Source organism: Nguyenibacter vanlangensis (assembly GCF_038719015.1).
GTDB lineage: Bacteria > Pseudomonadota > Alphaproteobacteria > Acetobacterales > Acetobacteraceae > Gluconacetobacter > Gluconacetobacter vanlangensis.
In genome coordinates, this window is the sequence record NZ_CP152276.1 from 2,967,039 (window position 1) to 3,419,529 (window position 452,491).

The following is a 452,491-nucleotide window of genomic DNA, read 5'->3' on the forward strand; positions in this document are numbered from 1 at the left end:
CCTGGTGGGAAAGGACGATGTCGAGGCGCAGATCCATCAGGTCTATCAAAACCTGATCGCCTGTTTGCGGGCGATCAATGCCGGGTTCGAGCATGTCGTCAAGCTGACCTATTACGCCACCGACATCAAGACCGCGCTGCCGCTGATGCGCCGGATCCGGCCGACCTATATCGGGATGGACAAGCCGCCGGCCAATACGTTCGTCGAGGTGACTGCCTTGGCAAGGCCCGACTTTCTCTTCGAGGCAGAGGCATTCGCAATACTGTAATTCATCCGAGGAAGCGACATGCCGCGTATCGGGAAAGAGACCGCTATCGTCAGCCTGCTGTTCGTCCTGTATACAGTCAACGGGGTCGACCGGGTCTGTCTGTCGGTCGCCATGCCGCTTCTTGCCGGCCATTATCATTTTTCGCCGATGCAGGAAGGCATCCTGTTCAGCAGTTTCTTCTGGACCTATTGCCTGTTCCAGTTACCCTGCGGCCTGTTGCTGGACATGATGTTGCCGTCGGTGGTGATCGTGGCGGCCATGGCGTGCTGGGGCGTTGCCGCCGCACTTTCCGGTGCGGCGGCAGGGTTCGGAACCCTGCTGGCCACGCGCCTGATGCTAGGTCTGTTCGAGGCCCCGTTCATGCCCGCGGCCAATATTATCGTCGAACAGACGGTGCGGGGCACCGGCCGGCAGGGGCGGATCACGATCATCGACAGTGGGGCTGCATTCGGCGCTGCATTCGGTTCGTATGCGACGTCGGCGATCATCGCCGCCACCGGGTCGTGGCGACTCGCTTTCCTCATCACCGGTGGCGCGGCGGTCTGTCTAGCGCCGCTGGCATGGCGGCGACTGGTCGCCCGCCGGCCGGCCGGCCGCGCGGGCGCCGTCTCGCCCGACCGGCGGAAGACCCCCGGGGGATTTCGCGGCGTACTGACGCGGGACGTTCTGTATATGTGTATGGGCCGGGTCGCTTTTGCCAATGTGTTCTTCGGCTTCGCCTCCTGGGCGCCGTCGCTGCTGATCGCGCGTCGCCATGTCAGTCTGGAGGTCGCCGGGATCATCACGGCCCTGATGTTCGTTGCCGCCGGCGCGGGTGAGATCGTCGGCGGCGTCGTCTTCGGTCGCCTGCGCCGCCATCTGGCGTTCGATTCCGCGCTGCGAATGACGATCGGCCTGTCGGGTCCGGTCGGGCTGGCGGCGCTGGTGGCCGCGAACGGCCTCGGCAACCTTGTAGCCTGCGTGGCGACGCTGGTGGTGGGCTTGTTCTTCTATATGTTCGGGGGGATCTACTGGGTCATTCCGGCCGCGATCGCGCGGGAAGGGCACTTGGGGCTGGTCGGGGGGATCCTAAACTTCTCGGGAACGTTCGGCGGAATCGCAGTCGGTATCATATCCGGCTGGATTGTGAAAAACTGGGGCTATAGCGCGTTGTATGGGTATTTTCTGGCCTGCATGGCGCTGTATATCCTGTTTTCGATGTGCCTGCGCCCGGAGGGGCGCGCGAGTAGCGCGCCGGCGCGCGACGGCGGTCCGGCGCTGGCGGTCGCGTCGGACGTGCCCGACTGACGGGGTCGGTTTCCTCGTCGCTGGAACTCCGCTATCCTGACCGGCATGGTTGTCTATATTCTGTACGATATAGATGCAACCGACCGGCAATACGGAGCGACAGGACCGTCATGGCGCCACCAGGGCAGAAATCGACCAGATTTTCCGCGGAAAGGCCATCTGCGGAGCCGCTTCCCCGTCGGACGGACGAAACGGCCGCGGGCTCGAAATCAAAGTCGCCCGCCATCAACCGCTCCTACGACATTCTTGACCTGCTGGCCAACGCGCGCGCACCGGTATTGTCGCGGGCGGACATCACGCAGCAGATGGGCCTGCCGCGTTCCTCGACCGCGAACCTGCTGAGCGCGCTGGAGGAATGCGGCCTGGTCGAGCGAACGGGAAACGACTATTCGCTGGGTCGCAAGATCGTTACGCTGGCCAGCGCTTATCTGCGGAAATTTGATCCCGTCCAGGAATTCTACCGGTTCTGTTCTAATTCGGACGTCCTGAAAGACGAAACCGTCCGGATTGCCATCCTCGATCGCAATGAAATCATCTATATCGCCCGGTACGAAGGGCATCCCGCCATTCATCTGACGTCGAATATCGGGGACCACATGCCGGTGTCGCTATGCGCGGTCGGCAAGGCTATCGTCTCGCGCCTCGACGACGAGGATGTGCAGAAGATGTTTGCCGGAATCAAGATTCTTCCGGTCATGACGGAACATTCTATCCGGACCGTCACCCAACTCCGCAAGGATTTGAAGGAAACGCGCCTGCGCGGCTACGCGATCGAAGATGAGGAAGCCACGCCCGGCGTCGTATGCCTGGGGATCGCGGTGCCCACCCGTGGCGTGAATGGTCCCAAGATGGGCGTGTCCGTCAGTTCGGTGAAGGTCACGTTCGACCAGCAGCGCCATGCGCGATTGCTGGAAGGCTTGCAAAGCCTGGTGCGAGCGATTGGCAGTCCCTTGGACGGGCTAGGTTAGGATCATCCATGACGGTTGTTAAGATCTGACCACCTTCGTTTTGAAGGAATCAGACGGCTCATTACCCATCAGTTTTTAGGGAGAGCGATACCGCACGGCGCGGCGCGCTGCATCTCTCGATGCGCGTGTCCGCAACCGGGCGCGCGCGCAGCCTTCAGGCCTGGCGGTTTTCGAGGAGGCTGCGGCGGATGCGGCGGCCGCGTTCGATGCGGTCGACGATGAAGGCTTCGTCGCCCCAGCGGATCGCCCTGGCCATGGCCTGTGCGTCCTCCGTGAAGCGGGCGAGCATTTCCAGCAGGGCGTCGCGGTTGTTGAGGAAGATGTCGCGCCACATGACCGGGTCGGAGGCGGCGATGCGCGTGAAGTCGCGGAAGCCCGAAGCGGCAAAATCCAGCACTTCGGAGCGGGTTTCGTCGGCCAAATCGTCGGCGGTGCCGCAGATGGTGAAGGCCAGCAGGTGCGGCAGGTGGCTGACGATGGCGCAGACCCGGTCGTGGTGCGCCGCGTCCATGATGCGGGTGCGCGCGCCCATGCGGTGCCACAGCGTTTCGATGACCGAGACGGCCGCCGGGTCGGTGTCGGGCAGCGGGGTCAGCAGGCACCAGCGGTCGTCGAACAGGGTGGCGAAGCCGGCGTCGGGGCCGGAATATTCGGTGCCGGCCATCGGGTGGGTCGGCACGAAGGGGACGTCCGGCCGCAGGAACGGCGTGATGGCGCCGATGATCGACTGCTTGGTCGATCCGACCTCGGTCAGGATCGCGCCGGGCTTCATGGCCGGGAGGATCGCCGCACCCACTTCGGCCACCGCGCCGACCGGCACGCAGAGGATGACGCAGTCGGCATCGGCCACCGCGCGCAGGGGATCGGCCTCGACCCTGTCGGCCAGGCCGAGTTCGGCCACGCGGGCGCGGACGGCGGGGCTGGCGTCACAGGCGACGAGGCGGGCGGCGATGGTGCCGTCCTGCCGGGCGCGGCGCAGGATGGACGAGCCGATCAGCCCCGGGCCGATGACGGCGAGCGTGCCGAACAGGGGGCTGTTGCCGGTGGTGTCGTGATGGCCGGTCATGGCCGTACCCCCTTCTGGGCGCCGGCGTCGCGGGCGGGTGCCGCGTCGCGGCGGCGCAGGCGGCGCATTTCGGCGCCCTGCCACAGCAGCAGCACCGGAATGCCGATCGCAAGGTCGCGGCCGCGGCGCAGCAGCGACAGGCCCAGCGCGACCGACGGGTCGATGCCGAAGGCCGAGCCCAGCGCGATATAGGCGGCTTCCTGCACGCCGAGGCCGGCGGGCACCAGGAACGAGACCGACATGATGCCGCAGGCCACGCCTTCGATCGCGATCACGCCGGGCAGGCCGAGATGCGCGCCCAGGAAATGGAAGGCCACCCACACCGCGCCCGCGCTGCCGATCCAGGCCACCAGGTGCATCAGCGCCGCCCCGGCGATGCGGCCGGGCCGCGACCACACCGCGTCCAGCCGCTGCTGCAGCGTGTCGGCGCCGGCGAGCATGGCGCTGCGCCATTGCGCGGTGATGTTGCGGCTGAGCCCGCGCGCCAGGCGCTTGAGGAGCGTGCCGCCCTGCCGCTGGGTCCAGATGAAGCCGCCGATGCCCGCCCCCAGCAGCAGCGTGCCGATCAGGACCGGCCGGGCGAACGGGCTGTGCTGCTGGTGCATGACCAGGCAGGCCAACGCCAGCAGGACGAACACGATCTGGCCGAGGACCTCGGTCGTCAGGTCCACGATGTTGGCGCTGGCGGCCTCGGGCCATTCAATGGCGTGGCGGCGGGGGGACGCGTCGGCCCCGGTGGCACGGATGCCGATCAGGATGCCGCCGAGCTGCGAGAAGGGCAGGCAGGTCGCCGCCGCGTCGCGCACCATGCGCGCCACGATGAGATGCGGCAGGGCGATCCGGGGGCATGCCACGTGCCAGGCGACGCCCAGGGTTGCGTCGACCGCAAGCTGTGCCGCCACGATGGCGACGAAGCCGACCGCGCCGATCGACAGGACGGCCTTGAGCACCGAGCCGACGCCGAGCCATGCCATGCAGAAGGTGATCAGGGCCAGCCCCAGGACGGCCAGGAGGATTGTAAGACTTTTCAAGGACGGACCGTATCTTGTCTGCCGCGCCGCGGCCCGTCCCCCTGGTACGTCCTGGCGGGCGGTCCGGCGCGTAATCGGGCCTGACTTACACCACGGCAGGGTCTGGCGCCACCATGAGCTGTCGGGATAAATGGGTCGCGCCTATCCTGGTTGCCTATCCTGGGTTGCCAACGACCCTGTCAGACGAATTTCGGAGCACCCGACCGGATCATGCCTGCCCCCACGCTTGTCACCGGCGCGACCGGTTTTGTCGGATCGGCCGTCGCCCGCGCCCTGCTGCGGCGGGGGCACGCGCTGCGCCTGATGGCGCGGCGGGGCGCGGATTTAAGCAATATCGACGACCTGCCGGCCGAGCGGGTGGAAGGCGACCTGTCCCAGCCCGCGACCTTTGCCGAGGCCGTGCGGGGCTGCCGCTACGTGTTCCACGTGGCGGCCGATTACCGGCTGTGGGTGCCGGACCCGGCGCCGATGATGACCGCGAATGTCGAGGGCACGCGCCGGCTGATGATGGCGGCCCAGGAGGCCGGGGTGGAGCGGATCGTCTATTGTTCGTCGGTGGCGGCGCTGGGGCTGATCGGCGACGGCAGCGTGGCGGACGAGGAGACGCCGGTCCACGAGCATGGGGTGATCGGGATTTATAAACGGTCGAAATACCGCGCCGAGCAGGAGGTGCTGGCGCTGGTGCGCGAGCGCGGCCTGCCGGCGGTGATCGTCAACCCGTCGACGCCGGTCGGGCCGCGCGACATCAAGCCCACCCCCACCGGGCAGATGATCCTGGATTGCGCGGCGGGGCGCATGCCGGCCTATGTCGATACCGGGGTGAATATCGTCCATGTCGACGACGTGGCCGAGGGCCACGTGCTGGCGCTGGAGCGCGGGCGGACCGGCGAGAAATACATCCTGGGCGGGCAGGATTACCTGCTGCGCGACCTGTTTGCCATGACGGCGGAGATCGCCGGGGTGCGGCCGCCGCGCGTCAGCCTGCCGCAGGGGGTGATCTGGCCGGTGGCGGTGGTGTCGGAATGGCTGTCGCGCGGGTTCGGCATCGCGCCGCGGGTGACGCGGGAGATGCTGGCGATGTCGAAGAAGAAGATGTTCTTCTCCTCGGCCAAGGCGGAGCGGGAGCTGGGCTATGCCCCGCGCCCGGCGCGGGACGCGGTGGCCGATGCCGTCGGCTGGTTCCGCCAGGCGGGGATGCTGGACGGGGCGCGGGGGCGGTGACGATGGTCTGGCTGGTCATGGCGGTGCTGTGCGCCGCGATCTGGGTCGGGCTGATCGGTTTTCACGGCCGGTTCTGGCAGGCGGGGCCGATTTTGCAGCCGGTGCGCCTGCCGCCGGACGGGTCGTATCCGCCGGTCTGCGTGGTGGTGCCGGCGCGCGACGAGGCGGAATCGGTGCAAGACTGCCTGTCGTCGCTGCTGGGGCAGGATTATCCCGGGACGCTGCATGTGGTGCTGGTGGACGACAACAGCACCGACGGGACCGGCGCGCTGGCGCGCGCGGTGCCCGATCCGCTGGGCCGGCTGACGATCGTGACCGGGCAGGAGCGGCCGGCGGGGTGGAGCGGCAAGCTGTGGGCGGTGGCGCAGGGCGTGGCGGAAACACGGCGGCTGATCCCGGCCGAGCAGGGTTACGTGTTTCTGACCGATGCCGACATCACCCATGATCCGGCCCATGTCGCCACCCTGGTGGCCAAGGCGGAAGGCGACGGGCTGGACATGGCGTCGGAGATGGTGGCGCTGAATTGCGAGAGCGCGGCGGAGCGGGCGCTGGTGCCGGCCTTCGTCTTCTTCTTCGCGCTGCTGTACCCGTTCGCGCTGGTGAATGATCCGCGCAGCCGGGTGGCCGGGGCGGCCGGGGGATCGATCCTGATCCGGCGCGCGGCGCTGAGCCGGATCGGGGGGATCGAATCGCTGCGCGGGGCGCTGATCGACGATTGCACGCTGGCGCTGCGCGTCAAGCGCAGCGGCGGGGGGCTGTATCTGGGCCATAGCCGGCTGGCGCGGTCGATCCGGCCCTATCCGCATCCGCGCGACGTGTGGCGCATGGTGGCGCGCACCGCCTATGTGCAACTGCGCTATTCGCCGCTGATCCTGCTGGGCACGGTCGTCGGCATGGTGCTGGTGTGGATCGCGCCGATGCTGCTGGCACTGTTCGGGCACGGGCCGGCGCGCCTGCTGGGGGCGGCGGCCTGGGTGGCGTCGATGGCGTCGTTCGTGCCGACGCTGCGCCGGTTCGGCCTGCCGGTCGCCTGGGCGCTGCTGCTGCCGGCGATCGCGAGCTTCTATAGCGCGGCGACGATCGGCTCGGCCATCGATCATCATCGGGGCCGGGGCGTGGTGTGGAAAAGCCGTGCCTATACCGAGGCGACCGGCGCCGGTGATGCGCCCGCGCCATGACATTCACGCCATGACATTTCAGCCCCATACGCCGCCCCAAACACTACTGACACCGCTCCAGGCCCGCCGCAAATGACCGGACGTTCCATGACCAGACGCGCCACGAAAACCCAGAAACGGAAGAAACGGGACGTGGACGCTCCGCGACCGGAGGGTGGGCCCAAGGACGGCCCCCGGCATGGTGAGGCGGCGCGCGAGGACGCGTCCGTCTGGGGGACCGAGGACGTGTCGTCGGGCAAAGGGGCGGGGGATGAGAATTTTCCCGTCGGTTCGCTGCTGATCAGCCGGCGGCTGCGCCCGCATGTGCATGCCTATTACGATTTCGCCCGGGTGATCGACGACATCGTCGATACCGACCGGCTGTCGGCCGAAGCCAAGATCGCGCGGCTGGACGCCATGGAGGACGTGGTGCTGGGCCGCCGCCAGGCGCCGTTGCGGCGCGACGCCCAGACCGCCGTGCGCGTCGGCCGCACACTGGCGGCGACCGGGGTGCCGGTGACGACCGCCACGGACCTGATCGTCGCCTTTCGCCGCGACGCGGTGAAGAGCCGCTACGAATCCTGGGAGGAGCTGGTCGCGTATTGCCGCTATTCGGCCAATCCGGTCGGGCGGTTCCTGCTGCTGCTGCATGGCGAGGATGCGGCGAGCCTGCCCCTGTCGGACGCGCTGTGCACGTCGCTGCAGGTGCTGAACCATCTGCAGGATTGCGCGTCAGACCTGCGGGTGCTGGATCGTTGCTACCTGCCGTTGCCGTGGCTGGCGCGCGAGGGGGCGGTGCTGGAGGATCTGGGGGCGTGTCGCGCATCGCCGGGGTTGCGCCGGGTGTTCGATGCGCTGCTGGACCGGGTGGACGAGCTGAATGCCGAGGCGGCGCGGTTGCCTTCGCTGGTGCGCGACCGGCGGATGCGGCTGGAGAGCGCGGTGATCGTCGGGCTGGCCCGCCGCCTGGCGGCGCGGCTGCGGCGCGAGGACCCGCTGGCCGGGCGCGTCAAGCTGACGCGGGGCGACGTGGCGGGCGCGGTGCTGGGCGCGCTGCGGGTGCTGCCGTGAGGGCGGGGCGTTTTTGTCATCGGCGCGGATTGGCCCTAGTGTCCTGATTCCGAAATTCGCAAGCGAATTTTGGAATCGAAAGGACACTAGAATCAATATTTTAGTGGCCTGCTGGTCCGAGAAATTCTCATAAGAATTTCTCGGGCAGGACACTAGAGAACCGTTGGATGGGATCGATGACGGAAACGGGAAGGCGGGCATGGCATTGACGCGGGGACGCACCACGGACGCACCGCCGCTGGGCTGCGATGCGGCCGACCTGGCGGCGGTCGAGGCCGTCGTGGCCGCGTCGGGGACGTCGTTCGGCAAGGGGATGCGCATCCTGCCGCCGGACCGGCGCTATGGGATGTATGCGGTCTATGCCTTCTGCCGGGTGGTCGACGACATTGCCGACGAGATGGGCGAGCTGGACGGCAAGGCCGCGCGGCTGGCGGAATGGCGGGCGCGGGTGGCCGGGCTGTACGCCGGGCGGACGGCGGATGCGCTGGACCGGGTGCTGGCGGTGGTGATCGCGCGGTTCGGCCTGCGCCAGGCGGATTTCGAGGCGGTGATCGACGGCATGCTGATGGATGCGGCGGGGCCGGTGGTGGCGCCGGACGAAGCGACCTTCGACCTGTATTGCGACCGGGTGGCGTCGGCGGTCGGGCGGCTGTCGGTGCGGGTGTTCGGCGATTCGTCCGAGGCGGCCGACCGCGTGGCCTTTCACCTGGGCCGGGCGTTGCAGATCACCAATATTTTGCGCGACGTGGCCGAGGATGCGGCGCTGGGCCGGCTGTACCTGCCGCGCGAATTGCTGGAGCGGTTCGACGTGCCGGCCAACCCGGCCCGCGTGCTGCGCGCCCGGGGGCTGGAGGGGGTGGGCCGCGTGCTGGCCGGACGGGCGCGCGACCATTTCCGCGCCGCCTATCGCGCGATGGCGCGCTGCGACCGCGTGGCGATGCGCCCGGCCCGCCTGATGGGCGCGACCTATGCCGCGCTGCTGACGGCGCAGGAAAAGCAGGGCTGGCGCACGCCGGAGCGGCGGGTGTCGCTGTCGCGGCCGCGCAAATTGCTGATCGCCGCGCGCGCCCTGGTCGGCTAGGCGCATGGCGGGGCATGTCCATATCGTCGGCGGCGGGCTGGCGGGCCTGTCGGCCGCGGTGGAGCTGGCCGGCAGCGGCGTGCGGGTGACGCTCTACGAGGCCGGGCCGGCCTGCGGCGGGCGGGCGCGGTCCTATTACGACCGGCACCTGGATTGCCGGATCGACAATGGCAACCATCTGCTGCTGTCGGCCAATGACGCGGTCTTCCGCTATCTGGGGTTGATCGGCGCGGAGCGCAGCCTGGTGGGGCCGGCGCGGCCGATATTCCCTTTCGTCGACCTGCGGGACGGCACGCGCTGGACGCTGGACCTGTCGCGCGGGCGGGTGCCGTTCTGGCTGCTGTCGCGCCGGCGCCGGGTGCCGGGGATGCGGCTGGGCGAGATCCGGTCGCTGGGCCGGCTGACCGAAGCGGCGAAGGCGGCGGGAGAGAAGACCGTGGCGGACTGCCTGCTGCCGGGCATGCTGTCGGCGCGGCTGCTGGAACCGTTCGCGGTGTCGGCGCTGAACACGCCGTGCGCGACCGGCAGCGCCGCCCTGCTGGGCGCGGTGATCCGCGAGAGCCTGGCCAAAGGCGGGGCGGCCTGCCTGCCGCGTTTTCCGGCCGAGGGGCTGTCGGAGAGTTTCGTCGATCCGGCGATCGACCACCTGGCCCTGCTGAAGGCGGACATCCGCACCGGGTGCCGGGTGTCCGCCGTGCGGGCGGAAGGCGGGCGCGTGGTCGCGCTGCGCCTGCCCGAGGGCGACGTGGCGCTGGGCCCGGACGACGCGGCGATCCTGGCCGTGCCGCCGCCGGTGGCCGCCGGCCTGCTGTCCGGCATCCTGCCGGGACTGACGGTGCCGGACGCGTTCGAGAGCATCCTGAACGTGCATTTCCGCCTGCCGACGGCGCCGGCGGCGCTGGGCACGCTGGGGCGGGCGCGGTTCATCGGCGTGGTGGGCGGCGTGGCCGAATGGGTGTTCGTGAAGGGCGACGTGCTGTCGGTCACGGTCAGCGCAGCCAACCGGTATGCCGACGCCGAGCCGGACGCGCTGGCGGCACGGATCTGGCACGAGGTGCGCGCCGCGCTGGACCCCGCCCTGGCCGCCCCGCTGCCGGCCGCCATGCCGCGCATGCGCGTGGTGCGCGAGCGGCGCGCGACCTTTGCCGCCACGCCGGCGCAGGAGCGGCTGCGTCCTGGCGCGCGGACGGCGCTGGACAACCTGTTCCTGGCCGGGGACTGGACGGCGACGGGATTGCCCGCGACGATCGAAGGTGCCATGAGGTCGGGGGCCACGGCCGCGCAGGCGTTGCGCGCGCGCAGGTAATTGGCCCAATATCCAGGATCTTAGCTCGGAACAGGTCCCGCATGGCGGCGGGGAACAGGGAATGATGGCGAACGCGACCGAGATGCTCGACACCTTACTCGATGCCGATGCCCGTGCCGATGCCAGTGCCGGTGCCAGTGCCGATGCCGGTACGGCCGTGCCGATGGACGCGCCGATGGCGGCGATCGATCGGGCGGTCGAGGCGGCGCATGGCGCGCTGGGCCGCCGCCAGAACGCGGACGGGCACTGGGTGTTCGAGCTGGAGGCCGACGCGACCATCCCGGCGGAATATGTGCTGCTGGAACATTACCTGGACCGGATCGACCCGGCGCTGCAGGCGCGGATCGGCGTCTATCTGCGCCGCATCCAGGGCGCGCATGGCGGCTGGCCGCTCTATCACGGCGGCAGGTTCGACATTTCGGCGTCGGTGAAGGCGTATTTCGCGCTGAAGGCGATCGGCGACGATATCGACGCGCCACACATGGCCCGCGCCCGCGCCGCCATCCTGGACCATGGCGGGGCCGAGCGCAGCAACGTCTTTACCCGCTTCCAACTGGCGCTGTTCGGCGAGGTGCCGTGGCATGCCACCCCGGCGATGCCGGTCGAGCTGATGCTGCTGCCGCGCAAGGCGCTGTTTTCGGTCTGGAACATGTCGTACTGGTCGCGCACCGTGGTCGCGCCGCTGCTGGTGCTGGCGGCGCTGCGGCCGCGGGCGGTCAATCCGCGCGGCGTGCATGTGCCCGAATTGTTCGTCACCCCGCCGGAGCGCATCCGCGACTGGATCCGCGGGCCGTACCGCTCGCCGCTGGGGCGGGTGTTCAAATATGTGGACAAGGTGCTGCGTCCGGCCGAGCGGATGATCCCGGAGAAGACCCGGCGCCGCGCGATCGCGGCGGCGGTGGATTTCATCGAGCCGCGCCTGAACGGCGTGGACGGGCTGGGGGCGATCTATCCCGCCATGGCCAATACGGTGATGATGTACCGCGCGCTGGGCGTGCCCGACAGCGACCCGCGCGCGGCCACCGCGTGGGAGTCGGTACGCGGGCTGCTGGTGGAGCATGGGGACGAGGCCTATTGCCAGCCCTGCGTTTCGCCGATCTGGGATACCGGGCTGGCCGGCCATGCGATGATCGAGGCCGCGTCGGGCCCCCAGGGCGTCCGCCCCGCCGAGACGAAGCGGACGCTGGCCGCCGCCGCCGCCTGGCTGCGCGACCGGCAGATCCTGGACGTGAAGGGCGACTGGGCGATCAACTGCCCGGACGTGCCGCCGGGGGGCTGGGCCTTCCAGTACCGCAACGACCACTACCCCGACGTCGACGACACGGCGGTGGTCGGCATGCTGCTGCATCGCGAGGGCGACCCGGCCAGCGAAGAGGCGATCGCGCGCGCGCGGCTGTGGATCATCGGCATGCAGAGCAGCAATGGCGGCTGGGGCGCGTTCGATATCGACAACAACATGGATTTCCTGAACCACATTCCCTTCGCCGACCATGGGGCGCTGCTGGACCCGCCGACCGCCGACGTGACCGCGCGGTGCATTTCGTTCCTGGCGCAGCTTGGTCACGCCGAGGACCGGCCGGTGATCGAGCGCGGCCTTGCCTTCCTGCGGTCGGACCAGGAGCCGGAAGGCTGCTGGTTCGGCCGGTGGGGCACCAACTACATCTATGGTACCTGGTCGGTGCTGTGCGCCTATAACGCCGCCGGCGTGTCGCGGGACGATCCGTCGGTGCGGCGCGCGGTCGACTGGCTGCGCGCCGTGCAGCGCGAGGATGGCGGCTGGGGCGAGGATTGCGCGTCGTACGAAGGTGCTGCGCCCGGCCGCTATACCGAGAGCCTGCCGTCGCAGACCGCCTGGGCGGTGCTGGGGTTGATGGCGGCCGGCCTGCGCGACGATCCGGCGGTGGCGCGGGGCATGGCCTATCTGACCCGGACGCAGAAGCCGGACGGAGAATGGGACGAGGACCCGTACAACGCGGTCGGTTTTCCCAAGGTATTCTATCTGCGCTACCACGGCTATCGCCAGTTCTTCCCGCTGCTGGCGCTGGCGCGCTATCGCAACCTGGCGTCGAGCAACACGCGCCAGGTGGCGTACGGGTTCTGACCGTTGGCCTGTCCCGGCCGGCTGGGCGTCGTGGTGGGGATGGAGGCCGAGGCGGTGCTGATCCGCGCCGTGGCCCCCGAAGCTGCGGTCGGCATCAGCGGCGCGACGGCGGACGGCGCGCGCGCGGCGGTGGATGCGCTGCTGCGCGGGGGGGCGGAGGCGCTGCTGTCCTTCGGGCTGGCGGCGGGGCTGGACCCGGTGCTGCGGCCCGGGGCGGTGCTGGTGCCGGCGCATGTGCGCCTGCCCGACGGGCGGAGGCTGGCCGCCGATCCGGGCCTGGTCGCCTGGCTGGGCGGCGGGCGGCCGGACATCGTGACGGACGATCTGCTGCATAGCGACGCGGTCATCGTCACCGCCGGGCGCAAGGGAGCATGTTTCCGCCGTACAGGCTGTGCCGGGCTGGACATGGAAAGCGGCTTCGTCGCCGCGGGGGCGGTGGCGGCCGGCGTGCCCTTCGCCGTGCTGCGCGTCGTCTGCGATCCGGCCGGGCGCACCCTGCCGCCGGCGGCGGTACTGGCGCTGCGGCCCGATGGCGGGATCGGGCTGGGGGGAATCCTGGTCAGCGTGCTGCGCCGGCCGACGCAGATTCCCGCGCTGATCGCGTTGGGCCGCGACGCCGCGCGGGCCCGGGCGGCGGCGCGCCGGGTGCTGGGCACGCTTTTCGCGCCCGCCGGGTAGGCTGAGAGGCTTTATCACGCGCCCTGGGACGAGGGCGCTGCCCTCGACCCGCAAGGGGGCGCGGACCCCTTGACCCCAATTCGTTGATAAATAAGGCCCTCTGCCTTTGGTCTGGTTGGGGGCGGTGTCGTGGGATATGCCCGCCCCGTCGGCGGAAATGTCGCGCAGCTTTGATGCGCGTCAATGCCTGTCCTTGTGCCGGAGCACTACGTTGTCGTGGTTATCGCGGACAGCGGAGGGCGGTCTTTCATGGCGACGGCGATCCTTGCGCTCAATGCCGGTTCGTCCAGCGTCAAGTTCGCGCTGTTCCGGCAGGAGAGCGCGTCGGCGGCGGACCGTGTCGCGCATGGCGCGGTGGAGGGACTGGGCGGTGCCCATCCGCAGTTCCGGGCCGTGGGCGCCGATGGGCGCGTGCTGGCCGAGCGGCGCTGGGACGCGGCCGGCGCGGGGGACGACCCGCATCACGGGCCGGTATCCACCCTGATCGACTGGGTGGGGGGACATCTGGGGGATGTCCCGCTGCTGGGGATAGGGCACCGGGTGGTGCATGGCGGCGCGGATTTCATCGCGCCGGTGCGCGTGACGCCGGAGGTCATGGCGCGGCTGGAGGCGCTGACCCCGTTCGATCCGCTGCATCAGCCCGCCAGCCTGGGGCCGATCCGCGCGCTGGGCGCGTTGCGGCCGGACCTGCCGCAGGTGGCCTGTTTCGATACCGCGTTCCACCACACCATGCCCGAGACGGCGCGGCTGCTGGCGCTGCCGCGCCGCTATGAGGAAGGCGGGGTGCGGCGCTATGGGTTTCATGGCCTGTCCTATGACTATATCGCCGGCCGTCTGCCGGACCTGTCGCCCCGGCTGGCGGCGGGGCGGACGGTGGTCGCGCATCTGGGCAACGGAGCCAGCCTGTGCGCGCTGGCGGCGGGACGCAGCATCGAGACCACGATGGGGTTTTCGGTGCTGGACGGGCTGGTGATGGGCACGCGCTGCGGCCAGATCGACCCCGGCGTATTGCTGTACATGATGCGCGCCGAGGGGCTGGACGCCGCCGGGATCGAGGATGTGCTGTACCGGCGGGCCGGGCTGCTGGGCGTATCCGACCTGTCCGCCGACATGCGCGACCTGCATGCGCGGGCCGGATCCGACGGGCGGGCGGCGCAGGCGCTGGCGCTGTTCGTCTACCGGCTGACGCAGCAGGTCGGCGCCATGGCGGCATCGCTGGGCGGGGTGGACGGGTTGGTCTTCACCGCCGGGATCGGCGAGCACGACGCCGCGATCCGGGCCGCCGCCTGCGCGCGCCTGGGCTGGCTGGGGCTGCGGCTGGACGGCGCGGCCAACGCGGCGCACGCCCCGCTGATCAGCAGCCCGGACAGCGCGGTCGAGGTGCGCGTCATCCCCACCGACGAGGAAAGCGTGATCCGTCGCGATGTCGCGGATTGCCTGGGCGGGGTGTCCGGCCACGTCGCGGACGAGGTCCCTGCCCCCGGTTTCCAAAGGCCCGGTTTCGAAGGGCCCGATGCCGAAAGGCCCATTGCCGAAAGGCCTAGTTTCGAAAGGAACGATGATGAGTGAGACAACGATGCGTGACGCGAAGGCGAGCGAGACGGGGACGGGCGGTCCCCTGTCGGCGGCGGAGATCGCGCTGTTCGACCGCTGGTGGCGGGCGGCGAACTACCTGTCGGTCGGGCAGATCTATCTGCTGGCCAATCCGCTGCTGCGCGAGCCGCTGACGCTGGACCATACCAAGCCGCGCCTGCTGGGCCATTGGGGCACCACGCCGGGACTGAATTTCCTGTATCTGCACCTGAACCGGATCATCCGCCAGCGCGACAGCAGCGTGCTGTTCATCGCCGGGCCCGGCCATGGTGCGCCCGGCGTGGTGGCCAGCACCTATCTGGAAGGTACGTACAGCGAATATTTCCCCGAAGTGTCGCAGGACCTGGCCGGGCTGGGGCGGCTGCTGAAGCAGTTTTCCTTCCCCGGGGGGATTCCCAGCCATGCGGCGGCGACCACGCCCGGCTCGATCCATGAAGGGGGGGAGCTGGGCTATTCCCTGTCGCATGCCTATGGCGCGGCGTTCGACAATCCGGACCTGGTCGTCGCCTGCGTGATCGGCGACGGCGAGGCCGAGACGGGGCCGCTGGCGACGTCGTGGCACGGCAACAAGTTCCTGGACCCGCGGACCGACGGCGCGGTGCTGCCGATCCTGCACCTGAACGGCTACAAGATCGCCAACCCGACCGTGCTGGCGCGCATTCCGCACGAGGAGCTGGATGCGCTGCTGCGCGGCTATGGCTATGCGCCGATCTTCGTCGAGGGGCACGAGCCCGCGCCGATGCACCAGAAGATGGCGGCGGCGATGGACCTGGCGTTCGACCGGATCGCCGCCATCCAGAAGGCGGCGCGCCAGCAGGGCCGGACCGAGCGCCCGGCCTGGCCGATGATCGTGCTGCGCAGCCCCAAGGGCTGGACCGGGCCCAAGGAAATCGACGGGCTGCGCACCGAGGGGTATTGGCGGTCGCACCAGGTGCCGTTTTCGGACCTGACCAAGCCCGGGCACCTGGAGGCGCTGGAGCGCTGGCTGCGCGGTTACCGGCCCGAGGAGCTGTTCGACGAGAACGGCCGGCTGTTCGCCGACATCGCGGCGCTGGCACCCGTCGGCGAGCGGCGGATGAGCGCCAACCCGCACGCCAATGGCGGGCAGTTGAAGCGCCCGCTGAAACTGCCGGACATCACCCGCTATGCCGTGCCGGTGACGGTGCCGGGCGGGGATGTCGGCGAGGCCACGCGCGTACTGGGCGACTGGTTGCGCGACGTGATGCGCGAGAACCTGCCGGCACGGAATTTCCGCGTGCTGTCGCCGGACGAGAACAATTCCAACCGGCTGAACGCGGTGCTGGACGCGACCGGCCGCGCCTGGAACGCCGAGCGGTACGACTACGACGACCATCTGGCCCCGGACGGGCATGTGATGGAAATCCTGAGCGAGCATACCTGCCAGGGCTGGCTGGAAGGCTATCTGCTGACCGGGCGCCATGGGTTCATGTCGTGCTACGAGGCGTTCATCCACATCGTCGATTCGATGGTGAACCAGCATGCGAAATGGCTGAAATCGGCCAAGGAGGTGCCGTGGCGCCGCGCGATCGCGTCGCTGAACTATCTGCTGACGTCGCATGTCTGGCGGCAGGACCATAACGGGTTCAGCCACCAGGACCCTGGCTTCATCGACCATGTCATCAACAAGAAGGCGGACATCGTGCGGGTCTATCTGCCGCCCGATGCCAATACGCTGCTGTGCACCGCGGCGCATTGCCTGCAGAGCTGGGACCGCATCAACGTCATCGTGGCCGGCAAGCAGCCCGAGCCGCAATGGCTGAGCATGGAGGAGGCGATCCGCCATTGCAGCGCGGGGATCGGCATCTGGGAATGGGCCAGCAACGACAAGGGCAGCGTGCCCGACGTGGTGATGGCCTGTGCCGGGGACGTGCCGACCCTGGAGACGCTGGCCGCCGTCAAGCTGCTGCGGGAGCACGCGCCGGACCTGAAGGTGCGGGTGGTCAATGTCGTGGACCTGATGACCCTGGAATCGGACGGCCAGCACCCGCATGGGCTGTCGGATTCCGCCTTCGACGCGCTGTTCACGCCGGACAGGCCGGTGGTCTTCGCCTTCCATGGTTATCCGCAACTGATTCACAAGCTGATCTACCGGCGCGCGAATGCCCGCAATTTCCATGTCCACGGCTTTCGCGAGGAAGGATCGACGACCACGCCGTTCGACATGGTGGTGCGCAACCGGCTGGACCGGTTCCACCTGGTGTCCAACGTCATCGACCGCGTGCCGGGCTTGGCAACCAGGGCGGCCTATGCCAAGCAGGCGATCCGCGACAAGCTGGTCGATCATGAGCGCTATATCGCCGAATATGGCCGCGACATGCCCGAGATCGAGGGCTGGCGCTGGGCATAGCAGGCCCTGACCAGCCCGCGCGGCGCCGCCGTTAACCGCAGGACGGCGGCATGCGGTGCGAGGGTGGAAAAGGCCGTGATGTTCTTCGTTCTGAAGGCGGTGATGTCCGGGATTCTGATCGCGGCGGTCTCGACGATCGCGCGGCGTTATCCTGGGCTGGGGGCGCTGGTGGCGTCCCTGCCGCTGATTTCCGTGTTCGGCATGATCTGGCTGTGGCTGGAGACGCATGACCCGGCGCGGATGGAGGCGCATGTCGGCGCGACCTTCTGGTATGTCATTCCGTCCCTGCCGATGTTCCTGCTGATTCCGTGGATGATGCGCCACGGCGTGTCCTTCGCCCTGTCGCTGGGCGCCGGCTGCGGCCTGACGGTCGGGCTGTATCTGGTGATGGTGTGGTTCAGCCAGCGGATGGGCGTGAGCCTGTAGAGTGGAGCATCTTCACACGATCGGGTGACCGATCGTCCCGTCATTTCCTGTTCGGAACTTTGCCTCCAAGCCATATCCGTTCACACTGGTTCACGGATATGGCTCTAGCTCGTTGTTTTAGCGAGCATCTTTATCCGACCGGATGCGCCCGTCCGGTCGGATGATGCTCTATGCGTCAAGATAGGGATTGTTTTGGGTAAGGGGCGGCATGAGGCCGGCCGAACGATCGAGCTTGAAGACGAGCCAGGCCATACCAGGAATCCACCGAAAAACCGGCAGCCAAAATGGACCAGTTTTACAGAGGCAAATCATATGTACAATTGTCCGAGGCGAGATACTGAGGACTGTAACATGGGTGTTAGACGGCAACCTGAATTCAGTCGAAGATACTCGTCAAACTCTCCTGTGACCCCAAACAGATGTCCTGGCGCGAACCCGATCCCTTCCTCTCTTGCGGGTGCAAAGAGCGCTCTCGAAGTCACTTTCATCCCATCGCGTTGTGGGAGGCGAACCCAGAGTACGAAACCGCCAGCTGGCTCGGAGATTTCAGTACCTTTTGGAAAACTCTCTAATACCCACTCCCTCAGCATCTTCTGGTGCCCCAATAGATCTCTTCTAAGCACTCTCAGGTGCTTTGTGTAACTTCCACTGGAAAGCATTTCTTTAACTACTGCTTGCTGCAATTCCGCCGTCGCCATGCTGGTAGTGTATTTAAGAAGCTTAATGCGTTCCGCATATTTTCCCCCGGCAACCCAACCGACACGCAGTCCGGGACATAGACTCTTCGAGTAGCCACTGCATAAAATAACGCCACCGGTTCTATCAAACGACTTAACAGGTCGGGGTCGGCCCTCCTGAAAGCAAACGTCTCCAAATATATCATCTTCTATAAGCGGAATATTAAGGTCAGAAAGTAGCCGCACGAGACCGCGTTTATTTTCATCCGAAGCAACAGTTCCGACAGGATTATTACCATTTGCGATGGTAACGACGGCCTTGATTGGAACGAACTTAATCTTTTTTCGGAGAATTTCGATATCCATGCCATTTGGAGCGGCACACGGTATCGGAAGCGGAATAAGTTCGAGCGCCCTCAGCATCTGCAGAAGAGCAAAGTATGTCGGAGTCTCTACCGCTATGATATCCCCCGGTTTCGTTACTGCGCGTAAGGCCAGATTAAGTGCCTCAACGCAGCCGTTCGTAACCACGAGTTCATCCGGATCGAGTTCGCAAGCATATTGTAACGCCTGCTGGGCCACTGTCAGACGCAGCCCCAGATTCCCCATTCCCCGGGTATGCTCACTCACTAAAGATGGTTGTTGATAAGCCAGCCGCCGCAGAATAACATTGAAGCGCTTCACTGGATACAGTTCCGGCTCCCCAACAGCGAGATCCAGCCGGGCCGCACATGGCGCACCGACCATTGCCAAGTGGTCTCTGGCCTGCGGGTCGAGCTCAGGTAGCGGATTTGGCCAAATAACTTTAACGCGTCTTTTTGGCCCCTGCAACTCCGGAGTCGCAACATAGTAACCCGAGCGAGGGCGAGCAAAAATCAAGCCCTCACTCTCGAGTGACTGAAGCGCCTGCACCGCAGTCAAATGACTCACGTTGTACTGCTTAGCCAAAGTCCGGACGGACGGGAGGCGAGCGCCCGGATTTAAGCCGGCTTGCTTGATCCCCTCTGACAAACGCCTAGCCACACTCCGATAAAGCGGCAGATCCATCTCTCCACCTCTCCACGACAGTTCCGATCTGTTATGCAACATATGGGCTGCAACTGTATATAGCCGACCGGTACGTATCCTGTCAGCGTTTGCTAGACGAAGATAGAGATTCACGAAGCCTAAGTTCGTTTCTCTTCAGGCAACATTGCGAAAAAAGAGCGAAAAGTTCCTTTTCAGGCAACATGGCGGCATTATGAATAGAGACATTTCGGCAACCGACCTCGAACGAGGGTTCACCTCCATCCATGCGGGCTATATAAGCAAAATATCTTCCTATCTGACAGATACGCAGTTAGCCGGAGCCAAGAGCGCGGCCATAAAGATGCGCACATCGTTAGATGGCAATGATAGACCATTAAAACTACTTGTCGCTTATGGGGGAGGAAAAGACAGCTCCTACACTGTGGCGTTCATCCGGCTTGTTCAGCTATTGATATTGAGAGACACGGGACGAACATTTTTCCTCCGCGTCGCGACGAACAGACATGCCGGGATGCCGCCCGCCGTAATGCAAAATATCGACCGGTGCTACCAGGCGCTCGGAATCGACCATGACAGCCTGTGCGAAGCATTCCTCATCGACGGGTCGGTTATCAGGCCCTTCAGCGTTGCCCTCGCTCTTCCTGGCGAACTGGCGGCGAGAAACCGCCAGGACATTCTGATGACGGCTCACCGAACACGAGCTGATGCCCGCCCAACATTTTGTAACGCCTGCAATCTCAGCATGGTAAGCTCATTTGGTCTTGCCGCAGCGCATGAAGGTGGCGTCGATATCATCGTTACGGGCGACTCGCGGTACGAGCAGAGGTCGTATCTCCTCTGGGTGAACCGACTATCAAAAGAGCTCGGGCTTCCAGTTGCCAGAGACAGCGGGTTTCGAGGCATTCTCAAGACAATTGACCAGATATCGAGCCGATATTTTGCATCCATACATGACAATCAGAAGGACTTGGAGGAGCGCGTCGTATACACCGCGGTCTCATCCAAACTGAAATTTTTTTCGATTTACGAAGACACCTCATATGATGCCGGGAGTCACTGGGCTCTTCTTACAGATTGCCTAAAATTCGAGTTCGACGAATTGGCTTTTAGTTTTACCGAATCGGATTGTGCCAATCCCCTTCTTATGGCTCACCTTCGTGGCCTGAAGTGTGAACATGTTTACGCACGCTCATATGACGAGGGAATTGTTGAATATGTGAACTTCGCTATAAATCTTATGCATGAGAAGAAGTTCCCGGATTCCCTAATTTGTCTAGTTCGCGACCGCTACGCGACCCGCGTCGGGCGCGAGTATATGAGAAAGCTGGCAACTGCTTACGCATGGTCCGCATATGGATTGAGCGAAACGCATCTTATCTGCATGACCTATTCCCCGTTCGTGAAACAGGGCGAAAATCTGAGGCTATTTCTTGAGCGGGAATATCCTGATTATCTTCGATTTGAATCCGACCTGCGCCGCCTGCTATCCGGTAGACGGTCACAAGCCGGCAACTTGACTGACCCAAACCTAATCGACACCTTAGAACGGATGAGCGGACTGAAGCTCGACCAAATGCAGCATCTTTATGCCGACACGGCGGCCAAGGAATGTCTATCACAAGGGAAAATAGACATCATCCAGCATGTTCTGGAACGAGATCCTCATAAATCCCTGATCGAGACCCGTCATCATCCAGATGGGCCGGTCGTCGTCGAAATGATTTCAGGACGTTGAAAGCGCCATGTGTTCTAGCGAAATATTGCCTGATTTCATTCAAATCGAGGCAACTAGAGACGGGCTGGACCCTTATCGGGACGTTGCCACAAGCGTTGTACAGGAAATTACCCGCGCCTTTAGCTACACACATGGCCCCTTCCTTCTCGATCTCATAAAAAACGCGGAACGTTGGTACTTCGCGGAGGCGGATTCAGGTTGTCTGGCGCAAGCCTTGAGACTGCGGTGACGTCGGTATCCGGTACCTCGTGGAGCGAGGCGGTCTTTAAGCTCTTTCTTGGCCGGAGGTCGCTCGGTCCCTTCGTCATGTCAAAACTACCGAGACGACCTATTGTCCAGGTGCTCACCACCCATCAGTTTTTATGGAGTCTGGATTGACGTGCTGAATCTGGCTGTGATTCAAGGATTCTGCCCTTGTGAGGAGCGGATTTGGCATGACCCCGGCTATTGTGGAAATGGCGGCTGGCATTGCGGCGGATTTGCAGCGTCGGTTGCCTGGACAGCGCAAGACCCAGCGTGACAAACTCGCGCTGCTTGTCGCCACCATGCTGGACGTTCGCAGCGCCAATCTGATGGTGTTGGCGGCTTCGTTGCCGCGCGCGGCAGAACGAGCGGACATGCGTTACCAGTGGATCGCTCGGTTCATCGACAACCCCCTCGTGGTCTGTGATGAAGTCATGGAACCGTTTGCGCGCGAGGTGCTCACCAAGGCCGCCGAAGACGGGCGTGTGGTGCTGATCATGGACCAGACCAAGGCCAATGACCGCCATCAGATCCTGATGCTCTCGCTGCGTTTTGGCGAGCGCGCGTTGCCGCTGGCCTGGCGGGTCGAGGCGACGGAAGGGGCGATCGGGTTCGCTGTTCAGAAGGACCTGCTCCAAGCGGTTGCCGGCTGGCTGCCTTCCCAGGCCGAGATTTGCCTGATGGCGGATCGGTTCTACGGCACGCCGGATCTGATCGCGTTCGCCATCGCCCGAGGCTGGGGTTATCGGCTGCGCGTGAGGTCCAATCTGCGGGTCGCCGCGGGCGGCCACAAAACCTCCCTGGCCGAACATGTCACTGACAAGCGTCCCTATCTGACCGACGTCGCGCTCACCCATCGGCGTATTGTCACCAATATCGGCATCATCAACGCGCCCGGCCATGCCGAGCCGTGGATCATTGCGATGTCCGACACCCCCAGCTACCTGACAACACTGGATTACAGCGCACGATGGGGCATCGAGCCCATGTTCTCCGACTTCAAATCGCGCGGCTTCGGTCTCGAACACAGTCAGTTGCGTTCCCCCGAACGTCTCGGCCGGTTGGTGCTGGTGATGAGTATCGCTTTGTATTTCGCCGTCTCCACCGGCCTGTGCGACGCACAAACCAATCCATCAGCGGACGAAAAAAAAGCCCCAGACGTCAACCCGCGAACATGAGCCGCAGCAGGCTCTCCTGGTTCACGCGCGGCGTCCGGCGCATTGTCAGGCTCCTCCAGTTCCGCAAACCAATGCCGCCATTATGGGCATCCGGATGAAACTGATGGGTGGTGAGGTCCAGGTGTCCTGTATGTCTGCCGAAGAACTCGAACGTGGTGACACGCTCGGTAAACGCGGCCATAACGTCGTCGCTTCGAGTTCAGCATTACCCGCTGTCATTTCGAATCTCGCCCTCGCAAAGCCATATCCGACTTTAGGAGCCGATCTCACGCGCCACGGCTCTGCAGTTGGTCGCATCACTTTGACGCATGACAACCCAGCCGAAATTCGAAACCTTCTTCTTTCGTGCATTCGACCCCGCGTGGAGAATTCTTTATGTGCCGGATGATACTCGCCGTCGGGAACATCACAGTCCGCGACATTTTCGACGCAGCTGTTGCGATGAGTAGCGGCCTCACAGCTGATCACGATGGACCGATCACCTGTCATCCGAATGGTTGGGGGGCAGTGTGGGTAAACAAAGAAGATTCGAATACGTTCCATTATTTCAGGTCAACATTCCCACTTTTCAAGGCAGATTTCGAGACTACGCCCCTGGCAGGGAGCGCCCCACACATGATTGCAATACATGCGCGTCACGCAACCGTTCCGACCAAGATTGGATTGAGGTTCGCCCATCCACTGGTTCGAACTTCCGGTGCTCCATCGAAAGAATGGCATTTTATGCATAACGGGTTCACCCCAACGGTCCACAAATTGATTGGACTTGAGGACTCCTCATTCGACAGCGACGAATATTTTAGTTACCTCCTTGGATCTGATGACGGGAACCTATCCATAAATACACTCATGACAAAACTTGATTTAATACCAGATGGAAATTCGTCTGGAAATGCGTTTCTGCTAACGCAGGACCGTGCCTTTATCATTCATTACGTGTTCCCCGGCTGCAGGTATGAATCCTATTTCCAAATGCATCAATTGGTCGGTGCAGGATTCAAGATCTTCTCATCTGAACCCATTCCAAGTCTTGCAGCAATGAGCGCTTGGAAAGCGTTGAAGAAAAATTCAGTTATTGAACTATCTTTGGAGATCCGACATGATTACCGCTAGTACTCCGCCATGGGAAATGAAAGTTCACGATCTGCAGTGCCAGTCAAAGATCGAATACGATGCGCTTAAGGCCCTGGCGCAAGGAACGGTCGGCCTCGTCGTCCTGAGAGGTTTAATCGACCAACGGGAGCTTGAAAGTCAATTGTCTAGTCTTAAGTGTGCCCTCAAGTATAGACGAACGACGCATTACGTAAATGGGACACTAACAACCCTAGGACCTTACCTGGCGAAGCACATTGAAAATCCCGATATTTACTTCGACGACGCTAAGAAAACGAAGAAGATACTTTCCGAGGCTGGCTTTTCACTCGACATTATCGTCAAGAGGAAGTTGGAAGAAGTATTTGGCCCGAAGTCAATTTTTCTTGCAGCGGAACGTCCAGAGTTACAGTACGCGTCATGCGTTATTAGGATCCACGGAGATGGTGTTGCGAATCCCCTGCACAACGATAATATCATGCGTGACGCAGTTATGACGCCGCTTTTGGTGAAGAACTTCAGCCATCAATTGAGCTGTGTCGTATGCTTGCAGGAATGTGATCATGGCGGAGAGCTGCTTCATTATCAAAGGCAATGGTGTCCAGCTGACGAGAAATATAAAATTCGCAATGGACTTGGCTATGACGCGGCAGTCGTAACCACATTTCCCCCTATTAGATACAAGCCAAAAGTCGGTGACGTATATCTACTCAACCCGGCGTATTATCACGAGATTTCACCTGTTTCTGGCAACGACCGAATAACATTAGGATTTTTCCTGGGCATCTCGGAAAACAATTTTTCGAAGGTAGCAACCTGGAGCTGAGCCGCAATTCTGCCGGTTGAGGCCGGCAGAATCTGCATTAAGGCCGACATTGTACGGGGGCAGAGATGGATCAGCATATCGACGATATTTTTCACCGGTTACTACTACTATTCGAAGAAAAGCAGGTACGTTTCAATCTGATGCGCCATGCGCCCGAAGGGCGCACTGATCTTGCAAGCGAAATCCGCGGACATAGGCTCGAGTGTGCAACAAAGGCGATGGTTGTAGCCGTACATCGGCCAAAGGCTGCTATTGCGTATTTCCTGGCTGTGGTCCCTGGCAACCGGCTGATTGATTTTAAGGCATTAAAACGGATTTACAATGGTGATGCTAAACTGGCGTCACCCGAGGCGGCTGGAGAATTGACCAGATGCGTGATGGGGGCCGTGCCTCCGCTGTCGTTCGATGCCCGGTTGAATGTCGTGTTCGACGAGCACTTGCTACATGAACCTGAATTCGTCTTTAATGCTGGCCGTCTCGACGCATCGATTTTTATCAATAGCGCCGATTTCCTGAAGATTACCCGCCCGGACACAGGCTCGATATCGAAGCCAATGCGGTAGGATCCATATCTATCTAATATAGGTCACGACGAAGGGCCGACGGTCTGCGTCGCACGTTTTGCAGTTTCGTCGTGATTGTGCATGCTCGTTGTAATTGACTGACGTGCTTGTTTTTTTGGATGGGGAGGAATATAAAATGAATAATATGAAATTCAGGCATATATTAGAAATTATACTTGTAGTTCTTATATGGGGATTTAACTTCGTCATAATCAAAATCGGCCTGAGCGGCTTCTCACCGTTGCTTTTGTGTTTCGCGAGATTCTTCTTAGCCGGCTTCCCAGCCGTTTTTTTTGTAAAGCGCCCCTCCGTTCCATTCGTAGGAATGGTCGCATACGGGCTGTTCAATTTTGTGGGACAGTTCGTGTTTCTATTTACAGGAATGTTTCTCGGAGTTTCTGCTGGACTGGCATCGATTATTTTGCAGATTCAAGTATTTATTACTCTGGCTTTAGCGGCTGTTTTTTTGCGGGAACAGCCCAATATGTTTCAGGTTGCAGGAGCCATTGTTTCTTCGGTCGGCATCGGGCTACTCGCTTTCCATGCAGGCGGCGATGTAACCCTTTCGGGCCTCTGCTTTGTCTTGATGGCGGCATTATCTTGGGCGTGTGGAAACATTGTCGCTAAAAGTTTTCGAGGTGTCGACGTGTTTGGACTCGTCGTATGGGGAAGTGCGCTCGCATCGGCTCCGCTTTTTGTTTTATGTGTGTATGTCGACGGTTGGACTAGCATCACCAATAGCGTAGAGAAGCTCGGGATTCATTCGATCCTAGCGCTGGCGTATCTCGTATATCCGACGACGCTCCTCGGCTATGCATTCTGGAATAAGCTACTAGGTCATTATCGGGCCGCACAGATTGTGCCTTTTACGCTGCTCGTGCCCGTTGTTGGGCTGGCTTCGTCGGTCTTGGTTTTGAGCGAGCCGCTTGAGGAGTGGAAGATCGCGTCATCGGTTCTTGTATTCTCTGGGCTATGCATCAACGTGCTTGCTCCGCGCCTGATGCAATTTTATCGCGTAAGCCGGCGAATCTCCATTCGATAGGAACGCGACGGTTTGTCAAGCGGATTGAACAAATAGAAGCCTTGCTATCGGTCATTTTGTTTCTAGACGTCGATACACCGGAGCGAACAATCCACTCGGACTGTGAGACCTTCCCAGCAATTGACGGGTCACGGCTTGCAGAAAAGGACTAGCAGCCGGTCGGCGCGGGCGAAGGTGACCAGGTTGCCCAGCAGGATCAGGGCGATGCCCAGGGTCATGTTGGCGGTCCAGCGCGTGCCCTCGCACACGACCGAGATGATGAGGGCGACGGCGGGAGAGAGGATCGTCGTATAGGCCGCGCGGTCGGCGCCGATGCGGTGCACCAGGTGCAGATAGGCCAGGAACGCGACCACCGACCCCGGCAAGGCGAGATAGAGCAGGGCCGCGATCCAGGCCGCATCGGCCGGGGCCGCGAAGCCGTGCCCCGTGGCCAGCAGGCGGACCGCCAGGAACAGGCAACCCCAGAGCATGCCGCGAAACACCGCGTTGGGCAGGTCGGTCCCCGCCGCCGCCGCGCGGCGCGACAGCATGTTGCCGCAGGAGAACAGGAAGGTGCCGAACAGCGCGAGCCCAGCCCCGCGCGCATCGATGCCCCCGTGGCCCGCGCCCCCGTGGCCCATGCCCCCTTGGCCCACGCCGGTCATGACGGCGACGCCCAGGATGGCGACGCAGCCGCCCGCCATGCCGCGGCCGTCGGGACGCCGGCGGAAGAACAGCCACTGGTTGAGCGTGTTGAACAGGGTGGCCATGCTGAAGATGACCGAGACCATGCCGCTGGACAGCAGGGTTTCGGCATCGTAGATCGCCAGGAAATTGCCCGAGAACATGCACGCCCCCATCGGGGCCAGCCAGCCATGCAGCCGCGCCGGCACCCGCCGCAGCCGCCCCGACAGCGCCAGCCAGGCCCCCATCGTCAGCGCGGCGATCAGGAAGCGCCAGAAGATCGCCACGTCCGGCCGGGTCGCGCCGACCTGGACATGGATGGCGAACCATGTCGTGCCCCAGATCAGCACCACCGCCAGGAATAATGCGGCCAGCATGTGGGTTTTCTCCTTGTCCGGATGGGGGGTCCGTTCTTTTTTGAAAAAAAGAACCAAAAAACTTTTGGACGTTTTCGGGGATTTTTGCAGAGTGAGAAAAAAATCTCATAAAGAATCAGGGTTTTTTCTTTCCTTTCGGAAGATGGAAGATAAAGGAAGAGGTCAATCCGTCTGGTCCAGAAGGGGCTGGATGTCGGCGGCCGGGCATGGGCGGCTGATGAAATAGCCCTGGATTTCCGGGCAATTCACCCGCCTGAGGTAATCGAACTGTTCGCGCGTTTCCACGCCTTCGGCGGTGGCGATCACGTTCAGGCTGCTGCACAGGCCGGTGATCGCCCGCACGATCGCCGCCCCGTCGCCGCTGCCGTCGCCCAGGTTGCGCACGAAGCTGCGGTCGATCTTGATGCGGGTGAAGGGCAGGCTGTTGAGGAAGCTGAGCGAGGAATAGCCGGTGCCGAAATCGTCGAGCGCGATCTGGACCCCCATGTCGCGCAGGCGGCGCAGGATGCGGGCCGCGCGGGGTACGTCGTCGATCATCGCGGTTTCGGTAACTTCCAGTTCCAGCCTGCAGGCATCGAGCCCCGAACGGCGCAGCGCGCCGGCCACGCTTTCGATCAGCCCGTCATGGCGGAACTGGGCGGCCGAGACATTCACCGACACGACGATATGCCGGGGCCAGGCGGTCGCCTGGCGGCAGGCGGCATCGAGCGTCCAGATGCCGATATCGTAGATCAGGCCCATGCTTTCGGCCGCCGGGATGAAAGCGCCGGGCGCCAGCAGGCCGCGGGTCGGATGCTGCCAGCGGATCAGGGCCTCGACCCCCACGATGCGGTTGCTGTCGACATTGAGAACCGGCTGGTAGAACAGCACGAATTCATGATGCGCCAGCGCGCGTTGCAGGTCGCGTTCGAGATCCATGCGCTGCTGGCGCAGGCGGTCCATGGCGGGTTCGTAGAAGCGGATGCCGTCGCCCGAACGATCCTTGGCGTGCTGCAGGGCGATGTCGGCGTTCCACATCAGCGTACCGCAATCGGTGCCGTCGCCGGGGAAGCGGACGATGCCGATGCCCACGCCGACCGTGACCTCGTGCCCCAGGACCGACATCGGGCGCGACAGCACCAGGCGCAGGTGCCGGGCCTGGTCCAGGAGGGCGGATTCGGACAGGTTCGCGATGAGCACGAGCGCGAACTTGTTGCCGCGGATATGGGCCGCGATGTCGGACGGGTTCATCACCCGGCGGACGCGGTCGGCGACGACGCGCAGCAGGTCGTCGCCGGCGGCGTGGCCCATCGTGTTGTTGATGCGCTTGAAGCCGAACAGGTCGAAATAGAAGATGGCGAAACCGTCGGGTTCGGTGTGGCACAATGTCCGCAGATGCGTCTGCAGACCCTGGAGATTGGCCAGGCCGGTGACGTCGTCATGATGTTCGAGAAAGCGGGCGCGGCTTTCGGCCCGGCGCAGGTCGGTCACGTCGTGGCAGTGCAGCATCACGCGCCCGTCGGAAAGCCCGGTCCAGGACAGGCGTACCGCCCGGCCGAGGCGCTGGATTTCGGCACCGCCCCGAAGCACTCCCCCCGGCGGGGCGTCATGCGGGAACGTGTCGTTTGCGGTCGCCTCGTCCAAAGGCGCCTTGTCCGGAATCGCCTGGCCCAGAGTCGCCTGCCCCGGGGACGCGCCGCCATGCAGCGTGCCGCCGCCGAGGCTGGAGAGCGAGGCCAGGATGGCATCGAGCGGCGTCCCGGGCCGAAGCACCATGTCCGTCAGGCCGAGGATCTCGGCGAAGCGCGGATTGCAATAATGCAGGCCGCGATCCGCCCCGAACAGGGCGACACCTTCGGAGACATGCGGCAGGATCGATTGTGCCGCCCCATCGGACAGGCCGTCGGATGCCGCGGACATGTCGAAGACCAGCGCGCAGGAGAACGGCGCGTCCGCCGTGCCGGGGACCATGCCGGAAAGGGGCCGGATTTCCACTCGGGCAGGAAAGCGCGCGCCGGTCTTGCGCGCCAGCAGGGTGGTCCGGATGTCGGCCGGCGACGGCGCGCCGTCCGACGAGAGGGGAAACAGCGCGGCGAACGGGCGACCGAGCATGTCGGACGCGCTGTAGCCCATCAGCCGTTCGGCGTCGGGGCCCCAACCGGCGACCTGGCCGGACGCATCAAGAACGCAGACGAAATGATCGAGCGACGGCGCGGCGTCCGGCCTGGAGCGGGACGCGCGCGGCGTGTCGGTCAGCGCCGCCATAAGCGGCCATCTGTCAGGACCCAGCCGGCCAGTGAAGACAATATTCCTGCTCCGCGATCCGCCGGCGCTGGACCGTCATGGTCCGGAACGATCCCTCCGCGGGACCGGACCGCCGCCGGTAAAGACCGAGCGCGAGTCTAGTGTCCTGATTCCGAAATTCGCAAGCGAATTTTGGAATCGAAAGGACACTAGAATCAATATTTTAGTGGCCTGCTGATCCGAGAAATTCTCATAAGAATTTCTCGGGCAGGACACTAGGGTCTGTGGGGATTTAGCGTGAGTTGATGACACCTGCGGCGAGATATATCATCGCCTCGAAGCTCCGGTCGGTTTTGCAGGCTCGCATGGCGATGCGCTTGAACTCCTTGAGTTTGCAGAAGAAGTTCTCGATCAGGTGACGCCATTTGTATATCTCTTCGTCAATGGCGCGCGGGTTCTTGCGCTGTGACCGTTGTGAGATGACGACTTTCGCGCCTCGCTGGTCGAGTTCTTCGATGATCCAGTTGGCATCAAAGGCCTTGTCGCCCAGCAGGGCTTCGAAGTTGATGCCATCGATCAAAGGGGCGACGCCGATCGTGTCGTAGCGGTTCCCCGGTAGCAGTTTGAAGCGAACAAGGTTGCCCAAGGCATCGGTCAGGGCCAGGATCTTGGTCGTTATCCCGCCTTTGGAACGACCAATGGCCTGGCTCTGAGTCCCCTTTTGCGCCTTGGCCGTGCCGGTGGACCTTGACGATAGTGGCATCAACCATGGCGTATTCCATGTCGGGGTCTCCCGACAAGGCATCAAAAATCCGCTTGAAAACATCGGCTTCGCGCCAATCACGAAACCGGCGGAATGCCGTATTCCAGTTGCCGAATGTGGCAGGAAGGTCCCGCCATGGGCTGCCTGTTCGGACAATCCAAAGAACCGCCTCAATGAATAGCCGGTTGTCGCGGCCACTGCGTCCGGGATCAGACAGCTTACCCAGGCAATGCGGTTCTATCTTCGCCCATTGGGCATCGGTCAGTACTAAGCGATCCATCCAGAGGGTGAATCACATCTCCGCTAAAATAGGAATCCCAAATCCCCACAGACCCTAGGAAGTCCATGCGCCAAGTCAATATGGCTTCATCCGGCACGGCGCAGGTCGGTGCGATAAAGAAACGTTGCCGGCGAGGGGTCAGTCGCCGAAGACCACGGTCTTGTGGCCGTTGAGGATCACCCGGTCATCGAGATGGTAGCGCACGGCGCGGGCCAGCACGCGGCGTTCGATGTCGCGGCCCTTGCGCACCAGGTCGTCGGGCGTGTCGAAATGGCTGACCCGTTCGACGTCCTGTTCGATGATCGGGCCTTCGTCCAGGTCGGCGGTGACGTAATGGGCGGTGGCGCCGATCAGCTTGACGCCCCTGGCATGGGCCTGGTGATAGGGGCGCGCGCCCTTGAAGCCCGGCAGGAAGGAATGGTGGATGTTGATGCACTGTCCCGACAGGCGCGCCGACAGCGAATCGGACAGGACCTGCATGTAGCGGGCCAGCACCACCAGTTCGGAATTGGTCTGCTGGACCAGGGACCACAGGCGTTCTTCCTGCGCGGCCTTGGTGTCCTGGGCGACGGGCAGGTAATGGAAGGGGATGTCGCCCATGTCGATATGGGCATAGGTGTCGCGCGGGTGGTTCGCGACGATGGCGGTGGGGGTCATCGGCAGTTCGCCGATGCGCCAGCGATAGAGCAGGTCGACCAGGCAATGGTCGAATTTCGACACCATCAGCAGGACCCGGCGGCGCTGGGCGCGGTCATGCAATGTCCAACTGATGCGGAAGCGCGCGGCCACCGCGTCCAGCCGGGCGCGCAGCCATTCGGTGCGTTCGGCGTCGGCGCGGCAGGAGAAGACGACGCGCATGAAGAACAGGCCGGTTTCGACGTCGTCGAACTGCTGGGCCTCGGTGATGTTGCCGTCGGCCTCGAAGAGCGTGGTGGCGATGGCCGCCACGATGCCCGGCCGATTGGGGCAGGACAGCGTCAGGGTATAGGTCGCCAGCATGCTGGCCGGGTCTTGGGTCATGTCGGGCAATCGTTTGAGCGAGTGAGGATACTCGATAAAATAATAACATAAAGCGTTTTCGCCGAACACCGGTTCGGCGAAAACGCCCTGTGTGGCGGACCGGGAACTCGACCCTGCCGGCAGCGCATTGACGGGTGGGGCCAGGATTGCATCATGCGGCTTTACCCGCCACGGAAAGACCCTGCCTTGTCCCCTTTTCCCGGATTGCTGCCCGATGAGCCGGTCGACAGCGTCGCGCACCTGATCCAGACCGCCCTGACCCCGATCTTCATGCTGTCGGGGATCGGGACGCTGTTGAATCTGTTCAACACGCGGCTGGCCCGCGTGTCGGACCATATCGAAAAGGCCACCGACGCCCTGAAGGCGGCCGCGAACCGGGCCGAGCGGCTGCATCTGCACCGGCACCTGACGCATCTGCACCGCCGGACGCTGCTGCTGGATGCGTCGATCCTGCTGGGGGCGGTCGGCGGCGCATCGACCTGTGGCGCGGCCTTCGTGCTGTTTCTGGGCAGTCTGCGCGATTCCGCGGTGGCGTCGTGGCTGGTGATGATGTTCGCGCTGGCGCTGGCCTGCACCGTGGGCGCGCTGGCGACCTTCCTGTGCGACAGCCTGGTGGCCTGGCACGGGCTGCGCGTCAGCACGTCGTGGGCACGCAAGGCACGATTTTCGGTTAAAACACCGAAAGGTCAATAAATGTGCAGATTGCATATTTATTGACCATCTTTATCCGATGATCGCCATGTCGGGGGAGCCGGCGCCCAAACGGTCATCAGCGGGACGTGCCGGGCCGCTTGTTCAGCAGGGAAAATAAAGTTGGTCCTGTTCAAAGAGTAATCAGACTATTCGTTTAGAGATTACTATGCGTTTTCCTGTTATCAGACCCCAAGTTCTTTTGTGTTGCGTGTAGACGGGATTCCGTGTTGGTTCCGCCCGCAATCAAATCCAAGGGAATTCGGATAATGTTTATTCAGGAAATCGGTAACCTGGTCGCCAGCTCGATGCATTTTGCGTCGTTCGTGCAACTGGTCGCCTTTCTGCCCGCCGTCGCCGCGCTGATGCTGGCCACCGCGATGTCGGACCGCGTGGCCTGAGGCGACGCGCCCCGAAGGGCGGCCGCCGGTGATTCAGGGGGTCGCCGGCCCGAACAGCCCGATATCGAGATGTTTGCCGGTCGAGTAGTTGAGACCGGCGACGCGGCCGAATTCGGTCACGTCCAGCCCGTCCTGGCGCAGCCGGGCGCGGAAGGCGGGTTCGTCCCGGCGATCGACCAGGGCGAGGCCGCAGGCGCGGTTGTCGCGCAGCAGGTCGGCCGCGCCGGCGGGGCCGACCAGGGCGGTATTCTGCCCGACCAGGAAGACCAGGCTGGGTTCGGAAAACGAGGCGGACGCCACGATCGTATCCGGGCATGGCCGGTAGTCGTCGACCAGGGCGGCGAGGCGGGGGCTGAGCCAGATCGCCTGCAGGTTGGGGATGACGGTCAGGAACAGGCCGACATGGATGATCGCCGCCGCCGCGATGGATGTCATGGCGGCGCGCAGCACGTGGCCGCCGATCACGAACCAGGCGGCGGCCACCACCAGCGGCAGCGCCCCCACCGGCACGATCAGCGCCGCCGGCACCACCTGGTGCTGCAGGCGCCACAGCAGGACGGGACCGGCCAGCGACAGGGCCACCCCGATGGCGAACCACAGCCCGCCATAGACCGCCAGCACGATTTTGCCCCAGCGCGCCGCCGGCCATGACCAGCGATGCGGCATGGCCATGATCGCGGCCGCCGTCAGCAGGGCGATGGCCGGATAGGTCGGCAGCACGTAATGCGGCAGCTTGGTCGCGATGGCTTCGAACACCAGCCAGTGCGGCACGATCCAGCAGAGCAGGAACCGCACGGAAGGCGTGCGCCGCCGCGCCCAGACATAAGGCAGCGCCATGGCCGCGAAGAGCGAACCTGGCCAGAAGGCGATGGCGAAGACGGCCAGATGATAGCCGGGCGGCAGGCCGTGCGCCTGCTGGCCCGAGGCGACCTTGCCCAGGAAATTGTTGCCCACCGCACGGGCGAAGAAATCGCCGTGGCTGACGACGCCGATGGCGATGCACCACGGCAGCACGATCGCCAGCATCAGCGCCCAGCCCCAGGCGGGGCGCAGGCGGCGCCACCAGTCGGTCCGCCGCTCGACCAGCGCCAGGGCCAGCGGCGTGCCGAAGCCGGGGATCAGCACCACCGGGCCCTTGAGCATGAGCCCCGCGCCCAGCGCGCCCCAATAGAGCAGCGCCGTGGCGAGCGGGGTCAGCCGGTCGCGGTCGCGATCCAGCCAGGCGCGCAGCAGCGCGGTTTCGGCCAGCAGCACCGCCAGCAGGAGCGTGGTGTCGATGGTCGCCATGCGGCCCTCGGCCGTCACCAGCACCGCGACGGCGAGCAGGCCCGCCGCCAGCAGGCCGCTGGCCGGGCCGAACAGCGTGGCGCCGATCCAGGCGGTGAGCGTGACGGCGGCGGTCACCGCGATCAGGGAGGGAATGCGATAGGCCCAGACGGCGTGCCGGCGCAGCGTGCCGGTGGCGGCGACCGAGGCGGCTTCGAGCCAGTAGATTCCGGCCGGCTGCAAATAGCGCGGACGGTCCTGGAAGCGGACATCGATGAAATCGCCGCTGCGCAGCATCTGGGCGCTGGCTTCCATGTAGCGGGGTTCGTCACGGTCCAGCGGCGGCAGGCTGGCGCGACCCGGCAGGAAGATCAGGAAGGTGCACAGCGCGAGCAGAACATAATGGCGCATGGTCAGCCGCGTCATCCGGCACGTGTCCTTAGGGCATCATCCGGCCGGATGGACTCCGACCGGATAAAGATGATCGCCAAAACAGTGAACTAGCGTTCGGTGACGCGACGTGGGAGCCTTGTGCGGTTGTTCAGCCACATCACGCCCATCAGGTCCCGGATGCCGACCAGCGCCCGGTTGAGGTTCGTGTATTTGGAATGCCCGTGCAGGCGGCTGCGGTGCCGCACCGGCAGGCAGACCAGCGGCACGCCGTAATGGCCCATCAGTGCCGGCAGGAAGCGGTGCAGCCCTTCGAATTGCGGCAGGCGCAGGAAATCGGCGCGCTGGAACAATTTCATCGGCGCGCCGGTATCGGGGCAGCCGTCGCGCAGCAGCCGGCGGCGCAGCCCGTTGGCCAGGCGCGTGGCGACGACGCGCGACAGCCGGTCCTGCCGGCGGAGGCGGACGCCGACCACCAGCGGGGGCCGGCCCGGAGCCTGCTGCGCCGCGTCGAGCATGGCGGCGATTTCCATGGGGTCGTCCTGCCCGTCACCGTCGATGGTGGCGATCCAGCGGCCGCGCGCGGCCTCGATGCCCGTGCGCAGCGCCGCGGACTTGCCCAGCCGCCGGTCGTGGCTGAGCACCCGCAGATTGGGCAGCACGCCGGCCTGCCGCGCCGCCAGCAGGGCGTCGACCGTGCCGTCGGTGCTGCCGTCATCGACGAAGATGAATTCGCAGGCCGGCAGGCGGGCGGCGGCTTGGGCCATTTCGGCGCAGACCGGACCGATATTCTCGGCCTCGTTCAGGACCGCCGCGACGATGCTGAGCACGATATCGTGCGCGGCGTCCGGGCGATCGGAAGGCGGGGGGGCGGTCAGAAACGCGGCCCCGGTCAGGCGGCGTGCCGGGCCAGGGCCGACGGCAGGTCGGCGATGGCCCGGTCGATGATCGCGGCGCCGGCCTCGACCGGCAGGGCGGCGGCCAGAACGTCGCGCGTGGCGGCGACGGCGACGTCGATCGCCGCCTGCCGGACCTCGCGCACCGCGCTGCGTTCGGTGGCCGCGATGCGGTCGCGGGCCATCTGTTCGCGTCGCAGGGCGACGGCCTCGGCCTCGCGCTTCGCGGCCTCGGCGATGCGGGCGGCCTCGGCGAGGGAATGTTCGACCAGGGCGCGGGCCTCGGCCAGCGCGGTCTCACGCTCGCGGGTCGCATCCTCGAGCATCTGCTCGGCCTCGCGCCGCAGGCGGGCGGCCTCATCAAGGTCGGCGCGGATGCGCGCGGCGCGGCCGTCCAGCGCGGCGGCCAGCGGGGCCCACAGCTTCCTGCCGAACAGGACGAAGAAGAGGACGAACGCGACAGCCGACCAGAAACGGGGTTCGTGCAGCATGAGGATGGACCTGTTCCTTTGCGTCCGCGGTCAGAAGCCGCGCGCGGCGGCGGCGTGATCCACCTGCCGGGCCAGCAGGTCGGCCGGCGCGGACGTGCCGGTCACCTGGTGGACCAGGGTCTGCGCCGTGTCGCCGGCGATCTGGCGCAGCGACCCGAGCGCTTCGGCGCGGGCGTGGGCCACGCGGGCCTCGGCGTCGCGGATTTCCTGCGCGAGGCGGGCATTCATGTCCTGCGTCTGGCGAAGGGCGGCGAGGCGCGCGTCCTCGATCACCTTTTCGACGTTCGCCTGCGCCTCGGCCATCGCGGAGCGGCGGGCCTGGTGCAGTTCGTCCACCGCGGCGTCGGCATCCTGCTTGGCGCGGCGGGCGATGTCCAGATCGTTGTCGATCGTCTGGCGCCGGCCGGCCAGCACCTTCTCGACCCTGGGCAGGGCCGAGCGGCTGAGCAGCAGGTAGAGCACCAGGAAGATCGCGCCGCCCCAGATCACCTGGCCGATGACCAGCGGGTTGGCGAAATCGAGCTGCGGCATGCCCACGGCGCGCGCGCCCGGCGCGGCCATGACCAGCAGCGGCAGGGCCAGCGCGCACGTCGCGAGAGACGACGCCGCCTTGCGGGTGATCGACACCGCGGAACGTGCCACGTCGGCCTCCGGACTTAGACGAACAGGATCAGGAAGGCGATCAGCAGGGCGTAGAGGGCCACGGCTTCGGTCAGGGCGAAGCCCAGCATGCCCAGGCCGAACACGTGCGGACGCGCGGCGGGGTTGCGGGCGATGCTGCTGACCAGCGTGGAGAAGATGTTACCCAGGCCGATGCCGACGCCGGCGAGGGCGATAACGGCGATACCGGCACCAATTTCCCGGGCTGCAGCGATGTCCATAGCGAGGCTTTCCTTGGTTGTTCAGGCGTTCAGGAGAGGCTGGGGATAGGCCGCGATCAGTGTGCGACCGCCTCCCGCAGGTAGATGCAGGTGAGGATCGCGAACACGTAGGCCTGGAGCGCGCCCACCAGCAGTTCGAGCGCCATCAGCGCGACATTGATGACCACCGGCCCGACGGCGAGGACATCGCCGAACAGGCCGAGCCCGGCCAGCATGATCGTGAAGGCGGCGAACATTTCGAACATCACGTGGCCCGCCACCATGTTGGCGAAAAGACGGATCGACAGGCTCACGGGACGGGAAAGGAAGGAGAGGATTTCGATCGGCACCAGCAGCGGGGCCAGGGCCAGCGGCGCGCCGGCCGGCATGAAATGCGCGAAGAATTTCGCGCCCTGGACCCTGAGCGACACGATGACCGACAGCACGAACACCAGCAGCGCCAGCGCGAGCGTGACCGCGATATGGCTGGTGAAGGCGAAGGAAAAGGGCAGCAGGCCGAGATAATTGCCGGCCAGGATGAAGAAGAACAGCGTGAAGACGAACGGGAAGAAGGCGCGGCCCTCGGCCCCGATCGTATCGACCGCCATGTCGTGGATGAAGTCGTAGCAGATTTCCGCCGCGGCCTGCAGGCGGCCCGGCACCACGGCGGCGGGGCGCATGCCCAGATAGAGGAAGCCCAGCACCAGGGCCGACGCCACGATCATCATCGCCGGCGACTGGCTGAAGCGCAGCGATTGACCCAGCCCACCCAGAACCGGATGGAGCGCGAACTGGCCCAGTGCGTCGATGGTGGATCCGGCCGCCAACTTCGTCTTCCCTCTACCGTTCCGGCCCTGCGGTTACAGGCCCGGCTTGTCCCCCGGCGTGTCCAGCGGCCTGACCAGACGCCAGACATTCAGCACGCCCGCAGCGCCGCCCAGGAACGCAAACAGGATCAGGAAGGCCGGGCGCGTGCCGAGCCACCGGTCGAGCCCCCAGCCGATCGCGACACCGACCGCGAGGGCCGATACCATCTCGGTGCCCGCCCTGAGAACCACGCCCAGGGCCGACATGTCGCTGGCGGACAAGCCGCTGCCCTGCGCCGCCGGCGCCGCCCGGTCCGGATTGTTCCGGTCCATGGCCTGCTTCAGGCGGGTATCGAAGGACTGGCGGGAGCTGTCCGTATCCTTACCCAATGTTCACACCTCCAGGCGGGTGCAGGCGCTAGCTAACGACGCGGCATGAGGCTGTCAAGCAACGCGCACCCCCCGATGCGCGGAAAACGGGGATATGCGCGGCCGCCGCGGGCATGACGGTTTCGAGATAGGTCCTAACGCGCGGCGGGCCGCCCGGCTGCGCGGGCGTCGCCGCCGGTCAGTGGCGGAAATGCCGCATGCCGGTGAAGACCATGGCGATGCCCGCGCGGTCGGCGGCGGCGATGACCTCGTCATCGCGGATCGAGCCGCCCGGCTGGATCACCGCGGTGGCGCCGGCGGCGATCGCGGCCTCGAGCCCGTCGGCGAAGGGGAAGAACGCGTCGGAGGCGACCACGCTGCCGGTGGTGAGCGGCTGGTCCAGCCCGGCGGCGCGGGCGGCGTCGGCGCCCTTGAGCGCGGCGATGCGCGCGGAGTCCACGCGGCTCATCTGTCCGGCGCCGATGCCGACCGTGGCCTGGCCGCGCGCATAGACGATGGCGTTGGACTTGACGTGCTTGCCGACGCGGAAGGCGAAGACCAGATCGGCCATCTCGGCCTCGGTCGGGGCGCGGCGCGTCACGACGCGCAGCGCGTCGGGCAGGATGCGGCCGTCGTCGCGCGTCTGGGCCAGGAAGCCGCCGGCCACGGAACGGACCACCACGCCGCCCTGGGCCGGGTCGGGCATGGCGCCGGTCAGCAGCAGGCGCAGGTTCTTCTTCCTGGCCAGGATGGCCTGGGCCTCGTCCGTCGCGTCGGGGGCGACGATGACTTCGGTGAAGATCGTGGCGATGCGCGACGCGGCGTCGGCGTCGAGCGTGCGGTTGAGCGCCACGATGCCGCCGAAGGCCGAGACCGGGTCGCAGCGCAGGGCCAGGTCCCATGCCGCCGACAGGCTGTCGGCGGTGGCGACGCCGCAGGGATTGGCGTGCTTGACGATGACCACGGCGGGGGCATCGAATTCGGCCACGGCCTCGAACGCGGCGTCGGTGTCGTTGAGGTTGTTGTAGGAGAGCGCCTTGCCCTGCACCTGGCGCGCGGTGGCGACGCCCGGGCGGGTGCTGCCGTCGGCGTAGAAGGCGGCCTGCTGGTGCGGGTTTTCGCCGTAGCGCAGGCTTTCGCGGCGGATGCCGGCGATGGTCAGCCGTTCGGGCAGCGCGTCGCCGCGCTGGCCGGCGAACCAGGACGCGATCGCGGAATCATAGGACGCGGTGCGGGCATAGGCCGCGCCGGCCAGGTCGCGCCGGGCGGCCAGGGTGGTGCCGCCGGCGGCCAGGGCGTCGATCACCGCGCCGTACTGGGACGGGTCGGTCAGCACCGCGACATGGCCGTGATTCTTGGCCGCCGCGCGGATCAGCGCCGGGCCGCCGATATCGATGTTCTCGATGCAGTCCTCGGGGCCGGCGCCGGAGGCCACCGTGGCCTCGAACGGATAGAGATTGACCGCCACCAGGTCGATCGGGGCGATGCCGTGTTCGTCCATCTGCGCCAGGTGCGCCGGCAGGTCGCGCCGGCCGAGAATGCCGCCATGGATCTGCGGCACCAGGGTCTTGACCCGTCCGTCCAGGATTTCGGGGAAGCCGGTATGGTCCGAGACCTCGGTCACCGGAAGGCCGGCATCGCGCAGGGCACGGGCCGAGCCGCCGGTCGAGAGGATTTCGGCGCCGTGGGCGAGCAGCGCGCGCGCGAGGTCGAGCAACCCCGTCTTGTCGGAAACGGAAATCAGCGCGCGGCGGACCGGCACTTGCGTCTGGGTCATCGCGGGGGCGACCTTTCACGGATGGAACGGACAGGAAGCCCGCGTCCTTATCCAACCCGGGCCGGTGGAGCAATGATCCTGTGCGCCGGTCAGTCCCGCAGGGCGGCGCGCACCCTGTCCGCCAGCCCGTCCGGGCAGGGCAGCGGGTCGCCGTCCAGGCTGGCGATGGGGCGCACCGACAGGCTGTTGACCAGCAGCGCGCCCCGGGCGGCGCGCACGTCGCCGGGGGTGAGCGGGGCCTCGGCCGCCAGGCCGCGCGCCAGCAGCACGGCGCGGGCGATGCCCGGCAGGGCGCCGTCATCGAGCGGCGGGGTCAGGAGCCCGTCGTCGCAACTGACCAGCAGGGTGCTGATCGTGCTTTCGGCGAGGCGGCCGGCAGCGTTGAGCAGCAGGGCGTCGTCGGCGCCGCGCTGTTCGGCTTCGAGCCGGGCGAGGATATTGGGCAGGTAATTGAGGCTTTTGACCCGCGACAGCGGCGAGGCGGCGTCACGCGTGATGCGGGTGCTGACGACCACGCGCGCCGGGGGCGGGACGGCGGCGCCGGACGCGGCGGCGGAAAAGGGGACGACCAGCAGGGTCGGCGCGGGGCGCGGGGGCGGCAGCAGGCCGCGCGGGCCGGCGCCGCGCGTGAGCGTCAGCCGCAGCGCGCCGTGGGCGACATCGTTGCGACGCAGCACCTGGCACAGCGCGTCCTCGATCCGGTCGAGGTCGGGCGGGGGGAAGCACAGGATGGCGGCCCCCTGGCGCAGCCGGTCGAGATGGCGGGACAGGTGGGCGATCCGGCCATCGGCCACGCGCATCGTCTCGAACAATCCGTCGCCCAGGGTCAGGCCGCGATCGGCGGGGTCGATCCGCGCCTGATCGGCCGGCACCAGCCCGTCATTCAGCCAGAGCCAGGTCATGTCCCGCCCCCTATGGGGCCGGGGGACCGGTCGGCCCCGAACAGGGCCAGCAGCGGTGCGATCTTGAGGCGCATTTCGGCATATTCCCGTTCGGGGTCGGACAGGATGGTGATCCCGCCCCCGGCGGCGGCGGTGATCGTCCGCCGGGTGGTGGCCAGGGCGCGGATGATGACCGAACTGTCCATCGCGCCATCGGTTCCGATGCGGAACACCGCGCCGCAATAGGCGCCGCGCGGCGAGGATTCGAGCCTGTCGATGGTCTGCATGGCGCGGTGTTTCGGCGCGCCGGTGACCGAGCCCGGCGGCAGGGCGGCGCGCAGCAGGTCGAGCGCGTCGTATCCCGGCGCCAGAGTGGCCGCGATTTCGGACACCAGGTGATGGACGTGCGCGAAACGTTCGACCGAAAACAGTTCGGGCACGCGCACGCTGCCCAATTGCGCGACGCGGCCGAGATCGTTGCGCATCAGGTCCACGATCATCAGGTTCTCGGCGCGCTCCTTCTCATCCATCGCCAGGGCGGCGCGCAGGGCGTCGTCCTGTTCGGGGGTGGCGCCGCGCGGGGCCGTGCCCTTGATCGGCCGGCTGCGCGCCACGCGGTCGGGGCCGAGCTGGATGAAGCGTTCGGGCGAGGCGGACAGCAGCCCGAAATCAGCCCCGCACGCCAGCCATGCGCCGAACGGCGCCGGGCTGGCGCGGCGCAGGGCGCGGTAAATGGCGTGATCGGCCAGCCCGCACGGGCGCGCGGCGCGCAGGCGGCCGGTGATGTTGACCTGGAAGATGTCGCCAGCCGCGATCCGGTCCACCGCGCGGGCCACGGCGGCGACATAACCGGCATGCGGCCGGTCCGGCACGAAATCGAGGCGCGGCAGGCCGGCCGGCAGCGGCGCGGGGGACAGCGCCGCCCATTCGGCCCGCATGGCGGCGAACAGGGCGTCGGGCGCGGGGGCGATGCCGGCGAGATGCACCTGGCGGCGCACCCGGTCGAACAGCAGCGCGTGGTCGTAGAGGCCGGCGGCGAAATCCGGCTGGCCGGATTCCGGGTCGGGCGCGTGGCGGGTGGCGAGTCCTTCGAGGGCCTGGCCGAGCGCGTAGCCGGCGAAGCCGATCGCGCCCCCGACGAAGGGCAGCGGATCATCACCCTGCCCCGTTTCGGCACTCGTTTCGGCGCCCGTTTCGGCAAGCGGCGCCGGGGCGGGCAGGAGGCGGCGCAGCACGGCCAGCGGGTCGGCGGCGAGCGGGTGGGTATCGGGCAGCGCCGTGCCGTCCAGCCGACAGGGGGCGCCGCGCCGCCAGTCCAGCGTGTGGCGCGGGCGGCGACACAGGATGGTCCAGCGGGCGCGGATCGCGGGGTCGCCGCCGCTGTCGAGGCAGGCCAGCCATGCCTCGTCCCGCCAGGCCCACAGCACGTCGTCGGGGTCGCGCCAGGGCAGGGTGAGCACACGGACGGGACCGGCCGGCATGGGCGCCGGCAGGGATGCCAGCATTCGGGTCAGGTCCCGGCGGCGAATGCGTCGACCAGGGACGTGACCTCGGCCACGTCGGGGGCTTCCATCACCCGGTGGGCCAGGCGGCGGCAATCCTCGAACGACACGGCACGCACGGCGCGCTTGACCCGAGGCACCGCCGAGGCGGTCATCGAGAAGGAGCGCAGGCCCAGCCCGACCAGCAGCGGCACCGCGCGCGGGTCGCCGGCGATTTCGCCGCAGATCGAGATCGGGCGATATTGGCGCAGCGCGGCCTCGGTCACCGTCTGGATCAGGCGCAGCACCGCCGGGTGCAGCGGGTGGTAGAGGGACGCGACCTCGGCCGAGGCGCGGTCGACGGCGAGGGTGTACATCGTCAGGTCGTTGGTGCCGATGGCCATGAATTCGGCCTCTTGCGCCAGGGCGTCGCCCATCAGGGCGGCGGCGGGGGTTTCGACCATGATGCCCAACGGCGGCAGATTGTCGTCCAGCCGTACGCCCTTGCGGCGCAGGCGGCGGGCAACGCGGTGATAGATGTCCCGGGCCTCGCGCAGTTCGGGGACGGTGGTGACCATCGGCAGCATGACGCGCACCGGCCCCGCCGACGATGCCTTGAGGATCGCCGCGAACTGGCTTTCCAGCACGGCGGGATGGCGCAGCAGCAGGCGCAGGCCGCGCATCCCCAGCGCCGGATTGACGCTTTCGCCCTCGCCGCGCAGCCCGGCGCGGTCCAGGGCCTCGCTGTGCTTTTCGCCGCCCCAGTCGACGACGCGGATGGTGGTGACGTCGCCCGCCATCGCGGTGACGATTTCGGAATAGATCGCCGCCTGCGCGTCCACGTCGGGCATCGCCTGGGCGTTCATGAACAGGAATTCGGTGCGCAGCAGCCCGATGCCCGCGGCGCCGGACTGGGCGATCAGGGGCAGTTCGGCCGGGAGTTCGAGATTGGCCTGGAGCTGGAGCTTCTCGCCGCTGGACAGGCGGGCCGCCAGGCGGCGCAGCCGGCCGAGCGCCTGGCGTTCGCGCGCATGGTCGGCCACCCCGAGCCGGGCGGCCGCCAGCGTGTCGGGCGCGGGATCGACCACCACCGTGCCGGCGGAGCCGTCCACCACCATGGTCGCCCCGTCACGCACCCGGGCCATCAGCCCATGCGCCGCCAGCACGGCGGGAATGCCCAGCGCGCGCAGCATGATGGCGGTATGGTCGGTCGCGCCGCCTTCCTCGGTCGCCACGGCGACGATGCGCGAGGGGTCGATCAGCGCGGCATCGGCCGGGCGAAGCTGTTCGGCGACCAGCACCGCGCCCTCGGGCACGGCGCTGAACGACCGGAAGGGCATGCGCCCCAGGTTGCGCAGCAGGCGGCGGCCGATTTCGCGGAATTCGCCGGCGCGGCGCTGGGCGGCGTCCTCGGCTTCGGACGAGGGCGTCTCGCCGCCGAGGGTGGCGGCGGCGAGCTGTTCGGTTTCCTGGCGGACGGCGGCCTCGGCGGTCAGCCCGTCCTGGGTGATGCGGCGGCGGATGCCGCGCAGCAGGCGCGACGGGCCGAGCATGCGGCGATAGACGTCGAGCAGCGAGCCGATTTCGATCTGGCTGTCCTCGGGCAGCAGGGCCAGCCGGTCGCGCAGCCGTTCGACCTGGCGCAGCGAGCGCGCCAGCGCCTCGGCCAGGCGGGCGAGTTCGGGGGCCGGGTCGTCGGCGCGGGCGGTGGGGTCGACCTGCGGCGCCGGGCTTTCGACCGCGATGGCGGCCGGGCCGATGGCGACGCCGCGCACCGTGGCGTCGCCGGCGAAACGGTGTTCCACGGGGCGATTCCGGGGGGGTTCCGGCGGGCGATTTTGCGCCGGACGGCGGGCCTGGCGTCGCGCGGGGCGCGTGGGGCGAGACGAGCCGTCCGCCCCGTCGATCGTCGTCATGGCTCGGAGCCTGAGCAGCCAAGCGGGCTGACGAACGCACGCGCCGCGCAGCGACACGGAAGGCGTGGGTTTTCGAGCATCGGAGCGGCGCGGCCTTGTTGGCCGGTCGCCGCGAAGCGTAGGAAACGCGCGTCGGATCGCCGCCAAAAGCGCTTTTGGAACCGACTCTTGGAGCCTGGCCGGACATGTGGGCTGGTGAGCGAGAGTGCCGCGCAGCGGCACGGCCGGCGTGGGTTTTCGAGCATCGGAGCGGAGCGGCCTTGTGGGCCGTGAGCACCGAAGCGCAGGAAACGCGCGTCGGATCGCCGCCAGCGCGCATGTCCGGCCAGGCTCTCAGTCATCTTCATGGAAGCCGGCTTCGATCAGGGCGGTCAGCGCCTCGATCGCCGCGTGGGCGTCCCAGCCGGCGGCCATGAGGGTGATGGATTCCCCCCGGCCGGCGCCAAGCATCATCAGCCCCATGATCGAGCGGGCCGAGACCGTCTGGTCGCCGCGCGCGACCTCGACATTCGCGTCGAACTGTTCGGCCACCGTGACCAGACGGGCCGCCGCACGGGCATGCAGGCCACGGCGGTTGACCATGGCAAGGGTGACGGACAGGACGTCCGGGTCCTGGGGATCGCGCCCGTCGGCGGACATGGAGCCTAGCCGGCGGCGACCCGGCGCGGCGCGGCGCGATACGCCGCCGACGGCGGGGCCGGCATGTCGGGGACGCGGTCGCCCAGCAGGCAACTGCGCGCGCCGCCCAGGCATTGCGGCGGCAGGTGCGAGGCGGTGGAGATATATTTGCGGCCCGCGCCCTCGGCCAGTGCTGCGCATTCGGCCAGCGTATGGCCATTGCGGATCTGCGCCAGCTTGACCAGCATGGGCACGTTGACGCCGGCCAGAACCTCGACCCGGTCCGGTTCCATGGTCGAGATGGCGAGATTGGAGGGGGTGCTGCCGAACATGTCGGTCAGCAGCAGCACGCCGTCGCCGGTATCGACACCGGCGATCACCGATTGCAGGTCGGCGCGGCGCAGCACCGGATCGTCCCCCGGTTCGACATTCAGCGCGGCGAGCTGCGCCTGGGGCCCGACCACGTGTTCCATCGCGCGTTTCAAGGTTTCGCCGAGCGCGCCATGGGTGACCAGAACCATACCGATCATGAGGAATACTGCCCTTCCGCGGCGTCCGCCGCGTGCTCTTTCGGCCGGCTGGCCCAGCGCCAGCTGCTGCGGCCCTGCCGGGCCAGTTCGCGGTGCATGACGATGACGGACCAGGCGCCCGTCATGTCCGCTCCGCCCTGCGCCCCGCCATCCGCCCCGCTATCGGCCATGTCGGACTCCACCGTGTCCGATTGCACATCGGACGGAGCGATCGCCTTGTCAATATGCGAGTCGTTGTGGGGGCGGGTCGCGAGGTGCGTGGCCAGGGCCTCGACCAGCGTGACCGAGCGGTGCCGGCCGCCGGAACAGCCGATTGCGATGGTGGCGTATTTCTTGCCCTCGCGCACGAAGCGGGGCAGCACCAGGTCCAGCATCGCGGCGATCTGGTCGAGGAAGCGCCGGTAGTCCGGATCGGCGGCGACATAGGCGGCCACGTCGGCTTCGAGCCCCGTCCGGACGGAGAGGTCGGGATCGTAGTAGGGATTGCGCAGGAAGCGCGCGTCGAACACCATGTCGGCTTCGCGCGGCAGGCCGGCCGGGAAGGCGAAGGACATCAGGGCGACGGTCAGCCCCTCGCCCACATGGCCGCGCCCGGGGCCGAAGCGCATTTCCACGACCTGGCGCAGTTCGGGCGGCGGCAGGTCGGAAGTGTCGATCACCATGTCGGCCGCCGCGCGCAGGCGCGCGGTCAGGTCGATTTCCGCCCGGATCCCTTCGGTGACGGTGCCGCGCATGGCCAACGGGTGGCGGCGGCGGGTGGCGGTGTAGCGGCGCAGCAGCACGCCTTCCTCGGCCGTGGCGTAGATCAGTTCGGCCTGGAGAGCCGGGTCGAGGCGCAGGCGTCCCAGTTCGGTCAGCACGGCGGCGGCGTCGAAGCCGCGGGTGCGGGAATCCACCCCGATGGCGACCGGCCGTTCGGCCCGGGTGACGATTTCGTCGAGCATGCGCAGGGGCGGGTTGTCGATGACCTCGTACCCCAGATCCTCGAGGATGCGGAGGATCGAGGATTTGCCCGCCCCGGACAGACCGGTGACCAGCAGGATCCGACGTGGCGCCGGTACTCCGTCATGTGAAGAATCCGTCACGGGAAATCCTGGCTGGATGACGGGCCGGAGGGTTCCGGACCCGCGAACTTATGCCGCGTCGCAGACGGGGCGCATGTCCGGGGAACAAAGACCACCGGACGGATCTGGCACCGGACGGTTCCCAGTGAAAGACGTGCCCCCGATCACATCTGCTCGGACGTTAAAAGTTTGCAACGTCCGTCCAGCCAGTCAAGGGCCAGATTGACCCGCGCCACCGCCGACGCCAGATCCGTGGTGAGGCGGATTTCGGGCAGGCCCGTCACCGGGTCGGCAAAGGCCGGCGGCAGGCGGGCGGGACCGTCGGCCGGACCGACCAGCCGGACGGCGAGCACCGGGCGGACCCTGGCCAGGTAGGGCAGGCGCGCGATGCCCATGCCGCGGATTTCGAGCAGGCCGGCCAGGGCGGCCGGCGGCGACGCCCAGCCGTCGGACAGCACCACCCGGTCGTCGGCCACCAGGGCATAGCCGGCATCGACCAGGCGCAGCAGCAGGTCGGACTTGCCGGCGCCGGGCGGGCCGAGCAGCAGGACCCCCTGCCCGGCGCGGGCGGCGCAGCCGGCATGGATCTGGCCGGTATAAGAAATGGGAGCCGTCATGCGTGCAGGATGACGCGGGCGGGGGCGGATGTCCCGGATTGAATTTTCCCAAGGCTGGATTTGTTCCGAGGGTTGAATTTATTCGTGAACGGAATATGACGATTCTGTTATTTTGACGTCGAACCGAGGAGCGGCACGCGCGGCATGCACGCAGAGGACATCCATGTGCGGCAGTTGACGGGCATCGACCCCACCGGCGGGCAGGCCGCGCCCAGCCTGGTCGAGCAGTGCCGCGCCGCCCTGGAGCAGGGCGCCCAACGGCTGGAGCAGGCGGGCCATACCATGGAGGATGTGACCCGCGTCGTGTTCCTGATGCGCGATACGGATGGGTTTCCGGCCTGTTTTCCGCTGCTGCGCGAGGCGTTCGGGGCCGGGCGGCCGGCGACGACCCTGCGGCTGGTGCCGGGATTCGCCGATCCGGCGACGCTGATCGAGATCGAACTGATGGTCGGGCCGGCGGAATAAAGCCGATCGCGATCGGGCGTCACCCGGTGCCGGCCCTGCGGTCGAAAGCCTGGCGAGCCTGTTCGACCTGCTCGAGATTCTCGGCGGCCCAGACCCAGACGCCGCAGAAGGCGGAGCCAAGGCTCAAGCCCAACCCGGTGAGCCTGTATTCGACCTTCGGGGGCACGACGGGATGCACCGTCCGGACGACCAACCCGTCACGTTCCATCTGTCGAAGGGTTTGGGTGAGCATCTTCTGACTGATGCCTTCGACCAGTTCGCTGAGACGTGTGAACCGCAACTCCCCGTGGCCGGCGAGGATGTCCAGGATCATCATGGTCCATTTATCGGCGACGCGCCCGATGAGTTCGTTGACCAAGGCGCCGATACGGGGATCGAGGTCGGCGGGAGGGATCGCGGTCGCATAGCGCCGCGCCCGCTCGATTTCCTCTGCCGTGAAGCGAGCCGACACGTCCATCTCATGCTCTCCGCCAGGTAAGTATAGCACTTTCAGGTGTCTTCTTCCGTTTGGAGAGCGTAGGGCACTACATGAGAGCCGCAAAGTCGAATTTCCGACCGAAGGCATGGCCATGCAGCTCAGACGAAGAACTATTCTCATCACCGGCGGCACAAGCGGCATCGGCCGGGAACTCGGACGTCAGCTTCTGGACCTCGGCAATACGGTCATCGTGACCGGCCGCGATCAGGAGCGGTTGGAACAGGCTGCTCGGGATTTGCCTGGGGTTCATACATTGCTGAGCGACGTCAGTGACCCCAGCGCTGTCGCGGCACTTTATGACGAAGTGGTCGAACTTTTCCCGAACCTCGACACGATCATCAACAATGCCGGCATCATGCGCAACTTGAAGCTCGATCAAGAGCGATCTCTCGCTGACGTCACGCGTGAAATAGAGATCGGCCTTAATGGGCCAATCCACATGGTGCAGCAATTTCTTCCGTTTCTGAAAAGGCGGAAACAAAGTCTCATCATCAACGTCTCTTCCGGGCTTGCCTTCGTGCCGTTTCCGGCGGCCCCCGTTTATTCGGCGGCAAAAGCAGGACTTCACGCCTATACGAGATGCCTGCGTGCGCAACTCGAGAGCACCGGAGTAACGGTCGTGGAGCTTGTCCCTCCGGGAACCGAGACCCCGTTGTTTCGTGGCGAATTCGCAAAAGAGATGAAGGGTGAGAAAGGGATGGATCCGAAAGTCCTTGTGCGACGGGCCATCGAGGGTATCGAAGCGGGGAAGACAGAAATTCGACCGGGCCCCAGCAATATCCTGAAGATCGCCAGTCGGCTTGCGCCAAACTTCATGTTCAGACAGATGATCCGGCTGAGCCAGCTTCGACCCGGCGTCGCATAGCTTCCGGGAGCAGCCCGCGGTCTCGGCGCCTGGTAGCCGTTCCAGCACGAGCGAATTGCATCCGGCCCTATCGGCCGGCCGGTCGGGGCGACCGTCCGCTTATCGATTGCGACCGATCGCATGGCGATGCGCGCCCGCCCCTAGTGTCCTGATTCCGAAATTCTCATAAGAATTTCTCGGGCAGGACACTAGGGTCTGTGGGGATTTAGCGTGAGTTGATGACACCTGCGGCGAGATATATCATCGCCTCGAAGCTCCGGTCGGTTTTGCAGGCTCGCATGGCGATGCGCTTGAACTCCTTGAGTTTGCAGAAGAAGTTCTCGATCAGGTGACGCCATTTGTATATCTCTTCGTCAATGGCGCGCGGGTTCTTGCGCTGTGACCGTTGTGAGATGACGACTTTCGCGCCTCGCTGGTCGAGTTCTTCGATGATCCAGTTGGCATCAAAGGCCTTGTCGCCCAGCAGGGCTTCGAAGTTGATGCCATCGATCAAAGGGGCGACGCCGATCGTGTCGTAGCGGTTCCCCGGTAGCAGTTTGAAGCGAACAAGGTTGCCCAAGGCATCGGTCAGGGCCAGGATCTTGGTCGTTATCCCGCCTTTGGAACGACCAATGGCCTGGCTCTGAGTCCCCCTTTTGCGCCTTGGCCGTGCCGGTGGACCTTGACGATAGTGGCATCAACCATGGCGTATTCCATGTCGGGGTCTCCCGACAAGGCATCAAAAATCCGCTTGAAAACATCGGCTTCGCGCCAATCACGAAACCGGCGGAATGCCGTATTCCAGTTGCCGAATGTGGCAGGAAGGTCCCGCCATGGGCTGCCTGTTCGGACAATCCAAAGAACCGCCTCAATGAATAGCCGGTTGTCGCGGCCACTGCGTCCGGGATCAGACAGCTTACCCAGGCAATGCGGTTCTATCTTCGCCCATTGGGCATCGGTCAGTACTAAGCGATCCATCCAGAGGGTGAATCACATCTCCGCTAAAATAGGAATCCCAAATCCCCACAGACCCTAGTGTCCCGATTCAGAAATTCGCAAGCGAATTTCTGAATCGAAAAGACACTAGAATCAATATTTTAGTGGCCTGCTGATCCGAGAAATTCTCATAAGAATTTCTCGGGCAGGACACTAGAGCATCACCCGACCGGATGGGGCGGGCGCGAGCGGTCAGACCACCGGGGTCAGCAGGGATTCCCCGGCGAACCAGGCCGCGAGGTTGCGGACGACCAGGTCGCCCATCGCCAGGCGGGTTTCGACCGTGGCGCTGGCGCGATGGGGCTGGAGGACGACGTTGTCCATGGTTTTCAGCGCGTCGGGGACCGAGGGCTCGTGCTGGAACACGTCCAGCCCCGCCCCGCCCAGCGTGCCGGCCTGCAGGGCGGCGACCAGGGCGTCTTCATCCACCACGCTGCCGCGGGCGACGTTGATCAGGATGCCATCGGGGCCCAGGGCCTGCAGCACCTGGGCGTTGACGATGTTGCGCGATTGCGGGCCGCCCGACGCCGCGACCACCAGCACGTCGTTGTCCCGCGCCAGCTCGGTCAGGTCGGCATAGAAGCGGTAGCCGGTATCGGGGAATTCGCGAATGTCGTGATAGGCGATCGGCATGTCGAAGGCGCGCGCGCGCGCGGCGATGGCGCGGCCGACCTGGCCGAGGCCGAGAATGCCCAGCCGGAGCCCCGTGGCCGTATGGCCCAGCGCGATCGGCGCCTTGCCCCACAGCCCGGCGCGGACGAAGCGGTCGCCCGTGCCCAGGCCCCGGCAGGCCATCAGCAGCAGGCCCAGCGCCATGTCCGCCACATCGGCGGTCAGCACGCCGGGGGTGGTGGTGACGCGGATATTGCGCCGGCGCGCGGCGTCGAGGTCGACCGCGTCGGTGCCGATGCCGTTGATCGCGATGATGCCCAGTTCGGGCAGCGCCGCCATGATGTCGGGCGGCACGCCGGTGCCGCCGCCGGTGGCGATGCCGCGGATCGAGGCGGCCACGGGCAGGAGCGCGGCCATGTCCGTGAAGCGATGCACGGTATAGGCGTTATCGAGGGCCGTCTCGATCTGGGGCATCATCGGTTCGAGCAGGAGGAGGTCGGGTTTCATGCATTGTCTCCGGTTGGGTTCCGGTTGGGGAAATCGGGGATGCGGCGGGTCAGCAGGTCAGCGACAGCGTGCCGAGATGCGCGAAGGTCGCGCTGACGCGGGTGCCGGGGGGGACGAAGAGCGTGCCGGTGGTCGAGCCGGTGGTCACCACCGTGCCGGCGGCCAGCCCGTCCGCATAGCGGGCGGCGTGGGCCGCCAGCCAGACCAGGGTGCGGATCGGGTCGCCGGCCGAGTTGCCGCCGGGATGGTCGGCCACCACCGCGCCGTCGATCGCCAAGGTCACGCGTTCCTGAACCGGGACCAGGCCGCGCCAGTCGGCGATGCCGGGGCCGACGAACAGCGCGCCGTGGCTTTGCTGGTCGGCCAGGTGGTCCAGCGCGGGCTGGCTGCCGGGCTCGACGAAGCGGGTGTCGATGATTTCGATTGCGGTGTGGACCGAGGCGATCGCGTCGCAGACTTCGTCGGTCGTATAGGGGATGGCGCGCGGCGGCAGGGCGCGGCCGAAGCGATAGGCGATTTCGGCCTCGACCCCGATATGGCGGCACAGGCCCTGCGGCAGGGTAGACGACCGGGTCGGGGCGCCGTCGTCGAACAGGGTGGCGTCCAGGATCGGGGCGGCGAAGGGCTCGGAATCCGGGGTGGCGGCCCCGACTTTCCACCCCGCGATGCGGCCGCCCAGCGCGCGGAGCGTGGCGTGCTGGACCTGGTAGGCGGCGTCCGGCGAGGGGACGTCGCACCCGTCGGGAACACGGGGAAGCGCCGGCGCGCCGGCGCGAACGCGAAGGAAGGATTCAGCCAGTCGGTCGACAGAGAACGTCACGAACATACTCCTGCAAGCCTGCCCGGCGGGACGGGACGCGGCGGGCCAGGTTACCGCTCCCGACGGGGAGCGGTCGATCCATGTCAGATATCGATTCAGGTATCGATCATGTCACGCCGATCGAGCAGGTCGCGGTTGCGCGGATCGGGGGTGAAGAAGGTGGCGACGATCGTCATCACGCTCAGCAGCATGACATAGCCGGCGAGCGGCAGCCAGGCCTGCTGCCCGGGGCGGGGGGCGCCGTGATGGGCGGTCGAGATCCAGGCGATCAGCAGCGAGCCGGCCAGCGGCGCCAGGCCGCCGGACAGCACGGCCGAGACCTCGCGCGTCATGGACACGCCCAGATAGCGGTGGCGGGCGCCGAACAATTCGGGCAGCAGCGCGCCCTGGGTGCCGAACATGCCCCAGGTGGCACAGCCCAGCGCGACCGACAGGGCGATGATGGTCAGCGGCAATATGCCCAGGCTGAGCACGTACCAGACCGGAATCGCGGCGACCAGTTGCAGGATGGCGAAGCCGCGATAGACGCGCACCCGGCCGAACCGGTCGCTGAGCAGCCCGGAGAGCGGCACGAAGATGGTGCCGACCAGGGCGGCGCACAGCAGCGACAGCGCGCCGGTGGCGTTGCGCATGCCGACGATGTTGACCGAATAGCTGACGGCCAGGACCTGGTAGATCGACGAACCGCCATTTTCGGCCATGCGCAGGCCCATGCCGAGCAGGATCGTCTTCCACGATTGCCGCACCACGTCGGGGAGCGAGGCGGACCGGGCGCGTTCCTCTTCCTCGATCTCGGCGAAGGCGGGGGATTCCTTGAGCGTGGCGCGCATATAGAGCGCCACGACCAGGATGACCGAGCTGATCAGGAAGGGCAGGCGCCACATCCAGCCCTGCAGCACGTCGGTGACGTGGAACAGGAGGGCGAAGTAGACGACGGCCGCGACCACGGTGCCGATCTGGATCCCGAGGAACGGCAGGGCCGCATAGAAGCCGCGCCGGCCCCGGGGCGCGTATTCGGTCATCAGGACCGCGGCCCCCGCCTGTTCCGCGCCGGCGCCCAGCCCCTGGAGCAGGCGCAGCAGGATCAGGATCGCGGGCGCCCCGATCCCGATGGATTGATAGGTCGGGATCAGGCCGATCGCGGTACTGGCGCCGCCCATCAGGGTGACCGTGATGAGCAGGACGAGCTTCCGCCCGTACCTGTCGCCGAGCATGCCGAACAGGATGCCGCCGACCGGCCGCACGGCGAAGCCGAGGAAATAGGTGCCGAAACTGGCAATCAGCGCCACGGTCGGCGATTGCCCCGGGAAGAAGAGCGGCCCGAAGATCAGCGCCGAGGCCAGGCTGTAGAGCGCGAAATCATAATATTCGAGCGCACTGCCCAGCGAACTGGTCCAGGCGGCGCGGCGCAGGTCGGCGGCGGTGATGACGTGGTGCGGGGCCTCGGCCTGCGATGCGGCGCGGGGCATCGACAGGCCGGCGCCGGCGGCATGGCCCGTGCCGGCGAATACTGGCTGTTTCATGGCAGCTTGATCCCGATTTCGCGCCCTGTACGGGCGGATTCACGCAAAGCCAGGGCGATGGCGAGGGAGGCGACGCCATCTTCGCCGGTGGCGGCGGGACGTCCCCCGCCATGGATCGCCGCGGTGAACAGTTCGAAGGCACGATGGTAAAGATTGTGGTGCTTCAACTGGATTTCGTGTTCGCCGTCCGACGTCCGGACCGCGACCGACCCGATGGGGCGCTGGCTCATGCAGTCGCGGCCGATGATCATGCCGCGTTCGCCCATGATTTCGATCCCGCCCGGGGCGTAGGGCACCGTATAGCCGCCATGGATCTGCACCAGGACGTCGCCGGGAAAGCGCAGCACGGCCATGATGCCGTCCGCGATCCCGTCGCGGGCGAGGCGTCCGCTTTGCGTCATGCAGAAAACGCTGGTGGGATCGGCATCGAACAGAAAACGCAGCGTGTCGATGTCGTGGATGGTGCTGTCGAGGATGACGCCGCCGCCCTGGTCGTTGACCCGCCAGCCCTGCAGCGCGGCGGCCAGGAAATTGGCATGAAAGACGCGGGCCGCGATCAGCCCGCCGATGCGCCCGTCCTCGATCATGCCGTGCATGGCGATATGGGTGGCGGCATTGCGCAAATGATGATTCGTCGCCAGAACGACACGGGCATGGTTGCAGGCTTGCACCATGTCCGTCGCGTCCTCGACGGACAGGGCCAGGGGTTTTTCGCACATCACGTGCTTGCCGGCGCGCGCGGCCGCGATGGTCTGTTCGCGATGCAGACTGTTGTTGGTGCTGATATAGACCGCGTCGATATCGGGCCTGGACAGCAGCGCCTGCAGGGAGGTGGTGTGGCTGGCGATGCCGTGCGCCTGGGCGAAGGCCGCGCCGCGCGCTTCGTCGCTGCTGAGCACGGCGCGGACTTCACCGCCCGGCTGGGCGCGGATCGCGTCGATGATCCATTCCCGCGCGACGTTGCTGGCGCCTATCAGACCCCATCCGGTCGGACGTGTCATTCAATCCCCCCTGGAGGCATCCGCCCCGGTCTTGTCGTTTTTGTGTTCCCGGACATGGTTTTTATTATCGATTATCGTTCGAGAGCAGAATGCGACCGGCAGAATACTGTAAGGCAGGGCAATTTCGGCACGGCCACCGACCGTGCCGCCGGTGTCGTTCCCTTGGGTGTCGTTCGCCCTGTCGGCCAGCAATCCTGACGATTCGACCCGACGGCGCCGTTCATCGGCCCGGCCGGGTATGAAGTCCCACCATAGACAACGGGAGTTCGTCGCGCGGCAAGAGGCCAGCGCCGCGCGACGGTTCACAAATTCGTATTTGTGCGCTGCAAAATTTTCTATCCGGATTTCCGTCTGGCCGGATGGCCATCCGGTTCACACGGGCGGGAGCTGGATCGGGTCCAGCGGGATGTCGGCGAAGCTGGCCAGGGCCTCGACGACCAGGCGGTGATCCTCGCGCTGCGGCAGGCCGGAGACGCAGAGCGTGCCGACGACCCCCACGCCGCGCACGCGCAGGGGAAAGGCCCCGCCGAACGGGGCATAGTCGGATTCGGGCAGGCCGAACCGCTGGGTGATCGTCTTGCCTTCCTGTTGCAGCAGCAGGCCGATCGCGTACGATGCCCGGTGGAAGCGCGCGGCGACCCGGGTCTTGCGGGCGATCCAGCCCACATTGTCCGGGGTCGCGCCGTCGAGGCTGGCGCTGAACAGGATGTGGTCGCCCCGCCTGATGTCGATGGCGATCGGATGGCGGCGGGCATTGGCGGTCTGGCGCAGCCAGCAGCCCAGGATCCAGGCATCTTCCTCGGTCAGGCCGGGCAGGACGAGTTCGCGCTCCTGCCGGGCGATGCGTTCGAGATCGCGCGCCAGCGATGAGGCGTCGGCCCCTGTGTCGCCCGTCCGGGCGTGATCGGTCATGGTGTCGTTCCCTTCGGCATGTGTCGCTCCGGCGACGTCGTCACGTCTGTTCGACGCCTGATGATGTGAACGATCTCGCGGGCAATACCATGTGGAACGACAATTACTTTATCGTGATTTCGATCCGGGGCCGTTTGGAACGATAGTCCGGGCGCCGCCGCCCATCCCGTTCTTCTGTCCGTTTCTTTTTCTGTTCAGGACGACGACATGACGGATATGGATTTTGCCCGGACCGACGCGCTGGTCATCCATGCCAGGGGCGATTTGCGGATGGAGCCGGCGGCGTCCCCGCCGCCCGGGCCGGGCGAGGTGCGGGTGCGGATCGCCTGGGGCGGGATCTGCGGGTCGGACCTGCATTACCTGCAGCATGGCGGGGTGGGCGCGTCGGTGCTGCGCGAGCCGATGATCCTGGGCCACGAGGTGTCGGGCTTCGTCGAAACCTGCGGCGACGGGGTGAAGGGCCTGCCGGCCGGGACGCCGGTGGCCATTCACCCGGCGCGGCCGTGCGGAACCTGCCCGGAATGCCGGCGGGGGCTGCGCAATCTGTGCCGCGACGTGCGCTTCCTTGGCAGCGCGGCCCGTGTGCCGCATACGCAGGGCGGGTTTCGCCGCGTCGTGAATGTGGCGGCGTCGCAACTGCACCGCCTGCCGCCGGGGCTGGATCCGCGCCGCGCCGCACTGGCCGAACCGCTTGCCGTGGCGCTGCATGCGGTGGGCCGCGCCGGACCCTGTGCCGGGCGGACGGTCCTGGTGCAGGGGGCGGGGCCGATCGGCGCGCTGATCGTCGCCGCCCTGGCGGTCCGTGGCGCGGCCCGCATCGTTGCCACCGATTTGCATGATTTTCCGCTGGCGGTCGCGCGCCGGCTGGGAGCGACCGAGACGTGGAATGCGCGCCATGGCGCGCCCGAGGAGGAATTCGACGTCGTGTTCGAGGCCACGGGCGTGGAAGGGGCGCTGCCATCCGCCGTCGCGCGGGCGCGGCGAGGCGGCATCCTGGTGCAGGTGGGGATGTTTCCGCCGGGCATGGTCGCGGTGCCGATGGCGCAGATCATCGCGCGGGAACTGGACCTGCGCGGGTCGTTCCGTTTCGATGGCGAATTCGCCGAGGCGCTGACGATGCTGGCGGCGCATCCGCGGATCGCGGACGGGCTGGTCACCCATGAAGTCGCGTTTGCCGCCTTTGCCGACGCATTCGCGGCCGCGGCGGACCGGCGATCGGCGGCCAAGGTGCTGCTGCGGATCGGCGCGCCGTAGAGCGGATCGCGACGCGGCGGAATCACCGCGTCATGTACCGCGTCATGTCAGGCTTTTCGTGACGGCTCTCCGGTCATGGCGTCATCCGTTCTGATATCATGGGCCGGCAGGCCGTTGAGGCGCGCGATATGGAGGAAGATGCCGCTGTGGTCGAGGCCGCCGTCGCCGGCGGCAACCATGGCGCGAAACAGCTCGGCGACCCGCTCGGTCGCCGGCAGCGTCAGGTGGTGTTCCTCGGCGATCCTAGCCGCCGCATCGAGGTCCTTGACCTGATTGATCGCGTCGCCGCCGGGGGTGAACCGGCGTTCGATCATCCGCAGCCCGTGCTGCTGCAGGATCACGCTGTCGGCGAAGCCGCCCGTCAGGGCCTGCCGCACGCGCGCCGGATCCGCGCCGCCGCGCTCGGCCAGCGTGAAGGCTTCGGCGATCAGGGTGATCGTCCCGGCGACGATGACCTGGTTGGCCAGCTTGGCCAGTTGCCCCGTCCCGACCGGACCGATATACGTCACGCGCCCCAGCACGCGCAGCAGGGGCGAGACCGCCGCAATGTCGTCCGGCGACCCGCCGGCCATGATCGCCAGCGTTTTGTCGATCGCCCCTTTCTCGCCGCCGGAAACGGGCGCGTCAACATAGCCGATCCCCAGCTCACGCAGGCGCGCGGCCTGTGTCCTGGCCACGTCCACGGCAATCGAACTCATCATGACGACGATGGCGCCGGCCTTGATGTGGGCGGCGGCCCGGCCGTCCTCGAACAGGATCTGGTTCGCGGCCTGGCCGGAGGTCACCATGACGATCACGACATCCGCGCCGGATACCGCCTGCACGGCGCTCGGGGCCACCTCGACGCCGAATGCCGCCAGCGGACGGGCCTTGTCGTCCGTGCGGTTCCAGGCCGAAATCCGATATCCCGCCTGGGCGATATGACGGGCCATGGGCGCGCCCATGATCCCGGTCCCGAGGAATGCGACGCGTGGCGCAGCGATTGTGCCGTCGTCGGTCATGTGTTGCTCCTGCTGCGGCCGCGCGGCCGGCGCCGACCGCGTTGCCGGGTGGGCGTCAGAGCATGGAGCGGGCGCGGTTCAGGACCATGGTGCAGATTTTCTGCGTCATCTGCTGCTTGATCCCCTGCCCCGCTCCGGCCAGAGAGAAGGTGTTGCCGCCCCCGGTGTCCAGCAGACCGTTCCGGCCCGCCTGGTATTGGCTGTCGGTCCGGGGGTCGATGCCGGCCTTGTGGCCCAGGGCGCTCATGACCGGAGAGGCGGTGCCGGTGCCGAGATAGTTGTTCTGCACGCAATAGCCCAGCAGGCCGGCGAGGTTGCCGGCGCCGGCCGAGGACAGGGACGGCAGGCCCATGGCGCCACCCATGGCCCCACTGCCCATCGCCCCCATGGCGCCGCCCATCATGCCGCCATTGCCGCCGCCCATGCCGGGCATCGCGGGCATGGCGCTGCCGCCCGACATTCCGGGCATTGCGGGCATCTGGGCGCGGGCGGGCGGCAGGCCGGCCACGGACAGGATGGCGACGACCGGCAGAATGAAGATGTGGCGCGTCATGGACGTGATCCCTTTGCGATGGTCATGCGTGTCCGGTCCGAGGCGCCCGGGATGGGCGCGGCCCGTTCAGAGAGGGTTGCTGAAAGCCAACGTATAATAAAGCTGCCGGATCAGCGGCGTCAGCACGTACTGGATCAGCAGCAGCAGGACCAGCGGGCTGAAATCCATGTTGCCCACCACAGGCAGGATGCGCCGCAACGGCCGCAGCGCCGGTTCCGTCAGGCGGTTGAGGAAATTGCCGATGGCCCAGACCGTGTGGTTGCGGGTGTCCAGCACGCCGAACGCGTAGAGGAAGCTGAATACGCAGGAAATAACGAGCACCCAGGTATAGAGCCGGACGGCTTCGAGCAGCAATGTGAAGACAAGCTGGAGCAACGTGTATGATCTCCAAGAGGCAGGGCGGAAATCCTATCGGAGGCGGGGAAGAGGCACAACACCGCGCCCCGCATAGCGCCGCGCGAGCCGCGGCAGGACCATTCGACAGGGCCTCTCGATGGGCGCTTGACAAACCCGGAACGGCCGGTATTTATGCCAGCCCATCAGGCAGTGGGGCTGTAGCTCAGTTGGGAGAGCGCCTCGTTCGCAATGAGGAGGTCAGGGGTTCGATTCCCCTCAGCTCCACCACTGGTCTGATATTTTCCCGAAAAATCAAATCCTGATGGCGATGTCATCCGTCGCGGCCCGTTGGCGGTCCATCCTGTCGCCGTTGGCATGTCGCCGCTTGTTCCCGCTTGTACGCCGGTGCGATTTGTCGGTATCGCGATCTGTTTTAAACATATGGACGGGATGATCGGCCGGGGGCGCATGGTGGAGCGGGGTGTGGGGTACGGCGCTGGCGTTGCAGGTCGAACCGTTGCGGATCGAGGCGATGCGGGTTGGGCGGCTGCGGGTCGACGCGCACGATGAATGAGCGGATTGCGCGGATTCTGGTGGTCTATAACCCCATGGCGGGGCGGCGGCGCATAACGCGTCTGCGTCGTTTCGTGCAGGGGCTGCGGGCCGGGGGGGCCGAGGTGACGGTGGCGGCCACGGGCCATGCCGGGCACGGGCGCATCCTGTCGCGCGATGCCGGGCCGGACGGGGCGTTCACCCATGTCGTGGCGGCCGGGGGCGACGGCACGATTTCCGAGGTCGCCGACGGGCTGCTGGAGGCCATGCGTCCTTCCTTTCCTCCCGCGTCCCTTTCGATGCCTGGGCCCGTCATGGGCGTGCTGCCGCTGGGCACCGCGAATGTGCTGGCGCACGAGCTGGGCGTGGCCTTCGCCCCCGGCGACAATGCGCGGGCGCTGCTGTCGGGCCGGTGGCGGACGATCTGGCCCGGCCGGATCGAGGCGGGCGGGCAGGCGCGCATTTTCGTGCAGATGGCCAGTGCGGGATTCGACGCGCAGGTCGTGAATCATCTGTCGCTGCGCGCCAAGCGCGTGCTGGGCCGCGGCGCCTATGCCGTGCAGGCGATCCGCGAGGCCGGGCGCTATGATTTTCCGCCGCTGCAGGTCGTGCTGGATGGGCAGGCCCATACGGCCTTCGGCATCGTCTGTTCCAAGGGACGGTTCTATGGCGGGCGCCATGTCCTGGCGCCCGAGGCAACGCCGCTGGCGCGCGGGTTTTCGGTCACGCTGCTGGACGAGCCGGGGGCCGGCCCGATCGCCAGGGTGGCGCTGGGACTGCTGTGCGACCGCCCCGACCGGGTGCGCGGTCTGCGGCGGGTGCGCGCGTCGCATATCGCGCTGACCGCGCCCGACGGGCTGGCGCTGCAGCATGACGGCGACCCATCGGGCGGCAGCGTGCCGTGCATCATCACGGATGCCGCGCACCCGCTGCGGATCGCCGTGTGACCCCGGCCCGGGCGCGCGGCACGATGCGGCGACGGGGCGAGTCGACACGGCGGCGCAATAATCGTATCTGACGGGCGCGCTAGTGTCCTGCCCGAGAAATTCTCATGAGAATTTCTCGGATCGGCAGGCCACTAAAATATTGATTCTCATGTCCGGCGGCGGGATCGTCCGAAAAAGGGGGCCGAACCGGTCCAGACATCCATCATGCCCATCGCATCGCTCTCTCCCGGCCCGTTCATCGCGCTTGTCTGTCTGCTGATCACCGTTCTTTGCCATGCGGCGCGGCAATATCATCCCGAACCCGCCCTGCGGCTGCTGGGGATGGGGACCTTTGCCGGGGCGATCGGCCTGCCGCTGGTGATGATGCGGCCGCCGGTGCCGGAATGGGTCGCCATCCCGATCGGCAACAGTATCGTGCTGCTGGCGCTGGCGCTGTTCTGGCAGGCAACGATGCGGTTGTACGGGCGGCCGCTCTTTCGCTGGGGGCTGGCCGCGCCGGTGCTGCTGTGGCTGGGGCTTTGCGCCTTCGGGTGGTTCCGCCATTCCCTTGCGCTGCGGGTGGAGATCGCGATGGCGATGGTGGCGGGGCTGGTCTTCCTGCCGCTTTGCCGGTTGGCGCGGCCGCCGAGAGAGACCCGGACGCAACTGGCGCTGCTGGTGATCGGCGGCGTTCATGTCGTGTGCAGCGCGGTGCGCGGCCTGTTGACCGCCATGCCGGGGCTGTTTCCCTGGGAAGGGCTGGTGAACGCGGCGATCCCGTTCGAGATGCTGTCCTATGTCGTGCTGTGGCCCGGGCTGATGCTGATCCTGGTCGCGGAGCGGGCGATGCGGCAGACCCGGACGATGGCGTTTCAGGACGACATGACCGGCGTGCTGAACCGACGCGGCTTCTGGCAGGCGGCGGAGGCCCTGCCGCGACGCGGCGTGCTGCTGTTCGACATCGATCATTTCAAGCATATCAACGATACGTTCGGCCATGCGGCGGGGGATCGGGTCATCCGGCATTTCAGCACGGTCGCGACGGACGCCCTGGGTCCGGACGTGCTGTTCGGCCGGATCGGCGGCGAGGAATTCGCCGCGGCGGTCAGCGGATTGTCGCATGAGGCGCTGTACGCCGTGGCCGAGCGGGTGCGTCTGACCTTCGCCGAAACCGTGACCCCGCCGGGCGTCCGGGCGACCGTCAGCATCGGCATCGCCGCGCCGGCCGCGCCCGGCCTGCCGCTGGGCGAGCAGATGGCGCTGGCGGATCGCGCGCTGTACCGTGCCAAGCACCAGGGCCGCAACCGGACCGAGGGCGACGGATCGGACCCCGTGCACTCCCCGGCCTCGACCCCGGTCCCGCCGCGCGAAGGCGTGACCCCGCGGGCGCCGGGATGGTGGCGGCGCCTTTACATCCGAGGCGCCGATCAGGACGCGTCCGGTGATGCCGCATTTTTGGGATGCCGTCGGGATCGTCATCCTGGCGCTGGGATCACGGATCATGCTGCTGATTTCGATCGGGTAGGACGGGCGGGAGGGTGAAGCCGCTTCATCAGATAAAGACACGAGGCGGAGGTGGACTGTTTACCGCGTAGTCGAAACGTTATAGGAAAATGACCCGTAATTTTTCCGCGAATGGAAATATTACGACATATTTGCGCCCCGTTCCATCCCCATCGCCGCCGAGACATCATCATCGATGACCAGATCCCCTGGGACCAGATCCTTTGGCCGACCGCGGCCGTCTGCTCGCCTTGCCTGCCTGTCGGCGATTCTGGGGCTGCTGGCCGGCCATCCGGCCCCGGCGGCGGCCCAGGTGATGGACAACGACATCGGTGCGGCGCCCATGCAGCGTGTCAGCACGCCGGAGCCCGCCCATGTGTCGCTGGCGCCGATCGTGCCGCCTTTTTCCCATCCCGAGGCAATATTTCCCAACCCGTTCGGGCTGACGAAATGGCTGCGGGATCGGGGCGTCAATGTCCTGTTGGACAACACCAACGAGTTCGCGGGCGCGATCACGCCGCCGACGCGCGGGACGACCAAAGGGTTCGTCAATTACCGGCAGGGTGCGAGCAATGCCGGGCAATATGCCGCCGAGCTGGACATCGACTGGAACAGGCTGGCCGGCCTGCGCGGTTTCGCCACCCACATGATCACGGTCGGCCGCTACGGCACCACGGCCAACCGCATGTTCGGCGACTGGCTGAACCACGCGTCCGAGGATTATGGCGGCGGCGGCAACGTGGTCGTCCATCTGGTCTATGCCTATGGCGAGGAGACGCTGTTCGGCGGGCGGCTGGCGATCGCGGCGGGGCGCATGGCGGAAATTTCTGATTTCGCGGCGAGCCCGCTGTTCTGCAATTTCCAGAACGGCAGTTTCTGCGGACGCCCCAAGGGCATTACCGACACGAATTATGCGGCGGGCTATCCGGCGTCGACCTGGGGCTTTCGCGTGCGCGGGCGGCCTACGCACACGATCTATGCGCAGACGGGCGTCTATCCGATCGAGAACGGGATCTATTCGGTGGCGCAGCACCGGACGGGTTTCAAGTTCAACGGCGCGAACATCATCGGCTATACCGCGCCCGTCGAAATGGGGTGGGAGCCGGTCTTCGCCCATGGCACGCTGCCGGGGCATTACAAGCTGGGCGGTTCGCTGTTCAGCACGCCGCAGAACGACAATCTCTTCGACATCGCCGGGCGCCCCTATGCGCTGACGCGTGCCAGGCCGCGCCAGCATGCCGCGTCATGGTCGAGCTGGGCGATGTTCGACCAGCGGCTGGTCCATTATGCCGACCCGGCATCCGGACTGACGGCGCTGTGGGGCGTGGTCTATAACGACCCGCATACGTCGCTGCGCGAATATGTGGCCTATGCCGGGTTGCTGAATCGCGGCTTCATCCAGTCGCGGCCGTTCGACACGCTGGGCGTCGCGCTGACCTATACCAAGATCGCCAACGGCGTGACGATGACCGAGGAAGATCTGTTGCGCCAGGGGGCCGCGCTGCCGAACCATGCGACGGGGGTGCAGCGCCATGCCATGGTGCTGGAGGCGAATTACGCCATCCACGTCATGCGCGGCGTCATCTTCACCCCTTTGTTCGAATATTATTTCCGTCCCAACGCCCAGGGCAATCTGCGCGATGCCGCGCTGCTGGGGTTCAAGAGCCACGTCGAGTTTCTGTAAGGCGCGGCCCAAAAACGGGAGATCGGAGGCCGGCCGGCAGAAGATTTTATATATCTCGGGCCTTTCGCCGGCGTTTCGACTGTAACCGGGAAGATTGCAGAGTGTAACGTGATCGGGATCGGCCATGTTTTGGCCGCTTCTTCTGGTAGGGTCTGGCCGCGCCGATGATGATGACCGGAGAAAGCCCGATGACCCTGCCGCAGAAAAGCGTTCTGGCCGCGCGCGACGCCTATACGCCACGCCGGACGCCGGATGCGGTGCCGCCGAAGACCCTGTTCGAGCGCCTGACGCGGCTGCTGGGGTTTCGCCTGCCGCCCGACCTGCATGAATGGACATCGGAAATCGGCCTGACGCTGCCGCTGGGTACCAAGCGCCATGAGCGGATGGCGCTGATCGCGCAGCGGGGCGTATTGTTTGTCCATGTGCCGAAGAATGCCGGGACGTCGATCGCGACCGCGCTGTACGGCCGCACCCTGTCGCATGAATCCATGCGCTATTACCTGGACGTGGTGCCGCATCTGGCCCACACGCTGCCCAGCGTCGCCATTCTGCGCGATCCGGTGGAGCGGTTCATTTCGGCCTATCGCTATGCGCGGGACGGGGGCAGCCGGCATCGCAGCGTGGTGCCGGCCTTTCGCGACCAGTATATGGCATTCTGTTCGGTCGACGATGCGCTGGACCATATCGAGCAGGCACGGTCGGTCTATCAGATGGATCACATCTTCCGGCCGCAATCCTGGTACGTCACGGACAAATCCGGCCGGCCGGCCGTGCGCTATCTGGTCCATCTGCGCGATATCGGGCGCCTGCCGGACCTGGTGCCGGAACTGAGCACGCTGCGGCTGCCGCACCTGAACGAAAGCCGGTCCTATGCGCTGAACCTGACCGGCCGGCAACTGGCACGGATCGAAGCGTTCTATCATCGGGATTTCGCGCTGTTCGATCATCTGACCATCCGGTGACCGCGACACCGGGCCGCGTCCGGAGCCGCACCATGCCCGCCCCCATTTCACTGACCAGGCGTGAGGCCCGGCGCATCTGGATGCGCGCGCAGGGACTGGATCGGGCGGCGCCGTTCGGCGGCGGGGCGGATGCGACGCGGCGGGCGGTCGAGCATCTGGGCTATGTGCAGATCGACACGATCAACGTGATCGAACGATGTCATCATCACATCCTGTGGTCGCGCATTCCGGAGTACCGGCGGGCGCATCTGCAGCAGGCGCAGAGCACGGACAAGAGCGTCTTCGAATATTGGACGCATGCCCTGGCCTATGTCCCCACGCGGGATCTGCGCTTTTTCATCGACGACATGCGGCGGCGGCGGGCAGCGCCGGGAAGCTGGTTCGACAGCGTGACGCCCGAGGAGGTGCGCAAGCTGCTGGGTCGCATCCGCGTGGAAGGCGCGCTGTCGATCCGCGATATCGAGGACGACGTGCTGGTCGAGAAGGACCACGCCTGGGCAAGCCGCAAGCCGTCGAAGCGGGCGTTGCAACTGGCCTTTCTGAGCGGGCAACTGACGATCAGCGCGCGCGAGGGGATGGTGAAACGTTATGAACTGATCGGGCGGCATTTCGGCTGGGACAGCCCGCCGCGCCCGGTTCCGGCGGCGCGGAAGCTGGATTACCTGCTGGACCGCGCGCTGCGGGCGCAGGGGATCGTCAGCCTGGATTCGGCCTGTCACCTGGACGCGTCGCGCAAGGCCGGTCTGCGCGAGCGGATCGAAGGGCGCGTGGCGCGCGGGCGGCTGGTGCCGGTTTCCGTCGCGGGGGCCGAGCGGGTCGGCCACTGGGCCTGTCCCGCCATGCTGGCGGCGGCCCGGGTCGAGGAATTTGCAGGCGAGGACACGGTTCATATCCTGTCGCCGTTCGACCCGCTGGTGATCCAGCGCAAGCGGCTGGAGCTGATGTTCGGCTATACGCACCGGTTCGAAGCCTATGTACCGAGGACGAAACGGGTATTCGGCTATTTCGCGCTGCCGGTGTTGGTCGGCGACCGGGTGGTGGCAGCGATCGACCTGAAGGCCGACCGGGCACGGAATATGCTTCAGGTGCAGCAATGGAACTGGATCGGACCGCAGCAGGCCACCCATAGCAGGCTGATCGAGGACGCACTGCACCGTTTCGAACAATTCCAGTTTGAAACCTGAAGGATCGAAACGACTCCGAAAAATGATCTGGTGGTCTGTCGGCGGGTGGAAGAGTTGACCGTTTTGCGGTCTCTTTTTCGGGGCTCTGCCCCGCACCCAGCCAGAGAACCATTTATTTATCGATAGATTGCGCCGGGTCGAGCAGGTGCGGTCCGTCGCGCGTTGGATCGTTCACCGCCGGGCCGACGGGGAAGAGGGTGACGTTGTCCGGATCGCATGGCATGAGAAATCTTGTGGCATTGTCAGGTGTTTCGTAGAGCCACTCACGCCGATCATCGGGGGCGATCAGCACCGGCATGCGGTCCTGGACCGGGCGGACCGAATCGCAGGATTCGGTGGTGATGATTGCGAAACTATGCAGGATATCGCCTTGATATTCCCAATTGTCCCAGATCGCGGCCAGGGTCATCGGCTGGCGGTCCGGTGTGGTGAGTGCCCAGGGGCAGCGCGCGAGGCGGCGCGACGTGCGGCCGGTGGGCCAGAGATAGCAGGCCGTGGCGGGCACCAGGCAACGCCGGGCGCGGAACGCGGCGCGAAACATGCCCGATGTGGCAATCGTTTCCGCGCGCGCGTTGATCGCCTGTCGCGTCATGTCGCGTGCCCAATGGGGGACCAGCCCCCACAACATCAGATCAAGCCGCGCGCCGGAACCGGACGGCACGCGGCAGAGCACCGGGGCAGGCTGGCCGGGGGCCACGTTCCACGAGGGCAGCCAGTCCGGCGCGGGGCCGGTGACGCCGAAATGCTGCCGCATGGCCTGGGTGGTCAGCGCGTTGGCGAAGCGGCGGCACATTCTCTAGCGGGGGTTCTCTTCTTTTTCTGAAGAAAAAGAAGAGAAAAGACTTTTATTCGTTAAGGGATTTCCCGTCTGCTCGGCAAAATGCCCAAAACTTCCAAAAGTTTTTTGGTTCTTTTTTTCAAAAAAGAACGAATCCCCCCGCCCACGCATCAAAGCAGCGCCACGGACCAGGACGCCGTCCAGTCCTGGAGCGGCGGAATGTGGAGGATTCCCGGCTTTTCCGAAAATTCGCCCGAGAAATCGACGGGGCTGGGCAGACCGCGCCAGGGTTCGATGCACAGGAACCCTGCGCCGGGCTTCATCCACAGGCCAAGTTCGTGAAATCCCTGCCATGCCATGGTCATTCCCGTGCCGTCGGGGGCACGGAACGCGACGCGGGTGCTGGTGAGCTGGTCGAGGATGACGACGTCGTCGATGAACAGATCGTCGGACAGGGCCAGGGTCCGGCCGGTGATCGGCGTGGGAAAATGCGTGGGCAGCAGCAGGCCATCGGCGATCCGGCGGATCGGGGCGGGTTCGGGATGTTCGAATTCCAACACGTAGTCCTGCCTGGCGGCGCCGGGGCGCTGGGGCCAGGAGAAGGCCGGATGGGCGCCGAGCGCGGCCAGCAGGACATGGTCCGGATCGGGGTTGTGCACCCGGTATCCGACATGCAGCGTCTGGCCGGTGATCTGGTAATCCATCGTCAGGACGAAGCGAAAGGGAAAGATCGCGCGGCTGTCGGCGTCGTCGGAGATCGACAGGGTGCAGCCGTCCGCGCGGCGGTCGACCCAATGGAAGACGCGGTCGCGGGCGAAGCCGTGCCGGGTCAGGCGATAGGGCCGGCCGTCGATCAGGGCGGTGTCGTCCTTCAGGGTGCCGACGATAGGGAAAAGCACCGGCGAGTGACGGGGCCAGGCGGCGCCCGACCAGACCCGGTCGAAGCCCGACGGGTCCTGAAGGGATTGCAGTTCGGCCCCGGCGGCCGCGACGCGGGACTGGAGTCCGTTGGCGCCGAAAACATGGTGGGCGGGAGCGTTGTCGGTCATTGCAGCCTCTCCACTTGCACCCTTTCGACGGGCCCGGCGCCCGGCGATATGAACAGGGTGTTTTTTCAGAACGGACGGACGATCACCATAATGACGACGACCATCATCAGCAGGGTCGGGATTTCGTTCGCCGCGCGGTAGAATCGTTCGGACCGGACATTGCGGTCCTCGGCGAAGGCGCGGCGCCAGGCGGCGCAGGCGCCGTGGAAGCCGGCCAGGCCGAGCACCGCCGCGATCTTGAGGTACCACCAGCCGGCATGCCAGTCGACCGTGCCGGGGGTCAACGCCAGCAGAATGCCGAAGAGGAACGTACAGATCATTGCGGGATTCATGATCTGCCGCAAAAGTTTACGTTCCATTACCTTGAAGCGCTCGCTCTCGCCCGAGCCCGGTGCGGCCTGGCAGTGATAGACGAAGAGGCGCGGCAGGTAGAACAGCCCGGCCATCCAGGCGATCAGGGCCATGACGTGCAGGGCCTTGAGCCAAGCCAGATAGGGCAGCAGGCCGGCGATCATGGCGTATTGCCGCCCTGTTCCGCCAGGATGGCTTCCAGCAGCGGCGCGAATTCCGACAAATGCGCGATGCGATACAGGCCGGGCCATTCGGGCGCCGGCAGGTGGAGCGGGCGCAGCAGCACGCAGGCCATGCCGGCCGCCCGCGCGGCAAGGGCGCCGGTATCGCTGTCCTCGAGCACGAGGCATTCGTCGGGGGCGACGCCCTCGGTTTCGGCGGCGTGCAGATAGACCCCGGGATCGGGCTTGGGGCAGCCCATGTCGCGCGCCGAATGGATGCGGTCGGCGACGAAACGGTCCAGGCCGGTGCGGGCGAATTTCACGTCCATTTCGGCGATCGAGGAATTGGAGCCGACCCGCACCGGAAGATCGAGCCCGACGACGGCGGTCAGCATCCCATGGGCGCCGTCGATCGCGCGGGCTTCGGCGCGCATCAGTTCGACCAGACGGTCCTGCACCATGGCGACCCAGTCGTCGGGCAGCGCACGGCCGGTTTCGGCCTCGGCTTCGGTCTTGATCAGGGTCAGGGCGCGGCCGGCGAAGCGATGCACCGCCGCGTCGTCGTCGTAATGCAGCCCGATCCGGCGCAGTTCCTGGGCGACGACGCGGCAGGACGGGCCTTCGCTGTCGACCAGCACGCCGTCGCAATCGAAGATCACCAGGCGCAGGCGCCCGTCCGGACGGACCGCGCGGGGCAGGGTCGGCGCGGGCGGCATCTATCCGACCTCGCGCACGGCGCGGACCAGGTCGCCGACATGCTCGGGCGGTGTCGCCGGAACGACGCCGTGGCCGAGATTGAAGATATGCGGCCGGCCTTTCATGACGTCGCGGATGGCGCGGGCCTCGGTCGTCATCGCGTCGCCGCCGGCCAGCAGCAGCAGCGGATCGAGATTGCCCTGCAGCGTGACGTCGGGCGGCACCAGTTCGGCCATCGCCGCCATGTCGGCGCCGGTATCGAGCGCCATGACGCGCACCCCGGTTTCGCGCGCATATTCGGCGGCCATCACGCCGGCCAGGCGGGGGAAGCCGATGACCGGCACGCCGGGACGACGGGTGCGGATCTCGTGGACGATCGCGCGGGTCGGCGCGATGACGTGGCGGCGGAACTGGGCGGGCGGCAGCAGGCCGGACCAGCTGTCGAACAGCATCACGGCCTCGGCCCCCGCGTCGATCTGCGCGCAGAGCATGTCGGCGGTCGCCCGGGCCAGCATGTCGATCAGCCGGTCGAACAGAGCGGGTTCGGCATAGGCCAGGCCGCGCGTGGCGTCGAATTCACGCGAGCCGTGGCCTTCGACCATGTAGCAGGCGACCGTGAAGGGGGATCCGGCGAAGCCGAGCAGCGTGACCTGCCCGCCCCGGGCCGCGCCGATCGGATCGGGGCCGTCGAGCGTCGCGCGCAGGCGGCGCAGGGTTTCCATCACCGGGGCGGTGGCGTCGGGCACGCGTTTGGGATCCAGCCGCGCGAGGTCGGATGCCGATCGGATGGCCCCCAGCACGGGGCCGGTGCCCGGGACGAATTCGAGAGACTGTCCCATCGCCCAAGGCAGGATCAGAATGTCCGAGAACAGGATCGCGCCGTCCATGGCGTAGCGGCGGATCGGCTGCAGGGTGATTTCGGTGGCCAGGTCCGGCGTCATGCAGCGGGTGATGAAATCGGCCTGGTCGCGCAGGGCGCGGAATTCCGGCAGGTAGCGGCCGGCCTGACGCATCAGCCAGAGCGGCGGCGGCCACAGGGCCTCGCCCTGGAGGACCCGCAAGAGTGGTTTGGCTGTGTCCGTCATCGCCGTGCCGATCATTCCTGTCCTGACGGGACGAGTATCCCGTACTTTCGCGGGCGACGACAGGACCGAAGGAAAGGTCCGGTACGGCGTCACCGGATTTCGGATCACACCTCTAAACATGAAATAAGAAGAAAGAAATGCTGAAGAGGGTGATAAGGGCTGTGGATGACGGGGTACCCACGTTTCCAAAAACGTACCCCGTCTTTCCCACAGGGTGTACAGATTTTGTCCGGCCGTTTCCCAAGGGGTTATGGGAGTTATCCCGAAAATGCCGACATGGGGCTGTGTACAACCCACCGTGACGGGGCGCGTGGGCGTTGTCCACGGTACTCGGTACGCTCAAGAAGCATACGGAGTACTGTCCCCATGTACCCCAGTACTCGCGCAGGTCGGGCACAGGGTTTGATTTTTCGAGTACGGAGAGGTGAAGCATGAGCGACTCGTCATTAGTACCGGCCGGCGGGTTTCTACAGGCCGAGTCGCCCCGGATAGTACTGGCCAGCCAGTCGGTGACGCGGCGTATGCTGTTGGAACAGGCCGGTTTATCGGTGGAATCGCGTCCGGCGCGGGTGGACGAGCAGAGCATCCGGGAATCGGCGCGGGCCGAGGGGATGGCGGCCGGATCCTGTGCGCTGCTGCTGGCGGAGATGAAGGCGGCACGGGTGCACGCGCCGGGCAGCGTGGTGGTGGGCGGCGACCAGATCCTGGCCTGCGAGGGGGAATGGTTCGAGAAACCGGCCGACCGGCCGGCGGCGCGGGCGCAATTGCTGCGCCTGCGGGGGCGGACGCACGTGCTGCACACCGCGGTCGCGGTGATGCGCGAGGGGCAGATCATATGGCGGCACGTGGCGCGGCCGGAATTGACGATGCGGCCATTTTCCGAGCGTTTTCTGGACGCGTATCTGGCGGCGGAGGGCGATGCGATCCTGTCCTCGGTCGGGGCGTACCGGCTGGAGGGGGCGGGGATCCATCTGTTCGACCGCGTCGTGGGCGAGCACGCGGCGATCCTGGGCCTGCCCCTGCTGCCGTTGCTGGGATTCCTGCGCCAGCATGGTGTGATCCTGTCGTAATTAGGGGCTTGCCAAGGCAGCGGACGACGGTTATACCCCGCCCACTCGCACGGCGTCGGATGGCGCCAGTGCCGGCGGGGCCATAGCTCAGTTGGGAGAGCGCCTGAATGGCATTCAGGAGGTCGTCGGTTCGATTCCGATTGGCTCCACCAGTTTCCCGCCTGCTTCAATAAGTCACGATGGTGCGCGGCGGTCGGGGGATGCCTCGGTCGGCCGCGTTTTGTCGTGTGCCGTTCGGCGTTTTTCCGCTTTATCCTCTTTTTTTCAGGCTCTGCAGCGCGTGGCGCCAGACCAGCATGCCGCACAGCGTGGTGGCGCAGAGCGTGACGGCCAGGGTACCCGCCAGGGCGGGCCAGTCGGCGTGCCAGGGCATGTGCAGGACCGCGCGGGCGATCAGCCAGGCATTGGCCGTGCCGATCGCCGCCGCCATCGCACCGGCAGTCAGTCCCAGTAGGGTGAATTCCAGCAGCCAGATCGCGCGGATCTGTCCCGCGTCGGCGCCGAGCGCGCGCAGGATGGCGGCGGTGGCGACCCGCTGCCGCCAGCCGGCCGAGAGGGTCGCCGCCAGCACCAGCCCGCCCGAGGCCAGCAGCAGGGCCGCCGCCGCGGTCAGCGCGCCGCCCAGGCGGCCGGCCAGGGTGGCCAGTTGGGCCAGCACGTCGGCGATGCGGATGCCGGTGATCCCGGGCAGCGCGTCGGTCAGCGCGGCCAGCACGCCGGCATCGTGATCTGCCCGGCCGTCGGTGGCCAGGGTGGCGATGAAGCTGTGCGGCGCGTGGGACAGCAGGCCCGGCGAGGCGATGAAGGCGAAATTGAGCTGCAGGGAGCGCCAGGCGACGTCGCGCAGGCTGGCGACGCGGAAATCGATCGCGCGGCCCAGCACGTTGAGCCGGATCGTCGTGCCGAGATGCACGCCCCAGCCCCGGGCCAGCCCGGCATCCAGCGACAGCAAAGGCGGCCCGGCATAATCGGCCGGCCACCATTGGCCGGCGGCCAGATGCGTTCCGGCCGGGGGCGTGGCCGACAGGGTCAGGCCGTGATCGCCGCGCAAGGCCCAGCGTGTCTGCGGTGTGGCGGCGACCCGTTCGGCCGGCACGCCGTCGACCGCGACGACGCGGGTGCGCATCGAGGGCAGTTGCGCGATGGAACGCACCGTGGGCTGGGCGCGGGCCAGGGCGTCGAACCGATCGAGATCGGCGGGCTGGATATCGACGAAATAGAAGGACGGCGCGTTGCGCGGCAACTGGTCCTGCAACTGGGCGGCGATCGTGCGTTCGACCAGGATGATGGTGGCCATGGCCGCGAGCCCGGCGCCCAGCGCCACCACCAGCCGGCCCGTCGCGGCGCCCGGGCGGGCGAACAGGACGAGCCCCAGCCGGAGGCGGCCGTGCCGCGTGCCCAGGCGCGGCAGGAGTGCCGCGACGGCCCGGGCCAATGCCGTGCCGGCGGCGGCGAGCAGGGCTGCGGCGAGCGCGACGGCGGCGAGGAAGCCGGCCAGGAACCGCCAGTCCGCCGTCAGGGCCAGCGCCAGCAGGCCCAGCAGCGCGGCGCAGGCCGCCATGGCGGCGAGGCTGCGCCGGCGGCCGGCGGCGCCGAGCGGGCGGCGACGATCCTGGTCGTGGAACAGGGCGGCCGGGGCGATGGCGCTGGCGCGCATCAGCGGCAGCAGCGTGACCAGCAGCGCGACCACCGCCCCGAACAGTCCGGCCAGCAGGGCGGGGCGCAGCGGCGGGACCAGGCCGGCGGCGTCCACCGGCAGCAGCCCGGCCAGGGCATGGACGGCCAGCGGTGGCAGTAGGAGGGCCGCCGCCATGCCGCCGGCGATGCCGATCGCGCACAGCCCCATGATCTGCAGCCCGAAGACCAGCCGGACCAGGCGGCCCGAGGCGCCGAGGCAGCGCAGGATGGCGATGGTGCGGCCGCGCCCGTCGAGCCAGGCGGTGACGCCGGCCGCGACCCCCAGCCCGCCCAGCAGCAGCGCGGCCAGGCCGATCAACTGGATGAACAGGGCGACCTGGTCGATGGTGCGGTCGAGCGCGGGGGCTGCGTCGGCAACGCCGCGCACATGCCAGCCCTGGTCGGGGAAGCGCACGGCGATCGCCCGCGCCAGGGCGGCGGCGCGGGCGGCGCGGCCGGCGGCCGGACCGTCCAGCACGGCGCGCAGCGCGCGGGTGGCCAGGGCGCCGGGCTGCAGCAGGCCCGCCGCGTCCAGCGCCGGGGCGGCGATCAGGATCGTGGGGGCCAGCATGATCGTGCCCGCGCTGTCGGGGCTGTGGGCCAGCGCGCCGGCCAGGCGGAAGCGGGCCGTGCCGATCCGCACGACGTCGCCCTGGCGGAGATGCAGCCGGTCGATCACCAGCGGGTCGGCCAGCAGGGCGGGCGTGCCGTCCGCCGCGGGGCGCAGCGCGCGGGCCAGGTCGGCCGGGGGCGCGATGGTAACGTGATCGACCAGCGGATAGGCGCCGTCGACCGCCTGGAGTTCGACCAGCATCCGGTCGCCCCCCGTTCCGTCGCCGGATTGGCTGGCATAGAGCATGGAGCGCAGGCGCACGACCTGCGAGACGCGGGCGCCGCTTGCCGCGAGAAAGGAGGCCAGGTCGGGGGGGAACGGGTCGCTGGATTCGATGGACAGGTCGCCGCCCAGCAGGCTGCGCTGCTGTTGGGCGATGCCGTCGCGGATCATGACCTGGAGTCCGCCGACCGCGCCGATCGCCGCCACCCCCAGCGCCAGGCAGGCCAGGACGATGCGCATGCCGCCGATCCCGCCGCGCATGTCGCGCCAGGCCAGGCGGATGGCCAGGCGCAGGGTGGCGAGGGGGCTCATGGCGCGGCCTGCCGCGCGGCGCCCCCGTGCAGCGGGCCGGGGAGCGAGCCAGGAAGCGGGCTGGAGACCGGGTGGGGGCCCCCTTCGGCCAGGCGGCCGTCGCGGACCGCGAGGCGGCGGTCGCAGCGCGCGGCCAGGGCCGGGTCGTGGGTGATCAGCAGCATCGTGGTGCCGTGGCGGCGTTGCAGGCCGAAAAGCAGGTCCATGATCGCGCTTCCGGTCTGGCTGTCGAGATTGCCGGTGGGTTCGTCGGCCAGCAGCAGGCGCGGCCGGGTCACGAAGGCGCGGGCCAAAGCCACGCGCTGCTGCTCGCCGCCCGAGAGTTCACCGGGCAGATGGTCCAGCCGGTGGTCGAGCCCGACGGCGGCGAGCGCCGCCCGGGCGTCGCGGGCCCCGTCGCGATGGCCGGCCAGTTCCAGCGGCACCAGCACGTTTTCCAGTGCCGTCATGGTCGGGATAAGCTGGAAGGACTGGAAGACGATGCCGGTGGTGCGGCGGCGGAAGCGGGCCAGCGCGTCCTCGTCGAGGTCGGCAAGGCGGGTGCCGGCGATCGTGACCGTGCCGCTTGTGGGCCGTTCGAGCCCGGCGAGGAGCATCAGCAGCGAGGTCTTGCCCGAGCCGGAGGGGCCGACGATGCCCACGGCCTCGGCTTCGGCCACGCGCAGGCTGATCCCGCGCAGGATGGCCAGGCCCCCAGCCCTTTCCCCGGTGTTCCCGCCAGGGTGTGCGCCAGGATGGGTGTGTGTGCCGTTCCGGGCCGGGTTGACCCTGCCGGAATGGGCCGGCACTGTCAGCCACAGGTCATCCGCCTGCACCAGGGTTGGCCGTCCGTTCAGGAATCCTTCGCTGTCCATGCGCTCTTCTTCCGACACAGGGTGGGTCCGCCGTCTCAACGCTACATGGCGCGGGCGAATCGTCCGAATGGTTTTTGTGCTCGTGCTGGGTATGGGCGGCATGCCGGCGGGCGCGGCCGAACGGCCGGTGCGGATCCTGGCGCTGGGGGATTCGCTGACCGCCGGGTACGGGCTGGCGCATCGCGATGCCTTCGTGCCGCGCCTGCAGGCGGCGCTGGCAGCGCGCGGCGATGCGATCACCATCCTGGACGGCGGCGTGTCGGGCGATACCAGCGCCGACGCGCTGGCGCGGCTGGATTGGGCGCTGGGCGACCAGCCGGACGCCGTGATCGTGGAACTGGGCGGCAATGACGGGCTGCGCGGGCTGGACCCGGCGCGGATGGAGCGGAACCTGACGGCGATCCTGGACCGGCTGGCCCAGGCGCATCTGCCGGTGCTGCTGTCGGGGATGTATGCCCCGCCGAACATGGGCACCGCCTATGCCGGCGCCTTTCGCGCGGTGTTCGACCGGCTGTCGCGCCGGCCGGGCATTCTGTGGGACCCGTTCTTCCTGGACGGGGTGGCCACGCATCCGGACCTGGTGCAGGCCGACCATATCCATCCCGACCCGGCCGGGGTCGCGGTGATCGTGCGGCGGCTGGTGCCGGTGGTGGAGCGGTTAGCGCAGCAGGCACGGGCGGGGCGGGCCCTGTCCGGCGGTCCGGGATAGATCGGTAATTTTTGGAAACTATAGATTTACTTTGTTTCTATTTATCGGTTTCGATGATGCCGATACGGTTTCGAACAGAAGGACGGGGGCGAGAGACCGGCGCGAGGGGCGGCGGGACATGGCCCGGGAAAACTGGAGAGACCTGCGATGTTCACGATCAATGCGACGATGCGCGATGTCGTTCTGCTGCTGGCCCGCCTGCTGCTGGCGGTGCTGTTCCTGGTGATGGGCTGGGGCAAGCTGACCGATTTTTCGGGCGCGGTTGCCTATATGGCACAGACCCATGCCCCGTTCCCGGCGATTTCCGCCGCGGTGGCGACGGTGACCGAACTGGGGGCTGGCCTTGCGCTGCTGGCCGGGGCGCTGACGACGGAAGTGGCGCTGGCGCTGGCGGTCTATACGCTGGTGACCGGGCTGATCGGCCATCCGTTCTGGTCGATGTCGGGCATGATGCGCTATGACAACATGATCCATTTCTACAAGAATATCAGCATCGTCGGCGGCCTGCTGGCGCTGGCGGCGGTGGGGGCGGGCCGGTTCGCCGTCACCCGGCCCCGCGCGGCGGCCTGAAATCCGGACGCCGCCGGACCCGGCAGGGGTCACGGACCCCTGCACCTCATGACAAAAGCCCCCGGCCTTTGGCGAGGTCCAGGGGTGGACCCCCCGGGCGAACCCGGCATCAATCCGCCCGCATGCCGCGCCGCGACGGATAGGCCCGGCTGCCGTAGAGCCCCTGCCAGACCAACTGGTTGAACGCGACGGCGGGGATGCGGTCTTCCTGCGACCAGTCATAGCCTGCGGTGGCAAGGGCCCACCAGGTGGCGTCATGCGTGCTGCGCGGGGTCAGCGCCGCCTGGCGGCGGGGCGGGAGCGGCAGGTGCGTGGCGTAGAGATAGGCGGAGGGAATGGCGGTGAAGCGCCAGTCCTTCTGCCGCAGGTCGAACAGGTCGGTCATCGGGCGCTGATAGGCGTCGTTCACGTTCAGATGGTCGATGCCCAGGATGTCCTCGATCGTGCGCAGCATGTTGACCGTGGTGTAGCGGGTCGAGATGACGGCGTGGTGCCGGACATAGGGACCGACGACATAGGCGGTGGAGCGGTGGCCGTCGACATGGTCCGGACCGTCCTGGGCGTCGTCTTCCAGCACGAAGATCAGGGTCGAGTCCCGGTAGCGGCTGCGCGCCACCGCCTGGACCAGCAATCCGACCGCGTAGTCATTGTCGGCCTGTTGCAGTTCGGGCGTATCGACCCCGTCGATGGCGGTGGCGAAGCTGCCCATATGGTCGTGCATCAGCCGCACCAGGCTGAGGGCCGGCAGGCGGCCGTTTGCGACATAGGCGTCGAATTCGCGCCGCCATTCGCGCACGCGCAGCGTATCGGGAAAGGCGTTGTCGAAGCCGCGGAAATACGGGTCGGTCAGCGGGGCGAGGCGCGGGTTGCTGGGGAAGGCGACCCGCAGATGATGAGCGTGCGGATCGGGGTCCTCGGGGATCGGCGCGGCGTTTCGATCGGCCTGGCCGTAGCGGGACAGGTCGAGATAGAAGCCGTAATTGCGCACGCCGAGCCCCTTGCGTAGCGCGGCGTCCCAAAGATAGCCGTGCTGGATGTCCTCGGGCGTGTCGTCGTCGCCGGGGCCGTCGACCGCGTCTTCGTCATGAGTGCCGGGCAGCAGGTCGGGATCGGCGGGCAGGGCCGGTTCGGCGGCGCGGCGTTCGGCCGGGGCGGCGATGCCGACATCGACGCCGCGATTCTGGCCTTCCGGGTCATAGACCATGTGGGTGGGGCGGCCGGCATAGGCGAGCGGGATCGTCTTCTCGTTGAAATCGCTTTCGCGGGCGGCGGTGCTCCATTGCCAGCCATTGCCGCTGACCTCGCCGGACGTCAAAAAATTGTCCAGCGTGACGAAATTGCCGGCCATGGCATGGAAGTTCGGCGTGATCGGCGCGCCGAATTCGGTGATTGCGGCATCGCCGTTGCCGGGCGACAGGTCGCCCAGGATCTGGTCGTAGGTGCGGTTTTCCTTGACGATATAGATGACGTGGCGGATGCGCGCGCGCAGGGCGGCCATCATCCGCTGGTCGGACTCCGGCGGACGGGCGGTGAAGCCGTCATTGGCGGCGACCTGGCGGGTCAGTTCGTCCTGGTCATGGTCGGAGGGGATGGGTTCGGCCAGCAGGCCGGCGGCTTCGAGCGCTAGCACGCCCTGGTTGCGGCGGCAGGCGGCGAGGAAGGACGGGGCGGGTTGGATGCGCTTTGCGGCGGTGGCGCAATTGCCCGGATTGGGGCCGGGGTCGCTTTTGCCGTTGATCGCGTAGAGCCAGCCATCGGCCAGCGCCACGTCATTGGGGTACCAGCCGGTGGGCAGCAGGGCCAGGGTGCGGCCCCGCCCCGTGCTTCCCTTGTCCGCCAGGGCCACCACGGCGATCGCGTTTTCGCCGCCCAGGCTGACATAGAGCCGGGTTTCGTCATCGGAGAGCGCCAGCGCATTGGGGGCGGCGCCGCGATAGCGTTCGCGCGCCGGCATCAATCCGGGCGGTGCCGCGACCGGGATGCGGCCGATGACGACATTGCGGGCGGTGTCGATGACATGGACGGAATCGTCGTTGTCGGCGGCGACATAGAGCCGGGTGCGCGCGTGGTTCATGACCATGCGGGTCGGATTGCCCATGACCGGAATCCGGGCGGCGACCCGGGCCGTATCCGGAGTGGCGCCGAAGGCGACCAGGTCGATTTCCCGGTCGCGCAGGCTGCCGACATAGGCGCTGGCGGCGTCGCGCGCCACCACCCAGAACGGGGTTTCGCCGCCCGGTACCCCGGTGCGGGCCGGGATTTCGGTGCCGGGGCGCAGGTCGCGCTCGGCGATGACCCGGTGCCGGGCGAGATCGACCAGCGACAGGCTGTCATTGAACAGATTGGCGACGAACAGGCGGGTGCCGTCGGGGCTGACCGCCAGCCCGGCGGTGCTGGGAGATTGTTTCAGGCCATGGGCCTGGACGCCGTGGCCGAGCGCGATCGGCGGGCCGGCAGCGACCCAGCCGCGGGCGGCGCGGGTAAAGGCGAGGACCGAATCCCCGCCGCCGGTGCCGACATAGAGCGATTGCCCGTCGGGCGCGAACGCCATGCCGGCATAGGCGGTGGGCACGCGCAGGACCTGCCGCTGGACGGGGACGTGGGCGGTGATGTCGTAGAGGAAGACATATTCGGACGACAGCGCCGGATCGGGCTTGCCGTCCGTGCCGTAGGTCGTGTTGTAGCCGCTGGTCAGCACCGCCAGCGTGCGGCGGTCGGGGCTGAGGGCGGTGGTGATGGCCTGGCCGGCCAGGATATGCGGGGCATCGGGCCGGTCGGCGGGCCTGCCCGGGTCGAGTGTCCGGAAAATGGCGCCGGTCGCGGCCGCCGGCGTGAGGAACTGGCCGGACGGCAGGCGGGGTGCTTGCGCCGCGTCGTCGTCATCGGCCCGCGCCGAGGCCGGCGGGACGAGCCAGATGGTAACGAGCAGAGCCGTCGTCAGGCGGCGCCATGCGGACATGCCGGTTTCCTTCCCTTTCATGTGGGCCCTTTCATGCGGGCGGGCGCGGCCCCGCCGATGCCCCATGGATAGGGAAGAACAGGGGACGTGTCGCCAGGTCCGGTGGGACCGACATGAATTCTTCATGGAAGGATGGGGCCGGATTGTCCGGAGACTCCATGGTGGGCGCACAAGGACTCGAACCTTGGACCCGCTGATTAAGAGTCAGCTGCTCTACCAACTGAGCTATGCGCCCATGGAGTGGTCCCTTTCGGGTGACGCGCTTCTAACAGCACGTCCCCGGGAGGGCAAGCGGTTTTATCGAAAAAAATGCCTGCCGTATCAGGTGTTCAGCCGGGCGAGGACCGAGTCGAACTGGTCGAGCGAATTATACTGGATGCGGATCGAGCCGCCCTTGCCGTCGAAGGCGATCTGGACCTTGAGCCCCAGGCGGGAGGACAGGTCGCGTTCCAGGACCTGGATTTCCGGATCCTTGCGTTCGGCCGGCTTGGCCGGGACGGCCTGGGCCTGGCGGACGGCTTTCTGGATCAGGGCCTCGGTCTGGCGGACATTCAGGCCCTGTTCCAGCACGATCTTCAGCGCCGCGACCGGGTCGGGATGGGCCAGCAGGGCACGGGCGTGGCCGGCCGTCAGCTTGCCGTCGCGCAGGGCCGCGCGCACCGGGGCAGGCAGGTTGAGCAGGCGGACCATGTTGGCGACGTGCGAGCGCGACTTGCCCAGCGCGCCGGCCAGTTCTTCCTGCGTCAGGCCGTGATCCCGCAGCAGGCGCTGCAGGCCCTCGGCCTCTTCGATCGCATTGAGGTCGGCGCGCTGGAGGTTCTCCACCAGGGCGGCGGCCATGGCGTCGCCGTCATCGAGGATGCGGATATGGACCGGGACCTCGTGCAGCGCGGCCATCTGGGCGGCGCGCCAGCGGCGTTCGCCGGCGATGATCTGGTAGGTGGTGTCGCGTTCGGGGTGCGGACGGACCAGGATCGGCTGGAGGATGCCGCGGGTGCGGATGGAATCGGCCAGTTCGGCCAGGGCCTCGGGCTCCATCGCCTGGCGCGGCTGGAAGGGGCCGGGCTCCAGCAAATCGACGGGCAGGGTGGCCGGGCGGTCGCGTTCGGGCCGGGGGGCGCCAGGGGGGGCGCCAGGGAGAGCACCGGAGGGCGTGCCAGGGAGAGCGCCTGGCGCGATGGCCGGCGGCTGTTCGCCCAGCAGGGCGGCAAGGCCGCGCCCCAGGCGCGGGCGGGCCTGGTCCTTCTTGGTGCTCATGCCCCGATCGCCTTCTTGCTGGTGAGGCCCAGGCGGGTGACCAATTCGTCGGCCATGGCCTGATAGGCCGCGGCGCCGCTGGATTTCGGGTCATAGGCCATGGCCGGGCGGCCGTGGCTCTGGGCCTCGGAGATGCGGATATTGCGCGGGATCAGCGTGTCCATCACCTGCGCGCCGAAGAAGCCGCGCGCGTCCTCGGCCACCAGTTCGGAGAGATTGTTGCGCCGGTCATACATGGTCAGCACGATGCCCGCGACATGCAGCCCGCCATTGAAGGCGCGGCGCACCCGATCGACCGTGCGCACCAATTGGCTGATGCCTTCCAGCGCGAAGAATTCGCATTGCAGAGGGACCACGACCCCGGTGGCGGCGACCAGCGCGTTCAGGGTCAGCAGGCCCAGGCTGGGCGGGCAATCGACCAGGATGACGTCGAAGCCGCCGCTGATGCGGGCGATCGCGTCGCGCAGGCAGAATTCGCGCCGGTCCTGGGCGACCAGTTCGAGTTCGGCGCCCGCCAGTTCGGTATCGGCGGCGATGATCGACAGGCCGGGGATTTCGGTGGCCTGGATCAGCGATGCGGATGCGGTGTCGTCGGTCAGCAGGGCATAGCTGCCGAGGCGGCGGGAATCATAGCCCACGCCGAGGCCCGTCGAGGCATTGCCCTGCGGGTCGAGATCGATCAGCAGGACGGAGAAACCCTGCGCCGCCAGGCCGGCGGCCAGGTTGATGGCTGTCGTCGTCTTGCCGACGCCGCCCTTCTGGTTGGCGAGGGCGAGAATATGAGGAGCGCGCACGCCGTCAGCCCTGTGCGCGTTCTGAGTGTCTGGCACGCCTGATGTTACCCAGTTTGAGAATGGTGCCGTCCGCGTTCGTGCGGCTCGGCAATCGGGATATGGTCATGTGCCAGCCGGCGGCGGCCGCGGTCAACTCATCGGTGACGTTTCTGCCCTTGAGGAACAGACAAAATCCGTCCGGAGCCAGGAAACGGGATGCCCAGTCGAGCAGTTGCGGCAGGGCGGCGAGCGCGCGGGCGGTGACGACCTGCACCTGGGGGATGTCGGCGTCCTCGATCCGGGAGGCCAGCACGGTGACGCTGGTGCCGGTGGCGCGCGCGGCCTCACGCAGGAAGGCGGCCTTGCGCTGGTCGGATTCGATCAGGGTAACGTCGGTCCCGGTCGCGATCGCGATGATAAGGCCCGGGAAGCCGCCGCCGGAGCCCAGGTCGGCCAGGCGCGCGCCGGGCGGGACCAGGTCGGCCAGTTGCAGGCTGTCGGCGATATGGCGGTCCCACAGGTGGGGCAGATCGCGCGGCGAGACGAGATTGATGCGGGCGTTCCAGCGGGTGAGGATGGCGGCGAACGCATCGAGCCGGCGGCGCAGATCGTCGGGCATCGCGTCCTGATGTTTCACGTGAAACGTCATGCCGCCTGCCGCAAATGAGAGAGCAGCGCCATCAGCGCCGAGGGGGTGATGCCGGGAATGCGCTGGGCTGCGCTGAAGCTGGCGGGGCGGGCGGCGGCCAGGCGTTCCTGCATTTCGATGCTGAGGCCGCCGATGCGGCGATAATCGAGATCGGGCGGCAGGGCGATGCGGGTTTCGGCCTCGAGCTGGCGGATTTCGCGCTGCTGGCGGAGCAGGTAGCCGCTATAGCGGGATTCGGTCTCCACATGGCGGCGGACGCGCGAGTCGAGGGCGGCGAACCAGGGCGCGATGCGGTCGATGGCGTCGGGAGTGGCGGTGGTGGCCAGCACGTCGCGCAGGCTGCGCCGCCTGCCGTCGGCCGAGACGGCGATTCCGGCCTGGTGCAGGGCGTCGGGCAGGTAGCTTTCCTGCCCCGCCCTGTCCATGGCCTGGGCGATGGCGGCCGCATCGGAATGGAACAGGGCGGCGCGGGCGGCACCGACACAGCCCCAGCCGATGCCGCGTCCGGTCAGGCGCAGGTCGGCATTGTCGGCGCGCAGGCTGAGCCGGTACTCGGCGCGTGAGGTGAACATGCGATAGGGTTCGGAGACGCCCTGGGTCGTCAGGTCGTCGATCATCACCCCCAGATAGGCGCTGCCGCGATCGATGGTGACGCAGTCGGCGCCACCGGCGCGGCGAGCGGCATTGATGCCGGCCAGCAGGCCCTGGGCGCCGGCTTCCTCATACCCCGTGGTGCCGTTGATCTGGCCGGCCAGGAACAGGCGGGGCAGCGCGAGCAGTTCCAGGGTCGGGGCCAGGGCGCGCGGATCGACATAATCATATTCCACGGCATAGCCCGGGCGGACGATGGTGCAGCGCTCCAGGCCGGGGATCGAATGGATCATCCGTTCCTGGATATCGGCCGGCAGGCTGGTGGAGATGCCGTTGGGATAGACCAGATCGCCGCCCGGATTGCCCGGCAGGGCCTCGGGTTCGAGGAAGATCTGGTGGCTGTCGCGTTCGGCGAAGCGGACCACCTTGTCCTCGATCGACGGGCAGTAGCGCGGGCCGCGTCCGGCGATTGCCCCGCCATAGACGGCCGAGAGATGCAGATGGTCGCGGATCAGTGCATGGGTCCGCGGCGTGGTGGCGGTGATCCGGCAGGCGATCTGCGGGTTGGCGATCCGGCCGGTCAGGCGGCTGAACGGTTCGGGGCATGCGTCGCCCCGATCCTCGGCCAGAGCGTCCCAGTCGATGGTGGCGCGATCCAGCCGGGCCGGCGTGCCGGTCTTGAGCCGGCCCATCGGCAGGCCGAGCGCCTGCAGCCGTTCGCCGAGCGCGTGGGCCGGGGCCTCGCCCACCCGGCCGGCGGGGCGGCTGTCATGGCCGATATGGATGACGCCGCGCAGGAAGGTGCCGGCGGTCAGCACCACCGCGCCGGCGGCGAAGCGGCGTCCGTCCTCGCACACCACGCCGGCGGCGTGTCCGGCCTGGTCCAGGATGAGGTCGCCGGCCGCGCCCTCGACGATGGCGAGACCGGGGGTCTCGGCCAGCAGGTCCTGGATCGCGCGGCGATAGAGCGAACGGTCGGCCTGGGCGCGCGGGCCGTGCACCGCCGGGCCCTTGGAGCGGTTGAGCAGCTTGAAATGGATGCCGGCGCGATCGGCGGCGCGGCCCATCAGCCCGTCCAGCGCATCGATTTCGCGCACCAGATGGCCCTTGCCGATGCCGCCGATGGCCGGGTTGCACGACATGGCGCCGATCGTGTCGCGGCGATGGGTCAGCAGCATCGTGCGCGCGCCGCAGCGCGCGGCGGCAGCGGCGGCCTCGCACCCCGCATGGCCGCCGCCGATCACGATGACGTCATATTCGCCGCTCACCCCTGCCCGCTCCTTCCTATTTGCCGATGCAGAACTGGCCGAACACGGTGTCGAGCAGATCCTCGACATCGACCCGGCCGGTCAGGCGCCCCAGGGCGCGCATCGCCAGGCGCAGTTCCTCGCCCCGCATCTCTGGCCAGTCCATATCGAGTGCATGGGCCAGATGGCCAGCGCTTTCTTCAATCGCGGCACGATGGCGGGCCCGCGTCAGCGGCGGCCCGGCCCGGGATGCGGTCAAGGCGCGGGCACGGTCGGCCAGGGCGGCGCGCAGAGCGTCCATGCCGGTACCCTGGCGGACGCTGACGGCCAGGGCGCCCTCGGGGGATTGGTGCCGGGCGTGTTCGGCGAGGTCGATCTTGTTGCGCACCAGGAGGGCGCCGGGCGGGAGGTCCGACGGAGGCGCCGTGCCGTCGGTCACGGCGATCACGCAATCGGCCTGTTTCACGTGAAACAGGGCGCGGCGGACGCCCTCGGCCTCGATCTCGTCTTCGGTCTCGCGCAGGCCGGCGGTGTCGATCAGGGTGACGGGCACGTCGCCCAGCACCACCCGGATTTCGATCGCATCGCGGGTGGTGCCGGCGATCGAGGAGACGATCGCGGCGTCGCGTTCGGCCAGCGCGTTCAGCAGGCTGGATTTGCCGACATTGGGCGGCCCGACAATGGTGAAGACCAGGCCGCGCCGCAGTTTCTCGCCCCGGCCGGCATCGTCCAGATGGGCCCGCATCGCGTCGCGCAAGGCGGCCAGTTCGGCCAGCAGGGCGGATTCGACTTCGGGCGGCAGGTCTTCGTCGGGGAAGTCGATCAGGGCTTCCTGATGGGCCAGCGCGGTGCGCAGGCGGTCGGCCCAGCCTTCATAGAGACGGCTGAGCGTGCCGTCGGCCTGGCCCAGGGCCTGGCGGCGCTGGGCCTCGGTTTCCGCGTCGATCAGGTCGGCGATGCCTTCGGCCTCGATCAGGTCGAGGCGGCCGTTGGCGAAGGCGCGGCGGGTGAATTCGCCCGGTTCGGCCGGACGGGCGCCCAGCGCCACCAGCGCGTCGGCGACCCCGGCGATGACCGCCGGGCCGGCATGCAGATGGAGTTCGGCGCTGTCCTCGCCGGTATAGGAGCGCGGGGCGGGAAACCACAGGACGAGGGCGCGGTCCAGCAGGACCGGTTCGGCACCTGCCGCACGGCGCCAGAGCCCGCGCAGCGATGCCTGGCGCGGTTCCGGCAGGGTGCCGCACAGGGCGCGCAGGATCGGGCCGGTGCCGGTGCCGCTGAGGCGCAGTACGGCGATGGCCGCGCGCCCTGCCCCGGTCGCCAGCGCGAAGATGGGCGCCTGGCCTGTCTGCGTCATGCTGCCTGGGTCCTTTCTGGTTGCGGCGCTTCGGTTGCGGGTGCTCGCACCCTGTTGCATGTCGCATCCGGCGGCGGAAGAGTACAAAATGCGCAGCCAGAACGATATTGGGACGGGCCGGGCCCGGGATCATACTATGCCGCAACTTTCGATGCATTCGCCGCTGGGCGATCTGACCCTGACCGAGGAAGACGGGGCGATCGTCGCCCTGGATTGGGGCTGGGGGCGCGACCAGGACGAGACGCACCTGCTCCGTGCGGCGTGCGACCGGCTGGATGCGTATTTCGACGGGGCGGCGGATGATTTCTCCGACCTGGTGCTGGCCCCGTACGGCACGCCCTATCGGCGTGCGGTGTGGCAGGCGCTGCGGGCGATCCCGCCGGGACAGACCCGGACCTATCGCGACATCGCGCAGGTGGCCGGCGGGTCGCCGCGTTCGGTCGGGCAGGCCAATGGCGCCAACCCGATTCCGATCCTGATCCCGTGCCATCGGGTGGTCGCCGCCCGGGGGCTGGGCGGCTATTCGGGCGATGGCGGGCTGGCGGACAAATTGTATCTGCTGGAATTGGAGCGGGCGCCGATCCCGGCGCATCCGGCCGATCTGTTTTAAGACAAATCTTTATCCGAACCTGAAATTCAAGGGAGAAATTGCGATGTACAGGGCAGTGCGCATCCATGATTACGGCGGACCCGAGGTCTTGACGCTGGACATGCTGCCCGACCCGGTGCCCGGACGGGGCGAGATCCTGCTGCGGCAGGAGGCGATCGGGGTCAATTTCATCGACATCTATTTTCGCAAGGGGATCTACAAGCTGCCGTCCCTGCCCGCCGTTCCGGGCATGGAGGGCGCGGGCGTGGTGGAGGCGGTGGGCGCGGACGTGACCGGCCTGGCGCCCGGCGATCGCGTGGCCTATCCCAGCGCGCTGGGCAGCTATGCCGAATTGCGCACCATCGCGGCGGACCGGGTGGTGACCCTGCCGCCGGATATCGGCTTCGATACGGCGGCGGCGGCGATGCTGCGTGGGCTGACGGTGCATATGCTGCTGCAAGAGGTGTACCAGGCCAAGGCCGGGGAGACGATCCTGGTGCATGCGGCGGCGGGGGGTGTCGGGCTGCTGATGTGCCAGTGGGCGCGGCATCTGGGGCTGCGGGTGATCGGCGTGGTCTCGTCCGAGGACAAGGGCGAGCTGGCGCGGCAGAACGGCGCCGCCGAGATTCTGGTCGGGCATGACAATCTGGCGGCGCGAGTGCGCAAGCTGACCGACGGCGCGATGGTGCCGGTGGTCTATGACAGCGTGGGCAAGGAGACGTTCGTCGCCAGCCTGGATTGCCTGGCGCCGCGCGGGCTGATGGTCAGTTACGGCAACGCCTCGGGCGAGGTGACGGGGATATCGGCGGGCATGCTGGCCACGCGCGGCAGCCTGTACCTGACCCGGCCGACGCTTGCGACCTATATCGCGCAACGCCCGGCCCTGCTGAAGGGCGCGGCCGCGTTGTTCGACATGATCGGACAGGGGGCGCTGGCGGTGAGGATCGGCCAGCGTTTCGCCCTGGCCGAGGCCGCCGCCGCCCAGCAGGCGCTGGAGGCGCGGGCGACGACGGGCAGCACGATCCTGGTGCCGTAGCCCGGCCGGGCTGCCCTGTCCGGCAGGTCAAGTCGGTCCGGCGTGCAGGCGGGGTGTGCCGAGCTTGAACCAGGCTTGATGGATTTTCGCGTCTTTCACTTGATAGATCGCGATCACGTCGATCTCGCCCGGACCTTCGGGGAAGGTTCGGGAGACGATTTCATGATCGAGGACCATGGCGACGACGCTGCGGTGCAGCAGCCTGCCGCACAGGTTCGGTTCCTGGAAGCGCGCGATGTGGCGGGCCCGGATTTCGGCGGCGCCGTCGGCCAGCAGGCGAGCGGAGAATTCGTAATATTTGCAGTCTGCGGCCCACCATTTCATGAAAGCGTCGATATCGCGGGCGTTATAGGCTTCGAGCTAATTTTTTACGGGAAGCGCGGTGTCGTGTATGTCTTCACTGGTCGTCATTTGCTCGTTTTGATCGCCAATTACGACGCACAGCCATGGTTGTCGCGATCCAAAATGCGCATGCGACGGAGAAGCCTGCAACGGCACCATATTTGTTGGTACACCAAGAAAAAAACTTGCGAGCGCAGCAAAGAACTTTTTATAAAGTAATCGTAATGATACGGTATTTCCATAAATTTTTTATAAAGAGGTAATCATGCGCTACGTTGCTCCCGCTCTCCTTGCAATGCTGCTCGCCACCGCATCGCAGGCCGCGACAAAGGTTAAGCATTTTGCGCCCGAGGGAGTGCCGGCGAGTCTGACCAATGCTCCGCCATTTAGCGGCGCCGTTTTAGCCGGTAATACCCTCTATATCGCCGGTACTACCGACCATGACCCTGCTACAGGTAAACCGGGTGCCGACGCGACAATTGGCGCTAAAATGGTGCTTGATAGCATCAAAAAGACTGTCGAAAATGCCGGCCTCACCATGGACGACCTCGTATGGGTACAGATCTTTGCTTCTGATATTAAAGATTTCGCGGCGTTCAACGCCGTCTATCGGACCTATTTCAAAGGATCAATGCCGGCTCGCGCTTTCATCGGAGCGCGCAGCCTGCTGGGTGGCGCGCATTTTGAGGTGATGGGTATCGCCGTCAAATCGAAGTAATCATCAAGTACTAAGGCCATTTATATAGAGATGGTGGAGCGTTTTATTCCGTCGCTTCGACGCAACTGATGGCCTTGGTCAGCCTCAAGCGTCAGCGCCTTACCAAGAATTTGGAAAGAGCGTAATGCGGCGGCGGAAGTCCGCTTCTGGAGAAAAATTTGAAAAAGCGGGCTTTAAAACTGGCGGGCGAACGACGAGCGAATAAAAAGACTCCCTCGGCGATCGCCCCCCAAGTCAGATAATGCGATAGCCTGTCAGTTGGGCTTGGACATACCGTCATGTGATGGCGCCATCATCATGCCGTCATGGCTCATCGAATCCTTGGACATCGAATTTTTCGCCATGCCGTGATGGGTGATGTCCGCGTGTTTCCCCATGCCGTCTTTCGACATGGTGTTCGACGCCATCCTGTCGTGCGACATGGCATTTCTGGACATGCTGTTATGCATCATCGCGTCATGCGACATGCTATCCTGCGCAACCGCGGCGCCCACGACGGCGATATTGGAACAAAATGCGGCGGCGACCATGAGACGGCGAATGACCATGAAGCTTCTCCTCAATTGAAAAACAGTTCTGCGGGATAGGCCATTCCATCCCACTGTCCTGTTCTTCGCTTGCAGGAGGACGGAGGTTACAGAGGGCGGATTATTTTACGATCCGCAAGCGGCACGCCGGACCAGCAGCCGATCGCGCTCCTGCCCTTCACGCAGATGCCAGGCGATCCCGCGGGCAAGCCGTCCCCCCAAGGTCATCCACAGCGGAAAGGTGAACGGCAGGATGGGCGAGGCATTGTAGATCTGCCACCCGCTACCAATCATGGCGAGCATCGACGGCGCGCCGATCCGGTGGGTGATCCTGATGACAAGCGCGGGCGTGCGGCGCGGTCGGGGCATCTGCGGGGCCTCCTGGGAATGAGGTCGGTCCGTTCGTCCCGTGCCCGCGAATGGTTACAGGCTCATGCGAAAAGATAGTCCGCCGCCGTCCGTAACCGATGGCCCCGGCACGCCGAAGAACCGGGCACCCTGTCACCGTGAAGGAGCGGTTCCATGACCTCCCGCCGCCAGTTCTGCCTTGCCTCGGTCGCGTTCCTGCTGGCCGCGCGCCCCGGCCGCGCCGCGCCGTCCTATGCCGTCTCGCATTCGGACGCGGAATGGCGCCGCCTGCTGACGCCCGCGCAATACGAGGTGCTGCGCGAAGCGGGCACCGAAGCGCCGTGGTCGAGCCCCCTTCTGAACGAACATCGACCTGGCCGCTTCGCCTGCGCCGGCTGCGACACCGCCGCGTTCGACGCCGCCACGAAATTCGAAAGCGGCACCGGCTGGCCGAGTTTCTACCGCGCCCTGCCGCATGCCGTGCAGGAGCGCGCCGACAACACGCTCGGTATGGATCGGACCGAGGTGCTGTGCGCGACCTGCGGCAGCCATCTCGGCCATGTTTTCGACGACGGCCCGCCGCCTACGGGCCTGCGCTACTGCATGAACGGCGTCGCCCTGTCGTTCCACCCGGCCTGAGAGGATCCAATCATGACACGGTCAGGAATACTCTGCATCTCCCTCATTGTCATGGGTGCGCTCGGCATGGCGTGCCAGGCCGCGGAAACGCCGTTCGCAACGCGTCTGCCGCCGCCGGCAGCCGCCCAAGCGCCCGCGACGATCCATCATGCCACCGCCGTCTTCGCCGGAGGATGTTTCTGGGGCGTCCAGAGCGTCTTCCAGCACGTACGCGGCGTCACCGCGACGCGTGCGGGATATGACGGCGGGACGAAGGACACCGCCGAATACGAGACGGTCGAAGGCGGCGATACGGGGCACGCGGAATCGGTTGTGGTCGAGTACGATCCGACGCAGGTCAGCTACGGCACGCTGATGCGTATCTTCTTCTCCGTCGCGCTGGACCCCACACAGGTGAACAGGCAATTTCCGGACGTCGGCAGCCAGTACCGCTCGGTCCTGTTCACGCGCACTCCGGAGCAGGAGACGGAGGCGCGCGCCTATATCCGGCAACTGAACGCCGCGCATGTCTTCGCGCGTCCGATCGCGACGCAGGTCGTCCCGGACCATGGCTTCTATCCGGCCGAGGATTATCACCAGAATTTCGCGGCGCGTTATCCGGAAAATTCCTATATCGCAACGTATGATGCCCCTCGGATCGAGGCGCTGAAGATGGTATACGGCGCGTACTATCGCGATCGCCCGATCCTGACGCTTGCCGCGCCCGGCGGACCGTAAGGGCAGGGGCGGCAGGAACAGGAGCGAGAGTGACGGAAGCCGAATGGAGTCACTGGATGGCGGCAGCCCAGCAGGGCGACGCCAATGCCTATCGGCTTGTGCTCGCCGAGGCCGCTGCGTGGCTGAGGCGTTTCTTCCTCCGGCGGCTGCCGCCCCCCATGGTCGATGACGCCGTGCAGGACACGCTGCTCGCGGTGCATGAAAAACGCCACACGTTCGATCCCTCGCAGGGATTCGGGCCGTGGCTGGCCGCGATCGCGCGCCATAAATGGATCGACCGGCTGCGGGCCGAGAACCGGGCGGACATGGTGCCGATCGAAGACGATCTGGCGATTTCCGATCACGAGGAACGAGTCACCACGACCCATGCGCTGGAACGTCTGCTCGGCATGCTGAAGCCGGCGCAGGCCGAGGTCATCCGGCTGGTGAAGCTGCAGGGATTCAGCATCGAGGAGGCAGCGCGGCGCACCGGACAATCCGCTGCCCTGGTCAAGGTCAATATTCACCGCGGGCTGGGACGGATGAACGACATGGTGATACGAGGTGGTGATGTCGACTGATCCCCTGATCGACCGGCTCGCGACCGATCTGCGTCCGGTCAGGCGGCGGACGCCCTGGCGTGACGCGGCCATACTTCTGGTCCTCGGCATCAGCGAGGTCGCCTGGGTGATAATGACGGGCTTGATGCGCCCGGATATGCCGCATGCGATGCATATGCCCAGCTTCTGGTGGAAAACCGCCGGTCTTGCGGCGCTCGCTTCCATCAGCGGCGTCACCGCGCTGCTCTCGCTCAGCCCGACGCACTCGCCGCGGCGCGGTCTGCGCGTCGTCGGCGGCGTGGCGTTCGTCATGCTGGGTCTGGGGTGGCTGGTCGATGCCCTGCAGGCTGGTCCGGCCGTTCTGTGGCACCGGCTGGACCCGGCGCACGGCCTGGTCTGCGCGCGCAAGATCGTCGAGCTTTCCCTGCCCGTCGCCCTGGCGCTCGGCCTGCTGGCAAGGCGTGGCGCACCGACCGATTCCCGCGGCACGGCATGGGCCGCGGGAATCGCCGCGTCCGCCTTCGGTGCGCTGACCTTCGCATTGGCCTGCCCGTTCGACGATCCGCTCTATCTGGCGGTATGGTACCTGTCGGCCGGCGTCGTCGTCACCCTTGCGACACGTCTTATCCTGCCATTGCTGACGCGGTGGTAGAAGGCAGGCCGTGATGGACGCGCATCAAGGCGCGTCCGTGATCCTATCCTGCGTTTTCGTATCGAAATCGCTGGCGTCGTGCCGCTCATGAAGCTGGTCCGATAACGCCCCGCTGGTACGGTTGACCTTGCGACCGCGCCGGACCGCTGGACGGGCGAAGACCTGATCGGCCCAGCGCAGCACGTCCCTGTAATCCTGTACCGAGAGAAACTCCGCCGCGCCGTACTGCCAGCCCTTCACCAGGCCGCCATACCACGGCCAGATCGCCATATCGGCGATCGTATATTCGGCACCGGCGACGAATTCGTTTTCCGCCAGCCGGCGGTCGAGAACGTCGAGCTGACGTTTGACTTCCATCGCATAGCGATTGATCGGATATTCCAGCTTCGTCGGCGCATAGGCGTAGAAATGGCCGAACCCGCCGCCCAGGAACGGTGCCGACCCCATCTGCCAGAACAGCCAGGACAGCGTCTCGGCACGCGCGGGCTGCTCCTTCGGCAGGAAGGCGTCGAACTTCTCCGCGAGATAGAGCAGGATCGCCCCGGATTCGAAGACGCGAACCGGCGTCGCGCCGCTGCGATCCATCAGTGCCGGAATCTTGGAATTGGGATTGATATCGACGAAACCTGACCCGAACTGATCGCCCTCGCCGATCCGGATCAGCCACGCATCATATTCGGCGCCTGCATGCCCGAGCGCCAGCAACTCCTCGAGCATGATGGTGACTTTCTGTCCGTTCGGCGTGCCGAGCGAATAGAGCTGCAGCGGATGCCGGCCGACGGGAAGCGCCTTCTCATGGGTCGGCCCGGCGATCGGGCGGTTGATGCTGGCGAAGGTACCGCCGCTGGCCTTGTCCCAGGTCCAGACCCTGGGCGGGATGTAATCGGTATCGTCGGTCATCAGATGCTCTCCAGAACGTCGGTTATATGGGCGGCGGATAGTTGGATGGAAACAGCGCGCGCCGGCTTTTTTCGTCATAGCCGCTCTTGAGACTGTACTCCGTACCGATTTGCCGGGCACGGACGGCGGCAGGCCGTGGATCTACAGTCTCGAACAGCCGGAACTGGGTTAATGCCCAGGCCCGCCTGCCTTGTTTTTCGGAAATAGCGATCCGCCTCAGACGGTAACAGTCGAGGCCTTGCGCAAGGCCGGAAGCATGTCTTCAGGCTCCGGACGGCGCGTGTAATCCGGGTTCACCTCGGCATAGAGGATCACGCCGTCCCGGCCGATGACGAAGCGGCCCGGCATCGGCAGCGTCCAGCTATCGTCGCCATTGAAGCCCGGCAGATCGTTCTTCAGGTTCTGGTAGAGTTCGACCAGATAGTCGGGCAGTGCAAAACGCAGGCCGAACTTCGCGGCCACATCGTTGTGCGTGTCCGACAGGATCGGGAAATCCAGTCCGTTCTGGCGCACCGACTTGCGGCTGTTCACCGCAGTCTGCGGCGAAATGGCGATCAGGCTGGCACCGAGTTCGCGGAACGACGGCAGCGCCGCTTCAAGCGCCTGGAGTTCCATGTTGCAATAGGGACACCAGACGCCGCGATAGAAGCTGACGACCAGCGGACCCTTCGCCAGCAGGTCGGCGGACGAGACGGGGGTGCCGTCCGGATCGTTCAGCGTAAAGGAAGGGGCCTTGTCACCCGCCTTGAGCGCCCTTTCGGCGGCGCCGGACGCGATCAGTTCCGCGGTGGCGCGGTGCATCACCTCGATGACCGAGTACGGCACGTTATAGGGCGGCTTGCCGGCCTCGAAATCGGCCTTGAACGCATCGAGCTTCGCTTGCAGAGACATCGTTGTTTCCTTCATTGATGGTCGTGACGGGATGAAAATGGAACGACCCGTTATCCCGGGGACGAAGGCGCGGACGATTATCCGTCATTCCGCGCCGGAATGGGGTCAGGCGACGGTTTCGTATTGCGGATAGTCGACATAGCCATGTGCCCCGCCGCCGTAGAAGGTCGACCGGTCGTAAGGGGTAAGCGGCAGGTCGTGCCGCAGGCGTTCCGGCAGGTCGGGATTGCTGATGAAATGCCGCCCGAATGCGACCGCATCGGCGTCACCCGCCCGAATGATCGCCTCCGCGCCCGCGCCGTCGAAGCCGCCGGCGGCGATGAGCGTGCCGCTGAACACACCGCGCAGAGTCCTGGCCGCGACCGCATCGCCCTCGGCGATCAATTCTGTGCCCCTGATGCGCGGCTCGACGACATGCAGGTAGGCGATGCCCATACCGTTCAGTTTCTCCGCGACATAGCCGAAGGTTTTCTGTGGATTGCTATCGGACATCGCGCCATAGGTGCCGCTTGGGCTCAGCCGTACGCCCACGCGACCGGCCCCCCAGACGTCGATCGCCGCCTGCGTGATTTCGAGCAGGAAGCGCGCGCGATTTTCGATCGGGCCGCCATATTCGTCGGTGCGATGGTTGGTGCCGTCCTGCAGGAACTGGTCCGGCAGGTAGCCATTGGCGCCGTGGATCTCCACGCCGTCGAAACCGGCCGCTTTCGCACGCGCGGCACCCTGGCGGAACTGCTCGATGATTGCCGGAATTTCGTCGCGTTCCAGGGCACGCGGCATGGAAAACGGTACCGGGCCGTTTGCGGTATAGGCGTATCCCTCCGCCTGAATCGCGGACGGGGCGACGGGTGCGGCGCCGTCCGGCTGCAGGTCGTGATGGGACTGACGCCCGACATGCCAGAGCTGCATGACGATCCTGCCGCCGTGGGCATGCACCGCGTCGGTGACCGTGCGCCAGCCCGCGATCTGGGCGTCGTCGTAAATTCCGGGCGCGCCGGCATAGCCGTACCCCTGCCGCGCAACGGGGGTCGCTTCCGAAACGATAAGCCCGCCGCGGGACGCGCGCTGCGTGTAGTATTCCCGCATCAGCGCCCCCGGCATGTCGCCGGGTTCCGAACGCAGGCGGGTCAACGGCGCCATGACGACCCGATGGTCGAGCGACAGCGCGCCCGCCCCGAACGGCGTGAAAAGCATGGACATGAGGGGTTCCTTGTCTGGAAAGGGTGCCAGTCTTAAAGGGTGCCAGTCTTAAAGGGTGTCAATCTTGGGGGACGAGCGCCTCGACGCGGGCAATGCCGCGCTGCACGGCCGGACGCGCTTCGATTGTTCCGTACCAGCGCGCGACGTTGGGCGCGTCCTCGAACGACACCCCCGCGAAAGCGCGTCGCCACAACCAGCCGAAATGGGCGATATCGGCGATGGTGAACACCTCGCCGGCAACGAATGGGCGGTTCGCCAGCACGCCGTCGAGTACGCCCAGGGTGCGTTTCGCTTCGCTGGAGAAGCGCTCTATCGCGATGGGCTGCGGCTCGGCGGCGAAACGCTGGAAGAAGCCGGACTGGCCGAAAGCCGGACTCAGGCCGGAGGCATGAAAGAAGAGCTGCTCGAAGACGCGTGCGCGCGCATCGCCGCCGGCGGGTAGACGCTGACCCGTCTTCTCGGCAAGATAAACGAGGATCGCGGCGGATTCCGTCAGGACGAAGGGGCCGTTCTCCACGGTCCGATCCAGCAGGACCGGCACCTTGCCGTTGGGATTGAGCGCCAGGAATTCCGGCGTCTTTTGCTCGCCCTTGCGGACATTGACGCCATGCAGTGTATAGGAAAGACCAAGCTCCTCGAGCGCGATCGGCACCTTGACGCTGTTCGGCGTCGCGAACGTATAAACATCAAACAGCGGCCGTGCGTCTTCGGCCGCCGCGCGTATGAATGAACCGGGCATCGAGACGCCTTCCTTCTGGCCCGGCCTGCCCGGGCATGTGAAAAACATGTCTCCTTGCCGCTCGACATGGCAGGTATGTCGAGGTGATAAGCACCATTCCCGGGAGGAATGGCATGGATCGATATCAGGCGATGGCGACGTTCGTGCGGGTGGTGGAGAGCGGCTCGTTTTCGGCAGCCGCGCGTCATCTCAATGTCGGGCAGCCGGCCGTCTCCAAGACCATCGCACAGCTCGAATCCCGGCTTCAGGTCAGTCTGCTCATCCGCTCCACACATGGGCTGACGCCGACCGAGGCGGGACAACGCTTCTATGAGCGGGCACGAAACGCCCTCCAGGAAGCGGACGAGGCGGAGCTTGCCGCGAAGGGGGCGGGGACGGGCCTGTCCGGGCGGCTGCGCGTTTCCGCCGCGACGACATTCGCGCGATTGCATGTCATCCCGAGGCTGCCGCAATTCCTGGCGGCTCACCCGCATCTCGACGTCGATATCATTCTCGACGATCGCATGATCGACCTTATGGCCGAGGGCGTGGATATTTCGCTGCGCCTGGGTGCGCTCTCGGATTCCACGGCAGTTGCCCGGAAAATCGCCACCGGCGGCCGATCGGTACTGGCAACGCCGGCTTATCTCGCGCGGGCCGGAATGCCGCAAAGCCCTGCGGATCTCGCAAATCACGAGGCGATCGTCTACAGCCAGTTGCCGAGCGTATGGTCGTTCACGCGCGATGGTGCGGCGGTTTCGGTTTCCGTCACCGGACGTCTGCGCGTCAGCGCCGCTGAAGGACTGCGTGCCGCGATCCTGACCGATATGGGGTTGACGATCGCCTCGGACTGGATGTTTGGCCCGGAACTGGAAAACGGCGCCGTCGTCAGGGTGCTGAAGGCCTGGTCGTTGCCCTCGATCGATCTCTGGGCCGTGTTTCCCGTCGGGCACATGATGACCGCGAAAGCGCGCCAGTTCGCATCGTTCGTCGAAGAGATCATGAGATCGCCCGAGTGAGTCAGCCGCTTCGCTGAAACTGCGACGGCGGCGGAGCCATCATGTTCGGCATGAGCGATGCCGTTCCACATAGGCAAGCGCCATATCGACCGCGCATTCCAGTGACCGGGCGTCGCGAGCCGTCTTTGCCAGAAGTATGCCCCCCTGAACCGCCGCCACCATGGCAATGGCCACCCCGTCGACATCGGCATCGGGGCGGAGTTGGCCATCCTGCAGCATCCGACGCAGACCGTTTGCGATCACCGTGGCCCAGGTCGAAAAACTCTGTTTCAGCAGCAGCCTGGCGTCCTCCGAACGGGTCGATAATTCGTTTGCGAGCGAGCCGACGGGGCATCCGCCCACGCCGCCGCTGGCCCGGTAGGCCGCGACGATCATGTCTCCCCAGGCACGGAGCGCGGCGAAGGAATCGAGCGCGCCGAGATAGGCCGCGTTGGCTTCCACGATGCGGCTGGTCTGCAGGGCGATGACTTCGCGAACCAGGGCCTCCTTGTTGGCGAAGTAATGGTAGAGCTGGGATTTGCTCGTGTTCGTGATGTCCATCACCTCGTCCAGACTCACGTGCTCCGCACCGCGCGCATAGACCAGTTCGGCCGCGGCCGCGACGATGCGCCGCTTCGTCGCGGCTCCGCGCGGGGTCAGAGGACGGTTCATGATCGTGGTTTCGCGGCCCATGGCTTCGTGCTTTCACATAATGGACTGGACAGTCCACTATGGAAATCGCATGCCTGCCCAACATAATCCAGATTGCTGAGGAACAGATGGCCGAGCAACTCAAGAACGGTGACAAATTTCCGGATCTCGCAATCCCGCAAGTCGGCGGCGGAACGCTTCATCCGGCCCGCGATTTCGACGGGGAATACAGGGTCATCCTGATTTACCGCGGCCATTGGTGCCCGTTCTGCAACGAACAGATTGCCGCATTCGCGCACGCCGCCGACGCGCTGTCGGAGGCGGCGATCCGAGTCATGGCATTCTCGGTCGACGACGAGGCCGCGTCCGCCGCATTCGCTGCCAGGCACGGCTGGCCGTTCCCGCTCGGGCATTCGGCTGATGTCGACACGATCGTCGCACGCACCGGCGCATATGACATGCGGCATCCCGGCCGTGGACATTTTCTGGAAACGACCGGCTTTGTCCTCGCGCCGGACGGATCGATCGTGAATGCCGTCTATTCGACCCGAGCCATAGGCCGCCTCGTCCCCGGCGACGTGATCCGACTGGTCGCGTTCATGCGTTCCTTGCCGAGCTAGAGCAGATCGCATTCAAACGGAATCGTTTGAACGGGTGAAGATGCCCGGTTCAGTGGAAGAAAGCCGCCTCTGGCATCGAGCATGATCGGCTAAAACGACGAAGACGTGATCTTCCGTTTACGGCTTCGCGCGCGTCGGCACCGGGACATTGCACAGCGCGACGCCGCGGGCGGGATGGACATAGAACGGATCGGTGCGGTTGGCGCGGGCGTCGAGATAGGCCGCGAAGGCCGGGCTGTCGGTGCGCATCACCTGGAGATGCGGCTGTTGCCCGAGGGGCAGGTCAGTTGCAAGTGTTATGGTGCGGATCGCGACTTTGCGGGCATTATTAGCATAAAATCCCAAAGCGCCCGTCCCGCGCGGCAACGCGCCGAGATGATCCATGCCTGTCAGGACCCGGCCTACGAGCGCGAGATTGCGATCGAGCTGACGCGGTGCTTCGCCGTTGACCGCGTAGAGTTCCTGCCCGTCGCCGGTATCGGGCGGCATGTCGCGCGCGACGCCGATCATGCCGTAGCAATGCGCGAGCCAGACGCGGTCCTGGTCCATCCCCACCGGCCACCCGGCCGCAAAGCCCGCCGCCGGTGCATAGGGATCGGAAAAACCAAGCGGACGAACGGCGATTCCCTGGCGCGGGCGGTCGTATTCGGCCGGGGGATGGGCGATGAAGCCGGTGGGCAGGTTGGCCTTTTCGTCGTGCGGGGCCCATTGCACGACGTAATCGTCCTGCACGCGGATGATCGCCCCGCCGTCCCATCGGTGCGCGCGGGCCAGCCGTATGATATTGCCGGTATGCGCCGGCGCGAATTGCGGCGCGAGTTCGATCGGAATCCGGGTGCCGTCGCCCAGCGTCATGACCAGCAGCCGGTCCGCCGGCACGTCGGCCCAGGCCGCGTCCGGCGCATGCGCCACGATTTCGGACGGGCCGGGCGCCGCGATCGCCATGGTCGGGAGCAGCAAAGCGAAGATCGGCAGGATGCGGCGCATGGCGGCGATCATGCCTGCCGCGACAGGGCAGCGGCAAGACGAAAAACCGCCGATTTTTCCATGTCCGGCCTGCCGTGGCCGGCGGTTATATTCCGCGAACCCCCGGTGCCCCTTGCGCGCCGAAATGCATGCTGCGACCGCAGCCCGAGGACCATGACGCATGCCGACTGACGCTCACGCCAGGGTTATTTACAGCCGGACGCCGGAATCGGCCGCCATGTTGGCACATGTCAGACGCGCCATGGCGATCACCACCAGGCTGAACCGTCTGACGTTCGATGATGCGGACGAGATTCGGGCCGTGTTCAGCGAACTGATCGGTACAAAGGTGGATGAGAGCTTTTTGCTGATCCCGCCATTCTATACCGCCGGCGGAAATGAAATCCGGGTCGGGCGCCGTGTCTTCGTCAATCAGAACTGCACGTTCTATGATCTGGGCGGCCTCGACATCGCGGACGATGTGATGATCGGGCCGAATGTGAGCCTTATCACGACCGGCCACCCGGTCGAGCCTGCGCAGCGACGCACCGCCATAATCGGAAAGCCCATCGTGATTGAGAAAAACGTGTGGATCGCGGCCGGCGCGACCATCATCGGCGGCGTGACGGTGGGCGAGAATTCGGTCGTCGCGGCGGGGGCGGTCGTCACCCGGGACGTTCCCGCGAATACGCTCGTCGGCGGGAATCCGGCGCGGGTCATTCGTTCGATCGGCGACGATTGAGGGACCATCTGCTTGCAGACCAGGGTGCGGGGACCCGAGGCCCCTGCCGGGTCCGGGCAGCGCCCGGATGGTGCTGGCCGGGGAATACTCTCCCAGAAGAGTCGCGACCGATCTCGGGAGAGAATTGAAATATTTGTCATACGCCATGGGGGCGATTGTTCTGGCGGTGCAGGTCCCTACCTAGGCTGCGCGCATGGGTTGCATCCATGAGGGGGTGCCCCCATGGGCTGGAAGAGATTGCCACCATGACATACGCGAGATTTCTTCCGCTGGCTGCGCTGCTGGCGTTTACGGCCTGTGAGGTTCCGAGCCCCGAGCAACGCGCGCTGCTGAATGCGATGCTCGACCGTCCCGCGGTGGACGTGGTGCGCCAGTTCGGCGTGCCGACCCGCGTGTATCAGGCGGATGGGCACACGTTCCTCGCCTATATCAGTTATGACACCAACTACTATTATACCGGCGGCGGCTGGGGCTGGTACGGCCGGTGGGGCGGTCCGGGCTGGGGGCCTGGCTGGGGCTGGGGCGGTCCGTGGTGGGATGGCGCCTATGTAAGCACGTGCCAGACCACCTTCGAACTGTTCAACGACAAGGTGACGGCCTGGACGATGCGTGGCGACGGCTGCTGAAAGCCTGGCCGGAAATGCGCGCTGGCGGCGATCCTGCGCGCGTTTCCGGTGCTTCGGTGCCCATGGCTCACAAGGCGGGCCGGTGGGCGAGGCGGATCAGGTATTCATCGCGTCGAAGAAATCCCGGTTGGTCTTGCTGTATTTCAGCTTGTCCAGCAGGAAGTCCATGGCGTCCATCGTGCCCATCGGGGCCAGGATGCGGCGAAGCACCCACATCTTGGACAGCTCGGAGCGTTCGACCAGCAATTCTTCCTTGCGGGTGCCGCTCTTGGTGATGTCGATGGCCGGGAAGGTGCGCTTGTCGGCGAGCTTGCGGTCGAGGATCAGTTCCGAGTTGCCGGTGCCCTTGAACTCTTCGAAGATCACCTCGTCCATGCGGCTGCCGGTGTCGATCAGCGCCGTGGCGATGATGGTCAGCGAGCCGCCTTCCTCGATATTGCGGGCGGCGCCGAAGAAGCGCTTGGGGCGCTGCAGGGCGTTGGCGTCCACGCCGCCGGTCAGCACCTTGCCCGACGAGGGGACGACGGTGTTGTAGGCGCGGGCCAGGCGGGTGATCGAGTCGAGCAGGATGACGACGTCACGCTTGTGCTCGACCAGGCGCTTGGCCTTTTCCAGCACCATTTCGGTGACCTGGACGTGGCGGGTCGCCGGTTCGTCGAAGGTCGAGGACACGACCTCGCCGCGCACCGAGCGGGCCATGTCGGTGACTTCTTCCGGACGTTCGTCGATCAGCAGGACGATCAGGAAGACTTCGGGATGGTTGGCCGAGATCGACGAGGCGATGCTTTGCAGCATCACGGTCTTGCCGGTGCGGGGCGGGGCGACGATCAGCGCGCGCTGGCCCATGCCGATCGGCGAGACCAGGTCGATCACGCGGGGGGTGAAATCCTTGGGCGTGCCCTTGGACCCCTTGCCACCCTTCTCGATTTTCTCGGGCTCGCCGCCTACGGCGTTGGCTTCGACTTCCATCTTCAGGCGCCGTTCGGGATAGAGCGGCGTCAGATTGTCGAAGTTGATGCGGTGGCGGACCGCCTCGGGCGGTTCGAAATTGATCGTGTTGACCTTGAGCAGCGCGAAATAGCGCTCGCCGTCGCGCGGGGCGCGGATCTGGCCCTCGACCGTGTCGCCGGTGCGCAGGCCGAAGCGGCGGACCTGGCTGGGCGAGATATAGATATCGTCGGGCCCGGGCAGGTAGTTCGCCTCGGGCGAACGCAGGAAGCCGAACCCGTCGGGCAGGATTTCCAGCGTGCCTTCGCCATGGATCGCCTGGTCATTGTCGGCGAGCGTCTTGAGGATGGCGAACATCATGTCCTGCTTGCGCAGGGACGACGCGTTTTCGATCTGCAGGCCTTCGGCGTACGCCAGAAGATCCGCGGGAGTTTTGGCCTTGAGTTCGGCGAGATGCATTCAGGATGCCTTGAATGGGCAGGTCACGTACGGGAGGGAACAGGTTGACCACGGATATGGCGCATGCGCGCCTGCCAGAAGGCCGGGAGTGCCGGCAGACGGTCGACAACGTTCCAGACGGAGGGAGCGCCGGGCGGAAGAATTCCGCCTGCGATGCTCGCCACTTTAGGTAGTCGTGCCCTGAAGGTCAAGCGTGGCGGGGGGCCGGGCCGTGGCCGGGGCATCACACTTACGTTGCAGGTGGGCGTTGCAGGCGGGCGCTGCGGGCGGGCCGCTACATGCCGTCGCCCAGCCAGCCGCGCCGCCAGAACCACAGCAGCGGCAGGACGATCGTGGCCGCGATCAGTCCCAGCGCATAGCCGTAGCCGTAGCGCCAGCCCAGTTCGGGGATATCGTGGAAATTCATGCCGTAGATGCCCGCCACCAGGGTGGGCGCAACGCCGATGAAGCTGACCACGGTCAGGATCTTCATGCCGTTATTCTGTGCGATGCTGATGAAGCCCAGGGTGGCGTCGAGCAGGAACTGCACCTTGTTGGTGGTCTGGGCCACGAAATCGTTCAGCGAGGCGATGTCGCGCACCACGGTCGCCAGCCGGCCGGCAAGCCGGTCCGACACGGTGTGGCGCTTGTTCTCGCTGATGAAGATCGCCACCCGTTCCAGCCCCAGCAGGCTGTCGCGCACCGACGAGGCGAGGTCGCCCGAGCGGCCGACCCGGCGCAGCAGGGCGCGCAGGGTGCGGTCGAGCTGGCCGGCGCCGCGCTGCGGGCCCCCGGCCTGGAAGATGTCGCGCGACAGCACGTCGAGCGCCTGGCCCAGATGCTCGAGGATGTCGGCCAGGCGGTCCACCACCGCTTCCATCAGGCGGATCGCGATCTCGTCGGATGTCGGGGCTTCGTGCCCGTCGGCGCGTTTCTGGTCTTCGATCTGGCGGGCGACGGTCTCGAAGGCCGAGAAGGCGGTGAAGCGGATGGTCAGCAGCCGGTCGCGCATCAGCACGAAGCCGACCGGCGAGACGAAGAAATCGTCGGGCGTGCGGCGTATCAGCGGGGTGGAGAGATAGACCGCGTCATCCTCCATGAACAGGCGCGAGGAACTTTCGATTTCCTCGAGTGCTTCGCGGGTGGGAATGCGCTGGCCGGTCAGGCGGGCGGCCAGGGCCTGCTCCTCGGGCGTCGGGTCGATCAGGTCCAGCCAGGCGGCCCCGGCGAAGTCGGCGGCGTCGGTCACCGTCCGGGCCGGTTCGCCGGGCGGATGGGCGAGAAACATGGCGGCGCGTCATTCCTGCTGTTCCCGATCCGGTATCGGCGGGGGCGGGCGGGCTGTCAAATCGCCAGGAGGCTGGTAATTTTCGGCCATGCGGTCCAGAACACGGGACATCCCGTATCCAAGGCTTGTGGAGAACGACGTGAGCGCAGCAGATCCCAGCGCAACCGAGCGCGGCACGGCCGGCATGCCGGGGGGCGCCAACAGCCTGCGCGGCGGCCCCGACGCGCGCGGCCGGTTCGGCATCTTCGGCGGCCAGTTCGTGGCCGAGACCCTGATGCCGCTGGTGCTGGAGCTGGACGCGGCCTACGAGGCCGCCAAGGCCGACCCGGCCTTTCGCCGCGAGCTGGATTACTATCTGCGGGATTACGTGGGCCGGCCCAGCCCGTTGTGGTTCGCGCGGCGCCTGACCGAGGAACTGGGCGGGGCGCGGATCTACATGAAGCGCGAGGAGCTGAACCATACCGGTTCGCACAAGCTCAACAACGTCATGGGTCAGATCCTGCTGGCACGGCGGATGGGCCGGACGCGCATCGTGGCCGAGACCGGGGCGGGCCAGCATGGGGTGGCGACCGCCACGGTCTGCGCGCTGTTCGGCATGACGTGCGTCATCTACATGGGCGCCACCGACGTCGAGCGGCAGAAGCCCAACGTGTTCCGCATGCGCCTGCTGGGGGCCGAGGTCGTGCCGGTGACCGCCGGCGCCGGCACGCTGAAGGATGCGATGAACGAGGCGATGCGCGATTGGGTGACCAATGTGCGCGACACCTATTTCCTGGTCGGCACGGTGGCGGGGCCGCATCCCTATCCGCAGATGGTCCGCGACTTCCAGTCGGTGATCGGCGAGGAGACGCGCGCGCAGATGCACGAGGCCGAGGGGCGGCTGCCGGACGTGGTGGTCGCCGCGATCGGCGGCGGGTCGAACGCGATGGGGATCTTCCACCCGTTCCTGGACGAGCCGTCGGTGCGGCTGATCGGGGTCGAGGCCGCCGGGCGCGGGCTGGATTCCGGCGAGACCGCGGCGTCGATCCTGCGGGGGCGGCCGGGGGTGCTGCACGGCAACCGGACCTATCTGCTGCAGGATGCGGACGGCCAGATCGACGAGGCGCATTCGATCAGCGCCGGGCTGGATTATCCGGGCATCGGGCCGGAACATGCCTGGCTGCACGATATCGGCCGCGTCGAATATGTGGGTGCGACCGATGACGACGCGCTGGCGGCCTTTCAGCTCTGCACCCGCACCGAGGGGATCATCCCGGCGCTGGAATCGGCGCATGCGGTGGCCCATGCCGCGCGGATCGCGCCCGCGCTGAGCCCCGAGACGCTGCTGGTGGTGAATATCTCCGGCCGGGGGGACAAGGACATCTTTACCGTCGCCGCACATCTTGGAGTGACATTGTGAGCCGTATCGCCCGCCGCTTCGCCGCCCTGAAGGCGCAGGGACGCGGCGCCCTTATCCCCTACCTGCAGGCCTGCGACCCGGATTGCGAGACGTCGCTGGCGCTGTTGCGGGCGATGCCGGGGGCCGGAGCGGACCTGATCGAGATCGGCGTGCCGTTCAGCGACCCCAGCGCCGACGGGCCGATCATCCAGGCCGCCGCACGGCGCGGACTGAAGGCCGGGTCGAGCATGGCGCGCGTGCTGGACATGGTGGCACGCTTCCGTGCGGAGGACGACGAGACGCCCATCGTGCTGATGGGCTATCTGAACCCGATCGAGGCCTATGGCCCGGCGCGGTTCTGCGCCGATGCGGCGCGGGCCGGGGTGGACGGGCTGATCGTCGTCGACCTGCCGCCGGAAGAGGCCGACCTGCTGGAGGGGGCTGCGGCCGCGCACGGGCTGGATATCATCCGGCTGGTGGCGCCGACCACCGTCGGCGACCGGCTGGGGCTGGTGTGCGGCCATGCCTCGGGCTTCATCTATTATGTCAGCATCACCGGGGTGACGGGCACGCGCACCGCCAGCACCGAGGAACTGGCGGCGGCGCTGCCGCTGCTGCGGGCGGCGACCGGCCTGCCGGTGGCGATCGGGTTCGGCATCCGCACGCCCGAGCAGGCGGCGGCGGCGGTGCGGGTGGCCGACGCGGCGGTGGTGGCCTCGGCGCTGATCGCGACCCTGGAGGGCACGCTGGATGCCGAGGGACGCGCGACCGGCGAGACGCTGCCGCGCGTGCTGGCGCAACTGCGTGCCCTGGCCGAGGCGGTGCGCGGCGCGCGCGGCTGACGCCGTGCCGGTCCCGGCCCCCTATCGGAGTGTGCGCCGGGGCGCGCTCTGGCGTTCCCTGCCCCCAGATTGTATGAGGGCAGTTTTCCGGGGCCGGGGGCCCCGCGTCATGGAGAGGTGGCATGAGCTGGCTGACCGAGTATGTCCGCCCCAAGATCCGCGGTCTGCTCAAGCGCGAAGTACCGGACAATCTGTGGACCAACTGCGAATCCTGCGGCCAGATGATCCTGGTCAAGGATCTGCGGAAGGGGCTGAATGTCTGTCCGCATTGCGGCCACCATATGCGGGCCTCGGTGGCCGAGCGGTTCGCCTGGACGTTCGATCAGGGAGAATGCACGCGCATCGAGCTGCCGAAGGCGCCGGTCGATCCACTGACCTTCAGGGACCGCAAGCGCTATACCGAGCGGCTGAAGGACGAGCGCGCCAAGTCGCAGCTCGACGAATCGATGGCGGTGGCGCACGGCCGGATCGGCGGTCATGACGCGGTGGTGGCGGTGATGGCCTTCGAGTTCATCGCCGGTACGATGGGCGCGGCGCTGGGCGAGGCGTTCGTCGCGGCGGCGCGGCTGGCGGTGCTGCAGAAGACGCCGCTGATCGTCTTTACCGCTTCGGGCGGGGCGCGGATGCAGGAAGGGCTGATCAGCCTGATGCAGATGCCGCGCACCACGGTGGCGGTGCAGATGCTGCGCGAGGCCGGCCTGCCCTACATCGTCGTGCTGACCCATCCGACCACCGGCGGGGTGACCGCGTCCTTCGCCATGCTGGGCGACGTGCAGATCAGCGAGCCGAACGCGCTGATCGGCTTCGCCGGGCCGCGGGTGATCGAGGACACGGTGCGCGAGAAGCTGCCCGACGGGTTCCAGCGGGCGGAATATCTGCTGGAGCACGGCATGATCGACATGGTGGTCAAGCGTGCCGACCTGCCGGAGATGCTGGGGCGGCTGATCGGGCTGCTGAACCATCGCCAGGCCGCCGAGCCGGCCCGTCCGGCCGCCTGATCGCGGGATCGCCATGCCCCCTGCCCCCGTTTCGACGTCCGTTTCTTCGACGTCCGTCTCTCCCGTCCTGGGACCGGAATTCGTCGGCCGCGCCGGGGTGGTGCTGGAGCGGCTGAACCGGCTCTATCCGGCGTTGATCGACCTGTCGCTGGGCCGGCTGGAGGCGCTGCTGGCGCGGCTGGGCCACCCCGAGGCGCACATGCCGCCGGTGATCCATGTCGCGGGGACCAACGGCAAGGGCAGCACCTGCGCCTGCCTGCGCGCCATCGGCGAACAGGCGGGCTGGCCGGTGCATGTCATGACCTCGCCGCACCTGGTGGACGTGACCGAACGGTTCCGCGTGGCGGGGCGCATCGTGTCCAGCGACGAACTGGTGGCGGTGCTGGAGGAGGTCGAGCGCGCCAATGACGGCGCGCCGATCACGGTGTTCGAGGTGCTGACGGCGGCGGGGTTCGTGCTGTTCGCGCGGCATCCGGCGCGGCTGGCCGTCATCGAGGTCGGGCTGGGCGGGCGCTTCGACGCCACCAACGTGCTGGCGCGTCCGGCCGCCTGCGCGATCACCGCGATTTCGATGGATCACGAATCGTTCCTGGGCGACAGCGTGGCGGCGATCGCCGGCGAGAAGGCCGGGATCATGAAGCCGGGCGTGCCCGTGGTGACCGGCCGCCAGGCGCCGGAGGCGATGGCGGTGCTGCGCGCCGTGGCGGCCGAGCGCGGCGCCCGCCTGCTGGTGCGCGACGAGGATTGGTCGGTCGCGTCCGTACCGGGCGGATTGCGCTATGCGGACGGCGAAGGCGTGCTGGACCTGCCGCCGCCCGCGCTGTCCGGCGCGCATCAGGTGGACAATGCCGGCCTGGCGGTGGCGGCGCTGCGCGCCAGCGGGCTGGTGGTGCCCGCGGCCGGCTGGGGCGGGATCGCCCGCGCGGAATGGCCGGCGCGGATGCAGCGCCTGCACGGCGCGCTGGCCGGGCTGCTGCCCGCCGGCTGGGAATTGTGGCTGGATGGCGGGCATAATCCCGGGGCCGGCCAGGCGCTGGCGGACGTGCTGTCGCGCTGGTCCGACCGGCCGGTGCATCTGGTGGTCGGCATGAAGCAGACCAAGGATGTAGCGGGCTTCCTGGCGCCGATGCTGCCTCATGCCGCCAGCGTGCAGGCGGTGGCCGAAGAGGACCAGCATCTGGCGCTGCCGATCGAGGCGATCATCGCGGCATCGTCGGGCCGGGCGATACCGGGCCCGACGATCCGCGCGGCGCTGGAGCGTCTGGCGGCGGCGCCGGACGCGCGGCCGGGGCGGGTGGTGATCTGCGGCAGCCTGTATCTGGCCGGCGTGGCGTTGCGCCAGGATGGCTGGACGGCCCGCTGACGGGACTTGCCGAGGAGGGCATGATGCGGCGGCACAAGGTGATTTTCGACACCGATCCCGGTGTGGACGATGCGATGGCGCTGCGCTTCCTGACGCGGCGGCCGGAATTCGACCTGCTGGCGGTGACCACGGTGTTCGGCAACCTGGATATCGGCACCGTCACGCGCAACGCGCTGTGGCTGGCCGACCGGATGGATTTGTCGGTGCCGGTGGCGCGGGGGGCGGCGGCGCCGCTGGCCCGCGCGCGCGGACATGGCGCGCCGCACGTGCATGGCGCGAACGGGCTGGGCGACATTCCGCTGACCGGGCCGCTGACCGGGCTGCTGGCCGATCCGTCGGTCCGGGCGGCCGATCCGCGCCCGGCCTGGCAGGTGATCGTCGAGTTGGTGCGGGCCCATCCGGGCGAGGTGACGCTGATCGCCGTGGGGCCGCTGACCAACCTGGCGCTGGCGCTGGCGCATGATCCCGAGATCGCCGGGCTGGTGGCCGGGGTCAGCCTGATGGGCGGGGCGTTCGGCACGCGCGGCCATCGGGGCAACGTCTCGCCGGTGGCCGAGGCCAACATCCTGTCCGACCCCGAGGCGGCGGACCGGGTGGTGACCGCGCCCTGGCCGGTGACGATGCTGGGGCTGGACGTGACGCAGCATGTGGTGATGGACGCCGCCTATCTGGACCGGCTGGGGGCGGCGGGCGGCGCGGACGGGGTGTTCCTGCGCGCCGTGTCGCGCTTCTACCAGGCATTCCACGAGCGGTCGCGCGGGCTGGCCGGGATCTTCGCCCATGACAGCCTGGCGGTGATCCAGGTGATGGCGCCGCATCTCTTCACCCTGCGGCGGGGGCCGGTCCGCGTGGCGTGCGGCGGGATCGCCGACGGCCAGACGATCCAGAAGCCGGACGGCGTGCCCTGCCCGCCCCTGCCGGCCTGGGACGTCCATCCGGCGCAGGCGGTGGCGGTGGATGTCGACGCGGCCGGGGCGCTGACGCTGTATGCCGAGACGTTCGGCGTCTGACGGGGCCCCCGGCTCGACGGTCCGGCCTCGCATACAGCGACAGGGCAGCCGTTATGCAAGCAGATCCCGTTCAAATGGAATCATTTGAACGGGGGTGAAGATGCCGGAAAAGACCTGGCTCAGAGCGTCACGTTGACGCCGAAGCGGAAGGCGCGGCCCAGCATGCCGGCTCCTGCCCAGGCCGGGTTGTACAGATATCCGCCATAGGTACCCAGATCCAGCGGGGGCCTCCAGTTGGCGACATTGTACATGTTGGCATAGGCCGTGAACCGTTTGTTGAAGCGGTAGGCCAGCGTGAGGTCGATGTCCCAGAAATGGGAAGCATTGCAGCGGATCGGGCTGCCGTCCAACGTCGTTTCGCCCGCGAAGCCGGTGGCGGCCTGCGCGCAGTCGTTGCGCGTGCCCGGACCGGTATAGTCCTCGGCGGTCAGCTTGTAGCCGCTGGTGTAATAGACGGTCGTGGTCAGCGACAGCTTGTCATAAGTGAAGGTGTTGGCCCAGTTGGCGCGCCAGCGGGGGGTTCCCGACGCCGAGGTCGTATTGGCCGGTCCGAGCGTGCCCGCGAAACGTTCGGTGCCGAGACCCGGATAGGTGATGTTGTAGCGGAAGACGTATGTGGCCTCGCCCTTGCTGTACCATTTTATCTTCGACAGCTTGCCCGGCAGCGGGACATTGGCGTCCAGCGCGAGGTCCAGCCCGTCGGTCACCAGGGTGGCGCCGTTGATGTAGCCGAGATTGACGATCCCGGGACGGGCCATCGCGCCGGGATGGTCCGGATCGGCAACGTCCGGTATGACCGAGATGCCCGACGGCATGCCGGCGCCGGCATAATACGCCGCCAGGGCCGTGGATTGGTTTGCGGTCGTGATATAATTGTCTTTCTTGATGTAATAATAATCGACGCTCATGTTGAGCCAGCGTGTCGGCTGAACGACGGCACCGCCGGTGAAGCTGGTCGACAGTTCGGGCTTGACGGCGGGATTGCCGACCGTGTTGAGCGCCAGGCTGTATGACTGCGCATAGGCGTCCGGCCCCGTGCCCGAGGCATTCGGGTGCTGGGCAAGGAATGCCGCTGCGTTCGGATCGCCGGCCGGGTTGTAGGTGATGTATCCGATCGTCTGGCTGTTGGTCTCGGCGAAGCTCGGCACGCGGAAGCCCTTCGAGAAGGTGCCGCGTAGCGTGAATTCCTTGACCGGCTTCACCAGGGCTTCGACCTTGGGCGAGAAATGGTCATACCCGACCGAGTAATTGTCGTAACGGCCGGATACGTCGGCGCTGAAATATTTGACGACCGGGATATTCGTTTCGAAGAAGCCGGATTCGACCCAGCGGCTGCCCTTCGCGTAAAATCCGTTGATGCCCATGTACTGGGCGCTCGGATTGCTCGGGTCGTCGGGGTTGGCGCTGGGGTTGTTCAGAGATTCATACCGAATGTTGCCGCCGATGACCAGGTTGACCATGCCGCCCGGCAGGCGGAACAGGCCCTTCTGCAGGGTCGCCTCGCCCGAATATTCCGAAGAATCCGAATGCTGCACCGATCGCGGCGCGATCCAGTTGCGGATGGCGGCCGAGTTCTGTGACGGGTCGAGGAAATTATAGCTGCCATCGTTGATCGCCTGCCGGACGCGGCTGAAGATCGGATAGCCGTTCCGGTCATATTCCAGGTCATCCGTCATGCCGACGAACGATGCGTTATATTTCCAGTCCGATCCCCAGTTCGAGGGCTCCCACCCCGAAAGGCGGACCGAGCCGCGATAGGCCTGGTTGAACTGGGTGGAACTGGGGTTCAGGTCGCCGAACAGATAGAAGATCTGCGCCGGCTGGCCCTGCGCGGCCCATGGATCGTAAGGATTCGGTTGTCCGTTGGACAGCATCGCCGGAAGCGTGATGTTGGCGAAGTTGATGTCGCCCGAACGGCTTTGCGAGCGGATGCTGACAGGCGCCCCACTGGTGCCCGCGCCCGTATTATAGCTTGTGTTCTGCGCATAGGTGAACATCGCCGTCAGTTCGGCGCGTTCCCACGGACGGGTGGTGAAATGGGCGGTCGTGCTGATGCGGCGATCTTCGGGGTCGATCACCCGGTAGTTGCCCACCAGGTTCTGTTCGCACACGGTGTTTGCGAAATTGCCGGTGCTGCCGGGAAAGGCGCCGGCCGGCACATTGTGGGTGGTCAGGTTTCCGCAACCGCCGCCAAGGGGTTGAAGCCCGCCGAGCGGTGTAAGGGTGCCCCCCGCACCGACCGACACCGGGCGTACGAGCGCCGTGGTGGTCGATCCGATGCCGACGACCGAGCCATCGGCCTGGATCGCGTTGGGATTGGCGTTATAGCCGCCGATGCCGGTCAGATCGCCGGTATCGTAGGGGTAGCCACGCTGCCGGTTGTACAGCATGTCGTCATTCTGGTATTCGGCATTGACGTAGAAATTGTAGTTGTCGCGATCGAGGTCGCCATGCCCATAGGTGGCGTAGAGGCGCTGGTGGCCGGCATCGCCCTGGCCGCTTAAGCCGCCTTCGGCATTGGCTTCGAAACCCTTGATTTCCTTGCGGGTGATGAAGTTGATCACCCCCGCGACGGCATCGGCGCCGTAGGTGGCGGATGCGCTGTCCTTCTGGACGTCGACCGCCTGCATGATCGACATCGGCATCCAGTTGACGTCGACGAAGTTACGTTCGCCATCGTCGGAAAGCGGATAGTAGGCCAGGCGTTGTCCGTCCATGAGCACGAGGGTCGAGTCCGTCGTCAGGCCACGCAGCGACGGTGCCGATGCGCCTGCCGCGAAGGCGCCGTTGGAGGAAAACGAGGCCGGCAGATTGCCCGAGCCGTTGGAAGCCAATTGCTGCAAAGCCTGCGCCGCCGTGGTGATGCCGCGCATTTGCAGGTCGCGGGTGGTCAGGTGCGTCATGGGGGAGGCGCTGCGGAAGTTCGGATCGCGGATCAGAGAGCCGGTCACGACGACATTTTCGGCCTCGGCCGGGACCGTCGGTATGGCCGCCGTCTGCACCATGGCCACCGCATTGGCCGGCCGTGGGGGCGGAACGACGGAAGCAGGTTGCGCAACCGCCGCCGATTTCTGGGCTTTCACGGCCGGCTTGGCATGGTGCGTGCGGGCCGCATGCGCATGCGGCGTCGTCGCCGCGTTCTGGGCGAAGGCGGGAGAGAGCGTCCCGCTCATTGCCGTGAAGGCCAAAAGGAAAATATTCCGACGCCGAACAGATATGAGGGACGTTTGTTCCATTATGTGCGTTTCCTGAAACTTTCGCAACATAATGTAAAATAGAAACAAACAGATATTGTTTCTTATCCGTTACAAAATATGTCGGCAAAATTTTGTCACGAAACCGGAAAGAGTGCTCTTTCCGCATGATACGGTTCTAGTGTCCTGCCCGAGAAATTCTTATGAGAATTTCTCGGACCAGCAGGCCACTAAAATATTGATTGCCGGAGCGTCATCCGATCGGGAACGAACGGGGCGGCGCGGTGCCGGCGCCGCCCCCGTTCGTCACGGCGCGTGATGCCGGGCGCGGCCCAGGTCGCGCAGCGGTACGCCGGCCATCAGGCGCTGTTCGATCGCTTCCAGCGTCATGCCCTTGGTTTCCGGCACGAACAGCCAGGTCAGGACGATGAACAGGGCGTTGAAGGCGGCGAACAGGCCGAAGGTCATGCCCCCGCCCAGCGCGTGCAGCAGCGACAGGAAGGTTGCGCCGACCGCCATGTTGCTGAGCCAGTTGGTCAGCGTCGAGAAGGCGATGCCCAGGTCGCGGCCCTTGAGGGGCTGGACCTCGGAACACAGGACCCAGATCAGCGGGCCGGCCGACATGGCGAAGCCGGTGATGTAGACCAGCAGCATGAAGACGGCGAGGATCTGCGTCGTCTGACTGGCGACGCCGTGGCCGATGACCAGGCCCAGCGTGCCCATGCCCAGGGTCATGACGATGAAGCCGGTATAGAGGATCGGCTTGCGTCCCCAGCGATCGACCAGCCCGACGGCCACGAAGGTCGCCAGCATGTTCACCAACCCGACGATGGCGGTGCACCAGAGCTGCGCGGTGCCGGAGAAGCCGGCCAGCGCGAAGATGCGCGGCGCGTAGTACATGACCACGTTGATGCCGGCCAGTTGCTGCATGATCTGCAGCAGGATGCCCAGCGCCACCGAGCGGCGGAAATTGCGGTTGTGGCGCAGCATCTCGAAGCCGCGCTGCTTCTGCTGAAGCTGCAGGCCGATGTCGCGGACCTCGCGCGAGGCGTCCTGCGGGTTGGACCGCAGGGTGCGCAGGACGTCCAGTGCCTCCTGCCGGCGGCCCTTCATCATCAGCCAGCGCGGGCTGTAGGGCAGGAACAGCACGCCGACCAGGAACAGGGCGGCGGGCACGGCGACGATGCCGAACATCCAGCGCCAGTTTCCGGAATAGCTGAACAGCGTGTCGCTGAGAAAGGCGAGGAAGATGCCCACCGTGATCATGAGCTGGTAGGTCGAGATCATCGCGCCGCGCACCTTCTCGCCCGCGATCTCGGACAGATAGAGCGGCGCGGTGAAGGCGGCGATGCCGATCGCCAGGCCCATGACGGCGCGGCCCGCGATCAGGGTGGCGGTGGACCAGGCCAGCGCGCAGGCCAGCGAGCCGGCCACGAACACGGCGGCGCCGATGACCAGCGAGCGCTTGCGCCCGATATGGTGGGACATCCAGCCGGCCATCAGGGCGCCGACCGCGGCCCCCGCCATCATGGCGCTGACGATCCATTGCTGCGCGATCAGCGAGGCGTGGAATTCGCGGGTGACGAAATCCAGCGCGCCGGAAATGACGCCGATATCCAGGCCGGACATCAGCCCGGCCAGGGCGGCCAGGCAGCCGACGACGATCGAGCGCACATGGACGGACTCGGACGGGGCGTGCCGCGGGGACGGCGCGGAAGCATTCATGCCGGACGGTTCCTTACGTTTATTATTTACTAACGTTTCTTATCTATTATCGTTTAGTTTATTATCGTTGAATTGTTGTTGGTCTTGTTAACGTTTTTGTTTGTCAGTTTCGTACAGGCGTGTGGCCCTGGCGTGTCAATTCGGCGTGATCGGGCGGACACGATCAGGCGAAGGCGGCGCGCACTTCTCCAACGATCATGCCGTTCCAGTTGCGCATGCTGTGCCGTGTCAGGCCGGCCAACACCATATTGTCACGATTTTCGGGCCCAAGGAAGCGGATCAGCAGGGCGGCCATCGCGACCTCGGCCGCGCGGGGGGCGCCGTCATGGCATTTCACCGCGATGCCCAGCCCCTGTTCGGGCAGGGCGGCGGCCATGATGCCCTCGGCCCCCATCTTGCTGAACACGGCGGGGCCCAGGGCCTGCATCAGTACCGTGTCGAAGCGGTTGGTGCCGCCGACCATGAACGGGGCGGCGGCGACCGCCGCGCGCAGCCGCGCCGCCGCGCGCGCGCGTTCGGCGCCGAGGCCCACGCCGCTGCCGAACCGGGCGAAACCGTGGGCCAGCGCGCGCAGCGGGATGGCGTAGGTGGGGATCGAGCAGCCGTCGATGCCGCGATTGTCGGGCCCGTGGGGGGCGCCGGTCACGTCGGCCAGGGCGGCCGTGACCTCACGCATGATCGGGTGTTCGGGGTGGATATAGCCGGTGCTGTCCTGGCCCTGGTCGCACGCCAGGCAGATGAAGCCGGCATGCTTGCCCGAACAATTATTGTGCAGGGCCGACGGGCCCCGCCCCGTCCCGGCCAGGGCGCGGGCGGCGCCGTCGTCCACCGGCCAGTGGACGCCGCATTCCAGGCAGGCCGCGTCGCGCCCGGCGCGGGCCAGCATGCGCGACGCCGCCGCGACATGGGCGGGCTCGCCGGTATGCGACGCGCAGGCCAGGGCCAGTTCCTCGTCCCCCAGCCCGAGCCGGGCGGCGGCGCCGCTTTCGACCAGCGGCAGGGCCAGGAAGGATTTGACCGCCGAGCGCGGATAGGTCGGGCGCTCGGCGTCGCCCAGGGCGAAGACCACCCGGCCCGCCGCGTCCACGACGACGGCGCTGCCGGCATGACGGGATTCCACGCGGTCTCCGCGCGTGGCCTCGGCGATGATCGTGTCCATCCGGAAGATCCTCTGGGGTCGGACGGCGGGGTCAGCCGCCGGTCAGGAAATAGCAGGGCGTGCCGGAGCTGCGGGTCGAGTCCGGGTCGTCCTCGATCAGGTCGTCGACCATGAAGCGCTTCAGCCGCAGCACCACGATGCCGGCAGCCGCGTCGTCCAGCAGGTCGGCATCGTCTGCCAGCAGCGACAGCCAATAGGGCACGCCCCCGCGTTCGGTCAGCAGCAGCGGATCGCGCCGGCTGAGCGTCAGCCCGTCGCGCAGCATCGCGTCGGCCCGCTGCGCGCCGGCGATGTGGTACAGGAAGGAATCCGGCGGGTCGGAGGGCTGCAGGCCGCGATGATGCACGCGGGTCAGTTGGACCGTGTCGGCGTCGAGATGCGTCACCTGCCGCCGGGGGGCGGGCGGCTCGGCCGGGCCGTGGGGGGCGCGATCGGATACGGGCACGGGCACGGACACGGGTAGGGGCGCGGCCGGGCGGGCGAACAGGTCGTCCTGGCCGGGGACGGGGCCGGGGACGGGGGCGACGACGGGGGCGGCGCCGCGCCGCGGCCGGGGGGAACGGGCGGCCTGCTGCTCGGCGATGGCGGGCAGTTTCAACTGGTCGAGGCCTAGGCGGGGGCCCAGGCGGGGGCCCAGGCGGGGGCCAAGCCGGGTACGTGCCATGTCGATGCTTCCTTGCAGCGCGGCCGCATGGGGCGGCGCAGCCGTTGGGGCCGGGGCCGGCAGATAGGCGGCCAGGTCCCGGCAGCCCTGCCGGCGCCAGAACAGGGCCATGGCGCGCGTGGCGTCGGGGGCGGCGATCCGCGCCACGACGCGTCCGTCCGCGTCTTCGATCCGGAACAGCGTGCGGGTCTTGTCGGAAGGTGCAAGGACGCTGGGCCTTGCCTTGAAGCCGTGTCTCACCATGTCGCCGATTGTAGCCGGATATGCCGGGAAGTCACCCGTGGCAGGCGGCGCACAGCCCTTCGGCCTCGACCGTCGAATGGCGGACCGTAAAGCCGATGGCGCGCGTCGCCGCGACCAGGGCGGCGACGATCTGGCGGTCGTCCAGCTCGGTCACCTGGCCGCAGCCGGTGCAGATCAGGAATTGCGCGGCATGCAGGTGGCAGGCGCCGTCGTTGTCGGCGTCGAGCGCATGGGTGCAGCCGACGAAGGCCGACAGGCGTTCGATCTTGTGGATCAGCCCCTGTTCCAGCAGGAAATCCAGAGCGCGATAGACGGTGGGCGGGGCCGCGCCCTTCTTGTCGGTGCGCAGCCCGTCCAGCAATTCATAGGCGCCGACCGGGCGCGCGGCGTCGAGCACCAGCCCCAGCACCTGCCGCCGCAGATCGGTCAGCCGCGAGCCGCGCGCGGCGCAGATATGCGCCGCAACGTCCAGCCATGCCTCGGTTTTTTCAGCGAAGATCCGTTCCGTCATGCCGGTTCGCGCTGTGCCTCCTGTGCCCCCGGTTTCCATACGCCGGAAAGCGCGCTATATGAAGACTGGATATTTGTTACATTATAACATATTCAACCCCCTCACCCGTTCGGTCGCCCGCTGTGCCAGCCTGTCTTGCCCCTTTCCGTCGTGCCGGTTCGTTCTGTGCAATCCTGCTGGCGCTGCTGGCGGGCGGGGCGGCCGCGGCGCGGGCGCAGCCGGTCGCGGTCGTGGCGGCCGAGGCGGTGTGGGGGGACATCGCGCGCCAGGTCGGCGGCCCGGACGTGGCGGTCGGCAGCATCCTGACCAATCCGGCCACCGATCCGCATCTGTTCGAGGCCAGCCCGTCGGACGGGCGACGGGTGGGGGCCGCGCGGATCGTGATCGCCAACGGCGCGGGCTATGACGGCTGGATCGACCGGCTGGCCGCCGGCGACGCCCGCCCCGTGATGCTGAACGTGGCGCGGCTGGCCGGCTGGCGCGACGGCGAGAACGTGCATTTCTGGTATGACCTGGCGGACGTGCGGGCCTTTGCCACCGCCTTCGCCGCCGCCTGCGCGGAGATCGTGCCCGCGCATCGCGCGGCGCTGCAGGCGCGGCTGGCGCTGTTCCTGGGCACGCTTGCGCCGCTGCAGGCGCGGATCGACGCGCTGCGGGCGCGCTATGGCGGCACGCCGGTCGCGGCGTCAGAGCCGATTTTCGGCCTGATGGCCCGGGGGACGGGGCTGGCGATGCGCGACGAGGGGTTCCAGCACGCGGTGATGAACGACACCGATCCCGCACCCTCGGAAGTGGCGGGATTCGAGGAGGACCTGACGCGGCGGCGGGTCAGGGTGCTGATCGTGAACGCGCAGACGGCGGGGCCGGCGACGGACCGGCTGGAGACGCTGGCGGGAGAAGCGGGGATTCCGGTGCTGCAGGTCGCGGAATGCCTGCCGCCGGGCATGCGCTACCAGGACTGGATCGCGGGCACATTGGACCGGCTGGCGCGGGCGCTGGCGGGGAAGGCGGCGTGACGGTGTCCGCCGAGGGGCCCGCCGGGGAGGCGCCGCCGGTCCGCCTGGACCGCGCCACTGTGCGGATCGGGGCGCGGACGATCCTGTCCGAGGCCAGCCTGACCATTCCGGCCGGGGCGTTCGTGGGGGTGCTGGGCCCCAACGGGGCGGGCAAGACCAGCCTGATGCGGGCGATCCTGGGCATCGTGCCAGTGACGGCGGGGCGGATTTCGGTGTTCGGCCGGCCGGCCGGCCGGGGGCGCCACGATATCGGCTACATGCCGCAATTCCACGGCCGGCCGGTGCCGCGCCTGGACGGGCGCAGCTTCATCGCCGCCGCGCTGCATGGCGAGCGCTGGGGCCTGCCGTGCGACTGGCGGCCGGGGCGGCATCGCCGCCATGACGCGGCGGAGATCGACCGGGTGCTGGACCTGGTGGGGGCGGCGCATCTGGCGCGGCGGCCGCTCGACCAATTGTCGGGCGGCGAGCGCCAGCGCCTGCTGCTGGCGCAGGCGCTGCTGGGGCGGCCGCGCCTGCTGCTGCTGGACGAGCCTCTGGCCAGCCTGGACCCGCTGCGCGCGCGTGAGGTCGTGGCGCTGGTGCAGGCGATCCGCAGCCGGCTGGGCATCGCGGTGCTGTTTTCGACCCACGACCTGAATCCGCTGCTGGGGGTGATGGACATGGTGCTGTATGTCGGACGCGGCGCGGCGCGGCTGGGCCCGGTGGACGAGGTGGTGACCGATCCGGTGCTGAGCGCGCTGTACGGCACGCGGGTCGAGGTGATCCGCGGCGGCGGCCGCATCTTCGTCGTCACCGACGGCTGAGCGCCCGGTTTCGCGATGCTGGCCTTCGAATTCATGCGCCATGCCTTTGCCGCGACCGGAATCGTCGCGGTGCTGGCCGGGCTGGTCGGATATTTCATGGTGCTGCGCGGCGAAAGCTTCGCCGGCCATGCGCTGTCGCATGTCGGGTTTGCTGGCGCGACCGGCGCGATCCTGCTGGGGATGCCGCCGCTATGGGGCCTGATGGCGCTGACGGTGGCGGCCGGGCTGGCGATGGGGGCCGGCGGCCGGGGCACCACCCAGGGGCGGGATGTCGCGGTCGGGCTGGTCCTGTCCTGCACGCTGGGGTTCGGGCTGCTGTTCCTGCATTTCCTGACCACGTCCGCCGCCCGGGCGACCGCGCTGCTGTTCGGCAATGTGCTGGGGGTGGACGGGGCGATGCTGGCCTGGCTGGCGCTGCTGGCGGCGGGGTGCGTGCTGGCCATGGCGGTGCTGTCGCGGCCGCTGCTGTTCGCCAGCCTGCAGCCCGAGACGGCCGAGGCCCGGGGCGTGCCGGTGCGGCTGGTCTCCACCCTGTTCCTGGCGATCGTGGCGGTGGCGACGGCGGAATGCGTGCAGATCACCGGGGTGCTGCTGGTCTTCGCCCTGATGGTCGGGCCGGCCGCGACGGCGCAGCGCCTGACGGCGGCGCCCGGGCGGGGGATCGTGCTGTCGGTGCTGCTGGCGGCGGCCGAGGGGTGGGGCGGGCTGGCATTGTCCTGGTGGACGGATTGCCCGGCCTCGTTCTGGATCAGCGCGCTGAGTACGGCGGCCTATGTGGGTACATATCTGGGGAAGCGCGGATAGGGACGCGTCAGAGCTCGTCCTGGCCGTGCGGCAGCGCGTGATAGGCGCGGTTGAAATAGACCAGCCCGCCCTGCCCCGCGCCCATGCGGATGGCCTCGACCACGCCGAACATCACGCTGTGGGTTCCGACCTCGACGATCTGGTCGACATGGCAGTCGAACGAGGCCACCGCTTCCTCGAGCACCGGGGCGCCGGTGTCGAGCGTGGTCCAATGGCCGTAGGTGAAGCGTTCATACATGTCCATCGGCCCGGCGAACGAACCGGAAATGTCGCGCTGGCTGGCCGAGAGGACGTTGATGCACATGGCGCCGCCGGTGCGGAACGCGGCGCGCGCCCGCGCCGCGCGGTTCATGCAGACCAGCAGCGTGGGCGGCGCATCGGTGACCGAGCAGACCGCCGAGGCGGTGAATCCCACCGGGTCGTCCAGGGTGCCGGTGGTCACGACGTTCACCGCCGCGCCCAGCCGCGCCATTGCATCCCGATAGGTCTGGGAATCGACCGTCATTCCTGCGCCCTTCCTGCCGCCCGCCCACCGGGATTGGCGGCGTCAACCCGGGCGGCATCTCATCGTCCTGTTGCTTCTGTCATATTATCGTACAAGGGAAAACAGGGAGAAACCGGGGCGGGGCGGCACGGATGACGGATGGCGGAGCGTTGGAGAGCGGGACGTTGCTGGCGGCGCGGCAGGGGCGGCTGGCCCGTCTGACGCTGAACAGGCCCGGCGTGCTGAACGCGCTGGACCGCCCGACATGCCGCCGGATCGCCGCCTGCCTGGCGGCCTGGCGGGATGACCCGGCGGTGGGCACGGTGCTGATCGACAGCGCCAGCCCCCGGGCGTTCTGCGCCGGGGGCGACCTGCGGGCCATCCGCGCGATCCTGGTCGGGGACGGACCGGACGCGGCGGCCGCCTTCTTTCGCGCATGCTACCGGCTGGTGGCGCTGCTGGCCGCCTATCCCAAGCCCGTGGTGTCGTTCATGGACGGGATCACCATGGGCGGCGGGGTGGGGCTGGGCGGCCATGTCCGCCATCGCGTCGTGACCGAGCGGACGGTGCTGGCCATGCCCGAGACGGCGATCGGCCTGACGCCGGATGCGGGCGGGTCCTATATCCTGTCGCGCGCGCCGGGCCTGTCGGGACTGCGGCTGGCCCTGACCGGCCGCCGGATGGGCGGGGAGGAAGCCGTCGCCATGGGATTTGCCGACCGGGTGCTGCCGGCCGGCTGCCTGCCCGAGCTGGCCCGCGAACTGGCGCGGCGGCCGGCCGGCGAGGGAGTGGCGATGTTTGCCTCTCCTGGATCGTCCGCCGGCCCGGCCGGGGCGGCAGGCGGCGCGGAAGGCGATCCGGCGGCGGTCGACCGGCTGTATGACGCGCCGGACGTCGCGACCATCAGGCGGCGCCTGGCCGGCAGTGCGGCACCCTGGGCGGCGGCGGACCTGGCGGCGCTGGAACGGGCCTCGCCCCTGGCGCTGGAGGTGACGTTCCGGGCCTATTTCGCGGCGCGGCGCCTGCCGGACCTGAACAGCGTGCTGGAACAGGAATATCGCCTGGTGGCCAATCTGGTGCGGCAGCCGGATTTCGCCGAGGGCGTGCGAGCCAGGATACTGGACAAGGACCAGGCGCCGGGCTGGCTGGACCCGGACCGGGTGCCGCGGGCGGCCGCGGCCTGTTTCGCGCCGCGCGCCGAAGGGCTGGACCTGTCGCCGGCGCGCGCCGGCGCGGACTGACCGCGCGGGCGGGGGTGGCGTCGTGCGTGCCGGGCCCTCATCTTGAGAGGGTTCCATGTCCGAGGAAGGTTCGCCGATGCCCGTCTCCGCCGCCTATCGCCCCGCCCGCGACCACCTGACGCTGGGGGCGGCGTTCTATGATCCGGTCGAGGCGGCGCGCTTTCCCGCCCATATCCTGCGCTTCCGCAACCAGGACGCGGCGGCGCGGGTCGGGCTGGACGGTCTGACGGACGACGAATGGACCGCGCATTTCGGCCGCTTCGTCCCGCTGCCGGGCGGGATGGAGGCCCCGCTGGCGCTGCGCTATCACGGGCACCAGTTCCGGGTCTACAACCCCGACCTGGGCGACGGGCGGGGCTTTCTGTTCGCGCAATTGCGCGACGCGCGGGACGGGCGGCTGCTGGATATCGGCACCAAGGGCAGCGGGCGCACCCCGTGGTCGCGCGGCGGCGACGGGCGGCTGACCCTGAAGGGCGGGGTGCGCGAGGTGCTGGCGAGCGAGCTTCTGGACGCGATGGGGGTCGCGACCTCGCGCAGCCTGAGCGTGATCGAGACCGGCGAGAGCCTGCAGCGCGGCGACGAGCCGTCGCCCACCCGGTCGTGTGTACTGGCGCGGCTGAGCCATTCGCATATCCGTATCGGCACCTTCCAGCGCCTGGCGGCGCTGGAGGATACGGCGAACCTGGCCAGGCTGGTCGAATATGTGCTGGCGGCCTATTTCCCCGATCGGCACGGCACACGCGATCCGGCCGCCACGCTGTTCGACATCGTATGCACGCGGGTGGCCAGGCTGGGGGCGCAATGGATGGCGGCGGGCTTCGTGCACGGGGTGCTGAATACCGACAACATCAATATCACCGGCGAGAGTTTCGATTACGGCCCGTGGCGCTTCCTGCCGCGTTACGATCCGTCCTTCGTCGCGGCCTATTTCGACCATTCGGGCCTGTACGCGTTCGGCCGCCAGCCCGAGACGCTGATGTGGAACCTGGCGAGGCTGGCGGAATGCCTGATTCCTCTGGCGAATCTTGATGATCTGCAACGGATTTTCGACGATTTTCCAGATCGTTATGAAAAAGAGATGAATGCGGCGACGATAAAACGCCTGGGCGTGTCGTCGGTTTCCGAAAAAGATGACCGTGCGCTGTCGCAGGAGATTTGGAAATTTCTGGAACGATCGGCCATAGGATTTGAATCTTTGTTCTTCGACTGGTATGGTGGGACACAGAGCAGGCATCGCGCGGCGAAAAGCCCCTGTGCCGGTCTCTATGCGGGTGCGGATTTCGAACCGTTGCGTCAACGGCTCGAGGCGCATGCCCCCCGGCCGGGCCTGGATCTTTCCAGCCCATATCTTTCCCGGGACGTACCCTGCACGATGCTGATCGAGACGGTGGAGCGGATATGGCAGCCCATTGCAGCCCAAGACGACTGGAGCCTGTTTCACGACATGCTGGGCGTCATACGGGACATGAAGGCCGCCCTGTCGCCCGCCTGATCCCGGGAAAGCCTGCCCGGGACCGCCGCCGGCGCGCGGCCCCGGACGGGCCCTGACCGGAGCGGCGTCGCGGGCGGTACGCGTCATCGGGGAAGGAGCCGACCCATTTTCCGAAACCCATTTTCCGGACAAGGAGAACAGGATGCAGAATTTCTCGCCACAGGCGGCAAGCCTCGCCGCGATATCCCGGCATGAGATTTCGGGCAGTGCGCGGCTGACGCTCTGGCTCGCAGCCGCCGTGGCCGCCATCTGCGGCGGCCTCTACGGCTACGACACCGGCATTATTTCGGGTGCCCTGCTGCTGATCACGCAGGATTTCCACCTGGGCAGCACGGCGCAGGAACTGGTGGCCTCGGCCATCCTGGCCGGCGCGGTCATCGGCGCGCTCGGCACCGGATGGCTGTCGGAACGGTTCGGCCGCCGGGCTTCGGTCATGGTCGTGACGGCCCTGTTCGTGACGGGGGCGGCCGCCTGCGCCATGGCCCCCGACGTCTGGACGCTGATCATCGCGCGGGTCTATCTGGGGCTGGGGGTCGGCGGATCCACCCAGGTGGTGCCGATGTATATTTCGGAACTGGCCCCGGCGGCGCGGCGCGGGCGGCTGGTGACCCTGTTCAACGTCGCGATTGGCATCGGCATCTTTACAGCCAACGTCATCGGTTTCGCGGCGCGCGATGCCTGGGGCTGGCGTCCGATGATCGCGATCGCCGCCCTGCCGGCGGCGTGCGTGTTCGTCGCGATGTTCTTCCTGCCCAAGAGCCCGCGCTGGACCGCCGAGAACGAGGGGCTGGACGCCGCGATCGCGCAGTTGACGCGGGTACGGACTTCGCATCGGGAAATCCATCGTGAAATCAATAAGATTCACGAAGCATCCGACGGGGTGGCGGACGCGCATCGCGGCTGGCGCGGGCTGATGCAGCCCTGGGTGCGGCCGGCGCTGGTCGCGGCCCTGGGGGTGGCGTTCTTCACCCAGTGCGGCGGGTTGGAGATGATGATCTATTACGCGCCGACCTTCCTGTCGGATGCGGGGTTCGGCCATGCCTCGGCGCTGCTGGCCAGCCTGGGCGTCTCGATCGTCTATCTGGCGATGACGGTCGGCGGGTCGATGATCGTCGATCATGTCGGGCGGCGGCGGCTGATGCTGATCATGGGTCCGGGCTCGGTCCTCAGCCTGCTGGGGCTGGGGCTGATGTTCGCGATCCATCCCGACAAGGGCAGCGTCGGAAGCTGGATGATCATCGTCTTCCTGCTGCTGTTCATGATGTTCAATTCCGGCGGCATCCAGGTCGTGGGCTGGCTGCTGGGGGCCGAGATGTTCCCGCTGCCGATGCGCGGCACCGCGACCAGCCTGCATGCCGCGACGCTGTGGGGCAGCGACCTGCTGGTGACCAGCACGGCGCTGAGCCTGGTCAAGCTGATCTCGCTGGGCGGGACGATGTGGTTCTATGCCGGGGTCAACCTGGCGTCGGTGCTGTTCGTCTTCTTCCTGGTGCCGGAGACGCGCGGCGCGTCGCTGGAGGATATCGAGGCGGCGCTGCATGCCGGCCGCTTCCGCCCGCGGCGGGGCGATACCGCCATCGTGGCCCGCTGATATCCTGTCTCTATTCCGTCTCCGAAATTCGCTTGCGCATTTCGGAGACAGATCACCAGGTTGACCAATGTGACTACGGCGTTTCGTCGGCCGGGCGCAGAATGACGCGCTCGGCCACGTCCGGCACGGTGAAGCCGAACACCCTGCCGTAGAAATCCAGTTCCAGTTCCAGCGCGCGGCGGATCGTCTCAGCGCGGCGGAAGCCATGGCTCTCGCCCGCGAATTCGTAATGGGCATGGGGGACGGCGTTGGCGGCCAGCGCCGCGACCATGTCGCGGGCCTGGCCGGGCGGGACCACCGCGTCGTCCAGCCCGTGCAGGAACAGCACCGGGGCGCGGATCGCGTCGGCCCGGGCCAGCGGCGAGCGCGCCAGATAGAGGTCTTCGGCCGCGGGATAGGGGCCGACCAGGCGGTCGAGATAGCGGGATTCGAATTTATGCGTCTCCTGCGCCAGGGCGCGCAGGTCGGTCACGCCATACAGGCTGGCGCCGGCGGCGAACAGGTCGGATTGCGCCAGGGCCAGCAGCACGGTCAGGCCGCCGGCGCTGCTGCCGCGCATGGCGATGCGGGCGGGATCGACCCGGCCCGTCGCCACCAGGTGGCGGCAGGCGGCGATGCAGTCCGCCACATCCACCACCCCCCATTGCCCGTCCAGCCTCCGGCGATAGGCGCGGCCGAAGCCGGTCGAGCCGCCGTAATTGACGTCGACCACCGCGAAGCCCCGGCTGGTCCACCATTGGACCTTGTACGAAAAGGCGGTGCCGGCGCGGCCGGTGGGGCCGCCATGGGCCATGACGATCAGCGGTGGCTTCTCGTCCGCCGGACCGCGATAGCTTAGGCTGGCGGGGGGATAGAAGAAGGCGTGGCCGTCCTGCCCCGATCCCGCCGGCAGGGGAAAGCGGATCGTCTCGGCCCGTGCGATGTCGTCCGGCGCCAGGCCGGGGGCGGCGGCGGCGCGCAGGGTGCGCGGCGGCGCGTCGGCGCGGGCATGCAGGATGGCGGGCGGCCCGTCGGGCGGCATGTCGATCCAGGCCAGCGATCCGTCGGCCAGCGGCGACGGGCAGGCGGCGGGATGGCCGAGCGGCACCGGGTGGACCGCGTCTTCGACGATCAGGATCGTCCGGGCGACGCCGTCCTCGATCGCGATGGCCAGGATGGAGCCGCCGGGCAGCGGACGGTAGCTGCGCAGGCCGAACACCCAATGGGGCAGCCCGATTTCGGCGCGCATCGGCGCGACCGGTGTGGCCTGCCCGTCCGGCAGGGCAACGCGCAGCAGGTTCCACCACCCGTCGCGGTCCGAGGCGACCAGAAGCGTCCGCTCGTCGGCCCAGGCGGGTTCGATGACCGAGGACCCGTCATCGAGCAGGGTGCGCGGCTCCGCCAGCGACGGGGCGGCGCCGCCCGCCAGCCGGGCCAGGCGCAGCCGGGTGGCGTCCCACGGCATGGCGGGGTGGTCCCATTCGATCCAGGCCAGATGCGTGCCGTCGGGCGACGGGCGTGGAGAACTGACGAAATCCGCGTCCGCCGCCAGCACCGTGCCGGCCTGCGTCGCGGGATCGCCGCCGTCGGCGCCGTCGGTGCGGAAGGCCACCAGGGTCGAGACCGCTTCGCCCGGCGCGGTATGGTCCTCGCGCACGCAGAACAGGGTGGCGCCATCGGGGGCGAAGGCCAGGTCGGCGAAGCGCAGGCCGGGTGCATGGCTGAGGGCGCGGGGGACGGCGCCCGGCGCGTCGGACATCAGCCAGAGACTGCCGTCCGGCCGGTTGCTGAAGGCGATGCGGCCCCCCGACACGGCATAGGCGCCGCCGCCATATTCATGGACCCGCGTGCCGACATCGAAGGGCGCCTGGGTGACGTCGCGCATGCCGTCTCGTTCGGTCCAGCGGACCAGGACGGTGCGGCCGGCTTCGGCGGGGCGGCTTTCCAGCCAATAGACTGCGTCGCCGTCGGTCTGCAGCTCGGACAGGCCGAGCGTCCGGCCCGCCACCAGGTCCGGCGTGATGCGGGAGGGCCAGGTGCCGTAGGATAAAATCTCGGGGGTGGATCCGGTGCCGGCGTGGGGGGCGGTCATGCGGGGGGTCCTGCTTTGGGGGCGCTGTCCCGTCCTATTGACTTGACACGGCGTTGGCCAGACGGTTCCTCAGCCTCTTCGCGCAACAGGACAGGTCCAATCCGCTGGTTCATCAGTTCGAATCCCTCGTCATGCAATATGGGTACGGCGTCATCGGCGTCGTCGTCATGTTCGAGAGCATGGGCCTGCCGCTGCCGGCCGAAACCCTGATCATCTCCTCGGCGCTCTATTGCGCGGCGACCCATCGGTTGGATATCGGCTGGGTGGCGGTGGCGGCGATCGCCGGCGCCATCATGGGCGACAATTTCGGCTATCTGATCGGGCGGAGCTTCGGCTTCCGCCTGCTGGAGCGGCACGGTGCCAAGGTCTGCCTGACGCCGCGCCGGCTGCTGCTGGGGCGCTATCTGTTCCGCCGCCATGGCGGCAAGGTGGTGTTCTTCGGCCGCTTCATCGCCATCCTGCGCGTCTTCGCGGCCCTGCTGGCGGGGGCGAACCGCATGCCGTGGCATACGTTCCTGTTTTACAATGCCATGGGCGGAATTGGCTGGGCCGGCGGTTATGCGTTCGGTACCTATTATCTGGGCCACCAGGTGTTGAACATCTCGGGCCCGGTCGGGCTGACCCTGGGGGCGATCGCGCTGCTGGTCATCGGAAGCGGCTTCGTCTTCCTGAAACGCAACGAAGTGCGCCTGACCGAGGAAGCCACGAAGGCGGCCGAGCGGGAGCAGCACGGCAGCGCGCACCACAGGGACCGGCAGCATGCGGGTCGGCACCGTGAGGGGGAGCAGGCATGATGGCCGTGCCGGCGAAATGGACGATCGCGCGCGCCCCGGACCTGACCGGGCGGGTCGCCGTGGTGACGGGGGCGAGCGGCGGCCTGGGCTATGAGACCGCGTGCGGCCTGGCGGCGCGCGGGGCCACGACCATCCTGGCGGGGCGCAACGCGGCGCGCGGCCAGGCGGCGCTGGATCGGCTGCGGGCCCGGGTGGCGGAAACCGGCGGGGCGGAGGCCAGGGCGGACTTCATGATGCTGGACCTGGGCAGCCTGCGCTCGGTCGCGGCCTTCGCCCAGGCGCTGGGGGAGCGGACGGACAGGCTGGACATCCTGGTGAACAATGCCGGCCTGATGGGCGCGCCGCGCCGTGCGCAGACCGAGGACGGGTTCGAGCTGCAATTCGGCACCAATTACCTTGGCCATTTCGCCCTGACCGGACGGCTGCGGCCGCTGCTGCTGCGCGCCCCGGACGGCGGGCGGGTGGTCAGCGTCGCCAGCCTGGCGGCGTGGCGCGGCCGGCTGGTATTCGACGATCTGCAGGCGCGGCATCGCTATACGCCGTTCGGCGCCTATCGGCAGAGCAAGCTGGCCAACCTGATCTTCGCGCTGGAACTGGACCGGCTGGCGCAGTCCGGGGGGTGGAACCTGCACTCCCTCGCCGCCCATCCGGGCTGGGCGGTGACCGACATCATGGCCAATCGCGTGCCCGAGGCGCCGAACGCGGCCGAACGGGCGATCCGGGGCATGGTACGGGTGGCCTTCCGGCTGATGGGCCAGTCGGCCGAGGCCGGGGCGCGGCCGATCCTGTTCGCCGCCGCCGGTCGCGAGGCGGCGGATGGCCATTATTACGGCCCGGCCGGGCGCGGCGAGCGGCGCGGCGCGGTAGCCGAGGCGCGGGTACCGCCCCAGGCGCGCAGCCTGCCCGCCGCGCGGCGGCTGTGGGCGGTGTCCGAGCGGCTGACCGGGGTATCGCTGTCCTGACCGGCCGCGCGGTCAGCGCCGGGTGAAGACCCAGTAGAAAGGTTGCCGCCCGGCGCGCAGGGCCTTGGCCTCGTAGCGGGTCGGGGGCCAGCCTTCGGGGCGGATTTTGGCGGGCGGTGCGGTGTCGAACAGGTCCTGGGCGGCCATGACCTCTTCCACCCACGCCTGATAGGTCGGGTCGTCGCTGGCGACGCGCCAGGTGGCGCCCGGCTTGAGCACGCGGGCCACCAGCCTGATCGTCTCGGGATGGACGAAGCGGCGTTTGGCGTGCCGGGCCTTGGGCCACGGGTCGGGAAACATCAGGAACATCCGGTCGAGCGACCGGTCCGGCAGGGCGCGCAGCAGGATGCGCGCGTCCTCGTCCCACAGCCGCAACCGGTCGGGGACGGGGGCCGTGTCCTCCTGCCCGTCGGGCACCAGGCGCGACAGCAGCGAGCACAGGCCGTTTTCGAAGACCTCGCTGGCGATATAGCCGACATCCGGATGGGACGCGTGCTGGGCCAGCGAATGCTCGCCGCCGCCGAAACCGACTTCCAGCCAGATTTCGGACGGCGCACGGCCGAAGCCCCGCGCCGGGTCGGCCAGCGCCGATTCCGCCAGCCGCAGGCGCGGCAGCGTCAGGTCCAGCAGGCGTTGCTGGCGCGGGCGCAGCGGATGGCCGCGCTGGCGGCCATAGAGCCGGTCCGGCGGGGCCTTGACCGCGACCGGCTGCGCCGATTCGCGGGGGGCGGGGACCGCCTGCGATGCCTGCCGGACCGTCATGCGCTCAGCGGTTGAAGGCGCCGCGCAGCGCGTCGACCAGATCGGTCTGTTCCCACGTGAAATTGTCGCGGGCCGGGTCGGGCGTGCGGCCGAAATGGCCATAGGCGGCGGTTTCGGTATAGATCGGGCGGTTCAGGCGCAGATGCCGGCGGATGCCGCGCGGCGAGAGGTTCATGACCTCGCGCAGGACATCGCCCAGCTTCGCCTCGTCCACGTCCTTGCCGGTGCCGTCCAGGTCGACATAGACCGACAGCGGGTGCGACACGCCGATCGCGTACGAGATCTGCAGCGTGCAGCGATCGGCCAGGCCGGCGGCGACCACGTTCTTGGCCAGATAGCGGCAGGCATAGGCCGCCGAACGGTCCACCTTGGTCGGGTCCTTGCCCGAGAAGGCGCCGCCGCCATGCGGGGCCGCGCCGCCATAGGTGTCGACGATGATCTTGCGCCCGGTCAGGCCGCAATCGCCGTCGGGACCGCCGATGACGAACACGCCGGTCGGGTTGACGTAGAATTCGTCGTCCGGGCACATCCAGCCCTCGGGCAGCACCTCGAGCACCACCTCGCGCAGCGCGTTGCGGATCGCGGGCTGGCTGGCGCCTTCGTCGTGCTGGGTGGAGATCACCACCGAGGTCGCGCCGACCGGGCGGCCATCGACATAGCGCAGGGTCACCTGGCTCTTGGCGTCGGGCTGCAGGTTGGCGACGCGCGCGTCGCCGGCCTTCCGCAGGTCGCGGATGCGGTGCAGGATGCCGTGCGCGTAATGGATCGGCGCCGGCATCAGCGTCTCGGTCTCACGCGTCGCGAAGCCGAACATGATGCCCTGGTCGCCGGCGCCCTCGTCCTTGTTGCCGGCGCTGTCCACGCCGACCGCGATGTCGGCGGACTGGGCGTGCAGATAGGATTCGATGGCGGCGTTCTTCCACGAGAAGCCGCTCTGGTCATAGCCGATATCGCGGATGGCGGCGCGCGCGCCCTCGATCAGCGCCTCGGTCGTCACCGAGGACGGGCCGCGCACCTCGCCGGCCAGCACCACGCGGTTGGTCGTCACCAGCGTTTCGCATGCGACGCGCGATTCCCCGTCGGCCGCCAGATAGGCGTCCAGAACGCTGTCGCTGATCCGGTCCGCGACCTTGTCGGGATGGCCTTCGGACACCGATTCCGATGTGAACAGAAAATCGCCTTTGTTGCGCATGATGGTTCTGCTGACCTCGCACGATGAAACGGGGTGCCGCCGCTCATGCGGAGGCAGGGGGGCGGGACGATGTGACGGAATACCCGCACAGCGTCAAGTATTTTCAGGGCATATCACGCTCGCGCCGAGGGAAATCAGGCCCCGAGAATCAAGGGGCGCGCAGGCCCAGCACGTCCTCCATGTCGTAGAGGCCGGGCGTGCGGCCGCGCAGCCACAGCGCCGCGCGCACCGCGCCGGTGGCGTAGATGCGCCGGTCGAAGGAGCGGTGGGCCAGCGTGATCTGTTCGGCGGCCGAGGTGAAGGTCAGGGTATGTTCGCCCACGATCTGGCCGCCGCGCAGCACGGCGAAGCCGATCGCATCGGCCCGGCGGGGGCCGGTATGGCCGGTGCGCGCGTCCTCGACATGGCTTGCGAAATCGATGCCGCGCCCGTCCGCGACCGCCTGGCCGATCGCCAGCGCCGTGCCCGAGGGGGCGTCGACCTTCTGCCGATGGTGCATTTCCAGGATTTCGGCGTCGTAGGCCGCGGACGGCAGGGCAGCGGCCATCTGGCGGGCCAGGCGGGTGACCAGCGTGACGCCGGGCGAATAATTCGCGGCATGCACCACCGGGATGCGCCGCGCGGCGGCCTGGACGGCGTCAAGGTCCTCGTCCGACAGGCCGGTGGTGCCCAGCACCCAGGCGACGCCTGCCTCGGCCAGGATGGCGGCGTGCGCGCGCACCGTGGCGGCATGGGTGAAATCGATCACCACGTCGCAGCGCGGCGCCAGCTCGCCGAGCGTGGCGAACTGGCCGGACGCGGCCCCGGATGCAGCCCCGGATGCAGCCTGGGCGTCGCGCGCCGTGCCGCCGGCCAGGCTGCCGCCGCCGGCCGCCACTTCCTCGCGCAGCAGGCGTCCGACCCGGCCATTGATGCCGGCGATGCCGATGCGGACCGTTTCTGTCGTCATATCCGGGGCCCAAAATACGGATGGCGGCGCGACCGGGGGATCGCGCCGCCTGGATTATCCACGGTGCGAGTTGGGGGGATCACCATGGACCCTCGATTTCTACCCCTAACCGGCACCCCTTTCAACCGCGGCGGCGGACCGACGCGTTCAGAGCTTGCCTTCGAAGAAATCGCGCACCTTGCCGAAGAAGCCGGCGCTTTCGGGGTTGGCGCGCTCGTGGTCGCCGCCGTCGCCTTCGAATTCGTCGAGCAGCTCGCGCTGGCGCTTGGTCAGGTGGCGCGGGGTCTCGACCGAGACCTGGATATACATGTCGCCGCGCGCCGCCGAGCGCAGGACCGAGAAACCCTTGCCGCGCAGGCGGAAATTCTCGCCGGTCTGGGTGCCGGCGGGGACCCTGACCTTGGCGCGCGAGCCGTCGACCACCGGGACTTCGATTTCGGTGCCCAGGGCCGCCTGGGTCATGCGCAGGGGCACGCGGCAATAGATGTTGGCGCCGTCGCGCTGGAAGATCGGGTGGGGCTCGACCGCGACATGGACGTACAGATCGCCCGGAGGCACGCCCTTGCCGCCGGATTCGCCCTCGCCGGACAGCCGGATGCGCGTGCCGTCCTCGACGCCTGCCGGGATCGGGACGTCGAGCGTGCGCTGGCGCTCGACGGTGCCGGTGCCGCGGCAGGCCGGGCAGGGATTGCGCACCACCTTGCCGGCGCCGTGGCAGGTCGGGCAGGCGCGTTCGACCAGGAAGAAGCCCTGCTGGGCGCGGACCTTGCCGGCGCCATGGCAGGTCGGACAGGTCTCGGCCCCCTGGTCGCGGTCGGCCGAGCCCGAGCCGTCGCAGGATTCGCAGATGACCCGGGTGGGCACGGTGACGGGTTTCTTGACGCCCGAGAACGCCTCGGTGAAAGAGATCGAGACCTGGATCTGGATGTCGCTGCCCGAGCGGCGGCCGCCGCGCCGGCCGCCCATCATGTCGCCGAACATCTGCTCGAAGATGTCGCCCAGACCGCCGCCGAAATCGAACCCGCCGGCGCCGGGGCCGCCGCCCTCGAACGCCGCATGGCCGAAGCGGTCATAGGCCGCGCGTTTCTGATCGTCCTTCAGGACGTCGTAGGCTTCGTTGATTTCCTTGAACCGGGATTCGGCCGACGCGTCGCCGGGATTGCGGTCCGGGTGGTACTGCATGGCCAGCCGGCGATACGCCTTTTTCAACTCGTCGCCATTCGCATCGCGGGAGACTTCGAGCACGGCGTAGTAATCGAGCTTGGTGGCCATCACGGTCCTCATTGGGGGCCGCGTTCAGGGCGGTGCCGCGGCCGTCGATCATGAAATGAACAGGGTCGGTCAAGGAAAAGCGCCCGCCTTCGGCAGAAGGGGGCGCCTTCGGCCAAAGGCGGGAACCAGAGGCGGCGGCCAAAGGCGGAGCCCGTGGCGGGCGGCACCGGCCGAAACCGGGCCGCCACGACCGCGCCGCCGGACGATCAGGCCGACTTCTTGTCGTCCACGTCTTCGAAATCGGCGTCGACGACCTTCTCGCCATGCGCCCCCGAGGTCCCCGCCGACGGGCCGGCACCGGGCGCCGCCTCGGCCTGGCCGGCCTTGTAGACGGCCTCGCCGATCTTCATCGCCGCCTGGGACAGCGCATCGGACGCGCTCTTGAGCGCGGCGGCGTCGCTGCCTTCCAGGGCCTTGCGGACATCGGCGATCGCCGCCTCGGCCGCCGCCTTGTCACCGGCCGGGACCTTGTCGCCGGCTTCGGCCAGCGACTTCTCGACCTGATGCGCCAGCCCTTCGGCATGGTTGCGGGCCTCGACCAGATCCTTCTTGGCCTTGTCGGCCGCGGCGTTCGCCTCGGCGTCCTTGACCATCTTCTCGATGTCGGCGTCGGACAGGCCGCCCGATGCCTGGATCTTGATCTGCTGTTCCTTGCCGGTCGCCTTGTCCTTGGCCGAGACCGACACGATGCCGTTGGCGTCGATGTCGAACGTCACCTCGATCTGCGGCATGCCGCGCGGGGCGGGGGCGATGCCGGTCAGGTCGAAATTGCCCAGCAGCTTGTTGTCGGCCGCCATCTCGCGCTCGCCCTGGAACACTTTGATGGTCACCGCGCTCTGGTTGTCCTCGGCGGTCGAGAAGGTCTGGCTCTTCTTGGTCGGGATGGTGGTGTTGCGGTCGATCAGGCGGGTGAACACGCCGCCCAGCGTCTCGATCCCCAGCGAGAGCGGGGTGACGTCGAGCAGCAGCACGTCCTTCACGTCGCCCTTCAGCACCGCGCCCTGCACCGCAGCACCGATCGCCACGACCTCGTCGGGGTTCACGTTGCGGGCCGGCTCCTTGCCGAAGAACTGCTTCACCGCCTCGATGACCTTGGGCATGCGGGTCATGCCGCCGACCAGGATCACCTCGTCGATTTCCGCCGCCGAGACGGACGCGTCCTTGAGCGCGGCGCGGCACGGATCCATCGTGCGCTGGATCAGGTCGTCGACCAGGCTTTCCAGCTTCGCGCGGCTGAGCTTCAGCACCAGGTGCTTCGGCCCCGAGGCGTCGGCGGTGATGAAGGGCAGGTTGATCTCGGTCTCCTTGGAGGAGGACAGCTCGATCTTCGCCTTTTCCGCCGCTTCCTTCAGGCGCTGCAGGGCCAGCTTGTCGGCGCGCAGGTCGATGCCCTGCTCGCGCTTAAACTCGTCGGCCAGATAGGCGATGATGCGCGCGTCGAAATCCTCGCCGCCCAGGAAGGTGTCGCCGTTGGTCGACTTCACCTCGATCACGCCGTCCGAGATTTCAAGGACCGACACGTCGAACGTGCCGCCGCCCAGGTCGTAGACCGCGATCGTGCCGCTGTTCTTCTTCTGCAGCCCATAGGCCAGGGCGGCCGCCGTCGGCTCGTTGATGATGCGCAGCACGTCCAGCCCCGCGATGCGGCCGGCATCCTTGGTCGCCTGGCGCTGCGCGTCGTTGAAGTAGGCCGGCACCGTGATGACCGCCTGGGTCACCTTCTCGCCCAGATAGGACTCGGCCGTTTCCTTCATCTTGCCCAGCACGAAGGCCGCGATCTGCGACGGGGCGTATTTCTTGCCCTGCGCCTCGACCCACGCGTCGCCGTTGTCGCCGGGGACGATCGCATAAGGGACCAGGGCCTTGTCCTTGGTCACGGTCGGGTCGTCATAGCGGCGGCCGATCAGGCGCTTGACCGCATACAGCGTGTTGGCGGGATTGGTGACGGCCTGGCGCTTGGCGGCCTGGCCGACCAGCATTTCGCCGCTATCGGTGAAGGCGACCATCGACGGGGTGGTGCGCGCACCTTCGCTGTTCTCGATGACGCGGGTCTCATCCCCCTCGCGAATGGCGACGCATGAATTGGTCGTGCCGAGGTCGATGCCGATAACCTTGCTCATTCATATTCTCCTTTCAGCGGTCCCGACCGGCCCGAAGCACCGGAAAGGACCCTAGAACCCATTATGGTCCGGCAGGTGGCGCGAATGGTCCGCCGCACCTGATGATCTGCCTTGTCCGCCACACTGCGTGCTGGCGCCCGCACCGCCGGATCTGTCCAGCATGTATTCAGACCGGGTATCCCTTTCAAGGGCAATTCCGGCGCAAATCCGGGGCGATCCCGGATGCCGGTCGGGACGCCGGTCCGGGCGCCGCCGGGAATCAGGCGCCGGTCTTGTCGGATGCGGGCGTGTCGGCGGGCGGCGCGCCCTTGGACACGACGACCATCGCCGGCTTCAGCAGGCGGCCATGCAGCTTCCAGGCCGGGGTCCAGGCCTGGATGACCGTGCCCGGGGGATGCTCCTCGCTGTGCTGCTCGGCCATCGCCTGGTGGTGGTTGGCGTCGAACGGCGCGCCGGCCGGGTCGGTGGCCGAGATGCCGTGCCGTTCCAGGATGCCGATGAAGGACCGTTCGGTGCTCTCGATCCCCTCGCGCATGCGCGCGATCAGCCGGTCCTCACCCTCGGTGGCGTGGGGCAGGCTGGCCAGCGCGCGCTTGAGGTTCTCGGCGGCCTCGACCACGTCGCGGGCGAATTTCTGCGTCGCGTATTGCCGCGCATCGTCCAGCTCGCGTTTGGTGCGGGCGCGCAGGTTCTGCATCTCGGCCTCCGAGCGCATCCAGCGTTCGCGCATGTCCTCCAGCGCGGCTTCCAGCTCCTGGATCCGGGCTTCGGGTCCGGTTTCGGGGGAGGCGTCGGCCGTCGCGGTCTGGGCGGTATCCATCTCTTCACTGTCCATCCGGGCTGTGTCCTGGTCGTTGCCGGTGGCCTGGCCAGGGGTATGGCCAGTGGCTTCGGTCGGGTCGGTATCGTGGCTCATGCGTCTTGAAGTAGGTCACCGCGCGCCGTTGGACAAGGCATTGCGGCATGGCCGACCATGACGTTTCCGCGTCTCTGTCCCCTGCCCGGGACCTCGTGGTCCGTCTCCTGTAGAGGGACATGGACGGATGGTCATCGGCGCCTGCCATGACAGCGCCTTGTTCCTGGCGCTATGATGACGCGGACGATGTGACGAGCAAGGCCGGCGGGGTTGTCGGCAGGGAGCGAGAACGCCGCGATGGAGCCGACGAAACACACGATCGCCCTGGTCGACGACGACCGGAACATCCTGACCTCGGTGCAGATGACGCTGGAGGCCGAGGGCTTCTGCGTCCGCACCTATACGGACGGCGAGAGCGCCCTGCACGGAATCACGACCCGGCCGGTCGACCTGGCGGTGCTGGATATCAAGATGCCCCGCATGGACGGGATGGAACTGCTGCAGCGCCTGCGCAGCCGGTCCCACCTGCCGGTGATCTTCCTGTCGTCGAAGGACGAGGAGGTCGACCAGTTGATGGGGCTGCGCCTGGGGGCGGACGACTACATCACCAAGCCGTTCTCGCAGCGACTGCTGCTGGAGCGCATCCGCGCGCTGCTGCGCCGCAACGACGCCACCCGCAACGAGGCGGGCGGAGCGGGCGGCGGCGGCACGATGGTGCGCGGCGACCTGTCGCTGGACGAGACGCGGCACCAGTGCCTGTGGCGCGGGAAGGACATCCAGTTGACGGTGACCGAGTTCCTGCTGGTCAAGGCGCTGGCGGCGCGGCCCGGGCTGGTCAAGTCGCGCGACCAGTTGATCGACGCCGCCTACGGCGAGAACATCTATGTCGACGACCGCACCATCGACAGCCACATCAAGCGGGTGCGCAAGAAATTCCGCCAGGTGGACGAGGAGTTCAACCAGATCGAGACGCTGTACGGGATCGGCTATCGCTACAAGGAGGAGTGAGTGCGCATCGGCAACCTGGTGACGGCGCTGCCCGATCCGTTCACCTGGCTGCGCCGGGGGGCCGAGACCGGCGGCGAGAACCTGAACCGCGACGCGGCGGCGGCCTATCGGGAATATCGCACGCGCCTGGTCTCGCCGCTGATACGGCGGGTGCTGCTGGTCAACGTGCTGCCGCTGATGGTGCTGGCGGTGACGCTGCTCTATCTGAGCCAGTTCCAGAACAGCCTGCTGGAAGCCGAGGTCATGGCCCTGCGCGAGCAGGCGCGGATCTATGCCGGCGCGCTGGGGCAGAGCGCCGTGGTGTTCGGCCATGGCGGCGCGCCGATCCTGGACGCGCCGCTGGCCCGGCCGCTGCTGCTGCGCCTGACCGAGCCCAGCCCCAGCGCCCATGCGCGGCTGTTCGCCCCCGACGGGCAACTGGTGGCCGACAGCCGGGTCGAGGCCGCGGCGGCGGTGCAGCATCGCGGGGCGCGGGGGCAGATCGCCATGCAGCCCCTGCCCTCGCCCGCCGCCGACGACGGCGATGATCGCGCGCCCCGGGCGTCGGCCGGGGCCAAGCTGGGGCTGGCCGAACGGTTCTATGACCGGCTGCTGTCCCTGCTGCCGATCCTGTCGGGCGGGCGGATCGTGACCCTGGACACGCCGGATACCGACCCCAGCGTGCAGCCGATGACCGGGGCGGACGGCGCCGCGCAGCCGGAAATGCCCCCCTATATCCGCCGGACCGCGCGCCGGCACCTGATCGTCACGGTGGCCGAGCCGGTGATGCATGAGGGCCAGACGATCGGCATCATCCAGTTGACGCGGCAGGCCGGCAACGTGGACCGGTCCCTGTTCGCCGTGCGCTCGTCGATCCTGTCGCTGTTCCTGGTGGCGCTGGCCGTGACGGTGCTGCTGTCGTGGTACCTGTCGCTGACGATCGCGCGTCCGCTGCTGCGGCTGACCGCGTCGGCCCATGTGATGCGCGAGAGCACCGGCCGGTCGGATCCGGTGCCGGTGCGCCTGCTGGCCCGCCGGGACGAGATCGGCGAGGTGGCGCGGGCGCTGCAGGACAGCGCCCGGGCGCTGTGGGCGCGGATGGACGCGATCGAGCGGTTCGCCGCCGATGTCAGCCACGAGATCAAGAACCCGCTCTCGTCGATCCGCTCGGCGATCGAGACGCTGCTGCGGATCGAGGATCTGAACCGCCAGCGGCGGCTGCTGTCGATCATCAACGAGGACGTGCGGCGGCTGGACCGGCTGATCACCGATATTTCCGATGCCAGCCGGGTGGACGCGGAATTGTCGCGCGCGCGCACCGAGCCGGTGGCGGTGGTGCCGATGCTGTCGGTGCTGGCCGAGATCCACCAGGCGACGCGCCAGCCGGGCCAGCCGGTGCTGAGCGTGGCCAGCAGCGGGGATACGGCCGAGCGCCGGCTGGCGGTGATGGCGGTCGAGGACCGGCTGGTGCAGGTGCTGCGCAACCTGATCGGCAATGCGATCTCGTTCTCGCCGCCCGAGGGGCGCATCGTGCTGAGCGCGGTGCCGGCCGCCGGCGGGATGGTCGAGATCGCGGTGACGGACGAAGGGCCTGGCATTCCGCCCGGAAAGCTGAACAGCATCTTCGACCGGTTCTATTCCGAGCGGCCGACCAGCGAGAATTTCGGCCAGCATTCGGGGCTGGGCCTGTCGATCAGCCGGCAGATCGTCGAGACCCTGAAAGGCACGATCCGCGCGGAAAACCGCATCGGCCCCGATGGCCAGGTGACCGGCGCGCGGTTCGTCGTCAGCCTGCCGCGAGTGGCCTGAGGGGTTTCGCGCGCGCCGGCACATAACTCCCGACGTACAAAAGTTTTTCCTGATTACGCACTAATTTCAGCCAATTTGAGCAGGCGATAGGGCATGGGCGGGGTTCTGACGGCGGCGTATCCGAGGCGAGGGATCATGGAGGCGAGGTCGAAGCGGCGATTGAAGCGATAAACGAACTCGGCGAGATAGCGCGGCGCATGCTTGTCACGGATAGCACGGTAAGTACCGGTCATGGCATTCTTGATGTTGGCGAGAGCGGTATTGACCCATTTGAAAGCAGGGTTGCGGCCTGCCTTTGGTCCCGAACCGGTCAGGATGGGATGATGGACGCACCCTGCTTCGGTGACGGCGGCGAAACAGCGTAGACCGTCACTGACCACGCTGCTGGCGGGGTCGAAGCTGTTTTTTGCCATCTTTGCGATCTCGGCCCTACTGAACCCGGCCACCCGGCGGAGTTTCAGGCGGATTGGCTTGCCTTGCGGTGTGGTTTCAACAGCGGCCACGATCGGCGTCTTGCCCGCTGATCCTCGCCCGCGCTTGCCGCCGCCGCGTTCTCCGCCGAGATAGGCGTCGTCCAGTTCGATCCGTCCCTTCAGTCGCTTGCCGGCCTCGCGCTCCATCATTACCTGCGCGAGTTTATGCTTGATCTTCCAGGCCGTGGTCTGCGTCACGCCGAGCCTGCGCCCCAGTTCGATGCTGGAGATGCCGCCTTTGCTCTGGGTCAGATGGTACAGGGCACGAAACCAGGTCCGTAACGGCACCTTGGTTGCCGCGAAGATCGTTCCGGCGATCAGCGACGTCTGCTTCCGACAGGCGCTGCATTGATACTGCCCACGGCTCTGAATGACGCTGTGCTCACGCCCGCCGCAGGCCGGGCATTCAAAACCAGATGGCCAACGCCAGCCAAAGATCACCGCTCGGCACTTCTCTTCGCTTCCGTAAAGTTCGTCAAATTGGGCTTCGCTTAGCCCTTTCTGAAACTGGACCTTGTTGCGAGCCATCGATCAAGCCTCTCGAAAACAACAAATGTTCTCGCTTTGTACCATAAATCCCTGGCTGAAAATAGTGCGTAATCAGGAAGTTTTTTGGTTCTTTTTTTCAAAAAAGAACGCAAAGGCACTCGCTCATTGCGGTGAATTTCCGTACCGGCGATAAATATAGCCGGGCGGATCGTCCGGCAGGCCGTCCAGGATCGCGGCGATGCGGCCATGGTGGGGCGATCGGGTGCAGACCGGGTCGGTGGCGCCGGCATCGCCCAGCAGGGCAAGCGCCTGGCAGCGGCAGCCGCCCCAATCCTGTTCGCGCAGGTCGCAGCCGCGGCAGGGTTCGGGCATCCACTCCGTGCCGCGGAACAGCCGGAAGAGCGGGGCGTTTTCCCAGATCTCGGCCAGGCCGGCGGTACGGATGTCGGGCATGGGCACGCCGGGCACGGTTTCGGCCGCGTGGCAGGGCAAAACATGGCCGGCGGGCGAGATATTCACGAAGCGGCGTCCCCAGCCGCCCATGCAGGGCTTGGGCTGGTCGGCGTAATAATCGGGGGTGACGTAATCGATGGCGAGCGCCGTCCCCAGCCGGGCGCGCGCGTCCGCGACGGCGCGGGTCGCGTCCTCGAGCTGGGCGCGGCTGGGCAGCAGGGCGGCGCGGTTGGCCAGGCCCCAGCCGTAATATTGCGTGTGGGCGATTTCCACCCGCCGCGCGCCCAGTGACAGCGCCAGGTCCAGCATGTGCGGGATGCGCGCGATATTGGCGCGATGGACGACGAAATTCAGCGTCAGCGGCATGCCGTCGGCCACGACGATGCGGGCGGCCGCCAGCTTGCGCTCCTGCGCGCCGGCCATGCCGCCGATCCGTTCGGCGGAGGCGGCATCGACGTCCTGGAAAGAGAGCTGGACATGGTCCAGCCCCGCATCGGCCAGGGCGCGGAAGCTGGTTTCGGTCAGCAGCACGCCCGAGGTGATCAGGTTGGTGTACAGCCCCCGCCCCGCCGCGTGGCGTACCAGATCGGGCAGGTCGGGCCGGGCCATCGGCTCGCCGCCCGAGAAATGCACCTGCAGCACGCCCAGTTCGGCCGCCTGGTCGAGGATGCCGGTCCATTCGGCGGTGGTCAGTTCCCGCTCGCGCCCGTCCAGCGCCAGGGGGTTGGAGCAGTACGGGCATTGCAGCGGACAGCGATGCGTCAGCTCGGCCAGCAGGCTCATCGGCGGCGGGGCGGTCGTCATGCCGTCAGGACCTGGCGGGCCGCGAGGTCGGCGATCATGGCCAGCACGTCCCGGGCAATGACCGGGCGGGGCGCGTCGAAGCGGGCGGCCAGCAGGTCGATGATGGCGCCGACCGGGCGTTGCCCGTCCACCAGGCGCAGGATTTCGGCCGCGACCGGATCGGCGATGAAGGCGCGTTCGGGCGCCTGGATCACCCACTGGTCGCGCACCCGGTCGTGCTGCAGCCGCGTGCCGCGCAGGAAGCGGACGATATCGGCCTCGGACGGCGCGGGACGCGGGTCGCCGGTCATGCGGGGTCGGGACGGAAGGCGCCGGGCGGGATGCGGCCGGGCGCGACATAGGCATAGTCCAGCGCGTCCAGCATCGACCACAGCACGTCGCATTTGAAACGCAGCGCGTCCATCACCGCCTGCTGCTGTTCGGCGGTGCGCGCATGGTCGCGCACATAGGCCAGGGCGAAATCGGAATCGCGCGGGGCCTGGGTCAGGCGCGGCTGGAAATAGGCAAGGGTGTCGGGGGTGACGAAATCGTAATGGCGCAGCATGCCCGAGACGCGTTCGCCGATGATGGTCGGTGAGAAAAGTTCGGTCAGGGACGAGGCGATGGCTTCCAGGATCGAGCGATCGCGCACGAAATGGACATAGGCGTCGACGGCGAAGCGGGTGGCCGGCAGCAAGCCGTGCAGGGATTCGACATAGGCGCGGTCCAGCCCCAGCCCGTCGGTCAGTTTCAGCCAGCGCGCGACCCCGCCCGTATCGGGCGCGTCGCCGTCGTGATCGACCAGGCGGCGGCGCCATTCGCGGCGCAGCTCCGCCGTCGGCAGGCGGGCCAGCAGGGTCGCGTCCTTGGCCGGGATCCGGCACTGGTAGTAATAGCGGTTCAGCGCCCAGGCCTGCACCTGCCCCCGGGTCAGCCGGCCGTCATGCAGCGCGCGATGGAACGGATGCAGGTTGTGATAGCGTTCGGCGCCGATGGCGCGCAGCGCGGCCTCGAGCCCGTCGGGGGAAAGGGGCGGCGTGCTCATGCCTGGATCCTCATGCCGTCGAAGGCGATGTCCCACCCCGCATCGCGGGCGGCCTGGTGCTCGGCGCTGTCGTCGAGCAGGATGGGGTTGGTATTGTTGATGTGAATCAGGATCTTGCGCCGGACGCCCAGCGCGGCGAAGGCGGCGATCGTGCCGTCCGGGCCGCTGACCGACATATGGCCCATGCGCCGCCCGGTCTTCTGGCCCACGCCGGCGCGCAGCATTTCATCGTCGGTCCAGAGCGTGCCGTCGAAGAAGACCAGGTCGGCGCCGCGCAGGCGTGCGCGCAGGCTGTCGGTCATCCGGGCGCAGCCGGGGATGAACAGGGCCTGGCGCGTGCCGTCCGAAATCGCCAGGCCGATCGTCTCGCCGTTCTCGACGATCGCGGCGGGGTCGGGGCCGGATTCGGCATAGAGCGGGACCTTGCCGGGCACGGCGAAGGCCGTGACCGTCAGGCCGGCGGCCGCGCCGTCCGGCAGGGCCAGCGCCGTGGGCGCGTCCAGCGCCAGCGCGCGGCGGGGGATGATGGTCCGGTCCAGGGCCTCGAAGATCGGGTTGGCGTCGAGCAGCGCCAGCACCGGGGCGGTGGCCAGCAGGGTGAAGGGCTGGCGTTCGCGCAGGGTCAGCAGCCCGGTGATCGTGTCGACCTCGCCGCCCGTCAGGACCACCCCGGCGATGGGGGTGGAGCGCAGCCCGTGGTTTGGATGCAGCGCCTCGGTCCGGCCGATCTGCTGGCGCAGGTCGGGCGAGGCGTTGACGATGAACCAGTGCGTGCCGTCGCCGCTGACGGCGATCGAGGCCTGGGTCCGGGGCAGGGCCGCCGGATCGCCGGCGCGGGCCCGTCGGCATGAAGGGGCGTTGGAATTCCATTGCGGAAAGCCGCCGCCCGCCGCCGCGCCGAGAACGATGATGTCGATCATGGCCGGAGGTTTAGGGGAAAAACGCCGCCCGCGCGAGGCGGGCGGCGTCATGCGGCTTATTTCTTCTGGCCGCAGACGTAGCTGTTGATTTCCGCGCCCAGCGGAACTTCGGTGATCTTCGGGGCAGTCCAGGCCATGACGGTCTCCATCGGTTGCGAAAACGGGCGGCCGGCGAAAAACGGGTGCTGCCCGTTCTCCGGCTGGCCGCGCTCGGGCCAATGTGCGACCGCTTGACCTGTCCTTTCAACCCCCGATCGCGGCAAAGGGGCGTGCGAGGGGAGACAGGTGTCTCACGTTTTTGTGATCGCGTTCGTTCGCGCGGGGCATTCGCGGGGCGGCGTGCGCCGTCTTTTGTGCCTTGCGCGCCGGCAAGCGGCGGATTACCCCCGGGTGACGGGCCGGTCCGGTGGCCGCGCTGCCTTGGGCGAGAGTGGGCCATGCCGCCTGTGTCGGAACTGGACGATGTCGAAGCGGCCGCGCGGCGGGAACGGGCGGCCGAGATCATCCGCCGCAGCCGTTTCCAGCCCCAGACCGTCTGCCTGCTGATCCTGGCGGTCCTGGCGGTGTTCTATACGCTGTATTTCGCGGCCGCGATCATCCTGCCGATCGTGCTGGCGCTGGTGGTCAATCTGCTGCTGTCGGCGCCCATGCGCGTGCTGCATATGCGGCTGCGCCTGCCCAAGACGCTGGCGGCGCTGCTGCTGATCCTGTGCCTGTTCGGGGTGGTGGGGGCGATCGGCACGGCGATTTCGGTGCCGGCCGCCGGCTGGATCGCGCGGGCGCCGCAGACCATGACCGCGGTCCAGACGCGGCTGGCGCTGATGCACGGCCCGATCCAGATGATCCAGGCCGCCAACGAACGGATCGAGAATTTCCTGACCGTGGTCAGCGGCGAGCATCGTGCCGCCGGCGCGCCGGTCGTGGTGGTGGCGTCCGCGTCGCCGGGCGGGGGGCTGAGTTCGCTGGGGTCCAGCGTGCTGCTGGGCACGCGGGCCTTCGTCGGGCAGGCCTTCACGATGATGCTGATGCTGTTCTTCCTGCTGGCGCAGGGGGACAGCCTGCTGCGGCGGGTCGTCGAGATCATGCCGACCTTTGCCGACAAGCGCCGCGCGGTGCAGATCGCATCGCAGGTCGAACGCAACATCTCGCTCTATCTGACCACGATCACCGCCATCAACCTGCTGGTCGGGCTGGCGAACATGCTGCAATGCTGGGTGTTCGGCCTGCCCAACCCGCTGCTGTGGGGGGTGGTGGCGTTCCTGCTGAACTATATTCCCATCATCGGACCGCTGACCGGCATCCTGGTCTATTTCGTCGTCAGCGTGATCGTGCTGCCATCCCTGCTGCAGGCGCTGCTGCCGCCGCTGGTCTATCTGGGCATCCACCTGCTGGAGGGCGAGACGATCACGCCGATGGTGCTGGCGCGGCGCTTCACCCTCAATCCGGTGCTGGTCATGGGCTCGCTGATGTTCTGGGACTGGCTGTGGGGCGTTTGGGGGGCGTTCCTGTCGGTGCCGCTGCTGGCGGTGTTCAAGATCATCTGCGACCATGTCGACGTCCTGACGCCCATCGGCCACGTGGTCGGCGGCCCCAACCGGGCGCGCACCGTGCGCTCGGCCATATTGCCCCGGCCCGGGCAACTGGACGAATAGCGGCGGGTCAGGCTTCGCCGCCGGCCAGGATTTCCAGCCGGTCCATCGCGGTGACGCGCACCGCATGGCCCTTGCCGATGGCGATCATCCGTTCGGTGCGCATCCAGCTCAGCGTCCGGCTGACGGTTTCGATCGTCAGGCCCAGATAATCGGCGATATCCGCGCGGGTCATCGGCAGCGGCACGTCCTGACCCTGATTCAGACCCTGGCTCTGGCCCTGACCCTGGCCCCTGCTTCTGTCCTGGCCGGGGCATGGCGCGTCGCCCACGCGGTCCAGCAGAAAGCTGGCCACCCGCTCGCGCGCGGTCTTGCGGCCCAGCAGCAGCATCTGGCTCTGCGCCGCCACCAGTTCGTTCGACGCCTCGGCGAGCAGGCGGCGTTCGAGGCGGGGGAAATCGTCCATCATCTGGCGCATGCGGACGCGCGAGAACCGGCAGAGCCGGACCGTGTCCATCGCCTCGGCCCCGAAGGCATACCGGTCGGAGACCGCCAGCCCCAGGAAATGGCCGGTGCCGGCGAAGCCGGTGATCTGCCGCCGCCCGTCCGGCAGCGCCTTGAACAGTTTGACGTTGCCTGCGGTGACGTTGAAGAAGTCGGTGGCGGGCGCGCCTTCCTCGATGAAGGTGCGCCCGGGCAGCACCGTCGTCTCGACCGCCATTTCCGCCAGGCGGGCGATGTCCTGATCGTCGATGGCGCTGCAGACGCTGTGCGCCCGTACCCCGCAGGTCAGGCAATAGCCCGGCTGGCGGTGCAGGCCGGACAGCACGGCGCGGCGGGGCGGAGCCTCGCGCTGGCAAGGGGTCGGGTCGGGCATGTCGGCCGGGTCCTCCCGGTTTGGGCCCCCGGGCGTGGCGGCCGCTCATGCCGCCGAAGCCCGGCGGCCAGGAAATGAACGCTAGCACAGAATGCGGGCGGAATTGACCTGAATCAATGCCTCTGCGTGCAACGCTCGCGAGCGTTACGTGCGAAAGGCGAAAAAGAAGGACTGTGCCGATATCGTCATGACGACGCATCCCGCCATCGCCGCCGGCCCGCTGCGGCCGGATGACGCGGCCCTGGTCTATCCGCTGGTCCGTATGATCTTTCCGGCGCTGGAGCGGGGTTTGTGGATGCGCGCGGCCCGGCGGGCCCTCCGCGCGGGGCGGTACGGGCGGCAGGGCATGCTGGTGGCGCGGCATGGCGCGGCGGGGCGGCCCTGCGGCGTGATATCCTTTCACTGCGACCCTGATATGCGCCTGGGGCGGGTGCTGACGGCCGAACATTTCGTCGCCCTGACCTTCGGCGACGAAAGCGCGGTGCTGGAGGCCTTCCTGCCGGTGCTGGACGCCGTGGCGCGCCGGGCCGGGTGCGGCGCGGTCAGGGTGCTGCTGCCGCGCCGCGCGGCCCGGCTGCGGGCGGCGCTGGCCGCCCGCGGACATGCGGAGGCGGGCGAGATGCTGAGCTGCGCGCTGGGCGGATGATGGCGGCCCGGGATGTCGCCGTTGCGTTCTTTTTTGAAAAAAAGAACCAAAAAACTTCCGGACGTTCGGGGACGATTTGCCGGCCGTATCCAAAGACCTTTAACGAATAAAAGTCTTTTTGCTTCTTTTTCTCCAGAAAAAGAAGGGAGACTTTCGACTTTTCCTTTCAGAATCTGGTTTTTGAAGACTTGACATATGTCAAGGCGACGGGAACGAACGCGTGATCTTTGCGGCTGAGAACGATGGTGATCGGAAAGGCGCATATGATGAGTTTGGCCCGTACTCTTGGCTTTTCGCTGATGGCCGGTGCTGCCGCGCTGGCGCCGGCCGCCGGGCATGCCCAGGGCGGGGCGACCGCGGCGTCCTCGGCCTATGTCAACGCGCCGGTGGTGGCGCCGGGCCTGACGCCGCCGCCCGCGCATGGGCACTGCGGCGTGTTCGAGACCTGTGCCGACACCAAGATCGGCCTGGGGAAAGGGGATTTCCTGATTCGCCTGTCGGCGATCGGCGTGATGCCCGAGGACCGCGACAGCAAATTATGGATCAACGGCGCGGCGGTGGCCGGGCGGATTTCGACCACGCGCCAGGCGACGCCGGAACTGACGTTCGAATATTTCTTCACCGACAATCTGTCGGTGGACCTGATCGCCGCCAGCAGCCGGCACGAAGTGGCGGCCGACGGCGTGCTGGGGGTGGCGCATGTCGATGTCGGCAGTGCCTGGGTGCTGCCGCCGACCCTGACCCTGGCGTGGCATTTCCGTCCGCACAAGCGGTTCAACCCTTATCTGGGCGTGGGCGGCACGCTGGCCTGGTTCCATAACGTCTCGCCGGCCGGCGGGCTGGTGCAGAAGCTGAACGTCGGGGTGACGGGCGGGCCGTCGATCAATGCCGGTTTCGATTACCAGTTGGTCGGGAACTGGTTTTTCAATTTCGATGTCAAGCAGATCTTCATGAACATGCATGCCTGGGCGAATGATCGCGGCGGGGCGAACGGCCCGTTCATCAAGGCGCATGATTCGCTGGACCCGACGGTGGTCGGCGCGGGCATCGAATATCGGTTCTGACCCGATGGGAACGGCGCTTTCCGCGGACATCCTGCTGCGCTACGGTGGAAGCCTGCCGCGCTATACCAGCTATCCCACCGCGGCGCAGTTCGACGCGTCGGTGGGCGCGGCCCAGGCCGAGGACTGGCTGCGCGCGGTGCCGGCGGGAATGCCGGTTTCGCTGTACCTGCATGTGCCGTTCTGTGATTCGCTGTGCCTGTTCTGCGGCTGCACCACGTCGGTGATGCGCGATGCGGCGGGGCGGGCGGCCTATGCCGCGCTGCTGGCCGACGAGTTGCGCCGGGTCGCGGCCCTGCTGGGGCCGGGCCATCCGGTGCGGCACGTGCAATGGGGCGGCGGCACGCCGAGCGCTCTGCCGGCCGAGTCCATGCGGATGGTGATGGAGACGATCCGCGGCCTGTTCGCCGTGCGGGCGGATTCGGAAATCGCCATCGAACTCGATCCGCGCGCCCTGCCCGACGATTATCCGGACGTGCTGCGCGCGCAGGGGTTCAACCGGGTCAGCCTGGGCGTGCAGGATTTCGATCCCGTGGTGCAGATGGCCTGCGGCCGGATACAGAGCCGCGCGCGCACCGAAGAGTGCGTGGCGCAGATCCGCCGGGCGGGCATCCGCTCGGTCAATATCGACCTGATCTATGGCCTGCCCTACCAGACGGTCGGCAGCGTGGGCGAGACGGCGGCGACCGTGGCCGGTGCGCTGCGGCCCGACCGGCTGGCGGTGTTCGGCTATGCCCACGTGCCATGGAAGCAGAAGCGCCAGGAACTGCTGCCCGAACATGCCTTGCCGGGGCCGGCCGAGCGGCTGGCGCAGCGCGAGCGGATCGACGCGGTGCTGCGCGCGGCGGGCTATCGCGGGGTGGGGCTGGACCATTATGCCCGGCCGGACGACATGCTGGCCCGCGCCGCCGAGGCCGGGACGATGCGCCGGAATTTCCAGGGCTATACCGTCGATCCGGCGCCGGTGCTGGTGGGGGTGGGCGCCTCGGCGATTTCGGCCTTTCCCCAGGGCATGACGCAGAACGACGTCTCGACCGCGTCCTATATCCGGCGGATGGCCGCGCGGCCCGACGGCCTGCCGGTGGCGCGGGGCCTGTGCCGCAGCGCGGAGGACCGGCTGCGCGGCGAGGTGATCGAGCGGCTGATGTGCGACCTGCGCGTCGATCCGCTGGCCCTGGCGGGGCGATCCGGCCAGGCGGCGTCGGTCCAGGCGGCCGGGTGGTTCGCGCAGGCCGGGCCCGCCCTGCGCCAGGCGGCGGCGGACGGGTTCGTGACGCTGGACGGTTCGATGATCCGCGTGACCGAGGCCGGGCGGCCGTTCCTGCGCCATATCGCCGCGTTGTTCGACGCCTATCATCGCCCCGGAACCGGGCGGCATGCCGCGGCGCTGTGATCCATGAGCCGGAATCCGGATGGGCATCGGGGCCAGGGGCATCGGGGCGAGCGGCATCCGGACCAGGGACATCTGGACCGGTCGCTGGCGGCGGCGCGGGCCGGGTCCTGGCCATTCCCCCATTGGATTCTGGACGACACGCTGCCGCCCGAACCCCGTGCCGCCCTGCTGGCATGGGATCCGGGCCCGGCGGCGGCGGGCGGGGAGAATGACGGGCGGCGGGCGGCGCGCAACGGCAGGCGGGTATTCGTGACGCCCGCGCGGCGGCGCCGGGATGCGGGGCTGGCGGCGCTGGCCGCATTGTTCGACGCGCCGCCGACCCGCGCCGCGTTGCAGGCGCTGTGCGGGGCGCGGCTGGCGGGGACGGCGCTGCGGCTGGAACTGTGCCTGGATACGGACGGGTTCTGGCTGGCGCCGCATACCGATATCGGCGCCAAGCGGCTGACCCTGCTGGTGTCGCTGTCGATGGGTCCCGGGGCCGGCGGCTGGGGCACCGACCTGATGACCGCGGATGGCCGGGCGGTGGCCCGGGCGAGCGGGGCGTTCAATTCCGGCCTCCTGTTCGTGCCGGGGCCCCAGACCTGGCACGGCTTCGTCCGCCGGCCGATCCACGGGGTGCGGCGGTCGCTGATCGTGAATTTCGTCGGCGCGGACTGGCGGGCGGTCGAGGAACTGGCCTTCGGCCCTGCCGCCTGACGCCCTGCGTCCAACACGCTGCCCTGGGAAGCCCCCGGCATGGGCGACCCCAAGCTCTTGTTTTGCGTTCCGGCCCCTTTCGGTTCTAGGAAAGCCACCTGGAGTTTTCTTACCGACGCCGGGCGCCCCCTTCGATGACCTCCTGGGGGCGTCCGCCGCGCAGCAGAACGAGACGAGAGAGGCATGACCGAACAGGCGCGCGAGACGATGGAATTCGATGTTGTCGTGGTCGGCGGCGGTCCGTCGGGCCTGGCAGCGGCGATCCGCCTGCGGCAGTTGGTGCCCGAGGCCACGGTCTGCCTGATCGAGAAAGGCAGCGAGATCGGCGCCCATATCCTGTCGGGCGCGGTGATCGAGCCGCGGGCGCTGGACGAATTGCTGCCCGACTGGCGCGAGAAGGGGGCGCCGCTGCACACCGCGGTGTCCGAGGAGAAGATGCTCTTCCTGACCCGGAGCCGGGGCTATGCGGTGCCGAAGCTGGAGCGGGTGATGCCGCACATGCGCAACCACGGCAACTACATCGTCAGCCTGGGCGACGTCTGCCGCTGGCTGGCGGCGCAGGCCGAGGCGCTGGGGGTAGAGATCTATCCGGGCTTCGCCGGGTCGGAGGTGCTGATCGAGGACGGGCGGGTGGTCGGTGTGGCCACCGGCGACATGGGCATCGCCCGCGACGGCACCAGGGGGGCGAATTACGCGCCGGGGATGGAGCTGCGCGCGCGCTACACCCTGTTCGCCGAAGGGTGCCGCGGGTCGCTGACCAAGCAATTGATGGCCAAATACAATCTGCGCAAGGGCGTGGACCCGCAGACCTACGGCCTGGGCATCAAGGAATTGTGGGAGATCCCCAAGGAGCAGCATCGCCCCGGGCTGGTGCTGCACAGTTTCGGCTGGCCGCTGGACGACCGGACCTATGGCGGCGCGTGGATGTATCATTTCGGCGAGAACCTGGTGTCGTACGGGTTCGTGGTCGGGCTGGACTACGCCAATACCTGGCTGTCGCCGTTCGACGAGATGCAGCGGCTGAAGCTGCATCCGTCCTTCCGCCCCTATTTCGAGGGCGGGCGGCGCGTCGCCTACGGCGCGCGCGCGCTGTCGGAAGGCGGCATCCAGTCCATCCCGCGGCTGAGCTTCCCGGGCGGGGCGCTGATCGGCGACACGGCGGGATTCCTGAACGTGCCGAAGATCAAGGGCACCCATACCGCCATGAAGTCCGGCATGCTGGCGGCCGAGGCGGTGGCCGAGGCGATGGCGGGCGGCCGGGCCGAGCCTACGTCCTATACCGCGCGGGTGCGTTCGTCCTGGCTGTGGGAGGAACTGCGCGGGGTGCGCAATATCCGGCCGGCCTTCGCGCGGTTCGGCACGAAGGGGGGGGCGCTGTACGCGGGTATCGACGCGATGCTGCTGCGTGGCCGCGCGCCCTGGACGCTGCATCACCGCCACGGGGACAATGAGGACCTGCTGTCGGCCGGCCAGTCGGCGCCGATCGCCTATCCCAGGCCGGACGGCAGGATCACGTTCGACAGGCTGTCGTCGGTCTTCCTGTCCGCGACCAATCATGAGGAGGACCAGCCGGTCCACCTGAAGCTGCGCAACCAGGCGATCTGGAAGACGGTGAACTGGGACGTGTTCCGCGCGCCCGAAAGCCGCTATTGCCCGGCCGGGGTCTATGAGGTCGTGGACGCCGAGACCGATCCGCGCCTGCAGATCAACGCGCAGAACTGCGTGCACTGCAAGAGCTGCGACATCAAGGACCCGACGCAGAACATCGACTGGGTGGCGCCCGAAGGCAGCGGCGGGCCGAATTACCCGGGCGGGATGTGAATTTCGGACAAAATACGCTATGGGGCGTGCTGAACGGCCGTCCCACGCCGGATTTTGTCGAAAGATAACAGGCGAAGAAATCCATGAAGGTTCTTGTCCCGGTAAAAAGAGTCATCGATTTCAACATCAAGCCGCGGGTAAAGGCGGATGGCAGCGGGGTCGAGACCGCCGGTGTGAAGATGTCGATGAACCCGTTCGACGAGATCGCGGTCGAGGAAGCGGTGCGCCTGAAGGAAAAGGGCGTCGCGACCGAGATCGTGGCGGTGTCGATCGGGGTGCAGCAGGCGCAGGATACGCTGCGCACCGCGCTGGCGATGGGCGCGGACCGCGCCATCCTGGTGCTGACCGACGTCGCGGTGGAGCCGCTGGGTGTCGCCAAGCTGCTGAAGGCGCTGGTGGCGAAGGAGAGCCCGGAGCTGGTGATCCTGGGCAAGCAGGCGATCGACGACGACATGAACGCGACCGGCCAGATGCTGGCCGGATTGCTGGGCTGGCCGCAGGGCACGTTCGCCAGCAGGATCGAGATCGCCGACGGTCGCGCCGCCGTCACCCGCGAGATCGATGGCGGGCTGGAGACGCTGTCGCTGGCGCTGCCGGCGATCGTGACCGCCGACCTGCGGCTGAACGAGCCGCGCTATGCCTCGCTGCCCAACATCATGAAGGCGCGCAAGAAGCCGCTGGAAACCCTGGTGCCGGGCGATCTGGGGGTGGATGTGACGCCGCGCCTGGCCACGCTGTCGGTGGCCGAGCCGCCGCCGCGCAAGGAAGGCATCAAGGTCGCGTCCGCCGCCGAGCTGGTGGCGCGTCTGCGTAACGAAGCGAAGGTGATCTGATCATGGCCGTACTCGTTTTCCTCGATCATGAGTCCGGCGCGATCAGGCAGGCGTCGCGTTCGGCGGTGACCGCCGGGCTGAAGCTGGGCGCCCTGGGTCTGGGTGAGGTGCATGTGCTGGTGGCGGGCGACGCGGCGGTCGCGGCCTCGGCCGCCGCCATCCCGGGGGTGGCCAAGGTGCTGCGGGCCGGGGACGCGGCCTGCGCGCATGAACTGGCCGAGCCGCTGGCGGCGCTGATCGTGCGGCTCGCGGGCGGCTACAGCCACATCGTCGCGGCCGCCGGGGCGTCGGGCAAGAACGTGCTGCCGCGCGCTGCGGCGCTGCTGGACGTGCAGCCGATCCCCGAGGTGGTGTCGATCGTCGATGCCGAGACCTTCGTGCGGCCGATCTATGCCGGCAGCGCGCTGGCGACGGTGCGGTCGTCGGATGCGCAGAAAGTGCTGACGGTGCGCGCCGCGGCCTTCGACCCCGCCCCGGCCGAGGGCGGCAGCGCCCCGGTCGAGGACGTGGCCGCGCCCGAGGAGAAGGCGGTGTCGGAATTCGTGTCGATCGCGCTGTCGAAATCGGAGCGGCCCGAGCTGGATTCGGCGCGGGTGGTGGTGTCCGGCGGACGCGGGCTGCAGAACGAAGAAAATTTCAAGCTTCTGAACCCGCTGGCCGACCGGCTGGGGGCGGCGATCGGCGCGTCGCGCGCGGCGGTGGATGCGGGGTTCGTGCCCAACGACTACCAGGTCGGGCAGACCGGCAAGATCGTGGCGCCGGAGCTGTATGTCGCCGTGGGCATCTCGGGCGCGATCCAGCATCTGGCCGGCATGAAGGACAGCAAGGTGATCGTGGCGATCAACAAGGACCCCGAGGCCCCGATCTTCCAGGTCGCGGATTACGGGCTGGTCGGCGATCTGTTCGAGGTGCTGCCGCAGTTCGAGGCCGAGCTGGATAAGGCAGGCTGAAGCGGGACAGGCTGTGAAAAGAAGGGCCGGCCGGCTGGCCGGCCCTGCAAGGCGTCGTGGCCCCCCGGAAATGCGATTTCAGGCGCGCGCCGGGCGGTCGGCCGAGAGGTCGTCGGCGATCTGCTGTTCCTCGTCCAGTTCGTCCAGTTCGGCCAGAGCGCTCTTGGCGGTGCGGGCGGGCAGTTCGGCCGCCAGGCCGGGGGCGACGGGTCCGGGCTTGAGCCGCCCGATCACCCCGAAGGCGGTCAGCATCGCCCAGCTTCCGACCAGCACGCAGCCCAGCACCTGGCCGACCTGGACCCCGCTGGGGCCGAAGCGCATGCCCACCCAGACGAAGGGCACGGTGCCCAGCGTGGCCCGGCCCCAGTTGAACAGCGTGGAATAGAGCGGAAAGCCCAGGTTGTTGAACGCGGTATTGGCCACGAAGAGCATGCCGATGAACAGGTAGCCGCCGACCGTCCAGGTGCAGAACAGGCGGATCAGCGCCGCCTGGGTGCCGTGGGCCGCGAAGGCCGCGACCACCAGGTTCTGCGCCGGCAGCAGGATCAGCCAGGTGACGGCCACGCAGGCCGCCACCAGTTTCAGCGACGTGACCAGGGTTTCATGCACCCGGGCCAGGTGCCCCGCCCCGAGATTCTGCGACATGATCGGCCCGACCGACCCGGTCAGCGCGAAGACGAAGGCGAAGGTGACGGGGACGATCCGGTCGATCGTCGCCTGGCCCGCTACAGCGGCCAGGCCGAACGTGGCCATGGCATGGGTGACGAACAGCCCGCCGATCGGCGTGGCCAGGTTGGTCAGGATCGCCGGCATGGCCACCCCGCCGACCAGCCGCGCGTCATGCAGGATATAGCGCGCGCATGGCAGTGCCAGCAGGCCGTGGCGCCGGGCCGCCAGGAACCCCAGGCCGGCCACGACGGTACGCGACAGGATGGTGCTGATCGCCGCGCCCTCCAGCCCCAGATGCAGCGCGAAGATCAGCAGCGGGTCCAGCGCGGCCGCGGCGACGGCGCCGATCAGCGTGACGTTCATCGACCGCCTGGCATCGCCCACCGCGCGCAGCAGGCTTGAACAGCCCATGCCGACCGCGATCAGCGACAGGGCCGGCGAGACGATGCGGATATAGTGCTCCGCCTGCTCGGCGGCGCGGCCGGTGGCGCCGAACAGATGCAGGATCGGGGCCGCCCACAGCGCGGTGGCGAGGCCCAGCGCCGCCGTGGCCGCCACCATCACCAACAGGAAGGACGAGGCGATGCGGCGCGCGCGCGCATGGCGGCCGGCGCCGATCTGCCGCGCGGTGACGGCGCCCAGCCCGATCGACATGCCGATCGACACCGCGATCTGCACATAGCCCACCGCGCCGGTGAAGCCGACCGCCGCCGTCAGGGCCGGATCGCGCAGCCGCGAGATGTAGAACAGGTTGAGCAGGTCGACCGCGAAGACCGCCATCAGCCCGATCGCCCCCGTCCCGGCCATGACGACGACGTGGCGCATGATGGAGCCGGTGCAGAAACGGGCGGTCCGGCCGGCGGTCCTGGAGGGAGGTCCTGCGGTCATTGCCGGGATGATAGCCTCTTTCCCGGCGGGCGGAAGCCCGCCCGTGGCGTTCAGGCCGTCAGGCCGCCGGAGAATGGCGGCAGCGAGGCGGCGGGGGCAGGCCGCGCAGGAAGATGCGGACCCAGCGGCGGATATTCGCTTCGAGTTCCAGCCGGGTGAGCGGCTTGTTGCAATAGAACAGTTCGGCCAGGACCATCTTGCCGACGGTCATGTTGAACAGGCCGCGCCCCAGGTCCTCGACGTCGTCGATCGCATAGGTGCCGGCGTCCCGCTGGCGGTGCAGCCAGGCCTCGACCTGGTTGCTGTTTCCGCTGATCTCGATGCCCTCCATGATCTTGCGGATCTCGCCGGCGTCGCGGATCTCGCCGACGATGGCGCGCGTCAGGCTCATCCGGTCGGGCTGCAGGATGCTGCCCGCGATCGACAGCAGGATCTGCACCAGCTCCTCCTCGGGCCCCACGTTGGGGCAGGGGCACCAGGCGCGGTATTTCATGTCGAACAGGCGCTCGCGGATCAGGGTCTGGAACAGGTCCAGCTTGGAGGCGAACATCTGGTAGATCGTCTTCTTGGACATGCCCGACAGATGGGCCAGCTTGTCCATCGAGGCGCCGTGATAGCCGTTGTTGCGCAGCACCTCGCACGCCGCCTGGATGATCAGCTCGCGCCGTTCGCCGCCCTCGAGTACCGGAGGGCGGCCGGGGCATCGCCTTTCGGCGCCGGGCCTTGTTCGCTCCCCGGAGCGGGAAGAGAGCGCAAGGTCCGAAATCGTGGCCCCGGTTGCGGGCATTCGCGGGTCTCCTTCACGGAACGGTGTGGCGGGCTATTGACCCGAATTTAGAAACGAAATAGTTTCCGATCAAGAAAACCTAACAGTTTCCTTATGCCGGTCGTGCATGGGTCGGTTTCGCGATGCATATCGCCATGCGATTCCCTCCTGTCCAGTCCCGGCGATCACGTCCTCCTGGGTTGAAAACACGCAATGACGTCCCCTCGCCCCCACCGCGCCACCCTTCTTGCCGCCTGCGCCGCTCTGGCGCTGGCCGGCTGCGACCGCAAGTCGGCGACCCCGCCTGCGCCGCCGCCGCAGATGGTCACCTTCGTCACCGTGACGTCGCATCCGGCTCCGATTCACACCGAACTGCCCGGCCGCACCGAGGCCTATGAGATCGCTCAGGTGCGTCCGCAGGTCAGCGGCGTACTGCAGAAGCGCCTGTTCACGCAGGGCGCGGACGTGACGGTCGGGCAGCAGCTCTATCAGATCGACCCGGCCATGTACCAGGCGGCCTATGACGCCGACAAGGCCGCCGTGCTGCATGCGCAGGCCGCGCTGCTGACCGCGCAGGCCAAGATGCGGCGCTATGGGCCGCTGGCGGCCGCGCATGCGGTCAGCCAGCAGGATTACGACGATGCCCTGGCCGCGGAGCGCGAGGCCGAGGCCGACGTGGCGCAGGCCAAGGCCAACCTGGAAGGCGCCGCGACCAACCTGTCCTATACGCGTGTCTACGCGCCGATCGCGGGCCGGATCGGCCGGTCGATCAGCACGGTGGGCGCGCTGGTGACGGCCAACCAGACGCAGAACATCGCCACCATCACGCGGCTGGACCCGATCTATGTCGATGTGAACCTGCCTTCGTCGGCGCTGATCCGCCTGCAGCAGGAACTGGCTGCCGGGCAGTTGCAGCGTGCCGACGCCAATGCCGCGACGGTCGGGCTGACGCTGGAGGATGGCAGCCCCTATCCCGTTGCCGGCAAGCTGGAATTCGCCGAGGTCAATGTCGATGAATCGACGGCGACCGTCGTCGTGCGCGCCATTTTCGCCAATCCCGACCATCTGCTGCTGCCGGGCATGTTCGTGCATGCCGAGATCCTGGAAGGGACGGACCCGCACGCCATCCTGGTGCCGCAGCAGGCGCTGGTCCGCGACGTGCACGGCCAGGCCAGCGTCATGCTGGTGGGCGCGGACAACAAGGTGGTGGTCCGGCAGGTCAAAGCCGACCGCGCGGTGGGCAGCAACTGGATCGTCAATCAGGGCCTGAACGACGGCGACCGGGTGATCGTGACCGGGCTGCAGAAAGTGCGCCCCGGCGCCGTGGTGAAGCCGGTCGAGGCCGCCGCGGACCCGGGTCAGGCGGACCAGGGTCGGGCGGGCTGAAGGGCAGGATAGGCGAACATGTCGCGTTTCTTTATTGACCGGCCCGTCTTCGCGTGGGTGATCGGGCTGATCATCATGCTGATCGGCGGTCTGTCGATCCTGAACCTGCCGATCGCGCAGTATCCGAGCATCGCTCCGCCGATGATCGCCGTGACCGTGACCGATCCCGGTGCGTCGGCCGAGACGGTCAACAACACGGTGGTGCATCCGATCCTGCAGCAGATGTACGGGCTGGACCATCTGGAATATATCCAGTCCTCGTCCTATGCGAACGGCCAGATGGAAATCGACCTGACGTTCCAGCAGGGGACCAATCCGGACATCGCGCAGGTGCAGGTGCAGAACAAGCTGCAGCTTGCCCAGCCGCGCCTGCCGACCGAGGTGGTCAGCCAGGGCCTGTCGGTGACCAAGGCCGTGAAGAACTTCATGATGGTGGTCGGCATCGTCTCGACCGACAACAGCATGAGCGGCGCGGACCTGGGCGATTACATGGCGTCGAACATGTCCGACCCGCTGTCGCGTGTGTCGGGCGTGGGCGACCATACGCTGTTCGGGTCGGAATATGCGATGCGCATCTGGCTGGACCCGGCCAAGCTGTATAGCTACAGCCTGACGATCGGCGATGTGCAGGCGGCCCTGCAGGCCCAGAACATCCAGGTGTCGTCCGGCGAGCTGGGCGGCCTGCCGGCGACGAAGGAAGCGCGGCTGGACGCGACGATCCTGGGTCCGGCGCGCCTGACCACGACCGAGGAATTCCGCAACATCCTGCTGAAGGTGCAGCCGGACGGCTCGCAGGTGCGGATCCGCGACGTGGCGCGGGTCGAGCTGAACATGCAGAGCTACAACTTCATCGCGACTTGGAACAACCATCCGGCGGCGGCGATGGCGCTGAAGCTGGCGCCGGGGGCGAACCAGCTCAAGACCGAGGCCGCGGTCAAGGAAGAGCTGGCGCAGTTGGCCAAATTCTTCCCGCACGGGCTGCAGATCGTCTATCCGCTGGATACCGAGCCGTTCATCACGATGTCGATCCACGAAGTGATCGTGACCCTGGGGGCCGCGATCGTGCTGGTGTTCTTCGTGATGCTGGTCTTCCTGCAGAATTTCCGCGCGACCCTGATCCCGACGATCGCGGTGCCGGTGGTGCTGCTGGGGACGTTCGGCCTGCTGGCGGCGCTGGGCTTCGCCATCAATACGCTGACCATGCTGGCTATGGTGCTGGCGGTCGGCCTGCTGGTCGACGACGCGATCGTCGTGGTGGAAAATGTCGAGCGCGTGATGACCGAGCGCAACCTGTCGCCGCGCCAGGCGGCACGGGAATCGATGGACGAGATCTCGGGCGCGCTGATCGGCATCGTGCTGGTGCTGTCGGCGGTGTTCCTGCCGATGGCGGCGTTCGGCGGGTCGACTGGCGTGATCTATCGCCAGTTCTCGATCACCATCGTCTGCGCGATGTGGCTGTCGGTGCTGGTGGCGCTGATCATGACGCCGGCGCTGTGCGCCACCCTGCTGAAGCCTGGCGTCCACATCAAGGACAAGGGCCTGCCCGGCCTGTTCAACCGCAACTTCGCGCGGATGACGACGAAATACCAGGGCGGCGTGCATTGGATGGTCCGGCACATGGTGCCGTCGCTGCTGGCCTTCGTCATCATCACCTCGGGCGTCGCCTATCTGTTCGGCCGGATTCCCACGGGCTTCCTGCCGGACGAGGACCAGGCCCTGATCTTCGGCCAGGTGACCCTGCCGCCGGGCTCGACGCTGGCGCAGACCGAGGCGGTGAACAAGCGGGTGACGGACTATGTCCTGAAGACCGAGGGCAAGAACGTGATCTCGGTCATCGCGCCCGCGGGCTTCAATTTCGCCGGCCAGGGGCAGAATGCCGGTTCGTTCTTCATCCGGCTGAAGGATTGGAGCCAGCGGCCCGATCCGTCGCAATCCTCGGCGGCGATCGCGCAGCGGATCATGATGCATTTCTGGGGCGACCCCGAGGCGCAGATCTTCGCCGTCAATCCGCCGGCGGTGCTGGAACTGGGCAACGCGACCGGCTTCGACCTGGAGCTGGAGGATCGCGGCCATGTCGGCCACCAGGCGCTGCTGGCGGCGCGCAACATGGTGCTGGGCATGGCGGCGCGCGATCCGGTGCTGTTCGCGGTGCGCCCGAACGGCATGGAAGATGCGCCGCAATATCATCTGGACATCGACCGCGAGAAGGCCAACGCGCTGGGGGTCTCGATCGCCGATATCAATACGACGATCCAGGGTGCGTTCGGCTCGATCTACGTGAACCAGTTCCTGCGCAATGATCGCGTCAAGCAGGTCTATATCCAGGGCGAGCCCTCGGGCCGCATGCTGCCGAGCGACCTGGCCAAATGGTATATCCGCAACAGCGCCGGCACGCTGGTGCCCTTCAACGCGATCGCGACGGGCAACTGGACCAACGGCCCGCAGAAGGTCGAGGGCTATAACAGTTATAACGCCTTCGAAATCCTGGGGCAGCCGGCGCCGGGCCACAGTAGCGGCGAGGCCATCGCCGAGATCCAGAAGATCCTGGCCAAGCTGCCCGACGGGATCGGCTTCAACTGGACGGGCCTGTCGTACGAGCAGCAGGCCTCCGGGTCGTCGACCGCGCCGCTCTATGCCCTGGCGGCGGTGGTGATCCTGTTCTGCCTGGCCGCGCTGTATGAAAGCTGGTTCATCCCGCTGGCGGTGCTGCTGGTGCTGCCGCTGGGCGTGCTGGGCGCGATCGTCGCCACCCTGTGGCGGGGCATGGACAACGACGTCTATTTCCAGGTCGGGCTGCTGACGACGGTCGGGCTGGCGGTCAAGAACGCCATTCTGATCGTCGAATTCGCCAAGGCGAAGTTCGAGGACGGCCAGACGCTGGAACATGCGGTGCTGGAAGCGGGGCGCGAGCGTCTGCGGCCGATCCTGATGACGTCGATCGCCTTCATGCTGGGCGTCTTTCCGCTGGCGATTGCTACCGGGGCCGGGTCGGCGGCGCGCAAGGCGATCGGCACGGCGGTGGTGGGCGGCATGTTCTCGGCCACGCTGCTGGCGGTCTATTTCGTGCCGCTGTTCTTCGTCCTGGTGCTGCGGCTGTTCCGCGTGACGCGGATCAAGGACCGCGTCGATCCGTATGAAAATCCGTCCCATGCCGCCGGCGCATCCGGGCAGGAGAGCTGAGTCGATGAAAGCCTATCCTTCTGTGCGTCGGCGCCCGTGGGCGGGGCTGCTGCTGCTGGCGGCCCTGCCGGGATGCACGATGATCCCCAACTATAAGCGGCCATCCCTGCCGGTGGCGCCGGCCTGGCCGACCGGCGCGGCCTATCATGCCAGCGGTGCCGGGCAGATCGGCACCGCGGCATCGGACCTGGGCTGGCGCGATTTCTTCGTCGATCCGCGCCTGCGGGCGCTGATCGCGCTGGCGGTGCGCGAAAACCGCGACCTGCGCTCGGCCGCGCTGTCGGTGATCGAGGCGCAGGGCCAGTACCGGGTGCAGCATGCCGCGCTGTTCCCGCAGATCAACGGGACCGGGCAGTCGATATACACGGCGCCGTCGAACAATGGCGGCTTCGCCTTCGCGCCCGGGCTGGGACGTAACGGGGTCGGCACGTTCCGATTCTATCAGGCCGGGATCGGTTTCTCGTCCTACGAGATCGATCTGTTCGGTCGCATCCGCAGCCTGTCGCGCGAGGCATCCGACCAGATGCTGAGCCAGGTGGCCAACCAGCGCGCCCTGGTGATCAGCGTGATTTCGCAGGTGGCGACGGCCTATGTCGCATGGCTGGCCGATTGCGAGCAGTTGCGGGTGACCGAGCAGACCCTGGCATCGCAGCAGGATACGCTGCGCCTGACCCAGGCCCGGTTCGACCGGGGCGAGGCCGACCAGTTGACGCTGCGCCAGACCGAGACGCAGGTCGAGCAGGCGGCGGCCAACCGGGCGCAATATCAGCGCATGATCGCACAGGACGAGAACCAGATCGTGCTGCTGGTGGGCGCGCCGCTGCCGGCCGACCTGCCGCCGCCCGCGCCGTTCGGGCGGCAGACGATCCTGGCGGATTTGCCGGCGGGCCTGCCGTCCGACCTGCTGGACCGGCGGCCGGATGTGCTGTCGGCCGAATTCGCGCTGAAATCGGCCAATGATGATATCGGGGCGGCCCGCGCCGCGTTTTTCCCGCGCCTGATCCTGACGGCGTCGGACGGCGTGTCCAGCCTGCAGTTCCGCAATCTGTTCACCTCGGGCGCCACGACCTGGTCGATCAATCCGCAATTGCAGGTGCCGCTGCTGACCTGGGGCCAGACCGAGGGGTCGCTGCAGGTGTCGAAGGCGCGGCGTGACGAACGGCTGATGGCTTATGAGAAGGCCATCCAGTCCGCGTTCCAGGACGTGTCGAACGCGCTGGCGGCGCGCGCGACCTACCTGGAGCAGGGGCGGCAGTTGGACGCGCTGGTGAACTCGTCGGCCGATGCGTATCGCCTGGCGCGGATGCGGTTCGATTCCGGGGTGGATTCCTATCTGACCACGCTGGATTCGCAGCGCGCGCTGTATACGGCGCAGCAAAGCCAGATCTCGGTGCAGGAGGCGCGGTACCAGAACCTGATCACCGTCTATCGCGCCCTGGGCGGCGGCTGGAACGAACGGACCGCGCGGGCCGCGAACGGCACGGCGCCGGTGCCGGGGGCCGGCTGATCGCCCGGCCGTTTCCGGCGCGTTTTCTTCTGGCGCGCTTTCCATCGCGATGCTGAAAGGGCGGCTCCTTCGGGGGCCGCTTTTTTTGCCGCCGCGCGTGGCCTCATGGCGCCGGTGCTTCGGTCCATTTGCGGGGTGGCGGCGTATAGCTCGCGAAGCGGCGGATCATCTCGTCCGGGTCCGGAGTGACCACCAGCATCTGCCGGTAGACCGGTTTCATGAAGCCTTCCCGCATGACGGCATCGACCATCGCCATGAGGGGGTCGAAATATCCGTCGATATTGAGGAATCCGCAGGGCTTTTCATGAATGCCGAGCTGCGCCCAGGTCCATTGCTCGAAAATCTCCTCGAACGTTCCGGCCCCTCCCGGCAGGGTGACGAATCCGCCGGCGAGTTCGGCCATGCGCTGCTTGCGGACATGCATGCTGGGGACGACATCAAGCCGGGTCAGGCCCCGATGCGCGATTTCCCGCTCGGCGAGGGCCCGCGGCATAACGCCGATCACCTCGCCCCCGGCTTCCAGCGCGCCGTCGGCCACGGCGCCCATCAGCCCGACATGCCCGCCACCATAGACAAGGCCGATGCCCCGTTCGGCCAGCAGCCGCCCGAAGGCGAACGCCACATCGCGGTAGACCGGCCTGCGTCCGGAAGACGCGCCACAGAAGACAGCGATTCGCATGGAAACCTCCGGAAGAAGCGCAGTATGGATGACGACCGAGAGGGCGGAAGCCGCCGCCTTCGGCAAAGTGACGCGGTCCTACGTACCATCCCCTTCCGCCGACTCAAGCCCCAACAGAACCTGCTGCCCTTCGCGCCGCGTGCGCAGTCGGACGGTCCAGGCCGTAAAGCACATGAAGTCCCGATCGGAATATCCGTCGGGATATCATGGGAGATGTCAAAATCAGCCGGTATCCGGCCGGTGTCGCGGGCGCACACCATGATCGCGTGAAACCCGACCGCCAGAGACCGCATGCCGGGATTCCAAAAGCGCGATTTCGATAGATATACGCATGGATATGTTCCGACCGAACAGATCCCGGCACGAGAACTGACATGGTGCGTAACAAAGAGGATGACGGGTACCGCGCGGATGGCATTTATTGCCGGTGTGGTCAAAGGTTTGTCGGAGCCTTCCGGATTTCGATACGGACCAGGATCGCGGGGTCGATGGCGAGTTCCCGGGCCAGGCGCAGCAATACCAGGAAGGTGGGATTGCGCAGGCCGCGCTCCATGCCGCTGACATAGGTCCGGTCCAGGCCGGCGCGGGCTGCCAGTTCTTCCTGGCTGATCCCCAGGCGCATGCGTTCCGTATAGATGATCTCCCCCAGCGCCGCGCGCGGGTCTCCGCCATCTTGGGTTTCCAGCGGTGGCTGGATCGAGGGGCGCGGCTTGCGGGGTGCTTTTTGCCGGGTTGGCCCGTTTGCACTCTTGCTCATGATTCACCATGAGCAGGCTTGTCGTGTACGGACCACGGACTATAGAGTTGCGGACTATAATCCTCATTTCGGGGCGGGGCATGGCGTCCGACACGTACCACCGGCTTTGTCCATTCCCTGATCCATCCGCTGCCGCGCGCGGCCTTGTCCGTCTGTTCGGGGCGGCCGCCCGGCGGGTCGTCATGCGCCGTATCGGTCAGTGCCTGGAAGAAAACAATATCGACGAAGTCATATTCTGGCTGCGCGTGCGGGATCGTCTCGACGCGGATGCTCGCCGGATGCGGGGCTGCGACACCGCGCGGCTGCTTCGCCTGCAATTGTCCGCGCCCCATTGATCCGGCGCACACCGGGACTTCGGACACACGGATAGACCGCGATGGTTTCGGACAGGGCGACCGACATCCCGAGGCGCGCCCGGCAGGGTTCCGCGAGAGGAAATAAACTTCTGTGTGATCGGATGATTTTATTGTGCGCTCTCAGGTATTGTGCAGTGCAACAAAAGCATCGGCGGAGGTTTATTTGCGAATTTCGATTGACGGGCAGAAAAAAAGGGTCCATGTAGAGGATACCAGAGCGAGAAGACCGGAACGGCCCGCTCCCAAGAACAAGAAACCTGCGGCATGATGATCGCAGGGATGAAGATCCGAAGGGCGAGAATCTTCGGGAACTAAGGTGAAAGGGGGCATCGCATCGCGGTGTCCCCCTTCTTTTGTTGGTGCGTTGCTTATGGATGCTTACGGAATTGTTCGCGCAGCGCGGACATGCATGAGGTCATGAACCAGACACACAAACCGCCCGGCCGTGATCCGGGGCCTCATGATCCGAGACTGGTGATCGCCATCATCATGGTTACGGTGGCGATGGGCGCGCTGGACGCCATTTCGCTGACCCATCTGAACGTCTTTGCCGGCTATATGACCGCGACCGTGATCCTGATCGCGGTGCATCTGGTGTCGGGCCAGTCCATCCTGGGGCCGGGGCTGGTGGCGATCGCCTCTTACCTGATCGGGGCGGCGCTGGGCGGCCGGCTGGTGCGGCGGTCGCATTCGCGGCGACGCACGGTCGCCGACCTGCTGATGGCCGTGGGGGTGCTGGTCGCGGGGGCCGCGCTGATCTGGTGGGTGAATGCGCCGTGGCATTACTATGCCGTGCTGACGATCCTGGCCGTGGCGATGGGATTGCAGACCTCGGCCACCCGCCATGCGCAGGTCACGGACCTGACGCTGCCGGCAGCGACCCTGCTGCTACATGGGCTGGCGCATGACAGCCGGCTGGCGGGCGGCCCGTCGCTGGGGGTCTGGCGGCGCCTGGCGGCGATTCTGGGCCTGTTCGGCGGGGCGGTGCTGGGGGCGGTGGCGTCCAGCGTCTCGGTCTCCGGCGCGATCGTGCTGGTGGGGCTGACGATCGGCTGTGCCGGCTTCCTGCTCTATCTACGCGACCACCCGCTGCTGGAACGGCTGGAGACCGTCAGCCCCTCATAGAAGGCGGGAATAGAAGGGGGGACCGGCCCGGGATGGCGGGCCGGTCCGTGCGCGTCAGTCGACGCGGGCGACGCGCAGCGTGTTGGTGCTGCCCGCCACGCCGAAGGGCAGCCCGGCGGCGATGACGATCGCGTCGCCCGAGCGGGCGAGGCCGCTGGCGACGGCGGCTTCGATGGCCTGGTCGACCACGGTTTCGACCGTGCGGACCGGGGTTTCCTGGCCGACCGACTGGGCGCGCACGCCCCAGGCGACGCAGAGCCGGCGCGCGATCTCGTCGGTTTCGGTCAGGCCGATGATCGGCGCCTCGGGCCGTTCGCGCGAGATGCGCAGCGCGGTCGAGCCGCCCAGCGTGAAGGCGACGATGGCCCGCGCCGCGGCCGTGCCGGCGATCTGCCCGGCGGCGGCGGCGATCGCGTCGGCGACGAACCCTTCGGGCTCGGGGCAACTGGCGCGCATGATCGACTGCCAGATCGGATCCTCTTCGACCCGGCGCACGATGCGGTTCATGATGCCGACCGCTTCCAACGGGTATTGCCCGGCGGCGGTCTCGGCCGACAGCATCACGGCGTCGGCGCCGTCGAACACCGCGGTGGCGACGTCCGACGCCTCGGCGCGGGTCGGGGTCGGGGCGTGGATCATGCTTTCCAGCATCTGGGTGGCGACCACCACCGGCTTGCCCAACTGGCGGGCCAGGCGGACGATGCGCTTCTGCGCCAGGGGCACGGCCTCGGGCGGCAGTTCCACGCCCAGATCGCCGCGCGCGACCATCACCGCATCGGACAGGCGGACGATCTCGTCCAGATTGTCCATCGCCTGCGGCTTTTCCACCTTGGTCATGATCCAGGCGCGGCCGGCGGCAATGTCACGTGCCTCCCGGACGTCCTCGGGGCGCTGGACGAAGGACAGGCCGATATATTCCACGCCCAGTTCCAGCGCGAAATCCAGGTCCTTGCGGTCCTTTTCGGTCAAGGCCGGGATCGGCAGCACGATGTCCGGCACGTTCACGCCCTTGCGCTCGGACAGCACGCCGCCCACGGCCACCACCGTGTCCAGATAGGTCGGCCCGACCTCGCGCACCACCAGCCGCAGCTTGCCGTCATCCAGCAGCAGGTTGCTGCCGACCGTGGCGGCGCTGATGATCTCGGGGTGCGGCAGGCGCACGCGCTCGACGGTGCCGGGGGCATCGTCGAGGTCCAGGCGGAAGGCGGCGCCGCTCTGCAGGGTCACCTTGCCGTTCTCGAACGTGCCGACGCGCAGCTTGGGGCCCTGGACGTCGGCCAGGATGCCGATCGGGCGGCCCAGCTCGGCCTCGACCGAGCGGATGGCCTCATGCCGGGCGGCATGGTCGGCATGGGCGCCATGGGAGAAATTCAGCCGGAACACATCGACCCCAGCCTCGGCCAGGGCACGGATCGTGGCACGATCGGACGAGGCCGGCCCGAGCGTCGAGACGATTTTCGTCCGCCGGGGGCGGGAGGCGGAGGTGATGGTCATTGGGCGCTTTCTCCTTGCAGATTTTTTCCGCGACCGGATCGCTGGTCGCTGTTCCCGGCCCGGGCGCCTGCCCGGGCCGCGCGTCAATCAGGACGGCTGGATCGTCTCCTGCGGCAGAAGACCCCAGACCGCCCTGCGGTCCAGCCAGCCTGAATAATGTTGCACGCTGACCTTGCACCATTCGGTGCCGGTCGCGCAGAGGCGAAACGTGCCGACCGCCCCGGGCCGGAGCACCGCGACGAGGGCGGATGACGCGTCGGGCGACGCGTGGATCGCGATCGCGCCCGGAATCGCCGCCGCCGCCGCGGGATCGGCCAGGCGGGCGACCACCCGCGTGTCGAAATGGCCGCCCGGCGCCGGCTGCGGGGCGGGTTGGGACGTGGATTGCGACGTGGATTGCAGGGCGGATTGCGGGGCGGCGTCGCCGGAAGCGGGATGCGCCGGCCGGGCCTGGGCGGGGTCGATCGGCGGCAGGCCGGGAACCACGAAGGTGCGCGCGCCGACCAGGGTCGCCTGATGGACCCAGCCTTTCTGGCCGTCGGAATCCTCGACCAGGCGCCAGACATCGAATTCGCGCTCGATTTTCACCGGCAGGTCGCGCCGATGATACACCCATTCGATCGGATAACGCTGGCCGGGGCCCGAGCGCATATTGACCTCGTCGGCGCGGAGCGCCGCGAAACGCGGCAGCGGCAGGCCGGTCACGGTGCCCTTGTCGGGCGGGGCCGGAGGCGCGGCCGGAGCGGCAGGCGCCCCAGCCCCGGTCCCCGTTGCCCCAGCCCCCGTCGTCCCGGCGATGGCGCCCGCCGCGGCGCCGGCGGCCAGCGCCGCGTGGCGGGGCGACATCACGTAATGGTGATCCATCGCGTGGCGATGCGGCGCGAGGCCGGCATGGCGGGAATGCGGGACCGGCCGGGCGGCCGGACGAGAATGGTCCGGGTGGGGATGGTCCGGATGGTGATGCGGATGCGCCGGACCGGCATGATGGTGCCGGTGCCGGTGATGCGCGGCCGGCTGGCCGCTCTGAGAGCTGACCTGCGCCGCCGCCGCCGCCGTCCCGTCCAGCGTCGCGGCCAGCATGGTCAAAGCCAGGGCTGGGGCCGGGGCCAGGACAGGCGCCCGGTTGCGGCGACGCGGGTCGCCATGCGGGCCGGGCAGCGAAGGGACGGAAGGGGCGGAACGCGTCATGGCTGCATCCCTGCCAAGGCCAGCGCCGCTCGGCAAGGGGGTATGCGGCAAAGGATCCATGCCTGCCCCCCGAAGCCGATCACAGGGTGATGATCTGCCGCCCGCGGGCGGCGTCCAGAAAGGTTGGAATACCCGCCACCCGCACCGCGGGCAGCAGGGCCCCGGCCGGCAGGCCCGCGACGCGCAGGCCGGATTCACAGGCCATCAGCGCGCCGTCGAGCTGCCGCACGGCCTCGCGCAGCGTCTCGAAGCCGGCGACGCCGCTGGCCTGCACCGCCTGGTCGGCCGCCGCGTCGCGCAGGCCGCGCCAGTCGCGCGCCAGGGCATGCACGCCGTGCCCCGCCGCGAACAGCAGAACCGGCCGGTCGATCGCCAGCGCGCCGGCCGCCAGCATGAAGGCGTAGTGGGCGCGTTCGTACCCGCCATCCAGCAGCAGGATCGCCAGCCCGGCCGCGTCGGGCGCGGCCGGCGGGAAGGGGGACGACGGCAAGAGGGGCGGGGGGTCAGTGGGCATGCGACGCGCACCGGGCCGGACCGGGCCCGGCCCCGGCGGAGACATCGGCCGAAACATCGGCGGGGGCGGATGGCGCGGCATGGGCCGACAGGTCGCGGATCGTCGCGCGCGGACCGCACAGCGCGCAGTCGGGATCGGGCGCCAGGCGGATCGTATGGACGCGCGCGGCCAGGGCGTCCCACACCAGCAGGCGGCCCGCCAGGCTGTCGCCGATCTGCAGCAGTTCCTTCAGCACTTCGGTGGCCTGCAGGGTGCCCATGACGCCGGTCACCGCGCCGAAGACCCCGGCCTCGGCGCAGGAGGGAATGGTGCCGGGTGCTGGGGCCTCGGGATAGAGGCAGCGATAGCATGGGCCGCCGCGATGCGGGCGGAAGGTGGAAAGCTGCCCCTCGAAACGCAGCACGGCGGCCGAGACCAGGGTGCGCCGCTCCAGCGCGCAGGCGTCGGCCAGCAGGTAGCGGGTGCGGAAATTGTCGGTGCCGTCGCAGACCAGGTCATAGGCCGCGACCAGCGCCCGGGCGTTGCCGGCATCCAGCCGGACGGCATGGCGGTCGATCCGGACCAGCGGATTGATGGCCTGCATCGCCTCGGCCGCGGACTCGACCTTGGGCATGCCGATCCGGCCGGTGGTATGGGCGATCTGGCGCTGCAGGTTCGACAGATCGACCAGGTCGTCGTCCACCAAACCGATCCGGCCGACGCCCGCCGCCGCCAGATACAGGCCCAGCGGCGCGCCCAGCCCCCCGGCGCCGACGATCAGCACGCTCGCGGCGCGCAGCACGGCCTGGCCGGTGCCGCCGATCTCGGGCAGCAGGATATGGCGGGCGTAGCGCTGGATCTCGGCTTCGGAAAAATCAGGGATCATGCATCCTTCCCCGTCCCGGCACGTTGCAGGCATGATGACGTCCGGGACAACAATGTCAGGTATGGGCCTGACCGGTGCAGGCGAATATGGCTTCGTGACACTCTTTTTGTAACAATTTGTGTCATTTTGCCATGAAGGTCATGCATGTCCGCCATGCTTATCGTATGCTCGCGCCGTACGACAGGGACGATTTCTCGATGGACCGTTTCATGCGCCTGATGCCAGCCGGCCATATGGTTGCCGTTCGTCGGCAGCAGGCACGGCGTCTCTGCGCGGTGACCCTGGTCATGGCGCTGTCGCTGTTCGTCGCCTCGCCCTTCGTCACGCTGTGGTCGGTCGCGTCGGCCATGCAGGCGCATGACGTGCAGACGTTGGGGACGTACCTCAACTGGCGGTCGGTCCAGACCGGCCTCAAGGCGCAGATCGTCACCGGCCTGGTCGGGGCGCAGCCTGCCGGTGACGACGATCTGCCGGAATTCGGGTCGTCCTTCGCCGCCGCTGCGGTGTCCAACGCCGTGGACACGAACGTGAATGCCGCCAATCTCGGGACGCTGATGGACCAGTTGATGCCGGCGGGCCCCTCGGACGCGGGCAAGCTGGCCGCCGGCCGGCCGGCCCCCGGTCATCCGGCCCCGAATCATTCGGTGACGGGCGCCGCGCGGGTGCGGATCCTGCGCCATGTGCGGGTACGTTTCGTGCGCCTGAACATGTTCGAGGCCAGCCTCGCCCTGCCGGACCAGGCGCCGGGCCATGCGCGCGACAGCAAGCTGCATCTGCAGATGCAGATCCAGGGCTGGCGCTGGAAGATCACCCGCATCGACCTGCCGTCCGGCCAGGACGGCCACCCGATCATCGAAGCGGCCGTTGACCGGCCGGCCGTCGTCCGGACCGCCGTCCTGGCGCGGTAACCGCGCCGCGCCGGGCGCGCGGCCAGGAGCGCGGCAGGGGCAGGATGCGATTCCCCACCCCGGCGACGGTCAGCGCGCGATCGGCGCCGGATTCACCGACGTGGAACTCACCGACGCCGGAATCACGAGAATCAAATCACAAGAATCGTCGGCATCAGCGGCGCGCGCGCGCGGTGGCGGTCTCGGCCGGCAGATCCTCTTCCAGAACCGTGATATGCAGGGCGTAGGACACTTCGCCCTCATCCTCGTCCCGATGGACGGTGCCGATGATTTCGCCCTTCACGGCGACTTCGACCGACAGGCCCGCGCGCGGCGGCGGGTTGACCGTCAGTTCGGGGGAGCCCAGCAGGCGGCGCAGGCACACCTGCAGGCGGGCGATCTCGGAGGTGGACATGGTGCTCATGATACGAAGCTCCCGGTCGGGGTCGGAGGATAAGGCGGCGGCGGGCTGGGCCTGATGCCGCCGAACGACATGCCGCCCGCTATAGGCACTCGGGTCGCCCCCCGCAACCGCCCCTTGGCCGCGGTCGCGGCCGCTGCCCGCCGCGCGTGGATCCCGCCCGTGAAAAATCCCCTTCCTGCCCGGAGCTTGCCATGATTCGTCGTTTTCCTGGATTTTCCTTGATGTCGCACTGTGTGAGGAGAGTCGGCTTGCGGATCTGTTCGACCCTGTTCGCCGGCATGGCGCGTCTGTTGGTGCCGGGGGTGGCGGCGGCGCTGGTCATGGCGCTGGTCACCCATGCCGGCGCGGTGACCGCGCCGTTCGGTCCGGTCGAGGCGGCGCCGACCCTGACGGCGCGGACATTGGCCGACCGGATCCGCCAGGACGGGGCGCAAAAGACGGCCGAGGCCCTGACGCGCGACCACGAATGGCCGCGCGTGCGCCGTGCGGTGGCGGCGGGGTGGCAGAACTGGATCGCCACGATGCCCGACCTGCTGCCCCAGGCCGATCAGCGGACGGCGCAGGGCCTGCAGCGGGCGCTGCGCCAGGCGCTGCCGCACAGTCCCGGGGCGGTCCTGGCGGCGCTGGATCCGAAGAACGGGCCCCTGCTGGGCGGGCAGACGATCTGCCGCCCGGACGGGATGCCGGCGACATGGCGCGCGCGGACGACCCGGGCGGTGCGGGCCGTGCACGACATCCACCTGATCAACCAGGGCGGCGACTGCCTGCGCGCCTTGCACGCCGCGCCGCAGGGCTGACGCGTGCGTGGTGACGCGCGTGGTATTGACGCCCCTCGCCGCGCGCCGCCAGGTGAACGGGCACGGATCGCGGCCTGGAAAGGAGTCGTCTTGTTTCGGAATACGACCTGTCACCCCTTCGTTGCGCTATCGCTGCCCGTCTGCCTGGCCGCCTGCGGCTATGGGGATTCGCGGGCGGCGCATCAGGCGCAGCTCAGCATGATCGGCATGACCGCGAATGATCTGCAGGCCTGTGCCGGGCCGCCCGACGGGCGCGTGGCGCTGAATGCGCATACCAGCCTGTTCCATTACGTCTACAAGCCCGGGGCCAGCGGGTCCTTCTCCATCAGCCCGCTGAACCTGGCCACTCTGAGCTACGGCGGCAGCGGGATCTCGTGCGCGGTGACGATCCGCCTGGTCGATGATCGGGTCACCGAGGTGCATTACGCCGGCGACGACGACAGGATGGTCGGCACCGACGGGGTGTGCGCGGCGGTGGTGCGGGGTTGCATCCGCCAGCCGGAGGCGACCATGCGCCGGGTGGATGGCGGGCTGTTCGGCCCGATCTCGGCCTTCTCGCCACCCCCGGTGCCGCCGCAGCCGGCGGACGCGGTCTATAACCCGCAGCCGCTGGCCACGGCGCCCCGCCAGCCGGCCAAGCCGTGACCGGCCCGTGACTGGCCCCTGACAGGTTTCGCGTCCGGTCAGCCGGACGGTCCGGACGCGTCGGGCGGCAGGGGCCAGCCATGGCGCGCCAGGGTGGCGGCGATATGGGGCGGCGGCGGGGCGGTGGCGGCGACCGGCGGCGTCAGCTTCAGCGCCAGGCGGCGGCTCATCAGATGCAGCACCTGGCCGTCGGCCCGGCCATAGACCGGGTCGCCCAGGATCGGGCAGCCCAGGCTGGCGCAATGCAGCCGCGCCTGGTGGGTGCGGCCGGTCAGCAGCCGCAGCGCCAGCCAGCTCTGCCGCCCGTCCGAGGCCAGGACGCGCCATTCGGTCTCGGATTCCTGGCCCCGAGAAGCCCGGCCCAGGGGGGCCTGTCCGTGCGGGTCTTCGACCATGCGCCAGCCGGCGGGGCTGGTCCGGCGGACCATGCGCAGGCGCACTGTGCCGGATTCGGCGGTGGGGCGGCCGTGCACCACCGCCCAATAGGTCTTCTCGACCGTGCCGGCGGCGAAGGCGGCCTGCGCGGCCAGCAGCGCCTGCTTGCGCAGGGCGATCAGCAGGCAGCCGGACGTGTCGCGGTCCAGCCGGTGGGCCAGCCACGGCCCGTCCGCGCGGCGGGACAGCAGGGGAAAGGCGCTTTCGACCGAGGGGCCGCCGGTGGGGCCGGGATGGACCGGCAGGCCAGCCGGCTTGTCGATGACGAGGAAGCGGCTGTCCTGGAACAGGATCGGAAACGGCGGCGCGGATTTCGGGGTGGCGGCCCCCGGCGCCGGGCGCGGGCGACCCAGGGAGCGTCCCGGGGGGCGGGTCATTCGTCGTCGTCGGTGCGGCGCAGCAGCACCTCGCGCTTGCCGACATGGTTCGCCGGGCTGACGATGCCTTCCTTTTCCATCTGCTCGATGATCTTGGCCGCGCGGTTATAGCCGATCGACAGATGGCGCTGGATGAACGAGGTCGAGGCCTTGCCCTCGCGCGCCACCACGGCCACCGCCTGGTCGAACAGGCTGGTTTCCTCGTCGAAGCCGCCGCCGTTCAGCCCGTTGCCCGAGGATTTGCCGCCGCCGCCGCTGCCGCTCCCGCCATCCTCGTCCTGGGCCGAGATGACGTCGTCGTTATAGATCGGCTCGCCCTGGCTGCGCAGGAAGGCGACCACGTCCTCGACCTCGCTGTCGGCGACGAAGGGGCCATGGACGCGGGTGATGCGGCCGCCGCCCTGCATGTACAGCATGTCGCCCTGCCCCAGCAATTGCTCGGCGCCCTGCTCGCCCAGGATGGTGCGGCTGTCGAACTTGCTGATGACCTGGAACGAGATGCGGGTCGGGAAATTGGCCTTGATGGTGCCGGTGATCACGTCCACCGACGGGCGCTGCGTCGCCATGATGACATGGATGCCCGCGGCGCGGGCCTTCTGCGCCAGGCGCTGGACCGCGGCCTCGATCTCCTTGCCTGCGACCATCATCAGGTCGGCCATTTCGTCGATCACCACCACGATATAGGGCAGCGAGTCGAGCGCCAACTGCTGTTCCTCAAAGGTCGGGCGGCCGGTCTCGGGGTCATAGCCGGTCTGGACGCGGCGGCTGACGACCTCGCCGCGCATCCGGGCCTCGGCCACGCGTTCGTTGTAGCTGCCGATATTGCGGACCTGCAGGTGCGACATGGCGCGGTAGCGGCGGTCCATTTCGCGCACCGTCCATTTCAGCGCGGCCACCGCCTTGGCCGGCTCGGTGACCACCGGCGTCATCAGATGGGGAATGCCCTCGTAGATCGACAGTTCCAGGATTTTGGGGTCGATCAGGATCAGCCGGCATTCGTCGGGCGACAGCCGGTAGAGCAGGGACAGGATCATGGCGTTGACGCCCACCGACTTGCCCGAGCCGGTGGTGCCGGCGATCAGCAGGTGCGGCATGCGCGCCAGGTCGCCATAGACCGGCGCGCCGGAAATATCCTTGCCCAGCGCCAGGCTGAGCCGCGACATGGACTGGGTCCAGGCCGCGTCATGGAACAGCTCGGACAGATACACCGTCTCGCGCCGGGCATTGGGGACCTCGATGCCGATCACGTTGCGGCCCGGCACGGTGGCGATGCGCACGCTGAGCACCGACAGCGAGCGCGCGACGTCGTCGGCCAGGCCGATCACCCGGGCCGAGCGGATGCCCGGCGCGGGTTCGAGTTCGTACAGCGTGACGACCGGCCCGGCATGGATCTCGCCGATCCGCCCCTGCACGCCGTAATCGGACAGCACGGTTTCCAGCAGGCGGGCATTGGCCTGCAGCATGTCCTGCGACGGGCCGGTCTGGCCGTGCGGCGGCGCGGCCTTCAGCAGCCTGACCGACGGCAATTGCCACGGCGCGCCGGCATCGGGCGGCGGGGGGTATCCGCCGTTCCCGCCGGCCGTCCGGCCGGCGGCGCCGCGCAGGTCGGCGGACGGGCGGTCCGCCGCCGCGCGGCTGCCGAACAGCCGGCCCATGAAGCCGGCGCGGGGGGGCTCGGCCGCGGCTTCGCGCGGCGGTTCGGCCGGCGCCGCCTCGGCAGCCGCCTGGGCAAAGGCAGCCTCCTCGGTGCTCCAGGCCGGGCCGTCCGGCTGGCGGGGACCGCCCAGCAGCAGGGGGGGCGGATCGGCCGCCGCGTCATCCTCGACGCCGGGCGGCTGCACCCAGCCGGTGCCCAGGGAGGGACGAGTGGAGGGACGGGTGGATGGGCGGGCCGGTGCCCGCGCCGCGTCGGGCCGCTCGATGCGCAGGCTGCGTATCTGCGGCTCCGGCGCGCGGGGCTGCATGGACAAATCGGGCCGGGGGGGCGGCATGGCCCCCTCCAGCGCCCCGTCCAGAATCCCGTCCGGCGCCCTGCCCAGCCCGCCGGCCCACCGCCCGGCCGGGGCGGCGGGCGGCTGGTCGGGCGGGCTGTGCCGCCCGGGCATGCCGCGCGCCAGGCGCGCGGGCTGCCGGGCCGCGGCGCGCAGGGTGCGGCCGATCGCCGCCCATTCCGCCAGGGACAGGCCCATCGCCAGCGGTACCAGCAGCGCCGTCAGCAGCAGGCCCAGGCACCAGACCGCCAGCCGGCCGGCCGGGCCCAGCACCGACGACCCGGCCTGCAGCGCGGCACGGGCGATCGACAGGCCGAACGCGCCGCCCGGGCCCGATTCGGTGGGCCAGTGCGGCGCCGGCAGCGCCGGGACCAGCAGCGGCACGGCCCCCAGCAGCGCGCCGATCACCGGCATGGCGCACAGCAGCGCGACGACGCGCACCGGCACCGAGCCCAGTCCGGTATGGCGCGCTACCCGCCAGCCCCAGGCCACCAGGGCCAGCACCGGCAGCGCGCAGGTGATGCCGATATTCTGCAGCAGCGCGTCGGCCAGATAGGCCCCCACCACCCCCAGCAGGTTGGTCGGGGCCTGGGTGCTGGCGGTGTTCATCGACGGATCGCGCGGATTATAGCTCCATAAGGAGGCAGCCAGGGCCAGGGCCAGCAGCCACAGCGTCATTCCGCCCAGTTCGGCCAGCCTTTGCCGCGCGGCGGAGCGGATGCGCGGCGAGACCAGGGAAGACGGAATGTAGCGGCCAAGGCTCGGCAAATGTTCGGATCCTGCAAAAAGGGCCTGCCCTTCCCGCGGAAGGGGCGCTTCCGTGGGGCGGACAGGCGCGATGAAGACGCCGGGCCGCTCCGGAACCGGGGCAAGTATAGCCTGCGCGCTGCGAAATACAGAAGGGAGCTTGCGCGCTTATTCGGGCATTCCGGTGGCAGCCCGGCCGGTGGCAGTTTGGCCGGTAGCAGTTTGACCGGGGGCGGCCCGCCAGACCGAGAGCCTGGCCGCGCCATGGCGGCGTTCGGCCAGCGGAGGCGCGGCCCGCAGGAAGCCGGACAGCAGGGAGCCGTCCTCGGGCAGGGCTTCGTCGGCGGCGGTTTCGACCACGACCAGCGCGCCGGGGGCGATCCAGCCCGCGGCCCCCAGCGCCGCCAGGGCGCGCGCCGGCAGGCCCTTGCCATAGGGCGGGTCGAGGAACAGCAGGTCGCAGGCCGGTCCGGGCGGCGGGTGGGTCACGTCGGCGGGGCGGACCAGGGCGGCATCGCCCGCGCCGCAGGCGGCGATATTGGCGCGCAGCGCGGCCAGCGCCGCGCGGTCGGTCTCGAAGAACACGCACCGGGCGGCGCCGCGCGACAGGGCCTCCAGCCCCAGGGCGCCGGTGCCGGCGAACGCGTCCAGCACCCGCGCCCCGGCGATGCGGTCGCGGCCGGCCCAGGGGGCGTGCAGCAGCATGTCGAACAGGGCCTGGCGCACCCGGTCGGCGGTGGGGCGCGTGGTGCGCCCCGGGGGCGCGGTCAGCGCGCGGCCGCGCCAGGTGCCCGCGACGATGCGCATGGCCGGGTCAGGACCGGCGGCCGGGCCGGGGGGCGGGGCCCAGGCCGGGCACCTGTTCGCGCAACACCTTGCCCGGCACTTCCTCGAGTTCCGAACGCTGCAGGGTGCCAAGCTGGAACGGGCCGTACGAGACGCGGATCAGCCGGCTGACATGCAGGTTCAGCCCGCGCATGACCTTGCGGACCTCGCGGTTCTTGCCCTCGCGCAGCGCCACGGTCAGCCAGGCATTGTCGCCCTTGCGGGAATCCAGCCCGGCCTCGATCGGGCCGTAGCGCACGCCCTCGAACACGCTGCCCCCGGCCAGGGCGGACAGCCGGGCCTCGTCCACCACGCCGAAGACCCGCACCCGGTAGCGGCGCAGCCAGCCGTTGGACGGCAGCTCCAGCCGTCGCGCCAGCTCGCCGTCATTGGTCAGCAGCAGCAATCCCTCGCTGTTGAGGTCCAGCCGGCCGACGCTGACGACGCGGGGCATGCCGTCGGGCAGGGACGCGAAGACGGTCGGCCGTCCCTCGGGGTCGCGATGGGTGGTCACCAGCCCGTCGGGCTTGTGATAGCGCCACAGGCGCGTCCGCTCGGGCGATTCCACCACGGCGCCGTCGACCTGCACGATGTCGCCCGCCGCGACGAAGGTCGCGGGATGGCCGACCGGCTCGCCGTTCAGGCGGACGCGCCCGGCGGCGATGATCTGTTCGGCGTCGCGGCGGCTGGCCACGCCCGATCGGGCCAGCCATTTGGCGATCCGCTCGCCGCGGCGCGCGGGATCGGAAAGGGGGGTGTCGTCGTGCTGTGTCATCGCGATCCCGAGGCGTCTATCAGGGCGGAGAAGATGCGTCCATCGCCCATCGATATGGCGAATTCGGGATGCCATTGCACGCCCAGGCAGAAAGGATGGCCGGGATATTCGATCGCCTCGACCACCCCGTCGGGGGCGGTGGCGCAGACGACCGCCCGGCCGGGGGTCCGGACGGCCTGGTGATGCGCGGAATTGACCGCCATCCGCTCGGCGCCGGTCACCCGCGCCAGCAAGGTGCCCGGAACGATCGCGACCTCGTGCCCCGGCTGGTCGCGCGGATTGGGCTGTTCGTGCGCCAGCGCGCCGGGCAGCGCGTCGGGGATATGCTGGATCAGCGTGCCGCCCAGGCAGACCGCCAGCAATTGCTGGCCGCCGCAGATCCCCAGCACCGGCAGGTCCCGGGCGATCGCCAGGCGCAGCAGCGCCAGCTCGGCGCGGGTGCGGCCGGATTTCAGGGTGACGCTGTCATGGCGGGTGGCGGCGCCGTACAGCGCCGGATCGACGTCGAACGCGCCGCCGGTGACGACCAGGCCGTCCAGCCGCTCCAGCGTCTCGGCGGCCAGGTCCTGCCGGTGGGACAGGGCCACGGGAATGCCCCCCGCGTCGGCGATCGCGTCCATATAGTTGCGGCGCAGCGCGTACCACGGAAAGCGCGAATAGGCGCCGCCGTCCGGCGCGCCGGGTTCGCTGTCGAGGGTGACCCCGATCAGGGGGCGGGACATGCTCATCCCGCCTGCCTAAAGCAGAACGCCGGCCGGTCAAAGATCCGAGAGGCTGCATCACAAGCTCTGCGGGCCGCTCTCGCTCGGTCGCAGGGCTTGTGATGCAGCCTCCTGCGCACCGCCGGAATGCGGCGTGAAACGCCGAGCTTGCGGCCCGCCGCCGGAACCGGGATCAGCCGTCGGAAAACGCGGTCTGGATGTTGGCGGTCAGGGTCTGGTGTCCGACCAGCCCCGGCTCGCACGCCGAAAAACCGATGACGATTGCCGCGGCGGCCAGGATCAGCGTAAGCGTGTTCATCGTCTTTCTCCTGCCCATATCGATGTCGAATGTTACAGGGAACGCTGTAGGCTCGAGGGGCACGGTGGCAGCGGGATTCTTGTCTGTCCATTAAATTCGCTGCTTTTTCCGCCGGCCCGTGCCGCCCCATGGCCGGCTGGAAACGTGAGGCGGTGTAACATCCCGTGATCGCATGGCGCGCACGGATGGCGCGGGCCGCCCGTCCCGCGCTATGGCCCGAACGGGGCGGTCCCGGGGGAGTTGCATGGGGCGATTGCAGGGATGCGGGGGATAGGGTCGATGACAAAGGAAGGGAAGGCCGGCGCCGTCGTTCCCGCCATGGGCACCCCGGGGGATCCGATGGGGATCGCGATGGACGAGGCCCGCGCCGCCGCGGCGCGGGGGGAGGTGCCGGTCGGCGCGGTGCTGCTGGGGCCGGACGGGGCGGTGCTGGCGCGCGCGGGCAATGCGGTCGAGGCCGGGCACGATGCGGCGGCCCATGCCGAGATGCTGGTCATGCGCGCGGCGGCGCGGCGCCTGGGCACGCCGCGCCTGGTGGATTGCACGCTGGTGGTGACATTGGAACCCTGCCCGATGTGCGCCGCAGCCGCCGTGCATTTCCGGATCGGGCGCATCGTCTTCGGCGCCTATGACCCCAAGGGCGGCGGGGTGGACCATGGTCCGCGCCTGTTCGACCGGCGCGAATGCCTCCATCGCCCCGAATGGGTGGGTGGCGTGCGCGAGCGCGAGGCATCGGCGCTGCTGCGCGATTTCTTCGCCGCGCGGCGCGGGCCATGATACGCGCGCGGTGATTTGCGCCAGCGGCGCGGCTGGCGCATTCTTCTAACGCATCTTTCATCGGCAGGTATGGGAGAGGTGCGGAATGCCGATGCATTCTGCCAGGGTACGACACAGGACGCGGGCGTCGGCAGCGGCCGGCCGGCCCGTCAACGATCAGGAATGCTATGTCTGACGCGTTTGATCTGATTTCTTCCGTTCCCGCTCGCCGGCCCCGCGCCGGGATGGCAGCCGGGGTGGCGCCCGGGACGGCGCGCGCCAGGGTGCTGGCTGCGAGGGTGCTGCCGGCGAGGGTGCTGGCGGCGCTGGTCGCGGGTACCGTGCTGGGCGGCGCGGCGGCCTGTGGCGGGCTGGCGCCGGCGGCACGGGCCGATGAGAGCGGGGTGATCCGTCCGGACACGCAGCAGGCCCTGCCGAACTTCGTCAGCCTGGTGAAGCAGGTCAAGCCGGCCGTGGTGTCCATCACCGCCAACCTGCGCGCCGACGCCGTCGAGGATGAGGAAGGCGGGGCGCAGGGGCAGCAGCAGATGCCCTTCCCGTTCCCCTTCCCGTTCCAGATGATGCCGCAGCAGCCCCAGCGCCGCACGATCGAGGCGCGGGGATCGGGCTTCATCATTTCCGCGGACGGCTACGTCGTCACCAACAACCACGTGGTCAAGGGCGCGACCAAGGTGACGGTGACGCTGGATGACGGCACCGCCCTGCCGGCCAAGATCGTCGGCCGCGATCCCAAGACCGACCTGGCGCTGCTGAAGGTGACGACGCAGAGCAAGCTGCGCTTCATCGAGCTGGGCGAGTCCGACAAGGTCGAGCCGGGCGAGTGGGTGATCGCCGTCGGCAATCCCTACGGGCTGGGCGGCACGGTGACCGCCGGCATCGTCTCGGCGCGGGGGCGCGATATCGGCGACGGGCCGTACGATTCCTTCATTCAGGTCGACGCGCCGATCAATCGCGGCAATTCGGGCGGTCCGCTGATCACCCAGGACGGCAAGGTCGTGGGGGTGAATACCGCCATCCTGTCGCCCGGCGGCGGCGGATCGATCGGCATCGGCTTCGCCATCCCGTCGGACGTGGTGAAGAATGTCGTCTATCAGCTTGAGAAGACCGGGCATGTCACCCGCGGTTATCTGGGCGTGGTGGCGCAGTTGATCACCCCGGCGATGGCCAAGGCGCTGGGGCTGAAGCCCGCGGCGCCGGGCGTGCCGCCCAGCGGGGCGCTGGTGGCCAGCGTCAGCAACGGCAGTCCGGCGGAAAAGGCCGGGATCAAGGCCGGCGACGTGATCACCACCCTGAACGGCCAGAAGGTGGACAGCCCGCACGACCTGGCGGTCAAGGTCGCCTCGATCACGCCGGGCACCAAGGCGACGCTGGGGTTCCTGCGCAACAATGCCGAGCAGACCGCGACGGTGACCATCGCCAACCTGTCCGGCGCGCAGACGCCCGACGGCGCGATGGGCGAGAAGAACGAGGGCGGCCCGCGCCTGGGCGTGTCGCTGTCGCCACTGACGCCCGACCTGCGCCAGCAGCTCGGCCTGGACGGGTCGGTGCGCGGCGTCGTCGTCAGCGACGTCCAGTCCGGATCGCCCGCCGACCAGGCCGGCATCCGCCCCGGCGACGTGATCCAGGCGGTGGGCAACCGCCCGGTGGAGAATCCGGGCGCCACCGTCACCGCCGTGCGCGCGGCGCTGAAGGCCAACCAGTCCGTGCTGCTGCGCATCCTGCGCAACGGGCAGAACATCTTCGTCGCCGTGACGCCCGGCACGGACAACGACAATGACGGCGGGGCCAGCGGCCCGGGCGACGACAACAACTGACCTGCCGGCTCTGTCCTGTCGCCCCCGCCCGGCAAGGTCAGATCGCGGCCAGGGTGGCCAGCAGCGCGTCCACGTCGGCGATGTGGGTGTCGTAGCTGGTCACCAGCCGGATCACCGTGCCGTTAAGTCCGGCCGGCGTGCGCCATTCGCGAAAGACATAGCCGGCGGCGCGCAGATGCGCGACGGCCGGATCGGGCAGGGCGACGAAGATTTCGTTGGCCTGGGTCTCGTACACCAGCCGGGCGCCGGGGTGGCGGAACAGGCCGCCGGCCAGCCTGTGGGCCATGGCGTTGGCCTGCCGCGCGTTTTGCAGCCACAGATCGTCCTGCAGATAGGCAAGCAACTGCGCGCTTAGGAAACGCTGCTTGGACCAGTCATGGCCGCCGCGCTTGCGGCGGCGGGCGAAGTGTTCGGCCCGCGCGGGGTCGAAGACCAGCACGGCCTCGGCGGTCATCGCCCCGTTCTTGGTCGCGCCCAGCGCCAGGATGTCGATGCCGGCCTTCCAGGTCGCCTCGGCCGGGGTGCAGCCCAGGCTGGCGATGGCGTTGGCCAGCCGGCTGCCGTCCAGATGGACCGCCATGCCGCGCGCCCGGGCCCGGGCCGCCAGTTCGGCGATCTGCGCGGGGTCGTAGACCGTGCCCCATTCCGTGGCCTGGGTCAGGCTGAGCGTCGTGGGCAGGTTGTTCAGCACATTGTGCGCCGGATGGCGGTCGAGCACATAGGACAGCGCGTCGGGCCGCATGCGCCCGTCCTCCGACGGGATGGGCAGCAGCCGCGCGCCGCCGGTATAGAAATCGGGCGCGCCGCATTCGGCCTGCACGATATGGGCACTCTCATCGCACAGGATGGCGCCGAAGGGCGGGGTGGTGGCGGCCAGCGCCAGCGCGTTCGCCGCCGTGCCGGTGGCGACGGGAAAGACCTGGACCGGATGTTCGAAGACGTCGGCCGCGACCTGCTGCAGCCGGGCGGTCCAGGCATCCGCGCCATAGGCGGGCGCCGTGCCCTCGTTGGCCGCCATCAGCGCCGCCATGATGGCGGGACAGGCCGGAACGACATTGTCGCTGCTGAAATTCTTGCGTATCTGCACCTGCACGATATCCCCCATTTTCAGGGCCCATCTTTAAGGGTTGTCCCCTGCCATGTCATCCAATCGCCTTCCGGAGCGCCCATGACCGAGCCAGTGTCCGCCGTACCCGCGCCCGCTCCCAGCATGTCCGCGCGCCTGATCGACGGCAAGGCGTTCGCCGCGGCCATGACGCAGAGGATCGCGGCGGAGGTCCATGCGTTCCATGACCGCTACCGGGTGACGCCGGGCCTGGCGGTGGTGCTGGTGGGCAACGACCCGGCCAGCGAGGTCTATGTCCGCAACAAGGCGTTGCAGACCCATCGGGCCGGCATGCGCTCGTTCATGCACATGCTGCCGGCCACCACGTCGCAGGCCGAATTGCTGGCGCTGGTCCGCCGGCTGAACGACGATCCGGAAATCCACGGCATCCTGGTGCAATTGCCGCTGCCGGCGGGGCTGGACCCCGTGGCGGTGACCAATGCGATCCGGCCCGAGAAGGACGTGGACGGCCTGGGCGAGGTCAATGCCGGGCGCCTGGCGCTGGGCCAGCCCGGGATCGTGCCCTGCACGCCGCTGGGCTGCCTGATGCTGCTGAAATCGGAGCTGGGCGACCTGCGCGGGCTGCATGCCGTGGTCATCGGCGCGTCCAACCTGGTCGGCAAGCCGATGGCGCAGCTTCTGCTGGCCGAGGGCTGCACCGTGTCGGTCGGGCATATCGACACGCGCGACCCCGCGGCCCTAGCGCGCCAGGGCGATATCCTGGTGGTGGCCACCGGCGTCGGCGGCCTGGTGCGCGGCGACTGGATCAAGCCGGGGGCGACGGTGATCGACGTGGGCATCACCCGCGTGACTCTGCCCAGCGGCAAGACGCGCCTGATCGGCGACGTGGCCTTCGACGAGGCCGTCGCGCGGGCCGGGCGCATCACCCCCGTGCCGGGCGGGGTGGGGCCGATGACGATCGCCTGCCTGCTGAACAACACCCTCGCCGCCGCCCGCCAGATCGTCGGCGCGGCGGCGGACCCGGGCGGTACTCCATGACGCGGATTTCCGTCGAGCTGATTCCGCGCGACGCCGAGACCCTGAAGGCGGATTCGGCCGAGGTGCGCGCGGCCTTTCCGATGGCCGACACGCTGAACGTGCCCAGCCTGATGCGCTTTGCGCTGCAGGGCTGGGATGCGGTGCCGCTGCTACGACCGGTGCTGCCGCGTGTCGTGCCGCATATCCGCGCCATCGACGTCGATCCGGACGGGCCGCTGCCCGGCATCGGGGTGCAGGGGCTGGAGGAAGTGCTGGTGGTGCAGGGCGACCCGCCCGCCGATCTCAGCCGCCGGACCTTTCCCAACACGTCGGAGAGCGTGATCCGCCGCTATCGGCGCGAGGCCCCGCATCTGCGCGTCTATGCGGCGTTCGATCCCTATCGCCGCGCCCCCTATCGCGAATTGGAGGCCGTCGCGCGCAAGAAGGACGCCGGGGCCGCCGGGTTCTTCACCCAGCCGGTATTCGATGCGCGCATGCTGGAGATGTGCATGGGCTGGCTGGCCGGCGAGACGGTGTTCTGGGGCCTGTCGCCGGTGATCGGCCCGAAATCGCGGTCCTATTGGGAGACGACGAACCATGTCGTCTTCCCGCATGATTTCGAAGCGACGCTGGAGGCGAATATCGGCTTTGCCTGCCGCGCGATCCGGACCGTCCGCGCGGCCGGCGGGCATGTCTATCTGATGCCGCTGCGCGTGAAGCCGGTGCGCTATCTGGCGCCGATCCAGCAGGCGCTGGAATCACTATCCTCGTGACCTGCCCGGCGGGCGACGATCGCCCGGGGTGGGTTACGTCCGCCGGGCAATTCCGTTAGCCTCGGCCGGTTCGTCGGTTCGTCGGTCACGTTTCCCCGAAAGGTCATGATCTTGCCGCATTCCCGTCCGCGTTCGCGCCCGTCCGCCATCCCGGGAGCCGTCCAGGAGGTCTGCATCGGCGGGCGCCGCATCGGGGCCGGGGGCGCGATGCTGGCCGCTTTCCTGTGCTGCGGCGCCGCGATGCCGGCCGTCGCGGCCGACGACGCCGCGCCGGCGGCGCCCGCGGCGACATCCCCCGCCCCGGTGCTGCCGCCGCCCGACCCGGCGCGGATCTTCGCCCCGCTGGCCTATCCGACCCCGGTCAACGCCTATCGCTCGGGCGGGGGTGCGCCCGGCTGGGCCTATTGGCGGAACGGCGCGGATTACGAGATCAAGGCGGCGATCGACCCGGCCAACCGGCTGCTGTCGGGCAGCGAGGTGATCACCTACACCAACAACAGTCCCGACGCGCTGGACGTGCTGTGGGTGCAGCTCGACCAGAACATCTATCGCGACGGGTCGCGCGGCGGCTTCGCCAATCCGCAGCGCCATGGCGAGCACACGGATGGCGAGGCGATCGAGAGCGTGTCGATCGAGCAGGACGGCAAGAGCATCCCGGTCACGCCGCTGATTTCCGACACGCGGATGCAGGTGCCGCTGCCGGCGCCGCTCGAGGCCAGGGGCGGGCGCATCCGGCTGAAGATCGTCTGGCATTACACGATCCCCGGCGAATGGGGCGGCCGGACCGCCGTGACCCCCACGCGCAACGGCGACATCTATGAAGTGGCGCAATGGTACCCGCGCATGGCCGTCTATGACGATCTCCGCGGCTGGGATACCGCGCCCTATCTGGGCCAGGAATTCTATCTGGAATATGGCGACATCGACTACAGCGTCACCGTGCCGTGGAACTTCACCGTCGTGGGGTCCGGCGCGCTGCTGAATCCCGCCGACGTGCTGACCCAGACCGAGCGCGACCGCCTGGCCCAGGCCGCCCGCAGCGACGAACGGGTGATGATCCGCACCCAGGCCGACGTAAGCGATCCCAAGAGCCACCTGGCGCAGAGCGGGACCAGGACCTGGCATTTCCGCATGAACGGCACCCGCGACGTGGTCTTCGCCGCGTCGCCCGCCTTCCTGTGGGACGCGGCGCGGCTGGACCTGCCGCCGCTGGTGGTCGAATCCGGCCATCCGGCGGTGCCGCGCCTGGCGATGTCGGTCTATCCGGTCGAAGGCATCGGGGCCCATCAATGGGACCGGTCGACCGCCTATGTGAAGCATGCGATCGAATATTTCTCGCGCCAATGGTACCCCTATCCCTGGCCGGACGCGATCAACCTGGGCGGCCATGGCGCGGGCATGGAATATCCGGGCATCGTCTTCGACGGCATGCATGACAAGGACCCGGAACTGTTCTGGATCACCACGCACGAACTGGGCCATGGCTGGTTCCCGATGATCGTGGGGTCGAACGAGCGGCGCCATGCCTTCATGGACGAAGGGTTCAACACCTTCATCGACACCTATGCCTCGGACGATTTCAACAACGGGGAATTCGCGCCGAAGCGCGATGCCGAGTTCGCGCCCGCGACCGGCAGGCCGGCGGACGACATCCTGTCCGTGCTGCGCGACCCGGCGGCCCCCCGGCTGATGACGCCGACCGACCTGGTGCCCGAGCGTTATCGCCACCCGGTGACCTATTTCAAGGCGGCCTACGGGCTGAAGCTGCTGCGCGAGCAGATCCTGGGGCCGGAACGGTTCGACCGCGCCTTCCGGCGCTATATCGCGCTGTGGGCCTATCGCCATCCCACGCCGTCGGATTTCTTCCGCCTGATGGACAGCGAGGGCGGCGAGGACCTGTCCTGGTTCTGGCGCGGCTGGTATTTCAATAATTGGGGCCCCGACTATGCCGTGAAATCCGCCGCCGTGACCGGCGAGGGCCCGGCGCGCGGCGTGCTGGTGACGGTGGACAACAAGGGCTGGCTGCCGCTGCCGGTCACGCTGGTGCTGACCTATACCGACGGCACGACCTCGCGCCTGCGCATCCCGACCGAGGCCTGGCAATTGCGCAACGAGATCGAACTGACGATTCCGACCACGCGCACGCCGCAATCGGTGGCGCTGGACCCCGGGCACGACATTCCCGACCTGAACCGGGCGGACAATGTGCTGACCCTGGCGGTGCCGCCGGCCCAGCCGGCCGCGGCGCCGGCCGCCCCCGCCGCCCCCGTGGCCTCCCCGGCCTCCTCCCCGGCGACTCCGCCGGCGCCGCCGGGACACTGAAACCGGCTGCCGGCGCTATATACCGGCGCTATATCCAGCCGCGCGCGCGGATCAGGGCGATGGCGGCCAGGGTGACCATGCAGGTGATCTCGCCGTCGCGGACCATCCGGTCCATCTCGGCCAGCGGGATCGTGTGGCTGGTCATGTCCCCCTCGGTGGCCTCGCGCCGGGGGGCGCCCGGTGTCAGGTCGGTGGCCAGAAAGACCTGGCCGCGCTGGGTGGAATAGCCCGCGCCCTGATAGAGCGTACCGGCGTGGCGCAGCGTGCCGGCGCGCAGCCCGGTCTCTTCCTCCAGTTCGCCGCGTGCCACCATGTCGGGCGCGGCGTCGGGGCGATCTTCCCACATGCCCATCGGCAGTTCCCACAGCCGGGCGCGCACCGGATAGCGATATTGCCGTACCAGGGTGACGGTCGGGCCGTCCGGCCCCCGGCCCAGCGGCAGGACCACCGCGAATTCGCCGCGTTCGACGATGCCGTACAGCCCCTGGTTGCCGTCGGGGCGGCGGATGATGTCCTCGCGCACGCGGGTCCAGCGATTTTCATAGACGATGCGCGAGGATAGGGTGACGAACCCGCCATCATCGGGCGGAACGGACTCGGTGCTCATGGATCGGCTTCCTCGGCGGGCGGGTCCTGCGCTGCGCGCGACCAGCGGTGACGCGCGTTACATGATCCCCGGCGGAATGGCGGCGTCAATAAGGCGGTCGCAGGGTCGTGACGGCGGGGGGCGTCCTTTTGACCGGTCCTGCCGGGTCCCCGGGTCTTGGACACCCCCGACCCGACCCGTATAAGGGCAGGACAAACCGGAGCCGCCCTGTCGTCATGCCCTCGTCGCAGTCCGTTATGGCCCACCCGACCGTGCGGATTCTGGCGGTCGTGCTGTTCAATCTGATCTGTTACGTGGATATCGGCCTGCCGATGGCCGTCATCCCGGTCTTCGTCCACCAGCATCTGGGCTACAACACCGTGATCGCGGGGCTGGCGGTGTCGCTGCAATATCTGGCGACGTTCGCCACCCGCGCGCAGGCGGGACGGTTCGTCGATGCGAAGGGGGCCAAGCCCGCGGTGCTGATCGGGCTGGCCACCTGTGCCGCGTCGGGCGGCGCGCTGCTGCTGTCGGGTCTGTTCGTCCACCAGGCCACGCCGTCGATCCTGCTGCTGATCGCCAGCCGTATCCTGATGGGCGCCGGCGAAAGCTGGACCGCGACGGGCGCGATCCTGTGGAATATCGGCCGCGTGGGGGCCGAGCGGACGGCGCAGGTGATCTCGTGGAACGGGATCACCTCCTATGGCGGGATCGCGCTGGGCGCGCCGGTGGGCGCGGTGCTGTCGCAGATGGCGCCGCCGCTGGGCGGGCTGGTGGCGGTGGGGCTGCTGTCCGCGCTGCTGCCGCTGCTGGGGCTGGGGCTGGCGGCGCGCTACGCCGCCGTGCCGCCGGTCGTCCGGGGCGAGGCCATGCCCTTCCGCCAGGTCTTCTGGCGGGTGCTGCCCTATGGGATCGTGCTGGCCTGCGGTTCGGTCGGGTTCGGGGCGATCTCGGCCTGCCTGTCGCTGTATTTCGCCGACCGGCACTGGTCCGGCGCGGCGCTGGGGCTGATGATCTTCGGCATCGTCTTCGTGCTGGTGCGGCTGCTGTTCTCGCGCCAGATCGGCCTGCGCGGCGGCGGCGTCGTGGCCGTGGCGTCGCTGGTGGTCGAGGTGGCCGGCCTGCTGATCCTGTGGCGCAGCGGCGGCGTGGCCGCGGCCGATCTGGGGGCCGCGCTGACGGGGGCCGGATTCTCGCTGGTCTTTCCCGCGCTGGGGGTCGAGGCCGTGACCCGGGTGGGGGCGCATAACCGGGGGGCCGCGCTGGGGGCGTTCAGCGTCTTCCTGGATATCGGGATCGGCCTGTCGGGGCCGATGCTGGGGCTGGTGATCCACGGCCTGGGCTATGGCCCGATGTTTCTGGTCGCGGCCTTATTTACCGGGGCGGGGGTCGGTGCCACTCTGCTGCTTCGGGGGCGCGCGCGAACAAGCGTCGCCTGAATCGGGCGGATCGCCGCCGCCCGCATCGTGCCGCCATGTTCAGGAGGATCGCGTCCATGTCCGTTGCTGCCGTTGCCGTGTTCTGCGGGTCGCGTTTCGGCGCCCGCCCCGATTTCGAGGAAGCGGCGCGCGAGATGGGGACCAGCCTGGGGCGTGCCGGGATGCGCCTGGTCTATGGCGGCGGGGATGTGGGGCTGATGGGCGCCGTGGCGGACGCGACCCTGGCGGCGGGCGGCCGGGTGTCTGGCGTGATCCCGACCTTTCTGCGCGCGCGTGAGGTGATGCATGAGGGCGTGACGGACCTGACCGTCACCGATTCGATGCATAGCCGCAAGCAGTTGATGTTCGCCCGGGCCGATGCGTTCGTGGTGCTGCCCGGCGGGCTGGGCACGTTCGACGAGACGATCGAGATCGTGACCTGGCGGCAGCTAAAGCTGCATGACAAGCCGATCTTCGTCGTCAATGTCGCGGGGTGGGCCGACCCGATGGTCGCCATGCTGCGCGCGGCGGTGCGCGAGGGCTTCGCCGATGCATCGGCGCTGGAACTGTTCGAGGTCGTGCCCGACGTCGCCACGACGATGGCGCGGCTGAAGCAGGCCGTACGCGGGCCGGCGACCGAGAATGTCGACCGGCTCTGACGGTCCGATGTGGCGGCCCGATGTGACGGCGGGATGACAAAAATACATCTTCCCGCGCGATAGTGGGCATCGGGACCCTTGCGGAGCGGCAGGAGGGCATGTATAGCCCCCATCAAGTTCGGAGTGTAGCTCAGCCTGGTAGAGCACTGTGTTCGGGACGCAGGGGCCGGAGGTTCGAATCCTCTCACTCCGACCAGCCGCTAAAAGATCTTGTGTTCAAGCCCTGCGTTGCCAGTGGATTGGATTTCCCGGAAAAAGCAAGGACGTAGTGGGCTGGCGCGGTTCAGGCCCCGATTTTGCGTCTATTCGCTCCGCGACGCCTGCCGGAGCGTTCCTGCCTTCATCCTCTCGACCAGTCGCGCTTTGATGACAGCCAGCACAGCCGGCGGAAGCATGCCGTATGCGCCCGTCAGGTCAGGGCCGGGCCATGTGAAGGCATTCCCTTCGGAGACGACAACCCATGAGCGTTGCCCGTCTAGGCCGAGGCGGTCCTTCGTCGCCGGGGGAAGCTCTATCGCGTCGGCAGCGTCAAGGGGCGGGTAATGCGTGATAGGCAAGGCCAGAACGCGGGACGCAACGGCGACGATAACGACGCAGGGCCGATTCTTTCTGCCTTCTTCCTGTCCCTGCTGATGTTCCCTGTTCCAAAGATAGCCATATCGAATGACGAGGCCAGGAATGGGTGTCTTGGGTATCAAGGCGTCCAGTGCTTGGTTTCGTCGTCAAGATGCTCATAGCCAGGCGGCGTCTCCACGTCTTCCAGGGCACGGGCAAGCTGCGGCTCAACCGTGGCAAGGTCCTCGATACGGAATGCGCGATGGTCCAGGTCCTGAAGACGGCGGAACTCGTCAAAGCCAAGGATGACAAGGCGCTTCCTGCCGTTCTTCGTGATGGTAACAGGCTCGTGCATCGCACAGTCAGCAAGTTCGCCGTACCGCTTGATGAAGTCTGCAGACGTGACCTCCATAGCTATGTCCTCTGAAAAAATTCGAAAGTTTCAGATTATACGAATCTTTCGAATCTATGGTCAAGGTGATTTGAAATGATATGGCGGCAGCCAAAAACCAGATTTTGATGTTGCGACGCCAGGCGAGGATGCTGCCATCGACCACAATCCACTGGTAAATAAATGGTTTCCAAAGGCACCGCCTTTGGCGGGGTTCGGGGCGGAGCCCCGAAAGAGAGACCCGGGACGGTCAAGCCGATACCGCATCGCCGGCGCGGGCGCGTCAGCGTGGCGCACCGGCCAGGGATGCGGCGACCCGGCGGTCGGCCTGGGCTTCGACCGCCGCCATGTCCTGATGCAGGACGCGGCCGTGATCGACCATCAGCCGGCCGCCGACATAGACCTGTTCCAGATCCTGCTGCGATGCGGCGAAGACCAGCGTGGCGTAGGGGTCGAAGACATGGGCCAGGTGCGACGGGTCGATCATCAGGAAATCGGCGAATTTCCCGGGCTCCAGGCTTCCCACCCGGTCCGACGCGTTCAGCACGTCGGCGCTGCCCACGGTATGCAGCCGCAGGACGTCGTACGGGCCCATGATCGCGGCGTTCTGATATTTGTCGCGGACGGCGTAAAGGCCGGTGCGCATGTTCTCGAACGGATCGGCGACGTCGGCGCTGGCCTCTCCGTCCACGCCCATGCCGACGCGGATGCCGGCCTTGAGATAGGCGGGGATGTCCGCGACCCCCGAGGCCAGGCGGCCGTTCGACAGCGGATTCCACGACATGGCGGCGCCCGCGCGGGCGGCCTGGGCGACGATGTCGGGCGTGGTATGGATGAAATGGCCGAAGATCAGGGTCCTGCCCATCATGCCGGTCCGCGCGAAATCGGGGAAGACCGCCTGTTCGGACTGGATGCTGTCCGGGGGCTCCAGGTAATGGGTCTGGTTGGCCACGCCGAATTCGTGCATCAGGGTGCCTTCCAGCCGGGCTTCGGCCAGCGCGTCGGCGGGATTGGCCTCGAACGCCACGGTGCCGTTCAGCATGACCGACAGCAGCCGGCCGCCATGCGGCTGCGCCGCGCTCCATGCCAGGAACTGCTTCAGATGGCGGCGCGCGCCGTCCAGCGTGTGGTCCCGGCCGCCGGCAATGGCCTGGACACCGTGCACGAAACGGATGCCCGAGGCCATCTCGGCGCGGAATTCCTGATGATTGACGTTGTCGCGTTCCGGCGGATTGGGCAGCGCGTCCCCGTAATTGAAATTATAGGCCCCGGTAATGCCGTGCCGCAGATGGTCCAGCGCGCCGTCCAGCGTGAACCAGTAGAAATCCTCGGGCGTGGCGTGCGCGGCCTGTTGGGCGTACAGCGCGTCGATCCATCCCGGCAGCGTCTTGTCCTGCGCCAGGCCGCGATAGGCGGCCTGCCAGAGATGGCTGTGCGCGGAGATGAAACCCGGCATGATCCAGTGGCCGTGCGCGTCGATGCTGGTTGCGGCCCGCAGGTCGCGCGGCGGCTCGCCCTGCCCCACCGCGCGGATGCGCCCGTCCGCGCCGACCGTCATATAGCCGATGAACGGCGTCTTCTGGCCGTCCGCCATCGAGAACACATAGGCATTGCGGACCAGCAGCATGGCCTGCGTCTCGGCCGCGCGGGATTGCGCCGGACAGAGCGGCAGCGCGGCCAGAAGCGTCATGCCGAATGCGAGGAGCAGCGATTTACGGAAGCGCGGAATCGTCATGATCGTCCAACAGGCCGTTGAAGGAGGGGCACGATGGTGCGCTCCCTGTCTAACGTTCCTGTTGCGGAATTTCTACGGTCTCGAAATGAAATGCGGGCGGGGGCGGGATTCAGCGGGCGGGTCGGGGCACCGGCTCGGCGCCCAGCGCGTCCAGCCTGCGCTTGATGTCCTGAACGAAGCGCGAATGCTTCACGCCGAACAGGAAGACGCCCAGCAGCAGCCTGGCGACGCCGCGGCAGGGGCGCCGGACCTGAAGCAGCAGGATGTAGCGGTCCTCGTCCGTGTCGTTCCAGACCTGATGGTTGTAGGTATCGTCGAACAGCAGCGAACGGCCGTCCGCCCAGCAGATCGTGTGCAGGGCGTCGGCGCCTTCGATCTGGATCCGGCATTGCGCGCGCTGCCGCGGCACCCGCAGGGCCAGGTGGTAGGTCAGCATGCCCTTGGTCATGCCGTAATGCCGGGGGATGCGCCCGCCCGCCTCCAGCACCGAGAAGACCGCGGTGACCAGCCCCGGAATCCGGGCGATCAGCGCCGCCGTGACCGGCGCCCGGGCGCAGTTTTCGATGCGCCGATAGCCGTATCCGGCGAGGAAGAAGGATTTCCAGCGACGGTCCGCGGCGATACGGCCGTGGTCCGGCGAAAGGTCGCCCAAGGCGGGAATGTCCCGGGTGCGGAGCCGCACGGCTTCGTCACGGATCTGTTCCCAGTTGCGCTCCAGCATCGCGATCCACGGCATCCAGGCCGTGTCCAAAATCGCCCGGTCCGGCAGCAGCGAGCCGCGCATGATCACCCGGTCGATGCGGGGGCGCAGGTCCTTGCCGATTTCGAACAGGGACCGGCCTTTGAACGGCAACCGCCATTTGCCGTGCGCCGCCTTGTCCGCCCGACGCGGGACCGTGTCGTTCATGATGCCTCCCGTCACCGTTCCGGAAGTATAAATTTGCAGCACGATGCCGATCCGGGTGTCAATCGGCGCAGACCGGAGCGCGGAAAACGATGACGTGAGACTGTTCGCGCAGAAATCGGAGTCATGGAGGCACAGAGCACGTGGCGGGACATGACGGTTTATCTGACATGTCCGGATGAAGGGAAGGCGAATAGGAATGGTTACTGTTCGGTTTCCTGACACGAACTTCGCAATTCTGTGATGGCCGACGATATCGGTCGCCGGCCATAAACCCGCGGACCGGTTGAAAGAGCGTCATCCCGCCCGTGCCGCGTGGTTCGGGTCGTTACACATCGATACGCCGGTGGCCTCAAACCTCCTGCGGCGGATGCTTATATTCCGGTGCAGTGGAGGGTTGGGTCATGCGGCGATTTTTGATGGCGGGTATGGCGATGATGCTGGGCGGGTCGATGCTGGGGGGCGTCGCGGCGCCGGGCGCGGCCATGGCGCAGCATGGCGGTTTTCATGGCGGCGGCGGCTTCCATGGCGGCTATCACGGGGGCTGGGGCGGCGGCTGGCACGGCGGTGGCTATGGCTGGCATGGCGGCTATGGCGGTTACGGTTGGCATGGTGGTTACGGCTGGCGGGGCGGCTGGGGCTATCACCCGTACTGGGGCGGCGGGGGGTGGGGATATCCCGGCTGGGGCTGGGGATGGGGTTGGCCGCTGGCGTTCGGCGCCGCTCTGGGCGTCGCCGCCGGTACCGCGGCCTATGGCGGGTATTATGATTATTACGATTATCCGCCGCCAGCCGCCGCCTATGGGCCGCCGGCGGGCTATGCGTATCCGGCGCCGGCCTATCCGAGCCAGTCCTATACGCCGCAATCCTATCCGGCCCAGCCTTACGGTGCCGCGCCGGAAACGGCCCCGCCGATGCAGTCGCCGGTCGTGCAGTGCAGTCACGGGCTGGTGTTCAACCGGCTGACCGAAAGCTGCGACCGGCCATGACGTCATAGCGTTGACATAGTCCGCTGCATGATGGGGTACGGCGGTCGGGGCGGGGCCATCCGCCCCGACCGCCCGTGTTTTTTTGCGAATGGACGAAACATATGCTGACGAACGGAATGCGCGGCCTGCCGCTGCTGGCGGCAGCCGCCCTGATGACGGCGGGCCTGGCGAGCGGGGCGCGGGCGGAGCCCGGCGGTTGCCTGAAATATGGCGCGGCCGGCGCGGTCGGCGGCCACCTGGTCCATCACGGGGTGGTGGGTGCCATGGGCGGATGCGCGGCGGGCATGTATAAACGCCATGAATACCGCAAGACGGTCCGGGAAAAGGCGGCGCTCTACGACAAGGAGCACCCGGTCGATCCGAATCTCAGCGCACTGGAACGCTATCGCGCGCGCAAGACCGACGAGCAGAAGGCGACCCTGTGGGACGCCGAGCATCCGCCGGGACCGCCGGCCGGGCCTTCCGGCCACTGAGCAGGGCCATCGAGGGACGAATGGCGGGGAACGAATGACTGGGAGCAAATGACGGGGCGGCGCGCCGGGCGAAGGTCCGGCGCGCCGTTTTTCGAATCCCAGAAACTTCCTTACGAAAACGGATTATCGGGGAAAATCATCCCAGCCAGCCGGACAGTTCCTGCCTGGCCAGCGTCTCCAGCAGGTCGATCGCCGGATCGGTGGCGTTCAGGCAGGGGATAAGGGCGAAATCCGTCCCGCCGGCGGCGGCGAACGCGTCGCGCAGTTCGTGGCCGATCTCGTCGAGCGTTTCGATGCAATCTGCCAGGAAGCCCGGCATGATGACGGCGACGCGGGTAATGCCCTGCGCCGGCAGGGCGGTGACCAGCGGCGCGGTATAGGGTTCCAGCCAGCGCGCGGGGCCGAAGCGCGACTGATAGGTCAGTGGCATCATCTCCTCGGGCAGGTCCAGCGCGCGGTGCAGCGCGGCGAGGGTGCGCGTGCATTCCTCGGCGTAGGAATCGCCGCGCTGCACGTAATCGCGCGGCAGGCCGTGGAAGGAGGCGACGATCCGCTGCGGCGCGAAGGGCAGCGCCGCCAGCCGGGCGCGCACCGAGCCGGCCAGCGCGTCGATATAGAGCGGATGGTCGGGGAAGGACGGCACTGTGCGGATCGCCGGCTGGTTGCGCAGGCGCATCAGCGCGCGGAACGCCTGGTCGTTGGCGGTCGCGGTCGTCGTGGCGCTGTATTGTGGATAAAGCGGAAAATGCAGGATCCGCGTGCAGCCGCGGCGCAGCAGCGCCGCGATCGCCGTCGCGACCGCGGGCGTGCCGTAGCGCATGCCCCATTCCACCGCGACCCCGTCGGGGGCGAAGCGCGCGGCCAGGGCCCGGGCCTGGGCGCGGGTATGGGTGCGCAACGGGCTTTCGTCGCCGTCCGCATGCCAGATCCGCCGGTAGGCGGCGCCACTCCGCCGGGGACGCAGTGCCAGGACCGGCCCTTGCAGGATCGGCTGCCAAAGCGCGGGACTGGCCTCGATGATCCGGCGGTCGGAGAGGAACTCGGACAGATAGCGCCTGACGGCCCGGTAGCCGGTACCCTCGGGCGTTCCCAGGTTGGTCAGCAGGATGCCGACGCCCGAAGGGGCGGTCGGCTCGGTCGCGCGGACGGTCAGGAATCTCATGATGTGACCGTGCTACAGGATCCGGCGGATCCTGGCAAAGCCCGCGCGCACGGGCGGCGCGTGGCGGGACGGGGCCGGCGGTCGGCCGGTCAGCGGTGGCGGCGCACGCGGCCCCGGGTTGCGCGAATGGGGATCGCGCGCGGTGCGGGGGCGCGGCATGCGTAAAGCGCGGCACAGCCCGCCAGCGCGGTCATGCAGGCCAGCGGCAGGGGCGACGACAGAAAGGCGGCAATCACGGCCATCATGCTCTCCATACCCCGTCGACAAGCCGGGCACGCCATGAAACATGGCGGTGTTCCGGGGCTTGGCCAAGCCTGCGGCGGTGTCAGCGGCGGTTTTATGCACCAAATCGGTCATCCGGCCGCGTCATTCAGTCAACAGCGCCGGTTCGGCGTCCGTCAACGAAAAAATAACCTCCCGACTCGGGTACCAAACTCGGGCACCAAACCCGGGCACCGGTCGCGGGGCCCGGATCGTCAGGGCGCGCCGGTCGGCCGGTCCGGCGGCGTCGCGGCCAGGCATTTGCGCATCAGCGACGGCAGGGCCAGCCCGTCGAGATCCCGGGCGGCGAAGACCAGGCCGCCGGCCTGGGCGGCGCTGTTGGGAAAGCGCCCGATCCGCGCCGAATACACGTCCACATGCAGGGTGAAATGGGTGAAGACGTGCGTGACCCGTCCGGCCTGCCGCCATGGGCCGGGCAGCGGGGCATGGGCCAGTGCCTCGGATTCCGCCCAGGGTTCCGCGCGCCACTCGGTGCCGGGCAGTTCCAGCATGCCGCCCAGCAGCCCCGATGCCGGCCGGCGGCGCAGCAGGATCTGCCCGGCGGCGTCGGTCGCGCGGAAATGCGCGCCATGGCGTACCGGCCGGGCGGCGCGGGGGGCCTTGGCCGGCAGGGCCGCGGCGATGCCCTGGCGCAACCCCGCGCATTCGCCCCGCCAGGGGCACAGGGCGCAGGCGGGATTGCGCGGGGTGCAGATCCCCGCCCCCAGGTCGAACAGCGCCTGCGCGAAATCCGATGGCCGCGCCCGGGCCGGCTGCGAATCGTTCAGGGTCGCGGCGTGGCGGGCCAGGGTGCGGCGCCCGGCGGGCAGCGGGTCGGTCAGCGCGAAGAGGCGGGCGGTGACGCGCTCGACATTGCCGTCGACGGGCACCACCGGCAGGCCGAAGGCGATCGCCCCGATCGCGGCGGCGGTATAGGCGCCGACCCCCGGCAGGGCCAGCAGCCCGTCGAGCGTGGCCGGGAAACCGCCGGCCGCGGCCACGACCCGGGCGCAGGCATGCAGGTTGCGCGCCCGCGCGTAATAGCCCAGCCCCGCCCAGGCCGCCATGACGCGATCGGTCTCGGCGCGGGCCAGGTCGCCGATGGTGGGAAACAGGTCCAGGAAACGGTGGTAATAGGGAATGACCGCGGCGACCGTCGTCTGTTGCAGCATGATTTCGCTGAGCCAGACATGATAAGGATCGGCGGTGCGGCCGGGGGCCGCCCGCCAGGGCAGAATGCGCCGGTGGCGGTCGTACCAGCGCAGCAGGTCGGCAGAGGAAGGAGGCACGGGTCGCTTATGACGAAGGATCGTACCGACGGCAAGCGCACCCGCGCGGCCGCCCCACCTCCCCAGATGTCGCTTGCCCAGCCGCCGCTCGCCCAGGCGCCGCGCGCGCTGGCCATGCGCAGCCTGGGCGCGCTGATGCCCGCCGTCACGCGCCCGGCCTTTCGCCGGCAATCACCGGCTTCGGCGCAGATCATGGCCGACTGGGCGGACATCGTCGGGCCCGACCTGGCGCGGGGCACCGTGCCGCGCCGGCTGTCCGCCGGGGTGCTGACCCTGGGCTGCGCCGGGCCGATCGCGATGGAACTGCAGCACCTGGCGCCGCAATTGATCGCACGGATCAACCGCGCCTGCGGGCGCGAGGCGGTGCGGTCGCTGAAGCTGGTGCAGGATATGGTGGCCCAGGCCGCCCCGCCGCCCCGCCCGACGCGCCGCGCTCCGCCCCCGCCCGTGGCGATTCCCGACATGCCGGACGGCCCGCTGAAGGACGCGTTGGCCGCCCTGGGCGCGCGGGTGCGCGAGCGCCAGGGCGGCGGCCGGTAGGGGGCGGTAGAGAGGCCGATAGAGGGGATCGGGCGGCCGGCCCCGCGTGCCGCGCATGGCGCCGCCATAAAAAGGCCGGGATCGCGGTCTTATATCGTGCCGTATCAAGGTGACCGGATTCTTGCTGAAAGGGGCGCTCCGATGCGCAAGGTGGCTTTTCTGCTGGCGATGTCGCTGGGCGTGGCGGGCATGGCGTCCTCGACCGCGGCCATGGCGTGGGGTGGCCACGGCGGCTGGCACGGCGGCGGCTGGGGCTGGCATGGCGGCGGCTATCGCGGTGGCTGGGGCTATCGCGGCGGCTGGCGCCCCGGTTGGGGCTGGGGCGGCTTCGGGGTCGGCCTGCTGGCCGGCGCGGCGATCGCGGCACCATATTCTTACGGCTATGGCTACCGCTATCCGGCCTATGCCTATCCGGCGTACCGTGCCTACCCGGTTTATCCGGCCTATCCCGCCTATCCGGCCTACGCGTACCCGGCGTATCCCTACGCCTATTATCCGGGCTGGTAAGGGGACGCCGCCGGCGATTGCGCAGCAGTCTGGCGGGCGGTGCGGATAAAGCGCGCGATCAGATCCGGGTCCTTGCGGCCCGGGGCGCTTTCGACGCCGGATGACACGTCGACGGCGGGCGCCGCGCTGCGTGCCACCGCCTCGGCCACGTTGTCGGGCGTCAGCCCGCCGGCCAGGATCCAGGGGGCCGGGGCGCTCCATCCCCGGGTGATCGTCCAGTCGATGGCCCGTCCGTTGCCGCCCGGCCGGTCGGCGCTGGCGGGCGGGCGGGATTCGATGACCAGCCCGTCCATCCGGCTGGCGGCCGGCAGGTCGGCGGCGGCGGCCACGCCGCGCGCCTGCCAGACCGGCAGGCCGAAACGCAGGCGGATCGCCATGGCCCGCTCGTCGCCGGCATAGATCTGCAGCCCGTCCAGCGTGGTCGTGTCCAGCACGGCTTCGATCGCCGCGTCGGTCGGGGTGACGAACAGGCCGATCCGCCGCGGCCCGCCGGTGGGCACGCGGGCGATCAGGCCGGCGGCCTGCGCGGGCGTGACATGGCGCGGCGAGCGGGGAAAGAACACGAACCCGACCCAATCGGCACCATGGGCGATCGCGGCGTCCAGCCCCGCCGGCTCGGTCAGGCCGCAGATCTTGACGCCGATGGTGGGGGACATGGCGCGGTCAGCCCGCCAGTTCCGCCGCCACGGCGGCGGCGGCGGCGCCGGGGTCGGCGGCCTGGGTGATCGGCCGGCCGACGACGATCCAGTCGGCGCCGGCGCGGCTGGCCTCGGCCGGGGTCATGATCCGTTTCTGGTCGCCCGAGGCGGCGCCGGCCGGCCGGATGCCGGGCACCACCAGCACCGGCGCGGCACCCAGCCTGTCGCGGATCGGGGCGATTTCCAGCGGCGAGCACACCAGCCCGTCGGCCCCCGCCGCCATCGCCAGCGCGCCCAGGCGCAGCACTTCGGCGCAGGGATCGTCGGGAATGCCGATGCCGTGCAGCGCATCCTGGTCCATGCTGGTCAGCACCGTCACCGCCAGCAGCAGCGGCCGTGCCCCGGCCGGGAAGGCGCGGTCGATCGCGGCGCGGGCGGCCGCGATCATCGCGCCGCCGCCCAGGGCGTGGATCGTCAGCATGGCCGGGCGCAGCGCCGCCAGGCTGCCGATGGCCGACCCCACCGTGTTGGGAATGTCATGCAGTTTCAGGTCCAGGAACAGCGTGCCGCCATCCGCCACCTGCCGCACGGCATCGAGCCCGCGCGCATAGGTGAATTCCAGCCCCAGCTTGATGGCGTCGGCGCTGAGGGCCGTCTGGTCGCGCCAGCGTATCGCCTGGGCGGTGTCCTTGGTGTCCAGGGCGACGATCAGCCTGGTGCGGCGGGCAGTCATGGCAGCGGTGCCTCGCGATAGGGCGGCAGCGCCGCCCCCTGTGCATGGGCGGGTGCCTGGACGGGTGCCTGAACTGGTGTTTGTGCGGGCGGGTTATAGGTTTCCGCCTGCTGGCGGCGCAGTTCGGCGGCCTGGTCCTCCAGCACACGGACCTGCTGTTCCGCGCGGCGCGCCCGCCCGCGCTGGCGCAGTTCGGCGAACCAGACCGACAGGGCGCCGAGGATGAAGAAGGCGGCGGCCACGATCAATGTCAGCACGCCGACCGACGATTTCCAGCTCCAGTCCAGGAACCAGATCGTGACGGAGTCCTGGTTGCAGGCGCTGAAGATGATCAGCACCAGCAGGAAAGGGACGGTGATGAGAAGACGCAACATGCTCTGCCTCCTACAGTTCGGCGGGGCGGACGGCAAGGCGCGCGGCGCCGCCGCACGGGATCGTGCCGGTGGCCGGCGGGAAGGGCCTTGATTCCGGTCCGGCCGTCGTGATGTCGTCATCGGGTTCGGGCGGAGTCTGCTCTTGAGTGAGATCATCGCGTTTCGTGGCAACGCGCGCAAGGATGACACGTTGTGGGCCGTCATCGCCACGGCCGGGCCGACACGGCGCATTGCCGATATCTATCCGGCCCGGCCCGCCGCCCTGGCCGATTGCGCGTGGCGCGCGCAGCAGGTGCGCGCCTATGCCCACCTGCTGCGCCAGACCCGCCAGCCGGTGCCCAGCTACAGCGTGGCGCCGATCCGCCGGGCCGACCTGCCCCGCGCCTGGCGGCCGCTGCCCGCCCTGGGGTTCCTGCGCGGCCAGTTCATCTGACCGGCGCGGGCGCGGCGCCATGGCAAGACGCCGGGCGTGGATTGCATTTCCGGCGGCGTCTTCGCACATTCCCTGCGATCGACGGACCATGGGTGGATGATGACGATAACGAACGGACGCGACCTGACTCCGGTGCTGGATCGGGTGGACCGCACGCTGGAGGCCAGTCTGGAGCGGCTGTTCGCTTTCCTGCGCATTCCCAGCATCTCGGCCCAGCCCGCCCATGCCGGCGATTGCCGCCGCGCGGCGGAATGGCTGTGCGCCGAACTGGCCGGGATCGGGCTCGACGCCTCGGTGCGGGAAACGCCGGGCCATCCGATGGTGGTGGCGCATGATCGCGGCGCGGCCGAAGGGCCGCATGTGCTGTTCTACGGCCATTACGACGTGCAGCCGGTCGATCCGCTGGATTTGTGGCACTCGGCACCGTTCGAGCCGCAACTGGTGCGCGACGGTGAGGGCGCGCGGATCGTGGCGCGCGGGGCATCGGACGACAAGGGCCAGGTGATGACCTTCGTCGAGGCCCTGCGCGCCCTGCGGGCCGAATGCGGGACCCTGCCGTTGCGCGTCTCGATGGTGATCGAGGGCGAGGAAGAGAGCGGCGGCGCCAATCTGCTGCCCTTCCTGCAGGCCAATCGGGACGAATTGCACGCCGACGTCGCCCTGATCTGCGACACCGGCATGCTGGAAGGCGGCGTGCCGGCGATCACCACCGCCCTGCGCGGCATGGTGGGCGAGGAAGTGGTGATCCGCGGCGCCGACCGCGACCTGCATTCGGGCATTTACGGCAACGCCGCGCGCAACCCGCTGGAGGTGCTGTGCCGCATCCTGGGCGCGGTGCGCGACCCGGCGACCGGGCGGGTGCTGCTGCCGGGCTTCTATGACGGAGTCCAGGACCCGCCGGAGGCCGTGCGGGCGCAGTGGCGCGCCATCGCGCCGTCCGATGCCGGTTTCCTGGGGCCGGTCGGCCTGTCGGTGCCGGCGGGCGAGCAGGGCTATTCGGCGGTCGAGCAGACCTGGTGCCGGCCGACCTTCGAGATCAACGGCATCAGCGGCGGCTATGCGGGGGACGGGTTCAAGACCGTGCTGCCGGCCGAGGCGTCGGCCAAGATCTCGTTCCGCCTGGTCTCGGGCCAGGACCCGGCGCGCATCCGCGACGCGTTCCGCGCCCATGTGCGGGCGATGCTGCCGGCCGATTGCACGGTCCGGTTTACGCCGCATGGCGGGTCGCGCGCCAGCGTCGTGCCCGCGGACGGGCCCGGGCTGCGGGCCGCGCTGGCGGCGCTGGGCGCGGAATGGGGCCGTCCGGCCGTGACCGTCGGCAGCGGCGGGTCGATCCCCGTGGTATCCGAGGTGCGTCAGGCGCTGGACATGGATTCGCTGCTGATCGGCTTCGCCCGCGACGACGACCGCATCCATTCGCCCAACGAGAAATACGACCTGACATCGTTCCATCGCGGTATCCGCTCATGGGTGCGGGTTCTCGACGCGCTGGCCCGCGACGGGGCACGGGCGGGCTGAACATGCCGGTCGGGGAAGCGGGCATGAACGAGGCGGGCGTGAACAAGGCGGGCACGGGCGACGCGGGCGGCGGCCGGACGGTGCTGGCCGTGACGATGGGCGATCCGGCGGGGATCGGCCCCGAAATCACCGCCGGCGCCTGGCGGGCGCTGCGCGCGGGCGGCGGGCCGGCCTTCGTCGTGGCGGGGGACGACGCGCTGCTGGCGGCGCATGCGCCGGTCCGCGTCGTGGCCGATCCGTCCGAGGCGGCGGCGGTCTTCGCCGACGCGCTGCCGGTGCTGCCGGTGCCGCTGGCCGTGCCCGCGCGGCCCGGCGCACCGGACGCGGCCAACGCTCCGGCCGTCATCGCGAGCATCGCGCGGGCGGTGGCGCTGGCGCAGGACGGCAGGGTGGGCGGCGTGGTCACCAACCCGATCAGCAAGCTGGTGCTGACGCAGGCGGGCTTCCGCCATCCGGGCCATACCGAATATCTGGCCGAACTCTGCGGCGTGCCGGGGCAGGCGGTGATGATGCTGGCCTGCCCGGAATTGCGGGTGGTGCCGGTGACGATCCATGTCGCGCTGCGCCACGCGGTGGACGGCCTGACCACGGCGGAGATCGTGCGCTGCGGCCTGACCACCGCCGCCGCGTTGCGGCGCGATTTCGGCATCGCCGCGCCGCGCCTGGCCGTGGCGGGGCTGAACCCGCATGCCGGCGAGGGCGGGGTGATGGGGGACGAGGAAACGACGATCATCGCGCCTGCGATCGCGGCCCTGCGCGCGGCGGGGATCGCGACCAGCGGCCCCTGGGCGCCCGATACGATGTTCATTCCCCCTGCGCGGGCGCGCTATGACGCGGCGCTGTGCATGTATCACGACCAGGCGCTGATCCCGCTGAAGACGATCGACATGGCGGGCGGGGTGAACGTCACCCTGGGCCTGCCGATCGTGCGGACCTCGCCGGACCACGGCACCGCCTTCGACATTGCCGGCCAAGGGGTGGCCGATCCGTCCAGCCTGCTGGCCGCGCTGCGCCTGGCCGGCGAGATGAGCCGCAACCGGAGGTCCGCATGACCGGCGATCCTGCTTCCCCATCCCCTGTTTCCGCACCCCTTTCCGTGCCCTTGTCCGGGGCGCGGAGGCTGCGGCTGGGCGTGAATATCGACCATGTCGCCACCGTGCGGAACGCGCGCGGCGGTACGCATCCCGACCCGGTGGCGGCCGCCCATGCGGCGGTCGCGGCGGGCGCGGACGGCATCACCGCGCATCTGCGCGAGGACCGGCGCCATATCCGCGATGCCGACCTGGCCCGCCTGCGCGCCGAGATCGCGGCGCCGCTGAACATGGAAATGGCCGCGACCGACGAGATGGTGGCGATGGCCCTGTCGCTGCGCCCCCATGCCTGCTGCATCGTGCCCGAACGGCGCGAGGAAGTGACGACCGAGGGCGGGCTGGACGTGGCCGGGCAGGTCGCATGGCTGGGGCCGCGGGTGCGGGCGCTGGGCGAGGCCGGGATTCGCGTCTCGATGTTCATCGATCCCGATCCGGCGCAGATCGCGGCCTCGGCCGCCATCGGCGCGGCGGTGGTGGAACTGCATACCGGCGCCTATGCCGAAGCGCATGCCGGCGAAGGCCGGGCTGCGGAACTGGCGCGCCTGCGCGCGGGCGCGGCGGCGGCCGGGACGGCGGGGCTGGAAGTGCATGCCGGCCACGGCCTGACCTATGACAATGTCGGGCCCATCGCGGCGCTGCCGCAGGTCGTCGAACTGAATATCGGGCATTTCCTGATCGGCCAGGCGATCTTCGACGGGCTGCCGGCCGTGATCGCCGCGATGCGCCGGGCGATGGATCGGGCGTGATCGCGGCCGGCCAAGGGGTCCTACCCCCTGGCCCTCGCCACTCCAGGGCCCACCCGCGGCGAAAAGCCCCGCGCCGATCAGGCGCCGGTGCCGCCCACGGTCAGGCCGGTCATTTTCAGGGTGGGCTGGCCCACGCCGACCGGAACCCCCTGCCCGCTCTTGCCGCAGGTGCCGATGCCGGGGTCCAGCGCCATGTCGCCGCCGATCATCGAGACCTTGGTCATCGCATCGGCGCCGTTGCCGATCAGGGTGGCGCCGCGCACCGGGGCGGTGACGCGGCCGTCCTCGATCAGATAGGCCTCGGACGCCGCGAAGACGAACTTGCCCGAGGTGATGTCCACCTGGCCGCCGCCGAAATTCACCGCATACAGCCCACGCCGGGTCGAGCGGATCATCTCCTCGGTCGTGGCGCCGCCGCCCAGCATGATCGTGTTGGTCATGCGCGGCATCGGCGCATGGGCATAGGATTGGCGCCGCCCGTTGCCGGTGGGGCGCACGCCCATCAGCCGGGCATTCAGCCGGTCCTGGATATAGCCGGTCAGGATTCCGTCCTCGATCATCACCGTGCGGCCCGACGGCGTGCCCTCGTCGTCGACCGTCAGGCTGCCGCGCCGGTCGGGCAGCGTGCCGTCATCCACCACGGTGACGCCGGGGGCGGCGACGCGCCGGCCCATCAGCCCGGCGAAGGCCGAGGTGCCCTTGCGGTTGAAATCCCCCTCCAGCCCGTGGCCCACGGCCTCGTGCAGCAGGATGCCGGGCCAGCCCGATCCCAATACCACCTCCATCTCTCCCGCCGGGGCCGGGACGGCGTCCAGATTGACCAGCGCCATGCGCAGCGCCTCGTCCACCGCGCCCTTCCACACGGCCTCGTCCAGCAGGCGGGTATAGGAATAGCGGCCGCCCATGCCGTGGCCGCCGCTTTCGCGCCGTCCGTCCTTTTCCGCCACCACCGAGACGTTCAGCCGCACCAGCGGGCGCAGATCCGCGACGCGGGCGCCGTCGGCGCGGATGATCTGCACCGCCTGCCATTCGGCGGCCAGCGAGGCCGAGACCTGCACCACCCTGGAGTCGCGCCCGCGCGCATAGGCGTCCAGCGCCGAAAGCAGCGCGGCGCGCGACGCGAAATCGGTCTCGCCCAGCGGATTGACGTCGCCGTACAGGCGCCGGTTGGTGGCCTGCGGGGCGGCCGCCATGCTGCCCGACCGGCCGGCGCGCACCTGGGTGACGGTGTCCGCCGCGCGCTTCAGCGCGGACTCGCTGAGTTCGTCGGCATGGGCGAAGCCGGTTTCCTCGCCCAGGATCGCCCGCAGGCCGAAGCCGGACGAGGTGTCGAAGCTGGCCGAGCGGATGACGCCGTCATCCAGCGAGATCATCTCGCTTTCGCGGTATTCCAGGAACAGCTCGCCGTCATCCATGCCCTCCAGCGTGCGGCGGACCATGGATTCGGCCTCCGCCCGGCCCAGCGTCGCGCCGGCTCGGTCGAAGAACAGCCGGTCGGTCGCGGTCAGCGGGTTCAGGAACGGATCGGTGGGGCGCATGGAAGGACTCCGGTCGTCGCTGGAGGAGGGGGGCTGGATAATGAGGGCCTGACGGATGATTGCATGTCATAGTCCCATCCTATGTGGGGCGAAACGGTGCCGTTGACGAGCCGCGCCGCATGAGGGCCCGGTGAACTTCCGGCAATGCGGTCCGTTTTTCTTTTGCTGACCGTGTCCGACTGGCATTCTACCCGGGCGCGGTCATGCCCCGACCGCCCCGATCGATCAAGGAATGCGCCCCTCGTGACGATGCTTCCGCGACCGCTCCCTCCGCGTGCCGCGCGCGGCCTGGCCGCGCTGCTGGCCGCCTGGCCGCTGCTCGCCTGGCCGCCGGCCCCCGCCATGGCCCAAAGCGCCGCCCAGGGTGCGACCCAGAACGCAACGCCGGACGCAACGCCGGACGCGACCCGGGACGCGGCGCCGGCCAGCCTGTCGCCCGACCTGTCGGGCGGGGCGCTGCTGGGCCCGGCATTGCCGCCGCCGATCGTGCCCGGAATCGCGCCGTCGGTGGGCCTGCCGCCGCCGGCGTTCTTCGTGCCGGTGGCACCCCCCGCGGCGGCCCCGTCGGTCGCGGTGCCGGCGGCGGACCGGCAGGATCTGCGGCCGCCATCGGTCGCGCTGGACGGGCTGTTCGCGGCGATGGGGGCGGCGCATGTCTTCGCCGATGCCAAGACGGTGGCCGACGCCATTCCCGACGAGGCGCCGGATGCGCTGCTGGCGGACTATGCGCGGCAGAAGAGCCGGCCGGATTTCTCGCTGAAGGATTTCGTCGCCCAGCATTTCGCCGTCGCCCCGCGCCGGACCGTGTCCTATCGCCGCCGGCCGGACGAGAGCGTGCGCGACTATATCAGCGGCATGTGGGAGGTGCTGAGCCGGCCGCCGGACACGCTGGTCGCCCATTCCTCGCTGCTGCCGCTGCCCAGGACCTATGTCGTGCCGGGCGGCCGGTTCAGCGAGCTTTATTACTGGGACAGCTATTTCACCATGATCGGCCTGTACGAGGACGGGCGGGTGGACCTGATGCGCGACATGGTGCGCGACATCGCCTCGCTGATCGACCGGTACGGGCACATGCCCAACGGCAACCGCACCTACTATCTCGGCCGTTCGGAACCGCCCTTCTTCGCGCTGATGGTGGACCTGCTGGCGGAGCATGACGGGCAGGCCGCCTATACGCAGTTCCTGCCCGAACTGCAGCGCGAACATGATTACTGGATGGACGGGGCCGACAGCCTGGCGCCGGGCGGGGCCTATCGCCATGTCGTGCGCCTGCCGGACGGCACGCTGATGAACCGCCAGTGGGACGACATGGACACGCCCCGGGACGAGAGCTTCCCCGAGGATATCGCCACCGCCGCGCAGTCCAGGCGTCCGGCGGCGGAAATCTATCGCGACCTGCGGGCCGGGGCGGAGACGGGATGGGATTATTCGTCGCGCTGGCTGGCCGACGGCCATACGCTGGCCAGCATCGATACGACCGACCTGCTGCCGATCGAACTGAACTGCCTGGTCGCGCATCTCGAACGGACCCTGGCCCATGCCTACGACCTGCAGGGCGACCAGGAACGAGCCGCGCAGTATGCCCGGCTGGCCGACGCGCGGGTCGCGGCGATCCGCCGCATCCTGTGGGACCCGGCGCGCGGGGCGTTCTTCGATTATGACTGGAAGACCGGGAAACTGTCGGACGTGCTGTCGTCGGCGACGGTGATGCCGCTGTTCCTGAACATCGCGACCCCGGCGCAGGCGCAGGCGGTGGCCGAAACCCTGCGGACGCATCTGCTGAAGACCGGCGGGCTGGAAGCGACCGACCGGGTCAGCGGCCAGCAATGGGATGCGCCGAACGGCTGGGCGCCCGAGCAATGGATGGCCGTCAAGGGGCTGGACCAGTACGGCCTGAACGACCTGGCGCGGCTGATCGCCACGCGCTGGATGGAGCGCGTGATCGGGACCTACGAGAAATCGGGCGTGCTGCTGGAAAAATACGACGTGGTGAATCCGGCGATCAGCCCCACGGGCGGCCGGGGCGGCGGCGAATACCCGATGCAGGTCGGCTTCGGCTGGACCAACGGCACCCTGCTGGGGCTGATGGACCGCTATCCGCAGGAGACGCGCCTCGTGCTGGACCGCAATCCGCGCGCCGATCTGACGGTGGCGAAGCCGGCCGGCGGCGCGTCAGACTCGCCCGACGCCGCGCATCCGGTGCAGGGCCACGATGGCGACGGTCAGCAGCACGGCGGCCCAGGTCTGGTGCACGGTGCCGGCCCAGGCGGGCACGACCAGCAGCAGGGTGGTGACGCCCAGCGCGTACTGGACCAGCACCGCCCACCCCAATAGCATCAGCGCGTCCTGCGGCCCCTTGCCAAGCTGCGGGGTGCGCAGGCCGCACAGCACGCAGGCGCCGATGACAAGCGCGGTCAGCGTGGCCAGCAGCCGGTGGTCGAACTGGATGGCCGGGACGTTCTCGAACCAGTTCAGCCAGAAGGGCGACAGCCGGGCATAATGCTGCGGCACCAGATGCCCGTCCATCAGCGGAAACGTATTATAGACGAAGCCCGCATGCGTGCCCGCGGTAAAGCCGCCGGCGATGATGGTGACGCAGATCAGCACGACGGCGCACCAGAGCAGCCGCTTGGTCCGCACCACCGGCGCGGTGGCGGGAATGAAGGCGGGCCTCGGGGCGCGGACCGACAGCGCGGTCCACAGGATGGCGATATAGAGCGCGAAGGCGCAGCACAGATGCAGCACCAGCCGCACCGGTTCGACCGCCGTGCTGTCGGCGTCGAAGCCCGATGCGACCATGAACCAGCCCACCGCGCCCTGCAGCGCGCCCAGCACGAAGAACAGCAGCAGGCGCGCGGCCAGCCCCTTCGTCAATGCGCCGGTCACGGCGAACCACACCAGCGGCAGCAGCAGCACCAGCCCGGTCATCCGGCCCCAGAACCGGTGGGTCCATTCCGCCCAGAAGATCTTCTGGAAGCCGGCCAGGCCGAATCCGTCATGCAGGATCTTGTATTGCGGGATGGTCTTGTACAGCGCGAACTGCCGTTCCCATTCCGCGTGGGACAAAGGCGGGACGATGCCGGTGATCGGTTGCCAGTCCATGATCGACAGGCCCGAGCCGGTCAGCCGCGTATAGCCGCCCAGCGCGATCATCCCGATCAGCATGAAGCAGATCACGAACAGCCAGGTGGAGATCCGCCTGCGGTCGCGCAGCGTGGCGGACGAGGCATCGTCGCGGCCGACGGCCGGGCGGAAGGTGATGCGATCGGACATGAAGCGGGTTTAGACCGGCCTTGCGACCGCCCGCAAGCGGGTGGTAGAGCGATACGGTCTCCTATGAATAGTGATGAATACTGGAACGGACGCCGTGCGCTCCTCCCTTTCCCGTCCGCCTCCGAGCCTGCCGTGACGCAAGGCGGGTCGGCCGCCGGCATCGGCGCGCTGGCGCGGCCGGCGCTGATGGTCGCGGCCTTCGGCCTGGCCGGGCTGGTGCTGCGCCTGGCGCCGGGGCTGCACGGGCTGATGTCCGACACGGCGCTGCTGCGCGGCGGGGTGTGGGGGCGCGTGGTGTTCCTGGCCGTGGCGTCGCTGTTCTGCGCCGTCGGGTTGCCGCGGCAGGTCGTATGCTTTGCCGGCGGCGTCGCCTATGGCCCGCTGGCCGGGGCGGTGCTGGCCAGCCTGGCGACGCTGGCCGGCGCCATCGCGGGGTTCGGCTGGGCGCGCGGCGTCGGGCGCGCGGCGGTGCGGCGGCGGCTGACCGGACGGATGGCGCGGCTGGACCGCTTCGTCTCGGCCAACCCGTTCCCCGCGATCCTGACCCTGCGCCTGCTGCCGGTGGGCTCGGCGCTGATGCTGAACCTGCTGGCGGGGATCTCGGGGGCGGGGTGGCGGCCCTTCGTGCTGGCCACGCTGGCGGGCAGCCTGCCGCAGACGATCGTCTTCGTCCTGCTGGGCAGCGGCGCGCGCATCGGCCATGGCTGGCAGGCGGCGCTGGCGGCGGGGCTGTTCGCGGGCTCGGCGCTGCTGGGGTTGTGGCTGATGCGCCGCCTTGCATCGGGCGGCGACGCCCCCGACATGTCGTGAAAGTGCCATCTTGCCGCCCCAACCCGCCGACAGGCTGACCCTGCGGTGTCCCTTGGCGCGACGCCCGGCGGCTAAGCCCTGTTGCGATCATGCACCGCTTAAAACGAAACGCAGTCCTTCGGCAATTAGATGATGAAAAGCGGCGGGCCAGTGGGATAGTAGGGCCCGACGATCTCCAACGGAGTGCCGCCATGGCGTCTTCCGCCTTAGCCACGAGATCCGACGATGCCCCTGTTTCTGCCCCGGTCGCCGGCTTCATGAGCTGGATCGCGATTCTGCTCGGGTTCCTGACCGCTGTCGGGCCGGTGTCAACGGATATCTATCTTCCCGCCTTTCCGGCGCTGGAGGCGTCGCTGCACGCGCCGGCCGGCTCGGCGGAAATGACGCTGGCGGTCTGGTTCGTCGGACTGGCGGTGGGACAGATCACGATGGGGCCGCTGTCCGACCGGTTCGGGCGGCGGATGCCGATGCTGGTCGGCACGCTGGTCTATACGCTGGCCTCGGTCGGCTGCGCGCTGTCGCCGGGAATCGTCAGTTTCTCGACCTTCCGCCTGATCGCGTCGCTGGGGGCGTCGGCCAGCCTGGTGATCCCCAGCGCCTGCGTGCGCGACATGTCCCACGGCAACGAGGCCGCGCGCCTGATGTCGCGGCTGGTGCTGGTGATGGGGGTGGTGCCGATCCTGGCGCCGACCCTGGGCGGCTTCGTGCTGGCCTTCACAAGCTGGCGGTCGATCTTCTGGGCGTCGGCGGCCTATGGGCTCGTCTGCACCTTCCTGGTCGCGCGGGTGCTGCCCGAGACGCTGGACCCCGCCAATCGCAGCGAATTCTCGCCAATGGCGCTGGTCAGCCGCTACGTGCTGCTGGTGCGCGACCGGGGCTTCATCACCAATGCGCTGGTGGCGGGGTTCAGCGCTTTCATGTCCTTCACCTATCTGTCGGCCGCGCCGTCGGTGTTCATCCATCTGTTCGGCTTCTCGCCGGCGCAGTTCGGCATGCTGTTCGGCGTGTTCGCCGTCTGCATGATCGGGGCGTCGCAACTGAACGGGATGCTGGTGGGGCGGATTGACGCCGCGCGCATCCTGGGCCGGTCGGTGGGGCTGGCGGTGCTGGGCACGCTGGCGATGACCGTGGTGTCGATCGTCATGGCCTTCGCCATGAAGGGCGGGGCCATGAAGGCGGGGGCGATGCCGCACGGCCTGGCGCTGGTGCCGCTGGTGCTGGCGATGATGCTGGCGTTGGGCACCACGGGCATCATCGGGCCGAACGCGACGGTGGGGGCGATGGCCGACCATCCGCGCCTGGCGGGCAGCGCCTCGGCCTTCATCGGCACCTTGCAATATGTGCTGGGCGCCGTGGCCGGCGCCATCGTGGGCATGCTGCCCCGCACGACGCCCGTGCCGATGGCGGGCGTGATGCTGATGGGGGCGGTGGTCATGCTGATGATGGTGCTGCTGCGCCCCGCGCGCCGGACGTCGGCCGAGACTCTGTCGCCGGCCGACATGCCCGCGATGCATTGACGGCCCCCGACGCGCCGACCCCGCGATCGGGTGCGGCCCTTGCCGGGCGGGGGGCGGCTTGTTACAGCAACGCGGTTTGGCCCGGCGGGACCGATCCCGCCACTTCTTTGTATGACGCGTATCTTTACGTGATAAGGCCGCGGGCCGCCGCGCGACCGGCCGGCCGCTGGCATGGGATGGATTTGGACAGGGACATGACGACCGCCTCGATGGATTTGAAGCAGCATATTCGCGGCATTCCGGATTTTCCCAAGCCGGGGATCCTGTTTTACGACATCTCCACCCTGATGCGGAACGCGGATGCGTGGCAGGTGGCGATGGGAAGGGTGACGCACGGCGTGGCGCCCTGGGCGCCCGACATGCTGGCGGCTATCGAATCGCGCGGCTTCCTGACCGCGGCGCCGCTGGCCAGCCGCCTGGGCTGCGGCCTGGTCATGCTGCGCAAGCCGGGCAAGCTGCCGGGTGAAGTCGTGTCCCACACCTACGACCTGGAATATGGCAGCGACACGCTGCAGATCCAGACCGACGCCATCGTCCCGGGCCAGCGCGTGGTGGTGATGGACGACCTGCTGGCCACGGGCGGCACCCTGGCGGCCTCGGTCGCCCTGCTGCGCAAGGTCGGGGCGAACGTGGTCGGCGCATCGGTCATGGTGGAACTGCGCGCCCTGGGCGGCCGCGCGCGGCTGGACGTGCCGGTGCAGGCGCTGGTGTCCTACGACGACTGAGGCCAGGCCGGGCGGTTTTTCCAAGCCGCCCGGCCTGTCGGTGCCTTTTCGGCGCCTTCAGCCCTGCGCGGCCACGAACCGTTCCAGCCAGTGGATCGTATACTCGCCCTTCTGGAATTCGGGGTCGTCGAGGATCTTGCGGTGCAGCGGGATCACCGTCTTCACGCCTTCGATCACGAACTCGTCCAGCGCGCGGCGCATCCGCGCGATCGCGTCCGCCCGGGTCGGGGCGTGGACGATCAGCTTGCCGATCATGCTGTCGTAATAAGGCGGCACCCGATAGCCGGCATAGAGCGCGCTGTCGATGCGCACCCCCAGCCCGCCCGGCGGGTGGTACATGGTGACGGTGCCGGGGGTGGGCAGAAAGGTCGCCGGGTCCTCGGCATTGATGCGGCATTCGATCGCATGGCCGCTGAAGCGGATATCCGCCTGGCCATAGCCCAGCGGCTCGCCCGCCGCGATGCGGATCTGCTCGCGCACCAGGTCGACGTCGCAGACCATCTCGGTCACCGGATGTTCCACCTGCAGGCGGGTATTCATCTCGATGAAGCAGAACTGCCCGTCCTGATAGAGGAATTCCAGCGTGCCGGCGTTGCGGTAGCCCAGCCTGGTCAGCGCGGCGGTGGCGGTGGCGCCGATCGCGTCGCGCTCCTCGGCCGTCAGCGCCGGCGAGCCGGCTTCTTCGAGCAGTTTCTGGTGCCGCCGCTGCAGCGAGCAGTCGCGCTCGCCGAAATGCACGACGTTGCCGTGCGTGTCGGCCAGGATCTGCAATTCGATATGCCGCGGCCGGTCCAGGTATTTTTCGAGATAGACCTCGTCATTGCCGAAGGCGGCCTTGGCCTCGGTGCGCGCGAGGCTCCAGGCCTCTTCCAGCTCGTCGGCGCCGCGCGCGACCTTCATGCCGCGGCCGCCGCCGCCCGCCGCCGCCTTGATCAGCACGGGATAGCCGACCTCGTCCGCCACCCGGCGGGCCTCGGCCAGATTGGCCAGCGCACCGTCCGAGCCGGGGACCAGCGGCACGCCCAGCGCCTTCATGGTCGTCTTGGCGGTGATCTTGTCGCCCATCATCCGGATATGGTTCCCGGTCGGGCCGATGAAGGCCAGGCCGTGGGCTTCGACCGTCTCGGCGAAATCGGCGTTTTCCGACAGGAAGCCATAGCCCGGATGGATGGCCTCGGCCCCCGTGATGGTCGCCGCCGACAGGATCGCCGCGACGTTCAGGTACGAATCGCGCGTGGCCGGCGGGCCGATGCACACGGCCTCGTCCGCCAGGCGGACATGCATGGCGTCGGTATCGGCGGTGGAATGGACCGCCACCGTGCGGATCCCCAGCTCGCGGCACGCGCGCAGGACCCGCAGGGCGATTTCGCCACGATTGGCGATGAGGATCTTGGAGAACATTACTCGATGATGGCCAGGGCTTCGCCGAATTCGACCGGATCGCCCGATGCGACCAGCAGCCGGGTCAGCGTGCCGGCACGGGGCGCCCTGATCTGGTTGAAGGTCTTCATCGCCTCGATCAGCATCAGGGTCTGGCCGGCGGCGACGCTCTGCCCCTCGGTCACGAAGGGGGGCGAGCCCGGATCGGGCGTCAGATAGGCCACGCCGACCATCGGGCTGGTCACGGCGCCCGGGTGCTTGGCCGGATCGGCCGGCGCCGCGGCGGTGGCGGCGGCAACGGGGGCCGCGGCGACGGGTGCGGCCGGCACGGCATGGACCTGCGGCGCGGCGGCGCGGGCCACGCGGATCCGGTTGTCTTTCTCCGCGATCTCGATCTCGGTCAGGCCGGTTTCGGTCAGAATGTCAGCCAATGCCCGAATGGCATCCGCGTCCACGAGCAGTCGGCTCATCGATCGTCCTCGTTCAGAATCAAATCCGTCATCGCCTGAAGCGCCAGCGCATAGCCCTGTACTCCCAGGCCGCAGATGACGCCCACGGCGGCGCGGGAGCAATAGGTGTGGTGGCGGAATTCCTCGCGCCGATGAATGTTGGAAATGTGCACCTCGATCACCGGCAGGTCCACAGCCAGCAGCGCGTCGAGCAGCGCGATCGAGCTATGGCCGTAGGCGGCCGGGTTGATCACGATGCCCTGCGCGCGGTTGCGGCATTCCTGCACCCATGACACCAGCTCGCCCTCGCCGTTGGTCTGGCGGAAGTCGATGGCGACATCCAGGCGCTCGGCGGCCTGGATGCAGATCTGCTCCACGTCGTCCAGGGTCGCGCGACCATAGACTTCGGGCTGGCGCAGTCCGAGCATGTTGAGGTTGGGTCCGTTCAGGACCGCGATCAGAGGGCGCACCATGGTGACAGGCGCCGTAGCACGAGTGTCCCATCCTTCCAAGAGAATGATGGCGGCCGCGCCCCCGCCCGCCGCGCGGGACGGCCCGGGCGGCCCCGAACGGCTCCGGAGAGGCGTCGGAGGCACGCCAATAATGACGGCCAAAAATTGCCACATTTGCCCGCATAGCTACTGAATCGACGGCAGGAATGCGGGTCAGGCCGGGGAAGAACTCGGGGCTGATCCGGTCCCTGGGGAACTTTCGGGACGAAAAAGCCTTGAATTATCTGCCGTACGATTATTGTATGGCCAATCGTTACTGGCTGGATGATCGAACAGGATTGGACGCGGTTTGCAACAGGCACGGAAAGAGCGACGGATAGGATCGGGGGGACGGGCGCTGATCGCGCTGGCCTGCCTGTTCGCCTTCGCCTCGGCCGCCTGTGGCCGCGAAGCGACAGCGGGCACGGAAAACGCGGCGCCGAACGCGGCTCCCGTCGTCGATGCCGCGCCGGCCTCGGCGGATGCCCCGGTCTCGAGGGACAGCGGGCATCCGGTGACGGCCTGGGCGGCCTCGGTGCGGGCCGCGCTGGCGCGCCGGTCCCACCGCCTGGCCCTCGCGGGTCAGTCGGCCCTGGCCTGGTCCGAGAAGGGGGTCGCAAGCTGGTACGGCCATCTGCGCCAGCCCCATCGCACCTCGTCGGGCCGCAATTTCGATCCGCGCGCGCTGACGGCGGCCCATCCGACCCTGCCGATGGGCACGCGAATCCTGGTCCGGTCCGAGGATACCGGCCGGTCGGTGGTGGTGACGGTGAATGATCGCGGGCCGTTCGTGGGACGGCGGGTCATCGACCTGTCGCCGGCGGCGGCGGCGCGGATCGGCATGCTGCATGCCGGCACCGCCCATGTGGTGATCGGGCCCGCCCCAGCGGTCGATATGGCACAGGTCGAGGTGGCGCAGGCCGACGCAGCCGATACCAGCGACGACGCCATCGCCGCGGCGGCCCCCGGCACGCCGCGCCGCGCCGGGCATCGCCGCTGACGGCTTTCTCTTCGGCCGTCCCGCCGCGCTTCAGGGCGATGCGGATTGGCGCCGGCCGGTATCGGGGGCGCCGTCATCGGGGCGCAGGCCCATCTCGGCCTCGATGCCCGAATTCAGCTCCGCGCCCAGCAGGATGACGTAGGCCGACACGAAGAACCACATCATCGTCGCCACCACCGCGCCCAGCGGGCCATAGGTGGCGTTGTAGCTGGCGATGGCGCTGACATAGTACGAAAACCCGATCGAGGAAACGATCCACAGCAGCGTCGCGGCGCAGGAGCCGGGCAGGATGCAGACCCAGTGGGCGATCCGGCGGGACGGCCCCAGCCGGTACAGCATGGCGCAGGCCGCGAGCACGAACAGCAGCATCAGCGCCGGCCCCCCGGTTTCGACCGCCAGGCCGACCGACCAGGGGGGCGGGGCGATGCCCAGCAGGTCGGGCAGGAAATCGACCAGCACCGGCAGTGCGACCAGCAGCGCCAGCGCCAGTACGGCGCCCAGGATCGCGAACAGCGTCATGGCCAGCGCCATCAGTTGGAAATGCAGGAAACTGCGCGTCTCACGCGTGTCATAGGCGATATTGACGGCGGTGATGAGCGAACGCGTCGCCGCCGAGGCCGACCACAGGGCCAGCGCGGTGGACAGGATCAGGTTGAGGGTCAGCGCGGAATGGGATTCGGCGACCAGCGTGTGGATCCGTTCGCCGATCAGCGCGAAGGCCGATGGCGGCAGAAGGTTGCGCAGGATGTTGAGCTGCGGCTCGACCGTCTGCGGGTCGAATACCAGCCCATAGATCGAGATCAGCGTGCTGATCGCCGGAAACAGCGACAGGGTGGCGTAGAATGCGCAGCCCGCCGCCGCCAGGCCGATCTTGTCGTCCACCAGGTTGCCCAGCATGCGGCGCAGCACGGGCCGCCAGGTTTGGCGCAGCCGGTGCAGCGACGGGGCGGCTGCGGTGCCGGCCTTCAGCGCGTCTGCGTTCGGGCGGTACGGGTCATCCGGCGGCGAGGGGGTCAAACAGGCTCCATTGGGCAGGCTCCATCGGGCAGGCTCCATCGGGGCGGCGGCCCGGAACAGGCGAGAGGCTGGGGCCATGGGCGGGGACAGGGGCGGCGACGATCAGCCTGGGTCCCACATTACGAAGAAATATGGAAAAGCGACGATTTTTCTGTTGCGTCGCAAACGGATTACCCTCATATGCGCTCCCCACGCAACAACGCACGTGCCACTGGCCCTCTGAGGTTACGCAACGACGTCAAGCGTTCTGGCAATCGGGATCCCCTCGCGGGGCCCAGTCTTGGTCGCTGGTCCGTTAGACCGTTTCGCAACACCTGTCCGGCCAAGTCCCCGGATGGATTTCACAGAAGGGATTTGGGTGCGATGACTCCCAAAATCGCCCGTTTTCTGGCCGAGCAGGCTCCTGCGACGCCATGCCTCGTCGTCGATGTCGATCGCGTCGAGGCCCGTTATCAGTCGCTGCGCACGGCGCTGCCGCTGGCGCGCATCTATTATGCGGTCAAGGCCAACCCGGCGGATGCGATCCTGCGCCGGCTGGTATCGCTGGGCTCGGCCTTCGACGCCGCGTCGTGGGAAGAGATCCGCATGTGCCTGGATGCCGGCGCGGATGCGCGCGACATCTCGTTCGGCAACACGGTCAAGAAAGTGTCGGCCATCGCCGCCGCCTACGCGGCCGGGGTGACGATGTACGCGTTCGACAGCCACGAAGAACTGGAGAAGCTGGCCCGCCACGCTCCGGGATCGCGCGTCTATTGCCGCCTGATCGTCGAGAATGCAGGGGCGGAATGGCCGCTGTCGCGCAAGTTCGGCACCACGGTCGAAAGCGCGCGCGACCTGATGCTGCGCGCCCGCGACCTCGGCCTGGACCCGTACGGCCTGTCGTTCCATGTCGGCAGCCAGCAGACCACCACGGACGCGTACGAAGCGGCGATCGCGCGGGTCGGCATGCTGTTCACCGACCTGGCCGATGCCGGGCTGAACCTGCGCATGGTCAACCTGGGCGGCGGTTTCCCGATCCGCTATCGCGACGACGTGCCCGAGATCGACCAGTTCGCGCTGGCGATCAGCCATGCGATGACCGCGCATTTCGGCAACGACCTGCCGGAAATGATCGTCGAGCCGGGCCGGTTCATCGTCGGCGATGCCGGCGTGGTGTCGGCCGAGGTGGTGCTGGTGACCCGCCGCGGCCTGAAGGACGACATGCGCTGGGTCTATCTGGATATCGGCCGTTTCGGCGGCCTGGCCGAGACCGAGGGCGAGTCGATCCGCTACGGCATCCGCACGCCGCATGACGGCGGACCGACGGGGCGGGTGGCGATCGCCGGCCCGACCTGCGACGGCGCGGACATCCTGTACGAGAAGGCGCCCTACGCCCTGCCGCTGGACCTGGCCTGCGGCGACCGGATCGAGCTGCTGTCCACCGGGGCCTATGTCTCGACCTATTGCTCGACCCGCTTCAACGGCTTCGCGCCGCTGGGCGAACATTACATCTAAGCCCGTCCGGACCCGGACAGGCACCGTATAAAAGGGGTGTCCCGCATTGGGGATGCCCCTTTTGCTTTTTTGGTTGCCCGGGCTCTTTTTCGGGGCTTTGCCCCGAACCCCACCAAAGGCGGTGCCTTTGGAAACCATTTGTTTATCAATGGGTTGTGGTTATTGATAAACAAAGGGGGGCCGCGCCCTCGCCTTTATTCGACGGCGGCGCGCAGGCCGGCGCCGGCGGCCAGCGGGCAGAGCGGCAGCGCGCAGGCCAGGAACGCGCCCAGCAATTCCAGGTCCGGCAGCCAGGACAGGCTGCTCTGCGCGGCATCCAGCGCCGCCGCGCCGAAGATCAGCGCCGGGGTCGCCAGCGGCAGGACCAGCAGCGGCAGCAGCACCCCGCCCCGCCGCGCGCCCAGCACGACCGAGGCCGCCATGCCGCCGATCAGCGACAGCACCAGCGTGCCCAGGCCGAGCCCCACCAGCAGGATCGGCAGGATCGGCGCCGGCAGTCCCAGCATGATGGACAGGGGGGCGGCCGCGACCAGCAGCGGCAGGCCGGTCGTCAGCCAGTGCGCGGCCATCTTCGCCAGGGCCACCAGGGCGGGCGGCAGGCCCGAGAGCATCAGTTGGTCCAGTGATCCGTCTTCCAGCTCGGCGCCGAACAGCCGATCCAGCGGCAGCAGCGCCGCCAGCAGGGCGCAGACCCAGACGATGCCCGGCGCCATGCGGCGCAGCAATTCGGGCGAGGGACCCAGCGCCAGCGGAAACAGCGCGCCGGCCAGGATGAAGAACAGCACCGCGCCCAGCGTGTCGGCGCCATGGCGGGCCGCCAGCCGCAGGTCGCGCCCGATGACCGCCAGGAACAGGCGCGGGGGCGAGGCGCTCATGGCGCGTGCTCCATCCAGCAATCGTCGAACCGGTCCTGTCCGGGCGGCCAGTCGGGATCGGCGCGGTCGGCCGCGGCGGGCAGGTCCAGCCCCAGCGCGTCGGGCAGCGGCAGCGGGACATGGGTGGTGGCGATGATGATCCCGCCCTCCTGCCGGTGCGCGCGGAACAGGCCGTCCAGCAGGCCGATGGCGTTGCGGTCCAGCCCCAGGCTGGGTTCGTCCAGCAGCCAGAGCGGGGCGCGGGCCAGCATGACCCGCGCCAGGGCGGCGCGGCGCTTCTGCCCGGCCGACAGCATGCGGGCCGGCAGGTCGGCCAGGTCCGACAGCGCCAGCGCCGCCATGGCGCGGCCGGGGTCCGTCCCGCCGGCGCGGGCCGCCAGCGCCAGGTTCTCGCGCAGGGTCAGCCCCGGCTTCAGCGCGTCCTGGTGGCCCAGATAGGCGACGCGGGCGGCATGGGCGGTTCGATCGGCCAGCGCATCGATCCCCGCCCACAGGACATGGCCGCCTTCCGGTTTGCGCAGCCCTGCCAGGACGCGCAGCAGGGTCGATTTTCCCGCGCCGTTCGGGCCGGTCAGCAGCAGGGCCTCGCCGGCCCGCAGGCGCAGCCCGACCCCGTCCAGGACCAGCCTCTCCCCGCGGAAGACCGAGATATTTTCGACGTCCAGCAGCGGGCGGGACAGGGCGGCATAGGCAGCGATGACGGGGCTCCTCGCAAGGTGGGGGGCGCGCGCGGACCGGCGATATGGCGGGAAATTTCCCGCGTTCTTGTTACCGGGGCCAGCTTGTGTCACCACCATGTCCGGGTATGTTCTACGACCGTTAAGAGATCAAGCCGGTTGTCCAGAGGGATCACGCCGCCTGCCGGCGGGACTGCGTGCTTCTGTTGGATGATCCGCCGCGGGCGCCTCGGAGGGAAAAGCCAATGAAGTCGGTTGGGCACGATACGCTGAAAACGGCCAGCACGCTGGATGTCGACGGCAGGACTTATCATTATTTCTCGATTCCCGAAGCGGAGAAGACGATCGGCGACGTCGGCCGCCTGCCGGTCAGCCTGAAGGTCCTGCTGGAGAACGTCCTGCGTTTCGAGGACGGACGGTCCTACAGCGTCGACGACGCACGCGCGATCGCGGCCTGGCTGCCCGAGGGCGGCAGCACGCAGGAAGTGCCCTTCAAGCCCGCGCGGATCCTGATGCAGGATTTCACCGGCGTTCCGGCCGTGGTGGACCTGGCCGCGATGCGCGACGGAATCCTGAAGCTGAAGGGCGATCCGCAGAAGGTGAATCCACTGGTGCCGGTCAACCTGGTCATCGACCATTCGGTGATGGTGGACGTGGCCGGCACGCCCGACGCGCTGCAGAAGAACGTGACGATCGAATTCCAGCGCAACGGCGAGCGCTATGCGTTCCTGCGCTGGGGCCAGGAAGCGTTCGAGAATTTCTCGGTCGTGCCGCCGGGCACCGGCATCTGCCACCAGGTGAACCTGGAATATATCGCCCAGGCCGTCTGGACGGCGCAGGTCGACGGCAAGGACTATGCCTATCCCGACACGCTGTACGGCACGGACAGCCATACCACCATGGTCAACGGCATGGGCGTGCTGGGCTGGGGCGTCGGCGGGATCGAGGCCGAGGCGGCGATGCTGGGCCAGCCGATCGCGATGCTGATCCCCGACGTGATCGGCTTCAAGCTGACCGGCCGGCTGCCCGAGGGCGCGACCGCGACCGACCTGGTGCTGACCGTCACCCAGATGCTGCGCAAGAAGGGCGTGGTCGGCAAGTTCGTCGAATTCTTCGGCCCGGCGCTGGACCATCTGCCGGTGGCCGACCGCGCGACGATCGCCAACATGGCCCCGGAATACGGCGCCACCTGCGGCTTCTTCCCGGTCGACGACCTGACGCTGGACTATCTGCGCCAGACCGGCCGTGATGAGCATCGCATCAGGCTGACCGAAGCGTATCTCAAGGCCCAGGGCATGTTCCGCACCGCCCAGTCGCCCGACCCGGTCTTTACCGACACGCTGGAACTGGACCTGGGCGGCGTCGTGCCCTCGCTTGCCGGCCCGAAGCGGCCGCAGGACCGCGTGGCGCTGAACGACGCGACCCGCGCGTTCGAAAGCGAGCTGACCGGATCGCTGGGCGTGCCCGCCGCCGACGCACACAAGAAGGTCGCGGTGGCCGGCACGAATTACGAGATCGGCCATGGCGACGTGGTGATCGCGGCGATCACCTCCTGCACCAACACCTCGAACCCGGCGGTGCTGATCGCGGCGGGCCTGGTGGCCAGGAAGGCGCGGGCGCTGGGGCTGAAGCCCAAGCCCTGGGTGAAGACGTCCCTGGCCCCGGGGTCGCAGGTCGTCACCGACTATCTGGACCGCGCCGGGCTGACGGCCGAGCTGGACGCGATGGGCTTCAACACCGTCGGCTATGGCTGCACGACCTGCATCGGCAATTCCGGCCCGCTGGAAGACAATATCGTCGATGCGATCGAGGGCGACAGGCTGGTGGCGGTGTCGGTCCTGTCGGGCAACCGCAATTTCGAGGGCCGCATCTCGCCCAACGTGCGCGCGAACTATCTGGCCAGCCCGCCGCTGGTGGTGGCCTATGCGCTGCTGGGCACGATGCGCGCGGACATCACCACCGCGCCGCTGGGCACCTCCACGGACGGCAAGCCGGTCTATCTGAAGGATATCTGGCCGACCAACAAGGAAATCGCCGAGCTGATCGGCTCGTCGATCACGCGTGAGGAATTCATCAAGCGCTACAGCGAGATCGCCAAGGGCACCAAGGAATGGCAGGCCCTGAAGGTCGCCACCGGGTCCGAGACCTATAAATGGGATCCGGCCTCGACCTATGTGCAGGATCCGCCCTATTTCCAGGACATCACGCCCGAACCGGTGTCCAAGGGCGACATCGTCGGCGCGCGCATCCTGGCGCTGCTGGGCGACAACATCACCACCGACCATATCTCGCCGGCCGGGGCGATCAAGGAGAGCGCGCCGGCGGGCCTGTATCTGAAGGAACACCAGGTCGCCAAGGCCGATTTCAACTCCTATGGCTCGCGCCGCGGCAATGACCGGGTGATGGTGCGCGGCACCTTCGCCAATATCCGCATCAGGAACGAGATGCTGCCGGGCACCGAAGGCGGCCTGTCCAGGCACTTCCCCGACGGGAAGGACGGCTCGATCTACGATGTCGCGATGCAGTACCGGCACGAGGGCGTGCCCCTGGTCGTCTTCGGCGGCAAGGAATACGGCATGGGCTCGTCGCGCGACTGGGCGGCGAAGGGCACGCTGCTGCTGGGCGTCCGCGCGGTGGTGGCCGAAAGCTTCGAGCGCATCCATCGTTCCAACCTGGTCGGCATGGGCGTGCTGCCGCTGCTGTTCAAGGACGGCATGTCGCGCAAGACGCTGAACCTGAAGGGCGACGAGATCATCGACATCAAGGGGCTGGACGCGATCACCCCGCGCATGACCCTGACGATGACCATCACCCGCGCCGACGGCACGACGCAGGCGGTGCCGCTGCTCTGCCGCGTCGATACGCTGGACGAGGTCGAATATTACCGGCATGGTGGCATCCTGCAGTATGTCTTGCGCGGGATGACCAAAGCTGCCTGAACCGCTTTCTTCTGTTTCCGGACAGAACGGCGCCGGCCCGGAAGACCCCGGGCCGGCGTTTTTTGCCGATATGGTCGTGCAAGCCGACCAGGTCCGGAAGATTTTCGACGGACATCCGATCCTGCGCGGCATTTCGCTGACCGTCGCGCGCGGCGAGCTGGTGTCGATCATCGGGCCGTCCGGGTGCGGCAAATCGACTTTCCTGCGCTGCCTGAATTTCCTCGAAGTGCCCGATTCCGGCACGGTCAGCATGGCCGGCGTGACCATCGCGCGCGCCGGCGGGCGCTGGAGCCGCGCCGACGAGGAATCGGCCCACCGGCTGCGCGCGCATGTCGGCATGGTGTTCCAGTCCTTCAATTTGTTTCCCCATCGCACCGTCCTGGACAATGTCATGATGGCGCCGATCCGGGTAAAGCGCCTCGGCGTGGCCGAGGCGCGGCAGGACGCCCTGGCGCTGCTGGAGAAGGTGGGCCTGTCGGCCATCGCCGCGCGCTATCCCGATACGCTGTCCGGCGGGCAGCAGCAGCGTGCCGCCATCGCCCGCGCGCTGGCGATGCGGCCCGACGTGATGCTGTATGACGAACCGACCTCGGCGCTGGACCCCGAACTGGCCGAGGAAGTGCTGTCGGTCATGCGCACCCTGGATGCGGAAGGCATGACCCAGATCGTGGTGACGCACGACATGCGCTTCGCCCGCGCGGCGTCGGACCGCGTGGTGTTCATGGAAGGCGGCGAGATCGTCGAGATGGACGATCCCGATACGCTCTTCGTCGCGCCGCAGGACATGCGCACGCGCCGCTTCCTGCGGTCCGTGCTGTGAGGCGCCTGTGTGGGACGGCCGGCCCGGCCCGGTTTCCGGGGCTGGCGGTCCTGCTTTCGGTCCTGATTCTGGTCCTGATCCCGGCCGCCATGGCGGGGCGCGCGGGCGCGGCTCCGCTGCGCTGGGCATCGGATGCCGAGGCGAACGTGCCGTTCGTCTTCCACGATCCGGCCGACCAGTCCCGGCTGACCGGGTACGAATACGACATCGCCCAGGCCATCGCCCGCCGGCTGGGGCGGCCGGCGCAATTCGTGCAGAATGACTGGGACGGGCTGATCCCCGGCCTGCAGCGCGGCCTGTACGACATGGTGATCGACGGCATCGAGATCACGCCTGAGCATCGGCAGGGCGTGCTGTTCAGCCGCCCCTATTACATGACGTCGGAACGCATCACGGTGCGGCGCGGCCAGCAGGGGCTGGACACGCTGGCCGCGCTGCACGGCCATGTCGTCGGCACGCTGAAGGACACGTCGGCCGAGCGCATGCTGCAGGCCGACCCGTCGATCCAAATCCGTTCGTACGAGGAAGAGACCAACGCCTATACCGACCTGACGAACGGGCGGCTGGATGCCGTGCTGCTGGACAGCACGATCGCGCTCTATTACGGCGCCCCCAATCCGGCGCTGAAACTGGTGGGCGCGCCGATCGGCCAGGTCGCCTATGGCGTCGCCGTCGCCAAGGATAATGCCGCGCTGCTGGCGCAGGTGAACGCGGCGCTGGACGGCATGATGCGCGACGGCGAACTGCACCATATCCTGGCGCGCTGGAAATTATGGACGCCGGCGATGGCGGCGCTGACCGGCGATCAAGGTACGCCGGACATCGCGCCGGATTCGTGGCGGCATTACATGGCCGCCACCGCGCCCATCCCCGGCTGGCGGGCCCGGCTCGACCGCTATGTCGGCTTCCTGCCGCTGCTGCTGCACGGCGCGGTGCTGACATTGGCGGTCTCGGCCTGCGCGATGGTGGTGGCGGTGGGGCTGGGGCTGGCGCTGGCGCTGCTGCGGCGCTACGGGCCGCGCTGGCTGGGCGGGCTGGCGGTTCTGTATGTCGAAATCGTCCGCGGCACGCCGCTGCTGATCCAGATCCTGTTCATCTTCTACGCCCTGCCGGGGATCGGCTTGCGCCTGTCGCCCTTCGTGGCCGGCGTGGTGGCGCTGGGCCTGAATTACGCGGCGTATGAGGCGGAAAATTACCGCGCCGGCCTGCAATCGGTCGCCCGCGGGCAGATCGAGGCGGCGCTGGCGCTGAACATGACGCATGCCCAGGCGCTGCGCTTCGTGGTGGTGCCGCAGGCGGTCAGGATGGTCATCCCGGTGATGACCAACGATTTCATCTCGCTGCTCAAGGATTCCTCGCTGGTCAGCGTCATCACCCTGACCGAGCTGAGCCAGACCTATGTCCGGCTGTCCTCGACCTATTACGATTATTTCGGCACCGGCCTGCTGATCGGCGTCGCCTATCTGCTGCTGGGCCTGCCCTTCGTGCGGCTGGCCCGGTGGGCCGAGGCGCGGTTCCAGACCGGGCAGCGCGGCCAGGGGCGCCAGGGACATATCTGACGACGGGGGCAGAGCCCCGAAAAAAGGTCCGCGGGACGATCGATTACGTCACGCCATCCGGCATCGCGGCCTGCGGCCTGATGCGTCCGGCACATGCCGGCGCTGCCGGATGCCGCGTTGTGCGTCCGGGGGCGCGGCCATAGAAAGGGCGTGGAACAGTCCGGAATAGTCCAAGCATCGGTGGCCATGGATCTGCTGTCTGCCCTTCACAGTTTCGTCCGCGTCGCGGCGACGGGGTCGTTTTCGGCCGTCTCGCGCGAAACCGGGGCCAGCCAGCCGACCATCTCGCGCCATATCGCGCTGCTCGAGGCGCATTACGGCACGACGCTGTTCGCCCGCACGACCCGCAGCCTGATGATGACCGAGGACGGGCGCAGCCTGCTGCCCCACGCCTATGAGGTGCTGGAGATCCTCGAAACCGCCGAGACCGCGCTGGGCCGCCGCCGGGCGTCGGTCTCGGGCCTGGTGCGGCTGGGGGTGACGACCGCGTTCGGCCTGTACATGACCGGGCGCCTGGGCGAATTGCTGGACCGCCACCCCGACCTGTCGGTGGAACTGATCATGCGCGACGGGTTCGGCGACCTGGTGGAAGAGGGGCTGGACCTGGCCATCCGGGTGGGCGAGATCGCCGAAGGGTCGCTGATCGCCCGACGGCTGGGCACCGTCCGGCGGGTCGCGGTGGCGTCGGGCCGCTATCTGGAACGACGGGGCACGCCGCAGCACCCGCGCGACCTGCTGAACCATCCCTGCGTCGCCTATACCTATGGCGGCACGCGCCATGACTGGCATTTCGTGGGCAATGGCGAGGAAAGCGTGGTCGCCGCCAGCGGCCCCTTCCGCGCCAACAGCAGCGAGGCGGTGCTGAAGGCGACGCTGGCCGGGCTGGGGGTCGGATTGCTGCCGTCCTTTCAGGTGGCCGAGGACGTGGCGGCCGGGCGTCTGGTGCGGCTGTTCCCGGACTGGACGGTGCCGGACCTGCCCATCCACGCGGTCCATACCGGGCCGCGCGCCCTGCCGCTGCGCACCCGCACGGTGCTGGATTTCCTGGTCGCCATCGCCGACATCGTGCGATGAACGGACGCGCCGGCAGGGTCGCGACCCTGCCGGGTTCGGGCGCGGCGGTCAGCCGGGCGGCAGGGCGGCGGCGGGGTCGCGGGCGGCGCGGGCCAGGTCGGGCGCGCCGCTGACCAGGTCGCCATGGAAGCCGCGCCGCAACATGGTGGTCCAGCCATTCATCCAGTCGTCGGCCTCATGCACGAAACGCGCGGCCCCCGGGTTCTGCGGCAGGGATTGCTTCATCCACTGGTCGGGCGGGGCCGGCAGGGTCATGGTGCCCTTGCGGGCGGGGCTCAGCAGGATGGTCACGTTCTCGATGTTCGCGCCATGGTCGGCCGCCAGTTCGGCATAGTTCCAGGTTGCGACCAGCATGACATAGGGGATCGGGAAGCCCAGCACGTGCAGCCGGTTGAACGCGGTCTGGATGTCCACGCTGTCGCTCAGCGGCTGGCCCGCGATCTGGACATGGGCGGTAAACCAGCATTCCATGACCTTGGGATCGGTGGTGACCAGCTTCGACAGATAGTTCCGGTCATCGTGGCAGCCATTGTTCATCGCCTCGACCGTCGATGGCGACAGCGACTGGGTGCTGCCGCGCGCGATCACCACCCCGGTCACGATTCCGCCCTCGGCCCGGACCAGCACATTGCTGATCAGTTCGCCATGCGGGCCGCTCTGCGTCGTCAGCACCGGGTGCCAGGTGCCGGCCGGCAGCGGCAGAAGGCGCCCGGCAAAGGGAATCGCCCCGGACATGTCCGAGGTGATCGGCGGGGCCGCGACCTGCGTCCCGCCCGGCCCCTGGTTCGGACCTCCCTGGTTGGGGCCCCCCTGGCTCGCACCTTGGGGCGGCGCGCCGGCATCGGCCTGCGCGCTGCCGTCGTCATCCGGTGCCGAGGCGGCGCCCTGGGCGGCGCCCACCTGCTCAGCGCCCGGGCCCGGCGGCGGGGTGCGGCCCAGCGTGTGGTTCAGCCGGTCGATGACCGGCCGCAGCGCCGGGATCGCCCGCGTCAGATAGGAAGGCGGATAGAGCAGCGCCAGAAGCGCGAAGATCGGTGCGGCGAACAGCGCGGCGCGCCATAGCGGCGCGCGATGCCAGAGTCGGGAGGCAGCGGACATTCAGGGCAACCGTAACAACCGTAACAGGGGGGCGGCGCGGCGGGGCGGCGCAGGGGTCAGCGCAGCACGCGCGCCCGCTGCGCCTCGCTGTCATTCGCGATCTCGGCGGTCACGCCGTCCGCGCCCTGCACGACGCGCACCAGCTTCGCGCCCTGCTGCCGCGCGGAGATCAGCGAATCGCTGATCATGTCCTCGATCGAACGGACCAGGTCGCGAGCGCTGGCGGCCGCGCCCATCCTGTTCTGCCGGCGCATGACCTCGAACAGCAGGGACGGGTCGATGCCGCCGGTTTCCACCTTCAGACCATAGCTGTCGATCATCGTCTCGATCTCCAGCGCCGCGACGCGCGCGACGTCCAGCCCGGTCAGGGCGCGGAAGACGAAGATCCGGTCCAGGCGGTTCAGCACCTCGGGGGCGAAGCCGGCCTGGCGCAGCGCCTCGACCGACTCGGCGCGCATGCGGTCGGGCTCGTCCGCCAGCCGGTCGGCGATTTCCGACAGGGCGTCGGTGGCGATGTTCGAGGTCAGGACGAAGATCGCCCGCACGGTCGAGACCTGCTGGCCGGTCGAGGCCTCGGTCACGTGCCCGTCGTTCCAGGCGGTCAGGAATTTCTTGAAGACGTCGGGATGCGCCTTCTCGATCTCGTCCAGCAGGACGACGGCATCGGGCTTTTCCTTCAGCCCGCCGGTCAGCTTGCCGAACGTGTCCGAGCCGACATAGCCCTTGGGCGAGCCGAAGAGCTGCGTCGCCGCGTGCGGCGAACTCATCTGCGTCATGTCGAAATGCAGCAGCGGCCGGTCAAGCTGTCGGGCCATCTGCTTGGCCAGGTAGGTCTTGCCGGTGCCGGGCGGCCCGGCCAGCAGAAAGATGCCGACCGGCTTGCCGCGCACCTGCAGCGCCATGCGCCGGCGCAACTGGGCGGCGATGTCCTCGCAGACCTGGTCCTGGCCGATCACGCGGGCGCGCAGACCGGCCGCCAGTTCCTCGGCGTCGATGACCGTTTCCTTCTGCTCGCGCGCCATCATCTCTTCCAGCGCGGTGCGGTTGGTCAGTCTGGCCAATACATCCATCATCCACCCCCGTCGGCGTCGCAGCCCCTTGCGCGCCAGCCGTTCGGCGCGGGTTTCGAACATCAATCCCGCCAGGACCAGCAGGCTGCTCCCGGCCGTCAGCACGGGAAAGGCCGGCGCACACCATTCCATGAAATGCGCGAGGCTGGCGAGCGAAAGATGCAGCGACGCGGCCGCCTGCAGGCTCGCCAGGACCAGGAAGATCACCATCATCACCGGCATCATCCGGTTCAGGGCGGGAAGCAGGGCCTTCATTGGACGATCACATCCAGTACAAGCATTTCGTCGCGATGGATGACGGGCAGCGGGGTCGGGCCCAGCACGGTGATGGCCCCGGGCGCCACCCCGGCCAGTCCCGGATCGGTGACCGGCGCGATATCGACCTGGCCCGAGATCCGGATGGGCAGCAGGACCGTGCGGGGCCGCGGCGTCAGCGGCACGGTCTGGCTGATGCCGCCGGAGGTGACGGTGACGACGCCGCCCTGGCCGCCCTCGTCATACAGCGGCATCTGCACCAGGCGGTATTCGCGCCGCCGGATGCCCGCCAGGATCCGCGCCTGCTGGTCCGGCGTCAGGCCCGATTGCTGCAGCGCGCGCGGCGCGTTGTCGGGCGAGATCATGGCGAATTGCTGGGTGCTGGCCAGCACGTGGGCGCCGCCGAGGCCCGCGCCGCCGACGGTCCGGCCGTCGCTGCTGATGGCGGGGGCCGGGGCGGGGTGCTGCTGCTGGTGCGCCATGCGGGCACTGAACCCGGCCACGACGATCACGCCGGCCGCCAGACCGTACCAGAGCGGCCTGCCCCTGGCAGGACCGGACTCATCCGCCGCGGCGCCGGGTTCGGGTTCGGGCATGTGCCTCATGGCGGCATCATGCGTTTGGCCCGGCGCCGCGTGCAAGTATCGAACGCCCACCTGTTTGTAATGTAATGTACCATGTTTTTGTGATGCGCGGGATGCAAGCCGGCGGCCGGCGGCGACGACGCGGGGACCTTGCGGCGGGGCGCGGAGTGTCCTATATGGAGGCCATTCCTTCATCTCCGTTTTTTTGGGGGGTGGCCCGAGCGGCCGCCTTTTTTGTTTTGGACGAAGATCTGCCCTTTCTGACCGGCCTCGATGCCAAGGTGGCCGCCCTGGTGGCCCCCGTCCTGGCCGACATGGGATTCGAGCTGGTCCGGGTGGCGATCCTGGGCCGCGAGAGCCCGACCGTGCAGATCATGGCCGACCGCGCCGACGGCACGCTGATCGCGATCGAGGATTGCGAGCAGATCAGCCATGCGGTGGGCGCGGTGCTGGACGTCGAGGACCCGCTGCCCGGCGCCTGGACGCTCGAGGTCTCGTCGGCCGGGATCGACCGGCCGCTGACGCGGACGAAGGACTGGAACCGCTTCGCCGGCCACCTGGCGAAGGCCGAGGTGAACCTGCCGATCGACGGCCGCAGGCGCTTTGCCGGCATCGTGCTGGGCGCCGGCGACGGGTTCGGGCGGTTGCGCCTCGATGACGGGGCCGAGGTCGCGCTGCCGCTGGCGGACCTGCGCCGCGCGCGGCTGGTCCTGACCGATGAATTGATCGCCGCCACCGCCCATATGATGGGCGCGCGGGACGGTGCCGGGGACGCGCAAGAGGCCCCGGACCACATGACACACGCCAAGCCCGGCCGGTCGCCGGCGCGCAAGACCCACTGAGACGTCCCTGGAGGCCCTGATGGACACGTCCGTTTCCCGTCCCGAACTGCTGCTGGTGGCCGACGCCGTCGCGCGCGAGAAGTCGATCGACCGGGAAGAGGTTCTGGAAGCGATGGAGCAGGCCATCCAGAAGGCCGGCCGCGCGAAATACGGGCACGAGAAGGACATCCGCGCCACCATCGACCGCAAGAGCGGCGACGTGCGGCTGTCCCGCTGGACCGAGGCGGTCGAGGTGGTGGAGAACGAGGAAACGCAGATCCCGCTCCATATCGCGCGCAAGTTCAAGCCCGAGATCCAGTTGGGCGAGCATCTGATCGACCCGCTGCCGCCGATCGATTTCGGCCGGATCGCCGCCCAGACCGCCAAGCAGGTCATTGTCCAGCGGGTGCGCGAATATGAGCGCAAGCGCCAGTACGACGAGTTCAAGGACCGTGTGGGCGAAATCGTGAACGGCACGGTCAAGCGCACCGAATACGGCAACCTGATGGTCGAGATCGGCAATTCCGAGGCGCTGCTGCGCCGCGACGAGCTGATCCCGCGCGAGAGCTTCCGCAACTCGGACCGCGTGCGCGCCTATATCTACGACGTGCGTGACGAGCCGCGGGGCCCGCAGATCTTCCTGTCGCGCACCCATCCTGCCTTCCTGGCCAAGCTGTTCGCCCAGGAAGTGCCCGAGATCTATGACGGCATCATCGAGATCAAGGCCGTGGCCCGCGATCCCGGTTCGCGCGCCAAGATGGCGGTGATCTCGCGCGACGCGTCGATCGACCCGGTCGGGGCCTGCGTGGGCATGCGCGGCTCGCGCGTGCAGGCGGTGGTGCAGGAACTGCAGGGCGAGAAGATCGACATCATCCCCTGGAGCCCGCAGGCCGCGACCTTCGTGGTCAACGCGCTGGCCCCGGCGGAAGTGACCAAGGTGGTGATGGATGAGGAAGCCGGCCGCGTCGAGGTGGTGGTGCCTGACGAGCAGCTCAGCCTGGCGATCGGCCGCCGCGGGCAGAATGTCCGCCTGGCCAGCCAGCTCACCCGCTGGGACATCGACATCCTGACCGAAGCCGAGGAATCCGAGCGCCGGCAGGAGGAATTCCGCCGCCGCAGCAGCCTGTTCGTCGAGGCGCTGGACGTGGACGACGTCATCGCCGGCCTGCTGGTGACCGAGGGCTTCCACACGATCGAGGAACTGGCCTATGCCGACCCGGACGAGCTGGCCGGGATCGAAGGGTTCGACGAGGACGTGGCCGGCGAGCTGGTCCGCCGCGCCGAGGGCTTCCTGGCCCGCCGCGAGGACGAGCTGGACGAGAAGCGCCGCGGCCTGGGCGTTTCGGACGACATCGCGGTGCTGGGCGTGTTCTCGAACCAGATGCTGGTCACGCTGGGTGAGAAGGGCGTGAAGTCGCTCGACGACCTGGCCGACTTGGCGGGCGACGAACTGGTCGAGATCCTGGGCGGCGACGTGATCGACGAGGAGGCGGCCAACGAGATCATCATGGCGGCGCGTGCCCATTGGTTCGATGGTACCGAGGGCGGTGCCGAAGAAGGCGCCGAGAGCGGAGAGGCGGCGGGCGCCTGAGGCGGCGCCGCGGTCGGAGACGGTGCGGGGAATGGAGACGGAGATCGGCGACCGGGGCGTGGAGGATGGACGGGCGGACGAATGTGCCGACGACGAATGCACGGAAAACGGGCACGCCCCGCTGCGCCGCTGCATCGTCACCCGCGAACGGGCGGCGCCCGAGACCATGCTGCGTTTCGTCGTCTCGCCGGATCGGATTCTGACCCCCGATCTGGCCGCGCGTCTGCCCGGACGGGGAATCTGGTTGAGCGCCCGGCGGGATGTGCTAGAAACGGCCCGGACACGGGGGGCGTTTGCACGCGCCGCACGTGGACAGGTCACAATCCCGCCCGACCTGGACAGGATCCTGGAAGCCGGGCTCGTGCGCCGGATGATGGAGACGGTGGGACTCGCACGGCGGGCCGGTCAGGTGACCTATGGCTTCGCCAAGGTGCGGGAATGGATAGCGGGCGGTCGCGCCGGTCTGATCATTCAGGCCGAGGATGGCAGCCCGGACGAGAGGACGAGGTTGTTGTCCGGCGCACGGGACCTTCCGGTAGCGGTTGTTCCTACGGCGGCGGCGTTGGGGGCGGCATTCGGCCGTGACCATGTCGTGCATGCGGCGATGTCGCATGGCGAGCTGGCACGGCGTTTCCGCGTCGATAATGAACGTTTTGCGGGGCTGTCCGGCAGGACGGTTCCGGGTTTGGCGGACCGATCCGCCGGACTTGGGTGAACAGGCGGGTACATGAGCGAAGGCAACGATCAGGATCAGGGTAAGGGACGCTTGTCCCTGCGGCCGGCGGGCCGGAGGGATGTCGGACGGACGGTTGACGCCGGTTCCGTGCGGCAGAGTTTCAGCCATGGTCGTTCGAAGGTGGTGCAGGTCGAGGTGCGCAAGAAGCGCGGCCCCGGTCCGGCCCCCGCGGGCAGCGGCTCCGGTTCGTCCGGCGGCGGCAGGGCCGGCGGACGGGGCGGCAATGGCGGCCGGGCGCTGACGGCGGCCGAGCTGGCCACCCGCCAGCGCGTCCTTGACGAGCAGCGGCAGGAAGCCGTCCGGCGCGAGCAGGAGCGGCGCGAGCAGGAAAAGATCATGATCCTGTCGGCGGCCGAGGAAGCGCGCCGCCGCGAGGAAGAAGCCCGCCGTGCCGCCGAGGACGCGGCCCGCGAGCAGGAAGAGGCCGACGCCCGTGCGCGGGCCGAGGCCGAGGTGGCGCGCCATGCCCGGCCGCGGCCCGAGCCCGAGGTCGAGCCGCAGGCCGGCAGCGGCCCCGTCGTGTCGGCGGTGCCGATCCCCGGCGAGGTGACGCTGGCGCCGCCGATGGAACGCCTGCGCCCGCTGGCCGAGCGCGCCATCATGCCGGCGCGTCCGGTAACGCCCAGCCGTCCGGCGGCGCCCGCCTCCGCCACGCCGCAGGCGCCCGGCGAGACGCTGCGCCTGCGCACCGGCCGCGCCGCCGAGGGCGACGAGGAACGCCGTCCCGCGCGCCGTCCGGGCGGCGGTGCCGCGCCGTCCCGCAAGCCGTCGGGCGCCACGGCCAAGAAGGGCGGCGACAGCCGCCGGTCGGGCCGTATCGACGTCCAGGCGGCGATCGAGGGGGATGACGACAAGACGCGTTCGCTGGCCTCGGTCCGGCGCCAGCGCGAGCGTGAGCGCCGCCAGGCGGAGCTGGAACGCCTGCGTTCGGACCAGGTGCGTGTGGTGCGCGACGTCGTGCTGCCCGAGACGATCACGGTGCAGGAACTGGCCAACCGCATGGCGGCCCGCCAGGGCGAGGTCATCAAGACCCTGATGAAGATGGGCGTGATGGCCACGGTGACCCAGTCGCTGGACGCCGACACCGCCGAGCTGGTGGTGCAGGAATTCGGCCATCGTGTCCGCCGCGTCGCCGACAGCGACGTCGAGATCGGCATCGAAGGGATCGAGGACCGGCCCGAGGAACTGCAGCCGCGTCCGCCGGTCGTCACGGTCATGGGCCATGTCGACCACGGCAAGACGTCGCTGCTGGACGCGCTGCGCACCACCGACGTGGCGGCGGCCGAGGCCGGCGGCATCACCCAGCATATCGGCGCCTATCAGGTTACGCTGGCCTCCGGGGCCAGGATCACCTTCATCGACACGCCGGGTCACGAGGCGTTTACCGCCATGCGCGCCCGCGGCGCGTCGGTGACCGACGTGGTGGTGCTGGTGGTGGCGGCCGATGACGGGGTGATGCCCCAGACGATCGAGGCCATCAAGCATGCCAAGGCGGCGCACGCGCCGATCGTGGTGGCGATCAACAAGTGCGACAAGCCCGGCGCCAACCCGGACCGGGTGCGGCAGGAACTGCTGTCGCACGAGATCGTGGTCGAAGCGATGGGCGGCGACACCCAGGATGTCGAGGTCTCGGCGCTGAAGCGCACCGGGCTGGACAAGCTGGAGGAAGCCATCCTGCTCCAGGCGGAAATCCTGGACCTGCGCGCCAATCCGCACCGCGTCGCCGAAGGCTCGGTGATCGAAAGCCGGCTGGATCGCGGGCGCGGGCCCGTGGCGACCGTGCTGGTGCAGAAGGGCACGCTGAAGCGCGGCGACATCGTGGTGGCGGGCGCCGAATGGGGCCGCGTGCGCGCGATGCTGGACGACCGCAACCGCCAGGTGCAGGACGCCGGCCCGGCAACCCCGGTCGAGGTGCTGGGCATTGCCGGCGTGCCGGGTGCCGGCGAACCCTTCGTGGTGGTCGAGAACGAGAACCGCGCCCGCGAGATCTCGGAATTCCGCCAGCGGGTGATCAAGGACCGCATGGCGGCCGGGCAGACCGCGGCGCGCGGCACGCTGGACCAGATGCTGGCCCGCATCCAGGCCGGCGCGCAGAAGGAAGTCGCCGTCGTCATCAAGGCCGACGTCCAGGGCTCGGCCGAGGCGCTGCAGGCCACGGTGCTGAAGCTGGAGCACGAGGAGGTCAAGGTCCGCGTGCTGACGGCCGGGGTCGGCCAGATCACCGAAAGCGACGTGCAGTTGGCCAAGGCGTCGGACGCGGTCATCGTCGCGTTCAACGTCCGCGCCACGACGCAGGCCCGCGAACTGGCCCAGCGCGAGGGCGTGGATATCCGCTACTACTCGATCATCTATCAGGTGGCGGACGACGTCGAGCAACTGGTCAAGGGCAAGGTGGCGCCGAAGCACCGCGAGAAGTTCCTGGGCTATGCCGAGATCCGCAAGGTCTTCGACATCACCAAGGTCGGCAAGGTCGCCGGTTGCTACGTCACCGAGGGCGTGGTCAAGCGCGGCTGCGGCGTGCGCCTGCTGCGTGACAACGTCGTCATCCATGAGGGTGAGCTCAGCCAGCTCAAGCGCTTCAAGGACGACGTCAAGGAAGTGGCCCGCGGCTATGAATGCGGCCTGTCCTTCGCCGGGTATAACGACCTGCGCGAGGGCGACATGGTCGAATGCTACGAAATGGAGCTTGTGCCCGCATGAGCCGCCATTCCTCACGCGGGAAGGTGAATGCGGCGGGGCCGGCGGGGAAACTCGCCGGCCAGCCTGCTTCGGGGCCCTCGCAGCGCCAGTTGCGCGTGGCCGAAGAGGTGCGCCGCGTGCTGGCTGACCTGTTCGCGCGGACGGAATTCCGCGATCCCGAACTGGTCGATGTCCGCATCACCGTGACCGAGGTGCGGATTTCACCCGACCTGAAGCACGCCACGGCCTTCGTCGCCCGGCTGGGCCGCAGCGACGTCGAGACCCTGCTGCCGGCGCTGAAGCGCGTGGCGCCGTTCCTGCGCTCGCGCTTGTCCACCGGGCTGCGGCTGCGGGTGGCGCCCGAAATCCATTTCCAGCCCGATACCGCGCTTGATTACGCGATGGAAGTCGATGCGCTGCTGCGCCATCCCGACGTGGCCCGCGACCTGGACTGAAATCCGTCCCGAACGACGGATTGCCGGGCGACCCCGCCCAGGGAATGGCATTCACAGGAATGGCATTCACATGCACGGCGTCCCCACGCACGCCTCCTCAAATTCTGAAAAAGGTTCTGTCTGATGCGACGCAAGCGCGGACGCGCGATCGATGGCTGGCTGGTGATCGACAAACCGTCGGGCATGACCTCGACCGAAATCGTGAACCGGGTGAAGCGCCTGTTCGACGCCCAGAAGGCGGGGCACGGCGGCACGCTGGACCCGCTGGCGACCGGGCTGCTGCCCGTGGCCTTCGGCGCGGCCACCAAGACGGTGCCCTATATCATGGACGGGACCAAGCGCTACCAGTTCACCCTGCGGCTGGGCGAGGCGCGGGATTCCGACGATGCCGACGGCGTGGTGACCGCGACCTCGGACGTGCGCCCCACCGACGCGCAGTTCCGCGACGCCCTGCCGGCCTTTCGCGGCGACATCATGCAGGTGCCGCCGGTCTTCTCGGCCATCAAGGTGGCGGGAGAGCGCGCCTACGACATGGCGCGCGACGGGCGCGCGCCGGATCTGCCGCCCCGGCCGGCCAGGGTCGACCGGTTCGAGCTGGTGGCCCGGCCGGACGCCGACACCGCGATCTTCGAGGTGGAGTCCGGCAAGGGCGTCTATATGCGTTCGCTGGCGCGCGACATCGCCCGGGCCTGCGGCACGGTGGGCCACGTGGCGGCCCTGCGCCGGCTGCGGGTCGGTCCATTTTCCGAGGCGGATGCAATTAAGCTGGACAAAATAGCGACAAGCGACGACAACGCGCCTGCTTCACCGGATCTGCTGCTTCCGGTCGCGACCGCGCTGGCCGACATCCCGGCGCTGGCCCTGACCCACGAAGAAGCGGATGCCCTGTCACACGGGCGGGCGATCAGCCTGCTCGACCTGATGGGGCGGATTCCGGACGCCGTCGATCCCGCGGGCGGGATCGCGCGGGGAATGGACGGGAAGCGGGTGATCGGGCTCTGCCGGCTGGAGGATGGCTGGCTGCGCCCGGACCGTATGCTTTAACCGCATGTGAATGGAGAACACGATGTCGATTACCGCAGAACGCCGCACGACGCTGATCGGCGAATATCAGACCGCCGCCCAGGATACCGGCTCGCCGGAGGTCCAGGTCGCGCTGCTGACCGAACGGATCAACAACCTGACCGAGCACCTGAAGACCCACGCGAAGGATTTCCATTCGCGCCGCGGTCTGCTGATGATGGTCGGCCGCCGTCGCGGCCTGCTGGATTATCTGAAGCGCAAGGACGGGGCGCGGTACCAGGCCCTGATCGGCCGCCTGGGCCTGCGTCGCTGATCTGACGGGCGGCGGGGCGGCGGCCGCGCAGGGCACGGCCGCCGCCCCGCCGCACGGCGCGTTCCGCCGGCGGGGCCGATCCCTTTTGCCCCGCCGGGCCGGAACGGCCATCCCCTGCCCAATCGTGGGCCGGGGCAACATGCTGCCGCCATGTCGGTGGAGACATCCGGACCGGGTCGCAGCGTTTCAGGCCACATGGCGTTCTGGTGGGCGACCATCACACACCATGCCGTCCGAGACGCTGTTTCTTCTCCCTCCGTCCGGGGCCTTCCACCCCATCGGGCCGGCCGCCGGACAGGGAATGTCTGAATGTTCAATTATTATCGCAAGGAAATCGACTGGGGCGGACGTCCGCTGGTGCTGGAGACGGGCAAGATCGCCCGCCAGGCCGACGGCGCCGTCGTCGTGACCTACGGCGACACGGTGGTGCTATGCACCGCCGTCGGCGCCAAGAGCGTCAAGCCGGGGCAGGATTTCTTCCCGCTGACCGTCAATTACCAGGAAAAGGCGTTCGCCGCCGGCAAGATTCCGGGCGGTTTCTTCAAGCGCGAAGGCCGTCCGTCCGAGATCGAGGTGCTGAATTCGCGCTTGATCGACCGTCCGATCCGCCCGCTGTTCCCCGACAATTTCCGCAACGAGGTCCAGGTCGTCGCCACCGTGCTGAGCCACGACCTGGAGAATGACCCGGCCATCGCCGCGCTGGTCGGCTGCTCGGCGGCGCTGACCCTGTCGGGCATTCCGTTCTTCGGCCCCGTCGCGGCCTGCCGCGTCGGCCACCTGAACGGCGAATATGTGCTGAACCCGACCCTGGCCGAAATGAAGGACAGCGCGCTGGACCTGGTGGTCGCCGGGACGTCGGAAGGCGTGCTGATGGTCGAGTCCGAGGCGGGCGAGCTGAGCGAAGAGGTGATGCTGGGCGCCGTGACCTTCGGTCATGCGGCCTTCCAGCCGGTGATCGACGCCATCATCGCGCTGGCCGAGCACGCGGCGAAGGCGCCGTGGGACCTGGCCGAGCCGACGGCCGAGGAAATCGCGCTGCAGCAGCGGGTCGACGCGCTGGGCCGCGCGGCGATCGCCGCCGCCTATCAGGAGCGCGTGAAGCAGGAGCGCTACAAGAAGGTCGGCGCCGCGAAGGAGGCCGTGCTGGCCGGCCTGGCGGCGGAAGGCCTGAACGCCGACGCGGCCAAGCCGATGCTGAAGGAGCTGGAAGCCGACGTGGTGCGCAGCGCCGTGCTGGATACCGGCCTGCGCATCGACGGGCGCGACCTGAAGACGGTCCGCCCGATCGTGTCCGAGGTCGGCATCCTGCCGCGCGCCCATGGCTCGGCCCTGTTCACCCGCGGCGAGACCCAGGCCCTGGTCGTCGCCACGCTGGGCACCGCCCAGGACGAGCAGGTGATCGACGCGCTGGAAGGCGAATACCGCACCAATTTCATGCTGCACTATAATTTCCCGCCTTATTCGGTGGGCGAGTGCGGCCGCATGGGCTCGCCCGGCCGGCGCGAGATCGGGCACGGCAAGCTGGCCTGGCGCGCGGTGCATCCGCTGCTGCCCGGCAAGGACGCCTTCCCCTACACGATGCGCATCGTCTCCGAGATCACCGAGAGCAACGGGTCGTCCTCGATGGCCACGGTGTGCGGCACCTCGCTGGCGCTGATGGATGCCGGCGTGCCGCTGCGCCGCCCGGTGGCCGGCATCGCCATGGGGCTGATCAAGGAAGATCGCGGTTTCGCCGTGCTGTCCGACATCCTGGGGGATGAGGATCACCTGGGCGACATGGACTTCAAGGTCGCGGGCACCGAGCTGGGCGTCACCTCGCTGCAGATGGACATCAAGATCACCTCGATCACGCCCGAGATCATGAAGATCGCGCTGGAACAGGCGCGCGAGGGCCGGCTGCACATCCTGGGCGAGATGGCCAAGGCGCTGACCGAAGGCCGCGCCGACGTCTCGGCCTCGGCGCCGAAGATCACCACGATCTCCGTGCCCAAGGAAAAGATCCGCGACGTGATCGGCCAGGGCGGAAAGGTGATCCGCGAGATCGTTGAATATTCGGGTGCGAAGATCGACATCAACGACGACGGCACGATCATGATCGCCGCCACGTCCGAAGATCAGGCCGCCAAGGCGATCGAGCGGATCCGCGGCATCGTGGCCGAGCCCGAACTGGGGGCGATCTATACCGGCAAGGTGGTCAAGACCGCCGATTTCGGCGCGTTCGTGAACTTCCTGGGCGCGCGCGACGGCCTGGTCCATATTTCGGAACTGTCGCAGGGCCGGGTGGCGAAGACCACCGACGTGGTCAACCAGGGCGACGTGGTGAAGGTGAAGGTCCTGGGCTTCGACGATCGCGGCAAGGTGAAGCTGTCGATGCGGGTGGTCGATCAGGAAACCGGCGCCGACATCACCGAGACCGTGGGCGCCAAGCCGGGCCGTCCGCCGGCACGCTGAGTACGGCGGGCCGGGCGCGGCGGCCGGACGACGGGTCCGCGCCGCCGCCGCGCGGCTGTCCGTTCCGTATGGGGCGCCCCATATCAGCCCCGTAAGGGCCATGGCTACCAGGCGCCGGCCGCTTCCGCCGGCGCGATGACGATAGGGTAATGATGAAGGCGATCAATGCGATCCGGATGGGCGGGGTGGATGTCCTGCCGCTGGTCGAGGGCGGAAAGGGCGTGTCGGTGTCGACCGGCATATCATCCGGGCACTGGGCGGCGGCGGGAGGCGCCGGCACGGTGTCGATCGTCAATGCCGATTCCTACGATGCCGAAGGCCGGCCGGTGCCGCAGGTCTATCATGGCCGCACCCGGCGCGAGCGGCATGAGGAACTGGTGGAATACGCCATTCGCGGCGGCATCGCCCAGGCCCGCATCGCCCACGAGGTGTCCGGCGGGCGCGGGCGCGTCCATGCCAACATCCTGTGGGAAATGGGCGCGGCCGAGCGCGTGATCAGCGGCGTGCTGGAAGGCGCGCCGGGCCTGATCCACGGCCTGACCTGCGGGGCGGGCATGCCCTATCGCCTGTCCGAGATCGCGGCGACGTTCGGCATCCATTACTACCCGATCGTATCCTCGGCGCGGGCCTTCAACGCGCTGTGGAAACGGTCCTTCCACAAGACGTCGGACCTGCTGGGCGGCGTGGTGTACGAAGACCCCTGGCGGGCCGGCGGCCATAACGGCCTGTCGAACACCGAGGATCCGCGCACGCCCGAGGACCCGATGCCGCGCGTGCTGGAACTGCGCAGGCTGATGCGCCAGTTCGGCCTGCACGACACGCCGATCATCATGGCCGGCGGCGTGTGGTGGCTGGAGGAATGGCAGGACTGGATCGACAATCCGGAACTGGGGCCGATCGCCTTCCAGTTCGGCACCAGGCCGCTGCTGACCCGCGAGAGCCCGATCCCCGAGGCGTGGAAGCGCAGGCTGCGCACGCTCAAGAAGGGGGATGTGTTCCTCAACCGCTTCTCGCCCACCGGATTCTATTCCTCGGCGGTGAACAACCCGTTCCTGCGGGAATTGCAGGCGCGCTCCGAACGCCAGGTCGCCTATTCGACCGAACCGGTCGGCGAGCATACCGCGTCCTATGGCGTGGGGGCGCGGGCCCGCCAGGTCTTCATGACCGAGGCCGACCGCGAGCATGTCCGCCTGTGGGAATCCCAGGGCTTCACCGAGGCAATGCGCACGCCGGACTCCACCCTGATCTTCGTGACCCGGGACCAGGCGCGCGAGATCCTGGCCGACCAGGTGGCCTGCATGGGCTGCCTGTCGGAATGCCGCTTCTCGAACTGGAGCCAGCGCGGGCCGGACTTCACCAACGGGCACAAGGCCGATCCGCGCTCGTTCTGCATCCAGAAGACATTGCAGACGATCGCCCACGCCCACGGGGACGACGCCGAGGCGGCGATGGACGACAACCTGATGTTCGGCGGCACCAATGCGTGGCGCTTCGCCACCGACCCGTTCTATGCCGACGGCTTCGTGCCGACGGTCGGCCAGCTCGTCGCGCAGATCCTGACCGGACGCTGATCGCGCGGCGCCCTCGCCTCGCCTCGCCTCGAAGGCTCAGCGCACCGGGGGCGGCGCCAGGAACACAGTCCTGTCCGGGCCGGCGAACAGCGGAACATAGCCCGCCGCGCGAAGCGGCGCGTCCACCGGGTCGCGGCCGCGCTGGGCCAGGGCCTCGCGATGGCGTCCGCCGGCCATATTGAGTTCGACCAGCCCGAAGACATGCCGCCCGGCCATCGCGTCCAGCGGAAAGGTCTGCCGCCCGACCAGCATGGCCTGGGTCAGGTTGAAGAAATCGACCGTCTCGTCCTTGCCGGCCCAATAGCACAGGGCCAGCGTTTCGCAGGCGGCCGGCCCCGGCGCGGCGCGCAGCCGGCCGATCGCCGCCTGCCATTGCCCGGTCTCGGCGGGCCGGGCGCGGACGGCGTCCAGGTCGTGCGCCAGGCGAAACGGCGCGATCGCCAGGGCCGGCATGGCGGCGACCAGCGCCAGCCGCGCCGGGGACAGGCGCCAGCGCCCGAAGCCCAGCCGTCCGAAGCCCAGCCGCCAGAACCGCCCATCCGCCGGGTCGCGCGCCAGGACCAGCCCCGTCGCCAGGCAGGCGGCGATCAGGGTCTCGAACTGCGCGTTGTAATTGACGCCGTCGCCCAGGCGCTGGGCCAGTCCCGTCACCAGCGCCAGGGCCAGGAACAACAGGACCAGCACGCGGCCCCGCCCCGCCGGCGTGCCGCCCCCGCCGGGGGCCGGACGCAGCCAGAGCAGCCCGGCCGCCAGCAGCGGGCCGGCCATGGCCGGCAATTTGGCCACCCCGTCCAGGACCTGGCGCGCCGACAGGACCCGGTCATGATGCAGCAGGTCGGTCAGGAAGGCAGGGCCGTACAGCCAGCGCGCCAGCGCAAAGCCCCCCAGCACCGCGACAAGCCCGGCGCCGCACCACGCCGCCAGGGCCCGCCGGTCATGCCAGGCCAGCCAGGCGGTGGCGGCCAGCGGCAGGGCGATCAGGTTATGTTTCACAAACCCGCCGGCCGCGACCAGCAGCGCCGCCAGGACGGCGCGGCGGACCGACGGCGCGGCCGGACGCGGACCGCCGAGCAGGACGGCAAGCCCCCCCAGCATCAGGGCATGGGCCAGCCATTGCGGGTCGTCGATCCCGACATAGGCGGAAAACCCGGTGCAGACGAAAAGCGGCAGCATCAGTCCGGCCGCCAGGGCCGCGTCCCGCCGGCCGCCCATCCGCCGGACGCAGCACGCGACCAGGGCGCCGCCGGCCAGCAGCGCGGCCAGGGCGACGATCCGGCCGGCCACGATCATGTCGCCGGTCAGCCTGCCCAGCAGGCCCACCAGCGGAAAGGACAGCGGTGGGTAGTTATTGAACACCATGCTGCCCGGCGGCGGATAGAGCGGCCGTGCCGGATCGTGCGCCAGGGCCCGCAGCGCCAGATAGGCGTTCCAGCCCTCGTTATAGTTCGTCGAGACATGGTCGGGCAGCGCCAGCAGCGGCGCCGTCAGCAGCAAAGCCAGCAGCAGGACGCCGGGCGGCAGCAGCCGCGCCAGCCCGGACAGGCCGGCCAGCCGTGCGAGCGGGCCGCCGGCCGCGCGAAGCGCCGCATCACCCGCCGCACGCGGGGCGTCGGCGGGTGCCGTCACGGATGGGCCGGCGGCAGGCAATCGTCACGGAACCGGACGAAGGCCAGGGCGCGGTGGCTGATCGCGTTCTTCTCGGCCTCGGGCATCTCGGCAAAGGTGCGTGCCTCGCCCACGGGCTGAAAGACCGGGTCGTAGCCGTGGCCGTTGCCGCCGCGCGGCGGCCAGGCGATCCGGCCGTCGATCCGGCCCTCGAAGGTACGCAGCGTGCCGTCCGGCCAGGCCAGGCAGAGGACCGAGATGAACCAGGCCGCGCGGTCCGGATTGCCGCCGATGCCGGCATGGATGCGCGCCATGGCGGCGGGGAAATCCTTCGCCGGGCCGGCCCAGCGGGCGGAATAGATGCCGGGCGCGCCGTCCAGGGCCGCGACGCACAGGCCGGAATCGTCGGCCAGGGCCGGCAGGTTGCTGGCCGTGGCGGCGGCCCGCGCCTTCAGCGCCGCATTGCCGGCGAAGCTGTCGGCGGTTTCCTCGGGTTCGGGCAGGCCGAGCTGCCCGGCCGATACCAGGGTGACGCCGTGACCGGCCAGCAGGGCGGAGAATTCGGCCAGCTTGCCGGCATTGTGGCTGGCCAGGACCAGCGTGTCGCCGGCGGCCAGGCGACGCGTGTCGGATATCGTCATCGGGGTGACTCCGTTCGGGCCGCTATTCAGGGGGTTTCCGGCGGCGGGGCCCCCAGGGCAGCATCGACCGCTGCGCGCTGGGCCGCGAACAACGGCACGGTGCCGGCTTGCGCCAGGGCCAGCAGGGCCTCGAACTGCGCCTGCGAGAACGGCGCATGTTCCGCCGTGCCCTGGATTTCGACGATGCCGCCGGTTTCGGTCAGCACGAAATTGGCGTCGGCGGCGGCGGTGCTGTCCTCGTCGTAATCCAGGTCCAGCACCGGGCCGGCTTGCGTCAGCCCGCAGGAGACCGCGGCGACCTGGGCCCGCAGCGGCAACCGGGCCAGCACCCGGTTGCGCACCAGCTTGTCCAGGGCCAGGCGCAACGCGACCCAGCCCCCGGTGATCGCGGCGCAGCGCGTGCCGCCATCGGCGTTCAGCACGTCGCAATCGACGGTGATCGACATCTCGCCCAACGCCGCCAGATCCACCACCGCGCGCAGCGAACGGCCGATCAGGCGCTGGATTTCCTGGGTGCGGCCCGATTGCCTGCCCTTCGCCGCCTCGCGGCCGCCGCGGGTGTGGGTCGCGCGCGGCAGCATGCCGTATTCGGCGGTCACCCAGCCCTTGCCCTGGCCGCGCAGAAAGGGCGGCACCCGCGATTCGACGGTGGCCGCGCACAGGATCTCGGTCCCGCCGACGCGGATCAGGGCCGATCCTTCGGCGTGGCGGGCGAAACCCGTCTCGATGGAAACGGGGCGCATCGCGTCGGGCGCGCGGCCCGAAGGGCGGGGGGTCATGGGATCGGCTCTCCGGATCGGCGGGCTTGTGTCGGTGACCGGGCGGAGATAACCCGAGCCTGGGGGCGATTGCCAGTCCCCGTTACATTCCTTCCCCGTCACATTCCTTTCCCGTCACGTTCCCCCGTCACATTTCCCCTCCGTTCTTGTCACGCGCGCGCCGGCGCGCCAGATTTATGCCGATCGTTCTGTCCGGGCGCCAAGGAGGACAAGGAATATGGATCTGGGTCTGCCGGTCTCGCGCCCCGCCCTGCCGCCGGGACTGGATGCACGCTCGGCGGCGATCCTGCGCGAAATCGTCGAGCAATATGTGGAAACCGGCGAGCCGGTGGGCTCGCGCACCCTGTCGCGGCGGCTGCCGCTGTCGCTGTCGCCGGCGACGATCCGCAACGTCATGGCCGACCTGACCGAGGCCGGGCTGCTGTTCTCGCCCCATGCGTCCGCCGGGCGGCTGCCGACGGAAAAGGGGGTGCGGCTGTTCGTCGACGGATTGCTGCAGTTCGGCAGCCTGGCCGACGACGAGCGCGATGCGATCACCCGCGCGCTCGAGATCAGGGGCCGCTCGCTGCAGGACATGCTGTCCGAGGCGTCGTCGATGTTGTCGGGCCTGTCCTCGGCCGCCGGGCTGGTGCTGGCGCCCAAGAGCGACGGGGCCGTGAAGCATATCGAATTCGTTGCGCTGGGCCCGGGCCGCGCGCTGGTCGTCCTGGTCGGGGCGGACGGACAGGTCGAGAACCGGGTGATCGAGACTCCGCCGGGCCTGCCGCCCTCGGCCTTGGTCGAGGCCGCGAACTATCTGAACGCCCACCTGGCCGGCCGCACGCTGGAGGCACTGCGCGACCATGTGCGCGCCGACATGGCGGCCAATCGCAGCGAACTGCACCACTTGACCGCCGAAGTGGTGGCCAGCGGCCTGGCGACCTGGAGCGAAGCCGATCGCGGCGGCACATTGTTCCTGCGCGGGCAGGCGCGGCTGCTGGCCGACGTGACGGAAATCGAGCGCCTGTCGACCATCCAGATGCTGTTCGACCGGCTGGAAACGCAGGAAACCATGCTGCGCCTGCTGGAACTGGCGCAGGAATCCGAGGGCGTGCGGATCTTCATCGGGGCGGAAAGCGGATTGTTCGGCCTGTCGGGCATGTCGGTGGTGGTGGCGCCGGCACGGACCGACAGCAACCGGATCGTCGGCGCGATCGGGGTGATCGGCCCCACACGCATCAATTACGGGCGCATCATCCCGGTGGTGGATTATACTGCGCGCGTCATCGGCAGGATGCTGGGCTGACGGTCCGGCATCCGGCCGGACCTGCCTTGCTGCTGCCATCTTCTGTTCCTACGGCTGGACGCGGTTCCGGTCATCCCCGAGCGAGGAGGTCGTGCATGTCCCATCCCGACGCCAGGCAGGCGGGCCTGTTCCCGATCGGCGGCGACCTTCCGGTGGCGCGCATGGGCTTCGGCGCCATGCGGATCACCGGCCCCGGCATCTGGGGCGATCCCCCGGACCGCGCGCGGGCGCTGGCCACGCTGCGCCGCGCGGCGGCGTGCGGCGTCACCCTGATCGACACCGCCGACAGCTACGGCCCCTATGTCAGCGAGGACCTGATCCGGGCGGCGCTGTATCCGTATGACGGGCTGGTGATCGCCACCAAGGGCGGCCACACCCGTCACGGGCCCAATGTCTGGCGGCCGGTCGGCAATCCCGACTATCTGCGGCAATGCGTGCTCATGAGCATGCGCCGCCTGGGCGTGGCGCGGATCGATCTGTGGCAGTTGCATCGCGTGGGTCCCGACTGCCCGCCCGAAACGCAGTTCCAGGCGATCGCCGAGATGCGGCAGGAAGGACTGATCCGCCATGTCGGCCTGTCGGAAGTGTCGGTCGAGATGATCGAGCGCGCCCGCCGCTTCTTCCCGGTCGCGACGGTGCAGAACCGCTATAACCTGGTCAACCGGCTGTCCGAGGACGTGCTGGACTATTGCGTCGCGCACGATATCGGCTTCATCCCCTGGGCGCCGCTGGCCGCGGGCGGCCTGGCCCACGCCCATGGCGCGCTGACCCGGGTGGCGCGGGATCTGGGGGCGACCACCGGGCAGGTCGCGCTGGCCTGGCTGCTGCGCCGCGCGCCGGTGATGCTGCCGATCCCCGGCACCGGCAGCCCCGACCATGTCGACGAGAACGTCGCCGCCGCCGGGCTGACGCTGGACGACGCCACCTTCGCCCATCTGGACCAGGAAGGCCGCGCCGAGTGGCGCAGGCTGTCCGGGTCGTGATACCCGCCGGCACGGCAAGGGGCGACGCGGGCGCGGGACGGTGCTAGTGTCCCGCAACCGCAGGGCCCCGGATTGCGGGGCCGAAATGGACACAAGTTAAAACAGGTTAAAACAGTATCCTGGTGGACTGCTTCTCTCTGAAATCCGCATGCGGACCGCGAAGGCAGAACATCGGGACAGCGCCCCGGCCGGTGCCCGCCGGCGGCGCGCCGTGATGGATCAGGCCCTGTTGCACATTGCCCCGTTGGACCTCGGATGAATTTTCCTAATGGATCAGGCCCTCATGGATCAGGCCATGACGGCCGGATGCTCGTGACCTCGCGCGCCGGTGGCGACGCCGCCGGCGGTCCGCCCGGCGCGGCCCCCCGCGCGCGGGGGTTCGGCCTGGGCGGGTCCGGCGGGCCGCGCCGGCCGCGCTATCGCCTGGTACGGCGCCTGCTGGGGGGCGGCCTGGCGCTGCTGCTGCTGGTCGTCGCGGCCGGCAGCCTGGCGGTATGGACGAAATACGAGCAGTTGGTGGCCGACCTGCCGACCGTGGACGGGCTGCGGACCTATCAGCCCCCGGTGATGAGCCGCCTTTATTCCGGCGACGACCGGGTGATGGCGGAACTGGCGGCGGAACGCCGGATCTTCGTGCCCTATGCCGCCATCCCGGACCGGGTGAAGAACGCCTTCATCGCGGTCGAGGACCAGAAATTCTACAGCCATGGCGGCGTCGATCCGTTCGCGATCGCCCGGGCCGCGCTGACCGATCTGACGATGCGCAAGGGGCGGCGTCCGCTCGGCGCCTCGACCATCACGCAGCAGGTGGCGCGCGTCATGCTGCTGGGCTCGAACGCCGTGTCGCTCGCGCGCAAGGCCAAGGAAGCCCTGCTGGCGATCCGCATCGAGCAGACCCTGTCCAAGGACAAGATCCTGGAGATCTATCTGAACGAGATCTATCTGGGGGCCGGGGCCTATGGCGTGGGGGCGGCGGCCCAGACCTATTTCAACAAGCCGCTGGACCAACTGGACATCGCGCAGGCCGCCTTCCTGGGGGGGCTGCCGAAATCGCCGACCAACTATAATCCGTACCGCTATCCCGAGCAGGCCAAGGAACGCCGCGATTTCGTGCTGCAGCGCATGGCCGAGGTCGGGGCGATCACCTGGGACGAGGCCCGCGCCGCGCAGGCCGAGCCGCTGATGCCGCAATCCTTCGTCCGGCCCGGGCCGGTCCCGGGTTCGGAATGGTTCGCCGAAGAGGTGCGCCGCCAGTTGATCGAGCGCTACGGCCAGGACATGACGATGCAGGGCGGGCTGGCGGTGCACACCAGCCTGGATCCGCACCTGCAGCAGATCGCGACCAAGGCGGTGCGCGACGGGCTGATGGCCTATGACCGCGCGCATGGCGGCTGGCGCGGGCCGGTCGGCCATCTGGACGATGTCGCCGTCGCCCGCGCGACGGTGACCGGCGACTGGCAGGGCGCCCTGGTCCACGCCGCCCCGCCCCCGGGCATGCTGAATGCCTGGCGCCTGGCGGTGGTGCTGTCGCCGGCGACGGGCGAGGTCGGCTGGCTGGACGGATTGCCCGCCCAGCCCACGCCGCGCACCGGCCGGCTGCTGGCCCGCGACCTGGCATGGGCCCGGCGTTTCCGCCTGCCGCGCGCGGGCGACCTGGTGCTGATCGAACCCCAGGCCGACGGCGGCGGGGTCGCCCTGCGGCAGATCCCGCATGTCGAGGGCGCGCTGGTGACGATGGACGTGCATAGCGGCCGGGTGCTGGCGATGGTCGGCGGCTGGTCGTTCAACGCGTCGCAGTTCAACCGCGCCACCCAGGCGCTGCGCCAGCCCGGATCGTCCTTCAAGCCGTTCGTCTATCTGACGGCGATGGAGCAGGGGATCTCGCCGTCGCAGAAATTCGACGACTCGCCCGTCTCGTACGGAAGCTGGCACCCGAACAATTACGAGAAGGATTTCTGGGGCCCAACGACGCTGCATGACGCGCTGCGGGAATCGCGCAACCTGGTGACGATCCGCCTGGCGGCGCATATCGGCATGAAGTCGGTGGCCGACATGGCGATCAGGCTGCACCTGGTCGACGCCATGCCGCACGTCCTGCCCGCCGCCCTGGGCGCGGTGGAAACCACCGTCCTGCGTGAGGCCGGGGCCTATGCCGCCATCGCGGCGGGCGGGCGGCTGGTCACGCCCACCCTGATCGACGACGTGCAGGATCGCGACGGCCATGTGCTATGGCGGCCGGCGGGCCTGGGCCTGGCGGCGGCCGCGCCGCAGGCCGCACCGGCCGCGGCGCCCGGAACACCGCCTGGAACGCCGCCTGGCGTCGTGCCGGATGCTCCGGCTCCCGCCCCCGCCACGCCACCGGCGGCCGCCGTGCCCGGCGGGGGCGTGGAGGCGGTTCCGGCGGACGGGCCGCTGCTGGCCGACACGCGACCGCAGATCGCCTCGCCGGAAAGCAGCTTCCAGATCCTGAGCATGATGGAGGACGTGATCCGGCAGGGCACCGGCAAGCCGGCCGGCGATGGGATCGACCGGCCGATCGCGGGCAAGACCGGCACCAGCCAGGATTTCAACGATGCCTGGTTCGCGGGGTTCTCGCCCGACATCGTCACCGTCGTCTGGGTCGGGTTCGACGCGCCGCAAAGCCTGGGCAAGAACGAGACCGGCGGCAACATCGCCGGCCCGATCTGGAACCAGGTGATGAAGGCGGTGCTGGCCGACCGGCCCAGGCTGGATTTCCCGGTGCCCCCGGGGGTGACGCTGGCGCGCTACGACACCGGCCGGGTGATGGCGGTGGACGCGTTCAAGCCCGACCAGATTCCGGGCGTCAGCGCCGATCTGTATGCGAACGTGACCGGCGCGCTGACGGCCGCCGACACGGGGGCCGAGAACATGCCGGATTCCGAAAGCGACATGGCGGCCTCACCCACTGCCGGAGCCCAGGGCACCACGGCGCCGGATACGACGGTACCGGGCACGACGGTGCCGGGTACGGCGGCGACGGCCGGACAGCCCAAGGTCCCGCCGCAACCGGCCGGCGGGGGTGACATCGGCATGGGCGGGCTGTATTGACGCGGCGCATCGCCCATATCCGCCCGGCCCATCCTCCATCCCCGGTGGGCCGCCATTTTTTCTGACGGAGATCCCGTTCCATGTCTGCCGAGAGCGAATCCCTCAACGACCAGATCAAGCAGTCGGTGGCGCTGCTGAGGAGGCATCTTTGACTGGGATGTCGCCCTGGGCCGCCTGGCCGAACTGAACAACCGGGCGGAGGATCCGGATCTGTGGAACGATCCGGACGCCGCCCAGAAGCTGATGCGCGAGCGCACGCTGCTGGCCGGCCAGGTCGAAGGCGTGCAGCGGCTGGAAGCCGACGTCCGCGACGCGCTGGACCTGGTCGAGCTGGCCGAGATGGAAGGCGATGACGGCGTCCTGAAGGACGCGGTGCTGATGCTGCGCGCCCTGGCGGAGGAAGCCAAGCGGCGCGAGACCGAGAGCCTGCTGTCCGGCGAGGCCGACGGCAATGACTGCTATCTGGAAGTCAATGCCGGCGCCGGCGGGACCGAGGCCCAGGACTGGGCCGAGATGCTGCTGCGCATGTATACCCGCTGGGCCGAGCAGCATGGCTACAAGGTCACGCTGATGGAAAGTTCCGAAGGCGAGCAGGCGGGATTGAAATCGGCGACGATCCAGGTCTCGGGGCCCAATGCCTATGGCTGGCTGAAGACCGAGGCCGGGGTGCATCGCCTGGTGCGGATCTCGCCCTTCGACGCGGCGGCGCGGCGTCAGACCTCGTTCGCGTCGGTCTGGGTCTATCCGGTGGTCGATGATTCGATCGAGATCGAGATCAACGAGTCCGACCTGAAGGTCGACACGTTCCGGGCCTCGGGCGCCGGCGGCCAGCACGTCAACAAGACGGAATCGGCCATCCGCATCACCCACGTCCCGACCGGCATCGTCGTCGCCTGCCAGACCGACCGGTCGCAGCACCGCAACCGCGCGACCGCGATGACGATGCTGAAGGCCCGGCTGTACGAACAGGAACTGCAGCGGCGCGAGGCCGCCGCCGCCCAGACCGAGGCCGCGAAGACCGATATCGGCTGGGGCCACCAGATCCGCTCCTACGTCCTGGCGCCGTACCAGTTGGTCAAGGACCTGCGGACCAATGTCGAGCGCGGCAATCCCGATGCCGTGCTCGACGGCGACCTGGACGATTTCATGGCGGCCGCCCTGGCCGCCCGGGTCGGCGCCACGCGCTCCGAGGCCAGCGCGGCCGCCCAGTAGCCGGTTATTGCCTGGCCGGCAGGGTACAGGGCGGGGACGGCCAAGGCCGTCCCCGCCTTTTTTATGCCTTTTTCACGCTTCCGTTTCGGCGCCGGCCATTTTGCATTTATTGCGCGACCGCACCTTGAACGGATCGATATCGATCCGAAACCACCCCTTTCGTTTTTATTTGATCACGGGTGATCGCGGGCGATCGCGGGTTCGTGGCCCGCCGAACGGGCGGCGCAATCCGGCGGACCGTCCGGCGGCCGAAACAAGCGACGGCGCAAAAAATGGCAGATTCTTGGCTGCATTCTCAAAAAACGCGAGTTTTTAGCCGTTTGTGACATGTTGTTAATGTGGGCAATTTTTAGGCCAATGATGACAAATTGCTCGATTCAAATTCGATAAATATCTTGCTTGACATCAGGGGGTGCCAATAGCCCAATTCAAGGGCTTGGAGGCATTTCGGTGCCTCTCCAGCCAGGTCGTAACGCAGGGGACGATGGTCTCCGATGCGGCTTTCGTGTGTCCGAAATGTGTCGGCGGTCCGCGCCGCGGCACATGTTCCGGGTTCGTCCCGGGGCCGGTCCCGGTGCCGTTTCAGTGGTCCTGACTTGTTGTGGTGTCGAGTGCCGAAACCGGCGCGGAGAGTTTTGAGGAGGTTTCGACATGAACTACGCGGAACAACAACGCAGTCCGACGAAACATATCATCGGGATCACTGTCGTTGTTCTCCTGCACGTGGTTCTGATCTGGGCGTTGATGAACGGTCTTGGGCAGAAAATCGTCCAGGAGCTGCGTCCGCCTATCCAGACCAAGATTATCACCGAGCCCAAGCCGCCGCCGCCGCCTCCGCCGCCGCCCCCGCCGCCGGTGATGACGCAGCCGCCGCCGCCGTACATCCCGCCGCCGAAGATCCAGATCCAGCCGCCGCCGCAGCAGGTGATCCGCCAGGTGACGCATACGCCGCCGCCGAAGCCGGTTCCGCCGTCGCCGCCCGTGCCGCCGGCGCCGAGCGCGCCCGTGGGGCCGCCGGTTCCCGATCACCTGGCGGGCGCGCGTCCGGTCAACAACGTCAAGCTCGAATATCCCGAGGACATGCTCGAGGAAAATCGTGAGGGCCGCGTGACCGTGGTGTGCGACGTGGAACCGTCGGGCGAAACCACCAACTGCGCCGTGACCAGCGTGCAGGGTGGCCAGGCCTTCGCCCAGGCGGCGCTCGATTACGTCCGCCGCGCCAGGTATCAGCCCGCGGTGAAGAATGGCGTTCCCATCAAGGAATTCCACCACCCGTACACGATCACCTTCAGGCTCAGCAACGACGACTGAAGTCCACCAAGTTCACCCGAGTTACCGGGGTCCGCCCGACCGATCAGCAGGGCGGCCCCGTGGTTCCGGAAACCGGGCCATCTACCACAGAGGATTTGGAGTACATGACCAGACTGCACCGTGTTCCTGTCGTTGCCGCGTCGGCCCTCGCAGCCGTTCTGAGCGTCTCGTCGCCCGTGATTGCGGTCGCCCAGGATGCACAGTCCGCCGCTCCGGCCGCCGCTCCCGCTCCTGACGCGTCGGCGCCGGCCGCCGCCGCGCCGGCCGCAACCCCGGCCCCGGCCGACGCTTCGGCGCCCGCGCCCGCCGCTCCGGCCACGCCCGACGCCGCCGCCCCGGCTGCCGCCGCTCCGGCCCCCGACGCCTCGGCTCCGGCGCCCGCCGCTCCGGCGACCCCGCCGGTCGAAGCCGCCGCGCCCAAGCCGGCCGGCAACCCCTACGGCCTGGATGCGCTGTGGCGCAACGGCGACATCATCGCGCGCGGCGTCCTGCTGATCATGGTCGGCATGTCGCTGGGCACGTGGTACATCATGGTCACGAAGTTCTTCGAGCAGGCGCGCATGTTCTCGGCCGCCAAGGAAGCGGCGAAGACCTTCTGGACCAAGTCCTCGATCCAGGAAGGCGCCGCGGCGCTGAAGCCCTCCTCGCCGTTCCGCTACATCGCCGACACCGGCATCGTCGCCGCCGAGCACCACGAAGGCACGATGCAGGAATCGATCGACCTGCACAGCTGGACCTCGATGTCGATCCAGCGCGCGGTCGACACCATCCAGACCCGCCTGCAGGGCGGCCTGGCGTTCCTCGGCACCGTCGGCTCGACCTCGCCGTTCGTCGGCCTGTTCGGCACCGTGTGGGGTATCTATCACGCCCTGACCGCCATCGGCATCGCCGGCCAGGCGTCGATCGACAAGGTCGCCGGCCCGGTCGGTGAATCGCTGATCATGACCGCGATCGGTCTGGGCACCGCCGTTCCGGCCGTGCTGGGCTACAACCTGCTGGTCCGCCGCAACAAGGGCGCGATGGACAAGGTCCGCAATTTCGCGGCCGACCTGCAGTCCATCCTGCTCGGCGGCTTCCGCCACGGCGTCTCCCCGGACATCACGGTCCGTCCCGACAGCTCGCCGACCACCACCACCACCTCCAACCGGGTTGCCTGAACATGGCGATGCAAGTCGGAGGCGGCGGCGATGAAGACGAGGTGGTGTCCGCCATCAACACCACTCCGCTTGTCGACGTCATGCTGGTGCTGCTGATCATCTTCCTGATCACCATCCCAGTCGCAACACATACGATCAAGGTCACCCTGCCGCGGGACGCCAACCAGCCCACGCAGACCAAGCCCGGAAACGTGGTGCTGGCCGTGACCGAGAACGGACAGGTCTACTGGAACGAGGTCGCGATCAAAAGTCGCGCCGACCTTCTGGACCGGCTGGAGAAGATTGCGGTGCTGAAGCCGCAGCCTCAGATCCAGATCCGCGGCGATGCCAAGTCCCGGTACGAATCCGTCGGGCGGGTGATCGCGACCTGTCAGGAGGCCGGGATCTATCACGTGGACTTCATTACCGAGCAACCGCACTCGGATTGAGGCAACAGGACACCCGGCGCCGTCCAGGCGGCGCCGGGCCCTCCGGGAGATCCCACATCAGGGCCTCGGTGCCGCCATCCCGCCGCCGATCCGCGATCGGTCCGGACGGCAGGTTCGTTGACCCGCGCTTTTTAGAGAGTACATCGCCATGGCCATGAGTGTCGGCACCGAAGGCACTACCGAAGACGAAGGCATTGTCGATATCAACACGACGCCGCTGATCGACGTCATGTTGGTGCTGCTGATCATGCTGATCATCACCATTCCGCTGCAGACGCATTCGGTCGCGCTGGACCTGCCGCAGGGCAATCCGCCGCCTTCGACCGAAGTGCCGAAGGTCGTGACGCTGGCGATCGATTTCGATAACAGCATCAGCTGGAACGGCGAGCCGATCACGGACGAAGCGTCGCTGCAGGCCCACATCACGTCCGCCGCCGCCATGCCCGACCAGCCCGAGATGCATATCCATCCGAACCGCCTGGCCGACTACAAGACCGTGGCGCACGTCCTTGCGGATTGCCAGAGGCTTGGCATCACCAAGCTGGGTATCGTAGGTCAGGATCAGTTCATGGAAGGACAATGAGCTGATGTCGTCATGTCTGTTCCGCGCCGGCCGTCTCGCCGGCGCGATCGTTGCATTTTCCGCTTCGGCAGCCCTTGTCCAGCCCGCCTCGGCGGCAGATACGCTGAGCATGAAGGTCGGCAAGCCGTTGCAGCAGGCGCAGACCGCGCTGGCCGCGCATAATTATGCCAAGGCCATGAGCGCGGTCGACGCCGCGGCGGCGGTGCCGGGCAAGAGCGAGTACGAAGACTATACCATCACCCAGATGCGTGCCGCCGTCGCGGCGCAGTCGGGCAACGTGGCCGCGGCGACCGCCGCCTATGACAAGCTGATCGCGTCCGGCCGCACGCCCAAGGACGCCAAGCTGCAGATGATGATGGCCGAGGCCACCATGGCCTATACCGCGAAGGACTACCCCCGCGCGGTCGCCAGCATCGAGCGCTACCTGAAGGCGGCCGGCAGCAATCCGGCGATGGAAACGCTGCTGATCCAGTCCTATTACCTGCAGCGCGACTATGCCAACGCGGCGCGCGTGCAGCAGGCGCAGATCGCCGAGGAGATCAAGGCCGGCAAGGCCCCCGCCGAATCCCAGTTGCAGTTGCTGGCCGCATGCCAGACGCAGCAGAAGGACCTGACCGGCCTGAACGACACCTATGTCCAACTGGTGTCCTATTATCCCAAGCCCGAATATTGGGCGCTGATCCTGCATGGCCTGATGGTCGACCCGAAAGTGTCGCCCGCGCTGCAGCTCGATGTCTATCGCATCCGCCAGGCGGCGGGCGTGCTGACGGCCCCGGCCGACTACATGGACATGACCGAATTGGCGATGCAGGCCGGCCTGCCGCAGCTTGCGCTGGACCTGATGAATGCCGGCTATGCCGGCGGCGTGCTGGGCAAGGATGCCGGCGCGGCGCGCGAGGCCAGGCTGAAGGCCATGGTCGTAAAGGCCGTGTCCGACCGCAAGGCGGCGATCGCGGCGGACGAAGCCGCCGCGCAGCAGGCGCCGACCGGCAATTCCCTGCTGACCGTCGGGTATAATTACGTGACGTTCGGCCAGGCCGACAAGGGACTGGCCATCATGCGCCAGGGTCTGGCGAAGGGGCCGCTGGACCCGAACATCGCCAGGCTGCATTACGGCCTGGCCCAGATGGCGGCCGGTCGCAACGCGGACGCCGTCGCCACGCTCAAGACGGTGGGCGGCGACAACGGCGCGCGCGCCATCGCGCAATTGTGGGTCCTGAAACTGTCGGCGCATCACTGACCGCTTTCACGCCGATCCTCATGCATGGATCCGCATGCGCTGATCTGTTGCCGGCACAGCCGGGCGGTGTCCTCCGCCCGGCTTTGTCTTTGGAGGATGGTTTTCGTCGCATCGGCTTGTACGGTATCCTGTAGGCCGCATAATCAAGCGGCCCAGTCCGCGTTCCAAAGGCCCGATCTCTCCCGTGACGATGCCCCAGACCTATTCCGACGCCGATCTGCCCGCCCGTATCCTGGTCGTCGAGGACGATCCAGGCATGCGTACCCTGCTCGTGCGTGTGCTGCAGGGGGACGGCTACCGGGTGCGGGGCGTACAGGACGGGCGCGAGATGTGGGCGGCCCTGGCCGCGTCGCCGGCCGACCTGATCGTGCTGGACGTCATGCTGCCGGGCAGCAACGGGCTCGATTTGTGCCGGTCGCTGCGCAGCGGCGGCATGGGCATGGGCAGCGCGGGCGCCGAAGCGGCCGGACAGGTGGACCGGCAGACGCCCATCATCATGGTCTCGGCGCGGGGTGAGGAACTGGATCGCGTGCTGGGGCTGGAACTCGGGGCCGACGATTATGTGGCCAAGCCCTTCGGCCAGAAGGAATTGCTGGCGCGCGTGCGCGCAGTGCTGCGACGCGGCGTGGCGCCGCCCAGCCCGGGCGGGACGCCTCGGCGCGAGGTCCTGAAATTCGACGGCTGGACGCTGGATCTGCGGCGGCGGGAACTGACCGATCCGTCCGGCGCGGTGGTCGAGATCTCCGGTGCGGAACATGACCTGCTGGTCAGTTTCCTGGACAATCCGCAGCGGGTGATCGGCCGCGACCGGCTGCTGGAACTGTCGCGCACCCGGCTGGGCGACGTCTCGGACCGCAGCGTCGACGTGCTGGTCAGCCGCCTGCGCCGCAAGCTGGGCAGCGAGTCCGAAACCCTGATCCGCACCGTGCGGGGCATGGGCTACATCTTCACCGCGCCGGTGGAACGCCACTGACCGTCATGGCGGCGCCGCAGAACGGGCCGGCATCACCCGGGGCGCGGCGGATCACGCTGTGGCCGCGCGGGCTGGTCGGCCGCGTCACCTTCGTGCTGCTGGCGGCGGTGGCGCTGGTGTTCGTCGGCAGTTCGGTCTTCTACGAGGCGGCCGAGACCTACACGGTCGACGACACGCAGCTCGAACTGATCGGCGAACGCCTGACGATCGACGCCCGCGTCCTGCTGGCCTCGCCGGTCTCGCAGCGTCCCATCCTGGCGGCCATGCTCTCGACCGGGGATCTGACGCTGGACTGGCGGACCCCGGGCACGGACAAGCCGACGCGCGCCGAACCCCAGGTGCTGCGCAGCCTGCATGACCGGCTGGCGGCGCGGCACGAAATCCTGCGCGGCGCGGCGCTGACCCTGTCGCCGACGACGATCGGCAGCGCGGACATCCGCGGGATCCTCCGCCTGCCGGACGGCAGCCGGATCGGCTTCGTGGCGCCCGACATCCTGCAACCCCACCATATGACGCGCGGTCTCGCCTCGGCGGCGATCCTGGCGGGCGCGGTGCTGCTGGCGGCGGCCATGCTGGTCCATACGCTCAGCATGCCGCTGCGCGCGCTGGCCGACGTCGCGGACGGGGTGGGATCGGGCCAATGGATCCCGGTCGAGGAAAAGGGCCCGCGCGAAGTGCGCCACCTGGCCCGGGCGATCAACGCCATGCAGGACCGGATCCGCCGCCTGATCGCCGACCGGACCGAGGCCCTGGCCGCGGTGTCGCACGATCTGCGCACGCCGCTGGCCCGGCTGCGGCTGCGGGCCGGGTTCCTGGACGATCAGGAGGCGCAGCGCGCGATCGAGGGCGACGTGGCCGAGATGGAGGCGATGGTCGGCGGCGTGCTGGCCTACCTGTCCGGCGAAAACGACCCCGAGGCGCCGCGCGTCGTCGACCTGGCGTCGATCCTGGCCACGCTGGCCGACGATGCCGCCGACCAGGGACGTGACGTGACCTATGACGGTCCGGCGCAATGGCAGGCGCGGCTGCGCCCCCTGGCGATGAAGCGGGTGTTCGGCAATCTGATCGACAATGCCGTCAATTATGGCGGCCGGGCGCGGATCGGCCTGTCGGTGCAGCCAGATGGGCTGCGGATCCGCGTCGATGACGACGGGCCCGGCCTGCCCGAGGCCGAACTGACGCGGGTGCTGACCCCGTTCTACCGGGTCGAGGGCTCACGCTCGCGCGCGACGGGCGGGCTGGGGCTCGGACTGGCGATCGTCAGCCGCGAGGTCGCGCGAGAGGGCGGCCGCCTCGTGCTGTCCAACCGGAAGGAAGGCGGGCTGCGGGCGGAAATCCTGCTGCCGCGCGCCGCTCAGGGCGTGGGCAGGACGGGGCGGTCGGCCATCGACAGGTGAAGCGACGGCTGGTTGGTGTTCAGCCAGATCCCGTGCGGCGAGCGGCCGGTGCGGATGGTCTCCGTGATCGTCCCGGCGACCGGGTCGATGATCGCGACATGCTGCCGCCAGCGCAGGGTGGCCCACATCTTGCCGTCCGGTGCGAAGACGATGTCGTCCGGGCCGCCCGGCACGCGATAGGACTGCACGACGTTCAGCGTGTTCCAGTCCAGCCGCTCGATGATTCCCGACACGCGGCAGGTGACGTAGAGCTGCTTGTGGTCGGGCGAGATGAACAGGTTGTGCGGCCCCGGCGCCATCTCGATCTTGCGGTCCAGGTGCCCGGTCGCCGGATCGACGACGGCGACATAGTCGGTGCCCATGACCCCCACCAGGATCTGGTCGTTGTGCCACAGCACGCCGGCGGGGGTGGACCCGACATCGGTGGTCCACAGCACCTTGCCCGTCGCGGTCTCGATGGCCGTCAGCTTGCCGCTGTCCTGCAGGCTGACATAGACGACCGAGGAATCAGGCGCGTAATTCATATGGCTGGGCATGGCATCGACATGGATGCGGTGCAGAAGCTGGAAATCCGACGCGTCGTAGATGTCGACCTGGTTGCGGGCCAGCCCGGCGACGGTGAAGAATTTTCCGTCCGGGCTGAATTGCAGTTGGTACGGGTCGGCGATGGGGATGGATTTCACCCGCGCGCCGGTCTGCGCATCCAGAAAGAACAGCATGTTGCCCGACGTGTCGCCGACCAGCAGATATTTGCCGTCGGGGGTGGGCGCCGTGTGGTGCGGTTCGCGCAGGACGGGAATGCGCCGGATTTCCTGGTGCGTGTCGATGTCGTATTCGCTGACCGACGCATCCGCCGAATTCAGGACGAAGGCCAGGCGCTCGGCGTGTGCGCCGGCGGACAGCAGCGTCATCGACGCGCAGGCCGCCACCAGCCATCCGGCGGCACGGGCGTGGCGGAGCGAACGGCAAAGCGGGGCGAACGTCATCTGGTATCGAAGCCTCGGACTGACTATGCGTAAGGGCGCCCCGGCCGGATGGCGAATCCCCGGGGATCATGGTTCACGGACCGGGCTCCATGCAAGGCCAGAGCCGCACGGTGCCTGTCAATGAATTTTCAGGAAGATTCCGCGTTCCGGCCATGACGTCGCGCAAGCGCGCATTGCCATTTCGTCATCTTCGCGGCGGACAACGGCAGTCAACACGGGGCCGAACCGGCCCGCCATGCGATCGGGGCTTGTTTTGGCGGCCATCTTGGCACATCTGGAAGCGAACAGGATTTGCACAGTCCGTTTTCGCCGGCGGCTTTGTCCGCCGTCTTCCATCCGCCTGCATGGCCCCCTGCCGGACGATCGCCCCCATGTTCATCGAGACCGAAGACACCCCCAATCCCGCGACGCTGAAATTCCTGCCGGGCCGCACCATCGTGCCCGGCCGGGCCACCGCGGAATTCGTCAGTCCGGACGCCGTCGGCGGCCGTTCGAAGCTGGCCGATGCGCTGTTCGGCCAGCCGGGCGTCGCCAGGGTCTTTCTGGGCGGCGATTTCGTGGCGGTGACCAAGGACGACGCGGCCGACTGGTCGGCGCTGAAGCCGCAGATCCTGGCCGTGCTGGTCGATTTCTTCGTGTCCGGCATGACGGCGATCGAGGCCGACGCCGCGGTCGAGGAAGAGCGCATCGCGCCCGAGGACGAAGACATCGTCAAGCAGATCAAGGAACTGCTGGATACGCGGGTGCGGCCCGCAGTGGCCGGCGACGGCGGCGATATCGTGTTCCGCGGCTACCGCGACGGGGTGGTGCGCCTGACGATGCAGGGCGCGTGTTCGGGTTGCCCGTCCTCGCGCGCCACGCTGAAGCACGGGGTCGAGAACATGCTGCGGCATTACGTCCCCGAAGTGATCGCGGTCGAGCAGGTGGACGCCTGAACGGGAGCACCGACGAGATGGTTCTGGACGAGTCCGGACTGGACCTGCTGTTCCGGTCGGCCCGCACGGCCGAGCGCTGGCGCGACGAGCCGGTCTCCGACGAGACGCTGCGCAGCGTGTACGACCTGGTCCGCCTGGGTCCGACCTCGGGTAATTGCTCGCCGGCGCGCTTCGTGTTCCTGCGCACGCCCGACAATCGCGAACGCCTGCGCCCCGCTTTGTCGGCCGGCAATGTGGACAAGGTGCTGTCCGCGCCCGTCACCGTGATCGTGGCGCATGATCCGCTGTTTTTCGACCGGCTGGCCTACCTGAATCCCGAACCGGGCCTGCGCGCCTGGTTCGCCGCCGATGTCGGCCTGGCCGAGGAAACGGCGTTCCGCAACGGCACCCTGCAGGGCGGGTACCTGATCCTGGCCGCGCGCGCGCTGGGGCTGGACGTGCTGCCGATCTCGGGGTTCGACGCCTATGCGATCGAGGACGCGTTCCTGGCCGGACAGGGCTGGCGGGCCAATTTCCTGGTCTGCCTGGGTTATGCGGACGGCGAGCCGGAGCGGCCGCGCGCGCCGCGCCTGGCCTTCGACGACGCCTGCCTGATGCTCTGACCGCCGGACCGGCATGACGATGCGGATCCTTGTGCTGAACGGCGCGCCCGGCGGGCCGGGGGCGGCCGCGCTGCTGGGCTGCGTGACGCGGGACGGCGGCGGCGGCGATGGTGGCGGCCCGCGCGGGGCCGTCACCCGTACGTTGGCCACGCGCGTCCTGCCCGGGCGGGGCGGGGCGGAATCCATGCCCGCCGCCTGTACCGCCCTGCTGGCGGAATGCGGCTGGCGGCCTGGCGATCTGGACCTGATCGCCGCGGTGATCGGCCCGGGCTCGTTCACCGGGCTGCGGGCCGCGCTGGCGCTGGCGCACGGCCTGGCGCTGGGGGCGGGGTGCGACCTGGTGGGGGTGACGTCCGGCGAGGCCATGGCGCCCGACCTGCGGCAGGAGGCCGGGGCGGATCGCGCGGCGCTGTGCCTGTCGGTGGCGCGGCGCGGCCGGATCTTCGTCGAGCAGGACGGCGCGGTCCGGGCTCACGCGGTCGCGGACTACGCCCTGCCGCCGGGCCGGCTGCTGCTGGCGGGCGACGCGGCCGCCGACATCCTGGCCGCGCGGGGGGACGGGCGATCCGACATCGCCCTGTCGCGCCTGACGGTGCCGGACAGCGGGATGATCGCCCGGGCGGCGCTGGCGCGGCGCGAATCCGGCCTGCCGGCACGGGACGTGCTGCCGCTTTACGTCGATCCGCCCGAGGCCAGACTGCCGGCCGCCGGGCTGCGTCCGGCACCGTGCTAGGCAACGGACCGGAATCAGGACCAGGGCCTGGATCGGGGCCAGGGCCGGAGCCGGTCACCATCCGCGCGGCCGGCCCCTTCAGCGGCCCCCTGCTGGCCGGACTGCACGCGGACGCCTTTCCCCCCGCCGAACGCTGGGACGCGCCGGCGATGGAGACGCTGCTGTCCATGCCGGGGGTGGTGGCCGGGCTGGGGTGGCACCGGGCGGCACCCGTGCCGCGCGGCTTCATCATGGGGCGCGTCGTGGCGGACGAGGCCGAGATCCTGACCCTCGCGGTGGCGGGCGACGCCCGGCGGCAGGGGCTGGGGCGCGCCCTGCTGGCCTGGCTGGCGGATCAGGCGGTGCAGCGGGGGGTAGCACGGCTGTTCCTCGAGGTCTCGGCGGCCAATCCGGCGGCGCAGGCGCTGTACCGGGGCGCCGGCTTCGCCGAAATCGGGCGGCGGCGCGCCTATTATCCGGACGGGTCGGACGCCCTGGTCCTGTCGCGCGCGCCCGTGCCGCATCCGGCGTTCAGCCCGCCTTGACGATCAGGATCTCATGGATGCCGGCGTCCGGTCCGTCCTGCCCGGTTCCGGTCTCGCCGGCAACGGCGTGGCCGAGCTGACGCGCGCTCCGCGTCACGTTGTCCAGCGGCACCGCGCCGCGCAGCCGCACCCGCAGCCGCCCGCCCGCCGGCAGCCGGTCCAGTGCCAGGCGGGTCCGGACGAACGTCATCGGACAGGTCTCGCCGGTAATATCGAGGATGGCGGTTTCACTATCGGTCACGGATCACTCCCGGCAGTTCATCTTATTGTTGGGCGTAGTTGCGGCGCGGGCCCGTTCAATTATATAGGGACCCGATTGTTTGACTGACGGGATATGGGTATGGCCCAGGAAATGAACAAAGGCGGCTTGCGGGATCTGACGGCGCAAATCGCGGCGGCCTATGTCTCGGGCAACGGCGTCGAAGCGGCCTCTCTGCCCGATCTGATCCAGAAGATCTATGCCACTCTCGACGGGCTGGGCCGCGCCGTGGCCGAGCCCGAGCGGCCGGTTCCGGCCGTGCCGCCGAAGAAATCCGTCTTCCCCGACTACATTATCTGCCTGGAAGACGGCAAGAAACTGAAAATGTTGAAGCGCCATCTGAAAACCGCCTATAACCTGACCCCGGACGAGTATCGGGAGCGGTGGGGCCTGCCGCACGACTACCCGATGGTGGCGCCGAACTATGCCAGCCATCGTTCGTCCCTTGCGCGGAAAATCGGACTGGGCACCAAGCGCGAGGATTGAGAGGGACGCAAGGTGGCGGCACGGGCCCTATCGAGGGGGAGGCGGTAGCTTCGTTGGACCAGATGTCTGATGTTCGGACAAGGCCGTCGACATGGTAGCGGCCGGCGACGCCATGGAGTCGCGGATCGGGCGGATGTGTGTCGAGCGGGGTCTGAAGATGACCGGACAGCGCCGGGTCATCGCCCGCGTCCTGTCCGAGGCCGAGGACCATCCCGACGTCGAGGAACTCTATCGCCGCGCCGTCGGCCTGGATGCGCGGATTTCGGTCGCCACCGTCTATCGCACCGTCCGCCTGCTGGAAGAGAAGGGCATCCTCGAGCGCCGCGATTTCGGCGGCGGCCGGGCGCGTTACGAAGCCACCGAGGAAGGCGACCATTATCACCTGATCGATGTGGACACCGGCAAGGTCGTCGAGTTCGAGGATACGGAACATGCAGCGCTGATGAAACGTATCGCCGATCGCCTGGGTTTCGACCTGGTCTCCCACCGGCTGGAATTGTTCGCCCGCCGAAAGCCGGCCGCTGCCGCGCTGGACGGGCCGGCCGTGCCGCGCCCCGCCGCGAAGCAGCCCGCAGCGAAGCAGAAGGATGGATCGTCACGGTGAGTATCGAGCAACCCGTCCGGTCCCTGTCGACCCTGGAGCTTGAACGCAACGGGTTCCCCGAATTGCGGGCGGGCAATCTCGGCGTGCGCATCGCCGCCAACGAGGCCGAGCGCGATGCCGCGCAGGCGCTGCGCTACCGCGTGTTCTACGACGAAATGGGCGCGCGCCCCGACGAACGGACCCTGCGCACGCGCCGCGACGTCGATGAATTCGACAATGTCGCGGACCATCTGCTGGTGATCGACCACGCGGTCTCCTCGGGCGCCAAGGGCGTGGTCGGGACCTACCGGCTGATGCAGGGCGAAAACGCGCAGAAAATCGGCCGGTTCTACAGTTCGGGCGAATATGACCTGTCGCCCCTGACCGAATTTCCCGGCCGGCTGCTCGAGGTCGGGCGATCCTGCGTCGATCCGAATTATCGCGGCCGCGCGGCGATGCAGTTGCTGTGGCGGGGCATCGCCTCGTACATCTTCCTGCACCGGATCGATGTCCTGTTCGGCTGCGCCAGCCTGCCGGGCATCGATCCCGGGCCGCTGAGCGACGAACTGACCTATCTGTACCATAACCACCTGGCGCCTCCGGCCCTGCGCCTGCGCGCGCTGCCGCACCGGCGGGTGGAGATGCTGCGCACCGACCCCAATACCCTGGACCACCGGCGCTGCCTGGCGCGGCTGCCGCCGCTGATCAAGGGCTATCTGCGGCTGGGGGGCTATGTCGGCGACGGCGCGGTGGTCGACGACCAGTTCAACACCACCGACGTCGCGGTGATCGTCAAGAGCGAACTGCTGGCGGACAAATATTACCGCCATTACGAACGACGCCTGCGTGACGCTCTCGATTAGGGCGATCGAGGATGCGCCCGCGCGCGCGGCCCGGCCGTGGCGCGCGCTGTCGGCCGGCCTGGACGAAGCGGCCGGCTGGCGGGGCGACCTGCTGATGCTGCTGGCCGGCGCGCTGGGCGCGCTGGCCTTTCCGCCGGTCGATCTGTTCCCGGTGCTGGCGGTCTGTTTCCCCGTCCTGATGCGCGCGATCGACGGCGCGGCCGGCTGGCGCGGCGCCTGCCGGCGCGGCTTCATGTTCGGGCTGGGGCTGCATACGGCGGGTCTGTACTGGCTGGCCGATGCGATCCTGGTGCGGGCCGACACGTTCTGGTGGCTGGTGCCTCTGGCGGCCCCCGGCTGCGCGCTGGTGCTGGCGCCCGCCGCCGCCCTGCCGGCCGGGCTGTGCCGGCTGGCGCCCGCCGGGTGGCGGCGCAACCTGGTCTTTGCCGGGACATGGACCCTGTTCGATATGGGGCGGGTGTTCATCTTCAGCGGTTTCCCGTGGAATCCGCTGGGCAGCACCTGGGAAATGGCCGGGCTGGCCGGCGACGTGATGATCCAGCCGGCCGCCTGGATCGGCGTCGACGGGCTGACCCTGCTGACGGTGCTGCTGGCGCTGCTGCCGCTGGGCGGACGCCGCGCCATGTTGGCGGGACTGGCCGGGCTGGCGGCGTGGGCCGGGCTGGGCGGCGCGCTGCTGGCCCTGCGCCCGATCCCGCCGGGGCATAATCCGGTCGCCGTGCTGGTGCAGGGCAACGTGCCCGAGACGATGAAGATCTCGCGGCAGGACGATATCGCGGTGTTCCGGCGCTATCTGGCGCTGACCCGCGCCGGGGTGGCCCAGGCCCAGGTTCAGGCCCTGGCCGATCCGGCGCGGGGCGGCCGGCCCGTGGTCTATGTCTGGCCCGAAAGCGCCTTTCCCGGCCTGCTGGCGGAAGACGGCCTGGCGCGGCAGATGATCGCCGCGGCCGGCGCCGGCGCGGCGGCGGGCATGATCGGCACGCTGCGCGGCGACAGCGACGGACGGTGGCGCAACAGCGTGCTCGCGCTGGCCGAACCGGACGGGCATGTGGCCGGCTTGTATGACAAGGCCCACCTGGTGCCGTTCGGCGAGTACGATCCCTGGCTGCTGCCGTTCCACGTGGTGCCCGGCGCGGGGATGGTGCCGGGGCCCGGGGCGCGGACCTGGCACCTGCCGGGCGTGTCCCCGGTCGGGCCGCTGATCTGCTACGAGGTCATTTTTTCCGGCCAGGTGGCCGATATCCATGACCGGCCGGACTGGCTGGTGAACGTGACCAACGACGCCTGGTACGGCAACACGGCCGGCCCGCGCCAGCATCTGGCCACGGTGCGCATGCGCGCGGTGGAAGAGGGGCTGCCGATCGCCCGCGCGGCCAATACCGGCATTACGGCCGCGTTCGATGCCCACGGGCACGAACTGGGCCGGCTGGGGTGGAATCGCCAGGGTTTCCTGGTCGTGTCCATCGGCGGCGCGCTGCCGGTGACGCCGTTCGGCCGCTGGGGCCGCTGGATTCCGGTCATCCTGGCGCTGGGCGTCCTGCTGCCGGCCCTGGCATGGCGCGGCAGGGCGCAGAGACGACGTCCCGTTTAGAGCAGGTCGTGATGAGGTAGGATCACCCCCGTCACGTGACGATGCTTCATAAATACATGAATTCGATGAATTTAATGAAATTCATGCACGAATTTTTGAGGCCGGCAGGCGGATCACCGATCCGCGCCGTCGCGCGATCGCCTCGTTCTCGTCATGTTTTCCGCCCAATCTTTTCTATTATAGCCATACCGTTTCCGGTACGTCTCGTGCCGGCACGGGCCGCGGGATTCTGCCGTTCGTTCATAATGTGATCGGGTATGAAAATTGCGGCCGACGGAGCGATCTTATAATAGTTAATCATTCTTTAACGCGGTCGTCGAAAACGCGATCGCATGGGTGGACCACTCTTTTGACCGACAAGCGAGGTTCTGGGCCCAGTCCTGTGGATATCCATGTTGGCAGTCGGATCCGGTTGCGGCGGACCTTGCTGGGCATGTCACAGGAACGTCTGGGCGATGCGCTGGGGCTGACATTTCAGCAGGTGCAGAAATATGAACGAGGCACCAACCGGGTCAGCGCTTCACGCCTATACGAGTTGACGCATGTGCTGGACGTGCCGGTCAGCTTCTTCTTCGATGGGCTGGAGGGCGCGACCGCCCCGCGCGGCCTGGCGGCGGGGGGCAATTTTGCCCAGGCGCAGCAATTGTTCGGCGGCCTGTCCGACGGCATGGGCATGCCCGGCAGCGAACTCACTCTGTTCTCGCGCCGCGAGGCCGTCGAACTGGTGCGCCTCTATTATCAGATCACCGACCCGGCGGTGCGCCGGCGCGTGCTGAACCTGATCCGGACCATGGTCCCCGCGGAATAGCCGAAGACGCTGCCTTCGACCCCAATTTATTGATAAACAAATGGTTTCCAAAGGCACCGCCTTTGGCGGGGTCCGGGGCAGAGCCCCGAAAAACCGCGCCCGCCCGCCCCTATTCGCGGCGCAGCACCCGGTCGGTGATGAACGAGGACAGGCGGCCGGCGACGAAATCCCGGCGCAGCCTGGCCTCGTCATATTCCGTGCCGACCCAGTCCAGGAAGGGCAGCCTGCCCTCGGCTTCCGCCTGATAGCGCAGGAAGAACGCATCCAGGATGCCGGTGCGCGAACGGCTGAAATGACCGAACCGCCAGGAAAGCTGCCGCAGGGCCTGCGCGGCGGTGCCCCCCTCGAACAGGATGACCAGGCCCGACGCCAGCCCCGCCCGGTCGGCGCCGGATTTGCAGTGCATCAGCATCGGAAAGTCCAGCGTGCGGTACAGCGCCGCGAAGCGCAGGATGCGGTCGCGATGCGGGGCGCCGCGGCTTTCGAACGCCATGTCCAGATGGGTCAGCCCGACCCGCGCCGCCGCCGCGCGCGACAGCGCGTCCGACCCGCATTTGCGATGGCCGCGCAGATTGACCAGCGTCCGCAGGCCGTGGCGCCGCGTCAGCGCGGCCAGCCGGCGCGGGGTGGGGTGGTTGCAGCGATAGACCTTGCCCGGGACGACGGCGGCGAAATTGGTCCAGGGCAGGCGGAAGATCGCATGATCGACGAACAGGCTGTCGATCCAGGCCCGTCGCCGTTCGGCCGGCGTGGCTAGGGTTCCGTCGAACAAGGCGGTCGCTTTCCTCGGACAAAAAGGGCGCCGGATGTGTCCCATCCGGCGCCTTGTTCGTCAATCTCCCGCGGCGTTCGCGCCGCGCCCGTCCGGGTCAGATCTTGCGTTCCAGTTGCAGGTCCTTGATCCGGGCGATGGCCTTGGCCGGGTTCAGCCCCTTGGGGCAGGTCTGGGTGCAGTTCATGATCGTCCGGCAGGCATACAGCTTCAGCGGATCCTCCAACGCGTCCAGCCGGTCGCCGGTATGCTCGTCGCGGCTGTCGGCGATCCAGCGATAGGCCGCCAGCAGCGTGGCCGGCCCCAGATACCGGTCGCCGTTCCACCAATAGGACGGGCAGGACGTGGTGCAGCAGAAGCACAGGATGCATTCCCACATCCCGTCCAGCTCGGCGCGTTCCGCGACGCTCTGGCGGCGTTCCGAATCCGGCGGCGGCGCGGTGTCGGATTTCAGCCAGGGCTCGATCGCGCGCAACTGGGCATAGGCGCCGCTCAGGTCGGGGACCAGGTCCTTGACCACGGGCATGTGCGGCAGCGGATAGATCGAGACCGCGTTCTTCACGTCGCGGATCGGCTTCAGGCACGCCAGCGTGTTCTCGCCGTCGATATTCATCGCGCAGGATCCGCAGATCCCCTCGCGGCACGACCGCCGGAAGGTCAGGGTGGGGTCGATGTCGTTCTTGATGTGGATCAGCGCGTCCAGCACCATCGGGCCGATCGCGTCCAGGTCGATCTCGTACGTATCGACCACCGGATTGGCCCCGTCATCGGGGTTCCAGCGATAGACGCGGAAGGGCTTGACGTTCGTGGCGCCCGGGGCCGCCGGAAACAGACGGCCCTTTCCGATCTTGCTGTTCCTGGGCAGGCTGAATTCGACCATCGTCTCGTTCCTTTTTCCGCCACGTCGCGTCGCAGAGACGCGCTTTCTTTGCATTTTATGTCGGTAGACGCGCTTTTTTTGAACTTCGCGTCAGTAGACGCGCTTCTTGGGTGGAAAGACCTGGACCGCGTCGGTCAGCGTCTTCATGTGCACGGGGCGATAGGACAGGTCCACGCCGCCCTGGCCGTCCAGATGGGCGACGGTGTGCTTCATCCAGTTCTCGTCGTCGCGCTCGGGATAGTCGTCATGGGCCTGCGCCCCGCGGCTTTCATGCCGCGCATCGGCGCCGGCCATCGTCACCGTGGCGTTGGCCAGCAGGTTTTCGAATTCCAGCGCCTCCATCAGGTCGCTGTTCCAGATCAGCGAGCGGTCGGCGACCGACAGGTCGGGCAGGCCGGTCCAGATATCGGCGATCTTCCCGACTCCCTCGGCCAGGCTCTTGGTATTGCGAAAGACGGCGGCATGCTTCTGCATCGTGCGCTGCAGCGTGTCGCGCATGGCTGCGACACGCGTGCCGCCCTTGGCGAAGCGCAGCCGGTCCAGCCGGTCCAGCGCCGCCTCGCCCGCCTTGGGCGGCAGCGGCGCGATGCTCTCGGCGGGCCGGATCAGTTCGGCGGCGCGGCGGGCGGCGGCGCGGCCGAACACCACCAGGTCCAGCAGCGAATTGGTGCCCAGCCGGTTGGCGCCGTGCACCGACACGCACGCGGCCTCGCCCACCGCCATCAGGCCCGGAACCACCGCGTCGGGGTCGTTCGCGGTGGGACGGATGACCTCGCCGTGATGATTGGTGGGAATGCCGCCCATGTTGTAATGCACGGTCGGCAGCACGGGCACCGGCTCGCGGGTCACGTCGACCCCGGCGAAGATCCGCGCGGTCTCCGAGATGCCCGGCAGGCGCTCATGCAGCAGGTCGGCGCCCAGATGCTCCAGATGCATCAGGATATGGTCGCCATTGGGGCCGCAGCCGCGCCCCTCGTTGATCTCGATGGTCATCGACCGCGACACCACATCGCGTGAGGCCAGGTCCTTGGCGGTGGGGGCATAGCGTTCCATGAACCGCTCGCCCTCGGAATTGGTCAGGTATCCGCCTTCGCCGCGACAGCCCTCGGTCAGCAGGCAGCCGGCCGGATAGATGCCGGTCGGGTGGAACTGCACGAATTCCATGTCCTGGGTCGGGACGCCGGCCCGCATCGCCATGCCGCCGCCATCGCCCGTGCAGGTATGGGCCGAGGTGCAGGATTGATAGGCGCGGCCATAGCCGCCAGTCGCCAGCACCACCGTCTGGGCGCGGAAACGGTGGATGGTGCCGTCCTCCAGGCACCAGGCCATCACGCCGCGGCAGGCGCCCTGCGCATCCATGATCAGGTCGAGCGCGAAATATTCGACGAAGAATTCGACGTCGTGCTTCAGGCATTGCTGGTACAGCGTATGCAGGATCGCATGGCCGGTGCGGTCGGCGGCCGCACAGGCGCGCGGAACCGGGGCCTCGCCGAAATTGCGCATGTGGCCGCCGAAGGGGCGCTGGTAGATCCTGCCATCCTCGGTGCGCGAGAAGGGCACGCCCAGATGTTCCAGCTCCTGCACGGCGGGCACCGCCTCGCGGCACATATATTCGATGGCGTCCTGGTCGCCCAGCCAGTCCGACCCCTTGACGGTGTCGTACATGTGCCAGCGCCAGTCATCCTCGGCCATGTTGCCCAGCGCCGCGCCGATGCCGCCCTGGGCGGCGACGGTGTGGCTGCGGGTCGGAAAGACCTTGGTGACGCAGGCGGTCTTCAGCCCGGCGGCCCCCATGCCCAGGGTGGCGCGCAGGCCCGAACCGCCGGCGCCGACGACGACCACGTCATAGGCGTGATCGACGATCCGATAGGCCCGCGCTGAAGGAAGAGTGATCGCGTTCATGTCTTGGACGTGTCCCGATGCTGATCCGGCTCCGGGGCGGCCTGTCGGGCCGCCGGACCGGCACTGTCTTGCGTGTCTTCTGTCGCGGCGGAATGCCGCACGGGCCGTCAGGCCCCGTCCGGCCGGGCCAGCGCCAGCTTCAGGACCGCGACCACCGCGAACAGCCCGATCAGCAGGGCCGCGCCCTTCATCAGCAGGCTGGCCGGCAGGTGCGCCTTGCCATGCACGTAGTCGTCGATGACGACCTGCAGGCCCAGTTGCATGTGGTGGAAGGTCAGCACCATCAGGGCCAGCAGCATGGCGGAATTCGCGGGCTTGCCGCCCCAGGCCGCGACCGTGGCATGCTCCGCGCCGGCCAGGCGCACGACCTGCAGCACGAACCAGCCGGACAGCGGTACCAGCGCGATGGCGGACACCCGCTCGGCCCACCAGTGATCGACACCGGTCTTGGCCGAACCCAGCCCCCGCGCGCGGGACAGTTGCGAGCGCATGACATCCATGCGCGGCGTCGGGGACGATGTCATGTCACGAGGCCCTCTTGCTGGAACGGCAGGCCGCCACGCCCAGGATCGTGGCAAGCAGGACCAGGGTCGCGCCCAGGGTGACGCCCACCGCGACGGGCCCGTCGCGGTTGATCTGCTTCTTCTCGAAACGATAGCCGGCATCCCAGGCCAGGTGGCGCAGTCCCGCAACGACATGATAGACCAGCGCCAGCGTCCAGCCCGCCAGGGCCGCCCGGCCCAGCGGATGGCGGGTGACTTTCTGAACTTTCCTGAACGAATCGGGGCCTTTCGCGGCGGCATTCAGCCAGCATACGCCCAGCCCCGCACCCAGCGCCGCCGCGACGCCGGCCGCCCGGTTCGCGATCGAAAGGAACATGGAGAGCCGGAACCGATAGACCTGGAGATGCGGGGACATGGGCCGCCGGGTCAGTGTTCCGTCACTTCGGTGCCCTATATAGAGCGCATCACGGACATCCTGCATGGTCGTCTCGTCGATTTCCCTGATTATGGCTCCGGTTTCCACCGGCGGCCTGTGCCTGTTCGGTCCTACGCCCGGGACGGGGCGCGGTCAACGCAGGGGGGAACACGAGGTCGCGAGACGGCGAACGCCGCATGGGCGGGCGGCAACCGGAACGGTTCCGAACCGTTCCGGCCTGCCCCCCGGCCGTTCAGGCCGCCTTGCGGGGCAGCAGGTCGAGCGCGATCATGGTTTCGGCGATCTGCACGGCATTCAGCGCGGCGCCCTTGCGCAAATTGTCCGCCACGCACCAGAAGCCCAGGCCGTTGGGCACGGTCGGGTCGATCCGCAGGCGCGACACATATGTCGCGTCCTCGCCGACGCATTCGATCGGCGTGACATAGCCGCCATCCTCGCGCTGGTCGTGCAGGATCACGCCCGGCGCCTCGCGCAGCGCCCGGCGCGCGCGCTCCAGGTCGACCGGCTCCTCGAATTCGACGGTGACGGCCTCGGAATGGCCGATAAAGACCGGTACGCGCACGCAGGTCGCGAAAACCGCGATATCAGGGTCGAGAATTTTGCGGGTCTCGACCGTCATCTTCCATTCCTCCTTGGTCGCGCCGTCATCCATGAAGCGGTCGATATGGGGAATGCAGTTGAAGGCGATCTGCTTGGTGAACTGCTCGGCCTTCAGCGGGTCGCCGACGAAGCTGGCGCGCGACTGGGCGAACAGCTCGTCCATGCCCTCCTTGCCCGCGCCGGCCACCGCCTGGTACGTGGCGACCACGACCCGGCGGATGGTGAACAGGTCGTGCAGCGGCTTCAGCGCCACCACCATCTGGATGGTCGAGCAATTGGGATTGGCGATGATCCCGCGCCGCGCCTTCTTCAGCGCGTTCGGATTGACCTCGGGCACCACCAGCGGCACGTCGGGCTCCATGCGGAAATGCGACGTGTTGTCGATGACGATGCAGCCCGCCTTGGCCGCACGCGGCGCATGCACCGCCGAAACCGACGCGCCGGGCGAGAACAGGGCGACGTCCCAGCCGGAAAAATCGAAATGCTCCAGGTTCTGGACCTTCAGCACCTGCCTGTCGCCGAACGAGACCTCCTGCCCCGCCGAACGGGCCGAGGCCAGGGCCGCGATCTCGTCGATCGGAAACGCGCGCTCGGCCAGCGTTTTGAGCATTTCGCGCCCCACTGCTCCGGTGGCGCCTACGACCGCGACGCGGTATCCCATCGATCCTGTTCCCCGATCCGCGCGTCCGGACCGTCCGGACGCGATGTCCCCCCAACCGCGTAGCCCCCGGCCAGGGTGGCACAGACAGGTAGTGCCTGCCCGGACGGGACGCAAGCAAGACCAGCGATCCGGCGCGGTTTTTCGCCTCCCGGCCGGCCCGCCGCCGCTCGTCGCGCCCTTGTGTTCGGCGGCGCGTTGCTCCGCTCCGGCGCGGGGTGTTCACATGGCGGACGGGCGATCGGGCGTCCGGGCGATCGGGCAAACGGCGCGTGATCTGGCGCAAGGACGCCCCGCCCGCGCCCGCCTATGGTCCGGCGACCGGCTGTCCAGGAGTAATGCCGCCATGTCCTTCTTTCGCGACATATCGTCGCCGGCGCGCAGCCGGCATGCCATTCCGCCATCGGGCAGCAGGCCCGCGCCGGCCTGCACGCTGGTGATCTTCGGCGCGCATGGCGACCTGACCAAGCGCCTGCTCATCCCGGCGCTGTACAACCTGGCCGGCAACGGGCTGCTGGATCCGGATTTCCGCATTCTGGGCATCGACCGCGCGGCGGGCGGCGCGGCCGCGTGGCGCGACGGGCTGTCGGCGACGATGCAGGACTTCACCCGCGACCGGAATGCCGAATTCCACGCGCCCAGCATCGACGCCAAGGTCTGGTCTTGGATCGCCGACCGCCTGGATTATCAACAGGCGGATTTCTCGGACCTCGAACAGGTCCGCGCGCTGGCGGCCCACCTGCCGGGCAGCGCCGTGTTCTATCTGGCGGTGCCGTCGCGCTTCTTCGGTCCGCTGGTGGAAACGCTGGGCCGGGCCGGCCTGCTGCGGGAACAGGACGGGCATTTCCGCCGGGTGGTGATCGAAAAGCCCTTCGGTTCCGACCTGGCCACCGCGCAGGCGCTGAACCGGCAGATCCTCTCGGTGCTCGACGAGCGCCAGATCTACCGGATCGACCATTTCCTGGGCAAGGAAACGGTCCAGAACATCCTGGCGATGCGCTTCGGCAACCTGATCTTCGAGCCGCTATGGCAGAACGACCATGTCGACCACGTGCAGATCACGGCGGCCGAGACCATCGGCGTCGAGCAGCGCGGCGCGTTCTACGAACCGACCGGCGCGCTGCGCGACATGGTGCCGAACCATTTGTTCCAATTGTTCGCCATGGTGGCGATGGAACCGCCATCCTCCCTGTCCGCCGAGACGGTGCGCACGGCGAAGGAGCAATTGTTCGAATCCGTCCGCCCCATCGACCCGCAGGACGCGGTGCGCGGCCAGTACCGGGCCGGAACGGTCGACGGCAGGCCGGTCGCCGCCTATCGCGACAGCCCCGGCGTCGCGCCGGACAGCGTGACCGAGACCTACGCCGCGCTGAAACTGTATGTCGACAACTGGCGCTGGTCGGGGGTGCCGTTCTACCTGCGGACCGGCAAGTCGCTGGGCGGCCGCCGCACCGAGATCGTGGTGCAGTTCAAGAAGCCGCCGGTCGCGATCTTCCGCGGGACCGAAACCGCGTCCCTGCCGCCCAACCGCATGATCCTGAACATCCAGCCGGCCCAGGGCCTGACGATCGAAATGGCGGCCAAGCGGCCCGGCCCGGCGATGGACCTGGCCGGCGTGCAGGTCCGTTTCCGGTACGAGGACGCGTTCGACCTGCAGCCCAATGTCGGCTACGAGACGCTGCTCTATGACTGCCTGGCGGGCGACGCGACCCTGTTCCAGCGCGCCGACAATATCGACGCCGCCTGGGCGGCGGTGGACCCGGTGCTGCAGGCGTGGGGCGCGTCGGCGCAGGGCCTGGAATTCTACGACGCGGGCAGCGCCGGCCCGGCCGGGGCCGACGCGCTGCTGGCCCGCGACGGGCGGGCCTGGTACCCACTGGACGGCGCCTGACCTCCGGCCGGTCCCCCGCCGGCGCCGGATATGGCGTCAGCGGGCCTGGTCGTGCCCGTCTGAACGGCGGAACAGCGTGTCGGCCTGCTTCTTCTGCGCGTCGCTGAAACCGTCATAAAGCGTGCGGAACGCCTTGTTCAGGGCCTGCAGGTCCTGCGCGCGCTGGGTCACAAGGTCGGCATAGGACTGCATGTTGTCCGCAGCACTCATGCCGGCCAGCCGGTCGCGGCGCTGCATGATGGCGTCATGAAAGCGCGCGGCATTGTCGCGCATCACCTGGGCGAAACTGTTCCAGGCGCCTTCCTCGGCCGGGGTAATCCCCAGTTGCTGGTGCAGCGTCGCGATATGCGCCGCCACCTGGTCGGGCGTCGGGTCGCGCGGCGTGCGGGCGGGGATCGCGGACTGGGGGGCGGCTGCGGCAGCGGCCGGAGAGGTGGCCGGCGTGCCGGCCGCCGGCTGGGCTGCGGTTTGCGCGCCCGCCACGGCCGGCATGGCCAACAGGGCAAGTGCGAGGATCGGGGACCGGCGAACGATCATGGGCGGATGACTCCCGTAACGCGGGTGGGCGGAAACATGGCGGCTGGGTCGCATCAATAGGGCGGCGGCCCGTACGCGGCCGGCGGGTAATAAGCCGGCGGCGGCGGCGGGGGTTCCGGCTGCGGCGGGTAATAGGCGGCCGGCGGCGGCGCGGCCTGGCTGGCCAGCGCGCCGCCCAGCAGCGCGCCCACCGCCAGCCCCGCGATTCCCGCGCCGATGGCGGCGCCGGCGCCCGGACCGCGATGGCGGTCGTCATGCCAGCCGGGGCCGCCACGGCCATGCCAGCCGCCGCGATCCCGATACGGGTCTCCCCGATGCTGGTCCCAATGCCGGTCCCAATGTTGGGCCATGGCCTGTCCCGGCACCGCGCTGGCCAGCGCACCCGACAGGCAAAGCCCGGCCATGAAGACAGAAAACGAACGAACCCGCATGGCTGGGGCTCCTTTATTTCATCAATATCCTGCGGCCACCGCTATCGGCGCCAATCTTGTCAGAATGGGGGCATGTCGGAATCAGGACGTGTCGAAATCTGGGCACGCCGGAACCAGGGCATGCCGGAATCGCGCCCGGTCAGGCCGCGCGCGACAGCCGCTTGGCCAGGGCCGACAGGCGGTGGCGCCGCATCTCGCTGCGCGCCTTGGCGTCGTTTTCCATGTAGTTCAGTTGGATCGTGTAGCGCCTGCCGACATATTGCCGGTGGCCGTGCCAGGTGGTCGGCCCGTTGGGAAAGACCAGCAGCGTGCCGTCGACCGGCGGGATCTCGGCGGCATAGTCCTCGACATCGTCGGGGCCGCGCAGCAGGCGCAGGCAGCCTTCCCGCCGGGCCCAGGATTCGCTGGCCGGGTTCAGATACAGCAGCACCGTCACCCGCTTGGCCACCGAGTCGCAATGGATGCGGCCGTCCTTCTCGCGGGTGCGGCCGCGCAGGGTCAGCATGGTCGGGGCGTCGTGCAGGTCCAGTCCGAATTTCCGGGCGATCGCCTCGCGCAGCACCGGGCCCTCCAGTTCGGCCACCAGGTTGCGCACCAGCGGCGCCAGGTTCAGGGCCGAGGGCGGGAACGACCCGCCGGAATCGATGTCGGGCATCGAGGCCACCAGCGCCCGCAGATCGTCCGCCCGGATGAAATGCGGCACCACGACATGGGCGAACGGCGCGTCGGAGACCGCGGCGGCCTCCAGCGCGGCATAATCGGGACGGATCGGTGCGGAGACGGTCATGAAACTGCCTGGACTGTGAAAACTGGGCCGTAAGAAACCAAGTGCGCACGCAAAGGGCATGACGAGGACGCACGCGCCGGGCGCCCCGTGGGCAGAGTCTTAGAACCGGCGGCCGGACGAGATCAAGGCACCCCTCCCGATCAAGGCACCCCTGGGGCCCGGTCCATCCTGGCCCATGCGGGCGGCTTTCGGGCGGCGGGACTTCACCAGATGGAGAGCAGGCGCCCTTCCGCCCGATTTGGCGGGCGCGGGCCCTTGCTGGGAATGAGGCCCGGCGCTATCGGCGACTCATGGAAGCCGCGCTGTCGTCCTTCGCTTCGGACCTGCATCTGCCGCCGGGGTCGGGCCCGCTGGCGGCGTACGAGGCACGCCTGGCGGCGGGCCTGCTGGCCCCCGATCCCGAACAGCGCAAGGCCGCCACCCGGCTGGACAGGCTGTGGCGCGAATTGCCGGGCTGCCACCCCGTGGCGCACCGGCCCCGGTCCTGGGGCATGTCTGGGGGTATGTCCAGGGGCATGTCCGGGGGGCTGCTGGGCGCGCTGGCATCGCGCCTGGCCGGCTCTTCCCGTGCCGCGCGGCCGTCGCGGCCGCGCGGCGTCTACATGGTCGGCCAGGTCGGGCGCGGCAAGACCATGCTGATGGACCTATTCTTCGACCTGGCCCCGGTGGCGCACAAGCGCCGGGTGCATTTCCACCGCTTCATGCAGGACGTGCACCAGCGCCTGCACGCGATGAAGCAGGCGGACCCCGGACTGACCGACCCGATCCCGCCCCTGGCCCAGGCCATCGCCGGTCAGGCCTGGCTGCTGTGCTTCGACGAATTCCAGGTCGACGACATCGCCGATGCCATGATCCTGGGCCGGCTTTTCGAATATCTGTTCGCCGCGGGCGTGGTGGTGGTCGCGACCTCGAACACCCGGCCGCAGGATCTGTTCCAGCACCGGCCGGGGGCCGACGCCTTCCGGCCCTTCATCGCCATCATCCAGCGCGAGGTGGACACGCTGGAGCTGGACTCGCCACGCGATTACCGGCGGGGCGGCCTGCGCGGGGTCGCGACCTGGATCGTGCCGCCGGGCGCCGAGGCGACGCAGGAACTGGATTCGCTGTTCATGCGCCTGGCCGGCGGGGCGCCGCTCTGCCCGGTGACGCTGCAGGTCATGGGGCGCTCCGTCGCGGTGCCGGTGGCCGCCGGTCCGGTCGCGCGCTTCACCTTCGCCGATCTGTGCGGCCGGGCGCTGGGGGCGGGCGACTATCTGGCGCTGGCCACCCGCTTCGCCGCCCTGGTGCTCGACGACGTGCCGCGCCTGGGGCCGGATAATTTCGATCTGGCGCGCCGCTTCATCGTGCTGGTCGACACGCTGTACGAGCAGAAGGTCAAGCTGTTCGCCTCGGCCGAGGACCAGCCCGACGCGCTCTACCGCCAAGGCCGGGGCGCCGAGGCTTTCGAGCGTACGGCCTCGCGCCTCGCGGAAATGCAGGGCGCGGCCTATCTGGACCTGCCGCACCTGTCATGAACGGCGCGCTGCTATGGCCCCCGCCCCGCCGCTCCCTTTCGTCACGTCATCGTGATGACCATGGCAGGGCTGTGACCGGCGGGACGGTAGGCAAGCGATGCGCTCTTTGCTTGGGTATCGTCGGTGATTTTCTGCGATTGATTTTCTGCGATCTGGCGCGCCGTGTCCGGAAATCGGCCCGCACGGCGCCGTCCGGCCGCCCGTGCCGGCGCCTCTTGCCCGGCGGGAACGGAAAGGTGAGCATGCGCGCAGAGCAATCCTGCCCGTGACGAATATTGGGCGGCGGGCCGCGAAACGTGACAGTAGGGTTGGGCATCGGTCGGCATCGGGCCGGAATTCCGTCATGATCGGCGGGCACGGTGCACGACCGGACAATGACGCGGCCAGGCGGGCCGCGAGCGAGGAGATGTCGTCAAGATGGCAGGCGTAGATATCCTGTCGACCGCGTTCAGCGGCGCCAACACGGCCTATCTGGCCGAACTCTATGCCCGCTGGGCGGCGGACCCCGGCAGCGTCGATCCATCCTTCGCCACCCTGTTCTCGGTCATGGACGAGGAAAGCGCTGCGATCCTGCAGGATGCCGAAGGGGCCTCGTGGTCGCCGCGCGCCGCGATGATCGCCGAGGCGGCAGTGCCCGCGGCCGCCGCCGCACCGGTTTCGGTCGAAAGCCTGCACGCCGCCGCCGACGACAGCCTGCGCGCCACGCAGTTGATCCGCGCCTATCGGGTGCGCGGGCACCTCGAGGCCCGGCTGGACCCGCTGGGGCTGCAGGTCCCCAAGCCGCATGCCGACCTGGACCCGGCGACCTACGGCTTCGGGCCCCAGGACCTGGACCGCCCGATCTATCTGGGCCAGATCGTGGCCAAGCTGACCGGCACCCAGACCGCGACCATCGCCCAGGTGGTGGACGCGCTGCGCGCCGTCTATTGCGGGCCGATCGGCGCCGAGTTCATGCATGTGCAGGACCCCGCGCAGCGCAACTGGCTCCAGGCGCGGCTGGAAGGCGACGATTGGCGCGTAAGCACCACGGCGGCGCAGAAGAAGATCATTCTGGACCAGCTCACCGAGGCCGAGGGGTTCGAGGCATTCTGCCAGAAGCGCTATGTCGGCACGAAGCGTTTCGGGCTGGAGGGCGAGGACGTCACCATTCCCGCGCTGCATGCGGTGATCGACCAGGTCGCCAAGGACGGCGTGCGCTCGGTGGCCATCGGCATGCCGCATCGCGGGCGGCTGAACACGCTGGTGAACGTGGTGCGCAAGCCCTATACCGCGATCTTCAGCGAATTCGCCGGCGCGTCGTTCAAGCCCGACGACGTGCAGGGTTCGGGCGACGTGAAATATCACCTGGGCACGTCGACGGATGTCGATATCGACGGGCATACGGTGCATATCTCGCTGCAGCCCAATCCCTCGCATCTCGAAGCGGTCGATCCGGTGGTGATCGGCAAGGTGCGCGCGGCGCAGGACGATGACGGCCCGCAGACCCGCAGCCGCCACATGGCGCTGCTGCTGCATGGCGACGCGGCCTTCGCCGGGCAGGGCCTGGTCTACGAGACGATGGCGATGTCGCAGTTGATCGGCTATCGCACCGGCGGCACCATCCATATCGTGGTGAACAACCAGATCGGATTCACCACCGTGTCCGCCCACGCCTATTCCGGCCTGTACTGCACCGACATCGCCAAGGCGGTGCAGGCCCCGATCCTGCACGTCAACGGCGACGAGCCCGAGGCCGTGGTCTATTGCGCCCGGCTGGCCGCCGATTTCCGGCAGGCATTCGCCACCGACATCGTGCTGGACGTCGTCGGCTACCGCCGGCACGGCCATAACGAGTCCGACGAACCCTCCTTCACCCAGCCGACGATGTACAAGGCCATCGCCGCCCGTCCGACGGTGCGCACGCTCTATGCCGACCGGCTGGTGCGCGAGGGCGTGCTGACCGAGGCCGAGGCGGCGGCGAGCTGGGACGCGTTCCAGAACCGGCTTGAGGATTCCTATCAGGCGGCGCAGACCTACAAGCCCAACAAGGCGGACTGGCTGGAGGGATGCTGGTCCGGGCTGAAGCCGCCGCCGGCGGGCAGCGCCGAGTCCGAGCCCGCCACCGGCGTGCCGGTCGAGACCCTGCGCAGGATCGGCGACGCGCTGAGCACGGCGCCGGCCGATTTCAACATCAATTCGAAAATCGCCCGGCAGCTCAAGGCCAAGGCCGACATGTTCCGCACGGGCGAGGGCATCGACTGGGCGACCGGCGAGGCGCTGGGCTTCGGCTCGCTGCTGCTCGAGGGGCACCGCGTGCGGCTGTCGGGCGAGGATTGCCAGCGCGGCACCTTCAGCCAGCGCCATGCGGTGCTGACGGACCAGATCAACCAGAACACCTACGCGCCGCTGAACAATATCGACGCGTCGCAGGGCGTGTTCGAGGTCTATAACTCGCTGCTGTCCGAATTCGGCGTGCTGGGCTTCGAATATGGCTACTCGCTGGCCGATCCGAACGCGCTGGTTCTGTGGGAGGCACAGTTCGGCGATTTCGCCAACGGCGCGCAGGTCATCATCGACCAGTTCATCGCCTCGGGCGAAACCAAGTGGCTGCGCATGTCCGGCCTGGTCCTGCTGCTGCCCCATGGATATGAGGGGCAGGGCCCCGAACATTCCTCGGCCCGGCTGGAACGGTATCTGCAGCTCTGCGCCGAGGACAATATGCGGGTGTGCAACATCACCACGCCCGCCAATTACTTCCATGCGCTGCGGCGCCAGTTGAAGCTGAACTACCGCAAGCCGCTGGTCGTCATGACGCCGAAATCCCTGCTGCGGCACAAGCTGGCGGTGTCCAACCTCGAGGAATTCGCATCCGGCACGTCGTTCCGTCCGGTGATCGGCGAGATCGACCCGATCGCCCATGGCGACGCGGTCGAACGGGTCGTGATCTGTTCGGGCAAGGTCTATTACGACCTCCTGGCCGAGCGGCGCGAGCGCGGACTGGACAAGGTCGCGCTGCTGCGGCTGGAACAATTCTATCCGTTCCCGGACCGGACGCTGGTCGAGCAATTGGCGCTGTATCCCAAGGCGCAGGTCGTCTGGTGCCAGGAAGAGCCGCAGAACATGGGCGGCTGGACCTTCGTCGATCGCCTCATCGAGGACGTGATGGCGAAGGCCGGCCGCCAGGGCGCCCGCCCGATCTATGTCGGACGCGCCGCGGCGGCCAGCCCGGCGACCGGCCTGGCGCGCATCCATGCCCGCCAGCAGGCCGCGCTGGTCGCCCAGGCGCTGACCGGCCAGGCGCCGACCAGCCACGCGCCGGGCATCGGCTGACGAAGGCGGCCGGGGCGGCGCTGTCGCTCCGGCCGCGATCGGGTCATGATGAGACTGCACATGCCGGCACGCGGATTCGTCCGGTAGAGGAATTGGCCGGTAGAGGGATTGGAAAGAGAGCATGTCTGCCGAGATCAGGGTGCCGACGCTGGGCGAGAGCGTCACGACCGCCACCATCGCGAAATGGCTGAAGAAGCCGGGTGAGTCGGTGACGGCCGACGAGCCGGTGGTCGAACTGGAGACCGACAAGGTCAGCGTCGAGATCGCCGCCCCCGAGGCCGGGGTGATGGGGCCGCAACTGGTGGCCGAGGGCGACGAAGTCGAGGTCGGGGCCGTGCTGGCGTCGGTCGAGGCCGGCACCCAGGCGCCCGCGCCCAAGACCCAGGCACCCCCCAAGGCCCCGGCCAAGACTCCGGCACCCAAGACCCTGGCACCCAAGACCCCGGCCCCCAAGGCCCTGGCCGGCGTGCAGGCCCAGCCCCCCGCCAGCGGTCCGGTCGCCCGCCCGGCCACCCCGCCATCGGACGTCGCGGCGCAGGGGGCGGCCCATGCCCCCATGCCCTCGGCACAGAAGATCATCGCCGAAAAGGGCCTTTCGACCGCCGAGATCGGGATCGGCACCGGCAGGGCGGGCCGGATCACCAAGGCCGACGTGCTGGCCTTCCTGGCGCGGCCGACCCCGGCCAAGACAACCCCCGCCCCGGCTTCCGCCGCCCCGCCGCGCACCGACGACCCGCGCGAGCAACGGGTGAAGATGACCCGCCTGCGCCGGACGATCGCACGCCGGCTGAAGGAGGCGCAGGACAGCGCGGCCCTGCTGACCACGTTCAACGAAGTGGACATGACGGCGGCCAAGGCCCTGCGCGCGACGTATCGCGAGGCGTTCGAGAAGAAGCATGGCGGCGTGAAGCTGGGCTTCATGTCCATCTTCGCCAGGGCGACGATCGCGGCGCTGAAGGAATTTCCGGCCATCAACGCGGAAATCGACGGCGACGACATCATTTATCGCGAATTCGTCAATCTGGGGATCGCGGTCGGCGGCCCGAACGGGCTGGTCGTGCCGGTGATCCGCGACGCCGACCGGATGGGCTTCGCGGACATCGAGCGCACCATCGCCGATTTCGGCCGGCGCGCGCGCGACGGCGCGCTGAAGCTCGAGGAACTGTCGGGCGGAACGTTCTCGATCACCAATGGCGGCATCTACGGATCGCTGATGTCGACGCCGATCGTCAACGCGCCGCAATCGGGCATCCTGGGCATGCATGCGATCCAGGACCGGCCGGTGGCCGTGGACGGCCAGGTGGTGATCCGGCCGATGATGTATATCGCCCTGACCTACGACCACCGCATCGTCGACGGCAAGGAAGCCGTCAGCTTCCTGGTGCGCGTCAAGCAGAACGTGGAAGATCCACGCCGTCTGCTGCTCGAAATCTGAGAGCCTGGCCGGACATGCGCGCTGGCGGCGATCCGACGCGTGTTTCCTGCGCGTCGGTGCTCACGGCCCACAAGGCCGCTCCGCTCCGATGCGCGAAAACCCTCGCCTTCCGTGCCGCTGCGCGGCTCTCTTGCTCACCAGCCTGCATGTCCGGCCAGGCTCCGATATGCGGGGCCGGACGTGCAGGCCCGTCCAACGCGGGACAAAATCATGACCATTGAAATCAAGGTGCCGACCCTCGGCGAGAGCGTCGCGACCGCGACGATCGGCAAATGGCTGAAGCAGCCGGGCGATGCGGTGGCCGCCGACGAACCGGTGGCGGAACTGGAAACCGACAAGGTCAGCGTCGAAATCGCGGCGCCCGCCGCTGGCCGCCTGGGCGCGCAGCTTTATGCCGAAGGGGACGAGGTCGAGGTCGGCGCCGTGCTGACCACGGTCGAAGCAGGCGCATCCGGCGCGAAAGAGGCGCCCAAGGCCGCAACCACGCCGCCCGCGCCCGCACCTGCGCCGGCCGCCGCCCCGCCGGCCGAGACGGAGTACGATTACGATGTCCTGGTCATCGGCGCCGGTCCCGGCGGCTATGTCTGCGCCATCCGCGCGGCCCAGTTGGGCTTCAAGGTCGCATGCGTGGAAAAACGGGCGACGCTGGGCGGAACCTGCCTGAACGTGGGCTGCATTCCCTCGAAGGCGCTGCTGCAATCGTCCGAGAATTACCATGCCGCGACGCACGATTATGCCGGGCACGGCATCCTGATCGACGGCGTCAGGCTGGATCTGGCCCGCATGATGGCCCGCAAGGGCGAGGTGGTCGAGGCCAACGTAAAAGGCGTCGAATTCCTCTTCAAGAAAAACAAGGTCACCTGGCTGAAGGGCTTCGCGAAGCTGGAAGGCACCGGCCGCGTCACCGTTGACGGCAAGCCGGTGACGGCGCGGCATATCGTGATCGCCAGCGGCAGCGACAGCGCGGACCTGCCGGGCGTCACGGTGGATGAGAAGACCATCGTCACCTCGACCGGCGCGCTGGAACTGTCCGCGGTGCCGAAACGGCTGGTGGTGATCGGCGGCGGCGTCATCGGCCTGGAACTGGGCAGCGTGTGGAAGCGCCTGGGGGCCGAGGTCACGGTCGTCGAGTTCCTCGACCGCCTGGTGCCGGGCACGGATGGCGAAATCGCCAAGCAGTTCCAGCGGATTCTGGCCCGGCAGGGCCTGGGGATGAAGCTGGGCCACAAGGTGACCAAGGCGGAAAAGACCGCCCAGGGCGTGCTCCTGACGATCGAGCCGACGGCGGGCGGCGAGGCCGAGACGCTGGAATGCGACGTCGTCCTGCTGTCGATCGGGCGGGTCGCGGCCAGCCGCAACATGGGGCTGGAAGAGGCCGGCGTGGCGCTGGACGCGCGCGGGCGCATCGTCACCGACGCGCATTTCGCCACCAGCCTGCCGGGGGTCTATGCGATCGGCGACGTGATCGCCGGCCCGATGCTGGCGCACAAGGCCGAGGACGAAGGCGTGGCCCTGGCGGAAATCCTGGCCGGGCAGAAGGGGCATGTGAACTACGATGCCATTCCCAGCGTGGTCTATACCTGGCCCGAGGTCGCGACGGTCGGCCGGACCGAGGAAAGCCTGAAAGAAGCCGGAATAAACTACAAGGTCGGCAAGTTCCCCTTCATGGCCAATGGCCGCGCGCGCGCCATGGGCATGACCGACGGGTTCGTCAAGATCCTGGCCGACGCGGCGTCGGACCGGGTGCTGGGCGTGCATATCATCGGCCCCGGCGCCGGAGAGATGATCGCCGAGGCGACCCTGGCGATGGAATTCGGCGCGTCGTCCGAAGACGTCGCCCGCACCTGCCACGCCCACCCGACCCTCAGCGAGGCGGTGAAGGAAGCCGCGCTGGATGTGGAAAAGCGCGCGATCCATATCTGACCGGCTTGCGGGCGCGGCCTTCGGGCCCGTCTCCGGGAACGGATGGTTGGACGGCGCGTCATGGCCAGGGGGCGGGCTTCGGTGCGGGGGATGGAAAAGCGGGGGATCGCGATGCGGGCTGTCGGTACGCTGGCGCTTCCCGGGGCCTGGATCGTGGCGGCGGGCGTTCTGGCCGTTTCCGTTTCCGCCCGGGCCGCCGCTCCGCAATCCGCGCCGGTCTCCCCGGCCGCGATCGCGACTCCGGCCGAGGACAACCCACCCGTCGACATCCCTGCCTTGCCGGCCCTGGATGACGACGCGGCGCGGGCCGAGGCGGCGCGGCTGGCCGGGCTGATGCGCCGGCTCGTGCCGCATTTCCAGCCCGTCCCACCGGTCCGCGCCATGGATTGGATCCGCCTGGCGCGCGCCCAGGTCCGCGATGCCCATCTGCCGATCGACCGCGCGCAGTTGCTGATGGTCGTCGATCGCAATCCCCGGGTGCAGCGCGTCTGCTTCATGCTGGCGCTGCCCGATGGCGCGCCGTGGCAGGTGCTCGGGACGGCCCGCGTCTCGACCGGCCAGACGGGCCGCAAATATTATTACATCACCCCGACCGGCGCGTTCATCAACTCGGCCGACCGGCTGGGGTATCGCGCGCAGGGCACCCGGAACGAGCACGGCATTCGCGGCATCGGCGCCAAGGGCATGCGGGTTTGGGACATGGGGTGGCAATGGGCGGAAAAGGGCTGGCTGCCCAGCCGCGAGAAGGGGCAGATCCGGCTGGAGATCCACGCCACCGATCCCGATTTCCTGGAAACGCGGCTGGGCCATCCGGCATCCGAAGGCTGCGTGCGCATTCCGGCGGCGCTGAATGTCTTCATGGACCGGTACGGGCTGATCGACGCGCTGTACGAACAGGCCGCAAGCTATGACGGTCGATTCCGCGCCCTGCTGCCCCATGATCGCACCCCCACGCCGATCGCGGGCGACTGCCTGATCGTGGTGGATTCCGCCGACCCGCCGCCCGCCACCAATTGAAGGGGCCGCGGGGCGGAGCCCCGAAAAAAAGACCGCGGGCCGGCCGGATCTTCCGCTTTCCACGGCCGGACGGTTCGCTCATGATAATGTGATGCGAAAGACCGGATTGCGCCTCGCCCTGATCCTGCCCGCCCTGATGGCGGCATCGCCGGGGCGCGCGGCGCCCCAGCGCGCCCCCGACACCCCCACGCCGGCACGCGTCGCCGCCGCCATCGCCGCCGACGGGCCCCAGCGCGCCCTGGGCCGGCTGGCGGATTCCGACCAGTTCGATACGGTGACGGACGGAATCGCCGCGGCCGATCCGGCCTGGCTGGCCCTGGTACCCGGCATGGCGCCGGGTCTGGATTCCGACAGCGGGCCGGCGGTGGCCGGCGCGCTGGCCCTGGCCCTGCCGCAGAATGCGCGGCTGGTGCTGCAGGTGCTGGATGCGCGCTATGCCGCGCTGGACCCGCGCCATGTCTGCGCCCGCCCCTTCATGCGTGACGCGGTGCCGGACGTCGCGGGCTATGTCCGCCGCACCCGCGCGGCGCTGCGCCGGATGCGGGACCGGTCGCTGCGTGCGGTGCGCGACCAGTGCCTGGCGGCGCTGGGCCCCGCGAAAGGGGCGCCATAGGGCCCGGGGGGCCCGAATTCGCTCTATCTGGCGGCTTTCCAGGCGTGCAGCGCCGCCAGCGTGCCGCTGATATGCCCGGCGGGCGCCATGGCGGTGTAGGCGAACAGGACGTGTCCGTCCGGCGCGATCACGTACGAGGTCCGGCTGGCATAATGGACCAGCGGCATCCTGGAATCATAGGACGTGGCGATCTTGCCGTCCGGATCGGCCGCCACGGGGAAGCGGCTGCGGCACTCGCTGACCGAAAACCGGTCCAGCGTCTCGATCTTGTCCATCGACACACCGATGACCGTGGCGCCCAGCGCCTTGAACTGGTCCATCGCGTCGGCGAAATCATGCGCCTCGATGGTGCAGCCGCGGGTGAAGGCGGCGGGATAGAAATACAGCACCACCGGCCCGCGATGCAGCGCATCGGCCAGGCTGAAGCGGAATTCCTTGCCGCCCAGGCTGGCCGGCGCGTCGAACAGCGGCGCCGCGCTGCCCAGCTTCAGCGCCGCCCGCGCCGGCGAGAGCGAAATGACACCCACGAAGGCCATGGCCAGCGCGCCCGGCAGCGCTACCCCCAGCCGGGCATACCGTGCCGGCGCGCGGCGGGTCTCGTCACGCCACGGGCCCGTCGGCCGTTTTGCGATCCGTTTCAAGAAGGCGGCACGGGGCATGATGGACCCTTCCGGTCACGAGCAGGGCGATCGAAAGCGCGATCAGGACTTCGAATCGGGCGAGATGACAACACAATTATCGGCGCCGGTCGACAGGCGCCGGCAGGCCGCGATCGCCGCGTCATGCGACAGGCCCGTCAGGCGCGCGCGATAGAGCTGCCCATGGGCCACGTGCACGCTGGCGACCTGCGGCCGCGCGCCGCCCAGCACGGAAGCACCCAGCACCGATGCGGCGCGGCTGCGGGCATGCCCCGCGGCCTGCGAGGCCATGGAAGGCGTGCCGAACGCCCCCACCTGGATCGCCCAGTCATGCGCCGCCGGTACCATGCTGCCGCGGCGCAGCAGCGGCGCGGGCTCGGCCATGGCCGGGTTCACCAGGTGAAAGCCCTGCATCGCCGCGGCGGACGGGCGCGGCACCACGGGCGGCGGGGGCGCCGCCGCGGCGATCTGGACCGGGGCAGAGACCGGCGCGGCGGCAGGCGCGTCCTCGCTCCCGTTCCGGACGCGGCCGGCCCAGGCGGCGCGGACCGCGTCGGCCGGCGTGCCGCCGCCGGCGGGGGTCACGCTCTTCCACGCCGTATAGGACGGGGCGGCCATGCGGTCGGGCTCGGCCGGGGCCTCGGCCACCTGCACCGGCTGGCCGTCATTGCCGTCCTCGTGCTCGCGTTCGTTGCGCCGGGCCCAGGCCATGCGCACGGACCGGGTCTGGTCGCTGGTCTGCGCGCTGGCATAGACATGGCCGCGCGCGATATCGTGCGCTTCGACCATCAGGTCGGCCTGCGAGCGGACATTGGGGGTGATGCCGGCGATCTGCGGGCCGATCGCCGCCACATAGTTGCGGGTTTCGCGCGGCAGGCCGCGATTGCGGGTCAGGAAATCGTCCAGCCGTCCCGGCCCGGTATTGTACGCGGCCAGGAAGCCGGGCGAGCCGTAGATGTCGTACATCTGGCGGATATAGGCGGTACCGGCCAGGATATTGTCATGCGGATTGTACGGGTCGTCGCCCAGCCCGTATTCCGCCTTCATCTCGTCATAGGTCGGCGGCATCAACTGCATCAGCCCCATGGCCCCAGGGGCCGAGGTCACGAACTGGCCGTTGCGGAACAATTGCCCGCCGGATTCGCGCTGCATCACCGCGCGGATCCAGGTATCGGGCACGTCGAAGCGCCTGGACGCTTCCGTGATGTACGGGCCCCACGGATCGTCGGCCGGACCCGGCGGCGCGTAATAGGATTTCGCATGGGCGCGGTAATCGGCCGCTTCCTGCGTCACCGGGATCTGCGGCCCCGCGCCGGGGGCAGTGGCGCACGCGGCCAGCAGCCCCATCAGCCCGACCGCCCCCGCCGCGCGCGCGCCGCGCTCGGCCTGCTTGCGCCGGGACGGGTGGGGGGCGGTATGCGGCGATCGGGTCATCAGGGGCTAATCCGGAACAGGCATGGCGGAACGCAGGCAGGGGATCGGCAGGCACCGGCCATGACGGAGGCGAAGGTTCGGAGCGCAGATGTAAGGCAGGGATTTGAGACCAATTTATGGCCGGATCCGGGACGCGGGGCCCAGGAACGACCCGAGACGGCATTCGGCATCGGATTTCTGCCCCGGCATGGCCTGGTCAGGCGCGGAAGTTCAGGCTGATGAAAAAGAACGTCGCCTAAGGCTTTACAGAAATACGATGTTTTGCGCAACAATGTCACGCCTCCGGACAAGGTGTTTTTCGCCGTGCGCCGGGGACGTCCGCATCCCGCGGCGGACCGGCCGCTGTCCGGTTGCGGCGGGCGGGGCAATCGGCTAACGCCACGGCATGAGTGCGATGCCAGATATTCCGGACAGGTCGGAATGCGCGGACCCCGTCCTGGGGCCGCCCAGGCCGGTCAGGCGTCTCGTTTCGGCCCTGCGCGACATCGCCGGCGGACTGGCGATGTGGCGGCTGGCCGTCTCGCTGGGCTGGCTGGACATCAGGCTGCGCTATCGCGGCTCGGCCCTGGGGCCGTTCTGGCTGACCCTGTCCACCGCGATCATGATCGGCGCGATGGGCCTGATCTACGGCCGGCTGTTTCATATGGACCTGGCCCGCTACCTGCCGTACCTGGCCCTGTCGATGACCTTGTGGCAGGTCGGGATCGGCACGATCCTGACCGAGGCCTGCACCTGCTTCATCGATGCCGAGCGGATGATCCGGGCGGTGCGCCTGCCCTATTTCCTGCAGCCGATGCGCGTGATGGTGCGCAACGCGGTGGTGTTCGGCCACAATATCGTGGTGCCGCTGGGGGTGTTCGTGATCTTCGGCGTCTGGCATGGCGCGACCATGCTGCTGGCGCTGCCGGGCATCGCGCTGTGGCTGGTCAACGGGCTGGCGGCGGGGCTGCTGCTGGGCTGTTTCTGCGCGCGCTTCCGCGACGTGCCGCCCATCGTGACCAGCGGGCTGCAACTCGCCTTCTACGTCACGCCGGTCATGTGGTCGGCGTCGCAATTGCGCGGCCATGGCTGGTGGCTGCCGCTGAACCCGTTCTATCCGCTGCTGGAGGTCGTGCGCGGTCCCCTGCTGGGCCAGGTGCCGGCCGCCCCGATCTGGGCCGAGGCCGTGTCCTGCAGCGTGCTGCTGTGGCTGGGCGGGCTGTTCGTGTTCTCGCGCAGCCGCACGCAACTGGCCTTCTGGGTCTAGGGCGATGGCCGGCACGATCGTCCCCGCCATCCGGGCGGAAAACCTGTCTTTGTCCTTTCCGGTCTTCCACGGCGGCGCGCGCTCGCTCAAGAAGACCCTCTTCGCCGGGGCGAAGCGGCCGCTGGCGGCGCTGCGCGGCTCCGGCGTGCCGACCGGCGGGGTGATCGCGGCGGACGGCACGGCGCGGATCATGGTCCATGCGCTGCAGGACGTCAGCTTCTCGGTCCGCGCGGGCGAGCGGCTGGGCCTGATCGGCCATAACGGGGCCGGCAAGTCCACCCTGCTGCGCGCCCTGGCCGGGATCTACGAGCCCGCGGGCGGCTGGGTCGCGGTCAGTGGCTCGGTCAGCGCGCTGCTGGACCCGTCGGCGGGCATGAATCCCGAACTGACGGGGCGCGAGAACATCGCCCTGCGCGGGCGGCAGATGGGCCTGGACGGCGCCGCCCTGCGCCGGCTGGAAGAGGATGTCGAAACCTTCGCCGAGCTGGGCCCCTTCATGGACCTGCCGGTGCGGCTCTGCTCGACGGGCATGGGCGTGCGGCTCAGCTTCGGGCTGGCCACCGCCATCGCGCCGCAGATCCTGCTGATGGACGAATGGTTCCTGGCCGGCGACGCCCTGTTCCGCGAGAAGGCGCGGGCGCGCATGACCGGGGTGATCCAGGGCGCGGACATCCTGGTGGTGACGTCCCACGCCCTGTCGACCATGCGCGAATGGTGCACGCGCGTGCTGTGGATGGAACATGGCCGCGTGCGCATGGACGGCCCGGCCGAACTGGTGCTGGACGCCTACGCGGCCGGGCGCGACTGACGGCCTCATCGGGCGGGCGCCGGCCCGATCCTTGCGGCCGGCCCGGCGCCCGCCCGGTCAGCTTGCGATCTGCACGCGGATCGACTCCGTGCGCTCGACCACGTTGATCGCGACTTCCTCGCCCGCCCGCACCAGGCGGACCGTGACCCGCTCGCCACCGACCTCCAGGTTGTACAGCGTCATTTCCTGCAGGAACTCGGGCAGGCGCGGCCGTTCGAAATGCACCGCCACCGCCGCCGGATCGAACCCGAGCCCCAGCGTGGACTGGATCAGCGCCGGCAGGGTGGCCGCCGCCCAGGCCTGCGGCGAGCACGCGACCGGATAGCGCACGGGCCCTTCGGCCCGGTTGCGGGTAAAGCCGCAGAACAGCTCCGGCAGCCGGCGCAGGTCGGTATAGAACGCGGCGTCGAACATGCCGCGGAACAGGCGCTCGGCCTCGTTGCGATAGCCGTGGCGCGCCAGGCCCAGCCCGATCAGCGCATTGTCGTGCGGCCAGACCGACCCGTTGTGATAGGCCATCGGGTTATAGCGCGCCTCGCCCTCGGGGATGGTGCGGATGCCCCAGCCCGTGAAGGACGACCGGTGCATCAGTCCCTCGACCACGCACGGCACGCGATCCGGCGTCGCGATGTCGGTCAGCAGGATGTGCCCGGCATTGGACGACCGCACGCGGCAGGGCCGCTTCTGCCCGTCCAGCGCCAGCGCATAGGTGCCCAGCTCCTCGATCCAGAACCGGGCGTTGAAGGCCACGCGCAGGGATTCGGCATGCTGGTCCTGCCGGTCGGCATAGGCCGTCTTGCCCAGCCGGCGCCCGATCACGGCGGCGGCCCGCCGCGCGGCATAGACATAGGCCTGGACCTCGCACAGCGCGATCGGGCCCTCGGCCAGCGTCCCGTCCGCGTGGAAGACGCTGTCCCAGCTATCCTTCCAGCCCTGGTTGACCAGCCCTTCCTTGTTACGGCGGCCATATTCCACGAACCCGTCGCCGTCGCGGTCGCCATAGCGGTCGATCCATTCGATGGCGCGCTCGATATTCGGCCAGATGCTGGTCAGCAGCGTGACGTCGCCCGTGCGTTCCAGGTACTGGCCGGCCAGCATGACGAACAGCGGCGTGGAATCGATCGACCCGTAATAATGGCGGAACGGCACCTCGCCCAGCTCGGCCATCTCGCCGTGGCGGACCTCGTGCAGGATCTTGCCCGGCTCGGCGTCGGCCACCGGGTCCTCGATATGGGCCTGGTGGCGGGCCAGGTAATTCAGCACCCCGCGCGCGATCTCGGGGTCCAGCCACAGGGTCAGCATCGCGGTGATCAGCGCGTCGCGGCCGAAGGCGGTGCTGAACCACGGCACCCCGGCATAGGGATACGGGCCCGTCTTCTTGTCGGTCAGCAGCATGTAGATGTCGCAGATGCAGCGACGGATGGCCTCGTTGAAGATCTCGTTCGAGGTGGCGATCGCCGCCGCGCGGGACGAGGACAGGCGCAGCGCGCGCCGCGCCTCGACCGCCCCGGACAGGAAGCGCCGGTTCGGCCGGGCCTCGTGCTGGCCGTCGGGGTCGCATTCGACCTCGTAATGGATCAGTACCCGCTTGCCCGGCGCCAGGTCGAAGCGAAAGGCGGCATGCCGGGCATCCAGCGACGCCGGCGGCGGCCAGAAGCGCAGTTGCGTGGTGCGCCGGCGGCCGTCCAGCCCGTCATAGGCCAGGCTGACCTCGCTCTCGCCGACCTGGGGCGGCAGGCGGGTGCCGCGCCGCGCGCGGGTCGAGCCGCGCGCCTCGAACAGATCGGCGAAATCGGCCGAAAAACGGATATCCAGCAGCGCGGTGCGCGGCACGACGTCGAAATTGCGGATCTCCAGACGTTCGTAGCAGACGCGGTTCCACAGAAAGCGCGACCGCCGCACATGCAGCAGGTCGTGGTTCATCGCCGGGGTATCGGTCCCCTCCGGGCCTTCGATATCGGTATTGGTCAGGTCGACCGACAGCATGACGTTGTTTTCGCGCACCGTCGAGGACAGCAGGATCGGCCGCGTGCCCTGCAGGCTCAGGGACAGCCCGGACAGATAGCGCGTATCGTGGAAATACAGCCCGTCCGCGATCCCGTCGCCGAACAGGATATCGCCCGTCTGGTCGAAGACGCCGAACATGTCTCCCTGCTTGAGCGTATGCAGCCGCCGTTCGGACAGCAGCGACTTCGCCGCGACCGGGAACGCGTCCTGGGTCGCCGGCTCGTGGGGGGACGGGTGGGTGTCGGTCTGAACGTCCATGACGGTGATGATCCCTTCGCGGTTCCCGGCATCGCCGGACGGATCCGAACAGATATTTTCAGAGCAGATTTGGATCAGAGCAGTTTGGCGAATTTGAGAAGCAGCCACGTGATGCCCATGAACAGCGCGCACACGAAGCCGGCCTCGACCGTGCCGAACGCGCCCGAGGCCAGGAACATCCCGCCGGTATTCATGCCGAAGAACCCGGTGACGAACGTCGCCGGCAGCATCAGCGTGGTCACGATCGACACGGTATAGAGGCGCCGGTTGGTCTCCTCGGCCTGGCCCGACGCCAGCTCATCCTGCAGCGCGCGGGCGCGGTCCTGCAGCGCCATCAGGTCGTCCAGCGCCGCATGGATCTGGCGCTGCGAGCGGTCGCGGATATCGTCCTCGGCCCATTCAGGCAACTCCAGGTCCTCGCTGTGGAAGATACGGTCGACCGGCGTCGTGACCCGGCGCAGTTCGGTCGACCGGCGCCGCACCTTGCCGATCAGGCCGCTGATGCGGCCGAAATCGGTATGCTGGTCGAGTGTGAGCAGAAGATCCTCGGCCCGGTCAAGCTGGTCGTCCAGCATGGCCAGCGTGCGCCGCACGCTGTCGGCGAATTCCAGCAGCGTGAAATCGACGACTTCGGCCGGGGTGCGCGGCGTGTCGTCATGCTGCAGCCAGCGATAGGCCGCGCCCAGCGCCGGCACCGGATGGCGCCGCGTCGTGACCAGCAGCCCGGGCAGGGCGGCGAAACGCCAGGCCGAGACGTTGGTGTCGTCGTCGCTCATGCTCTCGTCGAAGCCGGGCAGCGCGCCATAGACCGCGTCGCCGTCGGCTTCCAGCCGCACGCCGCGCTCGGTGCCGGCCAGGGTCGCGCGCGCTTCCTCGGGCAGGCAGGCGATCGCCTCGACCCGGGCCCGGCTGGCGGTGTGCACCACGTCGTAATGCAGCCAGACCCAGCTTCCGTCCCGCTCGGCCTTCCCCCCATCCGTCTCCTTGTCCGCGTCTTTGTCCGCCCCGGCGGGATCGAACGCGGGCAGGGCGCCCAGATACTGTGCCGCCTGGCGCGAGGACAGCGGCACCGGCCGATGCCCGGGCGCGCACGCGACCGCCCAGACCAGGCCGTCGGCGGCATCGGTCAGCGACGGATCTGCAAGCGGGCGTTCGGTCTGGGCAATCATATCGGGCATCGGCACATCCGGGGGGCATCACGGGACCGCGCGGAACGCAACGGCACACTTGGCATGCCAGCCTGCTCGTTGCAATCCCGTGTCGCGGCTCGGCTGCGCCAACCACGTCGCGGCTCGGCTGCGCCAACCACGTCGCGGCTCGGCTGCGCCAACCACGTCGCGGCTCGGCTGCGCCAACCATGTCGCGGACGGCCGCGCCAATCCCATATCGAGGCTCGGCCGCGCCTGCGGCATCGCAACTCAGGCCGCGCCCGCGGCCTCGCACCAGAAGCCCGCATGCGGGCGCGCGGCCTCGTCCTCCAGCATCGGGCCCAGGACGGCAACCGGGTGCTGCCCGCGCGCGAACACCTCGCGGCAGGGCAGCGAGAAGGTCGGATTTTCCGGATGCGCGCCGGTCAGCGCCAGCAGCCCGTGTTCCGACAGCGCGTAGACCACGCGGCGGATATTGCCCCAATAGACGGCGCCCGCGCACATGCAGCACGGCTCGGCGCTGGTATAGAGCGTGCAATCCGCCATCGCCTCGGGCGAAAGGATCCGCGCCGCCTGGGACACGGCGCGCAGTTCGGCATGCTGCGTGGGGTCGCCGTCGGGCGGCAGCGCATTATTGATGGCGATGCTGACGACCCGCCCCTGGCCGTCGGCCACCAGGGCGGCGAACGGGTGCCGTCCCTGCGCCCGCGCATCGGCCGACAGGGCGATCGCCCGGCGCAGCAATGCCAGGTCGTGGGACGTCACCCCGTCGGACATCATCTGGGCGTGCGGGCCGTCATGCATCGTCTGCATCCTGAAACGTCGAAAAAGGGCGGAAACCGGGGGATGCGCGCAGGTCCGTCCGGCCGGGGCGAGGCCCTGGCCGGACGGCGGCCAGCTCAGGTCAGGTCCTGCGGAACCTTGCCGCCATTTTCGGCCAGCTTCTGCATGACCTGCCTGTGCAGCCAGATATTCATCGACGCCGTATCGTCGGTGTCGCCGGCATAATGCAGTTCCCCGGCCAGTTGCTTGCGCGCGGCCAGCGAACTGTCCAGCCCCAGCAGCTTCAGCAGGTCGACGATCGATTGCCGCCAGTTCAGCGGCTGCGGCGCCTTGGCGGCCATCTCGGTCAGGATGGCGGCGACATCAACCGGTTGCGCGGGAGCAGGCTGCGCCGTCGGCGCCGCGGGGGCGGCCTGCGCGGCGGGGGCCGCGGCGTCGGGGGCGGGCGTGGCCGCGGGCGTCGGGGACGCCGCATGGCCGAAGATCGTCGAAAGGATCGAACCCAGGATGCTCATGGTCGGAAAACTCCGTGGGCGGAAGGCGCCCGGCATCCATGCCGGACGCCGGGCCGGGAAGGGGCCAGGAAGAAGTCGGTACCGACTTGAACGTGAAATCAGTACCGATACAGGTCGTTCTTGAACGGCCCGTTGACCGGAACGCCGATATACTCGGCCTGTTTCTCGCTCATCCGGCTCAGCTCGGCGCCGACCTTGGCCAGGTGCAGGGCGGCGACCTTCTCGTCCAGGTGCTTGGGCAGGGTATAGACCTTGCGCTCGTACGTCCCGGCCGGTGCGGTCCACAGCTCGATCTGCGCCAGGGTCTGGTTGGTGAAGGACGCCGACATCACGAAGGACGGATGGCCGGTCGCATTGCCCAGATTCACCAGCCGGCCCTCGGACAGCACGATCAAGCGCTTGCCGTCGGGGAAGACGACCTCGTCGACCTGCGGCTTGATGTTGTCCCACGGGAAGTTGCGCAGCGCGTCGATCTGGATTTCGGAATCGAAATGCCCGATATTGCAGACGATGGCGCGGTGCTTCATCGCGCGCATATGGTCGATGGTGATGATGTCGACATTGCCGGTGCAGGTGACGAAGATGTCGCCGCGCGGGGCGGCGTTTTCCATCGTCACGACCTCATAGCCCTCCATCGCCGCCTGCAGGGCGCAGATCGGATCGACCTCGGTCACCAGCACGCGGCAGCCGGCATTGCGCAGCGACGCGGCCGATCCCTTGCCCACGTCGCCATAGCCGGCGACTACGGCGATCTTGCCGGCCATCATCACGTCGGTGCCGCGGCGGATCGCGTCCACCAGGCTTTCGCGGCAGCCGTACAGATTGTCGAACTTCGACTTGGTGACGCTGTCATTGACGTTGATCGCCGGCACGGCCAGCGTGCCCTTCTTCGCCATCTCCCACAGCCGGTGTACGCCGGTCGTCGTCTCCTCGGACAGGCCGCGCACGTCCTTCAGCATCTCGGGATATTTGTCGTGCATCAGCACGGTCAGGTCGCCGCCGTCATCCAGGATCATGTTCGGCGTCCAGCCGTCCGGCCCCGTGATGGTCTGCTCGATGCACCACCAGAATTCCTCTTCGGACAGGCCCTTCCAGGCAAAGACGGGCACGCCCGTCGCGGCGATCGCGGCGGCGGCATGGTCCTGGGTCGAGAAGATGTTGCACGACGACCAGCGCACGGTGGCGCCCAGCGCGGTCAGCGTCTCGATCAGCACCGCGGTCTGGATCGTCATGTGCAGGCAGCCGGCGATGCGCGCGCCGGCCAGCGGCCTGCTGGCGCCGAATTCCTCGCGCAGCGCCATCAGGCCGGGCATCTCGCCCTCGGCGATCGCGATCTCCTTGCGGCCCCACGCGGCAAGCGCGATGTCCCGTACTTTGTAATCCCTGGCGGTCATGGTCGTCCTGTCTGCAGAAAAGGAAAAAAGGGTCGTCCGGGGGTATAGACGCTCGGGCCCGCCACGACCAGCCGGGGGTCAGGCCCCGGTTCCGGCGACGGTCCCGGGCCCATGTTCGGTGCCGGCCTCATGTCCAGTTCCAGCCCCAGTTCCAATCTGGGCCACCGCCTCGGCCGCGCGCAGCACGCGCAGGAAATTGCCGCCCCAGATCGCGGCGATCTGCGCCGCGTCATAGCCGCGGCGCAGCAGCTCGGCCGTCAGGGCGGGGGACTCCGCGGCGTCGCGCCATCCCGCGATCATGCCGCCGCCGTCGAAATCCGACGATATGCCGACGTGCCGCACCCCGATGCGCCGGACGATATGGTCGATGTGATCGACGAAATCCGCGACGCCGACCACGCGCGCCTGCCGGACCGCGCGCGGGCGCAGAAAGGCGTCGACCGCGGTGACATGCACCACCCCGTCGCAATCGCGCAGCGCGTCCAGTTGCTCGTCATCCAGGTTGCGCGGATGGTCGCACAGCGCCCGCGCGCAGGAATGGGTGGCCAGCACGGGGCTGCGCGACAGGCGCACCGCCTGCATCATGGTGCTGCGCGCGGCGTGCGACACGTCAACCATCAGGCCCAGCCGGTTCATCTCGGCGATCGCCTCGCGCCCCAGGCCCGACAGCCCGCCATGGCGGGTTTCGCCGTCGCCCAGCGCGGCCATCGGCCGGGCGGAATCCGCCAGCGCGTTGTGCCCGTTATGGGTCAGCGTCATGTAGCGCGCGCCCCGGGCGCGAAACTGCGCCAGCAGCGACAGGTCCTCGCCCATCGCATAGCCGTTCTCGACCGCCGGCACGATGGCGGTCGCCCCCGCGCGGAACGCGGCCTCGATCTCGTCCGCCAGGGGGCACAGCCGCGCCCCGGCCGCCTGGCCCGCCCGGCCGATCGCCTCCAGCATCTCCAGCGCCTGCCGGCCGATGGCGGCGTGGGACGGGGCATCTGTCGGCCCCTGCCCGACATAGGCGACCAGGCACGCCGCCGCGACTCCGCCGCGCCGCAGCTTGGGCAGATCGACATGGCGATAGGACGTATCCTGGGCAAAATCACCCCGGTCGGGCCAGGGGATGTCGATATGGGTATCGACCGTCAGGATGGAACGGTGCAGGGACTCGAGATCGGTCATTCCGCCATTCTAGATCATGCCGCCGTCAGGTCGAAGACCCCGTCACGCACCCCCTGGCATGCATCCTCTGTCACACATCCCCCTGTCGGGTCCCCTGCCGAGTCCCCTGTCGGGCATCCCCCGCCGCATATCCTCCCTCGCATTCCCCGCGTCGCGCATGGTGCGCCCCGTCCGGGGGCGCACCATGCCGGTCCCGCCCGGCGGCCGGCCGATGCAGGCGACCGATGCGGGCGACCGATGCGGGCAATCCGCGCAGGCGATCAGTGCTGGGTTTCGGCATTGATCGGAATGCGATGGCCCTGCGGGGCCTCGGCCCCCTTCGGCAGGGTCACCGTCAGGATACCGTTCTGGAACCGGGCGGTGGCCTGATCTTCCTTGATACCGGGCGGCAGGGCAAGCCGCCGTTCGAACCGGCCATAGCGCCGCTCGCTATAGCCGCTGGTCTTGTCGGCGGTTTCCTGGCGGCGCTCGCCGCAGATGCACAGCACGCCGTTATCGATGCTCAGCGTGACGTCTTTCTCGGTCAGGCCCGGCAGTTCGGCGGTGACGCTCAGCCCCGTGTCGGTCTCGGCCACCTCGACGCTGGGCCAGGTGCTGCCCGTCGGGCTGCGCGGATCCCATGCCTGCATGAAATCGTCGAACAGCCGGTCTATTTCGCGCTGGAGACTGACGAACGGGCCGCCCTGCCGTTCCTGCGCAGGCATCGGAACCCTGCTTTCATCCCGCCCCCAGGGCATAAGAGAACGCATAGCCATGGAACTATCCCCTTCTGCATGTCTGCATGGCCGTCCCTGAACGCCCGCGCGTCCGGGGCCGGCCGACGGGGCAGGGGGCCGCACAGGCCGCACGGGCCGCCCTGTCCGCCGAACCCCGCCCGGGATCCGGCCCCTGGAAGCTGGGATGCCCCCACCCGGAATCAAGGGCCCGGGGCCCCGGCCCCGTTCCAGCCAGGCCCCGTTCCGACTCCCGCATCTGGAACAAACCGCGAAACGCGTGGCCCAGCCTGCTGGCCCCGGCATCGGCGCAAACGATCCACAGACTCACCCACAAGGGTACCCCCGGATTCTGTGGATAAGCGATCCGGCCCACAAGGGCGGCGATCCGCGCGCCGATGGCGGAAAACCGCCAAATTGGGGATTCCCTTCTGACGGGGCGCAGATTCCGCTTGCTTTTGGGAACGACACCGGATTCGCCACAAGGGTAAATAATTCACAGCCGCGAAAAACGGTGATGATCCGCACAACCCAACGGGCGCCCGCTACCGTCCGGGGCGTCGGATTCGACGAATTGCCCACGGAAATGGTGCCATCATCCACCGGAATGGCACCCCTTTCTCGGCATGATTGCCGCGACTGTCGATTGGGCGCCCGCAATGGCAGTTTTCGTCCACAGGGTCAACATGCCTCACCCGCGCCTTGGGGATCGACGGCCCGGGTTTCCGCCCAGCCGGCACATGGCGCATAATGTCGTCGTCAATCCGAAGGTGCGGCCGGCGGTGGCGGTAATCTTCCCAACAGCGCGCGTTGCCGACCTCTCGATGCCCTGTCGGCCTCATGCGCGGCAATGGCCGCCGCTGCCGCGCGGGCCGTCCAGACGGGCGGGCGTCGCCCAATGGCGATATTCGGGCTTCGCCGTGCCGGGCAAGCACTCCCGCGCGCCGCCGGGGCCCTCGCCGATCCGCGCCGCGAATTTCGCGGCCGTTTGCGCGACTCGCCAGGCTGCGTCTTCGCGCTGGCTCGCACGGGCCAGGCCATGACAGTGGCGGCAGCGGGAAATCCGCACCCGCCAGATAAAGGCGTCCCGCCCACTGGTCGCATGGAACGCCGCTCGCGGTTCCACGGCGGGTGAAATAGAGCCGCCGCCCCTGAACGCCCACCCTGCTAGCCACCATTCAGTTGTTGCTCCAACCGCCCTGGTGAGGGCCATCATGTCATCTCCCGGTCCACTGCCGCAGCTAATTCTGGCAGCGAATCCAACCACCGAGCAGGAGACGCAGGCGATATGGTACACTGCCCAGCGACAGCATATTCCGGCAGCCGAGATTTCATCGCCGTTGGTACAACCCTCAAAATCCATCGGGAAGTAATGCAATGACTACCCTCCATCTTGCGATAAATTTTCAATCCTGTGGGGTGCTAAGGGCAAAGATGCGGCCAGGTGACCGGGTAATTTCGCTGCTTTACGAAATAGTTGGGCGTCCATTACCGACTGAAGCAGAGGAAAAAGACTTTTTCAGTTCTGGAAATCTCGCGGCCACCACTCCTGAGCTTGTGCATTGGGCTCCCCCATTATACGAGAAATCTGGAAGGGAAATAAAAAACACATTGGATTTGGAAGAAATTGCGGAAAATAACGAAGATATAGAGATCTATCTGGAATCAACTCCAAATTCCATTCTGAAGACAGCACAATGCACTGCATTTCTACTCAGAAACCCTCGCTTCCGCGCACGCCTCACATTAAACCTGCTCCACATTTCGCCCGAGAACAGCGAAATGGTCGAAATTGAACGCGTGTCCGTTGACGAAAAGAAGAGTGTTTTATTAAGAGAGCTTTGGGCGGCAATTCGGTCAAAAAATCCTGTTCCATTATATCAGATGCTATCTGTGGCCGAAGAAATTCATGAAATTTTTGAAAAAAATATAAGAAAAATCTTGGAAGATTTCCCGTCAGTAGAAAACGGCCTCTCGCGGACCGAGGCGGTTATTCTAAGCCTGATCGAAAAAGGCTATTGTACACACAGGACGTTGTTTGCCGCGTTACACAACAGACGTGATGCTCTTCCAACGGACTACTGGCTTATCGGAAGCATAATTGCATCATTCGGCAATTGCCATGATAAAATTCTCGATGGCGTACCGGGTGGACAATTTAATCTTTCAATGCACGATGACCGGGCTGCTTATACAACGTGGATGAATGGCGAGTGGAAACTGACCGAGACTGGAAGATCAATAATCGAAGGGAAGATAGACCTCTCTGCTTGCCACGAAATCAACCGATGGGTCGGCGGCGTGCACCTTACAAATGATGCTTTATGGCGTTGGGACGCACGCTCCGAGAAGCTCCTTTCGCCGATCGATTGGCAACCAAAGCAATGAGGCGTTCCGGGTTTTCCGGAGGCTCTTCTCCGCGAGAAGGAGCAAGTGGCCGGCGAAAATGACACGGGATTCGCCACAAGGATAAAATAATTCACAGCCTCGAAAAACAGTGATGATCCGCACAGCCGCGACGCGCGCCCATGTTCAGGCGATTTGTCGAGCGACGGGTGGCGGCGGCCCTTTCGGATACGCCGGTCGTGCTGATCGTGGGGCAATGTCGGGCTGGTAAGACCACGCTTGACCGCCGCAACTGGATGGTGTTGGTTCAGCCAAGGATGGCGATGCCGCGGCGCTGTTTTACCCGCTGGTCGAGATCTGCCGCCTGAATAGTGTGGAGCCCGAAGCCTGGTTCATCGGCGATACTCCAATTTGGTTTCTAAAGTCGTATCCGTTCACACTGGTTCACGGATACGGCTCTAGATCATTATTTTGGCGAGCATCTTTATCCGATCAGATGATTCCATCTGATCGGATGATGCTCTAGATCACGGAGCGCCCGGCTACAAGTCGGCAGATGAACGTTCAACGCCGATGCCGCTTGTCGCAAGCTCTGATGGCGCGTTGCAGTTACAGCCCAGTATAGATCACGCAAATCAAACGGAAATCGCGCTACCCTCAAGCGATCGCCTTGCACGCGCCAATCCATGCTCTATTAGGCGATCGACGATTTCAGCGTCGCTTCTACCGCTTGCCGCCATCGCCTTGGGGTACATGCTGATGTCGGTGAAGCCGGGGATCGTATTGATTTCGTTGACGAAGAATCGCATATCTTCAGTCAGGAAAAAATCGACGCGCGCCATGCTGTCGCAGCCGAGCGCCTTGAACGCGCTTCCCGCCGCCTCGCGGATACTGCGCTCGGTCTCCGGCGGCAGATTGGCTGGAACCTTCAGGACCGCACCGTTCTGATCAAGATATTTCGCGTCATAGCTATAGAAGCTATGGCTTTCGGCCGGCATAATTTCGCCAGGACGCGAAACGAACAGACCGCCGGACGTATCCTCAAGCACGCTGCATTCTATCTCACGGCCGGAAATGAACTCCTCAACAAGCAGCTTTCGGTCATATTCGAAGCCTTTGACGAGCGCCGCCTCGAACTCGCTATCTGTCGCCACCTTGCTAACACCTACTGACGATCCTTGCCGGGCGGGCTTGATGAAGACAGGCATCCCCAGGACGCCCTCTACATCAGAGAAGCATGGCGGATTGGACTGATAAATGGTGATCGAGCGCGCTGTACGTAATCCCACCTCCCTGAGCAGTCGCTTGGCTATATCCTTGTCAAGCGCCACCGCCGAACCGAGAATACCGCATCCGGCCAATGGCACACAGGCAACTTCGGCGACGCCTTGAACGGAACCATCCTCGCCGTGTAATCCATGGAGTATAGGGAAAAGGATATCGATTTTCTGAGGGGCCAAGGAGAGACCGCTGGCAGCAATCGTGATCATCTGTCCGTGCCCACCTGGCAAAAGGCATATCTGCACGGCCTCTTCCGGTTTCGACAAGGCGCCGTTCTCGAATACACTCAACAGCCATTTTCCCTCGCGAGTAATAAAAATGGGTATTATATCGTATCGATCAGGATTCAACGCCTGGATCACGTTCGTCGCCGAAAGGATAGATACGTCGTGTTCAGCGGACCGTCCGCCAAAAAGTAACGCAATCCTAAGCTTCGTAGAGTCTTTTCCATTGGCCATGATAGCGTTTCCGGTATTGTTTTGAGGTATCATCCCGGCTTCCCGGTCGGCGCGAGAACGACCTTGGGCGGCGGGATAAGAGCAATGGCGAGTTCCATCAGTGCGGCGGAAAGCAGTGCGCCGAGAAGGGCTTCTCTTCCGAAATGGACCTGAATCCAACCGCCGGCAACTGGAAACCCAAAAATTCCGACAAAGTACGACAGCACGAACCACGTTAGTGCTGCATGTCGGTGTTCGGGGGGAGTATGATTGACAGCCCATGTCTGGATTACGGGATAGACAAGACCGTAGCCGATTCCCATGAGAATGGCAGAAAGGATCTGAAAAAGGGGATGGACTACGGTGCCGAACATGGCAGCAACGCCGAATCCCATAACGAACAGCAAGCTGATCGTCAGGACAGACTGTTTTAGTCGGGAAAATGATCGGGCCAGCAGGAGACGCCCCATTACGGCCGTGACGGCATATACCACGAAGTACGTGCCGGCATTGGCATCAGTGCCCTCGATCAGCGAAACCTGAAAGCTCATCAGACCTGAGAAAACGCAGGCACCGAGGCCGACCATCACGATCGGCCGGATAGTCGGTCCCGACGCGATTCGTCCAATATCGCGCACCCATGGGCGTATCGCGTAGCTTCTCTCGCCAATAGGTTCCCTGAAGCCAAATACGGAAAGCAATGAAGACGCAACAAGAGCGGCGATACCGACAAGAATAAACGTCATTTCAATGGAAAAACCGAGTTGCTTGACCAGGAAATTCAACAGCACCGGCCCGCCGCCAATGCCAGCCATCTGGAAAGCACCGAAACGGGTGAACCAGAAGCCTCTGTCAGCATCCGTGACGCGCTCCGAAAGAGCCATCGGCGCACCGATGTAGAACATGCCCCAGCCAAGCCCGATGAGAAGACCGGATGCGCGGGTGAAGACCGTGCCGTCTCCAGAAGAGAGGGCCAGGATGAAGAAGCCGCATGCAATCGCGCATGCGGCCATTGCAGCCATTCGCGCAGCGTCGATACGGCCAGAAAACCAGCCAACCAGCGACACACCGGCTAACGTGCCAATCATGGCTGCGCCGAGTGTCAAACCCGTATCGACATCACTCCCACCATGGGAGCGGTAATAGGAGGATAGAAGAAACGTGGCACCATAGCCGGTAGCGGCCAGCATCGTGCCTGTGAAGAGTAAGGGGGAGGATGATTTGCGCATGACACCATTGAATGAAAGCAATAAGTGGCCTATCAAAAATCGCTGTCAAAACAATTTCCAGAGCCACTTTGTCATCCCGTGATGAACCACTTTGCAAAAACGGTGAGGTCATTCCATGCGAAGGGAAAGCGCGGCGGCTGCTTTTCTCCCATCAATAGATCGGGCATCACCGATCCCGATTGCTCGCCAACTTTACCTTCGACTGCGTGAAGCGGTTCTCGCTGGAACAGTTTCTCCTGGGCACCGCTTGCCCTCCACCCGTAGGGCATCAGAAGAATGGCGCCTCTCTCGGGGACTGATCGCCGATGCGTATGAGATGCTGATTGCAGAAGGATATGCCATCGGCCGTCACGGTTCGGGTACCTACGTGGCGACGGGACTCCCGGCGGTCGCTTCAGGTGCCAGCGCTCAATTCGGAGAAAAAGAGGGGCAGCCTGTCCGAAACATTTCCGTGATGGCGGCCGAGGCGCTGCGCGTACCTATCAGCCTTCCCCAATTACCTCAGGTTGCTTTCGTAACGGGTCGTGTAATTCACGATACACGAACTTCGCGCCTTCTGGAGCGCATTGCCAGTCGCCATATTCACTATAGCCGTGATGGCTATGACAGTGCTCAAGGTGATGCGGGGTTACGCTCGGCAATCGCTGCCCACGTTACCGCATCACGGGGTGTTCGCTGCGATGCCAGCCAGGTGTTCGTGACCTCTGGGGCGCAGCAGGCAATCTACCTGACTATTCGCGTTCTCATGTCCCCAGGGGATACGGTGATCCTGGAAGACCCATGCTATCCTCCAGCCCGGCGAGCCTTCGTGCTGAACGGTGCGCGTGTGATCGGAGCACCCGTCGACAAAAATGGCTTGGTTACCGAGACACTGGTTGAACATAAGATGTTCAGTCCTGCGGTTATCTACGTCACACCTTCTCATCAGTATCCAGACGGTTCCGCATTGCCGCTCACTCGCCGACTGCAACTTCTGGCGTTTGCGCGCGACACGCAGTGCTGGATCATCGAGGACGATTACGACAGCGAGTTCCGCTATGAGGGACATCCGATCGCGTCCCTTCAGGGGCTGGATACGGAGAATCGAGTCATCTACATTGGCACCTTCAGCAAGGCCATATTGCCTGGTCTGCGTGTCGGATACGTGATCGTGCCGCCGGATCTTGTGCCTGCTTTCAGCGCGGTAAGGCCCATGCTCGACCGTTTTCCTCCGTCGTTCCAGCAACGGGTTATCGCCGATTTTTTGAACGAGGGCTATTTCCCGGCGCATCTGCGGCGGCTGAGGGAGAGCTATCGCGCTTCTCGCGACATGCTGGTTGACCTTCTTCAACACCGCCTCAGCGACCATCTGATCGTCGAGCCCCCGGAACAGGGCATTCATCTGACAGCACGTAGCACCGGCACCTGGAAGAACGACAAGCAGTTTTCCGAATGCGCCCATCAGAAAGGTGTCATCGTTATTCCCGTATCGCCAATGTATATCTCTGCACCGACCCAGGATAAATTAATCCTTGGATTCTCGGGCCTTTCCGAACAGGAAGCCGATGTCGGCACGCGGCTCCTGGTGAAAGCGTTCTCAACGAACGCAAAGAAATCTGTAAGTACTTAACGTTTTCGACAATTCCAATTTATTTGATCCGCAATGCGATTTCCATCGTGACGTTCGATTGAATTTTGGGTTTCGTCATGAATTTTTGTAATCAAAATATTTGTGATTGCAAATCAATTACTCAAAAAACAGAGCAACCAAGAGCACAAACAGTCCCGCGAGCAGGCCGAGGCCGCCCGGCCCGAGGCTCGGACGCAGTTCCCCTCCCGGGGAGCGCAGTGGCCACGCTCAATGCCGACGCGGTCGCTGCTGACAACGCCATCTACACGCTGGCGCCGCCACAGATCTGGAACCTGATCTCCGAATTTGTTCTGAGCGCACTGGATCGCAGCCGGTGACGGTGGGTTCGGGCTACCAAGTCATCCTTCGTTGCAAATCACGGCGACCAGCTCGCTCAGCTCGTTTTCAGAAAAGCAAGTAATACCAAAGCGTTTAAGAAGAGCGGACAGAACTCCATATCCTGGCTCCAAGCGGCCTGTGAAGCCCGCTTCGCCGAGAAAGCTTGTGGCGCAGGAGGGACTGCCTTCCTTGAGAAGCGCAAATCGACAACCTTCTTTACGCGCAAGTTCGAGCGCCCGGTGTGCTCCAAGCACAAAGAGATCGGTCACGTCGCGTCCATCCCACTCAATGACACGGGCGCGACCGTCCAGCACGGCGTCACCATCACCGTACCTGATTTCCGCTTCAGGTCGAGGAATACCGAACCCAGCAAGCAGTTCCGGACAGCCGGAAACAATCCGCCCCTCCCGTTCCCACTGCGAAAAGATGCCATTAGGAATCCCGGCATCTGTGCCGTCGTAGCGAATGCGTTTGCCTGTCAGGCAGCCACTCACGAAAATCTTGTTCATCAGGGGCGCTCCCGTTCGATATAGAGGCCGCAGCGTCAGAAGAAAGCGTTAAAGGCGAAGTGCCGCGCTTGCGCACCACAAAAATATTACGATTCTTTATGATAATGGCGGAACATTTTTCAATAATGTCGTACGGTGACGTGCGAACCGGTCCTGAAGACCGATGTCGGGTGGCTCAAACGGAAGACTGATGTTGAAGCCGACCGCCGGTCCCCCGGCCTCACGGGCGCCTTCTGAGGCGGCGCGCATGATCCCTGGTCCTCCCCCGGAGATAACGGTGTAGCCGGAGGCGGCAAGTTCATAGGCGACTTGGCGTGCGAGCCGGAAAACGGGGTTGTCCGGCGGAATCCGTGCGCTGCCAAATATCGTAACAGACTTTCCGAGCCGCGAGGATACTTCCTCGACCAACTCCAGTTCACGGATGATCACCGAGAGACTCATGAGGTTGAGACTTTCTTAGGTTTCTGAGCTAGATATTAGAGCTTCGAGCTGACCGTGCCGAACTAATTCGATGCACATAAGATGTGAAGGAATTTAACTGCCATGCGGAAACTACCGGTACTTCGGACATTGAAGAGCTTTGAGGCAGTTGCCGGGTTTTCGAGTTTTACCCATGCGGCGGCGACCTTGGGCCTTACGCATGGTGCGATCAGCCATCAGATCCGGGCTTTGGAGGACTGGCTGGGGAAAGCGGTGTTTGAGCGTCATAGCGGCGGCGTTAGGCTGACGGAGGACGGGGAGCGCCTTCGTACCGTCTGCGCGCAGGCCTTTTCGCTTCTGGAGGAGGAATGTAGCAGGATCAGACGGCAACGTAAGGAGCGATCCATCACCGTTGGATCTTCGGCGACGTTTTTAGCGCAATGGATTTTGCCACGGATCGAGGCGTTCTCGGAGAAGCATCCGGATTCGGTCCTGAACTTTCAGACCTGCACTGATGTTGCGGCTCTGCGTTCGGGTCGGGTAGATGCGCTGATCGTCGGCGAACTGGTCCCTTCGCCCGACGATCTTGTCGGCATTCATCTCATGGGCGACGTGATTGGTCCGGTATGTGCTCCGGGCAAATCGAGCCTGCCGCAGGGTGCCAAGGATATTCCGACTTCGATGATGCTGCATGCAGAATCACGACTGGGCGCCTGGACAGAATGGGGAACAGCGATGGGAATTGACGTCGGTTCGCGTGGAGGAAGAAGATTTGAGACGCTGTCGCTCGCTATTCAGGCCGCGCGAGGCGGCCTGGGCTTCGCGATCTCGCCGGAGATTCTGGTCCGGGACGATCTCGGCGCGGGACGCCTGGTCGCGCCGCTAGGATTTGTGGCCGTGGAACGTGCAACGTGGGTCTATATCGCGCAGACGCAGGCAATGGCTCGGGATGTCGCAGCTTTTTTGCAGTGGTTGTGCGAGGAAGCTGCCAAATTCGTGCATACTCCGGGGACCAGCGGTCGAGAATGAAGGGCGCGGCGCTGGAGAGGGAAGCGCTGAAAGGGGCCTTGGTCACGGGGACTTCACTCCGTGGTCTTTGTTCTGGGCAGCGCATGGAAGCGCCGATCAAACCATGCCAGTGCGTCGTTCTCTTCTGCATCATGCCGAATGGCCTTGACGCGGCATAAAAGTACATCATGGGTGCCGGAAATATGGACCGCTTCGACGGTGCAGTCGAGGGACGTGACGGCTCGGTCGAGCAGGGGCGCGCCCGTCACGGCCTCGTACCATGCGCCGTGGGCGAAGCGTTCCTCGGACCGGAGGCGTGAGCTTGCGAAAGCGGTGGCCAACGCCTGATCGCCTTCGCCGAGGATGTTGAAGCCCAGCACGCGATTGGCCACGAAAGCGGGATAGGAGCGGTTTGCGCGGTTCAGGCAAACCAGTAGCGTCGCCGGCGTGTCGCTGACGCTGCATACGGCGGAGACGGTCAGCCCGTGCCGCCCTTCCGGGCCGTCCGTCGTGACCACGACGACGGGAGCCCCCAACTGGCTCATGGCGGCGCGGAATGCATGCGGCGAGACGGGTTCGATCATCAAATCGGCCACCAGCCGATGCTCGTCATGCTGAGCGAGCCGTATTCGATGTGACGCGTCTCGAAGACGACCGGATCGTCCTTGTCCGCCGCGCCGAGCGCGTAGAGTAGCGGCCAGTAATGATCGGGGGAGGGAACGGAGAGCATGGCGGCTTCTCCCAACGTCTCGTAATCGATGACGGCGTCGGCATCGGCCGCTGTGACGGCCTGGACGATGTGATCGTCGAAGGCTTTGGCCCAGGAATAGGGTTCGCAGTTCTGCGAATCCCAGTTCATGCGTGGCAGGTTGTGGACGATGTTCCCCGTGCCGATGACCAGCACGCCCGCGTCGCGCAGGGGCTTGAGCCTGAGGGCCAGTTCGTAGTGATCGCGTGGTGTGCGGCGGATGTCGAGGCTGAGCTGCACCACCGGAATGTCGGCGTCGGGCCACGCCTTGCACAAGACCGACCATGTGCCGTGATCAAGCCCCCAATGGCTCTCATCGAGCACGACCGGCTCGGGCGCGAGAAGGGCCGCGACCTCGCGGGCGACGTCCGGACTGCCGGGCGCGGGATATTGGATGTCGAACAGAGGCCGTGGCAGGGACGAGCCGAAATCATGAATGGTCTTGGGGCGCGCCATGGCTGTGGCGCCGATGCCACGCGTGAGCCAGTGTCCGGAAATGGCGACGATCGCGCGTGGTCGTCCATATTCCTGCTCGACGCGCAGGGCCATGCGTCGCCATAGCCGAGTGGTCACATTGTCCTGCAAGGCGATGACCGGGCTTCCATGTCCGAAAAATATGACAGGCATGCGCATGGATCGTTTCCTCTGCGTTTCGGATCCGCCAAAGATGGCGTTGAAACATAATGGCTGTGGCGTTGTCGGCGCGCCAAGTGGCTTTATGGCGTCGTCGGCGAACTTGCTTGTGCATGCTAGTTTGCGTCGCATTCAGGCAAGCGCCACCGCCAGGGCGATGTCTATATCGAAACGATATCCGGCGACGCATGTCGCCGTGGCATCCAGAGGAGAAGCAGACCATGGCGGACCCGGTGGCAACCCAAACGGCCCTGCGCATCGCTCCGCTCAAGCCCGGCTCAGGCTTTGGCGCGGAAATTATCGGGCTGGACATCGCTCAGGCCAATGACGCCACGCTCGATGCGGTGGTGGACGCTTTCAACCGGCACGGCGCGCTTCTCATGCGTGGCCAGAAGCTCGACCCGGCGGGGCTGATGCGCTTCATCCATCGGGTGGGCACGCCCGAAGGACATACAATTCAGGACTTCACGCTGTCCGGTTTCCCGGAAATCTACGTGTTGTCCAACCGGGTCGAGAATGGACGGCCGATCGGCGCGCATAATGACGGCGTGGGCTGGCATACCGATTATTCCTACAAGGAAGAGCCGGTCATGAGCACCATGCTTTACGCGGTCGAGGTGCCCGAGGAGGGCAGCGACACGCTGCTCGCGGATGGCGTGGCGGCTTATAACGCACTGCCTCCGGAGCGTCGGGCGGCGCTTGAGAAACTCAGGTTGCACCATTCCTACCGGCACTTCATGGAGACCCGCGAGCATCAGCGGCGCACGCTGACGCCCGAACAGATACGCGACAATCCGGATGTCATCCATCCGCTGATCCGCGTGCATCCGACGGACGGTCGTCGCGCGCTGTGGCCTTCGACTGGGACAGTGACGGAAATTCTCGGGCAGGATGATCCCACGGATCTTTCGTTGCTCGATGAACTCGTGGCGTTCATGACGGGGGAAGAGTTCGTCTATCGCCATAAATGGCAGGTCGGCGACCTGCTGATGTGGGACAATCGCTGCACGCTTCATACCGGCACGTTGTTCGACGACAAGAAATATATCCGGACGATGCATCGTCTCTGGGTCAAGGGCGATCGTCCCTATTGACATCAACACGTTTTTTCTGACGGTTTCTATTTGCGGGGTTTCATGCCTGATACGCTGATTTTCGTCGATATTCCCGCCGATGATCCTTCGGCCGCCGCGCAGTTCTATGCTGAAGTTTTTGGATGGCGGAACGATCCTAAGCCGGAAGGACTTTACCATCGCATGGTGCCGGGCGGTCAATTCCGCAACCCAGATGGTACGGACAGCGAAATCGGCAATCTGCATGTCGGCATTTTCAAGGCGGACAATGCTCGCCCGCATCCGCAGGCCGATGGTGCGGCGCCCCGCAGCCTGTCGCTCGAAGGACGCAAGCCGCGCGTCTGGCTGCTGATCGGCGATGACGACACGCCGGAGCGCATTCTCAAGGAGGCAGTCGCGCGCGGGGCCACGGAATTGTGGCGCGATCATTACTGGTCCACGTTCGATGGTTACAACCACGCCTTCATGGATCCATGGGGGAATGAAATTCTCCTCTGGGGCAAGGCAGGGTCGAACCCGGAAATTCCGGAAAGCTACACGCGCGAATAGCGTTTTCATCGAAGGACGCAGTTGCGGAGGATCGGCGCGCTTCGCTTATCTGAAAGGATGGCGGACGAAGACGGCAAGGGCGGTCTCTGTTTCGATCCCGCGTCTCAGGAGCGCCATGTTGGGCGTTGCTGTCCGCGACGCGGCGCCTTACTCCTCGACGGCAGCGCCAAGGGACACCCGCCGCCATTCGCGCGGCGTCATGTCGTAGGCCTGACGGAAGCTGCGGCTGAAATGCGCGGCGTCGTTGAAACCCCAGCGAAAACAGATTTCAGAAATCGACAGATGCGTCGAAAGAGGGCTGGCGAGGTCGTCATGACATCGCGCGAGACGGCGCTGGCGGAGATACTGGCTGAAATTCTGTCCTGTCGTGGCAAAGAGCTTCTGCAATCCGCGCGGCGAAATGCCGTACTTGCGGGCGATGGCCGTCATGGTCAGGTCCGGGTCGGTCAGTTCCGATTCGATGAGTTGACAGAGACTGTGCATGGCGGCGATGCGACGATTGAGCGGCGGAGCGCCCCCGCCATAGGCCGGATCGCTCAGGACGCTGCCGATCAGCAATTCCGAAAGGGCGAGTTCGATGGCCCGAAGCTGCCGGTTGTCCATGGCTTCGAGCGACTGGCCGAGGGATTGGAGAAAGCCTGCCAGAACGCGCCTTATGCCTGGCGTCGGGTCGAGCACGCCCACGCGCAGCGGCGTCGGCGCGAGCAGTCGGAAATGCAGTGCCAGCCTTGGCAGCCGCACATAGAGCATCAAGAACGAGCGCGGGAGGGTCAGGACGGCGTCCACCGCCAGAGGGCCGCAACCGATAGCACCAACACCAAGCGGCCAGCTTTTGCCGTTCGAGGCGAGTGTGGCTGGGGGGGCGTCCGCGGGGTCGCTTTCGGAGAGTAGAATCGCCAACCATACGCCGTCCGTCTGCGCCGAGTAGCGCCCTGCGATGCGTTGAGGCGAACCGGTCAGGCGCGTGATCTCGATTCCAAGCGGTGTGACGACCTGAGTGACCCGCCCGATCGTGCGCTGGCGGGGATCGGCGCGACGTTCCGCATCCGTCAAGGGGAGTAGAGTGGCTTCCGGAAGCGACAGACGCGCGAGTGTCTGTCGCCATACGCTCGCAGCGGGCTGATCCGTATGATCCGCAAGGTCGAATGTCCAAGGTTGCACTTTGATCTCCTGCCAGTCGCATGAGATCATACAAATGAGCATCACATTCAGACAAGAACCGAGCGGAACGTATGCGTAATATTCCGGTGAATCTTGCGATCGGTTTACGAGACGATTGGCCAGCAACAAGGAGAGGGCCCCATGCCCACGATCTCATCCCCGGTGTTTGACCTGCCTTCTGAAAGTGGAGGGAAGGATTTCGGTATCTTCATGCCGATCGCAAACGGAGGCTGGATTCTCTCGACGACCGCGCCGAAGATCGACGGCTCTTATGAATATAATCGGCGCGCCGCGCTGCTGGCCGAGGAGATCGGGCTCGACTTCATTATGTCTATGGCCAAGTTCCGCGGTTACGGCGGCGTGAACCATCAGTGGGATGTGGCACTGGATTCCACCGTCCTGATGAGCGCGCTGGCCGCACAGACGAAGCGCGTGAAAATCTGGACCACGTTCCAGACGCTGCTACACAACCCGGCCGTCGTCGCCAAGATGATCGCGACCCTTGATCAGGTCAGCAACGGACGCGCGGGCCTCAACGTCGTGCCGGGCGCGTTCAGGGACGAATTCGCCCAGATGGGTGTGTGGCCCGAGACGCTGGGACATGATGCGCGCTACGACTATGCCGGAGAGTGGATGGAGGCGGTTCGCCGCCTCTGGGAAGAAGACGGCGAAGTCACGCTCGACGGGAAATACGTCAAGTTGGACCACTGCATCTCGGAACCCAAGCCGCTTCAGAAGCCGCGCCCCTTCATCGTGGCTGCCGGTCAGTCCGAAAAGGGCATGGATTTCGCCATCCACAACACGGACGCGCTGTTCATCGGTGGCCGGGATGACGCCGAGATGCGGACCATCAGCCGGCGTGCCAAGGAAAAGGCCAAGGCCGCCGGGCGTCGCCTGCGGACCTATGCGATGGCAATCATCGTCCAGGGCGAGACCGATGCCGAGGCGGAAGCGATGATGGATGTGTTCCGCGATGGCTTTGACGCCGAAGGGTTCCGTAATATGCTGCGTGCCTACGGGGTGATCGACGCCGAGATCGGCAAGGAGAACGCCATGACGGCGCGGGCGCGCACCGGTTTTATGGCACCGCACATCGCGGGCTCGGCAGAGACGATCGTCAAGCGCATCGAGCAGGCCATTGATGACACCGATCTCGATGGCCTCATGCTGATCTTCCCGGATTACGAAGCGGGGCTGAAAAAGCTGGCCCAGAATGTCCTTCCCGCGCTGCGGGCGCGTTACGGCGCATGACCGATGCCCTCACACGGCGCCTTGACGCGCTGCTGGACCGCGATGTGCTGCGTCGGCGCATCCTCGAGCTGTGCGGCATTCCCTCGCCTCAGGGCCATGAGCGTAAGGCCGGAGAGTATGTCGAGCAGTGGATGGCGTCGGAAGGCTTCCGGCCGCGCCGCGTGGCTGCCGTGCCGGAGCGTTTCCACGTGGTGGGCAGTATCGGCGGTTATGCCCCTGCGGCGGCGGCCTCGCGCGATCTTCTGATCGCATCGCATCTGGACACTGAAGGCGGTCTGGACCCCGAGGACGCGCGTTGGTGCGTACCGCCGGGAGCCCCCCCGGAAGAGCCGGTCGCGGAGCGGGACGGGGTTTTTAGCGGGGCGGCGGTGGCTAATGATCGCGGGCCGATGGCCTGCTTCCTGATGGCCGCCTCCCTGATCCGCAAGGCCGACATCCGGCTGGCAGGGTGCTTGCATCTGGCGGCCTGTCCCGGCGAGATCGGTCCCGACCCGGTGGATGGACGCGCGGGCGTGGCGCAATCGGGCAAGGATGTGGGCATGGCCTATCTTCTGGCCAATGGCGGCACGGCTCCGGATTTCATGATCGCCGCCGAGGGTACGGACTTTGCGGTCACGGCGCAGGGGGCGGGTTATGCGATCTTCCGTCTTAGCCTCCATGGCGAACAGATCTTTACGCCTCTGTTCGACGCCACGCTTCCACTGGAAGGTCATCCCAACCCGATCTACCGGCTGGGTGACGCGATCGCGCGGCTTCACGCCTGGGCGCCGCGTTTCGAGCGCGAACATCGCTTCGAAACGACATGGGGAACGACGGTCCCCAAGGTCCAGATCGGGGCGATTCGCGGCGGCCTGCCCTACGCGCTCGGCGGCGGGACGGGTGTCTGCGCGCTTTACGTCGAGGTCGGGCTTTCGGCTGTCGATCGCGTGCAGGATGTCCGCCGCGAGATGAAAGCCGTGCTCGAGGGGATCGGTCCGCACGCGCTCGATTGCGTTGCTTACCGTCAGGGAGCCGTCGCGGACGAGGGTGCGGTTTCGCCGCTGCTCGGGGCCATCAACGCGGCGAGTCACGCGGTGCGCGGGGTGGAACTGGAGGTGGCCGATCCGGTCTATGCCTCCATGTGGCGCGACCACAATGTCTACAACCGCGCGGGGATTCCGGCGGTCACGTTCGGGCCGCGCCGCTGGCGACCGACGCTCGACGATTTCGTGACGGCAACGCTGCTCTACGCCCGGACCGCGATCGAGGTTTGTGGCGTGGCGGCCTCGGAGGTTCAGTGAATGAATGCGATCTGTCTTGAAGGCAATGTCATCGCCCGGCCGCTGACAGCGCGGATCGGCGCGGAAATCGATGGGGTGGACCTGACGCGCCCGCTCGATGAGCCCACGCTGAGAGGCCTGCGGGATGCTTTTTTGTGTCATCAAGTCATCTTCTTTCGCGATCAGCCGATCTCGCATGAGGACCATCTGCGTCTGGGCCGCGCTTTCGGAGCTCTGGCGATCCATTCTGGTGTGGCGGGTTTGCCTGATTACCCGGAAGTCGTCGCCATCCACGCCGACGCCAACTCCAAATTCGTCGCCGGCGAGAACTGGCACTCTGACCTCTCCTGCAATGCCGAGCCGCCGCTGGGCAGCATCCTCACGATGAAGATCGTGCCGGAATATGGCGGCGATACATGTTTTTCGTCGATGTATGCGGCCTATGAGGCCCTTTCCGCGCCGATGCGGCATTTTCTCGCCGGGCTGACAGCGATTCATGACGGCGAGCATGTGTATCGCCCGATCGTCGGCAATAACGGCAAGACGTTTCCATGCAGCGAACATCCGGTTGTGCGGACGCATCCCGAAACCGGTCGCAAATGCCTGTTCGTGAACCAGTCCTACACTACGAGGATTCCGCAGCTTTCCAAGCTCGAAAGCGATGCCGTGCTGAACATGCTCTATCGGCACTGCATGGCGGCGGATTTCCAGGTACGCTTCCGGTGGCGGCCGAACTCCATCGCGTTTTGGGATAACCGCTGCACACAGCATCAGGCGATCTGGGACTACTTCCCCCAGACGCGGTCCGGTTTTCGCGTGACCGTCGCCGGTGACAAGCCTTTCTGATCCCCTCCATTTGCGATCTGGATTGACCATGACAAGTCTTCCCCTCGACGATGCCCTGTTCGACGCGATGGACACCTCCATCCTTCCCACGGAAGAAGCCGAGAGCCTGCCCCCGCTCTGCTATACCGACGCCGCCTTCTACGCGTTCGAAAAGCAGGCGATCTTCGCGAAGGAATGGTTGTGTGTCGGCCGCGAATCCTGGGCCGCCAACCCGGGTGACTATTTCACCTCCTTCATCGCCGACGAGCCGCTGATCGTTGCGCGCGGTCGCGACGGCGTCCTGCGTGCCATGTCCAGCGTATGCCAGCATCGCGCCATGCTGGTCGCGGAGGGCAGCGGCAAGACGCGCGCCTTCGTCTGCCCCTATCATCACTGGACCTATGCGCTGGACGGCTCGCTGGCGGCTGCGCCCGCGATGGAACGATCCTGCAGGTTTCACAAGGAAGACTTCAACCTTCCGGTCTTCGCGCTCGAAATCTGGGAAGGGTTCGTCTTCATCAATTTCGACAGGGACGCTGCGCCGCTCGCCCCGCGTCTCGCCAGGGTCTCGGACGTGCTGCGCGGCTACGATCTGCCGAACGCCGCAGGGGACAAGCCGGCCGAAGAGCAGCGTTATCCCTGGAACTGGAAGGTCATGTTCGAGAACAACAACGACGGCTACCATGCCAGCAAGCTGCATCAGGGGCCGTTGCATGACTTCATCCCCAGCGAACTGGCGGAGTTTCCAGACGATCTGCCCCATGACACGGCGGGCTATTACCGCACCAACCGCACGCTGCACCCCGACGCTGCCTTCAACGCCACGCAGCGCGCAGTCCTGCCGGTTTTTCCGGGGCTCAGTGCCGATGAGCGCCATCGTATGGTGTTCGCCAACATCCCGCCGACGCTCTCGCTCGTCATGACGGTGGATTCGGTCATCTATCTCATCCTGCGTGCGGATGGCCCTGAGAGCCATCGCGTCGATCAGGGCGTGCTTACCGCGCCGCGCGCCAAGGCGGATCCGGCGTATGCGCAGAAAATGGCCATGGGCTTCCTGGCTGCAAGCGAGATCATCGATCAGGATCTGCATGTCGATGAGATGGTGCAGATCGGGTTGCGGTCACGCTTCGCGCCGCGCGGGCGTTATTCCTGGCAGGAAGGCGCGCAACGCCTGTTCAACACATGGCTCGTCCCACGCTATCGTAAGGCATGGGCGGAACGGAATGCAGAAAAAGGGAAAAGTCAGGTCGCATGATTTTGTGAAAGGCTGGGGACCGACATATGGTAGCGCCGGAGAAAGCCTGTAACGGTTTTTTAATGGACCGCATTTGCCGAAGTTGCGTGATCGGAATATAATCCGTTCGCATGGCGCAAGAATATCCCTGTCGCGCGGTCTAGCGTCGAGAGATGCCGGGCTGTGTCGCAGGAGCGCCCACGGCCAGCGTTTCTGACAATTTGACCCTGGATTTCCCCCGGGAAAGGGTCCGTGAGGTGGAGAACCCTCCCATGTCTCTCGCCGTTCCCACTGAGGATATCGTTGTGATGACGCCAGCGAACCCAGTCGTGCCTTCGGCGGCCCGGCGGTTTTTCGCCTTGGCAGCCGTGACGGCGCTCTATTTTTTCCTTATGGCCGGGTCGTTCAATGCGCTTGGCGTCGTCTTGCCCTCAATGGTGAGCGATCTTGGGCTGAACTGGAGCGATGCGGGCTTCGGCTTCACCCTTCTGGGTCTGGCTTGTGGCCTGACCAGCCCTCTCCCCGCGATGGCCATTCGGCGTTTCGGGATCGTGGCGACGCTTGTCGGTGCGGGTGTGCTGCTGGCCCTCGGTTTCGCCCTGCTTGCGATGGCGTCCAGCAAGCTCGCCTATGATCTCGGCACGATGCTGATCGGATGTGCATTCACCATCGGCGGGACGGTGCCGGGCAATTACGTCGTGGCCAATCTGTTCGAACGCTCAAGCCGCCCTATGGGATTCTATTTCGGTGTCGGGGGGCTGGGGTCGATCGCCGGTCCGCTTTTCTACCTCGGTGTGGACAGCACGTTTCATGGCTGGCGTCCGTTCTGGTGGCTGTGTGCCGGGGCAACGGGATTGTGCGGGATCGTGGCGGCGCTTGTCGTACGTGGCATTCCTTTCGATCACGCGCATGACGACAGAATCCGCACGGCAGGCTGGCCTGCGAAAGCGGCGCTGCGTTCGCCTGCGTTCTGGGTGATCGTTGCGTCCTATACGGGCTGTCTGGCCATCAGCACCACCCTGCATGGTTTCTCCGTGCAGCATTTCACCGAGCATGGCCTGTCTTCGGCTCATGCCGCGGAAATGATGTCCATGGTCGCGCTTCTGGCGGCGACGGGCTCGTTCCTGGCTGGTGAGGTCGGGCGGGTCATGGGCGCGCGCGTGCTGACGGTCGCGGCGACGGGCGCCATGACACTGGCGGCGGTGGATCTGCTTCTCCCCCAGAGCGCGTTTACGCTCGGCGTGTTCGTGGTGACGATGGGGTTTGGCGTGGGGCTGTCCTACGTGGCCAGTGCCATGCTGCTGCTGGAGTATTTCGGCACGCGGCAGAATCTGGAGCTTTACGCGACCATGTGCCTGATCTCCACGGCGGCCGCGCTCGGTCCGTGGCTGGGCGGCGCGCTTCATGACAGCACAGGCAGCTTCCGGGCGATCTTCATGGTGTTCGGGGCGATGGGCCTTCTGCTGACGGTGGCCGTCACGTTCCTGCGTCGTCCCAACCTGCGGGACGATGCATGACGCTCTCGCCACAGGAAATTGCACCGTCGCGCACCGCGCTTCTGGTGATCGACGCCCAGAACGATTTCGGCGCGCCCGGCTTTGCCATGGCCCATGCCGGTATGGCGCTTGAGCCGGTCGAGAGCGCCATTTCCCGTATCGAGGCGCTGATCGCGGCCGCCCGCAAAGCCGGTGTGACGCCATGGTTCGTCCGTGTGGTCACGCGGCCTGAAACGGATTCCCGTGCCCTCAAGCGTTTTATGGTGCGCTCCGGCATGGCGGATGGCATCGCGATCTGCCGCGCCGGGACGCCTGGTGTGGACTATTATCGTGTCGCCCCGGCGGCTGGAGATCGGCAGGTCGAGAAATTGCTTTACAGCGCCTTCGCGGGCACGGATCTGGAGACGCGTCTGCATGCAGACGGTATCCAAAGCCTCGTTCTGTGTGGACTGACGACCGATTGCTGCGTGGATGCCACTGCGCGCGATGCCTTCCATCGCGATTTCGACGTATTCATCGCCAGTGATGCCTGCGCGGCGTTCGACGTGGCGACGCATGAGAACGCGTTGGCAATCCTCTCGACGCACTGCGCCACACCCGTCATGACTCAGGAAATCGTGACGGCCTGGAACACGGGCTGATCAGGCCGCCGCAATGGCAGCCCGTTCCGGATAGATCGGCAGGGCGCACAGCGCGAGGCTGCCGCACGCGAAAATGACGGTCATAGCGCGGAGCGACCAGCTGTAGTCCCCCGTGTGGTCGTAGGACAGATCCATCAAGACGGGTGTAACCCCCTGCGCCAGCATGACGGCCGCATACATCACACCGGCGATCCGGCCATAGGCGGCCAGTCCGAAATAGCGTGAAACCACGTAGGGCAGCGCGCCGAACTCCGTGCCCATCGCGACGCCCACCGTGAAGCCTCCGGTCACGATGGCGATGAAGTGCTGGCTCTGAAGCAGCAGGATGCCCGCGAGTGCCGCCAGATAGAACGGTGTGATGGCGCGTCCCGCCCGTGTGCGGTCCATGATATGGCCGATGACGACCTGCCATACGGCGCAGGTTCCCGTCATGACGGACATGACCAGAAGGGCTTTCGGAACCGGAATGCCGCGTGTCGTCAGAATCGGGACGAGATGGGCGATCAGGGCCGTGATGCAGCCCGCGCCGGCAGCGATGGTCAGCAGGATGATCCAGAAGACTGGCTGACGCGCGGCGCTGCCGAGCGTATCCTGTCGGGCTGGCGCGCCTGATGCTTCAGGAGGAAAGGCGATGTCGTCCGCGGGGATTTCCTGGGCGCGGACACTCGGTAATGCCATAGGGGCCGGCGCATCGCGCAACCCGATGAAGATGATAGGAAGGGCCGCCACCGCAATGACGAGGGCCAGCAACGGATAGGTCGCACGCCAGCCGGTGTGTGCCATGATCCACAGCGCCAAGGCAGGCATGACGCTGGCGCCGATGCCGTTGCCCAGTCCCGCCATGAGGCCGAGCATGACGCCGCGCCGCGCGTCGAACCATGAGGCGACGACACGCGCCAGCATCATCGTACTCGGCAGCGCACCCGCAAAGCCGATGGCCCCGAACAGCGCCAGAAATGCGAAATGATTGGCTGGCAGAAGGCCGACCAGAGCCAAGGCTGGAACATAGACCGCGAAACCGGCAAGGATCGTGCGTCGCGTGCCATGAAGGTCGGAGAGACGCCCGGCGATCGGCGATCCAGCAGCCATGCCGAGCGAGAGCATGAGAAACGCCGTGCTGACGAAACCGCGCGACCAGTGGAACGCGTCTGAGATCGAGGCGAGAAACAGGCCAAACGTGATCATGACGACCGGCGTGACACCGATCATCGCGCCGACCGTACAGGCGCTCATCAGTCCGATTTCGTTACGCCTTGGGATCGCGGGACTCATATGCGGGCTCCTTGCTGCGGGGGTCAGGATTTTCGGCCGGGGGGTAAGATGTCGCGCCGGATCTTCATGTGCGTGCCGACCGTTCCGTCCACGACCTGCGTTACAGCGAGATCACCGGAAATCGACAGCAGCGAATAAGCATCATCGGCGGAAAGGCCTGTCTCCTTGAGAAGCGAGAGCATGTCGAGGGAGGCTTCCTTGGCAGCTATATCGAGTGTGTCGCCGAAGCCGTGGACGATGAAATGATCCGGCGTTTCGAGAAGCGGAGAGCGGAAGGTGAAATCCTTGCGCAGCACGACCTGAAACAGTACGTCGAGCGAGGCCTCGATGGCCGTGCCGCTGATTTCACCATCGCCCTGGCTGATATGCGGGTCGCCGATCGAGAACAGGCCGCCATCCACTTGTACCTTGTAATACATTGTGGCACCCGCTCCGATGCGCCAATTGTCGATATTGCCCCCATGAAGGCCGGGAGGGACGGTGCTCACCCGTCCCAGCACGTCAGGTGCGACGCCTGCGGTGCCGAGATGGGGCCGGACGGGAACGCGTACTCCGGCCAGTGAAGGCTGGCGGTCGCATTCGGGGCACTCCGTGATTCGGCCGGGAATGAGATATTTCTCGCTGACGTCGTAGGCATAGAGCGCTTCGGCGGTGTTGGTGGCCGGGTCAAGGCCGTAGATCGTGACGCGTTCGCGTTCGCCAAGCTCGGAATAGAGCTGCCCCCAATGAGCTGCAAGATTCGAGCCGTAGCGAAAGCGCGGGGTCATGGAGAGGTAGCGAACCTCGATCATGTCGCCCGGCCTGGCGTCGCGGACATAGATCGGGCCGGTCATCAGATGCACGCCGGGATTGCGGTCGGCTTCGGGGATCGCGCGCCAGATCTGGTGCATGGCATCGTCCATCAGCAGGGTGGGGTCATCCCCTGCATGATGCGTCAGCGCCTCGGCCTGGATCAGGTCGCCGGATTCGACGATGAGGGCCGGAGCGAGAGCGGCGTCGAAGTAACCCCAATGCACATTCTGCGGCGTGGCCCTGAGGTGGTGGAGGGCCGCGGGCGCAACGAGCGGGCGCGTGGAGCCTGAGTCACACATGAGAACCATGACGATACCTCTATAATGATGGAGCATGCGATGTCGGAACGATGCCCTCGAGCAACATTATAATGACAAGACGAGGCTTCAAATTGTGCCAGAACGCCCCAATCCTTGATACGCGCGCACAAGGTCTTTTCCGGTCTTGTTTTTGTGAAGGCACCCATGGTTGTCAGCAAAAGGGCTTCTTCACTCTTTTGACGATGGCGAATTTCCCATGACCGATCCAATCCTGCCGATGCGCGTCACCCGCATCGCTCGGCTGACACCGCGGATTGTCGGCATTACGCTCGAACCTCCGGAAGGCATATCTGTCTCGCCGGTGGTGGCCGGGGCGCATATCGACGTTCATATACCTGCCGGAGACGGTCTGATCCGTCAGTATTCCCTGACCAGCCGGCCAGGAACACATCATGCCTACGACATTGCTGTCCTGCGCGAGTCACAAAGTCGGGGCGGGTCGGCATGGCTGCATGAAAACCTCTCGGTAGATGGCATCCTGAAGGTTGGTGCGCCGCGCGCCCGTTTTTCATTGTTCGAGCCTGCACCGCATCATGTGCTGATCGCAGGGGGGATCGGGATCGCACCTTTATGGTCGTTCGTACAGCGCCTGACGCAGATCGGCACCTCCTGGGAGCTGCACTACGCCGCATCCAGTGGAGACGAGGCGGCCTTTCTTGCCGACATCCGCGAACAGGCCGGTGCCCGTCTGAAGACGTATTTTCCGGCAAATGCTCAAGAGCGCCTGTCTCTGGACGCCATCGCAGCCGCTTGCAGGTCGGACGCGCATGTCTATTGTTGTGGACCGGTCCGCATGATGGAGGCGTTCGATCGCGCCTTCGCGGGCTTCCCGGATTCTCAGCGCCATCGCGAGCATTTCACGGCCGTGGCAGCGCCTGCGGCCGAGGGAGGCTTCGAGGTTGTTCTGGCCAAAAGTGGCGGCTTCATTCATGTGCGCGCAGGCCAGACCATTCTCGACGCCGTTCGTGCGGCGGGCATCAGCGCCTCTTTTTCCTGTGCCAAGGGGGTGTGCGGGATGTGTGAAACGCGCGTGATCGAGGGAATCGCGGATCATCGCGACAGCGTGCTGACGGCCGAGGAACAGGCGCGCGGCGAAACCATGATGATCTGCTGCTCCGGCGCGAAAACGTCGCGTCTCGTTCTGAACCTCTGATCCGTCATCGGAACGTTAAAGTCCGAACATATTTCGTTTTCAGAACATAACCCGGACGCCAGAAGCAAGAAGGTTTTTTCACACGTTCTCTAATCTCTTTCACATGCTGCAGTTGCGGTTCGCGCCCGCGGTGGCAGAATGCGACGCAAGGAGAAGCTCATGCGCACAGTTTCGTGGCTCCGTCATATCGCGTTGAACAGCGGTGCCCTGTCCCTTGTCGTTTCGCTGGGCGTCGCGAGCGAGGCCAGCGCCGGCACGGCCTCGGGCAAGGTGGCGAGCCATGTCGCGGACGGGAAGAAGGCGTCGGCTGGCAAGCCCTCAAAAGGGCGGGAGAAAGTTTCGGTGACGGCCGAGACTATTCAGGTCCGGGCTGCCGTGCGCACTGTCGATGTCCAGAAAACGCCCACTTCAGTGACGACCATCAGCGCCACGACGCTGGATCACCAGAACGTGACCAGCCTCTCCGGCCTGAACGGGCTCGCGCCGGGACTCAACATCGCAAAAACTGCTGGCTATCAAACAAATATTCAGATTCGTGGCGTCGGTATGCAGACGGCGCAGAACACGCTCACGACGTCCACGGGCGTCGCCGTCTATATCGACGGCGTCTATATCGCCAATTCGGTATCTCTGGACCAGACGTTCTTCGATCTCCATTCCATTGAGGTGTATCGCGGTCCGCAGGCCACCCAGTACGGCCAGAGCGCGCCGGGTGGGGCGATCGTGATCAATACCGCCGATCCGACGTTCGACCGGATTTCCGGAAGGGTCGAAGCTTCGGGCGGCAATTACAACCTTGCCCGAGGGCGCGCGCAGCTCAACGTGCCGATCACCAGCAATCTCGCCATCCGCGGGTCTTTCCAGTCCTATACCCATACCGGGTTTGCCCACACGACTTCGCCCTATCTCGGACGGTACGATCTCGATGACGCGCAGGACAATGCCGGAAAACTCGCTATCAAATGGCAGCCAATCAGCAACTTCACGGCGACCCTGACGGGGCAATGGTACAACGCCACACCCCATGGCGCCGAGCAGAAGAATATTCTCGATACGTCGACCAATCCGCGCGTCGTGAATCAGGACTATCCCGCCCGGAGTTCTTTGACGACATCCCTTTATCATCTCAATCTCGATTGGAAGACCTCGCTCGTCGAACTCACATCCGTGACGGCGGCGCAGCATGTTCGCAATCACGAACAATATGACAATGCCCATGTCACCGAGCGCATACTCGGGAAGTATGATGTCCTGCCGAACAACAACAATACGATGAATAATTATTCCGAGACGATCGCGCTCAAGTCGCGCAAGCCGATGCCGATCGACTGGGAAGTCGGTCTTTTTCTCATGGGGCAAAGAGGCCATGCCTACGTCAGCGAATTCGGCGGCACGGATTATACCGGGTGGCCGAGTTATCCGGTGCCCGAGAATCTCATGACGAATGCGCCCTCCACCTTGACGTACGGGAACAAGCAGACGGCGACGCGCTTTGCTGTCCAGCCCTATGTCGAGCTTGGTTATCACATCACGGATCGCCTTCACCTCAAGGGTGGCGCGCGCTTCAACTACGACCGCTACAGTTCGAGTAGCGACGGCTTTTCAGCTTACGGGAACAGTTCAAGTCAGCACAGTTTTTCGACCAAAATTCCGACATGGAAAGCCGAGCTTGACTATGATCTGACGCGCCCGTCTTCAGGCATCGAGAGCATGGTCTATTTTTCCGTGGGCACGGGCTACAAACCTGGCGGCGTGAACGGAAATCCGACGGCGAAAGTCATCGGTCAGGAATTCAAGGCCGAACGTATTCTCAATTACGAGATCGGCGCGAAAAACTGGTTTTTCCATCACCGGTTCATGTTCAACATCGCGGCATTCTATGCGAATTATCGCAACATGCAGTATATCGCGGATGATCCGTATCCTTATGCCTACGGCATCGCCAACGTTCCGAAGATCAATCTCTACGGCATCGAGATGGAAAGCGCCTATCTGGCTTTTCATGAGCGCTTGAGAATTGATGGGTCACTGACGCTGGAAAAAAGCCGCATCGCGTCGAACTATCATTCGCTCGATGCCTCCACGGTCAGCGCGGCCTATGCCTCTTCTCCGGCATGTGCCTATGGTGGGCAATATTATAATAGCGCGTGCTGGGCCTCTGTCGAAGCTTCGGCGCCGAACGTCAAAGGCAATCAGGCGCCTGGCATGCCGAACGTACAGGCGTCTCTGTCGGCATCCTATCTCTGGGACGTGCCCGGCGGAACGCTCCTGACGCGTGCGCAATATATCTATCGCGGCAACTATGCGGCACGGATTATCGACAACCCTTCGCTCGATCATGTTCCGGCCTATTTCATTTTCAACGCCTTTCTCGAATACAAGCCCAAGGCAAGCCAGTGGCGTATGTCTTTCGCCGCGACCAATCTTGCCGACACTGCGGGTGTAAACTCACGGTTTACCGATCCGTATGGAACGAACCAGACCAGCGAACAGTATATCGCGCCGCGTCAATTCGTCGGCACGATCGGATACAGCTTTTGAGCGATCGCGCGATGAAAAAAACCTGGTTCATTACGGGCGTTTCAGGTGGTCTGGGATATGCGCTGGCCGAAGCGGTTTTGTCGGCTGGGGGCCGCGTTGTGGGAACGTCACGTCAGCGGACGGCGGCTCCCGACCTTCAGGAGCGATATGGGGCTTGCCTGCGCGTCATTGCGCTCGATCTGACCGATGAGAAGGCAATCCGCGCGGCAGTCAGAGAAGCCGAGGGTTGGGCCGGGACGCTGGACGTCGTTGTCAACAATGCGGGATACGGGCTGACGGGCGCCATTGAGGAAACATCCCTCCGACAGGTCCGCGATATTTTCGATGTCAATGTTCTCGGGCCGTTGGCGGTGATCAAGGCGGTCCTTCCAGCCATGCGCGCGCGTCGGTCCGGGCATATCGTCAACATCACCTCGGTCAGCGGACTGGCGGTGTGGGCTGGAACAGGGATTTACGGCGCGACGAAATTCGCGATGGAATGCATCGGGCGCACGCTGGCGATGGAAGTCGAGCCACTGGGGATCAAGGTGATCAACGTGGCACCCGGTGGCCTGAAAACCGGCTTCGCGGGAGGTGCGTTGGAAGATTCGATTGAAAATATGACGGATTACGCTGAAACAGCGCATCAAGCCCGAGCTATTCTGACCGGGCATAGAGGCGAGGAGCCGAATGATCCGGTTCTGGCGGCGCAGGTCATTATGACGTTCATCGGGGCGGCCGATCCACCTCGCTGCCTTCTGCTGGGCGAGGATGCGTTCCGATACGCGCAGAGAGAAATCGCGATGCTGAAGAAAGATTTCTCGCATTGGCGTTCGATGATTCTTTCCGTGGGGATCAAGAACAAAGACTGATTCTCAAGGTTGCAGTTTCCATCCTGCGCGGCGATCGCTTCGCGGGTAGCGGTGACATCGTCGCCAGGCGAGGTCAGCGGGGATGACCTTGAAACCTCGTTCGCGGAGCAGGACCGCGACCTTGTCCCAGCCGGAGGCGTTCACAAAAGCGCTATGAACGAGCACGACATTCCGGGCCGGTTGGCCTGAATCGACGAGGCCTTAGCTCCAGTGCGTGGCGATGAAGCTTGCCGTGTCGTCGAGGGCGCGCCGCGCGCTGGGCAAAGCGCTCACCGACGACTGGAAGACGTGGTGCAGGCCCTCGAACACGTCGAGCTGCACCTCGCCGCCGCGCATGGCCGCGACCTCTGCATACCGGCGAGAGTCGTCCAGCAGAAGCTCATCCTCGCCGACTTGGATTAGAATAGGCGGCAGGTTCTGGGGAATCTCGTAGAGCGGCGAGGCGCGCCCATCCGTCGGGACCGCGCCCGCCAGGTAGGCGCCGGCGCCGCCCCGCAGGATCTCCCGCGTGAGGACGGGATCGTGGGTTTGCGGATCGGTGAATGACGGGCCGGTGAAAGCCAGGTCGAGCCAGGGCGAGAAGGCCACCACCGACGCGACCTTCGGCGCGCCCGGCCCGCAGAGGGCCAAGGCCGCCAGTATCAGCGCGCCGCCGGCGGAATCGCCAGCTAAGGCCACTTCGGCGACGCCCTGAGCGGCGAGCCAGCGTAGCGCCGCCGCTGCGGCGTTCGGAGCCGCAGGAAAGGGATGTTCGGGCGCCAGTGGGTAGTCGAGGACGAAGACGGCGACGCCCGCGCGGACCGCGAGCTGGCTTGCCAGGCCGCGATAGGCCTGCGCCGACCCCAGTATGTACACCCCTCCGTGGATGAGCAGGATGGCCCGGTTCGCCAGCGCATTGGCCGGACGCACCCACACACCCGAAACGCTGTCCTGTTCGACGGGCTCTGTCACGACGCCGTCTGCGATCGGCGTCCAGTCGTGCATGGCGGCGTAGGTCTCCCGCGGCGTGCCGGAGGAGGTGTGGAAGTGGTCGACGATTTTCGCCACGACGCCCTTTTCCAGTTCGCGTTCGACGGCGGAAATCGGATGGCGGATCCGGGTGAAGTTGGGGTGGTCGAGGTTGGTCATGGGTCTGGCCTCCGAGGGGCGCGTGAGCGGCGTGAGTGAACACAATCCCTTTATCAATTCCGGAACATTCCAATGAGAAGGGAAATAGAATAGAATCAATTCCCAATTGGAATTGATGAGGCACCATGGACCGGTTGGATGCGATCCGGCTTTTTATCCGGACGGTGGAGAACGGCAGCTTCTCGGCCGTGGCGCGCGAGGCGGGTGTCGGGCAACCAGCGGTCAGCAAACAGATCGCCGCGCTTGAAGCCCATCTGGGCGCGCAGCTCATGCGTCGCACATCCCGCAGCATGACCCTGACCGACGCCGGCCAAAGCTTTTATGAAGCGGCTGTGCGCCTGATCGAGGACTTTGACGAGATCAGGTCGTCGATAGGCCAGGAACAGGCCGCTTTGTCCGGCCTGGTTCGAGTGACAGCGGCACCGGTCTTCGGGCGGCTCTACATTACGCCGAAGCTCCCGGATTTCTTTGCTGCTTATCCTGGGATTTCGGTGGAGCTTTCGGCCACGGACCGCACGGTAAATCTGGTGGAGGAAGGTGTGGATCTAGCGATCCGGATGGGTGACCTCACCGACTCGTCGATGACCGCGCGCCGTCTCGCCTCAACGCCGATCGTGACCCTCGCGACGCCGGCCTATCTGGATGCGCGGGGGGCGCCGGCCACGCCCGGCGATCTCCAGCAGCATTCGTGCGTCGTTTTCAACGTGAGGCAGGAGCCCCGCCTCTGGACCTTCACCAAGGAGGGGCAAACCTCGTTCCATCATCCAGCGGGGCGTTTCAGAACCGCCGACCCCGAGCAGCTGCGGACTGCGGTTTTGGCCCACTTGGGGCTTACCCAGGCGCCGCGCTACCTGTTCGCCGATGCGATCCTTGCGGGCACAGTGCAAGTTGTGCTGGAGGACTACGTCCAAGGAACGTTGGCCATCAGCGCCGTCCATCCGGCCGGCCGGCGGTTGCCGACAAGGACGCGGGCCTTCATCGAATTCCTAGCGGATGGATTCACGAACGATCCGGCCTTCGCACGAGCCTGAACGCTACATGCTGCTGGTGAAATCCAGGGCCTAGCCGCCGGGCTGTTTTCTATCGCAGCTTTGACGGCGAGCACCACGGTCACCAGCGGGCCGGACAGCAGCATTCGGTAGCCGTCGAAGGCTGTGCAGGGGTAGAATGGAGGCCATACCCGACCGAGAAGCCGACGCTGGCGATATTGTCATGAATCCGATGGCGGCGATCAGCAGCTAGCCTTGGCGCGCTGCCGGTAAGAACCAGATATGGCGGAGAACCACAGGATACTATGGCGTAGGCGGCGGGCCGCGCCGGAACCGGATGAGAACTATACCTACACGATAGCCCTCTAACGCCGCATTTCTCGCAGTATGCCAGAAGTGGGGCCACGGAGGGCACCCGGTTATCGGTGAGACGGAGGGCGATGGCACTCCTTCACCCAAGCATCCGCGCTGTCCATAGCGGTAGCGTAGGCGTTGTGAACCTCAAACGCCCACCTTCGCAGGCATGAAGGAAGCGCCGACGCCGGCCGCTGTTATCGAGCAGGATCACCCGATCGGAGAAGGCCATCGCCTTCGGAAGACCAAAGCGGCGCAGCAGATCGGCGCGCGGGACATCATGGCCGCCGCGTGCAACCCGTTCCCGAACGCGACCGACCGAGTTCTGGACGCTGCGCAGACCGACATAAACAAGGTTGACCTTGAACCCCAAGCCCTGCGTCCGCGCTATGGCCTCCGCCAGCATGGATTTGCCGCTGTTGGACGGCCCCATGATGCGGATGCGTGGTCCAAACTCGTGCAGCGTCATGACGCAGGAAACCTCCTCGCGGCGAGGCGATATATCTGCATAGCCGGTCCCGCAACGGATGGTGAATCGAGACGACGGGGCCGTCTCGCAAGGGATCATCTCCGGGAACGCGTGCCGAGCTGTTGGGTGACATTTAACGCTGACAGAGCGTGCCAATCGGCGCCGATATCTACAGGTTTGCAGTTTGCTTAATTCATCTGAATGAATTAATATGAGCTACCTTCGCCGGAGAATCAGATGACCGCTAATGTCCCCCAGTTTTCTCGTGCCGAACGCGATCGGCGTTGGAAGCTCGCACGTGAGCTGATGAAACAGGCTAACCTCGATGCCTTACTCGTCTACGGAGATCGCGAGTCATCAGCACCCGCTCCCTTTGCGCTGGACGGCTATTTCACTAATGACCGTCTTGGCTCTGTCGTCATCTTCAAGGGTGACGCCCCGCCGATCGTGCTCGCATTCCTGCCCATGATGGTGGCCGATCATATCCAAGCGCGCCTGCGCGGTGATGACCAATGGATCGAGCCCGCACAAATTTTTGTCGGCAAGACTGGACATCACATCGTGGCGGCCTTGCAGCGGCTTGATCTGACGAAAGCGCGGATTGGCGTGCTGGGCCTAGAACCTTACCCACCGTTCTATTTCGACGGCGCTATCCCCTACCAGACATGGAAGGCGGTGTTGGACGCCTGCCCCAAAGCCACCTTCGAGCCCGTCTATCATCAGTTTTTCGCACTAGCCTCCGTTCATAGTGCCGAAGAAATCGCCTTGATCCGGCATGCTGCGGCGATCGGCGAACAGATGGCCGAAGCCATGCGGTCGGCTGCGCATCCCGGCGTTTCCGAAGCCGATCTCGTAGCAGCCACCACTGAGGTCTGTCTGCGCAACGCGGGTTTCACCGCCGAAGTGCTGATCGGATCTGGTCCGGAACACGTGGGATGGGGGCCGGCCGCATGGACCTACCGCGCGCAGAAACCGCGAATCTTGCAGACCGGCGATATCATTCTCTCCGAAGTCTTCACCTTCTTTGGCATGATGGAGACGCAACACCAGCCTGCCATAGCACTAGGGACGATACATCCTGAGATCGAACGTGCTGCCGAAGTCGCTCGCGCTTCTTATGAAGCTGGCTTGGCAGCCCTGAAACCTGGTAACACATTCGGCGATGTGGTTGATGCCATGAGCACCCCTCTGCTTGAGGCAGGCGGTTGGCATGTTCACCCACTTATTCATAGCATCAACCCCTATGGCCCGATCGGCTTTGGCACCGCGCCAGGTCCCGATGCACTACCCGAAGCTGCTGCCTATGGAGAAATGGGCCGCCTCCCAACGGTAGGGCGTGAATTGCCCCTCCGGGAAGGAATGTCGTTCGCCTTTGAACCCAACTGCGCCTTCGGGCGACACCTGGCTAATCTTGGCGGCACAGTTCTTGTCGGCGCTGATGGGGGCATCGAACTGAACCAAAATACCACGCGGCTAATGCGGGCGGGATGATGGATGATCAAGCACACCATGCCCCTTCTCCAACGGGTGACGGCACGCGCGAACGCCTGATCAAAGCCGGCCTTTATCTATTCGCGACACACGGTCTCGAAGGCGTCCGTACCAGAACCCTTGCCGAGAAAGCTGGGGCCAACCAGTCTGCCATCCCTTATTACTTCGGAGGGAAGGAAGGCGTTTACGCTGCTGTCATCCAAGAGATTGCAGACGATTTGGCGCAAACCCTACAAAAGGGCGGCATTGGCACTTCCCCCCCTCCGAAAAGCAAACCGCGCGGCGTAGATGCCTGTGCTAGTGAATTGCGCAAAATCATGAAGGGCTTCGTGCTGGCGATCCTGTCGCCTGAAGCACCGCTTGAACGCGCGATGCTCATCGTTAGGGAACAGCTCAACCCGACCAAAAACTTCGATGTGCTCTTCGATCGCTTCATTGGTCCCCTGCACCAGACACTCTGCCGCCTCGTGGCTGAGCTTCAATCTTCTGGGCCGGACGACATGCACGTCGTCATACAGGCGCATGCACTGGTTGGGCAGGCGCTGTCATTTGTGGTCGCGCAGGAGGCATTTCTGCGACGCGCTCGGCTCACGAAGATTGGCCATGCCGAGTCGGAAAAGGTCGCTGACACCCTCTCGGCCATGGCAGTTGCCGCAGCTTTGCCGAGATAACCAAATAGCAAATTCATGATGTTCTGAATTTCAGGATTCACGCGACAAACTATTTGAAAATTTCTCGATCGTGCCGGCCCGGAGACGATGCTGAATTGGGAAAGCGCGGGCTTTCGATAGGCATCGATGCACGATGCCGAGGAGGCGATGCACTACGTGGCGCGGGTTGGGGAAAAGGCGCGCCTAGCCAACCAGCACTTCTGTCAAAAAACCGAGGGCAGTATCATGTCCGACGTCGGTCGCATCATGGTAGGTGCTAATGACGTCTCACAACCTGACAGGCTGCAAGCCTGGCGAGGTGGTTGGTATAGACGACCCTGCGCCGCGACCCCCCCCCCGCACCATCTACTCGAACCGCGCTTTCCGCCTCCCGTGTTCGACCATATGCCCGCCACCCGAATCCGGGCCAACCAGTGCCTTCTTCACTCGTCCCCGGTAAGGCCGGCGCCACCGCCGCGCGCCCGCTTACCTGGCGCATGCCGTTCCAGCCTCGATCGACTCGAGTGGCGCCGTCTCATCAACCAGCAGCACGCGCGCCCCGCGACGGGTCTCCGCCAGTGCCAGCAGCTCTGCGGTATCACGTGCCGAAACCAGCGACGCCTCGTCCGCAATCCAGAGCTTGCGTGGCGCTCTGTATCGGCGAGTACCATCGGCTACCCCCGGTCATACCCCGCAAACACTCCGGCCCACGGCAACCAAAAGCAAACGCTCGCAGCCAGCGAACACATAAAAAACGGCAGTTTTTCGGGGATTCTCAAACGCCGACAGGCAGCGGCAAACACGAAAATGGTGCCCAAGGGCGGTATTCCTGCCCCTTTGAAATCACTATATTCTTAGATTTATCAATGGGTTGGTTTTGTATGTTGGCGGGTGGTTTTGATTGTTTTTGATCCCCTCTACGCCCTATTACGCCATGCCGTATGTGTGATTCCGCGAAAGGGAATCACATGGCATCCATCATACGGCGGGGTAAATCATGGCGCGCAATGATAGTCCGAAAGGGGCGGCGGGTAAGCGCCACGTTTGATACCAAGGCGCAAGCGATATCCTGGGCGACGCAGGCAGAAGCGGCAATACTGGCGGGAGAAGCGCCGGCCGAACCCGAGAAGCCAGCCCATGTTGCCAACCTGCTCGTCTCGGACCTGCTTACCCGCTATGCGACAGCAATATCTCCGTCTAAACGCGGATCGCGCTGGGAAATCATACGTTTGCATGCCCTAGCCCGCATGGATGCGTTCCGCGTTCCCGCGCGGACGTTCGATCCCCCTGCGTTGGGCGCATGGCGTGACAGCCGGCTGAAAACTGTTTCCTCGGAGACGGTCAACAGAGAATTGAACGTGCTTTCTGCGGTATTTAACGTGGCCATCAAGGAATGGCGAGCACCTATGCCGGGGAACCCCGTTGGCATGATCCAAAGGCCGCCACGATCGAAACCGAGGAAGCGGCGCGTGTCTCAGGCAGAGCGTGAACTGATGGCCGAATGGCTGGGCTGGGATATGAAGTCGCCCCCCGACTCGGTGGGACAGTGGACCGCCTTCGCCTTCTTTCTCGCCCTCGCCACGGCAATGCGGAAGGGGGAAATCCTATCCCTGACATGGGGCGACGTGCATCTTGATGACTGCTACGTCCACCTAGAGCAGACAAAGAACGGCTATGAGAGAGACGTCCCAATATCGTCCGAGGCGATGAGTCTGCTGAAAATCCTGCCCCCGGGGCCAGCCGCTGCGCCAGTCGTCCCCATCCAGTCTGGGACCTTGGACATGACGTTCAGGCGGGCCAGGATCGACGCTGGCCTGCCCGATCTGCATTTTCATGACTCGCGCCGGGAAGCCACTACGGAACTCAGCAAGCGGCTGTCGAACGTGCTGGAACTATCGGCCGTCACGGGACACCGCGATTTGCGCGTCCTGAAGTCTTACTATCGCCCCAAGGCGTCCGACTTGGCTAAAAAATTGGGGTAGTGCGCGGCCGGCCACCGCGCATGCGGACTTCAGGAGGCGGCGCGGCGGCCCATGCCCTCACGGCGGACGGACTCCAGCGCGGTCGGCCGAGGCCGGCAACGCGCGGGGGAAGCCGTTCCGGGGATTTGCTGGCCATGGTCCGAACGCTGCTTTCAGTATAGCGTAGGAATGCCGCCAGTTCTCGAATAGTCCATAGGCTGTCGTCACTCATTGTCTTCTTCCTTCATTTCGCCATGTTCGGGGCAATGCGGTGCCCCGATATCCAGCCATTTGCGCGTGACGCGCGCCGTGTATCCGCAATGCGGGCACGCGACCTTGATCATCCGCGCGCTCTGTTTCTTCGGCCGGCTCGACACGGGCGCATCCTCGCCGTCGCCGTCCGGTTCCACCCCGCCAGGGGTGCGCCGCATCTTCGGCTTCGCCCCCGGTTCATCCAGTATTGACCATTCGAGCGGCGCATGAGGGATGTTGCCGATTGCCGACAGCAGTGGGTCGATCCATTCCCGCATGGCCGGCGTCATGCGGGCAATTTGCGTCAGGGGGCGCGGGAATCCCATGAGCAGGGCGATCCGTTCGAATTCCCCCTTATGCCCGTGTTGCAGCCCGACCGCCGCATGAATCAATTCATGCGCCAGGATAAACGCCGCGTCTTCCGCGCCGCGAACCTGCGGCCCCACGAAAATCTCAAAGCGACCGTCCTGGCTGGCGCGCTTGTCCCAGCATTCACCGGCTGCCGTCTTGTTCATGCCGCGACTGGTGAAGCCGACCGCGACCCGAAATGGCGGCAGCGGCTTGCCCAGCGCCTCGAAGCGCGGGGCCATGCGCTCCGCCAGATTGTTCAACCATGTCTCTCTGTTCATTGCCCGCAATCCGTTTAAACGCTTTCGGGTTGCCTAGTACGAATTGCGGGCGGGTACAAGCCCTTAGTGCGGGCCGGCCAGCATGACCGCCGTCAGGGCGAGACCCACGGCCGCGCCGAACAGCAATTCACCCAGCGGCGGCCGGTCGGCCGGCAGGACACCCAGCGCGGGACATGACCAGCGGATACCGTATGCGGTGACGTAGCATGTGGGCATCAGGATGCCGGCCGCCAGCAGCGGGGCAACGCGATAATGCAGCATGGCGAACGTCACGCAAGCCGGCAGCACGCACAGGACGCCGTGCAGCAGCAGCGCGCAGAAATCCCGCGTGTATGTCCCGTTCTGGCGGCCGAGGTCGATCCCGCCGAACATCGGCACGGTCGCGCCGGCCCACATCAGCGGCACCAGCAGCAGGGCGTGCCAGATGGTGCCGTGAGCGATCGCCAGGGATATGGCGGCGGCCAGGGCGCAGGAACCGCCCCACGCGACGATCCGGGCCGTGGTCGAGCCCCAATGGACGCGCTGCGCGATGGATGCGCCCCATAGCCCGCCACGCACGCGGTTGCCGAGGCCGACCAGGGCTGCGGATAGCAGCCCCAGCAGTGGAAAGGCGCTGGCGTGATGCATGCGTCAGGCCGCCGCGATCTTCGCCGCTCGGGTTTTGAACAGAACGCCGTCGATATCGCGCTTGATCGTATACCACGCGCCGCGCGCCTTGGTTTCGATGGCGACGATCTCGCCCTTGACGTAGTTCTCGACATTGACGGCCGACGCCTTCACCTTGGCGCCGATCTTCAGGGTATTGGTGGTCATGGTGTGTTATAAATCCTGGGTTTAAAAAGGAATTTCATCATCAACGTCATTGCGGCCGTATCCGGTGCCGCGCGACGCATTGTTCTGATTGGCGCGGGACTGTTCGCCGCCGCCCTGGTTGTCCAGCCGGCTGGTCAGCGACACCAGCTTGCCGTCATACGCCTGCAACACGATTTCCGTAGTGTAGCGATCGGCGCCCTGCTGATCGGTCCATTTGCGGGTCTGCAATTTGCCCTCAAGATAGACCTTGTCGCCCTTCCGTAGATACTGTTCCACGAAATTGCCGATATTTTCATTCCAGATCACGATGCGGTGCCATTCGGTGGCTTCCCGCTTCTCGCCGCTCTGGCGGTCCTTCCATGTTTCGCTGGTCGCGACGGTCATGGAAACGACCTTGCTGCCGCCCTGTGTGGACCGCACCTCGGGGTCCTTCCCGAGATTGCCGATCAGGACAGCCTTATTGACGGATTGTGCCATCGGTTACGATCCCTTGACCGGCAGTTTCACAAGCAGGTTCAAGACCGACAGAAAGCCGGCCTGAAGCTGCGCCCACAATACGGCCGCTGCCGCCTGATTGACCTGCCGCGTTGCCAAAAGGGCCTGGGCAAACTGCCCGATTTCGACAACGCGGATGGTGATCTGGTTCACCAGATTGGCGTCAGTTCCGCTGATCGTTTGTTGTGCCATTTTCTCCGTTCTCGAACGCGATTACGTCCGAAAGCCTGTAAAGGACGCTCTGCCCGATCTTGCGATAGGGCGGCCCCTTTCCTTGAGCGCGCCAATTCCCCAGCGTGCGCCGGCTAACCGAATCACGCCAACGGGAAACCAGATCGTCAATGGTCAGGAACTCCATCACTCAACCCTCTGTTCATTCAGGCCGTCCGCGTCGGATGAGACGCGCTCACGTTGCCTGTCGAAAGCCGCCGCCTGGGCCTTCAAAGTTTCATGTCTGCCGTCCGCTTCCAGCGCCTTACGCGCGGACTCGGGCGTGCGGTTCCATTCTGCGCGGTATGCTCGCATACCGCCCTCGGCCACGCTTCGCAGCGTGTTGAATGCGCGTTCCGTGGCCGGGTCGATCGGCTTCCCGCCATCGACCCAGGCCCGGACCGCCGCGCCGTCTTCGCTGGTGATATATCCCTGACCGCGACCGAGGAACGGTTGCAGTTCGCCGGGACATTTTATCACGTCCTGATGTTTTCCTTCGTTGTCCATCATCATGGACGCCGTCATTTCGAACATCAGGTTTTTTTCACAAATCGGCTGAACACCGAGACTTTTTATATTTCGAGGGTCCGTCGCGTCAATCTGTTCTCGCGCCCTGATGCACAAAATAATATGCATATCGACGGACAGGATCGCATTGATGAAATCCTTATGCGCGTCCTTTGCAATTTTCCATCCCTGCACCGATTTGTGCTTGGCCGCGATGTCGGAACAGCCACCAATGCCTTCCCACATGTGGGAATAGCTATCGACAATCAGGACTTCAACGCCCGCCCGCTGGAACGCGAGAACGGCCCGCTTATAGCGGTCGGGGGAGAACGGCGCATCCAGATCGGCGATCAGGAACGGCGTGTTGGTCGGCCGCGTCTTGTGCGCCTTCAGCACGTCCGCATAGAGTGATCCGCGACGATTTTCCGTGTCGAGAAAACCGATCTTCCCCGGATCGTAGTTCGTCAGGCCGTAGGCGAATTCGAGCGCGGTCCGCGTCTTGCCGCTGCCGCTTGTCCCCGAGAAGCAGAAAATCAGCCGCGCGCCTTCGCGCTCGGCCGGGCGGATCACGATGATGTTGTCTTCGTCCTGCATTGTATCAGGCCCCCGCGTCCAGGCTGCGCGTATACCAATCCGGCATCCCGAGTGTCTGGATTCCCCGGAGATTCCCGCTTTCCAGGGCGTCGGCGTAGTCGCGCAGATTGGCGCGGTAGAGACGGCGGCCGTGTGCCTTCATTGCGGCGGGCAGCGAATAGACGCGCACAGGATACCGGCCCAGCGCACGCCGCTTGCCGACCGCGATGAACAGGAACGCACGCGGGGGTTCGCCATGCACGGCCGCGTATCCATCCGTGTAATAGCTATCCTGCACGTGGTAGCGGTAATCATGCGCCGATGAGAAAAATCCATCGATATCGTCGGTGGTCTTCACGTCCGCGATCCATCCCATATTGGTCAGGAGGCGATCGGGACGGCAGCGGCAGCGGATGCCGGTTTCCGTGTCCGTCCAGAAATATGACCGTTCCGAAACGCCCTCGGCTTCCAGCAATTCCCGGGCGGTCGGGTGGGCCATCACGCTGTCATAGCACAGCATCAGGGCCTTCCAGTCGTCGGCGTCGATCACCTGCTTGCCGGCATGCGCCTGTTCGAACTCTGCCGCCGCCAGCTTCCCGTCCTTCGTGCGCCGATCGAATTTCGGCGCGCGGACATAGGTCGCCTTGAAACTCTCGGGTTCCAGCAACAGGGCATGCAGAGCGGTGCCGAATTCCAGGGTGGCAAGCGCGTCTTCATCGACGGGCGCGCCCTTGGACCATTCCAGCACGGCCGGCGATTCGGCGATGTGGTCGAGTTGCGATTTCGATACGGCACTGTCCGCGTGATAATCCGCGTTCGAAACGCCGTCCTTGTATTCGTTGGTGCTCAAAGTGTTTCGTCGTGATCCGTTGTGTAATACCTAGATATAATCTCGCCTGTGTCATATCTATGATACGTCAAAAGGCAACAGTTTTTAACATCTTGGCAGATTTCTGGCGCGACTCGGACTGGCCGGGGCGCTATCACGTCTATGGATGCCGTTTTCTGTTCAATCCATATTGCGCGACTATCAGGCGCGAGTCGCGGAAGACGTGAGCGCCCATTTCAAGGCGGGTGTCACGCGGGTCCTTGTGCAGATGAGCACCGGAGCCGGCAAAACTGTTTTGGCGGCCTACCTGATGCAACGTTGCATCACCGCCGGACGCACCGTCTATTTCCTATGTCACCGGGATGAACTGGTCGCGGGGACGAGTCGGACCCTGCTGCGGTATGGGATTCCGCATGGCGTAATTGCAGCCGGCCATGCGCGCGTGACGAATGCGGCCATTCAGGTATGCAGTATCGGCACCCTGAAATCGCTGTTGGGTTCGGTCCCTGTTCCTTGGTTGGTGATCGTTGACGAGACGCACCACAGCCGGGCGGAGGGGTGGGAAACGGTCATTGACCATTTCACGACTCGGGGTGCTCGGCTGGTCGGGCTGACTGCCACGCCGAAGCGGTTGGACAATCGGGGGCTTGGGGCGCATTTCGACGCGATCGTCTGCGGTCCGACCACCCGCGACCTAATCGATCGGGGGCATCTGTCGAGGTTCCGCCATTTCTTCCCGCCCGAGGCCGGCACCGAACTGGTGGGCGATCCGGTCGATCATTGGCGCAGGCTGGCAGCCGGCTTACGGACTGTCGTGTTCGCGAAAAACGTTGCGCATTCACGCTGGGTCGTGAAACAGTTTTGCGACGCTGGCATTCCGGCCGCGCATCTGGATGGCGGAACCCCGAGGGGGGAGCGGCGGGAAATCATCAGGCGTTATGCGGCTGGCGAATTGCTTGTCCTGTCGAACGTGGACCTGTTCGGCGAGGGGTTCGATCTGGCTGCCGTGGCACAGGCGGACGTGACCATTGATTGCGTCATGATGCTGCGGCGAACCAAATCGCTGTCGCTCTATCTGCAATGGGCCGGGCGCGGCCTGCGCCCCGCGCCAGGGAAAACGGCGGTCATTCTGGACCATGCGGGTAATTGGTATCTGCATGACGATATCGACGCGGACCGGGATTGGACCCTGGGGGATGACACGGGGGCGGTGAAGCGCGACGGAAATGTCCCTGCGCCGTTCACCTGCCCCCAGTGCTTTGGTCAGGTCCGATACCCCTATCCGATGTTCTGCCCGACCGTTTACCCGGACGGGACGAAATGCGGACACCAGTTGCGGAAGCAGATCGAAGAGCGCACGATCGAATTCCGTGAGGGCGAATTGCGCGAGATGGCGGAGCGGGAGCGCGAGGCCGAACGGTGGCGGAGAAAATCCGAAGACGCCGAGGCGCAGACGCTGGCCGAGCTAACCGCCCTGGGCCGGCAGCGGGGATACAAGGACCCGCATAAATGGGCATTTATGAAATGGAGCGCACGAAACCGCGCGCGTCGTCGCGGCGCGGAACTATAAGCATGATCACAGACAAGCAGATTGAATCCGCGATTGCGGAACACGGCAGCCAGGCGAAAGCCGCTGCCGCCCTGGGGCTGAACCGCCGCACCGTGGACCGGAGGGTGCGGGGATGGGTCAAGCGGGGCTATGCGCCCGAATATGACCTGACGCGGCCCGTGCCGGACGGATTCCGCCTAAAGGGGGCCAGCACGTTCTACGATGAGCATGGCGTCAAGCGCATGCAGTGGGTCAAAAGCCAGATCGACCCGGAACGCATGGCCGAGCTACAGCACGCCGCCCTTGAGGCCATGGCGGCCCGCCTGCCGCGTGTCCGGCCCCAGCCGTTCCGGTCGGTCGCGGACGCTGACCTTGCGACATGCTACGTGCTGACGGACTACCACCTGGGCATGCTGGCATGGCGTGAGGAAAGTGGCGACGATTGGGACGTGCCGATCGCGTCGGACCTGCTGGTGCGCTGGTTCCGGTCGGCGATCGACAATTCCCCGGCAGCAGGTGTGGGTATCCTGGCGCAGCTTGGCGATTTCCTGCATTGGGATGGCCTGGAAGCGGTCACGCCGACGAGTCGCCACGTGCTGGATGCGGATACGCGGTTTCAAAAGGTGGTCCGCGTCGCTATCCAGGCGATGAGACAAATTGTGCAAATGATGCTTGACAAGCATCAGACCGTCCACATCATCAATGCCGAAGGGAATCACGATCCGGCCAGTTCGATCTGGCTGCGGGAGATGCTGGCCGTGATCTATGAGCGCGAGCCGCGCGTCACGGTCGAGCAGTCGCCGGACCCGTTCTATTGCTACCAGCATGGCGACGTCGCGCTGTTTTTCCACCACGGCCACAAGGTCAGGCCGGGGCAGCTTGACGTGACGATGGCGGCGAAATTCTCGGACGTGTTTGGGCGGACTCGGCACCGATTCGCGCATTGCGGGCACCTGCACCACAAGCAGATGCGAGAGTCCGCGCTGATGCTGGTCGAACAGCATCGGACCCTGGCGGCCAAGGACGCCTATGCGTCGCGCGGCGGATGGCTGTCAGGCCGCTCCGCCAGCGCGATCACGTATCACGCGCGGTATGGAGAGATCAGCCGCGTTACCCTGCCGCCCGAGGCTGTTGTGTAGGGGGTTTACAGGAACTTGCCAATGAGGCGATCATGGCATCTCCATTTCTGGAGAATCTTCCGATGAATGAAGCACACATTAAAAATCTTATCGCTCAAATTCGGCATAAAAATGGGGCCATTACCCTCGGACTGAAGTCAGGAAAAGAAATACCAATCCCTGCCGATCCCAGTGACAAACATAGCGAAGTATTATTGACTAGCAATGCTCTTGTGGTGCGTATTGGGGAAAAGACCGGGTTTGAGTCTTATTATTATATAGGATACTCTGATATCGAATATATAAAAGGTGACAGGCTAATCAATGTTTAGCCGGGCTTGATTTGATTAATCCCATTCTCTCTCCAATTTCGCGTTCGACGATTCCGAGGGCATAGCGGGCGCGGGACGCAGCCTCACGGGGCGTCCCGGCCGTGTCAGCCATCCACAGATGGACCACGGCCGACGCCAGGGGCTTGCAGGGTTCGGCCATCTGCCATTTGTCCAGAGCCGTCCACGCCGCTCGCCACAGGGGCATCCGGGGCGGGGTCGGCATGGCGATGAAGTCGCGGATATAGAACGCCGCTTTTTCCAGATCGATCGGGCCGCTGTGCTTCTGGTTCGTCCAGCCGCGCCACAGGTATTTCGTGGCGTTACCCAGGTCGAACGACATATGCCGTGTGACTTCCAGGCATTCGATGCCTGATGGGTGCGATGTATAGTGGCTGGGATGTCTGACAGGGTCGTTCATGGCTACATGTCGCGATGAGCAGGCCGGCCGCCGCGATCCACGCGACGGCGGCCATGGTGATGGTGGGGGTGGTCAGGTTGCCGCGCTTTCGATCAGCGCATCGATCGCGCGTTCAATTCCTGCGCGATAGGGCGCGTAGCTGACGGCGACTTCCGTTCCATCCCGGTAAATTCGCGCGTCGTTCCGCGTGCATTCCACGATATGCCCGCGATACGCAAAGCTGATGCTGATCTTGACGATCATTCGCGCCTTCCCTCCCGATCCGTCTGCCCGGCTGGCGGCTGAGGATCATGGAGCGCCGCAACGGCTTCGTCATGCGAGCGAAGGAGCATTCTGGCAGCGCGGTGCCAGCCAGTTTTCCTCAAGCTTGATGCCCGCTCATTACATAGCCTCTGGAAAGAGTTCAGCATGCTGGAATGTGTTTCCTTCAGCCGCTCGGTCTCTGCAATCAGCGCAGCGATCCGGGCTTCGGCGTGGGCGTTTTCGATAGGTGCCTGATATTGCTTTACTACGTATTCGATGAAAGTCTTGGCGGCTTCATCCGGGTCGGTGAACTCTCCCTGGACACGGCCATCCCGATAGAATTTGAGTTGGCCCGCGCTGTGAAAGGAGATGACGAACGGGTCTGGCTGCGCGATGTAATGGAGGCTCGCTTCGTCATGCGCGACGACATAGGATTCCCGGCCGGACATCACTCGCCCTCCATCACTTCGCGGAAGTGAATGCATTTGATGCGGTCATCCGTCGCTCTGTCGTCAGCGGACTTTCTGCTGTTATGACGGAATTCTTCCCCATAAGGATAAATGTTAAGCCAAATTTCGCGCGGCGCGGGGGCTTCCTCGGCGCACATCAGGCGCCAATTTTCTCCATGGGCGTATACCCCTTCTGCCGAGTAACGCACGAGCGATTCCCCGGTGCTATCCTTGACCAGAGCGATGACGGGCGTATTGAGCGTTTGCCAGTCCCGGCACAGAACGCGGGCCGGCCGACCGTCGGCAGTGCAGAACGGACCGGGGTGGTCGGCGCGATACGGGCCGGTGATGCGGAGTTTGTTGGTCATCCCGCAATCTCCGTGAATTCGGCATTGATGACGACCGTGCAGCCGTCCAGGGCGGCGCGGCAATAATGGCGGGCCATTTCACGGCCAACCGGCGTCAGGCGGAGCGTGTAGGGCGCGGTCAGAATGAGAAGCGGAACAGCGAAATCCAGCATCATTTCATGGGCGGTTTTCGCGTCTTCGGTGCCGCGTTCGAATTGCATTTCCTGCTGATTGTTCAGGCGTTCGGCAAGAAACATGAACGTCAATATCTTGACGTGCTGGCTATTCACAGTGGGGAACTTCATTTCAGAAACCTCTTGATAAAATCGGTTACTACGTTGAATGCGTCATAGCATTCCTGGCGCGATGCCTCATTCGCCGCCGCCCCTTCCAGGGCGTAGAAGCGAATTAAGGCCATCGCCCGCAAAACCTCGTTCACGATACTGGCGCCATCAGATCGTAAGCGTCGGGGAGATTGAAATTCATCTGTCCCGAAACGTAGTAATACAGGGTGATATTCAGGCTGGTTATTTTCGCCGTCATTTGCATGTTGGCGGGCAACGTGGGGTCGATCGCCGTCACGACATAGTCATATCCACCGCGCGTTTTTCCCGTGGAGCCGACGTTGAAAACAGTTTCAGTCATAGCGGAAGTCTTACCATAATTATTTGCGTGAGTCCAATCGGTATTTAGCGAGTATTCGGAATGCTTCGCTGGTATCGCGCAGGAATATCCGTGATCCGTCGATAAGGATACACGGAGCCGCGATCACGATCGCCGTGACGATGAACAGAGAAAGCGCCAGCCAGCGGAAGCCGGCGCGAGATAGGGCGTGGAGCATTGGTTAATAGACCCTTGCTGGTGGCATGTTGAAAAAAATGCCGCGCTTGTTTCGTGTTTCATCCACCTTCAGTCGGCGCAGAACCTTGGCGATGGCCCTGGTTTCTTTGTTGCCTTTGGGATCAAATCCCAGCGCGACCAGGACGGCCGTTGCGGTCATTGGCGTAACGCCTCTCGCGTCCATATCGTATTTCGCACGCAGTATTTCTTCCATCGGGTCAGCCGGCTGAAAGGATTTGTTACTTTCGTTCAGAGCATGCAATTCCGCATCCGTTAGCCAGTATTGTTCGCCTGACAATAGCAATGCCTTCATTTCAGCCCAAAACTGTTGCATGTTGATATCATGCATATAATCCACGCTCTTGACCGGTATTGTCCACCAGCGGCGATTGCCTGTGTCATCCACGAGGAATTGCGGTTCGTTGACTGATGCGAACGCGATCGTCCGGCGTTGCAGTTCGCTGGGTTCCGGCGCGTATGGCAGCCGGATCGTGTCCATGGAATTGGTGATGAACGCTTTCAGGCTGGCGATATCTGACTTTCGGAAAGTCCCGTCAAGTTCGCCAAGCTCTACGATCCAGTGAGATGCGAACCGTATCACGCTGTCCTTGTCTTCGGGCTTGATTGTGGTCCCGGTCAGCATTGTATCGCGTAGGGGGCCGACCAGCTTTTTCGCCCAGCGGGTTTTGCCGATCCCCTGTTCGCCGACGAATACCAACACGCCATGCGCCTCGAAGTCGTCGCCCTTATAGATGGCGGCCACGCCGGAGAGGCACCAGCGCAACATAAGCCGATCTTTCAGACGTGAGTCACTTTCAACGGTATTGCAGAAATCTTCGATGCGGCTGACACCATCCCATGGTTCTGAATCAATCCATTCGGCGACGGGGTTATACGGATTGCGAGACGCCAGCATCGCAACGTAGTTCTGTACCTGTCCAACCGGCATGCGAGACTCTGCGCATTTGTCAATGAGCATCGTCAAGGCCGAACTTCTGATGTTGTCCCTGTCAATCGTAGTGTTGAACGGGAATAGAATTTCTGTTTTTCTTTTTACTTTATTGTATCGTAAGTTTATCCCGAATGAATTGCACATGCGCATAACGTTTGTTGACGTGCATAGCGGCGTTCCGGACGCGGTTTGTTGCGAATAATCGCTGCCGGGCAGCACCGCTTCCCATGGTAGGATTCCGCCATCGCCCTGTTGAATAACACCCGATTTCAGGTCAACGTCGCCGGTATTCTCTTTCAGGTATTTTCGCGCGTCGATGCGCGTCCAGCCCGCCGCTTCGCCGTCCGCGATATCCCAGCCGTCGCATTCGGCAGCCAGATCGTATCCCACCATCGCGACTTCTGCCGCCACGCCGCGCAACGCTGCCGCGAGCTTGCGCATGGCGGCGATGCCGGGTTGCTCCGACATCGGCAGGATATTGTGGGTCGTGGGATGCTTCTGGCTGTCGCGGTCTGGCCAGAGTAGCACGACGCGACCGGCCAGGGGGCGCACGTTCACCCTGTCGGCCGTGTTTGCGCCGCCCAGCCACGACAGGACCGCGTATCCCTCGGAATGCAGCAGTCGCTGGCCAGCATCGGCGGCCTTCTCGCCCTCGACAATAACAACGGGGCGGTCATCATCCCCGAGCCGGTCCAGACCGTAGAGCGGGCGCGGCGTGCCCCCCGTGATGCCGCGCGGTCTCCATTTCTGGCCATCCCACGACCAGGGCACGATTTGCTTGCGGGCATCCGGCGGGTCATATCGCGCGACATGCATCAGAAGGTTGCCGGCCTCGTCCCGGTAATCCCACATGCGCGACGGCGCGCCGCCGTATTTGCTGAACCATCCCGTGCAGGCCGGCACATCAGCCGGAACCGGCATGACGATCGGGCGGGATTCCTTGGGGTGTAGTTTGACGGGTTCAGCGTCGCCGTATTCGGCCATCAATTCCTTCGCGGCAGCGACGTTGTCGCCGTTATGCCGAAGATACGCCTGGAGCGAGATGATATCTCCGCCGGATGCACCAGCCGCGAAATCGGCCCACAGGCCAGTACGGACGTTGATCGAAAACGATCCAGGACTGCTATCCCCACGCATCGGGTTCAGGCCCTGTAACTCGCTTCCGATCCGGCGCGCACCAGGGATCAGGCGGCGCGCATGCGCCTCTATGGGGATGCGCGCCTTCAGGTCATCAAAATCTATTTTCACGGCTGTGACGTCAGATGCCAGCCTTTGCAGAGGGGGCATTCGTATGCCCGCACGGGTTTATGATCGCGCGGCGACAGGCGGCTGATTGTGTCCAATTCTGCGCGCGCCGCGTCTTCGGTCGGGAAGCGGGCCTTCACGCAGACCTGTTCGCCGGTCGGCAGGCGATAGCCGCGCAGCTTCCCCTTGCTGTAGATCGCGGCCACGCCGTGGCGGCGCATCAGGCGGCGCGTGGCCTTGGTGACGTATTTCCCGCGCGTCTCGATCCGGGCCAATTCCCGGCGGAAACTATTTGCAGTCAGCATGGACAATGTCCCTGGCGTCGGCGACGGATCGGGCAATTCCCGACCGACCGCCGTGGCGTTTAATGGATGTGAGGAAAGGGCCTTGCTGTTCGCGCAGGCGGCCTTTCCGGTCCTTCACTTCGATCGCAAAAAATTGCAGGATCGTGGTTCCAACCATCTCGGGCGTGATCGTGATCGGCACGCCGCCAAACAAGTCCGAAAACCCTGGCGGCAGCCCGGTCGAAAATCTCCGCCCGCTCCGCAACACGACATCCCCTGGCGACACGAAAACGGCCATCTGGCGGTCAGCGATCAGGGGCTTGCCCCTGCCGACCCATCCGGTGCCGACATTCGCGCGGAATGCGAGGCAGGTTCCGGATAGGTCGTTCCGAATCTCGTTCTGGATATCGTGTTCGGCGGTCATTGATGTTTGGTTTTAAACTCCATGATCTCCGCATGTGCTTTCAGCAGCGCGGCCAATTCCGACACCTTTACGGGGACGGTCTTTTCCTCGGCCACGTCAGCAGGCGACAAAATGACTTCCGCGACGTCTTGGGGCAGAGAGGCGCAAAAATTTTCCGTCACGGCGGCCAGGGTTTCGGTCAGGCGGCGTGGCAGGGCCTTTCCCATGGTGCTGGCGGTGACCTTTTTCTTGCCCTGGCTGGTGGCGCGCTCGACCTGGCCGGTCAGGTAGGCCAGGGCCTTGTCGCCGTGGGTCCGGATCACGTCAGCGGCGATCGCGGCCGACACGGTGCCCGCGCGGACCAAGTCGTGGATGCCCGGTTCCGCCTTGGCCAGAAGCAACAGCCCGTCAACGCTCTGCCGCGTGACGCTGAACCGGATTGCGATATCGTTCGCGGACAGGCCAGCCTGCTCCATCCGGTGATAGCCGAATGCCTTTTGCAACGGCGTGAGGGGTTCGCCGCTGGCGCATTCGATGATACGCGCCGTGGCGTCGATCGTGTTGCCACGGAACGGGATAGTGTCCACCCATTCGACCGGGTGGCCGGCCGTTGCCGCGATGGAATAGGCGGCATGGCGGCGATGCCCGTCCACGATATAGACGGTGCCGTCCGGATCGACCCGGACTTCCAGGGGCGGAAGGCTTCCGCCGGCCAGGATGAAATTCACCAGCGGGTCAATCGCCGGGGACTGCACATCCGCCGGGTCGCGCAGGTTGAAGCCTGGTTCAACGCGCAGGTCCGCAAGGCGGATCGTATAGAGTTTGTTCTTCTTGAAAACGCCCTTGGCGAGAAGGCTATTAAACGTCTCGGTCACGTCCGATCACTCCTGAACTCAAGTAATAACGATCAATACAGATTGATTAATACTGTATATTGTTGGTTTAGTTCTGGCTAGTGAGGTGTGATTTCGCGGACGCGATCGATAATCTCGATCGCGATATCTGTCGCGTTTTTGGCGCCCGACACCATGGCGATGAACACGGCTTGTCGGCGGTTGAGGTAGTGTTCACCGCCGATCGTGCAGGGCGCGCCCAGGCGGCCGATTTCGGCTTCCCGGCGGCGGATCATGTCGCGCAGGACCTGGGGGCTTCCGAGGCCGATCCTGGCGGCCAGATTGGCGTCATGAATGCGGGGTTCACCGCCGACCATGGCGGGTGCGATGGAAGGCGTGGTATAGGCGTGGTCAGCCGTTTGCATTTGGGTGCTCCAATGCATGGGGTTAGGGCGGCACGCGGTGGTCCAGACCGCTTGCCGTCCGCACTTTATGTTGTTATAAAGTTCTCATGTCAACACTTAATGACAACAAAAAGAAGATGGGCCGCCCCCGAGTCGATAGCGAATTGGTGTGCGCCCGCATTCATCGCCCTTTGGTCGACGCGATTGAGGGGTGGGCACGTGCGAATGATATTCAGCGCGCCGAAGCCGTGCGCCGCCTAATCGAAATCGGCCTTGATGCTTCTGGGCGTGCTTCGGGTAAATAAAAAGCCCCGTTTCCGGGGCTTTCTGGTTTAGAATGGGCTGGACGAAGGGCCTGATGCTTTCCCTAAATCCGCAAACCCATTTGAGGCGGCGCATGCCTTTAGGGAATTTATTACTTTTGTGCTTCCAGAGAGAGATATTTTCTTTGTTGTTTTTGATCCGAATTTAATGTTCATAACAGACGATTGGTCCATGGCGTCGAATAGCTTGCCTAGCTCAATAGGATCGGCGTCACTCTCCAGCATTGTCGCCCCCTCCGCTGTCATATCGTAGGTATGGCTGTAGGGCCCAACAGATATTGTCATCGGTCCAGTCTGCCCGACAGTCAGTGACCATCGCGGATCGGCCGCGCGTATCTCTGTCGAATGCCCATCCACACGGAAAGCAATCTCCGCCGTTGGTGGGGACGCAATGCACATATCAATATGCAGCCCGTCGTCGGGTGAATGAGAAAACGCGACCCAGTTATCCGACTCCGCTAGCGGGATGAGGCCGTGCCCCTGCGCATGCGCAGACGCGGGGAGCGCGACACATGCCGCAATCAATATACGTTTAAACAATTTACCTCTCCGTTGTGCGGAGAGGGTTTCTATCGCTCTGGTGTGATTCGGGGCAAACGAAAATGGCGCTGGGTTGCCCCAAGCGCCACATCGCGTTTGCATGCAAACGATGACTGTTTCTTATACCGTCCCTTCAGGGCCCTGCCCGCCGCGTGCTTATCCTCCAATCAGAGACCAACCCTTCCAGGACCGTGCCCGGCCACTTTTAATATTTAGTATTCCTGCCGTCGCGTTGCAGTATTCTCCACCAGTTCCGCGCTTTCCTCCGGGTCGTTTCCATTCAACATCTGCCTGGGCGAACAAATGCCTATTGTCTCTGACAAATTGATATAGATTTCTGAATGAATAAATATTTCCATCTGGACCCGACAACATCCAATCTACAGCGTGGACGTTTTCTGACGATTTTCCCGATCGCGGTGACAGTTTAGCCGCTGCCGTCGCCGGCCGATTGGCGTCAGGTCCTCGCGCGTTGTTGGGATTTGTTTGACCTCGGTTTCGGTATGGCTTGCGCGGCGCGCTCGAGGGGTGGCCGTGTGTCGTGCGCCGTTTGGTGACGGTAATCAAGCTCGCGCCGGTTTCTGCCGCAATTTGCGCATTGGTCTTTCTCCAATCGATTTCGGCCCAGTTTACCCGGTTCGTTTTGGCAGAATCGATGGTTGGCTCATCCGGGTGAGCATCAGGCATGCGTTAGTCCCTCTCTGGCGCTCCGACCTTAATGCGAAACAGCTCCCAGAAGGCCGGGTGCATTTTGCGCAACCCGCCCTCCCATTGCTGCCAGGAGCGCCACGTAGAATGGATGAGCCCTGCAGCCTCGGCCTGGGTCAGATCGGCAGATGACCGAGCCGAGCGAATTTCGTCCGGGGTTGGGTTGCGGGACCGATTGGCCCCGCTCCTGTTGGGGTGGTTGACCATCACGGATGCATGTCGTCGGCCAGGAACCGCGCAAGCACATCTGCGGGCCCGGTTGCGTCGGTCCATTCTGTCACGCCGCTCGATCCGGAACCGACCAGCACAATCCCGCCACGCTGCATGTCGTCGGAAAACACGATTTGGTAACGGTCTGCCTCGAACGCCTGGAACTGTGCCTCATCTCCGGCGATATCGGCCAGCAGGTTGGCGTCAACGGTGTTGATGTCGATTTTGATCATAGTCTGTCTCCGCCCCTGATTTGGCGAGGCGCCCGTGTCAGCGTCGTGCTGATAGGTCATTGATACACTCATTGAATGTGTCAGTCAAGCGGTAAAATGCTACTATCGCACCACGTCAGGATACCGCCGAACCAATTCGGCGCATTGGGCTGGGGTGGCGCGCATCTTGGGATAGTGATCCCTAAATATGCCATAGGCCACGGCTCTGTGTGTTTCCGGCAGGCGGAGCTTTCGCCAGCGCGCGCGGGTCTTCTCCATCACATCGTCAATATCGTCCGGCATTTCCACCGGCCGCCCAAGCTTACCGCGCGCAGCATCCCCGACCCGGTAGAGCGCACCTGCCGCCGTCCGCCGCTTGGGCATCCCGGACGCGGTTAGCTGCCTGCCGATCTCCATCGTTGACATATCGTCCAGCCCTAGAGCGGACTTGATATCTGCCGCCGATACTTCGCAATTTTGGAACACGGCTTCGACGCGTTGGCGGATATCGGACGGGGCTGGCACCCGCCTCCGATCTACAGGCGGCAAGCGTTCCAGAATTTCGCGCATCATGGATTTCAGTTCCGCAACCTCGGCGAACAGCCGCTCCATGTCCCTCGTGGCCATATATTCCCCCACCATGCAAATGTGACAGACATTGATTGACATCCAGTCGTCTGTCAAGCGATCAGCCGCCGGAGATGATGCGGCCAGAAAAATCGTAATGGCGGTTTTCTGCCATTTTACCGGTGAACGATGAACGAGGTGAACGATTTTTTCTAGAGGGGTAAGGGAGACAGTGAATGAAGGAGAAATGAATCTGTCATACATTCATAGCAATGTTGGGGCTCCTAAGAAAACTCGTTCACCTCATTCACTCGTTCACCGGCATCAAGACCCCGATTCACATCCGTTTCCGGTTGTGTTAGAAAATCTCTTGATGAAGTCTAATAATTTACAGATGGTGTCGGACGTGATCGGTCGTGAACGGGCGGTATCGCTTGCACGGGCGATCAATCCGGACTCGACCGGGCATCGGCGGCTGTATGTCCCGGCGGAGCCTGTTCCCGGGCATTTTATCGCGGCCGTGGTCGGGTATCCGGCCCTGTATGACCTGTGCCGCGCTATGGGCCGATCGCAGCTTACGTTGGAATGCCCGGATCGCTTTATGCGCCGGGAACGCATGCTCGACCTTCTCCGGTCGGGGATGACGCCATCGCGGGTTGCGCGGATTGTCGGTCTCAGCCGTAGCTACGTGTCCCGTGTTTGCACGCGGATGCGCTACGCGTGACCGATCATTATCGCATCTGGGGTGCAGGTCTGGTTGGGGCTGTTGTCGCGCTGCCCTATCAGGATGGCATTCGGACCAAGGCCGGGCGCATCGCGTTTGTCCTGACCGGGGCCGTGACCGCTGATTATGTCGCGCCGGTCGTGGCGTCGCATTTCGGGGCGACGGCGTCCGGCGTGTCATTGGCGGGCTTTGCGTGCGGGATGTTCGCCGGGACTGTCATCGCCAAGGCAACCGACATTATCCGCAGTATCCGGGCATCCGATGTGCTGGCCGTCATCGCCGCGAGGTTCGGGCGATGATCCAGCAGTATTCAGCCTTGATCATCATGTTTTGGTCGGGGCATCGCTTGCTGAAAGGCCATGATGGCCTGTTCGGCGGAGCGATTTACTTTGTGATGATGCTGGCAACCATTTCGATCTGGTTCGCTGACACGTCATTGCCGCAATTCGTGCCGGTGCGTGAGGCGACGCTGTGTGGCGCATTCGCGACGCTGGCCACGTATAAGGGAGTTCTGCGCAAATGGCGCGGCTGACAGGTATCTCGCGGAATATGTCCGCGTTTCTCGACATGATCGCGATTTCGGAACTCGGTGTGGCCCTGATCCGTGAGAGTGACGACGGTTATAACGTGCTGGTCGGCTCGACGGCCGCAAAGCCGCTGTTGTTTCGCTCGTATGCGACGCATCCGGACGTTTATAACCGCGCCCTCAATTCGGACGCGGCGGGCGCGTATCAGTTCATGGCCCGGTATTGGCCGTATTACCGCGATCGGCTGGGGCTGGCAGATTTCGGCCCCGTGTCACAGGACCGATGGGCAATCGAGATGATCCGCGAGTGTGGCGCGGTGGCGGCGATCGAAGCTGGGCGCATCACCCAGGCGATCGGGCTGTGCAAATCGCGCTGGGCCAGCCTGCCGGGTGCCGGATACGGGCAGCATGAGCACACGGCCGGGTATCTGGTCGCGGCGTATCAGGGTGCAGGTGGGGTGATGGCGTGATCGGGGCTATTCTCCTGGCGGTCGCGGGCGCGATCGAATTCGCGCGCGGCGAAGTCATCGTCGGGGCCGACTATCTGATGCTGGCTGGCCTGTTCTACGGCGCGACCAATCGGGATGATCGGGGTGGGTATGCCTGATATCCCGCAATGGATGTTCGCGGTCATGGTGGCCGTGTATGCCGTGCCGCTGGCCGTGCTGTTCTTTCTGCTGGCGTGTGCGGCGATGCTGATCGGACATGTCGCCGCGCTGGTCATGGCGGCGGCTCTGGTGCTGATCCTGGCGACGGTGCGGCCGCGATGATCCCATATCTCTCCGAAATCAAGATCGGGCTGGGCGTGCTGCTGCTGGGTGGCACGTTTTGGTTCGGATATCATGTCGGGTCGGAGCATGGCGCGGTGCAGGTGGCGCACATGCAGGCGCAGGCCGCGCAGTATAGCGCCAAGCTGGCCGACGAAACGGCGCAGGCATACCGCGTCACCGTCGATAACACCCAGGCAAATGCCATCACGCTGGCGGACAGTCAGCGCGGCCATGCGGCGGCCGATGCGGTCGCGCGCAGCTATTACCAATCGCTACAGACCCAGGCGCAGGATGATGCCCGCAAAAATACTCATGTCTCTGGCTGCGCTCTCGATGCTGACGGCCTGCGCATCTGGCGTGCCGCAAACGCCGCCATCAGTGACCAACACCGTGCCGTTGATCTTGCTCCCGCCGTACAGTCAGCCGGCGGCGCAGGTGCCGATGCCGGCCAGTGGTGGCATCGCTGATCTGTTGCAAAACCACATCGCTGTTGCGGAGATGGCACGGCGCTGCAATGCGGACAAGAGCGCCCTCGTCGCGTATCTGCATGCCCAAAAGGGAATCATCGTTCGCCCATGATTTAGGCATCGCGGCATGGCAAACCGTGACATTTATGCAACGCATGCGCGGAATGCATGCATATCTGCCATGCCATGCGCAAATCGCGGGTCCTTCCTGGGATGAAACTGTTTGCGGTGACCCCGACACCCCCGATTTTCCGTTGTGCGTGGGATTTTTCAACCGATTTGTTGTTTCTGTTTCGGGCGTAGGCTAATTGGCAAAAAATTCGGGCGGGAAACTGGTAAATCGCCAGGAATTAGCTGAAATCTTAGGCGTTTCCCTTCCCACGGTAACGGCGTGGGTAAGACAGAAAATGCCATACGTCCAGCGAGGGTCGCAAGGCGTTGATTGGCAGTTTGACACGGCGGCCGTGATCCAGTGGCGCGCGGACCGCGCCGCCGATGCGGCAGGCGGCGTGTTGGACAGCGCGGACGAGATCGAACGGCAAATCGCCCTGGTTCAGCTTGAGCATGCAAGGCTGAAATTCGCCAGGGACGCCGCCCTGGTGGTGCCAGTCGATCAGCTTGAGCGCCGGCTTAGCATCGTTTTTGCCGAAATCCGGACGGCGATGCGCAACATCCCGTCGCGGACGGCGGCGATGCTGCTGGGCGAGACCAGCGAACGGCAATTCAAGAAAGTATTGAGCGAAGAAATTGACCGGGCGCTTACTGCCCTGTCGGAATATGACACCAATTTGTTAGATGAGTCGCTTGAAGACGATCAATCTGAACAGCCTGAGTAATATAGGCGGCATTAAACGCGCCATTCGCCGGGGCCTGGGGATGCTGCGGCCTCCGCCGGACCTGCCGCCGTCCGCGTGGTGTGAAGAAAACCTGAAAATCCCCGCGGGGAACGCCATCCCCGGCCTGTATCGCATCCTGAACGCGCCGATCCAGCGTGAGCCGATGGACATGTTTATTGATCCGGATTGTCGCCGCGTCACGCTGATGTGGGGTGCGCAGACCGGAAAAACCACATGCGCCCTCGGGATGCAGGGTTACGCCATCGCACAGCGGCCCAGGTCGCAAATGATGATGCAGCCATCGCAAGGTGATTTGAAAACGTGGCTTGAGACCAAGTTTAATCCTCTGGTCGAGGCGAGCGAAACTATTTCCCGCCTGATCGCCAAGCCGCGCGGTCGAGAAGGCGTCAATAACCAGTCCATGAAATCGTATCCGGGCGGGTTTCTGATGTTCGCCTGGGCGGGTTCGACCAAGACGATGCGCGGTCGGTCTGCGCCGCTGATCGTGTGCGATGAGACGGACGGTTATAAGCTGACCGAGGAAGGGCACCCGGTATGGCTGTTGTGGCAGCGCGCCGCGACGTTCGGTTCCGACCGGTTTTTGCTGGAAATCTCTACGCCGACCATCAAGGGCGCATCGCATATAGAAGACGCCTATGAGGATGGCGACAAGCGCCGGTTCCACGTCCGCTGCCCCGATTGCGGCGAATTGCAGCCGCTCCATTGGGGAAATGTCCGTTGGAAAGGCCGCCTGTCTGCCGAATTGGACGATGCGGAGCGGGATTTAACGCATGATGATCATGAGCCGGAAACGGCCGAATATGCGTGTGATCATTGCGGCTCCCTGTGGTCCGACGCGCAGCGGATCAACGCCATCCGCAAGGCCGAAGCGGACGGGGGCGGATGGGTCGCGGAAAAGCCCTTCCGTGGTCATGCGTCCTATCACGCATGGGAAGCCTACAGCACGTTCCGCAAGCTGGGCGACATCGTCCAAGATTATCTGGACAAGCTGAAAGCGGATGACCTGCAATCGTTCGCGAACGTGTCCCTGTCGCGGACCTATGAACTCAAGGGCGACGGGGTTGAGCCGGACGCGCTCTATGCGCGGCGCGAACCATTCGGCAAGCACCTGCCGGATAACGTCCTGTATATCACGCTGGGGGCGGATATGCAGATGGACCGCCTGGAATACGAAATCGTCGGCTGGGGGCCGCAGGGTGAGTCCTGGTCCCTGGAATACGGGGTGTTGTGGGGCGATCCCCTGGCCGGCGACGTATTCGGCGATCTGGAAGCCGTGATCAAGGGGCGGACCTTCACGCGCCGGAACGGCGATACGATCGGCATATCCGCGTCGTGCCTGGATACCGGCGGCACCACGGGATATCCGCAGGCCGCGTGGGATTGGCTCAAGGGCAAGACGGGGCGGCGCATATTCGGCGTGAAGGGCTATTCGCCGTCCTGGGGCAATCCGATCGTCCCCGCGCCGCAACGGCGGAAGTCGGGCAAGGCGCGCCGCAAGGTCGATATCTTCCCGGTCGCGGTCGATGAAGCAAAGCTGGTGATCATGCGCCGGATTGCGCAGACGGTCGGGGCGAAAGAGGCAGGTGGCCCCGGATATATGCACGTGCCGGACGATCGGCCGGAAGATTGGTTTAAACAGCTTGCGGCGGAAAAGCTGGTGATCCGCAAGGGGACGTCTCGCCGGGAATGGTTGAAACCCCTCAAGGCCAGGAACGAGGCGTTGGACTGTCGCGTGTATGCCTACGCCGCATTAAAAATCATGAACCCGTCGCTTATTTTGTCGCCTCCTGACGTGCAGCCCGAGGAAAAGAAAGAGGATACTCCGCCCTTGCCCCAGGTAGCAGGGCGGCGGAAATGGAGACGGCCGGGTTGAGGCATTTTAGGCTTCCCGAGTGCATCACTGGTGGAACGACGTTGAACGTCCCGGTGGACGGCAACGTGACGCTGTATATGCGCGGGCCAGCGTCGATCACGTTGGCCAGTGTTAACGGCTCCATTTCCGCCGCAGCGTCGGTGACGACTGGCTGGGCGCCTGGGCTCTACTCGTTCTCTGCGCGCCTGACGGATGACGCCGGAAACGTGGATGAGATCGCGGCCGGGACGGTCGAGATCAAGCCCGACATCGCGACGATTGCCCCTGGAACCGATATCCGATCGCAGAACCGGCGCACCTACGACGCGATTTGCGCGGTGATCGAGAACCGGGCCAGCATGGATCAGCAGAGTTACAAAATCAACAACCGCGAACTGGTGCGAACGCCAATCGCGGACCTGTTGACGCTGCGCGCTCGATATAAATCCCTGGTCGCGCAGGAAAACGGGCGTGGTGGCGTGCGCGAGCATCGGGTTATTTTCTGATGGGCATCGTGGCGAATCTGTTTAAACTGCCCGGAAGCGGAAAGCGCGAATTGGGTAGCGCGATGTATGGACCGCGCGCCCGCAAGGCCATGCGCCTGGTTGGCGGGATCGACGCGGCGCGGGTGGATCGGTTTGCCGAGACATGGACCGGAACGCCCGTTACGCCCGACGAAATGATCCGCCTGTGGCATCGTATTTTGCAGGCGCGTTCGCGGGATATGGCGATCAATGATCCGTATATGCGCAATTTCGTGCGCCGGGCACGGGTCAACGTTATCGGTCATGGCCCGAAGCTGAAATGCGCCGTCCAGATGGCATCCGGACAGCGGGATGACACGAAGACGAATTCGGCTGTCATGCAGTCCTGGGACGAATGGAAGCACCCCGAGAATTGCGATGTGACGGGGACGGAAACGTTCCGGTCGCTGGAACTGACCGTTCAGAACGCGCTGACGATCGACGGAGAGGCGTTCGTCAAAATAGTTTCAGGCGGCCCGTTCGGCATCCAGTTACAGTTGATCGACGCCGTGCGCTGCCCGGTGGATTATGATTTTTCAAGTGACGGAAAAGGGACGTATATCCGGAGCGGGATCGAATTCGATCAGCATGACCGACCGGTTGCCTACCATTTCTCGACCGACGACAATAACGGAGACTATTACCAGTTCGGCGGTATGAAGTATCACCGCGTTCCGGCGGACGAGGTTCTTCATATCTTCCGAAAGGAAATGATCGGGCAAAAGCGGGGCTTGCCGTGGGCAATGTCCGCGCTGTTCCGGCTCAAGCGCCTGCGCGGGTTTGAAGATAACGCGGCGATGAATGCCGAGGTCGGCGCGGGAAAAATGGGGATCATCAGTTGGGACCCCGACGCCGGCCCCGAAAAAGAGGATGATCAGGAAGAAATCCGCATCACGGCGGAAGGCGGGACGTTCGTCGAACTGCCGTCCGGTGCCCGCCTGGACAAATGGGACCCCTCCTTCCCCGAAACTGCCATGACATCGTTCACAAAGACGCTGCTGCGCGGGGCAGGGGCTGGCATGGGGGTGATGTATCCCGGCTTGGGTAATGACCTGGAAGGCGTTAATTTCAGTTCCATTCGCGCCGGGGCATTGGACGAACGGGAATTGTGGAAGGAAGACCAGCGACTGATTATCGAGGGTCTACACCTGCCGATTTTCCGACGCTGGGCCGCTGCCGCCTTGCTGCGCGGTATGGTGGTGAACGATGACGGGTACGTGGTGCCAGCCGGCAAATTGCGCGCCATCGTCCGCCATTCCACGTTCCACGGGCGGCGCTGGGATTGGGTCGATCCGAAGTCCGACGCGGTAGCTAACCGTATGGCCATGGAAAACCTGATCAAGTCGCCGCAGGAAATCATCCGTGAGCGTGGCCATGATCCGACACAGGTCATTCAGGAAATCGCGCAATGGTATCGCGATTTGAAGGCGGCAGGCGTCCCCGATCCTGTAATTGCCCTGGCAGCCGGGCAGCAATTCAAGGTCATGATTGACGAAAAACCGGACGGCTCCGCCGCCTCGGGCAACGATGAGAAGCAATGATCGCAGAACTATCGAGAACGATTGCGGAGATTAACCGTCGCGGCGGCAATTTCCGCACGATGACCGTGCAGGGGGTCGATCGCGACGCCCGCACCGTCGATCTGGCATTTTCCAGCGAGCGCGCTGAAGTCCCGCGCTGGTTTGGGACCGAAGTGCTGGGGCATGAGCCCGGCGAAGTCCGTATGGACCGGCTGAATGATGGCGCGCCCATGCTGGTCAGCCATGACATCCGCGATCAGGTCGGGATTGTCGAGCGCGCCAGCATCGACGCGGACCGCGTCGGCCGGGCGACGGTCCGCTTCGGGAAATCGGCCCGCGCCAGCGAGATTTTCGACGATATTGCGGACGGAATCCGCAAGCATGTATCGGTCGGATACCGTGTGCACGGCATGCGGCTGGCCGAGACGCGCGACAATGGCGCGACCGAGGTCTATCGGATCACCGATTGGGAACCGACCGAGATTTCCACCGTGCCGGTCCCTGCCGACCATTCTGTGGGCATTGGGCGCGATTTGTCGCCTGTTGACGTGCCCAAGTCCGAAAACATCGTCGATGATATAACCCCAATCGAACAAACCGGGGCAAGAGCAACCACCCATATGACCGACATCACCGAGCAGGAACGGCAGGCGGCTATCGACGCCGAGCGTGCCCGCGTCAACGATATTCTCGACCTGGGGCGCCAGTATAACGCCACGGACATGGCCATGGACCATGCCCGGAACCCGAATGCGTCCGTATCGGATTTTCAGCGCGCGCTGCTGGAACGCACCGGCAAGTCCGCACCCGTGCCGCCGAAGACGTCCGATGTGGGCATGACCCGCCGCGACATGGGCAAGTATTCGATCGTCCGCGCAATCCGCGCGCTGGCCGATCCCGCCAATCGCCGTGCGCAGGATGATGCCGGCTTCGAACGCGAGGTCGGCGACGAAGCCCGCAAGCATCAGCGGAATTCCGACAGCGGAAATTTCGTGATCCCGTCCGATGTGCTGCGCCACGCCGTGGACGGCACCCGCGACATGAACGCGGGAACGAACGGCCAGACCGGGGCAGGCAGCACTGGCGGCGCGACCATCCAGACGTCCCTGCTGGCGTCGTCTTATATCGATATCCTGCGCAATAAGGCGATTTTCACCCGTGGCATTTCGATGCTGGGCGGGCTGGTCGGCAATATCGAAATCCCCAAGCAGACCGCGACTACGCAGGGCTATTGGATCGGCGAGGGGGATGCGCCGACCACGTCGAACATGGATTTCGGGCAGGTCAAGCTGTCGCCGAATACCGTGGCCGCCTATACCGACATCACCCGGCGGCTGATCATGCAGTCCAGTATGGACGTGGAAGCCCTGGTGCGGCGCGATCTGGCCATCCAGATGGGTCTGACCATCGACTCGTCGGGTTATTACGGCTCCGGCACCGGCAACCAGCCGCAGGGACTCAAGGGACTGACCGGTATCGGCGCGATGACGTTCGCGGCCGCCCAGCCGTCCTATGCTGAAATCGTCGAGATGGAAACGACGATCGCCCTGGCGAACGCCGACGCCGAGACGATGATGTACAAGGCGCGGGCCGACTTCCGGGGCTATGCCAAGCAGACCCTGAAATTCCCCGGCGTGAACGGCTCGGCCACGATCTGGGAACCCGGTGACACCGTCAACGGCTACCGGTGTCCCATTTCGCAGCAGATCGCCACGGGCGATTTGTTCATGGGGAACTGGTCCGACATCATCATGGGCATGTGGGGCGGCCTGGAACTGATGGTGGACCCCTACAGCAACAGCACGTCCGGCGGCATCCGCGTGGTGACGTTCCAGGATATCGACTGGGCGTGCCGCCAGACGGCCGCCTTCGTCGTCGGCAGCAAGCCGGCGGCTTGATCAATACACTAAGGGGCGGCTTTCGGGTCGCCCCCTAACGGAGCGCATATGAAACCCTGTGTTGTCCTGAAACCGTTCTGGCTCGATGGCAAGCGCCTGGAAGTCGGGGATGCGATCGAACTGCCGGCACCCGAATACCGGCTTCAGCTTCATAACAAGCGCGTCGGGCCGCCCGGCACGCCCGTCCCGAAGCGCCGCCGCAGGGTCTGATGCCGACGCCCGCATGGGATGATTTGGGCGCGTTCCTGAGCCTGGACGATTTCGCCGTTACGGCCACCACGGCCGGCGGCCAGACATTCCCCGTCATCCTTGAGGAAGCGTATTTTTCCCACGAATTGGGCGCGTATGACATGAATACGGCCGAGCCGTGGGGGACGGCGAGATGGTCGGATGTGCAGGGGCTCAAGAAGCGTGCGGTAATCACGCTGTCACAGACGGTCGGCGGGGTGCAGGTGTTCAGCCAGCCATATTGGCTGGTGCATGACCCGGAACCGGACGGCACCGGCATGGCGGTATTGAGGCTGTCGCGGACGGCCAATGCTTAACGTCAATCTGGACCAGTTCGAAAGCTGGGAAGAATTTATGCCGATCGTGCGCGCGCTGGACCCAGGCGGCGACTATATCGGCAAGGCAGTCGGATCGACGAACCAGCGCATGGCGCAATGGATGCTGACGCGATCGGTGCGCGGCCTATCCGCAAGGCTGGGGATTCCGCAGAAGGTTTTGCGGCGCCGCCTCAAGCGGTTCCGCGTGCAGGGATATATCCATGGCGCGAAGGTCTGGTATGGCCTCGACGCGATCCCGTTCACCGATCTGCGCCCGGTCGAGGATCGCGGTGGCGTGGTCACGCGGGATGGCGGCTATTATGAGCGCGGCGCGTTCGTCACCGCGTCGCGCAAGACCGGGCGCATGCGCGTTCTGAAACGCCAGGGCCGCGAACGCCTGCCGGTCGAAGACGTCGAAGCGAATATTTATCAACAGGCGATGGACTTTATCGCCGACCATATCATGGGCACGCCGGAATTTGAGGCGCAATACATGCGCGTGCTGGAACGGGAACTGAAATGGCGGACCCGAACGATATAACGACCGATTTAAACGCCCTGCATTCTGCCATCCAGACGCAGATTGCGGCGGCGTTTCCGGCATTCCGAACGGTCGCGTTTTATCAGGATGACGAATCCGAGGAAATCCCGACCCCGGCGTGCCTGCTGGAAATGGACGAGTTCGAGGACGGCGATACAGACCCCGGAAACGGGCAGGTCTGCCTGTCCCTGCGTTTCTCCGCGCGGCTGCTGTTCAGCCGACAGAATGATGCCAGTGGGCCGATACAGGCGCGGTTGGCGGGCGCGGCCCTGGCCGCGTTCGTGAACAAGAACCGGTTCGGCGGGGGCGTGTCGCCGGGCATCGTGATTTCCGGCATGACGGATGATTTCCGGCCGGCTGTATCCGGCCGCTGGTCCATCTGGCGGGTGGAATGGGTGCATCGTGAGGCATTTTTTGGAACGTCCATATGGACGCCTGGACCGGTTCCGCAGGCGGTATTTGTGGGCATCGCGCCGAATATCGGGCCGGACCATGTGGCGGACTATACGAAGGTCTGGCCGGCATGAATGCGCGGGCATTAGGCGACCATGACCGGCAGATCGCCAATATGGTCCGGATCGGGGTGATCGCGGCCGTCCAGGGGAATATGGCCACGGTCACGATTGGCGACGTGACGACAGACTGGCTGTATTGGATCAGCCGGCGGGCATATGTCGATTATGACTGGTGGGCACCTGTGCCGGGCGAACAGGTGGTCGTGCTGGCGTTGTGGGGCGACGTGTCGCAGGGCGTCATCCTGGGTGCGATCCCGCAGGATGCGCAGGTCGCACCGGGAACCGGGGCACAGTGGTCCAAGCGTTTCGCGGACGGGGCGACGCTGACATACGATCCGGGGACGCATATTCTCACCGCGAATATTCCGGACGGCGGCATTGTCGTGAACGCCGGGAAAAGTGTGACAGTCAATGCGCCGGCCATTCTGGCATCGCAGAACATTGACGCGGGCGGAAATCTGTCGGCGGGCACGGGTGCCACGGGGTCATTTACCACGCCGACCGGTGCAATCGTTACAGTGCAAGACGGCATCATCACGAACATCATGTGAGGCAGAATGAACCCGCAAGGCAGTTCGATTATCAACGATGCATATTTCGCTGCCGCCAAGATCAAGATTGAGGCGGCCGAGACATGCGAGGAAATCCAGGCCCTCGGCAACGAACTGATGGATTCCATGAATGCGCAGTTGAACGCGATCAAGCAGCAATTCGCGTTCCTTCAGCCCATCATGAGTCTGCTGGTTTCGCCAAGCGCAGATTTGACGAAGATCGTGACATGGATAGAAGGTTTTATAAGTTCTTTCCTTCAGCCATATGTTGCGCCGGTTGAGAATTACATCCAGCAGATCGCGGCGCTTGAGGCGGCGATTTCCGATCTGGAAAGCGCGATCATGGAGGCGGCATCAAAAATCGAAAGCTGCACCGTCAATTTGCCCGCCGTCGCGCAAGTCGCGCTTTCTGCCGGATGATTCACTTTGTCGCCTCATGACGTGTCGCCGGAGAGCGCGACCGACTAGGTTCGGGGGGTGGTGATCATCCCGGAACGGGCAGGTTGAACGGGGACGAATTGAGAAAGAGCCTTGGCCCGCATTCAGAACTCGTGCCGGGACGGTCGCCGCGTTGATTGGCGTTGACAGAAATACAGGGAAGGAACTGGGGGATTTCGCCCATCTGGCGCAGTCGGTGGGCGATATCCTCACGACGCCGATAGGTTCCCGCGTCATGCGCCGGACCTACGGAAGCCAATTATTAGAGCTGGTCGATTCATGCATGAACCAGTCCGGCGTCATGGACATATACGCCGCGACTGTTCAGGCGCTAATCGAATGGGAACCGCGTATTCAGGTCATGGGTGTGCAGGTCACGCCGGGCGTCGGCTCCATGACCATCAGTGTTAGCGGAAACTATTTACCGAACGGAACGCCGATTAAGATTGACGGAATTGTAATCTCTTAATGCCTTCTGCAAACTATACCGTCATTGATCTTGCGGGACTTCCGCCGCCGCAGGCCATAGCGCCTGTTTCCGCCGAGACGGAACTTTCAAATCTTCTGGCCGACTTCAAAACGCGCTATCCGCAATATAGCGCGCTGGTCGAGTCCGACCCGATCATGAAATTGGCGGAAACGTTCGCATATCGCCTGGCGCTGGAAGTCCAGAACCGGAACGAGGCGATCCAGGCTGTAATGCTGGCCTATGCCGAGGGGCCCGACCTGGACCAGATCGGCGCGAACCTGGGCGTTCAGCGCCTGACGATCACCCCGGCGGACAATACGACAATTCCGCCCACGCCTGCCGTCATGGAACAAGACACGCCCTATCGGAGCCGTATCCAGCTTGCGCCCGAGGGGCTGAGCACGGCGGGTCCGTCCGCCGGTTATATCTATTTCGCGAAGTCGGCCAGCCCCCTGGTTTTGGATGCTGACGTATCCACGCCGTCGCCTGGGACGGTGAATGTCTATGTTCTCTCGACCGTGGGGAACGGGGTTCCGGACGCGGCTCTGCTGCAAACAGTTTCAAACGCGGTGACACCGGATACGGTCAGGCCGCTGACGGACAATGTGCAGGTTCTGCCGGCAACCGTGGTCAATTACAGCATTACGGCCGTCCTGACGCTGTTCCAGGGGCCGGACCAGTCGGTGGTTCTGTCAGCGGCGCAGGCGGCCGCAGCGGCCTATGCCGCGTCGGTCCAGCGGATCGGCTATGGCGTCGCCACGTCCGGCATCTATGCCGCGTTGCAGCAGACAGGCGTTCAGAGCGTTTCGCTGTCCGGCTGGGGCGGAGACATTCCGGGGGCCGTTGGGCAGGCACCGTATTGCACGGGGATAAACATCACCGTGGCGGGGACGCCGGGTGTCTGAAAGCCTGCTGCCGCCGAATGCGACGCCGCTTGAAAGCGCGATGGAGATGGCCGCCGCCGATCAATTGGCGACCATTCCGCAGCTTGGGCGGACGGTCAATAACCCAGCGACGATCCCCGTCCAATGGCTTCCCTGGTTGGCCTGGGCGTGGCGTGTCGAGAATTGGGATAATAACTGGTCGGAGGCGCAGAAGCGCCAGACCGTCGCCGCGTCGTTCGCCGTGCATCGCCAGAAGGGCACGGCCTATGCGGTAAAGTCCGCAATCGGCGCGCTGAACCTGAATTTGCAGATCGTCGAATGGTTCGCGGATACGCCGGTCGGTGCGCCCTATACGTTCCGAGGCATCCTCAATATCGAATCGACGGACGTTGCCAATACTGATTGGGCGAACGTCATGAATATCATCAATACGACGAAGAATGCGCGCAGTGTTCTTTCTTCTATTGATATGGCCGCGAATCTGAATTGTGAAACCGTGCATGCCGGGGCGACCTGCTTTGGCATGACCATCAGCGTCTGATATAGAATATATGGCAAACTATACCACCATCAAAACGAACTATGGTCTGTCGCTGGAAACTGCCGCACAGGCCGCCGGAACGCAGATCAGCCTGACACAGATGGCGATCGGCGATGGTGGGGGCAATCCCGTGACGCCGAACCCCAGCCAGACGGGACTGGTCCGGGAGGTTTTCCGCGTCGCGCTGAATGCGATTGCGCAGAGCACGGAGGACGCAACGCAGTTTACGGCCGAGGCGATCATCCCGGCTGAAAGCGGCGGCTATACGATGCGTGAGGCCGGCCTGTTCACATCTGACGGGTCTCTGTTCGCCGTTGCCAACCTGCCGTCTGTTTATAAGCCGAGTTCCAGTGAGGGGGCGTTCGGTCAGGTTGTCGTGACCATGACGTTCAAGGCCGCGAACGCCGATGACGTGTCCCTGTATGTGGACGAAAACGTTTCCGTCGCAACGCGCCTGTGGGTCGAGAATTATGTCACCCCGGCGCATGTGTTCCCCGGCGGGCAGACGGCGCAGGTCCTGGCAAAGAAGTCGAACGCGGACGGCGATTGGGAATGGGTGGACCCGAGCGCAGCCGTTCAGGTGCTGGTCGATACGATCGAGGAAGACCAGACGTTGGCGGCCGGCCAGACGGTCGTCAACCTGAATACGGTTACGACAGAGGGCCTCGCGGTCTTCATCAATGGACTGCGCCTGGAACAGAACCAGTGGGGCAAGACCAGTCCGACAAGCCTGACGTTGGCGCAGGCCGGGAATGACGGCGACAAGATCACGCTCGTTCAGAACGAGCAGACGGGTTACAGCGACGTTCTGCGCGGCAAGAACAATTTGTCGGACGTGCATGACCCGGTCCAGTCTCTGGCGAATATCGGGGGCCTGCCGCTGTCTGGTGGCAGCGTGTCGGGAACGCTGGCGGTTGACGGCGGCACGTTCTATGTCAACGGCAACGCGGCCACGAACAGGCAGATGCTGTTCCAATCGTCCGGCCTGTCGCGGTTTGCGGTATGCGTGGACGCGTCGGTTGAGTCGGGCGGAAATTCCGGATCGGAATTGCGCATTTCGCGGTTTGACGATAGCGGTGCATTTATCGACAGCCCCTTGATGATCGACCGGCCGAGTGGCGTTGTGTCCATGCCGTCCGGTATCGTCGCGCCGCAGGTTGCTGGCCCGGCAAACAATTTCAACGTGCTGTATGGACCGGGCGGAAGCAATAAGGCCGGGTTCCAGGGCGACGGCAATTTCGTCGTCTATAACGGCAGCGTGGCCGAACTTTCGGTCGGGCTGGGCACGATCATAGCGCGGCTGTCGGCGCAGTTCACCAGCGGCATCACCGCGAATTCATACCTGACGCGCGACGATGCGGCAGGGACATTCCGCAATATTTTCCTGAATTCGTCCGGCGTAAACCGTTGGGATTTCGGCGCGAATAATTCCGGCGAGACCGGAAATAACGCGGGTTCCGATTTCTATATCACGGCGCATTCCGATAGCGGGGGTTATCTTTCGACGCCGTTTTGGATTCCGCGCGCCAGCGGGCAGGTCCAGATCAACCTGGGCATGTCGATCAATAACGGCTCCGTTCTGAACCTGACTGGCAATGCGACGCTGTCCAGCGGGAACAACCAGTCTATTTATTGGAACAGCAATAATAGCTGGATGACGTTCGAAGCCGGTGGCCATATGTCCATTTGGGACAAGGGGAACGGCCTGATCTTCTGGACCGGCGGCAGCGACAGCACGCCGAACGTCAATACCAACGGCGCGTTTTACGCGAACAAGGGCGCAGCCATTGCGGGCGGCGCGACGATCAGCAGCGGTTATTCCTCGGGCACGTGGTTGCAGATCGGTCCGCAGCAGGCCGGCGAGGTTGCGCTGGGGCTGTTCAACGCGCCGGCCGGGTATGGCGCGAATATTTTGCAGGCCGGGATGAACGGGCAGACGTTCTTGTCGGTGCAGAATGATGGCGGCGTTATTGTCCCCAGCGGGGCATATTTCCAGGCGCAGAACGCCAATGGCGTGTTCGTCCCGCAGGCCGCGCAGTTCGACAACGGGTATCGGGCGGCCAGCACATCGTTTGTGCGCCGCGCCCTGGGTAGCTACTCTGGCATCGTTGCTTACGCCAGCAATACCCAGCTTACTAACGCCAATGTTGGGCAGGCAGTCCAGTGGTGTGGGCCGTCCGGCGGCGTCATGACCCTGCCGACTGGTTCCGGGGTCCCGGCCGGCGGGCTGATCACTGTATTTAACCAGACGCCCGGCACGGTGACCGTGGCGGCATCCGGCTCCGATTTCCTTCATTCGCCCACGGCCCAATGGGGGCAGCTTACGCTTCAGGCTGGCGACACGATGGAATTGACCAGCCGTGGCAATGGCGAGTGGGATATCTCCGGCGGCACTATGGCGCTGCTGTTTTCCAGCAGCCTGACCACGACGCCGCCGGCTGGCGATAGCTCGCAGCGGATTCCGACGACTGGATGGGTCACGAACGGCTTCCTGAGCCTCGCCAATGGCGGGATAGTCAGCGGGCATATGGCGTTCAACGGCATTGTCGATCATTACAGCGATATCCACGTCAATGCCGGGAAGTGGCTGTATACCGACACGATAACATCCAATACGCCCGGCAGTTCGGTTTATTTTAACACCGGCATATCGCTGAATACCGGAAATATTTACGGAACGAGCAATTTCGTAAATGTGAACTATGGGCCGAGCAATGCCTTTGCGGCGAATTTCCAGAATGATGGGAATTTCGTCCTGCGGCACGACGGAAACCCGTTCTTCAACATCGGAACGGAGAGCCTGACTGCGGAAACGTCTGTTCCTTGGACATTCAGTAGTTCAATCACTGTCAGCGGTAATATTAACGCCAACGGCGGGTTGACTGCTGGCGGAACGGCGACATTCAATGGCGAAGCTGGCTTCAACCAGAGCGTATATTTTGATGGACCGGCGGGCTCTGTAAGGCTTCAAAACGCGCCGTCTGACGTTCCGGGTTCGACAGGACTGAACGTTCCAAACACTGCATGGGTTGATGCAAACTACGTTTCCAGCACGCATTATATGGCGTCCGGAGACTCGCCATGCGATGCGATCCACTGGAGTTCGGGGACGGGCGCCCCATGGTTCCATTCAGGCGCATGGAGCGGCTATCTCGCAACACAGAACTATGTCCTGTCGGCCATGCAAAATGGCTGGGGGCTTAGCCATAACACGAACAATCCCGGCTTCGTCGAGCTTCCTGGCGGTTGGTATCTCATGGCAGGCATAGCGTCCTATGCGTCGTCGGACGGGACGAACGGAACGTTCATAAGTCTGCCGACGAATTTTCCGAATGCTGGCGTGGCGACTATGTGTATCGATACCGGGGCGAACGCAAATAAGATCGCCGTCGTTAGCGTGGCGGCAAATGGGTTCAACGTGGTGTGCCGCGATTCTGGCACCAATGCGCTTGCCAATACGGCCTTCCGTTATATCGCGATTGGATATTAACCAAATGACCACGATCAAATATTCACCTGCGCAGGGTTTTTTTCACGGAAGCATGAAATATGCGACCATACCATCTGACGCCGTGGACATTGCCGAGCGGGATTATCACGCGCTGTTCCTGGCGCAGTCGAAGGGGGCGAGCATTGTCCCCGGACCTGACGGGACGCCCCGGGCGATATCGCGTGCGGACGGCGAGGAAATCGACCTGAGCACGGTAACGGAAGACAGTGATTTCCGTGCCGTGCATTCGGTGCGGGACGAAGCCCGGATTGCCCTGGCGCATGCCCGGAAATATGTCTATGACCATTTCAGCATCCTGAACGACCCGACGCCGGATGCGTGGGTGGCATACCTCAAGGCGCTGATGGCGATCGAGAACGGAGCGGATACCGTGAGCACGGAACTCCCCGCCGCGCCGCAATAACTCACTTTGTCGCCTCGTGACGTGGCAGCGGTTCAATTCCATCCATATGTTTGGCCATCTTTCACCAGCATCGGTTATAGATGGCCAACAATTTTCTTCACGGGGCTGAGGTCCAGACCGTTAGCGACGGCGATACGTCCGTCCAGGTCACCTCGACGTCCATTATCGGGATCGTCGGCACCGCGCCGTTCGCAGACCCGACGCAATTCCCGCTCAATACGCCCGTCCTCGTCAACGGCAACAATACGGCACTGATCGGCGCATTGATCGCCAATGCGCAGGCGACCGATATCGACGTGGGCACGCTGCCGCAGGCGATCGCGGACATGCTGGACGAACTGACCCCGGCGGTCGTCGTGGTGCGTGTCCAGGCGGTATCGACCAATGGCGCGCAGACGCCCGCGTCCTACGATCCGGCGACAATCCCGAACGTGGTGGGCGGCTTGGACGCCAACGGCAACGCCCTGGGCGTGCATGTGCTGCTGAATGCGGAGTCCGTGACCGGCTACCGTCCGCGCCTGCTGTGCGCGCCGGGCTGGACGCATCAGACCACGGCCGGCGCGGTCCTGAATGTCGCGGCCACACAGGGCGGATCGGGCTATACGCCGGGCACCTATCAGCTTGTGCTGACCGGCGCGGGCACGGGGGCGGTGGTCAACGCCGTGGTGGACGCGGGCGGTGCTGTGTCGTCGGTCGCGGTGACCGAGAATGGAAGCGGTTACGCCGCATCCGGAACGACAGCCGCCATGCCGGCCGCCGCTGGCGCGGGAACGTCGCCGGCCGAGTTCACCATTTCCGTGGGCAACACGGATAACCCCGTCATCGCTGAACTGAGTGGCATTGCCCAGCGGCTTGGCGCGGTCATTTACGCGGACGGTCCGAACGTGTCGGACGCGGCGGCGATTTCGGCGGCGGGGCAGGGCGGACAGCGGGTGATGATGATCGACCCGTGGATGATCAAGCTGAACCGCGCCGGGGTGATGACTGCGTTCCCGCAGTCGGCCAAATGGGCGGCGAAGCAGGCATACGTGGACAATACGATCGGCTGGTGGGCCAGCGTGTCCAACAAACCGCTGAACGGCATTCTGGCCCTGGCGCGGCCCGTCTCGTTCACCCTGGGCGACGAGTCCTGTTCGGCGAACCTGCTGAATGGCGCTTATGTCTCGACGGTCATTCGTGCGTCCGCCGGATTCAAGACCTGGGGCAATCGGGCGCTGGACGGAAGCTTTCTGTGCGTGACGCGCACCGTGGATATCGTTAACGCCTCGCTGCTGGCGTCGGCATTGCAGTTCGTGGACGATGGCGTGACCACGAATTTCGTCGATGAAGTCGTCGGTTCGGTCAACGCGTTTCTGCGCCAGCTTAAATCGCTGGGGGCGATCACCGGCGGCAAGTGCTGGGCCGATACGGCGCTGAACACGCCGCAGTCGGTCATGAACGGCCAGACCTATTTCGATTTCGACATCGGTCCGGTCTATCCCGCCGAGCGAATCACGTTCCGCTCGTCCATCAACAACAATTACATCACCACCATTTTCGGGAACGGAAGCAATAGCTGATGGCTGGTCCCCGCAGTGTTTTCAAGGATTATAACCTGTTCTTCGCGGCGAATTCGTTCGCGGGGAACATCAACGATTTCAACCCGCCCAAGCTGACGCTGAATACCGAGGAATGGAAAGGCGGCGGTATGGGCGCGCCGCTCAAGCTGAAGCAGGGCCTTCAGGCGCTGGATACCGATTTCAGCGTCATCAATTTCAGCCCCGTTATCCTCGGCGCGGTTTATCCGACCGAGGGCAATGATACCAGTTTCATCATGCGCGGCGCGTATGAGGATTGGGACGGCACCGTGACCCAGCGCGTCATCACGATGCGCGGTGAAGTCACGGCCAAGGACGAAGGGACGTTGAAGATCGGGCAGGTGGCGACCGTCAAGATTTCGATGAACCTGAACTATTACTCAGACACGATCGGCGGCGTCGTCGTGGACGAGATCGACGTCATCAACATGATCTGGAACAAGAACGGCGTGGATGCCCTGGCGGTCATCCGTAACGCCCTGGGAGTATAACGACCGATGGCCAAAGAGGATTACTGCACCGTCAACCCTGACGGTTCCGTCACCGTCGCCCTGTCGAAGACCTACACGTTCGACGGTGCGCAGCGCGAGAAGATCACCCTGCGCGAACCGACCGTGCGCGACCAGAAACTGTTTCCGGCGGGCGCATCGCAGAAGGCGACGGCGGATGCCGAGGGCAAACTGTTCGCCCATCTGGCGGACGGCGTGACGCCCGCGCAGGTCGATGACCTGACGATCCGCGACTATGGTCGGTTGCAGGACGCATTCGGTTTTTTTCTCGACTAGGCCCCGATTACGTTTCCGAAGGGGTCATGGCGCTCGGGCATTTCTGCCATTGGCAGTTGTCCGAGTGTCTTGATTTGAGCACGTCCGATTTCATTGACTATATTTCCCGCCTGCCGAAAGAGAAGTAATGGCCGATAAACGTTTGAAGGCTTCCATCATCATCGGTGGCCTTCTGGACGGATCATTGCGGGCCGCGTTCTCGGACACCAAGGCGGGTTTCCGGCAGATTGGCGATGCCATGCGCGCCGCCAATCGCACCGCATCCGATTTAAAGAAATCTATCGATGCACTGGCGGCTTCGGGGAAATCGACGGATCATCTCGCGGAACGCTATAACGTTCTGACGCGTGCGATCGATCGCGCGCGCAATGCATCGAACGCACTGTCGGCGGCCGAGCGACGAAGCCAGGGCATTCGGGGAGTATCTGACCGCCTGGGTTCGGTCGCGGCGAAGGCGGGGGCCGCATCGGCGGTCATGGCCGTTCCGCTGGCGACCAGCTTGCGCGAGGCCAGGACGATGCAGACCGAGGCCGCGCGTGTGAATGCGCTGGGATTCGATCGGGCCACAACGGCGCAGGCATTGCAGTTTGCCCGTAGCTTGCGGGCCTACGGCGTATCGCAGACCCAATCCGTCGAACTGATGCGCGACGCGCTATCGACCTTTGGCGACCTGTCCGACGCACAGCGCGCCCTGCCGACCTTGGCGCGAATGAAGTTCGGCAACGCGGCCATGTTCGGGCAAGAGCGCGGCGAGGAAAACACAGCGCAGTTTATGAATATGCTGCGCGTGATCGATTCGCGCGGCGGCGCGTCCAGCCGGTCGGAGTTCGACCGGCAGGCCGACCATATCCAGCGCGTGATATCGGCCACCGGGAACCGCGTGACGGCCGAGGATTGGCGCGAGATGGTGCAGCGTGGCGGCGTGGCGGCAAAGTCCATGTCGAACGATGCATTTTACTATCAGATGGCCCCGCTGATCCAGGACATGGGCAGCGGCGACGCGGTCGGAACCGGTATCGCGGCCCTATACAGCAATCTGTATCAGGGCAAGACGACGAAGCGGGCGGCGATCAACCTGCAAAACCTGGGCCTGATTGGGGATCCGTCCAAGGTCAAATATGACAAGGCGGGGCAGACGGCGCAGCTTAATCCAGGGGCGATCCTCGGGGCGACGCTGCTGCGCGAGTCGCCGTTCGAGTGGATGCAGAAAGTTCTGCTGCCCGCCCTGGCGAAGAAGGGGATAACCGATCGCCAGAAAATTCTTGATACGATCGGCGGCATTATCACGAACGGTCGCGGCGCGAACCTGCTGGCGACCATGTTCACCAATCAGACACAGATCGAACGCGATAGCACGAACGCGCGGCGGGCGAACGGCATTGACGAAAATTTCCGGCAGGGCCAGGACACGGCCACCGGCCGGGAAATCGGGTTGCGCGCGCAGGCCGACGATTTGCAGTTGCGCCTAGGCAATTCCATCCTGCCGCTCTACACGCGCGCGTTGGCGTCGGCCGCGAATGCCATTGATCGTTTAAACGCATTCACCGATCGCCACCCACGACTTGCCAGGGATATGGCGGTCGGGATCGGCGCGGTTACGGTCGGCCTCGCCGCATCGGTGCCGGTGCTGCTGGTCGCGGGGGCCGCGCTGAACGCCTATGCGGGGTTTTCTCTCCTGGCGGCCAAGCGGGAGGCCGCGCTTGCCGAGGCGACGTTGAGCAACACAGCGGCGACCGTTGCGGGGGCCGAGGCGGAGGGGGCGCTTGCAGCCGCGTCGATGACGCGCGCGCGCGGATGGGTGACGGTCGGCCGCACCGTCAAGGCGGCCGTGCTGGGCGTTGTGGGGGTGCTGGGCGCGCCGATCCGCTGGATCGGCCGAATCGGGACGGCGATCCGTGGGTTGGGTGCGGCCGGAGCGGCGATGGAGGCCCTGGGCGTCGTGGTCGAGGGCGTCGGGGCTGTGTTTTCGGCGCTGGTCAGCCCTGTGGCTGTTGCCGTGGGGGCAGTCATTGCCGGGGCGGTTCTGGTCCGGCGTTATTGGGAGCCGATTTCGGCATTCTTGACAGGCGTCTGGCGCGGCATTGCGGCGTCGGCTGCGCCAGCCGGTGCCAAAATCGGCGCAGCCCTACAGCCGATCGCAGGCGCGGCCAAGGCGGTATGGGCTTGGTTCGGCCGGATGCTTGAGCCGGTGCATATGAGTGCCGCTGGGCTGGCGTCAGCCACCGATGCCGGCATACAGTTCGGGCGCGCGGTGGGGGCGGCGATTGGGGTGGTTGAGTCGGCCTTGGGTCGGGTCATCAACGCAATCGGCTGGATCGCCAATAACGCGGGCGCGGCCATCAGCGGCGCGACGGGTGCGGTGACGCGCGCTTACGACTGGATGACGGGGGAAAAGCCGGCAGTGCAGCCGGCCGAGCAACCGGCGGCCACCCCGAAGCCCGGCGCGGCGGTAGTGCGCGCGGCCGAGAAACAGGCCGCCCCTGTGTCCCCGAAGCCTGGGGCGTCGGTCGCGCGCACCGCGCCCCCGCAGGCGCCGCAACCTGTGCCAGCGCCGCAGCCTGGAACGGCCGTAGCTCACGCCGCGCCCCAGCCCGCGGCCGCCCCGCAGCCGGCAGCGCAGCCGGCCGAGCACCGATCGGCTCCCCTGCCGGCCGTGCCGTCCATCTCGCATCGCACAACCAACGTCACACGTCAGGGCGATACCGTGACCCACAATTATAATATCACCCAACAGCCTGGGCAGTCTGGCGCCGATCTCGCGCGGCAGATTGCCACTACGCCGCCCCGAGCGCCCGCACCGCGCGCCGCGCTCTATGATCACGCCGACTGATGGTCAGCTTTTCTTCGGGCCTGTCGATCGCACAGGCCGCAATCGGGCAGATCGGGGCCGTTCTCGGCAGCATGAGCACGGGCAATGCGCCCGCGCTCATGAGCCTGGGCGGATTCAAATTCAGCTTGAACACGCTGGCATTTTCGCAAATGACGCGCACGACCGAGGCGGCTTGGGCGTTTATCCCGCAGGTGGGGCGGCTGGAAGCGGGGCAGTTCACCGGCCCGGGATCGGACGTGATCGAAATCCCCGGCATCCTCTATCCGCAGCGGTTCGGTTCGACCGTTGCGCTGGATCAGCTTCGGATCATGCAGGGGCAGGGCTATGCGTGGCCGCTGATCCTGGGGGACGGGAGCGTATTGGGGAATTGGGCGATCCTGGCGATCCGCGAGACGCGATCGAATTTCAATGCGCAGACGAACCCGCTCAAGGTCGAATTTTCCATTACGTTGAAACAGGTTAGCTAATGCTGACATATCAGACGCGCGATGGGGATGTGCTGGACGCCATCGCTTATGCTCAATACGGCTATTGTGACGATTCGGTCATGAGCCAGATTTTCGCGGCCAATAGCGGGATCGCGGCGCAAGGGGCGGTCATGCCGGCCGGCACGATGATCAACCTGCCCGATATCGTCGCCCCGCAGACGTCCAGCCCGGCGGTCAAGCTGTGGGATTGATGCCGCAATACGCCCTCACGGCGAACGATAACAATATCACGGCCCTGATCGCGGATCGGTTCCTGTCTCTGTCGCTGGACGACGAGACGGGGTTTATGTCCGATTCGCTTGAAATAGTTTTGGCGGACAACATCCCCGGCAAGCGCCTGGCCAAGCCGCCGACCGGGGCGATGCTGGATTTGTCGCTGGGCTACGACCAGTCGCTGACCGACATGGGCATGTTCGTGGTGTCGGGGATCGGTCGGGCCGGCGGTGGCGGCCGCGTCCAGACGCTGACGATTCGCGCGCACGCTGCGCCGTATCAGGGCACGCCGAAGGGCGTTCTCGATTTTCAGACCCAGAAGACACGGGCCTGGGCGGACGGGACCACGATCGGCGCGATGGTCCAGAAGATGGCGCAGGAACACGGCATGTCGGCGTCCGTGTCGCCGTCCCTGGCATCGGTGCCCTTGCCGCATATAGATCAGATGGACGAGTCCGATATCTCGTTTCTGGTGCGGCTGGCGCGGCAGTATGACGCGATCGCCAAGCCGGCGGGCGGCATGCTGCTGTTCGTCGCGCGCGGCGAGTCGCAATCGGCGTCCGGCGCGGCCCTGCCGGTCATCAATCTGTCCGTGTCGGACGTGGCGACGTGGGAATGGGACGAGGATCGCCAGCAGGCCCCCGGGACAGTCGTGACGACCTATCACGACCCGCACAAGGCGACCTTGCATGCCGTCTCTATTGGCAGCGGCGACCCGGTGCGGCGGATCAAGCGCAAATATAAGACGCAGGCCGAGGCGTTGGCGGCGGCGAAGGCCGAGATGGCGCGGCGGGCGCGCGGGGCTGTCCGGTTGCGCCTGACGTTGCCCGGCAACCCCCTGATCACAGGGGAGGCGACGCTGATCCTAGACAGCACATTTGACCCGGATGTGGCCGGCACGTGGCTGGTCACTAAGGCGCGGCACGGGCTGGACGCGGAAGCCGGATATGTTTGCGAAATATCGGCCGAGCGGCCGAACAGTGACCCGAGCGTGTCGGCGTATACCGGCGGTCCAGTCAGTGACGTGGCGCTGGCGGCATCGGGCTGAATGATGCTCACGAAATCGTGATTACACCAAACTACGCCAAACCGATGCGTAAGTCATTGATTTTGCTCGTTTAATGGTGCCCAAGGGCGGAATCGAACCACCGACACTGCGATTTTCAGTCGCATGCTCTACCAACTGAGCTACTTGGGCACCGGGCCGTGGTCCGGCGGGGCGAAGCGACCGGGGCCGGTCCGCCGTGGGGGTGTGATCTATCCCACCTCATCGTCGGGATCAACCCGTCTCGACTCGTTTTCGTCAAAGATTTGCGACCCCTCGTCGCTGTCGGGCACGCGATAGCGTTCGGTGAACCAATGGCCCAGATCGATATCCGCGCAGCGCCGGGAACAGAACGGACGGAATGTCGGGTCGCCGGGCCGGCCGCAGATCGGGCAGGGGGGCAGTGCAGTCGGTTCAGTCACGGTCATGGCTCCAGCCCAGGGGTGGCAGGGACGGGTCCAGCCGCCAGGCCAATTGGTGGCCGGACAGGCGCGCGGCATCGTCCATGGCGTCCGGGTTCGCCTCCAGCGCGCGGGCCAGGTCGGTGCCCACGCGCAGGGCCGGCGCCGTCCCATGCCGTCCGGCCGCCTGGCGCGCCCACTCGTCCAGCATGCGCAGGGCGCGGCCCGTGGCGCCGGACAGCAACTCATGCAGCGGCGGCCCCACGCGCGGACGCAGGATTTCCGCCAGGCCCAGCGCGGTGAACCCCAGAAAGCGCGGGCGCAGCGGGTCCCGCGCCAGGGCGCCCTCGATCGTGTCGCGCAGCGCCTGGCGCTTGCGGATCGCCAGCCCCGCGACATCCAGCACGATCGCCCCGGACAGGTTGCGCAACCGGATCTGGTGCAGCAACGCCGGCAACGCGTCGCGGTTGGCGGCGAATTGCGCGGTCTGCTTGGCGCGCCGGTCGGTGCTGGCGGCGCCGCCATCCATGTCGATCGCCACCAGGGCAGGGGTCGGGGTAATGGTGGCGCGCATGCCGCCCGGCAGGTCGACGCTCGGCTCGGCCAGCGCCGCGACGGCGGCCTCGGTCTCGGAATCGAACGCTCGGGCGACGCGGTGCAGGCGCGGCCGCAACGCGGGCGGCAGACGCGCGGCGATGGCCGCATCCGCGACCAGGATCGGCGCGTCGGGCCAGGACGCCGCCAGTGCCGCCAGCGGCGTCGGGCCGCGCGCCAGCAGGACGGGCGGCCCGGCCAGGGCGGGCGGCGCGCCGCCCGGCGGCAGGTCGCCGGGTGAACACGCGGCCAGCCGCGCCCCCTTGCCGCCCTGCGCCGCGCGGGTAACGCGCACCAGCACCGGGTCGCCCTCGGCCAGCGGACCGGGGGCGGCCGAGTCGGGCAGAAAGCCGCTCAGCCCGTCCGCAAGGTCGATGAAGGTGCCCCCCAGCGCCGGCAGGCGCGCCCCGGCGCGGCCGCGATGGATGTCGCCCACCCCGTCCGGATGCGCGGGGCGCCACAGCGCATAATCGCGCAATCCGGCGTCGTCCGTCACAGCCAGGCGGATCTCGCCCGGCGCGCCGGCGGCCCGGATCTGCGCCGTCACCGGATCCAGTCCCCTTTCTGGCCGCGCAGCAACTGCGCCACCTCGAACAGCGGCAGGCCGATCACGCTGGACGGGCTGCCCGACAGGAACCGGACAAAAGCCGCCGCATGGCCCTGGATCGCATAGCCCCCGGCCTTGCCGTGCCAGTCGCCGGCATCCAGCAGCGCCGCGATCTGCCTTTCGGTCAGCCGGGCGAAGCTGACGGTGCTGGCCACCAGCCGTTCCGCCGCCCGGCCCTGCGGCCACGCCGCGCTGGGGCGCAGGGCCACGGCGGTCAGCACCGTATGGCGCCGGCCGGACAGCAGGGTCAGGCAGCGCCGCGCGGTCTCGCGGTCCTCGGCCTTGGGCAGGATGCGCCGCCCCAGCGCCACGACCGTATCCGCGCCCAGGACCAGGGCGGGCTCGTCCAGCGCGGCCGCGACATGGGCGGCCTTCTCGCGCGCCAGGCGCTGGGCATAGAGGCGGGGCAGTTCGCCGGCAAGCGGCGTTTCGTCCAGGCCGGCGGCGACGATGCGCCGCGGCTGCAATCCGATCTGCGCCAGCAGGTCGCGGCGGCGCGGCGAGGCGGAGGCCAGGACCAGCCCCGGCAGCGGCGGGGCGGACGAATGCGGATCGGACGGGAACGGGTCGGACAAGAGGAGTACCGCCGCCTTACTTGAAGCGGAAGGTGATGCGACCCTTGCTGAGATCGTACGGCGTCATTTCGACATTCACCCGGTCGCCGGCCAGGACGCGGATGCGGTTCTTGCGCATCTTGCCGCTGGTGTGGGCCAGGATCATGTGTTCATTGTCCAGCTTGACGCGGAACATGGCATTGGGCAGCAGCTCGGTGACCGTGCCGCTGAATTCGATCATGTCTTCCTTAGACATCGGGTCCTTCGATCTTCTGATTGACCGGCGCCGGGCCGGTACAAGGGACAAGCCGAGCGCCGGGATCGTCGCGCAAGGCGATCCCGAGGCCCGATAGAGAGAATGCACGCGGATATGTGCGGATTGTCGGCGCCGCGGTCAAGCTTTGTCGACGCCGGTCACGATTGCGTCCAGCCGTGCCGAGACGCTCAGCGCGTGCGCGTCCAGCCCCTCGGCCCGCGCCAGCGCCACCGCGGCCGGCCCGATCCGGCGCAGCGCGTCGGCCCCCGCGCCGATGAAGGTGGTGCGCTTCAGGAAATCGAACACCGACAGGCCCGAGGCGAAGCGCGCCGTCCGGCTGGTCGGCAGCACGTGGTTCGGGCCGCCGACATAATCGCCGATCGCCTCGGCGCACTGGCGGCCCAGGAACACCGCGCCGGCATGCCGCACCCGGGCGAAAAGCGGCTCGGGGTCTTCCAGCAGCAGTTCCAGATGCTCGGGCGCGATCGCATCGATCAGCGACGCGGCCTCGTCCAGGTCGCGCACGGTGATGATGGCGCCGTGCGCGTCCCAGCTCGCGCCGGCGATCGCCGCCCGCGGCAGGGTGCGCAGCTCGGCCGCGACGCACGCCGCCACCTGCCCGGCCAGGGCCGCGTCCTGGGTGATCAGGATCGACTGCGCCAGCGCGTCATGCTCCGCCTGGGCCAGCAGGTCCAGCGCGACAATGCGCGGATCGGTGCCGGCATCGGCCACCACCACGACTTCCGACGGACCGGCGATGCTGTCGATGCCCACCCGGCCGAACACCTGGCGCTTGGCTTCGGCCACATAGGCATTGCCCGGACCCACCACCCGGTCCACCGGGCGGATGCTCGCCGTGCCATAGGCCATGGCGGCCACGGCCTGCGCGCCCCCCACGCGATAGATCTCGCTGACCCCGGCGCGCCGGGCCGCCGCCAGCACCAGCGGGTTCAGTACCCCGTCCGGCGTGGGCACGCACATCGCCAGCCGCGCGACCCCGGCCACCCGGGCCGGCACCGCATTCATCAGCACCGAGGACGGATAGGCCGCGGTCCCGCCGGGCACATACAGCCCCACCGCGTCCAGCGCCGTCCAGCGCATGCCCAGCTCGACCCCCTGCGCGTCGGTATAGCGCAGGTCGGCGGGCATCTGGGCGCGATGAAACGCCTCGATCCGATCGGCCGCGACATCCAGCGCCGCCAGCAGCGCGTCGCTCACCCGGGCGCAGGCGGCATCGATCTCGGCCTCGGTGACGCGCAGCCGGTCGGGGGTGATCGCCATCCGGTCGAAGCGCGCGGTATAGGCGCACAGCGCCTCGTCCCCCCGGGCGCGCACGGCGGCGATGATCTCGCTGACCGGGCCGTCCACCCGGGCGGTATCCCCCGCACGCTCATCCAGCAGGCGGGCGAAGGCGGCGTCGAAATCGGGCTGCGTGGTGTCCAGGCGTTTCATGCGGTGGCGGCCTCACGCGGGGCCTGCGCGCCCAGCGCCTGGCGGAACCGGGCGATCAGTGCGCCGATGCGCTCGGGCTGGGTCTTCAGCGCGGTGCGGTTGACGATCAGCCGGCTGGTGACGTGGGCGATCGTCTCGGTCTCCTCCAGCCCGTTGGCGCGCAGGGTGGACCCGGTATCGACCAGGTCGACGATCAGTTGCGACAGGTCCAGCACCGGGGCCAGCTCCATCGCGCCATGCAGGTGCACGATGTCGGCATTGATGCCGCGCGCGGCGAAATGGCGGCGGGTGATCGCGGGATATTTGGTGGCCACCCGCACCCGCGACCAGCGGGCCGGGTTGTCACCCGTGCCCTGTTTGCCCGTGCCCTGCTCACCCGTGCCCTGCTCCCTGGGGCGCGCGACCGACACGCGGCACGCGCCGATCCGCAGGTCCAGCGGCGCATAGATCTCCGGATAGTCGAATTCCATCAGCACGTCGGCGCCGCAGATCCCCAGTTGCGCGCCGCCGAAGGCGACGAAGGTCGCGACGTCGAACGACCGCACCCGCACCACGTCCAGCATCGGGTCGTTGGTCGGAAAGCGCAGCCGGCGGCTGCCCTCGTCCAGGCAGTCGGCGGCCGGCAGGATGCCGGCGCCGGCCAGCAGCGGGGACGCGGCCTTCAGGATGCGCCCCTTCGGCAGGGCAAGGACCAGCTTCGTGTCCGGGATCGGGGCGGTCATGCACTCTCCAGCAGCTTCGAAACGCGCCCCGGGGCCGCCACGTTTCCGGGGCGGCCTGGCCCCATCCGCCGGGCGCGGGCGCCATGTGCGCTGCGCCTTATCACATTCCGCCCGCCCGCCGGAAGGGCCGAGGCCGCGGCCCCGCCCCGCGGCCCTGCCATGTCAGTCGCATACCCGCGCGATCTGCGCGCCACAGCGCGCCAGCTTCTGCTCCACGGCCTCATAGCCGCGATCGAGGTGATAGACCCGGCTGAGGATCGTCTCGCCATGCGCGGCCAGGCCCGCCAGGATCAGCGAGAACGAGGCCCGCAGGTCGGTCGCCATCACCGGCGCGCCCGACAGCGCATGCACGCCGCGGATGATGGCCGACGAACCATGGACATTGATGCGCGCGCCCATGCGGTTCAGTTCGGGCACGTGCATGAAGCGGTTCTCGAAGATCGTCTCGGTGACCATCGACGCCCCCTCGGCGACCGACAGCAGCGCCATGAACTGCGCCTGCATGTCGGTGGGAAAGCCGGGATAGGGCTCGGTCATGATGTCCACCCCGCGCAGCGCGCCGGTCCGGCGCACGCGCAGCGCGTCGTCTTCCTGCAGCACCTCCACTCCCGCTTCCTCCAGCGTGCGCACCACGGCGCCCAGATGCTCGATCCGCCCACCGACCAGCCGCAGGTCCCCACCCGTGATCCCGGCGGCGCAGGCATAGGTGCCGCATTCGATCCGGTCTGGCATCACCCGGTGGGTGGTGCCGTGTAGCGCCTCGACGCCCTCGACGGTCAGCGTGCCGGTGCCCGACCCGGTGATGCGCGCGCCCATGTTGTTCAGGCAGGCGACCAGGTCGGCGATCTCCGGCTCGCGCGCCGCGTTGATGATCTCGGTCCGTCCCCGCGCCAGGGCCGAGGCCATCAGCAGATTCTCGGTCGCCCCGACCGAGGCGAAGGGCAGGACGATCCGCTCCCCCACCAGGCCGCGCGGCGCCCGGGCGTTGATATAGCCGTTTTCCAGCGAGATCTCGGCGCCCAGCGCCTCCAGCCCCTTCAGGTGCATGTCCACCGGCCGCGTGCCGATGGCGCATCCGCCGGGCAGCGACACCCGCGCCTCGCCGCAGCGGGCCAGCAGCGGGCCCAGCACCAAAATCGAGGCGCGCATCTGCGACACGATGTCGTACGGCGCCACCGTGCTGGTGATGCTGCCGCCGACCGCCAGGGTGGACCCGTCGCCCTCGACGTCCTCGACCGTCAGCCCGTGCTGTTCCAGCAGGCGGCGCATGGTCGCGATGTCGGCGATGCGCGGCACGTTGCGCAGCATCAGCCGGTCCGAGGTCAGCAGCCCCGCGACCAGCAGCTTCAGCGCCGCGTTCTTGGCGCCCCCGATGACGATGTCGCCCCGCAGCCGGTGGCCGCCGCGAATGATGAAACGGTCCATGCCGCGGCTCTCCTACATCCGGGGGGTGGCGACGCCGCGCTGGCCCATATACTTGCCGGCACGGTCCGCATAGCTGACCTCGCAGGGCGACGCGCCCTGGAAGAACAGGAACTGGCAGATCCCCTCATTGGCATAGATGCGCGCCGGCAGGGGGGTGGTGTTGCTGATCTCGATCGTCACCTGGCCTTCCCATTCCGGTTCCAGCGGCGTGACGTTCACGATGATGCCGCAGCGGGCATAGGTCGACTTGCCCAGGCAGACGACCAGCGTGTCGCGCGGAATGCGGAAATATTCCACCGTGTGCGCCAGCGCGAAGCTGTTGGGCGGAATGATGCATGCCGGCCCCTCGCGCGTGACGAAGCTGTTGGCCGCGAAATTCTTGGGATCGACCAGGGCGTTGTCGACGTCGGTGAAGATCTTGAATTCCGACGCCACCCGCGCGTCATAGCCATAGGACGACAGGCCATAGGAAATCACGCCCTCGCGCTGTTGCCGCTCCACGAACGGTTCGATCATGCCGACCTCCTGGGCCATGCGTCGAATCCAGCTATCGGGCATGATGGGCATCGTTGCTCCCTTCCGTCGCGTGGAGGGGGTGAATCGCCTCCGGTACCAGCCCCGACCACTAGCGAAGGCCGGGCCGCTCCGCAATCAGCTCTTTTCGTCCTCGGCCCGGGGCGCGGGCAGGTCCGCGCGGGCGCGCGACTGCTGCTTGCGCCGGCGCAGATTCTCGCGCAGAGCCGCGGCCTCGCGCGCCAGGCGCTCCTGCCGCGCGGCCTCGGCCTTCTCGGCCTTGCCCGGGACCTTGTCCCGAGTCCCGCCCGGGGGGATGTCGTCCGGTCGGGTCATCGCCGCCGCGCCGCCCACAGCTGCACCAGCGAGCCGGCCATCAGCAGCGCGCCGACCCCGTCCAGGATCAGGATCGGCCATCCATGGCCCCAGAGCGGCCAGTGCCATTCCGACGGGCCCAGCTCCATCAGGATGCTGGCGCCGAAGCAGAACACGGCCAGGGTCTGCGCCCAGGATACCGCGCGCGGCGCCGGGTGCCGGCCCGGTCGGCCGCCGGACCGGCCGGCATGAAACGGGTCAGTGGACATCGGCGCATTCCTCCGGCGCGGTTTCGGGCATGTCGGCGTCCGCCGGGGTCCGGGCGGCGAACCATGCCTCCATATGCGACCCCAGTATCTCATCATAGACCCGCAGCGTCGCCTGCTGCATCGCGCGGGTGGTATAGTGCGCCAGCACCCCCCGGCGCGCGGCGGCTCCCATTGCCGCTTCCGCCTCGGGCGCCAGCGTCAGCATGTCGCGGATCGCCCGGGCCAGGGCGTCGGCATCGCCCGGCGGGACCAGCAGCCCGGTCTCGCCGTCCCGGACGGTTTCCATCGCCGCGCCATGGGCGGCGACGATGACCGGGCGGCCCATGGCCTGCGCCTCGACCACCACGCGGCCGAACGGCTCGGGGCGCAGCGACGGCACGACCACCAGGTCGGCCAGGGCCAGGGCCGCGGGCATGTCGGCGCAATGGCCGGCGAAATGCACCCGTCCGCGCAGCGCCGGGCTGGCGCGCACCGTGCGCAGCAGGTCGCGGCCGAACCGGTCGCCGCGCCGCCCCGGCCCGACGAAGACGCAGGCCCAGTTCCGCCCGCATCCGCCGGCCCGCTCCATCCGCGCCAGGGCCTCCAGCAGCAGCGCCTGGCCCTTCCACGGCGTGATGCGCCCGGGCAGCATGATGATTGCCGCGTCGTCAGGCAGGCCCCAGCGTTCGGCCAGGGCCTGCAGCCGATGGCCGCGCACGGCCTCGGGGTCGAAGCGCGCCGTGTCGGCCCCGCGCGGAATGACGCGCAGCCGCTCCGGCCCCACGCCGTAATCGCGCGCCAGCCGCCGCGCGATATAGGCGCTGATGGCGATGACCCGCGATCCGGACGCCATGACGGCGTTATAGCGCCGCTTGCCGGGGACGTTCTCGCGATACACGCCGTGCCAGGTCGTCACCAGCGGCACGCCGACCCGCCGGCAGGCCAGCCAGGCCGACCACCCCGGCGCGCGAGAGCGCGCATGCACCAGATGCACGCCCCGGGCGCGGATCAGCTCGGCCAGCCGCCGGGCATTGGCCAGGATCCGCAGCGGGTTCTTGGTCCGCAGGTCCAGCGGCACATGCGTCCCGCCCGCATGGCGCAGGCGCGGCAGCATCCGCCCCGCCGCGCACGCCACCAGCGCCACCCCGCCGCCGCGAACGATGGCGTCCGCCATCTCGACGGTGCCCTGTTCGATCCCCCCGGCATCCAGCGCGGGCAAAATCTGCAGGATGACGGGACAGGGCGCGGGGGATTCCATGGCCCGACCGCTTAGCATGAACGCGCGAACCGCGTCACGTTCGCGTCATATGTGACCGTGTAACATGGACGTCCTGCCATGATGTGCTACAGAGCACGCATGGGGTGGTCGCACCCCCAAGAAGACAGAAGAACAAGAAGAACCAAGAAGACTACGGAAACCTCCATGAAGACGGGCGGCACGAACGCTGTCTCCCTCTTTCCGGCGTCGCCTCCGATCGTGACGGACCAGATTCCGCCTCGCGGGGCGGCGCCGGCATCTCCATGTTTTCCCATGTTTTGCCCGGCGCTGTTTCCATGCGGCACGTTCTGGATTAACCAGGGCGCATGACGCGCGTTCTCGTGATCAAGCTGGGTGCGCTGGGCGATCTGGTCCAGGCTTTCGCACCGTTCGCGGCCATCCGCGCCCATCATCCCGACGCCGCCATCACCCTGCTGACGACCGCCCCCTTCGCCGAGCTGATGCGCGCCGCCCCGTGGTTCGACCGGGTGGCGGTCGATGCGCGCCCCTCCTGGTGGGATGTGCGCGGCATGCTGGCGCTGCGCCGGACGCTGCGCGGCCACGACGTGGTGTACGACCTGCAGACCTCGGGCCGCTCGTCGCGCTATTTCCGGCTGGCCGGCCGCCCGCCCTGGTCGGGCATCGCCCGCGGCGCGCGCTGGCCGCACGACAATCCGCATCGCAACGCCATGCACACCCGCAGCCGCCAGCGCGACCAGTTGCGCCGCGCTGGCATCGCCCAGGTCCCGGATGCCGACCTGTCGTGGCTGGCCGGGGGCGGCCCGGTCCTGCCGCAGCCTTATGCCCTGCTGGTGCCGGGCGCCGCGCCGCACCGCCCGGCCAAGCGCTGGCCGGCCGAACGGTTCGGCGCCCTGGCCGGCCACCTGCTGGACAGGGGATTGCTGCCCGTCGTGGCCGGCACGGCGGCCGAGGCCCCGCTGGCCGCCGCCATTCGTCGGGCCTGCCCGGCGGCGCGCGACCTGACGGGCCGGACCGGCCTGGCCGACCTGGCGGGGCTGGCGGCGCGGGCCGTGCTGGCGGTCGGCAACGATACCGGCCCCATGCATCTGGCCGCGGCGATGGGCTGCCCCGCGACCGTGCTGTTTTCCCGCGACAGCGACCCGTCCCTGACCGCGCCGCTGGGCCGCGTGCCGGGGCAGGTGCGGGTCATCCGCGTTGACGATCTGGCCACTCTGAGTGTGGATAGGGTTGCGGCGTCGCTCGGCTGACGCCATTACAGCGACTTCCCTTCACGCACGACTTTCCAGTCCGGAGCATCGACACCATGCCTGCCATCACCCTGCCTGACGGATCCGTTCGCCGCTTTGACGGTCCGGTGACGGGCACTACGGTGGCGGCGGCCATCGGTCCAGGGCTGGCCCGTGCCGCCCTGGCGATGGAGCTGGACGGCAGGCTGGTCGACCTGTCGCGCGAAATCGCCGACGATGCCGCGGTGCGCTTCATCACGCGCAAGGACGAGGCGGCGCTGGAGATGATCCGCCACGACACCGCCCATGTGCTGGCCGAGGCCGTGCAGTCGCTGTGGCCGGGCACGCAGGTGACCATCGGCCCGTCGATCGAGAACGGCTTCTATTACGATTTCTATCGCAACGAGCCTTTCACCCCCGAGGATTTCCCCGCGATCGAAGCACGCATGCGCGAGATCGTGGCCGCCAACGCGCCCTTCGTGCGCGAGGTCTGGCCGCGCGACGAGGCCATCCGCTTCTTCGAGGCCAGGGGCGAGCGCTTCAAGGCCGAGCTGATCCGCGACCTGCCCGAAAGCGAGCCGATCTCGATCTACCGCCAGGGCGAATGGCTGGATCTGTGCCGTGGTCCGCATCTGCGCGGCACCGGCGATGTCGGCACGGCCTTCCGCCTGATGAAGGTCGCGGGCGCCTATTGGCGCGGCGATCACCGCAACCCGATGCTGACGCGCATCTACGGCACCGCCTGGCGCGACCAGAAGGAACTGGACGCCTACCTGCACCAGATCGAGGAAGCCGAGCGCCGCGACCATCGCCGCATCGGGCGCGAGATGGACCTGTTCCATATCCAGGAAGAGGCGGTGGGCTCGATCTTCTGGCATGCCAAGGGCTGGCGCCTCTATACGGCCTTGCAGGATTATATGCGCCGCGCCCAGACCCGCGAGGGATATGAGGAAGTGCGCACGCCGCAACTGGTCGACCGCGCGTTGTGGGAGGCCTCGGGCCATTGGGACAAATATCGCGAGCACATGTTCATCGCGACGGTCGAGGACGAGGACAAGACCCTCGCCCTCAAGCCGATGAACTGCCCCTGCCATGTGCAGATCTTCCGCCACGGCCTGCGTTCCTATCGCGAGCTGCCGCTGCGCATGGCCGAATTCGGCGCCTGCCACCGTTACGAGCCCTCGGGCGCGCTGCACGGCATCATGCGCGTGCGCTCCTTTACCCAGGATGATGGGCACATCTTCTGCACCGAGGCGCAGATCGCGCCCGAGACCGCGCGTTTCGTGCGGATGCTGGCCGAAGTCTATGCCGATCTGGGCTTCGAGAGCTTCCGGGTGAAGTTCGCCGACCGGCCCGAGCAGCGCGCAGGCACCGAGGAAAGCTGGGACCGCGCCGAGGCCGCCCTGGTCGAAGCCTGCCGCCTGGCCGGGATCGATTACGAGCGCAATCCGGGCGAGGGCGCGTTCTACGGCCCCAAGCTGGAATTCGTCCTGCGCGACGCCATCGGCCGCGACTGGCAGTGCGGCACGCTGCAGGTGGATTACGTGCTGCCGGAGCGGCTGGACGCGTCCTATATCGGCGAGGACAGCGCCCGCCATCGGCCCGTCATGCTGCACCGCGCGATCCTCGGGTCGTTCGAACGGTTCCTGGGGATCCTGATCGAACAGCATGCCGGCCGCTTCCCGCTGTGGCTGGCGCCGGTCCAGGTGGTGGTGGCGTCGATCGTCACCGACGCCGCCCCCTATGCCGAACAGGTGGCCCACGCGCTGAAGCAGGCGGGGCTGGCGGTCGAGACCGACATCCGCAACGAGAAGATCAACGCCAAGATCCGCGAGCACAGCCTGGCGCGCGTGCCGATCATCCTGGTCGTCGGCCGCAAGGAGGCCGAGGACGGCACGGTGGCCATTCGCCGCCTGGGCGGCGCAGCGCAGCAGGTCGTCCCCCTGCATGAGGCCGTCGATGCCCTGGCGGAGGAAGCCCTGCCCCCCGATTTGCGCCGGGCGCGTCAGGCAGCCGTCTGATTTCGTCAGCCCTGGCCATCCCCCTGGCCGATGGCGGCGCCCATGTGCTGGCGGTATGGCCGGGCGTTTCTTCTGCCCGGGACGCATGGCTGGCTTCAGCCTTCATGCGACGAGAATGCTTGATCTGGATAGGTGCTTTGCGCCACATAACGGCGTATCCGGAGGTGTATCGCGCAGTTCCGACCCCATGCCCCTGGGCATCGGTGGGGAATGCGCGTTGTCCGGACGCGAAAAAGAACACAGGAGCCGACCATAGCCAGACCTCCGATGCCCACTCCGCCTAACCGCGAGGGCCCACGCGTCAACGAAGAAATCCGTGTCCCGCAGGTGCGTCTGATCGACGCGGATGGCGAGATGCTGGGGGTGATGCCCACGCGCGAGGCGCTGGCGCGCGCCTATGCCGTCGGCCTCGACCTGCTGGAAATCAGCCCGAACGCCGAACCGCCGGTGGCCAAGATCCTCGATTACGGCAAGTTCAAATACGAACAGCAGAAGAAGCGTAACGAGGCCCGCAAGAAGCAGAAGGTCATCGAGATCAAGGAGGTCAAGGTTCGGCCGAATATCGATGAGAACGACTACCAGGTGAAGATGCGCGCCATGCGCTCGTTCATCGGCGAGGGCGACAAGGTCAAGGTGACGCTGCGCTTCCGCGGGCGCGAGATGGCCCACCAGGACCTGGGTATCAAGGTGCTGGAGCGGATCCGCTCGGAAATGGACGAGCAGGCGAAGGTCGAGCAGATGCCCAAGCTGGAAAACCGCCAGATGATCATGGTCCTCTCGCCGCGCTGATCCGCGCCGGACGACCCTAATAAAAAAAGCCCGGACGGAAGGTTCGGGCTTTTTTTATTGGATAGCCCACGGGTCGTGCTACGGGCGCAGCATGATCGTCGCGGTGGCGGCGGCCGTCACCGTCTGCTCCTCGAGCGGGGCGGTGGGGGGCATGGACGCGCGGGCGGCCATCATCATCATCATGGGCATCGGGCGGGACGTGCCCTGGTCCTGCAACGCGATGGTGCGGATCGGCCCCATCGTCATGCCCAGCACCTTGGCCGCGGCCTCGGCCCGGCGGCGCACGTCGCGCAGGGCTTCGGCCTCGGCCTGCTGCGTCAGGGCGCTGCGCCGCTCGGGCGACAGCGACCAGTCCAGCCCCGACAGGCCCAGCCCGCGCGCCTGCAACTGGCCCACCAGGGTCAGCAGCGCCGTACCGTCCGCGCCCGTCAGACGGATGACCTGCCGCGCCGTCCACTGGGCTGGCCTGGCCGCTTCGTCATGCTGCACGACATAGGAATCGGTGACGATGGTCAGCCCGCCGGCAGCGTTGGCCGCGTCCACGGCCTGACGGATCACGCTGTTGACCCGGCCCTGCACGGCGGCGGGCGTGGCGCCGTTGCTTTCGGCAAACAGGGTGGCGGTCAGCCGGTCAGGCGCCGCATGGACGGTTCCCGCGCCGGTCAGGGTCAGTTCGGTGTCGGCCGTGCCCTGCCGGCCGGCGGCGTCCTGCGCCCGCGCCCCGGCCACCGGGCCGGCCAGCAAAAGCACGGCCACCGGGATCAGACGGGTCATGGCGGTGGCGGTCATGAATGATTGTCTTCCTTCAATACCATCAGGGCGCGGCGCAAATCGATGATACCCGACCGGACCCTGCCCTCGCGGCACAGCAACGCGCCATGGATGCGCAACTCGCTCACCTCGCGCGTCAAGGGCGGTCCATAGGCATCGATGACGGTCACCAGCCGATCGCAGAAGGCGCGGCTGTCGCTGGTGATCACGACCGGGCGCCCGGAATCAGAGCCCGCCTCCGGGCCCGAATCCTGCCCCCGATCCTCGCCCGGCCGGGGCGATGCATCGTCCGGCGCGGGCGCGAAGGCGCAGACGCACAGGCTTGCGGCCAGCAGGGCCGGGATGACAAGAGACGGTGCGTTCATATGGCGCAGCCTAGAAGGGGTCATCTGTCGCGCTCGTGGGGTGATTGTGAAGTCTCCGTCACGACCGCGGGATGCTGCGCCCGCGGGGCGGGTGGAATGGGAATGGGCGCGGCCGCGCGGGCCTGCGGCTGCGCCTGCCGCGCGACCGGCAGGATCATGCGGACCGACAGCCCCGGTTGCTGCGCGCGCAGGCGCAGCACGCCGCCATGCAGTTGTACGATCGCCTGTACCAGCGACAGGCCCAGCCCCGCGCCCGGGGTATGGCGCGCCGCTTCGGCGCGGAAGAAGCGTTCGGACGCGCGGGCCAGGTCGGCCTCGTCCATGCCGATACCCTCGTCCGTCACCGCGATCGAGACCGCGCTGGCGCCCGGCGCGAGCATTGTCAGCCCCGGCAAGGCCGGCCCGGTGGCCGCAGCCAGCGTCACCGTCCCGCCGGCAGGCGAGAATTTGATGGCATTGTCCAGCAGGTTGGCCACCGCCTGCTGCATCAGCGCCTTATCGCCGTAGAAAGGCAGGCAGGACGGCAGGCGCAGCGCCAGGCGGATCTGCTTTTCCTCGGCCACCGCCTCGTACAGATCGCCGATATCGGTCAGCAGCGGTACCAGGTCGAAGGGGGCGAAGGCCGACCGGCGCGATCCGGCCTCGATCTGCGCGATGCGCAGCAGCGCCTCGAACACCGCAGTGACATTGTCCAGGTTGCCGACTGCCCGCTCGATCGCCAGCCGCAGTTCGGCCGCGCTGCCGGCATGCAGGGCCGCGTCCTCCAACTGGGTGCGGGCGCGGGTGATCGGCGTGCGCAGATCATGGGCGATGGCGTTGGAGACCTGGCGTACGCCATCCATCAGCCGGACGATGCGGTCCAGCATCTCGTTGATCGCCTCGGCGACCTGGTCCAGTTCATCCCCGTTGCCCACCAGGGGCATGCGGCGCGACAGGTCGCCACGCGCGATCGCCGAGCTGGTCTGGGCAATCGACTTGATCATGCGGCGGAACATGCCATGAACCAGCACGGCGCCGCTGATCGCCAGCAGGGTCACCATCATCCAGGCCCAGAGCAGCGAGTCGGTCAGCAGCCGCCGCAGCACCGCGCGGGCGCGGACGTCGCGTCCGACCAGCAGGCGGAACCCGCCCGGCAGCGCGAAGGCCCGCACTTCCGCCGTGTCGCGCATGCCGGCCCGCGTGACCTTCAGCGAATACCATTGGTCGGTGCGGACCACCTGGGCCGGCCATTCCGACAGGTTGCCCGCCAGCCTGTTCCCGGTCGGGCCGACCATCAGATAGATTGCGTCGTCGTCCAGGTTCTGTTCCAGCCGGTCGTCGATCGTCAGCGCCAGCGTGGGCAGGCCGCCTTCGGCCCAGCGCTGGCTCAGCGCCCGCGCATCGGCATTGATGGCGGTTTCCACCTGCCGTTCCAGAAAGCCGATCGTCCCCCACCAGATGAAGGACATGAACAGGATCGACGACAGGGCGAACAGCACGCCATAGCCCAGCGAAAAACGCAGGCTGGCCGAGCGCGGCAGCCTGAAGCGCCGGCGCCCGCCCCGTCCTCTGTCCTCGCCCTCGGGCTGCATGGCCGGCGCCGCCCCCGTTCCTATTCCGCCCGCAGCATGTAGCCAGCGTTGCGGATCGTGTGGATCAGCGGCGTGTCGAACGGCTTGTCCACCTTCTGGCGCAGGCGCGATACATGCACGTCGATCACATTGGTCTGCGGGTCGAAATGGTAATCCCATACGCCTTCCAGCAACATGGTGCGGGTGACCACCTGCCCGGCATGGCGCATCAGATATTCCAGCAGGCGGAATTCGCGCGGCTGCAGGTCGATCCGCTGGCCGCCCCGCCGGACGGTGCGCGACAGCAGGTCGACCTCGAGATCCGCGACGACCAGGCGCGTTTGCGGCACGTTGTCGCTGCGCCCGCGCCGCGACAGCGCCTCGACCCGCGCCAGCAGCTCGCTGAAGGCGAAGGGCTTGGTCAGGTAATCGTCGCCGCCGGCCTTCAGCCCCTGAACCCGGTCGTCCACGTCGGCCAGCGCCGACAGCAGCAGGACCGGCGTGCTGTTGTTCTGCGCGCGGATCGTCTCCAGCAGCCGCAGCCCGTCGATGCCGCCCGGCAACATGCGGTCCAGGATGATCAGGTCGAAATTCTCGCTGACGGCCAGGAACAGCCCGTCCTTGCCGTTATCGACCGGTTCGACCAGATGTCCGGCCTCGCGCAGGCCTTTGGCCACGAAGTTGCGTACCGTCGGATCATCCTCGACGACCAGAATATGCATGCGGTCCGGCTCCCGTTTCTTGTTTCCGGCCTATCTTACGTCGCGCCGTGGCGCACTGGCCAGAGCAGCAGGCCAAAGCAGTTGTCCGGGCCGCCGCCAGGGCGTCAATCGTCCATGTCCTCGGGACGGTGCCCGACAACGACCGGCATCGTTAGCACCGCGCCATGGCGCTGGATGCGCAACTGGACGGTCGAACCCGGATGTTCGGCGGCGATGGTGCGGATCAGGGTACGGGAACTGTCCATCGGCTCATCCCCCACGCTCAGCACGATGTCGCCGGTCCGCAATCTGGCGCGGCGGGCCGGTCCATCGCGGTCGATATCGGTGATGCGCACCCCGTCATGCCCATCGCCGTCGGCCAGTGTCACGCCCAGCCAGCCGCGATCGATATGCCCGCTGCGCCGCAGTTCGGCGACGATCGGCGCGACGATCTCGGACGGAATGCCGAACCCGATCCCCACCGACCCGCCGGTGGGCGACACGATGGCGGTATTCAGCGCCACCACCTGGCCGCTGAGATTGAAGGACGGCCCCCCGGAATTGCCCGGATTGATCGGCGCGTCCAGTTGCAGGAAATCGTCGAACGGGCTGGCGCCGATATCGCGCCCGCGCGCCGAGACGATGCCCGCCGTCACGGACGATCCCAGCCCGAACGGATTGCCCGCCGCCATGACCCAATCGCCGACATTGATCTGCCGGCTGTCGCCCCAGGTGACGAAGGGCAGCGGATGCGGGGCCTGGATCTTGATCACCGCGATATCGGTCAGGTCGTCGCTGCCCAGCAGCTTCGCGGGATATTCGCTGCCGTCGGCCAGCGAGACGGTGATGTGGTCGGCCTCGCCCACCACATGGTTGTTGGTGACGATCACGCCGCTGGGGTCGATGATGAAGCCCGACCCGGCCCCCAGCATTTCCTCGCCGCGCGCGCGCATCCGGTCGCGGAAGCGCCGCTCGAAGGGCGTGCCCTTCACCCCGGGGGGCACGGGCTGGCGTTTCTGCTGGTCGTTGGCGCTCTGGGTGTCGGTGCCCTGGGTAACGGCGATATTGACCACCGCCGGCACGACCTGGCGGACCAACGGCGCGAAAGTCAGCGGGCCGGAGACGACCAGCGGAGGGGCCGGCGGGGCGAACACTGTCTCCGCCGCCTGCGCATCCGCGTGGCGGGGCGAGCCCGCCAGCACCGCGCAGGCCGCCAGAGCGAGGGGCAGGCGGCGCGGCAAGCCGGGCGCGAGGCGGGGAAAAGGCCGGCTTACCATCCGCCGCATGGGCACGTGATCCTGTTCGTGGCGCGCCGGGCGCAGGGAAAGCACGGCGACGATGGCGTGACGATAGCGCAAGATGGCGGCGGCGTCATGGCGTCCGGGTTTGGGCGTCCGGATTTGGGCGCCCGGATCGGACGCCCAGACTGGCCCCCCGATCAGGCATGGCATGCGTCAGGACCGGCCGGCCCGGCGGGCTGGCGGGCTGGCCTGCGCCGGATCCTCGGGCCAGTCATGGCGGGGGTAGCGCCCGCGCATGTCGCGACGCATGGCGGCCCACCCCCCGGTCCAGAACCCCGCCAGGTCGGCGGTGATCGCCTGCGGCCGGCCGGCGGGCGACAGGAGCGCGATCTGCAGCTTGACCAGCCCGTCGGCCAGGCGGGGCGTCTCCCGCAGGCCGTAGAAGGTCTGTGCCCGCGCCGACGCGGTGGGCACGGGCTGGGTATAATCGACCGGCACCCGACCGCCCGGTAAATCCAGATGCGTCGGCAGCGCCTTGTCCAGCCAGGTCAGAGCGCCGTACTCCACCCGTCCGCGCAGCATGGCCAGCACGTCCAGCGCCGCGACCTCGGACAGGCGAGTCAGGCCGGTCAACCACGGGGCCAGCCAGTCTCCAGCCTCCGCCGCCAGGGCGGCATCCGACAGGTTCGGCAGCTCCGCGTGCCCTGGCAGGGCGCGGGCCAGCGCCACGCGGGCCTGGAATTGCCGCGCCGCCGGGGTCCAGCCCAGGCTGGTGTCCAGCCGATCGGTCACCTGGCGCAGCAGCAATGCCGCGACATCGTCGGGCGAGGCCGCGACCGTGCGGTCGCGCAGCACCAGCGCCCCCAGGCGCAGCCGGCGCCGCGCCAGGACCGATCCGGTCGCCGGGTCCAGCGTCGTCTCCACCTGCTCGGTGGCGCGGCGGCGGATGGAAGGGGGCAGATTGTCGGGGTCCAGCCGGGCCGCCATGCGGATTTCGGCTGCCGTGCGGACATGCAGGGTCGCCACCGCCAGCAGGCCGGCATCGGCCAGCCGGTCGGCCCTGCCCAGCCGCGCGCCGCCGCCGCCCGACAGGCGAAAACTGCCCGGCTCGCCGCGCCGCTGCGCAATCCGGTCGGGGAAAGCCGCTGCCAGCAGCGAGGCGGCGTCGCCGGCCGCCGTAATGCCGCCGCGCAGCCCCAGCCGGCGCCGGTACTGGCCGGCCGCCTGGCGGATCCGGGCCAGCGCCGCACGATCGGCGTCGGCATGATCGCCGCCGGCAATCAGATCCAGCCGCAGGGCGATATCGGCGGGCGGAATCGGTGGCACGCCTGCGCCGCCCGGCCGCGCGTTCGGGGCCGCGCGCGGGCGCAGCGGGTCGCGTTCCTCCAGCAGGGCGGCGATGTCGGCGGCCAGCGCGGCCTCGGCTTCGGTCGTGGCCGCCAGCATCATCGCCGCCAGCCGCGGGTGCGCCCCCAGTGCGGCCATGCGCTCGCCCTCGGGCGTGATGCGCCCGTCCTCGTCCAGGGCGCCCAGAGCGGCCAGCACGCCGCGCGCGGCCTCGAACGCGCCATTGGGCGGGGCGTCGGGCAGCGGCAGTTCCTCGGGCGTTGTGCCCATGGCGGCCTGCCAGGCGGCGCTGTCCAGCCGCAGCCCGGTCAGTTCGGCATCCAGAATCTCGGGCCGGTCATGCGGCGCCATGCCGCGGCCGGTCGCCTCGCTCCACAGCCGCAGCGCCACGCCCGGCCCTTCGCGCCCGGCGCGTCCGGCACGCTGCGCCGCCGCGGCGCGGGAAATCCGCACCGTATCCAGCCGCGGCAGGCCGGTGCCGGGGTCCAGGCGCGGGCTGCGCCGGTAGCCGCCATCGACCACCACCCGCACGCCCGGCACGGTCAGCGACGTCTCCGCGATCGAGGTTGCCAGGATCACCCGCCGGCCCGCATCGGGTTGAGGCCGCAGCACGCGATCCTGCTCGCCCGGCGGCATTTCGCCGTACAGCGGCAGGATGGTGGCCGGTGCGCCGGCCAGCGCCGCCTGGGTCCGACGGATCTCGCCCACTCCTGGCAGGAAGGCAAGGATATCGCCCGCATGCTCGGCCAGCGCGGCGCGGATGGCGCGGGCCATCGCCTCGGGCAGGTCGCGCAGGCGGGTCAGGTCGCGTGGCGCGTGGCGGATCTCGACCGGGAACATCCGCCCCGCGCTTTCGATCAGCGGCGCGTCCATCAGCGCCGACAGCGCGGCCCCGTCCATGGTCGCCGACATCGCCACCAGGCGCAGATCCGGCCGCAGGCTGCGCTGCACGTCCAGACAGAAGGACAATGCGGTATCAGCGTCCAGCGACCGTTCGTGGATCTCGTCCAGGATCACGCAGGAGACGCCGTCCAGCGTCGGATCGGCCAGCAGGCGGCGGACCATCAGCCCCTCGGTCACCACCTCGATGCGCGTGCGGGCCGAAATTGCGGCGTCAAGCCGGGTGCGATAGCCTACCAGCCCGCCGACCTCCTCGCCCAGCAGGCTGCTCATGCGCTGGGCCGCCGCGCGGGCGGCCAGGCGGCGCGGCTCCAGCATCAGGATGCGGCCATCGCCGCGCCAGGGGGCGTCCATCAGGGCCAGCGGCACGGTCGTGGTCTTGCCGGCCCCCGGTGGCGCGACCAGCACGGCGCCAGGGCGCTCGGCCAGGCTGGCGCGCAGGGCTGGCAGGATCGCGGCCACCGGCAGGTCGCTTGGCAGGTCGGCCAGCGTCGGGACGGGATTTTGCAGGTCGCGGTCAGATTCCATATCCTGTTTATGCGTCCGCGGCCTGGAACCGGCAATCGCCGCCTCCCGCCGCCCAGTCTTCCGGAGCCTCGTTTCGTGGTCCCTGCCCGGTCTTCATCCCTCTCCGCCCGCCTGCGCCGATGGTTGCCGGCCCTGCTGTGCCTGCTGGTGCCGGCCATGCCGCCCGCCCATGCCGGAGCGGCGGAAAGCGCCGCGCTGACCACGCCGCGTGACAGCGCCACTCTGGTGACGGATACCGACCGCTACCGGCCCGGCATGCCCCTGCATGTCGGGCTGCATCTGCGCTTGCAACCGGGCTGGCACACCTACTGGCTCAATCCCGGCGACGCGGGTGAGGCCCCGACCTTGGACGTCGCGGCCGAAGGCGGCGCCACCGGCCGGTCAGGCGCCATCGCCTGGCCCACCCCGCGGCGGATCAGCGACGGGCCGCTGATGTCCTATGCCTATATCGGCGACGTGCTTCTGCCGGCCGTCTTGCAGCCCGCGGGAGCGGGCGACGGGCCGATGGTCCTGCGCGCCACTGCCGAATGGCTGGTCTGCGCCAGCGTCTGCGTGCCGGAAAAAGGCAGCTTCACCCTGACCCTGCCGGTCGGCGATCCTGCGCCGTCCGACCAGGCGCCACTCTTTGCCCGGGCCGCCGCGGCCCGGCCTGTGCCCTCGCCCTTCGCCGCGACCATTGCGCCCGACGGCGTGCTGACCTTGACCGGCCAGGGCCTGACCCCGGACGCGGTGCGCGACGCGTGGTTCCTGCCGCAGACCGAGGGAGCGATCGACCAGGACGCGGCCCAGGCCCTGTCCGTGCAGGAAGGCCGGCTGACCCTGGCGCTGAAACCCGCCGATTCGTTCCGCAAGGCTCCGACCCTGGACGGAATCGTGGTGCTGAAGGACCCGGCGGGCGAAGAGCGCGGCCTGGCGGTGTCGGCCGGCTTCGCGCCTGCGGCCGCCGTATCGCCCACCGTTTCGTCCACCGCCCCGGCGGACACGGCGGCGGGCCAAGGCACGGCCCATATTCTGCTTCTGGCCTTCGCCGGCGGCCTGATCCTGAACCTGATGCCCTGCGTGTTTCCCGTCCTGGTGATGAAGGCGATGGCGCTGACCCGCCTGGCCGGCAGCGGCGCATCGGTCAGGCTGGCCGGGGCCGGGTCCTATGCCGCCGGGGTGATCGGGGCATTCGTGCTGCTGGGCGGGGTGACCCTGACCCTGCGCGCGGCCGGTGCGGCGGCGGGCTGGGGGTTTCAGTTCCAGTCGGCGGCCTTCGTGACGGCAGTGTGCTGGCTGCTGTTCGCGGTGGCGTTGAATCTGCTGGGCGTATTCGGCATGGGCAATGCCGTGGCGGCGCTGGGGGGCGGCCCGGTCTCGCGCGCCGGCTATCTGGGTGATGCGATGACCGGCCTGCTGGCGGTACTGGTGGCCACGCCCTGCACCGCACCCTTCATGGGGGTGGCGGTGGCCGGCGCGCTGGCGGCGTCGCCGGTCCTGGCGATGGCGGTGTTCGTCGCCATGGGGGCCGGTCTGGCCGCGCCTTATGTGCTGCTGGCCGGCGTGCCGGGCCTGGCACGTCACCTGCCGCGCCCCGGCGCCTGGATGGATGTCCTGCGCCAGGCGCTGGCCTTTCCGGTGCTGGGGACCTGCGTGTGGCTGGCCTGGGTGCTGGCGCTGCAGCAGGGTGCCGGTGCGGTGGCGGCGCTGGGCAGCGGGTTGGTGCTGGTGGGCCTGGCGGCCTGGCTGACCGGCCTGGCACAAGGTATGACGATGCGCGACGGACCTGCGCGGCGAGTCCGGCTGTGCCGGGCAGTCGCCCTGGCGGCGCTGGCGGTGGCCCTGGCGCTGCTGCCCGGGCTGAATCGGGCCGGGCCGGTGGGCGCGGCGCAGGGCCTTGCCGGCACCGACGGGGCCGAGCCGTTCTCGGCCGCGCACCTGGCGGCGTTGCGGGCCCAGGGGCGGCCGGTCTTCGTCGACATGACGGCGGCCTGGTGCATTTCGTGCCTGGTGAACGAACGGGTGGCCCTGTCATCGACCCCGGTGCAGGACGCTTTCCGCACCCGGCAGGTCGTATACATGAAGGGTGACTGGACCAACCGCGACACCGCGATCGGCGCCTTTCTGCAGGCGCATGGGCGTGCGGGCGTGCCGTTCTATATCTATTTCCCGCCCGGCCACGGACCGGGCCGCGCCCTGCCGCAGATCCTCACGACCGGGCTGGTCCTGGATGCGCTGAAATCCTGACCGGGTGGCCCTGCCCGGTTCAGTATCCGCCGCCGGGCTGGCTCGGCTGGCCCGTCGTTCCGGGCGGCAGGGTCAGATAGCCGGGCTGCGGCGAGAGGACGTGCGGCGCCGGAGGCGTCGAGGGCGCGGCCGCCGCGGCACCGCCGGGCATGCCGGTCGGGAAGATCGCATCGGGCCCGGCACTGACCGGCGGCGCCGGCCGGGGCCGGGGAGCAGGTGCGCGCGCAGGCGCGACGGCAGGGGCCGTCATGGGCGGGGCAGCCACGGCAGGCGCCGCCGAGGCCGGGACAGCAGCAGTCGGAAGAGCCGCACCCGGAACAGCCGCACCCGGAACAGCCGCACCCGGGGCAGGGACCGCCGGAATCGGGCCGGCCGGAACGGGCGCCGAGGGCATGACCGGCGCGCCATAGGGCGCCGGCTCGGGCGTGGCGCCGGGCATGCCCAGCGATTGCTGCTGGATGGCGCCGGGCCCGGCACCCGCCGTATCGACCAGCCAGTCCGCCAGATGGTGGCGGACCTGGAACTCCAGTTCGATATTCATGTCCTTCATCATCTGCTTCGTCAGGTCGTACAGATGGGCCGGCGAGTCCGCGTTGCCGTTGCCGTCGCTGTCCCCCGATCCGGCGGAGAAGTCACGTCGGACATGGGCCTCGGCATAGCCGGTGCGTTGGCCGTTGGCCGAGACGATATCCAGATGCACGTCCATCTCGCCTTCCAGCGAACCGCCCGGCAGGTGCAGGATCGACGCGCGATCGATGGTGAACACCGCGCTGCCCGTGCTGCCTGCCGGCATCAGCCGGTCGGCCGCCATGCGCAGCAGCGCCTGGTCGGGCGGCGTGGGAGCATTGGCCGAGATGTCGCCGGGCACCGACCCCGGCACGCCGTTATCGACGGTGCTGATCGACGCTACGTTCAGGCGCAGTACCGACAGGTAATCATAGCGCAGCGGTGCGAAGCTGGTCGGTGGCGCCTCCTCGCACGCTGCCAGTGGCAGCAACGGGCATGCAAGCAGCAGCAGCATGGGCAACCGGGCAGTCCGGCGGGACGGGCGCATGGATGACCTCTCCAACGTAAGGCGCGACGGGGACGTAGGGGGAACGTGCCGCCCCCGGCCCGGCTGGTCAATCCGTCGCGGACGCCCCGCCGATCTCGGCCCGGCTGAAATGGAAGCTGAGATTGCAGAACTCGCAGCTCATGCTGATCGTTCCATTCTCGGCCATGTGGTCCAGGTCGTCGGTCGAGAACGTCTCCAGGATTCCCGACAGCCGCGCCCGGCTGCACCGGCAGCCGAAGGCCAGCGCCCGGGGGCGGTCGGCGCAGACATCCTCGGAATGGAACAGGCGATAGAGCAGGGCCTCGGGCGCCAGCGCATCGTCCAGCAATTCCGCCTCGGTCACCGTTTCCGCCAGGGTGGTGGCGGTCGCCCAGCTTTCCGCCGGGTCGTCGTCGGGCGTCGTTCGGGCGGCCAGCCCCCCTTCGGTGGCGATGCGCTCCAGGATCAGCGCCGATGCCCGCCAGCCGGCCGAAGTGCGCGCGCAGGCCAGGCGGATCCAGCAATCATGCTGCTCGCTGGTTTCGAAATAATGACCGGCCATGTCCGACAGCGATGCTCCGCGGATCTCGACGATCCCCTGGTGGATGTCGGTGTCGGGTCCCTGGTCGACGGTAAAGGCCAGATAGCCGCGTCCCAGCAGCCGCGAGGCGTCAGCATCCGGGTCGGACGCAGCCAATGCCGCGATCCGCTGCGCGTCGGACCGGGCATGGAAGCGCAGCGCGCCGGCATGCGTGCAATCGGCCACCAGGAACGAGACCGGGCCGTCGCCACGCGCCTGCAGCGAGAAGGAGCCCTGGAATTTCAGCGCCGAGGCCAGCCCGCCGACCAGCGCCAGCGCCTCGCCCGCCAGGCGCAGGACGATCTCCGGGTGGTCGTGCCGGGCCAGCAGCGCATCGGTCAGCGCCCCCACCCGGACCAGCCGCCCGCGCACCGGCCGGCCGGCAAGATAGAAGGGCGTGACTCCCTGGGGAACCACCAGGTCCGGCACGTCGGGCCGGTGCGTGTCGAGAAAGGCGGGCGTGTCGATCATACCATGTCCAGAAATGGGGCCATGCCCGGGGACGCGGGCATGCTTCGGGATGGAGAGGGCGGGATCAGATCCGGGCGCTGATCTCGGCCTCGACGGCCTCCAGCCGGGTTTCGAAGGCGCGCAGGATATCGGGGCGCAGCTTTTCCTTCGCGGCCAGCGCCTTCAGCAGCGCCTGCCGGCAGCGATCATGCCCCGCATCCAGGTCTTCGGTGCGCGGCGCGCCCGCCAGGCAGTCCAGATAGGCATTGCGCAGGATGGTCACGCCCGGCCCGCTGCACGGCAGGGTGGCGAAGGCGGCCTCGACGATCCCTTCGACCCACCCCGGCGTGGCCGGAACCTCCTCGGTGCTTGTGGGGCGCGCGGGGATCTGGGCCGGACCTGTCATCAGGGCTCTTCCTCTCCATAATCCTGCCATTGCGGGCCGCCCATGGCCCAGACCAGCAGCCCCTTCTGGGCATGCAGGCGATTTTCGGCTTCGTCGAATACCACCGATTGCGCGCCCTCGAACACGTCCTCGGTGACTTCCTCGCCGATATGGGCAGGCAGGCAGTGCATGAACAGGGCATCGGGTGCCGCCAGCGCCATCAGCGCCACGTCGACGCAATAGGGCGCGAAGGCGACGCGGCGTTGTTCGGCGTCGCTGTCGGACATGCTGACCCAGGTATCGGTCAGCACGCAGTCGGCCCCGGCGACGGCCTGGCGCGGGTCGGTCGTCACCATGATGTCGGCGCCGCCCTGCCGCGCCCAGGCCAGGGCGTTTTCCGACGGCGCATGGCTGGCCGGGGTGGCCAGGCGCAGCGCGAAGCCGAACAGCCGCGCCGCCTCGATGAACGAGGTGGCGACATTGTTGCCGTCGCCCACCCAGGCCAGGGTCCGGCCCGCGATCGGCCCGCGATGTTCCTCGAACGTCATGATATCGGCCAGGATCTGCACCGGGTGGGAATCCGGCGTCAGCCCGTTGATGACCGGTACGCTGGACCAGCGTGCCAGTTCGCGCAGCGCCGTGGCGTCGCCGGTGCGCAGCACGATGGCATCGACGAAGCGCGACAGCACGCGCGCCGTATCGGCGATCGTCTCGCCCCGGCCCAATTGCATGTCGTTGGGCGACAGCAGGATGACGTCGCCGCCCAACTGCCGCATCCCGACCTCGAACGACACCCGGGTGCGCGTCGACGGCTTGGACAGCATCAGCCCCAGCGCACGGCCCAGCAGCGGCTGGCGCGGATGCAGCGGCCGGGCGCGGCCGCGCTGCATCCGCTTGATGCGGCTGCCCAGATCCAGGATGGCGCGCAGCGTGGCACCGTCGAAATCGCGCAGATCCAGGAAATGCCGCGGCGGCGGCCCGGCCAGAAGCGGAGCGGAGGGCAGGGCATTCATGCCGCGGACTCCTCGGCCACGGACGTCTCGGCGGCCAGATGCGCGCGCAGCCGCTGCGCCGCCCGGCGCAGGCGCTGGCCGGCCTCGGCGCAATCGTCCTCGGTCAGCACCAGCGGCGGCACCAGGCGCAGCACGTTGTCGCCCGCCGTCACGCTCAGCACGCCCTCGTGCATCGCCGCCTCCTGCATCAGCCCGACGGGCACCACGCAGCGCAACCCCAGCATCAGCCCGATCCCCCGCCGCTCGGCGAACAGGTCGGGGAATTCGGTGATCAACCCATCCAGCCGGCCGGCCAGTTGCGCACCGCGTGCCTGCACATCCTGCAGAAATCCGGGGGCCAGCACCACGTCCAGCACCGCGTTCGCCGCCGTGCAGGCCAGCGGGTTGCCGCCGAACGTCGTACCGTGCGAGCCGGGCGTCAGGTGACGGGCCAACGCCTCGGTCGCCAGGATGGCGCCCATCGGAAAGCCGCCGGCGATCCCCTTGGCGGTGGACATCACGTCCGGGGTCACGCCCGACCATTCATGGGCGAACAGCCGGCCGGTCCGGCCCATGCCGGACTGGACCTCGTCCATGCCCAGAAACAGGCCGAATTCGTCGCAGGCCGCGCGCAATTCCTGCAGGAAGCGCGGATCGGCGACGTTGACGCCGCTTTCGCCCTGCACCGGCTCGATCATGATGCCGGCGGTCTCGGCCGTGATCGCGGCGCGTACGGCGTTCATGTTGTTCATCGGCACATGGTCGAAGCCCTCGACCTGCGGGCCGAACCCTTCGAGATATTTAGGGTTGCCGGTCGCCGCCAGCATCGCCAGCGTCCGCCCGTGGAAGGCGCCGTTGAAGCAGATGACGCGGTTGCGCTCGGGGTGGCCGCCGAAGGCCTGGGCGCGGCGGATCATCTTCACCATGCCCTCGTTCGCCTCGGCGCCCGAATTGCAGAAGAAGACGCTGTCGGCGAAGCTGGCGGCGACCAGCCGTTCGGCCAGCCGCTCGGCCTGGGGTACCCGGTACAGGTTCGACACATGCATCACCCGCGCGGCCTGGTCGGCCACCGCCGCGACCAGATGCGGGTGGCCATGCCCCAGCGACGAGGTCGCGATCCCCGCGCCCAGATCCAGGAATCGTCGCCCGTCCGCCGCGTACAGCCAGCAGCCTTCGCCCCGCTCGAATGCGAGGTCGGCACGGTTGTAGGTGGGCATCAGGGCGGGAATCATCGAAAGCCAGGCCTTGTTGTGATGGTTGTGTTCCGGATCGTTCGTCTGCGGAAACACCAAAGGGCCCACACGCCGCAGCGGGCAGGCCTCGGTCTCCGCGCGCATGATGCGGGCGGGCGGCGGCACAAGTCAAATCCTGTCTTGACATGGCCCTCTTTCTGCGCACCCGCCGCGCCGGCGGGGCTTGAAGCCCCCCGGCTGCGTGCCAACGTCACCGACCGTCCCGGGACGCCGGGCAGGACCGTTCGGCGCGGGATCGTCCGTCATGACAGGACGGACACAGGAGACCGGGTCATGAATGCGATTACACTCGTCTTGTCGGGGCTGCTGCTGCTGCTGGGCATCTGGGCCGGCGGCCTGCTGGGTCCCGAGGGCGCACCCATCCATCCTTGGTGGGCTCTGCCGTTCCTCGTCCTGTCGCTATGGATCTTCCTGTCGCTGCGGATGGCCAATGTCTGGCAGAAATTCGTCGTGCTGCGGATGGGGCGCCTGCAGGGCGTCCACGGGCCTGGCCTGTTCATGATCATCCCGGTGATCGACCGCATCGTCGCGATCATCGACGAACGCATCCAGACGACGGGTTTCAACGCCGAGCAGGCACTGACGCGCGACACCGTGCCGGTGAATGTCGATGCCGTGATCTTCTGGCATGTCCGCGATTCCGAGGCCGCGGCGCTGCGCATCACCAATTACCGCGAGGCGATCGACCGGATCGCCCAGACCTCGTTACGCGAGATGATCGGCTCGTCCATGCTGGCCACGCTGCTGTCGGACCGGCGATCCTCGAACGAACAATTGCGCGCCGAAATCGCCGGCAAGATCACGGCCTGGGGGATCGATGTCATGTCGGTCGAAATCCGCGACGTCGCCATTCCCGTGGCGCTGCAGGACGCGATGTCGCGCCAGGCTCAGGCCGAGCGGGAGAAACAGGCCCGCATCATCCTGGGCTCGGCCGAGGCCGAGGTGGCGGCCCGTTTCGTCGACGCGGCCGAAACCTATGCCGGCCATCCGGCGGCCCTGCAATTGCGGGCGATGAACATCATTTATGAGACAACCAAGGAACGCGGCGCGACGATCCTGATGCCGACGACGATGATCGACAGCATGAACCCGGCCGCGGTCGCGGTCCTGTCGGGGGCGGCGGCCCGGACCGAACCCGAGATGCGCACCGCCGCCGAATAACGGCGCAGACGGTCGGACGCGCGGCCGGCGGTATCCGGCCGCGCGCCGCGATCAGTGGCCGTGTGCTGCCAGCCAGGCGGCCAGCGCCGGCTGCGCCCGTGCCGCGATCCCGGCATTGGCCGCGATCAGGTCGACGGCTTTCTTCGCCTGGATCGTGGCGCCGGTCGATGCAGTTACCGACGGGTCCGCCATCAGCGCCTTCGCCACGGCGGGGCTGACCGACTGGCCGGCGATGGTCGGCAGCAGATCCGCCTGCGACCAGGGGGCCAGGTGGCTGCGGATCTGCTTCTGGGTCGCAGGGGCCTGGACCAGGCTCCAGACCAGGTCCGGATTGTCGCTGTCATGGGCGACCACCGCCAGCACGCGCGCGATGCGCCCGTTCGGGATCACGCCGCTATAGGCGATCCGCACTGTCCGCGCGATCAGCGCCGGATCGCGCGCGGCGGCCAGGGCGCGGAAGAAGCGCAGCTTGTCCTCGGTATTGCCCGCCGCCTGCAGCATGCCGGCCAGCGCGTCATAGGTGGCGCTGTCGGCATGGCGTCCGACGACCCAGGTGACCGGGGCGACCATGCTGGCCGGCAGGCTGGCCGGATCGCGGCGATAGGCGGCAAAGCGGCGCTGGGCTTCGGCCGCCACGTCCTGGTCGTCGAACTGGCCCAGGGCCGCAATCACCTCGGGACGCAGCAGCGTATCCAGGAAGGATTCACCCGCGCGCGGCGTCCAGCCCAGGCGCGCCAGTTGCGGCGCCAGCAGGGCGCGGGCAAAGGCGTGGAAGGCCGGACGCGCCGCGCTGCCGCGCGCCAGTTCGTCCAGGGTACGCAGATGGCTGATCGTATCCTGCCAGACCGCGATATTGTCCTCGTGCCGGGCGTTCAGGTCGGCAATCAGGTCCAGCCAGGCCGCCAGCGGCGCCTGCCCAGCCTGGAACAGCGCGAACTGGTCCCCCAGCAGATCGGCCCGGTCGGCGGCGCCGAACCGGGCGAAGGCGGATGCCAGAGCCGTCAGCGACGCGGTGTCATAGGCGGTGCGGTAATAGCCGTTCTCGCCCATATTGGCCTTCAGCGCCTGGCCGCAGCCGGCGAAGGTCAGGCTCTGCGGATGGTCGGGCGTCAGGATCGTGCGCTGCGACGCGATGCCCGGACCGCCGACGGTGACCGGAATGTTCCAGCGCGCCGGTAGTGGATGCGGATCATCGATGCTGAAGCGGCCCTCGGTCAGGGTCAGCGTCGTATTGCCTGCCGTGCAATGGCGCGCCACGCTGACCAGCGGGATGCCCTTCTGTTCGGTAAAGCTTCGGGCGACGCTGGCGACATCCTGGTGCGATACGCCGGACAGGGCGGCCCACAGATCGGCGCTGGTGGTGTTGCCATAGGCATGGGCCTTCATGTAGGCGCGCATGCCGTCGCGGAAGATCTCGGGACCCAGCCAGTCCTCGATCATCCGGATGACCTGCTCGCCCTTCTGATAGCTGATCCGGTCGAAGGCCGTGTCGGCCTCGCTGACGTCATGGATCACTTGCTGGATCGGGTGGGTCGTGGGGTGCGCGTCCTGCGCCATGGCCGCCTCGCGCTCGGCATGTTCGCGCGGCCACATCTGCCAGCCCGGGTTGAAATGATCCGTGGCCTTGGTTTCCATCCAGGTGGCGAAACCTTCGTTCAGCCAGATATTGTCCCACCATCCCATGGTCACCAGGTCGCCGGACCATTGATGCGCCATTTCATGGGCTACGACGATATACACGATCTCCTGCGTGCTGGGCGCGCTGTGCGCCGGGTCGAACAGCAGGTCGTCGTCGATGAAGGTGATGGCGCCCCAGTTTTCCATCGCCCCGGCCTCGTAATTTCCGGGAATGGCGATCAGGTCCAGCTTGGGCAGCGGGTAGGGAACGCCGAAATATGCGTTGTAATAGGGCAGGATCTGCGACGCGGCCTGCAGGGCGTAGCGTCCGTTCTGCTGCTCGCCGGCGGGGGCATACACGTTGATCGGCGTGCCCCCTTCCGTCTTGCCGCTGACCGCGCTCAGGTCGCCCGCGACCAGCGCCAGCAGATAGCTGGCCATGCGCGGCGTGGTGCCGAAGACGACGCGCTTGGCGTCATGGCCGACGGGCGTGGTCGAGACGACGGGCATGTTGCTGATCGCCACGTCATGCGCGGGTAGCGTCGCGGTCAGTTGGAACGTGGCCTTGAAGGCGGGCTCGTCCCAGCCGGGGAACATGCGCCGCGCGTCCGCGACCTCGAACTGCGTGACCAGCATGCGCCGCGTCTTGCCGTCCGGCGCGCGGTAATCGTCGTAATAGATGCCGTTCGGTGTGGCCGGGATCGGACCGCGATAGGCGATCGTCACCATGTGATGCCCGGGGGCGACCGGCCGCGCTGGGGTCAGGGTCGCGGTCTGCGCCTTGTCATCCTGGGTGATGGCGGCGGCTTGACCGTCCACCGTGGCCGAGATCAGCGTCAGGCCCGCCTGGTTCAGCGTGATGCGCGCCACCGGCGCCGACGCGGTGACGTCGATGGTCTCATGACCGTTCAGCATCAGGCGCTTCATGTCGGTCACGATGTCGATGCGATAGGCGCCGGGCACGACATCCTTGGGCAACTGGCCGGGCGCGTGCGCGAAATCGAACGGGGATTCGCCGAGAGCCGGACCCGAGAGCAAGGCCGTGCCGGCCAGCAGCAGGGTGGCGATGGCGGGTTTGTACCGCATGGGAACTCCAGAAAATGGCGGGTTCGGGCGCGGCACATCGTCATGGCGGCGATCATGCCGCCGCATGCGGGATGCCCTGGGGCAGCCCGCCTGTTCCCGAACCCGGGAATGCAGGACAGCGTATCCCCCGTAAAGGAGGATACGCCGTATGAACAGGGCAGGGACTTAGAAGGAAGCCCGGACGGTGAACATGATGGTCGCAGGCATGCCCGGCAGGCCGTCGGCGAATTGCGGGGTGCACCCGTAATTGCTGACCGCGTTGCCGGCAAAGCCCGTGGTGCCCGGCGGGTTGCTGGTGAAGGTGCCGCAGGACGCCGGCGAGATCTGCCGGTATTTGTACTGCCAGTAGAACGTGTTGAACAGGTTCTGCACGTTCAAGTCGAAATCGACCTTCTTCAACGGACCAAGCTCATGCACCGGCATGGCGTAGTTGACGTCGAGGTTGAAGATTACGAACGGCGCGATCCCGCCGTTTGGATCCATCGTCGTGGCACCGGCCGTGGTGTTGTAATAATCATAGGTGCCATAACCACCCGTCGTGCCTGGAATCGGACCGATATTCTGGAACCCGGTCAGGTCGTACGTCGTGTACTGATGGCCGGTATAGCGCCCGGTCAGGTTGACGTTCAGGTCGTCACCCCGGCGCAGCAGGTTGCGCTTGTTGTAGTCGACGCTGAACTGCGCCAGCCACTGCGGAATGCCCGAAACATGGCTGCCGCGCTGGGCGATGCCGAACTGGTCTTCCTGGACCGTCACGGACGCCTCGTACGTCTTCAGGTACCGCGCGCTGTTATGCGAGAAATTGCCCGAGAACGTCCAGGTGCTGTTCGGACGCCACATCAGCGTGACTTCCTGGCCGCGCATCAGGCGCTGGCCGGAGTTCGTATACAGCGCATCGCCGGCCTGTGGTCCGGACTGGTACTGGAAGAACCCGAAATCACGGTCGACCTTCTGATAGTAGTAATCGGCCGAGAACAACCAGTGGGACGTGTTGTACTTCACGCCGCCTTCATACATATGCACGATCGACGCGCTGGGCGGAGAGCCGATCACGCTGGGCGAGAAATCGCTGGTGGGGGCATAAAGTGCCGAGGTGCCGGCACTGCCGTAGAACGATACACCTTTCAGGGCCGGCGCGATCTTGTCCAGGTCGTAGGTCACGTTGACGAACGGCAGGAACTCGCGGTCCCATTTATGATTTCCGAACGGACCGTAATTGCAGGTATTGGCCTGACAATAGGGAGTCGCCAGCGTCGCCGCGGACGGAGTGCCGAAAACCTGATATCCCGTGCTGTACGCGGTCTTGGTACCCTGCAGGGTAAAGCCCGGGGTGATATGCAGCGTGTTGTGCAGCAAATCGATCTTGTCCTGCAGATAGCCGGAGAAGATCGTACGCTGCTGCCCGCCGCCGAGACCGCCGCCCTGATTCGGGGCACCTGCGACGTCGTTTATCGCATCATGCGGGACGGGCTGGGTAATGCCGTAATAGACCGGCGTATTCAACTGCGTCTCGCGCGCCACCAGGCCGCCGATATGGATCGTGTTCCGGATGCCCCAGAATTCCGGCACGAGGATGGAAACGCGCGGCTGAATCCCGTACGTGTCCGTGTGCAGCGTCTGGGTATAGGCGTTATAGCCGCAGGGGCTGGTCTGACCGGCCGCTGCCCATTGCGCCACAACCGAAGCCGGACAGGCCGGGCTGTTATTGTACATGGCATTGCCATCGTACGTTACGGCGCCAGGCTGATAGGCGGGGTTGCCGTAGCCGTACAGACCCTGTTCGCCGAAGCCGGCGATGGTCTGGTTGAACGGATTGGCGCCTCCGACCGTGAAGGGCGTGTCGCCGCCATTCGGCGCGAACAGGGCCGGGTTGGCGTATTCCTCGGTCGTCGAGTTGGAGTAGCGATAGAATCCGCTCAGTCCAACATTGATATAATCGTTGATGTAGGTGTCATTCTTCAGCATCAACGTGAAATAGTCGTTGTTCTGGCGGAAATATTCCTGATCCGGCGAGTAATTGCTGAAATTGCCGTTCTGCTGCAGGTACGGCATCGGAATCGGTTCCGGCGTAATCAGGCCGCTGCCGGTATTGTACAGCACCGTCGCCTGGAACATCGACTGGCCCTCGTCATAGGGCTTGTCGAGGGCCGCTTCGAACGAGTTGTAGCGGGCCGGCGTATAGTCGATGAAGCCCTTGGTCTGCATGTTGTCGTACTGCACCATGACCTTGGGCGCATCGACGCCCCGGCCCAGCGCGCCGTCAAGCTGCCCGGAATCGACCTTGAAGCCTTCCCGCCAGGTGCCGAACGATCCTACGCCACCGTACACATCCACGCCGAACTTGTCCGCGGGTCGCAGCGAGTGATACGCCACCGTGCCGCCGATCGTGCCGAAGGTCGACTGGTCGGGATAGGCCACGCCGGGATAGACCGAAACGCCGCTGATCTGGTCCTGGGTGAACGGGGCCGCGATGATGTTCTGCAAGAATGCGCCGCTGCCGCCCTGCAGCAGGTCCTGCATCGGCATGCCGTCCAGCGTATTGGCGGCTTCCAGCCCGCGCGTACCGCGGATCGACATTACGGGTTCGTTATTGCCGATGCCCTGCTGATAGGTATAGACCGACGGCGCGTTACGCAGCAGCGAGACGATATTGCCCGCGGCACCGCTCATGCGGATCTGGGTCTGCCCGATTTCCGTCACCGCGCTGGGTGAATCCTGTTCGCGCAGCAGGCGGCGCTGGGCGCGGATCATGATGGATTCCATCTGGTCCGGCGGTGCGGTGTTGGCCGCGACGGTTGTCGCCACGGCCGGGGCGGCAACCGGTGCCGCCGCAGGAACCACATGCGCCGCCCCGGCCACGGGCTTGGCCGCCGCATGGTGGCGGGCCGTGCTCTTGTGGTGATGGGTCGGGGGCGTGGCGGTGGTCACGGGGGCCGTCTGGGCGGCGGCCAGGGCCGGAATCGCCGCCGCGGCGATCAGCGCCGTGGCGCCCAGCAGCAGGGCGCGGCTGCCCGGGCGGGTTTCAATGAAAGCCGGATAGCGCCGTCGCTTCCGGACCTGACCAGGTACCGCAAGGGTACGCTGACGCGGTGTTTCGCCGTATAAGGCCATGAAATACCTGCATTGAAGTTGAGACGAAGAAATAGCTCGAGCGATGCTCCGGGACGCATATGCGCCCAACTCGTAACAAGAAGGCAACATGGGTGGAACGGATTGTGTTGAAATTGTCCACACGTGGCATTTTAGCAACATTGAGCCGGATGGAAAACATATGAAATGATACAAAGATAAAGTGTATATCTTTATTTTTTTAAAAATTTCCCAGAATTTTTTTTCGACTGTGTATCATATTATATATGATTTTAGTGGCAATTCCGCACGAATCGGTCGGACGCGCAGTGCTATCTGTTATTTTTGCAACGCTGGTTCCGGCTAGGGAGCGCCGGCCCCGCTCCCCGCACACGGACTGGGGCAATCCAAAAGCCCATTCCCTTGTGAATGAACGTGATTCTCCTAACGAATCAGATTTAAAATTAATAAATTTAAATTAAATAAATTATCCACAATAATATTTGTCGTCCGAGAGAATTTTTTCTTTGCAGGGCTTATAAATTCTCATCTAGAAATTAATTATAATTAATTTTTACATTTATCTGTTCGGTCACGCACTCCGCGTACCCACGAGGTAGAAGAGCGTGTCAGATGCGGGATCGTCGCCTGTAATGCCTAAAGGCAGTCATCCAGGGGCAGCAGGGTATGGCGGCGGAACGCCACGACGATTGCTTCTTCTTCGATCGACAGGACAGTTGAAGAAGGCACCTTCGGGTCGGTGCGTCGATCTGACAGACCGCTCCGGCCCTTCCATTTGGCAGGCCGCGGTTGCCGGAGTGGGTTTCAATAAGAGTCGGATAGCGCCGTCGCTTCCGGATCTGACCGGGTACCGCAATGCTACGCTAACGCAGCGTTTCGCCATATAAGGCCATGAAATGCCTGCATTGAAGTTGAAAGGAAAATAAAAAACTGCGAATCTCTCTCCATGAGCATATGCGCCCAACTCGTAACGAGAACGGCATGCAGCAAGCGCTTGCTGGGACTAATGCGTGTGGCCGGGAAGGGGGCGCGGCGGCATGCCCGCGAAGGTCACCAGGCTCTGGGCACCGTTCGCCGAAACAGAAGATACGCCGAAGAAATGATCGTCGATATTGACATTCTTGAGGACGAGCGACGTCGCGCCGGCCGGCGCGACGTGATGGTCTGTCCAGGCAGTGCCGTCGGCCAGGCGCCAACTGACCCGATAGGATGCGGCGCCCGGCACCGACGCCCAGGTCACGGTGGTGTCGTCGGACAGCGCGCCGGTGATCGTCGCCTTGACCGGTGCGGCGGGGGCGGATGCCAGGTTGGACAGTACGATCATGTTCAACGCTGTCACCCGCGCGAGATACGGGAAGTCCACAAAATCGATCGTGTCACCGTAGAAGCGCCCGTCTTCCACCCGCACGCGCTGATGCTGGCGGTCATAATCCTCCACCGCTTCGGTGAAGCGAACGGCGGGGAAGCCTTCAGCCAGGAAGGGAATATGGTCACCACCGCGCATGAAGCGGTCCGGCCGCCGTACCGCCCGCACCATCAACCCGATGGCCGGATGCGCCGCTGCTTGTGCCACGATGGCCTTGGCCAATGCACGCGAGGGGGAATCATCCTCGCCGCCCGTCGCACGCTGCGTCTTGATGTCAGTGGTATCGGCGGCAGTCTGGATTCCTTCGCTGAACACGCGGACGCGATTGTCGACATGTTCGCCACCGATCCCGTGGGTGTTGCCGACGATGTCGTTGTTCAGCACGCTGGCGACCTGCCATCCTCGAGCTTTCACGGTACGGGCCAGAAGTTCGCCGCCCCATAATCCCTGTTCCTCGCCCGACAAGACGGCATAGATGATCGTCGCCGGGAAATGTCGCCGTGACAGCAGGCGCGCGGCCTCCATCACTAGGGCCACACCCGACGCGTCGTCGTTGGCGCCCGGTGCGTCGGTGGTCGCATCCATCACGTCATTGACGCGGCTGTCGATATGGGCCTCCACGATTACCACCCGATCGGGATCCGTCATGCCTTTCTGGATGGCCAGCACGTCCTCGATCCGCACCCCATCCGGAGCGCGCGGTCCGGTGAACCGGTCGCCGATCGTCTCGATCGTCAGGCATCGGCCGCAAACGGCGCTGTCTGCCATGAAGCGGTCCGCGACCCAGCGCCGTGCCGCGCCGATCCCTCGGTGGTCATCTGTTGTGGTGGACAATGTATGCCGCGTGCCGAACCTGACCAGTGCCGCCACCGTCTGGCGCAGCCTTGCCTGGTCCGGGTGCGGTATGTCGTTCGCCGCCGCCAGGCTGGATCCGGCAGGCGTCACGGATCCCGCCAATCCACACCCCAGCATGGCAAAGGCGGTAAGAAAGGTCAGGGACACACGCCTGCTGCGTGGACTGTCGTCAAGGTAGGATCCAATAGCGCGTTTCATTTCTTCACCATTTCTTTCTTTCACTCCGCGCCGTAACCGCCTGTTCACGGCGGGCTAAGCAGAACGGCGCGCCCCGAACAGACGCGCCGTCCGCCAGACTCCGGCACGACCCACGGGCTGCACCGGTCCATGTGGCTCCGCTTCACGATCGCCCCGCTTTAATGACGGAGGGAGGTATGCGAAATGCGATGTTGACAAGGTCAGAAGTTCACGCCGGCCTGTGCCCAGATATAGCGGCCGATGAACAGGTTGGAATAAAGCCCCGAGGCGCTGTTTTCCGTCGAATCCTGCACGAATGGTGGGTTCTTGTTTAGAATATTATTGACACCAGCGGTAAATTTCCAGCGACGGAAATTATAGCCGACCGACACGTCATGGGTGAAGATGCCAGGCGTGTGCGTGTAGCCATAGAGCGGCCCATTGCCGGCAGCGATCGACTGCGCGTTATAGGTCGCAAGGTCGGTCTGTCCGTCGTTCCACTGCATGCCGCCCATATACTGCATCATGTAGGTGAAGCTGAACGCGCCGTGCATCCAGGTCGCGGTCGCGTAGTCGCGCACGCGGGGTTGGCCGTTGCCTGTCGTATACATCAAGCGGCCGGCTAGATTGTCCCACGCGCCGCCAGGTTCGAACTGTTCCAGATAGCTGACCAACTGCTGGTAATTGTTATGCAGGACGAACACATCCTCCGGCGTGACGCGAATGCGGTAATCCAGGTCGAAATCGATCCCGCTGGTCCGCAAGCCACCGACATTCGTGTCGATCGTCGAAAGGTCGTTGATTTGGTCCGTCAGCGCTGATCGGTCGATCTGGTTGCAGTATTTCGGGTTGTTATACTGATAGCACTGGTTCGCGACATATTGCGGCGACAGCGCGGCGATCATGTTCTTCAGCGTGTAGTGCCAGTATTCGACCGAAGCCGACAGGCCAGGCGTCCAGCGCGGAGTGATGACGGTGCCGACGGTATAGGTGCGGCCGGTTTCCGGCTTCAGGCTGGCATTGCCGCCGACCAGCGACGGAATCTGGCCGGAATTGGCATCGACCAGCGTCTGCGGGTTGACCACGCCGTGCTTCATGCAGTTCGCGATGACGGTCGCGCTGATCGCATAGCTGCCGCCCGCACAGGGATCGTTGCCCGCCAGATAGCTCAGGCCTTGGCCGCCATAGAGTTCATAGACATTCGGCTGACGGAAGGACGTGCCGAGCGTAGCGCGGAAGCGGATGTCACGGATCGGCGCCCAGTTGATGGATACCTTCCAGTTCTCGGTGCTGCCAAACGTGTTGTAGGAGGAGAAACGCCCCTGGCCGTCGATCGTCAGGTCATGCGCGAAGGCGACATCGTGCAAAAGCTGCGCCTTGCCTTCCAGATAGGCTTCGTTGACATTGAAGCCGCCGCCTGTGTACTGGCTGGTATTCGTCATGCTCAGCCCGGCGGCCGCCAGCGGGTCCGGGTTATAGTTCAGCTGTTCGCTGCGATGTTCCATGCCCAGCGCGATACCGAACGCTCCACCACCGGCCCACGGCATCGTCGCGACCTTGTCGTTGTGGATGCGCACGTTCAGGTCGCGCATCTGATATGATCCACCGTCATGGGTGGTATAGTTGATATAGTTGATCTGCTGCGGCGTCAGGCGCGAGAACGCGTTCGTCACCAACTGGCAGCCTGCGGAGGCTTGGCAGACCGCGGGGTTGTACGTCACCGCGCTGTTCGGATCCGACGGGTCGAGCTGCTGGATCCCGTAGGAGTTCATCAGGTTCTGATAGCTGCCGATATTCTCGCCCTGGTCAGCGTACTGGTTGGCGCCGTACGTGTAGGAAACGTCGTACATCCAGTGATGGGTGATTTCACCCTGGACGCCGAACTTTCCGGTCACGGTATCGGTCTGGCTTTCGAACCGGCGGTCGCCCAGTTCGATCAGGCGGCGGTACAGATAGACGTCCTGCGGCGCGCCCGAATACAGGCCGCTGAGCGTGGCCAGGCCGTTGGGGCCGGTCGGGTTGTAGGGGGCGTTCGCCGGCAGGATGAAGGCGTTCGGCAGGTTGGAGGGAGGAACGCTGCCGGACGTCGGTTCGCCCGCCAGGGTGACGGCGGTGGCACGGTGCGAATACAGCGCAGTGGCATAGACCGAGAAATGCCGGTTGATGTCGTAGTGGAAATCGCCGTTCGCCGTGGCATCCTGATAAGCGTTCGAAATCCACTGCTGTGACCCATAGTTGTAACGGTCGGCATCCGTGAAGTTATGGATGCTGGTACCGTTGTTACTAGTCGACCATTCGTAGTTGCCGTCCGCCGTGAAGATGTTGCCGCCGGGCGGAATGGATGAGCCATAGGCTTGCTGGCCCGTGGGATTGTTGGTAACCGCCACCGGAGTGGCCCAGGGCCGATCGCGCTGCGGCACACCGCCCACGGTCTCGTACTGGGCGAAGATGGTGATGTTGCCCTTGTCGTGATCGAAGTTGAAGCCCTTGTAGCCCGAGATCATGCCCGTCCGGTCATCGCCCTGGTCGGTGATGCCACCGCGAACGGTGATGTTCGCGTCGTTCATGTTGTGCTTGAGCTTGATGTTGATGACGCCCGACACGGCGTCGGCGCCATACAGTTCCGAACCGCCATCCTTCAGGATTTCGACGCTCTGAACGGCCTGAATCGGAATAGTATTCAGATCCACGCAGGAATTTTCACCGTTCAGCGACGTGCGCTTGCCATCGATTAGAACCAGGACGCGGTTCTGGCCCAGGTTACGCAGGTCGGCGCAGGCCGCGCCAGCGGTGCCGTTGGTCTGGCTGTTATACGTGCCGCCCGATCCCATCGAGGGCAGGCGCTGCAGGTAGTCGCCCATCGACGTCGCGCCGGTCTGTTGGATCTGTGTCGCGGTGATAATCTGGACGGGGTCGGCTCCCTGATTGGCCGAGGTGGACAGCATCGAACCCGTGACGACGACCGCTTCCGGTGCCGCCGCGTCGACCAGTCGCGGACTGGCCGCGGCGAGATTCGTGAACGAGCGGGCCGGGATCGGCGCGGCCATGGTTGCAGGCGCGGCCGAAGGCATCACATGCGTCGTCCTGGCCATCGGCTTGGCTGGCACATGGTGGTGGGTCGTGCTTTTGTGCTGGTGGGTCGGGGTCGGGGTGATCGCAGGAGCCGTCTGGGCAGTGGCCAGGGCCGGAATCGCCGCCGCGGCGATCAGCGCCGTGGCGCATGGCAGCAGGCCGCGATTGCCCGGACGGGTTTCATCGAGAGTTGGATGGCGTCGTCGCTTCCTGACCCGGTCGGGCGCCGCAAGTGCATGTTGACGCCGTGTTTCACTGCATAAGGCCATGAAATACCTGCATTGAAGTTGAAAGGAAAAAATAAAAAACGCGAGCGAAGCTCCAGGACCATATGCTCCGGGTTCGCAACGAAATTGCAACATCCTGCGTCCATCATGTGTCGAAAAATGTCCACAGGTTGCATTTTCGCAACGTACGTATTGCGCATTATGAAACGAGATGTATGAAATCAGTATGTTATGTAATTACTTTATAACTTTTGTACAATCCCTGGGCCGCGAAGCCGCGCTACGTAGCGGAATGGGTTGGTTTGCAATAGGATTGATTGCGAAATAATAAAATTATTTTTATGGAATTATTTTTTCAAGGCACTTAAAAACTCTACTGCCGTCGAGGATTGTCCATCCCCAACCGTCATTTCGATCATGGCCGGAAATCAACCGGATAGATAACCCAATTACGACATGCCCATACTTGGCGTGGCTCTTTCGTTGCGAATGCCACCAGGCAAGCCGCGCCAAGTGTGGGGTCGTTCAGTGCGGCAAATTATCCGTCCGGCGGATAAAGTCCGCCGCGTTGTCGTGCAGTTCCTTCAGCGCCGGTGCATGGGCGTACACCATGTGTCCCGACATATATTGATGGATCTCGATATTTCCGGCCAGCTTGCGCGGGATCGGCAGGTGGCGCATTTCGTACACGCCTTCGAAATAGGGCGTGCCCAGGTCGAAATAGCCCTGGTTGAGCTGAACCTTCAGCATCGGATTTTCCTTCATCGCCATGGCCAGGTCGGGCAGGACGTTGGGCAGGCCGCGATTCGAATGCGGGACACCGGGCTGTTCGTGGGTAAAGGACCATTTGCCGATGGAATGGGCGCTGGCCTTGTATTCCTCATAGGCGCCGGTCGGGCTGTCGCCGCCATAATGCAGGACGTCGCGGGCATAATCGTTGAAGGCCGACAGATAGGCCGAGCCCATCGCCGAATCCATCGGGTCATAGAACGGATGCTGCGACAGCGGATCAATCGAGGCGCCCGAGAAACGGCTGTCGAGCCGGCCGGTATCGGTGTCCTCATCCGCCATCAGGGTCTTTTCGAATTCGCCACCATTGACGCGCAAATTGGCGCGCTTGATGTAATCGACCGGCAGGCCCGTATAATCATGCAGGCGGGCGGCGATCTCGTTCAGCCGTTGGTCGGTGATCGCCGTGCCGTCCTGCAACGCGCCGGCATAGTCGGTCAGTGCGAAATGCTCGACCTCATGCAGGAATGCTTTCAGGTCCGTCGGCTGGTGCGGCAGCTTGCGATGATACCACGCGGTGGCGGCATAGCTGGGCAGGGCGAGGATATAGGGCTGATCGACGCTGGGATTGGCCTCGGCCCGGTCGATGTTGTTGTCGTAATCCAGGATCTGCGACAGCAGCATGACCCCGTTCAGGTCGATCTCCTTGTCCTGCTTCAGCATGTTCGCGACGATGGCCGACCGAGTGGTGCCGTAGCTTTCGCCGAAGAGATATTTGGGCGCGTTATAGCGGTGATACCGGCCCAGGAACTGGGCGATGAAATCCGTAAAGGCCCAGGCATCGGGGTCCGTGCCGTAGAACGATTTTTCCTTGTCCTTGCCCCCGATCCGCCCGAATCCGGTTCCCGGCGCGTCGATGAAGACCAGGTCGGTGACGTCCAGCAGGCTGTCGTCATTGTCGACCAGCTTGTAAGGCGCCGCAGGCGTATGGGTGTCGTCGGCCGTGACGATCCGCCGCGGGCCGAAGGCGCCCATATGCAGCCACACCGTGGCCGATCCGGGACCGCCATTATAGATGAAGGTGATCGGCCGCGCGGCCGGCGCCACGTTCTTCTTGAAATAGGCGACATAGAACATCGCCGCCACCGGTTGGTCCCCCGGCTTGCCCTTCTTTTCCGGGGCCGCGTCGTCCCAGTCGCGGGGATGCACGATCAGCGTGCCCGCGACGGCCTGATAGGCGATTTTCTGCCCACGGACCGTGACGATGCCGTCCGAGATCTTCTGCCGCGGGGTGAAATCGAAGGGGGCGAGGGAAGATTTCCCGTCATCGTCCTGCGGGGCGTCCTGCGCCGCATGCTCGGCGGCCAGAGCCGGAACGGCAGGCAGTGTGGCGGTGGCGGACATCCAAAGCCCGAGGGCCGCGCCGCAGAGAAGGAGTTTGCGATTCATCGTGTGTATCTCATGTCGGTCTGTCGTTCGACCGGTCCGGCATGGGGTATGCCCGCGATTGCGCGCCCCCGCCCGCGGAATGCGTCCGGTTCGGTCGGTCGAGCGCGTTCGGTCGCGATCGCGGCAGGATAACAATGTTCTGCCAGTGCACCAATCCTGGCGCGCCTGCACGGGATAAAAGATAATTTAGAACATGTCGCGATTGGGCCGCCGAATAAAAAAAGGGCAGTGGCCGCGAAGACCACTGCCCGTCAGCAATCACATGGTGATCGCGTCAGAAATCCACGCCGGCCTGCAGGAAGACATAGCGGCCGACCACCAGGGTGCTGTATTGCGCCAGGTTGGTGTTGGACGCCGAGTCGAAGACGAACGGCGGCTTCTTGTCCAGGATGTTGTTGACGCCCGCCTCGAAGTTCCAGTTACGCAGGCGATAGGCCAGCGTCAGGTCGTGCGAGAAGATCCCCGGCGTCCGCCACTGGCCGGCGGTCTTGGCCGTCAGGTCCTGGGTGCCGTTGTTCCAGACCATGCCGCCCGTGTAATGCATCATATAGGTCAGGGCGAACGGACCGTGCTGCCACGTCGCGGTGGCGTAATCGGTCACGCGCGGAATGCCGCCGCCATCCAGGATGCCCACGCCGCCCTGATAGAACAGGCGCCCGGCATAGTTGAACCACGCGCCCCCCGGCTCGTTCTGCTGCAGGTAGCTGACGATCTGCTGGAAATTGTTCGACAGCGTCAGCATGTCCATCGGCGACAGCCGCAGGCGGTAATCCAGGTCGAAATCGATGCCGCTGGTCTTCAGGCCGCCCAGGTTCTGGTCCAGGCCGGTAACCGTGGTCAACTGTCCGGTGTTGGTGCGGGCCGAGATATCGCTGCAATAGCCCGGGTTGGCGCCCGTATAGCAGCCATCCAGGATATACTGGGTCTGCAGCGGGCTGATCATGTTCTTCAGCGTGTAGTGCCAGTAATCGACCGACACCGACAGGCCGCGCACCCAGCGCGGGGTCAGCACGGCGCCGATCGTATAGGTGCGGCCGGTCTCGGGCTGCAGCTTGGCATTGCCGCCCGAAATCGTCGGCACCTGGCCGGAATTCGCATCCACGAAGGTCGCCGGGTTCACGCCCTGCCGCATGCAGTTCGCGATCACGTTGGGGGACAGGCCGCCATAGGAATCGGCCTGCGCGCACGGATCGACCGCGGCGGCATAGCCCAGCGACGAACCACCATAGAGTTCATAGACGTTCGGCTGGCGATAGGACGTGCCCAGCGTGGCGCGGAAGCGCACGTCACGCGTGGGCGCCCAGACGATCGAACTCTTCCAGTTCTGGGTGGAGCCGAACGTGTTGTAGCTGGACCAGCGGCCCTGGGCGTCGACCGTCAGGTCGCGGGCCAGCGGGGCATTGTGCAGCAGCGTCAGCTGCGCTTCGCCATAGACCTCGTTCACGTTGAAGCCGCCGCCGGTATAGGACGAGGTATTGCCCGTCGTCTGCCCCGAGGCCACCAGCGGATCGGGCGAATAGCTCAACTGCTCGCTGCGATGCTCCATGCCGAAGGCCAGGCCGAGATTGCCGCCGTTCTTGTAGGGCAGTTTGGCGACCTTGTCGTTGTTGAGCCGAAGGTTGAAGTCGCGCAATTGGTAATAGGCGTGATCGTGCTCGGTGAACTTGCCGTAGTTCGCCGCGGCCGCCGAATAGGGCTGGAACGGGTTCTGCAGCACGCATCCCGGTTGGCTGGTGCACACGGTCGGGTTGTACACCACCGCGCTGTTCGGATCGCTGGGGTCGAGCTGCTGCACGCCCAGTTCCTGCTCCAGATGGGCGTAATTGCCCATGTTATTGTAGGAATCGGTCGTCTGGTTCCAGCCGTACGTCATGGACGCGTCATAGTTCCAGCCGTACCACAGCTCGCCCTTGCCGCCCGCGATCACGGTATAGGTGTCGGTCGCGTTGTTCTCGCGGCGCGGGCCCAGATCGTTCATGCGCTTGTACAGATCGACGTCCTCGCCCCAGTAATTATAGGGGTTGCCGGCCGGCAGGACGAAGCTGCTGGGCAGGGTGGACGGATAGATGCTGCCGGTGACCGGCGAGGCCGCCATCTGCATGAAGGACGTGCGGTGGCTGTAGCGGACGTTGGCATACACATCCAGATGCCGGTCGACATCGTAATGCGCGTCGCCGCTCAGCGATGAATTCTGGATCTGGTTCGTCAGGTACTGGTACTGGCCGAAATTGAAGCGATCGGCCTTCGTGAAGTCATGGAACGTCGTGCCGTTCTGGTCCGACACTAGGTTCAGATTGCCCGACGCATCCAGCACGCGCGCGGCAGGCGGAATTGACGATCCATAGACCGGCGTCACGCCCGGCCCGGCGACGGGGTTGGACAATTGCGGATTGGCCGACCAGTCGCGGTCCCGCTGGCGGATGCCCTGCGTCGTGTTGTACTGACCGAAGATCGTGATGTTGCCGCGATCATGGTCGAAATTGAAGCCCTTCGTGCCCGAGATCAGGCCGGACAGCCCGTCGCCATACTGGCTGACCCCGCCCTTGACCATCAGGTTGGCCGTGTTCACGTCGTGGCGCAGCTGATGTTGACGACACCCGCCACCGCATCGGCGCCATAGAGTTCCGAGCCGCCATCCTTGAGGATCTCGATGCTCGCGATCTCGTTCAGCGGGATGGAGTTTAGGTCGACACAGGCGGCCTGGCCGTTGATGGCGGTGCGCTTGCCGTCGATCAGGATCAGCACGCGATTCTGCCCCAGATTGCGCAGGTCGGTGCAGGAGACGCCATCGCCGCCGTTGGTCTGGGTATTGCCCGTGCCGGACGAGCCGATCGAGGGCAGGCGGGACAGATAATCGCCAAGGTTCGTCGCCGAGGTCTGCTGGATCTGGCGCGACGTGATGACCTGGACCGGATCGGCCGTCGTATTGTTCGAGCTGCGCAGGAACGAGCCCGTGACCACCACGTTCTCGGCATTGCCGGCCCCCGAGGTGCCGCCGGAGGCGAGAGAGGCGGCATTGGTCAGCGATGCGGCTTGGGATGCCGCCGTCTGGGATACTGTCTGGGGCGCCGCTGTCTGGGCGAAGGCGGGCGACACCAGCGTTCCGCCGAATGCGGAAAACGCCAGCAGCATCCACTTCCTGTTCCGAGGGATCATTCTGTAACTTTCCTATTACTTAGCGGTAATAAAAGTTACATTCTTTATCCAGCTTGTCGACCGGCGGTCGAGCGGGATGTCGCAAATTCTCCATGATCTGTTGTTCATATGCAACAGAAGACAGATGTGCAACGGCCATGCCAGGCAGGTCGTTCGCCATGGGGCCTGGATTGAAATATGTCGTATTATGTCAAAACAATATGCAAAATTATCCAGGAATATTTGTTGCTGACAAAAAATATGTCGCAGGGACGCCTTCCCGTATCAAATCGCTCCATGCATGATCTCTGTGTTACAAAAGACACAAATCCGGGTCGCGATGGCACCGGAAAGCCGGGTGCGCGCGCCATCAGGCATGCGTCGCGCCACGCGGCGTAATCATTCTTATTCGTTGATCGAATCGATCTAAACAATCTATTTTCACGTTTGATTTGATTGGTGCATCGTCCGCCGGTCGCGTCCCCGCAGAACGGTCCCGTCACCATGATGAATGTCCAGTCGCCTTTCCCGTCCGGTCGCGCCTGCGACGACGATTCGTATCCTGTCATCCGGCGCTTCACGCCCAACTGGTTCGCCGTCACGATGGGCACCGGCGTGCTGGGGCTGGCCTTGCATCAGGCGCCCTTCCGCACCGCGGCGACCGAGGTCGTTTCCACGGCCCTGTGGGGGGTGGCCGGCCTGCTCTGGCTGCTGTTCGCCGGGCTGTACGCGGCGCGCTGGGTCCTGTACCCGCATGAGGCGCGGCGCATCTTCGACCATCCGGTCATGGCGACCTTCCTGGGCGCCATTCCGATGGGGCTGGCGACGGTCATCGGCGGCCTGCTGGCTTTCGGCGTTCCCAGCTGGGGGCAGGGCGCGGTCGGTGCGGCCGTGGCGTTGTGGTGGTGCGATGCGGCTTTGTCCGTCGCGGTCGGGATCGGCATCCCGCTGGCGATGATCGTCCGTCAGGACCACACGCTGCCCGCAATGACCGGGGTCTGGCTGCTGCCGATCGTCGCGGCCGAGGTCGCGGCCGCGACCGCGGGCGCGCTGCTGCCGCACCTGTCCGACCCGGCCGCGGCGTGGCGGATGCTGATCCTTTCTTACGCGCTCTGGGCATTTTCCGTGCCCCTGGCCTGCAGCGTGCTGGCGATCCTGGTGCTGCGGCTGATGCTGCACAAGCTGCCCCCGCGTGAGATGGCGGCCTCGGGCTGGCTGGCCCTGGGGCCGCTTGGGACCGGCGCGCTGGGGCTCCTGGCGCTGGGCCAGGACGCGCCGGCGATCTGCGACGCCAACGGCATGGCGGCGCTCGGGCCCGTGGCCGCCGGCGCCGGTATCGTCGGCGGGACGATCCTGTGGGGCTATGGCGCGTGGTGGCTGATGTTCGGGGTTGCGACTGCCCTGCGCTATCTGCGGCAGGGGTTGCCGTTCAACCTGGGGTGCTGGGGGTTCACCTTCCCGCTGGGGGTCTATGCCCTGGCTACCCTGACCCTGGCGCGCCAGACGCACCTGGCGCTGCTGGCGGTGATCGGCGGCGTGCTGGTGGCGGGCCTGGCGGTGATCTGGGCCATCGTCGCGGCGCATACGCTGCGCGGAGCCTGGCGGCGCACCCTGTTCGCAGCGCCCTGTCTCGGCCTGCCATAACGGCGGAAGGCGGGGGCGCTCAGGGCTCGCCGGCCGTCGCCGCTGCGGGCCGGGCCGCGCGGGGAACCATCACGCCGCCGATCGAAGCCGCCACGATGCACAGGATGCCGATCCATTGCGAGGGGGCCAGGCGTTCGCCCAGCAGGGCCAGCCCGATCAGGGCCGCCATCACCGGGTCCAGGCTGGCCAGGATGCCGTACTGCCGGGCGTTCAGATGCTTCATCGCCAGCATTTCCAGCGTATAGGGCAGCGCCGAGGACAGCACGGCCACCACGCCTGCCAGCGCGGCGGCGGCGGGATGGGCCGCAACATGCGGCAGGGTGGGCACGAAGACCGGCGTCGCCAGCAGCGCGCCGACCGCCAGGCCGATGGCGGTGGCCCGTGGCGCGTCCATCCGTCGGCTGACACGCGCGCCGACCAGGATGTAGACCGCCCAGGCCGCCCCCGCGAGCAGCGCGAAGACGACTCCCAGCAGGTCGATCCCGCCGTCATGCAGCGCCGCCCCCGGCTGCAGCAGAAGTCCCAGCCCCGCTAACACCAGGGCCGCCAGCAGCAGATCGACCGGCCGGCGCGACTCCGCGAAAGTCAGGATCAGCGGCCCCAGGAATTCGACCGCCACGGCGATGCCCAGCGGCAGGCGTGCCAGTGCCAGATAGAACAGCATGTTCATCACGGCGATCGACGCGCCATAGCGGGCGACCAGCAGCAATGTCCCCCGGTCGGGGGCCGCGCGCCACGGGCGCACCAGCGCGCCCAGCAGGATCGCGCCCAGCCACAGCCGCAGGCTGACGGTGCCCAGCGGGCCGAATTGCACGAAGACCAGTTTCGCCAGCGACCCGCCGACCTGGAACGACGCGATGCCGCCCAGCAGCAGCAAGGCGGCGCCGACCGGCCCGCCGGGTTTCTGCCCGGAAATGGCGTCCGGGGCCGTGCCGGTGGCCATGATGGTCTGTATCCTGCGTCAGAAGGTCGGTGTTGGTGCCGTACGGCAGGAGGGGCAGTGGGACAAGATCCGATGAGACAGGATCTTCAGACGTCCAGATCCTCGACCATGCTCGCATGCTCCTGGATGAACTGGAAGCGGAGTTCCGCCCGCCGGCCCATCAGGTGCTCGACCCGCTCGCTGGTCAGGGCGCGGTCCTCGGCCGGGGTGACCACGCGCAGCAGGGTGCGCCGCTTCGGGTCCATCGTCGTCTGCTTCAGGTCGCCCGGTGGCATTTCCCCCAGGCCCTTGAAGCGCGAGACCTCGATTTTCGCGTTCGGCTTGAAATCGCGCTTCAGCTTGCGTTCCCGGTCGGCGTCATCCATCGCATAGACCGTCTTGCCGCCCTGGGTCAGCCGGTAGAGCGGCGGCTGCGCCAGATACAGGTGCCCCTGGCGGATCAGATCGGGCAGCTCGCGGTAGAAGAAGGTCATTAGCAGCGATGCGATATGTGCGCCGTCCACGTCGGCGTCGGTCATGATGATGACCCGGCCATAGCGCAGGCGGGCGGCCTCGAACCGGTCGCCGACGCCGCAGCCCAGCGCTTCGATCAGGTCGCGCAGCTCCTGGTTGGCGCGCAGTTTCTCGGTCGAGGCGCTGGCTACGTTCAGGATCTTGCCGCGCAGCGGCAGCACGGCCTGGGTCTCGCGGTTGCGGGCCTGCTTGGCCGACCCGCCGGCGGAATCGCCCTCGACCAGGAAGATCTCGGTCTCGGCCGCGTTCTCGCGCGTGCAATCGGTCAGCTTGCCCGGCAGGCGCAGGCGCCGGGTCGCGCTCTTGCGCGGCGTGTCCTTCAGGTCGCGGCGGCGCAGCCGCTCCTCGGCGCGTTCGATGATGAAGGCCAGCAGATTGTCGGCCTGCGCCGGATGGCCGGCCAGCCATTGTTCGAACCGGTCGCGCAGCGCGGTCTCGACCAGCCGGCCGGCCTCGGGCGAGGTCAGCTTCTCCTTGGTCTGGCCCTGGAATTGCGGATCGCGGATGAAGGCCGACAATTTGGCCGCCAGCGCCCCCAGCACGTCATCGGCATTGATCGAAGCGGCGCGCTTGTTGGAACGCTGCTCGCCCCAGGCGCGGAACCCCTTCAGCAGGGCCGCGCGGAATCCCGTCTCGTGCGTGCCGCCCTGCGGCGTCGGGATGGTGTTGCAATAGGACGCAAGATTGGCCGACCCGGATTCCAGGAAGGCGATGGCCCATTCCATCCGTCCGGTAGCCGCGCCGTCGGGGCCGACCGGCAGGTCGGCCTCGCCCGACCACATGTCGGTCAGCAGGGTGGCCGCGCCCAGTTCGTCGCGCAGGCTGTCGGCCAGGCCACCGGGGAAATGCAGCACGGATTCGGCCGGGATGTCGGCGTCGCGAATCAGCGCCGGGTCGCACGACCAGCGGATCGTCACCCCCCGGAACAGATAGGCCTTCGACCGGCACAGCCGGTACAGCCGCGCGGGCGAGAAATGCAGCCGACCGAAAATCTGCGGATCGGGGGTAAAGCGGATCTGCGTGCCGCGCCGGTTCTGCGTGGCGCCGATCCGCTCCAGGGGCGTGACCGGATGGCCGCGTTCGTAGACCTGGCGCCAGACCGCGCGATCGCGCGCGACCTCGACTTCCATCCGCGCCGCCAGCGCATTGACCACCGACGAGCCCACGCCATGCAGGCCGCCCGACGTGGCATAGGCCTTGCCCGAGAACTTGCCGCCGGCATGCAGCGTGGTCAGGATGACCTCCAGCGCCGAGCGATCCTTGAATTTCGGGTGAGGATCGACCGGGATGCCGCGCCCGTTGTCGCGGATCGTCAGCCAGTCGCCGGCCTCCAGCGTGACGTCGATCGTGGTGGCGTGGCCGGCCACGGCCTCGTCCATCGCATTGTCCAGGATCTCGGACGCCAGGTGGTGATAGGCGACCTCGTCCGTGCCGCCGATATACATCCCGGGTCGGCGCCGCACGGGCTCCAGCCCCTCCAGCACCTCGATCGCGCTGGCGTCGTACTCTCCACCGTCGCCGCGCGCCGGTGCGCTGGGCGCGGCCGGACGGTTGCGTGTGTCCCGGTTCGGCCGCGGCGCGGAGAAGAGATCGTCGTTCATGGAGTGTTCTTTGTTCCGCCACCCCGGCGCCTGTCAAGCGCGCCCGTCGTGGCACGTGCCCCACCGGCCGGCGTCGCCCGTCTTTCAGTCCCCTGCGTTCCGCTGCCCGCCTCAGCTACGGGTCGAATGCGTCCGCCGGCCGCGATAACGGGTGCGGATTTCGGTGCGCAGGCTCCGCTCGGGCGCGATGCAGGTCTCGTAGGAGGCCGGCTGGATGATGTCCTTGGCCTGGGCATAGCTGGACAGATCGGCCGGCGTATCCAGGACCGCGACCTCGTCGAACATCGCAGCGCGCTGGTTGCAGAAGGCGGTGCCGGCCTTCAGCCCCCGCTCGGACTGCACGTTGGCCAGTTGGGTGATGTAGTCGTCATGCTCCCGCTGGGCGCTGCGGCCATAGGTGGCGCGGAAATAGCCGTTCAGCGTGTTCTCCTCGGCCAGCAGCGTGCCGCGGAACTGGGCGACGAAGCTGTTGTAGCGGTCCTGCATGTTGCACGACAGCGCCGTGACCATCAGCTCGCTCTTCAGGCCCTGGACGTCGAACGCCTCATGCGCGGGTGAGGTGGTACAGGCATCAGCCGCCATCGCCGCCTGGCCGTTCAAAAAACCGGCAAGCGCCATGCCGGCCATTGCGGCACGCCGAATCGGAAAAGACATGGTGCGATTTCTCCAGACCGATCAAGGTGCTGCGCCGGATGGCAGCCGGCATATGAACCAATATGTGAACTAGATTGGCTAGAACTTTATAATGGCAACATAACCCTGGCGGTTGCGTTGGCAATTAAAATCTGGGTCCGTTCGGACGCGCTTCTATCGTCCGGGGGCGCGGGCCGCAAGCGTTCCGGTGCCGCATTTCCGCGTGCTCGGGCGTTGTCCCGATGGTCCGTCCGGGCAGGTCCGAACGGTGTCGGCCGGCGGGCCGGCACGCAGATTCACGCGGCGGGGGAGTTCCACCGTCCCGCGATCTGCTCTAGAGCGGTGGCCGGCGATTTTCGACCGCGTGCCCCGGCGCCTGCGGTCTGTGAACAAGCGGAGCTGACGAGTGCGAGTGCGACTGTCTTCTGCAATCCTGGTGGCGGCGTCCGCGCTGCTGGCCGGCTGTCAAAACAGGCCCGTGATACAGGCCGCCGTGCCGCCCAACCCGTTCGGCTATCTGAAGCGTTCGGCGGTCTGCAAGGTCGGTCCCGTGCGTCCGGACGCGTCGGGCCAATTGCAGGCCAGCATGACCGTGCGGAGCGATGACGGGAATTGCGAGATCCTGGTTCAGCAGGATGGCGGGCAGTCCTATGCCTCGTTCGGCGTGGCGCCGGCGCCCGAGCACGGCAAAGCGTTCATCTATAATTACAATAATCACACTTATGTGACGTACACGCCCAACACCGCCTATGCCGGGCCGGACCATTTCACGGTGACGCTGATCCGCGGCAGCGGCCTGCCGCGCCGGTCGCTGGTCGTGGCCGCCAGCGTCGACGCCACGGGCGTCGTGGTGCCGACCCCCGCCGTCACCGCCCCGCCGCCACCCGCGCCGGTCAAGAAGAAGACGGCGCGTCGCCGGACGACGCACACCGCCCAGCATCACTAAGGGCATCACTAAGGCCGGCGCCACCGCCGGCCGTCAGATCCGATCAATCAGACCGGATCAGATTGACCCGGTCAGATCGAAAAGGTGATCGGCTCGGCCAGCGGGCGGCGCATGCCGCTGGACTCGGCGCGGCGGACCAGGTCGTCCAGGGTCAGCTTGCGGCACTGGCCGGATACCGCATCATCCAGCTTCTGCCAGCAGGGTTCGATCACCTTGGCGAACAGCGCGCCGGCCGGGCCGTCATCGGTCGACGAATCGTCTGCGGTGGCGGTATCGACGATATCGGCCAGCGTGATGTCCCGGCGTGGGCGGCCCAGGCGGTAGCCGCCGCGCGGCCCGCGCACGCTCTCCAGCAGCCCGGAACGCGACAGGGTCTGCAGCAGCGGTTCGATGCCGCGTCGCGCCAGGCCCGCGCGCTCGGCGATGTCGGCGGCGCTGACCGTGCCGCTTCGCCCGGCATGAAACGCGACATCCAGCATGATAAGGACCGCGATCATCGCCCTGTCACGCCGAAGCAGCATCCCCGTTCTCTCCTGTCCTGCCGTGTGTCCGATCCGGCGCGCGGGCGGCCCGGCGCAGGGTTAATGGCGGAAATCTAACAGGAACGGGGACGATGATCCACGTTTCTGTTCGGTATGATGGTGGATTATCTCCATGATTGCGATTAAATCCGCGTCAGGGGCCGTGCCGGGGAATATGGAACGGTGCGATTGCCGGAACGGCCGTGATGCAGGCGAAGGGGAGATGACGATGGCGGATGAAGACCGGCTGGGCCTGGCCCATCCCAGGGGCCGGGTGTACGATTCGATCGTCGATACGGTCGGTGGCACGCCGCTGGTTGGGTTGCCGCACCTGACGCGTGAGGACGAACTGACCAGCCGCATTTTGCTGAAGCTGGAATTCTTCAACCCGCTGGCCTCGGTCAAGGACCGGATCGGCGCGGCCATGGTGCTGGCCGCAGAACGGCGGGGGGAGATCGTGCCCGGCAAGACGGTGCTGGTCGAGCCGACCTCGGGCAATACCGGCATTTCGCTGGCTTTCGTCGCCGTGGCGCGGGGATACCGGCTGATCGTCACCATGCCGGAGGGCGCGTCGGTCGAACGGCGCAAGATGCTGCGCCTGCTGGATGCCGAACTGGAATTGACGCCGGCGCGGCTGGGCATGGCCGGCGCGATTGCCCGGGCCGAGGACATCCTGAAGAAGACGCCCCATGCCTGGATGCCGCGCCAGTTCGACAATCCCGATAATCCCGCCATTCATGCCGCCACCACGGCCGAGGAGATCTGGGCCGACACCGAGGGTACGGTGGATATCGTCGTGGCAGGCCTGGGTACTGGCGGCACCGCCAGCGGCATCGCCCATGCGCTGAAGCCGCGCAAAGAGGGGCTGGCGGTCTATGGCGTCGAACCGGTCGAAAGCGCGGTCCTGAGCGGGGACGAGGCCGGCCCCCACGGTATCCAGGGCATCGGCCCGGGTTTCTGCCCCCATACGCTGGACCTGGCCGCGCTGGACGGCGTGCTGACTGTGTCCGAGCGCGAGGCGATCGCCGCCGCCCGCCGCTGCGCCCGGCTGGACGGGGTGCCGATCGGCATTTCCTCGGGCGCCGCGCTGCATGCGGGGATAAGACTGGCCCAGAAGCCGGAACATGCGGGCAAGACGATCGTGGTGATCGCGCCGTCCTTCGCCGAACGCTATCTGTCCACTTCGCTCTTCACCGGCCTGGCCTGAGTTTTCATGCTCCCGGGCCAAAGCTGGCCGGTCCAAGGGGCCATATGGCCCCTTGCGGGTTCGGGCAGAGCCCGGCCGTGACTTATTTCAGAATGATCTCGACGCGCCGATTCTGCGGCTCGCGGGTGTTGGGGCCGGTCGGCACCAGCGGATGCGATTCGCCGAAGCCGTGGATCTCGATCGCGGCGCCGGGCACGCCGTCGCGGACCAGTTCGGCCTGCACGGCCTGGGCGCGGCGCAGCGACAGCGCCATGTTGTAGCGTGCGCCGCGCGGCCCGGGATGGGCGGCGGAATTGTCGGTATAGCCGTCCACCTCGATCCGCGTCGTCTGGGTGTGGGTCGATGCCTGGGCAGCGGCCGCGACGATGCTGCGGGCACGCTCGGTCAGCGCCGCCTTGTCCCAGTCGAAGAACACCAGATAAGTCCGGCTCTGCGCGGGCGCCGGAGCCGCGGGTTCGGGCGCGGGCGGCGGCGGCGGGGGCGCCGGATTGAATTCGTAGCGCAGGCCCAGCAGCAGGGAATGGTTGAAATCGGTCTTGGTGTCGCGATTGCCCGACGACGCGCCATAGGGGTGCATCATGTCATAGCCGCCGATGGTGCCCAGCGCGCGCGCACCGTGCGACTGGGGCCCCAGCATCGTCCAGAACCGGTATTCCGCGGTGGCCGACAGCCCGACCACCCACGGCACCGGGAAGGCCAGGCCGAAGATCCCCTGATAGGCGAAATTGCCGTAGGTGCCGCCGATCTGCTGGCTGAAGCTGTTGTTCGGCGCCGTGACGCTGGCATTCATCGCCTGCCAGGCATAGCCGACGCCCGCGCCGAAATACGGGAACAGCCAGCTCTTACCGATATCCATGTCGAACAGGGCATTGGCCATGACGCCATAGGTCTGCTGGCGCCCGCCGGCCCGGCTGCCGGGCACTGCGCCCGAATTGAAGCCCTGCAGCCCGTTATTGCGGTAATTGCCCTCGATTTCCACGCGGAAACCGTTGCCCAGGCCCCAGCCGACGCTGCCGATGCCGGTGACGCCGGTATGGTAGCTGTCGCGCCCGTCGGGGAAATTGGGCGAGGACCGTACCCGCTGGTCCTGGTTGAAGCTGGCCCCGCCGGCGCCGGCGACATACAGGCCCTGCACCGGCTGGGCAGCGGCCGGGGCCACGGACAGGACGGCGCCGAGGGCGCATGAAGCCGCGAGGAAGGACCCCGTAAGCAATCCGTGCCGCAATGTCATAACCTGTTCTCTCCCTTCGCCGGGCGCCGTCGATCGTCTCGCCCGGTCGAGCGAATATGCCTGGCCCGGCCGGCGGTCTCTCGTAAGAGCCCCCTTGCGGGCGGTCAATCACCGTCTTCTTTTGCCGAAAGACGGGCTTATGGCAATCCATGGGCTGCCCGGCCGCGCGTGGAACAGGTTGTGCGGCCCGTTGTGTGGCTCAGCGCACACAGCGCCCATGGTCAGATCAGCAGCGCCTCGAACGGGGGCAACAGGTTCGGCGCGTCGAATTCCAGCACCCACAGATCGGGGTCGCGGCCTACCTGGCGGGCGACATAGGCGTCGGCGGCCTGCTGGTCGACCGGTTCGACCCCCGTGCCGCGAATCCAGGCCGGACGCCCGTCCGGCGCCCGGGTCTGGCTCAGCACGGACAGGCGTCCATCCCGTCCCAGCAGCACCGCCAGCACCCCCCCCGCATCCGCATCGCCGCGGCGCAGCACCATGGCGGGGTGGCCGTCCTGGTTCGCCTGCCGGATGACGGCGGCAGCCCACAGGCTGGTACGCAGCCGGGCCTCGGTCATGGTCCGCCGCCCTTCGTCATCTCGTTCCGTTCCATCGGCCGTCATTCGGTTTGCGGGGCATAGGTGCCCTCGTCGGGAATGGCGTCCAGGGCGGCGCGATATTCCGCCGGATTGTCCAGCAGCGACCGCGCGGCATCCAGGTCGGAATCGGTGCCGATGGCCGCCGGGCAGAATTTGCGGATCTCCAGGATCCGCGACACCGGGACCGGATAGCGCGCGGCCCGCGCGGCGTGAACGGCATCGCGCATGTCGTCCTGGCCGGCCGCCAGGTCCTGCAACTGCCGGGCCAGGTCGGCCTCGCCCCGGCTGGTGCAGAGCTGCGGCATCACGCCCAGCCCCTGCAGCGGCCAGCCCAGTGGTGCCAGCACGCGACTCCAGGTCACGAATAATTCCCCGCCGTCGGGCATCTGGCCGATCGTCTGCACCAGCCCCTTGCCCAGCGTGGCGCTGCCGACCACCACGGCGCGCCGGTGGTCGGCCAGCGCGGCGGCCAGGATTTCCGCCGCGCTGGCGGTGCGCCCGTCCACCAGCACGACGATCGGCACGCCGCCGGTCATGTCGCCGCCCTGCACCGCCCAGACATGGTTGGCCTGCGGATCCCGCCCGTTGGTGATCGCCGCGACGCCGCGATCCAGCACCAGTGCGCTGGTCGTCACCGCCTGCTGCAGCACGCCGCCCCGGTTGCCGCGCAGATCCACCACCAGCCCGCGCAGATGCGCGTCGTCCGACGCCTGGTCCAGATACTGGCTCATTTCCTGCGCCGTATCGGCGGAAAAGGCCGTGACGCGGATCACCACCACATGGTCCGCCGCATAGGCGAAGACCGTCTCGGGCGGTACCGATGCGCGGCGCAGCACGACAGTCCTCCGGCCACGTGCATCGCCCACCAGCAGCGTCACCTTGCTGCCGGCCTCGCCCAGCAGCCACTGGGCGACCGTCCCGGCCGTCTGGTCGCGGGTCGCGCGGCCATTGACGGCATAGAGCCGCTGGCCGGTCGACAGCCCTGCCGGCCAGGCCGGACCATTAGCGTTGACCCCGGTAATCAGGACCGATCGCGCGTCGCGGCCCAGGGTCAGGCCGGTCCCGGCCTCGCCGCCCGTGCGCGTGTCGCGGTCGGTCGTGGCCGGCGCGGGCGCGACATAGCGCGAATACGGATCCATATGGTTGAACAACTCGTCGAAGAACCCCTGCAGCAGCCCGCCGCCGCCGCCGTCGCGCAGGGCGGCCGAGCGGCCCCAGGCCGCCCGCATCAACTGGACCGTCAGCGCGGTCCAGCCGGCCAGGTCGCTCTCGGCCGGGGCGGGCAGGCGCAGGATCGTCTCCTGCCCTTGGGCAAGCTGGACCGCGCCGGCGGGTTCGGTCACCGTCAGGGACGGGTCGATGGCGCTCAGCCCGTTCAGGCCCCACAGGGAAAATTCGCGCGGCGTATGGCTCTCCAGCGTGCGCGGCAGCAGGAAGGCCAGCGCCGCGCTGACGACCGAGGACAGCAGGGCAGGGTCCAGGTCGGCCTGGACCGATGCGCCGGTACCCTGCGGCGTCTGGGCATCCTGCGCCGCCTGGGGCGCCGGCGCAGCCGGAGTCGTGGCCGGAGTCACGGTCGGCGTTGGGGTGGATGGCGGCGCGGGCTGCGGGACGGGGGCCGGCGTCTGGGCCGCATGGCCCGCCACCGCCGTCGTCAGATGGATGACGATCAGCATCGCCGCGATCGACCGCGTCGGCAGCGCCAGCATGGCGATGCGCCGCGCCGCCCGGCGCAATCGCGCGGGCGGCCGGCCCGGCGCAGCCGAAAAGGGCAGGCCGCGCATCAGCGTCGGTGCATGCCACGCGTGCGGCCGCGGCGCGCCGCGCCGGTCCGAGCTCGATCGGCAACCCGATCGGCGCCCATGTCCGGATCGACCAAGGCGAACAGCAGGCCGCCCGTCACCGGCGTCGCCTCGACCAGACGAATCGTGACGGGCTGTCCCAGCGAGAGACGCATCCCGCCATGGCGGCCGCGCAGCGTTTGAGTCGTGTCGTCATGGGTCCAGACATCGTCGGGCAGGGTCGATACCGGCACCAGACCGGTGGCGCCGGTCCGCGTCAATGTCACGAACGCGCCGAACCGGGCCACGCCTGTCACGTGACCGTAAAATTCCATTCCGATGCGTTCGGCAAGCCACAGTGCGACATAGCGTTCGGTGGTTTCTCGTTCGGCCAGGACGGCGCGCCGCTCGGTGGCGCTGACCTGCTCGCCGATCTCGGCCAGGCGCGCGGCATCGCCGGCTGGCATGCCGTCGGGCGGCAGCGTGCCCAGGCCGATCAGGGTGCGGTGGACCATCAGGTCGGCATAGCGACGGATCGGGCTGGTGAAATGGGCATAGGCCGGCAGCGCCAGGCCGAAATGACCGATATTGTCCGGGCTGTATTCCGCCTGGCTCTGCGCCCGCAGGATCGTCTCGCTGACCAGCGTCGCCGAGTCGCCCCCGGCCGCCTGCGCCAGGACCCTGCCCAGGTCGCGGGCCTGCAGCGCGCCGGCCGGCGGCAGGGCAAAACCCATGACCGACAGGCTGTCGCGCATCGCCCCCGCCCGCTCGGGCGAGGGCGGAGCGTGGACGCGGTAGAGGCACGGCCGGCGGCGGCGCTCCAGTTCCTCGGCGGCGGCGACATTGGCCAGCACCATGAATTCCTCGATCAGCCGGTGGCTGTCGAAGCGCGGGCGCGGGTCTATGGTGACGATTCGCCCCTGCGGATCCAGCCGCACCGTCCGTTCCGGTACGTCCAGGTCCAGCGTGCCACGCCGCGCCCGTGCCGCCGCCAGCGCCCGAAAGGCGGCGAACAGCGTGCCGATCAGCCCGTCCGGCAGCCCCGTCTCCTGCGCCCCGTCGATCGCCGCCTGCGCTTCGTCATAGGTCAGGCGCGCGGCGCTGCGCATGATGCCCCGGCCGAAGCGATGGCGGGTCTTGGCGCCGTGGGCATCGATATGAAGCTCGGCGAACAGGCAGCCCCGATCCTCGCCGGGCCGCAGCGAGCACCAGCCATTGGACAGCGCCTCGGGCAGCATCGGCACCACCCGGTCGGGGAAATAGACCGAGTTGCCGCGCCGCTGCGCCTCGCGGTCCAGGGCCGATCCCGGACGCACGTAATGCGCCACGTCGGCGATCGCGACGATCAGGCGGAATCCGTCGCCGTCAGGCTCGGCATAGACCGCATCGTCGAAATCGCGTGCGTCGGCCCCGTCGATGGTGATCAGCGGAACCTCGCGCAGATCCTCGCGCCCTTCGGCCGGCACGCCACGCGCCCGCTCGGCCTCGGCCAGCGCCTCGGCGGAAAAGGCGTCGGGAATCCCATGGGTATGGATCGCCAGCAGGCTGACCGACCGCGCATCCCCCATCGGGCCCAGCCGTTCGATGATCCGCGCGGGCTTCAGCCCCGGCCCGGCCAGCGGCAGCGGCTCGGCGATGACGACGTCCTCGTCCTCGGCGCCCAGCGTCTCGCCCGCGGGGATGATCCATTCCGCCTTCGCCCGCCGGTCGGCGGGGATCAGCCGGCCGGCCTCGGCAGGGCGGCGCGGTACGTCCCCCGGCGGCGGCACATCGGGCGGCGCGGAGCGGAATACCCCGACAATGCGCGCCGGCGCGTCGGTCAGCCGGCGCAGGGTGCGTCCCTCGTACCGGCCGGGGCCCAGTCGCTTCAGGCGGGCGACCACCCGCTCTCCCGGCGCCAGGGCGGGGCGTCCCTTCTGCTCGGGATGCATGAAGATGACCGGAGGCGGCCCGTCGCCGTCCCATGCCACCGGCCGGGCGATCGGATCGCCGTCCGGGTCGGTGCCCGTGACCTGCACCACCGCGGCCTCCGGCATCGCGGCCGAGGCACGGAACCGCCTGGCGCCGGCCGGCACCAGCGTGCCCTCCAGCGCCAGCGCGCGCAGCATGTCGCGCAGCGCCGCCTTGTGCTCCGGCCCCAGGCCGAACGCCCGGGCGATCTCGCGCTTGCCCACCCGGCCGCTGGCGCCGGCGATGAACCGGCGCAGGGTCTCGCGATCCGGCAACGCCCCCTTGGCCGCCGGAAGAGCGGCCGGGGGCGCAGTATCGGTCGGCACGGGATCGGGTGAAGGCGGGTCGGACAGGTCCCGTCCCTCCATCCTCAGCCCGCCTTGGCTGCGGCGCGCCGCGCCCGGGGGGGGGCGCTCTCCTTGGTGTCGGCCTTGGCGCTCGCGCGTGCGGCTTTCGGCTTCGCTTCCTTGGGGGCGGCCTTGGGGGCGGCGGCTTTTTTGGCAGAAGCCTTCTTCACGGGGGCCTTCTTCGCTGCGGCCTTGCCGCGCGGTTTCAGCGGCTTGCCCTTCTCGGCCAGCAGCGCCAGCGCCGCATCCAGGGTCACGTCCTCCATCGCCTCGCCGCGCGGCAGGTTGGCGACGACCTGCCCGTGCTGGACATAGGGGCCGAAGCGGCCCTTGCGCACGATCACCGGCTCGCCGTCCTTGGGATGCGGCGCCAGGGTGCGCACCGACGCCAGCTTGCGCGCCAGCACGTCCACCGCGCGATTCAGCCCGACGGTCAGGATGTCGTCATCCTTGTCCAGCGACCCGAACACGGCGCCCATCTTCACATAGGGCCCGAACCGCCCCAGCCCGGCCTCGATCATCTCGCCGGTTTCCGGATGGGGGCCGATGATCCGCGGCAGGGACAGCAGGCCCACCGCCTGGTCCAGCGTGATCTTGTCGCCTTCGATGCCGCGCGGGATGGTGGCGCGCCGGGGCTTGGCCTTCTTGTCCTCGGGGTCGGGTTCGCCCTGCTGGACATACAGGCCCCACGGGCCGCGCCGCACGCTGATCTCGTCGCCGGTCTCGGGGTGCTGGCCCAGCACCCGCATCCCGTCCTTCAGCGTGTCGGCATCGCCCTCTTCCTTGGGGTCCACCACCAGCCGGCGGGTGAACTGGCAGGTCGGATAGTTCGAACAGCCGATGAACGCGCCATAGCGCCCCAGCTTCAGTCCCAGCCGCCCGGTGCCGCAGGCGGTGCAGACCCGCGGGTCGCCGCCGTCGGGTCGGGCGGGGAAGAAATGCGGCGCCAGGTCGTTGTCCAGCGCGTTGATGACGTCGGAGATCTTCAGCTCCTTCGTCTGGTCGACCGCGTGGGAAAAATCCTGCCAGAAGGCCGCCATCACGTCGCGCCAGTCCGCCCGGCCGCCCGATATGTCGTCCAGCTGCTCTTCCAGCCCGGCCGTGAACTGGGTGTCGACATAACGTTCGAAGAACGAGGTCAGGAACGCGGTGACCAGCCTGCCCCGATCCTCGGGAATGAAGCGGCGGGCCTCCAGCCGAACATAGTTGCGGTCGCGCAGCACCGACAGGATCGAGGCATAGGTTGACGGCCGCCCGATGCCGATCTCTTCCATCTTCTTGACCAGCGACGCTTCCGAATAGCGCGGCGGCGGCTGGGTGAAATGCTGCTCGGCCGCAACCGCGCCGCGCCGCAGCGGATCGCGCTCGCGCATCGGCGGCAGCATGCGGCTGTCCTCGTCCTGCTCGTCTTTCGACCCGGTATCGTCCCGTCCCTCGCTGTACAGCTTCAGGAACCCGTCGAAGGCGATCATCGAACCGGTGGCCCGCAATGTCGCCGCCCCGCCCGCATCGGCGATCTCGACGATCACCTGGTCCAGTTCGGCCGACTGCATCTGGCTGGCGACCGAGCGTTTCCAGATCAGCTCGTACAGCCGCCGCTGGTCGTCGGTCAGGTAGCGCGCGACCTCGGCGGGCGCGCGGTCGACATCGGTGGGGCGGATCGCCTCGTGCGCCTCCTGCGCGTTCTTGGCGCGGGTGGAATAGATGCGCGCCTTGTCCGGCAGGTAGGCGGCGCCGAAGCTCTCGCCGATATGGCCGCGGATGGCGGCGATGGCCTCGCCGGCCATCTGTACGCCATCGGTGCGCATATAGGTGATCAGGCCGACCGTTTCGCCGCCCAGGTCGATGCCTTCGTACAATTGCTGGGCGGTGCGCATCGTCACCTGCGCGCCCATGCCCAGCTTGCGCGACGCCTCCTGCTGCAGGGTCGAGGTCGTGAAGGGCGGCGGCGGATTGCGGCGCACCTTGCGCCGTTCGACCGACCGCACGGCGAACTGCCCGGCTTCGACCGCCGCCTTGGCGGCCATCGCGCCGGCCTCGTCATGCAGGTCGAACTGTTCCAGCTTGCGGCCGGCCAGGTGGGTCAGCCGCGCGGTGAAGCGCGCCCCCTCGGGCGTGGTGAACTCGGCGCCGACCGTCCAGTATTCGCGGCTGCGGAAGCTCTCGATCTCCGCCTCGCGCTCGCAGATCAGGCGCAGCGCCACCGACTGCACCCGCCCCGCGCTGCGCGAGCCCGGCAGCTTGCGCCACAGCACGGGCGACAGGGTGAAGCCCACCAGGTAATCCAGCGCCCGCCGCGCCAGATAGGCCTCGATCAGCGGCTGGTCCAGGTCGCGCGGCTGCGCCATGGCGGCGCGGATCGCGCTCTTGGTGATCTCGTTGAAGGTCACCCGCTGGACGTCCACGCCCTTCAGCAGGTTCCTCTCTTCCAGCATCGCCCGGACATGCCAGGAAATCGCCTCGCCCTCGCGGTCCGGGTCGGTCGCCAGATACAGATGCCGCGCGCCGCGCAGCGCCTTGGCGATCGCGGCGACCTGCCGGGTGCCGCGTTCGTCGGCCTCCCAGTCCATGGCGAAATTCTCGTCGGGCCGGACGCTGCCATCCTTCGGCGGCAGGTCGCGCACATGGCCGAACGAGGCGAGTACCGTAAATCCATCCCCCAGATACTTGTTGATCGTCTTCGCCTTGGCGGGCGACTCGACCACGACGACATCAGTCATTCTGTCTCCGGATTACGCTTCTCGTTCCAGGTCCGGCCGGCCTGCGGGGGGCAGGGATGGAAGGACAACGCTACCACCTGGAAGGGTTTCGATGTTGCCTGCCAGCTCCAGTTCCGACAGCACGGTCAGGATAGCCGATGTCGAGAACTGGCAGCGCCGTACGAGATCGTCAACCGGCGTCGGCGTAAATGACAGCAGCGACAGCACCGCGCGGCGAATCTCCCCGGCATCTTCAGGGGTGTCGGCGTCGATCGCCGGGGCCCTCCCGGCGGCCTCCGCCGGGGGCGGGGCGGGCCACGGCGCCTGATGCTGCGCCAGGTCCCCCGGCCGGCCGGGACGGGGCGCCGCGGCGCCCGCCCCGATCCTTTCCCCACGTCTTTCTTCTGGCAGTTCGGCCAGCACGTCATGCTCGCTTTCGGTCAGGACCGCCCCATGCCGCAACAGCGCGTTGCTGCCGCGACAGCGCGGATCCAGCGGCGATCCGGGCACGGCGAAGACCGTCCGACCATACAGGGTCGCCAGTTCGGCGGTGATCAGGCTGCCCGAGCGCAATGCGGCCTCGACGACGACGCAGCCCTGGGCCAACCCGGCGATCAGCCGGTTGCGCCGGGGGAAATGACGGGTCTGCGGCGCAACGCCCAGCGGGGTCTCGGTCACCACCGCGCCGTGCCGGGCGATCAGCGACTGCAATTCTGCGTGTTCGGACGGATAGGGACGGTCCAGTCCGCCCGCCACCGCCGCGATCGTCGCGCCGGCGCGCAGCGCGCCGCGATGGGCGGCGGCGTCGATTCCCCGTGCCATTCCTGAAATGATCGTGATCCCTTGCGCCGCCAGGGTGGCCGCCAGGCTTTCGGCCATGCGCGCCCCGTTGGACGAGGCATTGCGTGCGCCCACGATCCCCACCGCGCAGCCGTGCAGCCGCGCCGGGTCGCCCAGCACGGACAGCGCCGGCGGCGCGTCGTGGATCGCCGCCAGCAGGGGCGGATAATCCGGATCGCCCAGGATCAGGATCCGGCCGCCCAGCGCCGTCGTGCCGTCGATTTCCGCCGCGATCTCGTCTGGCGTGGGAATGCGCAGCGCCCGCGCGCGTCCGGCCGCGCGGGCCCGCGCCGGCAAGGCGGCCAGCGCGTCGGCCGCGTCGCCGTAATCCAGCAGCAATTTGCGATAGCCGACAGGGCCGACCCCCTCGGTCCGCGCCAGGCGCAGATGGGTGGCCAGCCGTTCGGCGGCGCTCACGGCGTCTTCCGCCCGATCCGCGGCTCGGCGCCGGACAGCAGCCGGCGGATATTGCCGTGATGCCGCGCCAGGGCCAGCACCGCGATCAGCAGCCCTGCCAGCGGAATCGGCGCGCCCGGATCGCCGCCGTTCAACAGCGTCAGCAGCACCGGCAACGCCACGAACGCCGACAGCGCCCCGGCCGAGGAAATGCGCGTCAGCCGCGCCACCGCCAGCCAGATCGCGCAGCAGGCCAGGCCGACCCGCCAATCCAGGGCCAGCGCCGCGCCCAGCCCCGTGGCCACGCCCTTGCCGCCGTGAAATTTCAGCCAGACCGGAAAGCAATGGCCCAGCACAGCGAATATGGCCGCCACAGCCATGGCCTGCTCGGTATGGAACGGCGACAGGATAAAGCCGCAGGCCACGGCGAAAGCGCCCTTGGCCCCGTCCAGCAGCAGGGTCGCCGCCGCCAGCCCGCGCCGTCCCGTGCGCAGCACGTTGGTCGCGCCGATATTGCCCGACCCGATACGCCTGATATCCCCCGCCCCGCCGAACTGCGCCAGCAGCAGGCCGAACGGCACGCTGCCGATGCCATAGGACAGCAGCGCGATCGCCGCCAGCAGGGGCAGGGCGAAGGCCGGAACCGCGTCGTGCATCATATTCCCGCCGTCAAGCATCGGTATGGGCGAAGACCGGCTTTCCGGCCTTCCAGGTGCCCAGCACCCGCCCCTCCAGCGCCCGCCCGTCGAAGGGCGTGTTCTGTGCCTTGCCGGGCATGCGGTCGGCCTCGACGCGCCAGGCGCGTTCCGGGTCGAACAGGCACAGGTCCGCCGCCGCCCCGTCGGACAGGGTACCGGCCCTGCTGCGCAGCAGGGCGGCCGGCCGGTGGGTCAGCAGGCCCAGCGCCTCGATCATCGGCAGCGCACCGCCATGGACCTGCGCCAGGGTCACCGCCAGCAGGGTCGCCAGCCCGGTTCCCCCCGGCGACGCCACGGCAAAGGGCTGGCGCTTGTCGTCGGCATCGCAGGGCGCGTGGTCGGACGCGATGGCGTCGATCGTCCCGTCGGCCAGCGCCGCGCACACTGCTTGCCGGTCGGCCTCTCCCCGCAGCGGCGGCGACAGCTTGGCATAGGTGCGGAAATCGCCGATCGCGGTCTCGTTCAGGTCGAAATAGGGCGGCGCGGTGTCGCAGGTCACGCGCAGCCCGCGCGCCTTCGCCGCGCGGATCAGCTCCAGACCCTCGGCGGTCGAGACATGGCAGAAATGCAGCCGACCCCGCGTCAGTTCGGCCAGGCGCAGGTCGCGGGCGATCATGATCGCCTCGGCCGCCGCCGGAATGCCCGGCAGGCCCAGCCGGGTCGCCAGTTCGCCGTCGGTGGCGCAACCGCCTCGGGCCAGGGCCGGCTCCTCAGGGTGCTGGACGACCAGCGCGTCGAACCCGCGCGCATAGGTCAGGGCCAGGCGCATCATCCGCGTGTCGGCCAGCGCGCGCGGCCCGTCGGTGAAGGCGATCGCCCCGGCCTCATGCAGCAGGCCGATCTCGGCCATCTCCGCGCCCTCGCACTGCCGGGTCAGCGCGCCATAGGGCAGGATCGACACCATGCCCGTTTCCTCGCCGCGTGCGCGCAGGTGGCGCACCAGTGCCGGGTCGTCGGTCGCCGGCTGGCTGTTGGGCAGCACCGCCATGGTGGTGATGCCCCCGGCCGCCGCCGCCCGCGCCGCCGACAGCACGGTTTCACGATATTCGAACCCCGGCTCGCCGATCGCCACGCGCATGTCGACCAGCCCCGGGCACAGGATCGCGCCGCCCCCGTCGATCACCCGCGCGCCCTCGGGGGCGCCCTCGGCCGCCGGCAGGTCGATCCCGGCGATCACCCCGCCGCGCACCAGCAGCCGGCCGGGCCGGTCCAGCCCCCGCGCCGGGTCGATCAGGCGCACATTCTCGAAAATCGTGGCGTCTATTGCGGCGTTCACGGGGCATCTCCGGCACGCGACAGCAGGTCCAGCACGGCCATGCGCACGGCGACCCCCATTTCCACCTGCTCGCGGATCGCGCTCTGGTCGGAATCGGCGACGCGGCTGTCGATCTCGACGCCGCGATTCATCGGGCCCGGATGCATGACCAGCGCCTGCGGACGGGCCACCGCCAGCCGCTTGTGATCCAGGCCATAGAAGCGGAAATATTCGCGCGCGCTGGGCACCTGGCCGCCGCTCATGCGCTCGCGCTGCATGCGCAGCATCATCACCACGTCGGCGTCGCGCAGCCCGTCTTCCATCGTGTAGTGCACATCCACCCCCAGGGCGCCGATCGCGCCGGGGATCAGGGTCGGTGGCCCGACCACCCGCACCCTCGCCCCCATCGCCGTCAGCAGGTGGATGTTCGACCGCGCCACCCGGCTATGGCTGACATCGCCGCAGATCGCTACCGTCAGCCCGTGCAGCGTGCCGAAATGCCGCCGGATCGTCAGTGCATCCAGCAGCGCCTGGGTCGGATGCTCGTGCGTGCCGTCGCCGGCATTCACCACGCTGGCCTCGACCTTGCGGGCCAGCAGCGCCGGTGCGCCCGACTGCGAATGCCGCACCACCAGCAGGTCGGTGCGCATGGCGTTCAGCGTCGCCGCCGTATCCAGCAGCGTCTCGCCCTTGTTCACCGACGAACTGGCCACCGTCATGTTGACCACGTCCGCGCCCAGCCGCTTGCCCGCCAGCTCGAACGAGGTCCGCGTGCGGGTGCTGTCCTCGAAGAACAGGTTGATCACGGTGCGCCCGCGCAGCCGGTCGCGCGGCGTCTTGCGCGACCGGTTCATCAGGGCATAGCTCTCGGCCAGGTCCAGGAACGGCTCGATACGGCTGGGATGCATGCCCTGCACGCCCAGCAGATGCCGCGCATGCTGCGCGAAGAACCGTGGCGGTGCGGCGCGCGGGGCGTCGTTCATCGGGCGACTGCCCCGATCCGGGCCATCACCTCGTCCCGCCCCAGCGCGGCCAGCGTCGCGTCGATGCCAGGCGAGGTCGTGGTGCCCGTCATCGCCGCGCGCACCGGCTGCGCGACCTGGCCCAGCTTGTGGCCGTGATGCTCGGCGAAGCGCCGCAGCGCCGCGTCGATGGCCGGCGCGTCGAACGGCTCGATCACCGCCAGGTCGCGGGCCAGCAGCCCCAGCATCTCCCTGGCCTCCGGCGTCAGCAGCTTCTCGGCCTTGGCATCGCACTCCAGCGGCACGTGCCGGCCCAGGAAGGCCGCGCTGTCGGCCAGGTCCACCAGCGTCCTCGCCCGTTCCTTCAGTCCCGGCATCAGTTGCAGGATGCGCGCCCGCACCGTGTCGTCCAGCGTCACCCCCGGCCGGCCGGCCAGGCGGGCGGCCACCTCCTCGGTCAGCCGCGCATCCTCCGCCTGACGCAGCCAGACGCCGTTCAGGTGCTGCAGCTTGACGTAATCCATGCGCGACGCCGACCGCCCGACGCCATCCAGGTCGAACAGGCGGATCTGCTCCTCGCGCGACAGGATCTCGGCATCGCCGTGGCCCCAGCCCAGGCGCAGCAGGTAATTGTTCAGCGCCTCGGGCAGGTATCCCATGTCGCGGAATTCCACCACCGACTGCGCGCCGTGCCGCTTGGACAGCTTGGCGCCGTCGGGCCCGTGGATCAGCGGCAGATGCGCGAAGGCAGGCAGCTCCCAGCCCATGGCGCGATAGATCATCGCCTGGCGGAAACTGTTGGTCAGGTGGTCGTCGCCGCGGATGACGTGGGTGATGTCCATGTCATGGTCATCCACTACCACCGCCAGTTGATAGACCGGGGTACCGTCGCCGCGCAGGATGATCATGTCGTCCAGTTCGGCATTCGCCACGCGGACCTCGCCCTGCACCAGGTCGTGGATGACCGTCTCGCCCTCGCGCGGGGCGCGGATGCGCACCGTGAAGGGTGCGCCCGGCGGCGCCTCGGCCGGGTCGCGGTCGCGCCAATAGCCGTTATAGCGCGGCGGCTTGCCCTCGGCAGCGGCCTGCTCGCGCATCTGCTGCAGTTCTTCGGGCGTACAGAAACAGCGATAGGCCAAACCCTGCGCCAGCAGGTGATGCGCCACCTCGGCATGGCGGGCCTGACGCGTGGACTGAAAGACCGGCGCCTCGTCCGGGGTAAGCCCCATCCAGGCCAGCCCGTCGAACAGCACGTCCACCGCCTGCTGGGTCGAACGTTCGCGGTCCGTATCCTCGATGCGCAGCAGGAACTTGCCGCCATGGTGACGGGCATAAAGGAAGTTGAACAGGGCGGCGCGGGCGTTGCCGATATGCAGCAATCCCGTCGGGCTGGGTGCGAAGCGCGTACGAACGGTCATGAGCCGGGTCCATACCATGGGATGTCTCCGCCATACAGGGGGTGCGCCCGGCTGGTGCTTCTCCCGACGGGCGCATCTTCTGCAACCCGCCTGCCGGGGCTAGTCTGTCCGGGTGGAACAGCGGGCGGGCAAAGGCGGGGTGACGGACGCAACCGGCAGGCAGGATTGCACCAAGCCATGGCTCGCGCGCCAGCTTCTGGCCGAACGGACGCGGCTGGCGCTCTGGCTGCCGGTGGGGCTGGGGCTGGGCATCGCGGGCTATTTCATGCTGCGGCAGGAACCGGGGCGGCCGGCAATGCTGGCCGTGCTGCTGCTGGCCGTGGCCATGGCGGGCTGGATCGCGCGGCGCCCGGCCGACCTGGTACCCCGGCTGGCCGGCGGCGCGGTCGCGGCGATCGCGCTGGGGTTCGTCGCGTCATGGGTTGATGCGCACCGCCGGCCGCCGCTGCCCGACCTGCCGCGCCGTGCCAGTATCGTGACCGGCCGCATCGCCGCCGTCACCCTGCTGCCGCCCCGTTTACCGCCGTCCCACTCGTCATTGCATCCATCGGGGCATCCATCAGGGCATCCATCAGGGCATCCGTCGGGGCACCCGGCAGGCGATGCCGAGCCGGCCATCCGGCGGCTGGACCTGGCGGATGCGGTGCTGGACGATGCGATCGATGACGGCATGCCGCCCTTGCGCCGTATCCTGCGCGTGCGGGTGCGGCCGGACGACCCGGCGGCGCTGGTGCCGGGCATGACGGTACGGGTGCGCGCGCTGTTGCGCCCGCCGCCGCCGCCCGCCTGGCCGGGCGGCCCCGACGGTCAGCGCCGAGCTTGGTTCGATGGCAGCGCCGGCAGCGGCACCGCCCTGGGCCTGGTGCAATCCGCAGGGCCGCCGGTGCCGCCGCGCAGGGTGGACGTCCTGCTGGAATCGCTGCGCGAATGCGTGGTGGCGCGGATCCTGCGCGTGCTGCCCGGCGCGCCGGGCGGGGTGGCGGCCGCCATTCTGACCGGGTCGGCCGCCGCCATGCCGCAATCCGACCGCGACGCCTTCGCCGATGCCGGGCTGGCGCACTTGCTGGCGGTCGCGGGGCTGCATCTGGGCATCGTCATGGGGGTGGCGATGACGGCCGCGCGGCTGGCGCTGGCCTGTTCCGAACGGGCCAGCCTGTACTGGCCCTGCCGGCAGATCGCGGCCCTGGCCGCCCTGGCGTCAGGCGGGGCCTACGTCCTGCTGACCGGCGCGCATCTGCCGGCAGTGCGCAGCCTGACCATGGCCGCGCTGGTGGCGCTGGCGATCATCACCGGCCGCCGTGCCGTCTCGATGCGCGGGCTGGCGGTGGGGGCGACCCTGCTGCTGCTGGCCGGTCCGGCGGACCTGCTCGAGGCTCCGCTGCAGATGTCGCTCGCCGCCGTGATGGGCCTGGCCGCGGGGTTCGAGGCCGCGCGTCCGCTGCTCGCGCGGCTGGCTGACGGACCCGGCTGGTGGCGCCATGCCGCGCGCCACGGCGCGCAATTGCTGCTGGCCAGCCTGTTCGCCGGGGGCGCCACCGTGCCGGTGGTCATGGCGCATTTCGGCACGCTGCAACCCTGGTTCGTGCTGGCCAACCTGCTGGCGGTGCCGCTGATGGCGGTGTGGATCCTGCCCCTCGGGCTGTTGGCCCTGGCGCTGATGCCCCTGGGGGGCGAACCCCTGGCGCTGGTGCCGATGGGCTGGGGCATCCGGCTGGTGCTGGCCCTGGCGCATGGGGTGTCCGGCTGGCCGGCGGCGCGGGTCATGGTGCCTGCCATGCCGGCCTGGGGGCTGGCGGCCTGGCTGCTGGGCCTGTGCTGGCTGTGTTTGTGGACACGGCGCTGGCGCTGGCTTGGGGCGGCGCCGCTGTTGCTGGCACTGGCCGCGCCGTTCCTGATCGCGCGGCCCGACCTGCTGCTCTCGCCCGACGGGCGGGTGCTGGCGGTGCGCGACGGCGCGGTGCTGCGGATCGGCCCGCGCCCGGGCGCCGACATGCCGGTCGAACGCGACTGGCAACAGGCGCTTGCCCTGTCGCTTGCCCCGCTGGACTGCCCTGGCGGCGCCTGTCGCATGGGCGCCGTCGCGCTACGCCTTGCGGCGGCGGCCGGCGTCGATTGCGCGGGCGGCGCCGTGCTGGTCACGCTGGTGCCGCTGGACGATGCGCACTGCCCGGGCGTTCGCACCCTCGACGGGCTGACGGCCTGGCAGGACGGCGCCCAGGCCGTCTTCCTGCACGGCGACAAGGTCGAAATCGTCTCGGACCGGCAGACCCGTGGGGCGCGGCCCTGGGTGCTGGGGCCGGGCCAGCATGGCCTGCCCACCCTGCCGCTCGCCCGGCGGGAATAGTCCGGGACGGATAGCCGGCAATGGGCAGGCGGCAGAGCTTCAGGGTGGCGTCAGCACCTTGCCGGTATATTGGCAGGGTTCCTGCGCCGGGCAGCGCCAGCATTCGGGCCGCCGCGCCTTGCAGACATAGCGCCCGTGCAGGATCAGCCAATGATGCGCCGGGCGCAGCAGCGGCGCCGGGATTCGCGCCACCAGTTGGTCCTCGACTGCGCGCGTGGTCTTGCCCGGCGCCAGCCCGGTGCGGTTGCCGATGCGGAAGATATGCGTATCCACCGCCATCGTGCTGTCGCCGAACGCCACGTTCATCACCACGTTCGCGGTCTTGCGCCCCACGCCGGGCAGCGCCTCCAGCGCCGCGCGGTCACGCGGGACGCGCCCGTCATACCGGTCCAGCAATGTCTGCGACAGGGTTATGACGTTGCGCGCCTTGGTGCGCCACAGGCCGATCGACCGGATATGCGCCCCGACTCCATCCTCGCCCAATGCCACCATCGCGGCCGGGTCAGGCGCGTCGCGGAACAGGCCCCGCGTCGCCCGGTTGACCGACGCGTCGGTGGCCTGAGCCGACAGCACGACCGCGACCAGCAGCGTGTAGTCATCAACGAATTCCAGCTCGCTCTCGGCGTTGGGATGGGCCTCGGCCAGCAGCGTGATGAATCGTTCCACTTCCTTCAGCGTCATGCGGCGCTTGGCCCGCGCGGGGCGCGGCACCTTGACTGGGGTAAGGGGCTTGGTCATGGGGTCTGGCCGTCCGTTCGATTCGGGCCCTTTTTTCCGCCGGGCAGCGGCGACAGGCAAGGGGCGACTTAAGGGTGGCGGTTGCTTTCATCCAGCCGCGCGGCGATAGTCCGGGCCGTTGCAGGCGGCCCGCCGCATGCGGCCGGAACGGACGAAAGGATGGCCGACGGGACCGGCCGGGATATCATGACGGACACTGACTCCGCGCCCGCCCCCCGGGGCCGTGCGCGCAACGAATTTGTCGAAGTGCTGGGCTTCGTGATCCGGCGCTGGTCGCGCCATCCCGGCGCGCTGGCCTGGACGATGGCCGGCATCGCCGTCGCGACGGTGGCCGACGTGGTCACCCCGCTGCTGGCCGGCTGGATGGTCGACGACGTGGCGCGCGGCGGCGCGGTCGGGTCCCTGACGCCGGCGCTGGCCGCGGCCCGGCACGGCGTGCTGTGGACGCTGGGCGGGCTGGTGCTGCTCGGCCTGCTGGGTGTGGCGGGGCGGCGCATGTCCTATCTGGGCATCACCTTCCTGACGGCGCGGGTGATGCGCGGCATCGCCGAAACCGCCTTTGCCCGTGTGCAGCGTTTTTCCACCGACTGGCACGGCAACACCTTCGCCGGCTCGACGGTGCGGCGACTGACGCGCGGCATGTGGGCGGTCGATACGCTGGCGGACACGCTGATGCTGATGCTGCTGCCCAGCGTGCTGGTGCTGGCGGCCACGACCGTGGTGCTGGCCTGGCACTGGCCGTCGATGGGGCTGCTGCTGGGGCTCAGCTCGATCATGCTGGTGGCGATGTCCGCCTGGCTGACCCTGCATTATGTCGCGCCGTCCGCCCGGCTGGCCAATGCGTGGGATACGCGCATGGGCGCGGCCCTGGCCGACGCCGTCACCTGTAACGCGGTGGTCAAGGCCTTCGGCGCCGAACGGCGCGAGGAAGCGCGCCTGTCCTGGATTCTCTCGCGCTGGCAGCGTCGCACCGAACGGTCCTGGGTGCGGGGCACCAATTCCGGAAACCTGCAGAACGTGGCCGCGCTGTTGATGCGCGTGGTGCTGATCGGCGCGGTGCTGGCGCTCTGGTGGCGCGGCCGGGCGGGGCCTGGCGACGTGGCCTATGTGCTGACGATGGTCTTCCTGGTGCAGGGCTATCTGCGCGATATCGGCCAGCAGATCTCGATGGTCCAGCGTTCGGTGAACGAGATGGAGGAACTGGTCGCGATCTATCGCTTGCCGCCCGGCGTGCAGGATCGGCCGGACGCCCCGCCGCTGCGCATCTCTCACGGCGCGATCCGCTTCGACCAAGTCGGTTTCGGCTATCGCGGACAGCGCGGGCTGCTGTTCCGTGACCTGTCGATCGACATTCCCGCCGGCAGCCGCGTGGCCCTGGTCGGGCCCTCCGGCTCGGGCAAGACCACGTTGGTCAAGCTGGTGCAGCGCCTGTACGACGTGACCGACGGCCGGATCCTGATCGACGGCATCGATATCGCGACCGTCGCGCAATCCAGCCTGCGCAGCCAGATCGCGATCGTACAGCAGGAACCGGTGCTGTTTCACCGCTCGCTGGCTGAAAACATCGCCTATGGCCGGCCCGGCGCCTCGATGGCCGAGATCGAGGAAGCGGCACGCCAGGCCAATGCCGCCGGCTTCATCGGCCGCCTGCCCAAGGGCTATGCCACCATGGTGGGCGAACGCGGGGTCAAGCTGTCGGGCGGCGAACGCCAGCGCGTGGCCATCGCCCGCGCCTTCCTGGCCGACGCCCCGATCCTGATCTTCGACGAGGCCACGTCCAGCCTGGATTCGGAATCCGAAATCCTGGTGCAGGACGCGATGGAACGGCTGATGATCGGCCGGACGGTGCTGGTGATCGCCCACCGCCTGTCCACCGTCGTCGGGCTGGACCGCATCCTGGTCTTCGCCCACGGCGAACTGCGCGAGGACGGCTCCCACGCCCAACTGATCGCGCGCGAAGGCGGCCTGTATCGCCGCCTCTTCGACCTGCAATCATTGGACGGATAAGGGCGGCTGGCGGCCCCGCCGATCACGTAGCCATAGATGGAACAGGCGCGTCTCGATCCGCGCTTCCACGCGGAGCGCAACCGTCGAGTGGCGGGAAAGCCAGATCCCCGCCATGGTTTCAATCCACGCTCTCGTACGGAGAGCGACCGTATTTTTCCCACGAATTAGGCGCGTATGACATGTTTCAATCCACGCTCTCGTACGGAGAGCGACTAAAAGTAGTCACGTTTGCCATTAGAATAATACCTGTTTCAATCCACGCTCTCGTACGGAGAGCGACAATCCGGGACCGGTCAGGATCACGGTGCCATCCGGTTTCAATCCACGCTCTCGTACGGAGAGCGACCCGCGACCGATAACCACGGCGCCGGATATGTCTGGTTTCAATCCACGCTCTCGTACGGAGAGCGACTGGCCTCGCGCGATGGCCACATTCTACCTGGCTGCGTTTCAATCCACGCTCTCGTACGGAGAGCGACCGTTCGAGGCGCCGTGCGAGGTGATCAACGACGCGTTTCAATCCACGCTCTCGTACGGAGAGCGACCCGTCGTTGCGGGTTTGCGGGAGGGCGCCTCTGTGTTTCAATCCACGCTCTCGTACGGAGAGCGACATGACCGCAATTGGCCGCGCAATCCTCGAAGCAGTTTCAATCCACGCTCTCGTACGGAGAGCGACGTCGGGGATACCGGGTTTTGGCAGCGCGGCGCCGTGTTTCAATCCACGCTCTCGTACGGAGAGCGACCCTATGGGTTTGTGCTCTATGCGTTCCCATGGGGGTTTCAATCCACGCTCTCGTACGGAGAGCGACGCTTTTCGAGCCACCTGCCCGCGTCGCTGAGAAGGTTTCAATCCACGCTCTCGTACGGAGAGCGACACCCGGCCGCAGCAACCAGTGCGGACTTGGCAACGGTTTCAATCCACGCTCTCGTACGGAGAGCGACGTTCCCGACGATGGAACATGATTTCGACATACCTGTTTCAATCCACGCTCTCGTACGGAGAGCGACGGCATTGATGGCATCCTCATTGCCCATCAACTGGTGTTTCAATCCACGCTCTCGTACGGAGAGCGACCAGCAGCCGGGTTGCGCCCGGCGGCGGCGCTGCGGTTTCAATCCACGCTCTCGTACGGAGAGCGACGGATTGCCCCAGGACGGCGAATAGCCCTTCACGCCGTTTCAATCCACGCTCTCGTACGGAGAGCGACGCCCGGGTCAGACTCGGCAGCCGGCCACAGCGCATCGTTTCAATCCACGCTCTCGTACGGAGAGCGACCCTTGAGGGGAGCCCTTGAGAGAACTGGAGCGATGTTTCAATCCACGCTCTCGTACGGAGAGCGACCAGCGATGGCGCTCTCTCTGGCTGCATGCGACGAGTTTCAATCCACGCTCTCGTACGGAGAGCGACGAGCTCTCCCCTGTTTTCCGGGCGCTGGTGCGACGTTTCAATCCACGCTCTCGTACGGAGAGCGACCATAGTGGTCCAGACCTTCCATGCGGTTCTGATAGTTTCAATCCACGCTCTCGTACGGAGAGCGACGTGTATGATACTGCCCGCGCTGTGCAGGTGTTGGGTGTTTCAATCCACGCTCTCGTACGGAGAGCGACACCCTTTATGCTATCATCTTGTTCGGTCTTATAAAAACGGAACATTTGCGCGAAATGCATGGCGGTTAGTCCCCTGGCGAGACGGGCGAGCGCGTTCATATCAGTAAAGCATTGATCGCAAAAAGTATTCCGGCCGCGCGAACCGACCCGGTCCGGCGTGATCGCTTGTGGTTCGCGCGCACTTCAGAACAGCAGCGGCCCGTCCAGGTCCAGAACGGGCTTGGCCCCGACATGCTCGATCCGCTGCCTGCCCTTCGCCCCAAGCTGATAGAAGCGCAGGCTGTCCTTCGCCGTATCGGCCTCCGCAATCAGGCGGGCACGCAGTTCCGCCCAGCGTGCCGGGTCGACATCGCATTCGAAGACGGAATGCTGCACGCGCTGCCCGAAATCGAGACAGGCGCGCGCCACCCGCCGCAACCGACGCCGGCCTGCTGCATCTTCGGTATTTACGTCATAGGTGATCAGGACAAGCATCGGTCATTTCCAGATGAAGGCGGGGTATCCGTCCAGTTCCCCTCGCAAATGCCGCGCCAGCAGCAGGGACTGAAGATGGGCGACCAGCCCGAATGTCACCGATTCCTCCAGGAAAGGATGGCGGATTTCGTCCTTCTTGCGATCTTGCCACGCGACCAGGACCGCCTTGCGCGCGTCCTCGGTCATCAGGACCGCGCCGCCGTCGCTGACGGTAAAATCATCCGCGGCGACCTGTCGCCGGTTGATCAGGCTCAGCGCCAGTCGGTCGGCCAGGACCGGCCGCAATTCCTCCATAAGGTCCAAGGCCAGGCTGCTGCGCCCCGGCCGGTCCGCATGTAGAAACCCGACCTGTGGGTCGAGCCCGACGCTTTCCAGCGCCGACCGGCAATCATGGCCCAGAACGGCATAAAGGAAAGACAGAAGGGCGTTGACCCGATCCAGCGGCGGTCGGCGGGTGCGGCCGGCGAAGACGAACGCGCTGTCCTCGACACGGATCAATTGATTGAATGCGCCGAAATAGACCTGGGCGGCTTCGCCCTCGATCCCGCGTGCCGTATCGATATCCGGCGCCTGTGCGACACGCCGGACGACGTTGGTCAGGCGCTGTTCGGCATCCTGCAACTGCGCTTGCGCATCAGGCGCCAAGGCTGCCCCGTGGTCGCGCAACGCTCGGCGCAGGACCGTCCGCTGGTTGGCCGCTTTGGCGGCAATGATATTGCGCACGATGGCCAGGGCACGTGCGCTGTCATCGGCAGCACGGTACTGCGTGCGACGCAGCAGCACGTTGCCGCTGCGCGCTCCCTCGGCGCGCGCCAGAAAACGGCCCTGCGGCGAAAGCCATGACAGGGTGATGTTCGCTTCGGCGCACGCGCCCATCAGGGCGGGCGACGCCCCGGCATGTCCGAAACAGATGATGCCGTCCAGCAGATGCAGCGGCGCACGGCCGCGCTCTCGGCCTTCCACCTCCACGACGACATTGGCGCCGTCCTTGCGCAGCCAGGCATTCTCGGTCGTGACGTAAATGGTATTGAGATGGCGGCGCACGGATGCTTATCCTTCCTCGTCCAGGCGCGATGCCAGCCAGCGTGCGATCGCGGGTGGCCGCTCCAGCCGGCGCGGCTGGCACGCATGCACCAGCGAACATTTCTTGCAGGCCGGCCGATATTCGGGACGCGGCGTTTCCTGCCCGGCGATCATCGCCCGCACGTCCCGCGCCACGCAGGCAGTCAGACGGCGCAATGCGTCGTCGAAGACCACGATGGTGCGGCGGCGCGGCTGGCCATAGAACAGCGCGCCTTCGGGCACCGGCCGTCCGAACATATCCTCCAGGCACAGCGCCTGTGCGCAAAGCTGGACCTCGTCGGCACGATGGGTCTTGGGGCGTCCGCGCTTGTATTCGACAGGATAGGGGATCGCATCGGTGCCCTTGCCGTGGAACTCCACCGCGTCGGCCTTGCCGAACACGCCCAGCGCCAACGAACGGATGACCAGCGACCGGACGGTGCGCACGTCCCGCCGCCGGTCGGGCCGCCCATCATCCACACGCTCGTGCAGGATGCGCCCTTCGGCGGTCGCACCATCCTCGGCCCAGATCCGTTCGACATGAATCAACGCACATTGCCGGGGGCAGAACAGATAATGCTGCAAGGCCGAGAGCGGGATGAGCGCATCCTCGGCCGCGCCATCCGGTGGCGGACGCATCCGCATCCTACCGTTCGATGATCTCGACCCCGTCGGGTGCGCCGTCATGGTTGACGACGATTTCGTAATCGTCCCACGACCGGGCGGGCGGCCAGTTGTCGATGGCAGGGCTGCCGACCGGATGCGTGGCGCCCTGATGGGCGCGCAGCACCGTCACTCGATCGAACAGATCCTGCGCCCGCGCATTGCCCAGGGCGGAGGCATGGCGGAAAATGACCAGCTTGCGCGCCGACATTTCACCCCGCGCGGCCGATCGGTCATGATCGAACATGCCCAGCAGCGCATCCCACAGCAAGTCCAGGTCGCTGTCGGAAAAACCGGTTCCCTTGACAGGATGGGACGCGAGCGGTGCCGAGACATAGCCATGCATGCGATACAGTCCGTACGGCACGATATGCTTGCGCCCCATCGTGCGGCCGCCCTTGCTTTCCGCATCACTCTCGGTCGTGGCGGCCAGCCGGGTGATGGAGATCTCCAGCGGCAGGACCGGTTCGACCGACCGCGCGAAGGAAAACTGCACCGGCCCGCGCACCTGCCCCGCATTCACGCCGGTCGTCATCACAGCACCGAAGGTCCGGATATCCCAGAAATTGGCGCACATCCAGCGCGTCAGCCCACGGGATTTCGCTTCATCCTTAGGCAGTTTATTGAAATCGCTGGTGGCCTCGGGCATGACGGCCGACCAGGCGCGCTTGTGCTGGTTGTTCAGCGTCGCGCCCTCGCTCATATAGATCTCGAAGCCCTGCATGTCCGGGCGCGCCAGCGTGATGTAATTGCGCACCTTGCGCTTCAGCGCGACATCCGACACCAGGCCCTGATTGGTTTCCGGGTCCAGTCGCGGCATGTTGCCGGCATCCGGGTCGCCGTTAGGATTGCCGTTGCTGACGTCGAAGAACAGGATGAATTCGTGGCGGTTCTGCATCGTTATGGTCTCACTCTTCGGTTTCTGCAGTATCGGCGGCGTCCGGCGCATCCTGGTCCGCCACGGCGCCGGCGGGGCCGCCGATCCGCTCCCGACGCTGGTGGTAATAGCCGATGGCGAATTCGGCCTGGTGTTCCAGCGGCAGCGATCGCGGCAGCGACAGCGGCCCGGCCGGGATGATCCGGCCGAAGATCTCTTCCAATTCCTTCTCGATCACCGCCGCCCAGCCGGGTTTCTTCTTGCGGACATTGGCCAGGTGATTCTGTCCGTTTCTAATGATAACGGCAAAGATTCCAGCCGGCGTGGCCGAGGCTGCGCCGAAATACCGGTCGCGCATCGACGCCTTCACGCCCGGACCCAGCGCGGCGCGCTGCGCGAGTTCGTAGACGGCGAACAGCCGTCCCAGTTGGTACCCGATATTGGGATAGTCACGGTCGAGACTCACGGGAATGTCTCCTTTGTCTGAACGGTTCGCGCCGCGCCGCGCGCGCCGCAATACGGCGCGCAGCACGGCGGCGTGCCAGCCGGTCGCCGGGTCGTCGCCCGCGCGCAGACGCATGAGCGTGGCGGCCAGCCATGATCGCGGATAGGGGCTTCCGGCCAGGATCGCGCGCAGGACCTCGCCGGCCAGCAGGGGCGGGATGTTCTCGAACTTCTCCTGCAACGCCACGGTCTTCGCCAGCAGCAGGTTGACGTCCGGCGGCCGTGCCCAGGGCGACGGCTCCATGCGCATGTCGTCATAATGCGCGGCCAGCCGTCGGGCGAACGCGTCCAGACTGTCCGACTGCCAGAACCGGACCGACAGCCGCGCCGCGTTCGGCGACAGTCCCAGCACGTGAAAGCGCGTGCCTGGCTGAATGTCGGGGCGCAATTGCGACAGCGGCAACCCGCGCGCCACCGCGTCCAGTTCGTCGCCGATCGCGCGCGCCGCGCCTGCATCGGCGACCGATGGATGCAGCGCCTCCTGGAACCAGTCATCGGCGTTCCGTGCCGCCTGCGGGTCGTCCGCTTCGGCCCAGAACACGACCGTCGCATCCCCCACCGGCCGCCGGACGCGGTTGGGCCCGTTGCGGGTCAGCAGCCGGTTCAGCGCCGCGCCATAGCGAAAGGCCGCGCCCTCCGATGTCGGCGCATTGTCCCCCTGCTTGTGATCATAGGAACAGAACGCATCCAGATTGAACGAGACCAGGCTGGCCCCGGCCGTCTGCGCGCCGTCCACGCCCTTGATCGAAGGGTGCAAGCGCGCGGGCATCGCCCGCTCGCCGGTCACCAGGCAGAAAACCGTCCGCGTGTCGGCCGTCTCACGCACCCGCTCGGCCAGGCGCCGGGCGGCGGGGCGGCGATGCAGGTAATCATCGTCGCCGTCCAGGCGAAACACGATATTGGCATCCAGCATCTCGGACCGAAAGGGTTCCGCATTGAACCGATCCGGCTGCCAGTTCTCCAGGAAACGCAGAAACGCGACCAGGCCCGCATCGTTGGTGCCGTTCAGTTGCGCCTGGTGGAACGCCACGAACGCCGCATGCTCCTGCGCCGTCCGCTTGCCGGTGCCAGCCGTTCGGCTCAGCGTATAGGATGTTTTGTCCCACAGGAAATTGGGTGCGATGCCGACGGTACGCTTGATCGACGCCGGCACCGGCAGCAGCCGGGGCGCCGGCTTCTTGCCGTTTCGGTCATGGCAGTCCAATACGTCCACGACCTGTCCGTCACGGTCGATGATGATGCACCAGCCGATCTTCTCCAGGCTCCAGCCCGGTTCTTCGGCATCGTCCATCCGGTTGTAATACCCGACCAGCGCTTCCAGCGGGCCGGGGCGATGTGCGGCCATCATGCGGCCAGGTCCGGACTATCGGCGGCAGGCACCGTCAGCACGCCGTCTTCCATCTTGGCGCGGAAGAAGCGCGCGGTGCAGCCGTCGGCGAAATCGATGTCGTGCAGCATCCATCCCAGATCGACCGAGCCGGCCGGGTGGTCCGACGCGGGCAGTGGCGCGCCCTCGGGCAGCAGGGCGAATTCCGCAGGGAACTCGCGCGTGCCCAGGCACGGGCGGTGGAAACATTGCCCCTGCGCGGCGCGCCGGTTGAACATGCTGATATGCTTGGCCGGCGTATCGCCGGACCCCGCCTTTTCTGTCATCGTGAAATGAGCCTCGATGACATAGGCGACATCGATCAGGATGGTTGCCGCGCGCTGCTGGCGATGATCATCGACATTCAGGCCCAGCCCGTCGGTCCGGCCCGCCGCCATGCCGCGCGCCGCAAGCGCGGCGCTGGCCTTGGCGCCGACTTCGTTGCGGCGCAAGGACTGGAACCGGATCGGCTTCAGAACATGAATGCGATCGATATGCCAGCGAATTGCCGGCTTCCAATGGATGGCTTCAAGTATTCCCCGCGCGGCCGAGGGGGGCGGCACGTCATACGACACTCTTTCAGACTTGAGCTCTGGCCTGGTGAAGCAGGCCCGTTCGCCCCAGACATGCAGTCGCACTCCCATGGGATGCCTTTCTCCTGGACGTCGCTTGTTTTGATAAATAAAACGATCAATGGGGCTTTGTCAAGCGATGAGTCATACTGACTCAATCGTCACAAGGAAGGAAGATTGTCTTGCGCGCGGGATGCCACCGGGCTTGTCTCGCCGCGGGTCAATGGAGCAGAAATGTCTTGTCGGAAGAAAAATTTTGGCAAGATTGTAATCCGCGTGAAAATCGGTGGAAGAGCTGACATGCGGATCGTGGTCGAGGTAGAACCTCCATAGTCGCCGCATAGCGGCGTGGGTTGAAATCTTCCGTGTGAAGAATGTGACACTTATGGCGGGTGATTTCCGGTCCAAACGGACCGGAAATCGCTGACTACCACACATTGTTTTCGGAATGACGGAAGGTCGGGTCGTCAAGTTTCAGGCCCAGCCTGTCATCGTACAGATCCAGCGCGCCGGGATCGAGACAGACGAACCGGTCTCCATAGTCCTGCGCTCGGATCGGCTGCACGGCACCAGCGGCCAGCAGCACCCGGCGCGTCTGTGCCGGAACGGGCACGCTATATTGCTGCAGCCGCCGCATCGTGCCGCCGGGCAGCACCGGCGCATGTTCCAGCGCGTGCAGGACGCGCCGGGCGGTCTCGTCCCATGGGATGATCACCTCTTCCATGACCGTGTCGATCATGCGAAAGGCTTGGTCGATCTGCGCGAAGGGAAAATCACGTCCCTGCGCCGCGTGTGCGACGGCCGGCAGGATGGGGAAAACCCGGCCATCGATCCGGGCCGCATCCATTCCCTCATAGCGCAGTTGAAAATAGAGTTCCCGGAAATAGGCATGCACGGCCTCCAGCCCCAGCACATCCAGGCCCCGGTGCAGGATGGGCCGCGTCGCCTGCCAGAATGGCTCCAGCGCCGGCATGATCCGGCGCTTCGACGCATCGTCGGGGTCCGGCGCCTCGAACACCACCACGCGGCCCAAGCCTGCCAGGCGCCCCTCGCGATTGCAGCGCCCGGCGGCCTGTGCGATGGAGGCCAATCCCGCCGCAGCCCGCCATACCTCGGGAAAATCGACATCCACCCCGGCTTCGATCAAGCTGGTCGATACCAGGCGCACCGGCTGCCCGGCCGTCAGGTCCTGACGAATTTCCTCCAGAATCGCGCGGCGATGCGCCGGACACATCAGGGTCGTCAGATGGCGTGCCCCGGGCATGGCGCCGATGCGGGTAAATAATTCCTGCGCATGAGCCCGCGTATTGACGATGCACAGCATCTGGTCGCGCTCCGCGAAACGGTCCGCGATGTCCTGGTCCGAAACCGGCTCCTGCCGCCATTCGACCGAAACCCGCTTCAGCGCCGTATAAAGACCGGCCGGATCGGGGGCCAGTTCGCGCGTGTCGTCGATGTCCAGCCCTTCGCGATGCCCGCGCGGCGCAGGCGGCAATGCTTCGTCCTGCCGTCGCAGCGCCGACTGCGTGGCGGTGCACAAAACGATGCTGGTCCGGTAATTGCGGGCCAGTTCGTCCAGGGCCGCCATGCACGGGCGCAATAGATGGACCGGCAGCGACTGCACCTCGTCCAGCACCACGACGCTTTGGGCGATGTTGTGCAGTTTCCGCGCCCGGCTGCCGCGCGCGGCGAACAGCGATTCGAAAAATTGCACGCTGGTGGTGACGATGATCGGCGCGTCCCAGTTCTCGGCATCGCGGCGCAGTTTGCTCAGCCCGTCCGCGCCCTCTTCCTCGCTGTCATTCTCGCTGCCCGGCTGGCGTCTGTCCCAATCGAAGCTGGCGTGATGCTCCAGAATATCGTCCGGCGTGCCCAGAGCCGCGCGGAACACCGCCGCCGTCTGTTCGATGATCGAGGTGAAGGGAATGACATAGATGACACGGCGCATGCCGTGCCGCGCCGCATGTTCCAGCGCGAACTGCAGTGACGTCAGCGTCTTGCCACCGCCGGTCGGCACCGTCAGCGTGAACAGCCCCGGCGCCAGAGCGGCCTTGCCGACAGCATGGTCCAGAATGGCGCCCCGCAACCGGTTCAGGGGCGTGTCGTCGCGGCGCCGCGTTCGCATGTGGCCGCGTATGGCGTCCAGGTGCGCGGGCCGCAGTGTGCCGCCGCGCGCTGGCGGCGGCTCCTGCGCCGCCGTGGCATAAAAACGCTCGGTCGCGATGAAGTCGGCATCCGTCAGGCAGGAAAATAGCATGCGGGTAAAGAAGGCGACGGTAAAACCGGGATAATCCGGATTGGCGGCCGGCGGCCGCAAGGCCCTCAGGTCCTGCGGGCTCGGCAGGGTCGGGCAGACCGATTGCCAGTCCCCAATGGGTTCGATGTCGTAAACCCCGCTATCCAGGCGTTCCTTCAGCGTGCGGTTTTTTCCGCCATGCCCGGCACCGTCCATCAGACCGCTGTGGTGGCCGGCAATGGCAAAGGCCAGCAGCCGCCCCAGGGCGCCATACAATTCGACGGCCACGCGGGCGCCGGCCGTGCTGTGGTCGGGGCCGCGCGCGCCCGCCATTCGGATATAATGCTGATACGCGGCCGAACATTTCCCGATATCGTGCAACAACCCGACCACTCGGCCAAACAATGCGGCGCCGAACGGCGTGGCGAACGATTCCGCCAGGCCGCCGACATCAGCCAGATGGTCGATCAACGGTTCCCACCGTCGTGGGTCCGGGTCATCGGGTAGCGAATGCGCGAACAGGTCCATGTATCGCAGGATGAAGGCATCTACCCGGGTTGGCGATGCGCCAGATCAACGCGCCGTACGTTTTCTCGGCGGAGTTGCATAAATTTTATGTGAAGATTCAGTCACACCCGCCGCAGCATCCATTTCGCTGATCCGGCTTTGCCTAGATCTCCACCTGGGCCGGCATGATAGCCTCTGCCTTAATCCACTAACGTCTGGTTTCACCCCACGCTTCCGCGAAGAGCGGCCGAATGGTAGTCAGCGGGCCTGGGACCTGTTCGTGTTTCAATCCACGCTCCCGCGCGGGGAGCGACCACCCGTAAATGCTTTGCGCGTCGTCTCCGACCGCGTTTCAATCCACGCTCCCGCGCGGGGAGCGACATGTCCGCATGGCGGGTTATACGGGATTGGGGGGTTTCAATCCACGCTCCCGCGCGGGGAGCGACAGCGGTCGGCAAGTCGCCGGCATCCTGAAAAACGGTTTCAATCCACGCTCCCGCGCGGGGAGCGACCTGTGGTCAGGCGGCACAGCCAGGTATTCTTCTGGTTTCAATCCACGCTCCCGCGCGGGGAGCGACCAATGCGCTCGCGCATTTCGCGGGCAGCCTTATTGTTTCAATCCACGCTCCCGCGCGGGGAGCGACCGCAGCGGCGACGACACGGTCCTGGCGGGCAGAGTTTCAATCCACGCTCCCGCGCGGGGAGCGACCACTCTGGGTGACGGCAGGGACAACGGTCACGGCGTTTCAATCCACGCTCCCGCGCGGGGAGCGACTCGCGACGGACCCACCCGAAGACGTTGACCAGGCAGTTTCAATCCACGCTCCCGCGCGGGGAGCGACGCCTCGCACAGCGCTTCGAGGGCGATCGTGTCTGTTTCAATCCACGCTCCCGCGCGGGGAGCGACGGCGGGACCGGCCCCATCTCGGCTGAGCCGATCGTGTTTCAATCCACGCTCCCGCGCGGGGAGCGACGTCGGCCAGCCCGGCATCCACGCCGTTCTGTCCGAGTTTCAATCCACGCTCCCGCGCGGGGAGCGACCCACGAATGATCGAGACACGATGAGACAAAACGAGTTTCAATCCACGCTCCCGCGCGGGGAGCGACTCCTGATCCGCGAATTGACGCCACAGCCGGGTTGCCGTTTCAATCCACGCTCCCGCGCGGGGAGCGACAACACAAACGCCCTTATGCCGACGCCGATCCAGAGGTTTCAATCCACGCTCCCGCGCGGGGAGCGACGGATACGGCGGGCTGTCGAATCGACGCATAAAGCGTTTCAATCCACGCTCCCGCGCGGGGAGCGACCTGCCGGGCTTGATCACCTCGGCATGCAAATGGTTGTTTCAATCCACGCTCCCGCGCGGGGAGCGACTGCCCGAGAACCCGGCCTGCGCGCCGTAGCCCGAGTTTCAATCCACGCTCCCGCGCGGGGAGCGACCGGGAACGTGCAATAACCTGGGCTACCGCCACCGGTTTCAATCCACGCTCCCGCGCGGGGAGCGACGAAGGCAGGGCATTGGGCATACTCGTATGCCTCTGTTTCAATCCACGCTCCCGCGCGGGGAGCGACTCCGGATTTGCCCATCAGAGCGCGCAGGAGGGCGGTGTTTCAATCCACGCTCCCGCGCGGGGAGCGACCCCACCCTCACCATGCGTACCCCGGCAAGAGCGACGTTTCAATCCACGCTCCCGCGCGGGGAGCGACAAAGGTCATCCGCGCCATCGGCACGCCTGTCGAGGTTTCAATCCACGCTCCCGCGCGGGGAGCGACCCTTGGACAATCGCCTTCTCAATCCCTCCAGGAGAGGTTTCAATCCACGCTCCCGCGCGGGGAGCGACCTGTCGTTCCCAGAGCCAATGTTTGGGGTGCGCAGTTTCAATCCACGCTCCCGCGCGGGGAGCGACTGGTTCGGCGTTGCTTGCAGTTGCCGATAGAGCGTTTCAATCCACGCTCCCGCGCGGGGAGCGACAAGACCCCACGATCGGCGTGCGCCGCCTCAAGGAGTTTCAATCCACGCTCCCGCGCGGGGAGCGACCTTGCACTGCGCCAGATCGGCGTCGGGTCAATAGGTTTCAATCCACGCTCCCGCGCGGGGAGCGACGTTCAGCGTATTGCCGATCTTCGCACCCTGTTTGGCGTTTCAATCCACGCTCCCGCGCGGGGAGCGACGTTCGTGCGGCCGATCGAGTTGGCGATGCGATCGTGTTTCAATCCACGCTCCCGCGCGGGGAGCGACGCGTCCTCGCGAGCAGTGCTCGGTGCCGGAGAAGGTTTCAATCCACGCTCCCGCGCGGGGAGCGACTCCATCATAATGGCGACCGCGTCGCTGCCGCCCGAGTTTCAATCCACGCTCCCGCGCGGGGAGCGACCGCGCTGAGCCATGATCTGCGCATCAATGGCGCGTTTCAATCCACGCTCCCGCGCGGGGAGCGACGCGTCGGCGTCGTGATGACGCCCGATATCGCTTGGTTTCAATCCACGCTCCCGCGCGGGGAGCGACATTCCGGTATTTCCCGTATCGAAATCAGACGCCGAGTTTCAATCCACGCTCCCGCGCGGGGAGCGACTTCTGGACGAGAACCTGCGGCGATATGGCAATCCGGTTTCAATCCACGCTCCCGCGCGGGGAGCGACTAGCGTCGGCGTCGTGATGACGCCCGATATCGCTTGGTTTCAATCCACGCTCCCGCGCGGGGAGCGACCATTTTCTGGACCAAGCTTTGCGAGGGGATGCCGAGTTTCAATCCACGCTCCCGCGCGGGGAGCGACGGACGATCTACGCGACGCCAGGTTCCAGTATAAGTTTCAATCCACGCTCCCGCGCGGGGAGCGACCGGTCTGGTTCTTACCAGTTTGACTATTTCGCCGAGTTTCAATCCACGCTCCCGCGCGGGGAGCGACGGTTGAGCACAAAGCGGGCGAGCAGGCCGGGACGGTTTCAATCCACGCTCCCGCGCGGGGAGCGACGATAATCACCCCAGAACTGGGCGATCAGGCGCCGGTTTCAATCCACGCTCCCGCGCGGGGAGCGACCATCTATCCTGGCCTGGGGTCTGGGCCACACGATGTTTCAATCCACGCTCCCGCGCGGGGAGCGACAGGGTGTAGAGCCACGCTCGGCGGGTCATGCTGGTTTCAATCCACGCTCCCGCGCGGGGAGCGACGCCCTACCAGCTATCATATTGCCTTACCAAGGAAAAACCCTTCTATTCCGCGAACGTTCGGCCGGATTGCCGGCGGCGGAAGGAAACGGGTTGGGTGCTCTCGGCCAAGCTGTTGGTTCGTATGCGTTTTAGCCGTGCGCGAACCGGCCGGGTTTTTTCCGACAGCTTATGGTTCGCGCGCCGGGATGGCGGTGGGATCTGGTCTCCCGACCGGCCTAGTGACGATGCAGCATCGGCCCCAGCGCGGCGCCGCCGAACAGGTGGATGTGGAAATGCGGCACTTCCTGACCGGCCGCCACCCCCATGTTCGACAATAGGCGATACCCCGCATCCTCCAGTCCCAGCAGCGAAGCTACCTGCCCTACCGCACGGGTAAAGCCCGCGATCTCGGCATCGCTGGCCGTGCTGCTGAAATCCGCGAAGGAGACATACGCCCCCTTGGGAATAATCAGCACATGCACCGGTGCCTTCGGCGCGATGTCATGAAACGCCAGGGCATGGTCGTTTTCATAGATTTTCCGGCACGGGATTTCCCCGCGCAGGATCTTGGCGAAGATATTCTGCGGATCGTACGGACCCCGTCCCGAAACGGCCATGGACATCTCTCCTCGTTTATGGCGGCTCACGATCAAGGCGGCCCTGCGTCGCGCGGGGGCGTATGCCAGTCCGGCGTCAGCCCGCCAGCGGGTCATGGGGGCGGGCGGCCTTCTCGGCAATGCCGCTCACGCCCTCGCGGCGTTGCAGTTCGGCCCAGATTTCTTCCGGCTGCACCGCGGCATCCACCCACATGACGATCAGGTGGTACAGCACATCTGCGCTTTCGCCCACCAGTTCGTCGCGGTTGCCGGCCACGGCCTCGATCAGACACTCGACGGCTTCCTCGCCGAATTTCTGTGCGATCTTGCGCCGCCCACGGGCCAGCAGCCGCGCGGAATGACTCAGCGACGGATCGGTCCCGCGGCGCGCGGTGACCACGGCGAACAGCCGGTCCAGTACGTCGGACGTGGCTTGCGGCGCGGCCGGCAGCGGCGTCGGCACAATGGTGTGCTTGGTGCTCTTGCCCGGGGTCGTCGCGCTCTTCTTGGCGGATGCCTTCTTGCCGGCGGCCTTGGCGCCGTCGGTCTTGTCCAGGGACTTGGGGGTTGGAGACTTTGGGCCCCGGGTCTTGGGACGCAGGGTCTTGGGGGTCTTCGGCATCGTGCTCTCTGGCTCGGGGGTCCGGCGCGGCTTACGCCGTATGATCGGGCTGGATGTGGCGCACCGGCAGGCCGGCTTCGGCCAGCGCCTGCTTGACCTGCGGAATGGCGAACTGGCCGAAATGGAACACGCTGGCCGCCAGCAGCCCGGTCGCCCCGGCACGCGCGCCCTCGACGAAATGCGCCAGCGTGCCCACACCGCCCGACGCCACGATCGGCACCCGCACCGAAGCGCAGGCCGTGCGCAGCAAATCCAGGTCGAATCCGCTGCCGGTGCCGTCGCGGTCCATGCTGGTCAGCAGGATCTCGCCCGCGCCGCGTTCGGCCACCTCGCGGCACCAATCGATCACATTGCGTCCCGTGGGGGTGCGCCCGCCATGGGTATAGACTTCCCACGACCCATGCCCGTCCGACCGCGCGTCGATCGCCACCACCACGCACTGGCTGCCGAATTTCCGCGCGGCCTCGTTCACCAGCTCGGGCCGGTTGACCGCGGCGGAATTCATCGCGCATTTGTCGGCGCCGGCCAGCAGCAGCCGCCGCATGTCGTCGGTGGTGCGCACCCCACCCCCCACCGTCAGCGGCAGAAAGATCCGCTCGGCCGTGCGGCTGACCACGTCCAGAATCGTGTCGCGGTTCTCATGGCTGGCGGTGATGTCCAGGAATGTCAGCTCGTCTGCGCCCGCCGCGTCATAAACGGCCGCCTGTTCGACGGGATCGCCCGCATCGCGCAGCGCGACGAAATTGACCCCCTTCACCACCCGGCCGTTCTTGACGTCCAGGCAGGGTATGACCCGCAATTTCAGCATCAGGACAGAACCCGCAGCGCGTCCGCCGGGTCAACCCTGCCGTCATACAGGGCCCGGCCGACGATCACGCCTTCGATTCCCGGTGCGTGCACGGTCGCGACCCGCAAGGTGCGCAGATGCTCCACCGTCCCGACTCCGCCGCTGGCAATGACCGGGATCGACAGCGCAT

Annotated in this window: 424 protein-coding genes, 5 tRNA genes, 2 pseudogenes and 2 CRISPR repeat arrays (2 of these 433 only partly in view); of the genes and pseudogenes, 202 read left to right on the top strand and 229 right to left on the bottom strand. The window is 66.9% G+C overall.

Translation table 11 applies throughout. From position 1 onward, the window contains the following. The 3 genes from AAC691_RS13810 to AAC691_RS13820 form a co-directional block, all read left to right on the top strand. Positions 1–268, top strand: partial view of a RidA family protein gene (locus AAC691_RS13810; protein WP_342627328.1) — the 3' portion only. It extends 128 nt beyond the left edge of the window; 268 of the gene's 396 nt are visible here — the last part of the coding sequence; the start codon falls outside the window, past its left edge; its stop codon occupies positions 266–268. 18 nt (positions 269–286) lie between these two features. Next, a complete protein-coding gene (locus tag AAC691_RS13815) occupies positions 287–1,555 on the top strand; it encodes an MFS transporter (protein ID WP_342627329.1) in 1,269 nt (422 codons plus the stop codon). A 110-nt stretch (positions 1,556–1,665) separates the two neighbouring features. Further along, positions 1,666–2,523, top strand: a complete 858-nt coding sequence (locus tag AAC691_RS13820; protein WP_342627330.1) for an IclR family transcriptional regulator — start codon at positions 1,666–1,668, stop codon at positions 2,521–2,523. Between the two features lie 154 nt (positions 2,524–2,677). Here the strand turns inward: AAC691_RS13820 and AAC691_RS13825 are convergent, their stop codons facing one another. Continuing rightward, entirely contained in the window at positions 2,678–3,589 is a 912-nt protein-coding gene (locus AAC691_RS13825; protein ID WP_342627331.1) for a prephenate/arogenate dehydrogenase family protein, read from the bottom strand. Beyond that, positions 3,586–4,620, bottom strand: coding sequence for a lysylphosphatidylglycerol synthase domain-containing protein (locus AAC691_RS13830; RefSeq protein ID WP_342627332.1), 1,035 nt, complete (start codon positions 4,618–4,620; stop codon positions 3,586–3,588). Before AAC691_RS13830 ends, AAC691_RS13825 begins: the two co-directional genes overlap by 4 nt. A gap of 210 nt (positions 4,621–4,830) precedes the next feature. Here AAC691_RS13830 and hpnA point away from each other — a divergent pair, with 210 nt between their 5' ends. From hpnA to AAC691_RS13880, 10 genes are all read left to right on the top strand, one after another. Beyond that, positions 4,831–5,841 carry a hopanoid-associated sugar epimerase gene (hpnA, locus tag AAC691_RS13835; RefSeq protein WP_342627333.1) on the top strand — a complete coding sequence of 337 codons (1,011 nt, stop codon included), beginning with the start codon at positions 4,831–4,833 and terminating at the stop codon, positions 5,839–5,841. Between the two features lie 2 nt (positions 5,842–5,843). Next, positions 5,844–7,019 carry a glycosyltransferase gene (locus AAC691_RS13840; RefSeq protein ID WP_342630220.1) on the top strand — a complete coding sequence of 392 codons (1,176 nt, stop codon included), beginning with the start codon at positions 5,844–5,846 and terminating at the stop codon, positions 7,017–7,019. A gap of 225 nt (positions 7,020–7,244) precedes the next feature. Next, positions 7,245–8,069, top strand: a complete 825-nt coding sequence (gene hpnC / locus AAC691_RS13845; protein WP_342630221.1) for a squalene synthase HpnC — start codon at positions 7,245–7,247, stop codon at positions 8,067–8,069. 199 nt (positions 8,070–8,268) lie between these two features. Next, positions 8,269–9,150, top strand: a complete 882-nt coding sequence (gene hpnD / locus AAC691_RS13850) for a presqualene diphosphate synthase HpnD (protein WP_342627334.1) — start codon at positions 8,269–8,271, stop codon at positions 9,148–9,150. Between the two features lie 4 nt (positions 9,151–9,154). Then, positions 9,155–10,456, top strand: coding sequence for a hydroxysqualene dehydroxylase HpnE (gene hpnE / locus AAC691_RS13855; RefSeq protein WP_342627335.1), 1,302 nt, complete (start codon positions 9,155–9,157; stop codon positions 10,454–10,456). Positions 10,457–10,619: 163 nt separating this feature from the next. Beyond that, positions 10,620–12,557, top strand: coding sequence for a squalene--hopene cyclase (shc, locus tag AAC691_RS13860; RefSeq protein ID WP_323993426.1), 1,938 nt, complete (start codon positions 10,620–10,622; stop codon positions 12,555–12,557). 39 nt (positions 12,558–12,596) lie between these two features. After that, positions 12,597–13,235, top strand: a complete 639-nt coding sequence (locus tag AAC691_RS13865) for a hypothetical protein (RefSeq protein ID WP_342630223.1) — start codon at positions 12,597–12,599, stop codon at positions 13,233–13,235. Between the two features lie 249 nt (positions 13,236–13,484). Continuing rightward, positions 13,485–14,804 carry an acetate/propionate family kinase gene (locus AAC691_RS13870; RefSeq protein ID WP_342627336.1) on the top strand — a complete coding sequence of 440 codons (1,320 nt, stop codon included), beginning with the start codon at positions 13,485–13,487 and terminating at the stop codon, positions 14,802–14,804. A 7-nt stretch (positions 14,805–14,811) separates the two neighbouring features. Then, positions 14,812–17,196 carry a phosphoketolase family protein gene (locus AAC691_RS13875; protein ID WP_342627337.1) on the top strand — a complete coding sequence of 795 codons (2,385 nt, stop codon included), beginning with the start codon at positions 14,812–14,814 and terminating at the stop codon, positions 17,194–17,196. A 78-nt stretch (positions 17,197–17,274) separates the two neighbouring features. Continuing rightward, positions 17,275–17,622 carry a DUF3147 family protein gene (locus AAC691_RS13880; protein ID WP_176639352.1) on the top strand — a complete coding sequence of 116 codons (348 nt, stop codon included), beginning with the start codon at positions 17,275–17,277 and terminating at the stop codon, positions 17,620–17,622. Between the two features lie 308 nt (positions 17,623–17,930). Here AAC691_RS13880 and AAC691_RS13885 read toward each other — a convergent pair whose 3' ends face one another. After that, positions 17,931–19,346 (bottom strand): PLP-dependent aminotransferase family protein, encoded by a 1,416-nt coding sequence (locus tag AAC691_RS13885; RefSeq protein ID WP_342627338.1) that lies wholly within the window; start codon positions 19,344–19,346, stop codon positions 17,931–17,933. A 193-nt stretch (positions 19,347–19,539) separates the two neighbouring features. Between AAC691_RS13885 and AAC691_RS13890 the strand changes: the two genes are divergently transcribed. Further along, positions 19,540–21,063 (top strand): hypothetical protein, encoded by a 1,524-nt coding sequence (locus tag AAC691_RS13890; protein WP_342627339.1) that lies wholly within the window; start codon positions 19,540–19,542, stop codon positions 21,061–21,063. A gap of 434 nt (positions 21,064–21,497) precedes the next feature. Then, positions 21,498–22,484: a transposase gene (locus AAC691_RS13895; RefSeq protein ID WP_342627340.1), complete on the top strand. Its 987-nt coding sequence runs from the start codon at positions 21,498–21,500 to the stop codon at positions 22,482–22,484. On the opposite strand, the gene AAC691_RS13900 is transcribed toward AAC691_RS13895, so the two are convergent. Then, on the bottom strand, positions 22,468–22,665 hold the full coding sequence (locus AAC691_RS13900; protein ID WP_342627341.1) for a hypothetical protein: 198 nt from the start codon (positions 22,663–22,665) through the stop codon (positions 22,468–22,470). The genes AAC691_RS13895 and AAC691_RS13900 overlap by 17 nt on opposite strands. A gap of 203 nt (positions 22,666–22,868) precedes the next feature. Here AAC691_RS13900 and AAC691_RS13905 point away from each other — a divergent pair, with 203 nt between their 5' ends. From AAC691_RS13905 to AAC691_RS13920, 4 genes are all read left to right on the top strand, one after another. Beyond that, complete coding sequence (locus AAC691_RS13905) at positions 22,869–23,597, top strand: hypothetical protein (RefSeq protein WP_342627342.1); 729 nt, start codon at positions 22,869–22,871, stop codon at positions 23,595–23,597. After that, positions 23,584–24,402: a hypothetical protein gene (locus tag AAC691_RS13910; protein ID WP_342627343.1), complete on the top strand. Its 819-nt coding sequence runs from the start codon at positions 23,584–23,586 to the stop codon at positions 24,400–24,402. Before AAC691_RS13905 ends, AAC691_RS13910 begins: the two co-directional genes overlap by 14 nt. A gap of 65 nt (positions 24,403–24,467) precedes the next feature. Further along, the gene (locus AAC691_RS13915; RefSeq protein ID WP_342627344.1) at positions 24,468–24,965 is read left to right on the top strand and encodes a YbaK/EbsC family protein; all 498 of its coding nucleotides are present in this window, start codon (positions 24,468–24,470) and stop codon (positions 24,963–24,965) included. 136 nt (positions 24,966–25,101) lie between these two features. Further along, a complete protein-coding gene (locus AAC691_RS13920; RefSeq protein WP_342627345.1) occupies positions 25,102–26,007 on the top strand; it encodes an EamA family transporter in 906 nt (301 codons plus the stop codon). A 128-nt stretch (positions 26,008–26,135) separates the two neighbouring features. On the opposite strand, the gene AAC691_RS13925 is transcribed toward AAC691_RS13920, so the two are convergent. From AAC691_RS13925 to purU, 4 genes are all read right to left on the bottom strand, one after another. After that, positions 26,136–27,047: a DMT family transporter gene (locus AAC691_RS13925; protein ID WP_342627346.1), complete on the bottom strand. Its 912-nt coding sequence runs from the start codon at positions 27,045–27,047 to the stop codon at positions 26,136–26,138. Between the two features lie 162 nt (positions 27,048–27,209). Then, positions 27,210–29,291, bottom strand: coding sequence for an EAL domain-containing protein (locus AAC691_RS13930; protein ID WP_342627347.1), 2,082 nt, complete (start codon positions 29,289–29,291; stop codon positions 27,210–27,212). Positions 29,292–29,562: 271 nt separating this feature from the next. Beyond that, positions 29,563–30,313 (bottom strand): IS5 family transposase gene (locus tag AAC691_RS13935; protein WP_342627348.1). Its coding sequence is split into 2 segments (ribosomal slippage): positions 29,563–29,989 and positions 29,988–30,313, totalling 753 coding nucleotides; the frame shifts between segments, so codons are not numbered across the junction. A gap of 138 nt (positions 30,314–30,451) precedes the next feature. Beyond that, entirely contained in the window at positions 30,452–31,333 is an 882-nt protein-coding gene (gene purU, locus AAC691_RS13940; protein ID WP_323989382.1) for a formyltetrahydrofolate deformylase, read from the bottom strand. 186 nt (positions 31,334–31,519) lie between these two features. Between purU and AAC691_RS13945 the strand changes: the two genes are divergently transcribed. Both AAC691_RS13945 and AAC691_RS13950 read left to right on the top strand, forming a co-directional pair. Further along, positions 31,520–32,026 (top strand): DUF2721 domain-containing protein, encoded by a 507-nt coding sequence (locus AAC691_RS13945; RefSeq protein ID WP_246285419.1) that lies wholly within the window; start codon positions 31,520–31,522, stop codon positions 32,024–32,026. A 266-nt stretch (positions 32,027–32,292) separates the two neighbouring features. Beyond that, the gene (locus tag AAC691_RS13950) at positions 32,293–32,424 is read left to right on the top strand and encodes a hypothetical protein (RefSeq protein WP_281362735.1); all 132 of its coding nucleotides are present in this window, start codon (positions 32,293–32,295) and stop codon (positions 32,422–32,424) included. Between the two features lie 33 nt (positions 32,425–32,457). Here AAC691_RS13950 and AAC691_RS13955 read toward each other — a convergent pair whose 3' ends face one another. From AAC691_RS13955 to AAC691_RS14025, 15 genes are all read right to left on the bottom strand, one after another. Beyond that, on the bottom strand, positions 32,458–34,116 hold the full coding sequence (locus tag AAC691_RS13955) for a glycosyltransferase family 39 protein (protein ID WP_342627349.1): 1,659 nt from the start codon (positions 34,114–34,116) through the stop codon (positions 32,458–32,460). Between the two features lie 74 nt (positions 34,117–34,190). Further along, positions 34,191–34,958, bottom strand: coding sequence for a glycosyltransferase family 2 protein (locus AAC691_RS13960; RefSeq protein ID WP_408904632.1), 768 nt, complete (start codon positions 34,956–34,958; stop codon positions 34,191–34,193). A gap of 14 nt (positions 34,959–34,972) precedes the next feature. Beyond that, positions 34,973–35,467 (bottom strand): F0F1 ATP synthase subunit B, encoded by a 495-nt coding sequence (locus AAC691_RS13965; RefSeq protein ID WP_342627350.1) that lies wholly within the window; start codon positions 35,465–35,467, stop codon positions 34,973–34,975. Between the two features lie 30 nt (positions 35,468–35,497). Continuing rightward, positions 35,498–36,109, bottom strand: a complete 612-nt coding sequence (locus tag AAC691_RS13970; RefSeq protein ID WP_342627351.1) for a hypothetical protein — start codon at positions 36,107–36,109, stop codon at positions 35,498–35,500. A 14-nt stretch (positions 36,110–36,123) separates the two neighbouring features. Then, a complete protein-coding gene (locus AAC691_RS13975; RefSeq protein ID WP_012224283.1) occupies positions 36,124–36,348 on the bottom strand; it encodes an ATP synthase subunit C family protein in 225 nt (74 codons plus the stop codon). A gap of 56 nt (positions 36,349–36,404) precedes the next feature. After that, positions 36,405–37,154, bottom strand: coding sequence for a F0F1 ATP synthase subunit A (locus tag AAC691_RS13980; protein ID WP_176641113.1), 750 nt, complete (start codon positions 37,152–37,154; stop codon positions 36,405–36,407). A 33-nt stretch (positions 37,155–37,187) separates the two neighbouring features. Continuing rightward, positions 37,188–37,523 carry an AtpZ/AtpI family protein gene (locus AAC691_RS13985; RefSeq protein WP_342627352.1) on the bottom strand — a complete coding sequence of 112 codons (336 nt, stop codon included), beginning with the start codon at positions 37,521–37,523 and terminating at the stop codon, positions 37,188–37,190. Between the two features lie 178 nt (positions 37,524–37,701). Then, on the bottom strand, positions 37,702–39,279 hold the full coding sequence (gene purH, locus AAC691_RS13990) for a bifunctional phosphoribosylaminoimidazolecarboxamide formyltransferase/IMP cyclohydrolase (protein WP_342627353.1): 1,578 nt from the start codon (positions 39,277–39,279) through the stop codon (positions 37,702–37,704). 89 nt (positions 39,280–39,368) lie between these two features. Beyond that, complete coding sequence (locus AAC691_RS13995) at positions 39,369–40,181, bottom strand: aminotransferase class IV (protein WP_342627354.1); 813 nt, start codon at positions 40,179–40,181, stop codon at positions 39,369–39,371. Continuing rightward, the gene (locus AAC691_RS14000; RefSeq protein ID WP_342627355.1) at positions 40,178–41,665 is read right to left on the bottom strand and encodes an anthranilate synthase component I family protein; all 1,488 of its coding nucleotides are present in this window, start codon (positions 41,663–41,665) and stop codon (positions 40,178–40,180) included. Before AAC691_RS14000 ends, AAC691_RS13995 begins: the two co-directional genes overlap by 4 nt. A 5-nt stretch (positions 41,666–41,670) precedes the next feature. Beyond that, positions 41,671–43,557: a phosphoenolpyruvate--protein phosphotransferase gene (ptsP, locus tag AAC691_RS14005; protein ID WP_408905999.1), complete on the bottom strand. Its 1,887-nt coding sequence runs from the start codon at positions 43,555–43,557 to the stop codon at positions 41,671–41,673. Between the two features lie 333 nt (positions 43,558–43,890). Beyond that, positions 43,891–44,196, bottom strand: coding sequence for an HPr family phosphocarrier protein (locus AAC691_RS14010; protein WP_323989374.1), 306 nt, complete (start codon positions 44,194–44,196; stop codon positions 43,891–43,893). A gap of 5 nt (positions 44,197–44,201) precedes the next feature. Beyond that, the gene (locus AAC691_RS14015; protein ID WP_342627357.1) at positions 44,202–44,705 is read right to left on the bottom strand and encodes a PTS sugar transporter subunit IIA; all 504 of its coding nucleotides are present in this window, start codon (positions 44,703–44,705) and stop codon (positions 44,202–44,204) included. After that, positions 44,702–45,790: an RNase adapter RapZ gene (gene rapZ, locus AAC691_RS14020; RefSeq protein WP_342627358.1), complete on the bottom strand. Its 1,089-nt coding sequence runs from the start codon at positions 45,788–45,790 to the stop codon at positions 44,702–44,704. Before rapZ ends, AAC691_RS14015 begins: the two co-directional genes overlap by 4 nt. A gap of 143 nt (positions 45,791–45,933) precedes the next feature. After that, positions 45,934–46,386: an HPr kinase/phosphatase C-terminal domain-containing protein gene (locus AAC691_RS14025; protein ID WP_342627359.1), complete on the bottom strand. Its 453-nt coding sequence runs from the start codon at positions 46,384–46,386 to the stop codon at positions 45,934–45,936. Between the two features lie 144 nt (positions 46,387–46,530). Here AAC691_RS14025 and AAC691_RS14030 point away from each other — a divergent pair, with 144 nt between their 5' ends. Further along, a complete protein-coding gene (locus AAC691_RS14030) occupies positions 46,531–46,851 on the top strand; it encodes a Rid family hydrolase (RefSeq protein ID WP_176640902.1) in 321 nt (106 codons plus the stop codon). Between the two features lie 19 nt (positions 46,852–46,870). On the opposite strand, the gene AAC691_RS14035 is transcribed toward AAC691_RS14030, so the two are convergent. Continuing rightward, positions 46,871–47,308 carry a helix-turn-helix domain-containing protein gene (locus AAC691_RS14035; RefSeq protein ID WP_342627360.1) on the bottom strand — a complete coding sequence of 146 codons (438 nt, stop codon included), beginning with the start codon at positions 47,306–47,308 and terminating at the stop codon, positions 46,871–46,873. Between the two features lie 106 nt (positions 47,309–47,414). Between AAC691_RS14035 and AAC691_RS14040 the strand changes: the two genes are divergently transcribed. Continuing rightward, the gene (locus tag AAC691_RS14040; RefSeq protein ID WP_342627361.1) at positions 47,415–48,194 is read left to right on the top strand and encodes an SDR family NAD(P)-dependent oxidoreductase; all 780 of its coding nucleotides are present in this window, start codon (positions 47,415–47,417) and stop codon (positions 48,192–48,194) included. A 205-nt stretch (positions 48,195–48,399) separates the two neighbouring features. Here AAC691_RS14040 and AAC691_RS14045 read toward each other — a convergent pair. From AAC691_RS14045 to AAC691_RS14070, 6 genes are all read right to left on the bottom strand, one after another. After that, a protein-coding gene (locus tag AAC691_RS14045; RefSeq protein ID WP_176641871.1) for an IS5 family transposase occupies positions 48,400–49,151 on the bottom strand; the annotation gives its coding sequence in 2 pieces (ribosomal slippage) (positions 48,400–48,821 and positions 48,821–49,151; 753 coding nt in all). Between the two features lie 210 nt (positions 49,152–49,361). Next, positions 49,362–50,288, bottom strand: a complete 927-nt coding sequence (locus AAC691_RS14050) for a 2-hydroxyacid dehydrogenase (protein WP_342627362.1) — start codon at positions 50,286–50,288, stop codon at positions 49,362–49,364. Between the two features lie 49 nt (positions 50,289–50,337). After that, positions 50,338–51,108, bottom strand: a complete 771-nt coding sequence (locus AAC691_RS14055; RefSeq protein ID WP_323989366.1) for a fumarylacetoacetate hydrolase family protein — start codon at positions 51,106–51,108, stop codon at positions 50,338–50,340. A 95-nt stretch (positions 51,109–51,203) separates the two neighbouring features. Then, the gene (locus AAC691_RS14060; protein ID WP_342627363.1) at positions 51,204–52,631 is read right to left on the bottom strand and encodes an MFS transporter; all 1,428 of its coding nucleotides are present in this window, start codon (positions 52,629–52,631) and stop codon (positions 51,204–51,206) included. Beyond that, complete coding sequence (locus tag AAC691_RS14065; RefSeq protein WP_342627364.1) at positions 52,628–53,632, bottom strand: Gfo/Idh/MocA family oxidoreductase; 1,005 nt, start codon at positions 53,630–53,632, stop codon at positions 52,628–52,630. The genes AAC691_RS14060 and AAC691_RS14065 overlap by 4 nt, the downstream gene beginning before the upstream one ends. A 372-nt stretch (positions 53,633–54,004) precedes the next feature. After that, positions 54,005–54,544 carry a heme-degrading domain-containing protein gene (locus AAC691_RS14070; protein ID WP_176640308.1) on the bottom strand — a complete coding sequence of 180 codons (540 nt, stop codon included), beginning with the start codon at positions 54,542–54,544 and terminating at the stop codon, positions 54,005–54,007. A gap of 207 nt (positions 54,545–54,751) precedes the next feature. On the opposite strand from AAC691_RS14070, the gene AAC691_RS14075 reads away from it, so the two are divergent. Continuing rightward, the gene (locus AAC691_RS14075) at positions 54,752–55,798 is read left to right on the top strand and encodes an L-idonate 5-dehydrogenase (protein WP_342627365.1); all 1,047 of its coding nucleotides are present in this window, start codon (positions 54,752–54,754) and stop codon (positions 55,796–55,798) included. Between the two features lie 47 nt (positions 55,799–55,845). On the opposite strand, the gene AAC691_RS14080 is transcribed toward AAC691_RS14075, so the two are convergent. The 3 genes from AAC691_RS14080 to AAC691_RS14090 form a co-directional block, all read right to left on the bottom strand. Continuing rightward, a complete protein-coding gene (locus AAC691_RS14080) occupies positions 55,846–56,799 on the bottom strand; it encodes an NAD(P)-dependent oxidoreductase (RefSeq protein ID WP_342627366.1) in 954 nt (317 codons plus the stop codon). Between the two features lie 55 nt (positions 56,800–56,854). Further along, the gene (locus AAC691_RS14085) at positions 56,855–57,352 is read right to left on the bottom strand and encodes a YjjA family protein (protein ID WP_342627367.1); all 498 of its coding nucleotides are present in this window, start codon (positions 57,350–57,352) and stop codon (positions 56,855–56,857) included. A gap of 66 nt (positions 57,353–57,418) precedes the next feature. Continuing rightward, positions 57,419–57,727, bottom strand: a complete 309-nt coding sequence (locus AAC691_RS14090; RefSeq protein ID WP_176641300.1) for a YggT family protein — start codon at positions 57,725–57,727, stop codon at positions 57,419–57,421. 173 nt (positions 57,728–57,900) lie between these two features. On the opposite strand from AAC691_RS14090, the gene AAC691_RS14095 reads away from it, so the two are divergent. From AAC691_RS14095 to AAC691_RS14120, 6 genes are all read left to right on the top strand, one after another. Further along, positions 57,901–57,976, top strand: a tRNA-Ala gene (locus AAC691_RS14095). 278 nt (positions 57,977–58,254) lie between these two features. Next, positions 58,255–59,187, top strand: a complete 933-nt coding sequence (locus AAC691_RS14100; RefSeq protein ID WP_342627368.1) for a diacylglycerol kinase family protein — start codon at positions 58,255–58,257, stop codon at positions 59,185–59,187. A gap of 204 nt (positions 59,188–59,391) precedes the next feature. Beyond that, complete coding sequence (locus tag AAC691_RS14105; RefSeq protein ID WP_342627369.1) at positions 59,392–60,708, top strand: GGDEF domain-containing protein; 1,317 nt, start codon at positions 59,392–59,394, stop codon at positions 60,706–60,708. Between the two features lie 157 nt (positions 60,709–60,865). Then, positions 60,866–62,353 (top strand): carbohydrate porin, encoded by a 1,488-nt coding sequence (locus tag AAC691_RS14110; protein WP_342627370.1) that lies wholly within the window; start codon positions 60,866–60,868, stop codon positions 62,351–62,353. A gap of 188 nt (positions 62,354–62,541) precedes the next feature. Then, complete coding sequence (locus tag AAC691_RS14115; protein WP_342627371.1) at positions 62,542–63,315, top strand: sulfotransferase family 2 domain-containing protein; 774 nt, start codon at positions 62,542–62,544, stop codon at positions 63,313–63,315. Between the two features lie 32 nt (positions 63,316–63,347). Beyond that, on the top strand, positions 63,348–64,499 hold the full coding sequence (locus AAC691_RS14120; protein WP_342627372.1) for a DNA glycosylase AlkZ-like family protein: 1,152 nt from the start codon (positions 63,348–63,350) through the stop codon (positions 64,497–64,499). 112 nt (positions 64,500–64,611) lie between these two features. On the opposite strand, the gene AAC691_RS14125 is transcribed toward AAC691_RS14120, so the two are convergent. The 5 genes from AAC691_RS14125 to hemE all read right to left on the bottom strand — a co-directional run bounded on the left by AAC691_RS14125 (position 64,612) and on the right by hemE (position 68,619). After that, on the bottom strand, positions 64,612–65,292 hold the full coding sequence (locus AAC691_RS14125) for an SOS response-associated peptidase (RefSeq protein ID WP_342627373.1): 681 nt from the start codon (positions 65,290–65,292) through the stop codon (positions 64,612–64,614). 155 nt (positions 65,293–65,447) lie between these two features. Next, positions 65,448–66,326, bottom strand: coding sequence for an aldose 1-epimerase family protein (locus AAC691_RS14130; RefSeq protein ID WP_342627374.1), 879 nt, complete (start codon positions 66,324–66,326; stop codon positions 65,448–65,450). Between the two features lie 65 nt (positions 66,327–66,391). After that, positions 66,392–66,841, bottom strand: coding sequence for a protoporphyrinogen oxidase HemJ (gene hemJ, locus AAC691_RS14135; protein WP_342627375.1), 450 nt, complete (start codon positions 66,839–66,841; stop codon positions 66,392–66,394). Further along, the gene (locus AAC691_RS14140; RefSeq protein ID WP_342627376.1) at positions 66,838–67,554 is read right to left on the bottom strand and encodes an HAD-IA family hydrolase; all 717 of its coding nucleotides are present in this window, start codon (positions 67,552–67,554) and stop codon (positions 66,838–66,840) included. Before AAC691_RS14140 ends, hemJ begins: the two co-directional genes overlap by 4 nt. Then, positions 67,555–68,619: a uroporphyrinogen decarboxylase gene (hemE, locus tag AAC691_RS14145; protein ID WP_323989350.1), complete on the bottom strand. Its 1,065-nt coding sequence runs from the start codon at positions 68,617–68,619 to the stop codon at positions 67,555–67,557. It abuts the gene before it with no gap. 431 nt (positions 68,620–69,050) lie between these two features. Between hemE and AAC691_RS14150 the strand changes: the two genes are divergently transcribed. Both AAC691_RS14150 and AAC691_RS14155 read left to right on the top strand, forming a co-directional pair. Next, the gene (locus tag AAC691_RS14150) at positions 69,051–69,689 is read left to right on the top strand and encodes a Maf family protein (RefSeq protein ID WP_342627377.1); all 639 of its coding nucleotides are present in this window, start codon (positions 69,051–69,053) and stop codon (positions 69,687–69,689) included. Positions 69,690–69,765: 76 nt separating this feature from the next. Then, positions 69,766–69,841: transfer RNA gene (locus AAC691_RS14155), tRNA-Ala, on the top strand. Positions 69,842–69,939: 98 nt separating this feature from the next. Here AAC691_RS14155 and AAC691_RS14160 read toward each other — a convergent pair. Beyond that, on the bottom strand, positions 69,940–72,513 hold the full coding sequence (locus tag AAC691_RS14160; protein ID WP_342627378.1) for an FtsX-like permease family protein: 2,574 nt from the start codon (positions 72,511–72,513) through the stop codon (positions 69,940–69,942). Continuing rightward, positions 72,510–73,367, bottom strand: a complete 858-nt coding sequence (locus AAC691_RS14165) for an ATP-binding cassette domain-containing protein (protein ID WP_342627379.1) — start codon at positions 73,365–73,367, stop codon at positions 72,510–72,512. The genes AAC691_RS14160 and AAC691_RS14165 overlap by 4 nt, the downstream gene beginning before the upstream one ends. 67 nt (positions 73,368–73,434) lie before the next feature. Between AAC691_RS14165 and AAC691_RS14170 the strand changes: the two genes are divergently transcribed. Then, positions 73,435–74,076 (top strand): arylesterase, encoded by a 642-nt coding sequence (locus AAC691_RS14170; protein WP_342627380.1) that lies wholly within the window; start codon positions 73,435–73,437, stop codon positions 74,074–74,076. Between the two features lie 147 nt (positions 74,077–74,223). Continuing rightward, positions 74,224–74,646, top strand: coding sequence for a DoxX family protein (locus AAC691_RS14175; protein WP_342627381.1), 423 nt, complete (start codon positions 74,224–74,226; stop codon positions 74,644–74,646). 109 nt (positions 74,647–74,755) lie between these two features. Here the strand turns inward: AAC691_RS14175 and AAC691_RS14180 are convergent, their stop codons facing one another. The 7 genes from AAC691_RS14180 to mnmE all read right to left on the bottom strand — a co-directional run bounded on the left by AAC691_RS14180 (position 74,756) and on the right by mnmE (position 83,479). Continuing rightward, complete coding sequence (locus AAC691_RS14180; RefSeq protein ID WP_342627382.1) at positions 74,756–77,605, bottom strand: bifunctional YncE family protein/alkaline phosphatase family protein; 2,850 nt, start codon at positions 77,603–77,605, stop codon at positions 74,756–74,758. Between the two features lie 159 nt (positions 77,606–77,764). Beyond that, positions 77,765–77,840, bottom strand: a tRNA-Lys gene (locus AAC691_RS14185). Between the two features lie 86 nt (positions 77,841–77,926). Further along, a complete protein-coding gene (locus AAC691_RS14190) occupies positions 77,927–78,862 on the bottom strand; it encodes a ParB/RepB/Spo0J family partition protein (RefSeq protein ID WP_323989341.1) in 936 nt (311 codons plus the stop codon). Further along, on the bottom strand, positions 78,859–79,656 hold the full coding sequence (locus AAC691_RS14195; RefSeq protein WP_176639979.1) for a ParA family protein: 798 nt from the start codon (positions 79,654–79,656) through the stop codon (positions 78,859–78,861). Before AAC691_RS14195 ends, AAC691_RS14190 begins: the two co-directional genes overlap by 4 nt. Positions 79,657–79,660: 4 nt before the next feature. Next, positions 79,661–80,284, bottom strand: a complete 624-nt coding sequence (rsmG, locus tag AAC691_RS14200; protein ID WP_342627383.1) for a 16S rRNA (guanine(527)-N(7))-methyltransferase RsmG — start codon at positions 80,282–80,284, stop codon at positions 79,661–79,663. Further along, the gene (mnmG, locus tag AAC691_RS14205) at positions 80,281–82,143 is read right to left on the bottom strand and encodes a tRNA uridine-5-carboxymethylaminomethyl(34) synthesis enzyme MnmG (protein ID WP_342627384.1); all 1,863 of its coding nucleotides are present in this window, start codon (positions 82,141–82,143) and stop codon (positions 80,281–80,283) included. The genes rsmG and mnmG overlap by 4 nt, the downstream gene beginning before the upstream one ends. A gap of 16 nt (positions 82,144–82,159) precedes the next feature. Beyond that, positions 82,160–83,479, bottom strand: coding sequence for a tRNA uridine-5-carboxymethylaminomethyl(34) synthesis GTPase MnmE (gene mnmE / locus AAC691_RS14210; protein WP_342627385.1), 1,320 nt, complete (start codon positions 83,477–83,479; stop codon positions 82,160–82,162). A gap of 136 nt (positions 83,480–83,615) precedes the next feature. On the opposite strand from mnmE, the gene AAC691_RS14215 reads away from it, so the two are divergent. Together AAC691_RS14215 and AAC691_RS14220 are read left to right on the top strand one after the other, a co-directional pair. Further along, positions 83,616–84,089, top strand: a complete 474-nt coding sequence (locus tag AAC691_RS14215) for a methylated-DNA--[protein]-cysteine S-methyltransferase (RefSeq protein WP_176638929.1) — start codon at positions 83,616–83,618, stop codon at positions 84,087–84,089. A gap of 43 nt (positions 84,090–84,132) precedes the next feature. After that, a complete protein-coding gene (locus tag AAC691_RS14220) occupies positions 84,133–85,104 on the top strand; it encodes a quinone oxidoreductase (protein ID WP_342627386.1) in 972 nt (323 codons plus the stop codon). Positions 85,105–85,131: 27 nt separating this feature from the next. On the opposite strand, the gene AAC691_RS14225 is transcribed toward AAC691_RS14220, so the two are convergent. Then, complete coding sequence (locus tag AAC691_RS14225) at positions 85,132–85,281, bottom strand: hypothetical protein (protein WP_342627387.1); 150 nt, start codon at positions 85,279–85,281, stop codon at positions 85,132–85,134. On the opposite strand from AAC691_RS14225, the gene AAC691_RS14230 reads away from it, so the two are divergent. Both AAC691_RS14230 and AAC691_RS14235 read left to right on the top strand, forming a co-directional pair. After that, positions 85,267–85,665, top strand: a complete 399-nt coding sequence (locus tag AAC691_RS14230) for a hypothetical protein (protein ID WP_342627388.1) — start codon at positions 85,267–85,269, stop codon at positions 85,663–85,665. The two genes, AAC691_RS14225 and AAC691_RS14230, sit on opposite strands and share 15 nt — an antisense overlap. 46 nt (positions 85,666–85,711) lie before the next feature. Further along, the gene (locus tag AAC691_RS14235; protein WP_342627389.1) at positions 85,712–86,164 is read left to right on the top strand and encodes a Rid family hydrolase; all 453 of its coding nucleotides are present in this window, start codon (positions 85,712–85,714) and stop codon (positions 86,162–86,164) included. 254 nt (positions 86,165–86,418) lie between these two features. Here the strand turns inward: AAC691_RS14235 and AAC691_RS14240 are convergent, their stop codons facing one another. Together AAC691_RS14240 and AAC691_RS14245 are read right to left on the bottom strand one after the other, a co-directional pair. Continuing rightward, entirely contained in the window at positions 86,419–86,694 is a 276-nt protein-coding gene (locus AAC691_RS14240) for a pentapeptide MXKDX repeat protein (protein WP_342627390.1), read from the bottom strand. Positions 86,695–86,817: 123 nt separating this feature from the next. Then, a complete protein-coding gene (locus AAC691_RS14245) occupies positions 86,818–87,060 on the bottom strand; it encodes a hypothetical protein (RefSeq protein ID WP_342627391.1) in 243 nt (80 codons plus the stop codon). A gap of 153 nt (positions 87,061–87,213) precedes the next feature. Between AAC691_RS14245 and msrB the strand changes: the two genes are divergently transcribed. From msrB to AAC691_RS14265, 4 genes are read left to right on the top strand one after another with little or no spacing between them, the layout of a single operon-like run. After that, positions 87,214–87,678: a peptide-methionine (R)-S-oxide reductase MsrB gene (msrB, locus tag AAC691_RS14250; RefSeq protein ID WP_323989332.1), complete on the top strand. Its 465-nt coding sequence runs from the start codon at positions 87,214–87,216 to the stop codon at positions 87,676–87,678. A gap of 12 nt (positions 87,679–87,690) precedes the next feature. After that, entirely contained in the window at positions 87,691–88,395 is a 705-nt protein-coding gene (gene msrA, locus AAC691_RS14255; protein WP_342627392.1) for a peptide-methionine (S)-S-oxide reductase MsrA, read from the top strand. Between the two features lie 29 nt (positions 88,396–88,424). Then, positions 88,425–88,955, top strand: a complete 531-nt coding sequence (locus tag AAC691_RS14260; protein ID WP_342627393.1) for a sigma-70 family RNA polymerase sigma factor — start codon at positions 88,425–88,427, stop codon at positions 88,953–88,955. Further along, the gene (locus tag AAC691_RS14265; protein ID WP_342627394.1) at positions 88,945–89,586 is read left to right on the top strand and encodes a DUF1109 domain-containing protein; all 642 of its coding nucleotides are present in this window, start codon (positions 88,945–88,947) and stop codon (positions 89,584–89,586) included. Before AAC691_RS14260 ends, AAC691_RS14265 begins: the two co-directional genes overlap by 11 nt. A 24-nt stretch (positions 89,587–89,610) precedes the next feature. Here AAC691_RS14265 and yghU read toward each other — a convergent pair whose 3' ends face one another. The 4 genes from yghU to AAC691_RS14285 form a co-directional block, all read right to left on the bottom strand. Continuing rightward, positions 89,611–90,486 (bottom strand): glutathione-dependent disulfide-bond oxidoreductase, encoded by an 876-nt coding sequence (gene yghU, locus AAC691_RS14270; RefSeq protein WP_342627395.1) that lies wholly within the window; start codon positions 90,484–90,486, stop codon positions 89,611–89,613. Between the two features lie 216 nt (positions 90,487–90,702). Beyond that, complete coding sequence (locus tag AAC691_RS14275; protein ID WP_342627396.1) at positions 90,703–91,377, bottom strand: peroxiredoxin-like family protein; 675 nt, start codon at positions 91,375–91,377, stop codon at positions 90,703–90,705. A 105-nt stretch (positions 91,378–91,482) separates the two neighbouring features. Then, entirely contained in the window at positions 91,483–92,577 is a 1,095-nt protein-coding gene (locus tag AAC691_RS14280; RefSeq protein ID WP_342627397.1) for an alkene reductase, read from the bottom strand. A 58-nt stretch (positions 92,578–92,635) separates the two neighbouring features. Further along, positions 92,636–93,316, bottom strand: a complete 681-nt coding sequence (locus tag AAC691_RS14285) for a glutathione S-transferase N-terminal domain-containing protein (protein ID WP_342627398.1) — start codon at positions 93,314–93,316, stop codon at positions 92,636–92,638. 113 nt (positions 93,317–93,429) lie between these two features. Here AAC691_RS14285 and AAC691_RS14290 point away from each other — a divergent pair, with 113 nt between their 5' ends. Further along, a complete protein-coding gene (locus AAC691_RS14290; RefSeq protein ID WP_342627399.1) occupies positions 93,430–94,314 on the top strand; it encodes a LysR family transcriptional regulator in 885 nt (294 codons plus the stop codon). Positions 94,315–94,353: 39 nt separating this feature from the next. Here AAC691_RS14290 and AAC691_RS14295 read toward each other — a convergent pair whose 3' ends face one another. Continuing rightward, positions 94,354–94,986: a TetR/AcrR family transcriptional regulator gene (locus AAC691_RS14295; RefSeq protein ID WP_342627400.1), complete on the bottom strand. Its 633-nt coding sequence runs from the start codon at positions 94,984–94,986 to the stop codon at positions 94,354–94,356. Between the two features lie 86 nt (positions 94,987–95,072). Between AAC691_RS14295 and AAC691_RS14300 the strand changes: the two genes are divergently transcribed. Then, complete coding sequence (locus AAC691_RS14300; RefSeq protein ID WP_342627401.1) at positions 95,073–95,564, top strand: redoxin domain-containing protein; 492 nt, start codon at positions 95,073–95,075, stop codon at positions 95,562–95,564. Between the two features lie 117 nt (positions 95,565–95,681). Here the strand turns inward: AAC691_RS14300 and AAC691_RS14305 are convergent, their stop codons facing one another. Continuing rightward, on the bottom strand, positions 95,682–96,551 hold the full coding sequence (locus AAC691_RS14305) for a peptidylprolyl isomerase (RefSeq protein ID WP_342627402.1): 870 nt from the start codon (positions 96,549–96,551) through the stop codon (positions 95,682–95,684). Positions 96,552–96,792: 241 nt separating this feature from the next. Between AAC691_RS14305 and AAC691_RS14310 the strand changes: the two genes are divergently transcribed. Beyond that, positions 96,793–97,272: a sugar O-acetyltransferase gene (locus AAC691_RS14310; RefSeq protein ID WP_246285333.1), complete on the top strand. Its 480-nt coding sequence runs from the start codon at positions 96,793–96,795 to the stop codon at positions 97,270–97,272. Positions 97,273–97,517: 245 nt separating this feature from the next. Beyond that, a complete protein-coding gene (locus AAC691_RS14315) occupies positions 97,518–97,898 on the top strand; it encodes a hypothetical protein (protein ID WP_176638947.1) in 381 nt (126 codons plus the stop codon). Positions 97,899–97,994: 96 nt separating this feature from the next. Here the strand turns inward: AAC691_RS14315 and rho are convergent, their stop codons facing one another. Together rho and AAC691_RS14325 are read right to left on the bottom strand one after the other, a co-directional pair. Further along, positions 97,995–99,305 (bottom strand): transcription termination factor Rho, encoded by a 1,311-nt coding sequence (gene rho / locus AAC691_RS14320; protein WP_176638948.1) that lies wholly within the window; start codon positions 99,303–99,305, stop codon positions 97,995–97,997. A 274-nt stretch (positions 99,306–99,579) separates the two neighbouring features. Then, the gene (locus AAC691_RS14325) at positions 99,580–100,572 is read right to left on the bottom strand and encodes a magnesium transporter CorA family protein (protein WP_323989320.1); all 993 of its coding nucleotides are present in this window, start codon (positions 100,570–100,572) and stop codon (positions 99,580–99,582) included. A gap of 184 nt (positions 100,573–100,756) precedes the next feature. Between AAC691_RS14325 and trpB the strand changes: the two genes are divergently transcribed. The 5 genes from trpB (at position 100,757) to AAC691_RS14350 (ending at position 106,163) form a co-directional block, all read left to right on the top strand. Next, positions 100,757–101,971, top strand: a complete 1,215-nt coding sequence (trpB, locus tag AAC691_RS14330) for a tryptophan synthase subunit beta (RefSeq protein ID WP_342630225.1) — start codon at positions 100,757–100,759, stop codon at positions 101,969–101,971. Beyond that, entirely contained in the window at positions 101,968–102,792 is an 825-nt protein-coding gene (gene trpA / locus AAC691_RS14335) for a tryptophan synthase subunit alpha (protein WP_342627403.1), read from the top strand. The genes trpB and trpA overlap by 4 nt, the downstream gene beginning before the upstream one ends. Before the next feature lie 122 nt (positions 102,793–102,914). After that, positions 102,915–103,790: an acetyl-CoA carboxylase, carboxyltransferase subunit beta gene (gene accD, locus AAC691_RS14340; protein WP_323989318.1), complete on the top strand. Its 876-nt coding sequence runs from the start codon at positions 102,915–102,917 to the stop codon at positions 103,788–103,790. A gap of 13 nt (positions 103,791–103,803) precedes the next feature. Beyond that, on the top strand, positions 103,804–105,153 hold the full coding sequence (locus AAC691_RS14345; protein ID WP_342627404.1) for a folylpolyglutamate synthase/dihydrofolate synthase family protein: 1,350 nt from the start codon (positions 103,804–103,806) through the stop codon (positions 105,151–105,153). Positions 105,154–105,173: 20 nt separating this feature from the next. Further along, positions 105,174–106,163: a nucleoside hydrolase gene (locus AAC691_RS14350; protein ID WP_342627405.1), complete on the top strand. Its 990-nt coding sequence runs from the start codon at positions 105,174–105,176 to the stop codon at positions 106,161–106,163. 119 nt (positions 106,164–106,282) lie between these two features. On the opposite strand, the gene AAC691_RS14355 is transcribed toward AAC691_RS14350, so the two are convergent. The 5 genes from AAC691_RS14355 to AAC691_RS14375 all read right to left on the bottom strand — a co-directional run bounded on the left by AAC691_RS14355 (position 106,283) and on the right by AAC691_RS14375 (position 113,659). After that, positions 106,283–109,336: a TonB-dependent receptor domain-containing protein gene (locus AAC691_RS14355; RefSeq protein WP_342627406.1), complete on the bottom strand. Its 3,054-nt coding sequence runs from the start codon at positions 109,334–109,336 to the stop codon at positions 106,283–106,285. A 327-nt stretch (positions 109,337–109,663) separates the two neighbouring features. Then, a complete protein-coding gene (locus AAC691_RS14360) occupies positions 109,664–111,082 on the bottom strand; it encodes a sugar porter family MFS transporter (RefSeq protein ID WP_323989312.1) in 1,419 nt (472 codons plus the stop codon). A 163-nt stretch (positions 111,083–111,245) separates the two neighbouring features. Continuing rightward, positions 111,246–112,241 (bottom strand): asparaginase, encoded by a 996-nt coding sequence (locus AAC691_RS14365; protein WP_342627407.1) that lies wholly within the window; start codon positions 112,239–112,241, stop codon positions 111,246–111,248. Positions 112,242–112,272: 31 nt separating this feature from the next. Then, the gene (locus AAC691_RS14370; protein ID WP_342627408.1) at positions 112,273–113,148 is read right to left on the bottom strand and encodes a hypothetical protein; all 876 of its coding nucleotides are present in this window, start codon (positions 113,146–113,148) and stop codon (positions 112,273–112,275) included. A 31-nt stretch (positions 113,149–113,179) separates the two neighbouring features. Next, positions 113,180–113,659 carry a transcriptional repressor gene (locus tag AAC691_RS14375; RefSeq protein ID WP_342627409.1) on the bottom strand — a complete coding sequence of 160 codons (480 nt, stop codon included), beginning with the start codon at positions 113,657–113,659 and terminating at the stop codon, positions 113,180–113,182. 122 nt (positions 113,660–113,781) lie between these two features. Here AAC691_RS14375 and AAC691_RS14380 point away from each other — a divergent pair, with 122 nt between their 5' ends. Genes AAC691_RS14380 through AAC691_RS14390 form a run of 3 tightly spaced genes read left to right on the top strand, consistent with a single transcriptional unit; the run spans position 113,782 to position 116,282 of the window. Further along, complete coding sequence (locus AAC691_RS14380) at positions 113,782–114,675, top strand: metal ABC transporter solute-binding protein, Zn/Mn family (RefSeq protein ID WP_342627410.1); 894 nt, start codon at positions 113,782–113,784, stop codon at positions 114,673–114,675. Then, the gene (locus tag AAC691_RS14385; RefSeq protein WP_323989307.1) at positions 114,672–115,478 is read left to right on the top strand and encodes an ATP-binding cassette domain-containing protein; all 807 of its coding nucleotides are present in this window, start codon (positions 114,672–114,674) and stop codon (positions 115,476–115,478) included. Before AAC691_RS14380 ends, AAC691_RS14385 begins: the two co-directional genes overlap by 4 nt. A gap of 15 nt (positions 115,479–115,493) precedes the next feature. Then, complete coding sequence (locus AAC691_RS14390; RefSeq protein ID WP_323989306.1) at positions 115,494–116,282, top strand: metal ABC transporter permease; 789 nt, start codon at positions 115,494–115,496, stop codon at positions 116,280–116,282. Positions 116,283–116,289: 7 nt separating this feature from the next. Here the strand turns inward: AAC691_RS14390 and AAC691_RS14395 are convergent, their stop codons facing one another. Then, on the bottom strand, positions 116,290–116,787 hold the full coding sequence (locus AAC691_RS14395) for a flavin reductase (protein WP_342627411.1): 498 nt from the start codon (positions 116,785–116,787) through the stop codon (positions 116,290–116,292). Between the two features lie 131 nt (positions 116,788–116,918). On the opposite strand from AAC691_RS14395, the gene AAC691_RS14400 reads away from it, so the two are divergent. The 3 genes from AAC691_RS14400 to AAC691_RS14410 all read left to right on the top strand — a co-directional run bounded on the left by AAC691_RS14400 (position 116,919) and on the right by AAC691_RS14410 (position 121,090). Further along, on the top strand, positions 116,919–118,007 hold the full coding sequence (locus AAC691_RS14400) for an enoyl-CoA hydratase/isomerase family protein (protein ID WP_342627412.1): 1,089 nt from the start codon (positions 116,919–116,921) through the stop codon (positions 118,005–118,007). A gap of 76 nt (positions 118,008–118,083) precedes the next feature. Further along, entirely contained in the window at positions 118,084–119,499 is a 1,416-nt protein-coding gene (locus tag AAC691_RS14405; RefSeq protein ID WP_342627413.1) for a protein adenylyltransferase SelO family protein, read from the top strand. A gap of 142 nt (positions 119,500–119,641) precedes the next feature. Further along, positions 119,642–121,090, top strand: coding sequence for a sugar porter family MFS transporter (locus AAC691_RS14410; protein WP_176640458.1), 1,449 nt, complete (start codon positions 119,642–119,644; stop codon positions 121,088–121,090). A 73-nt stretch (positions 121,091–121,163) separates the two neighbouring features. On the opposite strand, the gene AAC691_RS14415 is transcribed toward AAC691_RS14410, so the two are convergent. Beyond that, the gene (locus AAC691_RS14415) at positions 121,164–123,161 is read right to left on the bottom strand and encodes a S9 family peptidase (RefSeq protein ID WP_342627414.1); all 1,998 of its coding nucleotides are present in this window, start codon (positions 123,159–123,161) and stop codon (positions 121,164–121,166) included. A gap of 131 nt (positions 123,162–123,292) precedes the next feature. On the opposite strand from AAC691_RS14415, the gene AAC691_RS14420 reads away from it, so the two are divergent. Both AAC691_RS14420 and AAC691_RS14425 read left to right on the top strand, forming a co-directional pair. After that, positions 123,293–123,955 carry a DedA family protein gene (locus AAC691_RS14420; protein WP_342630226.1) on the top strand — a complete coding sequence of 221 codons (663 nt, stop codon included), beginning with the start codon at positions 123,293–123,295 and terminating at the stop codon, positions 123,953–123,955. Further along, positions 123,955–124,917 (top strand): SDR family oxidoreductase, encoded by a 963-nt coding sequence (locus AAC691_RS14425; protein ID WP_342630227.1) that lies wholly within the window; start codon positions 123,955–123,957, stop codon positions 124,915–124,917. The genes AAC691_RS14420 and AAC691_RS14425 overlap by 1 nt, the downstream gene beginning before the upstream one ends. 12 nt (positions 124,918–124,929) lie before the next feature. Here the strand turns inward: AAC691_RS14425 and AAC691_RS14430 are convergent, their stop codons facing one another. From AAC691_RS14430 to AAC691_RS14455, 6 genes are all read right to left on the bottom strand, one after another. After that, on the bottom strand, positions 124,930–125,679 hold the full coding sequence (locus AAC691_RS14430) for a tRNA (guanine(46)-N(7))-methyltransferase TrmB (RefSeq protein WP_342627415.1): 750 nt from the start codon (positions 125,677–125,679) through the stop codon (positions 124,930–124,932). Between the two features lie 4 nt (positions 125,680–125,683). Beyond that, positions 125,684–126,871: a methionine adenosyltransferase gene (gene metK / locus AAC691_RS14435; protein WP_342627416.1), complete on the bottom strand. Its 1,188-nt coding sequence runs from the start codon at positions 126,869–126,871 to the stop codon at positions 125,684–125,686. Between the two features lie 148 nt (positions 126,872–127,019). Further along, complete coding sequence (gene dapB / locus AAC691_RS14440; RefSeq protein ID WP_342627417.1) at positions 127,020–127,820, bottom strand: 4-hydroxy-tetrahydrodipicolinate reductase; 801 nt, start codon at positions 127,818–127,820, stop codon at positions 127,020–127,022. Positions 127,821–127,967: 147 nt separating this feature from the next. Further along, positions 127,968–129,092: a molecular chaperone DnaJ gene (dnaJ, locus tag AAC691_RS14445; RefSeq protein WP_323989293.1), complete on the bottom strand. Its 1,125-nt coding sequence runs from the start codon at positions 129,090–129,092 to the stop codon at positions 127,968–127,970. Between the two features lie 206 nt (positions 129,093–129,298). After that, on the bottom strand, positions 129,299–131,212 hold the full coding sequence (gene dnaK / locus AAC691_RS14450; RefSeq protein WP_342627418.1) for a molecular chaperone DnaK: 1,914 nt from the start codon (positions 131,210–131,212) through the stop codon (positions 129,299–129,301). A gap of 259 nt (positions 131,213–131,471) precedes the next feature. Then, positions 131,472–132,032, bottom strand: coding sequence for a nucleotide exchange factor GrpE (locus AAC691_RS14455; RefSeq protein WP_342630228.1), 561 nt, complete (start codon positions 132,030–132,032; stop codon positions 131,472–131,474). A gap of 333 nt (positions 132,033–132,365) precedes the next feature. On the opposite strand from AAC691_RS14455, the gene AAC691_RS14460 reads away from it, so the two are divergent. Together AAC691_RS14460 and AAC691_RS14465 are read left to right on the top strand one after the other, a co-directional pair. Further along, positions 132,366–133,076 carry a response regulator transcription factor gene (locus AAC691_RS14460; RefSeq protein ID WP_176640461.1) on the top strand — a complete coding sequence of 237 codons (711 nt, stop codon included), beginning with the start codon at positions 132,366–132,368 and terminating at the stop codon, positions 133,074–133,076. Between the two features lie 81 nt (positions 133,077–133,157). Then, positions 133,158–134,864, top strand: a complete 1,707-nt coding sequence (locus AAC691_RS14465; RefSeq protein ID WP_342630229.1) for a stimulus-sensing domain-containing protein — start codon at positions 133,158–133,160, stop codon at positions 134,862–134,864. A 53-nt stretch (positions 134,865–134,917) separates the two neighbouring features. Here the strand turns inward: AAC691_RS14465 and AAC691_RS14470 are convergent, their stop codons facing one another. From AAC691_RS14470 to pqqA, 6 genes are all read right to left on the bottom strand, one after another. After that, positions 134,918–135,865, bottom strand: a complete 948-nt coding sequence (locus AAC691_RS14470; RefSeq protein ID WP_342627419.1) for an IS1595 family transposase — start codon at positions 135,863–135,865, stop codon at positions 134,918–134,920. 123 nt (positions 135,866–135,988) lie between these two features. Next, a complete protein-coding gene (pqqE, locus tag AAC691_RS14475) occupies positions 135,989–137,083 on the bottom strand; it encodes a pyrroloquinoline quinone biosynthesis protein PqqE (protein ID WP_342627420.1) in 1,095 nt (364 codons plus the stop codon). After that, complete coding sequence (gene pqqD, locus AAC691_RS14480; RefSeq protein ID WP_176640486.1) at positions 137,080–137,373, bottom strand: pyrroloquinoline quinone biosynthesis peptide chaperone PqqD; 294 nt, start codon at positions 137,371–137,373, stop codon at positions 137,080–137,082. The genes pqqE and pqqD overlap by 4 nt, the downstream gene beginning before the upstream one ends. Further along, complete coding sequence (pqqC, locus tag AAC691_RS14485) at positions 137,370–138,107, bottom strand: pyrroloquinoline-quinone synthase PqqC (protein ID WP_176640487.1); 738 nt, start codon at positions 138,105–138,107, stop codon at positions 137,370–137,372. The genes pqqD and pqqC overlap by 4 nt, the downstream gene beginning before the upstream one ends. Continuing rightward, the gene (pqqB, locus tag AAC691_RS14490; protein ID WP_342630230.1) at positions 138,104–139,027 is read right to left on the bottom strand and encodes a pyrroloquinoline quinone biosynthesis protein PqqB; all 924 of its coding nucleotides are present in this window, start codon (positions 139,025–139,027) and stop codon (positions 138,104–138,106) included. Before pqqB ends, pqqC begins: the two co-directional genes overlap by 4 nt. Before the next feature lie 56 nt (positions 139,028–139,083). Continuing rightward, the gene (gene pqqA / locus AAC691_RS14495; protein WP_012224451.1) at positions 139,084–139,164 is read right to left on the bottom strand and encodes a pyrroloquinoline quinone precursor peptide PqqA; all 81 of its coding nucleotides are present in this window, start codon (positions 139,162–139,164) and stop codon (positions 139,084–139,086) included. Positions 139,165–139,464: 300 nt separating this feature from the next. On the opposite strand from pqqA, the gene AAC691_RS14500 reads away from it, so the two are divergent. Beyond that, positions 139,465–140,679 (top strand): AI-2E family transporter, encoded by a 1,215-nt coding sequence (locus tag AAC691_RS14500; RefSeq protein ID WP_342627421.1) that lies wholly within the window; start codon positions 139,465–139,467, stop codon positions 140,677–140,679. Positions 140,680–140,686: 7 nt separating this feature from the next. Here the strand turns inward: AAC691_RS14500 and AAC691_RS14505 are convergent, their stop codons facing one another. Then, complete coding sequence (locus AAC691_RS14505) at positions 140,687–141,493, bottom strand: Crp/Fnr family transcriptional regulator (protein WP_342627422.1); 807 nt, start codon at positions 141,491–141,493, stop codon at positions 140,687–140,689. Positions 141,494–141,680: 187 nt separating this feature from the next. On the opposite strand from AAC691_RS14505, the gene AAC691_RS14510 reads away from it, so the two are divergent. The 7 genes from AAC691_RS14510 to AAC691_RS14540 all read left to right on the top strand — a co-directional run bounded on the left by AAC691_RS14510 (position 141,681) and on the right by AAC691_RS14540 (position 148,893). Then, positions 141,681–142,139 carry a hypothetical protein gene (locus AAC691_RS14510; protein ID WP_323989283.1) on the top strand — a complete coding sequence of 153 codons (459 nt, stop codon included), beginning with the start codon at positions 141,681–141,683 and terminating at the stop codon, positions 142,137–142,139. 266 nt (positions 142,140–142,405) lie between these two features. Further along, positions 142,406–143,203 carry an OmpW family outer membrane protein gene (locus AAC691_RS14515; protein ID WP_342630231.1) on the top strand — a complete coding sequence of 266 codons (798 nt, stop codon included), beginning with the start codon at positions 142,406–142,408 and terminating at the stop codon, positions 143,201–143,203. Positions 143,204–143,207: 4 nt separating this feature from the next. Beyond that, complete coding sequence (gene hemN / locus AAC691_RS14520; protein ID WP_342627423.1) at positions 143,208–144,593, top strand: oxygen-independent coproporphyrinogen III oxidase; 1,386 nt, start codon at positions 143,208–143,210, stop codon at positions 144,591–144,593. Positions 144,594–144,596: 3 nt separating this feature from the next. Next, complete coding sequence (locus AAC691_RS14525) at positions 144,597–145,289, top strand: 2OG-Fe(II) oxygenase (RefSeq protein WP_342627424.1); 693 nt, start codon at positions 144,597–144,599, stop codon at positions 145,287–145,289. A gap of 183 nt (positions 145,290–145,472) precedes the next feature. After that, complete coding sequence (locus tag AAC691_RS14530; protein ID WP_342627425.1) at positions 145,473–147,110, top strand: electron transfer flavoprotein-ubiquinone oxidoreductase; 1,638 nt, start codon at positions 145,473–145,475, stop codon at positions 147,108–147,110. Between the two features lie 83 nt (positions 147,111–147,193). Continuing rightward, positions 147,194–147,943 (top strand): electron transfer flavoprotein subunit beta/FixA family protein, encoded by a 750-nt coding sequence (locus AAC691_RS14535; protein ID WP_342627426.1) that lies wholly within the window; start codon positions 147,194–147,196, stop codon positions 147,941–147,943. A 2-nt stretch (positions 147,944–147,945) separates the two neighbouring features. Beyond that, entirely contained in the window at positions 147,946–148,893 is a 948-nt protein-coding gene (locus AAC691_RS14540) for an FAD-binding protein (RefSeq protein WP_342627427.1), read from the top strand. Between the two features lie 78 nt (positions 148,894–148,971). Here the strand turns inward: AAC691_RS14540 and AAC691_RS14545 are convergent, their stop codons facing one another. Next, a complete protein-coding gene (locus AAC691_RS14545) occupies positions 148,972–150,387 on the bottom strand; it encodes an MATE family efflux transporter (protein ID WP_342627428.1) in 1,416 nt (471 codons plus the stop codon). 121 nt (positions 150,388–150,508) lie between these two features. After that, positions 150,509–151,237 (bottom strand): TetR/AcrR family transcriptional regulator, encoded by a 729-nt coding sequence (locus AAC691_RS14550; protein WP_176641539.1) that lies wholly within the window; start codon positions 151,235–151,237, stop codon positions 150,509–150,511. 192 nt (positions 151,238–151,429) lie between these two features. On the opposite strand from AAC691_RS14550, the gene AAC691_RS14555 reads away from it, so the two are divergent. The 3 genes from AAC691_RS14555 to AAC691_RS14565 are packed head-to-tail and all read left to right on the top strand — an operon-like array spanning position 151,430 to position 157,289. Further along, the gene (locus tag AAC691_RS14555; RefSeq protein WP_342627429.1) at positions 151,430–152,602 is read left to right on the top strand and encodes an efflux RND transporter periplasmic adaptor subunit; all 1,173 of its coding nucleotides are present in this window, start codon (positions 151,430–151,432) and stop codon (positions 152,600–152,602) included. Between the two features lie 18 nt (positions 152,603–152,620). Further along, positions 152,621–155,782: an efflux RND transporter permease subunit gene (locus AAC691_RS14560; RefSeq protein ID WP_342627430.1), complete on the top strand. Its 3,162-nt coding sequence runs from the start codon at positions 152,621–152,623 to the stop codon at positions 155,780–155,782. Between the two features lie 4 nt (positions 155,783–155,786). Continuing rightward, the gene (locus AAC691_RS14565) at positions 155,787–157,289 is read left to right on the top strand and encodes an efflux transporter outer membrane subunit (RefSeq protein WP_342627431.1); all 1,503 of its coding nucleotides are present in this window, start codon (positions 155,787–155,789) and stop codon (positions 157,287–157,289) included. Positions 157,290–157,392: 103 nt separating this feature from the next. On the opposite strand, the gene AAC691_RS14570 is transcribed toward AAC691_RS14565, so the two are convergent. Together AAC691_RS14570 and AAC691_RS14575 are read right to left on the bottom strand one after the other, a co-directional pair. Next, complete coding sequence (locus AAC691_RS14570; protein ID WP_342627432.1) at positions 157,393–157,968, bottom strand: TIGR00730 family Rossman fold protein; 576 nt, start codon at positions 157,966–157,968, stop codon at positions 157,393–157,395. A gap of 433 nt (positions 157,969–158,401) precedes the next feature. Beyond that, entirely contained in the window at positions 158,402–158,725 is a 324-nt protein-coding gene (locus AAC691_RS14575) for a helix-turn-helix domain-containing protein (RefSeq protein WP_176638954.1), read from the bottom strand. Positions 158,726–158,907: 182 nt separating this feature from the next. Between AAC691_RS14575 and AAC691_RS14580 the strand changes: the two genes are divergently transcribed. Both AAC691_RS14580 and AAC691_RS14585 read left to right on the top strand, forming a co-directional pair. After that, positions 158,908–159,060, top strand: coding sequence for a hypothetical protein (locus tag AAC691_RS14580; RefSeq protein ID WP_176638953.1), 153 nt, complete (start codon positions 158,908–158,910; stop codon positions 159,058–159,060). Positions 159,061–159,555: 495 nt separating this feature from the next. Then, positions 159,556–160,206 carry a YoaK family protein gene (locus AAC691_RS14585; protein ID WP_323989266.1) on the top strand — a complete coding sequence of 217 codons (651 nt, stop codon included), beginning with the start codon at positions 159,556–159,558 and terminating at the stop codon, positions 160,204–160,206. 54 nt (positions 160,207–160,260) lie between these two features. Here the strand turns inward: AAC691_RS14585 and pyk are convergent, their stop codons facing one another. From pyk to AAC691_RS14605, 4 genes are all read right to left on the bottom strand, one after another. After that, a complete protein-coding gene (pyk, locus tag AAC691_RS14590; protein ID WP_342627433.1) occupies positions 160,261–161,700 on the bottom strand; it encodes a pyruvate kinase in 1,440 nt (479 codons plus the stop codon). A gap of 87 nt (positions 161,701–161,787) precedes the next feature. Next, positions 161,788–162,780 carry an SH3 domain-containing protein gene (locus AAC691_RS14595; protein WP_408906109.1) on the bottom strand — a complete coding sequence of 331 codons (993 nt, stop codon included), beginning with the start codon at positions 162,778–162,780 and terminating at the stop codon, positions 161,788–161,790. A 187-nt stretch (positions 162,781–162,967) separates the two neighbouring features. Next, positions 162,968–163,402, bottom strand: a complete 435-nt coding sequence (locus AAC691_RS14600; RefSeq protein WP_342627435.1) for a DsrE family protein — start codon at positions 163,400–163,402, stop codon at positions 162,968–162,970. Further along, positions 163,392–164,267, bottom strand: coding sequence for a molybdopterin-synthase adenylyltransferase MoeB (locus AAC691_RS14605; RefSeq protein ID WP_342627436.1), 876 nt, complete (start codon positions 164,265–164,267; stop codon positions 163,392–163,394). Before AAC691_RS14605 ends, AAC691_RS14600 begins: the two co-directional genes overlap by 11 nt. A gap of 209 nt (positions 164,268–164,476) precedes the next feature. Here AAC691_RS14605 and AAC691_RS14610 point away from each other — a divergent pair, with 209 nt between their 5' ends. Continuing rightward, positions 164,477–165,175 (top strand): DUF2939 domain-containing protein, encoded by a 699-nt coding sequence (locus tag AAC691_RS14610; RefSeq protein ID WP_342627437.1) that lies wholly within the window; start codon positions 164,477–164,479, stop codon positions 165,173–165,175. 154 nt (positions 165,176–165,329) lie between these two features. Here AAC691_RS14610 and AAC691_RS14615 read toward each other — a convergent pair whose 3' ends face one another. Further along, positions 165,330–165,578, bottom strand: coding sequence for a DUF3126 family protein (locus AAC691_RS14615; RefSeq protein ID WP_176641310.1), 249 nt, complete (start codon positions 165,576–165,578; stop codon positions 165,330–165,332). A 248-nt stretch (positions 165,579–165,826) separates the two neighbouring features. On the opposite strand from AAC691_RS14615, the gene AAC691_RS14620 reads away from it, so the two are divergent. Both AAC691_RS14620 and AAC691_RS14625 read left to right on the top strand, forming a co-directional pair. Next, positions 165,827–166,375, top strand: a complete 549-nt coding sequence (locus AAC691_RS14620; protein ID WP_342627438.1) for a hypothetical protein — start codon at positions 165,827–165,829, stop codon at positions 166,373–166,375. 90 nt (positions 166,376–166,465) lie between these two features. Next, positions 166,466–167,020, top strand: a complete 555-nt coding sequence (locus AAC691_RS14625) for a hypothetical protein (RefSeq protein ID WP_342627439.1) — start codon at positions 166,466–166,468, stop codon at positions 167,018–167,020. 38 nt (positions 167,021–167,058) lie between these two features. Here the strand turns inward: AAC691_RS14625 and AAC691_RS14630 are convergent, their stop codons facing one another. From AAC691_RS14630 to AAC691_RS14655, 6 genes are all read right to left on the bottom strand, one after another. After that, positions 167,059–167,832 (bottom strand): RNA pseudouridine synthase, encoded by a 774-nt coding sequence (locus AAC691_RS14630; RefSeq protein ID WP_342627440.1) that lies wholly within the window; start codon positions 167,830–167,832, stop codon positions 167,059–167,061. Continuing rightward, on the bottom strand, positions 167,829–170,591 hold the full coding sequence (locus tag AAC691_RS14635; RefSeq protein ID WP_342627441.1) for a DNA translocase FtsK 4TM domain-containing protein: 2,763 nt from the start codon (positions 170,589–170,591) through the stop codon (positions 167,829–167,831). Before AAC691_RS14635 ends, AAC691_RS14630 begins: the two co-directional genes overlap by 4 nt. A gap of 147 nt (positions 170,592–170,738) precedes the next feature. Then, positions 170,739–171,377, bottom strand: a complete 639-nt coding sequence (gene rsmD / locus AAC691_RS14640) for a 16S rRNA (guanine(966)-N(2))-methyltransferase RsmD (protein ID WP_342627442.1) — start codon at positions 171,375–171,377, stop codon at positions 170,739–170,741. A gap of 7 nt (positions 171,378–171,384) precedes the next feature. Then, a complete protein-coding gene (locus tag AAC691_RS14645) occupies positions 171,385–172,170 on the bottom strand; it encodes a pseudouridine synthase (RefSeq protein WP_176641086.1) in 786 nt (261 codons plus the stop codon). Continuing rightward, positions 172,167–172,898: a gamma-glutamyl-gamma-aminobutyrate hydrolase family protein gene (locus tag AAC691_RS14650; RefSeq protein WP_342627443.1), complete on the bottom strand. Its 732-nt coding sequence runs from the start codon at positions 172,896–172,898 to the stop codon at positions 172,167–172,169. The genes AAC691_RS14645 and AAC691_RS14650 overlap by 4 nt, the downstream gene beginning before the upstream one ends. A 166-nt stretch (positions 172,899–173,064) precedes the next feature. Continuing rightward, positions 173,065–173,190 carry a hypothetical protein gene (locus AAC691_RS14655; protein ID WP_281362832.1) on the bottom strand — a complete coding sequence of 42 codons (126 nt, stop codon included), beginning with the start codon at positions 173,188–173,190 and terminating at the stop codon, positions 173,065–173,067. Between the two features lie 279 nt (positions 173,191–173,469). Between AAC691_RS14655 and AAC691_RS14660 the strand changes: the two genes are divergently transcribed. Both AAC691_RS14660 and AAC691_RS14665 read left to right on the top strand, forming a co-directional pair. Continuing rightward, positions 173,470–173,967, top strand: coding sequence for a nucleoside deaminase (locus AAC691_RS14660; protein ID WP_323989249.1), 498 nt, complete (start codon positions 173,470–173,472; stop codon positions 173,965–173,967). A gap of 224 nt (positions 173,968–174,191) precedes the next feature. Then, on the top strand, positions 174,192–175,781 hold the full coding sequence (locus AAC691_RS14665; RefSeq protein WP_408904630.1) for a Do family serine endopeptidase: 1,590 nt from the start codon (positions 174,192–174,194) through the stop codon (positions 175,779–175,781). A gap of 37 nt (positions 175,782–175,818) precedes the next feature. Here AAC691_RS14665 and AAC691_RS14670 read toward each other — a convergent pair whose 3' ends face one another. Beyond that, positions 175,819–176,868: a beta-eliminating lyase-related protein gene (locus tag AAC691_RS14670; protein ID WP_323989247.1), complete on the bottom strand. Its 1,050-nt coding sequence runs from the start codon at positions 176,866–176,868 to the stop codon at positions 175,819–175,821. 81 nt (positions 176,869–176,949) lie between these two features. Here AAC691_RS14670 and folD point away from each other — a divergent pair, with 81 nt between their 5' ends. The 3 genes from folD to AAC691_RS14685 all read left to right on the top strand — a co-directional run bounded on the left by folD (position 176,950) and on the right by AAC691_RS14685 (position 180,959). Then, positions 176,950–177,885 (top strand): bifunctional methylenetetrahydrofolate dehydrogenase/methenyltetrahydrofolate cyclohydrolase FolD, encoded by a 936-nt coding sequence (folD, locus tag AAC691_RS14675; protein WP_342627444.1) that lies wholly within the window; start codon positions 176,950–176,952, stop codon positions 177,883–177,885. Further along, positions 177,882–178,637 (top strand): methylenetetrahydrofolate reductase, encoded by a 756-nt coding sequence (locus tag AAC691_RS14680; RefSeq protein WP_342627445.1) that lies wholly within the window; start codon positions 177,882–177,884, stop codon positions 178,635–178,637. The genes folD and AAC691_RS14680 overlap by 4 nt, the downstream gene beginning before the upstream one ends. Before the next feature lie 240 nt (positions 178,638–178,877). Next, positions 178,878–180,959: a M1 family metallopeptidase gene (locus AAC691_RS14685; RefSeq protein ID WP_408904629.1), complete on the top strand. Its 2,082-nt coding sequence runs from the start codon at positions 178,878–178,880 to the stop codon at positions 180,957–180,959. 28 nt (positions 180,960–180,987) lie between these two features. On the opposite strand, the gene AAC691_RS14690 is transcribed toward AAC691_RS14685, so the two are convergent. Further along, positions 180,988–181,566: an NUDIX hydrolase gene (locus AAC691_RS14690; RefSeq protein WP_342627446.1), complete on the bottom strand. Its 579-nt coding sequence runs from the start codon at positions 181,564–181,566 to the stop codon at positions 180,988–180,990. A gap of 215 nt (positions 181,567–181,781) precedes the next feature. Here AAC691_RS14690 and AAC691_RS14695 point away from each other — a divergent pair, with 215 nt between their 5' ends. The 3 genes from AAC691_RS14695 (at position 181,782) to AAC691_RS14705 (ending at position 183,818) form a co-directional block, all read left to right on the top strand. Beyond that, complete coding sequence (locus AAC691_RS14695; protein ID WP_342627447.1) at positions 181,782–182,984, top strand: MFS transporter; 1,203 nt, start codon at positions 181,782–181,784, stop codon at positions 182,982–182,984. Positions 182,985–183,040: 56 nt separating this feature from the next. After that, positions 183,041–183,622, top strand: coding sequence for a TIGR00730 family Rossman fold protein (locus AAC691_RS14700; protein ID WP_342627448.1), 582 nt, complete (start codon positions 183,041–183,043; stop codon positions 183,620–183,622). Between the two features lie 119 nt (positions 183,623–183,741). Further along, positions 183,742–183,818, top strand: a tRNA-Pro gene (locus AAC691_RS14705). Positions 183,819–184,316: 498 nt separating this feature from the next. Here AAC691_RS14705 and AAC691_RS14710 read toward each other — a convergent pair. The 3 genes from AAC691_RS14710 to AAC691_RS14720 form a co-directional block, all read right to left on the bottom strand. Next, a complete protein-coding gene (locus tag AAC691_RS14710) occupies positions 184,317–184,589 on the bottom strand; it encodes a type II toxin-antitoxin system prevent-host-death family antitoxin (protein ID WP_342627449.1) in 273 nt (90 codons plus the stop codon). A 262-nt stretch (positions 184,590–184,851) separates the two neighbouring features. Next, positions 184,852–186,303 carry an amidohydrolase family protein gene (locus AAC691_RS14715; protein ID WP_342627450.1) on the bottom strand — a complete coding sequence of 484 codons (1,452 nt, stop codon included), beginning with the start codon at positions 186,301–186,303 and terminating at the stop codon, positions 184,852–184,854. Between the two features lie 109 nt (positions 186,304–186,412). Then, a complete protein-coding gene (locus AAC691_RS14720; RefSeq protein WP_342627451.1) occupies positions 186,413–187,210 on the bottom strand; it encodes an aspartyl/asparaginyl beta-hydroxylase domain-containing protein in 798 nt (265 codons plus the stop codon). Between the two features lie 401 nt (positions 187,211–187,611). On the opposite strand from AAC691_RS14720, the gene AAC691_RS14725 reads away from it, so the two are divergent. Both AAC691_RS14725 and AAC691_RS14730 read left to right on the top strand, forming a co-directional pair. Continuing rightward, positions 187,612–188,196 (top strand): hypothetical protein, encoded by a 585-nt coding sequence (locus AAC691_RS14725; RefSeq protein WP_342627452.1) that lies wholly within the window; start codon positions 187,612–187,614, stop codon positions 188,194–188,196. A 101-nt stretch (positions 188,197–188,297) separates the two neighbouring features. Then, positions 188,298–188,669, top strand: a complete 372-nt coding sequence (locus tag AAC691_RS14730) for a hypothetical protein (RefSeq protein ID WP_246285575.1) — start codon at positions 188,298–188,300, stop codon at positions 188,667–188,669. Positions 188,670–188,805: 136 nt separating this feature from the next. On the opposite strand, the gene hemH is transcribed toward AAC691_RS14730, so the two are convergent. The 3 genes from hemH to AAC691_RS14745 all read right to left on the bottom strand — a co-directional run bounded on the left by hemH (position 188,806) and on the right by AAC691_RS14745 (position 191,381). Then, entirely contained in the window at positions 188,806–189,831 is a 1,026-nt protein-coding gene (hemH, locus tag AAC691_RS14735) for a ferrochelatase (RefSeq protein ID WP_342627453.1), read from the bottom strand. Positions 189,832–189,920: 89 nt separating this feature from the next. Then, positions 189,921–190,076, bottom strand: a complete 156-nt coding sequence (locus tag AAC691_RS14740; RefSeq protein WP_342627454.1) for a hypothetical protein — start codon at positions 190,074–190,076, stop codon at positions 189,921–189,923. A 231-nt stretch (positions 190,077–190,307) separates the two neighbouring features. Continuing rightward, on the bottom strand, positions 190,308–191,381 hold the full coding sequence (locus tag AAC691_RS14745) for an A/G-specific adenine glycosylase (protein ID WP_342627455.1): 1,074 nt from the start codon (positions 191,379–191,381) through the stop codon (positions 190,308–190,310). A 9-nt stretch (positions 191,382–191,390) separates the two neighbouring features. Here AAC691_RS14745 and AAC691_RS14750 point away from each other — a divergent pair, with 9 nt between their 5' ends. Next, positions 191,391–191,921, top strand: a complete 531-nt coding sequence (locus AAC691_RS14750; protein WP_342627456.1) for a DUF721 domain-containing protein — start codon at positions 191,391–191,393, stop codon at positions 191,919–191,921. A gap of 141 nt (positions 191,922–192,062) precedes the next feature. Continuing rightward, the gene (locus tag AAC691_RS14755; RefSeq protein WP_323989235.1) at positions 192,063–192,428 is read left to right on the top strand and encodes a hypothetical protein; all 366 of its coding nucleotides are present in this window, start codon (positions 192,063–192,065) and stop codon (positions 192,426–192,428) included. Here the strand turns inward: AAC691_RS14755 and AAC691_RS14760 are convergent. From AAC691_RS14760 to AAC691_RS14770, 3 genes are read right to left on the bottom strand one after another with little or no spacing between them, the layout of a single operon-like run. Next, the gene (locus AAC691_RS14760) at positions 192,413–193,084 is read right to left on the bottom strand and encodes a phosphoribosylanthranilate isomerase (protein WP_342627457.1); all 672 of its coding nucleotides are present in this window, start codon (positions 193,082–193,084) and stop codon (positions 192,413–192,415) included. The genes AAC691_RS14755 and AAC691_RS14760 overlap by 16 nt on opposite strands. A gap of 7 nt (positions 193,085–193,091) precedes the next feature. After that, positions 193,092–193,799, bottom strand: a complete 708-nt coding sequence (pyrF, locus tag AAC691_RS14765) for an orotidine-5'-phosphate decarboxylase (protein ID WP_342627458.1) — start codon at positions 193,797–193,799, stop codon at positions 193,092–193,094. Further along, entirely contained in the window at positions 193,796–194,173 is a 378-nt protein-coding gene (locus tag AAC691_RS14770) for a LapA family protein (RefSeq protein WP_342627459.1), read from the bottom strand. Before AAC691_RS14770 ends, pyrF begins: the two co-directional genes overlap by 4 nt. A 142-nt stretch (positions 194,174–194,315) precedes the next feature. Between AAC691_RS14770 and AAC691_RS14775 the strand changes: the two genes are divergently transcribed. From AAC691_RS14775 to AAC691_RS14790, 4 genes are all read left to right on the top strand, one after another. Further along, positions 194,316–194,606, top strand: a complete 291-nt coding sequence (locus AAC691_RS14775) for a hypothetical protein (RefSeq protein ID WP_323989230.1) — start codon at positions 194,316–194,318, stop codon at positions 194,604–194,606. Positions 194,607–194,705: 99 nt separating this feature from the next. Then, the gene (locus tag AAC691_RS14780) at positions 194,706–196,124 is read left to right on the top strand and encodes a dipeptidase (RefSeq protein ID WP_342630232.1); all 1,419 of its coding nucleotides are present in this window, start codon (positions 194,706–194,708) and stop codon (positions 196,122–196,124) included. A 23-nt stretch (positions 196,125–196,147) separates the two neighbouring features. Continuing rightward, entirely contained in the window at positions 196,148–197,176 is a 1,029-nt protein-coding gene (gene pdxA, locus AAC691_RS14785; RefSeq protein WP_342627460.1) for a 4-hydroxythreonine-4-phosphate dehydrogenase PdxA, read from the top strand. After that, complete coding sequence (locus AAC691_RS14790) at positions 197,173–197,961, top strand: pyridoxine 5'-phosphate synthase (RefSeq protein ID WP_342627461.1); 789 nt, start codon at positions 197,173–197,175, stop codon at positions 197,959–197,961. Before pdxA ends, AAC691_RS14790 begins: the two co-directional genes overlap by 4 nt. Positions 197,962–198,038: 77 nt before the next feature. On the opposite strand, the gene tldD is transcribed toward AAC691_RS14790, so the two are convergent. Continuing rightward, on the bottom strand, positions 198,039–199,499 hold the full coding sequence (tldD, locus tag AAC691_RS14795; protein ID WP_342627462.1) for a metalloprotease TldD: 1,461 nt from the start codon (positions 199,497–199,499) through the stop codon (positions 198,039–198,041). Between the two features lie 249 nt (positions 199,500–199,748). On the opposite strand from tldD, the pseudogene treF reads away from it, so the two are divergent. Further along, positions 199,749–201,659: pseudogene (gene treF, locus AAC691_RS14800) on the top strand (alpha,alpha-trehalase TreF); the annotation flags it as partial. Positions 201,660–201,671: 12 nt separating this feature from the next. On the opposite strand, the gene AAC691_RS14805 reads toward treF, so the two are convergent. Continuing rightward, on the bottom strand, positions 201,672–202,772 hold the full coding sequence (locus tag AAC691_RS14805) for a COX15/CtaA family protein (RefSeq protein ID WP_342627463.1): 1,101 nt from the start codon (positions 202,770–202,772) through the stop codon (positions 201,672–201,674). 63 nt (positions 202,773–202,835) lie between these two features. On the opposite strand from AAC691_RS14805, the gene AAC691_RS14810 reads away from it, so the two are divergent. The 3 genes from AAC691_RS14810 (at position 202,836) to AAC691_RS14820 (ending at position 205,824) form a co-directional block, all read left to right on the top strand. Then, positions 202,836–203,582, top strand: coding sequence for a VTT domain-containing protein (locus AAC691_RS14810; protein ID WP_342627464.1), 747 nt, complete (start codon positions 202,836–202,838; stop codon positions 203,580–203,582). Between the two features lie 191 nt (positions 203,583–203,773). Beyond that, entirely contained in the window at positions 203,774–205,099 is a 1,326-nt protein-coding gene (locus AAC691_RS14815; protein ID WP_342627465.1) for a multidrug effflux MFS transporter, read from the top strand. 194 nt (positions 205,100–205,293) lie between these two features. After that, complete coding sequence (locus AAC691_RS14820) at positions 205,294–205,824, top strand: adenine phosphoribosyltransferase (protein WP_176640464.1); 531 nt, start codon at positions 205,294–205,296, stop codon at positions 205,822–205,824. A 57-nt stretch (positions 205,825–205,881) separates the two neighbouring features. Here the strand turns inward: AAC691_RS14820 and accC are convergent, their stop codons facing one another. The 3 genes from accC to aroQ are packed head-to-tail and all read right to left on the bottom strand — an operon-like array spanning position 205,882 to position 208,126. Beyond that, entirely contained in the window at positions 205,882–207,225 is a 1,344-nt protein-coding gene (gene accC, locus AAC691_RS14825) for an acetyl-CoA carboxylase biotin carboxylase subunit (protein ID WP_342627466.1), read from the bottom strand. Beyond that, positions 207,225–207,674: an acetyl-CoA carboxylase biotin carboxyl carrier protein subunit gene (locus AAC691_RS14830; RefSeq protein ID WP_342627467.1), complete on the bottom strand. Its 450-nt coding sequence runs from the start codon at positions 207,672–207,674 to the stop codon at positions 207,225–207,227. The genes accC and AAC691_RS14830 overlap by 1 nt, the downstream gene beginning before the upstream one ends. Beyond that, positions 207,671–208,126 (bottom strand): type II 3-dehydroquinate dehydratase, encoded by a 456-nt coding sequence (gene aroQ / locus AAC691_RS14835; RefSeq protein WP_176641720.1) that lies wholly within the window; start codon positions 208,124–208,126, stop codon positions 207,671–207,673. Before aroQ ends, AAC691_RS14830 begins: the two co-directional genes overlap by 4 nt. A 328-nt stretch (positions 208,127–208,454) precedes the next feature. Here aroQ and AAC691_RS14840 point away from each other — a divergent pair, with 328 nt between their 5' ends. After that, positions 208,455–209,144 carry a septal ring lytic transglycosylase RlpA family protein gene (locus AAC691_RS14840; protein WP_342627468.1) on the top strand — a complete coding sequence of 230 codons (690 nt, stop codon included), beginning with the start codon at positions 208,455–208,457 and terminating at the stop codon, positions 209,142–209,144. A gap of 30 nt (positions 209,145–209,174) precedes the next feature. Here the strand turns inward: AAC691_RS14840 and AAC691_RS14845 are convergent, their stop codons facing one another. Continuing rightward, positions 209,175–210,161, bottom strand: a complete 987-nt coding sequence (locus AAC691_RS14845) for a YihY/virulence factor BrkB family protein (protein ID WP_408906000.1) — start codon at positions 210,159–210,161, stop codon at positions 209,175–209,177. A 363-nt stretch (positions 210,162–210,524) separates the two neighbouring features. Here AAC691_RS14845 and AAC691_RS14850 point away from each other — a divergent pair, with 363 nt between their 5' ends. Beyond that, a complete protein-coding gene (locus AAC691_RS14850; RefSeq protein WP_323989217.1) occupies positions 210,525–211,655 on the top strand; it encodes a type III PLP-dependent enzyme in 1,131 nt (376 codons plus the stop codon). Positions 211,656–211,849: 194 nt separating this feature from the next. Here the strand turns inward: AAC691_RS14850 and ccmB are convergent, their stop codons facing one another. Together ccmB and ccmA are read right to left on the bottom strand one after the other, a co-directional pair. Then, complete coding sequence (gene ccmB, locus AAC691_RS14855; RefSeq protein WP_323989216.1) at positions 211,850–212,530, bottom strand: heme exporter protein CcmB; 681 nt, start codon at positions 212,528–212,530, stop codon at positions 211,850–211,852. Further along, entirely contained in the window at positions 212,527–213,198 is a 672-nt protein-coding gene (gene ccmA / locus AAC691_RS14860) for a heme ABC exporter ATP-binding protein CcmA (protein ID WP_342630234.1), read from the bottom strand. Before ccmA ends, ccmB begins: the two co-directional genes overlap by 4 nt. 254 nt (positions 213,199–213,452) lie before the next feature. Between ccmA and acnA the strand changes: the two genes are divergently transcribed. From acnA to AAC691_RS14880, 4 genes are all read left to right on the top strand, one after another. Continuing rightward, the gene (gene acnA / locus AAC691_RS14865; protein ID WP_342627469.1) at positions 213,453–216,146 is read left to right on the top strand and encodes an aconitate hydratase AcnA; all 2,694 of its coding nucleotides are present in this window, start codon (positions 213,453–213,455) and stop codon (positions 216,144–216,146) included. Between the two features lie 70 nt (positions 216,147–216,216). Next, positions 216,217–216,966, top strand: coding sequence for an amino acid ABC transporter ATP-binding protein (locus tag AAC691_RS14870; RefSeq protein ID WP_176640159.1), 750 nt, complete (start codon positions 216,217–216,219; stop codon positions 216,964–216,966). Positions 216,967–217,055: 89 nt separating this feature from the next. Then, positions 217,056–218,525, top strand: a complete 1,470-nt coding sequence (locus AAC691_RS14875) for an ABC transporter substrate-binding protein/permease (protein WP_342630235.1) — start codon at positions 217,056–217,058, stop codon at positions 218,523–218,525. A 186-nt stretch (positions 218,526–218,711) separates the two neighbouring features. After that, positions 218,712–219,599, top strand: coding sequence for a LysR family transcriptional regulator (locus tag AAC691_RS14880; protein ID WP_176641350.1), 888 nt, complete (start codon positions 218,712–218,714; stop codon positions 219,597–219,599). Positions 219,600–219,647: 48 nt separating this feature from the next. Here AAC691_RS14880 and AAC691_RS14885 read toward each other — a convergent pair whose 3' ends face one another. From AAC691_RS14885 to AAC691_RS14895, 3 genes are read right to left on the bottom strand one after another with little or no spacing between them, the layout of a single operon-like run. Beyond that, positions 219,648–220,697 (bottom strand): hypothetical protein, encoded by a 1,050-nt coding sequence (locus AAC691_RS14885; protein WP_342627470.1) that lies wholly within the window; start codon positions 220,695–220,697, stop codon positions 219,648–219,650. Positions 220,698–220,753: 56 nt separating this feature from the next. After that, the gene (locus AAC691_RS14890) at positions 220,754–222,022 is read right to left on the bottom strand and encodes an AAA family ATPase (protein WP_176641342.1); all 1,269 of its coding nucleotides are present in this window, start codon (positions 222,020–222,022) and stop codon (positions 220,754–220,756) included. Continuing rightward, positions 222,019–222,627 carry a hypothetical protein gene (locus AAC691_RS14895; protein WP_342627471.1) on the bottom strand — a complete coding sequence of 203 codons (609 nt, stop codon included), beginning with the start codon at positions 222,625–222,627 and terminating at the stop codon, positions 222,019–222,021. The genes AAC691_RS14890 and AAC691_RS14895 overlap by 4 nt, the downstream gene beginning before the upstream one ends. 191 nt (positions 222,628–222,818) lie before the next feature. Between AAC691_RS14895 and rimP the strand changes: the two genes are divergently transcribed. The 9 genes from rimP (at position 222,819) to AAC691_RS14940 (ending at position 234,246) form a co-directional block, all read left to right on the top strand. Further along, on the top strand, positions 222,819–223,448 hold the full coding sequence (rimP, locus tag AAC691_RS14900) for a ribosome maturation factor RimP (RefSeq protein ID WP_342630236.1): 630 nt from the start codon (positions 222,819–222,821) through the stop codon (positions 223,446–223,448). 19 nt (positions 223,449–223,467) lie between these two features. Beyond that, the gene (gene nusA / locus AAC691_RS14905; RefSeq protein WP_176640909.1) at positions 223,468–225,018 is read left to right on the top strand and encodes a transcription termination factor NusA; all 1,551 of its coding nucleotides are present in this window, start codon (positions 223,468–223,470) and stop codon (positions 225,016–225,018) included. Positions 225,019–225,049: 31 nt separating this feature from the next. Beyond that, complete coding sequence (locus AAC691_RS14910; RefSeq protein ID WP_342627472.1) at positions 225,050–225,733, top strand: RNA-binding protein; 684 nt, start codon at positions 225,050–225,052, stop codon at positions 225,731–225,733. A gap of 12 nt (positions 225,734–225,745) precedes the next feature. Beyond that, positions 225,746–228,454, top strand: a complete 2,709-nt coding sequence (gene infB, locus AAC691_RS14915; protein ID WP_342627473.1) for a translation initiation factor IF-2 — start codon at positions 225,746–225,748, stop codon at positions 228,452–228,454. After that, on the top strand, positions 228,451–228,888 hold the full coding sequence (gene rbfA, locus AAC691_RS14920; protein WP_176640866.1) for a 30S ribosome-binding factor RbfA: 438 nt from the start codon (positions 228,451–228,453) through the stop codon (positions 228,886–228,888). Before infB ends, rbfA begins: the two co-directional genes overlap by 4 nt. 123 nt (positions 228,889–229,011) lie before the next feature. Further along, positions 229,012–229,932, top strand: a complete 921-nt coding sequence (gene truB, locus AAC691_RS14925) for a tRNA pseudouridine(55) synthase TruB (protein ID WP_323989204.1) — start codon at positions 229,012–229,014, stop codon at positions 229,930–229,932. A gap of 22 nt (positions 229,933–229,954) precedes the next feature. Then, positions 229,955–230,224 carry a 30S ribosomal protein S15 gene (rpsO, locus tag AAC691_RS14930; protein WP_176641329.1) on the top strand — a complete coding sequence of 90 codons (270 nt, stop codon included), beginning with the start codon at positions 229,955–229,957 and terminating at the stop codon, positions 230,222–230,224. A gap of 309 nt (positions 230,225–230,533) precedes the next feature. Continuing rightward, the gene (gene pnp / locus AAC691_RS14935; RefSeq protein ID WP_323989202.1) at positions 230,534–232,675 is read left to right on the top strand and encodes a polyribonucleotide nucleotidyltransferase; all 2,142 of its coding nucleotides are present in this window, start codon (positions 230,534–230,536) and stop codon (positions 232,673–232,675) included. Positions 232,676–232,827: 152 nt separating this feature from the next. Then, entirely contained in the window at positions 232,828–234,246 is a 1,419-nt protein-coding gene (locus tag AAC691_RS14940; protein WP_176641346.1) for a nitronate monooxygenase family protein, read from the top strand. Between the two features lie 36 nt (positions 234,247–234,282). On the opposite strand, the gene AAC691_RS14945 is transcribed toward AAC691_RS14940, so the two are convergent. Genes AAC691_RS14945 through rph form a run of 3 tightly spaced genes read right to left on the bottom strand, consistent with a single transcriptional unit; the run spans position 234,283 to position 237,271 of the window. Then, positions 234,283–235,872, bottom strand: coding sequence for a hypothetical protein (locus AAC691_RS14945; RefSeq protein ID WP_342627474.1), 1,590 nt, complete (start codon positions 235,870–235,872; stop codon positions 234,283–234,285). Then, a complete protein-coding gene (rdgB, locus tag AAC691_RS14950) occupies positions 235,869–236,492 on the bottom strand; it encodes an RdgB/HAM1 family non-canonical purine NTP pyrophosphatase (protein WP_323989200.1) in 624 nt (207 codons plus the stop codon). The genes AAC691_RS14945 and rdgB overlap by 4 nt, the downstream gene beginning before the upstream one ends. 26 nt (positions 236,493–236,518) lie before the next feature. Next, the gene (gene rph, locus AAC691_RS14955) at positions 236,519–237,271 is read right to left on the bottom strand and encodes a ribonuclease PH (protein ID WP_342627475.1); all 753 of its coding nucleotides are present in this window, start codon (positions 237,269–237,271) and stop codon (positions 236,519–236,521) included. 217 nt (positions 237,272–237,488) lie between these two features. Here rph and hrcA point away from each other — a divergent pair, with 217 nt between their 5' ends. The 11 genes from hrcA to AAC691_RS15010 all read left to right on the top strand — a co-directional run bounded on the left by hrcA (position 237,489) and on the right by AAC691_RS15010 (position 250,909). Beyond that, positions 237,489–238,556 (top strand): heat-inducible transcriptional repressor HrcA, encoded by a 1,068-nt coding sequence (hrcA, locus tag AAC691_RS14960; RefSeq protein ID WP_176641317.1) that lies wholly within the window; start codon positions 237,489–237,491, stop codon positions 238,554–238,556. A 95-nt stretch (positions 238,557–238,651) separates the two neighbouring features. Beyond that, a complete protein-coding gene (locus AAC691_RS14965) occupies positions 238,652–239,539 on the top strand; it encodes an aldo/keto reductase (RefSeq protein WP_342627476.1) in 888 nt (295 codons plus the stop codon). 306 nt (positions 239,540–239,845) lie between these two features. After that, entirely contained in the window at positions 239,846–242,608 is a 2,763-nt protein-coding gene (locus tag AAC691_RS14970) for a PBP1A family penicillin-binding protein (RefSeq protein WP_342627477.1), read from the top strand. An 80-nt stretch (positions 242,609–242,688) separates the two neighbouring features. Then, positions 242,689–243,820 (top strand): peptide chain release factor 2 gene (gene prfB, locus AAC691_RS14975; RefSeq protein ID WP_176640893.1). Its coding sequence is split into 2 segments (ribosomal slippage): positions 242,689–242,757 and positions 242,759–243,820, totalling 1,131 coding nucleotides; the frame shifts between segments, so codons are not numbered across the junction. A 651-nt stretch (positions 243,821–244,471) separates the two neighbouring features. Then, positions 244,472–245,131, top strand: a complete 660-nt coding sequence (locus tag AAC691_RS14980; protein ID WP_323989192.1) for an energy transducer TonB — start codon at positions 244,472–244,474, stop codon at positions 245,129–245,131. 104 nt (positions 245,132–245,235) lie between these two features. Further along, positions 245,236–246,288, top strand: coding sequence for a MotA/TolQ/ExbB proton channel family protein (locus AAC691_RS14985; protein WP_342627478.1), 1,053 nt, complete (start codon positions 245,236–245,238; stop codon positions 246,286–246,288). A gap of 2 nt (positions 246,289–246,290) precedes the next feature. Then, on the top strand, positions 246,291–246,716 hold the full coding sequence (locus AAC691_RS14990) for a biopolymer transporter ExbD (RefSeq protein ID WP_323989190.1): 426 nt from the start codon (positions 246,291–246,293) through the stop codon (positions 246,714–246,716). A gap of 148 nt (positions 246,717–246,864) precedes the next feature. After that, positions 246,865–247,299 (top strand): biopolymer transporter ExbD, encoded by a 435-nt coding sequence (locus tag AAC691_RS14995; RefSeq protein WP_176640582.1) that lies wholly within the window; start codon positions 246,865–246,867, stop codon positions 247,297–247,299. 4 nt (positions 247,300–247,303) lie between these two features. Further along, positions 247,304–248,539: a tetratricopeptide repeat protein gene (locus tag AAC691_RS15000; protein ID WP_342627479.1), complete on the top strand. Its 1,236-nt coding sequence runs from the start codon at positions 247,304–247,306 to the stop codon at positions 248,537–248,539. A gap of 190 nt (positions 248,540–248,729) precedes the next feature. Continuing rightward, a complete protein-coding gene (locus AAC691_RS15005) occupies positions 248,730–249,512 on the top strand; it encodes a response regulator transcription factor (RefSeq protein ID WP_342630237.1) in 783 nt (260 codons plus the stop codon). Between the two features lie 5 nt (positions 249,513–249,517). Next, on the top strand, positions 249,518–250,909 hold the full coding sequence (locus AAC691_RS15010) for an ATP-binding protein (RefSeq protein ID WP_342627480.1): 1,392 nt from the start codon (positions 249,518–249,520) through the stop codon (positions 250,907–250,909). Here AAC691_RS15010 and AAC691_RS15015 read toward each other — a convergent pair. Next, positions 250,867–251,895 carry a YncE family protein gene (locus AAC691_RS15015; protein WP_176640886.1) on the bottom strand — a complete coding sequence of 343 codons (1,029 nt, stop codon included), beginning with the start codon at positions 251,893–251,895 and terminating at the stop codon, positions 250,867–250,869. The two genes, AAC691_RS15010 and AAC691_RS15015, sit on opposite strands and share 43 nt — an antisense overlap. Before the next feature lie 371 nt (positions 251,896–252,266). Between AAC691_RS15015 and AAC691_RS15020 the strand changes: the two genes are divergently transcribed. From AAC691_RS15020 to rimI, 4 genes are read left to right on the top strand one after another with little or no spacing between them, the layout of a single operon-like run. After that, complete coding sequence (locus tag AAC691_RS15020; RefSeq protein ID WP_323989185.1) at positions 252,267–252,830, top strand: NifU family protein; 564 nt, start codon at positions 252,267–252,269, stop codon at positions 252,828–252,830. 17 nt (positions 252,831–252,847) lie between these two features. Next, a complete protein-coding gene (locus AAC691_RS15025; protein WP_342627481.1) occupies positions 252,848–253,432 on the top strand; it encodes a malonic semialdehyde reductase in 585 nt (194 codons plus the stop codon). Positions 253,433–253,445: 13 nt separating this feature from the next. Next, a complete protein-coding gene (tsaB, locus tag AAC691_RS15030) occupies positions 253,446–254,165 on the top strand; it encodes a tRNA (adenosine(37)-N6)-threonylcarbamoyltransferase complex dimerization subunit type 1 TsaB (protein ID WP_342627482.1) in 720 nt (239 codons plus the stop codon). Next, positions 254,159–254,689: a ribosomal protein S18-alanine N-acetyltransferase gene (gene rimI, locus AAC691_RS15035; protein WP_408906001.1), complete on the top strand. Its 531-nt coding sequence runs from the start codon at positions 254,159–254,161 to the stop codon at positions 254,687–254,689. Before tsaB ends, rimI begins: the two co-directional genes overlap by 7 nt. Here rimI and AAC691_RS15040 read toward each other — a convergent pair. Next, a complete protein-coding gene (locus AAC691_RS15040; RefSeq protein ID WP_323989182.1) occupies positions 254,676–254,930 on the bottom strand; it encodes a sulfurtransferase TusA family protein in 255 nt (84 codons plus the stop codon). The two genes, rimI and AAC691_RS15040, sit on opposite strands and share 14 nt — an antisense overlap. Positions 254,931–255,029: 99 nt before the next feature. On the opposite strand from AAC691_RS15040, the gene AAC691_RS15045 reads away from it, so the two are divergent. The 5 genes from AAC691_RS15045 to AAC691_RS15065 all read left to right on the top strand — a co-directional run bounded on the left by AAC691_RS15045 (position 255,030) and on the right by AAC691_RS15065 (position 259,279). Then, positions 255,030–255,434: a MucR family transcriptional regulator gene (locus AAC691_RS15045; RefSeq protein WP_176641116.1), complete on the top strand. Its 405-nt coding sequence runs from the start codon at positions 255,030–255,032 to the stop codon at positions 255,432–255,434. Between the two features lie 91 nt (positions 255,435–255,525). Continuing rightward, a complete protein-coding gene (locus AAC691_RS15050; protein WP_408906002.1) occupies positions 255,526–256,038 on the top strand; it encodes a Fur family transcriptional regulator in 513 nt (170 codons plus the stop codon). Beyond that, positions 256,035–256,880 carry a GNAT family N-acetyltransferase gene (locus AAC691_RS15055; RefSeq protein ID WP_176641115.1) on the top strand — a complete coding sequence of 282 codons (846 nt, stop codon included), beginning with the start codon at positions 256,035–256,037 and terminating at the stop codon, positions 256,878–256,880. The genes AAC691_RS15050 and AAC691_RS15055 overlap by 4 nt, the downstream gene beginning before the upstream one ends. A gap of 94 nt (positions 256,881–256,974) precedes the next feature. Next, the gene (gene lnt / locus AAC691_RS15060) at positions 256,975–258,471 is read left to right on the top strand and encodes an apolipoprotein N-acyltransferase (protein WP_342630240.1); all 1,497 of its coding nucleotides are present in this window, start codon (positions 256,975–256,977) and stop codon (positions 258,469–258,471) included. A gap of 349 nt (positions 258,472–258,820) precedes the next feature. Further along, positions 258,821–259,279 (top strand): helix-turn-helix domain-containing protein, encoded by a 459-nt coding sequence (locus AAC691_RS15065; RefSeq protein WP_323989178.1) that lies wholly within the window; start codon positions 258,821–258,823, stop codon positions 259,277–259,279. Between the two features lie 109 nt (positions 259,280–259,388). Here the strand turns inward: AAC691_RS15065 and AAC691_RS15070 are convergent, their stop codons facing one another. The 6 genes from AAC691_RS15070 to AAC691_RS15095 all read right to left on the bottom strand — a co-directional run bounded on the left by AAC691_RS15070 (position 259,389) and on the right by AAC691_RS15095 (position 265,033). Then, the gene (locus AAC691_RS15070; protein WP_323989176.1) at positions 259,389–260,051 is read right to left on the bottom strand and encodes a protein tyrosine phosphatase; all 663 of its coding nucleotides are present in this window, start codon (positions 260,049–260,051) and stop codon (positions 259,389–259,391) included. A 97-nt stretch (positions 260,052–260,148) separates the two neighbouring features. Next, the gene (locus tag AAC691_RS15075; protein WP_176641330.1) at positions 260,149–260,931 is read right to left on the bottom strand and encodes a succinate dehydrogenase iron-sulfur subunit; all 783 of its coding nucleotides are present in this window, start codon (positions 260,929–260,931) and stop codon (positions 260,149–260,151) included. Positions 260,932–261,021: 90 nt separating this feature from the next. After that, the gene (sdhA, locus tag AAC691_RS15080; RefSeq protein WP_342627483.1) at positions 261,022–262,833 is read right to left on the bottom strand and encodes a succinate dehydrogenase flavoprotein subunit; all 1,812 of its coding nucleotides are present in this window, start codon (positions 262,831–262,833) and stop codon (positions 261,022–261,024) included. A 107-nt stretch (positions 262,834–262,940) separates the two neighbouring features. Further along, positions 262,941–263,357 (bottom strand): succinate dehydrogenase, hydrophobic membrane anchor protein, encoded by a 417-nt coding sequence (sdhD, locus tag AAC691_RS15085; protein WP_176640552.1) that lies wholly within the window; start codon positions 263,355–263,357, stop codon positions 262,941–262,943. Between the two features lies 1 nt (position 263,358). Further along, positions 263,359–263,817, bottom strand: coding sequence for a succinate dehydrogenase, cytochrome b556 subunit (gene sdhC / locus AAC691_RS15090; RefSeq protein WP_176640551.1), 459 nt, complete (start codon positions 263,815–263,817; stop codon positions 263,359–263,361). Positions 263,818–264,004: 187 nt separating this feature from the next. Beyond that, on the bottom strand, positions 264,005–265,033 hold the full coding sequence (locus AAC691_RS15095) for an aspartate-semialdehyde dehydrogenase (RefSeq protein WP_342627484.1): 1,029 nt from the start codon (positions 265,031–265,033) through the stop codon (positions 264,005–264,007). A 343-nt stretch (positions 265,034–265,376) separates the two neighbouring features. On the opposite strand from AAC691_RS15095, the gene zwf reads away from it, so the two are divergent. Next, positions 265,377–266,921 (top strand): glucose-6-phosphate dehydrogenase, encoded by a 1,545-nt coding sequence (gene zwf, locus AAC691_RS15100; protein WP_342627485.1) that lies wholly within the window; start codon positions 265,377–265,379, stop codon positions 266,919–266,921. A gap of 36 nt (positions 266,922–266,957) precedes the next feature. Here the strand turns inward: zwf and AAC691_RS15105 are convergent, their stop codons facing one another. The 3 genes from AAC691_RS15105 to AAC691_RS15115 form a co-directional block, all read right to left on the bottom strand. Beyond that, entirely contained in the window at positions 266,958–267,458 is a 501-nt protein-coding gene (locus tag AAC691_RS15105) for a Spy/CpxP family protein refolding chaperone (RefSeq protein ID WP_342627486.1), read from the bottom strand. Between the two features lie 53 nt (positions 267,459–267,511). Then, positions 267,512–267,889 carry a hypothetical protein gene (locus AAC691_RS15110; protein ID WP_323989171.1) on the bottom strand — a complete coding sequence of 126 codons (378 nt, stop codon included), beginning with the start codon at positions 267,887–267,889 and terminating at the stop codon, positions 267,512–267,514. A gap of 139 nt (positions 267,890–268,028) precedes the next feature. Beyond that, complete coding sequence (locus AAC691_RS15115) at positions 268,029–268,676, bottom strand: 2OG-Fe(II) oxygenase (protein ID WP_323989170.1); 648 nt, start codon at positions 268,674–268,676, stop codon at positions 268,029–268,031. A 290-nt stretch (positions 268,677–268,966) separates the two neighbouring features. Between AAC691_RS15115 and zapE the strand changes: the two genes are divergently transcribed. Then, positions 268,967–270,190, top strand: a complete 1,224-nt coding sequence (zapE, locus tag AAC691_RS15120; RefSeq protein WP_342627487.1) for a cell division protein ZapE — start codon at positions 268,967–268,969, stop codon at positions 270,188–270,190. A gap of 41 nt (positions 270,191–270,231) precedes the next feature. On the opposite strand, the gene AAC691_RS15125 is transcribed toward zapE, so the two are convergent. Then, positions 270,232–270,516: a hypothetical protein gene (locus AAC691_RS15125; protein WP_342627488.1), complete on the bottom strand. Its 285-nt coding sequence runs from the start codon at positions 270,514–270,516 to the stop codon at positions 270,232–270,234. A gap of 91 nt (positions 270,517–270,607) precedes the next feature. On the opposite strand from AAC691_RS15125, the gene AAC691_RS15130 reads away from it, so the two are divergent. The 5 genes from AAC691_RS15130 (at position 270,608) to AAC691_RS15150 (ending at position 278,487) form a co-directional block, all read left to right on the top strand. Continuing rightward, a complete protein-coding gene (locus tag AAC691_RS15130; protein ID WP_342627489.1) occupies positions 270,608–273,499 on the top strand; it encodes a 2-oxoglutarate dehydrogenase E1 component in 2,892 nt (963 codons plus the stop codon). Positions 273,500–273,620: 121 nt separating this feature from the next. After that, the gene (gene odhB, locus AAC691_RS15135) at positions 273,621–274,934 is read left to right on the top strand and encodes a 2-oxoglutarate dehydrogenase complex dihydrolipoyllysine-residue succinyltransferase (RefSeq protein WP_342627490.1); all 1,314 of its coding nucleotides are present in this window, start codon (positions 273,621–273,623) and stop codon (positions 274,932–274,934) included. A gap of 210 nt (positions 274,935–275,144) precedes the next feature. Continuing rightward, positions 275,145–276,857 (top strand): dihydrolipoyl dehydrogenase, encoded by a 1,713-nt coding sequence (gene lpdA, locus AAC691_RS15140; protein WP_342627491.1) that lies wholly within the window; start codon positions 275,145–275,147, stop codon positions 276,855–276,857. A 111-nt stretch (positions 276,858–276,968) separates the two neighbouring features. Then, entirely contained in the window at positions 276,969–277,874 is a 906-nt protein-coding gene (locus AAC691_RS15145) for a L,D-transpeptidase (protein WP_342630241.1), read from the top strand. Between the two features lie 91 nt (positions 277,875–277,965). Continuing rightward, entirely contained in the window at positions 277,966–278,487 is a 522-nt protein-coding gene (locus AAC691_RS15150) for a hypothetical protein (protein ID WP_342627492.1), read from the top strand. Between the two features lie 23 nt (positions 278,488–278,510). Here AAC691_RS15150 and AAC691_RS15155 read toward each other — a convergent pair whose 3' ends face one another. Then, a complete protein-coding gene (locus AAC691_RS15155) occupies positions 278,511–279,023 on the bottom strand; it encodes a peroxiredoxin (protein WP_342630242.1) in 513 nt (170 codons plus the stop codon). 165 nt (positions 279,024–279,188) lie between these two features. Next, complete coding sequence (locus AAC691_RS15160; RefSeq protein ID WP_342627493.1) at positions 279,189–280,559, bottom strand: lytic transglycosylase domain-containing protein; 1,371 nt, start codon at positions 280,557–280,559, stop codon at positions 279,189–279,191. 385 nt (positions 280,560–280,944) lie between these two features. Between AAC691_RS15160 and AAC691_RS15165 the strand changes: the two genes are divergently transcribed. After that, a complete protein-coding gene (locus AAC691_RS15165; protein WP_176641457.1) occupies positions 280,945–281,805 on the top strand; it encodes an ABC transporter permease in 861 nt (286 codons plus the stop codon). 4 nt (positions 281,806–281,809) lie between these two features. Beyond that, positions 281,810–282,613, top strand: coding sequence for an ABC transporter ATP-binding protein (locus tag AAC691_RS15170; RefSeq protein WP_342627494.1), 804 nt, complete (start codon positions 281,810–281,812; stop codon positions 282,611–282,613). Positions 282,614–282,670: 57 nt separating this feature from the next. Here the strand turns inward: AAC691_RS15170 and AAC691_RS15175 are convergent, their stop codons facing one another. The 7 genes from AAC691_RS15175 to AAC691_RS15205 all read right to left on the bottom strand — a co-directional run bounded on the left by AAC691_RS15175 (position 282,671) and on the right by AAC691_RS15205 (position 290,589). Next, a complete protein-coding gene (locus AAC691_RS15175) occupies positions 282,671–284,878 on the bottom strand; it encodes an amylo-alpha-1,6-glucosidase (RefSeq protein WP_342627495.1) in 2,208 nt (735 codons plus the stop codon). 74 nt (positions 284,879–284,952) lie between these two features. Continuing rightward, on the bottom strand, positions 284,953–286,056 hold the full coding sequence (locus AAC691_RS15180; RefSeq protein WP_408906003.1) for a CorA family divalent cation transporter: 1,104 nt from the start codon (positions 286,054–286,056) through the stop codon (positions 284,953–284,955). Positions 286,057–286,296: 240 nt separating this feature from the next. Beyond that, positions 286,297–286,830: a nucleoside deaminase gene (locus AAC691_RS15185; RefSeq protein ID WP_342627496.1), complete on the bottom strand. Its 534-nt coding sequence runs from the start codon at positions 286,828–286,830 to the stop codon at positions 286,297–286,299. Between the two features lie 95 nt (positions 286,831–286,925). After that, complete coding sequence (locus AAC691_RS15190) at positions 286,926–287,324, bottom strand: DUF3597 domain-containing protein (protein ID WP_342627497.1); 399 nt, start codon at positions 287,322–287,324, stop codon at positions 286,926–286,928. Between the two features lie 98 nt (positions 287,325–287,422). Further along, positions 287,423–288,718, bottom strand: a complete 1,296-nt coding sequence (ahcY, locus tag AAC691_RS15195; RefSeq protein ID WP_342627498.1) for an adenosylhomocysteinase — start codon at positions 288,716–288,718, stop codon at positions 287,423–287,425. Between the two features lie 78 nt (positions 288,719–288,796). Next, positions 288,797–289,885 carry a dipeptidase gene (locus AAC691_RS15200; protein ID WP_342627499.1) on the bottom strand — a complete coding sequence of 363 codons (1,089 nt, stop codon included), beginning with the start codon at positions 289,883–289,885 and terminating at the stop codon, positions 288,797–288,799. Positions 289,886–290,145: 260 nt separating this feature from the next. Next, complete coding sequence (locus AAC691_RS15205) at positions 290,146–290,589, bottom strand: Hsp20/alpha crystallin family protein (protein WP_342627500.1); 444 nt, start codon at positions 290,587–290,589, stop codon at positions 290,146–290,148. Positions 290,590–291,975: 1,386 nt separating this feature from the next. Here AAC691_RS15205 and AAC691_RS15210 point away from each other — a divergent pair. Next, complete coding sequence (locus AAC691_RS15210) at positions 291,976–292,986, top strand: hypothetical protein (protein ID WP_342627501.1); 1,011 nt, start codon at positions 291,976–291,978, stop codon at positions 292,984–292,986. A gap of 442 nt (positions 292,987–293,428) precedes the next feature. Here AAC691_RS15210 and AAC691_RS22360 read toward each other — a convergent pair whose 3' ends face one another. From AAC691_RS22360 to AAC691_RS15220, 3 genes are read right to left on the bottom strand one after another with little or no spacing between them, the layout of a single operon-like run. Continuing rightward, positions 293,429–293,632 carry a LysR family transcriptional regulator gene (locus tag AAC691_RS22360; RefSeq protein WP_408906004.1) on the bottom strand — a complete coding sequence of 68 codons (204 nt, stop codon included), beginning with the start codon at positions 293,630–293,632 and terminating at the stop codon, positions 293,429–293,431. Further along, complete coding sequence (locus AAC691_RS15215; RefSeq protein ID WP_342627502.1) at positions 293,580–294,716, bottom strand: D-alanine--D-alanine ligase family protein; 1,137 nt, start codon at positions 294,714–294,716, stop codon at positions 293,580–293,582. The genes AAC691_RS22360 and AAC691_RS15215 overlap by 53 nt, the downstream gene beginning before the upstream one ends. Continuing rightward, a complete protein-coding gene (locus AAC691_RS15220) occupies positions 294,713–295,891 on the bottom strand; it encodes an MFS transporter (RefSeq protein WP_342627503.1) in 1,179 nt (392 codons plus the stop codon). Before AAC691_RS15220 ends, AAC691_RS15215 begins: the two co-directional genes overlap by 4 nt. Before the next feature lie 115 nt (positions 295,892–296,006). On the opposite strand from AAC691_RS15220, the gene AAC691_RS15225 reads away from it, so the two are divergent. Further along, positions 296,007–297,500, top strand: coding sequence for a PLP-dependent aminotransferase family protein (locus tag AAC691_RS15225; protein WP_342627504.1), 1,494 nt, complete (start codon positions 296,007–296,009; stop codon positions 297,498–297,500). A 359-nt stretch (positions 297,501–297,859) separates the two neighbouring features. On the opposite strand, the gene AAC691_RS15230 is transcribed toward AAC691_RS15225, so the two are convergent. Both AAC691_RS15230 and AAC691_RS15235 read right to left on the bottom strand, forming a co-directional pair. Further along, positions 297,860–298,348, bottom strand: coding sequence for a 2-thiouracil desulfurase family protein (locus tag AAC691_RS15230; protein ID WP_342627505.1), 489 nt, complete (start codon positions 298,346–298,348; stop codon positions 297,860–297,862). Between the two features lie 96 nt (positions 298,349–298,444). Next, on the bottom strand, positions 298,445–298,789 hold the full coding sequence (locus tag AAC691_RS15235) for a hypothetical protein (protein ID WP_342627506.1): 345 nt from the start codon (positions 298,787–298,789) through the stop codon (positions 298,445–298,447). A 102-nt stretch (positions 298,790–298,891) separates the two neighbouring features. On the opposite strand from AAC691_RS15235, the gene AAC691_RS15240 reads away from it, so the two are divergent. Then, on the top strand, positions 298,892–299,797 hold the full coding sequence (locus AAC691_RS15240; protein ID WP_342627507.1) for a LysR substrate-binding domain-containing protein: 906 nt from the start codon (positions 298,892–298,894) through the stop codon (positions 299,795–299,797). A 53-nt stretch (positions 299,798–299,850) separates the two neighbouring features. Here the strand turns inward: AAC691_RS15240 and AAC691_RS15245 are convergent, their stop codons facing one another. Next, positions 299,851–300,360, bottom strand: a complete 510-nt coding sequence (locus AAC691_RS15245; RefSeq protein ID WP_342627508.1) for a flavin reductase — start codon at positions 300,358–300,360, stop codon at positions 299,851–299,853. Further along, positions 300,360–301,289: a 4,5-DOPA dioxygenase extradiol gene (gene ygiD / locus AAC691_RS15250; RefSeq protein ID WP_342627509.1), complete on the bottom strand. Its 930-nt coding sequence runs from the start codon at positions 301,287–301,289 to the stop codon at positions 300,360–300,362. The genes AAC691_RS15245 and ygiD overlap by 1 nt, the downstream gene beginning before the upstream one ends. 89 nt (positions 301,290–301,378) lie before the next feature. On the opposite strand from ygiD, the gene AAC691_RS15255 reads away from it, so the two are divergent. Further along, positions 301,379–302,251 (top strand): TauD/TfdA family dioxygenase, encoded by an 873-nt coding sequence (locus AAC691_RS15255; RefSeq protein ID WP_342627510.1) that lies wholly within the window; start codon positions 301,379–301,381, stop codon positions 302,249–302,251. Positions 302,252–302,293: 42 nt separating this feature from the next. Then, positions 302,294–302,779 carry a VOC family protein gene (locus AAC691_RS15260; RefSeq protein WP_342627511.1) on the top strand — a complete coding sequence of 162 codons (486 nt, stop codon included), beginning with the start codon at positions 302,294–302,296 and terminating at the stop codon, positions 302,777–302,779. Between the two features lie 147 nt (positions 302,780–302,926). Here the strand turns inward: AAC691_RS15260 and AAC691_RS15265 are convergent, their stop codons facing one another. Continuing rightward, positions 302,927–304,069 carry a helix-turn-helix domain-containing protein gene (locus tag AAC691_RS15265; protein WP_342627512.1) on the bottom strand — a complete coding sequence of 381 codons (1,143 nt, stop codon included), beginning with the start codon at positions 304,067–304,069 and terminating at the stop codon, positions 302,927–302,929. Between the two features lie 12 nt (positions 304,070–304,081). Between AAC691_RS15265 and AAC691_RS15270 the strand changes: the two genes are divergently transcribed. The 6 genes from AAC691_RS15270 (at position 304,082) to AAC691_RS15295 (ending at position 310,646) form a co-directional block, all read left to right on the top strand. Next, positions 304,082–305,191 carry an LLM class flavin-dependent oxidoreductase gene (locus tag AAC691_RS15270; protein WP_342627513.1) on the top strand — a complete coding sequence of 370 codons (1,110 nt, stop codon included), beginning with the start codon at positions 304,082–304,084 and terminating at the stop codon, positions 305,189–305,191. Further along, positions 305,188–306,471 carry a peptidase M20 gene (locus AAC691_RS15275; protein WP_342627514.1) on the top strand — a complete coding sequence of 428 codons (1,284 nt, stop codon included), beginning with the start codon at positions 305,188–305,190 and terminating at the stop codon, positions 306,469–306,471. Before AAC691_RS15270 ends, AAC691_RS15275 begins: the two co-directional genes overlap by 4 nt. After that, the gene (locus tag AAC691_RS15280; RefSeq protein WP_342627515.1) at positions 306,472–307,296 is read left to right on the top strand and encodes a TauD/TfdA family dioxygenase; all 825 of its coding nucleotides are present in this window, start codon (positions 306,472–306,474) and stop codon (positions 307,294–307,296) included. A gap of 28 nt (positions 307,297–307,324) precedes the next feature. Then, positions 307,325–308,530 (top strand): SRPBCC family protein, encoded by a 1,206-nt coding sequence (locus AAC691_RS15285; protein ID WP_342627516.1) that lies wholly within the window; start codon positions 307,325–307,327, stop codon positions 308,528–308,530. Between the two features lie 287 nt (positions 308,531–308,817). Further along, the gene (locus tag AAC691_RS15290; RefSeq protein WP_342627517.1) at positions 308,818–310,026 is read left to right on the top strand and encodes an MFS transporter; all 1,209 of its coding nucleotides are present in this window, start codon (positions 308,818–308,820) and stop codon (positions 310,024–310,026) included. After that, on the top strand, positions 310,023–310,646 hold the full coding sequence (locus AAC691_RS15295; RefSeq protein WP_342627518.1) for an isochorismatase family cysteine hydrolase: 624 nt from the start codon (positions 310,023–310,025) through the stop codon (positions 310,644–310,646). The genes AAC691_RS15290 and AAC691_RS15295 overlap by 4 nt, the downstream gene beginning before the upstream one ends. Here AAC691_RS15295 and AAC691_RS15300 read toward each other — a convergent pair whose 3' ends face one another. Both AAC691_RS15300 and AAC691_RS15305 read right to left on the bottom strand, forming a co-directional pair. Next, the gene (locus tag AAC691_RS15300; RefSeq protein ID WP_342627519.1) at positions 310,647–311,918 is read right to left on the bottom strand and encodes an MFS transporter; all 1,272 of its coding nucleotides are present in this window, start codon (positions 311,916–311,918) and stop codon (positions 310,647–310,649) included. A gap of 23 nt (positions 311,919–311,941) precedes the next feature. After that, positions 311,942–313,018: an acetamidase/formamidase family protein gene (locus AAC691_RS15305; RefSeq protein ID WP_342627520.1), complete on the bottom strand. Its 1,077-nt coding sequence runs from the start codon at positions 313,016–313,018 to the stop codon at positions 311,942–311,944. A gap of 208 nt (positions 313,019–313,226) precedes the next feature. Between AAC691_RS15305 and AAC691_RS15310 the strand changes: the two genes are divergently transcribed. The 3 genes from AAC691_RS15310 (at position 313,227) to AAC691_RS15320 (ending at position 317,575) form a co-directional block, all read left to right on the top strand. Continuing rightward, the gene (locus AAC691_RS15310; protein WP_342627521.1) at positions 313,227–314,183 is read left to right on the top strand and encodes a PDR/VanB family oxidoreductase; all 957 of its coding nucleotides are present in this window, start codon (positions 313,227–313,229) and stop codon (positions 314,181–314,183) included. 159 nt (positions 314,184–314,342) lie between these two features. Continuing rightward, entirely contained in the window at positions 314,343–316,724 is a 2,382-nt protein-coding gene (locus AAC691_RS15315; RefSeq protein WP_342627522.1) for a TonB-dependent receptor domain-containing protein, read from the top strand. Then, the gene (locus AAC691_RS15320) at positions 316,721–317,575 is read left to right on the top strand and encodes an oxidoreductase (RefSeq protein ID WP_342627523.1); all 855 of its coding nucleotides are present in this window, start codon (positions 316,721–316,723) and stop codon (positions 317,573–317,575) included. Before AAC691_RS15315 ends, AAC691_RS15320 begins: the two co-directional genes overlap by 4 nt. A 201-nt stretch (positions 317,576–317,776) precedes the next feature. Here the strand turns inward: AAC691_RS15320 and AAC691_RS15325 are convergent, their stop codons facing one another. Continuing rightward, positions 317,777–318,703: an alpha/beta hydrolase gene (locus AAC691_RS15325; RefSeq protein ID WP_342627524.1), complete on the bottom strand. Its 927-nt coding sequence runs from the start codon at positions 318,701–318,703 to the stop codon at positions 317,777–317,779. A 125-nt stretch (positions 318,704–318,828) separates the two neighbouring features. Between AAC691_RS15325 and AAC691_RS15330 the strand changes: the two genes are divergently transcribed. Beyond that, positions 318,829–319,734 carry a LysR family transcriptional regulator gene (locus AAC691_RS15330; RefSeq protein WP_342627525.1) on the top strand — a complete coding sequence of 302 codons (906 nt, stop codon included), beginning with the start codon at positions 318,829–318,831 and terminating at the stop codon, positions 319,732–319,734. A 409-nt stretch (positions 319,735–320,143) separates the two neighbouring features. Here AAC691_RS15330 and AAC691_RS15335 read toward each other — a convergent pair whose 3' ends face one another. Further along, positions 320,144–320,515 carry a hypothetical protein gene (locus AAC691_RS15335; RefSeq protein ID WP_342627526.1) on the bottom strand — a complete coding sequence of 124 codons (372 nt, stop codon included), beginning with the start codon at positions 320,513–320,515 and terminating at the stop codon, positions 320,144–320,146. A gap of 237 nt (positions 320,516–320,752) precedes the next feature. Here AAC691_RS15335 and AAC691_RS15340 point away from each other — a divergent pair, with 237 nt between their 5' ends. Both AAC691_RS15340 and AAC691_RS15345 read left to right on the top strand, forming a co-directional pair. Further along, positions 320,753–322,006 carry a M24 family metallopeptidase gene (locus AAC691_RS15340; protein WP_342627527.1) on the top strand — a complete coding sequence of 418 codons (1,254 nt, stop codon included), beginning with the start codon at positions 320,753–320,755 and terminating at the stop codon, positions 322,004–322,006. Continuing rightward, on the top strand, positions 322,003–322,677 hold the full coding sequence (locus AAC691_RS15345) for a CerR family C-terminal domain-containing protein (RefSeq protein WP_342627528.1): 675 nt from the start codon (positions 322,003–322,005) through the stop codon (positions 322,675–322,677). The genes AAC691_RS15340 and AAC691_RS15345 overlap by 4 nt, the downstream gene beginning before the upstream one ends. 465 nt (positions 322,678–323,142) lie before the next feature. On the opposite strand, the pseudogene AAC691_RS15350 reads toward AAC691_RS15345, so the two are convergent. Then, positions 323,143–323,295 (bottom strand): annotated as a pseudogene (locus AAC691_RS15350) (AAA family ATPase); the annotation flags it as partial. A 329-nt stretch (positions 323,296–323,624) separates the two neighbouring features. On the opposite strand from AAC691_RS15350, the gene AAC691_RS15355 reads away from it, so the two are divergent. Next, positions 323,625–324,638, top strand: a complete 1,014-nt coding sequence (locus AAC691_RS15355; protein WP_342627529.1) for a site-specific integrase — start codon at positions 323,625–323,627, stop codon at positions 324,636–324,638. 203 nt (positions 324,639–324,841) lie between these two features. On the opposite strand, the gene AAC691_RS15360 is transcribed toward AAC691_RS15355, so the two are convergent. The 8 genes from AAC691_RS15360 to AAC691_RS15395 all read right to left on the bottom strand — a co-directional run bounded on the left by AAC691_RS15360 (position 324,842) and on the right by AAC691_RS15395 (position 328,946). Then, entirely contained in the window at positions 324,842–325,459 is a 618-nt protein-coding gene (locus AAC691_RS15360; RefSeq protein ID WP_342627530.1) for a transcription elongation protein SprT, read from the bottom strand. A 102-nt stretch (positions 325,460–325,561) separates the two neighbouring features. Further along, positions 325,562–326,125, bottom strand: coding sequence for a hypothetical protein (locus AAC691_RS15365; protein ID WP_342627531.1), 564 nt, complete (start codon positions 326,123–326,125; stop codon positions 325,562–325,564). Between the two features lie 3 nt (positions 326,126–326,128). Next, positions 326,129–326,311, bottom strand: coding sequence for a hypothetical protein (locus tag AAC691_RS15370; protein WP_342627532.1), 183 nt, complete (start codon positions 326,309–326,311; stop codon positions 326,129–326,131). 21 nt (positions 326,312–326,332) lie between these two features. Continuing rightward, the gene (gene ssb / locus AAC691_RS15375) at positions 326,333–326,788 is read right to left on the bottom strand and encodes a single-stranded DNA-binding protein (RefSeq protein ID WP_342627533.1); all 456 of its coding nucleotides are present in this window, start codon (positions 326,786–326,788) and stop codon (positions 326,333–326,335) included. Positions 326,789–326,791: 3 nt separating this feature from the next. After that, complete coding sequence (locus tag AAC691_RS15380) at positions 326,792–326,998, bottom strand: hypothetical protein (RefSeq protein ID WP_342627534.1); 207 nt, start codon at positions 326,996–326,998, stop codon at positions 326,792–326,794. Next, a complete protein-coding gene (locus AAC691_RS15385; protein ID WP_342627535.1) occupies positions 326,970–327,164 on the bottom strand; it encodes a helix-turn-helix domain-containing protein in 195 nt (64 codons plus the stop codon). The genes AAC691_RS15380 and AAC691_RS15385 overlap by 29 nt, the downstream gene beginning before the upstream one ends. Continuing rightward, positions 327,164–328,117 carry an AAA family ATPase gene (locus AAC691_RS15390; protein ID WP_342627536.1) on the bottom strand — a complete coding sequence of 318 codons (954 nt, stop codon included), beginning with the start codon at positions 328,115–328,117 and terminating at the stop codon, positions 327,164–327,166. The genes AAC691_RS15385 and AAC691_RS15390 overlap by 1 nt, the downstream gene beginning before the upstream one ends. Positions 328,118–328,121: 4 nt before the next feature. Continuing rightward, positions 328,122–328,946 (bottom strand): PD-(D/E)XK nuclease-like domain-containing protein, encoded by an 825-nt coding sequence (locus AAC691_RS15395; protein WP_342627537.1) that lies wholly within the window; start codon positions 328,944–328,946, stop codon positions 328,122–328,124. A 145-nt stretch (positions 328,947–329,091) separates the two neighbouring features. Here AAC691_RS15395 and AAC691_RS15400 point away from each other — a divergent pair, with 145 nt between their 5' ends. From AAC691_RS15400 to AAC691_RS15410, 3 genes are read left to right on the top strand one after another with little or no spacing between them, the layout of a single operon-like run. Then, positions 329,092–330,495 (top strand): DEAD/DEAH box helicase, encoded by a 1,404-nt coding sequence (locus AAC691_RS15400; protein ID WP_342627538.1) that lies wholly within the window; start codon positions 329,092–329,094, stop codon positions 330,493–330,495. A 2-nt stretch (positions 330,496–330,497) separates the two neighbouring features. Beyond that, positions 330,498–331,613 carry a helix-turn-helix domain-containing protein gene (locus AAC691_RS15405; protein ID WP_342627539.1) on the top strand — a complete coding sequence of 372 codons (1,116 nt, stop codon included), beginning with the start codon at positions 330,498–330,500 and terminating at the stop codon, positions 331,611–331,613. Between the two features lie 32 nt (positions 331,614–331,645). Next, entirely contained in the window at positions 331,646–331,924 is a 279-nt protein-coding gene (locus AAC691_RS15410; protein WP_342627540.1) for a hypothetical protein, read from the top strand. Here AAC691_RS15410 and AAC691_RS15415 read toward each other — a convergent pair. The 13 genes from AAC691_RS15415 to AAC691_RS15475 form a co-directional block, all read right to left on the bottom strand. Further along, entirely contained in the window at positions 331,914–332,342 is a 429-nt protein-coding gene (locus AAC691_RS15415; protein WP_342627541.1) for a DUF3310 domain-containing protein, read from the bottom strand. The two genes, AAC691_RS15410 and AAC691_RS15415, sit on opposite strands and share 11 nt — an antisense overlap. Before the next feature lie 72 nt (positions 332,343–332,414). Further along, positions 332,415–332,585 carry a hypothetical protein gene (locus tag AAC691_RS15420; protein WP_342627542.1) on the bottom strand — a complete coding sequence of 57 codons (171 nt, stop codon included), beginning with the start codon at positions 332,583–332,585 and terminating at the stop codon, positions 332,415–332,417. After that, positions 332,582–333,034, bottom strand: a complete 453-nt coding sequence (locus AAC691_RS15425; RefSeq protein WP_342627543.1) for a hypothetical protein — start codon at positions 333,032–333,034, stop codon at positions 332,582–332,584. Before AAC691_RS15425 ends, AAC691_RS15420 begins: the two co-directional genes overlap by 4 nt. Next, entirely contained in the window at positions 333,034–333,402 is a 369-nt protein-coding gene (locus AAC691_RS15430) for a hypothetical protein (RefSeq protein ID WP_342627544.1), read from the bottom strand. Before AAC691_RS15430 ends, AAC691_RS15425 begins: the two co-directional genes overlap by 1 nt. Next, entirely contained in the window at positions 333,399–333,638 is a 240-nt protein-coding gene (locus tag AAC691_RS15435; RefSeq protein WP_342627545.1) for a hypothetical protein, read from the bottom strand. Before AAC691_RS15435 ends, AAC691_RS15430 begins: the two co-directional genes overlap by 4 nt. A 178-nt stretch (positions 333,639–333,816) precedes the next feature. Continuing rightward, positions 333,817–334,026, bottom strand: coding sequence for a hypothetical protein (locus tag AAC691_RS15440; protein WP_342627546.1), 210 nt, complete (start codon positions 334,024–334,026; stop codon positions 333,817–333,819). Between the two features lie 199 nt (positions 334,027–334,225). Further along, positions 334,226–336,421, bottom strand: coding sequence for a VapE domain-containing protein (locus AAC691_RS15445; RefSeq protein WP_342627547.1), 2,196 nt, complete (start codon positions 336,419–336,421; stop codon positions 334,226–334,228). Further along, a complete protein-coding gene (locus tag AAC691_RS15450; protein WP_342627548.1) occupies positions 336,418–336,723 on the bottom strand; it encodes a hypothetical protein in 306 nt (101 codons plus the stop codon). Before AAC691_RS15450 ends, AAC691_RS15445 begins: the two co-directional genes overlap by 4 nt. Then, positions 336,707–337,126 carry a VRR-NUC domain-containing protein gene (locus AAC691_RS15455; RefSeq protein ID WP_342627549.1) on the bottom strand — a complete coding sequence of 140 codons (420 nt, stop codon included), beginning with the start codon at positions 337,124–337,126 and terminating at the stop codon, positions 336,707–336,709. Before AAC691_RS15455 ends, AAC691_RS15450 begins: the two co-directional genes overlap by 17 nt. After that, positions 337,123–337,980 carry a ParB N-terminal domain-containing protein gene (locus AAC691_RS15460; RefSeq protein ID WP_342627550.1) on the bottom strand — a complete coding sequence of 286 codons (858 nt, stop codon included), beginning with the start codon at positions 337,978–337,980 and terminating at the stop codon, positions 337,123–337,125. Before AAC691_RS15460 ends, AAC691_RS15455 begins: the two co-directional genes overlap by 4 nt. Before the next feature lie 77 nt (positions 337,981–338,057). Continuing rightward, positions 338,058–338,363 (bottom strand): hypothetical protein, encoded by a 306-nt coding sequence (locus AAC691_RS15465; RefSeq protein ID WP_342627551.1) that lies wholly within the window; start codon positions 338,361–338,363, stop codon positions 338,058–338,060. Positions 338,364–340,119: 1,756 nt separating this feature from the next. Beyond that, on the bottom strand, positions 340,120–340,356 hold the full coding sequence (locus AAC691_RS15470; RefSeq protein WP_342627552.1) for a hypothetical protein: 237 nt from the start codon (positions 340,354–340,356) through the stop codon (positions 340,120–340,122). Positions 340,357–340,458: 102 nt separating this feature from the next. Next, positions 340,459–341,166, bottom strand: coding sequence for a hypothetical protein (locus AAC691_RS15475; protein ID WP_342627553.1), 708 nt, complete (start codon positions 341,164–341,166; stop codon positions 340,459–340,461). Here AAC691_RS15475 and AAC691_RS15480 point away from each other — a divergent pair. From AAC691_RS15480 to AAC691_RS15625, 30 genes are all read left to right on the top strand, one after another. Continuing rightward, positions 341,150–341,626: a helix-turn-helix domain-containing protein gene (locus AAC691_RS15480; protein ID WP_342627554.1), complete on the top strand. Its 477-nt coding sequence runs from the start codon at positions 341,150–341,152 to the stop codon at positions 341,624–341,626. The two genes, AAC691_RS15475 and AAC691_RS15480, sit on opposite strands and share 17 nt — an antisense overlap. After that, positions 341,623–341,925, top strand: coding sequence for a hypothetical protein (locus tag AAC691_RS15485; RefSeq protein WP_342627555.1), 303 nt, complete (start codon positions 341,623–341,625; stop codon positions 341,923–341,925). Before AAC691_RS15480 ends, AAC691_RS15485 begins: the two co-directional genes overlap by 4 nt. Next, the gene (locus AAC691_RS15490) at positions 341,922–342,158 is read left to right on the top strand and encodes a hypothetical protein (RefSeq protein WP_342627556.1); all 237 of its coding nucleotides are present in this window, start codon (positions 341,922–341,924) and stop codon (positions 342,156–342,158) included. The genes AAC691_RS15485 and AAC691_RS15490 overlap by 4 nt, the downstream gene beginning before the upstream one ends. Continuing rightward, a complete protein-coding gene (locus AAC691_RS15495) occupies positions 342,146–342,622 on the top strand; it encodes a glycoside hydrolase family 104 protein (RefSeq protein ID WP_342627557.1) in 477 nt (158 codons plus the stop codon). The genes AAC691_RS15490 and AAC691_RS15495 overlap by 13 nt, the downstream gene beginning before the upstream one ends. Further along, complete coding sequence (locus tag AAC691_RS15500; RefSeq protein ID WP_342627558.1) at positions 342,619–342,759, top strand: hypothetical protein; 141 nt, start codon at positions 342,619–342,621, stop codon at positions 342,757–342,759. The genes AAC691_RS15495 and AAC691_RS15500 overlap by 4 nt, the downstream gene beginning before the upstream one ends. After that, the gene (locus AAC691_RS15505) at positions 342,752–342,922 is read left to right on the top strand and encodes a hypothetical protein (protein ID WP_342627559.1); all 171 of its coding nucleotides are present in this window, start codon (positions 342,752–342,754) and stop codon (positions 342,920–342,922) included. The genes AAC691_RS15500 and AAC691_RS15505 overlap by 8 nt, the downstream gene beginning before the upstream one ends. Then, the gene (locus AAC691_RS15510) at positions 342,919–343,389 is read left to right on the top strand and encodes a hypothetical protein (protein ID WP_342627560.1); all 471 of its coding nucleotides are present in this window, start codon (positions 342,919–342,921) and stop codon (positions 343,387–343,389) included. Before AAC691_RS15505 ends, AAC691_RS15510 begins: the two co-directional genes overlap by 4 nt. A gap of 308 nt (positions 343,390–343,697) precedes the next feature. Next, complete coding sequence (locus AAC691_RS15515; protein WP_342627561.1) at positions 343,698–344,225, top strand: terminase small subunit; 528 nt, start codon at positions 343,698–343,700, stop codon at positions 344,223–344,225. Further along, on the top strand, positions 344,194–346,119 hold the full coding sequence (locus AAC691_RS15520) for a phage terminase large subunit family protein (RefSeq protein WP_408906005.1): 1,926 nt from the start codon (positions 344,194–344,196) through the stop codon (positions 346,117–346,119). The genes AAC691_RS15515 and AAC691_RS15520 overlap by 32 nt, the downstream gene beginning before the upstream one ends. A gap of 41 nt (positions 346,120–346,160) precedes the next feature. After that, positions 346,161–346,604 (top strand): hypothetical protein, encoded by a 444-nt coding sequence (locus AAC691_RS15525; protein WP_342627563.1) that lies wholly within the window; start codon positions 346,161–346,163, stop codon positions 346,602–346,604. Then, entirely contained in the window at positions 346,604–348,163 is a 1,560-nt protein-coding gene (locus tag AAC691_RS15530) for a phage portal protein (protein WP_342627564.1), read from the top strand. The genes AAC691_RS15525 and AAC691_RS15530 overlap by 1 nt, the downstream gene beginning before the upstream one ends. 59 nt (positions 348,164–348,222) lie before the next feature. After that, complete coding sequence (locus AAC691_RS15535; RefSeq protein WP_342627565.1) at positions 348,223–350,040, top strand: phage major capsid protein; 1,818 nt, start codon at positions 348,223–348,225, stop codon at positions 350,038–350,040. Between the two features lie 48 nt (positions 350,041–350,088). Continuing rightward, positions 350,089–350,250 carry a hypothetical protein gene (locus AAC691_RS15540; RefSeq protein WP_342627566.1) on the top strand — a complete coding sequence of 54 codons (162 nt, stop codon included), beginning with the start codon at positions 350,089–350,091 and terminating at the stop codon, positions 350,248–350,250. Further along, entirely contained in the window at positions 350,250–350,585 is a 336-nt protein-coding gene (locus tag AAC691_RS15545; protein ID WP_342627567.1) for a hypothetical protein, read from the top strand. The genes AAC691_RS15540 and AAC691_RS15545 overlap by 1 nt, the downstream gene beginning before the upstream one ends. Then, positions 350,578–351,126 (top strand): hypothetical protein, encoded by a 549-nt coding sequence (locus AAC691_RS15550; RefSeq protein ID WP_342627568.1) that lies wholly within the window; start codon positions 350,578–350,580, stop codon positions 351,124–351,126. Before AAC691_RS15545 ends, AAC691_RS15550 begins: the two co-directional genes overlap by 8 nt. After that, positions 351,105–351,653 carry a hypothetical protein gene (locus AAC691_RS15555; RefSeq protein WP_342627569.1) on the top strand — a complete coding sequence of 183 codons (549 nt, stop codon included), beginning with the start codon at positions 351,105–351,107 and terminating at the stop codon, positions 351,651–351,653. Before AAC691_RS15550 ends, AAC691_RS15555 begins: the two co-directional genes overlap by 22 nt. Next, the gene (locus tag AAC691_RS15560) at positions 351,650–352,192 is read left to right on the top strand and encodes a phage baseplate assembly protein V (RefSeq protein ID WP_342627570.1); all 543 of its coding nucleotides are present in this window, start codon (positions 351,650–351,652) and stop codon (positions 352,190–352,192) included. The genes AAC691_RS15555 and AAC691_RS15560 overlap by 4 nt, the downstream gene beginning before the upstream one ends. Before the next feature lie 6 nt (positions 352,193–352,198). Continuing rightward, positions 352,199–352,612, top strand: coding sequence for a hypothetical protein (locus AAC691_RS15565; protein WP_342627571.1), 414 nt, complete (start codon positions 352,199–352,201; stop codon positions 352,610–352,612). A 151-nt stretch (positions 352,613–352,763) separates the two neighbouring features. Next, positions 352,764–353,099: a GPW/gp25 family protein gene (locus AAC691_RS15570; protein WP_342627572.1), complete on the top strand. Its 336-nt coding sequence runs from the start codon at positions 352,764–352,766 to the stop codon at positions 353,097–353,099. Beyond that, positions 353,099–354,004 carry a baseplate J/gp47 family protein gene (locus tag AAC691_RS15575; RefSeq protein ID WP_342627573.1) on the top strand — a complete coding sequence of 302 codons (906 nt, stop codon included), beginning with the start codon at positions 353,099–353,101 and terminating at the stop codon, positions 354,002–354,004. The genes AAC691_RS15570 and AAC691_RS15575 overlap by 1 nt, the downstream gene beginning before the upstream one ends. Further along, positions 353,997–354,524: a phage tail protein I gene (locus AAC691_RS15580; RefSeq protein ID WP_342627574.1), complete on the top strand. Its 528-nt coding sequence runs from the start codon at positions 353,997–353,999 to the stop codon at positions 354,522–354,524. The genes AAC691_RS15575 and AAC691_RS15580 overlap by 8 nt, the downstream gene beginning before the upstream one ends. 10 nt (positions 354,525–354,534) lie before the next feature. Next, positions 354,535–358,014, top strand: coding sequence for a phage tail protein (locus AAC691_RS15585; protein WP_342627575.1), 3,480 nt, complete (start codon positions 354,535–354,537; stop codon positions 358,012–358,014). Between the two features lie 52 nt (positions 358,015–358,066). Further along, the gene (locus AAC691_RS15590; protein ID WP_342627576.1) at positions 358,067–358,438 is read left to right on the top strand and encodes a hypothetical protein; all 372 of its coding nucleotides are present in this window, start codon (positions 358,067–358,069) and stop codon (positions 358,436–358,438) included. An 80-nt stretch (positions 358,439–358,518) separates the two neighbouring features. Then, positions 358,519–359,997 carry a phage tail sheath C-terminal domain-containing protein gene (locus AAC691_RS15595; RefSeq protein WP_342627577.1) on the top strand — a complete coding sequence of 493 codons (1,479 nt, stop codon included), beginning with the start codon at positions 358,519–358,521 and terminating at the stop codon, positions 359,995–359,997. After that, the gene (locus tag AAC691_RS15600) at positions 359,997–360,506 is read left to right on the top strand and encodes a phage major tail tube protein (RefSeq protein WP_342627578.1); all 510 of its coding nucleotides are present in this window, start codon (positions 359,997–359,999) and stop codon (positions 360,504–360,506) included. The genes AAC691_RS15595 and AAC691_RS15600 overlap by 1 nt, the downstream gene beginning before the upstream one ends. Before the next feature lie 6 nt (positions 360,507–360,512). Continuing rightward, on the top strand, positions 360,513–360,800 hold the full coding sequence (locus tag AAC691_RS15605) for a phage tail assembly protein (protein ID WP_342627579.1): 288 nt from the start codon (positions 360,513–360,515) through the stop codon (positions 360,798–360,800). 127 nt (positions 360,801–360,927) lie between these two features. Continuing rightward, entirely contained in the window at positions 360,928–363,630 is a 2,703-nt protein-coding gene (locus AAC691_RS15610) for a hypothetical protein (protein ID WP_342627580.1), read from the top strand. After that, the gene (locus tag AAC691_RS15615) at positions 363,630–364,097 is read left to right on the top strand and encodes a phage tail protein (RefSeq protein WP_342627581.1); all 468 of its coding nucleotides are present in this window, start codon (positions 363,630–363,632) and stop codon (positions 364,095–364,097) included. Before AAC691_RS15610 ends, AAC691_RS15615 begins: the two co-directional genes overlap by 1 nt. Next, positions 364,097–364,309 (top strand): tail protein X, encoded by a 213-nt coding sequence (locus AAC691_RS15620; RefSeq protein WP_342627582.1) that lies wholly within the window; start codon positions 364,097–364,099, stop codon positions 364,307–364,309. Before AAC691_RS15615 ends, AAC691_RS15620 begins: the two co-directional genes overlap by 1 nt. Beyond that, the gene (locus tag AAC691_RS15625; protein WP_342627583.1) at positions 364,309–365,379 is read left to right on the top strand and encodes a contractile injection system protein, VgrG/Pvc8 family; all 1,071 of its coding nucleotides are present in this window, start codon (positions 364,309–364,311) and stop codon (positions 365,377–365,379) included. The genes AAC691_RS15620 and AAC691_RS15625 overlap by 1 nt, the downstream gene beginning before the upstream one ends. A 74-nt stretch (positions 365,380–365,453) precedes the next feature. Here the strand turns inward: AAC691_RS15625 and AAC691_RS15630 are convergent. The 12 genes from AAC691_RS15630 to AAC691_RS15685 form a co-directional block, all read right to left on the bottom strand. Further along, positions 365,454–365,529: transfer RNA gene (locus AAC691_RS15630), tRNA-Phe, on the bottom strand. A gap of 59 nt (positions 365,530–365,588) precedes the next feature. Beyond that, entirely contained in the window at positions 365,589–365,798 is a 210-nt protein-coding gene (locus AAC691_RS15635; protein WP_342627584.1) for a DNA gyrase inhibitor YacG, read from the bottom strand. After that, positions 365,791–366,918, bottom strand: coding sequence for a ribonuclease E/G (locus AAC691_RS15640; protein ID WP_342627585.1), 1,128 nt, complete (start codon positions 366,916–366,918; stop codon positions 365,791–365,793). Before AAC691_RS15640 ends, AAC691_RS15635 begins: the two co-directional genes overlap by 8 nt. Next, on the bottom strand, positions 366,915–367,553 hold the full coding sequence (locus AAC691_RS15645; RefSeq protein WP_342627586.1) for a Maf family protein: 639 nt from the start codon (positions 367,551–367,553) through the stop codon (positions 366,915–366,917). Before AAC691_RS15645 ends, AAC691_RS15640 begins: the two co-directional genes overlap by 4 nt. Before the next feature lie 16 nt (positions 367,554–367,569). Further along, entirely contained in the window at positions 367,570–367,788 is a 219-nt protein-coding gene (infA, locus tag AAC691_RS15650; RefSeq protein WP_003622234.1) for a translation initiation factor IF-1, read from the bottom strand. Between the two features lie 138 nt (positions 367,789–367,926). Beyond that, positions 367,927–369,240, bottom strand: a complete 1,314-nt coding sequence (gene hisD / locus AAC691_RS15655; protein ID WP_342627587.1) for a histidinol dehydrogenase — start codon at positions 369,238–369,240, stop codon at positions 367,927–367,929. Next, positions 369,237–369,962 (bottom strand): ATP phosphoribosyltransferase, encoded by a 726-nt coding sequence (hisG, locus tag AAC691_RS15660; protein WP_342627588.1) that lies wholly within the window; start codon positions 369,960–369,962, stop codon positions 369,237–369,239. The genes hisD and hisG overlap by 4 nt, the downstream gene beginning before the upstream one ends. 162 nt (positions 369,963–370,124) lie before the next feature. Beyond that, the gene (murA, locus tag AAC691_RS15665; protein WP_323989128.1) at positions 370,125–371,387 is read right to left on the bottom strand and encodes a UDP-N-acetylglucosamine 1-carboxyvinyltransferase; all 1,263 of its coding nucleotides are present in this window, start codon (positions 371,385–371,387) and stop codon (positions 370,125–370,127) included. Between the two features lie 12 nt (positions 371,388–371,399). After that, entirely contained in the window at positions 371,400–371,954 is a 555-nt protein-coding gene (gene dcd, locus AAC691_RS15670; protein WP_342627589.1) for a dCTP deaminase, read from the bottom strand. A gap of 84 nt (positions 371,955–372,038) precedes the next feature. Next, on the bottom strand, positions 372,039–372,236 hold the full coding sequence (locus AAC691_RS15675; protein WP_342627590.1) for a hypothetical protein: 198 nt from the start codon (positions 372,234–372,236) through the stop codon (positions 372,039–372,041). After that, a complete protein-coding gene (locus tag AAC691_RS15680) occupies positions 372,233–372,484 on the bottom strand; it encodes a hypothetical protein (protein ID WP_342627591.1) in 252 nt (83 codons plus the stop codon). The genes AAC691_RS15675 and AAC691_RS15680 overlap by 4 nt, the downstream gene beginning before the upstream one ends. After that, complete coding sequence (locus tag AAC691_RS15685; protein ID WP_342627592.1) at positions 372,474–373,721, bottom strand: glycosyltransferase family 4 protein; 1,248 nt, start codon at positions 373,719–373,721, stop codon at positions 372,474–372,476. Before AAC691_RS15685 ends, AAC691_RS15680 begins: the two co-directional genes overlap by 11 nt. Positions 373,722–374,047: 326 nt before the next feature. Between AAC691_RS15685 and AAC691_RS15690 the strand changes: the two genes are divergently transcribed. From AAC691_RS15690 to infC, 3 genes are all read left to right on the top strand, one after another. After that, positions 374,048–374,950 carry a glycosyltransferase family 9 protein gene (locus tag AAC691_RS15690; protein ID WP_342627593.1) on the top strand — a complete coding sequence of 301 codons (903 nt, stop codon included), beginning with the start codon at positions 374,048–374,050 and terminating at the stop codon, positions 374,948–374,950. Between the two features lie 56 nt (positions 374,951–375,006). After that, entirely contained in the window at positions 375,007–376,950 is a 1,944-nt protein-coding gene (gene thrS, locus AAC691_RS15695; protein WP_342627594.1) for a threonine--tRNA ligase, read from the top strand. Positions 376,951–377,217: 267 nt separating this feature from the next. Continuing rightward, on the top strand, positions 377,218–377,739 hold the full coding sequence (gene infC, locus AAC691_RS15700; protein ID WP_176640712.1) for a translation initiation factor IF-3: 522 nt from the start codon (positions 377,218–377,220) through the stop codon (positions 377,737–377,739). Positions 377,740–377,817: 78 nt separating this feature from the next. Here the strand turns inward: infC and AAC691_RS15705 are convergent, their stop codons facing one another. The 6 genes from AAC691_RS15705 to hrpB all read right to left on the bottom strand — a co-directional run bounded on the left by AAC691_RS15705 (position 377,818) and on the right by hrpB (position 385,142). After that, positions 377,818–378,528 carry an SIMPL domain-containing protein gene (locus tag AAC691_RS15705; protein WP_342627595.1) on the bottom strand — a complete coding sequence of 237 codons (711 nt, stop codon included), beginning with the start codon at positions 378,526–378,528 and terminating at the stop codon, positions 377,818–377,820. Continuing rightward, positions 378,525–378,899, bottom strand: coding sequence for a hypothetical protein (locus AAC691_RS15710; RefSeq protein ID WP_342627596.1), 375 nt, complete (start codon positions 378,897–378,899; stop codon positions 378,525–378,527). The genes AAC691_RS15705 and AAC691_RS15710 overlap by 4 nt, the downstream gene beginning before the upstream one ends. Further along, entirely contained in the window at positions 378,896–380,446 is a 1,551-nt protein-coding gene (locus AAC691_RS15715; RefSeq protein ID WP_342627597.1) for a HAMP domain-containing sensor histidine kinase, read from the bottom strand. The genes AAC691_RS15710 and AAC691_RS15715 overlap by 4 nt, the downstream gene beginning before the upstream one ends. Before the next feature lie 20 nt (positions 380,447–380,466). Next, the gene (locus tag AAC691_RS15720) at positions 380,467–381,147 is read right to left on the bottom strand and encodes a response regulator transcription factor (protein WP_342627598.1); all 681 of its coding nucleotides are present in this window, start codon (positions 381,145–381,147) and stop codon (positions 380,467–380,469) included. Positions 381,148–381,251: 104 nt separating this feature from the next. Continuing rightward, on the bottom strand, positions 381,252–382,412 hold the full coding sequence (locus tag AAC691_RS15725; protein WP_342627599.1) for a trypsin-like peptidase domain-containing protein: 1,161 nt from the start codon (positions 382,410–382,412) through the stop codon (positions 381,252–381,254). Positions 382,413–382,580: 168 nt separating this feature from the next. Next, positions 382,581–385,142, bottom strand: coding sequence for an ATP-dependent helicase HrpB (gene hrpB / locus AAC691_RS15730; RefSeq protein WP_342627600.1), 2,562 nt, complete (start codon positions 385,140–385,142; stop codon positions 382,581–382,583). A 156-nt stretch (positions 385,143–385,298) separates the two neighbouring features. Here hrpB and AAC691_RS15735 point away from each other — a divergent pair, with 156 nt between their 5' ends. Next, positions 385,299–387,368 (top strand): thioredoxin family protein, encoded by a 2,070-nt coding sequence (locus tag AAC691_RS15735; protein ID WP_342630244.1) that lies wholly within the window; start codon positions 385,299–385,301, stop codon positions 387,366–387,368. Positions 387,369–387,387: 19 nt separating this feature from the next. Here the strand turns inward: AAC691_RS15735 and AAC691_RS15740 are convergent, their stop codons facing one another. The 5 genes from AAC691_RS15740 to AAC691_RS15760 form a co-directional block, all read right to left on the bottom strand. After that, positions 387,388–388,422 carry a hypothetical protein gene (locus AAC691_RS15740; RefSeq protein WP_342627601.1) on the bottom strand — a complete coding sequence of 345 codons (1,035 nt, stop codon included), beginning with the start codon at positions 388,420–388,422 and terminating at the stop codon, positions 387,388–387,390. 67 nt (positions 388,423–388,489) lie between these two features. After that, positions 388,490–389,452 carry an Hsp33 family molecular chaperone HslO gene (locus AAC691_RS15745; protein ID WP_342627602.1) on the bottom strand — a complete coding sequence of 321 codons (963 nt, stop codon included), beginning with the start codon at positions 389,450–389,452 and terminating at the stop codon, positions 388,490–388,492. Between the two features lie 64 nt (positions 389,453–389,516). Further along, on the bottom strand, positions 389,517–389,837 hold the full coding sequence (locus tag AAC691_RS15750) for a hypothetical protein (protein ID WP_176640762.1): 321 nt from the start codon (positions 389,835–389,837) through the stop codon (positions 389,517–389,519). Then, the gene (gene argF / locus AAC691_RS15755) at positions 389,837–390,829 is read right to left on the bottom strand and encodes an ornithine carbamoyltransferase (protein WP_342627603.1); all 993 of its coding nucleotides are present in this window, start codon (positions 390,827–390,829) and stop codon (positions 389,837–389,839) included. The genes AAC691_RS15750 and argF overlap by 1 nt, the downstream gene beginning before the upstream one ends. Next, positions 390,826–392,040 (bottom strand): aspartate aminotransferase family protein, encoded by a 1,215-nt coding sequence (locus AAC691_RS15760; RefSeq protein ID WP_342630245.1) that lies wholly within the window; start codon positions 392,038–392,040, stop codon positions 390,826–390,828. Before AAC691_RS15760 ends, argF begins: the two co-directional genes overlap by 4 nt. Before the next feature lie 294 nt (positions 392,041–392,334). Between AAC691_RS15760 and AAC691_RS15765 the strand changes: the two genes are divergently transcribed. Continuing rightward, positions 392,335–393,222, top strand: a complete 888-nt coding sequence (locus AAC691_RS15765; protein WP_342627604.1) for a slipin family protein — start codon at positions 392,335–392,337, stop codon at positions 393,220–393,222. 51 nt (positions 393,223–393,273) lie between these two features. Here the strand turns inward: AAC691_RS15765 and AAC691_RS15770 are convergent, their stop codons facing one another. From AAC691_RS15770 to AAC691_RS15800, 7 genes are all read right to left on the bottom strand, one after another. Continuing rightward, positions 393,274–395,925, bottom strand: a complete 2,652-nt coding sequence (locus tag AAC691_RS15770) for a M1 family metallopeptidase (protein WP_342627605.1) — start codon at positions 395,923–395,925, stop codon at positions 393,274–393,276. A 165-nt stretch (positions 395,926–396,090) separates the two neighbouring features. Continuing rightward, positions 396,091–399,036 carry a TonB-dependent receptor domain-containing protein gene (locus AAC691_RS15775; RefSeq protein ID WP_342627606.1) on the bottom strand — a complete coding sequence of 982 codons (2,946 nt, stop codon included), beginning with the start codon at positions 399,034–399,036 and terminating at the stop codon, positions 396,091–396,093. 982 nt (positions 399,037–400,018) lie between these two features. Then, positions 400,019–401,326: a M28 family metallopeptidase gene (locus AAC691_RS15780; protein ID WP_342627607.1), complete on the bottom strand. Its 1,308-nt coding sequence runs from the start codon at positions 401,324–401,326 to the stop codon at positions 400,019–400,021. A 308-nt stretch (positions 401,327–401,634) separates the two neighbouring features. Then, positions 401,635–404,754: a TonB-dependent receptor domain-containing protein gene (locus tag AAC691_RS15785; RefSeq protein WP_342627608.1), complete on the bottom strand. Its 3,120-nt coding sequence runs from the start codon at positions 404,752–404,754 to the stop codon at positions 401,635–401,637. A gap of 483 nt (positions 404,755–405,237) precedes the next feature. Next, a complete protein-coding gene (locus AAC691_RS15790; protein WP_342627609.1) occupies positions 405,238–406,890 on the bottom strand; it encodes a S10 family serine carboxypeptidase-like protein in 1,653 nt (550 codons plus the stop codon). Positions 406,891–407,164: 274 nt separating this feature from the next. Next, positions 407,165–409,459, bottom strand: coding sequence for a TonB-dependent receptor (locus AAC691_RS15795; protein WP_342627610.1), 2,295 nt, complete (start codon positions 409,457–409,459; stop codon positions 407,165–407,167). Then, complete coding sequence (locus tag AAC691_RS15800) at positions 409,456–410,046, bottom strand: TonB-dependent receptor plug domain-containing protein (RefSeq protein WP_342627611.1); 591 nt, start codon at positions 410,044–410,046, stop codon at positions 409,456–409,458. Before AAC691_RS15800 ends, AAC691_RS15795 begins: the two co-directional genes overlap by 4 nt. A 483-nt stretch (positions 410,047–410,529) precedes the next feature. On the opposite strand from AAC691_RS15800, the gene AAC691_RS15805 reads away from it, so the two are divergent. Beyond that, a complete protein-coding gene (locus tag AAC691_RS15805) occupies positions 410,530–411,669 on the top strand; it encodes a TDT family transporter (protein ID WP_342627612.1) in 1,140 nt (379 codons plus the stop codon). Between the two features lie 19 nt (positions 411,670–411,688). Here the strand turns inward: AAC691_RS15805 and AAC691_RS15810 are convergent, their stop codons facing one another. From AAC691_RS15810 to AAC691_RS15820, 3 genes are all read right to left on the bottom strand, one after another. Further along, a complete protein-coding gene (locus tag AAC691_RS15810; protein ID WP_342627613.1) occupies positions 411,689–412,612 on the bottom strand; it encodes an EamA family transporter in 924 nt (307 codons plus the stop codon). An 86-nt stretch (positions 412,613–412,698) separates the two neighbouring features. Then, positions 412,699–414,726, bottom strand: a complete 2,028-nt coding sequence (gene parE, locus AAC691_RS15815; protein ID WP_342627614.1) for a DNA topoisomerase IV subunit B — start codon at positions 414,724–414,726, stop codon at positions 412,699–412,701. 111 nt (positions 414,727–414,837) lie between these two features. Continuing rightward, a complete protein-coding gene (locus AAC691_RS15820; protein WP_176640410.1) occupies positions 414,838–415,380 on the bottom strand; it encodes a hypothetical protein in 543 nt (180 codons plus the stop codon). 385 nt (positions 415,381–415,765) lie between these two features. On the opposite strand from AAC691_RS15820, the gene AAC691_RS15825 reads away from it, so the two are divergent. Next, positions 415,766–416,305 (top strand): Ig-like domain-containing protein, encoded by a 540-nt coding sequence (locus tag AAC691_RS15825; RefSeq protein WP_408906006.1) that lies wholly within the window; start codon positions 415,766–415,768, stop codon positions 416,303–416,305. A 71-nt stretch (positions 416,306–416,376) separates the two neighbouring features. On the opposite strand, the gene AAC691_RS15830 is transcribed toward AAC691_RS15825, so the two are convergent. Next, on the bottom strand, positions 416,377–416,826 hold the full coding sequence (locus tag AAC691_RS15830) for an Rrf2 family transcriptional regulator (RefSeq protein WP_176640452.1): 450 nt from the start codon (positions 416,824–416,826) through the stop codon (positions 416,377–416,379). Positions 416,827–417,049: 223 nt separating this feature from the next. Between AAC691_RS15830 and cysK the strand changes: the two genes are divergently transcribed. Continuing rightward, the gene (gene cysK / locus AAC691_RS15835; protein WP_176640451.1) at positions 417,050–418,033 is read left to right on the top strand and encodes a cysteine synthase A; all 984 of its coding nucleotides are present in this window, start codon (positions 417,050–417,052) and stop codon (positions 418,031–418,033) included. Positions 418,034–418,115: 82 nt separating this feature from the next. Here cysK and AAC691_RS15840 read toward each other — a convergent pair whose 3' ends face one another. The 10 genes from AAC691_RS15840 to gltX all read right to left on the bottom strand — a co-directional run bounded on the left by AAC691_RS15840 (position 418,116) and on the right by gltX (position 432,191). Beyond that, positions 418,116–419,264: an OmpA family protein gene (locus tag AAC691_RS15840; RefSeq protein ID WP_323989104.1), complete on the bottom strand. Its 1,149-nt coding sequence runs from the start codon at positions 419,262–419,264 to the stop codon at positions 418,116–418,118. A gap of 221 nt (positions 419,265–419,485) precedes the next feature. Further along, positions 419,486–419,824: a DUF1491 family protein gene (locus tag AAC691_RS15845; protein ID WP_176640449.1), complete on the bottom strand. Its 339-nt coding sequence runs from the start codon at positions 419,822–419,824 to the stop codon at positions 419,486–419,488. Positions 419,825–419,865: 41 nt separating this feature from the next. After that, positions 419,866–421,629 carry a S41 family peptidase gene (locus AAC691_RS15850; protein ID WP_342627615.1) on the bottom strand — a complete coding sequence of 588 codons (1,764 nt, stop codon included), beginning with the start codon at positions 421,627–421,629 and terminating at the stop codon, positions 419,866–419,868. After that, a complete protein-coding gene (locus AAC691_RS15855) occupies positions 421,629–423,944 on the bottom strand; it encodes a VacB/RNase II family 3'-5' exoribonuclease (protein ID WP_342627616.1) in 2,316 nt (771 codons plus the stop codon). Before AAC691_RS15855 ends, AAC691_RS15850 begins: the two co-directional genes overlap by 1 nt. A gap of 2 nt (positions 423,945–423,946) precedes the next feature. Further along, positions 423,947–426,643 (bottom strand): type I DNA topoisomerase, encoded by a 2,697-nt coding sequence (topA, locus tag AAC691_RS15860; RefSeq protein WP_342627617.1) that lies wholly within the window; start codon positions 426,641–426,643, stop codon positions 423,947–423,949. Between the two features lie 12 nt (positions 426,644–426,655). Next, a complete protein-coding gene (gene dprA / locus AAC691_RS15865) occupies positions 426,656–427,879 on the bottom strand; it encodes a DNA-processing protein DprA (RefSeq protein ID WP_323989098.1) in 1,224 nt (407 codons plus the stop codon). Beyond that, positions 427,876–428,514, bottom strand: coding sequence for a glycerol-3-phosphate 1-O-acyltransferase PlsY (plsY, locus tag AAC691_RS15870; protein WP_342630247.1), 639 nt, complete (start codon positions 428,512–428,514; stop codon positions 427,876–427,878). The genes dprA and plsY overlap by 4 nt, the downstream gene beginning before the upstream one ends. 13 nt (positions 428,515–428,527) lie before the next feature. Continuing rightward, a complete protein-coding gene (locus AAC691_RS15875) occupies positions 428,528–429,832 on the bottom strand; it encodes a dihydroorotase (protein WP_408906007.1) in 1,305 nt (434 codons plus the stop codon). Then, positions 429,829–430,794 (bottom strand): aspartate carbamoyltransferase catalytic subunit, encoded by a 966-nt coding sequence (locus AAC691_RS15880; RefSeq protein ID WP_176641655.1) that lies wholly within the window; start codon positions 430,792–430,794, stop codon positions 429,829–429,831. The genes AAC691_RS15875 and AAC691_RS15880 overlap by 4 nt, the downstream gene beginning before the upstream one ends. Further along, positions 430,791–432,191: a glutamate--tRNA ligase gene (gltX, locus tag AAC691_RS15885; protein ID WP_342627618.1), complete on the bottom strand. Its 1,401-nt coding sequence runs from the start codon at positions 432,189–432,191 to the stop codon at positions 430,791–430,793. Before gltX ends, AAC691_RS15880 begins: the two co-directional genes overlap by 4 nt. Before the next feature lie 139 nt (positions 432,192–432,330). On the opposite strand from gltX, the gene AAC691_RS15890 reads away from it, so the two are divergent. Continuing rightward, positions 432,331–434,535 (top strand): ComEC/Rec2 family competence protein, encoded by a 2,205-nt coding sequence (locus AAC691_RS15890; RefSeq protein ID WP_342627619.1) that lies wholly within the window; start codon positions 432,331–432,333, stop codon positions 434,533–434,535. A 39-nt stretch (positions 434,536–434,574) separates the two neighbouring features. Here the strand turns inward: AAC691_RS15890 and nth are convergent, their stop codons facing one another. Beyond that, the gene (gene nth, locus AAC691_RS15895) at positions 434,575–435,273 is read right to left on the bottom strand and encodes an endonuclease III (protein WP_408906008.1); all 699 of its coding nucleotides are present in this window, start codon (positions 435,271–435,273) and stop codon (positions 434,575–434,577) included. Positions 435,274–435,459: 186 nt separating this feature from the next. On the opposite strand from nth, the gene AAC691_RS15900 reads away from it, so the two are divergent. Continuing rightward, positions 435,460–437,280, top strand: coding sequence for an ABC transporter ATP-binding protein (locus tag AAC691_RS15900; RefSeq protein ID WP_342627620.1), 1,821 nt, complete (start codon positions 435,460–435,462; stop codon positions 437,278–437,280). Positions 437,281–437,395: 115 nt separating this feature from the next. Next, a CRISPR array of direct repeats spans positions 437,396–438,888; the repeat unit is 32 nt; unit sequence GTTTCAATCCACGCTCTCGTACGGAGAGCGAC. A 183-nt stretch (positions 438,889–439,071) separates the two neighbouring features. Here AAC691_RS15900 and cas2 read toward each other — a convergent pair. The 11 genes from cas2 to hisA form a co-directional block, all read right to left on the bottom strand. Next, positions 439,072–439,362: a CRISPR-associated endonuclease Cas2 gene (gene cas2 / locus AAC691_RS15905; RefSeq protein WP_176639928.1), complete on the bottom strand. Its 291-nt coding sequence runs from the start codon at positions 439,360–439,362 to the stop codon at positions 439,072–439,074. A 3-nt stretch (positions 439,363–439,365) separates the two neighbouring features. Next, a complete protein-coding gene (gene cas1c / locus AAC691_RS15910) occupies positions 439,366–440,406 on the bottom strand; it encodes a type I-C CRISPR-associated endonuclease Cas1c (protein WP_176639927.1) in 1,041 nt (346 codons plus the stop codon). Between the two features lie 6 nt (positions 440,407–440,412). After that, complete coding sequence (gene cas4 / locus AAC691_RS15915; protein WP_176639926.1) at positions 440,413–441,063, bottom strand: CRISPR-associated protein Cas4; 651 nt, start codon at positions 441,061–441,063, stop codon at positions 440,413–440,415. 7 nt (positions 441,064–441,070) lie between these two features. Continuing rightward, complete coding sequence (gene cas7c / locus AAC691_RS15920) at positions 441,071–441,985, bottom strand: type I-C CRISPR-associated protein Cas7/Csd2 (protein WP_176639925.1); 915 nt, start codon at positions 441,983–441,985, stop codon at positions 441,071–441,073. Between the two features lie 10 nt (positions 441,986–441,995). Then, complete coding sequence (cas8c, locus tag AAC691_RS15925; RefSeq protein ID WP_342627621.1) at positions 441,996–443,816, bottom strand: type I-C CRISPR-associated protein Cas8c/Csd1; 1,821 nt, start codon at positions 443,814–443,816, stop codon at positions 441,996–441,998. After that, a complete protein-coding gene (gene cas5c, locus AAC691_RS15930) occupies positions 443,813–444,478 on the bottom strand; it encodes a type I-C CRISPR-associated protein Cas5c (RefSeq protein WP_176639176.1) in 666 nt (221 codons plus the stop codon). The genes cas8c and cas5c overlap by 4 nt, the downstream gene beginning before the upstream one ends. Positions 444,479–444,833: 355 nt before the next feature. Beyond that, positions 444,834–447,113, bottom strand: coding sequence for a CRISPR-associated endonuclease Cas3'' (locus tag AAC691_RS15935; protein ID WP_246285382.1), 2,280 nt, complete (start codon positions 447,111–447,113; stop codon positions 444,834–444,836). A gap of 318 nt (positions 447,114–447,431) precedes the next feature. Beyond that, a CRISPR array of direct repeats spans positions 447,432–450,317; the repeat unit is 32 nt; unit sequence GTTTCAATCCACGCTCCCGCGCGGGGAGCGAC. A gap of 215 nt (positions 450,318–450,532) precedes the next feature. Then, positions 450,533–450,913 (bottom strand): histidine triad nucleotide-binding protein, encoded by a 381-nt coding sequence (locus AAC691_RS15940; RefSeq protein ID WP_176639178.1) that lies wholly within the window; start codon positions 450,911–450,913, stop codon positions 450,533–450,535. Positions 450,914–450,989: 76 nt separating this feature from the next. Then, the gene (locus AAC691_RS15945; RefSeq protein ID WP_246285383.1) at positions 450,990–451,514 is read right to left on the bottom strand and encodes a phosphoribosyl-ATP diphosphatase; all 525 of its coding nucleotides are present in this window, start codon (positions 451,512–451,514) and stop codon (positions 450,990–450,992) included. 31 nt (positions 451,515–451,545) lie between these two features. Next, the gene (gene hisF / locus AAC691_RS15950; RefSeq protein ID WP_342627622.1) at positions 451,546–452,322 is read right to left on the bottom strand and encodes an imidazole glycerol phosphate synthase subunit HisF; all 777 of its coding nucleotides are present in this window, start codon (positions 452,320–452,322) and stop codon (positions 451,546–451,548) included. Continuing rightward, on the bottom strand, positions 452,322–452,491 hold the final stretch of the coding sequence (gene hisA / locus AAC691_RS15955; RefSeq protein WP_342627623.1) for a 1-(5-phosphoribosyl)-5-[(5-phosphoribosylamino)methylideneamino]imidazole-4-carboxamide isomerase. It continues 1,186 nt past the right edge of the window; the window shows 170 of its 1,356 coding nt (coding positions 1,187–1,356); its start codon lies beyond the right edge, outside the window — the gene reads right to left on this strand; it ends in the stop codon at positions 452,322–452,324. The genes hisF and hisA overlap by 1 nt, the downstream gene beginning before the upstream one ends.

Excerpts from the sequence above, each read along its gene's own strand:
- AAC691_RS14345 (WP_342627404.1), top strand. The coding sequence starts at position 103,804 with ATGCCCCCTGCCCCCGTTTCGACGTCCGTTTCTTCGACGTCCGTCTCT.
- AAC691_RS15435 (WP_342627545.1), bottom strand. The coding sequence starts at position 333,638 with ATGTTTCTTGCCGAACGCCTGAACAATCAGCAGGAAATGCAATTCGAA.
- AAC691_RS15425 (WP_342627543.1), bottom strand. The coding sequence starts at position 333,034 with ATGTCCGGCCGGGAATCCTATGTCGTCGCGCATGACGAAGCGAGCCTC.
- cas2 (WP_176639928.1), bottom strand. The coding sequence starts at position 439,362 with ATGCTTGTCCTGATCACCTATGACGTAAATACCGAAGATGCAGCAGGC.
- AAC691_RS13925 (WP_342627346.1), bottom strand. The coding sequence starts at position 27,047 with ATGCTGGCCGCATTATTCCTGGCGGTGGTGCTGATCTGGGGCACGACA.
- AAC691_RS14700 (WP_342627448.1), top strand. The coding sequence starts at position 183,041 with ATGTCCGTTGCTGCCGTTGCCGTGTTCTGCGGGTCGCGTTTCGGCGCC.
- AAC691_RS15605 (WP_342627579.1), top strand. The coding sequence starts at position 360,513 with ATGGCCAAAGAGGATTACTGCACCGTCAACCCTGACGGTTCCGTCACC.
- argF (WP_342627603.1), bottom strand. The coding sequence starts at position 390,829 with ATGAATGCCCTGCCCTCCGCTCCGCTTCTGGCCGGGCCGCCGCCGCGG.
- AAC691_RS14030 (WP_176640902.1), top strand. The coding sequence starts at position 46,531 with ATGCACGCAGAGGACATCCATGTGCGGCAGTTGACGGGCATCGACCCC.
- AAC691_RS15530 (WP_342627564.1), top strand. The coding sequence starts at position 346,604 with ATGGGCATCGTGGCGAATCTGTTTAAACTGCCCGGAAGCGGAAAGCGC.
- pqqE (WP_342627420.1), bottom strand. The coding sequence starts at position 137,083 with ATGACGACCGCCCCGCCGCCGATGAGCCTGCTGGCCGAGCTGACGCAT.
- AAC691_RS14570 (WP_342627432.1), bottom strand. The coding sequence starts at position 157,968 with ATGCGAATCGCTGTCTTCTGTGGCGCGTCTTCCGGACGCAGGCCGGTC.
- AAC691_RS14355 (WP_342627406.1), bottom strand. The coding sequence starts at position 109,336 with ATGAGCGGGACGCTCTCTCCCGCCTTCGCCCAGAACGCGGCGACGACG.
- hrpB (WP_342627600.1), bottom strand. The coding sequence starts at position 385,142 with ATGGAATCTGACCGCGACCTGCAAAATCCCGTCCCGACGCTGGCCGAC.
- AAC691_RS15550 (WP_342627568.1), top strand. The coding sequence starts at position 350,578 with ATGCTTAACGTCAATCTGGACCAGTTCGAAAGCTGGGAAGAATTTATG.
- AAC691_RS14995 (WP_176640582.1), top strand. The coding sequence starts at position 246,865 with ATGGCCATGAGTGTCGGCACCGAAGGCACTACCGAAGACGAAGGCATT.
- AAC691_RS15745 (WP_342627602.1), bottom strand. The coding sequence starts at position 389,452 with ATGATCGACACGCCCGCCTTTCTCGACACGCACCGGCCCGACGTGCCG.
- ahcY (WP_342627498.1), bottom strand. The coding sequence starts at position 288,718 with ATGACCGCCAGGGATTACAAAGTACGGGACATCGCGCTTGCCGCGTGG.
- hemE (WP_323989350.1), bottom strand. The coding sequence starts at position 68,619 with ATGACGGACACAGCCAAACCACTCTTGCGGGTCCTCCAGGGCGAGGCC.
- AAC691_RS14810 (WP_342627464.1), top strand. The coding sequence starts at position 202,836 with ATGAATAGTGATGAATACTGGAACGGACGCCGTGCGCTCCTCCCTTTC.
- AAC691_RS15400 (WP_342627538.1), top strand. The coding sequence starts at position 329,092 with ATGCCGTTTTCTGTTCAATCCATATTGCGCGACTATCAGGCGCGAGTC.
- AAC691_RS14655 (WP_281362832.1), bottom strand. The coding sequence starts at position 173,190 with ATGAACACGCTTACGCTGATCCTGGCCGCCGCGGCAATCGTCATCGGT.
- AAC691_RS15715 (WP_342627597.1), bottom strand. The coding sequence starts at position 380,446 with ATGCAGCCCGAGGGCGAGGACAGAGGACGGGGCGGGCGCCGGCGCTTC.
- AAC691_RS14680 (WP_342627445.1), top strand. The coding sequence starts at position 177,882 with ATGACGCGGATTTCCGTCGAGCTGATTCCGCGCGACGCCGAGACCCTG.
- AAC691_RS14235 (WP_342627389.1), top strand. The coding sequence starts at position 85,712 with ATGCGCTACGTTGCTCCCGCTCTCCTTGCAATGCTGCTCGCCACCGCA.
- AAC691_RS15415 (WP_342627541.1), bottom strand. The coding sequence starts at position 332,342 with ATGAACGACCCTGTCAGACATCCCAGCCACTATACATCGCACCCATCA.
- accC (WP_342627466.1), bottom strand. The coding sequence starts at position 207,225 with ATGTTCTCCAAGATCCTCATCGCCAATCGTGGCGAAATCGCCCTGCGG.
- AAC691_RS14065 (WP_342627364.1), bottom strand. The coding sequence starts at position 53,632 with ATGACACGTCCGACCGGATGGGGTCTGATAGGCGCCAGCAACGTCGCG.
- AAC691_RS14770 (WP_342627459.1), bottom strand. The coding sequence starts at position 194,173 with ATGTTGCGTCTTCTCATCACCGTCCCTTTCCTGCTGGTGCTGATCATC.
- AAC691_RS14315 (WP_176638947.1), top strand. The coding sequence starts at position 97,518 with ATGACATACGCGAGATTTCTTCCGCTGGCTGCGCTGCTGGCGTTTACG.
- AAC691_RS13865 (WP_342630223.1), top strand. The coding sequence starts at position 12,597 with ATGGAGGCCGAGGCGGTGCTGATCCGCGCCGTGGCCCCCGAAGCTGCG.
- AAC691_RS14190 (WP_323989341.1), bottom strand. The coding sequence starts at position 78,862 with ATGAGCACCAAGAAGGACCAGGCCCGCCCGCGCCTGGGGCGCGGCCTT.
- AAC691_RS14850 (WP_323989217.1), top strand. The coding sequence starts at position 210,525 with ATGACTCCCAAAATCGCCCGTTTTCTGGCCGAGCAGGCTCCTGCGACG.
- lnt (WP_342630240.1), top strand. The coding sequence starts at position 256,975 with ATGCTGCTGGCCGGCGCGCTGGGCGCGCTGGCCTTTCCGCCGGTCGAT.
- AAC691_RS14715 (WP_342627450.1), bottom strand. The coding sequence starts at position 186,303 with ATGACGATTCCGCGCTTCCGTAAATCGCTGCTCCTCGCATTCGGCATG.
- AAC691_RS15410 (WP_342627540.1), top strand. The coding sequence starts at position 331,646 with ATGGCATCTCCATTTCTGGAGAATCTTCCGATGAATGAAGCACACATT.
- rph (WP_342627475.1), bottom strand. The coding sequence starts at position 237,271 with ATGACCCCCCGCCCTTCGGGCCGCGCGCCCGACGCGATGCGCCCCGTT.
- AAC691_RS14540 (WP_342627427.1), top strand. The coding sequence starts at position 147,946 with ATGGCCGTACTCGTTTTCCTCGATCATGAGTCCGGCGCGATCAGGCAG.
- AAC691_RS14295 (WP_342627400.1), bottom strand. The coding sequence starts at position 94,986 with ATGGGCCGCGAAACCACGATCATGAACCGTCCTCTGACCCCGCGCGGA.
- AAC691_RS14780 (WP_342630232.1), top strand. The coding sequence starts at position 194,706 with ATGACGATAACGAACGGACGCGACCTGACTCCGGTGCTGGATCGGGTG.
- AAC691_RS15310 (WP_342627521.1), top strand. The coding sequence starts at position 313,227 with ATGACCGATCCAATCCTGCCGATGCGCGTCACCCGCATCGCTCGGCTG.
- AAC691_RS14985 (WP_342627478.1), top strand. The coding sequence starts at position 245,236 with ATGACCAGACTGCACCGTGTTCCTGTCGTTGCCGCGTCGGCCCTCGCA.
- AAC691_RS15075 (WP_176641330.1), bottom strand. The coding sequence starts at position 260,931 with ATGGTCGAATTCAGCCTGCCCAGGAACAGCAAGATCGGAAAGGGCCGT.
- AAC691_RS15170 (WP_342627494.1), top strand. The coding sequence starts at position 281,810 with ATGGCCGGCACGATCGTCCCCGCCATCCGGGCGGAAAACCTGTCTTTG.
- AAC691_RS14940 (WP_176641346.1), top strand. The coding sequence starts at position 232,828 with ATGAAGGCGATCAATGCGATCCGGATGGGCGGGGTGGATGTCCTGCCG.
- hisD (WP_342627587.1), bottom strand. The coding sequence starts at position 369,240 with ATGAAACGCCTGGACACCACGCAGCCCGATTTCGACGCCGCCTTCGCC.
- AAC691_RS15725 (WP_342627599.1), bottom strand. The coding sequence starts at position 382,412 with ATGCGGCGGATGGTAAGCCGGCCTTTTCCCCGCCTCGCGCCCGGCTTG.
- AAC691_RS14015 (WP_342627357.1), bottom strand. The coding sequence starts at position 44,705 with ATGATCGGTATGGTTCTGGTCACCCATGGCGCGCTCGGCGAAACCTTG.
- AAC691_RS15230 (WP_342627505.1), bottom strand. The coding sequence starts at position 298,348 with ATGAACAAGATTTTCGTGAGTGGCTGCCTGACAGGCAAACGCATTCGC.
- AAC691_RS13875 (WP_342627337.1), top strand. The coding sequence starts at position 14,812 with ATGCGTGACGCGAAGGCGAGCGAGACGGGGACGGGCGGTCCCCTGTCG.
- AAC691_RS15290 (WP_342627517.1), top strand. The coding sequence starts at position 308,818 with ATGACGCCAGCGAACCCAGTCGTGCCTTCGGCGGCCCGGCGGTTTTTC.
- infA (WP_003622234.1), bottom strand. The coding sequence starts at position 367,788 with ATGTCTAAGGAAGACATGATCGAATTCAGCGGCACGGTCACCGAGCTG.
- AAC691_RS14070 (WP_176640308.1), bottom strand. The coding sequence starts at position 54,544 with ATGACCGATCACGCCCGGACGGGCGACACAGGGGCCGACGCCTCATCG.
- zapE (WP_342627487.1), top strand. The coding sequence starts at position 268,967 with ATGGAAGCCGCGCTGTCGTCCTTCGCTTCGGACCTGCATCTGCCGCCG.
- AAC691_RS15200 (WP_342627499.1), bottom strand. The coding sequence starts at position 289,885 with ATGACCGATCTCGAGTCCCTGCACCGTTCCATCCTGACGGTCGATACC.
- AAC691_RS15840 (WP_323989104.1), bottom strand. The coding sequence starts at position 419,264 with ATGACATTGCGGCACGGATTGCTTACGGGGTCCTTCCTCGCGGCTTCA.
- AAC691_RS14285 (WP_342627398.1), bottom strand. The coding sequence starts at position 93,316 with ATGCCCGGTTCATTCATACGCGCGGCGGCCGAAGACGCACGGCCGCTG.
- dapB (WP_342627417.1), bottom strand. The coding sequence starts at position 127,820 with ATGACGACAGAAACGGTCCGCATCGGCATCGCCGGCATCAATGGCCGG.
- hemJ (WP_342627375.1), bottom strand. The coding sequence starts at position 66,841 with ATGATCGCCGGCCTGCTGCCCTATCTGGCTTGGCTCAAGGCCCTGCAC.
- pqqB (WP_342630230.1), bottom strand. The coding sequence starts at position 139,027 with ATGATCGACATCATCGTTCTCGGCGCGGCGGCGGGCGGCGGCTTTCCG.
- AAC691_RS15855 (WP_342627616.1), bottom strand. The coding sequence starts at position 423,944 with ATGGAGGGACGGGACCTGTCCGACCCGCCTTCACCCGATCCCGTGCCG.
- AAC691_RS15945 (WP_246285383.1), bottom strand. The coding sequence starts at position 451,514 with ATGCCGAAGACCCCCAAGACCCTGCGTCCCAAGACCCGGGGCCCAAAG.
- AAC691_RS14515 (WP_342630231.1), top strand. The coding sequence starts at position 142,406 with ATGAGTTTGGCCCGTACTCTTGGCTTTTCGCTGATGGCCGGTGCTGCC.
- hisG (WP_342627588.1), bottom strand. The coding sequence starts at position 369,962 with ATGACCGCCCCGATCCCGGACACGAAGCTGGTCCTTGCCCTGCCGAAG.
- AAC691_RS14275 (WP_342627396.1), bottom strand. The coding sequence starts at position 91,377 with ATGTCTCTGCAAGCGAAGCTCGATGCGTTCAAGGCCGATTTCGAGGCC.
- AAC691_RS14365 (WP_342627407.1), bottom strand. The coding sequence starts at position 112,241 with ATGGACACGATCATCGCCGAGGCCACGCGCGGAGACCGCGTGGAATCC.
- AAC691_RS15760 (WP_342630245.1), bottom strand. The coding sequence starts at position 392,040 with ATGATTCCCGCCCTGATGCCCACCTACAACCGTGCCGACCTCGCATTC.
- AAC691_RS14830 (WP_342627467.1), bottom strand. The coding sequence starts at position 207,674 with ATGAGCCGACTGCTCGTGGACGCGGATGCCATTCGGGCATTGGCTGAC.
- AAC691_RS15095 (WP_342627484.1), bottom strand. The coding sequence starts at position 265,033 with ATGGGATACCGCGTCGCGGTCGTAGGCGCCACCGGAGCAGTGGGGCGC.
- metK (WP_342627416.1), bottom strand. The coding sequence starts at position 126,871 with ATGCGCAACAAAGGCGATTTTCTGTTCACATCGGAATCGGTGTCCGAA.
- AAC691_RS14350 (WP_342627405.1), top strand. The coding sequence starts at position 105,174 with ATGATGCGGCGGCACAAGGTGATTTTCGACACCGATCCCGGTGTGGAC.
- AAC691_RS15775 (WP_342627606.1), bottom strand. The coding sequence starts at position 399,036 with ATGGCCTTATACGGCGAAACACCGCGTCAGCGTACCCTTGCGGTACCT.
- parE (WP_342627614.1), bottom strand. The coding sequence starts at position 414,726 with ATGAACGACGATCTCTTCTCCGCGCCGCGGCCGAACCGGGACACACGC.
- AAC691_RS14035 (WP_342627360.1), bottom strand. The coding sequence starts at position 47,308 with ATGGACGTGTCGGCTCGCTTCACGGCAGAGGAAATCGAGCGGGCGCGG.
- AAC691_RS14325 (WP_323989320.1), bottom strand. The coding sequence starts at position 100,572 with ATGTTTCTCGCCCATCCGCCCGGCGAACCGGCCCGGACGGTGACCGAC.
- AAC691_RS14110 (WP_342627370.1), top strand. The coding sequence starts at position 60,866 with ATGACCAGATCCCCTGGGACCAGATCCTTTGGCCGACCGCGGCCGTCT.
- hisF (WP_342627622.1), bottom strand. The coding sequence starts at position 452,322 with ATGCTGAAATTGCGGGTCATACCCTGCCTGGACGTCAAGAACGGCCGG.
- AAC691_RS15490 (WP_342627556.1), top strand. The coding sequence starts at position 341,922 with ATGATCCAGCAGTATTCAGCCTTGATCATCATGTTTTGGTCGGGGCAT.
- AAC691_RS13905 (WP_342627342.1), top strand. The coding sequence starts at position 22,869 with ATGATACTCGCCGTCGGGAACATCACAGTCCGCGACATTTTCGACGCA.
- AAC691_RS14040 (WP_342627361.1), top strand. The coding sequence starts at position 47,415 with ATGGCCATGCAGCTCAGACGAAGAACTATTCTCATCACCGGCGGCACA.
- shc (WP_323993426.1), top strand. The coding sequence starts at position 10,620 with ATGGACGCGCCGATGGCGGCGATCGATCGGGCGGTCGAGGCGGCGCAT.
- AAC691_RS15020 (WP_323989185.1), top strand. The coding sequence starts at position 252,267 with ATGTTCATCGAGACCGAAGACACCCCCAATCCCGCGACGCTGAAATTC.
- AAC691_RS13890 (WP_342627339.1), top strand. The coding sequence starts at position 19,540 with ATGAATAGAGACATTTCGGCAACCGACCTCGAACGAGGGTTCACCTCC.
- murA (WP_323989128.1), bottom strand. The coding sequence starts at position 371,387 with ATGGACCGTTTCATCATTCGCGGCGGCCACCGGCTGCGGGGCGACATC.
- AAC691_RS15450 (WP_342627548.1), bottom strand. The coding sequence starts at position 336,723 with ATGCTGACTGCAAATAGTTTCCGCCGGGAATTGGCCCGGATCGAGACG.
- AAC691_RS13910 (WP_342627343.1), top strand. The coding sequence starts at position 23,584 with ATGATTACCGCTAGTACTCCGCCATGGGAAATGAAAGTTCACGATCTG.
- AAC691_RS15810 (WP_342627613.1), bottom strand. The coding sequence starts at position 412,612 with ATGGCCACCGGCACGGCCCCGGACGCCATTTCCGGGCAGAAACCCGGC.
- AAC691_RS14805 (WP_342627463.1), bottom strand. The coding sequence starts at position 202,772 with ATGTCCGATCGCATCACCTTCCGCCCGGCCGTCGGCCGCGACGATGCC.
- AAC691_RS15770 (WP_342627605.1), bottom strand. The coding sequence starts at position 395,925 with ATGCGGTACAAACCCGCCATCGCCACCCTGCTGCTGGCCGGCACGGCC.
- AAC691_RS14595 (WP_408906109.1), bottom strand. The coding sequence starts at position 162,780 with ATGCTGGCCGCGACGCTGGACGGGACGGCGGCGGCGGCGGCGCAGGTC.
- AAC691_RS15900 (WP_342627620.1), top strand. The coding sequence starts at position 435,460 with ATGACGGACACTGACTCCGCGCCCGCCCCCCGGGGCCGTGCGCGCAAC.
- AAC691_RS13820 (WP_342627330.1), top strand. The coding sequence starts at position 1,666 with ATGGCGCCACCAGGGCAGAAATCGACCAGATTTTCCGCGGAAAGGCCA.
- AAC691_RS15385 (WP_342627535.1), bottom strand. The coding sequence starts at position 327,164 with ATGGAGTTCCTGACCATTGACGATCTGGTTTCCCGTTGGCGTGATTCG.
- AAC691_RS15180 (WP_408906003.1), bottom strand. The coding sequence starts at position 286,056 with ATGCCCGATATGATTGCCCAGACCGAACGCCCGCTTGCAGATCCGTCG.
- AAC691_RS13975 (WP_012224283.1), bottom strand. The coding sequence starts at position 36,348 with ATGGACATCGCTGCAGCCCGGGAAATTGGTGCCGGTATCGCCGTTATC.
- AAC691_RS14870 (WP_176640159.1), top strand. The coding sequence starts at position 216,217 with ATGGTCGTGCAAGCCGACCAGGTCCGGAAGATTTTCGACGGACATCCG.
- AAC691_RS14875 (WP_342630235.1), top strand. The coding sequence starts at position 217,056 with ATGGCGGGGCGCGCGGGCGCGGCTCCGCTGCGCTGGGCATCGGATGCC.
- AAC691_RS14710 (WP_342627449.1), bottom strand. The coding sequence starts at position 184,589 with ATGGAGGTCACGTCTGCAGACTTCATCAAGCGGTACGGCGAACTTGCT.
- dnaJ (WP_323989293.1), bottom strand. The coding sequence starts at position 129,092 with ATGGCCACCAAGCTCGATTACTACGCCGTGCTCGAAGTCTCCCGCGAT.
- rpsO (WP_176641329.1), top strand. The coding sequence starts at position 229,955 with ATGTCGATTACCGCAGAACGCCGCACGACGCTGATCGGCGAATATCAG.
- AAC691_RS14125 (WP_342627373.1), bottom strand. The coding sequence starts at position 65,292 with ATGTGCCGCCGCTTCGCCAACGCGCTGACCACCCAGGCCATGCGGCAG.
- AAC691_RS14175 (WP_342627381.1), top strand. The coding sequence starts at position 74,224 with ATGTTCACGATCAATGCGACGATGCGCGATGTCGTTCTGCTGCTGGCC.
- AAC691_RS14240 (WP_342627390.1), bottom strand. The coding sequence starts at position 86,694 with ATGGTCGCCGCCGCATTTTGTTCCAATATCGCCGTCGTGGGCGCCGCG.
- AAC691_RS15185 (WP_342627496.1), bottom strand. The coding sequence starts at position 286,830 with ATGCATGACGGCCCGCACGCCCAGATGATGTCCGACGGGGTGACGTCC.
- AAC691_RS15105 (WP_342627486.1), bottom strand. The coding sequence starts at position 267,458 with ATGATCGTTCGCCGGTCCCCGATCCTCGCACTTGCCCTGTTGGCCATG.
- ptsP (WP_408905999.1), bottom strand. The coding sequence starts at position 43,557 with ATGACGACGATCGACGGGGCGGACGGCTCGTCTCGCCCCACGCGCCCC.
- AAC691_RS14880 (WP_176641350.1), top strand. The coding sequence starts at position 218,712 with ATGGATCTGCTGTCTGCCCTTCACAGTTTCGTCCGCGTCGCGGCGACG.
- AAC691_RS13870 (WP_342627336.1), top strand. The coding sequence starts at position 13,485 with ATGGCGACGGCGATCCTTGCGCTCAATGCCGGTTCGTCCAGCGTCAAG.
- truB (WP_323989204.1), top strand. The coding sequence starts at position 229,012 with ATGCGACGCAAGCGCGGACGCGCGATCGATGGCTGGCTGGTGATCGAC.
- hpnE (WP_342627335.1), top strand. The coding sequence starts at position 9,155 with ATGGCGGGGCATGTCCATATCGTCGGCGGCGGGCTGGCGGGCCTGTCG.
- AAC691_RS14565 (WP_342627431.1), top strand. The coding sequence starts at position 155,787 with ATGAAAGCCTATCCTTCTGTGCGTCGGCGCCCGTGGGCGGGGCTGCTG.
- AAC691_RS15225 (WP_342627504.1), top strand. The coding sequence starts at position 296,007 with ATGCGAAGGGAAAGCGCGGCGGCTGCTTTTCTCCCATCAATAGATCGG.
- AAC691_RS15215 (WP_342627502.1), bottom strand. The coding sequence starts at position 294,716 with ATGATACCTCAAAACAATACCGGAAACGCTATCATGGCCAATGGAAAA.
- AAC691_RS15690 (WP_342627593.1), top strand. The coding sequence starts at position 374,048 with ATGACGCGCGTTCTCGTGATCAAGCTGGGTGCGCTGGGCGATCTGGTC.
- AAC691_RS15165 (WP_176641457.1), top strand. The coding sequence starts at position 280,945 with ATGAGTGCGATGCCAGATATTCCGGACAGGTCGGAATGCGCGGACCCC.
- sdhD (WP_176640552.1), bottom strand. The coding sequence starts at position 263,357 with ATGACATCGTCCCCGACGCCGCGCATGGATGTCATGCGCTCGCAACTG.
- pqqD (WP_176640486.1), bottom strand. The coding sequence starts at position 137,373 with ATGACCGGCGACCCGCGTCCCGCGCCGTCCGAGGCCGATATCGTCCGC.
- AAC691_RS14025 (WP_342627359.1), bottom strand. The coding sequence starts at position 46,386 with ATGACGGCTCCCATTTCTTATACCGGCCAGATCCATGCCGGCTGCGCC.
- AAC691_RS13840 (WP_342630220.1), top strand. The coding sequence starts at position 5,844 with ATGGTCTGGCTGGTCATGGCGGTGCTGTGCGCCGCGATCTGGGTCGGG.
- thrS (WP_342627594.1), top strand. The coding sequence starts at position 375,007 with ATGCCTGCCATCACCCTGCCTGACGGATCCGTTCGCCGCTTTGACGGT.
- AAC691_RS15025 (WP_342627481.1), top strand. The coding sequence starts at position 252,848 with ATGGTTCTGGACGAGTCCGGACTGGACCTGCTGTTCCGGTCGGCCCGC.
- nth (WP_408906008.1), bottom strand. The coding sequence starts at position 435,273 with ATGACCAAGCCCCTTACCCCAGTCAAGGTGCCGCGCCCCGCGCGGGCC.
- AAC691_RS14910 (WP_342627472.1), top strand. The coding sequence starts at position 225,050 with ATGGAGACGGAGATCGGCGACCGGGGCGTGGAGGATGGACGGGCGGAC.
- AAC691_RS15785 (WP_342627608.1), bottom strand. The coding sequence starts at position 404,754 with ATGGCCTTATGCAGTGAAACACGGCGTCAACATGCACTTGCGGCGCCC.
- ssb (WP_342627533.1), bottom strand. The coding sequence starts at position 326,788 with ATGGCACAATCCGTCAATAAGGCTGTCCTGATCGGCAATCTCGGGAAG.
- AAC691_RS14215 (WP_176638929.1), top strand. The coding sequence starts at position 83,616 with ATGCCGCAACTTTCGATGCATTCGCCGCTGGGCGATCTGACCCTGACC.
- AAC691_RS14500 (WP_342627421.1), top strand. The coding sequence starts at position 139,465 with ATGCCGCCTGTGTCGGAACTGGACGATGTCGAAGCGGCCGCGCGGCGG.
- AAC691_RS14310 (WP_246285333.1), top strand. The coding sequence starts at position 96,793 with ATGGCGATCACCACCAGGCTGAACCGTCTGACGTTCGATGATGCGGAC.
- rho (WP_176638948.1), bottom strand. The coding sequence starts at position 99,305 with ATGCATCTCGCCGAACTCAAGGCCAAAACTCCCGCGGATCTTCTGGCG.
- AAC691_RS15345 (WP_342627528.1), top strand. The coding sequence starts at position 322,003 with ATGATGGATGATCAAGCACACCATGCCCCTTCTCCAACGGGTGACGGC.
- AAC691_RS15615 (WP_342627581.1), top strand. The coding sequence starts at position 363,630 with ATGGTCAGCTTTTCTTCGGGCCTGTCGATCGCACAGGCCGCAATCGGG.
- AAC691_RS14725 (WP_342627452.1), top strand. The coding sequence starts at position 187,612 with ATGCGGCGATTTTTGATGGCGGGTATGGCGATGATGCTGGGCGGGTCG.
- AAC691_RS15295 (WP_342627518.1), top strand. The coding sequence starts at position 310,023 with ATGACGCTCTCGCCACAGGAAATTGCACCGTCGCGCACCGCGCTTCTG.
- AAC691_RS14560 (WP_342627430.1), top strand. The coding sequence starts at position 152,621 with ATGTCGCGTTTCTTTATTGACCGGCCCGTCTTCGCGTGGGTGATCGGG.
- AAC691_RS14890 (WP_176641342.1), bottom strand. The coding sequence starts at position 222,022 with ATGAAGGCCCTGCTTCCCGCCCTGAACCGGATGATGCCGGTGATGATG.
- AAC691_RS13965 (WP_342627350.1), bottom strand. The coding sequence starts at position 35,467 with ATGCTGCACGAACCCCGTTTCTGGTCGGCTGTCGCGTTCGTCCTCTTC.
- AAC691_RS15535 (WP_342627565.1), top strand. The coding sequence starts at position 348,223 with ATGACCGTGCAGGGGGTCGATCGCGACGCCCGCACCGTCGATCTGGCA.
- infB (WP_342627473.1), top strand. The coding sequence starts at position 225,746 with ATGAGCGAAGGCAACGATCAGGATCAGGGTAAGGGACGCTTGTCCCTG.
- AAC691_RS15845 (WP_176640449.1), bottom strand. The coding sequence starts at position 419,824 with ATGACCGAGGCCCGGCTGCGTACCAGCCTGTGGGCTGCCGCCGTCATC.
- AAC691_RS15560 (WP_342627570.1), top strand. The coding sequence starts at position 351,650 with ATGAATGCGCGGGCATTAGGCGACCATGACCGGCAGATCGCCAATATG.
- ygiD (WP_342627509.1), bottom strand. The coding sequence starts at position 301,289 with ATGCGACGCAAACTAGCATGCACAAGCAAGTTCGCCGACGACGCCATA.
- AAC691_RS14470 (WP_342627419.1), bottom strand. The coding sequence starts at position 135,865 with ATGGCTCGCAACAAGGTCCAGTTTCAGAAAGGGCTAAGCGAAGCCCAA.
- AAC691_RS14075 (WP_342627365.1), top strand. The coding sequence starts at position 54,752 with ATGACGGATATGGATTTTGCCCGGACCGACGCGCTGGTCATCCATGCC.
- AAC691_RS14220 (WP_342627386.1), top strand. The coding sequence starts at position 84,133 with ATGTACAGGGCAGTGCGCATCCATGATTACGGCGGACCCGAGGTCTTG.
- AAC691_RS13895 (WP_342627340.1), top strand. The coding sequence starts at position 21,498 with ATGACCCCGGCTATTGTGGAAATGGCGGCTGGCATTGCGGCGGATTTG.
- AAC691_RS14290 (WP_342627399.1), top strand. The coding sequence starts at position 93,430 with ATGGATCGATATCAGGCGATGGCGACGTTCGTGCGGGTGGTGGAGAGC.
- cysK (WP_176640451.1), top strand. The coding sequence starts at position 417,050 with ATGACGATGGCGGATGAAGACCGGCTGGGCCTGGCCCATCCCAGGGGC.
- pdxA (WP_342627460.1), top strand. The coding sequence starts at position 196,148 with ATGAACGAGGCGGGCGTGAACAAGGCGGGCACGGGCGACGCGGGCGGC.
- AAC691_RS15575 (WP_342627573.1), top strand. The coding sequence starts at position 353,099 with ATGCCTTCTGCAAACTATACCGTCATTGATCTTGCGGGACTTCCGCCG.
- AAC691_RS14060 (WP_342627363.1), bottom strand. The coding sequence starts at position 52,631 with ATGAAACAGCCAGTATTCGCCGGCACGGGCCATGCCGCCGGCGCCGGC.
- AAC691_RS15495 (WP_342627557.1), top strand. The coding sequence starts at position 342,146 with ATGGCGCGGCTGACAGGTATCTCGCGGAATATGTCCGCGTTTCTCGAC.
- nusA (WP_176640909.1), top strand. The coding sequence starts at position 223,468 with ATGGACACGTCCGTTTCCCGTCCCGAACTGCTGCTGGTGGCCGACGCC.
- AAC691_RS15340 (WP_342627527.1), top strand. The coding sequence starts at position 320,753 with ATGACCGCTAATGTCCCCCAGTTTTCTCGTGCCGAACGCGATCGGCGT.
- AAC691_RS14140 (WP_342627376.1), bottom strand. The coding sequence starts at position 67,554 with ATGCCGCCCGCGCCGACCCTGCCCCGCGCGGTCCGTCCGGACGGGCGC.
- AAC691_RS14550 (WP_176641539.1), bottom strand. The coding sequence starts at position 151,237 with ATGCCCGCAACCGGGGCCACGATTTCGGACCTTGCGCTCTCTTCCCGC.
- AAC691_RS15790 (WP_342627609.1), bottom strand. The coding sequence starts at position 406,890 with ATGAATCGCAAACTCCTTCTCTGCGGCGCGGCCCTCGGGCTTTGGATG.
- AAC691_RS15175 (WP_342627495.1), bottom strand. The coding sequence starts at position 284,878 with ATGGACGTTCAGACCGACACCCACCCGTCCCCCCACGAGCCGGCGACC.
- AAC691_RS14305 (WP_342627402.1), bottom strand. The coding sequence starts at position 96,551 with ATGCGCCGCATCCTGCCGATCTTCGCTTTGCTGCTCCCGACCATGGCG.
- AAC691_RS15335 (WP_342627526.1), bottom strand. The coding sequence starts at position 320,515 with ATGACGCTGCACGAGTTTGGACCACGCATCCGCATCATGGGGCCGTCC.
- AAC691_RS14120 (WP_342627372.1), top strand. The coding sequence starts at position 63,348 with ATGCCCGCCCCCATTTCACTGACCAGGCGTGAGGCCCGGCGCATCTGG.
- AAC691_RS14170 (WP_342627380.1), top strand. The coding sequence starts at position 73,435 with ATGGTTTTTGTGCTCGTGCTGGGTATGGGCGGCATGCCGGCGGGCGCG.
- AAC691_RS14425 (WP_342630227.1), top strand. The coding sequence starts at position 123,955 with ATGGCCGTGCCGGCGAAATGGACGATCGCGCGCGCCCCGGACCTGACC.
- AAC691_RS15430 (WP_342627544.1), bottom strand. The coding sequence starts at position 333,402 with ATGACCAACAAACTCCGCATCACCGGCCCGTATCGCGCCGACCACCCC.
- AAC691_RS15280 (WP_342627515.1), top strand. The coding sequence starts at position 306,472 with ATGAATGCGATCTGTCTTGAAGGCAATGTCATCGCCCGGCCGCTGACA.
- AAC691_RS15820 (WP_176640410.1), bottom strand. The coding sequence starts at position 415,380 with ATGTCTTTTCCGATTCGGCGTGCCGCAATGGCCGGCATGGCGCTTGCC.
- AAC691_RS14695 (WP_342627447.1), top strand. The coding sequence starts at position 181,782 with ATGCCCTCGTCGCAGTCCGTTATGGCCCACCCGACCGTGCGGATTCTG.
- AAC691_RS15680 (WP_342627591.1), bottom strand. The coding sequence starts at position 372,484 with ATGTCCACTGACCCGTTTCATGCCGGCCGGTCCGGCGGCCGACCGGGC.
- AAC691_RS15305 (WP_342627520.1), bottom strand. The coding sequence starts at position 313,018 with ATGGTTCTCATGTGTGACTCAGGCTCCACGCGCCCGCTCGTTGCGCCC.
- AAC691_RS15010 (WP_342627480.1), top strand. The coding sequence starts at position 249,518 with ATGGCGGCGCCGCAGAACGGGCCGGCATCACCCGGGGCGCGGCGGATC.
- AAC691_RS14405 (WP_342627413.1), top strand. The coding sequence starts at position 118,084 with ATGCCCGTCTCCGCCGCCTATCGCCCCGCCCGCGACCACCTGACGCTG.
- AAC691_RS14525 (WP_342627424.1), top strand. The coding sequence starts at position 144,597 with ATGAGCCGGAATCCGGATGGGCATCGGGGCCAGGGGCATCGGGGCGAG.
- AAC691_RS14300 (WP_342627401.1), top strand. The coding sequence starts at position 95,073 with ATGGCCGAGCAACTCAAGAACGGTGACAAATTTCCGGATCTCGCAATC.
- AAC691_RS15330 (WP_342627525.1), top strand. The coding sequence starts at position 318,829 with ATGGACCGGTTGGATGCGATCCGGCTTTTTATCCGGACGGTGGAGAAC.
- AAC691_RS15050 (WP_408906002.1), top strand. The coding sequence starts at position 255,526 with ATGGTAGCGGCCGGCGACGCCATGGAGTCGCGGATCGGGCGGATGTGT.
- AAC691_RS15405 (WP_342627539.1), top strand. The coding sequence starts at position 330,498 with ATGATCACAGACAAGCAGATTGAATCCGCGATTGCGGAACACGGCAGC.
- AAC691_RS15355 (WP_342627529.1), top strand. The coding sequence starts at position 323,625 with ATGGCATCCATCATACGGCGGGGTAAATCATGGCGCGCAATGATAGTC.
- AAC691_RS15625 (WP_342627583.1), top strand. The coding sequence starts at position 364,309 with ATGCCGCAATACGCCCTCACGGCGAACGATAACAATATCACGGCCCTG.
- AAC691_RS14375 (WP_342627409.1), bottom strand. The coding sequence starts at position 113,659 with ATGACGGAACGGATCTTCGCTGAAAAAACCGAGGCATGGCTGGACGTT.
- AAC691_RS14575 (WP_176638954.1), bottom strand. The coding sequence starts at position 158,725 with ATGAGCAAGAGTGCAAACGGGCCAACCCGGCAAAAAGCACCCCGCAAG.
- AAC691_RS15245 (WP_342627508.1), bottom strand. The coding sequence starts at position 300,360 with ATGATCGAACCCGTCTCGCCGCATGCATTCCGCGCCGCCATGAGCCAG.
- AAC691_RS15130 (WP_342627489.1), top strand. The coding sequence starts at position 270,608 with ATGGCAGGCGTAGATATCCTGTCGACCGCGTTCAGCGGCGCCAACACG.
- AAC691_RS14790 (WP_342627461.1), top strand. The coding sequence starts at position 197,173 with ATGACCGGCGATCCTGCTTCCCCATCCCCTGTTTCCGCACCCCTTTCC.
- AAC691_RS13900 (WP_342627341.1), bottom strand. The coding sequence starts at position 22,665 with ATGGCCGCGTTTACCGAGCGTGTCACCACGTTCGAGTTCTTCGGCAGA.
- AAC691_RS14580 (WP_176638953.1), top strand. The coding sequence starts at position 158,908 with ATGCGCCGTATCGGTCAGTGCCTGGAAGAAAACAATATCGACGAAGTC.
- hpnD (WP_342627334.1), top strand. The coding sequence starts at position 8,269 with ATGGCATTGACGCGGGGACGCACCACGGACGCACCGCCGCTGGGCTGC.
- AAC691_RS14280 (WP_342627397.1), bottom strand. The coding sequence starts at position 92,577 with ATGTCCATGCTTTTCACGCCGTTCGGGGCGGGCGCGCTGTCGCTCGAC.
- AAC691_RS14600 (WP_342627435.1), bottom strand. The coding sequence starts at position 163,402 with ATGCCCACTGACCCCCCGCCCCTCTTGCCGTCGTCCCCCTTCCCGCCG.
- AAC691_RS15510 (WP_342627560.1), top strand. The coding sequence starts at position 342,919 with ATGATCCCATATCTCTCCGAAATCAAGATCGGGCTGGGCGTGCTGCTG.
- topA (WP_342627617.1), bottom strand. The coding sequence starts at position 426,643 with ATGACTGATGTCGTCGTGGTCGAGTCGCCCGCCAAGGCGAAGACGATC.
- AAC691_RS13825 (WP_342627331.1), bottom strand. The coding sequence starts at position 3,589 with ATGACCGGCCATCACGACACCACCGGCAACAGCCCCCTGTTCGGCACG.
- AAC691_RS14555 (WP_342627429.1), top strand. The coding sequence starts at position 151,430 with ATGACGTCCCCTCGCCCCCACCGCGCCACCCTTCTTGCCGCCTGCGCC.
- AAC691_RS14390 (WP_323989306.1), top strand. The coding sequence starts at position 115,494 with ATGCTGGCCTTCGAATTCATGCGCCATGCCTTTGCCGCGACCGGAATC.
- folD (WP_342627444.1), top strand. The coding sequence starts at position 176,950 with ATGACCGAGCCAGTGTCCGCCGTACCCGCGCCCGCTCCCAGCATGTCC.
- cas8c (WP_342627621.1), bottom strand. The coding sequence starts at position 443,816 with ATGATGGCCGCACATCGCCCCGGCCCGCTGGAAGCGCTGGTCGGGTAT.
- AAC691_RS14750 (WP_342627456.1), top strand. The coding sequence starts at position 191,391 with ATGACGAAGGATCGTACCGACGGCAAGCGCACCCGCGCGGCCGCCCCA.
- AAC691_RS15235 (WP_342627506.1), bottom strand. The coding sequence starts at position 298,789 with ATGAGTCTCTCGGTGATCATCCGTGAACTGGAGTTGGTCGAGGAAGTA.
- ccmB (WP_323989216.1), bottom strand. The coding sequence starts at position 212,530 with ATGAGCGCCTCGCCCCCGCGCCTGTTCCTGGCGGTCATCGGGCGCGAC.
- AAC691_RS15285 (WP_342627516.1), top strand. The coding sequence starts at position 307,325 with ATGACAAGTCTTCCCCTCGACGATGCCCTGTTCGACGCGATGGACACC.
- AAC691_RS14225 (WP_342627387.1), bottom strand. The coding sequence starts at position 85,281 with ATGGTCCTCGATCATGAAATCGTCTCCCGAACCTTCCCCGAAGGTCCG.
- AAC691_RS13915 (WP_342627344.1), top strand. The coding sequence starts at position 24,468 with ATGGATCAGCATATCGACGATATTTTTCACCGGTTACTACTACTATTC.
- AAC691_RS15150 (WP_342627492.1), top strand. The coding sequence starts at position 277,966 with ATGCGAAAGACCGGATTGCGCCTCGCCCTGATCCTGCCCGCCCTGATG.
- rdgB (WP_323989200.1), bottom strand. The coding sequence starts at position 236,492 with ATGACGATATCCGACACGCGTCGCCTGGCCGCCGGCGACACGCTGGTC.
- AAC691_RS14150 (WP_342627377.1), top strand. The coding sequence starts at position 69,051 with ATGAGCGACTCGTCATTAGTACCGGCCGGCGGGTTTCTACAGGCCGAG.
- AAC691_RS14605 (WP_342627436.1), bottom strand. The coding sequence starts at position 164,267 with ATGATCCCTGATTTTTCCGAAGCCGAGATCCAGCGCTACGCCCGCCAT.
- AAC691_RS15540 (WP_342627566.1), top strand. The coding sequence starts at position 350,089 with ATGAAACCCTGTGTTGTCCTGAAACCGTTCTGGCTCGATGGCAAGCGC.
- AAC691_RS15390 (WP_342627536.1), bottom strand. The coding sequence starts at position 328,117 with ATGCAGGACGAAGACAACATCATCGTGATCCGCCCGGCCGAGCGCGAA.
- AAC691_RS14820 (WP_176640464.1), top strand. The coding sequence starts at position 205,294 with ATGACGACCGCCTCGATGGATTTGAAGCAGCATATTCGCGGCATTCCG.
- AAC691_RS14085 (WP_342627367.1), bottom strand. The coding sequence starts at position 57,352 with ATGACGCGCCACATCTTCATTCTGCCGGTCGTCGCCATCCTGTCCGTG.
- AAC691_RS15545 (WP_342627567.1), top strand. The coding sequence starts at position 350,250 with ATGCCGACGCCCGCATGGGATGATTTGGGCGCGTTCCTGAGCCTGGAC.
- AAC691_RS15110 (WP_323989171.1), bottom strand. The coding sequence starts at position 267,889 with ATGCGGGTTCGTTCGTTTTCTGTCTTCATGGCCGGGCTTTGCCTGTCG.
- AAC691_RS14400 (WP_342627412.1), top strand. The coding sequence starts at position 116,919 with ATGACGGATGGCGGAGCGTTGGAGAGCGGGACGTTGCTGGCGGCGCGG.
- AAC691_RS14690 (WP_342627446.1), bottom strand. The coding sequence starts at position 181,566 with ATGAGCACCGAGTCCGTTCCGCCCGATGATGGCGGGTTCGTCACCCTA.
- AAC691_RS15805 (WP_342627612.1), top strand. The coding sequence starts at position 410,530 with ATGATGAATGTCCAGTCGCCTTTCCCGTCCGGTCGCGCCTGCGACGAC.
- AAC691_RS14755 (WP_323989235.1), top strand. The coding sequence starts at position 192,063 with ATGCGCAAGGTGGCTTTTCTGCTGGCGATGTCGCTGGGCGTGGCGGGC.
- AAC691_RS15300 (WP_342627519.1), bottom strand. The coding sequence starts at position 311,918 with ATGAGTCCCGCGATCCCAAGGCGTAACGAAATCGGACTGATGAGCGCC.
- AAC691_RS15000 (WP_342627479.1), top strand. The coding sequence starts at position 247,304 with ATGTCGTCATGTCTGTTCCGCGCCGGCCGTCTCGCCGGCGCGATCGTT.
- AAC691_RS15325 (WP_342627524.1), bottom strand. The coding sequence starts at position 318,703 with ATGACCAACCTCGACCACCCCAACTTCACCCGGATCCGCCATCCGATT.
- AAC691_RS14740 (WP_342627454.1), bottom strand. The coding sequence starts at position 190,076 with ATGATGGCCGTGATTGCCGCCTTTCTGTCGTCGCCCCTGCCGCTGGCC.
- AAC691_RS14645 (WP_176641086.1), bottom strand. The coding sequence starts at position 172,170 with ATGACACAGCACGACGACACCCCCCTTTCCGATCCCGCGCGCCGCGGC.
- rsmG (WP_342627383.1), bottom strand. The coding sequence starts at position 80,284 with ATGACGTTTCACGTGAAACATCAGGACGCGATGCCCGACGATCTGCGC.
- pqqC (WP_176640487.1), bottom strand. The coding sequence starts at position 138,107 with ATGAGCACGCCGCCCCTTTCCCCCGACGGGCTCGAGGCCGCGCTGCGC.
- AAC691_RS15455 (WP_342627549.1), bottom strand. The coding sequence starts at position 337,126 with ATGACCGCCGAACACGATATCCAGAACGAGATTCGGAACGACCTATCC.
- purU (WP_323989382.1), bottom strand. The coding sequence starts at position 31,333 with ATGACCCAAGACCCGGCCAGCATGCTGGCGACCTATACCCTGACGCTG.
- cas4 (WP_176639926.1), bottom strand. The coding sequence starts at position 441,063 with ATGCGTCCGCCACCGGATGGCGCGGCCGAGGATGCGCTCATCCCGCTC.
- hemH (WP_342627453.1), bottom strand. The coding sequence starts at position 189,831 with ATGAGATTCCTGACCGTCCGCGCGACCGAGCCGACCGCCCCTTCGGGC.
- AAC691_RS14165 (WP_342627379.1), bottom strand. The coding sequence starts at position 73,367 with ATGGACAGCGAAGGATTCCTGAACGGACGGCCAACCCTGGTGCAGGCG.
- dcd (WP_342627589.1), bottom strand. The coding sequence starts at position 371,954 with ATGCCCATCATGCCCGATAGCTGGATTCGACGCATGGCCCAGGAGGTC.
- AAC691_RS13950 (WP_281362735.1), top strand. The coding sequence starts at position 32,293 with ATGTTTATTCAGGAAATCGGTAACCTGGTCGCCAGCTCGATGCATTTT.
- AAC691_RS14650 (WP_342627443.1), bottom strand. The coding sequence starts at position 172,898 with ATGAGCATGTCCCGCCCCCTGATCGGGGTCACCCTCGACAGCGAACCC.
- AAC691_RS14410 (WP_176640458.1), top strand. The coding sequence starts at position 119,642 with ATGCAGAATTTCTCGCCACAGGCGGCAAGCCTCGCCGCGATATCCCGG.
- AAC691_RS15800 (WP_342627611.1), bottom strand. The coding sequence starts at position 410,046 with ATGATCCCTCGGAACAGGAAGTGGATGCTGCTGGCGTTTTCCGCATTC.
- hemN (WP_342627423.1), top strand. The coding sequence starts at position 143,208 with ATGGGAACGGCGCTTTCCGCGGACATCCTGCTGCGCTACGGTGGAAGC.
- AAC691_RS15480 (WP_342627554.1), top strand. The coding sequence starts at position 341,150 with ATGAATCTGTCATACATTCATAGCAATGTTGGGGCTCCTAAGAAAACT.
- AAC691_RS15765 (WP_342627604.1), top strand. The coding sequence starts at position 392,335 with ATGAATGCGATTACACTCGTCTTGTCGGGGCTGCTGCTGCTGCTGGGC.
- AAC691_RS14895 (WP_342627471.1), bottom strand. The coding sequence starts at position 222,627 with ATGAGGCACATGCCCGAACCCGAACCCGGCGCCGCGGCGGATGAGTCC.
- AAC691_RS15465 (WP_342627551.1), bottom strand. The coding sequence starts at position 338,363 with ATGCAAACGGCTGACCACGCCTATACCACGCCTTCCATCGCACCCGCC.
- AAC691_RS15255 (WP_342627510.1), top strand. The coding sequence starts at position 301,379 with ATGGCGGACCCGGTGGCAACCCAAACGGCCCTGCGCATCGCTCCGCTC.
- AAC691_RS14415 (WP_342627414.1), bottom strand. The coding sequence starts at position 123,161 with ATGACCGCCCCCCACGCCGGCACCGGATCCACCCCCGAGATTTTATCC.
- AAC691_RS15620 (WP_342627582.1), top strand. The coding sequence starts at position 364,097 with ATGCTGACATATCAGACGCGCGATGGGGATGTGCTGGACGCCATCGCT.
- AAC691_RS15610 (WP_342627580.1), top strand. The coding sequence starts at position 360,928 with ATGGCCGATAAACGTTTGAAGGCTTCCATCATCATCGGTGGCCTTCTG.
- AAC691_RS14885 (WP_342627470.1), bottom strand. The coding sequence starts at position 220,697 with ATGTCCGCTGCCTCCCGACTCTGGCATCGCGCGCCGCTATGGCGCGCC.
- AAC691_RS14160 (WP_342627378.1), bottom strand. The coding sequence starts at position 72,513 with ATGAGCCCCCTCGCCACCCTGCGCCTGGCCATCCGCCTGGCCTGGCGC.
- AAC691_RS15585 (WP_342627575.1), top strand. The coding sequence starts at position 354,535 with ATGGCAAACTATACCACCATCAAAACGAACTATGGTCTGTCGCTGGAA.
- AAC691_RS15440 (WP_342627546.1), bottom strand. The coding sequence starts at position 334,026 with ATGACTGAAACTGTTTTCAACGTCGGCTCCACGGGAAAAACGCGCGGT.
- AAC691_RS15830 (WP_176640452.1), bottom strand. The coding sequence starts at position 416,826 with ATGCTGCTTCGGCGTGACAGGGCGATGATCGCGGTCCTTATCATGCTG.
- AAC691_RS14730 (WP_246285575.1), top strand. The coding sequence starts at position 188,298 with ATGCTGACGAACGGAATGCGCGGCCTGCCGCTGCTGGCGGCAGCCGCC.
- AAC691_RS15205 (WP_342627500.1), bottom strand. The coding sequence starts at position 290,589 with ATGCCTGCGCAGGAACGGCAGGGCGGCCCGTTCGTCAGTCTCCAGCGC.
- AAC691_RS14000 (WP_342627355.1), bottom strand. The coding sequence starts at position 41,665 with ATGCTGGCATCCCTGCCGGCGCCCATGCCGGCCGGTCCCGTCCGTGTG.
- AAC691_RS15115 (WP_323989170.1), bottom strand. The coding sequence starts at position 268,676 with ATGACCGTCTCCGCACCGATCCGTCCCGATTATGCCGCGCTGGAGGCC.
- AAC691_RS14760 (WP_342627457.1), bottom strand. The coding sequence starts at position 193,084 with ATGTCCCCCACCATCGGCGTCAAGATCTGCGGCCTGACCGAGCCGGCG.
- AAC691_RS15005 (WP_342630237.1), top strand. The coding sequence starts at position 248,730 with ATGCCCCAGACCTATTCCGACGCCGATCTGCCCGCCCGTATCCTGGTC.
- accD (WP_323989318.1), top strand. The coding sequence starts at position 102,915 with ATGAGCTGGCTGACCGAGTATGTCCGCCCCAAGATCCGCGGTCTGCTC.
- AAC691_RS14455 (WP_342630228.1), bottom strand. The coding sequence starts at position 132,032 with ATGGATACCGCCCAGACCGCGACGGCCGACGCCTCCCCCGAAACCGGA.
- lpdA (WP_342627491.1), top strand. The coding sequence starts at position 275,145 with ATGACCATTGAAATCAAGGTGCCGACCCTCGGCGAGAGCGTCGCGACC.
- AAC691_RS14370 (WP_342627408.1), bottom strand. The coding sequence starts at position 113,148 with ATGGTGAGACACGGCTTCAAGGCAAGGCCCAGCGTCCTTGCACCTTCC.
- AAC691_RS15270 (WP_342627513.1), top strand. The coding sequence starts at position 304,082 with ATGCCCACGATCTCATCCCCGGTGTTTGACCTGCCTTCTGAAAGTGGA.
- tldD (WP_342627462.1), bottom strand. The coding sequence starts at position 199,499 with ATGCGCCCCACCGATCCGTTCCTGAACCCGCTGACCGCGACCGACCGG.
- infC (WP_176640712.1), top strand. The coding sequence starts at position 377,218 with ATGCCCACTCCGCCTAACCGCGAGGGCCCACGCGTCAACGAAGAAATC.
- AAC691_RS13880 (WP_176639352.1), top strand. The coding sequence starts at position 17,275 with ATGTTCTTCGTTCTGAAGGCGGTGATGTCCGGGATTCTGATCGCGGCG.
- AAC691_RS22360 (WP_408906004.1), bottom strand. The coding sequence starts at position 293,632 with ATGGATTGGCGCGTGCAAGGCGATCGCTTGAGGGTAGCGCGATTTCCG.
- AAC691_RS14630 (WP_342627440.1), bottom strand. The coding sequence starts at position 167,832 with ATGACCCGCCCCCCGGGACGCTCCCTGGGTCGCCCGCGCCCGGCGCCG.
- AAC691_RS14395 (WP_342627411.1), bottom strand. The coding sequence starts at position 116,787 with ATGACGGTCGATTCCCAGACCTATCGGGATGCAATGGCGCGGCTGGGC.
- AAC691_RS14460 (WP_176640461.1), top strand. The coding sequence starts at position 132,366 with ATGGAGCCGACGAAACACACGATCGCCCTGGTCGACGACGACCGGAAC.
- AAC691_RS15600 (WP_342627578.1), top strand. The coding sequence starts at position 359,997 with ATGGCTGGTCCCCGCAGTGTTTTCAAGGATTATAACCTGTTCTTCGCG.
- AAC691_RS14105 (WP_342627369.1), top strand. The coding sequence starts at position 59,392 with ATGCCCATCGCATCGCTCTCTCCCGGCCCGTTCATCGCGCTTGTCTGT.
- AAC691_RS14115 (WP_342627371.1), top strand. The coding sequence starts at position 62,542 with ATGACCCTGCCGCAGAAAAGCGTTCTGGCCGCGCGCGACGCCTATACG.
- AAC691_RS15720 (WP_342627598.1), bottom strand. The coding sequence starts at position 381,147 with ATGCATATTCTGGTCGTCGAGGATGATCCGACGGTACGCAACTTCGTG.
- AAC691_RS14130 (WP_342627374.1), bottom strand. The coding sequence starts at position 66,326 with ATGACCGACAACGCTCCCGCCCACCATGTTTTCGGCGCCAACGGACTC.
- AAC691_RS14360 (WP_323989312.1), bottom strand. The coding sequence starts at position 111,082 with ATGAATGCTTCCGCGCCGTCCCCGCGGCACGCCCCGTCCGAGTCCGTC.
- AAC691_RS14965 (WP_342627476.1), top strand. The coding sequence starts at position 238,652 with ATGTCCCATCCCGACGCCAGGCAGGCGGGCCTGTTCCCGATCGGCGGC.
- AAC691_RS13815 (WP_342627329.1), top strand. The coding sequence starts at position 287 with ATGCCGCGTATCGGGAAAGAGACCGCTATCGTCAGCCTGCTGTTCGTC.
- AAC691_RS14815 (WP_342627465.1), top strand. The coding sequence starts at position 203,774 with ATGGCGTCTTCCGCCTTAGCCACGAGATCCGACGATGCCCCTGTTTCT.
- AAC691_RS15735 (WP_342630244.1), top strand. The coding sequence starts at position 385,299 with ATGCCGCCCGCCCATGCCGGAGCGGCGGAAAGCGCCGCGCTGACCACG.
- AAC691_RS14990 (WP_323989190.1), top strand. The coding sequence starts at position 246,291 with ATGGCGATGCAAGTCGGAGGCGGCGGCGATGAAGACGAGGTGGTGTCC.
- msrB (WP_323989332.1), top strand. The coding sequence starts at position 87,214 with ATGACCTCCCGCCGCCAGTTCTGCCTTGCCTCGGTCGCGTTCCTGCTG.
- AAC691_RS14980 (WP_323989192.1), top strand. The coding sequence starts at position 244,472 with ATGAACTACGCGGAACAACAACGCAGTCCGACGAAACATATCATCGGG.
- AAC691_RS14430 (WP_342627415.1), bottom strand. The coding sequence starts at position 125,679 with ATGACGGTCCGGCAGGCATCGCAGGCGGTCCCCGCCCCCCGCGAATCG.
- AAC691_RS15685 (WP_342627592.1), bottom strand. The coding sequence starts at position 373,721 with ATGGAATCCCCCGCGCCCTGTCCCGTCATCCTGCAGATTTTGCCCGCG.
- sdhA (WP_342627483.1), bottom strand. The coding sequence starts at position 262,833 with ATGAACGCGATCACTCTTCCTTCAGCGCGGGCCTATCGGATCGTCGAT.
- yghU (WP_342627395.1), bottom strand. The coding sequence starts at position 90,486 with ATGACCGACGATACCGATTACATCCCGCCCAGGGTCTGGACCTGGGAC.
- AAC691_RS15190 (WP_342627497.1), bottom strand. The coding sequence starts at position 287,324 with ATGAGCATCCTGGGTTCGATCCTTTCGACGATCTTCGGCCATGCGGCG.
- rsmD (WP_342627442.1), bottom strand. The coding sequence starts at position 171,377 with ATGCGCATCGTCGCGGGCACCTGGCGCGGCCGCGCGCTGACCGCGCCC.
- mnmE (WP_342627385.1), bottom strand. The coding sequence starts at position 83,479 with ATGACGCAGACAGGCCAGGCGCCCATCTTCGCGCTGGCGACCGGGGCA.
- AAC691_RS15125 (WP_342627488.1), bottom strand. The coding sequence starts at position 270,516 with ATGCCGACCGATGCCCAACCCTACTGTCACGTTTCGCGGCCCGCCGCC.
- AAC691_RS15160 (WP_342627493.1), bottom strand. The coding sequence starts at position 280,559 with ATGACCCGATCGCCGCATACCGCCCCCCACCCGTCCCGGCGCAAGCAG.
- AAC691_RS15710 (WP_342627596.1), bottom strand. The coding sequence starts at position 378,899 with ATGACCCCTTCTAGGCTGCGCCATATGAACGCACCGTCTCTTGTCATC.
- AAC691_RS14505 (WP_342627422.1), bottom strand. The coding sequence starts at position 141,493 with ATGCCCGACCCGACCCCTTGCCAGCGCGAGGCTCCGCCCCGCCGCGCC.
- AAC691_RS14545 (WP_342627428.1), bottom strand. The coding sequence starts at position 150,387 with ATGCGCCACGTCGTCGTCATGGCCGGGACGGGGGCGATCGGGCTGATG.
- AAC691_RS15940 (WP_176639178.1), bottom strand. The coding sequence starts at position 450,913 with ATGGCCGTTTCGGGACGGGGTCCGTACGATCCGCAGAATATCTTCGCC.
- AAC691_RS15240 (WP_342627507.1), top strand. The coding sequence starts at position 298,892 with ATGCGGAAACTACCGGTACTTCGGACATTGAAGAGCTTTGAGGCAGTT.
- AAC691_RS14530 (WP_342627425.1), top strand. The coding sequence starts at position 145,473 with ATGACCGAACAGGCGCGCGAGACGATGGAATTCGATGTTGTCGTGGTC.
- AAC691_RS14245 (WP_342627391.1), bottom strand. The coding sequence starts at position 87,060 with ATGCCCCGACCGCGCCGCACGCCCGCGCTTGTCATCAGGATCACCCAC.
- AAC691_RS13930 (WP_342627347.1), bottom strand. The coding sequence starts at position 29,291 with ATGGCGGCGCTGACCGACACGCCGCGCGCGTCCCGCTCCAGGCCGGAC.
- AAC691_RS14100 (WP_342627368.1), top strand. The coding sequence starts at position 58,255 with ATGAATGAGCGGATTGCGCGGATTCTGGTGGTCTATAACCCCATGGCG.
- AAC691_RS15145 (WP_342630241.1), top strand. The coding sequence starts at position 276,969 with ATGCGGGCTGTCGGTACGCTGGCGCTTCCCGGGGCCTGGATCGTGGCG.
- AAC691_RS14265 (WP_342627394.1), top strand. The coding sequence starts at position 88,945 with ATGTCGACTGATCCCCTGATCGACCGGCTCGCGACCGATCTGCGTCCG.
- AAC691_RS14510 (WP_323989283.1), top strand. The coding sequence starts at position 141,681 with ATGACGACGCATCCCGCCATCGCCGCCGGCCCGCTGCGGCCGGATGAC.
- hpnA (WP_342627333.1), top strand. The coding sequence starts at position 4,831 with ATGCCTGCCCCCACGCTTGTCACCGGCGCGACCGGTTTTGTCGGATCG.
- AAC691_RS15470 (WP_342627552.1), bottom strand. The coding sequence starts at position 340,356 with ATGATCAAAATCGACATCAACACCGTTGACGCCAACCTGCTGGCCGAT.
- AAC691_RS14970 (WP_342627477.1), top strand. The coding sequence starts at position 239,846 with ATGCTCGTGACCTCGCGCGCCGGTGGCGACGCCGCCGGCGGTCCGCCC.
- AAC691_RS14420 (WP_342630226.1), top strand. The coding sequence starts at position 123,293 with ATGCAATATGGGTACGGCGTCATCGGCGTCGTCGTCATGTTCGAGAGC.
- AAC691_RS15705 (WP_342627595.1), bottom strand. The coding sequence starts at position 378,528 with ATGACCGCCACCGCCATGACCCGTCTGATCCCGGTGGCCGTGCTTTTG.
- AAC691_RS15370 (WP_342627532.1), bottom strand. The coding sequence starts at position 326,311 with ATGACCACCAATACCCTGAAGATCGGCGCCAAGGTGAAGGCGTCGGCC.
- AAC691_RS15750 (WP_176640762.1), bottom strand. The coding sequence starts at position 389,837 with ATGACAGGTCCGGCCCAGATCCCCGCGCGCCCCACAAGCACCGAGGAG.
- AAC691_RS13995 (WP_342627354.1), bottom strand. The coding sequence starts at position 40,181 with ATGACCTGGCTCTGGCTGAATGACGGGCTGGTGCCGGCCGATCAGGCG.
- AAC691_RS15420 (WP_342627542.1), bottom strand. The coding sequence starts at position 332,585 with ATGATCGTCAAGATCAGCATCAGCTTTGCGTATCGCGGGCATATCGTG.
- AAC691_RS15505 (WP_342627559.1), top strand. The coding sequence starts at position 342,752 with ATGCCTGATATCCCGCAATGGATGTTCGCGGTCATGGTGGCCGTGTAT.
- AAC691_RS15475 (WP_342627553.1), bottom strand. The coding sequence starts at position 341,166 with ATGTATGACAGATTCATTTCTCCTTCATTCACTGTCTCCCTTACCCCT.
- AAC691_RS14230 (WP_342627388.1), top strand. The coding sequence starts at position 85,267 with ATGATCGAGGACCATGGCGACGACGCTGCGGTGCAGCAGCCTGCCGCA.
- AAC691_RS13920 (WP_342627345.1), top strand. The coding sequence starts at position 25,102 with ATGAATAATATGAAATTCAGGCATATATTAGAAATTATACTTGTAGTT.
- AAC691_RS15595 (WP_342627577.1), top strand. The coding sequence starts at position 358,519 with ATGGCCAACAATTTTCTTCACGGGGCTGAGGTCCAGACCGTTAGCGAC.
- AAC691_RS14050 (WP_342627362.1), bottom strand. The coding sequence starts at position 50,288 with ATGAAACCCGACCTCCTCCTGCTCGAACCGATGATGCCCCAGATCGAG.
- rbfA (WP_176640866.1), top strand. The coding sequence starts at position 228,451 with ATGAGCCGCCATTCCTCACGCGGGAAGGTGAATGCGGCGGGGCCGGCG.
- AAC691_RS15740 (WP_342627601.1), bottom strand. The coding sequence starts at position 388,422 with ATGCGCCCGTCCCGCCGGACTGCCCGGTTGCCCATGCTGCTGCTGCTT.
- AAC691_RS15565 (WP_342627571.1), top strand. The coding sequence starts at position 352,199 with ATGAACCCGCAAGGCAGTTCGATTATCAACGATGCATATTTCGCTGCC.
- AAC691_RS15880 (WP_176641655.1), bottom strand. The coding sequence starts at position 430,794 with ATGAACGACGCCCCGCGCGCCGCACCGCCACGGTTCTTCGCGCAGCAT.
- acnA (WP_342627469.1), top strand. The coding sequence starts at position 213,453 with ATGAAGTCGGTTGGGCACGATACGCTGAAAACGGCCAGCACGCTGGAT.
- cas5c (WP_176639176.1), bottom strand. The coding sequence starts at position 444,478 with ATGGGAGTGCGACTGCATGTCTGGGGCGAACGGGCCTGCTTCACCAGG.
- AAC691_RS13885 (WP_342627338.1), bottom strand. The coding sequence starts at position 19,346 with ATGGATCTGCCGCTTTATCGGAGTGTGGCTAGGCGTTTGTCAGAGGGG.
- AAC691_RS15380 (WP_342627534.1), bottom strand. The coding sequence starts at position 326,998 with ATGGCACAACAAACGATCAGCGGAACTGACGCCAATCTGGTGAACCAG.
- hrcA (WP_176641317.1), top strand. The coding sequence starts at position 237,489 with ATGGATCTGGGTCTGCCGGTCTCGCGCCCCGCCCTGCCGCCGGGACTG.
- tsaB (WP_342627482.1), top strand. The coding sequence starts at position 253,446 with ATGACGATGCGGATCCTTGTGCTGAACGGCGCGCCCGGCGGGCCGGGG.
- sdhC (WP_176640551.1), bottom strand. The coding sequence starts at position 263,817 with ATGCAGGATGTCCGTGATGCGCTCTATATAGGGCACCGAAGTGACGGA.
- AAC691_RS14720 (WP_342627451.1), bottom strand. The coding sequence starts at position 187,210 with ATGAACGACACGGTCCCGCGTCGGGCGGACAAGGCGGCGCACGGCAAA.
- zwf (WP_342627485.1), top strand. The coding sequence starts at position 265,377 with ATGTCCTTCTTTCGCGACATATCGTCGCCGGCGCGCAGCCGGCATGCC.
- AAC691_RS15155 (WP_342630242.1), bottom strand. The coding sequence starts at position 279,023 with ATGGCCTTCGTGGGTGTCATTTCGCTCTCGCCGGCGCGGGCGGCGCTG.
- dnaK (WP_342627418.1), bottom strand. The coding sequence starts at position 131,212 with ATGAGCAAGGTTATCGGCATCGACCTCGGCACGACCAATTCATGCGTC.
- AAC691_RS14685 (WP_408904629.1), top strand. The coding sequence starts at position 178,878 with ATGCCGGCCGTCGCGGCCGACGACGCCGCGCCGGCGGCGCCCGCGGCG.
- AAC691_RS14665 (WP_408904630.1), top strand. The coding sequence starts at position 174,192 with ATGGCAGCCGGGGTGGCGCCCGGGACGGCGCGCGCCAGGGTGCTGGCT.
- pnp (WP_323989202.1), top strand. The coding sequence starts at position 230,534 with ATGTTCAATTATTATCGCAAGGAAATCGACTGGGGCGGACGTCCGCTG.
- AAC691_RS15275 (WP_342627514.1), top strand. The coding sequence starts at position 305,188 with ATGACCGATGCCCTCACACGGCGCCTTGACGCGCTGCTGGACCGCGAT.
- purH (WP_342627353.1), bottom strand. The coding sequence starts at position 39,279 with ATGACCCAGACGCAAGTGCCGGTCCGCCGCGCGCTGATTTCCGTTTCC.
- AAC691_RS15315 (WP_342627522.1), top strand. The coding sequence starts at position 314,343 with ATGCGCACAGTTTCGTGGCTCCGTCATATCGCGTTGAACAGCGGTGCC.
- AAC691_RS15590 (WP_342627576.1), top strand. The coding sequence starts at position 358,067 with ATGAAATATGCGACCATACCATCTGACGCCGTGGACATTGCCGAGCGG.
- AAC691_RS14535 (WP_342627426.1), top strand. The coding sequence starts at position 147,194 with ATGAAGGTTCTTGTCCCGGTAAAAAGAGTCATCGATTTCAACATCAAG.
- AAC691_RS15675 (WP_342627590.1), bottom strand. The coding sequence starts at position 372,236 with ATGACCCGACCGGACGACATCCCCCCGGGCGGGACTCGGGACAAGGTC.
- AAC691_RS13955 (WP_342627349.1), bottom strand. The coding sequence starts at position 34,116 with ATGACGCGGCTGACCATGCGCCATTATGTTCTGCTCGCGCTGTGCACC.
- AAC691_RS15045 (WP_176641116.1), top strand. The coding sequence starts at position 255,030 with ATGGCCCAGGAAATGAACAAAGGCGGCTTGCGGGATCTGACGGCGCAA.
- plsY (WP_342630247.1), bottom strand. The coding sequence starts at position 428,514 with ATGCACGACGCGGTTCCGGCCTTCGCCCTGCCCCTGCTGGCGGCGATC.
- AAC691_RS15360 (WP_342627530.1), bottom strand. The coding sequence starts at position 325,459 with ATGGCCCCGCGCTTCGAGGCGCTGGGCAAGCCGCTGCCGCCATTTCGG.
- AAC691_RS14610 (WP_342627437.1), top strand. The coding sequence starts at position 164,477 with ATGCGCCTGATGCCAGCCGGCCATATGGTTGCCGTTCGTCGGCAGCAG.
- odhB (WP_342627490.1), top strand. The coding sequence starts at position 273,621 with ATGTCTGCCGAGATCAGGGTGCCGACGCTGGGCGAGAGCGTCACGACC.
- pyk (WP_342627433.1), bottom strand. The coding sequence starts at position 161,700 with ATGACCATCACCTCCGCCTCCCGCCCCCGGCGGACGAAAATCGTCTCG.
- AAC691_RS15210 (WP_342627501.1), top strand. The coding sequence starts at position 291,976 with ATGACTACCCTCCATCTTGCGATAAATTTTCAATCCTGTGGGGTGCTA.
- pyrF (WP_342627458.1), bottom strand. The coding sequence starts at position 193,799 with ATGACTGCCCGCCGCACCAGGCTGATCGTCGCCCTGGACACCAAGGAC.
- cas7c (WP_176639925.1), bottom strand. The coding sequence starts at position 441,985 with ATGCAGAACCGCCACGAATTCATCCTGTTCTTCGACGTCAGCAACGGC.
- AAC691_RS14615 (WP_176641310.1), bottom strand. The coding sequence starts at position 165,578 with ATGAGCACCATGTCCACCTCCGAGATCGCCCGCCTGCAGGTGTGCCTG.
- AAC691_RS14080 (WP_342627366.1), bottom strand. The coding sequence starts at position 56,799 with ATGACCGACGACGGCACAATCGCTGCGCCACGCGTCGCATTCCTCGGG.
- trpB (WP_342630225.1), top strand. The coding sequence starts at position 100,757 with ATGCCGGGGGGCGCCAACAGCCTGCGCGGCGGCCCCGACGCGCGCGGC.
- AAC691_RS15850 (WP_342627615.1), bottom strand. The coding sequence starts at position 421,629 with ATGCGCGGCCTGCCCTTTTCGGCTGCGCCGGGCCGGCCGCCCGCGCGA.
- AAC691_RS14180 (WP_342627382.1), bottom strand. The coding sequence starts at position 77,605 with ATGTCCGCATGGCGCCGCCTGACGACGGCTCTGCTCGTTACCATCTGG.
- AAC691_RS15220 (WP_342627503.1), bottom strand. The coding sequence starts at position 295,891 with ATGCGCAAATCATCCTCCCCCTTACTCTTCACAGGCACGATGCTGGCC.
- AAC691_RS14010 (WP_323989374.1), bottom strand. The coding sequence starts at position 44,196 with ATGTCCGCCGACGGGCGCGATCCCCAGGACCCGGACGTCCTGTCCGTC.
- pqqA (WP_012224451.1), bottom strand. The coding sequence starts at position 139,164 with ATGGCCTGGACTGCCCCGAAGATCACCGAAGTTCCGCTGGGCGCGGAA.
- msrA (WP_342627392.1), top strand. The coding sequence starts at position 87,691 with ATGACACGGTCAGGAATACTCTGCATCTCCCTCATTGTCATGGGTGCG.
- AAC691_RS15365 (WP_342627531.1), bottom strand. The coding sequence starts at position 326,125 with ATGCATCACGCCAGCGCCTTTCCACTGCTGGGGCTGCTATCCGCAGCC.
- AAC691_RS15555 (WP_342627569.1), top strand. The coding sequence starts at position 351,105 with ATGGCGGACCCGAACGATATAACGACCGATTTAAACGCCCTGCATTCT.
- AAC691_RS15260 (WP_342627511.1), top strand. The coding sequence starts at position 302,294 with ATGCCTGATACGCTGATTTTCGTCGATATTCCCGCCGATGATCCTTCG.
- AAC691_RS14660 (WP_323989249.1), top strand. The coding sequence starts at position 173,470 with ATGACAAAGGAAGGGAAGGCCGGCGCCGTCGTTCCCGCCATGGGCACC.
- gltX (WP_342627618.1), bottom strand. The coding sequence starts at position 432,191 with ATGACCGTTCGTACGCGCTTCGCACCCAGCCCGACGGGATTGCTGCAT.
- AAC691_RS15015 (WP_176640886.1), bottom strand. The coding sequence starts at position 251,895 with ATGACGTTCGCCCCGCTTTGCCGTTCGCTCCGCCACGCCCGTGCCGCC.
- aroQ (WP_176641720.1), bottom strand. The coding sequence starts at position 208,126 with ATGGTGCGCCCTCTGATCGCGGTCCTGAACGGACCCAACCTCAACATG.